428 protein-coding genes, 2 tRNA genes, 5 pseudogenes and 1 riboswitch (1 of these 436 cut by a window edge) are annotated in these 453820 nt (G+C 60.2%); of the genes and pseudogenes, 241 read left to right on the top strand and 194 right to left on the bottom strand.

Features of this window, described 5'->3' with window-relative positions; all coding sequences use genetic code 11:
* The 15 genes from V3W40_RS02165 to V3W40_RS02095 all read left to right on the top strand — a co-directional run.
* On the top strand, positions 1-706 hold the final stretch of the coding sequence (locus V3W40_RS02165; protein WP_370671268.1) for a methyl-accepting chemotaxis protein. It extends 938 nt beyond the left edge of the window; the window shows 706 of its 1644 coding nt (coding positions 939-1644); the start codon falls outside the window, past its left edge; the stop codon is at positions 704-706.
* On the top strand, positions 706-1218 hold the full coding sequence (locus tag V3W40_RS02160; RefSeq protein ID WP_027604522.1) for a chemotaxis protein CheW: 513 nt from the start codon (positions 706-708) through the stop codon (positions 1216-1218). The genes V3W40_RS02165 and V3W40_RS02160 overlap by 1 nt, the downstream gene beginning before the upstream one ends.
* A complete protein-coding gene (locus tag V3W40_RS02155; RefSeq protein WP_330214339.1) occupies positions 1215-2468 on the top strand; it encodes a CheR family methyltransferase in 1254 nt (417 codons plus the stop codon). Before V3W40_RS02160 ends, V3W40_RS02155 begins: the two co-directional genes overlap by 4 nt.
* Positions 2465-3166: a chemotaxis protein CheW gene (locus V3W40_RS02150; protein ID WP_330214338.1), complete on the top strand. Its 702-nt coding sequence runs from the start codon at positions 2465-2467 to the stop codon at positions 3164-3166. The genes V3W40_RS02155 and V3W40_RS02150 overlap by 4 nt, the downstream gene beginning before the upstream one ends.
* Positions 3163-5445, top strand: coding sequence for a hybrid sensor histidine kinase/response regulator (locus tag V3W40_RS02145; protein ID WP_065948858.1), 2283 nt, complete (start codon positions 3163-3165; stop codon positions 5443-5445). The genes V3W40_RS02150 and V3W40_RS02145 overlap by 4 nt, the downstream gene beginning before the upstream one ends.
* On the top strand, positions 5442-6452 hold the full coding sequence (locus V3W40_RS02140; RefSeq protein WP_330214337.1) for a chemotaxis response regulator protein-glutamate methylesterase: 1011 nt from the start codon (positions 5442-5444) through the stop codon (positions 6450-6452). The genes V3W40_RS02145 and V3W40_RS02140 overlap by 4 nt, the downstream gene beginning before the upstream one ends.
* A 51-nt stretch (positions 6453-6503) precedes the next feature.
* Entirely contained in the window at positions 6504-7505 is a 1002-nt protein-coding gene (locus V3W40_RS02135) for a response regulator (RefSeq protein ID WP_065926488.1), read from the top strand.
* Positions 7506-7661: 156 nt separating this feature from the next.
* A protein-coding gene (prfB, locus tag V3W40_RS02130; RefSeq protein WP_098465888.1) for a peptide chain release factor 2 occupies positions 7662-8757 on the top strand; the annotation gives its coding sequence in 2 pieces (ribosomal slippage) (positions 7662-7733 and positions 7735-8757; 1095 coding nt in all).
* Between the two features lie 90 nt (positions 8758-8847).
* The gene (gene lysS, locus V3W40_RS02125; RefSeq protein ID WP_065926487.1) at positions 8848-10350 is read left to right on the top strand and encodes a lysine--tRNA ligase; all 1503 of its coding nucleotides are present in this window, start codon (positions 8848-8850) and stop codon (positions 10348-10350) included.
* Between the two features lie 106 nt (positions 10351-10456).
* Positions 10457-11173 (top strand): TetR/AcrR family transcriptional regulator, encoded by a 717-nt coding sequence (locus V3W40_RS02120; protein ID WP_027604515.1) that lies wholly within the window; start codon positions 10457-10459, stop codon positions 11171-11173.
* Positions 11174-11188: 15 nt separating this feature from the next.
* The gene (locus V3W40_RS02115) at positions 11189-11737 is read left to right on the top strand and encodes a hypothetical protein (RefSeq protein WP_065926486.1); all 549 of its coding nucleotides are present in this window, start codon (positions 11189-11191) and stop codon (positions 11735-11737) included.
* A gap of 21 nt (positions 11738-11758) precedes the next feature.
* Positions 11759-13036: a flavohemoglobin expression-modulating QEGLA motif protein gene (locus V3W40_RS02110; protein ID WP_027604513.1), complete on the top strand. Its 1278-nt coding sequence runs from the start codon at positions 11759-11761 to the stop codon at positions 13034-13036.
* A 27-nt stretch (positions 13037-13063) separates the two neighbouring features.
* Positions 13064-13969 (top strand): alpha/beta hydrolase, encoded by a 906-nt coding sequence (locus tag V3W40_RS02105; protein WP_330214336.1) that lies wholly within the window; start codon positions 13064-13066, stop codon positions 13967-13969.
* Positions 13966-14292, top strand: a complete 327-nt coding sequence (locus tag V3W40_RS02100; RefSeq protein ID WP_003172217.1) for a hypothetical protein — start codon at positions 13966-13968, stop codon at positions 14290-14292. Before V3W40_RS02105 ends, V3W40_RS02100 begins: the two co-directional genes overlap by 4 nt.
* Before the next feature lie 169 nt (positions 14293-14461).
* Positions 14462-14785, top strand: a complete 324-nt coding sequence (locus V3W40_RS02095; RefSeq protein ID WP_065926485.1) for a hypothetical protein — start codon at positions 14462-14464, stop codon at positions 14783-14785.
* Positions 14786-15222: 437 nt separating this feature from the next.
* Here the strand turns inward: V3W40_RS02095 and V3W40_RS02090 are convergent, their stop codons facing one another.
* The 3 genes from V3W40_RS02090 to V3W40_RS02080 form a co-directional block, all read right to left on the bottom strand.
* Positions 15223-16008 (bottom strand): OmpA family protein, encoded by a 786-nt coding sequence (locus V3W40_RS02090; RefSeq protein WP_027604511.1) that lies wholly within the window; start codon positions 16006-16008, stop codon positions 15223-15225.
* Between the two features lie 55 nt (positions 16009-16063).
* Complete coding sequence (locus V3W40_RS02085) at positions 16064-16474, bottom strand: DUF4398 domain-containing protein (protein ID WP_169899499.1); 411 nt, start codon at positions 16472-16474, stop codon at positions 16064-16066.
* Between the two features lie 297 nt (positions 16475-16771).
* Positions 16772-17116 (bottom strand): hypothetical protein, encoded by a 345-nt coding sequence (locus V3W40_RS02080; protein WP_027604509.1) that lies wholly within the window; start codon positions 17114-17116, stop codon positions 16772-16774.
* Positions 17117-17300: 184 nt separating this feature from the next.
* Here V3W40_RS02080 and ppc point away from each other — a divergent pair, with 184 nt between their 5' ends.
* The 7 genes from ppc to V3W40_RS02045 all read left to right on the top strand — a co-directional run bounded on the left by ppc (position 17301) and on the right by V3W40_RS02045 (position 24533).
* Positions 17301-19946 carry a phosphoenolpyruvate carboxylase gene (gene ppc / locus V3W40_RS02075; RefSeq protein WP_330214335.1) on the top strand — a complete coding sequence of 882 codons (2646 nt, stop codon included), beginning with the start codon at positions 17301-17303 and terminating at the stop codon, positions 19944-19946.
* A 296-nt stretch (positions 19947-20242) separates the two neighbouring features.
* Positions 20243-20890, top strand: coding sequence for an adenylate kinase (adk, locus tag V3W40_RS02070; protein WP_010212617.1), 648 nt, complete (start codon positions 20243-20245; stop codon positions 20888-20890).
* Between the two features lie 88 nt (positions 20891-20978).
* Positions 20979-21665: a tRNA (adenosine(37)-N6)-threonylcarbamoyltransferase complex dimerization subunit type 1 TsaB gene (gene tsaB, locus V3W40_RS02065; RefSeq protein WP_065926483.1), complete on the top strand. Its 687-nt coding sequence runs from the start codon at positions 20979-20981 to the stop codon at positions 21663-21665.
* 160 nt (positions 21666-21825) lie between these two features.
* Positions 21826-22116 carry a hypothetical protein gene (locus V3W40_RS02060; RefSeq protein WP_065926482.1) on the top strand — a complete coding sequence of 97 codons (291 nt, stop codon included), beginning with the start codon at positions 21826-21828 and terminating at the stop codon, positions 22114-22116.
* Positions 22116-22976: a DUF72 domain-containing protein gene (locus tag V3W40_RS02055; RefSeq protein WP_330214334.1), complete on the top strand. Its 861-nt coding sequence runs from the start codon at positions 22116-22118 to the stop codon at positions 22974-22976. The genes V3W40_RS02060 and V3W40_RS02055 overlap by 1 nt, the downstream gene beginning before the upstream one ends.
* A 27-nt stretch (positions 22977-23003) precedes the next feature.
* Complete coding sequence (locus V3W40_RS02050) at positions 23004-23831, top strand: isocitrate lyase/PEP mutase family protein (protein ID WP_330214333.1); 828 nt, start codon at positions 23004-23006, stop codon at positions 23829-23831.
* Between the two features lie 3 nt (positions 23832-23834).
* Complete coding sequence (locus V3W40_RS02045; protein ID WP_330214332.1) at positions 23835-24533, top strand: extensin-like domain-containing protein; 699 nt, start codon at positions 23835-23837, stop codon at positions 24531-24533.
* On the opposite strand, the gene V3W40_RS02040 is transcribed toward V3W40_RS02045, so the two are convergent.
* Complete coding sequence (locus V3W40_RS02040; protein ID WP_065926478.1) at positions 24530-25150, bottom strand: energy transducer TonB; 621 nt, start codon at positions 25148-25150, stop codon at positions 24530-24532. The genes V3W40_RS02045 and V3W40_RS02040 overlap by 4 nt on opposite strands.
* 96 nt (positions 25151-25246) lie before the next feature.
* Between V3W40_RS02040 and V3W40_RS02035 the strand changes: the two genes are divergently transcribed.
* Positions 25247-26029: a class I SAM-dependent methyltransferase gene (locus tag V3W40_RS02035; RefSeq protein WP_065926477.1), complete on the top strand. Its 783-nt coding sequence runs from the start codon at positions 25247-25249 to the stop codon at positions 26027-26029.
* Between the two features lie 58 nt (positions 26030-26087).
* Here the strand turns inward: V3W40_RS02035 and V3W40_RS02030 are convergent, their stop codons facing one another.
* Positions 26088-26741 carry a TetR/AcrR family transcriptional regulator gene (locus V3W40_RS02030; RefSeq protein WP_065926476.1) on the bottom strand — a complete coding sequence of 218 codons (654 nt, stop codon included), beginning with the start codon at positions 26739-26741 and terminating at the stop codon, positions 26088-26090.
* Between the two features lie 93 nt (positions 26742-26834).
* On the opposite strand from V3W40_RS02030, the gene V3W40_RS02025 reads away from it, so the two are divergent.
* The 4 genes from V3W40_RS02025 to V3W40_RS02010 all read left to right on the top strand — a co-directional run bounded on the left by V3W40_RS02025 (position 26835) and on the right by V3W40_RS02010 (position 33666).
* A complete protein-coding gene (locus V3W40_RS02025) occupies positions 26835-27935 on the top strand; it encodes an efflux RND transporter periplasmic adaptor subunit (protein ID WP_092487588.1) in 1101 nt (366 codons plus the stop codon).
* A gap of 6 nt (positions 27936-27941) precedes the next feature.
* The gene (locus V3W40_RS02020) at positions 27942-31004 is read left to right on the top strand and encodes an efflux RND transporter permease subunit (protein ID WP_330214331.1); all 3063 of its coding nucleotides are present in this window, start codon (positions 27942-27944) and stop codon (positions 31002-31004) included.
* 611 nt (positions 31005-31615) lie between these two features.
* A complete protein-coding gene (locus tag V3W40_RS02015) occupies positions 31616-32209 on the top strand; it encodes a LysE family translocator (RefSeq protein ID WP_065926473.1) in 594 nt (197 codons plus the stop codon).
* A 92-nt stretch (positions 32210-32301) separates the two neighbouring features.
* Entirely contained in the window at positions 32302-33666 is a 1365-nt protein-coding gene (locus V3W40_RS02010) for a Fic family protein (protein WP_065949012.1), read from the top strand.
* Positions 33667-33714: 48 nt separating this feature from the next.
* Here V3W40_RS02010 and V3W40_RS02005 read toward each other — a convergent pair whose 3' ends face one another.
* Genes V3W40_RS02005 through plsB form a run of 3 tightly spaced genes read right to left on the bottom strand, consistent with a single transcriptional unit; the run spans position 33715 to position 37384 of the window.
* On the bottom strand, positions 33715-34404 hold the full coding sequence (locus V3W40_RS02005; protein ID WP_330214330.1) for a DUF4197 domain-containing protein: 690 nt from the start codon (positions 34402-34404) through the stop codon (positions 33715-33717).
* 22 nt (positions 34405-34426) lie between these two features.
* Positions 34427-34828, bottom strand: a complete 402-nt coding sequence (locus tag V3W40_RS02000) for a YbaY family lipoprotein (RefSeq protein ID WP_027604494.1) — start codon at positions 34826-34828, stop codon at positions 34427-34429.
* A 51-nt stretch (positions 34829-34879) separates the two neighbouring features.
* Complete coding sequence (gene plsB / locus V3W40_RS01995; RefSeq protein ID WP_330214329.1) at positions 34880-37384, bottom strand: glycerol-3-phosphate 1-O-acyltransferase PlsB; 2505 nt, start codon at positions 37382-37384, stop codon at positions 34880-34882.
* Between the two features lie 180 nt (positions 37385-37564).
* On the opposite strand from plsB, the gene V3W40_RS01990 reads away from it, so the two are divergent.
* Entirely contained in the window at positions 37565-37774 is a 210-nt protein-coding gene (locus V3W40_RS01990) for a cold shock domain-containing protein (protein WP_017529713.1), read from the top strand.
* A 63-nt stretch (positions 37775-37837) separates the two neighbouring features.
* Here the strand turns inward: V3W40_RS01990 and V3W40_RS01985 are convergent, their stop codons facing one another.
* The 4 genes from V3W40_RS01985 to V3W40_RS01970 all read right to left on the bottom strand — a co-directional run bounded on the left by V3W40_RS01985 (position 37838) and on the right by V3W40_RS01970 (position 42933).
* The gene (locus tag V3W40_RS01985) at positions 37838-38215 is read right to left on the bottom strand and encodes a hypothetical protein (protein ID WP_065926469.1); all 378 of its coding nucleotides are present in this window, start codon (positions 38213-38215) and stop codon (positions 37838-37840) included.
* Positions 38216-38269: 54 nt separating this feature from the next.
* A complete protein-coding gene (locus tag V3W40_RS01980) occupies positions 38270-39079 on the bottom strand; it encodes a putative RNA methyltransferase (RefSeq protein WP_065948850.1) in 810 nt (269 codons plus the stop codon).
* Complete coding sequence (gene dapE / locus V3W40_RS01975; protein WP_027604490.1) at positions 39079-40230, bottom strand: succinyl-diaminopimelate desuccinylase; 1152 nt, start codon at positions 40228-40230, stop codon at positions 39079-39081. Before dapE ends, V3W40_RS01980 begins: the two co-directional genes overlap by 1 nt.
* Positions 40231-40341: 111 nt before the next feature.
* Positions 40342-42933, bottom strand: coding sequence for a glycosyltransferase (locus tag V3W40_RS01970; protein WP_330214328.1), 2592 nt, complete (start codon positions 42931-42933; stop codon positions 40342-40344).
* 218 nt (positions 42934-43151) lie between these two features.
* Between V3W40_RS01970 and tcdA the strand changes: the two genes are divergently transcribed.
* Positions 43152-43961, top strand: coding sequence for a tRNA cyclic N6-threonylcarbamoyladenosine(37) synthase TcdA (tcdA, locus tag V3W40_RS01965; protein WP_046036662.1), 810 nt, complete (start codon positions 43152-43154; stop codon positions 43959-43961).
* A 69-nt stretch (positions 43962-44030) separates the two neighbouring features.
* On the opposite strand, the gene V3W40_RS01960 is transcribed toward tcdA, so the two are convergent.
* From V3W40_RS01960 to V3W40_RS01945, 4 genes are all read right to left on the bottom strand, one after another.
* Entirely contained in the window at positions 44031-44444 is a 414-nt protein-coding gene (locus tag V3W40_RS01960) for a SufE family protein (protein ID WP_065948849.1), read from the bottom strand.
* Positions 44441-45646 (bottom strand): aminotransferase class V-fold PLP-dependent enzyme, encoded by a 1206-nt coding sequence (locus tag V3W40_RS01955; protein ID WP_330214327.1) that lies wholly within the window; start codon positions 45644-45646, stop codon positions 44441-44443. Before V3W40_RS01955 ends, V3W40_RS01960 begins: the two co-directional genes overlap by 4 nt.
* Before the next feature lie 64 nt (positions 45647-45710).
* Positions 45711-46745 (bottom strand): 2,3,4,5-tetrahydropyridine-2,6-dicarboxylate N-succinyltransferase, encoded by a 1035-nt coding sequence (dapD, locus tag V3W40_RS01950; RefSeq protein ID WP_027604485.1) that lies wholly within the window; start codon positions 46743-46745, stop codon positions 45711-45713.
* 32 nt (positions 46746-46777) lie between these two features.
* Positions 46778-47086, bottom strand: a complete 309-nt coding sequence (locus V3W40_RS01945) for an arsenate reductase (RefSeq protein WP_232005376.1) — start codon at positions 47084-47086, stop codon at positions 46778-46780.
* A gap of 281 nt (positions 47087-47367) precedes the next feature.
* Here V3W40_RS01945 and V3W40_RS01940 point away from each other — a divergent pair, with 281 nt between their 5' ends.
* The gene (locus V3W40_RS01940; protein ID WP_330214326.1) at positions 47368-49011 is read left to right on the top strand and encodes a Na+/H+ antiporter; all 1644 of its coding nucleotides are present in this window, start codon (positions 47368-47370) and stop codon (positions 49009-49011) included.
* A gap of 8 nt (positions 49012-49019) precedes the next feature.
* On the opposite strand, the gene V3W40_RS01935 is transcribed toward V3W40_RS01940, so the two are convergent.
* The 4 genes from V3W40_RS01935 to map all read right to left on the bottom strand — a co-directional run bounded on the left by V3W40_RS01935 (position 49020) and on the right by map (position 54772).
* Positions 49020-49787, bottom strand: coding sequence for a M12 family metallopeptidase (locus V3W40_RS01935; RefSeq protein WP_330214325.1), 768 nt, complete (start codon positions 49785-49787; stop codon positions 49020-49022).
* Between the two features lie 176 nt (positions 49788-49963).
* Positions 49964-51163: a succinyldiaminopimelate transaminase gene (gene dapC / locus V3W40_RS01930; protein ID WP_065926461.1), complete on the bottom strand. Its 1200-nt coding sequence runs from the start codon at positions 51161-51163 to the stop codon at positions 49964-49966.
* Positions 51164-51221: 58 nt separating this feature from the next.
* Positions 51222-53924: a [protein-PII] uridylyltransferase gene (locus V3W40_RS01925; RefSeq protein WP_330214324.1), complete on the bottom strand. Its 2703-nt coding sequence runs from the start codon at positions 53922-53924 to the stop codon at positions 51222-51224.
* 65 nt (positions 53925-53989) lie between these two features.
* A complete protein-coding gene (gene map / locus V3W40_RS01920; protein WP_012722594.1) occupies positions 53990-54772 on the bottom strand; it encodes a type I methionyl aminopeptidase in 783 nt (260 codons plus the stop codon).
* Positions 54773-55159: 387 nt separating this feature from the next.
* Between map and rpsB the strand changes: the two genes are divergently transcribed.
* The 23 genes from rpsB (at position 55160) to ispD (ending at position 81309) form a co-directional block, all read left to right on the top strand.
* Positions 55160-55897, top strand: coding sequence for a 30S ribosomal protein S2 (gene rpsB / locus V3W40_RS01915; RefSeq protein WP_003219330.1), 738 nt, complete (start codon positions 55160-55162; stop codon positions 55895-55897).
* Positions 55898-56089: 192 nt separating this feature from the next.
* Positions 56090-56953, top strand: a complete 864-nt coding sequence (gene tsf, locus V3W40_RS01910; RefSeq protein WP_065926460.1) for a translation elongation factor Ts — start codon at positions 56090-56092, stop codon at positions 56951-56953.
* Positions 56954-57164: 211 nt separating this feature from the next.
* Positions 57165-57908 (top strand): UMP kinase, encoded by a 744-nt coding sequence (gene pyrH, locus V3W40_RS01905; RefSeq protein ID WP_003172271.1) that lies wholly within the window; start codon positions 57165-57167, stop codon positions 57906-57908.
* Positions 57905-58462, top strand: coding sequence for a ribosome recycling factor (gene frr, locus V3W40_RS01900; RefSeq protein ID WP_065926459.1), 558 nt, complete (start codon positions 57905-57907; stop codon positions 58460-58462). The genes pyrH and frr overlap by 4 nt, the downstream gene beginning before the upstream one ends.
* A 17-nt stretch (positions 58463-58479) precedes the next feature.
* Positions 58480-59235 carry a polyprenyl diphosphate synthase gene (gene uppS, locus V3W40_RS01895; protein ID WP_027604478.1) on the top strand — a complete coding sequence of 252 codons (756 nt, stop codon included), beginning with the start codon at positions 58480-58482 and terminating at the stop codon, positions 59233-59235.
* The gene (locus V3W40_RS01890; RefSeq protein ID WP_065926458.1) at positions 59236-60045 is read left to right on the top strand and encodes a phosphatidate cytidylyltransferase; all 810 of its coding nucleotides are present in this window, start codon (positions 59236-59238) and stop codon (positions 60043-60045) included.
* Positions 60042-61232 (top strand): 1-deoxy-D-xylulose-5-phosphate reductoisomerase, encoded by a 1191-nt coding sequence (gene ispC / locus V3W40_RS01885; RefSeq protein ID WP_330214323.1) that lies wholly within the window; start codon positions 60042-60044, stop codon positions 61230-61232. The genes V3W40_RS01890 and ispC overlap by 4 nt, the downstream gene beginning before the upstream one ends.
* A 54-nt stretch (positions 61233-61286) precedes the next feature.
* Complete coding sequence (gene rseP / locus V3W40_RS01880; protein ID WP_323145807.1) at positions 61287-62639, top strand: sigma E protease regulator RseP; 1353 nt, start codon at positions 61287-61289, stop codon at positions 62637-62639.
* Between the two features lie 74 nt (positions 62640-62713).
* Entirely contained in the window at positions 62714-65101 is a 2388-nt protein-coding gene (gene bamA / locus V3W40_RS01875; protein WP_330214322.1) for an outer membrane protein assembly factor BamA, read from the top strand.
* Positions 65102-65146: 45 nt separating this feature from the next.
* On the top strand, positions 65147-65650 hold the full coding sequence (locus tag V3W40_RS01870) for an OmpH family outer membrane protein (RefSeq protein WP_003219314.1): 504 nt from the start codon (positions 65147-65149) through the stop codon (positions 65648-65650).
* Positions 65651-65653: 3 nt separating this feature from the next.
* Positions 65654-66709 carry a UDP-3-O-(3-hydroxymyristoyl)glucosamine N-acyltransferase gene (gene lpxD / locus V3W40_RS01865; RefSeq protein WP_065938775.1) on the top strand — a complete coding sequence of 352 codons (1056 nt, stop codon included), beginning with the start codon at positions 65654-65656 and terminating at the stop codon, positions 66707-66709.
* A 110-nt stretch (positions 66710-66819) separates the two neighbouring features.
* The gene (gene fabZ / locus V3W40_RS01860; RefSeq protein ID WP_003172281.1) at positions 66820-67260 is read left to right on the top strand and encodes a 3-hydroxyacyl-ACP dehydratase FabZ; all 441 of its coding nucleotides are present in this window, start codon (positions 66820-66822) and stop codon (positions 67258-67260) included.
* On the top strand, positions 67257-68033 hold the full coding sequence (lpxA, locus tag V3W40_RS01855) for an acyl-ACP--UDP-N-acetylglucosamine O-acyltransferase (protein WP_027604472.1): 777 nt from the start codon (positions 67257-67259) through the stop codon (positions 68031-68033). Before fabZ ends, lpxA begins: the two co-directional genes overlap by 4 nt.
* A gap of 2 nt (positions 68034-68035) precedes the next feature.
* Positions 68036-69175 carry a lipid-A-disaccharide synthase gene (gene lpxB / locus V3W40_RS01850; RefSeq protein WP_065926454.1) on the top strand — a complete coding sequence of 380 codons (1140 nt, stop codon included), beginning with the start codon at positions 68036-68038 and terminating at the stop codon, positions 69173-69175.
* On the top strand, positions 69172-69804 hold the full coding sequence (gene rnhB / locus V3W40_RS01845; RefSeq protein WP_027604470.1) for a ribonuclease HII: 633 nt from the start codon (positions 69172-69174) through the stop codon (positions 69802-69804). Before lpxB ends, rnhB begins: the two co-directional genes overlap by 4 nt.
* Before the next feature lie 77 nt (positions 69805-69881).
* A complete protein-coding gene (gene dnaE / locus V3W40_RS01840) occupies positions 69882-73403 on the top strand; it encodes a DNA polymerase III subunit alpha (RefSeq protein WP_065926453.1) in 3522 nt (1173 codons plus the stop codon).
* A 128-nt stretch (positions 73404-73531) separates the two neighbouring features.
* Positions 73532-74479, top strand: coding sequence for an acetyl-CoA carboxylase carboxyltransferase subunit alpha (locus tag V3W40_RS01835; RefSeq protein ID WP_016976871.1), 948 nt, complete (start codon positions 73532-73534; stop codon positions 74477-74479).
* 162 nt (positions 74480-74641) lie between these two features.
* Positions 74642-75952, top strand: a complete 1311-nt coding sequence (tilS, locus tag V3W40_RS01830) for a tRNA lysidine(34) synthetase TilS (protein ID WP_330214321.1) — start codon at positions 74642-74644, stop codon at positions 75950-75952.
* Between the two features lie 274 nt (positions 75953-76226).
* Positions 76227-77858, top strand: coding sequence for a CTP synthase (locus V3W40_RS01825; protein WP_053137224.1), 1632 nt, complete (start codon positions 76227-76229; stop codon positions 77856-77858).
* Between the two features lie 5 nt (positions 77859-77863).
* Positions 77864-78709 (top strand): 3-deoxy-8-phosphooctulonate synthase, encoded by an 846-nt coding sequence (kdsA, locus tag V3W40_RS01820; RefSeq protein ID WP_027604465.1) that lies wholly within the window; start codon positions 77864-77866, stop codon positions 78707-78709.
* Between the two features lie 157 nt (positions 78710-78866).
* Positions 78867-80156 carry a phosphopyruvate hydratase gene (eno, locus tag V3W40_RS01815; protein ID WP_027604464.1) on the top strand — a complete coding sequence of 430 codons (1290 nt, stop codon included), beginning with the start codon at positions 78867-78869 and terminating at the stop codon, positions 80154-80156.
* Positions 80157-80326: 170 nt separating this feature from the next.
* Positions 80327-80605: a cell division protein FtsB gene (gene ftsB / locus V3W40_RS01810; RefSeq protein ID WP_003172294.1), complete on the top strand. Its 279-nt coding sequence runs from the start codon at positions 80327-80329 to the stop codon at positions 80603-80605.
* Entirely contained in the window at positions 80602-81309 is a 708-nt protein-coding gene (ispD, locus tag V3W40_RS01805; protein WP_092487649.1) for a 2-C-methyl-D-erythritol 4-phosphate cytidylyltransferase, read from the top strand. Before ftsB ends, ispD begins: the two co-directional genes overlap by 4 nt.
* A 129-nt stretch (positions 81310-81438) precedes the next feature.
* On the opposite strand, the gene V3W40_RS01800 is transcribed toward ispD, so the two are convergent.
* On the bottom strand, positions 81439-82335 hold the full coding sequence (locus V3W40_RS01800; RefSeq protein WP_053137212.1) for a LysR substrate-binding domain-containing protein: 897 nt from the start codon (positions 82333-82335) through the stop codon (positions 81439-81441).
* A 108-nt stretch (positions 82336-82443) separates the two neighbouring features.
* On the opposite strand from V3W40_RS01800, the gene V3W40_RS01795 reads away from it, so the two are divergent.
* The 8 genes from V3W40_RS01795 to rpoS all read left to right on the top strand — a co-directional run bounded on the left by V3W40_RS01795 (position 82444) and on the right by rpoS (position 89643).
* Positions 82444-83556, top strand: coding sequence for an S-(hydroxymethyl)glutathione dehydrogenase/class III alcohol dehydrogenase (locus tag V3W40_RS01795; protein ID WP_065926449.1), 1113 nt, complete (start codon positions 82444-82446; stop codon positions 83554-83556).
* A gap of 90 nt (positions 83557-83646) precedes the next feature.
* Positions 83647-84492 (top strand): S-formylglutathione hydrolase, encoded by an 846-nt coding sequence (gene fghA, locus V3W40_RS01790; protein ID WP_137211476.1) that lies wholly within the window; start codon positions 83647-83649, stop codon positions 84490-84492.
* A 54-nt stretch (positions 84493-84546) separates the two neighbouring features.
* Positions 84547-85020, top strand: a complete 474-nt coding sequence (ispF, locus tag V3W40_RS01785) for a 2-C-methyl-D-erythritol 2,4-cyclodiphosphate synthase (protein WP_012722614.1) — start codon at positions 84547-84549, stop codon at positions 85018-85020.
* Positions 85017-86075, top strand: coding sequence for a tRNA pseudouridine(13) synthase TruD (gene truD, locus V3W40_RS01780; RefSeq protein ID WP_065948791.1), 1059 nt, complete (start codon positions 85017-85019; stop codon positions 86073-86075). The genes ispF and truD overlap by 4 nt, the downstream gene beginning before the upstream one ends.
* Entirely contained in the window at positions 86063-86812 is a 750-nt protein-coding gene (surE, locus tag V3W40_RS01775; protein WP_323145801.1) for a 5'/3'-nucleotidase SurE, read from the top strand. The genes truD and surE overlap by 13 nt, the downstream gene beginning before the upstream one ends.
* 41 nt (positions 86813-86853) lie before the next feature.
* Positions 86854-87489 (top strand): protein-L-isoaspartate(D-aspartate) O-methyltransferase, encoded by a 636-nt coding sequence (locus tag V3W40_RS01770; protein WP_169899534.1) that lies wholly within the window; start codon positions 86854-86856, stop codon positions 87487-87489.
* Positions 87490-87696: 207 nt separating this feature from the next.
* Positions 87697-88533 carry a peptidoglycan DD-metalloendopeptidase family protein gene (locus tag V3W40_RS01765; RefSeq protein WP_092487660.1) on the top strand — a complete coding sequence of 279 codons (837 nt, stop codon included), beginning with the start codon at positions 87697-87699 and terminating at the stop codon, positions 88531-88533.
* Positions 88534-88638: 105 nt separating this feature from the next.
* The gene (rpoS, locus tag V3W40_RS01760; protein ID WP_025855149.1) at positions 88639-89643 is read left to right on the top strand and encodes an RNA polymerase sigma factor RpoS; all 1005 of its coding nucleotides are present in this window, start codon (positions 88639-88641) and stop codon (positions 89641-89643) included.
* Between the two features lie 210 nt (positions 89644-89853).
* Here rpoS and V3W40_RS01755 read toward each other — a convergent pair whose 3' ends face one another.
* Entirely contained in the window at positions 89854-90063 is a 210-nt protein-coding gene (locus V3W40_RS01755; protein WP_002554837.1) for a cold-shock protein, read from the bottom strand.
* A gap of 389 nt (positions 90064-90452) precedes the next feature.
* Here V3W40_RS01755 and dcd point away from each other — a divergent pair, with 389 nt between their 5' ends.
* Complete coding sequence (gene dcd / locus V3W40_RS01750; RefSeq protein ID WP_003172320.1) at positions 90453-91019, top strand: dCTP deaminase; 567 nt, start codon at positions 90453-90455, stop codon at positions 91017-91019.
* Between the two features lie 107 nt (positions 91020-91126).
* Positions 91127-91327, top strand: a complete 201-nt coding sequence (locus V3W40_RS01745) for a hypothetical protein (RefSeq protein ID WP_027604457.1) — start codon at positions 91127-91129, stop codon at positions 91325-91327.
* Between the two features lie 15 nt (positions 91328-91342).
* Here the strand turns inward: V3W40_RS01745 and pdeM are convergent, their stop codons facing one another.
* From pdeM to V3W40_RS01670, 15 genes are all read right to left on the bottom strand, one after another.
* Positions 91343-91993, bottom strand: a complete 651-nt coding sequence (gene pdeM / locus V3W40_RS01740) for a ligase-associated DNA damage response endonuclease PdeM (RefSeq protein WP_065926444.1) — start codon at positions 91991-91993, stop codon at positions 91343-91345.
* Positions 91993-94473: a ligase-associated DNA damage response DEXH box helicase gene (locus tag V3W40_RS01735; protein ID WP_330214320.1), complete on the bottom strand. Its 2481-nt coding sequence runs from the start codon at positions 94471-94473 to the stop codon at positions 91993-91995. Before V3W40_RS01735 ends, pdeM begins: the two co-directional genes overlap by 1 nt.
* A 57-nt stretch (positions 94474-94530) precedes the next feature.
* The gene (locus V3W40_RS01730; protein WP_330214319.1) at positions 94531-95295 is read right to left on the bottom strand and encodes an ABC transporter ATP-binding protein; all 765 of its coding nucleotides are present in this window, start codon (positions 95293-95295) and stop codon (positions 94531-94533) included.
* A 13-nt stretch (positions 95296-95308) separates the two neighbouring features.
* Positions 95309-96427, bottom strand: a complete 1119-nt coding sequence (locus tag V3W40_RS01725) for a succinylglutamate desuccinylase/aspartoacylase family protein (protein ID WP_065926442.1) — start codon at positions 96425-96427, stop codon at positions 95309-95311.
* 9 nt (positions 96428-96436) lie between these two features.
* On the bottom strand, positions 96437-97147 hold the full coding sequence (locus V3W40_RS01720; protein ID WP_092487673.1) for an ABC transporter permease: 711 nt from the start codon (positions 97145-97147) through the stop codon (positions 96437-96439).
* Positions 97144-97872, bottom strand: a complete 729-nt coding sequence (locus V3W40_RS01715) for an ABC transporter permease (RefSeq protein ID WP_053137181.1) — start codon at positions 97870-97872, stop codon at positions 97144-97146. The genes V3W40_RS01720 and V3W40_RS01715 overlap by 4 nt, the downstream gene beginning before the upstream one ends.
* A 57-nt stretch (positions 97873-97929) precedes the next feature.
* Entirely contained in the window at positions 97930-98709 is a 780-nt protein-coding gene (locus V3W40_RS01710; RefSeq protein ID WP_016975034.1) for a transporter substrate-binding domain-containing protein, read from the bottom strand.
* Positions 98710-98941: 232 nt separating this feature from the next.
* A complete protein-coding gene (locus V3W40_RS01705) occupies positions 98942-100576 on the bottom strand; it encodes an ATP-dependent DNA ligase (protein WP_065947312.1) in 1635 nt (544 codons plus the stop codon).
* Complete coding sequence (locus V3W40_RS01700; RefSeq protein WP_323145799.1) at positions 100573-101577, bottom strand: ligase-associated DNA damage response exonuclease; 1005 nt, start codon at positions 101575-101577, stop codon at positions 100573-100575. Before V3W40_RS01700 ends, V3W40_RS01705 begins: the two co-directional genes overlap by 4 nt.
* Positions 101578-101862: 285 nt before the next feature.
* On the bottom strand, positions 101863-104304 hold the full coding sequence (locus tag V3W40_RS01695; RefSeq protein WP_330214318.1) for a penicillin acylase family protein: 2442 nt from the start codon (positions 104302-104304) through the stop codon (positions 101863-101865).
* Positions 104305-104446: 142 nt separating this feature from the next.
* Positions 104447-105091 carry a glutathione binding-like protein gene (locus tag V3W40_RS01690; protein WP_330214317.1) on the bottom strand — a complete coding sequence of 215 codons (645 nt, stop codon included), beginning with the start codon at positions 105089-105091 and terminating at the stop codon, positions 104447-104449.
* 171 nt (positions 105092-105262) lie between these two features.
* Complete coding sequence (locus tag V3W40_RS01685) at positions 105263-105463, bottom strand: SEC-C metal-binding domain-containing protein (protein ID WP_003189235.1); 201 nt, start codon at positions 105461-105463, stop codon at positions 105263-105265.
* Positions 105460-105942: an LEA type 2 family protein gene (locus V3W40_RS01680; protein ID WP_065926435.1), complete on the bottom strand. Its 483-nt coding sequence runs from the start codon at positions 105940-105942 to the stop codon at positions 105460-105462. The genes V3W40_RS01685 and V3W40_RS01680 overlap by 4 nt, the downstream gene beginning before the upstream one ends.
* Before the next feature lie 19 nt (positions 105943-105961).
* Entirely contained in the window at positions 105962-106432 is a 471-nt protein-coding gene (locus tag V3W40_RS01675; RefSeq protein WP_065926434.1) for a YchJ family protein, read from the bottom strand.
* Positions 106433-106436: 4 nt separating this feature from the next.
* On the bottom strand, positions 106437-106934 hold the full coding sequence (locus V3W40_RS01670) for a DUF6231 family protein (RefSeq protein ID WP_065926433.1): 498 nt from the start codon (positions 106932-106934) through the stop codon (positions 106437-106439).
* 191 nt (positions 106935-107125) lie between these two features.
* Between V3W40_RS01670 and V3W40_RS01665 the strand changes: the two genes are divergently transcribed.
* Both V3W40_RS01665 and V3W40_RS01660 read left to right on the top strand, forming a co-directional pair.
* The gene (locus tag V3W40_RS01665; RefSeq protein ID WP_027604443.1) at positions 107126-107821 is read left to right on the top strand and encodes an OmpA family protein; all 696 of its coding nucleotides are present in this window, start codon (positions 107126-107128) and stop codon (positions 107819-107821) included.
* A gap of 155 nt (positions 107822-107976) precedes the next feature.
* Complete coding sequence (locus V3W40_RS01660) at positions 107977-108735, top strand: collagen-like protein (protein WP_330214316.1); 759 nt, start codon at positions 107977-107979, stop codon at positions 108733-108735.
* A 52-nt stretch (positions 108736-108787) separates the two neighbouring features.
* On the opposite strand, the gene V3W40_RS01655 is transcribed toward V3W40_RS01660, so the two are convergent.
* A complete protein-coding gene (locus V3W40_RS01655) occupies positions 108788-109252 on the bottom strand; it encodes a CopD family protein (RefSeq protein WP_065926431.1) in 465 nt (154 codons plus the stop codon).
* A gap of 99 nt (positions 109253-109351) precedes the next feature.
* Here V3W40_RS01655 and dinG point away from each other — a divergent pair, with 99 nt between their 5' ends.
* The 5 genes from dinG (at position 109352) to pdxH (ending at position 117102) form a co-directional block, all read left to right on the top strand.
* A complete protein-coding gene (dinG, locus tag V3W40_RS01650; protein ID WP_027604440.1) occupies positions 109352-111496 on the top strand; it encodes an ATP-dependent DNA helicase DinG in 2145 nt (714 codons plus the stop codon).
* 98 nt (positions 111497-111594) lie between these two features.
* Positions 111595-113892: a beta-galactosidase gene (locus V3W40_RS01645; protein ID WP_330214315.1), complete on the top strand. Its 2298-nt coding sequence runs from the start codon at positions 111595-111597 to the stop codon at positions 113890-113892.
* 82 nt (positions 113893-113974) lie between these two features.
* Complete coding sequence (locus tag V3W40_RS01640; RefSeq protein WP_330214314.1) at positions 113975-115120, top strand: serine hydrolase domain-containing protein; 1146 nt, start codon at positions 113975-113977, stop codon at positions 115118-115120.
* A gap of 143 nt (positions 115121-115263) precedes the next feature.
* Positions 115264-116427 (top strand): OmpA family protein, encoded by a 1164-nt coding sequence (locus tag V3W40_RS01635; protein WP_092487702.1) that lies wholly within the window; start codon positions 115264-115266, stop codon positions 116425-116427.
* A gap of 27 nt (positions 116428-116454) precedes the next feature.
* Positions 116455-117102 (top strand): pyridoxamine 5'-phosphate oxidase, encoded by a 648-nt coding sequence (gene pdxH / locus V3W40_RS01630; protein WP_027604436.1) that lies wholly within the window; start codon positions 116455-116457, stop codon positions 117100-117102.
* Between the two features lie 36 nt (positions 117103-117138).
* Here pdxH and V3W40_RS01625 read toward each other — a convergent pair whose 3' ends face one another.
* Entirely contained in the window at positions 117139-117399 is a 261-nt protein-coding gene (locus tag V3W40_RS01625; protein ID WP_330214313.1) for a hypothetical protein, read from the bottom strand.
* A 157-nt stretch (positions 117400-117556) separates the two neighbouring features.
* Here V3W40_RS01625 and V3W40_RS01620 point away from each other — a divergent pair, with 157 nt between their 5' ends.
* On the top strand, positions 117557-118021 hold the full coding sequence (locus V3W40_RS01620) for a glycine zipper 2TM domain-containing protein (RefSeq protein ID WP_003189251.1): 465 nt from the start codon (positions 117557-117559) through the stop codon (positions 118019-118021).
* A gap of 76 nt (positions 118022-118097) precedes the next feature.
* Here the strand turns inward: V3W40_RS01620 and nhaA are convergent, their stop codons facing one another.
* Positions 118098-119273 carry a Na+/H+ antiporter NhaA gene (gene nhaA, locus V3W40_RS01615; protein WP_065926426.1) on the bottom strand — a complete coding sequence of 392 codons (1176 nt, stop codon included), beginning with the start codon at positions 119271-119273 and terminating at the stop codon, positions 118098-118100.
* A gap of 216 nt (positions 119274-119489) precedes the next feature.
* On the opposite strand from nhaA, the gene V3W40_RS01610 reads away from it, so the two are divergent.
* Complete coding sequence (locus V3W40_RS01610) at positions 119490-120584, top strand: PLP-dependent cysteine synthase family protein (RefSeq protein ID WP_074844280.1); 1095 nt, start codon at positions 119490-119492, stop codon at positions 120582-120584.
* 61 nt (positions 120585-120645) lie between these two features.
* On the opposite strand, the gene V3W40_RS01605 is transcribed toward V3W40_RS01610, so the two are convergent.
* The 3 genes from V3W40_RS01605 to V3W40_RS01595 all read right to left on the bottom strand — a co-directional run bounded on the left by V3W40_RS01605 (position 120646) and on the right by V3W40_RS01595 (position 123733).
* Positions 120646-122259 carry an NAD(P)/FAD-dependent oxidoreductase gene (locus tag V3W40_RS01605; RefSeq protein ID WP_065926424.1) on the bottom strand — a complete coding sequence of 538 codons (1614 nt, stop codon included), beginning with the start codon at positions 122257-122259 and terminating at the stop codon, positions 120646-120648.
* Between the two features lie 106 nt (positions 122260-122365).
* Positions 122366-123037: a COG3650 family protein gene (locus V3W40_RS01600; protein ID WP_065926423.1), complete on the bottom strand. Its 672-nt coding sequence runs from the start codon at positions 123035-123037 to the stop codon at positions 122366-122368.
* Positions 123038-123133: 96 nt separating this feature from the next.
* The gene (locus tag V3W40_RS01595) at positions 123134-123733 is read right to left on the bottom strand and encodes a short chain dehydrogenase (RefSeq protein ID WP_065926422.1); all 600 of its coding nucleotides are present in this window, start codon (positions 123731-123733) and stop codon (positions 123134-123136) included.
* A 217-nt stretch (positions 123734-123950) separates the two neighbouring features.
* Here V3W40_RS01595 and V3W40_RS01590 point away from each other — a divergent pair, with 217 nt between their 5' ends.
* Complete coding sequence (locus V3W40_RS01590; RefSeq protein ID WP_330214312.1) at positions 123951-124859, top strand: LysR family transcriptional regulator; 909 nt, start codon at positions 123951-123953, stop codon at positions 124857-124859.
* Here V3W40_RS01590 and V3W40_RS01585 read toward each other — a convergent pair.
* The 9 genes from V3W40_RS01585 to V3W40_RS01545 all read right to left on the bottom strand — a co-directional run bounded on the left by V3W40_RS01585 (position 124856) and on the right by V3W40_RS01545 (position 132481).
* Positions 124856-125341 (bottom strand): DoxX family protein, encoded by a 486-nt coding sequence (locus V3W40_RS01585; protein WP_330214311.1) that lies wholly within the window; start codon positions 125339-125341, stop codon positions 124856-124858. The genes V3W40_RS01590 and V3W40_RS01585 overlap by 4 nt on opposite strands.
* Positions 125338-126114, bottom strand: coding sequence for a DNA-binding domain-containing protein (locus tag V3W40_RS01580; RefSeq protein WP_330214310.1), 777 nt, complete (start codon positions 126112-126114; stop codon positions 125338-125340). Before V3W40_RS01580 ends, V3W40_RS01585 begins: the two co-directional genes overlap by 4 nt.
* Positions 126111-126989 carry an MNIO family bufferin maturase gene (gene bufB, locus V3W40_RS01575; protein WP_065947324.1) on the bottom strand — a complete coding sequence of 293 codons (879 nt, stop codon included), beginning with the start codon at positions 126987-126989 and terminating at the stop codon, positions 126111-126113. Before bufB ends, V3W40_RS01580 begins: the two co-directional genes overlap by 4 nt.
* Before the next feature lie 22 nt (positions 126990-127011).
* On the bottom strand, positions 127012-127308 hold the full coding sequence (locus V3W40_RS01570; protein ID WP_027604425.1) for a BufA1 family periplasmic bufferin-type metallophore: 297 nt from the start codon (positions 127306-127308) through the stop codon (positions 127012-127014).
* Between the two features lie 175 nt (positions 127309-127483).
* On the bottom strand, positions 127484-128185 hold the full coding sequence (locus V3W40_RS01565; RefSeq protein ID WP_074844291.1) for an ABC transporter ATP-binding protein: 702 nt from the start codon (positions 128183-128185) through the stop codon (positions 127484-127486).
* 1 nt (position 128186) lies between these two features.
* Positions 128187-128954: a high-affinity branched-chain amino acid ABC transporter ATP-binding protein LivG gene (livG, locus tag V3W40_RS01560; protein ID WP_027604424.1), complete on the bottom strand. Its 768-nt coding sequence runs from the start codon at positions 128952-128954 to the stop codon at positions 128187-128189.
* Entirely contained in the window at positions 128951-130204 is a 1254-nt protein-coding gene (locus tag V3W40_RS01555; protein ID WP_027604423.1) for a high-affinity branched-chain amino acid ABC transporter permease LivM, read from the bottom strand. The genes livG and V3W40_RS01555 overlap by 4 nt, the downstream gene beginning before the upstream one ends.
* Complete coding sequence (gene livH / locus V3W40_RS01550; protein WP_003172375.1) at positions 130201-131124, bottom strand: high-affinity branched-chain amino acid ABC transporter permease LivH; 924 nt, start codon at positions 131122-131124, stop codon at positions 130201-130203. The genes V3W40_RS01555 and livH overlap by 4 nt, the downstream gene beginning before the upstream one ends.
* Positions 131125-131353: 229 nt before the next feature.
* Positions 131354-132481 (bottom strand): branched-chain amino acid ABC transporter substrate-binding protein, encoded by a 1128-nt coding sequence (locus tag V3W40_RS01545; RefSeq protein ID WP_027604422.1) that lies wholly within the window; start codon positions 132479-132481, stop codon positions 131354-131356.
* Between the two features lie 342 nt (positions 132482-132823).
* Between V3W40_RS01545 and V3W40_RS01540 the strand changes: the two genes are divergently transcribed.
* Complete coding sequence (locus V3W40_RS01540) at positions 132824-133126, top strand: DUF2288 domain-containing protein (RefSeq protein WP_065926417.1); 303 nt, start codon at positions 132824-132826, stop codon at positions 133124-133126.
* Positions 133127-133372: 246 nt separating this feature from the next.
* On the opposite strand, the gene V3W40_RS01535 is transcribed toward V3W40_RS01540, so the two are convergent.
* From V3W40_RS01535 to V3W40_RS01525, 3 genes are all read right to left on the bottom strand, one after another.
* Positions 133373-135550, bottom strand: a complete 2178-nt coding sequence (locus tag V3W40_RS01535) for a hypothetical protein (RefSeq protein ID WP_065926416.1) — start codon at positions 135548-135550, stop codon at positions 133373-133375.
* A gap of 202 nt (positions 135551-135752) precedes the next feature.
* On the bottom strand, positions 135753-138017 hold the full coding sequence (locus tag V3W40_RS01530; protein ID WP_065926415.1) for a putative bifunctional diguanylate cyclase/phosphodiesterase: 2265 nt from the start codon (positions 138015-138017) through the stop codon (positions 135753-135755).
* A gap of 138 nt (positions 138018-138155) precedes the next feature.
* Positions 138156-138521: a YkgJ family cysteine cluster protein gene (locus tag V3W40_RS01525; RefSeq protein ID WP_027604417.1), complete on the bottom strand. Its 366-nt coding sequence runs from the start codon at positions 138519-138521 to the stop codon at positions 138156-138158.
* A 251-nt stretch (positions 138522-138772) separates the two neighbouring features.
* Here V3W40_RS01525 and V3W40_RS01520 point away from each other — a divergent pair, with 251 nt between their 5' ends.
* Entirely contained in the window at positions 138773-140119 is a 1347-nt protein-coding gene (locus V3W40_RS01520) for a spinster family MFS transporter (protein ID WP_330214309.1), read from the top strand.
* Between the two features lie 181 nt (positions 140120-140300).
* On the opposite strand, the gene rapA is transcribed toward V3W40_RS01520, so the two are convergent.
* Positions 140301-143147, bottom strand: coding sequence for an RNA polymerase-associated protein RapA (gene rapA / locus V3W40_RS01515; RefSeq protein ID WP_065926413.1), 2847 nt, complete (start codon positions 143145-143147; stop codon positions 140301-140303).
* A gap of 218 nt (positions 143148-143365) precedes the next feature.
* Between rapA and V3W40_RS01510 the strand changes: the two genes are divergently transcribed.
* On the top strand, positions 143366-143707 hold the full coding sequence (locus tag V3W40_RS01510) for an aspartate-semialdehyde dehydrogenase (RefSeq protein ID WP_065926412.1): 342 nt from the start codon (positions 143366-143368) through the stop codon (positions 143705-143707).
* Here the strand turns inward: V3W40_RS01510 and V3W40_RS01505 are convergent.
* The 3 genes from V3W40_RS01505 to V3W40_RS01495 all read right to left on the bottom strand — a co-directional run bounded on the left by V3W40_RS01505 (position 143704) and on the right by V3W40_RS01495 (position 146316).
* The gene (locus V3W40_RS01505; protein WP_137211458.1) at positions 143704-144885 is read right to left on the bottom strand and encodes an aminotransferase class V-fold PLP-dependent enzyme; all 1182 of its coding nucleotides are present in this window, start codon (positions 144883-144885) and stop codon (positions 143704-143706) included. The genes V3W40_RS01510 and V3W40_RS01505 overlap by 4 nt on opposite strands.
* A complete protein-coding gene (locus V3W40_RS01500; RefSeq protein ID WP_330214308.1) occupies positions 144882-145352 on the bottom strand; it encodes a RidA family protein in 471 nt (156 codons plus the stop codon). Before V3W40_RS01500 ends, V3W40_RS01505 begins: the two co-directional genes overlap by 4 nt.
* Positions 145353-145443: 91 nt before the next feature.
* Positions 145444-146316 carry a LysR substrate-binding domain-containing protein gene (locus V3W40_RS01495; protein ID WP_330214307.1) on the bottom strand — a complete coding sequence of 291 codons (873 nt, stop codon included), beginning with the start codon at positions 146314-146316 and terminating at the stop codon, positions 145444-145446.
* Positions 146317-146416: 100 nt separating this feature from the next.
* Between V3W40_RS01495 and V3W40_RS01490 the strand changes: the two genes are divergently transcribed.
* Complete coding sequence (locus tag V3W40_RS01490) at positions 146417-146611, top strand: hypothetical protein (protein ID WP_131697188.1); 195 nt, start codon at positions 146417-146419, stop codon at positions 146609-146611.
* Between the two features lie 143 nt (positions 146612-146754).
* A complete protein-coding gene (ccoM, locus tag V3W40_RS01485; RefSeq protein WP_017530457.1) occupies positions 146755-146871 on the top strand; it encodes a cytochrome c oxidase subunit CcoM in 117 nt (38 codons plus the stop codon).
* A 135-nt stretch (positions 146872-147006) separates the two neighbouring features.
* On the opposite strand, the gene V3W40_RS01480 is transcribed toward ccoM, so the two are convergent.
* Together V3W40_RS01480 and V3W40_RS01475 are read right to left on the bottom strand one after the other, a co-directional pair.
* Complete coding sequence (locus V3W40_RS01480; RefSeq protein ID WP_027604410.1) at positions 147007-148482, bottom strand: inorganic phosphate transporter; 1476 nt, start codon at positions 148480-148482, stop codon at positions 147007-147009.
* Positions 148483-148794: 312 nt separating this feature from the next.
* Entirely contained in the window at positions 148795-148995 is a 201-nt protein-coding gene (locus V3W40_RS01475) for a hypothetical protein (protein WP_003172389.1), read from the bottom strand.
* A gap of 558 nt (positions 148996-149553) precedes the next feature.
* On the opposite strand from V3W40_RS01475, the gene pcaR reads away from it, so the two are divergent.
* The 11 genes from pcaR to pcaC all read left to right on the top strand — a co-directional run bounded on the left by pcaR (position 149554) and on the right by pcaC (position 160414).
* A complete protein-coding gene (gene pcaR, locus V3W40_RS01470; protein WP_025855315.1) occupies positions 149554-150396 on the top strand; it encodes a pca regulon transcriptional regulator PcaR in 843 nt (280 codons plus the stop codon).
* 145 nt (positions 150397-150541) lie between these two features.
* Positions 150542-151882: an MFS transporter gene (locus V3W40_RS01465; RefSeq protein WP_065947329.1), complete on the top strand. Its 1341-nt coding sequence runs from the start codon at positions 150542-150544 to the stop codon at positions 151880-151882.
* A 146-nt stretch (positions 151883-152028) separates the two neighbouring features.
* Positions 152029-152886, top strand: a complete 858-nt coding sequence (locus tag V3W40_RS01460; RefSeq protein WP_065928284.1) for a CoA transferase subunit A — start codon at positions 152029-152031, stop codon at positions 152884-152886.
* Positions 152886-153665, top strand: coding sequence for a CoA-transferase subunit beta (locus V3W40_RS01455; RefSeq protein ID WP_065928283.1), 780 nt, complete (start codon positions 152886-152888; stop codon positions 153663-153665). The genes V3W40_RS01460 and V3W40_RS01455 overlap by 1 nt, the downstream gene beginning before the upstream one ends.
* The gene (pcaF, locus tag V3W40_RS01450) at positions 153662-154864 is read left to right on the top strand and encodes a 3-oxoadipyl-CoA thiolase (RefSeq protein WP_178084536.1); all 1203 of its coding nucleotides are present in this window, start codon (positions 153662-153664) and stop codon (positions 154862-154864) included. The genes V3W40_RS01455 and pcaF overlap by 4 nt, the downstream gene beginning before the upstream one ends.
* Before the next feature lie 17 nt (positions 154865-154881).
* Positions 154882-155586, top strand: coding sequence for a protocatechuate 3,4-dioxygenase subunit beta (pcaH, locus tag V3W40_RS01445; RefSeq protein WP_330214306.1), 705 nt, complete (start codon positions 154882-154884; stop codon positions 155584-155586).
* Position 155587: 1 nt separating this feature from the next.
* Positions 155588-156154, top strand: a complete 567-nt coding sequence (gene pcaG / locus V3W40_RS01440; protein ID WP_065928280.1) for a protocatechuate 3,4-dioxygenase subunit alpha — start codon at positions 155588-155590, stop codon at positions 156152-156154.
* Between the two features lie 154 nt (positions 156155-156308).
* A complete protein-coding gene (locus tag V3W40_RS01435) occupies positions 156309-157604 on the top strand; it encodes an MFS family transporter (RefSeq protein WP_065938827.1) in 1296 nt (431 codons plus the stop codon).
* 10 nt (positions 157605-157614) lie between these two features.
* A complete protein-coding gene (locus tag V3W40_RS01430; RefSeq protein ID WP_137211455.1) occupies positions 157615-158979 on the top strand; it encodes a 3-carboxy-cis,cis-muconate cycloisomerase in 1365 nt (454 codons plus the stop codon).
* A gap of 10 nt (positions 158980-158989) precedes the next feature.
* Positions 158990-159781, top strand: a complete 792-nt coding sequence (gene pcaD, locus V3W40_RS01425) for a 3-oxoadipate enol-lactonase (RefSeq protein ID WP_065928277.1) — start codon at positions 158990-158992, stop codon at positions 159779-159781.
* Between the two features lie 234 nt (positions 159782-160015).
* The gene (gene pcaC / locus V3W40_RS01420; RefSeq protein WP_330214305.1) at positions 160016-160414 is read left to right on the top strand and encodes a 4-carboxymuconolactone decarboxylase; all 399 of its coding nucleotides are present in this window, start codon (positions 160016-160018) and stop codon (positions 160412-160414) included.
* A gap of 5 nt (positions 160415-160419) precedes the next feature.
* Here the strand turns inward: pcaC and V3W40_RS01415 are convergent, their stop codons facing one another.
* The 5 genes from V3W40_RS01415 to V3W40_RS01395 all read right to left on the bottom strand — a co-directional run bounded on the left by V3W40_RS01415 (position 160420) and on the right by V3W40_RS01395 (position 167809).
* Complete coding sequence (locus V3W40_RS01415) at positions 160420-161985, bottom strand: M91 family zinc metallopeptidase (RefSeq protein WP_330214304.1); 1566 nt, start codon at positions 161983-161985, stop codon at positions 160420-160422.
* 119 nt (positions 161986-162104) lie between these two features.
* On the bottom strand, positions 162105-163004 hold the full coding sequence (locus V3W40_RS01410; protein WP_065947334.1) for a polysaccharide deacetylase family protein: 900 nt from the start codon (positions 163002-163004) through the stop codon (positions 162105-162107).
* Between the two features lie 84 nt (positions 163005-163088).
* The gene (locus V3W40_RS01405) at positions 163089-164339 is read right to left on the bottom strand and encodes an OprD family porin (RefSeq protein ID WP_330214303.1); all 1251 of its coding nucleotides are present in this window, start codon (positions 164337-164339) and stop codon (positions 163089-163091) included.
* Positions 164340-164487: 148 nt separating this feature from the next.
* Positions 164488-166101, bottom strand: coding sequence for a J domain-containing protein (locus V3W40_RS01400; RefSeq protein WP_330214302.1), 1614 nt, complete (start codon positions 166099-166101; stop codon positions 164488-164490).
* A gap of 10 nt (positions 166102-166111) precedes the next feature.
* On the bottom strand, positions 166112-167809 hold the full coding sequence (locus tag V3W40_RS01395) for a molecular chaperone HscC (RefSeq protein ID WP_330214301.1): 1698 nt from the start codon (positions 167807-167809) through the stop codon (positions 166112-166114).
* A 259-nt stretch (positions 167810-168068) separates the two neighbouring features.
* Here V3W40_RS01395 and V3W40_RS01390 point away from each other — a divergent pair, with 259 nt between their 5' ends.
* Positions 168069-169052 carry a hypothetical protein gene (locus V3W40_RS01390; RefSeq protein ID WP_330214300.1) on the top strand — a complete coding sequence of 328 codons (984 nt, stop codon included), beginning with the start codon at positions 168069-168071 and terminating at the stop codon, positions 169050-169052.
* Between the two features lie 85 nt (positions 169053-169137).
* On the opposite strand, the gene adeC is transcribed toward V3W40_RS01390, so the two are convergent.
* Genes adeC through V3W40_RS01375 form a run of 3 tightly spaced genes read right to left on the bottom strand, consistent with a single transcriptional unit; the run spans position 169138 to position 174905 of the window.
* A complete protein-coding gene (adeC, locus tag V3W40_RS01385; RefSeq protein WP_065928271.1) occupies positions 169138-170595 on the bottom strand; it encodes an AdeC/AdeK/OprM family multidrug efflux complex outer membrane factor in 1458 nt (485 codons plus the stop codon).
* Positions 170592-173753, bottom strand: coding sequence for an efflux RND transporter permease subunit (locus V3W40_RS01380; RefSeq protein ID WP_065928270.1), 3162 nt, complete (start codon positions 173751-173753; stop codon positions 170592-170594). Before V3W40_RS01380 ends, adeC begins: the two co-directional genes overlap by 4 nt.
* A gap of 3 nt (positions 173754-173756) precedes the next feature.
* Positions 173757-174905 carry an efflux RND transporter periplasmic adaptor subunit gene (locus V3W40_RS01375; RefSeq protein WP_330214299.1) on the bottom strand — a complete coding sequence of 383 codons (1149 nt, stop codon included), beginning with the start codon at positions 174903-174905 and terminating at the stop codon, positions 173757-173759.
* A gap of 285 nt (positions 174906-175190) precedes the next feature.
* Between V3W40_RS01375 and V3W40_RS01370 the strand changes: the two genes are divergently transcribed.
* Positions 175191-175823, top strand: coding sequence for a TetR family transcriptional regulator (locus V3W40_RS01370; protein ID WP_330214298.1), 633 nt, complete (start codon positions 175191-175193; stop codon positions 175821-175823).
* Between the two features lie 306 nt (positions 175824-176129).
* Here V3W40_RS01370 and V3W40_RS01365 read toward each other — a convergent pair whose 3' ends face one another.
* From V3W40_RS01365 to V3W40_RS01355, 3 genes are read right to left on the bottom strand one after another with little or no spacing between them, the layout of a single operon-like run.
* Positions 176130-177185 (bottom strand): alkene reductase, encoded by a 1056-nt coding sequence (locus tag V3W40_RS01365; protein WP_330214297.1) that lies wholly within the window; start codon positions 177183-177185, stop codon positions 176130-176132.
* Positions 177186-177213: 28 nt separating this feature from the next.
* On the bottom strand, positions 177214-178380 hold the full coding sequence (locus V3W40_RS01360; RefSeq protein WP_330214296.1) for an MFS transporter: 1167 nt from the start codon (positions 178378-178380) through the stop codon (positions 177214-177216).
* A gap of 13 nt (positions 178381-178393) precedes the next feature.
* Positions 178394-178720: an ArsR/SmtB family transcription factor gene (locus V3W40_RS01355; protein WP_027604388.1), complete on the bottom strand. Its 327-nt coding sequence runs from the start codon at positions 178718-178720 to the stop codon at positions 178394-178396.
* Between the two features lie 154 nt (positions 178721-178874).
* Between V3W40_RS01355 and V3W40_RS01350 the strand changes: the two genes are divergently transcribed.
* The gene (locus tag V3W40_RS01350) at positions 178875-179459 is read left to right on the top strand and encodes an acyl carrier protein phosphodiesterase (RefSeq protein ID WP_092487785.1); all 585 of its coding nucleotides are present in this window, start codon (positions 178875-178877) and stop codon (positions 179457-179459) included.
* A gap of 52 nt (positions 179460-179511) precedes the next feature.
* On the opposite strand, the gene V3W40_RS01345 is transcribed toward V3W40_RS01350, so the two are convergent.
* The gene (locus V3W40_RS01345) at positions 179512-180303 is read right to left on the bottom strand and encodes a lysophospholipid acyltransferase family protein (RefSeq protein ID WP_092487788.1); all 792 of its coding nucleotides are present in this window, start codon (positions 180301-180303) and stop codon (positions 179512-179514) included.
* On the bottom strand, positions 180303-181058 hold the full coding sequence (gene olsB, locus V3W40_RS01340; RefSeq protein WP_027604385.1) for an L-ornithine N(alpha)-acyltransferase: 756 nt from the start codon (positions 181056-181058) through the stop codon (positions 180303-180305). The genes V3W40_RS01345 and olsB overlap by 1 nt, the downstream gene beginning before the upstream one ends.
* Before the next feature lie 184 nt (positions 181059-181242).
* On the opposite strand from olsB, the gene V3W40_RS01335 reads away from it, so the two are divergent.
* The 4 genes from V3W40_RS01335 (at position 181243) to V3W40_RS01320 (ending at position 184467) form a co-directional block, all read left to right on the top strand.
* Entirely contained in the window at positions 181243-182316 is a 1074-nt protein-coding gene (locus V3W40_RS01335) for a serine hydrolase domain-containing protein (protein WP_330214295.1), read from the top strand.
* A complete protein-coding gene (locus V3W40_RS01330; protein WP_330214294.1) occupies positions 182313-182627 on the top strand; it encodes an amidase in 315 nt (104 codons plus the stop codon). The genes V3W40_RS01335 and V3W40_RS01330 overlap by 4 nt, the downstream gene beginning before the upstream one ends.
* A gap of 90 nt (positions 182628-182717) precedes the next feature.
* Positions 182718-183308 carry a YceI family protein gene (locus V3W40_RS01325; protein ID WP_065947339.1) on the top strand — a complete coding sequence of 197 codons (591 nt, stop codon included), beginning with the start codon at positions 182718-182720 and terminating at the stop codon, positions 183306-183308.
* Position 183309: 1 nt separating this feature from the next.
* Positions 183310-184467 carry a phospholipase D-like domain-containing protein gene (locus V3W40_RS01320; protein ID WP_065928262.1) on the top strand — a complete coding sequence of 386 codons (1158 nt, stop codon included), beginning with the start codon at positions 183310-183312 and terminating at the stop codon, positions 184465-184467.
* A gap of 83 nt (positions 184468-184550) precedes the next feature.
* Here V3W40_RS01320 and bglX read toward each other — a convergent pair whose 3' ends face one another.
* Positions 184551-186842, bottom strand: coding sequence for a beta-glucosidase BglX (gene bglX / locus V3W40_RS01315; RefSeq protein WP_330214293.1), 2292 nt, complete (start codon positions 186840-186842; stop codon positions 184551-184553).
* 238 nt (positions 186843-187080) lie between these two features.
* Between bglX and V3W40_RS01310 the strand changes: the two genes are divergently transcribed.
* From V3W40_RS01310 to V3W40_RS01295, 4 genes are all read left to right on the top strand, one after another.
* A complete protein-coding gene (locus tag V3W40_RS01310; protein WP_065928260.1) occupies positions 187081-187692 on the top strand; it encodes a LemA family protein in 612 nt (203 codons plus the stop codon).
* An 18-nt stretch (positions 187693-187710) separates the two neighbouring features.
* The gene (locus V3W40_RS01305) at positions 187711-188439 is read left to right on the top strand and encodes a TPM domain-containing protein (protein ID WP_330214292.1); all 729 of its coding nucleotides are present in this window, start codon (positions 187711-187713) and stop codon (positions 188437-188439) included.
* A 28-nt stretch (positions 188440-188467) separates the two neighbouring features.
* Entirely contained in the window at positions 188468-189085 is a 618-nt protein-coding gene (locus V3W40_RS01300; RefSeq protein WP_065928258.1) for a TPM domain-containing protein, read from the top strand.
* A gap of 209 nt (positions 189086-189294) precedes the next feature.
* Complete coding sequence (locus V3W40_RS01295) at positions 189295-190512, top strand: class I SAM-dependent methyltransferase (RefSeq protein WP_330214291.1); 1218 nt, start codon at positions 189295-189297, stop codon at positions 190510-190512.
* 8 nt (positions 190513-190520) lie between these two features.
* Here V3W40_RS01295 and V3W40_RS01290 read toward each other — a convergent pair.
* The 6 genes and pseudogenes from V3W40_RS01290 to V3W40_RS01265 all read right to left on the bottom strand — a co-directional run.
* A pseudogene (locus V3W40_RS01290) lies at positions 190521-190610 on the bottom strand (outer membrane lipoprotein carrier protein LolA); the annotation flags it as partial.
* Positions 190591-191505, bottom strand: a complete 915-nt coding sequence (locus V3W40_RS01285; protein ID WP_065928256.1) for a DMT family transporter — start codon at positions 191503-191505, stop codon at positions 190591-190593. The gene V3W40_RS01285 and the pseudogene V3W40_RS01290, both read right to left, overlap by 20 nt.
* 102 nt (positions 191506-191607) lie before the next feature.
* Complete coding sequence (locus V3W40_RS01280; protein ID WP_074844363.1) at positions 191608-194178, bottom strand: TonB-dependent receptor; 2571 nt, start codon at positions 194176-194178, stop codon at positions 191608-191610.
* A 127-nt stretch (positions 194179-194305) separates the two neighbouring features.
* Positions 194306-195274, bottom strand: a complete 969-nt coding sequence (locus V3W40_RS01275; RefSeq protein ID WP_065947344.1) for a FecR family protein — start codon at positions 195272-195274, stop codon at positions 194306-194308.
* Positions 195271-195810 carry an RNA polymerase sigma factor gene (locus tag V3W40_RS01270; RefSeq protein ID WP_027604372.1) on the bottom strand — a complete coding sequence of 180 codons (540 nt, stop codon included), beginning with the start codon at positions 195808-195810 and terminating at the stop codon, positions 195271-195273. The genes V3W40_RS01275 and V3W40_RS01270 overlap by 4 nt, the downstream gene beginning before the upstream one ends.
* Positions 195811-195921: 111 nt before the next feature.
* The gene (locus V3W40_RS01265) at positions 195922-196938 is read right to left on the bottom strand and encodes a DUF4917 family protein (protein WP_074844366.1); all 1017 of its coding nucleotides are present in this window, start codon (positions 196936-196938) and stop codon (positions 195922-195924) included.
* Positions 196939-197063: 125 nt separating this feature from the next.
* Between V3W40_RS01265 and yiaY the strand changes: the two genes are divergently transcribed.
* Positions 197064-198212, top strand: a complete 1149-nt coding sequence (gene yiaY / locus V3W40_RS01260) for an L-threonine dehydrogenase (RefSeq protein WP_065928250.1) — start codon at positions 197064-197066, stop codon at positions 198210-198212.
* Here the strand turns inward: yiaY and V3W40_RS01255 are convergent.
* On the bottom strand, positions 198179-199366 hold the full coding sequence (locus V3W40_RS01255) for an MFS transporter (RefSeq protein WP_330214290.1): 1188 nt from the start codon (positions 199364-199366) through the stop codon (positions 198179-198181). The genes yiaY and V3W40_RS01255 overlap by 34 nt on opposite strands.
* A gap of 908 nt (positions 199367-200274) precedes the next feature.
* Between V3W40_RS01255 and V3W40_RS01250 the strand changes: the two genes are divergently transcribed.
* The 5 genes from V3W40_RS01250 (at position 200275) to V3W40_RS01230 (ending at position 205469) form a co-directional block, all read left to right on the top strand.
* On the top strand, positions 200275-200949 hold the full coding sequence (locus tag V3W40_RS01250; protein ID WP_330214289.1) for an NAD(P)H-binding protein: 675 nt from the start codon (positions 200275-200277) through the stop codon (positions 200947-200949).
* Complete coding sequence (locus tag V3W40_RS01245; protein WP_330214288.1) at positions 200949-201878, top strand: LysR family transcriptional regulator; 930 nt, start codon at positions 200949-200951, stop codon at positions 201876-201878. The genes V3W40_RS01250 and V3W40_RS01245 overlap by 1 nt, the downstream gene beginning before the upstream one ends.
* A gap of 68 nt (positions 201879-201946) precedes the next feature.
* Positions 201947-203140, top strand: coding sequence for a CaiB/BaiF CoA transferase family protein (locus tag V3W40_RS01240; RefSeq protein WP_330214287.1), 1194 nt, complete (start codon positions 201947-201949; stop codon positions 203138-203140).
* Positions 203137-204078, top strand: a complete 942-nt coding sequence (locus V3W40_RS01235; protein WP_330214286.1) for a hydroxymethylglutaryl-CoA lyase — start codon at positions 203137-203139, stop codon at positions 204076-204078. The genes V3W40_RS01240 and V3W40_RS01235 overlap by 4 nt, the downstream gene beginning before the upstream one ends.
* 59 nt (positions 204079-204137) lie before the next feature.
* Positions 204138-205469, top strand: a complete 1332-nt coding sequence (locus V3W40_RS01230) for an MFS transporter (protein ID WP_330214285.1) — start codon at positions 204138-204140, stop codon at positions 205467-205469.
* On the opposite strand, the gene V3W40_RS01225 is transcribed toward V3W40_RS01230, so the two are convergent.
* Positions 205470-205958 carry a DMT family transporter gene (locus V3W40_RS01225; protein WP_065947350.1) on the bottom strand — a complete coding sequence of 163 codons (489 nt, stop codon included), beginning with the start codon at positions 205956-205958 and terminating at the stop codon, positions 205470-205472.
* A gap of 77 nt (positions 205959-206035) precedes the next feature.
* On the opposite strand from V3W40_RS01225, the gene V3W40_RS01220 reads away from it, so the two are divergent.
* Positions 206036-206944, top strand: coding sequence for a LysR family transcriptional regulator (locus tag V3W40_RS01220; RefSeq protein ID WP_330214284.1), 909 nt, complete (start codon positions 206036-206038; stop codon positions 206942-206944).
* A 7-nt stretch (positions 206945-206951) separates the two neighbouring features.
* Here the strand turns inward: V3W40_RS01220 and V3W40_RS01215 are convergent, their stop codons facing one another.
* Positions 206952-207236, bottom strand: a complete 285-nt coding sequence (locus V3W40_RS01215) for a type II toxin-antitoxin system RelE/ParE family toxin (RefSeq protein WP_074844384.1) — start codon at positions 207234-207236, stop codon at positions 206952-206954.
* The gene (locus tag V3W40_RS01210; RefSeq protein ID WP_065928241.1) at positions 207226-207465 is read right to left on the bottom strand and encodes a CopG family ribbon-helix-helix protein; all 240 of its coding nucleotides are present in this window, start codon (positions 207463-207465) and stop codon (positions 207226-207228) included. Before V3W40_RS01210 ends, V3W40_RS01215 begins: the two co-directional genes overlap by 11 nt.
* 101 nt (positions 207466-207566) lie before the next feature.
* Between V3W40_RS01210 and fos the strand changes: the two genes are divergently transcribed.
* The 3 genes from fos to V3W40_RS01195 all read left to right on the top strand — a co-directional run bounded on the left by fos (position 207567) and on the right by V3W40_RS01195 (position 209319).
* A complete protein-coding gene (fos, locus tag V3W40_RS01205) occupies positions 207567-207977 on the top strand; it encodes a fosfomycin resistance glutathione transferase (protein ID WP_330214283.1) in 411 nt (136 codons plus the stop codon).
* Positions 207978-208031: 54 nt separating this feature from the next.
* Positions 208032-208673 carry a LysE family translocator gene (locus V3W40_RS01200; protein ID WP_027604357.1) on the top strand — a complete coding sequence of 214 codons (642 nt, stop codon included), beginning with the start codon at positions 208032-208034 and terminating at the stop codon, positions 208671-208673.
* Positions 208674-208791: 118 nt separating this feature from the next.
* Positions 208792-209319: a DUF4142 domain-containing protein gene (locus tag V3W40_RS01195; protein WP_027604356.1), complete on the top strand. Its 528-nt coding sequence runs from the start codon at positions 208792-208794 to the stop codon at positions 209317-209319.
* A 54-nt stretch (positions 209320-209373) separates the two neighbouring features.
* On the opposite strand, the gene V3W40_RS01190 is transcribed toward V3W40_RS01195, so the two are convergent.
* Positions 209374-209799 carry a low affinity iron permease family protein gene (locus tag V3W40_RS01190; RefSeq protein ID WP_027604355.1) on the bottom strand — a complete coding sequence of 142 codons (426 nt, stop codon included), beginning with the start codon at positions 209797-209799 and terminating at the stop codon, positions 209374-209376.
* 175 nt (positions 209800-209974) lie between these two features.
* Between V3W40_RS01190 and V3W40_RS01185 the strand changes: the two genes are divergently transcribed.
* On the top strand, positions 209975-210757 hold the full coding sequence (locus V3W40_RS01185) for a GNAT family N-acetyltransferase (RefSeq protein ID WP_074844389.1): 783 nt from the start codon (positions 209975-209977) through the stop codon (positions 210755-210757).
* Here V3W40_RS01185 and V3W40_RS01180 read toward each other — a convergent pair whose 3' ends face one another.
* The 5 genes from V3W40_RS01180 to V3W40_RS01160 all read right to left on the bottom strand — a co-directional run bounded on the left by V3W40_RS01180 (position 210758) and on the right by V3W40_RS01160 (position 213451).
* Complete coding sequence (locus V3W40_RS01180; RefSeq protein WP_065928237.1) at positions 210758-211258, bottom strand: methylated-DNA--[protein]-cysteine S-methyltransferase; 501 nt, start codon at positions 211256-211258, stop codon at positions 210758-210760.
* Positions 211259-211351: 93 nt separating this feature from the next.
* Positions 211352-211693 (bottom strand): hypothetical protein, encoded by a 342-nt coding sequence (locus tag V3W40_RS01175; RefSeq protein ID WP_330214282.1) that lies wholly within the window; start codon positions 211691-211693, stop codon positions 211352-211354.
* A gap of 88 nt (positions 211694-211781) precedes the next feature.
* Positions 211782-212192: a type II toxin-antitoxin system HicB family antitoxin gene (locus V3W40_RS01170; RefSeq protein WP_027604351.1), complete on the bottom strand. Its 411-nt coding sequence runs from the start codon at positions 212190-212192 to the stop codon at positions 211782-211784.
* Between the two features lie 22 nt (positions 212193-212214).
* Complete coding sequence (locus V3W40_RS01165; protein ID WP_003189411.1) at positions 212215-212397, bottom strand: type II toxin-antitoxin system HicA family toxin; 183 nt, start codon at positions 212395-212397, stop codon at positions 212215-212217.
* 157 nt (positions 212398-212554) lie between these two features.
* Positions 212555-213451, bottom strand: a complete 897-nt coding sequence (locus tag V3W40_RS01160) for a LysR family transcriptional regulator (RefSeq protein ID WP_330214281.1) — start codon at positions 213449-213451, stop codon at positions 212555-212557.
* Between the two features lie 95 nt (positions 213452-213546).
* Here V3W40_RS01160 and V3W40_RS01155 point away from each other — a divergent pair, with 95 nt between their 5' ends.
* Together V3W40_RS01155 and V3W40_RS01150 are read left to right on the top strand one after the other, a co-directional pair.
* Complete coding sequence (locus tag V3W40_RS01155; protein ID WP_065928234.1) at positions 213547-214710, top strand: MFS transporter; 1164 nt, start codon at positions 213547-213549, stop codon at positions 214708-214710.
* A complete protein-coding gene (locus tag V3W40_RS01150; RefSeq protein ID WP_330214280.1) occupies positions 214707-215897 on the top strand; it encodes an MFS transporter in 1191 nt (396 codons plus the stop codon). The genes V3W40_RS01155 and V3W40_RS01150 overlap by 4 nt, the downstream gene beginning before the upstream one ends.
* 5 nt (positions 215898-215902) lie before the next feature.
* Here V3W40_RS01150 and V3W40_RS01145 read toward each other — a convergent pair whose 3' ends face one another.
* A complete protein-coding gene (locus V3W40_RS01145; RefSeq protein WP_330214279.1) occupies positions 215903-216145 on the bottom strand; it encodes a helix-turn-helix domain-containing transcriptional regulator in 243 nt (80 codons plus the stop codon).
* Between the two features lie 425 nt (positions 216146-216570).
* Between V3W40_RS01145 and V3W40_RS01140 the strand changes: the two genes are divergently transcribed.
* Positions 216571-216810, top strand: a complete 240-nt coding sequence (locus tag V3W40_RS01140; RefSeq protein ID WP_323146742.1) for a DUF6124 family protein — start codon at positions 216571-216573, stop codon at positions 216808-216810.
* Positions 216811-216878: 68 nt separating this feature from the next.
* Here the strand turns inward: V3W40_RS01140 and V3W40_RS01135 are convergent, their stop codons facing one another.
* From V3W40_RS01135 to V3W40_RS01075, 13 genes are all read right to left on the bottom strand, one after another.
* A complete protein-coding gene (locus V3W40_RS01135) occupies positions 216879-217184 on the bottom strand; it encodes a DUF6482 family protein (protein WP_330214278.1) in 306 nt (101 codons plus the stop codon).
* A gap of 20 nt (positions 217185-217204) precedes the next feature.
* Positions 217205-217729, bottom strand: coding sequence for a DUF3833 domain-containing protein (locus tag V3W40_RS01130; protein ID WP_065928232.1), 525 nt, complete (start codon positions 217727-217729; stop codon positions 217205-217207).
* 197 nt (positions 217730-217926) lie between these two features.
* Positions 217927-218000 (bottom strand) — tRNA-Gly (locus V3W40_RS01125).
* 110 nt (positions 218001-218110) lie between these two features.
* Positions 218111-218995 (bottom strand): alpha/beta fold hydrolase, encoded by an 885-nt coding sequence (locus tag V3W40_RS01120; protein WP_027604342.1) that lies wholly within the window; start codon positions 218993-218995, stop codon positions 218111-218113.
* 304 nt (positions 218996-219299) lie between these two features.
* Positions 219300-219992 carry a 16S rRNA pseudouridine(516) synthase gene (locus tag V3W40_RS01115; RefSeq protein ID WP_330214277.1) on the bottom strand — a complete coding sequence of 231 codons (693 nt, stop codon included), beginning with the start codon at positions 219990-219992 and terminating at the stop codon, positions 219300-219302.
* Positions 219982-220188: a cysteine-rich CWC family protein gene (locus V3W40_RS01110; protein WP_065947354.1), complete on the bottom strand. Its 207-nt coding sequence runs from the start codon at positions 220186-220188 to the stop codon at positions 219982-219984. Before V3W40_RS01110 ends, V3W40_RS01115 begins: the two co-directional genes overlap by 11 nt.
* 47 nt (positions 220189-220235) lie before the next feature.
* Positions 220236-223841 carry an urea carboxylase gene (gene uca, locus V3W40_RS01105; protein ID WP_330214276.1) on the bottom strand — a complete coding sequence of 1202 codons (3606 nt, stop codon included), beginning with the start codon at positions 223839-223841 and terminating at the stop codon, positions 220236-220238.
* A gap of 163 nt (positions 223842-224004) precedes the next feature.
* On the bottom strand, positions 224005-224634 hold the full coding sequence (locus tag V3W40_RS01100) for an urea amidolyase associated protein UAAP2 (RefSeq protein ID WP_074844417.1): 630 nt from the start codon (positions 224632-224634) through the stop codon (positions 224005-224007).
* 9 nt (positions 224635-224643) lie between these two features.
* Entirely contained in the window at positions 224644-225369 is a 726-nt protein-coding gene (locus tag V3W40_RS01095) for an urea amidolyase associated protein UAAP1 (RefSeq protein ID WP_330214275.1), read from the bottom strand.
* Positions 225366-226130: an ABC transporter ATP-binding protein gene (locus tag V3W40_RS01090; RefSeq protein WP_330214274.1), complete on the bottom strand. Its 765-nt coding sequence runs from the start codon at positions 226128-226130 to the stop codon at positions 225366-225368. Before V3W40_RS01090 ends, V3W40_RS01095 begins: the two co-directional genes overlap by 4 nt.
* The gene (locus tag V3W40_RS01085) at positions 226127-226942 is read right to left on the bottom strand and encodes an ABC transporter permease (protein ID WP_065928224.1); all 816 of its coding nucleotides are present in this window, start codon (positions 226940-226942) and stop codon (positions 226127-226129) included. Before V3W40_RS01085 ends, V3W40_RS01090 begins: the two co-directional genes overlap by 4 nt.
* Before the next feature lie 12 nt (positions 226943-226954).
* The gene (locus V3W40_RS01080; protein WP_330214273.1) at positions 226955-228022 is read right to left on the bottom strand and encodes a putative urea ABC transporter substrate-binding protein; all 1068 of its coding nucleotides are present in this window, start codon (positions 228020-228022) and stop codon (positions 226955-226957) included.
* A gap of 60 nt (positions 228023-228082) precedes the next feature.
* Positions 228083-228184: riboswitch (guanidine-I (ykkC/yxkD leader) on the bottom strand.
* 167 nt (positions 228185-228351) lie between these two features.
* Positions 228352-229974 carry a methyl-accepting chemotaxis protein gene (locus V3W40_RS01075; protein WP_330214272.1) on the bottom strand — a complete coding sequence of 541 codons (1623 nt, stop codon included), beginning with the start codon at positions 229972-229974 and terminating at the stop codon, positions 228352-228354.
* Positions 229975-230288: 314 nt separating this feature from the next.
* Here V3W40_RS01075 and V3W40_RS01070 point away from each other — a divergent pair, with 314 nt between their 5' ends.
* Complete coding sequence (locus V3W40_RS01070; RefSeq protein WP_330214271.1) at positions 230289-230660, top strand: hypothetical protein; 372 nt, start codon at positions 230289-230291, stop codon at positions 230658-230660.
* Positions 230661-230715: 55 nt separating this feature from the next.
* On the opposite strand, the gene V3W40_RS01065 is transcribed toward V3W40_RS01070, so the two are convergent.
* Positions 230716-231828, bottom strand: a complete 1113-nt coding sequence (locus V3W40_RS01065) for an enoyl-CoA hydratase/isomerase family protein (RefSeq protein WP_330214270.1) — start codon at positions 231826-231828, stop codon at positions 230716-230718.
* Positions 231829-231964: 136 nt separating this feature from the next.
* Between V3W40_RS01065 and ung the strand changes: the two genes are divergently transcribed.
* On the top strand, positions 231965-232657 hold the full coding sequence (gene ung / locus V3W40_RS01060) for a uracil-DNA glycosylase (protein WP_027604331.1): 693 nt from the start codon (positions 231965-231967) through the stop codon (positions 232655-232657).
* A 31-nt stretch (positions 232658-232688) separates the two neighbouring features.
* Here the strand turns inward: ung and V3W40_RS01055 are convergent, their stop codons facing one another.
* The 5 genes from V3W40_RS01055 to V3W40_RS01035 all read right to left on the bottom strand — a co-directional run bounded on the left by V3W40_RS01055 (position 232689) and on the right by V3W40_RS01035 (position 238148).
* Positions 232689-233726 carry an AbrB family transcriptional regulator gene (locus V3W40_RS01055; RefSeq protein WP_074845154.1) on the bottom strand — a complete coding sequence of 346 codons (1038 nt, stop codon included), beginning with the start codon at positions 233724-233726 and terminating at the stop codon, positions 232689-232691.
* Positions 233719-235233 carry a tripartite tricarboxylate transporter permease gene (locus tag V3W40_RS01050; protein WP_027604329.1) on the bottom strand — a complete coding sequence of 505 codons (1515 nt, stop codon included), beginning with the start codon at positions 235231-235233 and terminating at the stop codon, positions 233719-233721. Before V3W40_RS01050 ends, V3W40_RS01055 begins: the two co-directional genes overlap by 8 nt.
* Position 235234: 1 nt before the next feature.
* Positions 235235-235693, bottom strand: a complete 459-nt coding sequence (locus V3W40_RS01045; protein ID WP_330214269.1) for a tripartite tricarboxylate transporter TctB family protein — start codon at positions 235691-235693, stop codon at positions 235235-235237.
* Positions 235694-235840: 147 nt separating this feature from the next.
* On the bottom strand, positions 235841-236824 hold the full coding sequence (locus V3W40_RS01040) for a Bug family tripartite tricarboxylate transporter substrate binding protein (protein WP_442962807.1): 984 nt from the start codon (positions 236822-236824) through the stop codon (positions 235841-235843).
* 31 nt (positions 236825-236855) lie between these two features.
* Complete coding sequence (locus tag V3W40_RS01035; protein WP_330214268.1) at positions 236856-238148, bottom strand: OprD family porin; 1293 nt, start codon at positions 238146-238148, stop codon at positions 236856-236858.
* Positions 238149-238383: 235 nt separating this feature from the next.
* On the opposite strand from V3W40_RS01035, the gene V3W40_RS01030 reads away from it, so the two are divergent.
* Both V3W40_RS01030 and V3W40_RS01025 read left to right on the top strand, forming a co-directional pair.
* Entirely contained in the window at positions 238384-239055 is a 672-nt protein-coding gene (locus V3W40_RS01030) for a response regulator (protein ID WP_330214267.1), read from the top strand.
* Positions 239048-240433 carry a sensor histidine kinase gene (locus V3W40_RS01025; protein ID WP_065928218.1) on the top strand — a complete coding sequence of 462 codons (1386 nt, stop codon included), beginning with the start codon at positions 239048-239050 and terminating at the stop codon, positions 240431-240433. The genes V3W40_RS01030 and V3W40_RS01025 overlap by 8 nt, the downstream gene beginning before the upstream one ends.
* Here V3W40_RS01025 and V3W40_RS01020 read toward each other — a convergent pair whose 3' ends face one another.
* Positions 240434-241255: an HDOD domain-containing protein gene (locus tag V3W40_RS01020; RefSeq protein WP_065928217.1), complete on the bottom strand. Its 822-nt coding sequence runs from the start codon at positions 241253-241255 to the stop codon at positions 240434-240436.
* Between the two features lie 36 nt (positions 241256-241291).
* Positions 241292-242233, bottom strand: a complete 942-nt coding sequence (ygfZ, locus tag V3W40_RS01015; RefSeq protein WP_065928216.1) for a CAF17-like 4Fe-4S cluster assembly/insertion protein YgfZ — start codon at positions 242231-242233, stop codon at positions 241292-241294.
* 139 nt (positions 242234-242372) lie between these two features.
* On the opposite strand from ygfZ, the gene V3W40_RS01010 reads away from it, so the two are divergent.
* Positions 242373-242627, top strand: a complete 255-nt coding sequence (locus V3W40_RS01010) for an FAD assembly factor SdhE (RefSeq protein ID WP_027604321.1) — start codon at positions 242373-242375, stop codon at positions 242625-242627.
* Positions 242611-243057, top strand: a complete 447-nt coding sequence (locus V3W40_RS01005; protein ID WP_330214266.1) for a protein YgfX — start codon at positions 242611-242613, stop codon at positions 243055-243057. Before V3W40_RS01010 ends, V3W40_RS01005 begins: the two co-directional genes overlap by 17 nt.
* Here V3W40_RS01005 and nadB read toward each other — a convergent pair.
* On the bottom strand, positions 243026-244642 hold the full coding sequence (gene nadB, locus V3W40_RS01000; RefSeq protein WP_330214265.1) for an L-aspartate oxidase: 1617 nt from the start codon (positions 244640-244642) through the stop codon (positions 243026-243028). The genes V3W40_RS01005 and nadB overlap by 32 nt on opposite strands.
* Positions 244643-245104: 462 nt before the next feature.
* Here nadB and rpoE point away from each other — a divergent pair, with 462 nt between their 5' ends.
* From rpoE to V3W40_RS00980, 4 genes are all read left to right on the top strand, one after another.
* Complete coding sequence (gene rpoE, locus V3W40_RS00995) at positions 245105-245686, top strand: RNA polymerase sigma factor RpoE (protein ID WP_003172477.1); 582 nt, start codon at positions 245105-245107, stop codon at positions 245684-245686.
* A gap of 32 nt (positions 245687-245718) precedes the next feature.
* Positions 245719-246306, top strand: a complete 588-nt coding sequence (locus tag V3W40_RS00990; protein WP_003172479.1) for a sigma-E factor negative regulatory protein — start codon at positions 245719-245721, stop codon at positions 246304-246306.
* Positions 246307-246322: 16 nt separating this feature from the next.
* The gene (locus V3W40_RS00985; protein WP_330214264.1) at positions 246323-247285 is read left to right on the top strand and encodes a MucB/RseB C-terminal domain-containing protein; all 963 of its coding nucleotides are present in this window, start codon (positions 246323-246325) and stop codon (positions 247283-247285) included.
* A 234-nt stretch (positions 247286-247519) separates the two neighbouring features.
* Complete coding sequence (locus V3W40_RS00980; RefSeq protein ID WP_330214263.1) at positions 247520-248959, top strand: DegQ family serine endoprotease; 1440 nt, start codon at positions 247520-247522, stop codon at positions 248957-248959.
* A gap of 67 nt (positions 248960-249026) precedes the next feature.
* On the opposite strand, the gene V3W40_RS00975 is transcribed toward V3W40_RS00980, so the two are convergent.
* A complete protein-coding gene (locus tag V3W40_RS00975; protein WP_330214262.1) occupies positions 249027-250460 on the bottom strand; it encodes a M48 family metalloprotease in 1434 nt (477 codons plus the stop codon).
* A gap of 95 nt (positions 250461-250555) precedes the next feature.
* Here V3W40_RS00975 and V3W40_RS00970 point away from each other — a divergent pair, with 95 nt between their 5' ends.
* Positions 250556-250795: a sulfurtransferase TusA family protein gene (locus V3W40_RS00970; protein ID WP_010212198.1), complete on the top strand. Its 240-nt coding sequence runs from the start codon at positions 250556-250558 to the stop codon at positions 250793-250795.
* Between the two features lie 31 nt (positions 250796-250826).
* On the top strand, positions 250827-251897 hold the full coding sequence (locus V3W40_RS00965) for an AI-2E family transporter (RefSeq protein ID WP_053136801.1): 1071 nt from the start codon (positions 250827-250829) through the stop codon (positions 251895-251897).
* A 49-nt stretch (positions 251898-251946) separates the two neighbouring features.
* On the opposite strand, the gene V3W40_RS00960 is transcribed toward V3W40_RS00965, so the two are convergent.
* Both V3W40_RS00960 and V3W40_RS00955 read right to left on the bottom strand, forming a co-directional pair.
* Positions 251947-252420 carry a peroxiredoxin gene (locus V3W40_RS00960; RefSeq protein WP_330214261.1) on the bottom strand — a complete coding sequence of 158 codons (474 nt, stop codon included), beginning with the start codon at positions 252418-252420 and terminating at the stop codon, positions 251947-251949.
* 10 nt (positions 252421-252430) lie between these two features.
* Positions 252431-252991, bottom strand: a complete 561-nt coding sequence (locus tag V3W40_RS00955; protein WP_003172487.1) for a glycine cleavage system protein R — start codon at positions 252989-252991, stop codon at positions 252431-252433.
* Between the two features lie 273 nt (positions 252992-253264).
* On the opposite strand from V3W40_RS00955, the gene dapA reads away from it, so the two are divergent.
* From dapA to V3W40_RS00930, 5 genes are all read left to right on the top strand, one after another.
* The gene (dapA, locus tag V3W40_RS00950; RefSeq protein WP_065928210.1) at positions 253265-254143 is read left to right on the top strand and encodes a 4-hydroxy-tetrahydrodipicolinate synthase; all 879 of its coding nucleotides are present in this window, start codon (positions 253265-253267) and stop codon (positions 254141-254143) included.
* 17 nt (positions 254144-254160) lie between these two features.
* On the top strand, positions 254161-255276 hold the full coding sequence (bamC, locus tag V3W40_RS00945) for an outer membrane protein assembly factor BamC (RefSeq protein ID WP_027604311.1): 1116 nt from the start codon (positions 254161-254163) through the stop codon (positions 255274-255276).
* Between the two features lie 4 nt (positions 255277-255280).
* Positions 255281-256039, top strand: a complete 759-nt coding sequence (locus tag V3W40_RS00940) for an MBL fold metallo-hydrolase (protein WP_027604310.1) — start codon at positions 255281-255283, stop codon at positions 256037-256039.
* Positions 256040-256066: 27 nt separating this feature from the next.
* Positions 256067-256780, top strand: a complete 714-nt coding sequence (gene purC / locus V3W40_RS00935; RefSeq protein ID WP_065928209.1) for a phosphoribosylaminoimidazolesuccinocarboxamide synthase — start codon at positions 256067-256069, stop codon at positions 256778-256780.
* A gap of 83 nt (positions 256781-256863) precedes the next feature.
* Positions 256864-256953: transfer RNA gene (locus tag V3W40_RS00930), tRNA-Ser, on the top strand.
* 139 nt (positions 256954-257092) lie between these two features.
* On the opposite strand, the pseudogene V3W40_RS00925 reads toward V3W40_RS00930, so the two are convergent.
* Positions 257093-257447, bottom strand: a pseudogene (locus tag V3W40_RS00925) (helix-turn-helix domain-containing protein).
* Positions 257448-257636: 189 nt separating this feature from the next.
* Here V3W40_RS00925 and V3W40_RS34645 point away from each other — a divergent pair.
* Both V3W40_RS34645 and V3W40_RS34640 read left to right on the top strand, forming a co-directional pair.
* Positions 257637-258404, top strand: a pseudogene (locus tag V3W40_RS34645) (MCP four helix bundle domain-containing protein); the annotation flags it as partial.
* Positions 258399-259262, top strand: a complete 864-nt coding sequence (locus tag V3W40_RS34640; RefSeq protein ID WP_370671287.1) for a methyl-accepting chemotaxis protein — start codon at positions 258399-258401, stop codon at positions 259260-259262. The pseudogene V3W40_RS34645 and the gene V3W40_RS34640, both read left to right, overlap by 6 nt.
* A 10-nt stretch (positions 259263-259272) precedes the next feature.
* Here V3W40_RS34640 and V3W40_RS00915 read toward each other — a convergent pair whose 3' ends face one another.
* The 4 genes from V3W40_RS00915 to V3W40_RS00900 form a co-directional block, all read right to left on the bottom strand.
* Positions 259273-260163 carry a hypothetical protein gene (locus tag V3W40_RS00915; RefSeq protein ID WP_256098131.1) on the bottom strand — a complete coding sequence of 297 codons (891 nt, stop codon included), beginning with the start codon at positions 260161-260163 and terminating at the stop codon, positions 259273-259275.
* A 44-nt stretch (positions 260164-260207) separates the two neighbouring features.
* The gene (locus V3W40_RS00910) at positions 260208-261050 is read right to left on the bottom strand and encodes a DUF6216 family protein (protein WP_065928206.1); all 843 of its coding nucleotides are present in this window, start codon (positions 261048-261050) and stop codon (positions 260208-260210) included.
* Between the two features lie 340 nt (positions 261051-261390).
* A complete protein-coding gene (locus V3W40_RS00905) occupies positions 261391-262149 on the bottom strand; it encodes a substrate-binding domain-containing protein (RefSeq protein ID WP_330214260.1) in 759 nt (252 codons plus the stop codon).
* A complete protein-coding gene (locus tag V3W40_RS00900; protein WP_065928204.1) occupies positions 262149-263453 on the bottom strand; it encodes an MFS transporter in 1305 nt (434 codons plus the stop codon). The genes V3W40_RS00905 and V3W40_RS00900 overlap by 1 nt, the downstream gene beginning before the upstream one ends.
* A gap of 195 nt (positions 263454-263648) precedes the next feature.
* Between V3W40_RS00900 and V3W40_RS00895 the strand changes: the two genes are divergently transcribed.
* Positions 263649-263792, top strand: coding sequence for a hypothetical protein (locus V3W40_RS00895; RefSeq protein ID WP_162844254.1), 144 nt, complete (start codon positions 263649-263651; stop codon positions 263790-263792).
* Here V3W40_RS00895 and V3W40_RS00890 read toward each other — a convergent pair whose 3' ends face one another.
* The gene (locus V3W40_RS00890) at positions 263793-264290 is read right to left on the bottom strand and encodes a hypothetical protein (protein ID WP_065928202.1); all 498 of its coding nucleotides are present in this window, start codon (positions 264288-264290) and stop codon (positions 263793-263795) included.
* An 82-nt stretch (positions 264291-264372) separates the two neighbouring features.
* Entirely contained in the window at positions 264373-264552 is a 180-nt protein-coding gene (locus tag V3W40_RS00885; RefSeq protein WP_065928201.1) for a hypothetical protein, read from the bottom strand.
* Between the two features lie 127 nt (positions 264553-264679).
* Here V3W40_RS00885 and V3W40_RS00880 point away from each other — a divergent pair, with 127 nt between their 5' ends.
* Positions 264680-265603, top strand: a complete 924-nt coding sequence (locus V3W40_RS00880; RefSeq protein ID WP_065928200.1) for a LysR substrate-binding domain-containing protein — start codon at positions 264680-264682, stop codon at positions 265601-265603.
* Positions 265604-265658: 55 nt separating this feature from the next.
* Complete coding sequence (locus tag V3W40_RS00875) at positions 265659-266021, top strand: 5-carboxymethyl-2-hydroxymuconate Delta-isomerase (protein ID WP_330214259.1); 363 nt, start codon at positions 265659-265661, stop codon at positions 266019-266021.
* A 15-nt stretch (positions 266022-266036) separates the two neighbouring features.
* Here V3W40_RS00875 and V3W40_RS00870 read toward each other — a convergent pair whose 3' ends face one another.
* From V3W40_RS00870 to V3W40_RS00855, 4 genes are all read right to left on the bottom strand, one after another.
* Positions 266037-266972 carry a LysR family transcriptional regulator gene (locus V3W40_RS00870; protein ID WP_027604292.1) on the bottom strand — a complete coding sequence of 312 codons (936 nt, stop codon included), beginning with the start codon at positions 266970-266972 and terminating at the stop codon, positions 266037-266039.
* Positions 266973-267109: 137 nt separating this feature from the next.
* Positions 267110-268297 carry a cyanate transporter gene (locus V3W40_RS00865; protein WP_330214258.1) on the bottom strand — a complete coding sequence of 396 codons (1188 nt, stop codon included), beginning with the start codon at positions 268295-268297 and terminating at the stop codon, positions 267110-267112.
* A 392-nt stretch (positions 268298-268689) separates the two neighbouring features.
* Entirely contained in the window at positions 268690-270132 is a 1443-nt protein-coding gene (locus V3W40_RS00860; protein ID WP_330214257.1) for an aldehyde dehydrogenase family protein, read from the bottom strand.
* Positions 270129-271754, bottom strand: a complete 1626-nt coding sequence (locus tag V3W40_RS00855) for a 5-guanidino-2-oxopentanoate decarboxylase (RefSeq protein ID WP_330214256.1) — start codon at positions 271752-271754, stop codon at positions 270129-270131. Before V3W40_RS00855 ends, V3W40_RS00860 begins: the two co-directional genes overlap by 4 nt.
* Before the next feature lie 111 nt (positions 271755-271865).
* Between V3W40_RS00855 and V3W40_RS00850 the strand changes: the two genes are divergently transcribed.
* Positions 271866-272747: a LysR substrate-binding domain-containing protein gene (locus V3W40_RS00850; RefSeq protein WP_065947379.1), complete on the top strand. Its 882-nt coding sequence runs from the start codon at positions 271866-271868 to the stop codon at positions 272745-272747.
* A gap of 100 nt (positions 272748-272847) precedes the next feature.
* Here V3W40_RS00850 and V3W40_RS00845 read toward each other — a convergent pair whose 3' ends face one another.
* Together V3W40_RS00845 and V3W40_RS00840 are read right to left on the bottom strand one after the other, a co-directional pair.
* Positions 272848-273462: an NAD(P)-dependent oxidoreductase gene (locus V3W40_RS00845; RefSeq protein ID WP_065947380.1), complete on the bottom strand. Its 615-nt coding sequence runs from the start codon at positions 273460-273462 to the stop codon at positions 272848-272850.
* 34 nt (positions 273463-273496) lie between these two features.
* Positions 273497-274360, bottom strand: coding sequence for an MBL fold metallo-hydrolase (locus V3W40_RS00840; RefSeq protein ID WP_065928192.1), 864 nt, complete (start codon positions 274358-274360; stop codon positions 273497-273499).
* A gap of 107 nt (positions 274361-274467) precedes the next feature.
* Here V3W40_RS00840 and V3W40_RS00835 point away from each other — a divergent pair, with 107 nt between their 5' ends.
* Both V3W40_RS00835 and V3W40_RS00830 read left to right on the top strand, forming a co-directional pair.
* Positions 274468-275373: a LysR family transcriptional regulator gene (locus V3W40_RS00835; protein ID WP_065928191.1), complete on the top strand. Its 906-nt coding sequence runs from the start codon at positions 274468-274470 to the stop codon at positions 275371-275373.
* Positions 275374-275473: 100 nt separating this feature from the next.
* Positions 275474-275650, top strand: coding sequence for a hypothetical protein (locus V3W40_RS00830; protein ID WP_162844255.1), 177 nt, complete (start codon positions 275474-275476; stop codon positions 275648-275650).
* On the opposite strand, the gene V3W40_RS00825 is transcribed toward V3W40_RS00830, so the two are convergent.
* Complete coding sequence (locus V3W40_RS00825; protein ID WP_065947382.1) at positions 275643-276521, bottom strand: helix-turn-helix domain-containing protein; 879 nt, start codon at positions 276519-276521, stop codon at positions 275643-275645. The two genes, V3W40_RS00830 and V3W40_RS00825, sit on opposite strands and share 8 nt — an antisense overlap.
* Positions 276522-276710: 189 nt before the next feature.
* On the opposite strand from V3W40_RS00825, the gene pobA reads away from it, so the two are divergent.
* A complete protein-coding gene (gene pobA / locus V3W40_RS00820; RefSeq protein WP_330214548.1) occupies positions 276711-277895 on the top strand; it encodes a 4-hydroxybenzoate 3-monooxygenase in 1185 nt (394 codons plus the stop codon).
* A gap of 66 nt (positions 277896-277961) precedes the next feature.
* Entirely contained in the window at positions 277962-279479 is a 1518-nt protein-coding gene (locus tag V3W40_RS00815) for an MDR family MFS transporter (protein ID WP_330214255.1), read from the top strand.
* Between the two features lie 308 nt (positions 279480-279787).
* On the opposite strand, the gene V3W40_RS00810 is transcribed toward V3W40_RS00815, so the two are convergent.
* Both V3W40_RS00810 and V3W40_RS00805 read right to left on the bottom strand, forming a co-directional pair.
* Entirely contained in the window at positions 279788-280624 is an 837-nt protein-coding gene (locus V3W40_RS00810; RefSeq protein ID WP_065928187.1) for a cache domain-containing protein, read from the bottom strand.
* Positions 280625-280674: 50 nt separating this feature from the next.
* The gene (locus tag V3W40_RS00805; protein ID WP_065928186.1) at positions 280675-281448 is read right to left on the bottom strand and encodes a transporter substrate-binding domain-containing protein; all 774 of its coding nucleotides are present in this window, start codon (positions 281446-281448) and stop codon (positions 280675-280677) included.
* 347 nt (positions 281449-281795) lie between these two features.
* On the opposite strand from V3W40_RS00805, the gene V3W40_RS00800 reads away from it, so the two are divergent.
* From V3W40_RS00800 to V3W40_RS00780, 5 genes are all read left to right on the top strand, one after another.
* Positions 281796-283166, top strand: a complete 1371-nt coding sequence (locus V3W40_RS00800) for a glutamine synthetase family protein (protein ID WP_330214254.1) — start codon at positions 281796-281798, stop codon at positions 283164-283166.
* Positions 283167-283267: 101 nt separating this feature from the next.
* Positions 283268-283867 (top strand): class I SAM-dependent methyltransferase, encoded by a 600-nt coding sequence (locus V3W40_RS00795; protein ID WP_027604278.1) that lies wholly within the window; start codon positions 283268-283270, stop codon positions 283865-283867.
* Positions 283868-283989: 122 nt separating this feature from the next.
* Positions 283990-285123 (top strand): ribonuclease D, encoded by a 1134-nt coding sequence (gene rnd / locus V3W40_RS00790; protein ID WP_065928184.1) that lies wholly within the window; start codon positions 283990-283992, stop codon positions 285121-285123.
* Positions 285120-285413 (top strand): YcgL domain-containing protein, encoded by a 294-nt coding sequence (locus V3W40_RS00785; RefSeq protein ID WP_027604276.1) that lies wholly within the window; start codon positions 285120-285122, stop codon positions 285411-285413. The genes rnd and V3W40_RS00785 overlap by 4 nt, the downstream gene beginning before the upstream one ends.
* Before the next feature lie 107 nt (positions 285414-285520).
* Positions 285521-286453, top strand: a complete 933-nt coding sequence (locus V3W40_RS00780) for a D-2-hydroxyacid dehydrogenase (protein ID WP_330214253.1) — start codon at positions 285521-285523, stop codon at positions 286451-286453.
* A gap of 365 nt (positions 286454-286818) precedes the next feature.
* Here the strand turns inward: V3W40_RS00780 and V3W40_RS00775 are convergent, their stop codons facing one another.
* A complete protein-coding gene (locus V3W40_RS00775) occupies positions 286819-287403 on the bottom strand; it encodes a nitroreductase family protein (RefSeq protein WP_027604274.1) in 585 nt (194 codons plus the stop codon).
* A gap of 153 nt (positions 287404-287556) precedes the next feature.
* Between V3W40_RS00775 and V3W40_RS00770 the strand changes: the two genes are divergently transcribed.
* Positions 287557-288006 (top strand): YcgN family cysteine cluster protein, encoded by a 450-nt coding sequence (locus V3W40_RS00770; RefSeq protein WP_003172524.1) that lies wholly within the window; start codon positions 287557-287559, stop codon positions 288004-288006.
* A gap of 13 nt (positions 288007-288019) precedes the next feature.
* Positions 288020-289240: a hypothetical protein gene (locus tag V3W40_RS00765; RefSeq protein ID WP_065928182.1), complete on the top strand. Its 1221-nt coding sequence runs from the start codon at positions 288020-288022 to the stop codon at positions 289238-289240.
* A 188-nt stretch (positions 289241-289428) separates the two neighbouring features.
* Here the strand turns inward: V3W40_RS00765 and V3W40_RS00760 are convergent, their stop codons facing one another.
* From V3W40_RS00760 to V3W40_RS00750, 3 genes are all read right to left on the bottom strand, one after another.
* Positions 289429-289779: a YgaP family membrane protein gene (locus V3W40_RS00760; protein WP_330214252.1), complete on the bottom strand. Its 351-nt coding sequence runs from the start codon at positions 289777-289779 to the stop codon at positions 289429-289431.
* 67 nt (positions 289780-289846) lie between these two features.
* Entirely contained in the window at positions 289847-290314 is a 468-nt protein-coding gene (locus tag V3W40_RS00755; RefSeq protein ID WP_065938927.1) for an RNA methyltransferase, read from the bottom strand.
* Between the two features lie 168 nt (positions 290315-290482).
* Positions 290483-290857, bottom strand: coding sequence for a YajD family HNH nuclease (locus V3W40_RS00750; protein WP_003210675.1), 375 nt, complete (start codon positions 290855-290857; stop codon positions 290483-290485).
* A 106-nt stretch (positions 290858-290963) separates the two neighbouring features.
* On the opposite strand from V3W40_RS00750, the gene V3W40_RS00745 reads away from it, so the two are divergent.
* Positions 290964-291884 carry a ParB/Srx family N-terminal domain-containing protein gene (locus V3W40_RS00745; protein WP_065928180.1) on the top strand — a complete coding sequence of 307 codons (921 nt, stop codon included), beginning with the start codon at positions 290964-290966 and terminating at the stop codon, positions 291882-291884.
* Between the two features lie 39 nt (positions 291885-291923).
* On the opposite strand, the gene V3W40_RS00740 is transcribed toward V3W40_RS00745, so the two are convergent.
* Positions 291924-292610, bottom strand: coding sequence for a spermidine synthase (locus V3W40_RS00740; protein WP_065928179.1), 687 nt, complete (start codon positions 292608-292610; stop codon positions 291924-291926).
* Positions 292611-292688: 78 nt separating this feature from the next.
* On the opposite strand from V3W40_RS00740, the gene V3W40_RS00735 reads away from it, so the two are divergent.
* Positions 292689-292967 (top strand): hypothetical protein, encoded by a 279-nt coding sequence (locus tag V3W40_RS00735; RefSeq protein WP_027604268.1) that lies wholly within the window; start codon positions 292689-292691, stop codon positions 292965-292967.
* Here the strand turns inward: V3W40_RS00735 and V3W40_RS00730 are convergent.
* Entirely contained in the window at positions 292964-293437 is a 474-nt protein-coding gene (locus V3W40_RS00730; protein ID WP_027604267.1) for a cyclic nucleotide-binding domain-containing protein, read from the bottom strand. The two genes, V3W40_RS00735 and V3W40_RS00730, sit on opposite strands and share 4 nt — an antisense overlap.
* 69 nt (positions 293438-293506) lie before the next feature.
* A complete protein-coding gene (locus tag V3W40_RS00725; RefSeq protein WP_065928178.1) occupies positions 293507-295549 on the bottom strand; it encodes a S9 family peptidase in 2043 nt (680 codons plus the stop codon).
* 24 nt (positions 295550-295573) lie between these two features.
* On the opposite strand from V3W40_RS00725, the gene V3W40_RS00720 reads away from it, so the two are divergent.
* From V3W40_RS00720 to V3W40_RS00710, 3 genes are read left to right on the top strand one after another with little or no spacing between them, the layout of a single operon-like run.
* Positions 295574-296107, top strand: coding sequence for a hypothetical protein (locus tag V3W40_RS00720; protein WP_027604265.1), 534 nt, complete (start codon positions 295574-295576; stop codon positions 296105-296107).
* Between the two features lie 30 nt (positions 296108-296137).
* Positions 296138-296914, top strand: a complete 777-nt coding sequence (locus V3W40_RS00715) for a class II glutamine amidotransferase (RefSeq protein WP_065928175.1) — start codon at positions 296138-296140, stop codon at positions 296912-296914.
* Positions 296915-296925: 11 nt separating this feature from the next.
* Complete coding sequence (locus tag V3W40_RS00710; RefSeq protein WP_027604263.1) at positions 296926-297468, top strand: DUF2937 family protein; 543 nt, start codon at positions 296926-296928, stop codon at positions 297466-297468.
* Positions 297469-297527: 59 nt separating this feature from the next.
* Here the strand turns inward: V3W40_RS00710 and V3W40_RS00705 are convergent, their stop codons facing one another.
* On the bottom strand, positions 297528-298442 hold the full coding sequence (locus tag V3W40_RS00705) for a LysR family transcriptional regulator (protein ID WP_065928174.1): 915 nt from the start codon (positions 298440-298442) through the stop codon (positions 297528-297530).
* Between the two features lie 174 nt (positions 298443-298616).
* On the opposite strand from V3W40_RS00705, the gene V3W40_RS00700 reads away from it, so the two are divergent.
* Genes V3W40_RS00700 through V3W40_RS00690 form a run of 3 tightly spaced genes read left to right on the top strand, consistent with a single transcriptional unit; the run spans position 298617 to position 300963 of the window.
* A complete protein-coding gene (locus tag V3W40_RS00700; RefSeq protein ID WP_065928173.1) occupies positions 298617-299357 on the top strand; it encodes a 5-oxoprolinase subunit PxpA in 741 nt (246 codons plus the stop codon).
* Entirely contained in the window at positions 299354-300058 is a 705-nt protein-coding gene (pxpB, locus tag V3W40_RS00695) for a 5-oxoprolinase subunit PxpB (RefSeq protein ID WP_065928172.1), read from the top strand. The genes V3W40_RS00700 and pxpB overlap by 4 nt, the downstream gene beginning before the upstream one ends.
* Complete coding sequence (locus V3W40_RS00690) at positions 300055-300963, top strand: biotin-dependent carboxyltransferase family protein (RefSeq protein ID WP_074844478.1); 909 nt, start codon at positions 300055-300057, stop codon at positions 300961-300963. Before pxpB ends, V3W40_RS00690 begins: the two co-directional genes overlap by 4 nt.
* Positions 300964-301119: 156 nt before the next feature.
* Here V3W40_RS00690 and V3W40_RS00685 read toward each other — a convergent pair whose 3' ends face one another.
* The 3 genes from V3W40_RS00685 to V3W40_RS00675 form a co-directional block, all read right to left on the bottom strand.
* The gene (locus V3W40_RS00685; RefSeq protein WP_024074064.1) at positions 301120-302298 is read right to left on the bottom strand and encodes a vWA domain-containing protein; all 1179 of its coding nucleotides are present in this window, start codon (positions 302296-302298) and stop codon (positions 301120-301122) included.
* Positions 302298-303143, bottom strand: a complete 846-nt coding sequence (locus V3W40_RS00680; RefSeq protein ID WP_027604257.1) for an AAA family ATPase — start codon at positions 303141-303143, stop codon at positions 302298-302300. The genes V3W40_RS00685 and V3W40_RS00680 overlap by 1 nt, the downstream gene beginning before the upstream one ends.
* A 185-nt stretch (positions 303144-303328) precedes the next feature.
* Positions 303329-304405 carry a DUF748 domain-containing protein gene (locus V3W40_RS00675; RefSeq protein WP_065928170.1) on the bottom strand — a complete coding sequence of 359 codons (1077 nt, stop codon included), beginning with the start codon at positions 304403-304405 and terminating at the stop codon, positions 303329-303331.
* 129 nt (positions 304406-304534) lie between these two features.
* Here V3W40_RS00675 and cysK point away from each other — a divergent pair, with 129 nt between their 5' ends.
* Complete coding sequence (gene cysK / locus V3W40_RS00670; RefSeq protein WP_065928169.1) at positions 304535-305509, top strand: cysteine synthase A; 975 nt, start codon at positions 304535-304537, stop codon at positions 305507-305509.
* 127 nt (positions 305510-305636) lie between these two features.
* The gene (locus V3W40_RS00665; RefSeq protein WP_074844485.1) at positions 305637-306575 is read left to right on the top strand and encodes an aspartyl/asparaginyl beta-hydroxylase domain-containing protein; all 939 of its coding nucleotides are present in this window, start codon (positions 305637-305639) and stop codon (positions 306573-306575) included.
* Positions 306576-306657: 82 nt separating this feature from the next.
* Here V3W40_RS00665 and acnA read toward each other — a convergent pair whose 3' ends face one another.
* The gene (acnA, locus tag V3W40_RS00660) at positions 306658-309399 is read right to left on the bottom strand and encodes an aconitate hydratase AcnA (RefSeq protein ID WP_330214251.1); all 2742 of its coding nucleotides are present in this window, start codon (positions 309397-309399) and stop codon (positions 306658-306660) included.
* 196 nt (positions 309400-309595) lie between these two features.
* On the opposite strand from acnA, the gene rlmM reads away from it, so the two are divergent.
* Both rlmM and tusA read left to right on the top strand, forming a co-directional pair.
* The gene (gene rlmM, locus V3W40_RS00655) at positions 309596-310672 is read left to right on the top strand and encodes a 23S rRNA (cytidine(2498)-2'-O)-methyltransferase RlmM (RefSeq protein WP_046490414.1); all 1077 of its coding nucleotides are present in this window, start codon (positions 309596-309598) and stop codon (positions 310670-310672) included.
* A 27-nt stretch (positions 310673-310699) separates the two neighbouring features.
* Positions 310700-310951, top strand: a complete 252-nt coding sequence (gene tusA, locus V3W40_RS00650; RefSeq protein ID WP_065928166.1) for a sulfurtransferase TusA — start codon at positions 310700-310702, stop codon at positions 310949-310951.
* Positions 310952-311077: 126 nt separating this feature from the next.
* On the opposite strand, the gene V3W40_RS00645 is transcribed toward tusA, so the two are convergent.
* Positions 311078-312466 (bottom strand): MATE family efflux transporter, encoded by a 1389-nt coding sequence (locus tag V3W40_RS00645; RefSeq protein WP_330214250.1) that lies wholly within the window; start codon positions 312464-312466, stop codon positions 311078-311080.
* Positions 312467-312627: 161 nt separating this feature from the next.
* Here V3W40_RS00645 and pdxB point away from each other — a divergent pair, with 161 nt between their 5' ends.
* Positions 312628-313773, top strand: a complete 1146-nt coding sequence (gene pdxB / locus V3W40_RS00640) for a 4-phosphoerythronate dehydrogenase PdxB (RefSeq protein ID WP_330214249.1) — start codon at positions 312628-312630, stop codon at positions 313771-313773.
* Positions 313774-313827: 54 nt separating this feature from the next.
* Here the strand turns inward: pdxB and V3W40_RS00635 are convergent, their stop codons facing one another.
* Positions 313828-314001, bottom strand: a complete 174-nt coding sequence (locus V3W40_RS00635; RefSeq protein ID WP_027604248.1) for a PA1571 family protein — start codon at positions 313999-314001, stop codon at positions 313828-313830.
* Between the two features lie 245 nt (positions 314002-314246).
* Here V3W40_RS00635 and V3W40_RS00630 point away from each other — a divergent pair, with 245 nt between their 5' ends.
* The gene (locus V3W40_RS00630) at positions 314247-316031 is read left to right on the top strand and encodes an ABC transporter transmembrane domain-containing protein (RefSeq protein ID WP_330214248.1); all 1785 of its coding nucleotides are present in this window, start codon (positions 314247-314249) and stop codon (positions 316029-316031) included.
* A gap of 65 nt (positions 316032-316096) precedes the next feature.
* On the opposite strand, the gene V3W40_RS00625 is transcribed toward V3W40_RS00630, so the two are convergent.
* Positions 316097-318025 (bottom strand): transglycosylase SLT domain-containing protein, encoded by a 1929-nt coding sequence (locus V3W40_RS00625; RefSeq protein ID WP_065928162.1) that lies wholly within the window; start codon positions 318023-318025, stop codon positions 316097-316099.
* A 213-nt stretch (positions 318026-318238) separates the two neighbouring features.
* Here V3W40_RS00625 and V3W40_RS00620 point away from each other — a divergent pair, with 213 nt between their 5' ends.
* Positions 318239-320158, top strand: a complete 1920-nt coding sequence (locus V3W40_RS00620; protein ID WP_092488016.1) for an ATP-binding cassette domain-containing protein — start codon at positions 318239-318241, stop codon at positions 320156-320158.
* Between the two features lie 82 nt (positions 320159-320240).
* Here the strand turns inward: V3W40_RS00620 and V3W40_RS00615 are convergent, their stop codons facing one another.
* On the bottom strand, positions 320241-320681 hold the full coding sequence (locus V3W40_RS00615) for a universal stress protein (RefSeq protein ID WP_027604244.1): 441 nt from the start codon (positions 320679-320681) through the stop codon (positions 320241-320243).
* Positions 320682-320786: 105 nt separating this feature from the next.
* Between V3W40_RS00615 and V3W40_RS00610 the strand changes: the two genes are divergently transcribed.
* From V3W40_RS00610 to V3W40_RS00580, 7 genes are all read left to right on the top strand, one after another.
* The gene (locus V3W40_RS00610) at positions 320787-321224 is read left to right on the top strand and encodes a hypothetical protein (protein ID WP_027604243.1); all 438 of its coding nucleotides are present in this window, start codon (positions 320787-320789) and stop codon (positions 321222-321224) included.
* A 611-nt stretch (positions 321225-321835) separates the two neighbouring features.
* A complete protein-coding gene (gene fadB, locus V3W40_RS00605; protein WP_065947397.1) occupies positions 321836-323983 on the top strand; it encodes a fatty acid oxidation complex subunit alpha FadB in 2148 nt (715 codons plus the stop codon).
* A 29-nt stretch (positions 323984-324012) separates the two neighbouring features.
* On the top strand, positions 324013-325188 hold the full coding sequence (fadA, locus tag V3W40_RS00600; protein WP_026136849.1) for an acetyl-CoA C-acyltransferase FadA: 1176 nt from the start codon (positions 324013-324015) through the stop codon (positions 325186-325188).
* Between the two features lie 96 nt (positions 325189-325284).
* Positions 325285-325521 carry a DUF1653 domain-containing protein gene (locus V3W40_RS00595; RefSeq protein ID WP_027604241.1) on the top strand — a complete coding sequence of 79 codons (237 nt, stop codon included), beginning with the start codon at positions 325285-325287 and terminating at the stop codon, positions 325519-325521.
* 114 nt (positions 325522-325635) lie between these two features.
* Positions 325636-328257, top strand: coding sequence for a type I DNA topoisomerase (gene topA, locus V3W40_RS00590; protein ID WP_065928159.1), 2622 nt, complete (start codon positions 325636-325638; stop codon positions 328255-328257).
* 205 nt (positions 328258-328462) lie between these two features.
* Positions 328463-328990, top strand: coding sequence for a DUF6586 family protein (locus tag V3W40_RS00585; protein ID WP_330214247.1), 528 nt, complete (start codon positions 328463-328465; stop codon positions 328988-328990).
* A 118-nt stretch (positions 328991-329108) separates the two neighbouring features.
* Complete coding sequence (locus V3W40_RS00580) at positions 329109-329342, top strand: hypothetical protein (protein WP_330214246.1); 234 nt, start codon at positions 329109-329111, stop codon at positions 329340-329342.
* Positions 329343-329425: 83 nt separating this feature from the next.
* Here the strand turns inward: V3W40_RS00580 and sulA are convergent, their stop codons facing one another.
* Both sulA and lexA read right to left on the bottom strand, forming a co-directional pair.
* Positions 329426-329899 (bottom strand): SOS-induced cell division inhibitor SulA, encoded by a 474-nt coding sequence (gene sulA / locus V3W40_RS00575; RefSeq protein WP_027604238.1) that lies wholly within the window; start codon positions 329897-329899, stop codon positions 329426-329428.
* Between the two features lie 10 nt (positions 329900-329909).
* Positions 329910-330518, bottom strand: coding sequence for a transcriptional repressor LexA (gene lexA / locus V3W40_RS00570; RefSeq protein ID WP_003172575.1), 609 nt, complete (start codon positions 330516-330518; stop codon positions 329910-329912).
* A gap of 263 nt (positions 330519-330781) precedes the next feature.
* Here lexA and V3W40_RS00565 point away from each other — a divergent pair, with 263 nt between their 5' ends.
* Positions 330782-331489, top strand: a complete 708-nt coding sequence (locus V3W40_RS00565; RefSeq protein WP_027604237.1) for a TetR/AcrR family transcriptional regulator — start codon at positions 330782-330784, stop codon at positions 331487-331489.
* A 136-nt stretch (positions 331490-331625) separates the two neighbouring features.
* Positions 331626-332636: a beta-N-acetylhexosaminidase gene (gene nagZ, locus V3W40_RS00560; RefSeq protein WP_065928158.1), complete on the top strand. Its 1011-nt coding sequence runs from the start codon at positions 331626-331628 to the stop codon at positions 332634-332636.
* A gap of 773 nt (positions 332637-333409) precedes the next feature.
* On the opposite strand, the gene V3W40_RS00555 is transcribed toward nagZ, so the two are convergent.
* Genes V3W40_RS00555 through mfd form a run of 3 tightly spaced genes read right to left on the bottom strand, consistent with a single transcriptional unit; the run spans position 333410 to position 340140 of the window.
* Positions 333410-336103, bottom strand: coding sequence for a DEAD/DEAH box helicase (locus tag V3W40_RS00555; RefSeq protein ID WP_330214245.1), 2694 nt, complete (start codon positions 336101-336103; stop codon positions 333410-333412).
* A 9-nt stretch (positions 336104-336112) separates the two neighbouring features.
* Positions 336113-336679 carry a CsiV family protein gene (locus V3W40_RS00550; protein WP_065928156.1) on the bottom strand — a complete coding sequence of 189 codons (567 nt, stop codon included), beginning with the start codon at positions 336677-336679 and terminating at the stop codon, positions 336113-336115.
* A gap of 11 nt (positions 336680-336690) precedes the next feature.
* The gene (gene mfd / locus V3W40_RS00545) at positions 336691-340140 is read right to left on the bottom strand and encodes a transcription-repair coupling factor (protein ID WP_330214244.1); all 3450 of its coding nucleotides are present in this window, start codon (positions 340138-340140) and stop codon (positions 336691-336693) included.
* 340 nt (positions 340141-340480) lie between these two features.
* On the opposite strand from mfd, the gene V3W40_RS00540 reads away from it, so the two are divergent.
* Positions 340481-341944, top strand: a complete 1464-nt coding sequence (locus V3W40_RS00540) for a glyceraldehyde-3-phosphate dehydrogenase (RefSeq protein ID WP_074844503.1) — start codon at positions 340481-340483, stop codon at positions 341942-341944.
* 337 nt (positions 341945-342281) lie between these two features.
* Here V3W40_RS00540 and V3W40_RS00535 read toward each other — a convergent pair whose 3' ends face one another.
* On the bottom strand, positions 342282-342815 hold the full coding sequence (locus tag V3W40_RS00535; protein ID WP_065928154.1) for a chalcone isomerase family protein: 534 nt from the start codon (positions 342813-342815) through the stop codon (positions 342282-342284).
* 234 nt (positions 342816-343049) lie between these two features.
* Between V3W40_RS00535 and sthA the strand changes: the two genes are divergently transcribed.
* Entirely contained in the window at positions 343050-344444 is a 1395-nt protein-coding gene (sthA, locus tag V3W40_RS00530; RefSeq protein ID WP_005786183.1) for a Si-specific NAD(P)(+) transhydrogenase, read from the top strand.
* Between the two features lie 42 nt (positions 344445-344486).
* On the opposite strand, the gene V3W40_RS00525 is transcribed toward sthA, so the two are convergent.
* The gene (locus V3W40_RS00525) at positions 344487-345209 is read right to left on the bottom strand and encodes a glycerophosphodiester phosphodiesterase (RefSeq protein ID WP_027604230.1); all 723 of its coding nucleotides are present in this window, start codon (positions 345207-345209) and stop codon (positions 344487-344489) included.
* Between the two features lie 44 nt (positions 345210-345253).
* Entirely contained in the window at positions 345254-345838 is a 585-nt protein-coding gene (locus V3W40_RS00520) for a PilZ domain-containing protein (protein ID WP_065928153.1), read from the bottom strand.
* A gap of 94 nt (positions 345839-345932) precedes the next feature.
* Here V3W40_RS00520 and V3W40_RS00515 point away from each other — a divergent pair, with 94 nt between their 5' ends.
* From V3W40_RS00515 to V3W40_RS00505, 3 genes are read left to right on the top strand one after another with little or no spacing between them, the layout of a single operon-like run.
* A complete protein-coding gene (locus V3W40_RS00515) occupies positions 345933-347183 on the top strand; it encodes a lipoprotein-releasing ABC transporter permease subunit (RefSeq protein ID WP_330214243.1) in 1251 nt (416 codons plus the stop codon).
* Between the two features lie 7 nt (positions 347184-347190).
* The gene (gene lolD / locus V3W40_RS00510; protein WP_024074097.1) at positions 347191-347874 is read left to right on the top strand and encodes a lipoprotein-releasing ABC transporter ATP-binding protein LolD; all 684 of its coding nucleotides are present in this window, start codon (positions 347191-347193) and stop codon (positions 347872-347874) included.
* Between the two features lie 58 nt (positions 347875-347932).
* Positions 347933-349177: a lipoprotein-releasing ABC transporter permease subunit gene (locus tag V3W40_RS00505; protein ID WP_065928151.1), complete on the top strand. Its 1245-nt coding sequence runs from the start codon at positions 347933-347935 to the stop codon at positions 349175-349177.
* Between the two features lie 53 nt (positions 349178-349230).
* Here the strand turns inward: V3W40_RS00505 and V3W40_RS00500 are convergent, their stop codons facing one another.
* Both V3W40_RS00500 and V3W40_RS00495 read right to left on the bottom strand, forming a co-directional pair.
* A complete protein-coding gene (locus V3W40_RS00500) occupies positions 349231-350586 on the bottom strand; it encodes a heavy metal sensor histidine kinase (RefSeq protein WP_330214242.1) in 1356 nt (451 codons plus the stop codon).
* Complete coding sequence (locus V3W40_RS00495) at positions 350583-351263, bottom strand: heavy metal response regulator transcription factor (protein WP_027604224.1); 681 nt, start codon at positions 351261-351263, stop codon at positions 350583-350585. Before V3W40_RS00495 ends, V3W40_RS00500 begins: the two co-directional genes overlap by 4 nt.
* Before the next feature lie 157 nt (positions 351264-351420).
* On the opposite strand from V3W40_RS00495, the gene copI reads away from it, so the two are divergent.
* On the top strand, positions 351421-351942 hold the full coding sequence (gene copI, locus V3W40_RS00490; protein WP_065928149.1) for a copper-resistant cuproprotein CopI: 522 nt from the start codon (positions 351421-351423) through the stop codon (positions 351940-351942).
* 66 nt (positions 351943-352008) lie between these two features.
* Positions 352009-352839 (top strand): NADPH-dependent 7-cyano-7-deazaguanine reductase QueF, encoded by an 831-nt coding sequence (gene queF / locus V3W40_RS00485; protein ID WP_330214241.1) that lies wholly within the window; start codon positions 352009-352011, stop codon positions 352837-352839.
* Positions 352840-352902: 63 nt separating this feature from the next.
* On the opposite strand, the gene V3W40_RS00480 is transcribed toward queF, so the two are convergent.
* Both V3W40_RS00480 and V3W40_RS00475 read right to left on the bottom strand, forming a co-directional pair.
* Complete coding sequence (locus tag V3W40_RS00480) at positions 352903-353169, bottom strand: DUF4404 family protein (protein WP_065928147.1); 267 nt, start codon at positions 353167-353169, stop codon at positions 352903-352905.
* A 110-nt stretch (positions 353170-353279) separates the two neighbouring features.
* A complete protein-coding gene (locus tag V3W40_RS00475; RefSeq protein ID WP_092490353.1) occupies positions 353280-353888 on the bottom strand; it encodes a phosphatase in 609 nt (202 codons plus the stop codon).
* 194 nt (positions 353889-354082) lie between these two features.
* On the opposite strand from V3W40_RS00475, the gene V3W40_RS00470 reads away from it, so the two are divergent.
* A complete protein-coding gene (locus V3W40_RS00470; RefSeq protein ID WP_027604219.1) occupies positions 354083-354772 on the top strand; it encodes an MlaA family lipoprotein in 690 nt (229 codons plus the stop codon).
* 62 nt (positions 354773-354834) lie between these two features.
* Here V3W40_RS00470 and V3W40_RS00465 read toward each other — a convergent pair whose 3' ends face one another.
* Positions 354835-355131, bottom strand: a complete 297-nt coding sequence (locus tag V3W40_RS00465; RefSeq protein WP_065947405.1) for a PilZ domain-containing protein — start codon at positions 355129-355131, stop codon at positions 354835-354837.
* Positions 355132-355407: 276 nt separating this feature from the next.
* On the opposite strand from V3W40_RS00465, the gene rssB reads away from it, so the two are divergent.
* Complete coding sequence (rssB, locus tag V3W40_RS00460; RefSeq protein WP_330214240.1) at positions 355408-356589, top strand: two-component system response regulator RssB; 1182 nt, start codon at positions 355408-355410, stop codon at positions 356587-356589.
* Positions 356589-357071, top strand: coding sequence for an anti-sigma factor antagonist RssC (gene rssC, locus V3W40_RS00455; protein ID WP_010212025.1), 483 nt, complete (start codon positions 356589-356591; stop codon positions 357069-357071). The genes rssB and rssC overlap by 1 nt, the downstream gene beginning before the upstream one ends.
* Positions 357072-357248: 177 nt before the next feature.
* Here the strand turns inward: rssC and tal are convergent, their stop codons facing one another.
* Positions 357249-358175, bottom strand: a complete 927-nt coding sequence (tal, locus tag V3W40_RS00450; RefSeq protein WP_065928144.1) for a transaldolase — start codon at positions 358173-358175, stop codon at positions 357249-357251.
* A gap of 312 nt (positions 358176-358487) precedes the next feature.
* Entirely contained in the window at positions 358488-359507 is a 1020-nt protein-coding gene (gene dusA / locus V3W40_RS00445) for a tRNA dihydrouridine(20/20a) synthase DusA (RefSeq protein WP_330214239.1), read from the bottom strand.
* Positions 359508-359609: 102 nt separating this feature from the next.
* Between dusA and V3W40_RS34635 the strand changes: the two are divergent.
* From V3W40_RS34635 to V3W40_RS00410, 8 genes and pseudogenes are all read left to right on the top strand, one after another.
* Positions 359610-359825: pseudogene (locus tag V3W40_RS34635) on the top strand (site-specific integrase); the annotation flags it as partial.
* 5 nt (positions 359826-359830) lie between these two features.
* Positions 359831-360180, top strand: a pseudogene (locus V3W40_RS00440) (phage late control D family protein); the annotation flags it as partial.
* 107 nt (positions 360181-360287) lie between these two features.
* The gene (locus V3W40_RS00435; protein ID WP_330214238.1) at positions 360288-362183 is read left to right on the top strand and encodes an acyltransferase family protein; all 1896 of its coding nucleotides are present in this window, start codon (positions 360288-360290) and stop codon (positions 362181-362183) included.
* A 56-nt stretch (positions 362184-362239) separates the two neighbouring features.
* A complete protein-coding gene (locus tag V3W40_RS00430) occupies positions 362240-362803 on the top strand; it encodes a glycoside hydrolase family 19 protein (protein ID WP_330214237.1) in 564 nt (187 codons plus the stop codon).
* Complete coding sequence (locus V3W40_RS00425) at positions 362785-363327, top strand: lysis system i-spanin subunit Rz (protein ID WP_330214236.1); 543 nt, start codon at positions 362785-362787, stop codon at positions 363325-363327. Before V3W40_RS00430 ends, V3W40_RS00425 begins: the two co-directional genes overlap by 19 nt.
* Positions 363328-363476: 149 nt before the next feature.
* On the top strand, positions 363477-364271 hold the full coding sequence (locus tag V3W40_RS00420; RefSeq protein ID WP_330214235.1) for a DNA adenine methylase: 795 nt from the start codon (positions 363477-363479) through the stop codon (positions 364269-364271).
* A gap of 205 nt (positions 364272-364476) precedes the next feature.
* Complete coding sequence (locus tag V3W40_RS00415) at positions 364477-365109, top strand: hypothetical protein (RefSeq protein ID WP_330214234.1); 633 nt, start codon at positions 364477-364479, stop codon at positions 365107-365109.
* 273 nt (positions 365110-365382) lie between these two features.
* Positions 365383-366339 carry a hypothetical protein gene (locus tag V3W40_RS00410; RefSeq protein WP_330214233.1) on the top strand — a complete coding sequence of 319 codons (957 nt, stop codon included), beginning with the start codon at positions 365383-365385 and terminating at the stop codon, positions 366337-366339.
* A 409-nt stretch (positions 366340-366748) separates the two neighbouring features.
* Here the strand turns inward: V3W40_RS00410 and V3W40_RS00405 are convergent, their stop codons facing one another.
* From V3W40_RS00405 to V3W40_RS00395, 3 genes are all read right to left on the bottom strand, one after another.
* Positions 366749-367789, bottom strand: coding sequence for a hypothetical protein (locus V3W40_RS00405; protein WP_330214232.1), 1041 nt, complete (start codon positions 367787-367789; stop codon positions 366749-366751).
* A 174-nt stretch (positions 367790-367963) separates the two neighbouring features.
* The gene (locus V3W40_RS00400) at positions 367964-368179 is read right to left on the bottom strand and encodes a hypothetical protein (RefSeq protein WP_330214231.1); all 216 of its coding nucleotides are present in this window, start codon (positions 368177-368179) and stop codon (positions 367964-367966) included.
* Positions 368180-368907: 728 nt separating this feature from the next.
* Complete coding sequence (locus V3W40_RS00395; RefSeq protein WP_330214230.1) at positions 368908-369570, bottom strand: Wzz/FepE/Etk N-terminal domain-containing protein; 663 nt, start codon at positions 369568-369570, stop codon at positions 368908-368910.
* Positions 369571-369808: 238 nt separating this feature from the next.
* Between V3W40_RS00395 and V3W40_RS00390 the strand changes: the two genes are divergently transcribed.
* Positions 369809-370030 carry a hypothetical protein gene (locus tag V3W40_RS00390; protein WP_083221170.1) on the top strand — a complete coding sequence of 74 codons (222 nt, stop codon included), beginning with the start codon at positions 369809-369811 and terminating at the stop codon, positions 370028-370030.
* A gap of 52 nt (positions 370031-370082) precedes the next feature.
* On the opposite strand, the gene V3W40_RS00385 is transcribed toward V3W40_RS00390, so the two are convergent.
* Positions 370083-370922 (bottom strand): lipopolysaccharide kinase InaA family protein, encoded by an 840-nt coding sequence (locus V3W40_RS00385; protein WP_074844509.1) that lies wholly within the window; start codon positions 370920-370922, stop codon positions 370083-370085.
* Positions 370923-371084: 162 nt separating this feature from the next.
* Positions 371085-372272: an MFS transporter gene (locus tag V3W40_RS00380; RefSeq protein ID WP_065928141.1), complete on the bottom strand. Its 1188-nt coding sequence runs from the start codon at positions 372270-372272 to the stop codon at positions 371085-371087.
* A 481-nt stretch (positions 372273-372753) separates the two neighbouring features.
* Between V3W40_RS00380 and mqo the strand changes: the two genes are divergently transcribed.
* Positions 372754-374400: a malate dehydrogenase (quinone) gene (gene mqo, locus V3W40_RS00375; RefSeq protein WP_065928140.1), complete on the top strand. Its 1647-nt coding sequence runs from the start codon at positions 372754-372756 to the stop codon at positions 374398-374400.
* An 87-nt stretch (positions 374401-374487) separates the two neighbouring features.
* Here mqo and V3W40_RS00370 read toward each other — a convergent pair whose 3' ends face one another.
* Positions 374488-375201 carry an NADPH-dependent F420 reductase gene (locus V3W40_RS00370; protein WP_330214229.1) on the bottom strand — a complete coding sequence of 238 codons (714 nt, stop codon included), beginning with the start codon at positions 375199-375201 and terminating at the stop codon, positions 374488-374490.
* 71 nt (positions 375202-375272) lie between these two features.
* On the opposite strand from V3W40_RS00370, the gene V3W40_RS00365 reads away from it, so the two are divergent.
* Positions 375273-376148, top strand: a complete 876-nt coding sequence (locus V3W40_RS00365) for a LysR family transcriptional regulator (RefSeq protein ID WP_330214547.1) — start codon at positions 375273-375275, stop codon at positions 376146-376148.
* Positions 376149-376279: 131 nt separating this feature from the next.
* Positions 376280-376609 carry a YXWGXW repeat-containing protein gene (locus V3W40_RS00360; protein WP_043293388.1) on the top strand — a complete coding sequence of 110 codons (330 nt, stop codon included), beginning with the start codon at positions 376280-376282 and terminating at the stop codon, positions 376607-376609.
* 7 nt (positions 376610-376616) lie between these two features.
* On the opposite strand, the gene V3W40_RS00355 is transcribed toward V3W40_RS00360, so the two are convergent.
* The 5 genes from V3W40_RS00355 to V3W40_RS00335 all read right to left on the bottom strand — a co-directional run bounded on the left by V3W40_RS00355 (position 376617) and on the right by V3W40_RS00335 (position 380260).
* Positions 376617-376988, bottom strand: coding sequence for a hypothetical protein (locus V3W40_RS00355; protein WP_092489948.1), 372 nt, complete (start codon positions 376986-376988; stop codon positions 376617-376619).
* Between the two features lie 69 nt (positions 376989-377057).
* Positions 377058-377453: a PIN domain-containing protein gene (locus V3W40_RS00350; RefSeq protein WP_053132385.1), complete on the bottom strand. Its 396-nt coding sequence runs from the start codon at positions 377451-377453 to the stop codon at positions 377058-377060.
* Positions 377450-377707, bottom strand: coding sequence for an AbrB/MazE/SpoVT family DNA-binding domain-containing protein (locus V3W40_RS00345; protein WP_074845160.1), 258 nt, complete (start codon positions 377705-377707; stop codon positions 377450-377452). The genes V3W40_RS00350 and V3W40_RS00345 overlap by 4 nt, the downstream gene beginning before the upstream one ends.
* 207 nt (positions 377708-377914) lie before the next feature.
* Positions 377915-379288 (bottom strand): nucleotide 5'-monophosphate nucleosidase PpnN, encoded by a 1374-nt coding sequence (gene ppnN, locus V3W40_RS00340; RefSeq protein ID WP_065928136.1) that lies wholly within the window; start codon positions 379286-379288, stop codon positions 377915-377917.
* A 147-nt stretch (positions 379289-379435) separates the two neighbouring features.
* The gene (locus V3W40_RS00335) at positions 379436-380260 is read right to left on the bottom strand and encodes an aspartyl/asparaginyl beta-hydroxylase domain-containing protein (protein ID WP_027604202.1); all 825 of its coding nucleotides are present in this window, start codon (positions 380258-380260) and stop codon (positions 379436-379438) included.
* A 309-nt stretch (positions 380261-380569) separates the two neighbouring features.
* On the opposite strand from V3W40_RS00335, the gene fabV reads away from it, so the two are divergent.
* Both fabV and V3W40_RS00325 read left to right on the top strand, forming a co-directional pair.
* Positions 380570-381766: an enoyl-ACP reductase FabV gene (gene fabV / locus V3W40_RS00330; RefSeq protein WP_065928135.1), complete on the top strand. Its 1197-nt coding sequence runs from the start codon at positions 380570-380572 to the stop codon at positions 381764-381766.
* A 149-nt stretch (positions 381767-381915) separates the two neighbouring features.
* On the top strand, positions 381916-382539 hold the full coding sequence (locus V3W40_RS00325; RefSeq protein ID WP_330214228.1) for an HAD family hydrolase: 624 nt from the start codon (positions 381916-381918) through the stop codon (positions 382537-382539).
* On the opposite strand, the gene V3W40_RS00320 is transcribed toward V3W40_RS00325, so the two are convergent.
* The gene (locus V3W40_RS00320) at positions 382536-383441 is read right to left on the bottom strand and encodes a LysR family transcriptional regulator (protein WP_065928133.1); all 906 of its coding nucleotides are present in this window, start codon (positions 383439-383441) and stop codon (positions 382536-382538) included. The genes V3W40_RS00325 and V3W40_RS00320 overlap by 4 nt on opposite strands.
* A gap of 103 nt (positions 383442-383544) precedes the next feature.
* On the opposite strand from V3W40_RS00320, the gene V3W40_RS00315 reads away from it, so the two are divergent.
* Complete coding sequence (locus V3W40_RS00315) at positions 383545-384714, top strand: aspartate aminotransferase family protein (protein WP_330214227.1); 1170 nt, start codon at positions 383545-383547, stop codon at positions 384712-384714.
* An 86-nt stretch (positions 384715-384800) separates the two neighbouring features.
* On the opposite strand, the gene punR is transcribed toward V3W40_RS00315, so the two are convergent.
* Complete coding sequence (gene punR, locus V3W40_RS00310; protein ID WP_330214226.1) at positions 384801-385730, bottom strand: DNA-binding transcriptional activator PunR; 930 nt, start codon at positions 385728-385730, stop codon at positions 384801-384803.
* Positions 385731-385852: 122 nt separating this feature from the next.
* Here punR and punC point away from each other — a divergent pair, with 122 nt between their 5' ends.
* Entirely contained in the window at positions 385853-387037 is a 1185-nt protein-coding gene (punC, locus tag V3W40_RS00305; RefSeq protein WP_330214225.1) for a purine nucleoside transporter PunC, read from the top strand.
* Here punC and V3W40_RS00300 read toward each other — a convergent pair.
* Positions 387034-387867 (bottom strand): nucleoside-binding protein, encoded by an 834-nt coding sequence (locus tag V3W40_RS00300; RefSeq protein WP_330214224.1) that lies wholly within the window; start codon positions 387865-387867, stop codon positions 387034-387036. The genes punC and V3W40_RS00300 overlap by 4 nt on opposite strands.
* Positions 387868-388026: 159 nt before the next feature.
* Here V3W40_RS00300 and V3W40_RS00295 point away from each other — a divergent pair, with 159 nt between their 5' ends.
* On the top strand, positions 388027-389529 hold the full coding sequence (locus tag V3W40_RS00295; RefSeq protein WP_074844531.1) for a nucleobase:cation symporter-2 family protein: 1503 nt from the start codon (positions 388027-388029) through the stop codon (positions 389527-389529).
* Positions 389530-389659: 130 nt separating this feature from the next.
* Here the strand turns inward: V3W40_RS00295 and V3W40_RS00290 are convergent, their stop codons facing one another.
* Together V3W40_RS00290 and V3W40_RS00285 are read right to left on the bottom strand one after the other, a co-directional pair.
* A complete protein-coding gene (locus tag V3W40_RS00290; RefSeq protein ID WP_065928127.1) occupies positions 389660-390592 on the bottom strand; it encodes a proline iminopeptidase-family hydrolase in 933 nt (310 codons plus the stop codon).
* A gap of 92 nt (positions 390593-390684) precedes the next feature.
* On the bottom strand, positions 390685-391449 hold the full coding sequence (locus tag V3W40_RS00285) for a LuxR family transcriptional regulator (RefSeq protein ID WP_330214546.1): 765 nt from the start codon (positions 391447-391449) through the stop codon (positions 390685-390687).
* A gap of 183 nt (positions 391450-391632) precedes the next feature.
* Between V3W40_RS00285 and V3W40_RS00280 the strand changes: the two genes are divergently transcribed.
* The 6 genes from V3W40_RS00280 to V3W40_RS00255 are packed head-to-tail and all read left to right on the top strand — an operon-like array spanning position 391633 to position 397790.
* Positions 391633-392520: a proline iminopeptidase-family hydrolase gene (locus V3W40_RS00280; protein ID WP_027604191.1), complete on the top strand. Its 888-nt coding sequence runs from the start codon at positions 391633-391635 to the stop codon at positions 392518-392520.
* 3 nt (positions 392521-392523) lie between these two features.
* Positions 392524-393471: an ABC transporter permease gene (locus tag V3W40_RS00275; RefSeq protein ID WP_027604190.1), complete on the top strand. Its 948-nt coding sequence runs from the start codon at positions 392524-392526 to the stop codon at positions 393469-393471.
* Entirely contained in the window at positions 393468-394325 is an 858-nt protein-coding gene (locus tag V3W40_RS00270; protein ID WP_065928124.1) for an ABC transporter permease, read from the top strand. Before V3W40_RS00275 ends, V3W40_RS00270 begins: the two co-directional genes overlap by 4 nt.
* Positions 394322-395278, top strand: coding sequence for an ABC transporter ATP-binding protein (locus tag V3W40_RS00265; protein WP_330214223.1), 957 nt, complete (start codon positions 394322-394324; stop codon positions 395276-395278). Before V3W40_RS00270 ends, V3W40_RS00265 begins: the two co-directional genes overlap by 4 nt.
* A complete protein-coding gene (locus tag V3W40_RS00260; RefSeq protein ID WP_065928122.1) occupies positions 395275-396294 on the top strand; it encodes an ABC transporter ATP-binding protein in 1020 nt (339 codons plus the stop codon). Before V3W40_RS00265 ends, V3W40_RS00260 begins: the two co-directional genes overlap by 4 nt.
* Positions 396276-397790 (top strand): ABC transporter substrate-binding protein, encoded by a 1515-nt coding sequence (locus tag V3W40_RS00255; RefSeq protein WP_027604186.1) that lies wholly within the window; start codon positions 396276-396278, stop codon positions 397788-397790. The genes V3W40_RS00260 and V3W40_RS00255 overlap by 19 nt, the downstream gene beginning before the upstream one ends.
* 199 nt (positions 397791-397989) lie before the next feature.
* Here V3W40_RS00255 and V3W40_RS00250 read toward each other — a convergent pair whose 3' ends face one another.
* From V3W40_RS00250 to V3W40_RS00235, 4 genes are all read right to left on the bottom strand, one after another.
* Complete coding sequence (locus V3W40_RS00250) at positions 397990-398730, bottom strand: YciK family oxidoreductase (protein ID WP_074844546.1); 741 nt, start codon at positions 398728-398730, stop codon at positions 397990-397992.
* A 104-nt stretch (positions 398731-398834) separates the two neighbouring features.
* On the bottom strand, positions 398835-399506 hold the full coding sequence (gene mupP / locus V3W40_RS00245) for an N-acetylmuramic acid 6-phosphate phosphatase MupP (RefSeq protein WP_330214222.1): 672 nt from the start codon (positions 399504-399506) through the stop codon (positions 398835-398837).
* A 4-nt stretch (positions 399507-399510) separates the two neighbouring features.
* Positions 399511-400209 carry a bifunctional 2-polyprenyl-6-hydroxyphenol methylase/3-demethylubiquinol 3-O-methyltransferase UbiG gene (ubiG, locus tag V3W40_RS00240; protein ID WP_003172645.1) on the bottom strand — a complete coding sequence of 233 codons (699 nt, stop codon included), beginning with the start codon at positions 400207-400209 and terminating at the stop codon, positions 399511-399513.
* Between the two features lie 64 nt (positions 400210-400273).
* Positions 400274-401605, bottom strand: coding sequence for a TRZ/ATZ family hydrolase (locus V3W40_RS00235; RefSeq protein ID WP_330214221.1), 1332 nt, complete (start codon positions 401603-401605; stop codon positions 400274-400276).
* A gap of 109 nt (positions 401606-401714) precedes the next feature.
* Between V3W40_RS00235 and mtnA the strand changes: the two genes are divergently transcribed.
* The 24 genes from mtnA (at position 401715) to V3W40_RS00115 (ending at position 431857) form a co-directional block, all read left to right on the top strand.
* Entirely contained in the window at positions 401715-402785 is a 1071-nt protein-coding gene (gene mtnA, locus V3W40_RS00230; RefSeq protein WP_315871540.1) for an S-methyl-5-thioribose-1-phosphate isomerase, read from the top strand.
* Between the two features lie 422 nt (positions 402786-403207).
* Positions 403208-405862: a DNA gyrase subunit A gene (gyrA, locus tag V3W40_RS00225; protein WP_137213073.1), complete on the top strand. Its 2655-nt coding sequence runs from the start codon at positions 403208-403210 to the stop codon at positions 405860-405862.
* 212 nt (positions 405863-406074) lie between these two features.
* A complete protein-coding gene (gene serC, locus V3W40_RS00220; protein WP_065939348.1) occupies positions 406075-407160 on the top strand; it encodes a 3-phosphoserine/phosphohydroxythreonine transaminase in 1086 nt (361 codons plus the stop codon).
* Positions 407160-408254 (top strand): prephenate dehydratase, encoded by a 1095-nt coding sequence (gene pheA / locus V3W40_RS00215; RefSeq protein WP_003172650.1) that lies wholly within the window; start codon positions 407160-407162, stop codon positions 408252-408254. Before serC ends, pheA begins: the two co-directional genes overlap by 1 nt.
* A gap of 9 nt (positions 408255-408263) precedes the next feature.
* Positions 408264-409376: a histidinol-phosphate transaminase gene (hisC, locus tag V3W40_RS00210; protein ID WP_330214220.1), complete on the top strand. Its 1113-nt coding sequence runs from the start codon at positions 408264-408266 to the stop codon at positions 409374-409376.
* Between the two features lie 28 nt (positions 409377-409404).
* Positions 409405-411615: a bifunctional prephenate dehydrogenase/3-phosphoshikimate 1-carboxyvinyltransferase gene (locus V3W40_RS00205; protein WP_065947448.1), complete on the top strand. Its 2211-nt coding sequence runs from the start codon at positions 409405-409407 to the stop codon at positions 411613-411615.
* On the top strand, positions 411612-412301 hold the full coding sequence (gene cmk, locus V3W40_RS00200; RefSeq protein WP_003172653.1) for a (d)CMP kinase: 690 nt from the start codon (positions 411612-411614) through the stop codon (positions 412299-412301). Before V3W40_RS00205 ends, cmk begins: the two co-directional genes overlap by 4 nt.
* Before the next feature lie 120 nt (positions 412302-412421).
* On the top strand, positions 412422-414107 hold the full coding sequence (rpsA, locus tag V3W40_RS00195) for a 30S ribosomal protein S1 (protein WP_027604177.1): 1686 nt from the start codon (positions 412422-412424) through the stop codon (positions 414105-414107).
* Between the two features lie 151 nt (positions 414108-414258).
* Positions 414259-414543: a hypothetical protein gene (locus V3W40_RS00190; protein ID WP_027604176.1), complete on the top strand. Its 285-nt coding sequence runs from the start codon at positions 414259-414261 to the stop codon at positions 414541-414543.
* Positions 414544-414674: 131 nt separating this feature from the next.
* Positions 414675-414971 carry an integration host factor subunit beta gene (gene ihfB, locus V3W40_RS00185; RefSeq protein WP_330214219.1) on the top strand — a complete coding sequence of 99 codons (297 nt, stop codon included), beginning with the start codon at positions 414675-414677 and terminating at the stop codon, positions 414969-414971.
* 1112 nt (positions 414972-416083) lie between these two features.
* Positions 416084-416488 (top strand): sugar 3,4-ketoisomerase, encoded by a 405-nt coding sequence (locus tag V3W40_RS00180; RefSeq protein WP_330214218.1) that lies wholly within the window; start codon positions 416084-416086, stop codon positions 416486-416488.
* A 19-nt stretch (positions 416489-416507) separates the two neighbouring features.
* On the top strand, positions 416508-416942 hold the full coding sequence (locus V3W40_RS00175; RefSeq protein ID WP_330214217.1) for an acyltransferase: 435 nt from the start codon (positions 416508-416510) through the stop codon (positions 416940-416942).
* On the top strand, positions 416942-418072 hold the full coding sequence (locus tag V3W40_RS00170; protein WP_330214216.1) for a DegT/DnrJ/EryC1/StrS family aminotransferase: 1131 nt from the start codon (positions 416942-416944) through the stop codon (positions 418070-418072). The genes V3W40_RS00175 and V3W40_RS00170 overlap by 1 nt, the downstream gene beginning before the upstream one ends.
* Complete coding sequence (locus tag V3W40_RS00165; RefSeq protein ID WP_330214215.1) at positions 418039-419349, top strand: O-antigen translocase; 1311 nt, start codon at positions 418039-418041, stop codon at positions 419347-419349. The genes V3W40_RS00170 and V3W40_RS00165 overlap by 34 nt, the downstream gene beginning before the upstream one ends.
* 53 nt (positions 419350-419402) lie before the next feature.
* The gene (locus V3W40_RS00160) at positions 419403-420578 is read left to right on the top strand and encodes a hypothetical protein (RefSeq protein WP_330214214.1); all 1176 of its coding nucleotides are present in this window, start codon (positions 419403-419405) and stop codon (positions 420576-420578) included.
* A gap of 2 nt (positions 420579-420580) precedes the next feature.
* A complete protein-coding gene (locus V3W40_RS00155; RefSeq protein ID WP_330214213.1) occupies positions 420581-421915 on the top strand; it encodes a hypothetical protein in 1335 nt (444 codons plus the stop codon).
* Complete coding sequence (locus V3W40_RS00150) at positions 421912-422775, top strand: alpha-1,2-fucosyltransferase (protein ID WP_330214212.1); 864 nt, start codon at positions 421912-421914, stop codon at positions 422773-422775. The genes V3W40_RS00155 and V3W40_RS00150 overlap by 4 nt, the downstream gene beginning before the upstream one ends.
* Positions 422776-423415: 640 nt before the next feature.
* A complete protein-coding gene (locus V3W40_RS00145) occupies positions 423416-424825 on the top strand; it encodes a mannose-1-phosphate guanylyltransferase/mannose-6-phosphate isomerase (RefSeq protein ID WP_330214211.1) in 1410 nt (469 codons plus the stop codon).
* Positions 424806-425597: a glycosyltransferase gene (locus tag V3W40_RS00140; RefSeq protein ID WP_330214210.1), complete on the top strand. Its 792-nt coding sequence runs from the start codon at positions 424806-424808 to the stop codon at positions 425595-425597. The genes V3W40_RS00145 and V3W40_RS00140 overlap by 20 nt, the downstream gene beginning before the upstream one ends.
* Before the next feature lie 22 nt (positions 425598-425619).
* Positions 425620-426651, top strand: a complete 1032-nt coding sequence (gene galE, locus V3W40_RS00135) for a UDP-glucose 4-epimerase GalE (protein ID WP_330214209.1) — start codon at positions 425620-425622, stop codon at positions 426649-426651.
* Complete coding sequence (locus tag V3W40_RS00130) at positions 426648-427748, top strand: glycosyltransferase family 4 protein (protein WP_330214208.1); 1101 nt, start codon at positions 426648-426650, stop codon at positions 427746-427748. The genes galE and V3W40_RS00130 overlap by 4 nt, the downstream gene beginning before the upstream one ends.
* 1 nt (position 427749) lies before the next feature.
* Positions 427750-428610, top strand: coding sequence for an NAD-dependent epimerase/dehydratase family protein (locus tag V3W40_RS00125; RefSeq protein ID WP_330214207.1), 861 nt, complete (start codon positions 427750-427752; stop codon positions 428608-428610).
* A gap of 136 nt (positions 428611-428746) precedes the next feature.
* On the top strand, positions 428747-429760 hold the full coding sequence (locus V3W40_RS00120; RefSeq protein WP_330214206.1) for an MraY family glycosyltransferase: 1014 nt from the start codon (positions 428747-428749) through the stop codon (positions 429758-429760).
* Positions 429761-429862: 102 nt separating this feature from the next.
* Positions 429863-431857, top strand: a complete 1995-nt coding sequence (locus V3W40_RS00115; RefSeq protein WP_442962804.1) for a polysaccharide biosynthesis protein — start codon at positions 429863-429865, stop codon at positions 431855-431857.
* Between the two features lie 114 nt (positions 431858-431971).
* Here V3W40_RS00115 and V3W40_RS00110 read toward each other — a convergent pair whose 3' ends face one another.
* The 3 genes from V3W40_RS00110 to gmd are packed head-to-tail and all read right to left on the bottom strand — an operon-like array spanning position 431972 to position 435177.
* On the bottom strand, positions 431972-433144 hold the full coding sequence (locus V3W40_RS00110) for a DegT/DnrJ/EryC1/StrS family aminotransferase (protein ID WP_330214205.1): 1173 nt from the start codon (positions 433142-433144) through the stop codon (positions 431972-431974).
* Positions 433141-434070 (bottom strand): GDP-L-fucose synthase family protein, encoded by a 930-nt coding sequence (locus V3W40_RS00105; RefSeq protein ID WP_330214204.1) that lies wholly within the window; start codon positions 434068-434070, stop codon positions 433141-433143. The genes V3W40_RS00110 and V3W40_RS00105 overlap by 4 nt, the downstream gene beginning before the upstream one ends.
* Positions 434071-434091: 21 nt before the next feature.
* Entirely contained in the window at positions 434092-435177 is a 1086-nt protein-coding gene (gene gmd, locus V3W40_RS00100; protein ID WP_330214203.1) for a GDP-mannose 4,6-dehydratase, read from the bottom strand.
* Between the two features lie 794 nt (positions 435178-435971).
* On the opposite strand from gmd, the gene V3W40_RS00095 reads away from it, so the two are divergent.
* Positions 435972-436304, top strand: coding sequence for a ComEA family DNA-binding protein (locus tag V3W40_RS00095; RefSeq protein ID WP_027604151.1), 333 nt, complete (start codon positions 435972-435974; stop codon positions 436302-436304).
* Between the two features lie 17 nt (positions 436305-436321).
* On the opposite strand, the gene V3W40_RS00090 is transcribed toward V3W40_RS00095, so the two are convergent.
* On the bottom strand, positions 436322-436900 hold the full coding sequence (locus tag V3W40_RS00090) for a TetR/AcrR family transcriptional regulator (RefSeq protein WP_323147144.1): 579 nt from the start codon (positions 436898-436900) through the stop codon (positions 436322-436324).
* Positions 436901-437032: 132 nt separating this feature from the next.
* Between V3W40_RS00090 and V3W40_RS00085 the strand changes: the two genes are divergently transcribed.
* Positions 437033-437677 (top strand): GntR family transcriptional regulator, encoded by a 645-nt coding sequence (locus V3W40_RS00085; RefSeq protein ID WP_065947449.1) that lies wholly within the window; start codon positions 437033-437035, stop codon positions 437675-437677.
* A gap of 15 nt (positions 437678-437692) precedes the next feature.
* On the top strand, positions 437693-438541 hold the full coding sequence (locus tag V3W40_RS00080; protein ID WP_027604148.1) for an urea carboxylase-associated family protein: 849 nt from the start codon (positions 437693-437695) through the stop codon (positions 438539-438541).
* A gap of 6 nt (positions 438542-438547) precedes the next feature.
* On the opposite strand, the gene V3W40_RS00075 is transcribed toward V3W40_RS00080, so the two are convergent.
* Both V3W40_RS00075 and eat read right to left on the bottom strand, forming a co-directional pair.
* Positions 438548-438715, bottom strand: a complete 168-nt coding sequence (locus V3W40_RS00075) for a DUF2897 family protein (RefSeq protein WP_003172675.1) — start codon at positions 438713-438715, stop codon at positions 438548-438550.
* Positions 438716-438825: 110 nt separating this feature from the next.
* Positions 438826-440190, bottom strand: a complete 1365-nt coding sequence (gene eat / locus V3W40_RS00070) for an ethanolamine permease (RefSeq protein WP_330214202.1) — start codon at positions 440188-440190, stop codon at positions 438826-438828.
* Between the two features lie 412 nt (positions 440191-440602).
* On the opposite strand from eat, the gene kdpF reads away from it, so the two are divergent.
* The 6 genes from kdpF (at position 440603) to V3W40_RS00040 (ending at position 448488) form a co-directional block, all read left to right on the top strand.
* Entirely contained in the window at positions 440603-440692 is a 90-nt protein-coding gene (kdpF, locus tag V3W40_RS00065) for a K(+)-transporting ATPase subunit F (protein ID WP_003218754.1), read from the top strand.
* A gap of 9 nt (positions 440693-440701) precedes the next feature.
* Complete coding sequence (gene kdpA, locus V3W40_RS00060; RefSeq protein ID WP_027604146.1) at positions 440702-442396, top strand: potassium-transporting ATPase subunit KdpA; 1695 nt, start codon at positions 440702-440704, stop codon at positions 442394-442396.
* Positions 442397-442411: 15 nt separating this feature from the next.
* Positions 442412-444469, top strand: a complete 2058-nt coding sequence (gene kdpB / locus V3W40_RS00055) for a potassium-transporting ATPase subunit KdpB (protein WP_371921653.1) — start codon at positions 442412-442414, stop codon at positions 444467-444469.
* 64 nt (positions 444470-444533) lie between these two features.
* Complete coding sequence (kdpC, locus tag V3W40_RS00050; protein WP_330214201.1) at positions 444534-445079, top strand: potassium-transporting ATPase subunit KdpC; 546 nt, start codon at positions 444534-444536, stop codon at positions 445077-445079.
* Between the two features lie 30 nt (positions 445080-445109).
* Positions 445110-447761: a sensor histidine kinase gene (locus V3W40_RS00045; RefSeq protein WP_065928094.1), complete on the top strand. Its 2652-nt coding sequence runs from the start codon at positions 445110-445112 to the stop codon at positions 447759-447761.
* Positions 447762-447798: 37 nt separating this feature from the next.
* Positions 447799-448488: a response regulator gene (locus V3W40_RS00040; protein ID WP_027604142.1), complete on the top strand. Its 690-nt coding sequence runs from the start codon at positions 447799-447801 to the stop codon at positions 448486-448488.
* Between the two features lie 243 nt (positions 448489-448731).
* Here V3W40_RS00040 and V3W40_RS00035 read toward each other — a convergent pair whose 3' ends face one another.
* Complete coding sequence (locus tag V3W40_RS00035) at positions 448732-449769, bottom strand: patatin-like phospholipase family protein (protein WP_065947440.1); 1038 nt, start codon at positions 449767-449769, stop codon at positions 448732-448734.
* A 216-nt stretch (positions 449770-449985) separates the two neighbouring features.
* Here V3W40_RS00035 and V3W40_RS00030 point away from each other — a divergent pair, with 216 nt between their 5' ends.
* The 3 genes from V3W40_RS00030 (at position 449986) to V3W40_RS00020 (ending at position 451958) form a co-directional block, all read left to right on the top strand.
* Positions 449986-450264 (top strand): hypothetical protein, encoded by a 279-nt coding sequence (locus V3W40_RS00030; protein ID WP_003172685.1) that lies wholly within the window; start codon positions 449986-449988, stop codon positions 450262-450264.
* A gap of 44 nt (positions 450265-450308) precedes the next feature.
* Positions 450309-451070 carry a CHAD domain-containing protein gene (locus tag V3W40_RS00025; RefSeq protein ID WP_141605850.1) on the top strand — a complete coding sequence of 254 codons (762 nt, stop codon included), beginning with the start codon at positions 450309-450311 and terminating at the stop codon, positions 451068-451070.
* A gap of 90 nt (positions 451071-451160) precedes the next feature.
* Complete coding sequence (locus V3W40_RS00020; RefSeq protein ID WP_330214200.1) at positions 451161-451958, top strand: acyl-CoA thioesterase; 798 nt, start codon at positions 451161-451163, stop codon at positions 451956-451958.
* Positions 451959-451961: 3 nt separating this feature from the next.
* On the opposite strand, the gene V3W40_RS00015 is transcribed toward V3W40_RS00020, so the two are convergent.
* From V3W40_RS00015 to V3W40_RS00005, 3 genes are all read right to left on the bottom strand, one after another.
* Positions 451962-452324 (bottom strand): Mpo1-like protein, encoded by a 363-nt coding sequence (locus tag V3W40_RS00015; protein ID WP_027604139.1) that lies wholly within the window; start codon positions 452322-452324, stop codon positions 451962-451964.
* A gap of 143 nt (positions 452325-452467) precedes the next feature.
* Complete coding sequence (locus V3W40_RS00010; protein WP_092489999.1) at positions 452468-452884, bottom strand: Imm50 family immunity protein; 417 nt, start codon at positions 452882-452884, stop codon at positions 452468-452470.
* The coding region (locus V3W40_RS00005; protein ID WP_330214199.1) for an RHS repeat-associated core domain-containing protein at positions 452881-453820 on the bottom strand (940 nt) is incomplete at its 5' end. The genes V3W40_RS00005 and V3W40_RS00010, both read right to left, overlap by 4 nt.

Raw genomic sequence — 453820 nt, 5'->3', positions numbered from 1 at the left:
GATCGCTGCCACTTCCAAGGATCTGGTTCGCACCATGACCGAAGTGTCCACCGCCGCCGACCAGGCCTCGGTGGCCGCCGGTTCCGGCCAGCAAGGCCTGGCGCGCATGGAAGAAACCATGCACTCGGTGATGGGCGCCGCCGACCTGGTGAACGCCAAGCTGGCGATCCTCAATGAGAAGGCCGGCAATATCAACCAGGTGGTGGTGACCATCGTCAAGGTCGCCGACCAGACCAACCTGCTGTCCCTGAATGCCGCCATCGAAGCCGAAAAGGCCGGTGAATATGGGCGCGGTTTTGCCGTGGTGGCCACCGAAGTGCGGCGCCTGGCCGACCAGACCGCCGTGGCCACCTACGACATCGAGCAGATGGTGCGTGAAATCCAGTCAGCGGTTTCGGCGGGCGTGATGGGCATGGACAAGTTCTCCGAAGAAGTCCGTCGAGGCATGTTCGAAGTGCAGCAAGTAGGCGAGCAGCTGTCGCAGATCATCCATCAGGTACAGGCCCTGGCGCCGCGGGTGTTGATGGTCAACGAAGGCATGCAGGCCCAGGCCACCGGCGCCGAGCAGATCAACCATGCCCTGGTGCAACTGGGCGATGCCAGCAGCCAGACGGTGGAGTCCCTGCGCCAGGCCAGCTTTGCCATCGATGAACTGAGCCAGGTTGCGGTGGGTCTGCGCAGCGGCGTGTCGCGTTTCAAAGTCTGATGAGCGACCTTGCGGCTAAACGCGGCGCCGTTCCGGCAGCGAAAAAAGCCTTGTTCCTGGTGTTTCACATCGGCAGCGAACGCTTTGCGCTCAAGGCCACGGAGGTGGCCGAGGTGTTGCCACGCCTGCCGCTCAAGCCTATCGCCCACGCGCCACTGTGGGTGGCGGGCATCTTTGCCCATCGCGGGGCGTTGGTGCCGGTCATCGACCTGAGTGCGCTGACCTTCGGCACAGCGGCCCAGGCGCGTACGAGTACGCGCCTGGTGCTGGTCAATTACCAGCCGCACACCTGGGTCGAATCGCGCTGGCTCGGGCTGATCCTCGAGCAGGCCACGGACACCCTGCGGTGCGACCCGGCCGAATTCCAGCCTTACGGCCTGGATAACCGCCAGGCGCGGTACCTGGGGCCGGTGCGTGAGGATGCCCTGGGCCTGATGCAGTGGATTGGCGTGAATGACGTGCTCACCGATGATGTGCGCGCCCTGTTGTTTTCTGCCGAGCTGAGCCTATGAGCAACGACCCGCGTTTCTTTGCCTTCTTGAAAGAACGTATCGGCCTGGACGTCGCGTCGGTCGGCGAGGCCATCATCGAGCGCGCCGTACGCCAGCGCAGCCAGGCCGTGCAGGCGCAAACGCCAGGGCAGTACTGGCAGCACCTGCAAAGCTCCGAGGACGAGCAACACGCGCTGATCGAAGCCGTGATCGTCCCCGAGACCTGGTTTTTCCGTTACCCCGAATCCTTTGCGACCCTGGCCCGACTGGCGCTTGCACGCCTGGCCGAGATCAAGCAGATGCGCGCCCTGCGCATTCTCAGCCTGCCGTGTTCCACCGGCGAAGAACCCTATTCCATTGCCATGGCCTTGCTGGATGCCGGGCTGGCGCCGCACCAGTTCAAGGTCCTGGGCCTGGATGTCAGCCTGCTGTCGGTGGAGCGCGCCCGGCGTGGGGTGTATGGCAAGAACTCGTTTCGCGGTGGCGATACTGCCTTTCGCGACCGCCACTTCACGGAATACGGCGACGGGTTCCACATCGCCGACCGCGTGCGCGAACAGGTGCGCCTGCAAGTCGGCAACCTGCTCGACCCGACGCTGCTGGCGAACGAGGCGAGCTACGATTTCGTGTTTTGCCGCAACCTGCTGATCTACTTTGACCAGCCGACCCAGAAACAAGTCTTCGATGTGCTCAAGGGCCTGACCCATGTGGACGGCGTGCTGTTTATCGGTCCCGCCGAGGGCAGCTTGCTGGGGCGCCACGGCATGCGCTCGATTGGGGTGCCGCAGTCATTTGCCTTCAGCCGGCATGCCGAACCGGTGAAGCCTGAGCCGGTATTCGTGCCCATGCCGACGCCACCGCGCAGCGCCGCGCCGGTCCCGGTCAAGCCGCGACCGTTCAGCACGGCAAGCACCCAGGCGGGGCCGATCAAGGCGCCGCCCTCCGATGCGGGCACCTTGCTCAGCCGCATCGCCAGCCTGGCCAACGAAGGCAAAAGTGCCGAGGCCCGCGCCGCCTGCGAGCAGTATCTGAACAGTCACCCGCCGGCCGCCCAGGTGTTCTACTGGCTGGGGTTGCTCAGCGACGTGGCCGGCAGCGCCCTGGAAGCCCAGGGGTTTTATCGTAAAGCCTTGTACCTGGAACCCCAGCACCCGCAGGCCTTGATGCACCTGGCCGCCTTGCTCGAGTCCCAGGGCGACAGTGCGGGGGCGCGCCGTTTACAGGCGCGGGCCGCCCGCAGCGAGCGAGCAGACAGTGAGTCCAAACGATGAGTAGCACCGAGGCGCTCAACACCGCAGGCCTGGACCTGACCCTGGCCGACACCCAAGCCATCGACGACTGCTGGAACCGTATCGGTATCCATGGCGACAAGTCGTGCCCGTTGCTTGTGGAGCATATCCACTGCCGTAACTGTTCGGTGTACTCGGCTGCCGCCACGCGCTTGCTGGACCGCTATGCCTTGCAGCAGGAGGACCGTCGTCCGGTGGCGGCTGCCGAGGTTGACGAAAAGATCGTCACCCGCTCGCTGTTGGTGTTCCGCCTCGGCGAGGAATGGCTGGGCATCGCCACCCGCTGCCTGGTGGAGGTGGCGCCGTTGCAACCGATTCACTCGCTGCCGCACCAGCGCTCCCGTGCCTTGCTCGGTGTGGCCAATGTGCGTGGTGCGCTGGTGGCGTGCCTGTCGCTGGTGGAGTTGCTTGGCCTGGAAACAACCCATCAGGGCGCCAGCGGTGGGCGGATCATGCCGCGCATGCTGATCATCGCCGCGCAGGATGGCCCGGTGGTGGTGCCGGTGGACGAAGTGGATGGCATCCATGCCATCGATGAGCGCACCCTGAAGGCGGCGTCGGCCTCGGGTACCCAGGCCAGCGCGCGCTACACCCAGGGTGTGTTGCAGTGGAAAGGCCGTAGCCTGCGGTGGCTGGACGAGGCGCAATTGTTGTCCGCCGTGACCCGGAGCCTCACATGACCCCCGACCAGATGCGCGACGCCTCGCTGCTGGAGCTGTTCAGCCTGGAAGCCGATGCCCAGACCCAGGTGCTGAGCGCGGGCCTGCTGGCCCTGGAGCGCAACCCTACCCAGGCCGACCAGCTTGAAGCCTGCATGCGTGCCGCGCATTCGCTCAAGGGCGCGGCGCGCATCGTCGGGGTGGACGCCGGGGTCAGCGTGGCCCATGTCATGGAGGATTGCCTGGTCAGCGCCCAGGAACGCCGCCTGTACCTGCAACCCGAACATATCGACGCGTTGCTGCAAGGCACCGACTTGCTGATGCGTATCGCCACCCCTGGCAACGATGTCGGCACGGCGGACATCGATGCCTATGTGGCGTTGATGGAGCGCCTGCTGGATCCATCCCAGCCCAGTGCCTACGTCGCGCCGCTGCCCGCTGCGCCTGAGCCCGCCCCGGCGCCGCTCATCGAAGAGCTGCCGCCGGAGCCTGAGCCCGCACCGCACGTCGCCAGTGATCCGCCGCGTCAGGGCCGGCGCATGACTGAAGGTGGCGAACGCGTATTGCGCGTGACCGCCGAGCGCTTGAACAGCCTGTTGGACCTCTCGAGCAAGTCTCTGGTGGAAACCCAGCGGCTCAAGCCCTACCTGGCCAGCATGCAGCGTCTCAAACGGATTCAAAGCCAGAGCGTACGCGCCCTGGATACCCTGGATGGCCAGCTCAAGACCCTGGGTTTGAGCCTCGAAGCCGAGGAAGCCCTGGCCGATACCCGCCGCCTGCTGAGCGAAGCCCAGGCGCTGCTGGCGGAAAAGACCGCCGAGCTGGATGAGTTTGGCTGGCAGGCCGGCCAGCGTGCCCAGGTGCTCTACGACACTGCGCTGGCCTGTCGCATGCGCCCGTTTGCCGACGTGCTGGCCGGTCAGGTGCGCATGGTGCGCGACCTCGGCCGCAGCCTGGGCAAGCAAGTGCGCCTGGAGATCGAGGGAGAAAAGACCCAGGTCGATCGCGACGTGCTGGAAAAGCTCGAAGCGCCACTCACCCATCTATTGCGCAATGCCGTCGACCACGGCATCGAAATGCCCGAGCAACGCCTGCTGGCAGGCAAACCTGCCGAAGGCCTGATCCGCCTGCGCGCGTCCCATCAGGCCGGCCTGCTGGTGCTGGAGCTGAGTGACGACGGCAATGGCGTCGACCTGGAGCGCCTGCGCGGCACCATCGTCGATCGGCATCTTTCAACCTGGGAGACGGCCCTGAACCTGAGTGAAGAGGAACTGCTGACGTTCCTGTTCCTGCCGGGGTTCAGCTTGCGCGACAAGGTCACCGAAGTGTCCGGGCGCGGTGTCGGGCTGGATGCGGTGCAGCATATGGTTCGCCAACTGCGCGGCGCGGTGGTGCTGGAGCAGACGGCAGGACAGGGCAGTCGCTTCCACCTGGAGGTGCCGCTGACCCTGTCGGTGGTGCGCAGCCTGGTGGTGGAAGTCGGCGAGGAAGCCTATGCGTTCCCGCTGGCGCATATCGAGCGCATGTGCGACCTGGCACCCGACGACATTGTGCAGTTGGAAGGCCGCCAGCATTTCTGGCATGAAGGTCGGCATGTGGGCCTGGTCGCCGCCAGCCAGCTGTTGCAGCGCCCATTGGGGCAGAGCAATGACGAAACCTTGAAGGTGGTGGTGATCCGCGAGCGCGATGCGGTTTACGGGATCGCCGTGGAACGCTTTATCGGCGAACGCACCCTGGTGGTGTTGCCGCTGGATGATCGCCTGGGCAAGGTCCAGGATATTTCCGCCGGTGCCTTGCTGGACGACGGCTCGGTGGTATTGATCGTCGATGTGGAAGATATGCTGCGCTCGGTGGACAAGCTGCTCAACACCGGGCGCCTGGAACGCATCGCCCGGCGCAGCCAGCAGGCCACCGAGGCACCGCGCAAGCGGGTACTGGTGGTGGACGACTCGCTCACTGTGCGGGAGTTGCAACGCAAGTTATTGCTCAATCGCGGGTACGAAGTGGCCGTCGCGGTCGACGGCATGGACGGCTGGAACGCCTTGCGCTCCGAAGATTTCGACCTGCTTATCACTGATATCGATATGCCTCGTATGGACGGTATTGAATTGGTCACACTCCTGCGCCGTGACAGTCGCCTGCAATCGTTGCCGGTGATGGTGGTGTCGTACAAAGACCGTGAAGAAGACCGCCGTCGCGGGCTGGACGCTGGGGCGGATTATTATCTGGCCAAGGCCAGCTTCCACGATGACGCGCTGCTGGATGCCGTGGTGGAGCTGATCGGAGGCGCGCGGTCATGAGGATTGCGATCGTCAATGACATGCCCCTGGCCGTGGAGGCCCTGCGCCGTGCCTTGAGCTTCGAGCCCATGCACCAGGTGGTGTGGGTGGCCAGCAATGGCCTGGAGGCGGTGCAGCGCTGCGCCGAATTGACCCCGGACCTGATCCTGATGGACCTGATCATGCCGGTGATGGACGGCGTGGAGGCCACGCGGCAGATCATGGCCGAGACCCCGTGCGCGATCCTGCTGGTGACCGTCGACCGCCAGGCCAATGTGAGCCGGGTGTTCGAAGCCATGGGCCACGGCGCCCTGGATGTGGTGGATACGCCGGCGCTCGGCGTGGGCAACCCCAAGGATGCGGCGGCGCCGTTGCTGCGCAAGATCCTCAACATCGGCTGGCTGATCGGCCAGCGCGGCAGCCGTGTGCGCGCCGAAACCACCCCGGAGCGCAGCACCGGCGAACGCCAGAGCCTGGTGGCGATCGGTTCTTCGGCGGGTGGCCCGGCTGCCCTGGAAACCCTGCTCAAGGGGTTGCCCCGGGACTTTGCCGCCGCCATTGTGCTGGTGCAGCATGTGGATCAGGTCTTCGCCGCCGGCATGGCCGAGTGGCTGAGCAGCGCCTCCGGCCTGCCGGTACGCCTGGCCCGCGAAGGCGAACCGCCGCAAAGCGGAGTGGTGCTGCTGGCCGGCACCAATCACCACATTCGTTTATTGAAGAATGGCACGCTAGCCTATACCGCAGAGCCGGTGAACGAGATTTACCGGCCTTCGATCGACGTGTTTTTCGAAAGCGTGGCCAGCCACTGGAATGGCGATGCCGTCGGCGTACTGCTGACGGGTATGGGGCGTGACGGGGCCCAGGGGCTCAAGCTAATGCGTGAACAAGGTTATTTGACCATCGCCCAGGATCAGCAAAGCTCGGCGGTGTATGGCATGCCCAAAGCGGCGGCGGCGATTGATGCTGCTGTCGAAATTCGCCCACTGGATAGAATTGCGCCCCGATTGCTGGAGGTCTTTGCAAAATGATCATGACCTTCCGCGGTGTTGGCTTGCAGGCAGTAATTCAGGTGACTGCACATGAATGATTTACAGATCGACGACATCAAGACCGACGAAAACGCCGCCATGGTGTTGCTGGTCGACGACCAGGCCATGATCGGCGAAGCCGTCCGGCGCGGCCTGGCCCACGAAGAAAACATCGACTTCCACTTCTGTGCCGACCCGCACCAGGCGATTGCCCAGGCCATCCGCATCAAGCCCACGGTGATCCTGCAGGACCTGGTGATGCCGGGCCTCGACGGCTTGACCCTGGTGCGCGAATACCGCAACCACCCGGCCACGCAGAACATCCCGATCATCGTGCTTTCCACCAAGGAAGACCCACTGATCAAGAGCGCGGCGTTCTCGGCGGGGGCCAACGATTACCTGGTCAAGCTGCCGGACAACATCGAACTGGTGGCGCGCATCCGCTATCACTCGCGTTCCTACATGACCCTGTTGCAGCGCGATGCCGCCTACCGTGCGCTGCGGGTCAGCCAGCAACAGCTGCTGGACACCAACCTGGTGCTGCAACGGCTGATGAACTCCGATGGCCTGACCGGGCTGTCCAACCGCCGCCACTTCGACGAATACCTGGAGCTGGAATGGCGCCGCGCCATGCGTGACCAGACCCAGCTGTCATTGCTGATGATCGACGTGGATTTCTTCAAGACCTACAACGACAGCTTTGGCCACGTCGAGGGTGATGAAGCCTTGCGCAAGGTCGCCAACACCATCCGCGAAGCCAGCAGCCGCCCCTCGGACCTGCCGGCACGCTACGGCGGCGAAGAGTTTGCCCTGGTGTTGCCGAACACCTCGCCGGGTGGGGCACGCCTGGTGGCGGAAAAGCTGCGCATGGCCGTCGCCGCACTGAAAATCCCGCATATCGCCCCGGCGGAAGGCTCGAGCCTGACCATCAGCATCGGGCTGTCGACCATGACGCCGGTGCAGGGTACCGATTGCCGCCAGTTGATCATGGCGGCGGACAAGGGCTTGTATACGGCCAAGCACAACGGGCGAAACCTGGTCGGCATCGAGTGACTCGAGGCCGCAACAGATCAAAATGTGGGAGGGGGCTTGCCCCCTCCCACATTTAACCCTGCGTAGTCTGCCTTTTCGCCAGGCGGGCTGCCGCTCCCCCCCGTTTGCCGTTATACTCGCCGGCTTTCAAAAGTTCGCCAACGAGTGCTGCCCGCCATGGAAATCAACCCGATCCTTAACACCATCAAGGACCTGTCCGAGCGCTCCGAAACTATTCGGGGGTATCTTTGACTACGATCAAAAGCATGAGCGCCTGACCGAAGTCAATCGCGAGCTTGAAGATCCGAGTGTCTGGAACAAACCTGAATACGCCCAGGAACTGGGGCGCGAGCGCGCTGCGCTGGCGCAGATCGTCGACACCCTCGACGAACTGAATACCGGCCTGGCCGATTGCCGCGACCTGCTGGACATGGCCGTCGAGGAAAACGACGAAGGCGCAGTGGGCGATGTCGTCGCCGAGCTGGCCCGTCTCGAGGAAAACCTCGCCAAGCTTGAATTCCGTCGCATGTTCAGCCACGAAATGGACCCGAACAACGCCTACCTGGACATCCAGGCCGGTTCCGGCGGCACCGAAGCCCAGGACTGGGCCAACATCCTGCTGCGCATGTACCTGCGCTGGGCCGACAAACGCGGTTTCGACGCCACCATCATGGAACTGTCGGCTGGTGAAGTCGCCGGCATCAAGGGCGCGACCGTGCACATCAAGGGTGAATACGCCTTTGGCTGGCTGCGTACCGAGATCGGCGTACACCGCCTGGTGCGCAAGAGCCCGTTCGACTCCGGCAACCGTCGCCACACCTCGTTCTCTGCGGTGTTCGTCTCGCCCGAGATCGATGACAAGGTGGAAATCGAGATCAACCCGGCCGACCTGCGTATCGACACCTACCGCTCCTCCGGTGCCGGTGGCCAGCACGTAAACACCACCGACTCGGCCGTACGTATTACCCACGTACCGACCAACACCGTGGTGAGCTGCCAGAACGAACGTTCCCAGCACGCGAACAAGGACACCGCCATGAAAATGCTGCGGGCCAAGTTGTACGAGCAGGAAATGCAGAAGCGCAACGCCGCTTCCCAGGCCCTGGAAGACACCAAGTCGGATATCGGCTGGGGTCACCAGATCCGCTCTTATGTGCTCGATGCGTCGCGGATCAAGGATCTGCGCACTAACATCGAACGCAGCGACTGCGACAAGGTGCTCGACGGTGACATTGACGAATACCTGGAAGCCAGCCTGAAATCTGGCCTGTAACCCCTTGTAGGAACCGGGGGGACGCCTAGTCCTTGCCGGCGATCCCCGGCCTACGCCTGGGACAACGAACCTGATGGAAAATTTAAAGACATGAGCGACCAACAACTCGACCCGCAAGCCCTGCAACAGGAAGAAAACTCCCTGATCGCCCTGCGCAAGGAAAAGCTGGCTGCCGAGCGCGCCAAGGGCAATGCCTTCCCCAACGACTTCCGTCGCGACAACTACTGCGATGCCTTGCAGAAGCAGTACGCGGACAAGACCAAGGAAGAGCTGGCAGAAGCGGCGATCCCGGTCAAGGTGGCAGGTCGCATCATGCTCAACCGTGGCTCGTTCATGGTGATCCAGGACATGACCGGGCGTATCCAGGTCTACGTCAACCGCAAAACCCTGTCCGAAGAAACCCTGGCCTCGGTGAAAACCTGGGATATGGGCGACATCATCGCCGCCGAAGGCACCCTGGCCCGTTCCGGCAAGGGCGACCTGTACGTGGAAATGACCAGCGTGCGCCTGCTGACCAAGTCCCTGCGCCCGTTGCCGGACAAGCACCACGGCCTGACCGACACCGAGCAGCGTTACCGCCAGCGCTACGTTGACCTGATCGTCAACGAAGACGTGCGCCAGACCTTCCGCGTGCGTTCGCAGGTCATCGCGCACATCCGCAGCTTCCTGATGCAGCGTGACTTCCTGGAAGTGGAAACCCCGATGTTGCAGACCATCCCGGGTGGTGCCGCAGCCAAGCCGTTCGAAACCCACCACAACGCACTGGACCTGGAAATGTTCCTGCGTATCGCGCCTGAGTTGTACCTCAAGCGTCTTGTGGTCGGTGGCTTCGAGAAGGTGTTCGAGATCAACCGCAACTTCCGTAACGAAGGCGTCTCGACCCGGCACAACCCGGAATTCACCATGTTGGAGTTCTACCAGGCCTACGCCGACTACGAAGACAACATGGACCTCACCGAGGAACTGTTCCGCGAGCTGGCGCAGCTTGTCCTCGGGACTACCGACGTGCCGTACGGCGACAAGGTGTTCCACTTCGGCGAGCCGTTCGTGCGCCTGTCGGTGTTCGACTCGATCCTCAAGTACAACCCTGAGTTGACCGCAGACGACCTCAACGACATCGACAAGGCCCGCGCCATCGCCAAGAAAGCCGGTGCCAAGGTGCTCGGTTTCGAAGGCCTGGGCAAACTGCAGGTGATGATTTTCGAAGAGCTGGTGGAGCACAAGCTGGAACAGCCGCACTTCATTACCCAGTACCCGTTCGAAGTGTCGCCGCTGGCCCGTCGCAACGACGACAACCCGAACGTCACCGACCGTTTCGAGCTGTTCATCGGCGGCCGCGAAATCGCCAACGCCTACTCCGAGCTTAACGATGCCGAAGACCAGGCCGAGCGCTTCATGGCCCAGGTGGCCGACAAGGACGCTGGCGACGACGAAGCCATGCACTACGACGCCGACTTCGTACGTGCCCTGGAATACGGCATGCCGCCAACGGCCGGTGAAGGTATCGGCATCGACCGCCTGGTGATGTTGTTGACCAACTCGCCGTCGATCCGCGATGTGATCTTGTTCCCGCACATGCGGCCACAAGCGTAAATGTAGCGAAATCCGAAGCCGCCTTTTATAAGGCGGCTTTTTTATGTGGCGTTTTTAAGCGTCAAGCAAACAGCGCCAGGTTTTGATCTATTCAAGGATGTGTGTCGTGAACCGCGTAACCGCTCAAGAAGGTGCCGCCGGCATTGCCGCTGCCGTGGCTGAAAGCGTCCAGTACCAGGGCCGTAAGGCCAGCCGTCGGGGCAGCGAGCAACGCAGGCAAGACATTCTCGATGCAGCCATGCGCATCGTGGTGCGCGATGGCGTGCGGGCCGTGCGCCATCGGGCCGTGGCGGCCGAGGCCGGTGTGCCGTTGTCAGCCACTACCTATTACTTCAAGGACATCGATGACCTGCTCACCGATACCTTCGCCCAGTACGTTGAACGCAGCGCCGCCTTCATGGGCAAGCTATGGGTGCGTAACGAAGGCCTGCTGCGTGAGATGGTCGCCTATGGCGATGGCAGCCCGGAATCGCGCTCGCAACTGGCCGATGACATCGCGCGGCTGACCGCCGACTATGTGCTGCGCCAGTTGACCAACCGCCGCGAGCATTTGATGGCCGAACAGGCCTTTCGCCAGGAAGCCTTGCTCAACCCGCGCCTGGCTGAGCTGGTGCGTTCCCACCAGCAGATCCTGTTGCAGGGCACGGGGCAGTTTTTCCAGGTATTGGGCTCCCGCGAGCCGCAACAGGACGCCAAGGTGTTGACGGCGATTATCAGTCGGATGGAATATCAGGGCCTGCTGGGCGGCGCAGAGCCTCTGACCGGTGAAGAGATGCTTGAGATCCTCAAGCGTTACATGCATTTGGTGTTGGCCTCGGTCTGACACCGGGGGAGTCCAATGAAAACCTGGCGTGTGGCGGTAATCGCCTTGTCGTTCCTGTTGCTCAGCGGTTGCCTGGTCACGTTCAAGGACCCGTTGCCCGCCCATGAGGCGGCACCGGATGAGTTGCTGGGCCATTGGACCAGCAGGAATGCCTGGGGCGAACCGCTCAATCTGCGCATCAGCCGTGCCGGTGAGCACCGCTACAAGGCGGTGAGCTACCCTAAAGCCACGCCGGCCCAGCGCGATGAGTACCTGTTTACCGTTTCGCGTCATGGCAACCGCTGGTACCTGTCGGCACCGTTGCCGGCCCGGTTCGGAGGGCATTACTTCCTGGCGGGGTTCGAGTTCGACGATAAGCACGAATTGGTGGTCTATAACCTCGACCTCGAACAGATTCACCAGGCCATCGGGCAACAGGTGCTGCAGGGCAGCAGCGTGGATACCGTCGAAGGCGCCGGCGTACGGGTCGACAGTTCCATGAGCCAGGTGTTTGCCTACCTGGATGATCCGGCCAATGCCGATGTGTTCGTTGAAGCCGTGCGCTACCAGCGTGCGGGCAAATAACGTTTAAAGAGGAAGCACCGGGTGGACGATTACCAGCAGACGATACGCAGCTTGTCCGATCGCATTGTGCTGGCGCAAACACCGATTCGCGTCCTCGACGCCGTGAAGTGGGACGACAACATTCGCCAGGGATTCCTCAAGGCCAAGGGCAAGGCCATGCCCGCCGTGGATCGCGACTATTACCTGAACCGGCCGCTGTCGTTCGACTCCAGTGCGGTAAAGCTGGAATTCCAGAACATCGAACGCGACATCACTCGCCGCCTCGGCCAGTTCAGCCCGGTGGGGCAGATCATGCGCCGCATGTGCCGCGAATACCGCATGGTGGTGCGCATGCTCGAAGCCCGCGGCACCGAGGACTTCGGCCTGATTTCCCAGGAGCTGTACGGCGCCGCCTCCGACGCCTTCCACGCCGGCGACCCGACCCTGGCTGACCTGGGCCTGATGCTCTCCGACTACCTGAACAATATCGACGGCCGTGGCGACCTCAAGGACGAAGCCAAGACCCTGACCGCCAAGGACGCCGTGGCCCTGCTGCAAACCCGCCTGAACAAGGTATTTGGCGAAGCCGAAGAGACCATCCGGGTGTTTGAGTCCGACGGCATCGTTGCCGATGCCGCAGCGGGAGCCGACTACATCAAGATCCGCGCCGACGCGATGTTCAACGACCGCGACGTGCGTGCGCTGGAAGTCCACGAAGGCCTGGTGCATGTCGGTACCACGCTCAACGGCCAGAACCAGCCGATCTGCACGTTCCTGTCCAAGGGCCCGCCGTCGTCCACCGTGACCCAGGAAGGCCTGGCGATCCTCATGGAGATCATTACGTTCGCCTCCTACCCGAGCCGCTTGCGCAAGCTGACCAACCGCACCCGTGCGATCCACATGGTGGAAGAGGGTGCCGACTTCCTGCAGGTGTTCGAGTTCTTCCGCGAGCAAGGCTTTGAAATGGCCGAAAGTTATGGCAACGCCAGCCGGGTATTCCGTGGCTCGGTGCCGAACGGCCTGCCGTTTACCAAGGATCTGTCCTACCTCAAGGGCTTTATCATGGTCTACAACTACATCCAGCTGGCCGTGCGCAAAGGCAAGCTGGAGCAAGTGCCGCTGCTGTTCTGCGGCAAGACCACCCTGGAAGACATGCGCACCTTGCGCCAACTGGTGGACGAAGGCCTGGTGGTGCCGCCCAAGTACCTGCCGGAGCAGTTCCGCGACATGAATGCACTGGCGGCGTGGATGTGTTTCTCCAACTTCCTCAACCACTTGAGCCTGGACCGGATCGAGGCGGATTACTCCAATATCCTTTAAACGTTGTTATTCACGAGGCTTCAACGGATGAGAATCCTCGGCATTCTGTGCCTGCTACTCACATTGAACGGTTGCAGCTCGCTGCTGTTCTACCCCGAACCCGGCCTGCCATTCACGCCCGAAAAAGCGCACTTGCAATACCGTGATGTCACCCTCACCACCGCCGACGGCGTCAAGCTGCATGCCTGGTGGCTGCCGGCCAAACCCGGCGTACCTCTCAAGGGCACGGTGCTGCACCTGCACGGCAACGGCGGTAACCTGGCCTGGCACCTGGGCGGCAGCTGGTGGTTGCCGGAGCAGGGCTACCAGGTACTGCTGCTGGACTATCGCGGTTACGGGCTGTCGGCAGGCAAGCCCTCGCTGCCAGCGATCTATCAGGACGTGGACGCGGCGTTCAACTGGCTCGACCAGGCGCCCGAAACCCAGGGCCAGCCGTTGATCGTCCTCGGTCAAAGCCTCGGTGGTGCGCTGGCGGTGCATTACCTGGCGGAACACCCGCAGCGTCAAGTCCAACTCAAGGCCCTGGTACTGGACGGCGTGCCGGCCAGTTATCGTGACGTAGGACAATTCGCCCTGAGCACCTCCTGGTTAACATGGCCCTTCCAGGTGCCCTTGTCTTGGCTGGTGCCCGACGCCGACAGCGCGATCAACGCCATGCCGCAACTGACCGGCGTGCCGAAATTGCTGTTCCACAGCCTGGATGACCCGATCGTGCCCGTGGCCAACGGTATCCGCCTGTATCAGGCCGCGCCGCCGCCACGGGTATTGCAGTTGACCCGCGGCGGCCATGTGCAGACCTTTGCCGACAAGACTTGGCAAACCGTGATGCTGCGCTATCTGGACGACCCGCAGCACTTCAACGGCCTGCGCCGCCTGGGCGAGATTCCGAATTACCCCATTCCTAAAGTTGATCCATCAGAGAGCCCGCAATGAGTGAAGAACGCAACATGATCCCGCTGATCCTCACCGGTATCGGCACCATCATCGGCACCGTCGGCTGCCTGTGGTACTACGGCTATTTGCACTTCGCCAAGCCTGAGGATGCGTTGCTGCTCAGCGACTTCACCATGCTCAAGACCGTGCCGGGCGAGGACTACAAGATCTCCCTGACCCCGGCCGCTCAAGTGGCACAGTGCGTCGATGGTGTGCTGGTCATGTTCGATACCGAACAAAAAGGCTTGAGTGGAGTGTTGGTCAACAACAAAAAGCAGGCGGTGCGTTGCATGGGCCAGGAAACCCCGCAACTGCAGCAGTAAGCCAGCGCGTCGAGTCCGTGGGAAAACGCCACTCAGCCTGGGGATTCGTCCCTTGGTGCAGGTCCGAGTCTTCCCAGGCCGGAACCATCTCTATTTGCCCGCCACAGACTATGGACTGATCGGTGTGACTGATCGGTCCTTTTCGTTAGTTATTGTGGAGTCGACATTTATGACAAGCATCAGCGGAACACAGTCTCCAGTGAATACGGGCAGCTATGGCGCCGGCGGGAGCTCCCAGGGAGACCTCAACCAACAGATTGATGACGTAAAAAGCAAAATTAACCAAATGGAGTCACAAGGCTCCCAGGGTGGGCAGGGAAGCGGTGGGGCCGGCGGCGGAGAGAGTCTCGAGGACCTGAAGGAGCTACTGAAGAAGCTGCTTGCACAACTGCAGCAACAAGGTGCACAGGGCGGCCAAGGCGGCGAAGGCGGCCAGGGCAATGGCCAGATTCCGCAACCCGACTATCAGGGGGGGGGCTCGATCAACACCTGATTGCCCACCCGTGGAAAAACCCGCCTGCCATAGGCGGGTTTTTGTGTATCCGGGGTCAGGTTAGCCACGGCCCGCTCAATGTCCACAGGGGGGCGGGATTTATTTGGAACCATATCGCGCAAGACGCCACAGAAAGCGGTGTAACTTACACACTTCAGGGCCGAGAAAGTGGCGATATCTATTTTTTCAAATCCTGCAAATCCTGCAGCTCCTGAAAGTCCGGCATTACGCAACATGCGGGATATGGTCAGGTGCCATGAGGATCTGGAACGGCAGCAAGCTCGGGAGCAGAAAAAGCAACTGATGGAGCATTTGCCGAAACAGGCCCATGCCCCGAAGATTGAGCTGCCAGCGGAGGACACAAACCGTCCTGTCCAATTCGGCGAGCCCAAAAAAAACCCACCATAAGGTGGGTTTTCTTATCCAGCATCAATCAATCAGTTGGCGACGGACGAGCGTGGCTTGACCGGCTGGTTATCGTTGGAGATGGTCACTTCAACGCGGCGGTTCATGGCACGGCCCGAGACGCTGCCGTTGTCGGCAACCGGGTATTCCTTGCCATAGCCGGTGGTCACGATGCGGCGTGGGTCAACGCCCATCTTGATCAGCGCAACCTGCACAGAAGCGGCACGTCGCTCCGACAGGCTCTGGTTGTAGGCATCGCTGCCTGTGCTGTCCGTGTAACCTTCAACGATCACCTGGCGATCCGGGTTTTCCTGAAGGAACTGCGCCAGCTTATTGATGTTGACCAGGCCGCTGGACTTCAGGTCGGCCTTGTTGGTGGCAAACAGCACGTCGCCAAAGGTCACCAGAGTACCGCGCTCGGTTTGCTTGGCGTTCAAGCTGTCCTGCAGCTGCTTGATCTGCGCATCACGGGCCTCGAGCAGGGCACGGGCGCGTTCGTCGCCGGCGTTTTTCAGCTTGGCTTCGGATTCGCGCAGCACGATGGTGTCTTTGGCCACTTCAACGCGCTGGTTGGTCAGGTAGGCCAGTTGATCGACCTTCTTCTGGTCTTCCTTGTCGCGGTAGGCCTTGTCAGCCTTGTCCAGCCAATCGCTGGCGTCCTTGGTTTCCAGCGCGGCAAGCTTGGTGGCTTGCGGGTTGGTTTGCAGGGACGAGAAGTTGGTCCGTGCGTTTTCCAGGTTTGCGTTGGGCGGGGTAGAGCAGGCCGCCAGGGCAACGCTCATCGCCAGCAGGGCAGGGATCATCAATTGTTTACGCATAGTCGTGTCGTCCTTTCAATTCGATATCGGGTGCAGTGCAATCAGGCGCGGCGCTTTATTTCTGCTGGATAGCAGCCGGGCGCATACCTTCCTGACGCAGCTCCTGAACAGCTTTCTGGGAATCCTTCACAGCCTGTTCGGCCTTGGCCGCCTGGGACTTGCGCTCTGCAACGCGAGCATCCCATTCAGCCTGTTCGGCCAGGCGACGCGCCTCGTCATAATTCTTGTCGTGCATGGCGATTTCGGCTTGCTTGAGCTTGTCCTGGGCCGATTTCATTTCAACTGCTGCGTACTCGGTACCGCCGGCGCTCACTGCGCTGTTGACCGCGGACTGAGTCACCGCGTACTGCTCGGTTGGCGGGTTGCCGGCGCAGCCAGCCAAAACGAAGCTGGTGCCGATTGCCAGCGCGGCCAATTTAAGCCCGCGCAGGTGGTTAAACGTGGATTTGGCAGTGCTGGTCTTCATCGTCTTCAACTCCATTGGATAGCTCCTAAAAACATCAAAATCCATCGCAGTCGGTGAACGGCTTGGGGCGCGGCGGTAAAGCGCGACAGGCCCTTTCAAACGGCCGTTCCAAGTGATGGCTTACTGGCTGTGACCGGAGGCTTTTTTCAAAAGTTCAGAAGAGATGGCGATTTGCCTAAAAAAATATCTGACTGATTGGTCAGGGTAAAAAGTTGGAACTTTTGCCACGTGCAGGGGTACTCCGAGCCTCGGCAGAGGCCCGGAATACGGGGTTCAGATGGGTGTCAATCGAGTCCGTCAGTGCTTTTGGTCGTCGGCACTGGCAGACAAATCATGCAGATAGCGACGGGACAAGGTCAGGAACCGCGGCGTTGGCCCGACGTCCTCATAGAGCGGGTCGCCCTCTTCATCGGTGGCGATGACCTGTTGTCCCTTGATGTAGGGAAAGCTGGCTTCCAGCTCCTCAAGGGCGGCACCGATCAGCTCGCCGAGCAGTTCTTCGGTGTGGCGCTTAGGGTACATCTCGGCGATGGCTGCCAGCCGTGCAGCAGCCTCCACATCCAGATGGATGGCGTACTCGGTCTTGGTCAGGCGACCCTTGGCGTTCTCTTCCCAATGCTGGGCCAGTTCTCGAATTTTCATGGCAACCTCAATAAAGCCTGCGGTGGCAGGCGGTGATGAGTGACCAGCCGTGCGCGTGGATAAACGCGGCGGCTCACACTTGAGACTAGCTGCAAGTCACAAGGTTTAAAGTCTTGTCATAAAACGATGCCGGCGGCACTCTGACACACCTGCGCGTCCCGGATTTCTGGCTGGAGATTGGCTGATGAGTGATATCGATGCACGCTTGCGTGAGGATGTTCACCTGCTCGGTGAACTGTTGGGCAACACCATTCGAGAGCAGTACGGCGATGATTTTCTCGCCAAGATCGAACAGATCCGCAAAGGCGCCAAGGCCGACCGCCGCGGAGCCGCCCCGGACAAAGCCGCGGGTGATGAACTGAGCGCCAGCCTCAATCAGTTGCAGGAAAACGAACTGCTGCCGGTGGCGCGGGCCTTCAACCAGTTCCTCAACCTGGCCAATATCGCCGAGCAGTATCAGTTGATTCACCGGCGCGACGAGTCGCAACCGGCGCCGTTCGAGTCCCGCGTATTGCCGGAGTTACTGGCTCGCCTGCAGGGCGAGGGCCACAGCAATGAGTCCCTCGCCCGCCAGTTGGGGCGCCTGGACATCGAACTGGTCCTCACCGCCCACCCCACCGAAGTGGCACGCCGCACCCTGATCCAGAAATACGACGCCATCGCCGCGCAACTGGCGCTGCAGGATCATCGCGACCTCACCAGCGCTGAGCGCGAGCAGATCCGCCAGCGCCTGCAGCGCTTGATCGCCGAAGCCTGGCACACCGAAGAAATCCGCCGCACTCGGCCCACCCCGGTGGATGAAGCCAAGTGGGGCTTCGCGGTGATCGAGCATTCGTTGTGGCACGCCATCCCCAATTACTTGCGCAAGGCCGACCAGGCGTTACACGCGGCGACGGGCCTGCGTTTGCCGCTGGAAGCCGCGCCGATCCGCTTTGCGTCGTGGATGGGCGGCGACCGTGACGGCAACCCGAATGTCACCGCGCCGGTCACCCGCGAGGTGTTGCTGCTGGCGCGCTGGATGGCGGCCGACCTGTACCTGCGCGATATCGACCACCTGGCCTCCGAACTGTCGATGCAACAGGCCAGCCCGGCGTTGCAGGCCAAGGTCGGCGACAGCGTCGAACCTTATCGTGCCCTGCTCAAGCAACTGCGCGAACGCCTGCGCGCCACGCGCCAATGGGCCCATACCGCGTTGAGCAGCAGCACGCCGGCGCCTGCCGAGGTGTTGCAGAACAACCGCGATCTGCTCGAGCCACTGGAGCTGTGCTACCAGTCGTTGCACGCGTGCGGCATGGGCGTGATCGCCGACGGCCCGCTGCTCGATTGCCTGCGCCGGGCCGTAACCTTTGGTCTATTTCTGGTGCGCCTGGATGTGCGCCAGGATTCCAGTCGTCATTCGGCGGCGATGACTGAAATCACCGATTACCTGGGCCTGGGCCGTTACGAGGACTGGAACGAAGACATGCGCATCAGCTTCCTGATGAAGGAGCTGGCCAACCGTCGACCGCTGTTGCCGGGCTATTTCAAGCCATCGGCCGATACGGCCGAAGTGCTCAATACCTGCAAGGAAGTGGCCGCCGCGCCTGCCGCATCGTTAGGCTCGTATGTCATTTCCATGGCCGGTGCCGCGTCGGACGTATTGGCGGTGCAGCTGCTGCTTAAAGAGTCGGGCGTTCAACGGCCGATGCGCGTGATGCCGCTGTTCGAAACCCTGGCCGACCTGGATAACGCCGGTCCCGTGATCGAACAACTGTTGCTGCTGCCAGGCTACCGGGCGCGCTTGCAGGGCCCGCAGGAAGTGATGATCGGCTACTCCGACTCGGCCAAGGACGCCGGCACCACCGCCGCCGCCTGGGCGCAGTACCGGGCCCAGGAGCGGCTGGTGGATATCTGCCGTGAGCAACAGGTGGAATTGCTGCTGTTCCACGGTCGCGGCGGCACCGTCGGGCGTGGCGGCGGCCCGGCCCACGCGGCGATCCTGTCGCAACCGCCGGGTTCGGTGGCGGGGCGTTTCCGTACCACCGAGCAAGGCGAGATGATTCGCTTCAAGTTCGGCTTGCCGGACATTGCTGAACAGAACCTCAATCTCTACCTGGCCGCCGTGTTGGAAGCGACATTGCTGCCACCGCCGCCACCGGAGCCGGCGTGGCGCCATTTGATGGATGAATTGGCGGCCGACGGCGTCAGCGCTTACCGTGCGGTGGTGCGGGAAAATCCGCAATTCGTCGAGTATTTTCGCCAATCCACCCCGGAGCAGGAGCTGGGCCGGCTACCTCTGGGCAGTCGCCCGGCCAAGCGTCGCGCCGGTGGTATAGAAAGCCTGCGCGCCATTCCGTGGATCTTCGGTTGGACCCAGACTCGCCTGATGCTGCCGGCCTGGCTGGGTTGGGAGGCCGCGTTGAGCAAGGCCCTGGAGCGCGGCGAAGGTGAACTGCTGGGGCAGATGCGCGAACAGTGGCCGTTCTTCCGCACCCGCATCGATATGCTGGAAATGGTCCTGGCCAAGGCCGATGCCGATATTGCGCGCCTGTATGACGAGCGCCTGGTGCAGCCGGACCTGTTGCCACTGGGGGCGCACTTACGCGACCTATTGTCGCAGGCCTGCGACGTGGTGCTTGGCCTGACCGGCCAGTCGCAACTGCTGGCCCACAGCCCTGACACCCTGGAGTTCATCCGCCTGCGCAACACCTACCTCGATCCCTTGCACCTGTTGCAGGCCGAGTTGCTGGCGCGCTCGCGTCGCCAGGAAGCCGCGCAGGACAGCCCTCTGGAACAGGCGTTGCTGGTGTCCGTGGCCGGTATTGCCGCCGGCCTGCGCAACACCGGCTGAGGTTTTTTGCGTGTTCTCAAAGGCTTGCGGATAAACCACGACGGCCGCCCTGAAAGGGGTGGTCGGCGTTTACAGCACGGGTTGCACTCAGGCACACCCTACCTATGACGTACGCGTGGCGCGGGTTCCTGCGACTTTTGGCGGCTTGTGTGGTTAGGGCCCGCTGTGTATCTTGATCAGCCTTTGGCCGTTTGGGCGGCCTGGGCCCATGTTTTCATGAGCCCTATATTTTTACGCGATTGGCCCCTCGCGGCGAATCCGAGCGTCATCTCTATAAAAAATTGAGGAGCACATCGATGCGCGTCATTCTGCTGGGAGCTCCCGGGGCCGGTAAAGGTACTCAGGCAAAGTTCATCACTGAAAAATTCGGCATTCCACAAATCTCCACCGGCGACATGCTGCGTGCTGCCGTCAAGGCCGGCACCGAGCTGGGCCTGATCGCCAAGAGCGTGATGGACAGCGGTGGCCTGGTCTCCGATGACCTGATCATCAACCTGGTCAAGGAACGCATCAGCCAGGAAGACTGCAAGAACGGCTTCCTGTTCGATGGTTTCCCACGCACCATTCCCCAGGCTGAAGCCCTGGTGAAAGCCGGCGTCGAGCTGGACGCCGTGGTGGAAATCGCGGTTGAAGATGAAGAAATCGTCCAGCGTATCGCCGGTCGTCGCGTCCACGAAGCCTCCGGCCGCGTGTACCACACCGTCTACAACCCGCCCAAAGTTGAAGGCAAGGACGATGTCACCGGTGAAGACCTGGTGCAGCGTAAGGACGACACCGAAGAAACCGTGCGTCATCGCCTGTCGGTCTACCATTCCCAGACCAAGCCGCTGGTGGATTTCTACCAGAAGCTGTCCGCAGCCCAAGGCAAGCCGAAGTACAGCCATATCCCTGGCGTCGGCTCGGTAGAAGCCATCACTGCCAAGGTCCTGCAAGCATTGAGCTGATCCTTTATCGGCTGATAGACAACGGCCCGCTTGCGGGCCGTTGTTGTTTATACTGGCGCACTTTTTTTCGACTTGGACACCCATACCGATGAGCACCCTGCTGGCCCTGGACACCGCGACTGAAGCTTGCTCCGTTGCCTTGCTGCACGATGGCAAGGTCACAAGCCACTACGAGGTGATCCCGCGCCTGCACGCGCAGAAGCTGTTGCCGATGATCAAGCAGCTGCTTGAAGACGCGGGCACCACCCTGTCGGCCGTGGATGCCATCGCCTTTGGCCGTGGCCCGGGAGCGTTCACCGGGGTGCGCATCGCCATTGGCGTGGTCCAGGGCCTGGCCTTTGCGTTGGAATGCCCGGTGCTGCCGGTCTCCAACCTTGCCGTACTGGCCCAACGTGCCTTGCGCGAACACGGCGCCCAGCAGGTGGCGGCGGCGATCGATGCGCGTATGGACGAAGTGTATTGGGGTTGCTACCGCGAAACGGCTGGCGAAATGCGCCTTGTCGGCGTGGAAGCGGTGCAGCCACCGGAATCGGCGGTATTGCCGGGCGATGCCAGCGGTGACTGGTTCGGCGCTGGCACCGGTTGGGGTTATGGCGAGCGTATCGGCGTTCAACCCGCTGGCCAGGACGCCACCCTGTTGCCTCACGCCGAAGACCTGCTGACCCTGGCGCGCTTTGCGTTCGAACGTGGCGAGGCTATTCCTGCGGATCAGGCCGCACCGGTTTACCTGCGCGATAAAGTCGCGCAGACCAAGGCGGAAAGAGGGATTATTTGACGCCAAAAATGATGGCAATTTGAGGCAAAAGTCGCCAATCGTCAGAATTTGCCCGGGTTTTTAAACCTTTTTCAAATTATGTGTTCTAGTTATCACCAGAGCATTTGCGCGCGACGGACAGTGCTGCCAAAATGCCATTACTGATAGCGAGTTCGCGCCTATGCGTATAGATGGATTTTCCTCACAGTCGTACCCGATCAAGCGCAAGCCGCGTAAGGCAAACGCCACGGTGGACGACTCCGTCGAGGATTCGCCGGACTTCATTGAGGTCCAATCCGATGCGCAGGCCAGTTCACAAGCCCGCATCAGCGGCGTTCCCGCCCGTCAGCAAGACATGGTCTTCCCGCGCTCCATGAGCAAAAGCGTTGCCACCGCCCTGGCCAGCTACCTGACCACCGCCGGATTTGTCGAATGGGATATGGAAGTGCTGGGTCTCGACATCCACATCTGATGCGCCTGCCTTACTACCTCGGCTGCCCGTCCTGGAGTGAAAACGCCTGGCGCGAGTACCTGTACCCAGTCGACGCCCGCTCCAGCGATTACCTTGCCCTTTATTCCCAGGTCTTCAACGCCGTTGAGGGCAATACCACGTTCTACGCTCGCCCCTCGGCCGCTACCGTGCAGCGCTGGGTCGACATCATGCCCGACGATTTTCGCTTCACTGCCAAATTCCCCGGTGACATCAGTCACGGTGGCGACTTGCGCGAGCAATTGCCGGCCGCGGAAAGTTTTGTCGGTTTGATGAGCCCGCTCGGTGAACGTGTTTCGCCGCTGTGGCTGCAACTGTCGGCGAGTTTTTCGCCGCAACGCCTGGCTGAACTGGCCGGTTTTATCGATGGCCTGGAACGCCCGATGGCGGTGGAAGTACGCCACCCTGAGTTCTTCGCCAAGGGCGATGCCGAGCGCACGCTCAACCGTTTGTTGCGTGATCGCGGTGTCGAGCGCATCTGTCTCGACCCGCGCGCGTTGTTCAGTTGCACGTCGACCTCGGCGGCGGTACTGCACGCACAATCGAAAAAGCCCAAGGTGCCACCCCGTCCGGCAGCGCTGACCCAGTTTCCCCAAGTGCGTTTTATCGGTCATCCGGAGCTTGAGGCCAATGACCCGTTCCTGGTGCCGTGGGTGGAAAAAATCGCGGGTTGGATCGAAGAAGGCCGCACACCCTACGTGTTCCTGCACACCTCGGACAACCGCCTGGCCGCACAACTGGCCCTGCGTTTCCACGCCAAGTTGATGCTGCGCCTGCCCGGCCTTCCGGCGCTGCCGACGTTGGATCGGCAACCCGAAGCGGAACAACTGGGGTTACTCTAGGGCTCCTTTTCCCGCCAGGAGTCAGTCATGGATGCCCAAGCCCTTCGCGCCGAAACCTTCAAGTCCCTGCATGAGCGCGACCGCGCCTTCGTGATGCCTAACCCTTGGGATGCCGGCTCCGCGGTGATGCTCACCAGCCTTGGCTCTGAAGCCCTTGCCACGACCAGTGCGGGTTATGCGTTCAGCCTGGGGCGCCCGGACGCGGAAGGCGCGTTGTCCCTTGAAGACACGTTGCTCAATGCCGCCATGATCGCCAAGGCCACCGCGCTGCCGGTGGCGGCCGACCTGGAAAACGGCTTCAGCGATACCCCTGAAGGCTGTGCCGAAACCATCTTGCGGGCGGCGGCCAGCGGTATCGTGGGGGGCTCTATCGAAGATGCCACCGGCGTTGCCGTCGACCCGATCTATCCCTTCGACCTTTCCGTAGAGCGCGTGGAAGCCGCCGTCGCCGCTGCCCGCAGCTTGCCATTCCCCTTCACACTGACGGCCCGCGCGGAAAACCTCCTGCATGGTCGCCTGGATCTGCCCGACACTATTCGCCGCCTGCAGGCCTACGCCGAAGCCGGCGCCGACGTGCTCTATGCGCCGGGCCTGCGCAGTGCTGAGGACGTGCTGGCGGTGGTCAAGGCCGTGGCGCCAAAGCCGGTGAACGTGTTGATGTCCGGCGGCCTGAAACTCAGCGTGGCGCAATTGAGCGCGATGGGGGTAAAGCGCATCAGCGTGGGCTCGGCCATGGCACTGGCGGCCTATGGTGAATTCTACCGAGCGGCCCAGGAAGTCTATGAGCTGGGCACCTTCAGCTTTACCGAGCGCTCGATGCCCTTCAGCCAGGCCAATCAGTTCTTCAAGGACTGAGCCGTGCGTTTTTTCAAACTGCTGGGTGCTCTGCTGGTGCTTGGTGGTGCATTTGTCGTGGGTGTATGGCGTGGCTGGCTACCATTGCCGGCAGAATGGAACCCCTGGTCGCCGCTGGACGTGAGGTCCAGCCCTAACCTGTTGACCCGCTACAAGCTGGGGCGCCTGCAGGATGACCCTGTGCTGTGCGACCAAGTGCTGAAAACCTCTGGTTTGCGTGTCAGCCATCAGGCTGACACGCCCGCCGACGCTGCCTGTCCTCTGCGCAATACCTTGCGCGTGCAGGGGGCAGACGTGGCATTAAGCAGCAGCTTTCTCGCCAGCTGCCCGTTGGCCGTGGCGTTCGCCCTGTTCGAGCGTCACAGCCTGCAACCGGCAGCCCAGGCGGTGTTCGGCCAGGCGGTGACACGGGTCGATCACCTGGGCAGCTTTGCCTGTCGCAACATGTATAACCGTGCCGAAGGGCGGCTCAGCCAGCATGCGTCGGCCAATGCCTTGGATATCGCCGGGTTTCGCCTGGCGGATGGGCGCAGTATCAGCGTGCTCAAGGATTGGTCCGGGGAGGGCGACAGCGCGCGGTTCCTGCGCCAGGTGCGCGATGGCGCCTGTGATGATTTCAATGTGGTGTTGAGCCCGGACTACAACGCCGCGCACCGCAACCATTTCCATCTGGACATGGGGCGTTGGTGGGTGTGTCGCTAGGCCGCCAGGCGCAGGTTGTGGGTGATCAGTGGGCGTGCCCAGTGGTAGTCGAAGTCCAGCGCCTTCTGTTGCGCCAGCAGTTCTTCGGTTGGGTAAGGCGTGGCGGGTGGTGGCAACAGGTCCAGTTCGAACTCGGCAATCGGCAAGTGCAGAGGGCGTGGTTCCGGCGCCGGGCCGGGCTCAGGCAATGGCTGGCCGGCCGTGAGGACGATCGGGCGAACCCAAGCGCTTTCGAAATTCTGCTGGCGCTGCTGCGCGACGATTTCTTCCTGTGGGAATGGCGTGGCGGCCGGTGGCAGCAACTCGGTTTCGAATTCGGCGATAGGCAGGAACAGTGGTTCAGGTGGCGCAATCTCGGTGTCTTTGACGTCGCACTCACGCTGCGTGAGGATCTGCGACAACAGGTCGGCACCGGCGCTGGGCTCTACCGTCGGGTCCGCCGGTGCCGGCGCCTTGGCGGCGAGCGCGTCCGGCGTTTCACCGAGCTGCTCGGCCAGCGCCCGGGCGAAGAAGTCCTGCCACACATGGCTCACCCCGGCCAGCGCTTGAGTATTGCGCAGGCCGTAGTGGTTATGGGTCGGCAGTACACCGATGGTTAGGGGGAGAATGTCTGACATTTTTCTCGGTCGACGCTCAGCTCTGGCAAAATACCTGACTGTTGTTTTTATCGGCCGTTGTTTGCCGATCCTTAATATTTTTGAGCGTAGCGATTGATGAGCGAACAACCAGCGGCCAGCCGCATCCAGGTCGAGGCCTTGGGCGAAGGTTTCCAGGCCCGGGCCGAGCAGTGGGCTGCACAGCTCGGCTTGCCTTTACAGCTCGCGGATGCGGATTTTTCCCTGCAAGTGGGGGAACACGGCCTGCAACTGCAGCAGCTTGGACCTGACGCGCCGGGACCGGTGCGGGTGGACTTCGTCGAAGGCGGCGCGGCTCACCGTCGGCTGTATGGCGGCGGCAGCGGACAGATGATCGCCAAGGCCGTGGGCATTGCCCAAGGCGTGCGTCCCCGTGTGCTGGACGCCACGGCCGGTCTGGGCAAGGACGCGTTCGTGCTGGCCAGCCTGGGCTGCGAGATGAGCCTGATCGAGCGCCAACCGCTGATCGGTGCCTTGCTCGAGGATGGCCTGGCGCGCGCTACGCAGGATTTTGACGTAGCGCCCATCGTGGCGCGCATGAAGCTGCTCAAGGGCAACTCCATTGACGTGATGCTCAATTGGCAAGGGGAGCCACCCCAGGTGATCTACCTCGACCCGATGTTCCCCCACCGTGAGAAAACCGCCCTGGTGAAGAAAGAAATGCGCTTGTTCCGGCCACTGGTGGGCGATGATCCGGATGCACCGGCCCTGCTGGCCGCCGCCCTGGCCCTGGCCAGCCACCGCGTGGTGGTCAAGCGCCCGCGCAAGGCGCCCTGCATCGAAGGGCCCAAGCCGAGCCATGCGCTGGATGGCAAGTCCAGCCGGTATGACATTTATCCCAAGAAAGCGCTCAAGTCTTAAGCCACAAGCCACAAGCCACAAGCTGCAAGCAAAAGCGCTTTTCACTTGCTGCTTGCAGCTAACCACTTGCAGCCGCATCTCTCCTATAGGCCCGCATAAACAACCCCACCACCTCCTGCACATGGGCTTCGGCGGCTTCCTCACTCAGTTGCCCGCCGCAGCCATACAGCAGGCAGAAGTTCGCGGTGCCCTTGAGCAGGCAGAAGAAGTGCTCGGCTGCCGTAAGCGGTCTGTCGATGCTCAGCGCGCCGCTCTGGTCGATCTTGCCGAGCAGGCGCTCCATGCCCTGGAGCATGCGCATGGGCCCGGCTTCGAAGAAGATCTGTGAGAGTTTCACGTCCTGATTGCCGGTGGTCATCATCAGGCGATGCAGGTTAACCGACTCTTCACTGTTGATCAGTCGATGGAACCCCCGGGCGATATTCAACAATACCGTTTCCACCGGCATGCCTTCGGGCAGTTCGAAGTACATCACCGGCAACTGTTCCTCGCACTTGGCCACCACGGCGGCGGTGAACAAGGTTTCTTTGTCGGTGAAGTGGCTGTAGACGGTCAGTTTCGATACGCCGGCCTCAAGGGCCACGGCATCCATGCTGGTGTTGGCGTAGCCGTTGCTCAAGAACAGGATTTTCGCTGCCGAGAGGATAGCCTGGCGTTTTGCCATGTCCTTGGGACGCCCGGGGCTATTGGTGCTTACACGATTGTCGGACATTTCTACCTTTAATACTGGACTGGCGAGTTTGGTATTAATAACATACCGGAAAGTATAATTATTCCTAGCTCCATTTGCGAAAGGTCCTTCAGCATGCGCAGCACTTTCCTGCCCTTTGCGTTGCCTGTCTGCCTGGTCTTCCTGTTGGCCGCCTGCGGCCATGAAGAAGCGGTCCAGACCACCGTCCGCCCGGCCATGGTGGTGCAGCCGCAACCCTCGGCGCAGTCGACGGACAGCTACCCCGGTGAAGTACGCGCGCGCTATGAGCCGGACCTGGCCTTTCGCATCGGTGGCAAAGTCAGCAAGCGTCTGGTGGAGGAGGGCGAGCGGGTCAAGACCAACCAGGCGCTGGCGGAACTTGACCCTCAGGATGTGCGCCTGCAACTGGAGGCCGCCCGTGCCCAGGTCGCCGCTGCCGAGGCCAACCTGCGCCTGGTACGCGCTGAGCGTGATCGCTACAAGACCCTGATGGACCGTCAGATGGTCAGCCGTTCCCAGTACGACAATTCCGAAAACCTCTACCGTTCCGGTGAAGCGCGCCTCAAGCAGATCAAGGCCGAGTTCGACGTGGCCAGTAACCAGGCCGGTTACGCCGTATTGCGCGCCCCGCAGGATGGCGTTGTCGCCAAGCGCGCGGTGGAAGTCGGCCAAGTGGTCTCCGCGGGCCAGACCGTGTTCACCCTGGCCACCGATGGCGAGCGCGAAGTGCTCATCAGCCTGCCCGAACAAGGGTTTGGTCGCTTCAAGATCGGTCAACCGGTCGCGGTGGAATTGTGGAGCCAGCCGGGCCAGCGTTTCACCGGGCGCATCCGTGAACTGTCGCCTGCGGCTGATCCAAAATCACGCACCTTCGCCGCTCGCGTTGCCTTCACCGGCGGCAAAGTCCCGGCGGAACTGGGGCAAAGCGCTCGCGTATTCATACAGGCCGACGGCGTTGTTCCGCTGTCGGTACCGCTGTCTGCCCTGAGTGCGGAGAACGGTGCGTCCTACGTCTGGCGTGTACAGCCGGACAACACCCTCAAGCGCACGCCGGTACGCATCGGCGCCTTTGGCGAAAAAACCGTGCCGGTGCTGGAAGGCTTGACCCCCAACGACTGGGTGGTCGCAGCAGGCGTGCATGTGCTCCACGAGGGCCAGCAAGTGCGCGCGGTGGATGGCTCCAACCGTATAGTGAACCTGGCGGCCAAGGAGTAGTCCCCGATGGCTTTCAATCTTTCCGAATGGTCGTTGCGTAACCGCCAGATTGTACTGTTCCTGATGATCCTGCTGGCTGTGGTCGGTACTTTGTCCTATACCAAACTGGGGCAAAGCGAAGATCCACCGTTTACCTTCAAGGCCATGGTGATCAAGACCAACTGGCCCGGCGCTACGGCCCAGGAAGTCTCGCGCCAGGTCACCGAGCGTATCGAGAAAAAACTGATGGAGACCGGCGAATACGAGCGCATTGTCTCTTTCTCTCGCCCGGGCGAGTCCACCGTCACCTTCATTGCGCGCGACTCCATGCACTCTGTGCAGATTCCTGAGTTGTGGTACCAGGTGCGCAAGAAGATCAGCGACATCCGGCAGACCTTGCCGCCGGATATCCAGGGGCCGTTTTTCAACGACGAGTTCGGTACCACCTTCGGCAATATCTACGCCCTGACCGGCGACGGCTTCGACTATGCCGTACTCAAGGACTACGCCGACCGCATCCAGATTCAGCTGCAACGGGTGGCGGATGTGGGCAAGGTCGAGTTACTTGGCCTACAGGATGAGAAGATCTGGATCGAGCTGTCCAATCTCAAGCTCGCCACCCTTGGCCTGCCGTTGGCCGCTGTGCAGCAGGCGTTGCAGGAGCAGAACGCGGTCTCCACTGCCGGCTTCTTTGAAACCCCGAGCGAGCGCGTGCAACTGCGCGTGTCGGGTAATTTCAAGACGGTGGAAGAAATCCGCGACTTTCCTATTCGTGTCGCTGATCGAACCTTCCGCATCGGTGATGTTGCCGATATTCACCGCGGCTTCAACGATCCACCGGCGCCGCGCATGCGTTACATGGGGGCGGATGCTATCGGACTGGCCGTGGCCATGCGCGACGGTGGCGACATCCTGGTGCTGGGCAAGGCTCTCGAAGGCGAATTCGCACGCTTGCAAAAGAACCTTCCGGCGGGCATGGAGCTGCGCAAGGTGTCAGACCAACCGGCAGCGGTGAAAACCGGTGTCGGCGAATTCGTGCAGGTGTTGGCCGAGGCATTGGCGATTGTCTTGCTGGTGAGTTTCTTCTCCCTCGGCATACGCACTGGCATGGTCGTAGCACTGGCGATTCCGCTGGTGCTGGCGATGACCTTTGCCACCATGTATTACCTCGGCATCGGCCTGCACAAGATTTCCCTCGGTGCGTTGGTGCTGGCCCTTGGCTTGCTGGTGGATGATGCGATCATTGCCGTGGAAATGATGGCAATCAAAATGGAGCAGGGCTACGACCGGCTCAAGGCGGCCAGTTTTGCCTGGACCAGCACCGCCTTCCCGATGCTCACCGGCACGCTGATCACGGCGGCCGGCTTCCTGCCGATTGCCACCGCGCAGTCGAGCACAGGTGAATACACACGCTCGATCTTCCAGGTGGTGACGATCGCGTTGCTCGCCTCATGGATCGCCGCCGTGGTGTTTGTGCCGTACCTAGGGGAGAAACTCCTGCCGGACCTGGCGAAGATTCACGCGGCCAAACATGGCATCGATGGCCCGGATCCCTACGGCACGCCGTTCTACCAACGTGTAAGACGTTTGGTGGAGTGGTGCGTGCGTCGGCGCAAAACCGTGATTGTCCTGACGTTGCTGCTGTTTATCGGCTCGGTGGCGTTGTTTCGCTTTGTGCCGCAACAGTTCTTCCCGGCCTCAGGCCGCCTGGAGCTGATGGTCGACCTGAAACTGGCCGAAGGCGCTTCCCTGAGCAACACCGCCGACCAGGTCAAGCGCCTGGAAGCCTTGCTCAAGGAACACGCCGGCATTGATAACTATGTGGCCTACGTCGGCACCGGTTCGCCGCGTTTCTACCTGCCACTGGACCAGCAACTGCCAGCGGCCAGTTTTGCGCAGTTCGTGGTGTTGGCTAAGACCATCGAGGGCCGCGAAAGCCTGCGCACCTGGCTGATCGAAACCCTCAACGAACAATTCCCCGACCTGCGCTCACGCGTTACCCGCCTGGAAAATGGCCCTCCCGTGGGCTATCCGGTGCAGTTTCGCGTAACCGGCGAACACATCGAGGAAGTCCGCGCCCTTGCGCGGAAAGTCGCGGCCAAGGTTCGCGAAAATACCCATGTGGTCAATGTGCACCTGGACTGGGAAGAGCCGAGCAAGATCGTCTACCTCAATATCGACCAGGACCGCGCCCGCGCCCTCGGTGTCAGTACCGCCAACCTGTCGAAATTCCTGCAAAGCTCACTGACCGGTTCCAGCGTCAGTCAATATCGGGAGGACAACGAGTTGATCGAAATTCTCCTGCGCGGCACCGTCCACGAGCGCACCGAGTTGTCGCTGCTGCCCAGCCTGGCGGTACCGACCGACAACGGTAAAAGCGTGGCCCTGTCGCAGATCGCCACCCTCGAATACGGCTTTGAAGAGGGCATTATCTGGCACCGCAACCGCTTGCCGACGGTGACCGTGCGCGCCGATATCTACGGCAAGGAACAACCGGCAACGTTGGTCCAGCAAATCCTGCCAACCCTTGAGGGTGTGCGCGCCGAATTGCCGGATGGCTACCTGCTGGAAGTCGGTGGCACCGTCGAAGACTCCGCCCGCGGGCAGAACTCGGTGAAGGCCGGCGTGCCGCTGTTTATCGTGGTGGTGCTGACCTTGCTGATGCTGCAATTGCGCAGCTTCTCACGCACGGCGATGGTGTTTCTGACCGCGCCGTTGGGCCTGATTGGCGTGACGCTGTTCCTGCTGGTGTTCCGCCAGCCCTTCGGCTTCGTGGCCATGCTCGGGACCATCGCGTTGTCTGGGATGATCATGCGCAACTCGGTGATCCTGGTGGACCAGATCGAACAGGACATCAAGGCCGGGCTGGCGCCGTGGCAGGCAATTATCGAAGCCACCGTACGGCGTTTCCGCCCGATTGTGCTGACCGCCCTGGCGGCGGTGCTGGCGATGATCCCGCTGTCACGCAGCGTGTTCTTCGGGCCGATGGCAGTGGCGATCATGGGTGGCTTGATCGTGGCGACGGCGTTGACCCTGTTGTTCTTGCCGGCGCTCTACGCGGCGTGGTTCAAGGTTCGGAAGGCGGCATAGAGGGGTAAGGGCCAATATTTGAGTGTCGAAACGGGTGGCGGGAGCCGGGAACGCTTCCTGCATTCCTGCCACTTAGAGACTACCTGATCACAGGTATGGATTTGTCGATGTCAGTTGTTGACGACAACGGTAAATGGACTCATCTCTTTGGACTTAAGGAATACTTTATGTTTTTTTGCCCCTTCAAGTGCTTTTTTTCTGCGCTGTCGATGCCTCAAAGACCCCCGGTAAGCGGTCCTTGCCCGCAAGAGCCGCCACCCCGACCTTGCCCGCCGCCGCCCCGGCCTTGCTACGCAAAACCGCCTAGCCCTTGCTGGCCTGAGCCCAGTCCCGCGAGGCCACTCCCTTGTTCAATGCGTTCGGCCGAGCCGCCCATGAGTATTGGTTATGGCGTGGCAACAACGACGACTTTTGTCGTGGGCGCTTTCCTGTAGTTGTCTGGTTTAACCGCTGGAACGAATCTGCATGCCCTCCCGGTGAGGGCATCTTGCGGGTACTTGCAGTAGACTTCGCGAGTTTGATGATGGCCACTGTCGCCGGGCCATCCATGTTGACGCGTCAGTTTCGATGGGGGGAACGACTTTGGGTCGTCACTCTTGAGGAAAACCTGCATGTTCGCCTGCATTCCAGCCCTGATGTTGCTACTGCTTGCCCCCGGTCCCACCAATACCTTGCTGTTTCGTGCCGGCGTATTGTTTGGCTATCGTGCGTCCTGGTGGTTGGCATTTGTCGAGTGCCTGGCTTACGTGCTTCAGGTTTCGATATGGGGTGTTGCACTGCTCTACCTGGCGGCCTATTCGCCTTGGGCGTCGAAGTTCACGCAATTGGCGGCGGCCGGATACCTGCTGTATGTCTCGTACAAGCTCTGGCAACGCAAAAACAGCACCGTCGACCCTGGCCGTGACCGCCTCAGTGGGTGGAGTTTTTTCTGGTTGACACTGATGAACCCCAAGGGGCTGTTGATCGTGTCGTTTATTGCGCCGGCCGGCACCTTTGCCGCATGGCAAGGCTATGCCGGGTTCATGGCCACACTGGCATTGGTGGTGATACCGGTAGGGTCTGCGTGGATCGTATTCGGCAGTCGCTTCGAAGGGCTGCAAAAAGCCTGGCTGACACCCTTGAAGATCAACCGTGCGACGGCGCTGGCCTTGGGGGGCTTTGCAACGTTGACGGTGGGGCGATTGGCTGAGTCGGTACTGCATTGAAGAAAGGCATGTCTCAATTTTCGTGGTTATTGAGATAGGTGGGGTTTTCTGCTGTACTCAAGTCTCAGAAATCAAAAATTGAGATTTTGATGATTAAACTGCCACCCAAGGTGCCGGAACGGGTTTTTGTTCTCATTGGCCAGGAGCCCCATCTTCAACATCTATCTGACTATATGAAGCTGTCTCAGCCAACAGACAGTCGGGGCCGCTATTTGCACTTTGATCAGCTACGCCACCGTTTTCCTCAGCACTTGGATCAAGCGATATGCTGGGGGATCGTAAAGTACGAGCGCTCCCGTCTGTATCAGAAAATAGTGCCCGTAGGTACGCCTGAGGTCTGGTGCAACTTTGTATTAACGCCAACCGCACAACGCGTGGTCTCCACGGTCGACAGATATGCCTCGACTGCCGCACTTGAGTACATGAGCAGCAAGGTCGGGAAGGCTGCTCATATAAAGTATTTGCTCAACGACCTGATTGAAGATGAGGCCATCAGTAGCAGCCAGTTGGAGGGCGCGGCAACCACGACGCTCGTTGCAAAAGATATGTTGAAGCGAGAGCGACTGCCCAGAACGCCAGATGAAAAAATGATCATCGGCAATTACCGAATGATGCGTTTCGCTTGGGATAAGAGAAACGAGCCGCTAAGTGTGGAGTTGATCGCGGACATGCACGAAGTAGGTGTTCAGGGCATTGACGATGATAAATATTCTCCTGGCAGCTTTCGTTTAAACGATGAGGTGGTTGTCCAGGATGGTGATGGCAATGTTGTGCATTCGCCACCTCCCGCAGAAGGGATCATCACTCGGCTGGAGCGGTTGGCTGATTGGATCAATACTTGTCACGACGATGCTACGGCCACCCGCTACCTGCATCCACTGATCAAAGGCATTTCTCTGCACTTTGCCTTGGGTTACGAGCATCCCTTTCGGGATGGCAATGGTCGTGTTGCGCGTGCGTTGTTTTATTGGTTCATGTTTAAAAGCGATTACGCGGCATTCAGGTATATCTCCATCAGTGTCTTGCTGAAGAATGCGGCTGTTCAATACGGTATGTCTTATCTGTATACGGAGACGGATGAACTCGATCTGACTTACTTCATCGACTATCAGTGCTCCATCGTGCAACGCGCAGTTGATGGATTTAAGCAGTCTTACGAGATAAGTGTCCGAGAGGCCGAGGCGTTTGAGCGTTGGTTATGGGAGTCAGGACTTTATAAGGAACTGAATGAGAAACAAAAGACGGTATTTCAGGTCGCCAAGAGCGGTACCGCCAAACAGTTCACAGCCGTCAATGTGAAGGAAAATCTAGGCTGTTCTTACAATACGGCATCGGCCGTGCTGAACGGTCTAGTCGACTTGAATATATTTGTCAAAAAGAAGGTTGGCCGCGAATGGTTCTTTTCAATGCGAGATCAAGCAGAAATACAAAAGAACTGGTTAAAGGCTTCTCATTGAGCGGCTTCCCAATGCCCACGTCTCGCTGAAACGTGGGCATCACAGCTATTACAAGGCGCCAAACACCTTCTTCGCCAGGCTGGTCGCCGCAGCCGCCGGGTTCTTGCGAATCGTCTCTTCCTGCTGCGCAATCATCTTGAACAAACCATCCAGCGCCTGTTCGGTCACGTAGCTTTCGACGTTGGCGCTCTTGGCATCCACGGCGCCAAATGCGGCGGCCTTGCCTGCCAGGGCGTTGTACTGCTGGGCCACGCCCACCTTGTCGGTAGCGGCCTTGACGATCGGCAGGAACTTGGCGCGGATGGCTTCGCGGCTGCTTTTATTCAGGTATTGGGTGGCGGAGTCCTGGCCGCCGCTGAGGATGCCCTTGGCGTCGGTCATGCTCATGTTTTTCACCGCATTGACCAGGATCGGCTGGGCCTGGGTCACGGCGGTTTCAGCGGCTTTGTTCATGCTGTCTTCCAACTGCGTGACCTGGTCACCCATGCCGAACATTTTCAGCTTGTCGGCGACTTTGCCCAGCTTGCCCGGCAGGCCGATCTTCACTTCAGGGTTGTTGCTGAAACCACCGGGTACACCCAGTTGTTTCACGGCGATCTGTGCGCCTTGGGTCAGGGCGTCCTTGAGGCCGCCGCTGGCGTCGCCCTGGGACAGGCTACTGAGGTCCAGGGCCATGGCATTGGCGCCGAACAGCAGGCCGGCACACAGGGCAGTGAGGCGAAGGGAGTTGCGGAGCATGGGAGCGTCCTTATGTTCGAGTTCAGGGTGCTACGGCGTTCACGCGCACGCGCAGCGGCTGTGGATCCTGGCCGTTGAGCTGCACCGTGTGCCGTTCGGTGGTGATAAACAGTAGCTTGCCATCCAGCTCGATGCGAGCGCTCACCGAATAACTGTGGCCTGGCTTGACCTGTGCGGGGTCGTAGGTCAGGTGAAACGGCAGCGGCACCTGGCCTTTGACCGGGCCTTTCTGCTCGGCCAACGTCACCGCAGGCGCATCCGCCAGGGACACGTCCTGCAGGCTCACGCTCAAGGTGGCGGCGGGCGGCAGGGCAATGCGTTGCAGGTAGAACACCTCGCCGTCGAGGCTGGCCTTGGGCGCTGGATGCATGGATTGGCAGGCTCCGAGCAGGGCGGTGAGGCCCAGGAGAATGATCTTTTTCATGGTGCAGCTCCTTTTCAACGGCGCCAGCATCCAACTGGCGCCTTGTTCAATCTAGCGTGTTTCTTCCGCTTCCACCGGCGCTTCGGCTGCGCCATCCACACGGTGCAGGGCCACCTGGCGGATCGACAGGCGAATCTCCGCGGGCAACACGCGCTTGGCCGCGCCTTCGGCCAGTTCGCCGAGCAGGTCGTGGTAGCTCAACTTGCCGGCCTCGTCGCGACGCAGCACATCTTGTTCCAGCAAGGTCTGGATGAAATGTCGGAAAAGGCTCTTGTCGAAGAACTCCGGGGCGTTGAGGCCATGCAGGATCGACAGGCGCTGGGCCATGATCGTGCACAGGTCTTCCAGTTCTTCGGCGCTGATGCTGTTCTGGCCGCTGTTGAGCAGCAGCGAGATCGCCATGTAGAAGCGTTGCAGGGTCTGGGCGATGGTCTTGGACAGCAGGGTCAGCAGTACGAAGTGTCGCGAGCTTGGTGCCGGGCGCAGGAACACATTGTTTTCGAAGCGCAGCAGGCCTTGTTCGACGAACGCGTCCAGCCATTGATCGACCACCGTATCCAACTCTTCCAGCGACCAGCGGATAAACAGCTCCGATTGCAGGTACGGGTACAGCGCGTGGGTATAGCGCAGGATCTGCTCGCGGCTCATCCGCGAGCTGCTCTGGAAGAAGCTGGCCAGCAGCGCCGGCAGGGCGAAGATGTGCAGTACGTTGTTGCGGTAGTAGGTCATCAGGACGGCGTTCTGCTCGTCCAGGTACAGAATCTTGCCCAAGGCATCGCTCTGTTCCGACAGCAGGTCCATGTCCTTGACGTGCTTGATCAGCGCCAGGCCGTCGCCTTCGGGCAAAGTGGTGTGGGGCGAATAAGGCACGCGGCGCAGCAGCGCCAGGTACAGGTCCAACTGGCGGGCCATGGCCTGTTCATCCAGGGCCAGGCGCGTGGTCGACAGCAGCGCCAGGGCCACCAGGTTCACCGGGTTCACGGCGGCCGCTTCGTTCAAGTGGCGGGCCACCTGTTCGCCGAGGCGATTGGTGGTTTCGTTGAGCCAGGCCGGTTTGTAGTTCGGGCCCAGTTCCTGGGCGCGCCAGTCCGGTTGCTCGGCGTCGAGGAACTCCGCCAGCTTGATCGGCTCGCCGAAGTTGACCGCGACCTGGCCAAAGCGCTGCTTGAGCGCGCCGACCACTTTGAAAATATCGAAGATCGACTCTTTCTTCTTGCTCGCACCCCGCAGCTCGCCGAGGTAGGTGCGGCCTTCGAGCACGCGCTCATAGCCGATATACACCGGCACGAACACGATCGGCATGCGCGAGGAGCGCAGGAAACTGCGCAGCGTAATCGCCAGCATCCCGGTCTTCGGCTGCAGCATGCGCCCGGTGCGTGAGCGCCCGCCTTCGACGAAGTACTCCACCGGGAAGCCCTTGGTGAACAAGGTGTGCAGGTATTCGTTGAACACCGAGGTGTACAGCGGGTTGCCCTTGAAGGTGCGGCGCATGAAAAACGCACCGCCACGGCGCAACAGGCTGCCGATTACCGGCATGTTCAGGTTGATGCCGGCGGCGATATGCGGCGGGGTCAGGCCGTTCTTGAACAGCAGGTAGGACAGCAGCAGGTAGTCGATATGGCTGCGGTGGCAAGGCACATAAATTACCTCGTAGCCCTGGGCAACCTGTTGCACGCCCTCGATGTTATTGACCTTGATGCCGTCGTAGATCTTGTTCCAGAACCAGCTCAACACCACTTCCAGGAAGCGGATCGCGGTGTAGGTGTAGTCCGAGGCGATCTCGTTGCCGTAGCGCAGGGCCAGGGCCTTGGCTTTTTCCGGGCTGATTTTTTCCCGTTCGGCTTCGTCAAGGATGGCCTGGCGCACCAATGGCATGTTGACCAGGCCTTTCACCAGATTGCGCCGGTGGGACAAATCGGGGCCGATCACCGCCGTCTTCAGGTTACGAAAGTGCACGCGCAGGATACGTTGGGCCATGCGCACGGTGCGTTCGTGGCCTTTATTGTGCTCGATCAATTCACGCAGGTTGATGGGCGCGGAGAATTGCACGCGGGTCTTGCGCCCCAGGATCAGGATGCTCAACAACCGGCGTAGACGCCCAGTGACCGCCCAGCTGTCGGCAAACAGCAGTTTCCACGGGCTGGACTCGCTCGCAGGGGTTTGTCCCCAGAACACGCTGACCGGAATGATTTGTGCATTCTCTTCGGCGTGTTCGCTGAGGGTGTTGACCAGGCGGGTCAGGGTCGGCGGCGCGCCGCGCTTGTCCTGGCGCCCCAGCCAGTCCGGCTCGGGCGTGAGGTAGAAGAACGCCGCGGGTTCCATCAGCGGGCCTACCGATACCGGCAGTACCGGGCGCGGCAGGCCGGCCTTGGTGCACTCGGCATCGACCACGGCCAATTCGGTGAGGGAGGGCGATTGCAGGACGTAAAACACCGGCCGGCTGCGGTCCAGGTTGAGGGTAAGGGACGACTGGTTGATCGTCTCCGAGCGAACCCAGAGGTACAACAGTCGGCGCAAGGTGCCAAACACCAGACGGCGGAACGGGGAGCGGGTCATAGGCGAGCTGCTTCAAGTGGGAAAAACCGAGCAGGCGCTCGGGCGGGTAGTGTGCCGTATTCGCCGAAAATCGGCAAAAAAGCAGCGATGTAAACTTGAGTTGATCGTTTTTGAGCCTGTCTTATACTCGGCAGTTCAACGCGATCGGCTCAACAATAACAATCAAGTGGGAGTGAACAGATGGCAACGCGCGAGACAGGCAATGTGAAGTGGTTCAACGACGCCAAGGGCTATGGCTTTATCCAGCGTGAAGATGGCAAGGATGTGTTTGTGCACTACCGCGCCATTCGCGGCGACGGCCACCGTTCGTTGGCCGAGGGCCAGCAGGTGGAATACGCCGTGGTAAGCGGCGAGAAGGGGTTGCAGGCGGAGGATGTGGTCGGCCTGTAGGCCGAGCGGCAAGCTACAAGCTGCAAGCGCTATGACTTGCAGCTTGCAGCTTGAAGCTGCTTTTTAAGCTGTTTTCCAGGTGATCTGCTCTTCACCGTCCGCGCTGATGCGGATCCAGGTGTCGGCGCTTTCCTCACCTTCTTCCTCGATCCAGCTACCCGGTGCGCAACGTACTTCAACATTCAGCGCAGCAAACGCAGCGCGGGCACAGGCAATGTCGTCTTCCCACGGTGTCTGGTCACTTTCCAGGTACAGGCTGTTCCACTTGCCTACGGCTTTCGGCAGCCAGGTGACGGGCACATTGCCGGCCTTGCACTTGTAGGTCTGGCCACGTTGGACCCAGTCGCTGCAAGGGCCCAGGGCAGCGCCCAGCCAGGCGGCGATGGCTTTGTAGTCGACGTCGGCGTCCTTCAGGTAAATCTCGATATCGGGTTGGCGCATGGATATTCCTCGTTGCGGGATTCGAAAATCCATTCGCGGATGGTTAAAAGTCGGTTATTGAAGCACGAAATAATCGTAGCGCATCGACACCGTGACCAGCAGCGGCTCGGCCGCCTCGATCACCTCGGCACGGCGCTCGGCACTGGCGCGCCAGCCGTGAGGGGTCATGGCCAGCAGGTTGGCGCGGTCCCGGGGCTCGGCCAGGCTCAAGGTGAATTCCAGGGTTTCACTGTGGGCCAGGCTCATGCCGTCCGGCACCAGGGCCAGGTGCTTGTCGTCGGTGTACTCGCGCACTTGGTCGTACAGGCGCTCGCGCAGTTCCATAAGGTGGCCGCTGGTCGGGCCGACCTTCATCAGGCCGCCGCCGGGACTGAGCAGGCGCCTGGCCTCTTGCCAATCCAACGGGCTGAACACACTGGCGAGGAACTGGCAGCTGGCGTCGGCCAACGGCACGCGGGCCATGCTGGCGATCAACCAGGTCAGCGCCGGGTCGCGTTTGCACGCGCGCTTGACCGCTTCCTTGGAAATGTCCAGCGCGTAGCCATCGGCATGGGGCAGGGCTGCGGCGATTTGCGCGGTGTAGTAACCCTCGCCGCAACCGATGTCCACCCAGCGCTGAGGTGCGCGTTCGGCGGCCAGCTCGGCCAGGCGCTTGGCCACCGGGGCGTAGTGCCCGGCGTTGAGAAAGTCACGGCGCGCCTCGACCATGGCCAGGTTGTCGCCCGGGTCGCGGCTGTTCTTGTGCTGCACCGGCAGCAGGTTCAGGTAACCCTGGCGCGCGCGGTCGAAACGGTGCCCGGCCGGGCACGCCACGCCATTGTCCACCGCGTTGAGCGGGGCGCTGCAAATCGGGCAGGCCAGCATCAGGCGAGCAACTTGATCAGGGTCTGGTAATAGATTTCGGTCAGCACGTCGAGGTCGCTGGCCAGGATCCGCTCGTTGACCTGGTGGATTGTCGCGTTCACCGGGCCCAACTCGACCACCTGGGTGCCAAGGGTCGCGATGAAGCGCCCATCGGAGGTACCGCCACTGGTGGAGGCCTGGGTCTCACGCCCGGTGATCGCCTTGATGCTGGCCGACACCGCATCGAGCAACGCGCCCGGCTCGGTGAGGAACGGCAGGCCCGACAGCGCCCACTCCACATGCCAGTCCAGGCCATGCTTGTCGAGAATCGCCGCAACGCGCTGTTGCAGGCCTTCGACAGTGGATTCGGTGGAAAAACGGAAGTTGAACACCGCCGTCAGGTCACCCGGAATCACGTTGGTGGCGCCGGTGCCAGAGTTGAGGTTGGAAATCTGGAAGCTGGTCGGCGGGAAGAAGGCGTTGCCGTTGTCCCAGTGCTCGGCGGCCAGTTCGGCCAGGGCCGGCGCGGCCAGGTGGATCGGGTTCTTCGCCAGGTGCGGGTAGGCCACATGGCCCTGTACGCCGCGCACGGTCAGGGTGGCACCGAGGGAGCCGCGACGGCCGTTCTTGACCACGTCACCCACCAGGGTGGTGCTCGACGGTTCGCCGACGATGCACCAGTCCAGGCGCTCCTTGCGCGCGGCCAGGCGTTCGATCACGGCCTTGGTGCCATGGTGCGCCGGGCCTTCCTCATCGCTGGTGATCAGGAACGCGACCGAGCCCTTGTGGTCCGGGTAGTCGCTGACGAAGCGCTCGGCCGCCACCAGCATGGCGGCCAGGCTGCCCTTCATGTCGGCCGCGCCACGCCCGCAGAGCATGCCGTTTTCGTCGATCAATGCGTCGAACGGGTCGTTCTGCCAGGCTTGCACCGGACCGGTGGGAACCACGTCGGTGTGGCCGGCGAAGCACAGCACCGGACCATCGTGCTTGCCATGGGTTGCCCAGAAGTTGTCCACGTCCTCGATGCGCATCGGCTCCAGCGCAAAACCGGCGTCGCCCAGGCGCTGCATCATCAGCTTCTGGCAATCGGCGTCGATCGGCGTGACCGAGGGGCGACGGATCAGGTCGATGGCAAGTTGAAGGGTCGGCGAAAGGTCGGCATGGGCCGTCATGGGAAAACTCCGGGAAGCATGTCTGGAAGAGCAGGGCGGGCGGACAAAACGGCCGTTATCTTATAGCAAAACGGCGGCCAGAGGCCGCCGTTTAGTGCATTGCGCAAGTTTTTAAGCCACGGGTGCAGGCTCAGGTGCCACGGCTGGTTTCGGCAGCGACGACAGGAACGCCATGATCAACGCCGCCACATACGGCAGCGATTGCACCAGCAGCATCACCACCCAGAAACGTATGTCATTGCTCGGCAGGCCCTGCACAAGGTAGATCCCCAGCGCCGCGCCCCACAACAGCAGCATGATGAACATTTCTTCGCGGGCTTCGGAAATCGCTACCCAGAAGCCGTGGTTATCCGCGTTTTTCGGGGTACGAAAGAACGGAATGCTGGTGGTGAAGAAGCCATACAGCACCGCCTTGGCGATGGTGTGGGACAACGCCAGGCCAGCCAGGGCGGCGCAGAACGCATCCTTGAGGTTCACACCTACCGCGCGGCGGTAGAGGAAGATGATCTTGCCCACCTTGAACACGAACAACGCCAACGGCGGGATCGCGAAAATCAACAGCGGCGGGTCGACCCGCGTCGGCACGATGATCATCGCCGCCGACCACAACAGCGCGCCGACGGTGAAGAAGATGTTCATGCCGTCCGCCACCCACGGCAACCAGCCCGCGAGGAAGTGGTAGCGCTGGCCACGGGTCAGCTCGGTGTCTTTGCCGCGCAGCAGGCTGGCGGTGTGACGCTTGATGATCTGGATCGCGCCATAGGCCCAGCGGAAACGCTGTTTCTTGAAGTCGATAAAGGTATCCGGCATCAGGCCCTTGCCGTAGCTGTCGTGGTAGTACGCCGCCGACAGGCCTTTCTCGAATACCCGCAGGCCGAGTTCGGCGTCTTCGCAGATGCACCAGTCGGCCCAGCCCAGTTCCTCGAGCACCGAGCGACGGGTCATGGTCATGGTGCCGTGCTGGATGATCGCGTCGCGGTCGTTACGGGTGACCATACCGATATGGAAGAAGCCTTTGTATTCGGCGTAGCAGAGCTTCTTGAAGGTGCTTTCGTTCTGATCGCGGTAGTCCTGCGGCGACTGCACCACGGCGATTTTCGGGTCGGCGAAGTGCGGCACCATGTGCTTGAGCCAGTTCGGCGACACGCAGTAGTCCGAGTCGATCACCGCGATCACTTCGGCATCCTTGGCGGTGTGCGGGATCAGGTAGTTCAGTGCACCGCCCTTGAAACCGGCCAGGGGTGCGACGTGGAAGAACTTGAAGCGCGGGCCCAGGGTTTCGCAGTAGTCGCGCACCGGTTCCCATACCGCCGGGTCCTTGGTGTTGTTGTCGATGATCAGGACTTCATAGTCCGGGTAATCGAGGGCCGCCAGGGCGTCGAGGGTCTGTTTGACCATCTCTGGCGGCTCGTTGTAGCACGGCACATGGATCGACACTTTCGGGCGGTAGTCCGATTCCCCTTCCACCGGCAGGAATTCACGCCGGCGCTTGTGGGTCCATACCGCTTCCGCCAGTTCGTGGGCTTCGGTCAGCAACACAATGAACACGCCCAGGGCGCCCAGGGCCAACAAGATGCCGACGGTCACGCTGAACCAGGTGCTGTATTGCTGGCTGTAGTCGTAGCCGATCCACACCAGTACGGAACCGCAGAGGAACGCGATAAAGGTCAGGAAGGTGCGGCCACGCTGGCGCAGGGATGAGCCGTCGATCATCAGCAGGGTCAGGGACAGCAAGGCGAGCACCACCGAGCCGATCGCCAGGACGCGCCACTGCGGGATTGCCACCACCGGCCCTTCGAAGTTGAATTTCTGCTGGCGCGCGGCGTTGTAGACGCCCCAATACGCGCCGGCCGAGCCTTCGTCGCTGACCTTCCACGGCTGGTCGAAGGCCTCGATCACGAAGTAGTTGTAGCCCTGGCGGTTCAGCTTGTTCACCAGCGTACGCAGGTAAATGGCCTGGTCTGCGGGGGACGTTTCATTCCCGCCGCGCATACGGCCGTTACTTGGCCAGCCCACTTCCGACAGCAGCAGCGGCTTTTTCGGGAACAGTTTCTTCAGGTCCCTGGCGCGGTCGAGTACGTACTGGCCGGCCTTGTCCATCGGGATGTATTCCCAGAACGGCAGGATGTGCGCGGCGATCAGGTCGACGTGCTTGGCCAGTTGCGGGTTCTTTTCCCAGATATGCCATTGCTCGGAGGTCGTCACCGGTACTTTCACGGCGCTGCGTACCCGGTCCAGCAACACGATCAGGGCTTCAGGCGTGATTTCTTCACGGAACAGCGCCTCGTTACCGACCACAACCCGCACGACACTGCGCGAGCTGTTGGCGATCTCGATGGCCCGCTGGACTTCGCGCTCGTTACGCTCCAGGTCCGGGCTGATCCAGATCCCCAGGGTTACGCGCAGGCCGAACTCTTCGGCCAGCTTGGGAATGTCCCCCAGCGTGCCGTCGACCGAGTAGGTGCGGATGTTATCCGTCAGCTTGCTCATGATCTCCAGATCGCGACGCATCTGCTCGTCGGTGGGGTACTGGTTTTTCTGCGGATACTGGCCTTGCTGGAACGGCGAGTAGGAAAAACCGGAGATCTGCTCGGGCCAGTTGGGAGCAGTGACCGGGCGGTTGATCAGCGCCCAGAAGCCGGTGAACAGCGCGGCAATTGCCAGCACTATCACCAGGTTGAGTCCAAATTTACGCGATGCCATGGTTATGTCGGGTTCCAAAGGGTGTGGAACGAAAAGAGGTGTCGGCCTGCACCGAACGGCGCGCATCCTACACCGGCCTTTCCCTGACCGTACAGCAAGCCGAGAAAAACCGGACATTGGGCAGCGAAAGTACATCTAAGTTCTTAACTTGTAGCTTGTAGCTTAAAACTTGTCGCTGCGTAGCCCTATAATGCGCGCCGGTTTTTGGGGTAATGGTCATGAGTACAGAAGATCCGCGGTTTGCAGGCGTCGCCCGCTTGTATGGCATTGAAGGCCTGGAGCGCTTGAAAGCGGCCCATGTGGCGATCGTCGGCGTCGGCGGCGTCGGTTCGTGGGCGGCGGAAGCCATGGCCCGTTGCGGAGTGGGCGAGATTTCGCTGTTCGACCTGGACGACGTCTGCGTCAGCAACAGCAACCGCCAGTTGCACGCCTTGGACAGCACCGTGGGCAAGCCCAAGGTCGAGGTGATGGCCGAGCGCCTGCGCGCGATCAACCCGGATTGCACGGTGCATGCGGTGGCGGATTTCGTCACCCGCGACACCATGGCGGAGTACATCACGCCCAACATCGATTGCGTGATCGACTGCATCGATGCCGTCAACGCCAAGGCCGCGCTGATCGCCTGGTGCAAGCGCCGCAAGATCCAGATCATCACCACCGGCGGCGCCGGCGGGCAGATCGACCCGACGCTGATCCAGGTGTGCGACCTGAACCGCACCTTTAATGACCCTTTGGCGTCGAAAGTGCGCTCCACCTTGCGCCGTGACTACGGCTTTTCCCGCACCGTGACCCGTCATTACAGCGTGCCGTGCGTGTTTTCCACCGAGCAACTGCGCTACCCCAAGCCGGATGGCAGCATCTGCTTGCAGAAGAGTTTTGTCGGCGATGGGGTGAAGCTGGACTGCGCCGGCGGGTTTGGCGCGGTGATGATGGTGACGGCGACCTTCGGCATGGTCGCGGCGACCAAGGCGGTGGACAAGATTGTGGCCGGGGTGCGCAGGCCCTCGGAACGGGTCAAACCGACCTGAGTCTCAGAACTTTAGACGGTTCAAATGTGGGAGGGGCGGTGCGACGATTCGACTTGCTCCCTCCCACATTTAGTCCTGTGTATGGCTTAGCGTTCGCATGCGCTGCAGGACTGCATTCAGCCCATTGCTGCGCGACGGCGACAGTTGACGGGAAAGCCCCAGCTGATTGAACCAGTCAGGCAAGTCGACCGCCTGCAACTCGTCCGCCGACAGCCCATTGACCCGTGCCAGCAGCAATGCCACCAAGCCACGAATCATCCGCGCATCGCTGCTCGCGGCGAACTGCCAGTGGCCATCGTGCAAGCGCCCCACCAACCACACCAGGCTCTCACAGCCCTGCACCAGGTTGGCATCGACCTTCTCCTCATCCGCCAATACGGGCAGGCGTTCACCCCACTGCATCAGCATTCGAGCGCGTTGCTCCCAGCTGCCTACTGACTGGAAGGCTTCTAGCGCAGCAATTGCAACCACCGGCAGGCTCATCGCAGCATATCCAGCGCCCGGTCCAGCGCTTCAAAGAAGCGTTCCAGGTCATCGGAATCGTTATACAGCGCCAGGGAGACGCGGATCGCCCCCGACAAGTGCATCGCCTTGAGCAGCGGCATCGCGCAATGATGGCCGGCACGTACGGCAATGCCTTGTTCGGTCAGCAGGTGCGCGAGGTCGGCGTTGTGCACGCCTTCGACCACAAAACTGACCAGCGCCGCCTGCGGCGACCCCAACACACGGACGCTATTGCGCGCGTTCAGCCCGCGTAACAGGTAGTCATGCAGGGCCGCTTCATGGGTGAGAATCGCCTGTGGGTCCAGCGAACTCAGATAGTCCAGGGTCGCGCCCAGGCCGATCACGCCGGCAATCGGCGGGGTGCCGGCTTCGAACCCCAGCGGTGCCGGGCGGAAGCTGGCGCTGTGGTAGTCGGCCTGTTGCACCATCTCGCCACCGAATTGCCAATGGCGCAGGTGATGCAGGGCTGCGTGGCTGCCGTACAGCACGCCGACGCCGTCCGGGCCGTACAGCTTATGGCTGGAAAATACATAGAAGTCGCAGCCCAGGGCCTGCACGTCGTGGCGGCCGTGGACGATGCCTTGGGCGCCATCGACCACGGTCAGGGCGCCGTGGGCCTGGGCCAGCGCCAGCAAGGCCGGCAGCGGCTGCCAGGTGCCAAGCACGTTGGACAGTTGGCTCACGGCCAGCAGGCGCGTACGCGGGCCGATCAACTCGGCGGCGGCTTGCAGGTCGGTCACGCCGTCATCGTCGAGAGGCAATACCACCAGGGTGAGCGCGCGACGCTTGGCCAGTTGCTGCCACGGCAACAGGTTGGCGTGGTGTTCCAGGGCGCTGATGACAATCTCATCGCCCGCATTGAATAAGTGCTCAAGGCCATAAGCCAGGAGGTTCAGCGCTGACGTCGCGCCGTGGGTGAACACGATTTGCCCGCTGTCACCTGCATTCAACCACTGCGCAACCTTGCTGCGACTGTCCTCGAAGGCCTGGGTCGCATGGGCGCCCGGCAAATGCTGGGCACGGTGCACATTGGCGGCGCCATTGGCGTAGTAATGGCTGATGGCATCCAGCAGGGCCTGGGGTTTTTGCGTCGTCGCGGCGTTGTCCAGGTAGGTCTGGTCTTGCCGTTGCAGGGTGGCGATGGCCGGAAAGTCGGCGCGCCAGGGGGAGGGCACAAGCATGGTGTTCAAGACTCGTATAAGCGAGCCCCAGGGTCGGGGCCCGCCAGTGGCATCGAGTGGCTGCTTAGTTGTGAGCGTGCAGCGCTTCGTTCAGTTCGATGGCCGATTTGTGGGTTTTGCACTCCACGGCACCGGTCTCGGAGTTACGGCGGAACAGCAGGTCCGGTTGGCCGGCCAGCTCACGCGCCTTGACCACCTTGACCAGTTGGTTCGACTCGTCCAGCAGCGCAACCTTGGTGCCGGCGGTGACGTACAGGCCCGATTCCACGGTGTTGCGGTCGCCCAATGGGATACCGATACCGGCGTTGGCGCCGATCAGGCAGCCTTCGCCGACCTTGATCACGATGTTGCCGCCGCCCGACAGGGTGCCCATGGTCGAGCAACCGCCGCCCAAGTCCGAACCCTTGCCGACGAACACGCCAGCCGATACACGGCCTTCGATCATGCCCGGGCCTTCGGTGCCGGCGTTGAAGTTGACGAAACCTTCGTGCATCACGGTGGTGCCTTCGCCCACATAGGCGCCGAGGCGAATACGCGCGGCATCAGCGATACGCACGCCGCTCGGTACCACGTAGTCGGTCATTTTCGGGAACTTGTCCACCGAGAACACTTCCAGCAACTCGCCACGCAGGCGGGCTTCCAGTTGGCGTTCGGCCAGCTCATTGATGTCGATTGCGCCCTGGCTGGTCCAGGCCACGTTCGGCAGTTGCGGGAACACACCGGCGAGGCTCAGGCCGTGTGGCTTGACCAGGCGATGGGACAGCAGGTGCAGCTTGAGGTAGGCCTCTGGGGTGGACGTCAGTGCGGCGTCTTCGGCCAGCAAGGTGGCGACCAGCGGTGTGTGGCTTTCAGCCAGGCGGCTCAGCAGGGCGGCTTGGGTGGCGTCGACGCCTTTGAGCGCGTCGGCCAGTTGCAGGGCCTGGGCGACGGTGAAGGTGATCGCCTGGTTGCCTTCGCTGTAGCCGAGGATCGGCGCGATGGCGGCAACGATTTCAGCCGATGGATTGAGCAAGGGTTGTGCGTAAAACACTTCCAGCCAAGCACCTTGGCGGTTCTGAGTGCCGACGCCGAAGCCCAGGCTGAACAGGGAATTGGACATGCTGTTACCTCTACAAAAATGGAAGGGCTGGCCTACTTGAGGGCCGCCGAATAACTATCTGGCTTGAAGCCAATCAGGGTTCTGTCACCGAGATCAAGCACCGGGCGCTTGATCATCGAAGGTTGCGCGAGCATCAATTCAATGGCTTTCGACTGATCGAGATCGGCTTTGCGTTCGTCTTCGAGTTTGCGAAAGGTGGTGCCCGCACGGTTCAAAACCACCTGCCAACCGTGCTCGTTGCACCATTGGGTCAAGTGTTCGCGGTCGATACCGGCCGTTTTGTAGTCGTGGAACGCATAGCTCACCGCGTGCTCATCGAGCCAGGTGCGCGCCTTTTTCATGGTGTCGCAGGCTTTGATGCCGAAAAGGTGCAACGTTTTGCTTGAAGCGGTCAAGGAATTGCCCCCCCTGCTTTACTGATGCAAGTGCCAATGAAAATGAAAGATCACGGATTATGCCACGCCCAGAGATTTTGGGTGCCGCTCGTCAGCACCGTGCGACTTTTGTGCAAAAGCCAGCGCGCAGCATAGGCCGGTAAGATAGCCGGGTAATATGGCACTTCAACGGCCAGTTGTTGCCTGATGTGTGTCGTTGCAAGCCGATCGTCCGGGAAACCCGCGTTATGCAAACCGCCTACACCGTTCTTATCCTGCTGATGCTGGTCAGCGTTTCGCGTCTGGTCGGGCGTGTCATCCCTCTGCCGTTACCCCTGGTGCAGATTGCCGCCGGCGCCTTGCTGGCCTGGCCCACGCTGGGGCTGCACGTGGCGCTGGACCCGGAGTTGTTCCTGTTTCTGTTCCTGCCACCGCTGCTGTTCTCCGATGGCTGGCGCATGCCCAAGCGCGAATTGTGGCGCCTGCGTGGGCCGATCCTGACGCTGGCCGTCGGGTTGGTGCTGTTCACCGTGGTCGGTGCTGGCTACTTCATTCATTGGCTATTGCCGACGATCCCGCTGCCGGTGGCCTTCGCCCTCGCGGCCGTGTTGTCGCCGACAGATGCCGTGGCCGTGTCGGCAATTGCCCAGAACCGCTTGCCGACGCCGCTGATGCATATGCTCCAGGGCGAAGCGTTGATGAATGATGCCTCGGGCCTGGTGACCTTCAAGTTCGCCTTGGCGGCCGCGTTGACCGGTGTGTTCTCGTTGGCCGATGCCAGCCTGACCTTTGTCTTGGTGGCCTTGGGCGGCCTGGCGGTGGGGGTGGCGCTGAGTTGGCTGGTCGGCCGCCTGCGCGCCTGGATGATTGCCCGGGGCTGGGACGACCCGGCAACGCATGTGGTGTTCATGTTGCTGTTGCCGTTTGCGGCCTACGTGTTGGCCGAACGGCTCGGCGCCTCGGGCATCTTGTCGGCGGTCGCGGCGGGCATGATGCAAAGCTGGCTCGACCTGCTGCCTCGCCAGACCAGCACGCGCCTGCTCAATCGCAGCGTCTGGTCATTGCTGGAATTTGCCTTCAATGGCCTGATCTTCCTGCTGCTGGGCCTGCAATTGCCGGACATCATCAAGGCCGTGGCCAGTCATGAGCCGACGCTGTGGCCCACCTTGTTGTATCGCTGCCTGGATGTGATTGCGATTTTCCTGGTGTTGGTGGTGCTGCGTTTTATCTGGGTGCAGAGCATCTGGAGGCTGTCGGGTTTGCTCCGGCGGCTGCGTGGGAAAAGTGAGTTGACCCTGGTGCCCACTGCGCGTTCCTGCTGGCTGTTGACCGTGGGCGGTGTGCGCGGTGCGGTGACCCTGGCCGGTGTAATGTCGGTGCCATTGCTGCTGGTGCCAGGCCAGGATTTCCCCGAGCGCGACCTGCTGATCTTTATCGCGGCCGGTGTGATCCTGCTGTCACTGATCGCCGCCTGCATCGCCCTGCCGCTGCTCTTGCGGGGCGTTGAAAAAAGTCCGGACGAAAAGCGCCATAACGAAGTGCGCGAGGCCTGGAAAAAAACCGCAGTGGCGGCTATCCATGCCCTGGAGGCGGAAGAGCCCGTGGAAACAACAACCCAGGACGCCGCCCAGGCCGCGCTGGCCACTGAACTCAAGGCGCGCCTGATGTCGGAATATCGCCATCAGTTGGAGGTGTTCAACGACTCGGCCGAGGCCCAGGCGCTGGCGCAGCAAATGGATCAGCTAGAGCGAAGGTTGCGGCTCAAGGCGCTGCGCGCGCAGCGGTTGGAGTTGTACAGCTTGAGCCGTCATCACCAGATTGGTGATGACGTGTTGCGAGAGGTGCTGGCAGAGTTGGATATGAGTGAGGCGAACTTGGGACTCGTGAAGTAGCGGCGGTATTACGCAGTGGGAGGGCGATCAGGTTTGATTAATATCTTCATCAACGTATAAATGAGTTGCCCCGCAGGCGTACTGTCCTGTGGATAAAGCGATTGAATAAAATGCTTATCGCCCTCTGATAATTGCAACGGTTTAGGAATTTCGCTTGGGCTTTTCAATCGCGGCCTGGAGAAACTGTAGTGCATGATTGATTGGTCATCGTAAGGCGAAGTTTTCACGGTGCTGCGGCGTGATTTCTTGAGGATGTCATGGTAAGCGTCACCTCTTGTTTTATTTCGGGATTCGTAATCTTTGTAAACTTCATCGTCATCAAATACCAATGTCCGATCCGGGTGCTGGTGTTCATGCCTTAACCCCAGCGCATGACCAAACTCATGTACCACCTGCGCCTCAACACGTTCCGGCGAACTGCCGAAGCCAATACTCATCGTCGGTTCAGAGGGGGAGATATTTTTGGCGTCCGTTCCAACGTACGACCAGCCTGCAGTGCTCGTGTTGTTTGCGGTAATTCTGATATCGCCCTGCGCTGTATCGACGAACTTGAAGTGCAGGTTTGTGTGAGGCGTCCATTTTCTGATATTGGCTTTTACCAGCGTCTTCTGCGCGTCCGTCATATCCAGCAACGCTATCTTCAGGACTGAATGCTGTGGCCAGAGTTTGTCGGGGGTGGCGATGCCACGTTTATGCCGGGTGGGATTTGATTCGGGCGTCGTAAAGGCGGCTGTATTGTATGGGGAAGTAGCGGGAGGCAAGTTGCAGACGGTCATGTCTTCTCTCCATCAAAAGTAAAAAGCCAGGCAGCCATGAACGGCGCGGACTGCCATTGGCATCATTGTTGGCTGCTACTTTTGGTGGGTGAAAGACGCAGGCGTGTTCCCGTTCAAAGGGTTGCTTGATCTTTCTTTGAGTTGGCCGCTCCGGAACGCGCGAGCGGCCCTTGGTATCAGCGACGACGCTGAATGAAGTCCCGAATACGCTCAGCCGCTTCCACACATTCGGCCAGCGGCGCAACCAACGCCAGGCGTACGCGCCCGGCGCCGGGGTTCACGCCATCCACTTCCCGGGAGAGGTACGAACCCGGCACCACGGTCACGTGTTCCTCCACGAACAAATCGCGGCAGAACGCGGCATCATCGCCTTGCACATTCGGCCACAGGTAGAAGCCGCCGTCCGGGGCCTGTACGTCCAGCACCGGCTTGAGGATTGCCAGCACGGCATCAAACTTCTCGCGGTACAGGTCGCGGTTGGCCTGCACATGGGCCTCGTCCTGCCAGGCCGCGATGCTTGCCAGCTGGGTTTGCACCGGCATCGCACAGCCATGGTAAGTGCGGTACAGCAGGAAACCCTTGAGGATCTCGGCGTCGCCAGCAACAAAACCGGAGCGCAGGCCTGGCAGGTTGGAGCGCTTGGACAGGCTGTGGAACACCACGCAACGCTTGAAGTCCTGGCGGCCCAGCTCGACGCACGCGCTGAGCAGGCCCGGTGGCGGGGTTTGTTCGTCGAAGTACAGTTCGCTGTAGCACTCGTCGGCGGCGATAACGAAGTCATATTCGTCGGCCAGGGCGATGAGTTTTTTCAGGGTGTCGACCGGGATCAGTGCACCGGTCGGGTTGCCGGGGGAGCACAGGAACAGGATCTGGCAGCGTTTCCAGATGTCTGGCGATACCGCGTCGAAATCCGGGTTGAAGCCGTTTTCATCCAGGCATGGCAGGTAGTGCGGCTTGGCCCCGGCCAGGAACGCGGCGCCTTCGTAGATCTGGTAGAAGGGGTTCGGGCTGACCACCAGCGCGTCATCGCCCCGGTTGACCACGGTCTGGGTGAAGGCGAACAACGCTTCACGGGTGCCGTTGACCGGCAGGATAGTGCGCGCCGGATCCAGCCAGCCCTTGGGGACGTCGAAGCGGCGTTCGCACCAGCCACCGATGGCCTCGCGCAAGGCCGGGATGCCCAGGGTGGTGGGGTAGACCGCCATCTGGTCGAGGTTGTTAGCCAGGGCATCGGCAACGAACTGCGGCGATTTGTGCTTGGGTTCGCCGATGGACAAAGCGATCGGGCGCTTGTCCGGGTTCGGCGTGACGCTGCCCAGCAGGGCGCGCAGCTTTTCGAACGGGTAGGGCTGGAGCTGGTTCAGGGCGTTGTTCATCGGTGGATCTCGTGCAAGGCGTTAAAAACTGGGAGGGAGCGGTGGGCCGCTCCTGGTATCAAATCGTCAGGCGCGTCAGCTCGACACCGGGTTCCTGGGGCACGCTCAACTGCTGCACGATCGCCGCCTGCAAGCGCAGGCACAGCTCCGGGTCGGACAGCGGCTGGTTATCGGCATCGGTAATAAAGAACACGTCCTCCACCCGCTCGCCGAGGGTCGCAATCTTGGCGTTCTGCAGTGACAAATCGAATTCCAGGAAAATGCCGCCGATCCGCGCCAGCAGGCCTGGCCGGTCCGGCGCGCTGAGTTCCAGTACGGTCACCGGGCGCTGTGCATCGTTGGAAATGGTCACCTGGGGCGCAAAGGCAAAGTGCTTGAGCTGACGCGGTACCCGGCGCTGGATGATCGTCGGGTAGTCGTCGGGGTTACGCAGGGCTTCGGTCAGGCCTTCGCGGATCTTTTTCACCCGCGCCGGGTTATCGCCGATGGACTCGCCTTCGGTGTCGAGCACGATATAGGTGTCGAGGGTGAACTGGCTGCTGGAGGTGATGACCCGGGCGTCATGGATATTCAGGTTGAGCTGGTCCATGGCCGCCACGGTCACGGCGAAGAAGTCGTGCTGGTCGGGTGCATAGATGAAGATCTGCGTGCCGCCTTCGAATTCGCGCTGGGTGGTTTCCTTGATCAACACCAGCGGGCCGCCATCGGCCGGCTGCTGCAGGATCGCGTCACTGTGCCAGGCGACATCGCCGGCGGTGTGGCGCAGGAAGTAATCGTCCCCCAGTTGCGACCACAGTTGCTCGACGTCGTCCGGGTCGTTGCCGCCGCGCACCAGGATGTCCAGCGCGGCGCTTTGTGTGCGGCGGATCTGCTCTTCGCGGTCCACCGGGTTTTCCAGGCCACGGCGCAGCGCGCGCTTGGTCTCGGTGTAGAGCTGGCGCAACAGGCTGGCGCGCCAGGAGTTCCACAGGGTCGGGTTGGTGGCGTTGATGTCGGAGACGGTCAGCACGTACAGGTAGTCGAGGCGGGTTTCATCGCCGACGATCCCGGCGAAGTCGTGGATCACCTGCGGGTCGGACAAGTCCTTGCGCTGGGCAGTGGTCGACATCACCAGGTGGTTCTGCACCAGCCACACGATCAGGCGGCTGTCCCACAACGGCAGCTGGTGGCGTTGGCAGAACGCCTCGGCATCGACTGCGCCGATTTCCGAGTGATCGCCATGCCGGCCCTTGCCGATGTCGTGGTACAGGCCGGCGAGGTAGATCAACTCCGGCTTGGGCAGCTTGGCCATGAGCTTGCTGGCCAGCGGGAATTTCTCTGATACCTGGGTGTACTGCAACTTGCGCAAGTGCTTGATCAGGTTGAGGGTGTGGGCGTCCACGGTGTAGATGTGGAACAGGTCGTGCTGCATCTGCCCGACGATAAACCCGAACTCCGGCAGGTAACGCCCGAGGATGCCATAGCGGTTCATGCGCCGCAGGTTGCGATGGATGCCGATCTTGCACTTGAACAGCTCGATAAACAGGCTGGTGTTGCGAATGTCGTTGCGAAAGTCGTCGTCGATCAGGTGACGGTTTTCCCGCAGCAGGCGGATGGTGTCGGCGCGTACGCCCTTGATTTCCGGCTGCTGGGCCATCAGCACGAAGATTTCCAGCATGGCGAACGGAGTGCGGCGGAACACGTTGTCGTTGCGTGCCTCGATATAGCCGTCGTGCAGTTGGAAGCGCGAATTGATCGGCTGCGGCGGTGCTTCGTCTTCCGGAGCGAGGATCACTTCTTCGAAATGCTGGATGATCAGGTCGCTGAGCTGGGCAATGCTCATGACCACCCGGTAGTACTGCTGCATGAAGCTTTCGATGCTGGTCTTCGCGTCTTCGCTTTCAAACCCCAGCAGGGTGGCGATGGAGCGCTGGTGGTCGAACAGCAGGCGATCTTCGGAGCGCCCGGCGAGCATGTGCAGGGCGTAGCGCACTTTCCACAGGAATTCCTGGGACGACGCCAGCAGGGTGTTTTCGCTCTCTACCAGGAAGCCTTCTCCGGCCAGGGCGCGCAGGTTCAGGGTGCCGTATTGGCGACGTGCGACCCACAGAATCGTCTGGATGTCGCGCAACCCGCCCGGCGAGCCTTTGACGTTGGGTTCGAGGTTGTATTCGGTGTCGTTGTACTTGTGGTGCCGGGCCTTCTGCTCGGCACGCTTGGCCAGGAAGAAATCCTTGCTCGGCCACATGTGTGCGGTGCTGGTGACTTCGAGCATGCGCTGGCGCAGGCGCTCGGGGCCGGCGATGGTGCGGCTTTCCATCAGGTTGGTGATGACGGTCAGGTCGGCGCGGGCCTCTTCGGCGCACTCATCCACCGAGCGCACGCTCTGGCCGACTTCCAGGCCGATGTCCCACAGCAGTGTCAGAAAGCGCTCGATGGAGTCGCGAAAGATCTCATGGTCGGCGCTGTCCAGCAGGATCAGCAGGTCGATGTCGGAGTACGGGTGCAGCTCGCCACGACCGTAGCCGCCGACCGCTACCAGGGCAATATCGGCGTCTTCGCTCCAGCTGAACTGTTCCCAGGCTTTTTGCAGGATGTTATCGACGAACCAGGCGCGGTCTTCGATCAGCCGGCGGATGTCCCGGCCGCTGCGAAAGCGCTCGTCGAGCACCTCGCGGGCCTGGCGGATCGCCTTTTTGAATGCGGCGATGGGGCTCGCCTTCAGTGCCAGCTCGGCCTGGAACTGGCCACGATCGAAGAGTTCGGGATCCACCTGGGGCATTGATCGGCTTTCCTTTCTATCTATCAGTCAGTCACAACACAGTTTGGGAAAACCTTGGCAGCCCTTCACGCCGAAACGCGTGGGATCGTGTCGTCGGCGCGCAGGGTGAAGATCTCGTAGCCGGTCTCGGTGACCAGCAGGGTGTGTTCCCACTGGGCCGAGAGCTTGCGGTCCTTGGTGATGGCGGTCCAGCCGTCGCCCAGCACCTTGGTGTCGGCCTTGCCCTGGTTGATCATCGGCTCGATGGTAAAGGTCATGCCTGCCTTGAGCTCCATGCCGGTGCCGGCGCGGCCGTAGTGCAGGATCTGCGGTTCTTCGTGGAAGACCGTACCGATACCGTGGCCGCAGAATTCGCGCACTACCGAGAAACCGTTCTTTTCGGCGTGCTTCTGGATCACTTCACCGATGTCGCCCAGGCGGCAGCCAGGCTTGACGATCTCGATGGCCTTGTACATGCATTCCTGGGTGACCTGGGACAGGCGCTCGGCCCACACCGGCACGGTGCCGACGTGGAACATGCGGCTGGTGTCGCCGAAGTAGCGGTCCTTGATCACGGTGACGTCGATGTTCAGGGTGTCGCCGTCCTTCAACGGCTTGTCGCCCGGAATCCCGTGGCAGACCACGTGATTGACCGAAGTACAGATCGACTTGGGGAAGCCCTTGTAGTTCAGCGGCGCAGGAATGGCGCCCTGCACATTGACTATATAGTCGTGGCAGATCTGGTTCAGGGTTTCCGTGGTAACGCCGGGCTTGACGTGCTCGGCGATCATTTCCAGCACGTCGGCAGCCAGTTTGCCGGCAATGCGCATGCCGGCGATGTCTTCGGCGGTTTTCAAACTAACGGTCATACAGGCTCTCTCTAGCGCGATGCGCTGAAATCAATACGGTTTACGGGCGTGCGACAAAAGGTTGCAGAGTTCGCACAAGCGCCAAAAAACGCGATTCTAACAGACGCGGGCGGCAAATCATGAGCCCCCGACGATCGCTTCTCTCTATCAAATGGGGTTATATCGGCTCTATTCAAAGGGTTGCGTACACGTCGCCCACGCCAAATGTGATTGCGTGTTTCGTTTTCGCCCTTCGTGTGGTATAAAATGCGCCGCTTTCCGGGGATACCCCGAAAAGCTTAAATCCACACACGTGTCGACACGATGACCTGGGTGCCGGAGGCCTTGATGCCGCTGGTTGGTCATTGGGATACGTGGAGGCCAAACCCGACTTATTAAGGAACTATCATGTCCCAAGTCAACATGCGCGATATGCTGAAGGCCGGTGTGCACTTCGGTCACCAGACCCGTTACTGGAACCCGAAAATGGGTAAGTACATTTTCGGCGCGCGTAACAAGATCCACATCATCAACCTTGAAAAAACCCTGCCAATGTTCAACGAAGCTCTGACTTTCGTAGAGCGCCTGGCCCAGGGCAAAAACAAGATCCTGTTCGTCGGCACCAAGCGTTCCGCTGGTAAGATCGTTGCTGAAGAAGCAGCACGTTGCGGTTCGCCGTACGTCGATCACCGCTGGTTGGGCGGCATGCTGACCAACTTCAAAACCATCCGTGCTTCCATCAAGCGTCTGCGTGACCTTGAAGTGCAGGCCGAAGACGGTACTTTCGCCAAGCTGACCAAGAAAGAAGCGCTGATGCGCACTCGTGACCTGGAAAAGCTCGATCGTTCCCTGGGTGGTATCAAGGACATGGGCGGTCTGCCTGACGCACTGTTCGTTATCGACGTTGATCACGAGCGCATCGCGATCACCGAAGCCAACAAGCTGGGCATTCCTGTTATCGGCGTAGTCGATACCAACAGCAGCCCGGAAGGCGTTGACTACATCATCCCAGGCAACGATGACGCCATCCGCGCCATCCAGCTGTACATGGGTTCGATGGCTGACGCTGTCATCCGTGGTCGCAACCACGTTGCTGGTGGCACCGAGCAGTTCGTTGAAGAAGCTCCGGTAGCCGCAGCTGAGTAATTGACGCCCTGGCGTTGACTCAGTAAGCAAAAAGGGGGCTTGGCCCCCTTTTTGCCACCTCGAAAACCATTTGTCAGCAGCGCAGCTACATCACCTGTAACGTGCAGCGGCTAACAAGGGTGGTTCGGGAAGAATTGATCCCCCGTTCGATCGGGTGGAATGGTTGAAAACCTATCCAAGAGGAATTTGAAAATGGCAGCAATTACTGCAGCGTTGGTTAAAGAACTGCGTGAGCGTACCGGCGAAGGCATGATGGATTGCAAGAAAGCCCTGGAAAAGGCTGACGGCGACATCGAAAAAGCCATTGATGACATGCGTGCTTCCGGCGCCATCAAGGCTGCCAAGAAAGCAGGCAACGTGGCTGCTGAAGGCGCTATCGCTCTGAAAGAAGACGGCAAATCTGCTGTTCTGCTGGAAGTGAACTCCCAGACCGACTTCCTGGCCCTGCAGGACGACTTCAAGGCATTTGTTGCTGCCAGCGTTGAAAAAGCGTTCGCCGACAAGCTGACTGACGTCGCTCCGCTGATCGCCGCTCAAGAAGCTGATCGCCTGGTACTGGTCGGCAAGGTTGGCGAAAACGTCAACATCCGTCGCCTGGTACGCGTTGAAGGTGATGTTGTCGGTGGTTACCTGCACGGCAACAAGATCGGCGTTGCAGTGGTCCTGAAGGGCGGCAACGTTGAGCTGGCCAAAGACATCGCTATGCACGTAGCGGCCAGCAACCCTGAGTTCCTGCTGCCTTCGGAAGTTTCTGCCGAAGCGATCGAGCGTGAAAAAGCTGTGTTCCTGCAGCTGAACGAAGAAAAAATCAAAGGCAAGCCAGAAAACATTGTTGAGAACATGGTCAAGGGCCGTATCAGCAAGTTCCTGGCCGAAGCAAGCCTGGTTGAGCAGGCGTTCGTCAAGAACCCTGAAGTCAAGGTTGGCGAACTGGCCAAGAAAGCCGGTGCTGAAATCGTTTCCTTCACTTACTTCAAGGTAGGCGAAGGCATCGAGAAGCCGGTCGACAACTTCGCTGAAGAAGTTGCTGCCCAGCTGGCTGCCGCCAAGCAATAAGACAGTTTTTAACTGTCGCCCGAAAGAGGCTGCCCGCTCACGCGCGCAGCCTCTTTTCAAATGGGCAGGCCGATTTAATTTGGCTTACCCTCGGAACTGGCTTACAAAGCCGTGTTCCGATGGCGCTGTGAGAGCGTCCAGCTAGAGTGAACGCAAGCCGTAAACGGCTCGCCAAGAATTTTTTAAAAATACGCCGCAGGAGAGATTCGCAATGGCTCAGCAGGGCAGTGGTTATCAGGCTCGCTATAAACGCATTCTACTCAAGCTTAGCGGCGAGGCCCTGATGGGCTCGGAAGAGTTCGGGATCGACCCCAAGGTACTCGACCGCATGGCGCTGGAAGTCGGCCAGTTGGTCGGCATCGGCGTACAGGTCGGCCTGGTGATCGGTGGCGGTAACCTGTTCCGCGGCGCAGCACTGAGTGCGGCCGGCATGGATCGGGTCACCGGCGACCACATGGGCATGCTGGCCACTGTGATGAACGCCCTGGCCATGCGTGACGCCCTGGAGCGTGCCAATATCTCGGCTATCGTGATGTCGGCTATTTCCATGGTGGGTGTGACCGATCACTATGATCGTCGCAAAGCCATGCGCCACCTGAACGCCAAAGAGGTGGTGATCTTCGCTGCCGGTACCGGCAACCCGTTCTTCACCACGGACTCGGCTGCTTGCCTGCGCGCCATCGAGATCGATGCCGACGTGGTGCTCAAGGCGACCAAGGTAGATGGCGTGTACACCGCAGACCCATTCAAAGACCCGCATGCCGAGAAGTTCGATCATCTGACCTACGATGAAGTGCTGGATCGCAAGCTGGGCGTGATGGACCTGACGGCTATTTGCCTGTGCCGCGACCACAAGATGCCGCTGCGCGTATTTAACATGAACAAGCCCGGTGCCCTGCTGAATATCGTACACGGCGGCGCGGAAGGGACTCTGATCGAGGAAGGCCAACAATGATCAACGAAATCAAGAAAGACGCCCAAGCGCGTATGCAGAAATCCCTGGAGTCTCTGAGCCACGCATTTGGCCAGATTCGTACCGGCAAGGCGCACCCGAGCATCCTGGGCAGCGTGATGGTGCCTTATTACGGCGCTGATACCCCGCTGAGCGGCGTGGCCAACGTTACCGTAAAGGATTCGCGCACCCTGCAGGTCGTGGCTTTCGAGCGCAACATGCTCGCTGCAGTCGACAAGGCCATCCAGAGCGCCGGCCTGAACCTCAACCCGACCAACCTGGGTGAGTTGCTGTTGATCTCCATGCCGGCCCTGACTGAAGAAACCCGCAAGGGCTTCACCAAGCAGGCCCGCAGCGCGGCTGAAGATGCGCGTGTTGCAGTGCGTAACATTCGTCGTGATGCCTTGGGCGAGCTGAAGAAGTTGGTCAAGGACAAGGAAATCAGCGAAGACGAAGAGCGTCGTGCCGTCGCCGATATCGACAAGCTGACCAAGGAAGCCGAGGCGAAGATCACCCAGGCAACCGAAGAAAAAGAAAAGGACCTGATGGCCGTATAAGGGGTCAGGACGCCTTCATGGAAAAGACCAAGCAGACTGTGCCCTCCGTGGTGCCGCGCCATGTCGCGATCATCATGGATGGGAATAATCGCTGGGCGAAGAAGCGCTTTATGCCGGGTGTTGCCGGGCATAAGGCGGGTGTCGATGCGGTACGGGCCGTGATCGAGGTGTGTGCCGAGGCCAAGGTCGAGGTATTGACCCTGTTCGCGTTCTCCAGTGAAAACTGGCAGCGGCCCGCCGAAGAAGTCAGTGCCTTGATGGATCTGTTCTTCAAGGCCCTGCGTCGTGAGGCCAAGCGCCTGAATGACAACAACATCAGCCTGCGCATCATCGGCGACCGCTCGCGCTTTCACCCGGAACTGCAGGCGGCCATGCGTGAAGCCGAGGCGATCACTGCCGGCACTGACCGCTTTGTGCTGCAAATCGCCGCCAATTACGGTGGCCAGTGGGACATTGCCCAGGCTGCGCAGCGACTGGCCCGCGAAGTGCAGGCCGGTCATCTGCGGCCGGACGACATCACGCCTGAACTGTTACAGACCTGCCTGGTGACCGGCGACCTGCCGTTGCCTGACTTGTGTATCCGTACCGGTGGTGAGCATCGCATCAGCAATTTCCTCTTATGGCAATTGGCCTATACCGAGCTGTACTTCTCCGACCTGTTCTGGCCGGACTTCAAACACGATGCCATGCGCACTGCGCTGGCCGATTTCGCTTCCCGTCAGCGTCGCTTCGGTAAAACGAGTGAGCAGATCGAAGCTGGAGCCCGGGTTTAAATGCTTAAACAACGAATCATCACAGCACTGATACTGTTGCCGATTGCCTTGTGCGGGTTTTTCCTGCTGGATGGCTCCGGCTTTGCGCTGTTTATCGGCCTGGTGGTCACCCTGGGTGCCTGGGAATGGGCGCGATTGGCAGGTTTCAATGCGCAGCTGCCGCGTGTGGCGTATGCCCTCGTGGTGGCGGTACTGCTGTTTCTGATGCATACCCTGTCGAGCATTATCGTGCCCTGGGTGTTGGGGGCAGCGGTGCTGTGGTGGGCGCTTGCGACCTACCTGGTGCTGACTTTTCCGCGCAGCAGTGGCCAGTGGTCCAGTGTCGCCAGCAAGCTGGTGATTGGCTTGTTGATTCTGTTGCCTGCCTGGCAAGGGCTGGTGGAGATCAAGAATTCGCCGATGGGTAACTGGCTGATCATGGCGGTGATGGTGCTGGTCTGGGGTGCAGACATCGGCGCCTACTTCTCTGGCCGGGCATTCGGCAAGCGCAAGCTGGCGCCGTCAGTCAGTCCGGGCAAGAGCTGGGAAGGCGTGTATGGCGGCCTGGCGTTGACGCTGGTGATCACGCTTGTGGTGGGTCTGGTGCGCGACTGGTCGGCGAAGGAAATCTTCCTGGCCCTGCTGGGCACGGCCATCGTCGTATTTATCTCGGTGGTCGGTGATCTCACCGAAAGCATGTTCAAGCGCCAGGCCGGGATCAAGGACAGCAGCAACCTGCTGCCGGGTCATGGCGGGGTGCTGGATCGTATCGATAGCCTTACCGCAGCCATCCCGATCTTTGCCGTGCTGTTGTGGATGACCGCTTCGTGAGCCGCCTGCAACAAGTGACCGTGCTGGGTGCAACCGGCTCGGTAGGGTTGAGCACCCTGGATGTGATCGCTCGTCATCCCGACCGCTATCAAGTGTTTGCCCTGACCGGGTTCACCCGTCTCAGCGAACTGCTGGCACTGTGCGTGCGCCACGTGCCGCGCTTTGCTGTCGTGCCCGGGCGTTCGGCTGCACGGGGCCTGCAGGATGATCTGCGGGCTGCCGGGCTGGCCACTCAGGTGCTGGTGGGGGAGGAGGGGTTGTGCCAGGTCTCGGCCGATGCCGAGGTGGATACGGTGGTGGCCGCTATCGTCGGTGCCGCCGGCTTGCGTCCGACCTTGGCTGCCGTGGATGCGGGCAAGAAGATCCTGCTGGCCAACAAAGAAGCGCTGGTGATGTCCGGCGCGCTCTTCATGCAGGCGGTGCGCAAGAGCGGCGCCGTATTGCTGCCCCTCGACAGTGAACACAATGCGATCTTCCAATGCATGCCCGGCGACTTTGCTCGCGGCCTGGGACAGGTGGGTGTGCGTCGGATTCTGCTGACCGCGTCGGGTGGTCCTTTCCGGCAAACTCCCTTGGGGCAGTTGGAGCAGGTGTCTCCGGACCAGGCGTGCGCTCATCCTAACTGGTCGATGGGGCGCAAGATCTCCGTGGACTCGGCAAGCATGATGAATAAAGGCCTGGAGTTGATCGAAGCCTGCTGGTTGTTCGATGCGCGACCGGATCAGGTCGAGGTGGTGATTCACCCGCAAAGTGTGATTCATTCACTGGTCGACTACGTGGATGGCTCGGTATTGGCCCAATTGGGCAATCCGGATATGCGCACCCCGATCGCCAATGCCCTGGCCTGGCCGGAGCGAATTGATTCCGGCGTGGCGCCACTGGATCTGTTTGCCATTGCCCGCTTGGACTTCGAGGCGCCGGACGAGCAACGTTTTCCGTGCCTGCGTCTGGCACGTGAGGCCGCGGAGGCGGGTAACAGCGCGCCGGCGATGCTCAATGCGGCGAATGAAGTGGCCGTGGCGGCGTTTCTCGAACGGCGCATCCGCTTTCCGCAGATCGCGAGTATCATCGAGGACGTCCTGAGTCTTGAGCCCGTGGTCGCGGTGAACGACCTCGGCGCGGTATTCGAGGCGGACACCAAGGCGCGCGCCTTGGCCGAGCAATGGTTGGACCGCAACGCGCGTTAGTCTTGTGGGCGCGATTGAGCCTTGGGGCACTGGATTGGAATGCGGAGAAATTAGATGAGTGCGCTTTACATGATTGTCGGCACCCTGGTTGCTCTGGGTGTGCTGGTTACCTTCCACGAATTCGGCCACTTCTGGGTGGCACGTCGTTGCGGCGTCAAGGTACTGCGCTTTTCCGTCGGCTTCGGCATGCCGCTGGTTCGCTGGCACGACCGGCACGGCACCGAGTTCGTGATCGCGGCCATCCCGTTGGGTGGCTACGTCAAGATGCTCGATGAGCGTGAAGGCGAAGTGCCGGCCGATCAGCTGGACCAATCCTTCAATCGCAAGACCGTTCGTCAGCGTATCGCCATTGTTGCGGCCGGTCCGATCGCCAACTTCCTCCTGGCGATGCTGTTTTTCTGGGTCCTGGCCATGCTCGGCAGCGAGCAGGTGCGTCCTGTCATCGGCGCGGTCGAGGCGGACAGTATCGCCGCCAAGGCAGGTCTGGTCGCAGGGCAGGAAATTGTTTCCATTGATGGTGAGCCGACGACGGGTTGGGGCGCGGTCAATTTGCAGCTGGTACGTCGTTTGGGTGAAAGCGGCACCGTCAACGTCGTGGTGCGTGAGCAGGATTCCAGTGCCGAGACCCCGCGCACGTTGGCCTTGGACCATTGGCTCAAGGGCGCTGACGAGCCTGATCCGATCAAGTCCCTGGGCATCCGTCCATGGCGTCCTGCGCTGCCGCCAGTGCTTGCCGAGCTGGATCCGAAGGGTCCGGCCCAGGCCGCGGGTCTGAAAACCGGCGATCGCTTGCTGGCCCTCGATGGCCAGGCGTTGGGTGAGTGGCAGCAGGTAGTCGACCTGGTGCGCGTACGCCCTGATACAAGGATTGTGCTGAAAATTGAGCGTGACGGTGCTCAAATTGACGTCCCCGTGACCCTGGCGGTACGTGGGGAAGCCAAGGCGGCCGGGGGTTACCTGGGTGCAGGCGTCAAGAGTCCGGAGTGGCCGCCCTCGATGGTGCGTGAGGTCAGTTTCGGGCCGCTGGCGGCCATTGGCGAGGGTGCAAAACGCACCTGGACCATGAGTGTGCTGACCCTCGAATCCCTCAAGAAAATGTTGTTCGGCGAGCTCTCGGTAAAAAACTTGAGTGGACCGATAACCATTGCTAAAGTGGCGGGCGCTTCTGCCCAGTCGGGTGTCGCGGATTTCCTGAATTTCCTGGCTTATCTGAGTATCAGCCTGGGTGTTCTGAATTTGCTGCCCATTCCAGTATTGGATGGGGGGCATCTGTTGTTTTATCTGGTCGAGTGGGTGCGTGGTCGCCCCTTGTCGGATCGGGTGCAGGGTTGGGGGATACAGATCGGTATCAGCTTGGTGGTCGGGGTGATGTTATTAGCCTTGGTCAACGATCTGGGTCGACTGTAACGCTTCGCTGAATTGCGAATCTGCCGCATTTTGCGGCAGTTTGTTTATTGCCAGTTGGAATAAGAAAGGACTTCATGAAACGTCTGCTGCTAACTGCGGTTCTCACCGTATTGATGATCGCCGAAGTTCACGCCGAGTCCTTCACCATCTCCGATATTCGCGTCAACGGCCTCCAGCGGGTTTCCGCGGGTAGTGTCTTTGGTGCCTTGCCGTTGAACGTCGGGGAACAGGCTGATGACCGTCGCCTGGTGGAATCCACTCGTGCGCTGTTCAAAACCGGGTTCTTTCAAGACATCCAACTGGGTCGCGAAGGTAACGTCCTGGTCATCACCGTCGTCGAGCGACCTTCCGTCGCCAGTATCGAGATCGAAGGCAACAAGGCGATCTCCACTGAAGACCTGATGAAAGGCTTGAAGCAATCCGGCCTGGCCGAGGGCGAGATCTTCCAGCGCGCCACCCTTGAAGGTGTGCGTAACGAACTGCAGCGCCAGTACGTTGCCCAGGGTCGCTACTCCGCGACCGTGGAAACGGAAGTCGTGCCGCAGCCTCGTAACCGTGTCGGCCTCAAGGTCAACATCAACGAAGGTACCGTGGCGGCCATTCAGCACATCAACGTGGTGGGCAACACCAAGTTCGCTGATGAAGACCTGATCGACCTGTTCGAGCTCAAGACCACCAACTGGTTGTCGTTCTTCAAGAACGATGACAAGTACGCCCGCGAAAAACTCTCCGGTGACCTGGAACGCCTGCGTTCCTACTACCTGGACCGTGGCTATATCAACATGGATATCGCTTCGACCCAGGTGTCCATCACCCCGGACAAGAAGCACGTCTACATTACTGTCAACGTCAACGAAGGCGAGAAGTACAAGGTTCGTGACGTGAAGCTCAGCGGCGACTTGAAAGTGCCTGAAGACCAGGTCAAGGCCCTGTTGCTGGTGCAGAAAGACCAGGTGTTCTCGCGCAAGCTGATGACCACCACGTCCGAACTGATCACCCGTCGCCTGGGTAACGAAGGCTATACCTTCGCCAACGTCAACGGCGTGCCTACCCCCCACGATGAAGACCACACCGTGGACATCACCTTTGTCGTCGACCCAGGCAAGCGTGCCTACGTGAACCGCATCAACTTCCGTGGCAACACCAAGTCCGCGGACGAAGTGCTGCGCCGCGAAATGCGCCAGATGGAAGGTGGCTGGGCATCGACTTACCTGATCGACCAGTCCAAGACCCGTCTTGAGCGCCTGGGCTTCTTCAAGGAAGTGAACGTCGAAACGCCAGCCGTACCGGGTGTGGATGACCAGGTTGACGTGAACTACGCCGTGGAAGAGCAAGCGTCGGGTTCGATCACCGCCAGTGTCGGTTTCGCACAGAGTGCCGGCCTGATCCTCGGTGGTTCCATCACCCAGAACAACTTCCTGGGTACCGGTAACAAGGTGTCCATCGGCCTGACCCGAAGCGAATACCAGAGCCGTTATAACTTCGGTTATGTCGACCCCTACTGGACCGCGGACGGTGTCAGCCTGGGCTACAACGCCTTCTATCGCACCACCGACTACAAAGACCTTGACGTCGACGTAGCCAGCTATGCAATCGACAGCCTGGGCGTAGGCGCCAACATCGGTTACCCGATCAGCGAGACCTCGCGCCTGACCTTCGGCCTGACTGCGCAACAGGATGAGATCAAGACCGGTGTGTACACCGTGGACGAGATCTTCGACTTCACTCGCAAGGAAGGCGACAAGTTCCTGAACTTCAAGGCGTCCGCCGGCTGGTCCGAGTCGACCCTGAACAAAGGCGTGCTTGCCACCCGTGGCCATTCCCAGAGCCTGACGCTGGAAGCAACGACGCCGGGCAGCGACCTGTCGTTCTTCAAGCTCGATTACCGTGGCCAGTTGTTCCAGCCGCTGAGCGATAACTACACCATGCGCCTGCACACCGAGCTGGGTTATGGCGACGGTTATGGTTCCACCAGTGGGCTGCCGTTCTACGAGAACTACTACGCGGGTGGCTTCAACTCCGTGCGGGGCTTCAAGGACAGCACCCTGGGTCCACGTGGTACACCGAGCCGTGGCGTTGGTGTGACCGGTAACCAGGGCACCGTAGCTGACTCCGACAACGACCCGCTGCCATTCGGTGGTAACGTGTTGATCCAGGGTGGTGCGGAAATCCTGTTCCCGCTGCCGTTCGTCAAGGATCAGCGGTCCCTGCGTACTTCGGTCTTCTGGGATGTGGGTAACGTTTTCGACTCCAAGTGCGAACAGATCACCAACCCAAGCGGCGTGAAGTCACGGACTGAGTGCAACGACGTGAGCCTCAGCAACCTGGCGAGCTCGGTGGGTGTCGGTGTGACCTGGGTGACTGCGCTTGGCCCGTTGAGCTTTGCTCTGGCCATGCCGATCAAGAAACCGGATAACGCTGAAACCCAGATTTTCCAATTCTCCCTCGGCCAGACGTTCTAAGCGTCTGACCCAAGATAACGACAACGGATTCTGTAGGAGTACATCGTGCGTAAGTTGACTCAATTGGTTCTGCTGGCCACCGTGCTGGTAGCCACCCCGGCCTTCGCCGAAATGAAAATCGCCGTCCTGAACTATCAGATGGCCCTGCTGGAATCCGATGCGGCCAAGAAATACGCCGTGGATGCCGAGAAAAAATTCGGTCCGCAACTGACCAAGCTCAAGACGTTGGAAAGCAGCGCCAAGGGTATCCAGGACCGTCTGGTGGCGGGTGGCGACAAGATGCAGCAAGGCGAGCGCGAGCGTCTGGAGCTTGAGTTCAAGCAAAAGGCCCGTGACTACCAGTTCCAATCCAAGGAGCTGAACGAAGCCAAGGCTGTTGCCGACCGTGAAATGCTGAAACAGCTGAAGCCTAAACTCGACAGCGCCGTGGAAGAAGTCATCAAGAAAGGTGCCTTTGACCTGGTGTTCGAGCGTGGCGCAGTGATTGACGTCAAGCCTCAATACGACATCACCCGTCAGGTGATCGAGCGCATGAACCAGCTGAAGTAAGCCATGACCGCGACTATCAAGCTCGGCGAGTTGGCCGAGTTCCTGGGAGCCACCTTGCGTGGTTCCCCGGAGAAGGAAATTACTGGGCTAGCCACCTTGCAGGAGGCTGGCCCAGCTCAGTTGAGCTTCCTCGCAAACCCCCAATACCGTAAATACCTGGTCGACTGCCAGGCCGCAGCCGTGTTGCTGAAGGCCGCTGACGCCGAGAGTTATGCCGGGGATGCCCTGGTAGTGGCTGACCCCTACCTGTCGTACGCAAAGGCGTCGCATCTGTTCGACCCGAAGCCCAAGGCAGCAGGTGGTGTTCATCCGTCTGCGGTTATCGCCGATGATGCCCAGGTTGACCCTGCGGCCAGCATCGGTGCGTTTGCGGTGATCGAGAGCGGTGCACGCATCGCGGCCGGTGTAACGGTCGGCGCGCATTGCTTTATCGGCGCTCGCTGTGTAATCGGCGCCGACGGTTGGCTGGCACCTCGCGTGACCCTGTACCACGACGTGCGTATCGGTGAACGTGTGGTCATTCAGTCGGGTGCTGTGATTGGCGGTGAAGGCTTTGGCTTTGCCAACTCGAAAGGCGTCTGGCACAAGATTGCCCAGGTCGGCGGCGTATTGATCGGCGACGACGTGGAAATCGGTGTCAACACGGCGGTCGATCGCGGGGCCCTGGCCGATACCGTGATCGGTAACGGCGTGAAGCTCGACAACCAGATCCAGATCGCCCACAACGTGCAGATTGGCGATCACACCGCCATGGCCGCGTGTGTAGGCATTTCCGGCAGCACCCGGATCGGCAAGCATTGCATGCTCGCCGGTGGCGTAGGGCTGGTGGGGCATATCGATATTTGCGACAACGTTTTCATCACCGGCATGACCATGGTGACCCACTCGATTACCGAACCGGGGGCCTACTCATCTGGTACCGCCATGCAGCCCGCAGCTGAATGGCGCAAGAGCGCAGCACGTTTGAGGCAGCTCGACGACATGGCTCGACGTCTCAAACAGCTGGAAAAGCGTGTTGGGGACGTGACCCCTGGCGGTAATGCTTCATCAGAAGGCTGATACCATTTCCATATCAAGTGTGCACAGCCGCTAGACTGCCTCCTTGATTTGCTAGCGGGGCGTGCGTTTAGTCGCCCGCCCCCAATCTTTATTACAGGCTTCCCCCCGAAATGATGGACATCAACGAGATTCGCGAATACCTGCCTCACCGTTACCCGTTCCTGCTGGTGGACCGTGTAGTGGACCTCAATGTTGAGGAAAAGCGCATTCGTGCCTACAAGAATGTCAGCATCAACGAACCGTTCTTCAACGGTCACTTTCCCGCGCATCCCATCATGCCGGGCGTATTGATCATCGAAGCAATGGCCCAGGCTGCCGGTATCCTTGGTTTCAAAATGCTCGACCTCAAGCCTGCCGACGGCACGCTTTACTATTTCGTCGGCTCCGACAAGTTGCGCTTTCGCAACCCGGTTACCCCGGGTGACCAGTTGATCCTGGAAGCCAAGTTCATCAGCTGCAAGCGCCAGATCTGGAAGTTCGAATGCCAGGCCTCGGTAGATGGCAAGCCGGTTTGCTCTGCCGAGATCATCTGTGCGGAACGCAAACTATGAGTTTGATTGACCCTCGCGCAATCATCGATCCGTCGGCCGTACTGGCCGCCGACGTTGAGGTCGGCCCCTGGTCGATCATCGGCGCAGGTGTGGAAATCGGCGAGGGGACTGTCATCGGGCCGCACGTGATCCTCAAGGGTCCGACCCGCATTGGCAAACATAACCGCATCTACCAGTTTTCCTCGGTAGGCGAAGACACCCCGGACATGAAGTACAAGGGTGAAGAAACCCGCCTGGTAATCGGTGATCACAACATCATCCGTGAAGGCGTGACCATTCACCGTGGCACCGTGCAGGATCGTGCCGAGACCACGCTGGGTGATCACAACCTGGTCATGGCCTATGCCCATATCGGTCATGACAGCGTGATCGGCAACCACTGCATCCTGGTCAACAACACCGCGTTGGCTGGCCATGTACACGTTGACGATTGGGCGATCCTGTCCGGTTTTACCCTGGTGCATCAGTATTGCCATATCGGCGCCCACAGCTTTTCCGGCATGGGCACTGCCATCGGCAAGGACGTTCCGGCGTTCGTCACGGTGTTCGGCAACCCGGCCGAAGCTCGCAGCATGAACTTCGAAGGCATGCGCCGTCGTGGCTTCAGCGAAGAGGCGATCCACGCCCTGCGCCGCGCCTACAAGGTGGTCTACCGTCAGGGGCTGACGGTGGACCAGGCGTTGATCCAACTGGCCGAGCCGGCAGCGTTGTTTCCGGAAGTCGCGGTGTTCCGTGATTCGATCCAGGCGTCGACCCGCGGCATCACCCGCTGATCATGGCTACTCTGCGTATCGCGCTGGTGGCCGGAGAAGCTTCCGGCGACATTTTGGGCGCAGGTCTGATGCGGGCTCTCAAGGCCCGGCACCCTGCGGTGGAGTTTATCGGCGTCGGCGGCCCGCTGATGCAGGCCGAAGGCCTGACGTCGTACTTCCCTATGGAGCGTCTGTCGGTCATGGGCCTGGTCGAGGTGCTGGGTCGCCTGCGTGAGCTCCTGGCTCGTCGCAAGCTGCTGATCCAGACGTTGATCGAAGAAAAGCCCGATGTCTTTATCGGCATCGATGCGCCGGACTTCACCCTCAATATCGAACTCAAGTTGCGTCAGGCCGGGATCAAGACCGTGCACTACGTCAGCCCCTCTGTGTGGGCGTGGCGGCAGAAGCGTGTGTTGAAGATCCGCGAAGGCTGCGACCTGATGTTGACCCTGTTGCCGTTCGAAGCCAGGTTCTACGAGGAGAAGGGCGTGCCGGTAAGGTTTGTCGGGCATACCCTGGCCGACAGCATTCCTTTGCAGGCTGACCGCGCAGCCGCGCGTGCCGAACTGGGGTTGCCCGAAGGCCCGCTCGTTGCGCTGATGCCGGGCAGTCGAGGCGGCGAAGTGGGCCGTCTTGCCAGCGTGTTTTTCGATGCTGCCGAGCGCCTTCAAGCCTTGAAGCCCGGGGTACGGTTCGTGTTGCCCTGCGCCAGCCCGCAACGGCGTGCACAAATCGAGACACTGCTGGTCGGTCGCAATCTGCCATTGACCCTGCTCGACGGTCGGTCGCACCTGGCCCTGGCGGCCTGTGATGCGGTGCTGATCGCTTCAGGTACCGCGACCTTGGAGGCCCTGCTCTACAAGCGCCCGATGGTCGTGGCCTATCGCCTGGCGCCACTGACTTTCTGGATTCTCAAGCGCATGGTCAAAAGTCCCTACATCTCCTTGCCCAACTTGCTGGCCCAGCGTCTGTTGGTGCCGGAGTTGTTGCAGGACGATGCAACGCCCGAAGCCCTCGCGCAAACCCTACTACCCTTGATCGACGGCGGCGAAGAACAGACCCGCGGTTTTGACGACATTCACCGCACCCTGCGCCGTGATGCATCGAACCAGGCGGCCGACGCCGTATTGACCTTGATCGGCCAAAAACAGGAAGCTTTATGAGCACGCAAATAGGCCTGGATTTCAGCCTGGTTGCCCAAACCCACGAACTGGTGGCCGGCGTTGACGAAGTGGGGCGCGGCCCGCTGTGTGGCGCGGTGGTGACGGCGGCCGTGATCCTGGATCCGAACCGCCCGATCCTGGGCCTCAACGACTCGAAAAAACTCACCGAAGCGCGTCGTGAAAAACTCTACGACGAAATCTGTGAAAAGGCCTTGAGCTGGCATATCGCCCGGGCCGAAGTCGAAGAAATCGACGAATTGAACATCCTGCACGCCACGATGCTGGCCATGCAGCGTGCCGTTGAAGGCCTGCATATCACGCCAAAACTGGCGATGATCGACGGCAACCGTTGCCCGAAGCTGGCGATGCCGGCTGAGGCGGTGGTCAAGGGCGATAGCAAGGTTCCAGCCATTGCCGCCGCGTCGATCCTGGCCAAGGTCAGCCGAGACCGTGAAATGGCTGCCTTCGAATTGATTTACCCCGGCTACGGCATCGGGGGCCATAAAGGCTATCCGACGCCCGTTCATCTGGAAGCCCTGGCCCGTCTCGGCCCAACGCCGATCCATCGGCGCTCGTTTGCCCCGGTGCGCCAGGCTTATGAGCTGCGCGAGAACCTCAGCGAGGTTTAGTCGCAAGGCTGATGTTTTTGCCAAGGCCCGGTACAATCCCGGGCCTTGTTGTTTCTAAGTTTCTGGACAGGATCACTATGCCGGCTTCATTCGTTCACCTGCGCCTGCACACTGAATACTCCCTGGTCGACGGCCTGGTACGGATCAAACCGCTGGTCAAGACCCTGGTGGGCATGAACATGCCTGCGGTCGCGGTTACCGATCAGAACAACATGTGCTCCCTGGTCAAGTTCTACAAGAACGCCATGGGCGCCGGCATCAAGCCGATCTGCGGCGCCGACCTGTGGCTGTCCAACAAAGACCCGGATAACCCCCTGAGCCGCATCAGCCTGCTGGCGATGAATGGCGTGGGTTATCGCAACCTCACCGAATTGATTTCCCGTGGCTTTATCGACGGCCAGCGCAACGGCTCGATCATCATCGAGCGCGAATGGGTCGCCGAGGCCAGCGAAGGCCTGATCATGCTGTCGGCCGCCAAGGAGGGCGAGATCGGTATCGCACTGCTGGGTGGCAATCCCCATGAAGCCGAAGTGCTGGCGAGGGAGTGGATGCAGGTCTTCCCCGACCGTTTCTACCTGGAAGTCCAGCGCACCAACCGCCCCAACGATGAAGAGCATCTGCACGCCGCCGTAGCCCTGGCCGACAAGCTGGGCGCGCCCTTGGTGGCGACCAACGATGTGCGCTTTATCAAGAAGGAAGATTTCGAGGCCCACGAAACCCGCGTGTGCATCGGTGAAGGCCGGGCCCTGGATGACCCGCGTCGTTCCAAGAACTACAGCGAAGAGCAGTACCTCAAGAGCGCGGACGAAATGGCCGAGCTGTTCAGCGACCTGCCCGAGGCCCTGGAAAACTCCGTCGAGATTGCCAAGCGCTGCAATATCGAAGTGAAGCTGGGCAAGCACTTTTTGCCCAACTTCCCGATTCCCGATGGCATGACCATCGACGAGTATTTCCGCAAGGTGTCGTTTGATGGTCTGGAGGAGCGTCTCTCCGTCCTGCTGCCCAAGGACACCACCGAAGATTACGAGGCCAAGCGCCAGGTCTATGTCGATCGGCTGAATTTCGAGCTGGATATCATCATCCAGATGGGGTTCCCCGGTTACTTCCTGATCGTGATGGACTTTATCCAGTGGGCCAAGAGCAACGGCGTGCCGGTAGGTCCGGGCCGGGGGTCGGGTGCCGGCTCGCTGGTCGCCTATGTACAGAAGATCACCGACCTCGACCCCCTGGAATATGACCTGCTGTTCGAACGGTTCCTGAACCCGGAACGGGTCTCCATGCCCGACTTCGACGTCGACTTCTGCATGGACGGCCGCGACCGTGTGATCGAATACGTGGCCGAGAAATACGGCCGCAACGCCGTGAGCCAGATCATCACCTTCGGTTCCATGGCGGCCAAGGCGGTTATCCGTGACGTAGCGCGGGTGCAGGGAAAGTCCTACGGCCTGGCGGACCGCCTGTCGAAGATGATCCCGTTCGAAGTCGGCATGACCCTGGAAAAAGCCTACGAGCAGGAAGAGATCCTGCGCGACTTCATCAAGGTCGATGAAGAGGCCGCCGAAATCTGGGAGATGGCGCGCAAGCTCGAGGGCGTGGTGCGTAACGTCGGTAAGCACGCCGGTGGCGTGGTGATCGCGCCGACCAAGCTGACTGATTTTTCGCCTATCTATTGCGATGAAGAGGGCGGCGGCCTGGTCACCCAGTTCGACAAGGACGATGTGGAGGCGGCCGGCCTGGTGAAGTTCGACTTCCTCGGCCTGCGCACCCTGACGATCATCGACTGGGCGCTCAAGACCATCAACCGCGACCGCGCCAAGGTCAACGAAGAGCCGTTGGATATCGCCTTCATTCCGCTGGACGACAAGCCCACCTACACCTTGCTGCAAAAAGCCGAAACCACGGCGGTGTTCCAGCTTGAGTCCCGCGGCATGAAAGAGCTGATCAAAAAGCTCAAGCCCGACTGCCTGGAAGACTTGATCGCACTGGTGGCCCTGTTCCGTCCGGGCCCGCTGCAATCGGGCATGGTGGATGACTTCATCAACCGTAAGCACGGCCGTGCCGAGTTGGCGTACCCGCACTCCGATTACCAGTACGAAGGCCTCAAGCCTGTATTGGCGCCGACCTACGGCATCATCCTGTACCAGGAACAGGTGATGCAGATCGCCCAGGTGATGGCCGGCTACACCCTCGGTGGCGCGGACATGCTGCGGCGGGCCATGGGTAAGAAAAAGCCCGAGGAAATGGCCAAGCAACGCGGCGGTTTCATTGAAGGGTGCGCCACCAACAATATCGACGCCGACCTGGCCGGTAACATTTTCGACCTGGTGGAAAAATTCGCCGGTTATGGCTTCAACAAATCCCACTCCGCCGCCTACGGACTGGTGTCGTACCAGACGGCCTGGCTGAAAGCCCACTACCCGGCGCCGTTCATGGCTGCGGTACTCTCGGCGGATATGCACAACACCGACAAGGTCGTGACCTTGATCGAGGAAGTGCGCACCATGAAGCTGCGCCTCGACGCACCGGACGTGAACGCCTCGGAGTTCAAGTTCACGGTGAACGACGAAGGTCGCATCATCTATGGCCTGGGCGCGATCAAGGGCGTGGGCGAAGGCCCGGTGGAAGCCATCACCGAAGCGCGCCAGGACGGGCCGTTCAAGGATCTGTTCGACTTCTGCGCACGGGTTGACCTCAAGCGCATCAACAAACGTACCCTCGATGGCCTGATCCGCAGCGGTGCGCTCGACCGTCTCGGGCCGTATTTCCACGATGAGCCGAAGGCGTATCAGGCGAATATCGATCGCAATCGCGCGGTGCTGCTCACCGCCATGGAAGAAGCGATCAAGGCCGCCGAACAGACCGCCCGCACCCACGACAGCGGCCACGCCGACCTGTTTGGCGGGTTGTTCGTCGAAGAAGATGCGGATGTGTACGCCAACCACCGCAAGGCCAAGGAACTGACCCTCAAGGAGCGCCTCAAGGGTGAGAAAGACACCTTGGGCCTGTACCTCACCGGTCACCCGATTGACGAATATGAAGGCGAGATCCGTCGTTTCGCTCGTCAACGCATCATCGACCTGAAACCGGCGCGGGATACCCAGACCGTCGCCGGCATGATCATCGCCCTGCGGGTGATGAAAAACAAAAAGGGCGACAAGATGGGCTTTATCACCCTCGACGACCGCTCGGGCCGGATCGAGGCGTCGCTGTTTGCCGACGCCTTTCACTCTGCGCAATCGCTGCTGCAAACCGACGCCATGGTGGTGGTGGAAGGGGAGGTCAGCAACGATGACTTCTCCGGCGGCTTGCGCCTGCGGATCAAGCGGGTGATGAGCATGGAAGATGCGCGCACCAACCTGGCCGAAAGCCTGCGCCTGAAGGTGAAGACCGAAGCCCTCAAGGGCGATCAGCTACGCTGGTTGGGTGACCTGCTCAAGCGTCATCGTGGCGCCTGCCCGGTGACCATGGAGTACACCGGCAACGACGCCAAGGCCATGTTGCAGTTTGGCGAGACGTGGCGAATTGATCCCGCTGACGGCTTGATTCAAGCTTTGCGTGACCAGTTCGGCCGTGACAACGTCTTCCTCCAATACCGTTGACGGTCAGAACGCCTGACCTCGGCTGAACATTTAATCTCGACCTAAACGCGCCTCTCCCTTAAGGTAGGGCGCGAATAGACAACCGGCTGGCCAGGCAACGCTTGGCCGTCGACCCAAGACGGACGCTTATGAACCCGAATTTTCTTGATTTCGAACAGCCGATCGCTGACCTGCAAGCCAAGATCGAAGAGCTGCGCCTGGTCGGCAATGACAATTCGCTGAATATCGGCGATGAGATCGCTCGCCTGCAAGACAAGAGCAGCACGCTCACCGAAGACATCTTCGGCAAGCTGACCAGCTGGCAGATCGCGCGCCTGGCCCGCCACCCGCGCCGTCCGTATACCCTGGACTACATTCAGCACATCTTCACCGAGTTCGACGAGCTGCACGGCGACCGCCATTTCTCCGACGACGCGGCCATCGTGGGCGGTATCGCTCGCCTGGACGACCAGCCGGTCATGGTCATCGGTCACCAGAAAGGCCGTGAAGTGCGCGAGAAAGTACGCCGCAACTTCGGCATGCCGCGTCCGGAAGGCTACCGCAAGGCGTGCCGCCTGATGGAAATGGCCGAGCGCTTCAAGATGCCGATCCTGACTTTCATCGACACCCCGGGTGCTTACCCGGGTATCGATGCCGAAGAGCGCAACCAGAGCGAAGCGATTGCCTGGAACCTGCGAGTGATGGCCCGCCTGAAAACCCCGATCATCGCTACCGTGATTGGTGAAGGTGGTTCCGGCGGTGCACTGGCCATTGGCGTCTGCGATCAGCTGAACATGCTGCAATATTCGACCTACGCGGTGATCTCGCCGGAAGGTTGCGCCTCGATCCTGTGGAAAACCGCAGAGAAGGCGCCGGACGCTGCCGAAGCCATGGGCATCACTGCCGATCGCCTCAAGGGCCTGGGTATCGTCGACAAAGTGATCGCCGAGCCATTGGGCGGCGCCCACCGCGATCCGGCCGCCGCCGCTGCCACGATCCGTGCCGAACTGGGTTCGCAACTGGCGATGCTCAAAAAGCTGGATAACGAAGCGCTGCTGGCCCGTCGCTACGAGCGCCTGATGAGCTACGGTCTCTAAGGTCGCAGCAGCACTAATGTGGGAGGGGGCTTGCCCCCGATTGCTGAGTGTCAGTCACTGTATTCACTGGCTGGTGCACCGCTATCGGGGGGCAAGCCCCCTCCCACATTTGCTTTGTGTATGCTTGGCTTGGGTATTCCAGATTTGCGGCGGTAACCTGTGATGAAACCGACTTTATCCGCCAAGCTCCTGCACGCCCTGGCCCCCTGGCGCAACGCCCCGGCTTGGCATATCGCCTTCTCTGGTGGTCTTGATTCCACTGTCCTGCTGCATCTCCTGGCCAACGCCGAAGCCGTTCCGCCTCTAAGCGCTGTCCATGTCCATCATGGCCTGCAGGCTGTCGCCGACGCCTGGCCAGGTCATTGCCAGTCGGTGTGCGACAGCCTGGGCGTCCCCTTGCGAGTCATGCGCGTGCACGTGCAGCCCGGCGCCAGTCTTGAGCGTGCAGCGCGTGATGCGCGTTACCGGGCGTTTACCGAGGTGATCGGGGCAGGGGAAGTGTTACTCACCGGCCAGCATCGCGATGATCAAGCCGAAACGCTGCTATTCCGCCTGCTGCGCGGTGCCGGGGTGCGAGGGCTCGCCGCAATGCCTGCGCATCGCCCGTTGGCAGGTGGTTTCCTGGTGCGGCCGTTGCTGGAGGTCTCGCGCGCCGAGCTGGAAGCCTACGGCGATGAGCATCAACTCAAGTGGATTGAAGATCCTTCCAACACCGATCCACGTTTCTCCCGTAATTACCTGCGTCACCGCGTGATCCCGACGCTGACGGCGCGTTGGCCCCAAGCCATCTCCAGTCTGGCCCGGACTGCCGACCACCTCGGTGAAGCCCAGGCGCTGCTGGGTGAATTGGCCTGCATGGACCTGCAAGCCGCCGATCAGCCTTCGCGGTTTCCTTGGCTGGCGGTGCCATCATTGGTCCTTGGTCCACTGCGCGAACTTTCCGATGCTCGTCAGCGCAATGTCCTGCGACATTGGCTGGCGCCGTTGACCCGGTTACCCGACAGCGACCATTGGGCCGGCTGGTATTCCCTGCGCGACGCCAAGGGCGACGCACAGCCCTTATGGCGTCTGGCTGATGGAGATTTGCAACGTTGTGGCGCACGCATCTGGTGGTTGCCTCGCGGCTGGTCGGAGTTTTCCCACGCATCGGTGAGCTGGCCTGACCCGCAAAAGCCACTAGAGTTACCCGGTAATGGCCTGCTGGAAATGAGCGGCGAGGTGCCCGAAGGCCCGCTGGAGGTCCGTTATCGCCAGGGCGGCGAAATGCTTGAACTACCAGGCCGAGGCCGGCGTGACTTGAAGCGCCTGCTTAATGAACAGGGGGTGCCGGGCTTCATCCGTGGCAGATTGCCGCTGCTGTATCAGGGCGAGCAATTGCTCGGTGTGCCCCTCCTCGCTGGACTCTGGGCCGCACCGAGTGAAGCTTGGCAATTACATTGGATGCCACGGAGCTGCGATCAAGGTTTGAGCTGATAGCGCCTTTCCGGTAGACTACGCTCCCTTCTTGATACAACTTCTGTGGATTCGCCTGAATCGCAGCAGTTGCCGATTACCAAGCAGTCTTTGCTGGGCGATTCCAAAAAATGTGTAGCGATCAACGTACCGGCAGTTTCACTGCTGGTCTGTCACAACGCGGCGGTTTTTTTGAAAGGTGCACTGTGATTAATGCAGGTGATCGGGGGCTTCGGCCTCTCTTCGCTTTCCCCGGCGGCTCGGACCGCTTTAACGCAGACTTCTAGGGTTTTTCATGACGCGCTACATATTCGTCACGGGCGGTGTTGTTTCTTCATTGGGGAAAGGCATTGCCTCCGCTTCATTGGCGGCCATCCTGGAGGCGCGGGGGCTTAAAGTCACCATGCTCAAGCTGGACCCGTACATCAACGTCGACCCGGGCACCATGAGCCCGTTCCAGCACGGTGAAGTGTTCGTCACACACGACGGCGCCGAGACCGATCTGGACCTGGGCCACTACGAGCGGTTCATCCGCACGACCATGACCCAGAACAACAACTTCACCACTGGCCGCGTCTACGAGCACGTGCTGCGCAAAGAGCGCCGTGGTGACTACCTGGGTGCAACCATCCAGGTGATCCCGCACATCACCGACGAAATCAAGCGCCGCATCATCAAGGGTGCAGGCGATGCCGACGTGGCGATGGTCGAGATCGGTGGCACCGTGGGTGACATCGAATCCCAGCCGTTCCTCGAAGCCATCCGCCAGTTGCGTTTCGAAGTCGGCGCCAAGCGCGCGATGCTGATGCACCTCACGTTGGTGCCTTACATCGCCACCGCCGGCGAAACCAAAACCAAGCCTACCCAGCACTCGGTCAAGGAACTGCGTTCCATCGGCCTGCAGCCGGACGTGCTGGTGTGCCGCTCCGACCACCCGATCGATATTTCCTCGCGTCGCAAGATCGCACAGTTCACCAACGTTGAAGAACGTGCGGTGATCGCCCTGGAAGACGCCGACACCATCTACAAGATCCCGGGCATCCTGCATTCGCAAGGCCTGGATGATTTTGTGGTCGAGCGTTTCGGCCTGCAGTGCAACGGCGCGGATCTGTCCGAGTGGGAAGCCGTGGTTGACGCCAAGCTCAACCCTGAGCACGAAGTCACCATCGCCATGGTCGGCAAGTACATGGAACTGCTGGACGCGTACAAGTCGCTGATCGAAGCGATGAGCCACGCGGGTATCAGCAACCGTACCAAGGTCAACCTGCGCTACATCGATTCCGAAGACATCGAGAACCAGGGCACCGCGCTGCTCGAAGGTGTCGATGCGATCCTCGTTCCAGGCGGTTTCGGCCTGCGTGGCGTGGAAGGCAAGATCACTGCCGTGCAGTACGCTCGCGAGAACAAGGTGCCGTACCTGGGCATCTGCCTGGGCATGCAAGTGGCCGTTATCGAGTTCGCCCGTAACGTGATGGGCTGGAAAGACGCCAACTCCACCGAGTTCGACAGCAAGAGCGGCCACCCGGTCGTGGGCCTGATCACCGAGTGGGAAGACGCCACCGGCGCCGTCGAAACCCGTACCGAAAGCTCCGACCTGGGCGGCACCATGCGCCTTGGCGCGCAAGACTGCCTGCTGGAGCCGGGTTCCCTGGTTCACGACTGCTATGGCAAGGACGTGATCGTCGAACGTCACCGTCACCGCTACGAAGTGAACAACAACCTGCTGCCGCAGATCAAAGAGGCTGGCCTGAAAATCTCCGGTCGCTCCGGTGATGGCGCGCTGGTTGAAGTGGTCGAGGCCCCGGATCATCCATGGTTCGTCGCTTGCCAGTTCCACCCTGAGTTCACCTCGACTCCGCGCGACGGTCACCCGTTGTTCAGCGGTTTCGTCAAGGCTGCACTGACGCAGCACCAGAAGAAGGCGTAAACCTGATGGCCCAGAAGATCATTCGCGTAGGCGACATCGAGATTGCCAACGACAAGCCCATGGTGCTGTTCGGCGGCATGAACGTGCTGGAAAGCCGTGACATGGCGATGCAGGTCTGTGAAGAGTACGTCAAGGTTACCGAGAAACTGGGTATTCCTTACGTGTTCAAGGCCAGCTTCGACAAGGCCAACCGTTCGTCCGTGACCTCCTATCGCGGCCCGGGCCTTGAAGAAGGCATGCGGATCTTCCAGGACATCAAGCAAGCCTTCGGCGTGCCGATCATCACCGACGTCCACGAGCCTGAACAGGCTGCCGTGGTCGCCGAGGTGTGCGACATCATCCAGCTGCCGGCCTTCCTGTCGCGCCAGACCGACCTCGTGGTCGCGATGGCCAGGACCGGTGCGGTGATCAATATCAAGAAAGCCCAGTTCCTCGCGCCCCAGGAGATGAAACACATCCTGAACAAGTGCGTGGAAGCGGGTAACGACCAGTTGATCCTCTGCGAGCGCGGTTCGAGCTTCGGCTACAACAACCTCGTGGTGGACATGCTCGGTTTCGGCATCATGAAACAGTTCGAATACCCGGTGTTCTTCGACGTGACCCACGCGCTGCAAATGCCCGGTGGTCGTGCCGATTCCGCCGGTGGGCGCCGTGCCCAGGTACTGGACCTTGCCAAGGCCGGCATCAGCCAGTCCCTGGCGGGCCTGTTCCTCGAAGCCCACCCGGACCCGGACAACGCCAAATGCGACGGCCCATGCGCCCTGCGCCTGGACAAGCTGGAGCCATTCCTGGCCCAGCTCAAGCAGTTGGACGAACTGGTCAAGAGTTTTCCGACGGTAGAGACCGCGTAAGCGTTGATTCTCCGGTAGACTTTCCCACGCTTTACGCTCAGGCCTACGGGCCTGAGCCTTGTCGCCTGCAAGCCTGCCCCGTTGTTCCACCCTTGCGGTCGGTCAAAAGATTTCCTTCAGCTGCGTCGTTTTCGTCAACTTTGGAGTGTTTACAACAATGGCAAAAATCGTCGACATCAAAGGTCGTGAAGTTCTCGACTCCCGTGGTAACCCCACCGTCGAAGCCGACGTGCTTCTCGATAACGGCATCATCGGCAGCGCCTGCGCGCCGTCCGGTGCCTCCACAGGTTCGCGCGAAGCGCTGGAACTGCGTGATGGCGACAAGAGCCGTTACCTGGGCAAGGGTGTCCTCAAGGCTGTAGCCAACATCAACGGCCCGATCCGTGACCTGCTGCTGGGCAAGGACCCGCTGGACCAGAAAGCCCTGGACCACGCGATGATCAAGCTCGACGGCACTGAAAACAAAGGCAGCCTCGGCGCCAACGCCATCCTCGCCGTGTCCCTGGCTGCTGCCAAGGCCGCCGCCCAGGACCAGGACCTGCCGCTTTACGCCCACATCGCCAACCTGAACGGTACGCCGGGTGTCTACTCGATGCCGGTTCCGATGATGAACATCATCAACGGTGGCGAGCATGCCGATAACAACGTCGACATCCAGGAATTCATGGTGCAGCCGGTCGGCGCCAAGACCTTCTCCGAAGGCCTGCGCATGGGCACCGAGATTTTCCATCACCTCAAAGCCGTGCTGAAAGCTCGTGGCCTGAGCACTGCCGTGGGTGACGAAGGTGGTTTCGCACCGAACCTGGCGTCCAACGAAGATGCACTGAAAGTGATCTCCGAAGCCGTGGCCAACGCCGGCTACACACTGGGCACCGACGTGACCCTGGCCCTGGACTGCGCTGCCAGCGAGTTCTACGAAGATGGCAAATACAACCTGTCCGGTGAAGGCCAGGTGTTCAACTCCGAAGGCTTTGCCGACTACCTGAAGGGCCTGACCCAGCGCTACCCGATCATCTCGATCGAAGACGGCCTGGACGAGTCCGACTGGGATGGCTGGAAGATCCTCACCGACAAGATCGGCGAAAAAGTCCAGCTGGTGGGTGACGACCTGTTCGTGACCAACACCAAGATCCTGAAAGAAGGCATCGACAAAAAGATCGCCAACTCGATCCTGATCAAGTTCAACCAGATCGGCACCCTGACCGAAACCCTGGAAGCCATCCAGATGGCCAAGGCTGCGGGCTACACCGCCGTGATCTCGCACCGCTCCGGCGAAACCGAAGACTCGACCATCGCCGACCTGGCCGTGGGCACTTCGGCGGGCCAGATCAAGACCGGCTCCCTGTGCCGTTCCGACCGTGTGTCCAAGTACAACCAATTGCTGCGTATCGAAGAGCAACTGGCCGGCAAAGCCAAGTACAACGGTCGCGGCGAGTTTCGCGGCTGATCGGTAAGTGGTAAAAAGTCGGTGGATTGCGTCGGAAAGATCACGAAGGTGCGAGTTTCGACGCTAATCTGATGGCGATCAAGCACAAGCCTGGTTCTTCCAGGCTTCGTGCTATCAGTTGCTGTAAAAGTTTTGCATGGCGTGTTTTTCCACTGGATACCCGATATTCGATGCGCAGTCCCAATTGGTTGTTCCTCGTCTTGCTCTTGTTGCTGGCTGGCCTGCAGTACCGCCTATGGGTAGGTAATGGCAGCTTTGCGCAGGTAAAAGACCTGACCCAGCAAATTGCCGACCAGCACGCCGAGAACGAACGCCTGCTGGAGCGCAACCGCGTCCTCGATGCCGAAGTGCTTGAGCTGAAAAAGGGTACCGAGACCGTTGAAGAACGGGCCCGTCATGAGTTGGGCATGGTCAAGGAGGGCGAAACCCTCTACCAGTTGGCCCAATGAGTTACCGTTTGCCGGCCTTCTGGGCCGTGATACCTGCCGCGGGCGTCGGTGCCCGGATGGCCGCGGACCGTCCCAAGCAGTACTTGCAATTGGGCGGGCGCACTATTCTCGAACACAGCCTTGGCTGTTTTCTCGACCATCCCAGCCTCAAGGGGTTGGTGGTCAGTCTTGCTGCTGATGATCCGTATTGGCCCGACCTGGCGTGTGCCGCTGACCCGCGTATCCAACGTGCGGACGGTGGTTCGGAGCGCTCGGGTTCGGTGCTCAATGCACTGCTGCAACTCAATGCCCTGGGCGCCGGCGATGACGATTGGGTGTTGGTGCATGATGCGGCGCGGCCTAATTTGAGCCGTGATGACCTCGACAAGTTGCTGGCCGAGTTGGCGGACGATCCGGTAGGCGGCCTCCTGGCGGTGCCGGCTCGCGATACTCTCAAGCGCGTCGACAAGCTGGGGCGGGTGGTGGAAACCGTCGACCGCAGCTTGATCTGGCAAGCCTATACGCCGCAGATGTTCCGCCTCGGGGCCTTGCACCGCGCATTGGCTGACAGCCTGGTGGCCGATGCGGTGATCACCGATGAAGCCTCGGCCATGGAATGGTCCGGGCAGGCGCCGCGCTTGATCGAAGGGCGCTCGGACAATATCAAGGTGACCCGGCCGGAAGACCTGGAGTGGCTGCGACTGCGGTGGGCCAATCGCCGGTAGTCAATTGCACCGTGTCGACTTCATCGCAGGCAAGCCAGCTCCCACATTCGATCACCTTCTCCCCAGACAGCTCGGTCAAATGTGGGAGCCGGGCTTGCCCGCGATGAGGCCCGCCTAGACACCCAATACTCAACCGCTGTACTCCGGCCGTTCGGCCAACCCCTCTTTCAGGAAGTCCACCAACTTCCTGACCTTCGGCGACAAATGCCGCTGCTGCGGATACAGCGCCCACACCGCCGTATTCGGCGGCTGATGCGCCTCCAGCAGCGACACCAGCGCGCCGCTGTGCAGATGCTCCAGCACGTAATAGTCCGGCAGTTGGCACAACCCCACCCCTTGCAGCGCCGCATCCAGCACCGCTTGCCCACTGTTACAGCGCCAGTTTCCCTGTACCCGTTGGGAAAATTCGCGCCCGTCCTGGGCCAGCTGCCAAATATCCGAGCTGCCGATCAGGCAGTTATGCCGACTCAACTCCGACAAGCTATGGGGCCGTCCGTACCGGGCCAGGTAGGACGGCGACGCGCACAGGTACATACGCCGAGGTGCGAGGCGGCTGGCGACCATACGCGAATCCTGCAAGCGCCCCAGGCGAATCGCCAGGTCGAGGCCTTCGTGCACCAGATCCAGTTGGCGGTTGCTCAGTTCGATATCCACCCGCAATTGCGGGTACAGGCCCATGAACCGCGTCACCAGCGGCACGATGAAACGCTCGCCATAGGCCACCGCGCAGGTCATGCGCAACATGCCTTTTGGCTCGCTGGCAAGGTCACCCACCGCACGCAGGGCTTCTTCGCGGCCGTCCTGTAGACGCTGGCAATGTTGCAGAAAGGTCTGACCCGCTTCAGTCAGCGTCACCTTACGGGTACTGCGATACAGCAACCGCGTTTGCAGGCGCTCTTCCAGGCGTGCCACCTGGCGGCTGATGTGGGACGAAGAGACACCCAGCCGCTCGGCAGCCGCCGTAAATTGGCTGCATTCGGCGACGGCAACGAATTCATCGATGCCTTCCCAGCGGTTCTCCAGCATGGCGATTATCCCTGTACAGCAATAAAGTTTTGCTTTTGCCTGGATTATTAATCATGGAGCCATGTTTTACACTCTCTCCATCATTTTTAACGCCCTGGAGAAACCCGGATGATCAAGTCCCGCGCTGCCGTTGCCTTTGAAGCCAAGAAACCCCTCGAGATCGTGGAAGTCGATGTGGCCATGCCCAAGGCGGGCGAAGTGCTGTTACGTGTGGTCGCCTCCGGGGTTTGCCATACCGACGCCTACACCCTGTCCGGCGCCGACCCGGAAGGCATCTTCCCGTCCATCCTTGGCCATGAAGGCGGTGCGGTGGTCGAAGCCATCGGCGAGGGCGTGACTTCGGTGGCGGTGGGCGACCATGTGATCCCGCTGTACACCCCGGAGTGCGGCAAGTGCAAGTTCTGCCTGTCGGGTAAGACCAACCTGTGCCAGGCCATTCGTTCCACCCAAGGCAAAGGCCTGATGCCGGATGGCACCACGCGCTTTTCCTACAAGGGGCAGCCGATTTTCCACTACATGGGGACTTCGACGTTCTCCGAGTACACCGTGCTGCCGGAAATTTCCGTCGCCAAGATTCCTAAAGAAGCGCCGCTGGAGAAGGTCTGCCTGCTCGGCTGTGGCGTCACCACCGGCATCGGTGCGGTGCTCAACACCGCCAAGGTCAAGCCGGGCGACACCGTGGCGATCTTCGGTCTTGGCGGTATTGGCCTGTCGGCCGTGATCGGTGCGGTCAAGGCTAAGGCCGGCCGTATCATTGCGATTGACATCAACCCGGCCAAGTTCGAGATCGCCAAGCAACTGGGCGCCACCGACTGCATCAACCCGAAAGACTATGACCGTCCGATCCAGGACGTGATTGTCGATTTGACTGACGGCGGCGTGGACTTTTCCTTCGAGTGCATCGGCAACGTGCAACTGATGCGTGCCGCGCTCGAGTGCTGCCATAAGGGTTGGGGTGAATCGGTGATCATCGGGGTTGCCGGTGCCGGCCAGGAAATCTCCACCCGCCCATTCCAACTGGTGACCGGTCGCGTCTGGCGTGGCTCGGCGTTCGGTGGCGTACGCGGCCGTACTGAATTGCCAAGCTACGTGGAAATGGCCCAGACCGGCGAGATTCCGCTGGACACTTTCATCACCCACACCATGGGCCTGGAAGACATCAACAAAGCGTTTGACCTGATGCATGAAGGCAAGAGCATTCGTACCGTCATTCACTTTTGAAGCAGCGGCAAGCGGCAAGCTATCAGCAGCAAGTGGGTGTACGCCTTACTTGCCGCTTGAGGCTTGCAACTTGCAGCTGGGAGCACTCCCATGACCCTGGAAAATATCTCCTGCCAGAAGAGTTTTGGCGGCTGGCACAAACGCTACAAACACAGTTCCCACGTGCTCGGCTGCGACATGACTTTCGCCGTCTACCTGCCGCCGCAAGCGGAGCAGGGCAGCAAATTGCCGGTGCTGTACTGGCTGTCCGGCTTGACCTGCACCGATGAGAACTTCATGCAGAAAGCCGGTGCTCAGCGCATGGCCGCAGAACTGGGGCTTATCATTGTCGCGCCCGACACCAGCCCCCGTGGCCCCGGTGTGCCGGGCGACCCGGACAACGCCTGGGATTTTGGCCTGGGTGCTGGCTTCTACCTGAATGCCACCCAGGAACCTTGGGCCAAGCACTACAGGATGCATGACTACGTGGTGCAGGAATTGCCGGCATTGGTTGAAGCGCATTTCCCGGCTTCGGACAAACGGGGTATCAGCGGCCACTCCATGGGCGGCCACGGTGCGTTGGTGTGTGCCCTGCGCAACCCTGGGCGTTACCTGTCGGTGTCGGCGTTTTCGCCGATCAATAATCCGATGGATTGCCCGTGGGGCCAGAAAGCTTTCTCCCGTTATCTGGGTGAAGAGCGCGCCAAATGGCGTGAATGGGATGCCTGTGTGCTGATCGGCGAAGCCTCGGAAAAGCTGCCGTTGCTGGTGGACCAGGGCGACCGCGACGATTTCCTTGCCGTGCAGCTCAAGCCCGAAGCCTTGCAGCAAGCGGCCAAGGCGGCCAGCCATCCGCTGGAACTGCGCCTGCAGCCTGGCTACGACCACAGCTACTTCTTTATCGCCAGCTTCATCGAAGACCATTTGCGACATCATGGTCGTGCTTTGCTCGGTTAATGTGAGGCAAAAGTAGGTAGAATCACGCCCTGAATTAAATCGGGGCGTTTTTTTATGCGTATTGGCCACGGCTACGATGTGCACCGTTTCGCTGAAGGCGATTTCATCACCCTGGGCGGCGTGCGCATTGCGCACCACCATGGGTTGCTGGCCCATTCCGACGGCGACGTTGTCCTGCATGCCTTGAGCGACGCCTTGCTCGGCGCGGCGGCACTGGGCGATATCGGCAAGCACTTTCCGGATACCGATCCCACCTTCAAGGGCGCGGACAGCCGTGTCCTGCTGCGCCATGTGGTCGGCCTGATCCATGCCAAGGGCTGGAAGGTCGGCAATGTCGATAACACCATCGTGGCCCAGGCGCCGAAAATGGCCCCGCATATCGAATCCATGCGCGCACTGATTGCCGCAGACCTGCAAATTGAATTGGATCAAGTCAACGTGAAAGCCACCACCACCGAAAAACTCGGGTTCACCGGTCGTGAAGAGGGCATCGCGGTGCACTCCGTCGCCTTGTTGCTGCGCGCATGAACGACCTGCAACTGCTGGGCCCGCGTGCCTATGGCGAGGCCCTGGGCAGCGCGGTCCTGAAGGCCACGGCTGAAGATTTCCAGGTCGACGAAGTGCTCGATATTCCGCTTACCGGCGAAGGCGAGCACCTGTGGTTGTGGGTTGAGAAGCGCGGGCTCAATACTGAGGAAGCCGCGCGGCGTATCGCCAAGGCGGCTGGCGTGCCGTTGCGCACCGTCAGCTATGCCGGGCTCAAGGACCGTCAGGCGTTGACCCGCCAGTGGTTCAGCGTACAACTGCCGGGCAAGGCCGATCCGGACATGAGCGCTGCGGAAAACGACACCCTCAGGATCCTGAAAACCGCCCGCCACAAGCGCAAGCTGCAACGTGGCGCGCACTCGGCCAACGGCTTTACCTTGCGCCTGACCCAATTGGCCGGTGATACCGCCGCCATCGACGCGCGGCTGCAATTGATTGCCCAGTACGGCATTCCCAACTATTTCGGCACCCAGCGTTTTGGCCACAACGGTGGCAATGTCGTCGACGCCCGCGAATGGGCCGCGCGCAAGGCCCTGCCGGAGCAACGCAATGTGCGTTCGCGGTTGTTGTCCACCGCGCGTAGCTTCCTCTTCAACAAAGTGTTGGCGGCACGTGTCGCCGACGGTTCCTGGCAGCGCGCGCAAGTGGGTGATCTGCTGGCGTTTACCGACAGCCGCAGCTTTTTTCCGGCGGGGGAGGCTGAGTGCAGCGACCCGCGCCTGGCGATCCTGGACCTGCACCCCACCGGGCCGCAGTGGGGCGAGGGTGATTCTCCGGCGACAGGCGCCACGTTTGAGTTGGAGCAGGCGGTTGCCGCCGGTGAAGCCGACCTGCGTGATTGGCTGGTGAGTGCCGGCATGAGCCAGGAACGTCGCATTCTGCGACTGCCCATTGGCGGGTTGACGTGGCATTATCCCGGGCCTGACATTCTGCAATTGGAATTCGTCCTGCCGGCCGGATGCTTCGCCACTGTCTTGGTGCGCGAGCTTGTTGATCTGGTGCCGGTGGGGCAGACGGACAGCCCATGCGTATTCTGATATCAAACGATGACGGTGCCACCGCACCCGGTCTTGCCGCGCTCTATGCTGCGCTGCTGGATTACGCCGAGTGCGTGGTGGTTGCCCCCGACCAGGACAAGAGCGGCGCCAGCAGTTCGCTGACGCTCGACCGTCCGCTGCACCCGCAGGTTCTGGCCAATGGCTTCATCAGTGTGAACGGCACCCCCACCGACTGCGTGCACCTGGCGATCAACAGTTTGTTGGACCAGGAGCCGGACCTGGTGGTGTCGGGCATCAACCTCGGCGCCAACCTTGGCGACGACGTGCTGTATTCCGGCACGGTGGCGGCGGCGCTTGAAGGACGCTTCCTCGGCCGGACCTCGTTTGCGTTTTCGTTGGCATCGCGTCAACTGGACAACCTGCCCACCGCGGCCTATTTCGCGCGCAAGCTGGTGGAGGCCCACGGCGCCCTGGACCTGCCGCCGCGCACGGTGCTCAACGTCAACATTCCCAATTTGCCCCTCGACCACATTCGCGGTATCCAGCTTACACGCCTGGGCCATCGCGCCCGCGCGGCAGCGCCGTTGAAGGTCGTCGACCCGCGTGGCAAGGAAGGCTACTGGATCGCGGCAGCGGGCGATGCCGAAGACGGTGGCCCAGGCACGGACTTTCACGCGGTGATGCAAGGCTATGTGTCGATTACCCCGTTGCAACTTGATCGCACCTTCAGTGATGCCTTCAGTGGTCTCGATGGCTGGCTGGAGGGGCTGCGCTGATGGCTCGTGAACAAGACGACCTGCTGCGCCGGGGCATCGGGATGACCTCCCAGCGCACCCGTGAGCGTTTGATCCAGCGCCTGTACGAAGAGGGGCTTTCCAACGCCCAGGTGTTGGAAGTGATCCGGCGTACGCCTCGCCACCTCTTTGTCGATGAAGCCTTGGCCCATCGTGCCTACGAAGACACGGCATTGCCCATCGGCCATAACCAGACCATCTCCCAGCCTTATATGGTTGCGCGCATGAGCGAGCTGCTGCTGGCGGCGGGGCCGTTGGACAAGGTGCTGGAGATCGGCACCGGTTCCGGCTACCAGACGGCGGTGCTATCGCAACTGGTGGAGCGGGTGTTCTCGGTGGAGCGCATCAAGGTGCTGCAGGACCGCGCCAAGGAACGCCTGGTGGAGCTGAACCTGCGCAACGTGGTATTCCGCTGGGGCGATGGTTGGGAAGGTTGGCCGGCGCTGGCGCCCTACAACGGGATTATCGTCACTGCCGTGGCCACCGATGTGCCGCAGGCGCTGCTCGATCAACTGGCCCCGGGTGGGCGGCTGGTCATTCCGGTGGGGTCCGGTGAAGTGCAACAATTGATGCTTATTGTCCGTGAAGACGACGGTTTTTCCCGGCATGTACTCGGCGCCGTGCGTTTCGTGCCGTTGCTCAATGGCCCGCTGGCCTGATCATTTTTCGCGGGCAGTGAATTCTGTTGGTGAGGATGTGTCTTACGGCGGGGTCTATCAAGTCAACGTGATAGGCGGGGCGATTCAACGCGCAGAATGATTCGTTTCAGTCGCGTGACGGTAAAACTTCAATGCCCAGTTATACTTGCGTCATATTTCAAGCCTGATACAGGCATTCATGTTCAGCCACCACAAAGGGAGCGGCGGGTGAGTCTCACAGGTCTTGCGCAGCGTATGAGTAAAACAAGTTTTCAGCGACTGGTGCTTGGCCTTGTCTTTGGTTCCCTTCTGGTAGGGTGTTCCAGCTCGCCAAGCAGCGGTGCACGGGTCGTTGACCGCAATAACGCTGCACCACAAAAGCCGACGGTGACCACCGGGCAGTATGTCGTGCGCAAGGGCGACACCTTGTTCTCGATTGCCTTCCGTTATGGCTGGGACTACAAGGCTCTTGCAGCCCGTAACAATATTCCTGTGCCCTACACGATACATCCGGGTCAGACGATTCGCTTTGACGGTCGCACCGGTTCTACCCCTACGGCAGTTGTGACAAACACCGGATCTTCGCCGTCGTCTTCGAGCAAAACCACCATCATTACCCGGCCTGCGGGTACCGCTTCGCCGAGTGTCGCGAACAAGCCGGCACCCGCGCCGTTGCCCCCCGCAGGGCCTGCGCCGACCGGTTGGGGATGGCCCTCAAATGGAGTGTTAATTGGAAAATTCTCTTCAAACGGCAGTTTGAATAAAGGCATTGATATTGCCGGGGATTTGGGACAGCCTGTTTTAGCTGCGTCTGATGGGACGGTGGTGTACGCCGGGAGTGGTTTGCGGGGCTACGGCGAGCTGGTCATCATCAAACACAGCGATACCTACGTCAGTGCTTACGGCCACAACCGTAGGCTGTTGGTTCGGGAGGGGCAGCAGGTCAAAGTCGGACAGACAATTGCCGAAATGGGATCAACTGGTACGGACCGGGTGAAACTGCACTTTGAGATTCGCCGTCAAGGGAAGCCTGTAGATCCACTGCAATTCCTACCCCGTCGTTGATATGTTGCACAGCCTGTTCCTCACGTAGAAGGAACAGGCTCCAGCGTTGCCAAGGATAAAGGCGTCGCTTGAGCTTGAGGTCGAACTCACCAAAGGACTATAACAATGGCTCTCAGTAAAGAAGCGCCGGAGTTTGACATCGACGATGAGGTTCTCCTTATGGAGACCGGCATCGCTACGGAATCGATGTCGAATGAGGGACCTGCTGTACCTTCAGTTCGCACCAAATCCAAGAACTCCACCGCGTTAAAGCAACACAAATACATTGATTACACGCGGGCGCTCGATGCGACCCAGCTGTACCTCAATGAAATCGGCTTTTCCCCTCTGCTGACTCCCGAAGAAGAAGTCCATTTTGCGCGCTTGTCGCAAAAGGGTGATCCGGCTGGGCGCAAGCGCATGATTGAAAGCAACCTGCGCCTAGTGGTGAAAATCGCCCGACGCTACGTCAATCGTGGGCTGTCCTTGTTGGACCTGATCGAGGAGGGCAACCTGGGCTTGATCCGGGCGGTGGAGAAGTTCGATCCTGAGCGGGGCTTCCGCTTCTCGACCTATGCCACCTGGTGGATTCGCCAGACCATCGAACGGGCGATCATGAATCAGACCCGCACGATCCGGTTGCCGATCCATGTGGTCAAGGAACTCAACGTCTACCTCCGGGCGGCACGTGAGCTCACTCAAAAACTCGATCATGAACCCTCGCCCGAAGAAATCGCCAACCTGCTGGAAAAACCGGTAGGGGAGGTCAAGCGCATGCTGGGTCTTAACGAGCGTGTGTCTTCGGTCGACGTCTCGCTGGGTCCGGACTCGGATAAAACCCTGCTGGACACCCTGACGGATGATCGTCCTACGGATCCCTGCGAGCTGCTGCAGGACGATGATCTTTCCCAAAGCATTGACCAGTGGCTGTCGGAGCTCACGGACAAGCAGCGTGAGGTGGTGATTCGCCGCTTCGGCCTGCGTGGCCATGAGAGCAGCACGCTGGAGGACGTAGGCCTGGAGATTGGCCTGACCCGTGAGCGGGTGCGGCAGATCCAGGTGGAAGGGCTCAAGCGCTTGCGCGAGATCCTGGAGAAGAATGGCTTGTCGAGTGAGTCGTTGTTTCAATAACGACGCCGCTTGAATGCTTGAATGTGGGAGGGGGCTTGCTCCCGATAGCGGTAGTTCAGTCACTGGATGTATCGACTGACACGCCGCTATCGGGAGCAAGCCCCCTCCCACATTTTTTGCGCACGACATTTTATTCATGTATGCCCAAATCCCAGGCATAAAAAAACCCCGCTTTTAAGGGCGGGGTCTTTTCGACTGAGTCAGTACAAGTTAGATAACTTGAACTTCTTCAGCTTGCATGCCTTTCTGACCGCGGGTAGCGATGAAAGAAACCTGTTGGCCTTCTTTCAGGCTTTTGAAGCCGTCGGATTGGATAGCTTTGAAGTGAACGAACAGGTCGTCACCGGATTGTGGAGTGATGAAGCCGAAGCCTTTTTCATCGTTGAACCACTTAACGGTACCAGTTTGGCGATTAGACATGGTGTATCTCCTTGGACAAAGTTAACTGCGACTCAGGAAAAGCCCTGGCCGAGACTGAGTGCAAAGAGCAGGAAAAATTCTTGGAGATGGTTGGATCGAAATTCAACATATCGTGTAGAGATTCTCAGTGACACAAGCAGCACAGTGGCGCCACCTTAACCCTTTTTCCGGAACGTGCCAATGGTATTTCCGAAGGTTTCTCTATTTTCGTGACTGGCGGTGGTATTTACACACACCGGTTGCGGCAATACGGGGCCCGGCCCCGCTGGCCGCGCCTTATGGCAGCCGGTGCGTTCATCAAGAAAAGCCCGACGCCCTTTGAACCCCAACGCCGGCCCCGGTAAGATGCCCCACAGAATTTTTCCACCTCGCTATTCAGGACACCCGCCATGAGCATCAAATCGGACAAGTGGATTCGCCGCATGGCGCAAGAGCACGGCATGATCGAACCGTTCGTCGAGCGTCAGATTCGTGGTGAAGGCGATGACCGCGTGATCTCGTACGGCGTTTCCAGCTACGGCTACGATGTGCGCTGCGCCGACGAGTTCAAGGTGTTCACCAACATCAACTCGGCGATCGTGGATCCGAAGAACTTCGACGAAAAGAGCTTCGTCGATGTGAAAAGCGACGTGTGCATTATCCCGCCGAACTCCTTTGCCCTGGCACGCACCGTGGAATTCTTCCGTATTCCCCGCGACGTGCTGACCATCTGCCTGGGTAAAAGCACCTACGCGCGCTGCGGCATTATCGTCAACGTGACGCCACTTGAGCCTGAGTGGGAAGGCCACGTGACCCTGGAATTCTCCAACACCACCACCCTGCCGGCGAAAATCTACGCCAACGAAGGCGTGGCGCAGATGCTGTTCTTGCAGTCTGACGAGGCCTGTGAAGTGTCCTACAAAGACCGCGCCGGCAAGTACCAGGGCCAGCGCGGCGTCACCTTGCCACGCGCTTGATCGAAAGGTCCTACGCGTAAAGGGAATTAGTCCGCGGAAAGTGACTCTATTGGGTGTACTGCCTCGGTGCGTGCAAAACGCACCGAGCCACGCTTGAGGAGTGCCTTATGAAGATTGACCCGCGAATCAGCGCAGAACTTGCCCGGCTTGAACCCAACCAGATTGGCGTTCTGGCCTGGTCCCTGATGGCTGATCCCGCCTATGCAGGCGGCATCCCCGGCCAACCCGATGAAGATTGGCCACAGCAGCCCACCGAACCCGGTGAGCCGACCCTTCCGGACGAGCCGCCTCCCGCACCGGTCGCCTGATACCCGCAAGGCCGGTCAGCGAACCTGCCACACCTGGTGATCGCCGATAACAAAGATTCGGCGGTCATTGTCCTGCTCCACCGTATGCCCCCCGGTAAACGCCCCAAACGCCGGCAGCAGGCTGACGCGCGTGCCGAACTGGAAACACGGCAGGCGCAGGCTCTGCCGGCCCTTGCCGCGCAAGCGATACACCGGGTGCACATGCCCCGCCAGCACATGGTGGCTGGCATGGGCGTGCGGTTCGTGTTGCAGGGCGAAAGGGCCCATCAGCAGTGGCTCCGGAACCACATCGATCCTCAAGTCAGCCGGTGGGTCGCCCGCGCGTTTATCGTGATTACCGCGAATCAAGGTCATCGACAGGTCGCAATGACGTGCTCGCCAGGCCCTCAAGGCGCTGAGGGTGCCGCTGGCGTGGGAGCCGGGCCCGTGGAGGAAGTCGCCGAGAAAGATCACCTGGGCGCACGGTACGGCCGCCAACAGCCGATCCAGGCGCTGCAGGTTTTCGGTGGTGGTGCCTTGCGGTACCGGCTGGCCCAGGCTGCGATAGGCCGATGCCTTGCCAAAGTGTGCATCGGCGATCAGCAGGCACTGGCGCGCGGGCCAGTAGAGCGCCTTATCCGCCAACAGCCACAGCTCTTCGCTCTCCAGCGTCACTGAGCACACCATCAGGGTTTGCCGTTATCGGCGACTTTTTCCAAGTCCTTGACCATCCGCGCAATGCGCTCCGAGAGTTTTTCCGAACTCATGCTTTCGCGCATCCGTTCCACCAGCAGTGGGAAGGCCAGGGGCGTAGGACGTTCGATCATATGCACGTCCAGTGTCAGCGCCGAGAGGCGAAGCAAGGTCTCTTCCAGCCGACGAATATCTAATTCATCACGCAGAACTTCTTCCCCCGCCTGGGCCAGCAACAGGTTTTGCGGGTCATATTGCTTGAACACTTCAAAGAACAACCCGCTGGATGCCTGCACCTGGCGCGTGCTTTTCGGCGCGCCGGGGTAACCGGCAAACACCAGTCCGGCGATACGCGCAATCTCGCGAAAGCGGCGCAGGGCGAGTTCCCCGGCGTTCAGGCTGGCTGCCACGTCTGCCAGCAACTGCTTCGGGCGCAGCAGCGCCCCATTCAGTAAGCGTGGCCAATCCACCTCGGTGGCGCTGAGCAACTCCAAGCCGTAATCGTTGACGGCAATCGAGAAGGTCACAGGCTGCTGCTGGCTGACCCGCCACGCCAGCAGACTCGCCAGTCCCAGGTGCACCTGGCGGCCGGCAAACGGGTAGAGGAACAGGTGCCAGCCCTCCCGCGATTTCAAGGTTTCGGCCAGCAAGTGCTCGCGCGTCGGCAGGCCGGACCAGCGCAACTGTGTCTGCAGCAGGGTTTGCACAGCCCGCATTTCCGGCCCCTCGTAGACCCCGTGCGCGGCCGCATCGAAGCGCTCCACCACGGCTTGGGCCAGCTCATTGGAAAGGGGCATGCGCCCGCCATTCCAGCGCGGTACTGCAGCTTTTTTGGCGCTGCTACGGCGCACATAGGCGGTCATGTTTTCCACCCGCACCAATTCCAGCAGGCGCCCGGCAAACAAGAAGCCGTCACCCGGCTTGAGCCGTGCAATAAAGCCTTCTTCAACACTGCCCAGGTTCTTGCCACCGCCGCCCTTGCTCCAGAATTTCAGCTGGATGCTGGCGTCGCTGACAATGGTGCCCACGCTCATGCGATGGCGGCGCGCAAGCCGGGCATCGGGGACGCGCCAAATGCCGTGCGCGTCCGGCTCCACGCGGCGGTAATCCGGGTAAGCGGTCAGCGATAAGCCGCCATGCCGTACAAAGCCCAGGGCCCAGGCCCAATCGGCCTCGCTGAGGTCGCGATAGGCCCAGGCGCCACGGACCTCCGCCAGCAGCGCCTGCGGCGTAAAGCCACCGCCCAGGGCCATGCTCACCAAATGTTGTACGAGCACATCCAGCGGCTTGTGGGGCGATTCGCGGGCTTCGATACGCCGCTCTGCAATGGCGTCCTGGGCCGCAGCGGCTTCCACCAGTTCCAGGCTGTGGGTCGGCACCAGGGTCACCCGCGACGGCCGTCCGGGTGCATGGCCGGAGCGCCCGGCGCGTTGCATCAGGCGCGCCACGCCTTTGGCCGAGCCGATTTGCAGCACGCGCTCCACCGGCAAGAAATCCACCCCCAGGTCCAGGCTGGATGTGCACACCACCGCCTTGAGCTGACCGTCTTTCAACGCCCGCTCCACCCAGTCGCGGGTCTCGCGGGCCAGTGAACCATGGTGCAGGGCAATCACCCCGGCCCAATCCGGGCGTGCATCGAGCAGCGCCTGATACCAGATTTCCGACTGCGCCCGCGTGTTGGTAAACACCAGGCAACTGCTGCTGGCGTCGACCTCGGCCACCACCTGCGGCAGCATCTTCAAGCCGATATGCCCGGCCCACGGAAACCGCTCGGCGATGGGCGGCAGCAAGGTGTCGACGCGCAACTGCTTGGCCGTTTGCCCCTGCACATTAATCCCGTCCCCTTGTGGGACCAGCACTTCCAGGGCGTGGGACTGGTTACCGAGGGTGGCCGAAATGCCCCACACCATCAGTTCAGGATGCCAACGCCGCAGCCGCGCCAACGCCAGTTGCAACTGCACGCCGCGCTTGTTGCCGATCAACTCATGCCATTCATCCACCACCACCATGCGCAGGTGCGCCAGACTCGTTTCGCTGTCGGCGCGGGCGAGCATCAGGGTCAGGCTTTCCGGGGTGGTGACCAGGGCGGTGGGCTGGCGTCGGGTTTGCCGGGCACGCTCGCTGCTGCTGGTATCGCCGGTGCGCAGGCCGACGCTCCAGGGAATCTGCAAGGCCTCGAGCGGCGCTTCGAGGGCGCGTGCGGTGTCGGCGGCCAACGCACGCATGGGCGTGATCCACAGCACGGTCAGTGGCTCAGCCGGCGGTTTGCGTTTACCGGTGGCGGGCGGGCGGGTGATCGCGAAACGGTTGAGGGCGGCAAACCACAGGGCGTAGGTTTTTCCGGCGCCGGTGCTGGCGTGCAGCAAGCCCGAGCGGCCGTCCTTGACCGCCGTCCATACGTCTTTCTGGAAAGCGAACGGCTTCCAGCCTTTGGCGGCAAACCACGTTTTGGCGAAGTCGAGGGGTTTTGCCATGGGGCGGCGAACGCTCTGGAGGGCCTATTCCACAGACCCTCCAGGCGTCGCAAAGGTTTACTTCAAATTGCCGCTCAGGAACTGTTGCAGGCGCTCGCTCTTGGGATTGCCCAGCACATCCTCCGGCGCGCCTTGCTCTTCCACCAGGCCCTTGTGCAAGAACAGCACCTGGCTGGATACCTTGCGTGCAAAGCTCATTTCGTGGGTCACCATGATCATGGTGCGGCCTTCCTCGGCCAGGCCCTGGATCACCTTCAACACTTCACCCACCAACTCCGGGTCGAGGGCCGAGGTGGGTTCGTCGAACAGCATCACCTCCGGCTCCATGGCCAGGGCACGGGCGATGGCCACCCGTTGCTGCTGGCCACCGGACAGGAACGCCGGGTATTGGTCCGCCACCCGTGCCGGTAAACCCACCTTGTCCAGGTAGCGACGGGCGCGGTCTTCGGCGTCCTTCTTGCTGCAACCCAGCACCCGGCGCGGGGCCATGGTGATGTTTTCCAGCACGCTCATATGACTCCACAGGTTGAAATGCTGGAACACCATCGCCAGCCGCGTGCGCAGGCGCTGCAATTCGGAATCGTCGGCCACGCGCATGCCATGGCGGTCGCTGACCATGCGGATCGGCTGGCCGTCGAGGGTCATGGCGCCGTCGTTGGGGGTTTCCAGGAAGTTGATGCAGCGCAAAAAGGTGCTTTTGCCCGAGCCGCTGGCGCCGATCAGGCTGATCACATCACCGGTCCTGGCCTTGAGCGAGACACCTTTGAGCACCTCATTGTCGCCATAGCTTTTATGCAGGCCTTCAACGGTCAATTTGTACATGGGGCGTGCATCCTCAAGGCGAAAGTAGATAGCCGCTGCGGTAGGCCTCGGTGCCTGCGACATGGCCGACGACCATCCCGGCAGTGGCCATGCGGCGCAGCGAACGGGCGTAAAGCAGGCCGGCCTTCTGGCAGTGCACGGGCGTTACGCGGTCGGTAATGGGGTCGATGATTTCGGCGATCAGTTGCCCGGCTTCCAGGTATTCACCGGGCAGGGCGCTGAACACCAGCAGGCCGCCCACCGGCGTTGCCACGGGTTCGACGCCCGCCAGCGGCGTGGCGGGGTAGGGCAGCTCGGGCAGCGGTGCGGCGTCGCCGGCAATCGCGCCGAAGTGAATCAGGTAGTCGATGATTGCCTGGCAGTCGAGGGCGGCCAACCCATGGTTGACGTCGCCCTGGCCACGCAGTTCGACGGTCACCGAAAAACTGCCCATGGGGATCGGGAAGCGCGCGCCAAAGCGTTGCTGCAACTGCCACCACACCAGGGTGAAACACTCATCGAAGGACTGCCCGCCGGAGTCGGTAGCCAGCAGATTGGCCTCCGAGCCGATATAGCGTGCCAGCGGCTCCACCTGCGGCCAGGCTTCGGGCGTGGTGTACAGGTGCGCCACGGCTTCGAAGTCGCAATGCAGGTCCAGCACCATGTCGGCATCGCAGGCCAGGCGTTGCAACACCAGGCGTTGGGAGTGCAACTGGGTCTCGGCGATTTGCACGGCCAGGGCAGCGCTCAAGGCGGCGCGGATCAGTTCGACGTTTTGTTGCGGGTTATCGCCGAGCGAGCCCTCGACCTGATCGCCGACGGTATCGCTGAGGTCGACAAACAGGCGATTGAAGTTCTGCCCGCTTTCCAACTCGTAGCGGCCCAGCGGGGTGTCCATCAACACCTGTTCCAGGCCTGCCGGATTGGCGATGGGCACCAGCACGATCTCGCTCAGTAACCGCCCGGCTGCCGCCAGCTCGGCCAGGCGCACTTTCAGGTGCCAGGCCACCAGCATGCCCGGCAGTTCATCGGCATGCAGCGATGACTGGATGTAGACCTTGCCCTCGGCGTGTTCGGGGCCGAAGTGGAAACTGTGAATCTGCCGCGCCGTGCCTGGCACCGGCGCGATCAGATCGTGTACCTGATGACGCATGAAGGCTCCTTAATGGCTGGGCCCGAGAAACGCCAGCCAACGGCGCTCCGCCAGACGAAACAGACCGACCAGGGCAAAGGTCACGGTCAGGTAGATCAGCGCGGCGATACCGAATGATTGGAACGTCATGAACGTGGCCGAGTTGGCGTCACGCGCCACCTTGAGGATGTCCGGGATCGTCGCGGTAAACGCTACCGTGGTCGAGTGCAGCATCAAGATCACTTCGTTGCTGTAGTAGGGCAACGAGCGGCGCAACGCCGACGGCATGATCACGTAGGCGTACAACTTCCAGCCGCTTAAACCGTAGGCCTTGGCCGCCTCGACTTCGCCGTGGGCCATGCTGCGGATCGACCCGGCGAAAATCTCCGTGGTGTAGGCGCAGGTGTTGAGGGCGAAGGCCAGGATCGTGCAGTTCATCGCATCGCGAAAGAACGCATCCAGCAGCGGCTGTTCACGTACGGCGGCAATGCTGTAGATGCCGGTGTAGCAGATCAGCAACTGGATATAGAGCGGCGTGCCACGGAACAGGTAGGTGTAGAACTGCACCGGCCAGCGTACCAGCGGGTTGCGCGATACACGGGCGATGGACAGCGGGATCGACACCACAAAGCCGATGACCAGGGCGGCGCTGAGCAACCACAGGGTCATGGCCAGGCCGGTGATGTGCTGGCCGTCGCTATAGAGGAAGGGGCGCCAGTATTCCTGCAAGAGTTCGATCATCGCACCGCCTCCCGTGAGCCTGCGGAGTAGCGACGTTCAAGACGACGCAGGACGAAGTTGGACGCGCTGGTGATCAACAGGTAGATCAGCGCGGCGAGTACCAGGAAGTAGAACAGTTGGTAGGTGCTTTTGCCGGCATCCTGGGCGGCCTTGACCAGGTCCGCCAGGCCGATGATCGACACCAGGGCCGTGGCCTTGAGCATCACCATCCAGTTGTTGCCGATACCCGGCAGGGCAAAGCGCATCATCTGCGGGAAGGTCACGTAGCGAAAGCGTTGCCCGCGCTTGAGGCCATAGGCCGTGGCGGCTTCCAGCTGGCCACGGGGGACGGCGAGGATCGCGCCACGAAACGTCTCGGTGAAATAAGCACCGTAGATAAAGCCCAGGGTGATCACCCCGGCGCTGAATGGGTCGATCTCGATGTATTCCCATTCCATGAAGTCGGTCAGGCCGGTGAGCCAGGTTTGCAGGCTGTAGAAAATCAGCAGCATCAGCACCAGGTCGGGTACACCGCGAATCAGTGTGGTGTAGAGCTGGGCGGGGATACGCAGGAAGGGCAGGCTGGAAAGCTTGGCGCTGGCGCCAAGCAGGCCCAGCAATACGCTGACAGCCAGGGACAGCACCGACAACTTGATGGTCATCCAGGTGCCTTGCAGCAACAACGGGCCGAAACCCTTCAAGCTGAGTGCGCTCAGCCCGAGGGTTTGCAACAGTTCTTCGAACATAAATCAGGACCTATGGCGATAAAAAAGCGCCCCTCCATAGGAGGGGCGCCCCAGGCATTATTTGCCGCTGTACAGGTTCAGATCGCCAAAGTGTTTCTTCTGGATGGTGGCGTAGGTGCCATCATCGTGTAACGCTTTGATACCTTTATCCAAAAGGGCCTTCAGTTCAGTGTTACCTTTTTTGATACCGACGGCGGTTTTCGATGGCAGCAATGGGTCATCGATGGCGGCGCTTACTTCATAGCCGGCACCGGCCGGGGACTTCAAGAAGCCCAGTTCGGCTTGCAGCATGTCCTGCACCGAAGCGTCGAGACGACCGGAAGTCAGGTCGGCATAAACCTGGTCCTGGTTGGCGTAGGCCTTGGTGGTTACACCGGCTTTATCCAATACGGCCTTGGCGTAGGCTTCCTGGATGGTGCCTTGCTCGTAGCCCACGGATTTGCCCTTGAGGGACTCTGGCGTCGAGTAACCCGCGCCTTTCTTGAACACCAGCGAGGTCGGGCCGGAGAACAGTTCGCTGGAGAAGTCGATGGCCTTCTCGCGCACCGGGGTCACGGTCATGGACGAAATCACTCCGTCGAACTTGTTGGCTTTGAGGCCTGGAATCATGCCGTCAAAGTCACTCTCGACCCACTTGCACTTCACTTTCAGTTCGGCGCAGATCGCATTGCCCAGGTCGATATCGAAGCCTACCAGGCTGCCATCGGCCGCCTTGGATTCGAACGGCGCGTAGGACGGATCGACACCAAAACGCAGTTCCTTGTATTCCTTGGCCAACGCGGTACCGGCGGCCATGCACAGAGCCAGTGCAGAAAGGGTCAGCAATGCTTTTTTCATTATTTAATCCCTGGAAACCAAGATAAGCGCTTGTGGCGCGTTTTAGGACTGTTACTGAACGGTGTCAGACGGATCACGAGTAGCAATTTCTGCACCATAGTTCCGAATGAGCGTTTTAAAAGGTGGGACAAGGGAGTCATGAGTGTAGGAGATGCACGAAAATGGGCATTGAAAATCGAACGCACTATTTCGGAACATTTGGAGATCCATTGTGGAGGGGCGGTGTTCTGGGTCAGGCCAGTAAGTCCTGCAGGGTGGCAAGGTTATCCGCCTCATCCACCGCCTTGTCCTGGCGCCAACGCAACATCCGCGGAAAGCGCACCGCAATCCCGCTCTTGTGCCGCTTGGACAGGGCAATGCCTTCAAACCCCAGCTCGAACACCATGCTGGGCGTCACGCTGCTGACCGGGCCGAACTTCTCCACGGTGGTCTTGCGCACGATGGCGTCGACCTTGCGCATTTCTTCGTCGGTCAGCCCTGAATAGGCCTTGGCGAAGGGCACCAGCGTGCGTTCACTGCCGGGCGGGCCATCCCATACGGCAAAGGTGTAGTCGCTGTAGAGGCTGGCGCGCCGGCCATGGCCGCGTTGGGCGTAGATCAACACCGCATCGACACTGAAGGGGTCGACTTTCCACTTCCACCACAGGCCCATGTCCTTGGTGCGGCCCACGCCGTAGAGGCCCTGGCGATCCTTGAGCATCATGCCTTCCACGCCGAGGCTGCGAGACGCTTCACGTTGCTCGGCCAAGGCCTGCCAGGTCGCGGCCGTCAGCAGTGGCGAGGGCAGCAGCACCGGTTGGTTGCACTGGGTGATCAACTGTTCGAGCTGGGCGCGGCGTTCGGCCTGGGTGTGGTTGCGCCAGTCGTCGCCCTGGTGTTCCAGCAGGTCATAGGCGAGGACGGCGACCGGTGCATCGTCGAGCACTTTTTTGCTCAGGGTCTTGCGGCCGATCCGCTGCTGCAGCAGGGCAAAGGGTTGCACCGCGTCTTTCCAGACGACGATCTCGCCATCGATCACCGTGCCATCGGGCAGGCCACTGACCAGGCTGTGCAGTTCGGGGAAACGCTCGGTCACCAGCTCTTCGCCCCGCGACCAGATCCACAGGCGGCCTTCACGCTTAACCAGTTGCGCGCGAATGCCGTCCCACTTCCATTCCACCTGCCAGTCGGCGGGAGAGCCGAGCAACGTGTCGAACTGCTCCACCGGCTGCGACAACCCGTGGGCGAGAAAAAACGGATAGGGCTGTCCGCCCCGTTGTGCATGCTCGTCGGATGATTCGGCAGCGATCAGCTTGAGGTATCCCTCGGCTGTCGGACGGTTGGACAGATCGGTGTAGCCCACCAGCCGCTGTGCAACGCGCTTGCTGTCGAGGTCGGCCATGGCGGCGAGGGCGCGGGTGACCAGCAGTTTGGATACGCCGACGCGAAAGCTGCCGGTGATCAACTTGACGCACACCATCAGACTCGGCTGGTCCAGTTGCGCCCATAACGCCGGTAACCGTTCGGCCAGGTCCAGGGGCGACAGGCCACGCAGCGGCAGGAGTTTTTCTTCCAGCCATACGGCGAGACCGTCCTCGGAGGTGTAGGTGGATTCCGGCAGGAGCAGGGAAATCGTCTCGGCCAGGTCGCCTACTGATTGGTAGCTCTCTTCGAACAGCCACGGCTCGATGCCGGATGCTTCGGTGGCCATGTCCCGCAGCAGACGCGTCGGTACCAATTGCCGCGGTCGTCCGCCGGACAGGAAATACACCGCCCACGCAGCGTCTTCAGGCGGCGCTTGCAGGAAGTAGGCTTGCAGGGCCGCGAGCTTGGCATTGCTGGAGGTGGTGGCGTCGAGGTTGGCGTACAGCTCGGCGAAGGCTTTCATGCCGTGGCCTCCTCTTCGTCATCACCGTATTCGGTGGTGAAGCCCTGGGCATCCAGGCCTTTTTCCCGCAGGTGGCGTACCAATACGCCGACGGAGCCGTGGGTGACCATCACCCGTTCGGCGCTGGTTTGTTCGATCGCCCACAGCAGCCCGGGCCAGTCCGCATGATCCGACAGCACAAAGCCCCGGTCCACTCCGCGTCGCCGCCGCGTACCGCGCAGGCGCATCCAGCCGCTGGCGAAGGCATCGCTGTAGTCGCCGAAGCGCTTGATCCAACTGCTGCCACCGGCGGAAGGCGGCGCGATGATCAGGGCCTGACGCAGCAATGGGTCGGTCTTTTTGAAATCGCCGGCGTAGAGGGTTTCGGGGATATAAATGCCGGCCTCGCGATAAACCCGGTTCAGCGGCTCGACCGCGCCATGGCTGAGGATCGGCCCGATGCTGGCGTCGATACCATGCAGGATGCGCTGGGCTTTGCCGAAGGAATAACAGAACAACACGCTGGCTTTGCCGGCGGCGATATTGGCCTGCCACCAGTCGTTGATCCCGGCGAAGATCTGCGCCTGGGGCTGCCAGCGGTAGATCGGCAGGCCGAAGGTGGATTCGGTGATAAAGGTATGGCAACGCACCGGTTCGAAAGGCGCGCAGGTGCCGTCCGGTTCCACTTTGTAATCGCCGGACGCCACCCAGACTTCGCCCTGGTACTCGAGGCGCACCTGGGCCGAGCCGAGTACATGCCCGGCCGGGTGAAAACTCAGGGTCACGCCGTGGTGGACGAGTTTTTCGCCATAGGCCAGGGTTTGCAGGTTGATGTCCTGGCCCAGGCGCGAGCGCAGGATGCCTTCGCCAGGGGCGGCAGCCAGGTAGTGTTGATTGCCCGTGCGGGCGTGGTCGCCGTGGGCGTGGGTGATGACGGAGCGTTCCACTGGGCGCCAAGGATCGATGTAGAAATCTCCGGCGGGGCAGTAGAGGCCTTCGGGCCGGGCGATGACAAGGTCCATGGGCTGACCGGGGCGATGGGCTTATCAGGTATGAGGCGGGGGCGAGCGCAGAAGTTCTATCGGAATGCATGTGGGCCAAATGTGGGACGGGGCAAGCCCTAGTTATGGCTTTTTGTAGGAGCGAGCTTGCTCGCGAAAAACTCACAGGCGCCGCGTTCATTCAGGAAGCACGCGTTATCGTTGACGTTTTTCGCGAGCAAGCTCGCTCCTACAGGAGGCGATGCACGCTTAACTGACCAAGCCCCCTCCCACATTTGGATCCGGTTTCAGCAGGTGGAAGTCAGGTCACTTGCCTGGGGTCAGGGTCAACCTGGCCTTCCCATATACCTTCTCGAAGTTCTGCGGCTGCATCGGGAAGCTCAGGTATTGCGCCTTGAGCGACGGGTCGATGCCGTTGGCGTAGTTCGGGCTTGCCGGGTTGCCGGATTGGCCGATGCCACCCTGGCCCATCATCGGCTCCACCTGGCCGAAGTCGACGATCATGCGCAGCGCCGGCACCTGGGTGGTGTTGAAGTCCTGGCCCCAGCTGTACGGTGCCGGGTTCAAGGTGTTGTGGTCGCCACCGGACGCCAGTGGGCCGCGAATTACTTGGCCACTGGTGTTTTTCCAGGTGGTGCTGTGCAGCTTGCCCCACTGCCAGGTCTTGTGGTCAGCACCCAGTTGGCTCTCGCCAGCGCTGATCGCGGCGGCCAGGCTGCGGGCGAGGATGGCGGGTTTGTCTTCTTTCTGCGCGGTGCGCACGTCGTCCCAGAACGGGCTGTCTTCGCGGCCCAGCAGGTGGTCGGCCTGGGCGGCATAGGACAGGTTGGCGTTGCTGACAAAGGCTTTCCAACTGGCGCTGTTTTCCGGCCCCAGTTCGTCGAGGAATATCTGCCGGGTGCTTTCCTGCAGAAACAGTTCGTAGAGCGCCGCGTCGGCGGACGTCGACACCAGGCGGCCGTCGAAGGCCATCAGGCGCGTCAGTGCTTCCCGTGCCTTGGCCTGGTCGGCCGCCGGCAACGCATCAATCGCCTGCTTCAATGGCTGGGCCATACCCGGCGCCTGGAACATGGTCTTGAGCTTGGCGGCAAAGGTGGTGGTCTGGTCGTATTGCATGGCGATCATGCTGCGGCTGTCGTGCTTGCCCGCATTGGCCAGTTGCGCCAGGCGCTCGCTGCGCTCCGGCGCATCCCAGGAATTGGACAACTGCATGCCGTAGCCGCGCGGCGCGGTGCGTTGGTTGGCGGTGCCGATCCAGCCTTGGGCCGGGTCCTGGTCATAGGGGTGCAGCATCGCGTCGGCGTAACCGTCCCAGTCAAAGCGCGTATCCCAGCCGGGCGAGGGCAGCAGGCCTTCGCCTTCGCGGCGGTTGGGGAAGCGGCCGGTGACCTGCCAGCCAATGCTGCCGGCGTCGGCGAAGACCATGTTCAAGGCAATGGCGCGAATGTTCCGGGTTGCGTCCGAGGCCTTGCCGGCGTTTTGCGCGCGGGACAGGTCGAAGAACGCGTCGAGGCTCTTGTCATCCTTGAAGTCGGCGGTTTGCAGGGCCAGGCCAAAACCGCTGGTCAGGGCCTGGCTGCTGTTGAGCAGGGCGCCGTGGCGGGTTTCGTACACCACTTCGCGAATCGAGCGTTGACCCTTGACGAAGAAGGTTTCATTACGCACCGCTGCCGGCAGCCATTTTCCGTTGTTCTCGTAGTACAGCGCGCTGCCCTGGCGTTTGACCTTCTCCAGGAACAGGTCCTGGGTATCGCCCTTGACCGTGCTCATGCTCCACGCCACGTTGCCGTTGAAACCGGACAACAGGGTCGGCAGGCCGGCAATCGAGGCGCCGACGGCCTGGTATTTCGGTGCGCGAATCTGCACGTAGTTCCACGGCGACGGTGCTTGCGGCTGGGCGGCGAGGTCGCCTGCCAGCAGGCTCTTGCCGCTGCGACTGCGTTGCGGGCCGATGGCCCAGTTGCTCGACGTGGTAACCGCCAGCGAGTTGAGGCTGCTCAATTGCTGGCTGACCGTGTCCAGCCCGGCCAGGCCGGTGATCTGGCTGAGGTTCACGCCCTTGAGTTTCTCGGCTTCGGCCAGGGGGATCGGCTCATCCGGCGCACTCGGTGTCAGCCAGGCGAGTTTGTCCACGCCGACCTTTTGCGCCAGCAGCAACGACGCCAGCTCTTCCTGCAGGTTGGCCGACTCGCTGAAATTCAGCAGGCAGAACAGCAGCGCCGAATCCTCCGGCTTCCAGTACTCAGGCTTGTAGCCGGTCTGGGCCAGATCCGGCGGCAGCTTGTCGCGGTAGCGGAACAGGTAGGCGTTGACGCCACGGGCATACACTTCGAAGAAGCGCTTGAGGCGCGGCGACGAGGCGTTATACAGCTCGCCGGCGCTTTTCTTCAGGTTGACCGCGCGCATGAAGCGGTCCACATCCAGCACCTCAGGGCCGGACATTTCAGCCAGGCGGCCCTGGGCCAGCAGGCGCAGGGTGACCATCTGGGTGATGCGGTCACTGGCGTGCACATAACCCAGGCTGAACAGTGCGTCGTGGAAGGTATTGCTTTCGATCAGCGGCATGCCTTGGGCGTTGCGGCGTATCGAAATATTCTGTGCGAGGCCCTTGATCGGCTGCACGCCGGCCACTGGCGGCAGGGTGTCCTGGGTGCTCTGGAGCTGGCAACCGGCCAGGCTTAATGCACTGGCCACTGCCGCGGCAACGCCGAACCGGGGAAGAAAATGTGAGAGGGCTGGCGAGGCCATGGCAAAGCTCCTGCGGGGGGTAGCGTCAGTAAAGGCGCTACGTTAGTGAGCGCGGTGAAACGACGCAAGCAGGAGTTTGGGTAAACCGTTAGATCTTGAGTCGCATCGCCCCTCCCACCTGTTGACCGCGTACGACTTCAGGTCAGGATTTAGGCGGATTGACCTTTTGGACTAATTCATACGCCCGAACCGTCGCTGGCCGTTCCTTGATGCTATTGAACCAGCGCTGAACGTGTGGGAAATCCTCCAGGCTCTGGCTCTGCCACTTGTGGGAAACGATCCACGGATAGATCGCCATATCGGCAATGCTGTAGTCCTCACCCGCCACGAACGCACGGTCCGCCAAACGGCGGTCCAGCACACTGTATAGGCGTGCGGTTTCATCTACGTAGCGCTTGATCGCGTAGGGGATTTTCTCCGGGGCAAACTGGCTGAAATGATGGTTCTGGCCCGCCATCGGCCCGAGCCCGCCCATTTGCCAGAACAACCATTGCAGCGCTTCCTGGCGACCGCGTAGGTCTTTTGGAATGAACTGGCCGGTTTTCTCCGCGAGGTACAGTAGGATCGCGCCGGATTCAAACAGCGAAATCGGCGCGCCGCCGTCGCTCGGGTTCTGATCGACGATGGCCGGGATGCGGTTGTTGGGGGCAATCTTCAGGAAGTCTGGCTTGAACTGGTCGCCCTGGCCAATGTTGATCGGGTGCACTTTGTAGGGCAGGCCGGCTTCTTCCAGGAACAGCGATACTTTGTGACCGTTGGGGGTGGTCCAGTAATACAGGTCGATCATGAAGCTCTCCAAAAGTGGTGATGCTTGAGCGAATGCCTGTAGGTATAGGTAAAGGTGGGAGGGGGAAAATTCAATCAAACATTTGCGCCTACCCTTAGACGCTTTCGATTTGGAATGCGATGCAGCTGTGGAAGGGAGCGAACTCCCTCACACAGGGGCCTTCAGAGCGATTTACGCCCCGTGGCACTTCTTGAATTTTTTCTCACTGCCGCACGGGCAAGGATCGTTGCGACCAACGTCCTTCAATGCATTGCGCACCGGCTCCTGGTGAGCGTGGCCGCAGTTCGGGCCGTGGACATGGCCGTGGTCGTGATCATGGTGATCGTGATCGTGGTTGCAGTCAGGACCATGGACATGGGGTTGCTGAGTCATCGATGTCGCTCCGGAATAAAATCGCCGGGGATTATCTCGCCATTGTGGTTCACCTGCACGTCATAACCGATGAATAATCCGGTTTTCAGTTCACCCTCCAGACGATACGGCACAGGCTGGTCGGGTTTTTTCAGCATCTGCACCACATCGCGGATCTGCGGCCAGAGGTTGGTGCGCACCGACACCTTGAAAAATGCATGGCCCTTGGGCGGTACCGTCAGCCATTCATTGGACTCGCCTTCGGTGAGCACAAAATCATCCAGGGTGACCTTGTAGATCAGCCCACGCACGGTCAGGTCCGAGTCGTCGCGGTTATCCACGCGAAAGTACAGCTTGAATTTCTGCTCCAGCAGCTTGGCCCGCACCACTTCGACTTTCACCAGGGAAACGTGCGGCGGGGGCGAATCGTCTTCGAACCAGGAGGCGCAACCGGTCATGCCGAAGGTTAACGCCAGCATCAAGCTGCAGATCCGAAGCATGGCGTGAGTCCTGTGGTGGTTAGAGATAGCTGGAACAACACTTCTTGAATTTTTGCCCACTGCCGCAAAGGCACGCATCGTTGCGTCCGGTTTTCACTTCCACCGTGGGGTCGATGAAGTACCAGCGCCCTTCATTCTGTACGAAAGAAGACTGCTCGCGGTGGCTATGTTCGCCAGTGCTGTCATGCCAGCGTGCGGTGAAGGTCACGAAGGCGTGTTCCGGCTGGCCGCCGAACACCTCGGAACTTTCAACTTCCAGGCCGAGCCAGGTGCTCTGGGCGCTCCAGGCGGCGATGGCCTCACGGTCCAGGCCGGCCTGTTGCGCGGGCAACGTGGTTGCGACCAGATAATCCACCAGGCCCAGCACATAGGCGCTGTAGCGTGAACGCATCAGGGCGCTGGCGCAGGGGGCCGGGTGCCCGGCGTGATAATGACCGCAGCAGGCATCCAGCAGGTTGCCACTGCCGCAGGGGCAAATGGATGTACTCATCGGGTTACCACCAATACTTTCCGAAGTTTTCCGGGTTGGCCCAGAAACGGGCGTTGAGCCAGTCCGGCACCTGTTTATAGTCAAGCAGATCGTAGGTAAACAGCGTCAGCACCTGCTCGTCGCGCTGGAAACGCTCGCCGGCCTGGAGGGCCAGGGAGAAAAAGTCGGTTTCCTTCCAGCCGCAGGCGCCCAGGTCCACCAGCACCGCAATGCGGCTGGCGTTGAGGTTGCGGATGCCGCCGAGCAAGGTCAGGCCTTGGGGTTTTGGCAGGTACTCGAGGCAATCGACCACCAGCGCCAGGTCAAAACGCTGGGCCGCCAGCGCTTGCGGCAATGGCCCTGGCGCGGCGCAGAACACCTGGGTGTCAGGGTGCGCGTCCTTAAAGGCGTCCAGCGCCGGGAACTGGCTGGCACCCAACAGCAACAGGCGTTTGGGCTGGTGCAGATCGAGCAAGGCGGCCAGCGCTTGCTGGGGAGTACGGGCAGAAATACCAGCGGTCATCAGAGATCCTCACATCAGGACCATAGAGACTAGCGCGGCTGAGCGTGCGGGCCTAGAGCGGGTGGCTGCGAAAAGTCCTACGTGGGCGGCGATCCCCAATGAATACGGGGGCTTGGCGTAGTGGCGCAGTTGAAAAGAGCGGTCTTTACTCCACCCATCGGCCCCCGCCGATCCCCTCAGGAGAAAGTCAGATGAGCATCATGCGGACAGCTCTACCCTTGGTTCTGCTAACCGGAGTATTGACAGGTTGCGCAGGCTTGCAAAAAACCGATTGGCCTACCTGTGCCGCTGTTGGCGGTGTGACCGGTGCGGCGATCGGTGCGACTGAAAGCTCGGCCTACGCAGGCTATGGCGCGTTGCTGGTCGGCGGTATGGCCGGCGCCTATTGCTGGGTGCACGGCGATGGCGACGAAGATGGCGATGGCGTGCCGGACAGCCGCGACAAGTGCCCGGGCACCCCGAAAGGTGTGCAGGTCGACGCCAATGGTTGCCCTCCGGCGCCGCCAGCGGCGGTGGTCGAGGAGGTGGTCGTGGTCAAGGAAGAAACCATCGTGATCCGCGATGTGCACTTCCAGTTCGACTCGGCCAAGTTGACGGCAGCGGATAAAACCAAACTCGACACCATTGCCACGCGCCTGAAACAGGAAGCCCCGAGCGCCCAGCTACGGGTCAGTGGTCACACCGACAGCGTCGGTAAAGACGCCTACAACCAGAAACTCTCGGAAAAACGTGCCCATTCGGTCACCGATTACCTGATCGGCGCCGGGGTGCCCCGCAGTGCCTTTGTGTCTGTCACCGGGGCGGGCGAAAGCCATCCGGTCGCCGACAACAAGACCGCTGAAGGCCGCGCCCTGAACCGCCGTACGGAAATCCAGATCAACCGCTGACAGCCCTTGCCCCTGTGGGATCCACAGGGGCATTGCCGGCCACCCTCGCTTGAACCGCTCCCTCTCAAGTTTTTTGAACCTTCACTGGCAAATCGCCTGTAGAAGTCGTTACTGTGCGTCCAAAGAAAAATTTGAAAACACTCAGGAGCCCCATGATGCGTAAGGTTTTTCTGTTGGCCCTGTTGGTCAGCCCCGTTGCCCTGGCCCAGAGCGTCAGTGTCGAAACGAACTCATTGATGCGCCTTCCCTCCAGCACCAGTGTGTTGCAACTGGAGCGCCTGGACGTGGCGGACTACGGCACGTTGCTGATTCCGGCCACCATCAGCCAGGTCACGGTGGATGAACTGCACCTGGGCCGCGACGCACGCATCGCGATTGTTCCTGGCAATACCGCGCTGCAATTGCAGGTGCGGCATGCGCACCTTGAGCATGGCAGCCAGATCACCTCGCGCGGTGCCCCCGGTACCCATGAAAAACCGGCCAAGGCCGGGCGTGACCTGACCTTGCGCATCAACGCGCTGACGGCTGAAGAACTCTCGGTGGATGCCCGTGGCGGCGCCGGTGCCCAAGGGTATGCCGGGCTGGATGGCGCCAATGGCGTGGATCCTGGGTGTACCTGGGGCTCGGCGGGGCGCGGTTTCAATGGCGATAACGGCGGCGATGGCCTGCCGGGTGGGGCGGGTGCACAGGTTCGCGTGGAATTGCCGAAGGACTTCCCGGCGGAACACATCAAGGTCTGGGTGGATGGCGGTGCTGGCGGTTTGGCCGGTACGGCCGGCAAGCCGGGCAAAGGCGGGGAGTCCAAAGGCTGCCTGGTGTACCGCGCCGATGGTGGCGAGAAGGGCCGCCCAGGGTTGGAAGGGCTGCCGGGGCCAGCTGGGCCTGCGGGTACCGTGACTATTCAGCGGCTCTAAGTTCTAAAGAGCTGCAAGCTTCAAGCTTCAAGCTTGCAGCTTGTGGCTGTACTCAAAACATCGGCCGAGCCGATGCAATCGCCACCACCACCAACCCCACGATCAGGTTGATCCCCACCAGCTTGCGAATCTGCCCCAGTGCAGCCGCACCCGCCGGCCAATCCTCAGCCGTCACCGCCGCCTTCAGCTGCGGAAACTTCAGCGCCTGGATGCGGATAAACAACGCCGTCATCACCAGATACAAACCCATCATCACCTGCACATAGCGCGGTGCGCTTTCAAACCCGCTGAACCGTAGGTGCAGCAGGCCGACGCCGCTGATCGGCAAAACCAGCACTGCCACCCATACCCACACGAAAAAACGTTGAAACACATTGGCCCACAGCTTGAGTCGGGCAGGGCCCTCAAGGGCCGCCATAGCGGCGGGGCGCAGGATCATCCAGGCGAAAAACATGCCGCCGACCCAGATCAGGGCGGCCAATACATGCAGGGTGTAAACGAGGCTAAACGCGGTCATTGTGGTACTCCGTTCTGCGCGGGATTAATTAGCGGGGTATGATAGCTGCCGATCCGAACCACTGAAAATTTATCCAGCGTTTTTTGCGCCCGACTATCCATGATCAGCACTGAACTCAAAACCACGATCCAGGGCGCCTACACGCGTTTTCTCGAAGCCAAGAGCTTGAAACCGCGCTACGGCCAACGCCTGATGATCGCCGAAGTGGCCAAGGTCCTCGGGGATATCGACACCGATGACGAAGGCCGCCGCGAAGGTGAGCCCGCCGTCGTGGCCGTCGAAGCCGGCACCGGTACCGGCAAGACCGTGGCCTATAGCCTGGCTGCGATCCCGACCGCGAAGGCCGCCGGCAAGCGCCTGGTGATCGCCACTGCCACTGTCGCCCTGCAGGAGCAGATCGTCTACAAAGACCTGCCCGACCTGATGCGCAACAGCGGCCTGAACTTCACCTTCGCCCTGGCCAAGGGCCGTGGCCGCTACATGTGCCTGTCCAAGCTCGACGTGCTGCTGCAGGAAGGCCACGCGCAAACCGCCACGGCGTCGCTGTTCGAGGAAGAAGGCTTCAAGATCGAAGTGGATGAGGTCAGCCAGAAGCTGTTTACCAGCATGATCGAGAAACTGGCCGGCAATAAATGGGACGGCGACCGCGACAGCTGGCCCACCGCCCTCGAAGATGCCGACTGGGCACGCCTGACCACCGACCACAGCCAGTGCACCAACCGCCATTGCCCCAACTTTGGCCAGTGCGCCTTCTACAAGGCCCGCGAAGGCATGGGCAAGGTCGACGTGATCGTTACCAACCATGATATGGTCCTGGCCGACCTGGCCCTGGGCGGCGGTGCCGTGTTGCCGGACCCGCGTGACACCCTTTACGTGTTCGACGAAGGCCATCACCTGCCCGACAAGGCTATCGGCCACTTCGCCCACTACACGCGCCTGCGCTCCACCGCCGATTGGCTGGAAACCACCGCGAAGAATCTCACCAAATTGCTCGCCCAGCACCCGCTGCCCGGCGATTTGGGCAAGCTGATCGAACAGGTGCCGGAGCTGGCGCGGGAGATCAAGACCCAGCAACAGTTCATGTTCAGCGCCTGCGAACAGGTGGCCGACTTCAAGCCCGGCGAAGATGTGGAAGGCCGTGAGCGCCCGCGCCACCGTTTTGTCGGTGGGATGATCCCCGAGCATATGCGCGAAATGGGCATCGAGCTGAAGAAAGGCTTTTCCCGTCTTACCGACCTGTTTACCCGCCTGACTGACTTGCTCAAGGAAGGCATGGACGGTGAGGTCAATATCGGCATCGCCAGCAACCAGGCCGAAGAGTGGTACCCGCTGTTCGGCAGCCTGTTGTCCCGTTCCCAGGGCAACTGGGAGCTGTGGACGGCCTTTACCGTCGAAGACCCGGAAGACAACCCGCCCATGGCCCGCTGGCTGACCCTGTCGGAAAGCGGTGCGTTGTTTGATATCGAGGTCAACGCCAGCCCGATCCTTGCCGCCGAGATGTTACGCCGCAACCTGTGGAACGTGGCGTATGGCTGCCTGGTGACCTCCGCCACGCTGACCGCCCTGGGCACCTTCGACCGCTTCCGCATGCGCGCGGGGCTGCCGAAAAAGGCCGTCACGGCGGTGGTGCCAAGCCCGTTCCACCATGCCGACGCCGGTGTACTGCGGGTGCCCGATCTCAAGGCCGACCCACGGGATGCACCGGCGCACACCGCGGCGATCATTCGCGACCTGCCCTCCCTGGTGGAAGGTTCGCGCGGCACCCTGGTGTTGTTCTCGTCGCGCAAACAGATGCAGGACGTGTTCGACGGCCTCGACCGCGACTGGCGCAAGCAGGTGTTTATCCAGGGCAACCTGTCCAAGCAGGAAACCCTGAACAAGCACAAGGCGCGGGTCGATGGCGGGGATTCCAGCGTGCTGTTCGGCCTGGCGAGTTTCGCCGAAGGCGTGGACTTGCCCGGTGCCTACTGCGAACACGTGGTGATCGCCAAGATCCCGTTCTCGGTGCCGGATGATCCGGTCGAGGCCGCGTTGGCCGAATGGATCGAAGCGCGGGGCGGTAACCCGTTCATGGAGATTTCGGTGCCGGATGCTTCCTTGAAGCTGGTGCAGGCCTGCGGTCGCTTGCTGCGTACCGAGGAAGACCGGGGCACCATCACCTTGCTCGACCGCCGCCTGGTGACCCAGCGCTACGGCAAGGCGATCCTGAATGCGTTGCCGCCGTTCCGGCGCGAAATTTCTTAAGCCCTCGTGGGCGAATTCGCCCACTTCGTGGTCTATCTCACTGCTATCGATTTATGTCATCAGGCTATTTACCGGCCGTTTGGGAGAACCTTGTTCGTATGATTCGCACGCTGCCCGCCCTTTTTGCCCTGCTGTTCACTGCGCCCTTGATGGCCGCGCCCGCGGGGCAACAGACATTGTTCAACTTCGTCCGGCCTGCCGATGTGGTCAAGGTGGCGACCCAGGACGCCAGCCTGCCGCAATACAACGCCGAACAAACCCCCGAAGGCGAGGTGTTGCGTCGCATCACCTTCAACCCGGCCGCCGAGCCGAGCCTGGTGCTCAGCCCACAGGCCGGTGCCTGGGACTGGTCGCAGTCCGGCGCCATGAGCCTGCGTATCCAGAGTGCCATGGACTGGGCGCTGACCCTCTACGTCAAGGTGCAGAGCAGCGATGGCAAGACCCTGGTCAGCCGCATCGACCTGCCGGCCGGCCCCGCCCAGACTTTGCTGATCCCGCTGCAAGCCAACTCGCCGTTGAGCCAGGGCATGAAGGCCGGCCCGCCGATGCCGATCACCGTGGATGGCCAGCGTGTGTTGCTGGCCAGCAGCGCCGGCGAGATCGACCGTAGCCAGGTGGTCTCGGTGACCCTGTCGATGATCAAGCCCAACGCCGCGCAAAGCATCCTGCTGGAACGCTTTGGTGTGCAGGACAGCGAGCCGGTGCTAAAGGCGGCCTACAGCGAACTGGTGGATGCTTATGGCCAGTCCACCCGCGCGCGCTGGCCGGAAAAGGTCAGCAGCGACGAACAGCTCAAGGCGGCCGCGGCAAAGGAACAAACCCAACTGCAGGGCTGGCTGGCCGCGCGTGATAAATCCGCATTGGACAAATTCGGCGGCTGGAACAAAGGGCCGGCGTTCAAGGCCAGTGGCTTTTTCCGTACCGAAAAGCGCGACGGTCGCTGGTACCTCGTGACCCCGGAAGGCCATCCGTTCTATTCCCTGGGTGTCAATACCGTGGCCCCGGACAACAGCCAGACCTACGTGGCCGGTCGTGAGTGGATGTTCGCGGCGCTGCCAAAGGCCGGCGAACCCTTCGACAAGTACTACGGCAGCGGCGATAACCGCACCGGCAATGGTGCGGGCGAAGGTCGTGGCTTTGCTGCCGGGCGTTGGTACGATTTCTACGGCGCCAACCTGCAGCGCACTTATGGCGGCGAAGGGTTTGACCAGAAACGCTGGGTGACCCATACCCTCGATCGCCTGCAAGCCTGGGGTTTCAATACCGTGGGCAACTGGAGCGACGACGCGTTGGCCACTGCCGATCGTGTGCCGTACACCTTGCCGTTGTCGATTGTCGGCGATTACGCCAGCATCAGCACCGGTACCGACTGGTGGGGTGGCATGCCCGATCCGTTCGATCCGCGTTTCGCCATGGCGACCGAGCGCGCGGTGGCTATTGCCGCCCGCGACCACCGCGACGACCCTTGGCTGATCGGCTTCTTTGCCGATAACGAACTGGCCTGGGCCGGCCCCGGCGATGATCCGAAATCCCGCTACGCCCTGGCCTACGGCACCTTGCGCATGACCACCGACGTACCGGCCAAGCGCGCGTTTCTCAAGCAATTGCGTGACAAGTACCGCAACGAACAAGGCCTGTCGAAAGCCTGGGGCATCGAGTTGGCGGGGTGGGAGCTGATGGAAGATCCGGGCTTCGAGCCGCCGGTGCCCAACCCTGAACACCCGGAAATCGAAGCTGACTTCAAATACTTCCAGAAGACCTTCGCCGATGCCTACTTCAAGACCATCTCCGACTCGCTGAAATGGCACGCACCCAACCAACTGCTGCTGGGCGGGCGTTATGCGGTGAGTACGCCTGAAGCCGTGGCGTCGTGCGCGCAGTATTGCGATGTGCTGAGCTTCAACATGTACACGCTCAAACCCCAGGACGGCTATGACTTTGCCGCGCTGCGCGCCCTGGACAAACCGGTGTTGATCACTGAATTCAACTTCGGCTCTGCGGACCGTGGCCCGTTCTGGGGCGGCGTGACCCAGTTGCCTAGGGAAGAAGAGCGTGGCGTGGCATATGCCAACTTCCTCAAGCAAGCCATGGCCGAGCCTTCCATTGTCGGCGTGCACTGGTTCCAGTACCTGGACCAGCCGGTGACCGGCCGTTTGCTGGACGGTGAAAACGGCCACTTTGGCCTGGTGGGCATCACTGACGTACCGTTCCAGGGGTTCGTCGACAGTGTGCGTAGAAGCAACCTGGCGGCGGTGGATCAACTGGGCAAGGAAGCGGAAAAGGCCAAGGCCGCCAGCACGGTTCATGAAAGCGAAGGCAGCAAACCTGGACGTGAGGGCAAAGGCCCGGGACAGGGCGCCGGACACGCCGGTGGGCATTCGGGAAATGGTCATTGATTCATTGTTGACGGGTTCACAAATCCCACAATGGCTGGAACAATGTCGGCCACTTTTTACGGTGTTTTCCTAGGGGGCTTAGGTGCAGGTTCAGGGTCATTACGAGCTCCAGTTCGAAGCGGTGCGTGAAGCGTTCGCCGCGTTGTTCGATGACCCGCAGGAGCGTGGCGCCGGGCTCTGCATCCAGGTCGGCGGCGAAACCGTCGTTGACCTGTGGGCCGGTACCGCCGACAAGGACGGTACCGAGGCCTGGCACAGCGACACCCTCGTCAACCTGTTTTCCTGCACCAAGACCTTCACCGCTGTCACGGCCCTGCAACTGGTGGCCGAGGGCAAGTTGCAATTGGACGCGCCAGTGGCCAGGTACTGGCCTGAGTTCGCTGCTGCCGGCAAGGAAAACATTACGCTGCGCCAATTGCTCTGCCATCAGGCCGGGTTGCCGGCAATCCGCGAGATGCTGCCCACCGAAGCCTTGTACGACTGGCAATTGATGGTCGACACCCTGGCAGCCGAAGCCCCGTGGTGGACGCCGGGCCAGGGCCATGGCTACGAGGCGATCACCTTCGGCTGGCTGGTCGGCGAATTGCTGCGCCGCGCCGATGGGCGTGGGCCGGGTGAGTCCATTGTGGCGCGGGTGGCACGGCCGCTGGGGCTGGACTTCCACGTGGGCCTGGCCGACGAAGAGTTTTATCGTGTTGCACATATAGCGCGCAGCAAAGGCAATATGGGCGATGAAGCCGCGCAGCGTTTACTGCAAGTAATGATGCGCGAGCCCACCGCCATGACGACGCGGGCATTTGCCAACCCGCCGTCTATTCTCACCAGTACTAATAAACCTGAATGGCGACGCATGCAGCAGCCGGCGGCAAATGGTCACGGTAATGCGCGTAGTCTGGCGGGTTTTTATAGTGGTTTGTTGGACGGTAGTTTGTTGGAAGCCGACATGCTCGAAGAATTGACCCGTGAACACAGTATCGGGCCGGATAAAACATTATTGACACAAACCCGCTTCGGGCTGGGCTGCATGTTGGATCAACCACAGTTGCCCAATGCTACATTTGGCCTTGGCGCCCGTGCGTTCGGGCATCCAGGCGCCGGCGGCTCGGTGGGTTTTGCCGATCCTGAGCATGATGTAGCGTTTGGTTTCGTGACTAATACATTGGGGCCTTATGTACTTATGGACCCGCGGGCACAGAAGTTGGTCGGAATATTGGCCGGTTGTCTGTAAACCCCTTGCCGTTTCACATTTTTTTGTTACAAAGGCAACTATAAGAAGGCGCTGAACGAAATGATGTAACTTTAATGTTCTGTAAGCGTCTGTTTAACGGGTCATCGAGACCCCCGTTTCTTTTCTCATTTTGTGGATATCTCATGTTATCGAACAAGTCCTTGGCACTGGCGCTTTGCCTCACTATTACCGGTTGCGCACAAACTCCACAAAATGATGCCGAGGGTGGGCATTGGTGGTCATTTGGATCGGATAAGGCCACGACCAAGGACGCAGTGACCCAAACCGACGCCAAGCCGGATGCCAAGCCCGCTGCCGGCGCCAAGCCTGCCGCACCTGTAGCTGCTGCTGCTGCGCCTGTCGCCTCCGCGCCAGCGCCGGCCGCCAAGGCTGACACCGGTTCCAGCTGGTGGCCGTTCTCCTCCAAGAGCGCCGACGAGAAGGCCGCTGATGCCAAGGCTGACCTGAAAGCCGACCTCAAGGCCGCGACCCCGGCTCCAGATGCCGCGCCTGCCGTCGCCAAGACCGACAGCGAAACCCATTGGTGGTGGCCGTTCGAAAGCAAACCCAAGCCATTGGCCAAGGTCGACGTGACCAATGTGCCAATGCCTGACCCGAAAATCACCCAGGCCTGGTTGGACGACTACGAGCCGCGCCTGCGCGCCGCCATCAAGGACAGCAACCTGCAACTGGAACGTCGCGATAACGTACTCGTGGTGATTGCTCCGGTAGACGGCTCTTACAACCCGAAACGCCCGGCGATGCTGCTGCCGGTTACCCTGGGGCCGTTCACTCGCGTCGCCAAGGCGGTTGAAGCCGATCCAAAAACCGCCGTGCTGGTGCTGGGTCACGTGGATGCCACCGGTACCGCGCCTGCCAGCCAGGCGTTGACCAAGGAACGCGCGCAGTCCATTGCCTCGATCTTCAGCCTCAGCGGCCTGAAACAGGACCGCCTGATGCTGCGTGGCATGGGTGACCTGATGCCACGTGCCGCCAACGACAGCACCCAGGGCCGCGCGCTGAACCGCCGCATGGAAATCATGTTCACCCAGCGCACGACCATGCTGGCGCTGTTGAGCAAGTATCAATCGGGCAAGACCCCGCCTGTAGCCGAAATGGTTGCGGTGCAGAACGTTCCAGCCCCGGCCCCGGCCGCCAAGGCCCCGGCTAAAAAGGCACCCGCGGCTAAAAAGGCTGCTGCCAAGCCCGCGGCTAAAAAAGCCCCGGCCAAGCCTGCTGCGAAGAAACCGGCCCCGGCCAAAGCCAAGGCTGCCGCACCGGCTGCGAATGACCAGGCGAAAAACTGATCCGCTGAACCACAAGGATAAAGCCGCATGACCCAGGCACTGGCCGATATGCGCCGTGACTACACACGGGACGGTTTGAGCGAGGCCCAGGCCCCGAATGAACCGTTTGCGTTATTCCACCAGTGGTTTGCCGATGCGGTGAAAACCGAGCAGCCACCGGTGGAAGCCAATGCCATGACCCTGGCTACGGTCGACCAGGACGGCCGTCCGCACTGCCGCATCCTGCTGCTCAAGGGCCTGGATGCGCAGGGCTTTACCTTCTTCACCAACTATCAGAGCGCCAAGGGCGAACAGCTTGCGGCGCGGCCGTTTGCGGCCATGACGTTCTTCTGGCCGACCCTGGAGCGCCAGGTGCGTATTGAAGGAAGGGTGGTCAAGGTCACCCCTGAGGAGTCCGACGCTTATTATCAGGTCCGCCCCCTGGGCAGTCGTTTAGGCGCCTGGGCTTCCCCGCAGAGCCAGGTCATTCGTGACCGTGAAGAACTGCAGGACCTGCTCAAGGCCACCGAACAGCGTTTCAGCGATACCCAGCCCGACTGCCCCGAGCATTGGGGTGGCTATCGCCTGCTGCCGGAGCGCATCGAGTTCTGGCAAGGCCGCGCCAGCCGCCTGCATGACCGCCTGAACTACCGCCTGCAAGGGACCGAATGGACCCGCGAGCGCCTGGCGCCCTGAGCGGCACCTTTCGTCACCCCACTGGAATGATGTCGATCACACCGAAGTCTCTGTTGAAGAGGCTTCGGCTGTGTAGTGCTGTGCGGCGTTCTTCAGCCACTGCGGCAAATCGCCTCGCTTGATCTTCGACGCCCGTGCCTGCTCCAGTTGTTGCAACATATAGGCACGCTTGTGCAGGTCGTCGCCTGCGAGGGACAGTGCCAGGTCGCGGTCTATCCAGCGTCGGATACGCAGGTACAACCAACCATGGAAGTACAGGCCGGCGACGGTAGTGACTACAATGATGAAATAGTCCATGAAGTTCCTGGTTACGATGAGAGTGCTACCGTTGGTCGGTATTTTGGCTACGGGCAGTCTGTACTGAGGCTGAATGAAAGCAATTTCCTGCCGGGCTTGTCGTGACAGGCGTCAAGCTGCAGCGTCTAATGAATACCTGTCCTTTGGAGTTGATGCTATGCGTAAGTCCGTTTTACTGGTTGCCTGCTTTACCACGCTGTCGTTGCTGCTGGGTGGCTGCGCCTCGAGTCTGACCGGCGACTCGTACTCCCGTGACGAAGCGCGTCGTGTACAGACCGTTCGCATGGGCACCATTGAATCCCTGCGTCCGGTAAAAATCGAAGGCACCAAGACCCCAATCGGCGGCGCTGCCGGCGCGGTCATCGGTGGTGTGGGCGGCAGCGCCATCGGCGGTGGCCGTGGCAGTATCGTGACTGCCGTGATCGGCGCCGTTGCTGGCGGCCTGCTGGGCTCGGCCACCGAAGAAGGCCTGACCCGCACCCAGGGCGTGGAAATCACCGTTCGCGAAGACGACGGCAGCATGCGTGCCTACGTGCAAGCCGTGCAGGAAAATGAAATCTTCCGCATCGGTGATCGCGTCCGCATCATGACCGTTGATGGCACCAGCCGCGTTACTCGCTGACCGGTAAGCAGCAGGCAAAAGAAAACCCCAACCGGGTGACCGGTTGGGGTTTTTTATGGGCTGCGTTTCAGTCGGCTCAGGCTTTTTTGCGACTCGCCATCGCCGTCACCACGTACCCGATACACGCCGCAAGTATCGATCCGGTCAGAATCCCCATTCGATCCTCCCCGGCAAACTCGCTGGCACCCGGCACAAACGCCAGGGAGCCGACGAACAGGCTCATGGTGAAGCCGATGCCGCACAGGATCGCCACGCCGAAGACCTGGCCCCAGTTGGCGCCGCTGGGCAGTGCTGCGAGGCCGGTCTTGATGGCCAGCCAGGTGAGGCCGAACACGCCGACGGTCTTGCCGATCAGCAGGCCGGCGGCAATGCCCATCGGCACGTGGTGGGTGAAGCTTTCCAGGCTGACCCCGGTGAGTGACACCCCGGCGTTGGCGAAGGCGAACAGCGGCAGGATGCCGTAGGCCACCCATGGATGCAGGGCGTGTTCCAGTGTAAGCAGCGGCGAGGGCTCGGCATTCCTGGTGCGCATCGGGATGCAGAACGCCAGGGTCACGCCGGCCAGGGTGGCGTGCACGCCGCTCTTGAGTACGCACACCCACAGGATCAGGCCGATGATCAGGTAGGGCCCGAGCTTGATCACGCCCAGGCGGTTCATTGCAATCAAGGCAACCAGGCAGGCGCCCGCGCCGGCCAGGGCCGCACCGGACAGGTCGGCGGAATAGAACACTGCAATAACAATGATCGCGCCCAGGTCGTCGATGATGGCCAGGGTCATCAGGAACAGCTTCAACGACACCGGCACCCGCTTGCCCAGCAGTGCCAGGACGCCCAACGCGAAGGCGATGTCGGTGGCCATCGGGATTGCCCAGCCGGAGAGGGCGGCGGGGTAGTCCTTGTTGATTGCCCAGTAGATCAGCGCCGGCACGACCATGCCGCCGATGGCGGCTGCGCCTGGCAGCACCACTTGCGAAGGCTTGGACAGGTGGCCGTCAAGCAGCTCGCGCTTGACCTCCAGGCCGATCAGCAGGAAGAACAGGGCCATCAGGCCATCGTTGATCCACAGCAGTGCGGGCTTGGCGATTTGCAGCGCGCCAATCTGGGCCACCACCGGCACGTCGAGAAACGCGCCATACAGGTGCGACAACGGAGAGTTGTTGATGATCAGCGCCAAGGCGGCAGCGGCGATCAACAACAGGCCGCTGGCGGCTTCCAGCTGGAAGAAACGGGTAAAAGTGCTACGCAGAGGCAAGGGATGCTCTCCAATCCAGGTTCAATAGGTGGGTACCCTAACCCGTACCGTTAGTTGTTAAAACAAAAGTTATATTCTTATTTGTTATAAGAGATGGTGTAGGGTGGCGTAGCGCCAAAGCCTAGCAATTGTGTGTCCAATTGAGTCGTCACTGTATCTGTGTGCAGTGTAGGAAACATCCTAAGATCGGTGCTGAAATCCTTAGAGTTCTTCCTTATGAGCGACCACCGTCCCTGGGCCCGCGAAGCCATTCGCATCATCGAAGCGGACTTCCAACGCAGTGCTGACACGCATCTGATTCCGTTACCGCTGCCGGGCCTGCCGGGCATCGAGTTGTACTTCAAGGATGAATCCAGCCACCCCACCGGCAGCCTGAAACATCGGCTGGCCCGTTCGCTGTTCCTGTATGCGCTGTGCAATGGCTGGCTCAAGCCAGGCGCGCCGGTGATTGAAGCATCCAGCGGCTCGACGGCGATTTCCGAAGCGTATTTTGCCCGGCTGCTCGGGCTGCCGTTCATTGCGGTGATGCCCGCCACGACGTCCCAGGAAAAGATCGCGCAAATTGCCTTCTACGGCGGCAAAAGCCATCTGGTACAGGATCCCACGCAGATCTACGCCGAGTCCGAACGCCTGGCCCAGGAAAGCGGCGGTCATTTCATGGATCAGTTCACTTATGCCGAGCGTGCCACCGACTGGCGGGCGAACAACAACATCGCCGAGTCGATCTTCCAGCAGATGCGCTTTGAGCGTCACCCGGAACCGAGCTGGTTGATTTCCAGCCCCGGTACCGGCGGCACCACCGCCACCCTGGGTCGTTATGTGCGTTATCGCCAGCACTGTACCCGCGTGTTGTGTGCCGATGCCGAGCGCTCGGTGTTTTTCGATTTCTACCAGAGCGGTGACGCCAGCCTGCGCCTGGACTGTGGTTCGCGGATCGAAGGCATTGGCCGGCCACGGGTCGAGGCGTCGTTTTTGCCCAAGGTGATTGATGCGATGGTCAAGGTGCCGGATGCGCTGTCGCTGGCGGCCATGCATTACCTGGCTGAGCGCCTGGGGCGGCGAGTCGGCGGTTCCAGCGGGACCAACCTGATTGGCGCATTAATGGCGGCGCAGCAGATGAAAGCGATGGGGGAATCAGGTTCGATCGTGGCGATCTTGTGTGATGGGGGCGAGCGGTATGCAACGACCTATTACGACCAGGCGTGGTTGGCGGGGCAGGGCTATGCGCTCGAGGGGTTGATCGCGGCCGTGGCGGCCAGTGTGGAGCAGGGCGAGCCATTACCCGCCAGCATCCTGCGCGCAAATATCTGATCCGATGCAAACCAAATGTGGGAGGGGGCAAGCCGCCTCCCACATTTAATTTGCGCTGTTCTCAGGCCTCGATGCCGAGCATATCCCGCGCCAACGCCTCGGCAATCCGAATCCCGTCGACACCGGCCGACAGAATCCCACCCGCATACCCAGCGCCTTCACCGGCCGGGAACAGACCTTTCACGTTCAGGCTCTGCATCGATTCGTCACGGGTAATCCGCAGCGGCGACGAGGTGCGCGTCTCGATACCGGTCAACACGGCATCGTGCAGCGAGTAGCCCTTGATCTGCTTCTCGAACGCCGGCAGTGCTTCGCGGATCGCTTCGATGGCGAAGTCCGGCAGGGCCAGGGCCAGGTCACCCAGGGCCACCCCTGGCTTGTAGGACGGTTCCACACTGCCGATCGCCGTGGACGGCTTGCCAGCGATAAAGTCGCCGACCAACTGTGCCGGAGCCTCGTAGTTGCTGCCGCCGAGGATGTAGGCGTGGGACTCCAGGCGCTCCTGCAACTCGATACCCGCCAGCGGGCCGCCTGGGTAATCCACTTCCGGCGTGATGCCGACGACGATGCCGGAGTTGGCATTGCGCTCGTTACGCGAGTACTGGCTCATGCCGTTGGTCACCACACGGTTCGGCTCGGAGGTCGCTGCCACCACGGTGCCACCCGGGCACATGCAGAAGCTGTAGACCGAACGGCCGTTCTTGGCGTGGTGCACCAGCTTGTAGTCGGCGGCGCCCAGCTTCGGGTGCCCGGCATATTTGCCCAGGCGCGCGGCGTCGATCAGCGATTGCGGGTGTTCGATCCGGAACCCCACCGAGAACGGTTTGGCTTCCATGTAGACGCCACGGCCGTGGAGCATGCGGAAGGTGTCGCGGGCGCTGTGGCCGAGGGCCAGGATCACATGCCTGGAGAGGATCTGCTCACCACCGTCGATGACCACGCCATTCAACTGGCCGTCTTCGATCAGTACGTCGGTCACCCGTTGCTCGAAACGCACTTCACCGCCCAGGGCGATGATCTGCTCGCGCATGTTTTCCACCACGCCGGTCAGGCGGAAGGTACCGATGTGGGGTTTGCTGACGTAGAGGATTTCTTCCGGCGCGCCGGCCTTGACGAACTCGTGCAGGACTTTGCGGCCGTGGAATTTCGGGTCCTTGATCTGACTGTAGAGCTTGCCGTCGGAGAAGGTCCCGGCGCCGCCTTCACCGAACTGCACGTTGGACTCGGGGTTGAGCACGCTTTTGCGCCACAGGCCCCAGGTGTCCTTGGTGCGCTGGCGTACTTCCTTACCGCGTTCGAGGATGATCGGCTTGAAGCCCATCTGCGCCAGCAACAGTCCGGCGAAGATACCGCACGGGCCAAAACCGACGACCACAGGCCGTTCGACCAAGCCTTCCGGGGCCTGGCCCACGACCTTGTAGCTGACGTCCGGCGCGGGGTTGACGTTGCGGTCATCGGCGAACTTGAGCAGCAGGGCGGCCTCACCCTTCACATTGAGGTCGATGGTGTAGATGAAGCACAGCTCCGACGACTTCTTGCGCGCGTCGTAGCTGCGTTTGAACAGGGTGAAATCGAGCAGGTCATCACTGGCGATGCCCAGGCGCTGCACAATGGCAGGCCGCAGGTCTTCTTCGGGATGGTCGATGGGCAGCTTGAGTTCGGTGATTCGTAACATGACGGGATCCGGTAGGCGGCGGACAAAGAGGCCGGCTGTTTTGCAAACCGGCGATTATAAGCCCCAATGGCGGTTTTCCGTCAGGTTAAAACAGCGCAGGGCCGAATCAGTCGTCCCGGGAACCACCAAACGCGGCGCAACCGCGCTGTACCTGGCCGTTGACGCGCAACTCCGCCGTCATGTGTTGCAGGCTGCCGCTGACACTGTCGATGCAGCGCTGGGGCGCGACCCACAGTTCGATGTGCTGGTTGTTGGCTTCGGTCATCAGGTTGAAGCGGCCGTCGCCGATCTGCTCTTCGACATAAGGCACCGCCAGTGGCGGCTGGCCTTCACGCTCGAGCACCATGCCCTTGGCGGTGACGTTCATGGCCCAGGCTGGCTTGTGGCCGTTGGCCCGCAGGGTCATGCGCTTGAAGTCCGGGTCGGTGCAGGCAGAGGTCGAGCGCTCTACGCGATAGAGTTGTTGCAGGTCGACGCTGCCCTGGGTGCCGCTGGCGACGCCCGAGAACTTGCCACGCAAATCGGCAAACAATGCCCCTTGCTGGCCGGCCAGGGACGCCGCTTCCTGCAGGATGCTGGTGCCACTGGTGTCGTTGACGACATAGTTGCGTTTATCGTCGCACGGCTGGAACAGCAGCTTGCTACCTACCGCCGTGAGTTCGCCCTGCATGCGGGTCAACCCGGCGGTAGACGGCTTGGTCGGCTCGTTTTCGAACATCTGGCAAGCGGCGAACACAGGAAGCAAGGCAAACAGGGCGAGGGTACGGGCGGCACGCATGATCGGGTCTCCAGACAAGTGCCGCCACGTTACGCAGGCTGGCGTTGCATCACAACCCCGCAGCCCTGCTTCAGGCAATTCTTACAATGGTTACATTCAGCCAACAATAAATGTCTGGCCGGTCTGTAAGCCTTCCACGCTTTTTGCATAGGCCAATGCCACATCGGCCCCCGGAACCGGTTTATAGCCACGGAAGTACGGTGCGTAGCTGCCCATGGCCTCCACCAGCACGGTCGGGCTCACGGAGTTGATGCGTAGCCCCCGTGGCAATTCGATTGCCGCGGCTTTGATGAACGCGTCGAGTGCGCCATTGACCAGCGCAGCCGAAGCGCCAGTACGGATCGGGTCACGGTTGAGAATGCCACTGGTGAAGGTGAACGACGCGCCGTCGTTGGCATACTCGCGGCCGATCAACAGTAGGTTGACCTGGCCCATCAGCTTGTCACGCAGGCCCAGTTCAAAGTCGCTTTCGCCCATATCCCCCAGCGCCACGAAATTCACGTTGCCTGCAGTGCAGACAAGTGCATCGAATTTGCCGGTCTGCTCGAACAGGTTGCGGATCGAGGTGCTGTCGCTGATATCCACCTGGAAGTCGCCGCTGCTGCGGCCAATGCTGATCACTTCGTGACGCTGGGCCAGTTCGGCCTTGACTGCCGAGCCGACGGTGCCACTGGCGCCAATCAATAGGATTTTCATGGTGCTGTTCCTCTGGGTTTCTCAGGAGCTGTAGGAGCGGGCTTGCCGCGAAAAACGCAAAAGCGCCGCTGTGTACCAGGCTGAGCGCGTTATCGTTGACGATTTTCGTGAGCAAGCTCGCTCCTACAGTAGGGGGGTAGGCATCAAGTCTAGAGTGGCTTTTTAAGCGGATAAACGTGCTAATAGGCAACCTTTGGTTTTCAAATGGAAACAGTCCATGAGCGAGATGGATGACCTGGCGGCCTTCGCCGTACTGATTGAAGCCGGCAGTTTTACCGTGGCGGCCGAGCAACTGGGTTGCAGCAAGGGCCAGCTGTCCAAGCGCATCAGCCATTTGGAAGCACAGTTCAGCGTGGTCTTGCTGCACCGCACCACACGCAGGCTCAGCCTGACCGCCGCCGGTGCGGCGCTGTTGCCCCAGGCGCAAGCGCTGGTGGTGCAGGTGGATCGCGCCCGTCAGGCATTGGCGCGTCTCAAGGACGATTTGGCCGGGCCGGTGCGCATGACAGTTCCGGTTTCATTAGGGGAAACCTTCTTCGATGGTTTGTTGCTGGAGTTTTCCAAGCAGTATCCCCTGGTGCAGATCGAGCTGGAGCTCAACAACAGCTACCGAGACCTGGCGCGAGACGGCTTTGACCTGGGGGTGCGTTCGGGGGCGATTGAAAACGAGCGTCTGGTGGCCAGGCCGCTGCTGGCCTGGCACGAGATGACCTGTGCCAGTCCCGCTTACCTGGAGCAACATGGCGAGCCACTGACCCCTGGGGATCTTGCGGCGCACCCCTGTTTACTCAACAGCCACTACAGCGGTCGCGAGGAATGGCTGTATCACCAGCAGCACGAGTTGTTGCGGGTGAGGGTGAGCGGCACCTTTGCCTCCAACCATTACAACTTGCTGAAGAAGGCTGCCCTGGTCGGTGCCGGTATCGCCCGCTTGCCGTCCTACGTGCTGCCGACGGAATTGGCTGACGGCCGATTGCGTTGGCTCCTGCGTGATTACCAGACGCGGAGTATGCCGATGTACCTGGTCCATCCTTATCAAGGCGGCCTGCCGAGACGGACCCAGGTACTGGCCGACTACCTGGTGGACTGGTTCAAGCGCAGCGGCGAGGCACTGGATCGGCTTTAACGGTAGCGGCGCGCAATCAGGTGGTCGATGGACAGGCTGCCCGGGCCTTTGGCGACCAACAGCAACAGCAGCGCCATCCAGGTGCCGTGGGTGGGGTAGGCGTCCGGGTACACGAACAACTGAATGACCAGGGTCATGCCGATCAAGGCCAGGGCTGAGAAGCGCGTGGCCAGGCCCACCAGGATCAGCACCGGGAAAAAGTGCTCGGCAAACGCCGCCATGTGCGCGGCGACTTCCGGCGACAGCAACGGCACGTGGTATTCACTGCGAAACAGCGGCAATGTCGAGGCGGCGAGTTTGGGGGTACCGAATTTGAACGTGCCGTTGATCAGGTCAATGGCAAGGCCTTCGACCTTGGTTTGCCCGGACTTCCAGAACACTGCCGCAATGGAGAAGCGCGCAATAAACGCGATCAGGCTGTAAGGGATTTTCTCGAAAAGCGCGATGGCCTGCTTGATCAGACACGAAGCGGAAGTGTTCATGGTGATACCTGTTGTTCTGGGAGCAGATGAGTGAGTGCTTCGTGGTTGATCAGCAGCGTGAGGCATTGGTGCAGGTCGAACTCGGCGCTGGCCTCGAGGGCATTGGCGACGGCCATTTCCAGTGCCGAGCCTTGTTTCAGGCTATTGATAAAGGCGACCGAGCCGCCGTCGATGGCGAAGACCTTGACGCTCAACCCTTGGCGCAACACCAGCGCGCCTTGGGCATGCCAGGGATCGAGAGTGACCAGGGCGCCCTCGGTCTGGTGGGCCGCCCATACCGCAACCACTGCGTAGGCGGAGTTCAATGTGCCAACGCACGGGTGCAGTTGCAGATGCAGCGCCCCCGGCTTCGTGTGGGCTTGCAGTTGCTGCAGAACGGCTTGCGGATCCACCACGGCTGTATCAGCTGCGTGATAAGCGCGAACCCGCAAGCGTTCCAACCGGGCGACATCGGCCAGGTAGGGCACGCTGGCGGCCGGTTCAAAACCTTGGATAAAGTCGGCGAATGTGCCGCCGTACTCGCTGATCAGCGGGCTGGCGGGCGGGGATGCCTGGACGAAAATGCCGGCCATGGCGCGGAAAAATTCATCGCCGACCAATTGCGCCGTTACGGGAAAAGCCGTTGCCAGCACATTGATCAACGAACTGTGAACATTGTTGCGATACACCGCAAAACGACTGGCCGGGTCGGCCCCGTTGCTGCTGAACAGGCCGTCGGGGCAAGGTTGGCCGGGCGCTAGCAAGGCGCTGGAAAAGGCGTCGTGAAGGCTCATGGGTGGACCTGCGATAAGTACCGTTCAGCCTGCTGGGCTTCTGCGCATAGCACGCTGAAGGCCGGTACTTGGTTGTCGCGCTCGATCAGGGTTGCGACCGGGCCCGTCAGCGCGAGCACGTGTTCGTACAGCAGCCACACCGCGTTATCGATGGGGGCGCCGTGGTCATCGATCAGCAGGCGATCGCCCAGGCTGTCGGTGTCTTCGGCGAAGCCGGCCAGATGAATCTCACCCACGGCGCGCAATGGTAGGGCGTGGATGTAGGCCAGAGGGTCGCGCTGGTGGTTGATGCACGACACGTAGACGTTGTTCACGTCCAGCAGCAGGCCGCAGCCGGTGCGGCGGATGATCTCGCTGATGAAGTCGGTCTCGTCCAGGGTCGAGCGCTGGAACTGCAGGTAGGTCGATGGGGTCTCCAGCAGCATCGGCCGCTTGAGGGTGCTCTGTACCTGGTCGACGTGCTCGCACACTCGACTCAAGGTGGTGGCGTCATAAGCCAGAGGCAGCAGGTCGTTGAGGAACACCGGGCCGTGGCTGGACCAGGCCAGGTGTTCCGAAAATGAGTGGGGTTGGTAGCGTTCGATCAGTGCGGCCAAGCGTCCCAGGTGCTCACGGTTGAGCGGGCCTTCGCCACCGATGGACAGGCCCACGCCGTGCAACGACAGGGGGTAACGTTCGCGAATCAACCCCAGGTAGTGATGAAACGGGCCGCCGGCCACCATGTAGTTTTCGGCGTGCACTTCAAAAAAACCGATGTCGGGCGAAGTATCGAGCACTTCATTGAAGTGCTCGTGCTTCAGCCCCAGCCCGGTCCGATAGGGGAGCCCGGGCATCTGAATCGGTGAGACTGCGGGTAGGAGTGAAAGCGTCATCATCCGTACTCAGGCCAGGCAGGGGTCAGGACTTGGCGGTGAAGGCGGCTTCCTGGCCGAAGCCGGTCGGCGAGGTGGAACTTGGGGTTTGGGTGCAGGTGCCGGCCGGGACCAGTTTCCAGGCGTTGGCCTGATCCTTGGTCTTCGAGGTGCCGGCGCAGGACGTGCCGGCACCGGCGGCGCAATCGTTCTTGCCGGCTTCAGCGACGCCGAAGCATTTCTGCATGTCGTCGGCAGCGTGGGCGGTGGTGGTCAGGGCGGACAGGCTCAAGGCCGAGCTCAGGGCGAGGACGAGGCTAGCGGCGGACAGTTTGGTGGTCATGGTGGATCTCCAGCAGTAGGTTGAAGAGCAGGCTTGAATGCCTGCTTGCACCACTAGAGGCGGGAGGGGGATGTTCGTTACAAGGTCAGACGAAATAATTTCAAACAATGCAAAAAAATGTGGGAGGGAACTTGCTCCCTCCCACATGAGATCCGGCTTATCCAGCAACGGTCTCTTAGCCGCCCAGGTACGCCTCACGCACCTTCGGATCGGTCAGCAACTGCTCGCCAGTGCCCTGCATCACCACCCGGCCGTTTTCCAGCACGTAGGCACGGTCGGCGATTTTCAGCGCCTGGTTGGCGTTTTGCTCCACCAGGAACACCGTTACACCGTCCTTGCGCAGTTGTTCGATGATGTCGAAGATCTGCTGGATGATGATGGGTGCCAGGCCCAGGGAGGGTTCGTCCAACAGCAACAGCTTGGGCTTGCTCATCAGCGCCCGGCCGATGGCGAGCATTTGCTGCTCGCCGCCGGACATGGTGCCGCCGCGCTGGCTGAAGCGCTCCTTGAGGCGAGGGAACAGGTGCAGCACCTTGTCCATTTGCTCCTGGTAGTCGCCCTTGTCGGTGAAGAACCCGCCCATGGCCAGGTTTTCTTCCACGGTCAGGCGCGAGAATATCCGCCGGCCTTCCGGCACCACTGCAATGCTCTTGCGCATGATGTGCGACGACTGCTGGCCCACCAGCTCTTCACCCATGTAGCGGATGCTGCCGCTGTGGGCCTGCGGCGAGCCGCACAAGGTCATCAGCAAGGTCGACTTGCCGGCGCCGTTGGCGCCGATCAGCGTGACGATCTCACCCTGGCGCACTTCCACGTTGACGCTGTGCAGGGCCTGGATCTTGCCGTAGAAAGTGGAAACGTTTTCGAATTGCAGCATTTTACGCTTCCCCCAGATAGGCTTTGATCACTTCAGGATTGTCACGGATCTGCTCCGGCGTCCCGTCCGCCAGCGGCGTGCCCTGGTTGATCACCACGATATGGTCGGAAATGCTCATGACCAGTTTCATGTCGTGTTCGATCAACAGCACCGTGGCGTTGTTTTCCTCACGCAACACGCCGATCAGCGCCTTGAGGTCTTCGGTTTCCTTGGGGTTCAGGCCGGCGGCCGGTTCGTCGAGCATCAGGATCCGCGGGCGGGTCATCATGCAGCGGGCGATTTCCAGGCGACGTTGCTGACCATAGGCCAGGGTGCCGGCAGGGCGGTTGGCGAACTCGGTGAGGTTGACCTTGTCCAGCCAGTACGCAGCGTACTCCATGGCCTCGCGCTCGCTCTTGCGGAACGCCGGGGTCTTGAACAGGCCCGCAAAGAAGTTGGTGTTCAGGTGACGATGCTGGGCGATCAGCAGGTTCTCGACCGCCGTCATGTCCTTGAACAGCCGTACGTTCTGGAAGGTGCGCACCACGCCCTTGCGGGCGATCTCGTGACCGGCCAGGCCCTGGATCGGCTGGCCGTCCAGCAGGATGCTGCCGCCACTCGGCTTGTAGAAACCGGTGAGGCAGTTGAACACCGTGGTCTTGCCGGCGCCGTTGGGGCCGATCAGCGCAACCACCTGTTTCTCTTTCACGGTCAGGGCGACGCCGTTGACCGCCAGCAAGCCGCCGAAGCGCATGCTCAAGTTTTCGACTTTCAGGATCTCGCGGCTCATTTGCGCAGCTCCATGTGTGGACGTTGCATGGGCAGCAGGCCTTGAGGTCGCCAGATCATCATCAGCACCATCATGGCGCCGAACATCAACATGCGGTATTCGCTGAACTCACGCATCATTTCCGGCAGCAGGATCATCACGATCGCCGCCAGGATCACGCCCAGCTGCGAGCCCATGCCACCCAACACCACGATGGCGAGGATGATCGCCGACTCGATGAAGGTGAACGACTCCGGGGTCACCAGGCCTTGGCGAGCGGCGAAGAAGCTGCCGGCAAAACCGGCGAACGCGGCACCCAGGGTAAAGGCGGAGAGCTTGATGATGGTCGGGTTCAGGCCCAGGGCACGGCACGCGATTTCATCTTCGCGCAACGCTTCCCAGGCACGGCCGATCGGCATGCGCAGCAAGCGGTTGATCACGAACAGTGCCGCCAGCGCCAGCAACAGCGCCACCAGGTACAGGAACACCACTTTGCTCACCGGGTTGTAGTCGATCCCGAAGTACTCGTGGAACGTCTGCATGCCTTCGGCAGCGGTGCGGTCGAACGACAGCCCGAAGAACGTCGGCTTGGGGATGCTGCTGATGCCGTTGGGGCCACCGGTGATGTCGGTCAGGTTACGCAGGAACAGACGGATGATTTCCCCGAAGCCCAGGGTCACGATGGCCAGGTAGTCACCACGCAGGCGCAATACCGGGAAGCCCAGCAGGAAGCCGAACGTGGCCGCCGCCATGCCGGCCAGCGGCAGGCAGATCCAGAAGCTCCAGCCCAGGTAGTGCGACAGCAGCGCGTAGGTGTAGGCACCCACGGCGTAGAAGCCCACATAACCCAGGTCGAGCAGGCCGGCCAGGCCCACCACGATGTTCAGGCCCAGGCCCAGCAACACGTAGATCAGGATCAGGGTGGCAATGTCGACCGCACCGCGCGAGCCGAAGAATGGCCAGATCAACGCGGCCACGATCAGGCCGATGATGATGTAGCGCTGGGTGCGTGGCAGGGTCAGGAATTGGCTGACCTTGGGCGAGACCAGCGGGCCACGGTTGCGCTTGAACAGGGCGCCGACCTGCTGGGTGAACAGCACGCGCAGGAACATCAGCACCGAACACAGGGCGATGATGGTCAGCGTCACGGGGCCGGTGCCATGCACTTCCAGGTTGATGCCGACAATGCTCAGCTTGAGACCGAGTACCGGGAAGGCCACCGCCCACACCAGCAAGGCGCTGAAAAACGCCGATTTAAGATATCTGCTCATACTTTCTCAACCTCCGGACGGCCCAGGATGCCGGTCGGACGGAACAACAGCACCAGGACCAACAGGCCGAACGCGACGACGTCCTTGTATTGGTCGCCGAAAATATCGGCACCAAACGCCTCGGCCACCCCCAGCACCAGGCCGCCGAGCATTGCGCCCGGAATACTGCCGATGCCGCCCAATACCGCTGCGGTAAAGGCCTTGAGGCCTACCAGGAACCCGGCGTTGGGGTTGATCACGCCGTACTGCATGCTCAGCAGTACGGCCGCGACGGCTGCCAGTGCGGCACCGATCACGAAGGTCAGGGCGATGATGTTGTTGGTATTGATGCCCAACAGGTTGGCCATCTTGATGTCTTCGGCGCAGGCCCGGCAGGCGCGCCCCAGACGGGAGCGGGAGATGAACAGGGTCAGGCCCAGCATGGCCACCAGGGTGACGACGAAGACCAGGATCTGCATGTAGGAAATCAGCACTTCTTCCGCACCGCCCGGACCGAAGGAGAAGCTCCCCGGGATCAGGTTGGGGATGGATTTATCCTTGGAATCCTGGGACAGCAATACGGTGTTCTGCAGGAAAATCGACATGCCGATGGCGGAAATCAGCGGGATCAAACGGTTGCTGCCACGCAAGGGACGGTAGGCAACGCGCTCGATACTGTAGCCATAGGCACTGGTTACGACGATCGACGCCAGGAACGCGGCGGTCATCAACAGCGGCAGGGAGTGGATACCCATCATGGCCAGCCCGGCGAGGGCAATGAAAGCCACGTAGGAACCAATCATGTATACCTCGCCATGGGCGAAGTTGATCATTCCAATGATGCCGTAAACCATTGTGTAGCCAATGGCTATCAAGGCATAGGTGCTGCCAATGGTCAGCCCATTAACCAGCTGTTGGAAAAAATGATAGATCTCAGGCATTACAGCGCTCCTAAAAACCCGATACGCATTTCACTGGTGGAGTCATGTTCCGGCCCCGTGCTGTGTTCTGTGAGCACATTTGCACAAAGCGTTTGCCAGCGAACCGCTGGTGACGGTTTTAAGATTTTCAGGTGAGCCAGCGCCCGGATCGCGGGTGACAGGCCCATAAACCTCGTAAAACAAAGCCCACTGCTCTCACAGTGGGCTTGTTGGACCAGTAACGCCTGGCTTACTGAGGGGAAACTTCGGTTTTTGGTTTGCCGAAGTGCCATTCGTAGACCACGAACTTGAAGTCCTTCAGGTCGCCCTTGGCGTCGAAGCTCAGCTCGCCGGTAGGGGTCTTGAAGGTGCCCGCGTGGATGGCTTCGGCCACTTTTGCGGTGTCTTCGCTCTTGGCGGCCTTGATGCCGCCGGCGATGACTTCAATGGCCGAGTAGGCCGGGAACACGAACGGACCGGTTGGGTCCTGCTTGTTCTTGGCGAACTCTTCAACGATGGCCTTGTTGGCCGGGTCGGTATCGAAGGATTTAGGCAAGGTCACCAGCAGGCCTTCGGAAGCGCCCTGGGCGATTTGCGAAATGGAGTCGTTGCCGACACCTTCCGGACCCATGAACTTGGCGTTCAGGCCTTTTTCCTTGGCTTGGCGCAGGATCAGGCCCAGCTCCGGGTGGTAGCCGCCGTAGTAGACGAAGTCGACGTTGGCTTGCTTGAGCTTCTGGATGATCGAGGAGAAGTCTTTGTCGCCGGCGTTCAGGCCTTCGAAGACGGCAACCTTGGTGCCTTTCTTCTCTAGGGTCTGTTTGACGGCGGTGGCGATGCCTTCGCCGTATTGCTGCTTGTCATGCAGGACGGCAACGATTTTCGGCTTCACGTGGTCAGCGATGTAGTTGCCGGCTGCCGGGCCCTGGGCGCTGTCCAGGCCGATGGTGCGGAAGATCAGCTTGTAGCCACGGGCGGTGATTTCCGGGCTGGTGGCTGCCGGGGTAATCATGATCACGCCTTCGTCTTCATAAATGTCGGACGCTGGCTGAGTGGAGCTGGAGCAGAGGTGACCGACCACGAACTTGACGCCGTCGTTGACCACTTTGTTGGCTACGGCCACGGCTTGTTTAGGATCGCAGGCGTCGTCGTATTCCTTGGCTTCGAGCATCTTGCCGTCGACGCCGCCCTTGGCGTTGATGTCGGCGATGGCCTGCTTGGCACCCATGAATTGCATGTCGCCGTATTGCGTTACAGGACCAGTCTTTGGACCGGCGATGCCGATCTTGATGGTGTCGGCTGCGAACGAATGGCCGGCAACCCCAGCCAGGACCATAGCGGCAAACAGTTTGGAAATCTGCTTAGTAGCCTTATTCATAGTGCTCCACTCTTACTGTTGTATTTTTTATAGTTCTGGCGGCCTTGTGAGCTGCTGAACCGGATCGGATATCTCGGATATCCCCCCGGCAACCGCCTGGCAACTGTACCGGTACAGTGTAGAGCGCCGGTTGATCGCTTGAAAAGCTGGCTGCCGGGGGCAAACCCCGGGGGTGTCGCTTAAATGAAAGAAAAAGACAGAATTGCGGCGGGGGTAATGCCTGACTCTCGCGCATTCCTTGGCTTTCCTGACCCTTTCAATCGATAACGCATTTGCAACTGGGTTTTTCTGCCTGAAGCGTGACGTTATGATTGCGCCGATTTTTTCTTCAGGTGAACTCCCATGACGCAAGAACCTAGCACCCTCTATGCCAAGCTGCTCGGTGAAACCGCCGAAATCTCCTGGAAAGAGCTTGAACCGTTCTTTGCCAAAGGTGCCCTATTGTGGGTCGACCCAAGCCTGGATTTGATCGAAGCCGCCGAGGGAATGGCCGAGGACAATCGCGACAAAGTCGCTGCCTGGCTGGCCGCGGGCAGCCTTGGCGAAGTGTCTGCACCGCGGGCATTGGACCTGGTGGAGCGCGATCCGAGCTTATGGGCGGTGGTGGTTTCCCCGTGGATTCTGATCCAGGAAAGGGCAGGGTAAGAAAAGCCTGCACGAAAAAGGTGCGTGTTTTTCGCGCGAAGAAGTGTGTAGTGGAGTAACCGCTGTCAGCGTGATGGCATCTTGCCGTGGAGAAAGGTCACAGCCAAGGGTGACGTGCACGTCACGGGAACAGTTTCAGGCCGCGCCGAAAGCCTGGGGAATTGTTTCCGGGTGTGCCAATGAGGTGGAATCTGGTCGTCACTGAAAGCGCCATCGCGGGCCTGCCCGCGATGGCATCCCCTCAAGTCAGCCGGTCTTGCCGGTATGGTTGTTCAACGAGATAACCTTGGTCTTGCCGATCCTGTGACGATAAATCTCGCGCAGGTACTTGATCGCCTTCTTCACACAATCCCGTGACAGGCGAATGTCATTGATCGACACGAACTTCTCTTTGTCGTTGATCAACTCGCGGTACTTCTTCTCATACATCGGCTTGATCGCGTACCAGTTGGTATCGAGGATCTTCGCCGGGTTTTCAAACTCGTTGAGCAGCTCGTCGATGCGGTCTTCGTCGAAGTCCTCGTGGATGATGAAATCCAGGATCGAGTTATCCAGGGTGTCGTCGAAGCGGTACGGGTTACGCGCAAAGCAACGCTTGATGAAAGCCACGATCAGCGTCAGGAAGTCATCCGACAGGCACGGGCTCTTGGCGATCAGGGTGGTCAGCGACAGGTTGGCCGACGCGCCGATCACCAGGGCATAGCGCTTGAGGGTGGTGTTGGGGAACAGGCTGTTGAGGTGCGTCTTGAGCCGGTTCAGGTCCATGTAGGACAGCTTGTAGTCCTTGGGCAGCGAGACGATCGACACCACCGACGAGCAGTTCTTGAAGAAGTGCAGGTCATGCAGCGCCGCCGCATCGTAGCCGGAGTTCTTGTATTGCTCCAGGGACGCCTTGTAGCGCTTGGACTCGATCGGCAACAGGCTGATGCCTTCGATGGCCTGGGTGACCTTGTTGAAATGCGGCAGGTCGATGGAGCGGAAGAACAGGTCGTCGATGTTCAGGCGCTGGGGCTCTTTCTCGAAGACTTTGAACTTGTCATTGGACGGCGCCGGGGTTTCCGGTACGACGGATTCGGCGTAGGCAATCGCCACCGGCCCGGCCAGGCTCATGAACAGATCATTTGCGTCCAGGCGGATGGTTTCGCCGATGTCGATGCCGGCGCGACGGAAGTAGTTCTGGTCGTAGTCGGTGGTCACGGCCTGGGCGGTGAGGATGTTGAAGATCTGCTGGGAAATGTACTGGTTGGCGTGTTTTTCCATGGCATTGACGTCAATGTTCTGGATATTGCCGTCATCGCTCTCTTCGGCGTAACGCATGATGTCGTTGGAGATCAGCATCATCGCGTTCCACGGCCGGATACGCCCCTTTACGCTGGCTTCGCTGCTGTCTTCATTGTCGAAGTTGTACGAGAAGTCCCATTCTTCCGACAGGTACTTGCACAGCAGTCGCCCGGCGTTGATGTGCAGCGCCTCGGACATTTCGCTGCGGTGGTCGGAGATGTTCGGCAGCACGCAAATACCGCTGGTGAAGATCGGCTCGAACACGAAGGCGTGACCGCTCTTGCTGTCGTGCTCGTCGGCGGGCTTGGTGTCGAACGTCTTGTTCATGTACGAATGCTGCTGCGCCAGGCCGAATTCCGAGGCCATGCCCGAACCGGTACCGCCGCCGGCGCTGAAGATCGAGAAGTACAGGCGCGACTGGTTGGCCTTGATGCCGCAGGAGTCGATCAGGTACGAGTGGATCATCTTCCAGTCGGGGCTGGAAAAGCGCTGGGTGTCTTTGTTGAGGATGATCTTGGCCAGGTACTGGCCGAGGATCGGCGCGTTACCGGCGCCACCGGCATGGACTTCGGAAAGGTCCATGATTTTCATCTTGCTGTAGTCGCGCAGGAAGCCGCTTTTTTCGCCCTTGCGCGAGAAACGGATACGCCCGGCGATGTCCTTGTCCAGGTCGCCGAGCATCACCAGCGGTTCCACCAGGAACACCGGCTTGCTGGCCTTGCCGCCGCCCAGGCGCAGGTTGTTGCGAATCCACTGGGCCGGGCTGTAACCCTTATCCAAGGATTTGTCTTCGGTGCTGAATTCGTTGAGGTAGAACTTGCGCGCGTTGTACACCAGCTCCGCCACGTCCAGCGCGATGTTCGAACCGCAGCGGCCCAGGCCGATCAGGCACACCGAGGGGAATTCCTGCTCGCTGTGCTGCTCGCTGTCGCCTTCCAGGTGAGGCGGGCGCGGGAACACCATGTCGCGCAGGCCGTCGAGGTTATCGAGGATGCGGTCGGTATTGGTTTCGGTGAAGTACAGGTATTGCTGGGTAGCCAGCGGGCGGGCGGTGCTCAATGACTTTGAACCTGAGGGCTTGTCCGCAGGAGCTGGGAGCAACACATCGGATACCACGGTGGCTGGGTTATTTTTAGAAGTCATTGTGCGCCATGTGCCTGGGAGGATGGCTGAAAAGTATCAAATGGCCATCACGGAATGGGAGTTCGCGACTTTACAGTGCGTCCTTGTCCGGAACGCTCAGGCTGACCCTGTGTGCTCAGGAAAAACCTGGCCGGACTCTGATGAATCGGCCGTTTGTCGGCGATCTTTAGGTAAATGATGGCGAAATGCCAAAGATTCGACGTCAGCGAATTGGCCTGACGATGGAGGTGGATCCGGAGCGGCCTGGGGAGGACTCTTTCGCCGGGCGAGTGTCCTTGGTGCCCGCCACGCTGAATGGGTAGAGCGGATTGCGTATGTCGATATCTTGCATTGCGCCAATTATTTCACTGGCGGCCACCGCCGGGCTCAACAGGTAGCCCTGGACGAAATCACAGCCGTGTTTGAGCAGCAGTTCGAACTGAGCCTGGGTTTCCACTCCCTCGGTCACTACCTGCAGGTGCAGGGTGTGAGCCATGCCGATAATCGCTTGGACGATCTCGATGTCGGCGGTCGACTTGGGAATGTCCTGGATAAACGAGCGATCGATCTTCAGGGTGTTGAGCGGCAGGCGCTTGAGGTAGGCGAGGGAGGAGTAGCCGGTGCCAAAGTCGTCGATGGCCAGCGACACGCCCAGCGCGCGGATTTGCCGCAGCAGGGCCAGGGTGCTGCTGATATTGCCCATCAAGGCATTTTCGGTCACTTCCAGCTCCAGGCGGTTGGCGCTGATCCCGCTGAAGCGCAGCGCATCTTCGATCTCATCCGCCAGCTCATCGCGGGCCAGGTTCAGGGCCGAGCAATTCACTGTCATGGTCAGTTCGGTATAGCCTCGGTCGGAGAGCAGGCTCAAGTCATGACAGGCCTGGCGCAAGACCCAGTGGTCGAGTTCGGCGATCAGCCCGTTGCTTTCGGCAATTCCGATAAACCGGTCTGGGGTCAGCAGCCCGTGTTGCGGATGCTGCCAGCGCACCAAGGCCTCCAGGCGTGTGACTTTGCCCAGCTTCATGTCAAAGATCGGTTGGTAGAACAGTACCAACTGGTTCTGGGCGCGCAGGGCGCTGCGTAGCTCTTCTTCCAATTGCAGTTCGAGGAAGGCACGGGTCTTCAGGTTGGAGCTGAAGAAGTTCAGGCCATTGCGTCCCATGTCCTTGGACTGGTACAGCGCCAGGTCGGCGTTTTTGAGCAGCTCTTCGCAGGTCAGGCCATCCTCGGGAAACAGGCTGATGCCGATGCTGGTGGTCATCACCATACGACGGCCGGCGAGTTCGACCGGGTCCTTCATCTTCTGCATGATGCGCTGGGCCAGGTGTCGCGCTTCGTCGCGGTGGTGAACGCTGATCAGGATGCAGAACTCATCGCCGCCAAACCGTGCGACCACGTCCGCATGGCTGCGCACGGAGCCTTTGATATGGCTGGCGAGAACACTGAGCAACTGATCCCCTGCGTCATGGCCGAGGCTGTCGTTGATGCGTTTGAAGTGATCAATATCGAGGAAAATAACCGCCATCATGCCGTTTGAAGCCGTTTTTTCGGCGATTTTTTCCGCGAAAATCTGATTGAAGCCGCGCCGATTAAGCAGGCCGGTCAGCGCATCGTAATGAGCCACCTGTTGCAGGGAGGCGCGGGCCTGGTCCAGTTCGCTGAGCAGCGCGTTGACCCGACGCAGGTCGCGCTCCTTGTGCTGCAGCTTCTTATCCGCCAGCGCGGCGCTGATGCTGCTGCCGATCACCAGCAGGGTGATCACGGCGACCGACAGGCCCAGTTGGATGGGGTTGTTATCCAGCGCTAATGAGAGGTCGGCCCCCGTGGGGACGATCAGTTGCATGGCGGCCATGCCGGTAAAGTGCATGCTGATAATGCCTGCGCCCAACATCAGGCTGGCGGCGTATTTGAGCAGTTGATGGAAGACGCCGGCACCGGTGCGCAGGTAGCTCGACAGCAACAATGCGGCCAGGCTGGCGCCAATGGCGATGCCCACCGAGGCGAGGAGCAGCCCCGGTTCGAAATACGCCCGGGCCTGGGAACGCATGGCCGACATGCCGACGTAATGCATCAGGGCGATGCCGATGCCCATCCACAGCGATGCCAGCAGGTATTGGTTAAACCGCAGTCTGGTGTGACCGAGGGTTTGCATGGCGAACAACGAGGCGATCAGGGCGATGACCAGCGAGGCGAACGTCATGAGCAGGTCGTAGTGAATCGCGATTGGGGCCTGGAAGGCCAGCATGCTGATGAAATGAGTGGACCAGATACCACCTGCCAGGCAACCGGCACCCAGCCAACGCCAATGGCGGCGAGCGGTAGGGTCTTCGACATGGCCAACCCGTTCGGCCATGTCCAGGGTGCCGAAACCCGCCGCACAGGCGACCAGATAGGCCAGCAGCACCAGAAAAGGGTTATGACTGCAATTGAGTAATAAGTGCCCGTTTGCCGGGAGGTCGGTAAAAAAGTGCAGACCTAGCCATTCCATAGCATGTCCCGTCATAGCGTCACGTCACAGCCTACGGCGATGACCTATGAGGTCGAGTATAGAAGCCTGGCGGGATTTTCCAGCGATAATGGCACTTTGCTCTGAATGATTTTGGCATGCCGTGCATAGCAATTAGTGCTAAGCACTGATGGGCAATTCCAACTCGAACGGGGCTTGTAACGGCGGCAGGCCGAACGCAGCACGGGCAGCGTCGCAATCGACATTCTGCTCGCCCTGGCTCCATGAAGCTTCGAATTCTCGGCAGGGGCTTGAGCGCTGCTCATAAATCGAGCAGCTCGTACCTTTGCCGACTTCGCCTTCAAGGCTGCAGCAGCGCGCGGGCTTCTGGTCGGTGCCGATCATTGCCACGCGGGTCGGGTTGATCTGCACCACCAGGTCATCAGGCACCGTCCCCCCCGAGGAGGCGCACTCACCCCAGAAGAAAGACACACGAAAGTGTGAACAGCAGGCACCGCAACTCAGACACGGACTGGCTTCGGACATGGGCGTCATCGATAAGAAAAGTAGAGTGGGGTACTACTGGAAGGCTCGCCATTCTAATCGGGTCATGGCCGTTGGGAAGGGGGGCAGGCACTTATATTTTTGTCGGCAAAGTCCCGTGTTGTCGGGTGAAATCATGCCCTATCAGCTTTACGAATCATTACAGACAACCACGGCTCGCCTGACTATGTTGCAGGTACCGGGCGGGATGCATCGGGCATCGCAGCTCTCATAACAATAAAAGAGACGGACCCATGCAGAACTCGACCCAAGCGGCGAATGCCTGGCGCATTCTGTTCCTGCTGTTCCTCGCCAACCTGTTCAACTTCTTCGACCGCACCATTCCGGCGATCATCATAGAACCGATCCGCATGGAATGGCACCTGAGCGACTTCCAGCTCGGCATCATCGGTACCGCCTTCACCATCGTTTATGCCATTGCCGGCCTGCCGCTGGGGCGTCTGGCCGATACCGGCTCGCGCAGCAAACTGATGGGCTGGGGCCTGTTCGCGTGGAGCGGGTTGACAGCGGTCAACGGCCTGGTTGGCAGTTTCTGGACGTTTTTGCTGGTGCGCATGGGCATCGGTATCGGTGAAGCCAGCTATGCGCCGGCTGCCAACTCGCTGATTGGCGACCTGTTCCCGGCGCACCGTCGCGCCCGGGCAATGGGGATTTTCATGCTGGGCCTGCCCTTGGGCCTGTTGCTGGCGTTCTTCACCATCGGCTGGATGGTCAAGGCGTTCGACAGCTGGCGCGCGCCGTTCTTTATCGCCGCCGTGCCGGGGCTGATCCTTGCGGTGTTCATGTTCTATATCAAGGAACCCAAGCGCGGCGCCGCCGAAGCCGTACAAGTCTCCCAGGAGCGTGTTGATCGCCCGATTCGCCGCGTGCTTGCCGTACCGACCTTCCTGTGGCTGGTGCTGGCCGGGTTGTGCTTCAACTTCGCCACCTACGCGTGCAACTCGTTCCTGGTGCCGATGCTGCAACGCTATTTCCTCATGCCATTGCAGGACGCGGCGGTCGCCACCGGCGTCATCGTCGGGTTGACCGGCCTGGTGGGCCTGACCTTGGGGGGCTGGATTGCCGACAAGATCCATCAACGTGTTGCCAATGGCCGACTGCTGTTTGCGGCGTGCAGCCTGATCATCTCCACCGTAACCACCGCCTGGGCCCTACATGCCGGGCGCATCGAGATCGGCGTGTTTGTGGCGCTGTTCAGTGTGGGCTGGTTGTTTGCGTATAACTTCTACACCTGTGTGTACACGGCGATCCAGGACGTGGTCGAGCCGCGCCTGCGGGCCACGGCGATGGCGCTGTTCTTTGCCGGTTTGTACTTGCTGGGCGGGGGCATGGGGCCGATTGTGGTGGGCGGGTTGTCCGACCATTTTGCCCATTCGGCGATGTATGCGGCGGGGGCCGAGCAGATGACCGAGGCTTACAAGGCGGTGGGCTTGCATGACGCCATGTACCTGATTCCGGTGGCGTTGTTCTTGACCATGTTGTTCCTGTTCCAGGCGTCACGCAGTTTTGTGCGTGATGCCAAGCGGATGAAGGAGGGGTTGGTGGCTGTTGAGGTGCCGGCTGGGGCGGCGACGGCTTGAAATTGCGGTGACTCCATCGGGAGCAAGCCCCCTCCCACATTGATCGGTGACCGACATGACAACGCGGTCAACTGTGGGAGGGGGCTTGCCCCCGATGAGGCCCGCAACGCCAACGCTGTTCTCAAGTGAATAAAAAAGGCCCGCATTGCGCGGGCCTCTATTCAACAGGGCAGGGCGGTAATCAACCCGCTACCAACACCCGAATGGCTTCCAGTCGCAGCGCCGCCTTGTCGAGCATGGCCAGGCCTTGCTCGCGTTGGTTGCGCAGGGCGACCAGCTCGCTGTCGCGGACGGTCGGGTTGACCGCTTGCAACGCGGTCAGGCGCGCCAGTTCTTCGTCGGTGTCTGCCGCCAGGCGACGCTTGGCTTCGGCCACACGTTCGGCGTGACGCGGTGTGATCTTCTCTTCACCGGCGTTGATCCGCGGTGTGAGTTGATCGCGCTGGGCCTGCACGAACTTGTTGGCGCTGGCCCGTGGCACGCTTTCCAGCTGGTCGTTCAAGGTTTCGAACGAGACACGGCCAGACAGGTCGTTGCCATTGGCATCCAGCAGGCAGCGCAGCGCCGCCGGCGGCAGGTAGCGGCCCAGTTGCAGTGCGCGCGGCGCGACCACTTCGCTGACGTAGAGCAGTTCCAGCAACACGGTGCCTGGCTTGAGCGCCTTGTTCTTGATCAGCGCCACGGCGGTGTTGCCCATGGAGCCGGACAGCACCAGGTCCATGCCGCCCTGCACCATCGGGTGTTCCCAGGTGATGAACTGCATGTCTTCACGGGACAGCGCCTGGTTACGGTCGTAGGTGATGGTCACACCTTCGTCGTCGCCCAGGGGGAAGCTGGCGTCAAGCATCTTCTCGCTGGGCTTGAGGATCAGCGCGTTTTCCGAATGATCTTCGCTGTCGATGCCAAAGGCGTCGAACAGGGTTTCCATGTAGATCGGCAGGGCGAACTGGTCGTCTTGCTCGAGGATGTCCTCCACCAGCGCATCGCCTTCACCGGCACCGCCGGAGTTGAGTTCCAGCAGGCGGTCGCGGCCGGTGTGCAGTTCCTGCTCCAGGCGCTCGCGCTCGGCACGGGCCTCGTCGATCAGGGCTTGCCACTCGCTGTCGTCGGCGTTTTCCAGCAGCGGCAGCAGGCGCGGGCCGAACTGATGCTGCAAGGCGTTGCCTGTCGGGCAGGTGTTGAGGAACGCGTTCAAGGCTTCGTGGTACCACTGGAACAGGCGCTGTTGCGGGCTGGTTTCCAGGTAGGGCACGTGCAGTTCGATCACATGCTTCTGGCCGATCCGGTCCAGACGGCCGATCCGCTGTTCCAGCAGGTCGGGGTGGGACGGCAGGTCGAACAGCACCAAGTGGTGGGAGAACTGGAAGTTGCGGCCTTCACTGCCGATTTCCGAGCAGATCAGCACCTGGGCGCCGAATTCCTCATCGGCGAAGTAAGCAGCGGCGCGGTCACGCTCGAGGATGTTCATGCCCTCGTGGAATACCGTGGCCGGGATGCCGGAGCGCACGCGCAGGGCGTCTTCCAGGTCCATGGCGGTTTCGGCGTGGGCGCAGATCACCAGGACCTTGGTGCGCTTGAGCATTTTCAACTGGTCGATCAGCCATTCGACGCGCGGGTCGAAGCGCCACCAGCGGTTTTCTTCGTCGATGTCCGGTTGCGACTGGAAGCTGACTTCCGGGTACAGCTCGGCGTGTTCGCCCAGGGGCAACTCGAGGTATTCGTCCGGGTTTGGCAGCGGGTAGGCGTGCAGCTTACGCTCCGGGAAGCCCTGCACGGCGGCACGGGTGTTACGGAACAGCACGCGGCCGGTGCCGTGGCGGTCGAGCAGTTCACGCACCAGGCGCGCACTGGCTTCGGCGTCGCCATCATTGACGGCGGTCAGCAGCGCTTCGCCTTCGTTGCCGAGGAAACCCTGGATAGTCTTGTGCGCGGCAGGCGACAGGCGGCCCTTGTCGAGCAGCTCCTGCACGGCTTCGGCCACCGGGCGATAGTTCTCGCTTTCGGCACGGAAGGCGTGCAGGTCGTGGAAACGGTTCGGGTCCAGCAGGCGCAGGCGCGCGAAGTGGCTGTCCTGGCCCAGCTGTTCCGGAGTGGCGGTGAGCAGCAGCACGCCCGGGATGACCTCGGCCAGTTGTTCGACCAGGCTGTATTCCGGGCTGGCTTTGTCTTCATGCCAGACCAGGTGGTGGGCTTCGTCGACCACCATCAGGTCCCAGCCGGCGGCGAACAGTGCGTCCTGGGCCTTCTCATCGTCCACCAGCCACTCCAGCGCGACCAGGGCCAGCTGGGTGTCTTCGAACGGGTTGGCGGCATCGCTTTCGATAAAGCGTTCTTCATCGAACAGCGCCACTTGCAGGTTGAAGCGGCGGCGCATTTCCACCAGCCACTGGTGCTGCAGGTTTTCCGGTACCAGGATCAGTACGCGGTTGGCGCGGCCCGACAGCAGTTGGCGATGGATCACCAGGCCCGCTTCGATGGTCTTGCCCAGGCCCACTTCGTCCGCCAGCAACACCCGTGGTGCGATACGGTCAGCGACTTCACGGGCGATATGCAATTGGTGGGCAATAGGTTGCGCACGCACGCCACCCAGGCCCCACAGCGAGGATTGCAATTGGCGGCTGGTGTGTTCGAGGGTGTGATAGCGCAGCGAGAACCAGGCCAGCGGGTCGATCTGCCCGGCGAACAGACGGTCGCTGGCCAGGCGGAACTGGATAAAGTTGGAGAGCTGGGTTTCCGGCAGGGTGACCTGCTCGTTCTGCCCATTGAGGCCGTGGTAGACCAGCAGGCCGTCGACGTCGTCGACTTCCTGCACGGTCATTTTCCAGCCTTCGAAATGGGTGATGGAGTCACCCGGCGAGAACCTCACACGGGTGAGGGGCGCATTCCGTAGCGCATACTGGCGGGTGTCGCCAGTGGCCGGATAGAGCACGGTCAACAAGCGGCCGTCCTGTGCCAGAACGGTGCCTAACCCCAGCTCTGCTTCGCTGTCACTAATCCAGCGTTGCCCCGGTTGATACTGCTGCGCCATGCTGCCTGACTCCCGCCGTGAAAAAGCCGACTATGTTAACGGAACAAGGCCCCACGCCCAAGGACTCTGACAAAAACTACTCCGTTTGGGCGGCCGGGTGAGCACGCAATCGACGGGTGGAGGGCACTTGTGAGTGTCGACTGGGTCACAGGTTGGCGAACCTGCGCTCAAGTCGTCGCGCGGCCCGCCGACAGCCTGCTGACAGGAGAACAACTATCATGCTTCCACCTATGCTGCCCGTCAGCGTCGTACCGGTTACGTCGCAACTCGACCCGGTCCGCCAGAAACCCGATATTCCGCCCGTGGTCCCTGTGCAAGCGGGCTCCAACGAAAGCACTATCGACCTGAAAAAGGGCGATGCCGAGCAGTCGACTTTTTTGCTGCGCGAGGAACAACGCCGCCAGCAGGAACAGCAGAAACGCCGGCGCGAAGCCGATGAGGACCCGGATCAGCACTTGGCGATCCCGGGCGACCTGCTCAATGCCGACAACACCGTACCGGTTGTGCCGCTGATCGAAGACGCGCCGCGCCAGGGCTTGTGGGTGGACGTCGAGGTTTAGCCCCGCAGTTCCCGCAGTGCGGTCATCAGCAATTCGATGTCGTGATCGTTGTTGAGCGGGCTGACGGAGATCCGCGCAATGCTGGTCAGGCCCCGGGCCTGCATATCCAACGGGGTGTAGGCCACACCGTTGGCGCCGATGTTGATCCGCTTCAATCCCAATTGCCGTTTGAGTTCGAAGGCGTCCCAGCCGGCGAGGTTGAAGGCGATCAAGCCCGATTGAAGCGTGCCCAGGTCATGCAGGGAAATACCCGGAATCCCGCGCAATGCTTCGCGGATTCGCCTGCTGGTGTGCGTGACCTTTTCCCACACACGCTCGATCCCCAGCTGATTCATCTCCTGCAGTGCATTGCCCAGGCCTGCCAACAGGGCAAAGGACACCTCGCTGGTCTCAAAGCGCCGGGCGTCGTTGCGCAGGTCGAAACCGTCGGCGCTCCAGGGGGCGGAAAACACGTCGCGCTGGGCGGGGTTCAAGTGCGGGAGGAAATCCGGCCGCACATACAGCAGCGCCGTCCCCCGTGGCCCGCGCAGGTGCTTGCGCCCGGCCGCCTTGAGCACATCGCACTGCAACGCCTGCACATCCACCGGCACCTGGCCGACGGCTTGGCCGGCATCGATAAAGTAGGCGATGGCATGACGCCTGGCCACTTCGCCGATGGCCTGGGCGGGGTTGATCAGGCCGCCGTTGGCGGGGAGCCAGGTGAGGTCGATGAGCTTTACGCTTGAATCGAGCATGGCTTCCAACGCCACGGGGCACACCGCGCCGGTGGCATCGCAGGGGATGACGTCCACCCGCGCGCCGGCTTGCACCGCCAACTGCATGCTCGCCAGGTTGCCGCCCCATTCGTGGCGTCCTACCAGAATGCGGTCGCCCGGCTGCCACGGGCCCAAGGCCTGGAACGCCATGCTCCAGGCGGTCGAGCCGCTGCTGGCAAAGGCAATCGATGGGATGGGCGCGTTGAGCAACTGCGCGGCAGCGCGGCGAGCTTTCTCCACCAGCACGGCACCCTGTTCGCCGGCTTCCATCGGGCCGTCGCGGGCTTCGCGTTGCAGTTGGCCGATGATGGCATCGAGGGTCGCCTGGCTCGGCAAGGAGGCGCCGGCAGGGTTGAAGTGCACGGTGCCCGACTGGCAGCCGGGAGTGCCATCGCGCAGGTGTTGGACCTCAAGCGGGCTCACGGCTGCAACTCGAAAATCCCGTCAACCTCCACCGCCACGCCGGCCGGCAGGCTGCAAACACCCACTGCCGTACGCACATGCCGGCCCTTTTCGCCGAGGGCATTCACCAGCAGGTTGGACGCACCATTGGCCACGGCGCCCTGGCGCTGGAAGTCGCTGCTGCTGGCGATAAACACCCCCAGGCGCAGGACGCGCACCAGACGCGACAGGTCATCGCCCAGGGCATCGCTCAATTGCGCGAGCAAGCCCAGTGCAGCCAGTTCCGCGGCCTGGATACCTTCTTCCTCGCTGAGGGATTCACCCAGGCGGCCCACGTAGGCAGGCTTGCCGTCTATCAGTGGGATTTGTCCGGAGATAAACAGCTGGTTCTGGCTGACCACATGGTTGATGTAGTTGGCAATCGGCTGGCTGGGTGATGGCAGCGTCAGGCCGAGGGCTTGCACGCGGTGGCGGAGGGCGTCGCTCATGGTGAATCCTCTGGGGTCAGGAGGTTTCAGCATGTGGGGCAGGGGGGAGTGTCGACAAACGGATAGATCTCATTCGACGTATCGAAATAACTCACGTGTCGCGGCAGATATCCTTCAACCACTCGCTGAAACACCGCGCGGCGTCGCTGGCAGGGCCTTGCGCTGCAATCAACCAGTAGCCTATTTCACTGTGATAGGGCGGACAATCGAAGGCTTCTACCAGGCTGCCATCATCCAGCCTGCGTTGGATCAAGCGATGACGGCCCATGGCAATGCCCTGGCCGGCCACCGCGGCTTCGACCACGATGTTGTAGTCGTGGAGCATGACGCGAGGGTGCTGCTTAAGGTCGACTTGATAATGCCCAGACCAGTCCGTCCACTCAAAAGGCCGGTGCGAAGTGGCCATCAACAGCGCACCGTTGTGCACTTGGCTGGCCTTGAACGCCGGGCTGCACACCGGTGAGATCACTTCCGGCATCAGTCGGGTGGCCTGCACGTCGGGCCAATCGCCTTTGCCGTAGCGAATAGCCAGGTCGACTTCAGCAGCGGCGACGTTGGCCAGTTGAATCGCCGGCAGCAACTCCACCTGAATATGCGGATAGCGGTTGAGAAAACCGGCCAGGCGCGGCGCCAACCACAGGGTGGCGAAAGACGCCAGCAGGCCGACACGTAACACCGTGGCGCTGGGTACCAGCCGTTGGGCGCGGGTTGCGACGGCGATGGCGTCCAGGGCTGGGCGGATTTCAGTGTAATACTGCTGGCCGTCTGCGGTCAGATCAATCGCGCGGGTGCGTCGGATAAACAGCGATTTACCCAGGTGCTGTTCGAGCTTTTGTACCTGATGGCTCAGGGCACTCTGGGTTACCGACAATTCCTGCGCGGCCTTGATAAAGCTCAAGTGCCGGGCCACGGCTTCAAAGGCGCGCAGGGCCAGCAGCGGCGGAAGATCCTTATGCAGTGCCACCTGAATGGGCCTCCTTGAGTGGTTGGAAAGTGCCGATTTTGGGCGTCGGTCGGCCTTTTGTCGCCGGTTGATTTGCCGTCGGGCGCAGGAGTCCGCATTATTGAGCCTTACTCGCCACGACGTAAGCCAAGCCATGAGTGATGACGACAAGCTGATCGACCTGAACGCCGAACGTGCCAAGCGCGTGCATGACCTGAATGACAAGCGCCTGAATGAAGTGCGCCAGGCGTTTGAACAGGCGATGCCTTTAGGCAAAGCCAAGAAAAAATCAAAGAACAAACCCAAAAAGCGTTAAAACGGCCTGCATCTATTGATGCAGGTCAGTTATTACCCTTCTTTACGCCCCGTCGCGGGCGACATTGATCCCCGTCAATTTTTCAATCCGCCTTCTCCATTAACTTAGCCCTATCGCAACAAGGCAAGTGCAGGAGGCCGGTCATGTTTATCGATAATGTGGTATTCGCCGGAGTGCTGACTGTAAGCCTCATGGTGCTGTTTTTTGTAGGGTTTGGATTTTTTATCTGGAAAGACGCGAACAAGCGTAAAAAACCTTAGGTCTTTCCGGGTTACATGAGCACGCAAGGCATTTTGGGCGACTTCGGTCGCCCTTTTTTTTGGGTGTTTAATTCTGGTCCATAAAAAAGGTGCGGTCCTCACAGAGGCCGCACCTTTTTTGTCAGCGCCTGGCGATCAGTTGCCCAGGGCCTTGGAGGCCAGCCAGAACAAGCCGGCCGAGAGGCCTACGGTCGCAGGCAGGGTCAACACCCAAGCCATCAGGATGGTCTTGACCGTGCCACCTTGCAGGCCGCTTTTGTTGGCGACCATGGTGCCCGCCACGCCGGAAGACAGTACGTGGGTAGTGGAGACCGGCAGGGCGAAGATATTGGCAAAGCCAATCATCGTGGCGGTGGTGATCTGTGCCGACATGCCCTGGGCATAGGTCATGCCCTGCTTGCCGATCTTCTCACCGATCGTCAGTACCACACGCTTCCAGCCCACCATGGTGCCCAGGCCCAGGGCCAGTGCGACCGCGAGGATCACCCAGAACGGCGCGTACTCGGTGGTGGCGGTCAGGTCTTTGCGTAGCTTGTCGAGGTCGGACTTCTCACGCGCTTCCAGGCCCGGCAGCTTGCCGACTTTTTTCGCGGTGTCGTCCAGGCACAGCAGGTAGCGGCGCACTTCGATGCGGTGATCGGCACTCAGGGAATGGTAATCGGAGACGCCTTTCAAGGTATCCAGCAAGGCATTGATGGTGGGTTCGGTCTGCTGCGGGTTGCAGCGGAACTTGCCCGGCAGGTCGTCTTTCACGCTTTTGCCCAGGGCCAGGAACTCACCCAGGGTCTCGTGGTTGCGCTGGTAGAACTGGTTAAGGTGCAGCGTGGCGTCGCGAGTACGCTCGATCTGGTAGGTGGTGCTGCCCAGGTCGAGTACGAACTGCGCCGGCACGATACCGATCAGCACCAGCATGATCAGGCCGATGCCTTTCTGGCCATCGTTGGAGCCGTGCACGAAACTCACGGCCATGGCCGAAATCACCAGGACCAGGCGGTTCCAGAACGGCGGGTGCTTCTTGTCGTCGAGCTTGCGGCGCTGGTCCGGGGTCTTGTGCATCTTCGACAACGGGCGCCACCATTTCAGGCCGATCAGCACCAGGGCTGCGACCAGGAAGCCGGCCATCGGCGAGAACACCAGGGACGCGCCGATATCGACGGCCTTCTGCCAGTTCACACCGTCAGCCAGGGGGATGTCGTTGATCAGGGCATTGGCCAGGCCGACACCGAGGATCGAACCGATCAGGGTGTGGGAGCTGGAGGCGGGGATACCGAAGTACCAGGTGCCCAGGTTCCAGGTGATCGCCGCGGCTAACAACGAGAAGACCATCGCCAAGCCATGGCCGGTGTTCACATTGATCAGCAACTCCACGGGCAGCAGGTGCACGATGGCGTAGGCGACACCGACACCACCGAGCAACACGCCGAGGAAGTTGAACACCCCGGAGAAGAACACGGCCAGATGCGGCGGCATGGCTTTGGTATAGATGACTGTGGCCACCGCGTTAGCGGTGTCATGAAAGCCATTGATGAACTCGAAGGCGAGGACAAAGGCCAGGGCGAGCAACAGGCTCACGAGAACCCAAGCATCCAGTCCGCTGAATAAATCGATCATGAAGGTTTTCTGACCCGGTCGTAAGGGGGCGCGATTATGCCAGAAAACCTCGGTAATCGATGCACTAGCTGCTCATCGGTATCAATCTTCATCGAATCGCCATGGGCGAAAGCTGGCGATCCCAGGGTTTTCGGGGCTTTGGCAAGTCTTTGATTTATAAAGCACAGGGCTGAAAGGACAGGGTTTTGTCACCAAATCGTCATGCCTGAAACATTTGTATGAAATTTTACAGACGATGGTGGGATTCAGGTCGGCTGGAGGATGGCTAAATGGCATCGCTGCAGGCAGGGCCCTGGACTCGCTCCGAAGCGCTTATGGCTCTTCGGCCTTGAGTTCCTGTTCAATCTTTTGGATTTCCTGGGCAAATGCCTGGTCGAGCAGGCTGGCTCGCTTGCGCCATGGTTTGCGTTCAGGTTCAGGCTGGGCGGCATAGGTGGTGACTTCCCCGCCGTAAACGTCCTTGTAACGTTGCTCCTGGCGCTCAAGTTCCGCGCGCAGTTCATCTTTCGTCACGTTGTTACCTAATTGAGTTGGGTGTAAGTACATGGCAGTGTTTGGCCTGAATGTCGCCCTCGGGTTGTTCCAACTTGAACCCACGAAGTGTTCAAGTTTGAATGAAAACGGGAGGCCACTGTTGGGCGGTCATTCCAGGCAGGTAGTTGCGATCGTCCATGCACGACCTGTGCATGGTTTGGCGAGTTCCAGCCTCAATATGAAACCGGGCTCTCCTCCGCACAGGATGCATTATAGCGGCGCATTTGAATAACACTATCGGCATAAAGTTAAAAAGCGTCAACTTTGTGTGAGTGTTTTGTTACGTCGACGCGTCAGTATTTGCTGAAATTCTGGCGTCATAAACTCAACAAGGAAACAAGCTATTAAATTAACGGCTTAACATCGCCGGGGACGTGGTTGATAGATCGCCCTCAGGCGTAGCGCTAAATTGCGATAATCGCATGATTGTCCGATAATCGCCCAATGTTGCGGGGCCTGCCTTGTGCATCACGGCCGGCCCGGCTTGTAATAGCAGCCCAATCCCCTGCGGTTGACAATAAGAGAAAGGAACCTGGCATGAACGATCAATTGCGCAACTCTTTCGCGTCAGTGGCGCCGCCGATCGTTGCCTCGCCGGCCAAGCGTATCCAGGCGTTTACCGGTGACCCCGACTTCATGACCTCCCTGGCTCGCGGCCTGGCGGTGGTGCAGGCGTTCCAGGAGCGCAAGCGCCACCTGACCATCGCCCAGATCAGCCACCGCACCGAGATCCCCCGCGCCGCCGTACGCCGTTGCCTGCATACCTTGATCAAGCTCGGCTACGCCACCACCGATGGGCGCACCTATTCATTGCTGCCCAAAGTCCTGACCCTGGGGCATGCCTACCTGTCCTCCACGCCATTGGCGGTATCGGCCCAGCCTTATCTGGACCGTATGAGCGAGCAACTGCACGAAGCCTGCAACATGGCCACCCTCGAAGGCGACGACATCCTCTACATCGCCCGTTCAGCCACCACCCAGCGCCTGATTTCCGTGGACCTGTCGGTGGGCGGACGGTTGCCGGCCTATTGCACCTCCATGGGCCGCATCCTGCTCGCGGCATTGGATGACGCCTCGCTGCAGGACTACCTCGACCATGCCGACCTGCAAACCAAGACCAGCCGCACCCTGACCACCCCTGAAGCCTTGTTCGAATGCCTGCAACAAGTGCGTCAGCAGGGCTGGTGCATTGTCGACCAGGAACTGGAACAGGGCCTGCGCTCCATCGCCGTGCCGGTGTATGACGCGTCCGGCCAGGTGCTGGCGGCGCTCAATGTCAGTACTCACGCTGGACGGGTCAGCCGCAGCGAGCTGGAGCAGCGTTTCCTGCCGAGCATGCTCAGTGCCAGCCGTGAGTTGAGTGCGCAGTTGTTTGCCTAAGGTGTTCGGTGACCGCACAGATCCCCGCTTGATCAATTGACGATGTTTCCCCCGGCTTATTACTGTGCGGCAGCGCTCTTGAGGGCGCCCCAATAATAATGACGGCCCCAGGCCGTTGGCCCGCCATCGGTGTGGAATAAGAATAATGAATCAGCCTTCTGTCGGTACCACCCTGGACGTGCAGTCCTTTATCAACACCCAGCCACTGTCCCGTTACCAGTGGCGCGTGGTGATCCTGTGTTTCCTCATTGTTTTCCTCGATGGCCTCGACACCGCCGCCATGGGCTTTATCGCGCCCGCGCTGTCACAGGACTGGGGCATCGACCGCGCCAGCCTTGGCCCGGTGATGAGCGCTGCGTTGATCGGCATGGTATTCGGCGCCCTGGGTTCCGGACCGTTGGCTGACCGTTTCGGGCGCAAGGTTGTGCTGGTGGGCGCGGTGCTGGTGTTTGGTGCGTTCAGCCTGGCCTCGGCCTACAGCAGCAGCGTGGATCAATTGCTGGTGCTGCGTTTTCTCACCGGGCTGGGCCTGGGTGCCGGCATGCCGAACGCGACGACCCTGCTCTCCGAATACACCCCTGAACGCCACAAGTCGCTATTGGTGACCAGCATGTTCTGTGGTTTCAACCTGGGCATGGCCGGTGGCGGGTTTATCTCGGCCAAGCTGATCCCGGCGTTCGGCTGGCACGCCTTGTTGATGATCGGCGGCATCCTGCCGTTGATCCTGGTGGTGGTGCTGATGCTGTGGCTGCCGGAGTCGGCGCGTTTCCTGGTGGTGCGCAACCGAGGCACCGACAAGGTGCGCAAAACGCTGTCGCCCATCGAACCCTCTATTGTTGCCCAGGCCACCGCCTTCAGCGTGCCCGAACAAAAAACCGTCAAGGCGCGCAACGTGTTCGCGGTGATTTTCTCGGGCACCTACAGCGTCGGCACCTTGCTGCTGTGGCTGACGTACTTCATGGGCCTGGTGATCGTGTACCTGCTGACCAGTTGGCTGCCGACCCTGATGCGCGACAGCGGCGCCAGCATGGAGCAGGCTGCGTTTATCGGCGCGCTGTTCCAGTTTGGTGGCGTATTGAGTGCCGTCGGCGTGGGATGGGCGATGGACCGGTTCAATCCCCACAAGGTCATCGGCACTTTCTACCTGCTGGCCGGGGTGTTTGCCTACGCGGTCGGGCAGAGCCTGGGCAATATCACCCTATTGGCCACCTTGGTGCTGGTCGCCGGGATGTGCGTCAACGGTGCGCAATCGGCGATGCCGTCCCTGGCCGCGCGCTTCTACCCAACCCAAGGCCGCGCCACCGGCGTGTCGTGGATGCTCGGCATCGGCCGTTTCGGCGCGATCCTCGGCGCGTGGATGGGCGCCACCTTGCTCGGCCTGGGCTGGAACTTCGAGCAGGTGCTCACCGCCCTGGTCATTCCGGCCGCTTTGGCCACAGCAGCCGTGGTCATCAAAGGCATGGTCAGCCATGCGGATGCGACCTGAGATCAATCGATAGCCTGCCAACAATTCGTTCGATAATCGAACGCTGAGTCGATTATCGGATTGTTTGGCCGATTTCCCCGGCTTAATCTTCAAGCACTTCGGCGCCACCTCAGCGCCTTTTCGATCCACACCGGGAGCCCAACCCCATGGCTGAAATTCTTGCGCTGCGTGACGCGGTGAAGCAATTCGTGAACGACGGCGACACTGTCGCACTGGAAGGCTTCACCCATCTGATCCCTACGGCAGCGGGTCATGAAATCATTCGTCAGGGCAAGAAAGACCTGACGCTGGTGCGTATGACGCCTGACCTGATCTACGACCAGTTGATCGGTGCCGGGTGTGCGCGCAAGCTGATTTTCTCCTGGGGCGGTAACCCGGGTGTAGGTTCCCTGCATCGCCTGCGTGACGCGGTCGAGAAGCAATGGCCGCAACCGTTGGAAATCGAAGAACACAGCCACGCCGACCTGGCCAATGCCTACGTCGCCGGCGCATCGGGCCTGCCGTTCGCGGTGCTGCGCGCCTACGCGGGTTCCGACTTGCCCAAGGTCAACCCGCTGATTAAGACCGTGACGTGCCCGTTCACCGGTGAAGTGCTGGCAGCGGTACCGTCGGTGCGTCCGGACGTCACCGTGATCCACGCGCAAAAGGCTGATCGCAAGGGCAACGTGTTGCTCTGGGGCATTCTTGGGGTGCAGAAGGAAGCGGCCCTGGCGGCCAAGCGCTGCATCGTCACCGTGGAAGAAATCGTCGATGACCTGAACGCGCCGATGAACAGCTGCGTGCTGCCGACCTGGGCCCTCACTGCGGTGTGCCACGTACCCGGTGGTGCCCATCCGTCCTACGCCCACGGCTACAACGAGCGTGACAATCGCTTCTACCAGGCGTGGGACCCCATCGCCCGCGACCGTGGGACCTTTACCGCCTGGATGGATGAATACATCCACGGCACTGCCGATTTCAGTGAATTCCAGGCCAAGCTGACCACGCAGCAGGAGGCCAAGTAATGGCTTACTCGACCAATGAAATGATGACCGTCGCCGCCGCGCGCCGCCTCAAGAACGGCTCCGTGTGCTTTGTGGGCATCGGCCTGCCGTCCAAGGCCGCCAACCTGGCACGCCTGACTTCGTCGCCGGATGTGGTGCTGATCTATGAGTCCGGCCCGATTGGCGCCAAGCCCAGCGTATTGCCACTGTCGATCGGTGATGGCGAGCTGGCGGAAACCGCCGACACCGTGGTGCCGACCGGCGAGATTTTTCGCTACTGGCTGCAGGGCGGGCGTATCGACGTGGGCTTTCTCGGTGCCGCGCAAGTCGACCGCTTCGGCAACATCAACACCACCGTGGTCGGTGATTATCACCAACCCAAGGTGCGCCTGCCGGGCGCCGGTGGCGCGCCCGAAATCGCCGGCTCGGCCAAGAGCGTGTTGATCATCCTCAAGCAGTCGTCCCGTTCGTTTGTCGACAAGCTGGACTTCATCACCTCGGTCGGCCACGGCGAAGGTGGGGATTCGCGTAAACGCCTGGGTCTGCCGGGTGCCGGTCCTGTCGGAATCATTACTGACCTGTGCATCATGGAACCGGAAGAGGGCACCCACGAATTCGTGGTCACCGCCCTGCACCCAGGGGTGACCCGCGAGCAAGTCGTAGCGGCCACCGGTTGGGCGGTTCGATTTGCCGAGCAGGTCAGCACCACCGCCGAACCGACCGAGGTCGAGTTGACCGCCCTGCGTGACCTTGAAGCACGTACGGCCGCCGCCCACGGCCAAGCACCGGGAGAAGCCTGATGCGCGAGGTGTTTATCTGCGATGCGATTCGCACCCCCATCGGCCGCTTTGGCGGTGGCCTGTCCAGCGTGCGCGCCGATGACCTGGCGGCCGTGCCGATCAAGGCGCTGATCGAGCGCAACCCTTCCGTGGACTGGTCGGCCGTTGACGAGGTGTTCCTCGGCTGCGCCAACCAGGCCGGTGAAGACAACCGCAACGTCGCCCGCATGGCGCTGTTGCTGGCCGGCCTGCCGGAGAGTATTCCGGGGGTGACCCTCAACCGTTTGTGCGCCTCGGGCATGGATGCGATCGGCACCGCGTTTCGCGCCATCGCCAGCGGCGAAATGGAGCTGGCGATTGCCGGTGGCGTCGAGTCGATGTCCCGTGCGCCGTTCGTGATGGGCAAGGCTGATGCGGCGTTTTCGCGCAACATGAAGCTGGAAGACACCACCATCGGCTGGCGTTTTATCAATCCGTTGATGAAAGCCCAGTACGGCGTGGACGCCATGCCGCAGACCGCCGATAACGTCGCCGACGACTACCAGGTCTCCCGCGCCGACCAGGACGCCTTTGCCCTGCGCAGCCAGCAACGCACCGCCGCCGCCCAGGCGGCCGGATTCTTCGCCGAAGAAATCGTGCCGGTGCGGGTCGCCCATAAAAAAGGCGAAACCGTGGTGGAGCACGATGAGCACCCCAGGGATACCACCCTTGAAGCCCTGGCCAAACTCAAACCGGTCAACGGCCCGGACAAGACCGTCACCGCGGGCAATGCCTCTGGGGTGAACGACGGTGCGGCCGCAATGATCCTGGCGTCTGCCGAAGCGGTTAAAAAACACGGCCTGACTGCCCGCGCCCGCGTGCTGGGCATGGCCAGCGCCGCTGTCGCGCCACGGGTGATGGGCATGGGCCCGGTGCCGGCGGTGCGCAAGCTGGTGGAGCGCCTGGGCCTGGCCGTCACTGACTTCGATGTGATCGAACTCAACGAAGCCTTCGCCAGCCAAGGCCTGGCGGTGCTGCGTGAACTGGGCATCGCCGACGATGCACCCCAGGTCAACCCGAACGGTGGCGCCATCGCACTGGGCCACCCGTTGGGCATGAGCGGTGCACGGCTGGTATTGACGGCCCTGCATCAGTTGGAAAAAACCGGCGGCCGTAAAGGCCTGGCGACCATGTGCGTGGGCGTCGGCCAAGGCCTGGCCCTGGCGATCGAACGCATCTAATAAGAGAGGACAGCTCCATGAGTGACAAGCCCGGTTACCGGCGCCCGCAAGCGGGCACTCAACCTGATTACCTGCACCCGGCCTACCAGTCGACGAACCTGCGTTCGCCGTCCCAGCCGTTGGTGTTCCTGCCCCATTCCTTGTCGGAAATCACCGGCCCGACCATCGGTGCCGAGCGACTCAGCGAAAAGGACAACGACCTCACTGCCCAACACGACGGCGAGCCGCTGGGTGAACGCATCATCATTCATGGCCGCGTGCTGGATGAAAACGGCCTGCCGATGCCGGGCATCCTCGTGGAGATCTGGCAGGCCAACGCCGCCGGTCGCTACAACCACAAACGTGACCTGCACGATGCGCCGCTGGACCCGAACTTCACCGGCACCGGGCGCACCGTCACCGACGCCGATGGCTGGTACCAGTTCCAGACCATCAAGCCTGGGGCCTATCCATGGGGCAACCACCACAACGCGTGGCGCCCGGCGCATATCCATTTTTCGCTGTTTGGCCCGAGCGTACTGACACGCCTGGTGACGCAGATGTATTTCCCTGGCGACCCGCTGCTGGAATACGACCCGATCTACAACTGCGTACCGGATACCAGCGCCAAGGAACGCCTGATCGCCCGTTTCGACCTGGAAAAGACCATTCCTTCCTATGCCCTCGGCTACCGCTGGGACATCGTCCTGCGCGGCCGCGACGCCACGCCGATGGAGAAATGAGATGACACTCAACGCGACCACGTCCCACACCGTCGGGCCGTACTACCACATCGGCCTGACCTGGCTGAACCGCGAAGACTTGACCGTCGCCGCCACCCTCGGCGAGCGCGTGGCGATCAGCGGGCAAGTGGTGGACGGCAACGGTGATGTTGTCAACGACGCCATGCTCGAAGTCTGGCAGGCCAATGCCGCCGGCAAGTACGACCACCCTGAAGACGAGCAGGACAAGGCGCTCGACCCGAACTTCGAAGGCTTTGGCCGGGTGCCGGTGGATGCCGAAGGGCGTTTCCGCTTTACCACGATCAAGCCGGGCAGCGTGCCGGGCCTGCAAGGCACGACCCAGGCGCCGCACCTGGTGGTGCTGGTGTTTGCCCGTGGGCTGGTGAAGCACCTGCTGACGCGGATTTATTTCGAGGGCGAGGCGTTGAATGGGGATGACCCGTTGCTGGCCTGTGTGCCTGCCGAGCGGCGCGGCACGTTGATTGCCAAGCGGGATGCGGCGGGTGTACATCAGTGGAATGTGATTTTGCAGGGCACAGATAAGGAGACGGTGTTCTTCGATTATTGATCGGTAGCAGCGGTAAGTTTCAAGCTGCAAGCTACAAGGAAGAGCAGTGACCGCGTCGGTTTTTCTCTTGCAGCTTATAGCTTGCTGCTTGCAACTACCTCCGGTTGTTGCAAAGTATGTCTAGGCTATAACCGTTCCCACTGAGTGAAAAACCATGACAACAACCACCAGTCACTACACCGGAGAAGAGCGCAGCAAACGGATCTTTGCGATTGTCGGTGCCTCCTCCGGCAACCTGGTCGAATGGTTCGACTTCTACGTCTATGCCTTCTGCGCCATTTACTTCGCCCCAGCGTTTTTTCCGTCGGATGACCCCACGGTCCAACTGCTCAACACCGCTGGCGTGTTCGCTGCCGGCTTCCTGATGCGCCCCATCGGCGGCTGGCTGTTCGGCCGGGTCGCCGACAAGCACGGACGCAAGAATTCGATGATGATCTCGGTGCTGATGATGTGCGCCGGTTCCCTGGTCATCGCCTTTTTGCCCACCTACAAAGACATCGGCGCCTGGGCCCCGGCTCTGCTGCTGGTGGCGCGGCTGTTCCAGGGCCTGTCGGTGGGGGGCGAATATGGCACCACCGCCACCTACATGAGTGAAGTCGCGCTCAAGGGCCAGCGTGGGTTTTTTGCCTCGTTCCAGTACGTGACCCTGATCGGTGGCCAACTGTTGGCGGTGCTGGTGGTGGTGATCCTGCAACAGATCCTCACTGAGGAAGAACTGCGGGCCTGGGGTTGGCGGATTCCGTTCGTGATCGGTGCGATTGCCGCGGTGATTTCCCTGCTGCTGCGCCGCACCCTCAAGGAAACCACCAGCAAGGAAACCCGCGAGGACAAGGACGCCGGCAGTATCGCCGCGCTGTTTCGTGACCATAAGGCGGCATTCATCACCGTGCTCGGCTACACCGCAGGCGGTTCGCTGATTTTCTACACCTTTACCACCTACATGCAGAAGTACCTGGTGAACACCGCCGGGATGCACGCCAAGACCGCCAGTTACATCATGACCGGCGCGCTGTTCCTGTACATGTGCATGCAGCCGCTGTTCGGCATGCTGGCCGACAAGATCGGCCGGCGTAACTCAATGCTGTGGTTCGGCGCGTTGGGCACACTGTGCACGGTGCCGATCCTGCTCAGCTTGAAAACCGTCAGCAGTCCGTTCCTGGCGTTTGTGCTGATCACCCTGGCCCTGGCGATTGTCAGCTTCTACACCTCGATCAGCGGCCTGGTGAAGGCGGAAATGTTCCCGCCACAAGTGCGCGCCCTGGGCGTGGGCCTGGCCTATGCGGTGGCCAACGCAATCTTCGGCGGTTCGGCGGAATACGTGGCCCTGGGCCTCAAATCCATGGGCATGGAAAACACCTTCTATTGGTATGTCACCGGCATGATGGCGGTGGCCTTCCTGTTCAGCTTGCGCCTGCCGAAACAGGCGGCGTACCTGCATCACGATTTGTAAGGGATGAGTTATGACACTGCGCACGAGCAATCAACTGTTCGACGCTTACTTCACCGCTGACAGCATGGCCGAGGTGTTCTGCGACCAGGGACGCCTGCAGGGCATGCTCGATTTCGAAGCCGCGCTCGCCCGGGCGCAGGCCCGGGTCGGGTTGATCCCCCAGGCGGCCGTGGCGCCGATTGCCCAGGCCTGCCTGGCGTCGCTGTACGACGTGGATGCCCTCGGTGTGGCGATTGCCACGGCGGGGAATTCGGCGATTCCGCTGGTGAAGGCGCTGGGCAAGTTGATTGCCAGCGGGGATGCCGGGGCCGAACGCTATGTGCACCTGGGCGCGACCAGCCAGGACGTGATGGACACCGGGCTGGTGCTGCAACTGCGCCGGGCCCTGGGGTTGATCGAAACGGATCTGGCGCGTCTGGGCGATGTGCTGGCCGCCCAGGCCCAGCGTTATGCGACGACGCCGTTGGCCGGGCGTACCTGGTTACAACACGCGACGCCGGTCACCCTGGGGATGAAGATTGCCGGTTGGCTGGGCGCGGTGACGCGCAGTCGCCAGCGTTTGAAAGAACTGCAACCGCGTTTGCTGGTGCTGCAATTCGGCGGCGCGTCCGGGACGTTGGCGGCACTCGGTGAACACGCCATGCCGGTGGCCGAGGCGCTGGCGTCGGAGTTGCAACTGAGCTTGCCTGAACAACCCTGGCACACCCAACGGGATCGTCTGGTGGAGTACGCCTGCGTCCTGGGCCTGATCGCCGGCAGCCTCGGCAAACTGGGTCGCGATATCAGCCTGCTGATGCAAACCGAAGCGGCCGAAGTGTTCGAGCCGTCGGCGCCCGGCAAGGGCGGTTCGTCGACCATGCCGCACAAACGCAACCCGGTGGGCGCCGCTGTGCTGATCAGCACCGCCACGCGCGTGCCCGGCCTGGTGGCGACGATGTTCAGCGCCATGCCCCAGGAACATGAACGCAGCCTGGGCCTGTGGCACGCCGAATGGGAAACCTTGCCGGAGATTTGCCGCCTGGTGTCCGGGGCCCTGAAACAAGCGCTGCTGGTGAGCGAAGGGTTGGAAGTCGACCCCGGACGCATGGCCCACAACCTCGACCTGACCCAAGGGCTGGTGCTGGCCGAAGCCGTCAGCATCGTGCTGGCTCAACGCCTGGGCCGGGAAACCGCGCACCACCTGCTGGAGCAATGCTGCAAACGCGCCGTCGCAGAAGGGCGCCACTTGCGCGCGGTGCTGGCGGACGAACCGCAGGTCACCGCCGAGTTGTCCGCCCCTGAGTTGGACCGCCTGCTCGACCCGGCCCACTACCTGGGCCAGGCGCACACCTGGGTCACTCGCGCTGTCACCGAACACTTTGCATTGACCGCCTAAGGAGAACGCTGTGGCTTTCGTACAACTCGCCGAGGGCGAACTGCATTACCAACTCGATGGCCCCCTGGACGCACCGGTGCTGGTGCTGTCCAACTCGCTGGGTACCGACCTGCATATGTGGGACATCCAGATCCCGGCGTTTACCGAGCATTTCCGGGTGTTGCGTTTCGACACCCGTGGCCACGGCAAATCCCTGGTGACCGAGGGACCGTACAGCATCGAGCAGTTGGGCCTCGACGTGATCGCACTGCTGGATGCGCTGGATATTCAGCGTGCACATTTTTGCGGGCTGTCCATGGGTGGCTTGATCGGCCAATGGCTGGGGATTAATGCCGGTGAGCGCCTGCAGCGCCTGGTGGTGTGCAACACCGCCGCCAAAATCGGCACGCCGGAGATCTGGAACCCACGGATCGAGATGGTCCAGCGTGATGGCGCGGCGGCCATGGTGGCCTTGCGCGATGCGTCGATTGCGCGTTGGTTCACCGCCGATTTTGCGGCAGCCAACCCGCACCAGGCCAAGCAGATCACCGACATGCTTGCCGCGACTTCGCCCCCAGGTTACGCGGCCAACTGCGCCGCCGTGCGTGATGCCGATTTCCGTGAGCAGTTGTCGAAGATCAAGGCGCCAACCCTGGTGATTGCCGGCACTGAAGATGCCGTCACGCCACCGGCCGGTGGTCACTTTATCCAGCACCATGTGCAGGGCGCCGAGTACGCCGAGTTCTACGCGGCGCACCTGTCCAATGTGCAGGCCGGTGCTGCGTTCAGTGATCGGGTTATCAAATTCCTGCTGGCCCGCTGAGGCCGCTGTTGTGGCAACTGGCTTGTTGTGGCAAGTGGGCTTCCTGTGGTGAGCGGGCTTGCCCCGCGTTGGGGCGCGAAGCGGCCCCAAATCAGGCGCCACGGTCTGTCTGAAATAATTCGGCGTCCGTATTGGGGCTGCTTCGCAGCCCAGCGCGGGGCAAGCCCGCTCACCACAAGAAGCCCGCTCGCCACAGGTCATCGAGTTGAAATCTTATTGAACCAGGAGTTTTTTGTGGACGAGAAACAACGTTATGCCGACGGCCTGCAGGTGCGCCGCGAAGTGCTGGGCGATGCCCATGTCGACCGCAGCCTCAACGCGCTGACCGAGTTCAACAGCGAGTTCCAGGACATGATCACCCGCCACGCCTGGGGTGACATCTGGACCCGCCCCGGGCTGCCTCGCCACACCCGCAGCCTGATCACCATCGCCATGCTGATCGGCATGAACCGCAGCGAAGAACTCAAGCTGCACCTGCGCGCCGCCGCCAGCAACGGCGTTACCCGTGCCGAGATCAAGGAAGTGCTGATGCAGAGCGCGATCTATTGCGGGATCCCGGCGGCGAATGCAACGTTCCACCTGGCTGAATCAGTGTGGGACGAACTGGGGGTTGAGTCCCGCTCGCCGAAGTAACAGGCTCAGGCCAGCCTTGTCGTGTAGACCCTCTTGCGCAATGGAAGCCCCATCTCTTCTTTCAGGCCGTTTTCGGTAAATTCCCGTGGATTGGTGGTGGTTTTCGCTGTGCTGGGGTCGCCGTCGAAATCAACCGGGGGGACTGCCGTTTGCAGACCGATCGCCTGCCGCTCTATGTTGGGTTCGCGTTCCTGGTGAGTGTCGGGTGTTGCAGTTTCTCCCTTTAGATTTTGACCTGTGGCACCCGCGAATGCGTGTCCCCTCTCATGAGCGAGGCTGGTGATCGGGGGAGATCTGTCGTCATACATATACATCGGGTTGTAATTGATCGTGCCCAGGTCAGCCGTTTCTCCCGGTTCACCCTCCACGATGTAACCCAACTGTGAATCGGTCAGTGATTCGACGTCGCCGCCTGCTTGAAGATACCGTTGAATGGCTTGGGTGTTGAAGCCGTAGGTCATGTCATCACGGGTGTCCAGCTCGCGCAGGGTGACTGGCGCGTTGTTGCGTGCCGCCAATTCGTCCTCTTTCTTCAACGACTGCTGGCCTATGGGCGACATTCTCAATAGCTCCAGATCGTCTTCGACCCGCTGTCTGAACTCGGCGGAACCCTCGACCAGATAGGCTGTTTTGCCGGCGTCACTGGGCGTTACATCAAACCTGCGTGAGCTGAGCGAGCGGATCACATTATCCGAAGGTTTGGCGTAGATAACCGTGTTGTCATGGTGAGACCTCACGTTGTTATGACCTCTGCCGGTGTAAATGACCGAGCTGCCAAGACTGACCATCAGGTTGTCACCACCGCCACCGTGCATCACGGTATGGCCATTTTTGGCGATCATGAAGTCATGACCACGACCTCCATCCATATGCACGATTCGACCGACAGGTCCTTCCAGGGCCTGCAGACGGTCATTACCATTGCCGCCATAAAGCGCACTGCTACCACTGCCCGCGACCAGCGTGTCGTTGCCTTCTCCGCCCGATGCGACTCCACGGCCCTTGCCCATTTCGATAAAGTCGTCGCCCGCGCCGCCCTTGATTTGGGTGGTACCACCACCGCCACGGGCGTAGTCGTCACCGTCTCCGAGGTCGATCCTGATGGGCGTCGTCACGTCCGGAGCCACCACCACACAGTCGTTGCCGCCGTGGGTCTTGATATACAGGGGCTGGACCATGCCCAGCTCGGGGCGATTGAGCAGCTCAAGGGTGTAGGCTTTATCGTTGACGGTAGCGAGCAGCTTTCCATCGGAGGTACGGGTGATGTTCACCCGGTCTGCACGGTTGCTGGTTTCCAATACGATTTGACTGAATATTGTGCCGACGTCGCCGTTTTGTGCGGCGCTGAATTCAACCTCCTGGGAGATTTTTACGTGTTTGTCCTGAAACAGGACCTCGCTGTTTACGTAGCTTTTGTGTCCCAGGGCGACTTCGGGAGACGGCCGGGAGGAGGGAGTCAGGGCATCGGAGTCAGGGCGTTTGTATTTGATGTGGACGGGGGGTTCTGGCGTTGCCGGTGATGGGCTGTTGGTGTAGTTCGTCAGCACGGGCATGGACGCAGAGATAGCCATGGTTGGACTCGATCGTGGTTGGCGGGCGTTCCTTTGAGTGGCGGGAGGGGAAATGCTGTTCCAAGGAAAAAGCAGTCAAACGCTGTCTTGATATTGCATGCCTTAAGAACGGCCTGGAGTTAATGAGAGTCGGCGTCCCACACCCAATTCCACACGCCCGGCAGATGCACTGCTTCATTCACGTCTTTGACCGTACGCGCCAATGCCGCGCGTTGCAGGGCGGCCGTATCGGTGTAGAACGGTTCGGCTGCGGTCTTCATGCCATTGACTCGTGCGCTGTCCAGCAGGATCTGCAGGTATTCCTGCATATGCCGCGCGGTATAGCGGTTGATGTCGTGGAAGGTCACCACCACCGGAATCACACCGTCCACCGTCGGTAGCTCCCCCAGCGCGATGCGCTCGCGCACCACCGACAGTTGTCGATACAGGTTGGCGCGGCGCCTTGGGCTGCCATTGAAGCCCCAGATCTTGCCGTCATTGGCGCTCAGGTCGGTCAGCAGGACCTGCATGCCATGGCGCTGGTAGGCGGCGAAGGTGCGCCGGTCGTAGTTCCAGAACGGCGGGCGGACCAGCACGGGCGGCGCGCCGGTGATCGAGGCGATATCGCTCGCGCCCTGGCTGAGGGTGCGTTCCAGCTCGGCATCATTCAGCCAGCGGTGGTTGGTATGAAAGGTCGTGGCAGTGTGAAAAGCCAGCACATGCCCGCCGGCGTATTCACGCTCCATCGTCTTGCGCCCCCGCGAGCTGCCGCCGGAACGCGACGATTCGGTCTGCAGGAAGAACACCGCCTTGATCCCCGGCAGCACCGGGTTGTGCGCCAGGTCGGCGATCACTGAACGGCTGGGGTTGTCGTAGCCCGAGGCGCTGGGGCCGTCATCGAAGGTCAGCAAAAAACGGATCGGCGCCTGGGCTTGCAGGCGTTGCTCGGTCTGCGCGGTCAGGGCAATGGGCGCGCCGATACAGCCGCTGAGGCTCAAGGCCAGGGCCAGCACGGCGGATGCGATGGCAAAGGATTTCATGGTGTGCGCAGGCTCGGATAAGAGGCCGCTGCTGGGCGGATCAGCAGCGGCAGGCGCGCACGATACAGTAAGTGCGGCGCCGGATTACAGCAGACTTATCGGGTAACTGACGATCAACCGGTTTTCATCGAACTCATTGTTGCTGTAGTCGCGGCGCATGCTCGAATTGCGCCAGCGCACCATAAGGTTTTTCACCACGCCGCTCTGTACGGTGTAGCCCAATTCGCTTTCGCGACCCCATTCCTTGCCGCCGGTGATGGTGCCGGTGTGCACGTTGCTGCCGCTGATATAGCGGTTCATCAGGGTCAGGCCCGGTACGCCGAGGGCGGCGAAGTTGTAGTCGTGGCGCACCTGCCAGGATTTTTCCTCGGCGTTGTCGTAACTCGAGTTGTAGCTGTCGTTGGCCAGGGTGCCGCCGCTGGTGCCGTTGACGCGCATCCACGCGCTGTTGCCGGTGAGTTTTTGCAGGCCGACGTAAAAGGTGTTGCCGCCATACTTGGCCGAGAACAGACCGGACCAGGTTTTGTTGTCCAAGTCGCCGGCGCGGGCGCTGCCGTCGTCCTTGCCGTAGAAGAACCCGAGGTTGGCGCCCAGGGTCCAGTCGCCCAGGGGCTGGCTGTGGATCAGGTTGACGAACTGCTGGCTGTAGATGTCCTTGAGCTGGGCGTTCCACACGCCGACCTGGGTGCGTTTGTCGTTGAAGGCGTACTCGCCGCCCTGGAAGTTGAAGCGGTCCGAGGTGAACGCGGTTTTGCCGACCATCGACATGTCCGACATGCTGCTGTCGTCGCGCGGGCTGTTGGCGCGGAACTGGCCGCCGTACAGGGTCAGGCCGTCGATTTCCTTCGAGGTGATCTGCCCGCCGCGCAGGGTTTGCGGCAGGGAGCGGCCATCGTCGGCACGCAGGATCGGCAGCACCGGCATCCATTCGCCGACCTTCACTTCGGTCTTGGAAATACGCGCCTTGAACGCCACGCCGAGACGGCCGAATTCATCTGCAGGGCGGCCATCGTGGTCCAGCGGCAGCAATTGGGTGCCACCGGTACCGCGCCCGCCATCGAGCTTCAACGAGTACAGCCCGAGCACATCCACACCGAAACCGACGGTGCCTTGGGTAAAGCCGGACTTGGCGTCGAGGATGAAACTCTGTGTCCACTCCTGCGCGCCACCCTGGGTTTTGGTGGGGTTGGTGAAATTGCGGTTGAAGAAGAAATTACGCAGGTTGAGGTTGGCGCTGGCGTCCTCCAGAAAACCGTGTTCTTCGGCGACGACGGGCATGGCAAGACTGGCGATAGCGGTGGCCAGCAGGAGCCGGCGCGGGTGAAAGGTGCTCATGGTGGTGGACCTGTTGTTATTGGGTTTATGCAGGTGGCGGCCATGGTGCGGGGCGGTGCGGGGGCGGTTCAATCGGGGCAGGGCGGGTTGTGGGCGATGATCGAACGCAAGTTGCCGGGCGCACAGGCCCGGCCCCGGCATTGCGGGGTTATCGCTTGGGCAGGTCGAAGTGGGTCCAGGGCACAGTCGGCAGGTAGTGTTGCGCAGCTACGATCAGCGCCACCATCACCACCAGGAACACCGCTTGCAGAGGGCTCCAGAAGGCCCAGTGCAGGCCGTTCAGCCAGGGGTAGCCTTCGGCGAACTTCTGGCTCATATGACCGATGCGTTTTTTGTGCAGCAGGTTGATCAGCAGCGCGCCGGCATAGGTCACCGCACCCAGTACACCGAGCATCAAGCCGCAGGCCACCAGCATGATCGCCTGCGGTACGCCGTGGCGAATCACCAGCCAGTAGTCGTTGGGGTTGATTCGCTTGGGGATCAGGTACTGGCTCAGCCACACATCCAGCACCCGATAGGTTGAACTCATCCCGGCCCACATTTGGGTGACGCGAAAGCCAACGGCCGCCGGCACGAACGCCATCAGCATGAAAATGACCAGCGACATCCCGTCCATTCTGTCTGGCTTATCGTGGGCGATGCTCAGGCCAAGCCCCAGGGCGAAGACGGCCCATAGCCGGATAAACACCTGGGTGTAGATCGGCCGGGGCACGAATTTGCGCCAAAAGAACAGGTCTGTTTGAGGCAGGCGCTCGACCAGTTGCGGATAGCGCCAGGTCAGTGTTTGCGCCAGGTGCTGGCAGGCGTTCCACTCGTTCTCGCCAAACCCATCGATCAGGCGTTTGTGTTGCGTGGCGGACATCGGCGTCAGCAGCAGGCGCGCGGCCAGGGCATCGGCTGATGTGCGCCGCGTGTCCTGGGCCTTGTCCTGCAAGTTGGCGTAGAAACTTTCCTGCTCGCAACGCGACACCAATTCGCGCCACATCCACGCCGGTTCCGGGTAGACGCCTTTCTGGTCGTCCCAGCCGAATGCCTGGCACACCCGCTCGAACAGCGGCACGCTCCACTGGGTGTCATGCAGCAGGTGCAGGACGATGCGCTGCCACTGCTGTTGCAGGTCGAACACCCGGAGCCAGGGTTGGTCGTTGTACTGCGTGAGCTGGGTGATGAACTCGCGCTCGGCCTTTTGCTCCAGCAGTTCCTGCAGGGTGCGGCGGTAGTCTTGCAGCAGCTCGCCGGTCAGCGCTTCGTATTGCCAGGACGTCATCGCCACCTGCTGCCAGGGGGTCAGCCATTCCAGGTGTTGCGCGGCCCAAGCGGCGATGGCGCTGCGTTCGCCCGGTGCTTCGAAACAATGGCGCAACAGGCCGGCCTGGAACGCATCGGTGCAGCCCTGTTGCCGAGCCTGGGCCCAGCGCTCGTCGAGGTTACGCGCGTTAAGGCCGTCGAGCAGTGCCTGGGCCGGGTCCGGTGTGGGGGCGTCGAAGGGCGCCGGGCTGACGGGGCTGATGTCCAGCAGTTCGGCCAGGTCATTCAGGTTGGCGTAGGCCGCTTCGGCCACGGGCGCCTGGACGGGTTCTGCCTCTTCGTTATCCGCTCGCCAGCGTGCTTCATTCAGCGCGTGTTCATAGGCCTCGCGCAGGCGTTGGAAGCCTTGGGCGTCGTCGTCCGGGCGGCAGTTTTTCAGCAGACGCGCATAGCTGCGCTTGATGGTGCGCTCGTCGGCGTCCTCCGGCAGTTGCAGTACGGTCCAGCAATCCATCGGTGTGCCCTCAGCGCCAGAACCCGTTGTCGAGTTGCTCAAGTTGACGGCTCAGTTCGCTGCGGGCGTCGCGGATGCGGCGTTCGTCCTGGGTGTCGAGTACCTGCTGGAACTGCGCCGCCCAATGGCCGAACTGTTCGCGCAGCTCGCCGAGGTTTTCCTGGTAGAGCCGTTCGAGGCGGGCGACGAGCACGGTATTGACCTGCTGGTCGCGTGGGTGGACCTTCAATTGCGCCAGGGCCTGCAGGCGTTGCTGGATCTCCTGCGGGTTGAGCACGCCGGGGTTGTTCTCGATCACCAGCGAATGCTGCTCGCCGGTCAGCGGGATATTCACCTGGGCTTCCAGCAGGCCGTTGTTGTCGTAGGTGAAACGCACGTCCAGGGAGACTTCACCGGCCTTGCGCTTGGGCACCGGAATATCCAGTTGGCCCAGCTCGATGTTGTCTTTGACCAGGCGGCTTTCGCCCTGGTAGATCTTCAGCAGTACGTGGGCCTGGTCGTCGTGCAGGGTGACCACGCTTTTGACCCGGCTGACCGGCACGCTGCTGTTGCGTTCGATCAACGGCAGGTAATGGCCGCTTTCGATATGGCCGCCGTATTGGTTGGAGGTTTCGATGCCCAGGGTGTAGGGGCAGACGTCGGTCAGCACCACTTCTTCGAGGGCCGCGGAACGGGCCTTGAGGGCGGCCTGGATCGCCGCACCGTGGGCGACCACCTGGTCGGGATCGAGGCTGATGGAGGGAAAGCGCCCGAACAGGCCGGCGGCGAGTTTGCGCACCAGCGGCATGCGTGTGGTACCGCCCACCAGCAGGATTTCATCCAGGTCGCCGACCCGAATCCGTGCATCGCGCAGGGCGCGTTCGATCGGTGCGCGCAGGCGTTCCAGCAGCGGCGTGTAGAGCTTGGCCAGTTCCTGTTGGGTGATGGTTTTCAGCCATTGCTGGCCGTCGACACGCAGGGCGAACTCGGCGCTGTCGTCCTGGCCCAGGGCTTTGCGTACGCGCTCGGCTTCGCGGCGCAGGGCTTGCAGCACCCTGCTGGTGGGCGGGAAACCCGTGGCGTTACGTTGGCTGTCGACAAAGTGTTCGAGCAACAGGGTGTCGAAGTCTTCGCCACCGAGAAAGTTGTCGCCGGCGCTGGCACGCACTTCCATTACCCCATCGAACAGCTCGATGATCGACACGTCGAAGGTGCCGCCGCCAAGGTCGAAGACCAGGAATGAGGTTTCTTTATCCCGCTGATGCAGGCCGTAGGCCAAGGCCGCGGCGGTCGGTTCGTTGATCAGTTTCTCAACGCTGAGCCCCGCCAGTTCACCGGCGATGCGTGTGGCCTTGCGTTGGCCGTCGCTGAAATAGGCGGGCACGCTGATCACCGCGTCGGTGACGGTTTGACCGTAGGTACGCTCGATGTCCTCCTTGAGGCTCTTGAGCACCAGGGCAGAGAGTTCTTCGGGGCGGAACGAGCGGTCGCCCAGGCGCACTTCGGTGGCGCTGCCCATGTAGCGCTTGAACAGCGAGGTGGTCAGGTGCGGGTGGGTGTGCAGGCGCTCCTTGGCGGCCTGGCCTACCAGGACACGGCCTTGGTCATCCAGCCCGACCACGCTGGGGGTCAGCAACTGGCCCAGGGCATTGGGCACCATTTCGGCGGCATCGCCGCGCCAGACGGCTGCGAGACTGTTGGTGGTCCCCAGGTCGATTCCTACGATCATTACGACAAGCTCCCTCTGTGGTCTGTAAGAATCTGTTACCAATTTTACCCTGAAAGCTTGAGCGGAAAGCAAGGCGGGAGACTGTTCTTACAAGCGGGCTTATTGTAGTTGGCAGGCTTGTTGTGGTGAGCGGGGCAAGCCCGCTCACCACAACAAGCCCGCTCGCCACGGAGAGTGTGTCCAACCTGTCAGCCTTATGCTTAACCGCTTCTGCGTCTACTGTCAGGGTTGACAGTAGATGACCCGTTTTTGAAAGCCTATGTTCAAGGCGGTGGCAGTATTTTTGCTGGTGCTCAAGGGAGAAGTGCTCATGAGCTTTGGAACAGAAATGGGTGAGTTTTTAACCTCGTCGAATACGTTCAACGCGGACCTGATCTTTGGGAATAAAAAGAAGATCCCGATTACATTCGACACATTCGAGTTGATCTATATCGAGGGTTCTCAGTTTTTCATTCGTTTAGGGTTTGAGGGCAATCCGGGGTCCAGAAATGAACTGACTCTTGAGGCTAAAGAGTTGAAAGCAGGCCAGACCTACCCGATCCGGCCGCAAGACCCTGGAATCAGGGCAACCTTTGCCTTCGGAGCACGCATCGAGTATTTCCCGGCGGAATATTCGGGGTTCCTGACCGTTGACCGTCTTGAATACAAGGACGGCCATCTAGCGCTGAGCATGCAGTTCTCCATCTACTTCGAGCCACAGGGCAAGGGCGATATGGAAGTTGTTTGCCATGCCCTTCAAATCACCTGCGCGTTAGCAAACCACCGCGCAACGGGTAAGTTTGTACCCAAGCACCGAGCGCAAGTGAAGGTTCCAGTTTTTTGTGAGATCGACGCCAGTGTCGATGGTAGTTATGACCCCATCGACCTGGGTGATGTATTTTTCGTGATCTACTCAGACTCGAGTTATTTTATTCAGTGCTTGCCCCGTCATGGAGGTGATCGTGCGTCCCTTGAGTTTGCAGGGAGTGCCTTGAAAACCTTTACTGATTATCCAATCACAGCGCCTGGGGGGGCGCCAGAAAGTGTTGATACGCTTCTTATTATGCGGCCTGAATTCTCATACGGGTTTTCTGATCCGACGGGTACATTCCGCGTAAGGCGCACTGAAGATTCAGAGGAAGGGTTCTGGTTTATCGCTGAGTTTAATTTCTCACTCACTGCCCGCAATGCCGATGGAAGAGAAATCGAATATAAAATTACGAGCCTTAGGTTTCAGGTGCAAGTCAGTGAATTGAGAACTTAACCTTGGCACCCAGCCTTTAAAATATCGCGGGCCATAAAAAACCGCCTCCTGATAAGGGAGGCGGTTTTTGTTTATTGCGGCGCTATCAGAACAACTTCAACGCCGGTGCTTCTTCTTTCAACGGCTCGTTCTTCGCGGTCTGCTCGTTCCAGCCGCCGCCGAGGGCCTTGTACAGGTTGACCTCGCTGGTCAGCTGCGCCAGGCGGTCGGTGATCAGCGATTGCTGGGCACTGAACAGTTGGCGCTGGGCGTCGAGGAAGGTCAGGTTGCTGTCGACACCGATGCGGTAGCGACGCTCGGCCAGGCGGTAGTAATCCTGGTTGGCCGCGACGAAGCCACGCTGGGCCTCCAGCTGCTGCTTGTAGGTCTCACGCGCGGCGAGGCCGTCGGAGACTTCCTGGAAGCCGGTCTGGATCGCCTTCTCGTAGTTCGCCACGTTGATCTCTTTCTGGATCTTCGAATAGTCCAGGCTGGCGCGCAGGCTGCCGGCGTTGAAGATCGGGATGTTGATCTGCGGGGCGAACGACCAGGTGCCCGAACCGCCTTTGAACAGGCCGCCCAGGGTAGGGCTGGCGGTACCGGCGCTGGCGGTCAGGCTGATGCTCGGGAAGAACGCTGCACGGGCCGCACCGATGTTGGCGTTCGCGGCCTTGAGGTTGTACTCGGCCTGCACGATGTCTGGACGACGTTGCAGCAGGTCGGAGGGCAACCCGGCTGGTACGTCGCTGAGCAGGTCATCCGACAGCGGCTTGCTGGCGATATTCGCCGGCAGGCCGGTGCCCAGCAGCAGGGTCAGGCTGTTTTCGTCCTGGGCCACCTGGCGGGTGTAGCGTGCCAGTGCCACGCGGGCATTTTCCACCGAGGTGCGCGCCTGGCTGAGGTCGAGGGCCGAAGCCACGCCGACTTCATTGCTGCGCGAGGTCAGCTTGAAGCTCTGCTCGTACGCGCCGAGGGTGTCCTGGGTCAGCTTGAGCAGTTCCTTGTCGGCCTGCCAGGTCAGGTAGGCATTCGCCACGCTGGCCACCAGGCTGATCTGGGTGCTGCGCCGTGCTTCTTCAGTGGCGAAGTACTTTTGCAGCGCTTCTTCACTCAGGCTGCGCACACGACCGAACAGGTCCAGTTCATAAGAACTGATCCCGAGGCCGGCCGAGTACTGGCTGGTGATGGTCGATTCGCCGGTCTGTGACAGCTTGGCCGGGGTGCGCGAACGGCTGCCGCTGCCCGTGGCCGATACGGCCGGGAACAGGTCGGCACGCTGGATCTGGTACTGCGCCGCATACGCGTCGATGTTCAGCGCCGCGACACGCAGGTCACGGTTGTTCACCAGCGCGGTCTGGATCAGCTGTTGCAGGGCAGGGTCATGGAAAAACTGCTTCCAGCCCTGCTCGGCAGCGGCCTGGCCCGGCGCCTGGGCCGACGAATACGCCGGCCCCTGTGGGAACTGAGCTGCCACCGGCGCTTCAGGGCGCTGGTAGTCAGGGATCAGCGAGCAGCCACTGAGCACGAATGCGGTGACGGCTAAGGAAAGTAGCGACTTGCTCATTGGCCAGCCTCTTGAGGAGTTTGCTTAGGTTCAGTCTTGTTACGTTCGCCCATGGCGGACACGCTCGCGAAGAACAGTGGCACCCAGAAGATCGCCAGCACCGTGGCCGTGATCATACCGCCAATTACACCGGTACCGATTGCGTGCTGGCTGCCTGAGCCGGCGCCCGAGGAGATCGCCAGCGGCAACACGCCGAGGACGAACGCCATGGAGGTCATGATGATTGGCCGCAGGCGCATCCGCGAGGCCTCGATGGCCGCCTCGACGATGCCTTTGCCTTGCTCGTGGAGTTCCTTGGCGAACTCCACGATCAGGATGGCGTTCTTCGCCGCCAGGCCCACCGTCACCAGCAAGCCCACCTGGAAGAACACGTCGTTGGACAAGCCGCGCATGCTGGTGGCGATCAACGCACCCACCACGCCCAGTGGAACCACCAGGATCACTGCGATCGGGATCGACCAGCTTTCGTACAGCGCCGCGAGGCACAGGAACACCACCAGCAGCGACAGCGCATACAGTGCCGGCGCCTGGGAGCCGGACAGGCGTTCTTCATACGACAGGCCCGTCCAGGCGTAGCCCACACCCGCCGGCAGCTCCTTGGCGATGCGTTCGACTTCGGCCATGGCGTCACCGGTACTGTAGCCCGGTGCCGGGGTACCGAGGATTTCCATCGCCGCTACACCGTTATAACGCGAGAGCTTCGGCGAGCCATAGATCCACTTGCCCGAGGCGATGGCCGACAACGGCACCATCTTCCCGGAGTCGCTGCGCACGTACCATTTGTTCAGGTCTTCCGGGGACATCCGGCTGGCGGCTTCACCCTGCACGTAGACTTTCTTCACCCGACCACGGTCGATGAAGTCGTTGACGTAGCTGCCACCCAAGGCAATCGCCAGGGTCTGGTTGATGTTGGACAGCGTGATGCCCTGGGCGCTGGCCTTCTCGTCGTCGACGGTGAGCTCGTATTGCGGCTCATCATTCACGCCGTTGGGGCGCACACCGGCCAGGATCTTGCTCTGGGCAGCCATGCCCAGGAACTGGTTACGCGCCGCCATCAGCTTTTCATGACCGACACCGCCCTGGTCTTGCAGGAACACGTCGAAACCGGTGGCGTTACCGAGTTCCAGTACAGACGGCGGCACAATGGCAAACACCATGGCGTCCTGGAAGGTCTGCATGAAGTAACCCTGGGCACGCTTGGCAATCTCGAACACCGAGGTGGACGAGTCGCGCTCATCCCACGGCTTGAGCATCACGAAGGCCAGGCCCGAACTCTGGCCACGACCGGCGAAGTTGAAGCCGTTCACGGTAAACACCGATTTCACGCCTTTGCCTTCGCCTGGTTCGCCTTCCTTGTCATTGAGCAGATAGGCGCGCATGTCGTCGATGACTTTTTGCGTGCGTTCAGCCGAAGAACCTACCGGGGTCTGCACCTGGGCAAAGATCACGCCCTGGTCTTCATCGGGCAGGAACGCAGCCGGGATGCGCATGAACAGCCAGATCATGCCGGCGATGATCAGGGCGTACACCAGGAACGCCGGGATCTTGTGCTTGATCATGTTACCCACGCCGCGCTCGTAGCTCAGTACGCCACGGTCGAAGGTGCGGTTGAACCAGCCGAAGAAACCACGCTTGGGTTGGCCGTGTTTTTCCGGGTCGATCGGCTTGAGCATGGTGGCGCACAGGGCCGGGGTGAAGATCAGGGCAACCAGTACCGACAACGCCATGGCCGAAACGATGGTGATGGAGAACTGTTTGTAGATCACACCGGTGGAGCCGCCGAAGAACGCCATCGGCAACAGTACCGCCGACAGTACCAGGGCAATACCCACCAGGGCGCCCTGGATCTGGCCCATGGACTTGACCGTCGCCTCTTTCGGCGACAGGTGCTCCTCGGCCATTACCCGCTCGACGTTTTCCACCACGACGATGGCGTCATCCACCAGCAGACCGATGGCGAGGATCATGCCGAACATGGTCAATGTGTTGATGGTGAAACCGAACGCCGCGAGGATCCCGAAGGTACCCAGCAGTACCACCGGTACGGTCATGGTGGTGATGATGGTGGCGCGGAAGTTCTGCAGGAACAGGAACATCACCAGGAACACCAGCACGATCGCTTCGATCAGGGTGTGCACCACACCGGAGATCGATTCGGTCACGACCGGGGTGGTGTCATACGGCACCACCGCCTTCATGCCAGGCGGGAAGAACGGTTCCAGGGACGCCACGGTGGCACGGATGGCCTTGGCGGTGTCCAGGGCGTTGGCGCCCGACGCGAGCTTGATCGCCATGCCGGAAGCCGGGTTGCCGTTGAACTGCGCGCTGATGCTGTAGTTCTGGCCGCCGAGTTCGATACGCGCCACGTCACGCAGGCGAACCTGGGAACCGTCGGCATTGACCTTCATCAGGATGTTGCCGAACTGCTCAGCCGTCTGCAGGCGGGTCTTGCCGATGATGGTGGCGTTCAGCTGGTTGCCGGGCAGGGCAGGCAGGCCGCCCAATTGACCGGTGGCCACCTGGACGTTCTGTGCCGAGATGGCCGTGCTGACATCCACCGGCGTGAGCTGGAAGTTGTTCAGCTTGGCCGGGTCCAGCCAGATACGCATGGCGTACTGCGAACCGAACACCTGGAAGTCACCCACACCTGCGGTCCGGGAAATCGGGTCCTGGATGTTGGAAACGATGTAGTTGGACAAGTCATCCTTGGTCATGCTGCCGTCTTCCGACACCAGGCCGATCACCATCAGGAAGTTCTTTACCGACTTGGTTACGCGGATACCCTGTTGCTGCACTTCCTGCGGCAGCAGTGGGGTCGCCAGGTTTAGCTTGTTCTGCACCTGCACCTGGGCGATGTCCGGGTTGGTACCCTGGTTGAACGTCGCGGTGATGGTCATGCTGCCGTCGGAGTTACTGTCCGAGGCCACATAACGCAGGTTGTCGATACCGTTGAGCTGTTGCTCGATGACCTGCACCACGGTGTCCTGCACGGTTTGTGCGGACGCGCCTGGGTAGGTTACCTGGATGTCGATGGCGGTTGGCGCGATGGCCGGGTATTGGTTGATGGGCAACTTCAGGATCGACAGTGCCCCGACCAGCATGATCACCAGGGCAATTACCCAGGCGAAAATGGGACGGTCGATAAAAAATTTCGACATGGATTACTCCCCTTGGCCAGGCGCGGCAGCAGGAGCAGCGGCGGAACCGGCGGGCTTGGCGTTGTCAGCCTCCTTGACCTTGACCTCCACACCCGGCTTGACGTACTGCAGGCCTTCGGTGATCACGCGGTCACCGGCGTTCAGGCCTTTCTCCACCAGCCAATAGGCGCCGGCGGTGCGGTTGGCCACCAGTACACGCTGCTCGACCTTGTTGTCGGCGTTGACCACCAGCGCCGTCGGGATGCCCTTGAGGTCGCGGGTCACGCCTTGCTGTGGCGCGAGGATCGCCTTGCTGTTCACGCCGGCTTGCAGTTGGGCGTGTACGAACATGCCCGGCAGCAGGGTGTGGTCAGGGTTGGGGAACACTGCGCGCAGGGTCACGGAGCCGGTGGTCTGGTCGACCGAGACTTCGGAGAATTCCAGCTTGCCGTCATGGCCGTAGTCGCTGCCGTCTTCCAGGGTCAGCTTGACCTTGGCGGCATTGGCGCCGGCTTTTTCCAGTTGGCCGCTTTCCAGGTCGCGGCGCAGTTTCAGCATTTCAGCCGAAGACTGCGTGACGTCGACGTAGATCGGGTCCAGTTGCTGGATTACCGCCATGGCATCGGCCTGGCCATTGCTGACCAGCGCGCCTTCGGTCACCGAAGAACGACCGATACGCCCGGAGATCGGCGCGAACACCTTGGTGTAGCGCACGTTGATCTGGGCGGTTTGCACGTTTGCTTCCGCGGTCATGCGGTTGGCCACGGCGGTGTCGTATTCCTGGCGGCTGACGGCTTGCTCATCGACCAACTGCTTGTAGCGGTCGGAGATGGACTTGGTCTGGGTCAGGCTGGCTTGTGCGCTTTTCAGCGTGGCTTCATAGACCGACGGATCGATCTGATAGAGCTGCTGGCCTTCCTTCACATCCGCGCCTTCCTTGAACAGGCGCTTGAGGATGATGCCGTTGACCTGCGGGCGAACTTCCGCGATGCGGTAGGCGGTGGTGCGGCCGGGCAGCTCGGACGTCAGGGTATAGGCTTGCGGTTGAATGGTGACCACGCCGACCTGAGGGGCTTGAGCGGGCGGAGCCGCTTCTTCCTTTTTACATCCGCTGAGCAGCGATGCCAGGGCGACGGCAGTGACCAGAGCGGTAACAGCTGGCTTAAGTTGCATGAAGATCCTCGGGTCAGGCGCGCAGGGTGCGCACAAGAAGTGTGGAAGGGTAAAAAACAAGCTGTGAGTGGATAAGTAGCTTGCTACGCAATATACTTACGTTCATGGTTGTTTGTAAACTCTTGACAGGTTTCGCGGATTGTTGACAACGCAGGCCAAAAGTCTCGATTCCATTACGTTCGGCGCCCATGACGGTGTCGTCCCACAAATATTCGGATGATCGTTAACATCTATTAACACTGCGTTAACGATAGTCTCAGGTGTCCTGATTGAGGTTGTACTGCCATGGTTCGTCGCACTAAAGAGGAAGCTCAGGAAACGCGCAGCCAAATTCTCGAAGCCGCCGAGCAAGCCTTTTATGAGCGCGGCGTTGCACGGACGACGCTGGCGGATATCGCTGCGCTGGCCGGCGTCACGCGGGGCGCTATTTATTGGCACTTCAGTAATAAATCCGATCTGTTGCAGGCCCTGCTGGACACGCTGCATGAGCCACTGGACGAATTGGCCAGGGCCAGTGAAAGCGAGGACGAAGTCGATCCGTTGGGGTGCATGCGCAAGCTGCTGATTCATTTGTTTCATCAGGTGGCCCTGGACCCGAAAACCCGGCGCATCAATGAGATTTTGTTTCATAAGTGCGAATTAACCGATGAAATGTGCGACATGCGCCGTCAGCGCCAGACCCACAGCCTGGAATGCAACCTGCGCATCGGCCTGACACTGCGCAACGCGGTCCATCGCGGGCAACTTCCGGAAAACCTCGACACCACCCGTGGTGCAGTGTGCATCCATGCCTACATCAACGGGCTGATCGGCCAGTGGCTGCTGGTACCCGACAGCTTCCAGCTACATCAGGAGGCCGAACGCTGGGTGGATGCAGGGCTCGATATGCTGCGCCTGAGCCCCAGCCTGCGCAATTGAGACAAAATGCGTAATTGCATCAGGTTGTGTCAACAGTAAAGCCTAAGGACCGTCAATCGTCCTTCTGCCTGATGGGTGGGGTGACTTTATATACGGGCTGGCGGACGGTTGATACATAGCCGCCTAAGTATTTTGTAGGGATTTTGTTGCAAGGCTGTTAAGGAGTGTTTCCCAGGGCAACATAGTGTCAACAATGTGGGAGGGGGCTTGCCCCCGATGGCAGTGGTTCAGTCAACACATACAGTGACTGACGCACCGCCATCGGGAGCAAGCCCCCTCCCATATTTGGTTTCGCGTTTCGGGCGATTACAGCGGCAGCGTCGGGTAATCGATGTAGCCCACCGGGCCCTGGCCGTAGAAGGTTTCCGGATGCGCTTCGTTCAACGGCGCATCGGCTTTCAGGCGTGCTGGCAGGTCCGGGTTGGCAATGAACGGCACACCCCAGGCCACGGCGTCCGCTTTGCCTTCGGCCAGCCAGGCATTGGCACAGTCCTTGGTGAAACGTTCGTTGGCGATGTACACGCCGCCAAAGGCTTTTTTCAATTGAGGACCGAGGCTGTCCGCACCTGCCTTTTCACGGGAGCAGATGAAGGCGATACCACGCTTGCCCAGCTCGCTGGCGACGTAGGTGAAGGTCTCCTTCAGGTTGTCGTCGCCCATGTCGTGGGCATCGGCGCGCGGTGCCAAATGCACACCCACACGGCCAGGGCCCCAGACCTCGATGGCCGCATCGGTCACTTCCAACAGCAGGCGTGCACGGTTTTCCAGGGAGCCACCATAGTTGTCGGTGCGCTTATTGGTGCTGCTTTGCAGGAACTGGTCGAGCAGGTAGCCGTTGGCGCCGTGGATCTCCACGCCATCAAAGCCTGCGGCCTTGGCGTTCTCGGCACCGGTGCGGTAAGCGTCGACGATGTCGGCGATTTCAGCGGTTTCCAGGGCGCGCGGCGTCGGGTAGTCGGCCAATGGGCGCACCAGGCTGACGTGGCCTTTAGCCTGGATCGCGCTCGGCGCCACCGGGGTTTCGCCGTTCAGGTAGGACGCGTGGGAAATGCGGCCGACGTGCCACAGTTGCAGGAAGATCTTGCCCCCTGCGCCATGCACGGCCTTGGTGATATTGGCCCAGCCGCGCACCTGGTCGTTGGACCAGATGCCCGGCGTGTCCGGGTAGCCCACGCCCAGCGGTGTCACCGAAGTGGCTTCGCTGAGGATCAGCCCGGCGGAAGCGCGTTGCACGTAGTACTCGGCCATCAGCGCGTTGGGTACGCGGCCGGCATCGGCACGGCAGCGGGTCAGCGGTGCCATGATGATGCGGTTCGACAGCTCCAGGTCGCCCAGTTTGATCGGATCGAAAATAGTCGTCATGGGAAAACACCCTTCTCTTTGAAGTTGATCAGTGGGTCGCAGGGGCCAGGTCGGCATCGCCGCCCTGACGGAAAGTAATCAGGGTTACCAGCAGCGCCAGGATCGCCAGGGCCGCTGCCGCCAGAGGCACGCTGCTCAGGCCGAAACCGTGGGCAATCACGCTGCCGCCCACCCAGGCGCCGAGGGCGTTGCCGATGTTGAAGGCGCCGATGTTCAGGGTGGACACCAGGTTCGGCGCGGCCTTGCCGAAGGTCACCACGTTGATCTGCAGCGCAGGTACGGCGGCAAATGAAGCGGTGGCCCACAGGAATAGGGTGATCTCGGTCGGGATCACGGCGACGCTGGTCCAGGTCAGCGCGGTGGACACCACCGCCATACTGATAAACACGCCGATCAGGGTGGCTGCCAGGCGTTTGTCCGCCAGCTTGCCGCCGATGATATTGCCCACGGTGAGGCCCAGGCCGATCAGCAGCAGGGCCCAGGTCACGCCTTTGGGCGACACGCCGGTGACATCGCCGAGCAGCGGCGCAACATAGGTGAAGAGGGTGAACATGGATGCGGCGAACAGCGCGGTCATGCTCAGCGACAACCAGATGCCGGCACCCTTGAGGGCGGCCAGTTCGGCGCGCATGTCGAGTTTTTCTTCGTCACGCTTGGCCGGCAGGAAGCGGATCAGGCCGATCAGCGCCACTACGCCAATCACCGTCACCGCCCAGAAGGTCGAGCGCCAGCCGGCTTCCTGGCCCAGCGCGGTGCCCAGTGGCACACCAAGCACGTTGGCCAGGGTCAAACCGGTGAACATCAGGGCCACGGCCGAAGCGCGCTTGTTGGCCGGCACCAGGTTGGCGGCGACCACCGAACCGATGCCGAAGAACGCGCCGTGGCACAACGCGGTGACCACACGGGCAAGCATCAGCACGTTGTAGTCACTGGCCAGGGCGCAGAGCAGATTGCCGATAATGAAGATGCCCATCAACGCTACCAGGGCCGCCTTGCGGGGCAACCTGGCGGTGGCCAGTGCCATAAATGGCGCACCGATGGCCACGCCCAGGGCATAGCCGGTGACCAGCCAGCCGGCGCCGGGAATCGACACGCCGAGGTCCGCCGCCACATCGGGCAGCAGGCCCATGATCACGAACTCGGTAGTGCCGATGGCGAAGGCGCTCAGGGCCAGGATGAGTAGCGAGAGGGGCATTATCGTTTCCTTGTTACAACGTCGCGCTGATTTCAGCGCTGAGTTCAGTGGTAAGCGCCGCGAGGAAGGCTTGGATCACTTCCTCATTGCGCTTGAAAAAGTGCCACTGCCCGGCCTTCTGGCTGCTGATCAATCCCGCCCGTTGCAAGGTGGCCAGGTGGGCCGACACGGTCGACTGGGACAAGCCGCAGCGCTGGTCGATCTGCCCGGCACAGATGCCGTATTCGTGGTTGTGCACTTGCTCGGGGAACTGCACTTTCGGGTCTTTCAGCCAGGTGAGGATGTCTCGTCGTACTGGGTGCGCCAGGGCTTTTATTATTTCGTCGAGGTCGATGGACATGGCAGGTGCTCGGTGTCGTAAAGCGTTATATCGCGATGAGGCGAACTTTAAATCGTTATATCCCGATATACCAATATGAATTTGCTCTGAGCTCAGGCTGAATCGGTATATCGGGTTATAACGATACATTGGCGCCAGTGCTAGACTGCGCCGCATGAATTATCTCGCACATCTGCACCTGGGCGGCCAACTTCCTGCGCAACTGCTGGGCAGCCTGTACGGCGACTTTGTCAAAGGCCGCCTGCAGGGCCAGTTCAGCCCGCCAATCGAAGCGGCGATCCAGTTGCATCGCTCGATCGACCGCTTCACCGACAGCCACCCGTTGGTGGGCGAGGCGTTGTCGCGCTTCAGCCTGACCCGCCGGCGCTATGCCGGGATTGTCCTTGATGTGTTCTTCGATCACTGCCTGGCGCGGGATTGGGCGCTGTACGCCGACCAGCCCCTGGAGCACTTCACCTCGCAGGTGTACCGCGTGCTGGCGGCCGAACCGCAGTTGCCGGGGCGGCTGGCGCAGATAGCGCCGTATATGGCCGCGGATGACTGGTTGGGGTCGTACCGCGAGTTTGCGGTGATGGAGCCGGTGTTGCGCGGGATTTCGCGGCGGCTCACACAACCCCAGGAATTAGGGTTTGCGATGCAGGAATTGCGTGAGTTGTATGAGCCGTTGAGTGAAGACTTCCGGATCTTCTACCCCGAACTGCAAGCCTTCGCGCATAACCACCTGACAACACAAAGCTAAATGTGGGAGGGGGCAAGCCCCCTCCCGCATTTGGAGCAGTGTCTAGCTCATATCACGCGGCAAAGGCTGGTCGCGCCGCTACTTGTTCAGTCTCCGGCACCGGCCCAAACAACGCCTTCTGCACCGCCTGCTGCGCCTGGAACGCCAGCGCCGCACGTTCCTGCCCGGCGCAGGCAATCGGCTTGAGCACATGGATTTCCACATCGCCCTGGTCATTGCCGAACAGGCGCATCAGGTGCGAGAGCAAATCGTCATCGCCAATGAACGGTGCCAGCGGGTCGATCTGCCCATTGCGCAGATAACGGATGGCCACCGGTTGCAGCGACACATCCGCGTCAATCGCACTGGCCAGCAAGCGCCCGTGGAAGGTGCGCAGGCTGCGGCCGTCGGTGGTGGTGCCTTCGGGGAACATCAGCAGCGGGTGCTGTTGTTCCAGGTGGCGGGTCATCTGCTTGCGGATCAACTGGCTGTCGCCCGAACCGCGACGGATAAACAAGCTACCGGCCTTGGCCGCCAACCAGCCGGCCACCGGCCAGGTGCGCACTTCGGCCTTGGACAAAAACGACATCGGCGCCACTGCGCCCAGCAACGGAATATCGGTCCAGGACACGTGGTTGCTCACCCACAGCATGGGCTGGGTCGGCAACTCGCCGTGCACTGTCACGCGAAAGGGCAGGGCGTTGGTCAGCCGCGCCATGAAGAACCGCGACCAGCGTTGGCGCCGCACCATCGAGTTGGCCACGCCCAAGCGTTCGAACACGCCAAACACACTGGCCATGCTCAAGCCCAGCGCCACTACCACCAGCACCCGGGCGATGCGCCCGTACACGCGCAGGCGGCTCATCACATGGCCGCCTTGAAGTGGCGCGCATAGCGCGGGCATAGCTCATCGCGCTTAAGCAGGATGAACACGTCGGCGACCTGGAAATCCTCATCCCAGCACGGTTCGCCGCAGATCTTCGCACCCAGGCGCATATAGGCCTTGAGCAGTGGCGGCATCTCGGCGATTACGTTGGTCGGCAGGTCCAGCGCCGGCAGCGGTTTTTTCGGTTCGGCGCGCAGGTGTTCGTTGCACAGGTAGCGTTCGCGCAGGCGCTGCATGATCGCGTGGGCCTGGATGCCGCCGTCGTGCATCGGGATGCTCGCGCAGCCCATCAGGTAGCTGTAGCCGCCCTGGTTGAGCACTTCGGCCAACTCACCCCACAACACGGCGATGGTGCCGCCGTTGCGGTAGGCCGGGTCGACGCAGGTGCGGCCGATTTCCAGGATCGGACCCTGCAGATGCAGCAGGCCATGCAGGCTGAATTCTTCTTCGCTGTAGAACCGGCCCAGGGTGCTGGCGGCCTGGTGGTCGAGCAAACGGGTGGTGGCGACGAGTCGACCGCTGTTCAAGTCCCGCACGCCGATGTGGCTGCAGTGAACATCATAGTCATCCATGTCCAGGCCGTGTTCCGCGCCTTTCAGCTTGGCGTTGAACTCGCCGCTGAAGACGTTGAAACGCAGGGCCTGGGCTTCCTGCAAAGCCTTGGCGCCAACCAGGCGTTCGGCTTGCAGACGGCGTTCATTGCCGGTGTCGCTGATGCGGGCGATCTGAGTCATGGCGAATCTCCGAGTGCCAGCCACGTTTCGGCCGGTCGACTTTGTTGTCCAAAGTCAGGCTATGTAGCCCCGGTGTCATCTCCATGAAGTTATGGTGACGCTTGGATGACAGGGCCTCTGTAGCAAATCTGTCATTGCCCTCGGCTAGGCTCGCGGGCTTGAATGCTCCCTTGAGTGTGTGTCCATGGTCAGAGGCCTGCTGTGCGTTTCCCTGCTGTTCGTCACCGTTACCGCCTGCGCTGAAACCTGGCCCGACAAGGAGTGGGCCAAGGGCCCGCCACTCGCAGGGCCCTCCGTCGAAGCCCTTGACGCCTATGCATTCCCGCCCCGTGACGACACTGCCCGCCAAGGCATTCGCACCGACGCGCTGCTGGTGATCCGCGACGGTGTGGTCATCTATGAACGCTACGCCGCACCGACCACGGCCAGCACGCCACACTTGACCTGGTCCATCAGCAAAAGCCTGATGGCCACGGTGCTCGGCGTGGCCTACGGCGAAAACCGTTTCAAACTGACCGACCCCGCAGCACGCTTTTACCCGCCGATGAAACAACACCCCAAGGTGACCATGGCCGACCTGCTGCACTGGGCCTCGGGCCTGGACTGGCAGGAAGACTATGAATACGCGCCGCTGAAGTCCTCGGTGGTGGCGATGCTTTACACCCGTGGTCGCGCCGATATGGCCGAGTTCGCCGCCAGCACTGAGTCCTTCAGCGCACCGGGCCAGGCCTTTCGTTATTCCAGCGGCGACAGCAATATCCTGTCCGCCGCGCTCAAGGGCATGCTCGGGCACAAGGCGTACATGAGTTACCCCTGGGACGCGCTGTTCAAGCCGCTGGGCATTCACAACGCCACCTGGGAAACCGATGCCGACGAAACCTTTGTCGCCTCGTCCTATGCGTTCCTCACCGCGCGTGACCTGGCGCGTGTCGGCCTGCTGATGGCCCGCGACGGGCGCTGGGGGGATCAACAATTGCTGCCCAAGGACTGGGTCGTGTTCAACCGCCAACCCTTCGACAAATACACCGCCGGCCAGGACGAAGCGGTCCCCGGTGGCCAATGGTGGCTCAACCAAGGCGCCCCGAGGCCCTGGCCCGACGCCCCCGCCGATACCTTCGCCGCCCTCGGTCATTGGGGACAGGCGCTGTACGTGATGCCCGACGAACACCTGGTGATCGTGCGCTATGGCGATGATCGCGACGGCAGCTACCGCCACAACGAACTGCTCAAGCGCGTGCTTGCGGCGGTGCAACCATGATGCGTCGTCGGCCGTTTACCAGCCTTTTTCTGGTGCTGTTGCTCGCCCTGTCAGGCTGGGTTTGGCACGAGCGCGTCAACCTGCAAGCCTTCCCCGATATCATCGCGGCGTATACCGCCAAGGAGTACTGCTCGTGCCGCTATGTGGCGAACAATCCGGCCGAGTATTGCCGGGGGTATGTGAAGCAGTACGTGCCCACCAGTGGGTTCAGCGATAACCCGGAACGCAGTGAAGTGACGGCGAGTGGCTTGGGGCGTACGCACCGCGCGCGGTGGTTGGGGGATCGACAGGGCTGTCGTCTGAATCCCTGACACAGCGCAAGCCACCCCGCACATTGGATTTGCGCCGTTCGTGACATTGCGCTTAAGGTTCGTGCAGGTTTTTCGCCCCACGAGTCCTTAATGTTCAACGCGTCTGTTATCAAACCCCTGGCCTTCGCCCTGCTGGCCGCTGCCGTGGTGCCCGCCCATGCTGACTGGTACCTGGACAACGAGTCCTCGCGCCTGTCGTTCGTCACCACCAAAAACACCGAGATCGCTGAAGTCCATCGCTTCCTGGTGCTGCACGGCAAGGTCGACAGCAAGGGCGCGGCGCAATTGGAAGTGGAGCTGGAGTCGGTCAACAGCGGCATTCCGCTGCGCGACGAGCGCATGCGCAACCAGCTGTTCGAGATCAAGACCTTCCCCGAGGCGCTGATCAGCGCACAGATCAACCTGCAACCCATCAATGACCTGGCTCCTGGCGCGCAACTGGAACTGCGCTTGCCCCTGAGCGTCACCCTGCATGGCAAGACCCAGACCTACAGCGCCGAGTTGTTGGCCACGCGCCTGGATGACCGGCGTTTCCAGGTGGTGACCCTGGAACCGGTGGTGTTGCATGCCGAGGATTTCGACCTGGCGCCGGGGGTGGCGATGTTGCGCAAAGCGGCCGGGCTCAAGTCGATCAGTTTGTCGGTGCCGGTGGGTGCGGTGCTGATCTTTACGGCGCGCTGACATGAGCGGCGCAGTGTTCCCGTGGCGCAGCGCCAACCGTTTCGAGTTGTTGATCGACGGCCCGCAATTTTTTCCGCAGATGCTGGTGGGCATTGCCCGGGCCGAGCGGCAAGTGGAGTTGGAATTGTATCTGGTGGAGGCTGGAGCCTGCGCCGAAGCGATGGTGCAGGCGCTGGTGCTGGCCGCCGAGCGCGGCGTGCGGGTGCGTTGTCTGTTTGATGACTACGGTAGCCTGGCATTTACCCTGGGGCTGCGTAAGCGCCTGACCGACGCCGGTGTGGAGCTGCGTTTCTACAATCGCCTCAGCTGGCGCCGCTGGATGCGCAACCTGTACCGCGACCACCGCAAGCTGTTGCTGATCGATCAGGAAATCGCCGTGGTCGGCGGCACGGGCGTCACCGATGAGTTCTGGACGCCGGGGCAAGACACCGCTGAGTGGCATGAGGTGATGGTGCAGATCCGCGGCCCGCTGGTGCTGGACTGGCAGGCGCTGTTCGAACGGCAATGGCACGCCAATGTCGCGCGCCGGGCGTGGAAGCCCGCCACCCATTTCGGTTTGCCGCGTTTGCCCAAGGTGCCGGCGACGGGGCCAGGCCTGGGCCGAGTGGCCTATGCAGACGCCCGACAGCACCGCGATATCCTGCAATCGCTGATCCGCGCGCTGAACAGCAGCCAGCAACGTATCTGGTTTGCCACGCCGTATTTCCTGCCCACCTGGGGCGTGCGCCGCGCATTGCGTCGGGCCGCAGGGCGTGGGGTGGATGTGCGACTGCTGCTCACCGGCCCGCGCACCGATCACCCGTCCGTGCGCTACGCCGGGCACCGTTATTACCCGCGCTTGCTGCGCGCAGGCGTGCAGATCTTTGAATACCAGCCGTGCTTTTTGCACCTGAAGATGGCGCTGGTGGACGATTGGGTGAGTATCGGCTCGTGCAACTTCGATCACTGGAATCTGCGCTTCAACCTGGAAGCCAACCTGGAAGCGTTGGACCCTGGGCTGACGCAGGCGGTGGCGGCGAGCTTTACCGCGGATTTTGCCCAGAGCCTGGTGGTCAGCCTGGAAGCGTGGAAGGCGCGGCCGTTGTGGCGACGGGTGAAGCAGCGGGTGTGGGGATGGATTGATCGGTTGGTGGTGAACCTTCTTGACAGAAGGAGCTAGGAACAGCGGCAAGCTGCAAGCTGCAAGTTAAAAGCAGAACTGCTCTTCCTTGCCGCTTGTAGCTTGCAACTTGAAGCTGCCTCCTATAGCAATTCGAACGTCTGCTGCTGTACGTCCTGGGAGTCCAGCCCGATCTGCACATTGAACTCACCCGGTTCGGCGGCGAACTTGAGCTGGGTGTTGTAGAACTTCAAGTCGTCCTCGGTGATGGTGAAGTGCAGCGTGCGCTCTTCGCCAGCCTTGAGCATGACCTTCTGGAAGTTCTTCAGCTCCTTGATCGGACGGATCATCGAACCCGCCACGTCCTGGATATACAGCTGCACCACGGTTTCGCCGTCGACCTTGCCGGTGTTCTGCACCGTGACGCTGGCGTCGAGCTTGCCGGTCTTGTTCAGGGTGGTGGACGACAGCGCCATGTCCGACAGGCTGAACGTGGTGTAGCTCAGGCCATAGCCAAACGGGAACAGCGGCCCGGTGGTGTCATCGAAGTACTGTGAGGTGTAGTTGCCCGGCTTGCCTGGGGTGAACGGGCGGCCGATGGTCAAGTGGTTGTAGTAGGTCGGAATCTGCCCCACCGAGCGTGGGAAGGTGATCGGCAGCTTACCCGATGGGTTGTAGTCGCCGAACAGCACGTCGGCGATGGCGTTGCCGCCTTCGGTACCGGCGAACCAGGTTTCCAGGATCGCGTCGGCCTGTTGGTTCTCTTCCAGGATCGACAGCGGACGGCCGTTCATCAGCACCAGCACCAACGGTTTGCCGGTGGCTTTCAGGGCCTTGATCAGGTCGCGCTGGCTTTGCGGGATGTTCAGGTCGGTGCGGCTGGAAGACTCGTGGGACATGCCACGCGACTCGCCCACGGCAGCGACGATCACGTCGGCATCCTTGGCTGCCTTGACTGCCTCGTCGATCAGCACCTGGGGCGCACGCTTGTCATCCACCACTTCCGGGGCATCGAAGTTGAGGAAGTTGAGGTAGTCGACCACGGCCTTGTCGTTGGTGATGTTGGCACCACGGGCGTAGATGATCTTGCCTTTCTCACCGATCACCGCATTCAAGCCGTCGAGCAGGGTCACCGATTGTTCCGGTTTGCCGGCCGCAGCCCAACTGCCCATCATGTCGATCGGTGCCTTGGCCAGCGGGCCGACCAGGGCGATGGTCGCGGATTTTTTCAGCGGCAGGGTGTTGTTCTGGTTTTTCAGCAGCACCAGGCTGCGGCGCGCAATATCGCGGGCCTCGGCGCGGTGCAGGCGGCTGTCGGCGTAGGTGTCGACCGGGTCATCCTCGGCCTTGCCGATGCGCAGGTACGGGTCCTTGAACAGGCCCATGTCGTACTTGGCGCCGAGCACTTCGCGCACGGCGTTGTCGATGTCGCTTTGCTCGATCTCTCCGGACTTGAGCAGCCCCGGCAATTCCTTGCCGTACAACGAGTCGTTCATGCTCATGTCGATGCCGGCCTTGATCGCCAGCTTGGCGGCTTCGCGCCCGTCCTTGGCCACGCCGTGCTTGATCAGCTCGAATATCGCGCCGTGGTCGCTGACGGCCAGGCCCTTGAAGCCCCAGTCCTTGCGCAAGAGGTCGTTCATCAGCCAGGTGTTGGCGGTGGCGGGCACGCCATTGATCGAGTTCAGCGCCACCATCACGCCGCCGGAACCGGCCTTGATCGCCGCGTGGTACGGCGGCAGGTAGTCCTGGTACATCTTGACCGGGCTCATGTCGACCACGTTGTAGTCACGCCCGCCTTCCACTGCGCCGTAGAGGGCGAAGTGCTTGACGCTGGCCATGATGCTGTCGGCATTCGCGGGGCTGGCGCCCTGGAAGGCCTTGACCATCACCTCGGCAATGCGCGAGACCAGATAGGTGTCTTCACCGAAGCCTTCGGACGTGCGACCCCAGCGCGGGTCGCGGGAGATATCGACCATCGGTGCAAAGGTGATGTCGAGGCTGTCGGCGGCGGCTTCCTGGGCGGCGATGCGTCCGGAGCGGCCGATGGCGTCCATGTCCCAGCTGGAGGCCAGGGCCAGGCTGATCGGGAAGATCGTGCGGTGGCCGTGGATCACGTCATAGGCGAAGAACATCGGGATCTTCAAGCGGCTGCGCATGGCCGCGTCCTGCATCGGACGGTTTTCCGGGCGGGTGATGGAATTGAACGTGCCACCGATGCGGCCAGCGGCGATTTCCTTGCGGATCAGCTCACGGGGCATTTCCGGGCCGATGCTGATCAGGCGCAACTGGCCGATCTTTTCGTCCAGGGTCATCTGCTTGAGCAGGTCGCTGACGAAAGCGTCCTTGTCCTTAAGCGCAGCAGGCTTTGTTTCTGCCCAGACGGGGTGGGTGGCCAGCGTGGCAACAAGGCCGAGCAAACACAGCTTCTTCATGAATATCCTTTTTCGGCTCACTGCACAGCGCTTGGGCTGATCGGCCAAAATGTGGGGAGCGTCTATTGTTGTTCGGGTGTTGTTCAGATAAATGCAGCACACTCTGAACTCTTTATCGCGCTGGGCATCTTTGTAGCTGATTGGCTCGATGCATTCCAGTGGTGGCGGATTATGCCCCAAGCGTGTGGTTTTTAGGGTTAGTCGTCATATTCCATCCAGTTTGGGCAGGAGAAACGCCATGCAAGCAGCACAACATTCCCGCTGGGGCCTCAAGGCCGCGGCTTTGCTATTGATCAGCACAGTATTGAGCGGCTGCGGCATCAATAACATCCCGACCCTGGACGAACAGGCCAAGGCGGCCTGGGGCCAGGTGCAGAACCAGTACCAGCGCCGCGCCGACCTGATCCCCAACCTGGTGGAAGTGGTCAAGGGTTACGCCGCCCATGAGCAAGACACCCTGACCGCCGTGATCGAGGCGCGTGCCAAGGCCACCTCGATCCAGGTGGATGCCAGCACCCTGGACAACCCGGAAAAACTCAAGCAGTTCCAGCAGGCCCAGGACGGTTTGAGCGGTGCCCTCAGCCGCTTGATGGTGGTGTCCGAGCGCTACCCGGACCTGAAGGCCAACCAGAACTTCCTGGCCCTGCAATCCCAGCTCGAGGGCACCGAAAATCGCATCGCCGTGGCCCGTCGTGATTTCATCCAGGCCGTGCAGGCGTACAACACCGAGATCCGCACCTTCCCTGGTCGCCTGTGGCACAGCGTGATGTACAGCGACCTGCCGATCCGCGCCACCTTTGAAGCCACCAGTGCCGATGCCGATAAAGCGCCGCAAGTGAAGTTCAAATAAGGCTGCACTGAGGTGTCGATGCGTTTATTACGGATAGGCCTGGCGCTATGGATGCTGGCCTGCGTGGGTGTGGCCCAGGCGGCGCTGACGTTCCCGGCGTTGAGCGGACGGGTGGTGGACACCGCCCAGATGATCGACCCGGCCACGCGCGAGCACATCACCCAGCAGTTGCAGGCGCTGGAGCAGAGCCGTGGCGACCAGATCGTGGTGGTCACGGTGCCCGACCTGCAGGGCGTGCCCATCGAGGACTACGGTTACCAGCTGGGTCGCCAGTGGGGCATCGGCCAGAAGGGCAAGGACAACGGCGCGTTGCTGATCGTCGCCCGTGACGAGCGCACGTTGCGCATCGAAGTCGGCTATGGCCTTGAAGGCGTGCTTACCGATGCGCAGTCCTGGGTGATCATCAACCAGGTGATTGCCCCCAAGTTCAAGGCCGGCAATTTCAGCCAGGGCATCAGCGACGGCGTGGCGGCGATGGTGCAGGTGGTCGGCGGTGAACCGCTGGCGGTGCCGGCGCATGTGGCGGATGCCAACTTTGCCAAGGATAATCCCGGCTTTTCCATCGGCCTGTTCATCCTGCTGATCGGCGTGTTGTGGCTGTGCAATCGCATGGGCCTGCCGGTGGGCGCGATCCTTTTGGCGATCCTCAGCAGCAGTGGACGCGGCGGCAGTGGCGGGGGAGGTGGCGGCGGTTTCCGAGGCGGCGGTGGTGGCTTCGGCGGCGGCGGCGCGTCGGGCGGCTGGTAATGACAATAACTAGAGAGCAACTACAACCATGGCATTACTGACTGAACACGAGCAGCGCCAAGTCGCCGAAGCGATTGCCCGGGTCGAAAAAACCACCGACGCCGAACTGGTCACCGTGCTGGCGGCCCGCGCCGACGATTACGCCTACATCCCCCTGCTGTGGGCCAGCCTGATCGCCTTGGTGGTACCGGGCGTGGTGCATTACCTGTCGGGCTACCTGACCATGTATACCTTGCTGCTGGCGCAATGGGCGACGTTCATCGTGTTGTGCCTGCTGTTTCGCCTGCCCAAGGTGACCACCCGCCTGATCCCACGCTCGGTACGCCATTGGCGCGCCTCCAACCTCGCGCGCCGGCAGTTCCTGGAGCAGAACCTGCACCACACCCTGGGCAGCACCGGGGTGCTGATTTTTGTCAGCGAGGCGGAGCGTTATGTGGAGATCCTGGTGGACGATGGCATCTCCAGTCGCGTGGATGACAACAGTTGGGATGGGATCGTCAAGGCGTTTACCCAGCAGGTGAAACAGGGGCAGACGCTGGCTGGGTTTATTGCTTGTATCGAGGCGTGTGGTGAGTTGTTGAAGGTGCATGTACCGTTGACACAAACCCGCAATGAATTGCCAAACCGCCTGGTCGTACTCGAATAATCCAGACACCACTGAGCAAAAAATGTGGGAGGGGGCTTGCTCCCGATGGCAGTGGGTCAGTCACGGATGGATTAGCTGACACACCCTCATCGGGAGCAAGCCCCCTCCCACATTTGGATCGGTGTTGACCACTGGTCAAATAACTCCGTGCCCTGGTGGGCTATCCCCCCTAAAATGCCCGGCATTCCCTGCCCGAGGCGTTTTTGTTCATGTCCGTTACCGCTCAACCTGCCAGCTCCGCGCCGGATCATCACGCCCAGTTCATCGAACTGTTGAGCACAAGCGTTGCGCAGAACGCCTTTATCAAGCTGGTGCTGGCCAAATACGTCGGTGACGAAGCCGAGCTGCAGCGGCTGATCATCAAGGCAGTGACGGTCAAGGAGCAGCCGTGCCTGTCCTTCGTCTACCGCTACAAGACCCGCGACATCACCAAGAACTTGGCGCTGGCCGACGGCGTGGCGGCGATTGCCGCGTTGCTGCCGGGCTCGTTCAAGAACGCGCACCTGCTGTCGCTGACCGACGAAGCCCAATTGGAATACAGCAAGAAGAACAAAAGCTCGCTGTTCAGGAGCAAGACTCAGCAACTGCGCGAGGCGCCATCGGCTGAGCATAACCGTGAGAAGCATCGCTTCCTCGACCTGAGCCGGCCATTCCTCGCCGACCTGGGCGTGACCGACGCCAAGCAGGCGCTGATCCCGTCGATGTCGCGCAAGTGGAAGCAGATCAACAAATTCATCGAAGTGTTCAGCCATGCGCTGACCTCCTCACCGCTGAGGCTGGACCAACCGGTGCGCGTCGCCGATTTCGGTTCGGGCAAGGGCTACCTCACGTTTGCGATCCACGACTACCTGCGCAACACCCTCAAGGCCGAAGGCGAAGTCACCGGCGTCGAGTTGCGCGAAGACATGGTGACCCTGTGCAACACCGCCGCGGCCCGCCTGGAGCACCCCGGGCTGGTGTTCAAATGTGGTGATGTGCGCAGCGTGGCGCCCAGCGAACTGGACGTGATGATCGCCCTGCATGCCTGTGACGTCGCCACCGATTACGCGATCCACACCGGCATTCGTTCCGGCGCATCGATCATCATGTGCTCGCCGTGCTGCCATAAGCAGATTCGCCTGCAGATCCAGAGCCCGGCGCTGCTCAAGCCGATGCTGCAATATGGCCTGCACCTGGGCCAGCAGGCGGAAATGGTCACCGACAGCTTGCGTGCGTTGTTCCTCGAAGCCTGCGGCTACGAGACCAAGGTGTTCGAGTTCATCTCCCTGGAGCACACCAACAAGAACAAGATGATCCTGGCGGTCAAGCGTGCGGAGCCGGTGGACAACGCGCAGTTGCTGGAGAGAATCCAGGAGTTGAAGGCGTTCTATCACATCTGCGAACACTGCCTGGAAACCCTGCTGCGCGCGGATGGCTACCTGATCTGACCGCCGCCCACTGTAGGAGCGAGCTTGCTCGCGAAAAGCCTGAGAGCACCGCAGGCTTTCAGGTTTCCCGCGTTATCGTTAGCGACCTTCGCGAGCAAGCTCGCTCCTACAGGGAGCTGGTGCCGGCTGCACCGCGGTCTTGCGCCCGAGCATCACCGTGACGATGACCCCACAGGCAAACACCCAGGTAATCGGCTCGATATGTTCACCAAAGAACAGCGCCGAAAACGCGATGGTGAAGAAGATCTGCAACAGCTGAATCTGGCTGACCCGCGCAATGCCGCCCATGGCCAACCCCGCGTACCAGGCGAAGAAGCCCAGGAACTGCGAGAACAGCGACACATAACCAAAGGCCCACCAGGCGCGCATCGAGACCGCGCCTTGGTGCTGCGCCGCCAGGTACCACACCGGGCCGATCAACACCGGCGTGGACAGCACCAGCGCCCAGCAGATCACCTGCCAGCCGCCCATCTCCTTGGCCAACCGGCCGCCTTCGGCATAGCCCAGGCCACCCACGGCTATCGCGCCGAGCATCAATAAATCGCCGGCCTGGATACTGCCGGCGCCGGTGATCAATGCATAACTCAACACCAACCCGCTGCCGAGCGCCGCGCAGGCCCAGAAGGCTTTGGACGGCCGCTCATGGGACAGCCACGCCGCATACAGCGCCACGCACAGCGGTTGCAGGCCATTGACCAGTGCGCCATGGGAGGCTGGCAAGGTTTGCATGGCCCACGCCGACAGCACCGGGAAGCCCAGAATCACCCCCGCAATGACCAGGCACAAACCCCGTACCTGGCGCCAGGTCGGCCAGCGCTCGCGGCGCCACAGCAACAGCGCCGCCGCCGGGACCGCCGCGAACAAGGCACGGCCCAGGCCGTTGAGCAACGGGTGGATCTCCTGCACCACGATACGGGTGAAGGGCAGGGTCAGGCTGAAGATGATGACACCCAGCAGGCCGAGGGCCATGCCGGTGTTTTCGCGCGAGCTCATGGGCGGGATCCGAAATCCAGAGGGCTTCAAGGGAAGCCCATCTAGCCACAACCCCCGCCGATTGAGGGCCTACAGCTGGGTGCGGATTTATCCGTACAGTTTTCAGAAGAAGCGCGTGATGCTGATCTTGGCGTTGCGGCCTTCGCTGTAGACACCTTCCCCGCTGAGCGCCGGCTGGTAGCTGCGGTTGAACAGGTTGTCGACAGTGAAGTTGACCTCGGTGCCCTTTAGGCCGGCCTGCTGCGGTTTCCAGTTGGCGAACAGGCCTTGGGTGTCATAGCTGGCGTTCTCAGTCTGGTCGTAGATAAAGTCACCAATGGTCGAATTCAAGCCGCCAGCGTAGATGTCTGTAGGCACGCGGTCGGTCTTGCGCACGAACTGGCCCTGCCAGCCCACCTGTGCATCCCAGCTCGGGATCTTGGTGCCCAGCACCACCACCCATTTGGCCGGTGGAATGTCCCGCGCCCACACGTGTCGGTCGGTTGCCCACGGGTTGGTATAGGGGTTATCGCGTTTGCCCGTAGCCCAGGAGTAAGTCAGGGAGCCGAACACGTACGTTGAGTCGTAGTAGCTTTCCAGCTCCACGCCCTTGATGGTCATGCCGCCCACATTGCGATAGTTGGTCCTGGAGGCCGTGTCGTTGCACACCGTATCGATATTGCCCGGCACCGTCATTTGCCGTTCACAGCCGATGCCGGTGGCCTTCATGATCTCGTCTTCGATGCGGTTGTGAAACAGCGTGGTGCGCAACTGCAGGTCATCGCCGTGGGTTAAGACGCCGGAGAAGTGAGTCACGTTGCCCGCCGTAATCGCAGTGATGCGCTCTGGGTCGAGGTTGAGGCTTGTGGCGCTGCGGGTGCTGGCGGCGCCCTGGACTTCGTACTGTTCATCGATGACCGGCGCACGCCATGTGCGATTCCAGCTGGCGAAGAAGGCCACATCCGGGGTCAGGTTCCAGAACGCGGCCAGGCGCGGCGACCAGCCGGTGTAGGTGCGGTCGCTGTAGTCATGGCCGACGCTCGGGTCCGGGTTGCTGTAGTACGGCGCATCGTTGGCTTCGCCGCGATTGCGCACGTGGTCATAGCGCAGGGACGGGGTGATGGTCAGATCGCCGAGGGTCACGGCGTCCTGGAGGTAAAACGAGTGGGTATCGGCCTTGCCGTGGGGCATGAAATACGGCTGGAAATGCCCGTAGTTGTATCTTGCGGTGTTGTAGGTAGCGCCCGGCATCCAGCTTTCGGTTTCTCGATTGTGCTTGCGAATCTGCACGCCGGCGGTCACCGCATGTTCCAGTGGGCCGGTGGTCAGCAGACTGATATTACGCAGTTCAAGGAGGCGATCGGAGTATGAAGTTTCCATCTTGCGCCCACCGGTGCTCAGGCCAATGACTGCGTTTTCGCCCCGCTCGTCGGTCTGGTCGGTCTTGGACGCCGAGTAGCTAAGCTTCAGGTCAATCAGCGGGTTGTCCAGCGGCTGGTATTCGTACTTGCCCGACCAGGTGGTGTCCACCGTTTCGCGGTCGGCCAGAAAACGTTTCAGTGCGCCTTCGTAGCCATATCGGTTGATGGCCGATTGGTTCGGCGGCGACGGGTAGGATTTCGCTGAGAAGGGCGCCATGCGCTCACTTTTTGCACTGGAGTAGGACAGGCCCATGCTGTGCTCATCCGTAAAATACGCGTTGAATTTGAACAGCTTGCCTTCTACGTCCTGGGCACTGTTGGGCAGGCGCTTGGGGTTGATCGGGTATTCATTGCGCGGGTCGGGCGGTGTGCCGGCGAGCTTCAAGTCGCCGCCGTCGCGCTGTGTGAGGTAGATCAGGCCATTCATGCGACCGTCGTTGGTGCGGCCATACACGGCGCCGCTGTACACCTGTTCATGGGTGTTGCTGGAGTAACCGTATTTGGTCATGGCCCCGGTGTTACGCCCGTCCTTGAGCAGGTCGGGCGCATCCTTGGTGACCATGTTGACCGTGCCACCGAAACCGCCGTTGCCGGTGAAGGGCGAGTAAGGACCTTTCTCCACCTCAATGCTTTTGATCAGTTCAGGCTCGATGAAAACCGTGCCTTGCTGGTAGCGCTCAAAGCCACTTTTGGTCGCGCCATCCACGGTCATCGGCACATCTTCGGCGTCGCCCATGCCGCGAATATTCATGGTCTGCCCCCCCGGCTTGGGAGAGCCGCCCATGAATACCCCCGGCAGCGTCTGCAGCAGCGAAGGAATGTTGTCGGGCTGGTAGCGATCAATATCCGCCTGGCTCAGGGTGGAGCGGCCGACGGTGCTGGAGTCGACCTGATTGCCGGTGCCGATCACGCTCAGGGCGTCCAGCTGGATCGCGCCGCTCTGGGTGGTCTTGGCCTCTTCGGGCTTTACCACGTACGTGCTGCCGACCTTGATCAGGGTGAACGCGCCGTTTTTCAGCAGGCTGCGAATCGCAACTTCCGGTGTGAAGTCACCGTTGAGTGCAGGTGCCTGCACGTTCTTGAGCAGCTCCTCATCGAACAACAGCTGGATCTTCGCCTGCTGCGCTACTTGGCTCAGGGACGTGGCCAGCGCCTGGGCGGGCAGTTGCAAGGTGAATGACTCGGCCTGGGCGCTGAGGCTGAACGTCAGGCAGGTGGCGATGAGGGTCGGTCGAAGATACAGGTGCGAAGCGTGGCAAGGCGCGCGAAACATGGAATCCCCCGGAGCGGCCAAATGGCCAAAAAGGTGTGCTGATCAGATACAGACCGGAGGAAGACGGGGCAGGCAAAAAAATCCACACCTGCGAATGCAAAATATTCTCAAATAAGAACTTCGCAGGTTATTTGCTCGGTTCAATCCGCACGATGCCATCGGCCGAGACCACGGTTTTCACCGGCAACAGGGCGGGCAGGGCGTTGAGCAGGGCATCCGGATCATTCACGTCCAGATTGCCCGAGACTTTCAGGTGCGCCACCGCGTTACTGACCTGCAACGGTGCCTGCGGGCGATACAGGCCCAGTTCATCGATCAGGCTGGCCAGTTCACGGTTGCGGAATGACAAGTGCCCGCTGCGCCAATCGGCCACTTCTTCGGCCGTGAGGGTTTGCTGTTGCAAGGTGCCCTTGGCGTAGCTGTAGATGGCGCGTTGCTGGGCGCCGAGCAGGGAAACGGGGCTTTTGGCGGATGGCTCGAAAGCGACCTGGCCGTGGGCGACGCTGACCACCAGTTGCTGCTGGCTGCGGCGCACATCGAAGCCGGTGCCGACCACCCGCACATTTGCTTCGCCGGCTTGAACGAACAACGGCCGCTCTTTGTCGGCCGCCACTTCGATATACACCTGGCCCTTGTCCAGGTGCACGATGCGCTGGTGGGCGCTGAAGTCCACGCGCAGGCGGGTGTTGGCATTCACCGACAGGGTGCTGCCATCGGGCAGGTTCAGGGTGCGCACGCCCTTGGCATGGGCCGCCACCTGGCTGTGATACAACTCGCGGGGCGCACCGATGTGGGGGGCCAATACGGCGCATAGCACGGCGGCGGCTACGGCCAGGGCCGGGCGCAATACCGATGCTTTGCGCTTGGGCAGCGCCACGGGGTTGTTCAGTTGCTGCAACTGGGCCAGGTCGGCCCACAGTTGCTCGAATTCGGCATAGGCGCGGGCATGGGCGGGCGTGGCCTGCCAGGCGGCAAAGGCCTTGCGGTCGGCACGGCCTGTGTCGTTACGGTTGCGCGCAAACCAACTGGCGGCTTGGGCATCGATGGCGTCACTGGCTTCGATATCCAGGCCGTCGGTGTCGCTCAGGCGGTTCATTCTGGCTGCTCCGTGCCGGGGTCGTTTTGAAGGCGTCGCTTGCAATGCAGCAGGGCAAAAGCGATGTGCTTTTCCACCATGCTCGTCGAAATACCCATGCGCTCGGCGATCTGCGCCTGGCTCAGGCCTTCGAAGCGGTGCAGCATAAGGGCTTCTCGCCGGCGGGGCGAGAGTTCGGCGAGGACTTCTTTCAACTGTTCCAGGCGTTGCAAGCGCTGGGCGGCGGCCATGGGGTCGTTTTGCTCGTCGGTGATCGGTTCCGCGTCCCTGTCGGCCTGATCTGGGTGGACGGTCTGCCGTACCTTCTGTTTGCGCCAGTGATCACGCAGCAGGTTGCGTGCCATCTGGAACAAAAATGCCCGTGGCTGTTCGACCTTGGCCCGGTCGCGGTAGTCCAGCCACTGGGTAAAGACGTCCTGGGTCATGTCCGCCGCGTCGCTGGCGTTGTCCGTGCGTCTGCGCAGGAAATACAGAATATCTGCATAGAACCCGCGAAAGGCATCGGCCGACACCGGGTCGGGCTTGGGACGAGACATGGATATCCTTCTTGACGAAGCACGACGTGGAAAAGTCGTGAATACTATCGAGAATCATTGTCATTTGTCTCTATTTAAAGGATGTACTCGATTTAAAATGTGGGAGGGGCCTCAGCGTTCCACAGGCACTGACAGTGCGGGATCACCCAACGGATGCGTACGCGCCGCAAAAAACTTCAACTGCGCGCCACTGCCATCAAACAACTGCGAATACCGCCGCTTCTGCTGGCGAATAAACCCGTCGCTGCGGCCCGATACCGAGATCGCCAGGGTCGCGGGGCGGGCCTGGCGAATTGCATCCACCACGTGTTGGTCCTGCGGCCCCAGGTCATGGCCAAAGATGCACAGCGCGCCCTCATGGCTCAGCAACTGTTCATAGCAGAACGACAGGTAATCCGAGCTGCGGATGGTCTTGAGCTTCTCTTGCACCGTGCCTTCGTTGATAAACAGCGGCACATCGTCCAGGGTCTTGATCGTGTTGTTGATCGCAAAGCTGCTGAGCAAGGTGCTGTCGGTGCTCGGCAATTTGCGTGCGGTGCCGTCAAGGTTGCGCACCAGGTGCAGGCCGCCGTGCAGGTAGAGGATGCGCGTGGTATCGGTGTGGGTGTTGCGCAGGTCGAAGCTCGAGTCGGCGCTGCGGAACAGGTCGTCGATGCCCGGCGTGTGCAGGATCGCCCAATAGTTGAGCAGGTCGTAATTGGTGGTGAACACGCTGGTGTAGTTCGCCAGTTCGCGGTTGATCGTCGCCAGCGTCGACGGCTGCACCAGCCGCCACGGAATGTGCACGGCGTGGATGGTATTGATCAGCGCTTCCTTGATCGCGTAGTAGCGATTACGCGGTGCCGCCGAGCTGACCGCCAGGGCCTTGTTGACTCGGCTGGTGGTTTTCAATGCCCCCAGGGTCTGCTCGAAGCTGCGGGTCTGCAGGGCGTCGAACACGCTGAGCTCGGATGGGCCCAGGGGTTTTTCTTCGACGGTGCGTGCGTTTTCGAACAGCGAGTCGTAGGCAAAGTCTTCCCAAATCGTGCGGCTCGCGCCATTGCCGATCAGAATCCCACTGAAGACGGTGCTGCTGCGCAGGGTGCTCCAGTCTTCAAGGTGGGCGTCAATATCCTGGAAATCCTTCATTGCTGTGGGTCTACTCGAAATCGGCTGGATGGCGACTTTATCACGAGCCGGCGTTGATCCTGGTCAAGATGCCGCAGGCAAGTGAGGTTGATGCTGTAGGCATACACGTCATCCGAGGATTCGCCATGAGCAGCACCTTCTTCATTCCCGCCGTCAACATCATGGGCACCGACTGCCTCGACGAAGCCATGAATGCCATTCGCAACTACGGTTTTCGCAAAGCGCTGATCGTCACCGACGCGGGCCTGGCCAAGGCGGGCGTGGCCAGCATGATCGCCGAGAAGTTGGCGATGCAGGACATCGATTCGGTGGTCTACGACGGCGCCAAGCCCAACCCCAATGTGGAAAACGTCGAGAAAGGCCTGGCGTTGCTGCAGCAGAGCGCCTGCGATTTCGTAGTGTCCCTGGGCGGCGGTTCGCCCCATGACTGTGCCAAGGGCATCGCCCTGTGCGCCACCAACGGCGGGCATATCAGCGACTACGAAGGCGTCGACCAATCCAGCAAGCCGCAGATGCCCCTGGTGGCGATCAACACCACCGCCGGCACCGCCAGCGAGATGACGCGTTTCTGCATCATCACCGACGAAACCCGCCACGTGAAAATGGCTATCGTCGACCGCAACGTCACGCCACTGCTGTCGGTCAACGACCCGAGTCTGATGGTCGGCATGCCCAAGGGCCTCACCGCCGCCACCGGCATGGACGCCCTGACCCACGCCATCGAAGCCTACGTGTCCACGGCGGCCACTCCGATCACTGACGCCTGCGCGATCAAGGCCATCGAACTGATCAGCGCCAACCTGCGCCTGGCCGTACGCGACGGCAGCGACAAGGCCGCGCGGGAAAACATGGCCTATGCCCAGTTCCTCGCAGGCATGGCGTTCAACAATGCGTCCCTGGGTTTCGTGCATGCCATGGCCCACCAACTCGGCGGTCTCTACGACCTGCCTCACGGCGTGTGCAACGCGGTGCTGCTGCCCCATGTGCAAAGCTTCAACGCCAGCGTCAGTGCCAAGCGCTTGAGCGATGTCGGCCGCGCGCTGGGCGCGGACACCCAGGGTATTACTGTGGAAGAGGGGGCTCAGGCGGCCATCGCGGCTATTCGAGCGTTGTCCCAGGACGTTGAAATCCCCGCCGGCCTGCGCGAACTGGGGGCCAAGTTGCAGGACATTCCGCTGCTGGCTACCAATGCATTGAAGGACGCGTGCGGGCTGACCAACCCACGGCGCGCCGATCAGCGTCAGATTGAGGAGATCTTTCGCAGCGCGTTCTGATCTGTCCGGCAACTGGCGGCACATATAAATGCGCCGCCAGCCAACGCCACGCACAAGAGTGCCAATGGCCATGCCTGCTGATTCACCAGCAGGCTTGCTACGCCGCCGATCAACGCCGCCATCAACTGATGCATGAAGCCGCTCAAGGCGATGGCATAGGAACCGCCGACCGGCGACTGATCATTAGCCAGTGACAAACTGATGGGGTAACTCATCGATTGCCCAAATATCGCCAGGCAATAGGGCAGCCACAACAACAGCGCGATCCCGCTGGCAAACACACTGCCCAACAGCATCAGCGCCGCTCCCGTTAACGCCAGCGCCACGCCCCAGCTCATCATCGTCAACCGCCCCATCCGCGCGACGAAGCGGTTGACCATCAACGCCCCCGCCAGATAGGCCCCGCTGATCGGCCACCCCAGCCAGCCGTACTGCGCCGCGCTCCACTCGAAACGCCCTTGCAGTATCAGCGGTGCACAGGTGTTGAAGGCAATGATCACCCCATAGCCCAGCCCACCGGCCAATGCTGCGTGTAGAAAGGGGGGATGACGCACAATCGTGGTGTAGATCCGCCAGGCTGAGTCTGGCGAATCAGCCTTCTTCGCTGACGGAAACACCACGCTTTGCAACACAGCAATCAACGTGACAGCACTTATTGCCAACCCATAGAAAATGGCCTTCCAGCCGAAGGCCACCTGCAACAGCGACCCCATGAACTGGCCGATACCTAGCGCGATCACAAACGTCATCCCCAGCCACGACAACCCCCTGGCCAAAAGCGCCCCGCTGAAACTGTCCCGCACCAACACCCTGGCCATGACCGCGACTCCACCCGCCCCCAAACCCTGAATCAGCCGTAATGACAAAAAAGATTCGACGTTAAATGCCGATGGAATCGCCGCGCTTGCCGAGGCATATATCGCCAGCGCCGCCAACAGGACCGGCTTTCTGCCAAAACGCTCCCCCAGGCTGCCCCAGAGCAACATCGGCAGCGCCATGCCCATCAGGTACACCGCCAGGGCCAGTGCGACGTAGTCCTCGGCGGCGAGCAGGGACTGGGCGATGACCGGCACAGCGGGCAAATAGCTGCTAATGCCGACTTGGGCGAGGAAGGCGGCGCAGCAAGCGAGGGCGAGACGGGTGGTGTTTTTCAAGGGGCGGCGTCCTGCGCCTTAAGTTCTGCGTACGTCATCGTAAATGGCTTCCTCTGTATAGATACGAACAATGATTGAAACTTATGCTCACTGAGATGTAAGAGTGCGTATGTGGCGGTTGGGTATAGTTGATGCGCAATTTAGCTTGCGTATTTGTGTTCCTGTATTAAGTCTTTCAACTTTGAATAAAGCAATGATCTCCAAATGCTGACAGGTCGTGGCAGTTATCCAGATAAAGGAAGAGTCCGTAACCCGCTTTCAAATAGAGCAGGCTATCAATGTCTGCTAATCCTCTCATGCTGTATGCGCCGTCTGCGAAGTAAGCGACATTTTTACGTTTTTTACCTAAGTCTTCGATCCGGCACATGTCATTGTGAGGCGCTATTTTTACTTCTATTTCATCTGCACACGAGGTTTTAACAGGCCGAGATATGTCGTCGTGCAGAAGTGATAGGGTTTTCGCTTATGTTTAAGTTGGTTGTTGTCTTGAGCTTTTACATTGAGTTCGCAAATTCGACCTGATTGTGCTGTCGGCCTGATCTATTGGTTTCTTGTAGTTTGTTGACAGGTTTGTTGACTGGTTTTTTGATTGCATATTTCTCACTTGCTTTACCTGTCCTTGGGTAAGGCAAGAACAATAAAGGGAAGTTTTTGATAGGGTAAGTCAGATATTTCCCATGCGGGCTACTCTGGATGGACATTTTGTTGTGAGTAAGTTCCTACATTTTGTAAGTTCCAATGGACATCCAGCCGATGGGTGAATGAAAGCAGTGGGGGGCGTTCGCGTTTTGTTGAGGTCGTATCCCGCAGGATTGAGTAAGGTGTCCACTTACCGGCCGGATGTGACGATGGCCTTCAAGGACCTGTCTCTTGGGTAGTCGAAACCAAATGGATGAAGGGAGTACTTGATGAGAGTTCTGTTATTCGGTGCCACCGGCATGGTCGGCCAGGGCGTCCTGCGCGAGTGCCTGCTGGCCGCTGACGTACAGGAAGTCGTCGCCGTCGGCCGCACGCCCCTGACCCGGGAACACGGCAAGTTGCATCAGGTGTTGCACAGCGACATGCTGGATTTCCAACCCCTGGAAAACCTGCTGCAAGGGTTTGACGCGTGTTTCTTCTGCCTCGGCGTCTCCTCGGCGGGCCTGAATGAAACCAAGTACACCCACCTCACTTATGACCTGACCCTCGTCGCCGCCAGCACCCTGGCGCGGCTTAATCCGCATATGACGTTCATCTACGTGTCCGGCGCCGGTACCGACAGCTCCGAGGCGGGCAAGTCGATGTGGGCGCGGGTCAAGGGCAAGACCGAGAATGCCTTGCTGCGCCTGCCGTTCAAGGCGGTGTACCTGTTCCGGCCAGGGATCATTCAGCCGCTGCACGGTGTGCGTTCGAAGACGCCGTTGTATCAAGCCTTCTATTCCGTGCTCGGGCCCGTGCTGTCGTTGGTGCGTCGGGTCAAGCCGGGCTGGGTGGTGAGCACGGAGACTGTCGGCCGGGCGATGCTCGCAGCGGTGCGCCATGGCGCGCCGCAACCGGTGGTGGAACAGGCCGAGATCAATCGCCTGGCGTCCGAGCGCGCCTGATGTTGCACAAGAGCCTGGTGCGTCGCCTTGACTTGATCACCCTGCAGCTGTTCGTCGCGGTGTTCGAAGAGGGCACCCTGACCCGCGCCGCCGCCCGCGAAGCCATCGCCGTGTCGGCAGCCAGCAAGCGTTTGATGGAGCTGGAGCAGGTGCTGGGGGTGAGCCTGTTCGTGCGACGGGCCAAGGGCATGGACCTCACCGCCGCCGGCGAAACCCTGCTGCATCATGCCCGGCAGATGCTGTTCAACGTGGAAAAAATGGGCCTGGAACTGGGCGAGCACAGCCACGGCGTGCGCGGTTACGTGCGGATGCTGGCCAATCTCTCTGCGATTATTCAGTTTCTTCCGGAAGATTTGCGGGATTTTTCCGGGCTGCATCCCGAAGTGAAAACCGACCTCGAAGAGCGCCCCAGCAACGGCGTGGTGCAAGGCGTGCTGGATGGGGTGGCGGACCTGGGGATCTGCTCCAGTGATACCGACACCAAGGGCCTGCCCAGCGTGACCTATCGCCACGACAAACTGGTGGTGTTGATGCCGGCGGATCACCCCTTGGCGCCGCGCGAAAGCCTGGCCTTCGCCGAGACCCTGGACAGTGACTACGTGGGCCTGCACGCCGCCAGCTCGATCAACATGCGCACCCACGCCGCCGCGCGCGAGGCCGGCAAGACACTGCGCCTGCGTATTCATGTGCCGGGCTTTGATGCGATGTGCCGGATGGTCCAGGCGAACATGGGCATCGGCATCCTGCCGCTGAAGGCCTATGAGTTGTTTGGCCGTGCCCTGGGCCTGCATGCCGTGCCGCTGACCGATGCCTGGTCGGACCGCAGTTTGATCCTGGTGGTGCGCGATGAGGCGCAGTTGTCGCCAGTGAGCCGGCTGCTGTTCGATTACCTGAGCGTTCGCATTCAGCGAACGCTCCTTGCCAACTGACGGTTGGATTTTTCCTGTCCCTGTCCTCTAGCCTTGGCTGCACATTCCAAGAATAAGAGGTACACCCCATGACGGCTCCCTTGAGCGGTATCAAGGTGATCGAGATCGGCACGCTGATTGCGGCGCCGTTCGCCGCCCGGCTGATGGCCGAGTTCGGCGCCGAGGTGATCAAGATCGAAGCCCTGGGGCAGGGTGATCCACTTCGTAAATGGCGAAAGCTGCATGAAGGCACCTCGCTGTGGTGGTACCTGCAATCGCGCAATAAGAAATCCCTGGCCCTGGACCTCAAGTCCGCTGAAGGCCTGGACCTGATCAAGCTACTGCTCGGCGACGCCGATGTGCTGATCGAAAACCTGCGCCCCGGTGGCCTGGAAAAACTCGGCCTGGGCTGGGACGTACTGCACGCGCTCAACCCCAAGCTGACCCTGGTGCGTATCTCCGGCTACGGCCAGACCGGCCCGTACCGCGACCGCCCTGGTTTCGGTGCCATCGGCGAAGCCATGGGCGGGATTCGCTACACCACCGGCAACCCCGATTCGCCCCCGGCTCGGGTCGGCGTCAGCCTCGGCGACTCCCTGGCGTCGTTGCATGGCGTGATCGGCGCGCTGATGGCGTTGTTGCGGGTCAAGACCGGCCAGGGCGACGGGCAGATTGTCGATGTGTCCCTGGCGGAAAGCGTGTTCAACCTGATGGAAAGCCTGGTGCCCGAATACGACATGCTCGGCCACGTGCGTGAGCGCAGCGGCGGTGCCTTGCCCGGTATCGCACCTTCGAATACCTACCTGACCGCCGACGGTGCCTATGTGGTGATCGCCGGTAACAGCGACCCGATCTACAAGCGCCTGATGACCACCATCGGCCGTGCCGACCTGGCCGAAGCCGCCGAATTCGCCCACAACGATGGTCGTGCGGCGAAAAGCGCTTTGCTCGATGCCGCCATCACCCACTGGACCAGCAGCCTGCCTATCGAGCAGGTGCTCAGCGCCCTGGAAGCCGCCGAAGTGCCGGCCGGGCGCATCTACTCCGTGGCCGATATCGTCAGCGACCCGCACTACCAGGCGCGCGACATGTTGCTCAATGCCGAGCTGCCGGGCGGTGTGTCGGTGAAGATGCCCGGCATCGTGCCCAAGCTCTCGGAAACCCCCGGCGCCGTGAACTGGCAGGGCCCGAGCCTGGGCCAGCACACTGATGACATCCTCGGCAGCCTGGGCCTTACGGTTGCCGACATTCAACGCCTGAAAACCTCGGGAGTGGTGCAATGATCACTGACTATTGCGACCCGCTGATCGTGCAGGAAGTGTCCCCGCGCGATGGCCTGCAAATCGAACCGACCTGGGTTGAAACCGCTGACAAGATCGCCCTGATCGACCAGCTTTCCCTGGCCGGGTTTTCGCGGATCGAAGCCGGTTCTTTCGTGTCGCCCAAGGCCATCCCTGCATTGCGCGATGGCGAACACGTGTTCCAGGGCATCGAGCGTAAAGCCGGTGTGATCTACGTTGCGCTGATCCCTAACCTCAAGGGCGCCCAGCGCGCCGTCGAGTCGCGCGCCGATGAACTGAATCTGGTGATGTCGGCCAGCCAGACCCACAACCTGGCGAATATGCGCATGCGGTGCGAGGCGTCGTTGGCGGCATTCGGCGAGATCGTCAGCTTTGCCGCCGGGCACCCGGTACGCCTCAACGGCAGCATCGCCACCACCTTTGGCTGCCCGTTCGAAGGCAGGATCGATGAAGACCGCGTACTGCAACTGGTCGACGCCTATCTGCAACTGGGCATCCAGGGCATCAGCCTTGCCGACACCACCGGCATGGCCAACCCGCGCCAGGTGGAACGCCTGGTCAAGCGCGTGTTGCAACGCGTGCCCGCCAGCGACCTGACCCTGCATTTTCATAACACCCGCGGCCTGGGCCTGTGCAATGTGCTGGCCGCCTACGAAGCCGGGGCACGGCGTTTTGACGCGGCGTTGGGTGGCCTGGGTGGGTGCCCGTTTGCGCCGGGGGCGTCGGGCAATATCTGCACCGAAGACCTGGTCAACCTGTGTGAAGAGGTCGGCATTCACACCGGAGTCGACCTGCCGCACCTGCTGAGCCTGTCCCGCCGCTTGCCGGCCTTGCTGGGCCATGAATTACCCGGCCAGGTGGCCAAGGCCGGGCGCAATTGCGACCTGCATCTGCCGCCGGACTACATCGCCGCTTTGTAACGCCATACCAGACAACAAAAACAATCGGACGCCTGTGAGCAGTCCGCTGGAGAGAAACCATGAGCACTAATACGTTGGAGGTCGGCGCGCGCCCGGCCGCAGAAATCGATGCCGAAAAAGCCCTGGTCAGCAAGGTCGCCTGGCGCCTGATGCCGCTGATCATGGTGTGCTACCTGTTCGCGTTTTTTGACCGCATCAACATCAGCTTTGCCAAGTTCCAGCTGCAAACCGACCTCAGCCTGAGCGACACCGCCTACGGCCTGGGCGCCGGGTTGTTCGTGGTGGGGTATGTGATCTTTGAAGTGCCTAGCAACATGATGCTGTACAAGGTCGGCGCGCGGCGCTGGATCGCGCGGATCATGATGTCGTGGGGCCTGGCCACGGCGGCCATGGTGTTTGTCACGGCCGAATGGCAGTTCTATGGCCTGCGTTTCATCATCGGCGCGATGGAGGCGGGCTTCGCCCCCGGTGTGCTGTATTACCTGACGTTGTGGTTCCCGCAGCACTTCCGCGGGCGCATTACCTCGATGCTGTTCCTGGCGTCTGCCTTTGCAGGTTTGGTCGGCGCACCGTTCTCCGGCCTGGTGCTGGAGCACCTCGACGGCGTGCTGCAGATGCGCGGCTGGCACTGGCTGTTCCTGCTCGGCGGCTTGCCCTGCATCGGCTTGGGCTTCCTGGTGCTGACGCTGCTCAAGGACCGTATCGAAGATGCGCACTGGCTGACGCCGGCGGAGAAAACCCTGCTGTCGAGCCGTATTGCCCAGCATGAGCCGAACACACATGGCGGCTCGTTGCTGTCGGCGATCCGCATTCCCGGCTTTTTGATGCTCGGGTTTATCTACTTCCTGATCCAAGTGGCGTCTTACGGCCTCAACTTCTGGGCGCCGCAACTGATCCGCAGCGCCGGCACCCAAAGCCCGGTGATGATCGGCCTGCTCACCGCGATTCCCTATGTGTGCGGCGCGATCAGCATGGTGGTGATCGGGCGGCTGTCGGACGCGACCGGCGAGCGCCGCAAGTTTGTCTGCGGCTTGGTGGTGCTGGGCGCGGTGGGCTTCTTCAGTGCCGGGATCTTTGCCGACCACACCACCTTCCTGATCATCGCCCTGGGCATGTTGGGCGCCGGCATCATCGCTTCGATCCCGACCTTCTGGACCCTGCCGCCCAAGTTGCTGGCCGGTGCCGGCGCAGGCGCGGCGGGCGGGATTGCGGTGATCAACACCCTCGGCCAGTTCGGCGGCATTGTCAGCCCGGTGATGGTGGGGCGGATCAAGGACCTTACCGGCAGCACCACCCCGGCACTCTATGTGATCGGCGTGTGCGCGTTGTTGGCGGCGGCCCTGCTGCTGTGGGGCCTGCCGCAAAAGCTGCGCACCCTCGACAAGGCCTGATCAGCCGGCGTTTGTCAGCGCTCGGGCCGGTGTGGCGCTGAACTGAATCAACGCCACGCCGCCCATCAACAACAACGCGCCAAGGATTCGGGGCGTTGTCAGTGAGCGCTCGGCCAAGCCAAACAGGCCGAAGTGATCCAGCAGCAGCGACGCGAGAATTTGCCCGGCCATGGCCAGGGCGATAAATCCCGACGCGCCCAGCTTGGGCAGCAGCGTCAACGCCAGCGCGATAAAGCACACGCCAAACGCGCCCCCGGCCCACATCCACAGCGGCGCCTTGGTGATAAATGCGAGGCCGGGCAGCGGCAGGCGCAGCGCCACGATCACCGGCAGCAGCACGAGGATGCTCACCAGCAGCGACGCCAGGGTGGCCCACAACGGATGCCCAAGGCCGCGTCCGAGGTTGGCATTGATCGCACTTTGAAACGGCACTACCGCCCCGGCGATCACCGCCAATAACAAAAAACCTGCCCAATGCAACGTCGTCATGGCGAATCTCCCAGAGGTTTTGCTGGACTCTAGGCTATTCGTCACGCAAATTTAAATTCCAATTTTTTATACAGAGCATGCAGCTGATGAATGATCTGCGCCGCATCGACCTTAACCTGTTGGTGGTCCTTGACGCCTTGCTCAGTGAGCAACACGTCACCCGCGCCGCCGAGCGTTTGCACCTCAGCCAGCCGGCAGTGAGCCACGCGCTGGCGCGCTTGCGCGATTTATTGGGTGACCCGTTGCTGGTACGCCAGGGCGGCATGTTAGTGCCCACGGCCCGCGCCCTGGAGTTGGCGGCGCCATTGGCTGAAGCCCTGGCCCAGGTGCAGGCGCTGCTGGCGCCGAATCGCTTTGACCCGGCATCGGCCAAGCGCCGGTTTCGCGTGGCGATGTCGGACTACAGTGCGGCGATTTTCCTGCCGGGTCTGGTCCGCGTCCTGCGGCGTGAAGCGCCCGGTATCGACCTGCAAATCATCCAGGCCAGCCGCGAAGGCATGGTGGAGGGCGTGCTCAATGGTGAAATCGACCTGGCTGCCGGTGTCTTCCCCGACATGCCCGCCGAGCTGCGCACCGCGCCGTTGTTCGAAGAGCATTACACCTGCCTGCTGGACCGCAACAGCCTGCCGCACAACGGTGCGCTCGACCTGCCCACCTACCTGTCGCGCCCCCACGTACTGCTGGAAATGCGCGGCAGCGGCGCGCCGGAAATCGAACGGTCGCTGACGGCGATTCGTGAACGACGGCACGTGGCGATCAGCCTGCCGCACTGGGGCGTGGCGCCGCAATTGATTGAGGGCACGGACTTGATTCTCACCGTATCGTCGCGAGGCTTGCTGAATATTGATCACCCGCATCTGGTCGCCGTGGCGCCGCCGTTTCATATTCCGTCGTTTACCTTTGAACTGGCGTGGCATGCGCGACGAGGCGGGGATTCGGGGTTGCAGTGGTTGATTGGGCGAGTGCAGGGAGGGTTACAGGGCTGAATGGTTGCTACCAGGATGTCGGTGGCTGGCGACGTGTATGAAAAATTCGCATCACTTGTAATCGTCCATCTCGAATCCGGTAGGGAACGATGTAAGGCCATCGAGGCACTACCCACTCCCGCGTTCCTGGCACTCGACCTTCCTTTCCCACTGCAGGAAATTCAGCGACATGTCCTAGCCCAACCATGATGGCCTGGACGAACTCATGGGCGGCTTTGGGATTTTCCTGCGCAATGTACGCGGCTTCATCATCAAGGTTCTTGAGGGCTGTCCTCAGCCACTCAACCTGCATTGGTGCGCCATTTATCGGCGACGGCTTTTACTTCCGCAGCCGTTGCGAACTCGCCTGCGTCTGCTTCTTTCAATGCTTTTTGAATTTCTTCGATTTGCCACGCTTCGCGCGTCAAATATTCGCGTAATGCATCGACTGCGAGAAAGGATTTGCTGCGCCCGGTCGCCTTGGCGAGACTGGCAAGCGTGGCGGCGATGTCTTCGGGTATGCGTAGGGACATAACAGACATGGGGTGCCTCGATGTAGTGATATGTAGTGCAACATACTACATTGTCATCTCTTCACGATTTACCCCCGTTCGTCAGGGGGGGGCCGATAAGGAAAATGCTCATGCTCTCAGGCCTCAATCACTTGACCCTGTCGGTCACCGATTTGCAGCGCAGCGTCGGGTTTTACCATGAGTTGTTGCAACTCAAGCTCGAGGCTACTTGGGACTCCGGCGCCTATTTGTCATTGCCGGGCCTATGGCTATGCCTGTCGCTGGATCCGCTGCGCGAGTCGAAGCCAGGGGCCGATTACACCCACTATGCGTTTACAGTCGCAACGAGTGAGTTCGCTGCGCTGGTCTCGCGTCTGCGCGCCGCCAAGGTGCAAGAGTGGCGCGACAATCGCAGCGAAGGTGCCTCGTTCTATTTCCTCGATCTCGACGGCCATAAGCTCGAAGCCCATGTCGGCGACCTGGCTTCGCGTCTGTTGGCTTGCCGCGACAATCCCTATGCGGGAATGAGGTTTTACCCATAGCGCAGGAACGTGCAGAATCCGTCCACCTTCCTACGTTTTGTCAGAGTCGCGCCCATGACCCCCTCCTTGCTGCTCGCCGTCCTCGCTTCGGGTTTTATCTACGGTATTACGCCTGGCCCCGGCGTATTGGCGGTGTTTGGCATCGGCGCCGCCCGGGGGCGTCGTGCCGGGGCGGGGTTTCTGTGCGGGCACTTGCTCGGCGATGTGCTGTGGTGCAGTACGGCGCTGATCGCGATTGTGGGCGCGCGGGAAGTCGGCAGCAGCGCGTTCGATGTGCTCGGCGTGCTCAGTGGGCTGTACCTGTTCTGGCTCGGCTGGCGCGCGATTCGTACCCAGCGTCGCAGCAGTGAAGCCCCCCAGGGCGCGGCGCGGCATCCGTTCTGGCACGGCATCCTGTTCGGCTTGACCAACCCCAAGGCGTATCCGGTGGCCGTGGCGACATTTACTGCATTGCTGTCCAGCCGCGCCGAATTGCTGACCTGGTCGATGCTGCCGGCGTTGATCTTCCTGAGCTTCGTCGGTGGCCTGTTGGCCTACGCGATCCTGATCGGCGTGGTCGGTGCCCAGCGGGTGCGCACCGTGTATCAGCGCCATGAAATCCTCATCACCAGGCTCTGCGGCGTGATGTTTATCGGCTTCGCCATCAATGCCCTGGCCCATGCGCTGCCAGGCCTGTTCGGCAGCAAACCCGCCTGACGGGCCACGACCGTTCGTCGCACGGGTAAGTTTTTTCTAAACCTTTGCCGCCCGGAAAATTCGAATTCAGGGCGAGGTGTCTTTCCCCGCACCTATTTTTGCCCTGGAGGAACCCATCATGAGCCGCATGGCTATCCGGTTACGCACCGCCAGTTTCGCGATGCTGCTGGGCCTCGGCGCCAGCAATGCTTTCGCCCAGTCGCCTGCTGAATTCATCGAGCAGGCTTCGGCCAAAGGCATGGCCGATATCGAAACCAGTCGCATGGCCCACGCCAAGACCTCGTCCCAGGAAATCAAGGACTACACCATCGAGGTGATCAACGAGCGCACCCTGGCCAACCAGCATTTGGCGGCGATCGCCAAGAAGCTCGACCTGCCAGTGGCCCCACGGGAGAAGATCGTCGACAAGGCCGAAACCCTGATGCCCGAACTCAAGGACGGCGACTCCTTCGACGCGGCCTACACCGCGCAGCAAGTGAAGGAAAACGAAGACGCCATTGCCCTGTTCAAGCGCGAAGGGGCGGCCTCGGACGTGCCGGAAATCAAGGCACTGGTGGATGAGACGCTGCCCAAGCTGGAAGAACGTCTGCAAAAGGCCCGAGCCCTGGCCTCGACCTACGGTAAGGGCCATCAAGGCGACGGTTGAGCCCTTCGCTTGATATGAAAAACGGCGGTTGGATCATGTCCAACCGCCGTTTTTTTACGCCTGGTTCAGGTCGGTTTTGTTCGGGGCCGCGTCATCGGCCGCGTGGCCGCAACTGCTGTTCAGGCTTACGGTGCCGGTGTTGCCGATGCTGCGGTATTCCTGGCGCAGTTTTTCCAGCTCCTTGCGGTCCAGGCCATCCAGGCTCAGCACGGCGTTCTGCGCATCCTTGGAGACCCGCAGCAGTTCATCGATCTTGATGTGCAGGATGTCGTTATCGCGGTTTTGCGTGTTCTGGATCAGGAACACCATCAGGAAGGTGATGATGGTGGTCGAAGTGTTGATGATCAACTGCCAGGTGTCGTTGTAGTGGAAGTACGGACCGCTCAAGCTCCACAGGAAAATCAACGCGACCGCCGCATAGAACGTCCGGGCACTGCCTGCCCAACGGGACAGGGATTGTGAGACTGCAGAGAATTTCATGACCGTTTTCCTTAAAGGTGAGTGATGAAAATACTGACCACAGGCACGCTCTGAAATTTCTTTTTACAACTTAGGGTGTGAACAACATTGTGCGTTTTCTGCAGGGTTCTTAGGAGTGAGCCTACGGCGCTCTGCAGCGATAGGCGCAAGACTGGGTTTTTATGCGGAAATTCCCATGCACGCTGATACCGCCTGCGACCTGCCTACGCTTTATCACCAGACCGAAGATCATTATTTCGCCGCGACGTGCTCGCAGCATCGCCACTACAACGCTTGTATCAACGCTTACTTTACCGGCGAATATTTCGACCCGTGGAACCTGCTGTTTATCCGAGTCGGCAGTGCCCCGATGGGGGGGGCTATGGCAGCGCCCCTGGACTTGCTTCGTCGTATCTTTCTGGATACGCGCGTCGTGATTCATGAGGAAAAGGTCGGTGCGGTAGCCGAGGCCCTCATCGGGCTGGGTTTTCAGCCTGCCGAAAAGACCACTGCGATGGTCCTCGATCTGTCGGGCTTTGTTTCATCTACGGATGACCGCTCGGTGCAGATCAGCTTGACTCGGAACCTGGCCCACTGGGCAGTTCCCCTTGGCAATGCGTTTTCGATGGCGCCCGAGGGTGTTGCACGTTATCAAGCCCGGCACCAGCGGGCTCTTGAAGCGGGCCAATCGCTTCACCACTTCATCCTTTCCACCGAGGGGCAGGTGAGGTGTTCGTTGACTTTATCCATGTGGAATGGAGAGGCACGGCTTAGCGATTTCGGCACGCTCGTGGATTTTCGCGCAAGAGGTTATGGCACACGATTGCTTCAAGCCGCCCTGCTTCACGCTGCAAGCCTGGGGGCCCGGCGCTGTTTTCTTGAAGCGACGATGGAGGGGATCTCGCTGTATCGCAAGCTGGGTTTCGAAGGCTTATTCGATTACCAGGCTTTTACTCGGGGGCCGGTTGCAATCGCCTGATCAGAAGCTCATTTTCACCTGGCTGCGGTCCTCAAGCGTCAACAGATACTGCTTGGCGTCGAGTCCTCCGGCAAACCCGGTCAAGGTGCCCGAGGCACCAATCACTCGATGGCACGGCGCAATGATCGAGATAGGATTGCGCCCATTGGCAGCGCCCACGGCACGTACGGCTTTCGGGTTGCCGATCTGCCGGGCGATCTGGCTGTAGCTGCGGGTTTCGCCAAAAGGAATAGTCAGCAGCGCCTGCCAGACCTGCTTCTGAAAGGCGGTACCGGTGAAATCCAGTTCCAGGTCGAATGTGTGGCGAGTCCCCGCAAAGTACTCCTTCAACTGGCGCTCGGTTTCCAACAGCACCGGGCTGTCGTTGGCTTCGTGCAATTGACCCAGGCGCACACGGTTGGCGCGCTCGACTTCCCACAGGATGGCACTGAGCTTGCCATCGCGCGCCACCAGGGTGAGCTCACCGACAGGGGAAGGCATGAGCTTGTATTCGTAAGGCATGAGCAGGCTCCTCGAGGGGCAGTTGTTAAACGCTACAGGCCTACGGTATTGCCATCCGCCGGACTGAACACTACGTTTCTTGCGGTGGAATTCTCACTGGCCCTGGACATTCCAGTAAACCCAGTTGGAATAGTACGGGTACCAGTAGAACCAGGAAATCCTGTAGAGCCCCATGATGACTGAGGCCTCCCCGATGGCGACCAGGGAAATCAGATTGAACAGCGTGACGATTGCCGCGAATACGGTGACGCCTCGGCTGGCATGGCGCCTGGCAAACACTACGCCGTAGACGGATGCGGCGATGGATCCGAGCGCCAGCCCCAGCCCCAAGGGATACGGAAGCCGCACCAGCGCGACCAGCAGTGGCAACACCAGCACCCAGCCGAGCACTTGGCGCAGTACAGGTGTGGATGTGGGTTGTTTGGGTTCAATCATGGCAATAACCCTGGGGCCGCAAGCTCAATGAAGCGACATCATCACGCTATGGATCCGGTGCCGCATTCAGACTTTGCTCCCGTTGCAGCTACCGATCCTGTTGCAGCACCTTGAGCGCCGCCGACGCGAGGAAGCCGGAGCGGCTTTTTTCCTCCGGGTGGTGCAGTACATATTCATCGATGCGGTTGAGCAGGTAGCCCGGCAATGTGATGTTGAGTTTTTGCGCCTTGCCCAGGTACTTGGTGACATCGATGTCTACAACCGCCCAAGTGCAGCCGGCGTACTGAGGGTTGGCGGCATGCACTGTGACCTTCTGGGCGCTCGGGATCGGCGCGCCGTCTTCCGCGAGGATTTCGAAGTGCCCTTCGATGGCTTCACGCGCCATGGCCATGGCGTCGTCCAGGTCGTCACCGGCAGAGTAACAACCGGGAATATCCGGGACTTCCACGCCCCAGGCGTGATCGTGGTCACCGGTTGAAATTGCGATGGGGTACAGCATGTTCGTTGTTCTCCAGGGACGATTAACTCAACAGAGCTTGTTTCAAAATGCTCTTGGCGGTCTTGTCCAACAGGTCTTTCTTTGGATGGGGGATCGTCACCAAGCCAGGCTTCGTCGGGTGCTTGAAGTGGTGATGACTGCCTCTGATGCGCACCAGGTACCAGCCGTCTGCGACGATGTGACCTATCAAGTATCGGCTATCCACAGCACCTCCTTGTGGTGTGTGTTGGTGGTGACTATAACCACTGAAAATAAATTATCAACACTCTACCTACCAGTCTTCGATGACCGGCATTTCGGCAGATGCAGTGTAAGAGCGAGTGGGATCGGCGCAGCGGGGAGATATTGCGAGGTTTTTCGGGTCATTGCCGGATGTGTAATGCCTCTTCGATAACGGCAAGAAACGCGTCAATCAACACACTTTGTCTTTCGGTCGGCGTCAACACCAACAACTGCGCACACGCATCCGCCTCCACCAAAGGCCGATAAGTCACGCCCTTGTTCATCAAACTCCGGGTGCAGGCCGGCACCAGCGCCACCCCTTGCCCGGCGGCCACCAGTGCAATGATCGAAGTGATCTGCCGTCCGGTCGGTCCGGCATGCAGGGGCACACCATGGTGGCGGTAAAGCTGCTCGATGGACTGGTTCAGCCCCGAGCCGTAATCGGCTGGAAACAGAATCAAAGGATAGGCACTGAGCTGCGCCAGGCTGATCTCGGCCTGGCTGGCCAACGGGCTGTCACTCGACACCGCTGCCACCAAGCGTTCCTCGCCCAACGACAGCGCTTGCACTGCGTCGTTTTGTGGCAACAGCCGGCTCAACCCAATATCCAGCCGTCCATCGGCCACTTGCGCACCGAGACTGCCGGAGGCGCATTCCACCAGGGTCAGTTGCACATCGGGAAAGCGTTGGGCGAAGGCCTGGATCGATTGGCTGAACAGGTCCGACAGGGCAATCGAGCTGACGTAGCCCAAGGCCAGTTGACCCGCTGTCCCTGCTGCCAACTTCCCGGCAATCACCTGAGCCAACTCCACCTGTTCCAACACGCCACGTGCATAGGGCAAGAACGAGCGTCCCTGTGCGGTGAGGGTCACGGTGCGGCTGGTGCGATCGAACAGCTTGAAACCCAACTCTGCCTCCAGCGCTGAAATATGCCGGGTCAAAGGCGGCTGGGCGAGGTGCAGGCGCAGGGCCGCGCGACCGAAGTGCAATTCTTCGGCGACGGTCAGAAAGTAACGCAGCTTGCGTAGGTCGAGCATCCTGATCCTTGGGTATCAATCGGTCGGAATTCGGTATTGGTTCAAGACCTGCCGGCCATTCTATAAAGACCTTTCAAAATAAAACGAGAGGTTTCATGAAACTGCGCCTGCATTGTGCCCGCCTTGCCCTGTTCCTGTGTGGCTGCGCGGCGTTTCTCAACCTCTATGCGACCCAAAGCATCCTCCAGACGTTCGCCGCGCACTTTCATATCAGTGCCAAGGAGGCGGGCTGGAGCATCACCGTCACCACCCTGGCGGTGGCGATCACGGCACCTTTCGTCAGTCGCCTGACCGGACGTTTTGCACAACGCACGGTGATCTCGGTGGCCGCTGTGCTGCTGGCGGTGCCGGCATTGATGACCGCTTATGCCGACAGCTTTGCCGAAGTGCTGGTGTGGCGCTTTGTCGAGGGCATGCTGATCCCGGTGCTGTTCGCCACCAGTGTGGCCTACATCGGCGACCGCTGGAGCGGCGGCACGGTCACGGAGGTGACGAGTCTCTACGTCGCGGGCACCGTGTTGGGCGGGTTCGCCGGGCGCTTCGTCACCGGAGTCATGACCGAGTATGTGGGCTGGCGTGAGGCCTTTGAAGTGCTCGCGGTGTTGAGCTTGATGGTCGGCGGATTCATCCAGTTTCTGTTGCCGGCCAACCGCCCGCGGACCGTGCAGGTTAAAGCCTCCTCGTCAGGTGTATTTCGCAGGCCGCTGTTGGCGGCATACGCCGTAGGTTTCTGCGTGTTGTTTTCGCAAGTCGCGGCGTTTACCTACGCAGGTTTGTACTTGGGCCTGCCGCCGTTCAACCTTGGGCCTGCAGCGTTGGGGACGCTCTATATGGTGTTCCTGTTGGCGTTGATCGTGATCCCCATCGCTGGACGCCTCAGCAAAGCCCGGCCCCATGCCCAACTGCTGGGTGTCGCCGCCGTGCTGGGCGTCAGTGGTTCGGCGTTGACCCTGATGCCCTCCCTCTGGTGCATCGTAGTCGGCCTGGCGTTCAGTTCCACCGGTGTGTTCCTCGCCCAGGCGGCCGCCAATGGGTTTATCACCGCTACCGCGGGCGATAACAAGACGGGTGCTGTCGGGGTGTATCTCACCTGTTATTACCTGGGCGGCAGTGGCGGCGCCATTGTCCCGGCGCTGATCTGGGAGCGCTGGGGCTGGGTCGGGTGCGTGGTGCTGATCATCGGTTTCCAGCTGCTGACCTTGTTGATCGCCTTGACCGGCTGGAAGCCCCTTAAACCTGAGCTGATTCCTGCACCATGAACGACACCGTCGCTGTGCCTTCGCCCGAATCATCGACGCGCCGTCGCGCCTTGTTCGCCGGTTGCAGCGCCCATGCCGTGCATGATGGGCTCACTGATGTGATCTACGTTTTGCTGCCTGTCTGGCAGGCTCAGTTCGGCTTGTCCTACGCCCAGATCGGCCTTCTGCGGGGTGCCTATTCCGGGATGATGGCCGTGTTCCAATTACTGGCCAGCCGCGCCGCCAGACGCTGGGGCCGCACACCGATGCTGGTGGGCGGCACGGCGCTGGCGGGTGTTGCCTACCTGCTGGTGGGCCAGGCGACAGGGCTGAGCGTGTTGCTGGTGGCGCTGCTGCTCGGCGGCCTGGGCGCCAGCACCCAGCACCCATTGGCCTCGTCGATGATCACCGACGCTTACGAGGACGGCGGTGGGATCAAGCAGGCGCTGTCCCAGTACAACTTCTCCGGCGATATCGGCAAAACCCTGATTCCTGGTCTGGTCGGGCTGCTGCTCACCGTCATCAGTTGGCGGGCCAGTGCCACGTTGCTGGGCCTGCTTGGCCTGGCGGCGGCGGGGCTGTTGTGGTGGCTGATTCCTGCTCAAGCATCCGAATCCACCGCCACAAAAAAAGCCGAGTTCCTCAGGGGTAGCGGCTCCGCCACGGGCCTGCGCGCGCTGATCCTCACCGGCACCCTCGACAGCGCCGTGCGCATGGGATTTCTTACTTTCCTGCCGTTCCTGCTGCAAGCCAAAGGCGCCGGTACTGCTGGCATCGGCCTCGCCCTGACCTTGCTGTTCATCGGTGGTGCCTTCGGCAAATTGTTCTGCGGCTACCTCGGCGCACGCATCGGCATGATGAAGACCGTGTGGATCACGGAAACCAGCACTGCAGTGCTGATCGTCGCGGCGGTGTACCTGCCGCTCAGCGGGTTGATGGTGATGCTGCCGCTGTTGGGGCTGGTACTGAATGGCACCTCCTCGGTGCTGTACGGCGCCGTGCCCGACCTTGCCGGCGCGGGCAAGCGCGAGCAGGCGTTTGCGCTGTTCTACACCGGCACGATTGGCGGTGGCGCGTTGGCGCCGGTGGTGTTTGGTGCAGTGGGGGATGTGCTGGGCGTGCCGGTGGCGGTGATGGTGTTGGCGGGGATGTTGGGTGTGACGTTGCCGTTGGCGTGGGTGGTGCAGAGGAGTGGGGTTGAGGCTTAAAAGGCTCACTCTCGGGTACTTGGAATTTTTTGCTTAAATGCCACGGAGTCGAACGGCTGAGGTTCTCGACTGGACTCAACCATCATCAGTTCTGCCCGAATTTTCTCACGGGCTTTGGCCGCAAAATCGACAGCCCTTAGGAACTCTGATTTATCACCCTCTGCAATAACCTGAGAAAGGTATTCGTGGATGGCTTCCTGGCTGTCGAGCAGGTCAACAATATCGAAAGCGGTCAATGGCTGAGTCATGATCAAACCTGCGTATGCATTTCTGGTGGGGTGGGGCCATGGACAATGATGTGAGTGGCAGGTTGAATTCAAACGTTCTTCAACGGCTATTTGTTGCCAAAGGCTTCGATTTCTTCACGCTTCGAGCATGAGTCTGAACCTTGCGGCATTGCCTACACAACGATCAGACTCGTCCGAGTTGTGCGCCTTGGGCGACCTCTTTAAGGTTCGTCAGCCGCTGCCCATCAGCGGTCGGGTTTAGTAGCCCGATATAGTTCTTGGCGTGTAGCTGTTCGTTGAGTTAGGCACTTTAGTGCCTGTGCTTGACGGTAGCTGTATGCAGGGCGCTTTAGAGCGCGCCGGTTCTAAGAACTTCCCGGTCTACTAACCTGCGTACAGCTGCCACCCTTACCCTGTGGGTGGTGGTCCTTACCGAGGATCAACAGATGTGTACTGACTCATGCAATCCATCCGTAAAACTGTTCAGCGTCCGTCCCGAAATCGACACTCGAGCGCTGCTCGCCAACGCCTACGAAACCATCGCCGGTGCCGGTGCCATGACCCACGAGTTCGTCGAAAGCCTGCCCTCTCAACAGCGCTACCTGGCCCTGGCCATTCAGCAAATGATTGAACTGGGCCTGCTGCTGGTCGAGGCTGTTCAGGACCGCGTGGACCGAGCCGCATAGGTCACCCGTACGGTGTAAACGGCTTGCCTTCCCAGGCCGCCCATACCACGGGGGAGGGGAGCCAGGATTTACAGTGTCGCCGCCAGCGAAAACGGAATGCGCAACGCACCGATAGGCCCTTCACGCGTACCGCACATTTCATCGTGAATGCAGTGTTGCACCAGTACGCAAGGAAACGGCGGAACCCGCTGCAACAGGTCGCGTAAATGCGTGGTGGACCCGATGCGCATCGGCCTGCCGTGATCGTCCAGTAACGTCGCCTCGACGTGCTCCAGCCTGACGCGAGCGATATAGAAACCGCCCTCCAGGGACAGCAACTCCAGCTCACGTATTTCGCCTTTCCCGGCCAGATCGGCCAGCATTTGCATATTCATGATTGACCCTCGCTAGGGACTCATTGGCGACGAAAGAACAGCGTGACCTGACCCCACTCGACACCGAACTTGGACATGCTCGAGCGGTTGATCAAGGTGTCCTCGTCCATCAGGTACATCCAATCGTCAAAGCTGACTTCGTACACCGAGCCATCCACCGGCAGATTGAGCCGGTAGCGCCAACGCAGCGCATTACCCGCCACTTCGCCGATCGCCTCGCCCACCACATCCCCGGCTCGTCCGCGCCAGCGCCCTGGGCCGTCCGGCGTCAGTGTCCACACCCGTTGCTGACGCGTGCCATCGCTGTACAAGAAACGCTCATCCAGAATCAACGCGTCGCCCTCGCGCCGGCTGGCGATATCGACCTCAAAGCGCTTGGCCACTTCCCCCGAACGCTTCTGGAAGATGCCCCAGGCTTTCACGGGTTTACTGAAGAAGCGCTCCAGGTCCAGTTTCGGTTGCTGGTCGGCGTAGTGGTCGACCTCAACGTTGCTGCAACTGGCCAAGCTCACGACCAGCAACAGTGAAAACAGTAGACGTGTCATGGCTTGGCTCTTCGAAGGTGCGGGGCGAAGTGCCGCCGCTCGAAGCATGATACTTGTACAATAAATAAAATTTGTACAGGTTTGTGCGCACTCTATTTTTGAATCTCAAATCCCACCCATAAAAAAACCGGCCACCAAGGACCGGTTTTTTTATGCATCCCCGCCAAAACCCTGCCGGCGTGGAATCTATGTCTGAGTGGAGCGGGTGAAGGGAATCGAACCCTCGTTATCAGCTTGGGAAGCTGGAGTAATGCCATTATACGACACCCGCTCAGAGCGGCTGACTTTGTACCAGATGTGCGCCGGGATTTGAAGTTTTTCTTCGGAATTTGTGCAGCTTGCCGTGGCGAGCAGGTCCGTTCGCCACGGCAAGCCTTCATTTCAGATGGCGAATGCATGCTGCGTCTGGCCCTGGTGATAACGCAATCGGCTGGCCTGCCGTTCCGGTTTCAAAAAGCCCACCACCGCGTCCCGGCTGTCCCGGCAGGCGGCCTTGTGCTCCATATCCAGGAAATGCCCCGTCGCCTGGATGGTGCTGAAGCTGCTCTTCGTCACGTACTGCCCGAACTGCCTGGCGTCTTCGGCGCTGGTGTATTCGTCCCATTCGCCGTTCAGAAACAGCACCGGCACATCGATCTGCCGCGCGGCCTTGAGGTAGCACAGGCGGTCGTTGTGCAGTACCTGGCTGATGTGAAAATGCATCTGCCCGTATTCGTGCTCGGCCAGGCTGCTCACATGCTTGTAGTTGAAACGCTTGAACAGCGACGGCAGGTGTTTGCCGATGGTGCTGTTGATCAAGTGCCCGACGCGGTCGCGGTCGAGGTTGCCGAGGTAGTCGACGCCACGCTCGAGGTAGTCGCGCATTGGGGCGTTGATCACCGGCGAGAACGAGCTGATCACCGCCTTTTCCACACGCCGTGGCCGCTGGGCGAGGGCCACCAGGGTGGCGGCGCCGCCCCAGGAGAAGGACAGCACGTGCTCGGCGGCGAAGTGGTCGATCAGCTCCAGGAGGATCTGGCCTTCGACTTCCTTCGTCAGCATTTGCTCATGACGGTTATGGATTTTGGAGCGACCGGCGTAGGGCTGGTCGTACAAAACCACATTGAATTGCGGGTACAGGCTTTTCACGGTTTGGGCGAAGGAGGCCGTGGTGGCCAGCGAGCCGTTGACCAGGATGATGGTCTTTTCAGCAGCATCCGCGCGGTAGAACTCCGTGTAAACCCGATACTGACCCTGTATATCCAACACAGCGATTTCTGGCCTCATGTCGTAAGACTCCTGGCAAGCGGGTAGGGCGCGCAGATCACTCTGCACGAGCTTTGTGACAGGTAGGCATACGCCTGGAAGATGAGAGCCCATGTCGGTCCGATGACGGCTGGCCGACGGCTGTTGTTAGGGCGGGCTGTTTGCCGGGGAGGCCCGTGGATCAAGCGCGGGCGGGGCAAGGTGTTTCTTGGAGGTTATAGGCGACTCGTCAGTCATAATTTGGCTGACGGTTTGATTCAAGCAGTAGACCGGGGATGCCGCAAGTCACACAAATGGGTTTTTGCCATCACCGGCCGAACGGTCGTCAGACCTTCCGGATTTCTTCCTCGGACAGCGCCCGGTACTTGCCGGGCGCCAGGGCCGCATCCAAGCCCAATGGGCCCATTCGCTCACGGTGCAGGCCGATCACTTTGTTGTTGAAGTGCCCGAACATGCGCTTCACCTGGTGATAGCGGCCTTCGGTGATGCTCAGTCGTGCCAGGCGTGGCCCCAGCAGCTCCAGCTCGGCCGGTTGCGTGGTCAGGTCTTCAAAGGCGAAATAAAGGCCCGCTGCAAAGGTTGCCGCGTATTCGGGGCCGATGTCCTGCTCCGTCTCTACCCGATAGACCTTGGGCAACTTGGTCTGCGGTTGCGTGAGGCGCCGCGACCACTGGCCGTCGTTGGTGATCAGCATCAGGCCGGTGGTGTTGAAATCCAGGCGGCCGGCGATATGCAGCTCGCCTTTGTCCGGCTCATCCAGCAGGTCCAGGACGGTCGGGTGTTGCGGGTCCGAGGTCGCGCTGACGCAGCCCTGGGGTTTGTGCAGCATGAAGTAGCGCGCCGCTTTACCCACCTGCAGCACGTCATCGTCCACGCACACGCGGCTGAATTCGCGCACTTCATGATGTGGGTCGCTGACAGCCACGCCATCCACCGTCACCCGCCGCTCCACCAGCAACACGCGCACTTGCTGGCGATTGAAACGCGGCAGGTTGCTGAGGAAACGGTCAACGCGCATTGCGAAGCTGCTCATCCACCTGAGCACAGCGCGGGCACAGGCAGGCTGTGTTGCGCAATGCATCGGGCAGCGCTTCAAGCACCGCCGGGTTGATGGTGACGCTGTAGCACCAGCACGGCTGGTCGGCGGTGCGTGGGTCGGCCAGGGTGCAATCGTTGCGGGCACCGCAGGCGGGGCAAAGGGTTGGCGTGGTCATGGTCGCTGGGGCAGGGTCTCGGAAGTCCCTGCACGATACAGCGCCGGTCAGTCCCGTTCCAGCACCACGACCCGTTGGCCGGCGCCAATGCCGCTGCCCGGCTGCACCGGGATTTCCCGCACCACCCCGGCAAAGGGCGCCAGCACCGGGATCTCCATTTTCATCGACTCCAGAATCACCAGCACATCCCCGGCGGCAACACGTGCACCCACGGCCACCGGCACCTGCCAGAGGTTGCCGGCGATAGGGCTGTCGATGCTGTATTCATTGGCCTTGAGCAGCGTGTCTTGCGCCGCTGGCGCCGCGAGCTCTTCGCTGTCGAAATGCGCCTGGCCGCTGGCGATCCAGCGTTCGCGCTCGGCATTGAAGGCCTGTTGCTGTTGTTCACGAAAAGCACTGATCCCCGAGGCTTCCCGCGCAAGAAATGCCTGGTAATCCGCCAGGTTCAGGGTGCTCTCCTCGATATCCAGCTCGAAGCGTCCCAGGGGGAAATCCCGACGAATCCGTACCAGCTCATCCGCGCTCACGGGATAGAACCGAATCTGATCGAAGAAGCGCAGCAGCCACGGCTTGCCGTCAAACGCCGCCACTTCGCGATAGCGGTTCCACATCTGCAAGGTGCGCCCGACAAACTGATAACCGCCGGGCCCTTCCATGCCGTACACGCACAAATACGCGCCGCCGATGCCCACCGAATTTTCGGCGGTCCAGGTGCGGGCCGGGTTGTATTTGGTGGTCACCAGGCGATGACGCGGGTCCAGCGGCGTGGCCACCGGCGCGCCGAGGTAGACGTCGCCCAGGCCCATCACCAGGTAGCTGGCGTCGAACACGGTGTGGCGCACCTCATCGAGGTTGGCCAGGTCGTTGATGCGACGGATGAACTCCAGGTTGCTCGGGCACCACGGGGCGTCCTTGCGCACGGTGGTCATGTATTTTTCGATGGCCAGCTGGCACGCCGGGTCGTCCCAGGACAGCGGCAGGTGCACGATGCGCGAGGGCACTTGCAGGTTTTGCCGGGTGCACACGGCGGTCCACTCGTGGCTGATCAGTGCCAGCAGGTCGGCCAGGGGCAGTTGTTCGGGCTGGTAGTGGATCTGCAGCGAGCGGATCCCGGGCGTCAGGTCGATCACGCCCTTCAATGCTCGGGTTTCCAGGGCCTGCATCAGGGCATGGGCGCGAAAGCGCAGCACCAGGTCCAGCTCGGGCGCGCCGATTTCCAGCAGCAGGTGGGTGTCGCCGGCGAGGCGGGCGACCAGGCGGGTGTCGGCGTGGCCGATGTCCAGGATGATGGGGGATGCCAATTGCTCGATGCGGGCGGCTGACCGAGTTGGTCCCATCGCGAGCAAGCTCTGCTCCCACAGGATTTCGGCATTCTTTTGATCCCAGTTCAGGGCAAGGTCGCGGGCGGTCTTGAGGTCCACCGGTTCAAAGCGAACCTTGTCACCGGCCTTGAGCTGGCCGAGTTGCCAAAGGTCCGCCTCGATCACCGTCACCGGGCACACGAAACCGCCCAGGCTCGGCCCGTCCGGTCCCAGGATCACCGGCATGTCACCGGTGAAATCCACCGCGCCGATGGCATAGGGGTTGTCATGGATGTTCGATGGATGCAGCCCCGCTTCACCGCCATCGGTACGCGCCCACAATGGCTTGGGCCCGATCAGCCGAACACCGGTGCGGCTGGAGTTGAAATGCACTTCCCACTGCGTGGCGAAGAACGTGTCGATGTACGCCGGCAGGAAGTATTCCGGTGCGCCGTGGGGGCCGTAAATCACCCGCAGTGTGCGGACCTCCGGCAGCGGTTCAGCGACTGATTGTTGCCCGGCGTTCCGGTCTTCCAACGGCAACAGATGCAATACATCGCCCGCCCGCAAGGCGCGCCCGCCATGCCCGCCAAACTGGCCGAGGGTGAAGGTGCTTTTGCTGCCCAGGTAGTCCGGCACTTGCAGCCCGCCACGCAGGCACAGGTAACTGCGCGCCCCGGCGCCGGCGAGGGTGCCCAGGCTCAGGACCGACCCGGCCTCAATCAATAGCGCGGTGTTCATCGGCACGGCTCGATCATTCAACCGCAGCGGGATTTCAGCACCGGTCACGGCGACCACCGCCGCGCAATTGAAGCGCAGCAGCGGCCCGCTCAGGGTGATTTCCAGCGCCGCTGCTCCCTCGTCGTTGCCCAGCAGGCGATTGCCCAGGCGCAGCGCGCGGCTGTCCATCGGCCCCGACGGCGGCACGCCCACGGCCCAGTAGCCGAGGCGGCCGGGATAGTCCTGCACGCTGGTTTGGGTGCCTGCGCTGATCACTTCAAACGTGGCGGCCACGTAGACCAGGTCTTCCAGGCACCGCGTCCACGGCCGGCCATTGGCAAAGGGCGGAGCCAGCAGGATTTGGCGCAGGTAATCGCGGTTGGTTTCCACGCCGTACAACCGACTGTCACTCAACGCCCGGTGCAGATCCAGGCGCGCCTGTTCGCGGGTGGGCGCCCACGTGATGAGCTTGGCGATCATCGGGTCGAAGTACGGCGGGATCTCGCAGCCGGCTTCCACCCAAGTGTCGATGCGCAGGCCCTCGGCCAGCGGGAAATCCACACGGGTCAGCAAGCCGGGGCTGGGCTGGAAATCGCGGCCCGGGTCTTCGGCATACAGGCGCGCCTGGATCGCGTGGCCCCGGGGGGTTAACTCGAGTGTGTTCAGCGGCGGCATTTCCCCGGCCGCCAGTTGCACCATCCAGCGCACCAGGTCCACGCCCCATACCTGTTCGGTGACGCCGTGTTCCACCTGCAAGCGCGTGTTCACTTCGAGGAAGTAGAAGCGCCCGTCAGCACTGTCATAGATAAATTCCACGGTGCCGGCGCTGCGGTAGTTCACGGCCTTGGCCAGGGTGATGGCGGCGGCGCACAGGGCGTCGGCCATGCCTTCGGGCAGGTTCGGCGCCGGGGTTTCTTCGAGGACTTTCTGGTTGCGCCGTTGCACCGAGCAGTCGCGCACGCCGAGGGCGATCACTTCACCGGCGCCGTCGCCGAACACCTGCACTTCCAGGTGGCGCGCGTGCTCGATGTACTTCTCGATAAACACGCCGGCATCGCTGAAATTGTTCTGCCCCAGGCGTTTGACGGCCTCGAAGGACTCGCTCAACTCCACGCTGCTGCGGCATACGCGCATGCCGATACCGCCACCGCCGGCGGTGCTTTTGAGCATCACCGGGTAGCCCACGGCGTCGGCGGCCAGCAACGCAGAGGCGAGGCTGTCGAGCAGTTCGGTGCCTTCCAGCAGCGGGATCTTGTGTTGCTTGGCCAGGGCGCGGGCGGTGTGCTTGAGGCCAAATACCCGCAGCTGTTGCGGCGTCGGCCCGACAAAGGCGATGCCGGCGTTTTCACAGGCTTCGGCAAACGCGGCGTTCTCCGACAGGAAGCCGTAGCCGGGATGGATCGCCTTGGCCCCACAGGCCTTGGCGGTGGCGAGGATTTTGTCCACCGCCAGGTACGTACTGGCCGCTGCGCCTTCACCGAGGCTGTAGGCCTCGTCGGCTTGCTGGATATGCAGGCTCGCCGCATCGGCCTCGGCGTACACGGCGATGCCCTTGACCTGCAGCTCGCGCAAGGTGCGCAGGATGCGGCAGGCGATGGCGCCACGGTTGGCGATCAACAGTTTTTCGAACATGGCAAAACCCTGCGGGCCGTCCCGCAAAGTGGGGGAGCACTGCGGTCGTCCGCAGTGCGTGCAGTCAGTGTGGATCCCACATTGGCGCGCTATTGTTTGCGGATGCACTGCCCGGCTCGGGATTGGCACAGGGCAAACAGCCAACGGCGCAGGCGCTTGAGTTTCAGTTCCATACCAGCAGCTCCGCAGGGGTGGGGTTGTAGGCGTTGCATGGGTTGTTCAACTGCGGGCAGTTGGAGATCAGCACGATCACATCCATCTCGGCGCGCAGGTCGACGTACTTGCCGGGGGCGGAAATGCCGTCTTCGAAGGTCAGCCCGCCGTCGGCCGTCACCGGCACATTCATGAAGAAATTGATGTTCGGCCCGATGTCGCCTTTGCCCAGGCGGCCGTCGTGGGCACAGGCGCGCAGGTAGTTGTCGCGGCAGCTGTGCATGTAGCGTTTTTCCAGGGCGTAGCGCACGGTGTTGCTCTCTTGGGCGCAGGCGCCGCCGAGGGTATCGTGGCGCCCGCAGGTGTCATCGACGATGGTCAGCATCGGCTGGCCGAGGTTGGAATACAGCACGCTGCCGGTGCCCAGGTACACGCTGTTCTGCCGGCGCAACGTGCGCTGCACGTCGTAGCGTTCACGCGGGTTTTTCACGCTGTAGAACAACGTGTCGACGGCCTGGTTGCCCTCCAGGTCGAGGATGCGCAGGGTCTGCCCGGCCTTGACCTCCATTAGCCACGGTTCGCCGGCGGGGATGGTTGCGCGGTACACGGCCGCGTCCGGTTGTTTCAGTGCGATAGACATGGCAGCTCCTCAGGCGAACAGGCGGTCGGTGTTGATAAAGCCGCGCTCGTTTTCCGGGCGCGAGGTGCGGCAGTGTTCGGCGACGCTTTTGTCGGCATTCATCCAGCTCAGTTTCAGCGGTTGCGGCGCGTAGTGCGGGTTCGGGTCCATGGGGTGTTGCAGCGCGGTGAGCACCACCAGGGTGTCCATCGGCGCGTAGAGCTCGATGTAATCGCCGGCCTTGGAATGGCTCGGTACAAAGTGCAGGCCTCCGTCGCTGTCCACCGTGACTTTGCTGAACAGGTTGAGGGTCATCAGCAGGTCGGACAGGCCCAGGCCCCACTTGCCCAACTCCACCAACAGGTTGTCGGTGCCGTTGCGGAAGAAGCCATTGCGCAGTTCCTGGTAGCGGCCCTGGCCGTATTTCTCGGCGACTTCGGCGGCGCACAGCACGCCGCCGATGCTGTCGCTCCAGCCGCAGGTGTCGGCGGTGATCGCGGCCAGCACGCGGCCCATGTCCGAGTACAGGCAATGGCCGGTGGTGAGCTTGGCGGTGTGTTGGCATTTGAGGCTGTCGGGCAGGTTCAGGCGCTCGGTTTTTTCGTTGGCGTTGAGCAGGGTCAGGCTGACGTTGGCGCCGCCGCGCAGGTCGGTCAGGCGCAGCAGTTGGCCGCGCTTGAGCACGAACGAACGGTGGCCGCCGCCGGGCAGCATTTCTTCGGCAAAGGGTGGGAACAGTTGGGTGGAATCGGTCATTTGGACGTGGCTCCAAGTTCGGCGGCGAGCGCCTTGCGGCGTTCGCTGTTCAAAGGGATGTCGTAGGTGATGCGTGCGCCATAGGCGCCGGGGGCGTGGGGATCGACGCGGACCTTGTCGAACACCAGCAGGCGCGTGCCGAGGCTGAAGCCTTCGCTCAGGTCATGGGTGACCATGAACACCGTCAGCCGGGTTTCGCGCCACAGCGCCAGCAGCAGCTGGTGCATGTCCTTGCGAATGCCCGGGTCGAGGGCGCCGAAGGGTTCGTCCAGCAGCAACACGCGGGGTTTCATGATCAGGGCCTGGGCGATGGCCAGGCGTTGTTGCATGCCGCCGGAGAGCTGCGCGGGGTACTTGTCCAGGGCGTGGCCGAGGCCGACCTTGTGCAGCAGCGCGGCAGCCTGTTCGCGGGCGTCCTTCCTGGCTTTACCGAACAGCCGGCCCAGCAGGCGAGAATGTGGCAGTTCCAGGCCGAGGGCGACGTTGTCGAGCACAGTCAGATGTGGGAACACCGAATAGCGCTGGAACACCACGCCACGGCTGGCATCCGGCTCGGCGGCGAGGGCCTGGCCGTCCAGCAGGATCTGGCCCTTGCTCGCGGTTTCCTGGCCCAGCAGCAGGCGCAGGAAGGTCGACTTGCCACACCCGGACGTACCCACCAGCGTGCAAAACTCACCCTCGGCGACGTGCAGGTTGAGGCCTTCGAGCACCACCTGATCGCCATAGCGCTGCCACACATTATTGACGCTGATAAAGCTCATGCCCGCGCTCCTTCGTACCAGGGGAACGCACGCCGGGTCAGGGCCTTGAGGCCCCAGTCCATCAGCCACGCCAGCAGCGTGATCCACACCACGTAAGGCAGGATCACGTCCATCGCCAGGTAGCGTCGTACCAGGAAGATCCGGTAGCCCAAACCGTCGGTGGAGGCGATGGCTTCGGCGGCGATCAAAAACAACCACGCCGAGCCGAGCATCAGCCGCAGCGAGATCAACAGGCGCGGCAGCAATTGCGGCAATACCACACGCAGCATCAGGGTCCAGGTGGAGGCGCCGAGGGTCTGCGCCTTCACCAGCAGCTCGAGCGGAATTTCCCGCGCGCGCTGTTCCAGGTCTCGGGCCAGGCAGGGGGTGACGCCGATGACGATCAGCATCACCTTGGACAATTCCCCCAGCCCGAACACGATGAACAGAATCGGCAGGATCGCCAGCGGCGGCACCATCGACAGCACCGTCAACAACGGTGACAACGGCGCGCCAAACAGCGGCAGCGTGCCGGCGGCGATCCCCAGGCACAGGCCGGCGAGGGCGCTGATCCCCAGACCGATGGCGAGGCGCCGCAGGCTGGCAGCGCTGTCCTGCCACAGCACGTATTCGCCGGTGCGGGTGTCGGCGTTGAAGGCCAGGCGCTTTACCGCGTCAAGCATTTGCCCGGCACCGGGCAGCAGCTTGTCGTTGGGGTTGTCCGCCAGGCGCTCGGCCGAGCCCACGAAGTAGGCGAACAGCAGCAGGGCGAACGGCAGCAGCACCAGCAACAGGCGGCTGGAACGGTCCGGGTGACGGTTGATCAGGCGCATGGCCGGGTCCTCTTACAGCTTGCCGTCGGCGGCCATCTGTACGTAGCTGGGGTCGAACTGCAGCTTGAGGTTGGCCTTGTCGCCGCTGGTCACACCGTTGGCGAAGCGCATGCCCACGGCGCTGCTGTCCTTGGCGCCTTCACCCAGCAGGCCGTGTTTAAACGAGAACTCGGCGACTTTGCCCATGGTGGCGGGCAACTGTGGGCTGGTGGCGAAGGCCAGGGCTTCCTGGGGCGTGGCGAACAGCTTGGTAGTGTCCAGTTGCGACTGGAAGCCCGCAAGGTCAGTGCCCGAGGCCTTGGCCATATGTTCGAGGGCTGCGGTGCTGGCGGGGCCCTTGGCGTTCATCAGCGCGACCACTTCGAACCAGGCGCCGGTCAGCGCTTTACCCAGCTTGGGGTTGTCTTTGAGGACCTGGGTGTTGACCACCATCATGTCCATGATTTCGCCGGGTACTTTGCTCGAGTCGAACACTTGGCTCACCCCAGGCTTGGCCTTGATCTCCGAGAGCATCGGGTTCCAGGTGGTGACGGCCTGGACCTGGTCGGTGTTGAAGGCCGCCGCGATGTCGGCATCGGAGGTGTTGACCACCTTCAGGTCTTTTTCCGTCAAGTCCGCCGACTCCAGCGCGCGGGCCAGCAGGTAGTGAGACACCGAGAGTTCCACCAGGTTGACGTTCATGCCCTTGAGGTCGGCCACGGTCTTGCCGGTGCCCTTGATTACCACGCCGTCGTTGCCGTTGGAGAAGTCGCTGACCACCAGCGCGGTGCTGTCCACGCCACCGGCGGCGGGGATGGTCAGGGCGTCCATGTTGGTCATGGTGCAGCCGTCGAACTGGCCGGCGGTGTATTGGTTTATGGATTCGACGTAGTCGTTGAGCTGCACCATGTCGATGGTGATGCCGTATTTCTTCGCCCACTTGTCGAGGATGCCTTGGCTGCCGGCGTACTCCCACGGCATCCAGCCGGCGTAGATCGTCCAGCACACGCTGAAGTGTTTTTTGGGGGCGGCTTGGGCCTGGACGCTCAGCACGGCGGCAAAGACGACGGCGAGCAGGGCGGGTAAACGGATTGAGGGCATGGGGCTTCTCCAGTTGATCAAGGGCGAGCAGGAGCAACGCGGCACCGTGAACGGTGGCTTGTCTCCCGGGCTTTTATCCCGCCGTGTAACCTCAACTGGAGGTCGCCAACTCTCGGACCAGCCACTCGCTTTCGGCGAGCCGGAACCCTAGTCGGCCATTGCAAATTGTGGTGCCGCGAACCTGTATCAATCCTGCACGCAAGAGATAAAGCGAGAGTCGTGCCAAGTGGCTTCGATGCCCGGCGGTTCAGCCGGGCGGGCGGGAGAGGAGGGTGTAGAAGAGGGCGGTGTGCGCCACGCGGGTGCGTCGGCGCACTGCTATGAGGCGCTTACAGCTGGAACTTGCTGACCAGCACATTGAACGAGGTGGCCAGGCGCGACAGGTCCTGGCTGGAGGCGTTGGTCTGGTGCGCACCGGCGGCGGTCTGGGTCGACAGGTCCTGGATGTTGAGCAGGTTGCGATCCACTTCCCGGGCCACCTGGGCCTGTTCCTCGGACGCCGAGGCGATCACCAGGTTGCGCTCGTTGATACTGGCCACGCTGGCGGTGATGCGCTCCAGCGCCTGGCCGGCGTTTTGCGCCAGGGTCTGGGTGTTGTTGGCCCAGGTCAGGCTTTTGTTCATGGCGGCCACGGCGCCATCGGCACCGGCCTGGACTTCACCGATCATCTTCTCGATGTCGACCGTGGAGGTCTGGGTGCGGTGGGCCAGCGCCCGCACCTCATCGGCCACCACCGCAAAACCACGGCCTTGTTCACCGGCTCGGGCAGCTTCGATGGCGGCATTGAGGGCCAGCAGGTTGGTCTGGTCGGCAATGCCGCGGATCACATCGATCACCTTGCCGATTTCACGCACCTGGCCGGCGAGGTCGACGACCGATTGGGTCGAATCGTTGATCTCGACCACCATCGATGACATGCCCGACACGGCCTGCTCCACCTGCTGGCGGCCGTCCTCGGCTTCGGTGGTGGCCTGGCGCGACGCCTCGGAGGTCGACACGGCGTTGCTCGCCACTTCGTCGACCGCTGCGGTCATCTGGTTGACGGCGGTGGCGGCTTGCTGGATTTCGTCGTTCTGGCGAGTCAGGCCACGGCTGCTTTCATCGGTGACGGCACTCAGCTCTTCGGCTGCCGACGCGAGCTGGTCGGAGGCATTGGCGATTTCCACCAGGGTGTTTTTCAGGCCACCCTGCATATCCGACAACGCCATCAACAGTTGCCCGGCTTCGTCGGTGCGGTCGGTCGTGATGGCTTGGGTCAGGTCACCCTTGGCAATGCGTTGTGCGTTCTCAACCGCTTGTGCGATAGGGCGGGTGATCAGGCGCGTGATCAGCACACCGATGATAATCGCAATAATGAAGGCCAGGACAATGCCGCTGATCATCCAGGTCAATGCGCTGCTGCGAAGGTCCTCGGCGGCGACGGCGCCTTCCTTGATCTGGCGGTTATTGGACTCGATCATCACACGGATCAACTCGCGCGCCTGGCGGAACAGTTCATTGTTGGTGCTGTTGAGCTGGGCGCGGGCCTGCTCGACCTGGCCACTGTCGAGCATCGACATGATGCGTTCGGAGCTGCTGGTGTAAGTTGGCCAGATCTGGTCGAGCTTGTCGCCTGCTGCCCGTTCGTCGTCTTCCAGGGGCGTGGCGCGGTAGGTGGCGTAGGCGCTCTGGCTGCGTTTGAGTTCGTTGGCGATGTCCTGGCGCACGCGGTCGCGGTCTTGTTGGGCGACGTCGCCGTTGCTCGCATCCATCAAACGGTACAAACCACGGTTGTGGGCCACCAGGCCATTGAGGGTAGCGGCCGTGTTGCTGACGGACACCAGGTTATTGGAGAACGTCAGTTCCAATGCATTGGCGAGGCGGACCACGCTTTTGATACCCAGCAGGCCGACCCCGAGGGTGACCAGTGCACACAATAGAAATGAAAGCAGCAGTTTGGTTGAGATTTTCATGGCTCGGATCCGGCGAAAGTGGCGAAGGGCGCACGTTAGAGCCTCCCTGGCTTATGCGATGTCATAGTGACATCATCGCAATCGGGAAAGTTTCGAGCCAGAAAAATTTACTGAATCGATAAACCTGGGGGTTGTTAAGTGCTATACCGCAGTGCGTCTGACGGGATGTGGCTGCCCTTGGCATTGATGTATCAAGTTGTTACAAAAACGCACCAGATTCGGTTTTTGATGTCAGATGTTTCGTCATTCAGTGAAAGCTGAATGCCGCCCCCCAGCGTCGCTGGAGGTGCTCTTCCGCGGTCCAGGAGGCCGCCATGTATCGACGACTGCTGCTCAGCGCTTTACTCGGTCTGACCCTTTGCGCTTGTGTGCCCTACTACGATGGAGGCCAGAGCTACTACCGTTCCGAGGTCTACACCTCACCGGCGCCGGCTTATTACTATGGCGGCGGCACGGCGTATCAATATCGCCGTGATTACTACCCGTCGCCGCGTTACTACGCTCCGGCACCGCGTTACTACTCGGCACCGCGTCATTACCAGCCGGCGCCTCGCTATTACCCGTCAGGGCCAAGGGCCGGTTACCGGCCTTACCCGAACCAGGGCTGGGGGGATCGTTGGAACAATGGCGGGCATGGACGCGGTGGTGATCATGACCGTGGAGGTGGCCGTGGCGGTCACCGTTGACCGGCCTGTATGACAAGCGGCGCATGAAGCGCCGCTTTTTCATGGGCGCAAAACCTCAGTAATCGGACAAGTCCGCCAGCGGGTGCCGGCCTTCCCACGCCTTGGTGAAGTGCGCCTGCACCACGGCGTCCGGGACCGTATTGATGTCTGGCCAATGCCAATGGGGCTTCTGGTCCTTGTCGATCAACCGCGCGCGCACCCCCTCGCTGAATTCCGGATGGCGGCAGCAGTTCAGGCTCAGGGTGTATTCCATCTGGAACACCTCGGCCAGGGACAGGTGGCGGGCCCGCTGGATCTGTTCCCACACCAGGTGCGCGGTCAGCGGGCAGCCTTCGCTCAATGTCTTGCCGGCGCGATTGAACAGTGGGTCCGCGTGTTCACGCAGCGGGCTCAAGGCGCGCCAGGCGCTGCGCACATCGCCGACGTCCAGCCATTCGTCGATCTGTGCCCGGCGCGGCAGCCATTGCGCCTCGGGTTGCTGGGCCACGGCTTCCTGGGCCATGGCCTTGAGCAGGCTGTTGAGCTGTATCGCGGTCTGCTCCTGCCAGTTCAGTTGCAGCAAGCCATCGAGCAACTCGTCTTGTTGATCGTCACGCAGGAAACGGTCGGCCAGGCCCAGGTCCAGGGCGTCACGGCCGTTGATATGGGCGCCGGTGAGGCCAAGGAATAAGCCCAGCTTGCCGGGCAGGCGCGACAGGAACCAGCTGGCGCCCACGTCCGGGTACAGGCCGATGCTGATCTCGGGCATGGCCAGGCGGCTGCTCGGCGTGACAATCCGTATGGCCGCGCTTTGCAGCAGGCCCATGCCTCCGCCCAGCACGTAACCGTGGCCCCAGCAGATCAGCGGCTTAGGGTAAGTGTGCAAGCGGTAGTCGAGGCGGTATTCCGCGGCAAAAAACTGTGCGGCCAGGGCCGGCACTTCACCTGGCTGCTCGCGGCAGGCTTGGGCCAGGCTGCGCACTTCGCCCCCGGCGCAAAACGCCTTGGGCCCGTTGCCACGCAGCAGCACACAGACGATGGCCGGGTCTTTGGCCCAGGCCTCCAGGCGATCTGTCAGGGCCAGGATCATCGGCAAAGAGAGGGCATTGAGGGATTTTTCAGCGTCGAGGCTGGCGATGCCGACGCGGGCGCCGCCACTGCCGGTCAGTTCTTCGAAGTGCAGATTCATCGTGACCTCAATCGAGAAGGTGAAGGATCAGTATGATCGCTTCGTGGGAAAGTGCCGGTGGTGTGTCAGATCAATTGACAAGCAGGGCCGGCTTTCCTAGGGTTCGCCTCATTCTTTTCTACAAGACATTTCAACTATGACCGAAGGCGACCGTATCAAACTCGAACCCAGCTGGAAACACGCCCTGCGTGATGAGTTCGATAAGCCCTACATGGGCCAGTTGCGCGAGTTCCTGCGCCAGGAACATGCCGCCGGCAAAGAGATCTACCCGCCCGGCCCGCTGATCTTCAATGCGCTTAACTCAACGCCGCTGGACAAGGTCAAGGTGGTGATCCTCGGCCAGGACCCGTACCACGGCCCCGGCCAGGCCCACGGTTTGTGCTTCTCGGTACAACCGGGCGTGCCGGCGCCGCCGTCCCTGGTCAATATCTACAAAGAGCTCAAGCGCGACCTGAATATCGACATCCCCAACCACGGCTGCCTGCAAAGCTGGGCCGACCAGGGCGTGTTGCTGCTCAACACCACCATGACCGTGGAACGCGCCAACGCCAATGCCCATGCGGGGAAGGGCTGGCAGTTCTTTACCGATCGGATTATCGAGGTGGTCAGCGAACACCAGCCGCATTTGGTGTTCCTGTTGTGGGGCGCCCATGCCCAGGGCAAGCAGAAACTGGTCGATGCCACCAAGCATTTGGTGCTGACGTCGGTGCATCCGTCGCCGTTGTCGGCGTACCGGGGGTTCCTGGGGTGCGGGCATTTCAGCCGCACCAACAAGTTTCTTGAGCAGAACGGCGAAACGCCGATTGAGTGGCGCCTGCCGCCGCTCTAAGGCCAGGCACAGTTCAACCTGTGCCGAAGGTTTAGATTTTTTCCGGCTGACGGTTCCAATGCCGAAACAACGGCTCTGCCAGAAACAGCACAAACAACAAGCGCATCACCTGCATCGCCGTCACCAACGGCACCGACAGTTGCAGGGTCTCGGCCGTAAGGCTCATCTCGGCAATCCCACCGGGCATCATGCCCAGGGTCAGCGAGCGCAGGTCCAGGTGGGTGAGGGCGCTCAAGCCCACCGCCGCCAACGTTGCCAGCGCCATGGTCAAGGCCGTGCCGATCAAGGTGCGGCCCATGAACGACGGCGCTCGACGAAAGAACTGCCGATTGAAGTGACAGCCCAACCCGCTGCCGATCAACCACTGGCCGATCTGGCTGCCGCCGTCGGGCAGGCCGATATGCAGGTCCCACACCACGCTGGCCGTCGCACTGACCAGCAAGGGGCCGAACAACCACGGATTAGGCTGGCGCAAGCGCTGCCAGCCCCAGGCCACCAGTGCACCGAGTGGAAACAGCAGCGCCAGCCACGCCCAACTGACCGGTGCCGGATGAAACTGCGGCGCACCGCCGCCCAACAGATACTTGAAGATCGCCGGCACACACAGCACCACCACCAGCACGCGCAGACTTTGCCCAGCCGCGACACGGCTGAGTACCGCGCCATTGCGCGAGCCGAGGTTGACCATCTCCCCGGAACCGCCCGGCATGCTCGAGAAAAACGCGGTGGCGCGGTCTTCACCACTGCGGCGCATCAACCACACGCCCACCACGCTCGACAGGCTGGTGACCAGCGCCCCGAAGAAAATCAGGCCGAAGTGGCTCATCACCTGTTCGATCACCACCGGGGTGAAGTGCAGGCCGATGCCGATGCCCACCACCCATTGGCCGCATTTGCGCCCGCCGGGAATCTCCGCCAACTGCCAGGGCGTTAGGCAACGCACGAGGATGATCGCCAGTAAGGAGCCGACCATGTACGGCAAAGGCCAGCCAACCAGGCTGGCCAGGTAACCGCCGGCCAGGCCGACCAGCGGTGTTCCCCACCAATGTTTAAAGATGACCTCAGACATCGGCCACGGCACGACGCTGCAGGGCACGTTTGCGGTAGATGCGCACCAGCGGGAAGGCCAGCATCAACGCGGTCAGTACCCACACACCGAAGGTGATCGGGCTTGACCAGAGAATCTGCAGGTCACCGTTGGAAATCGACAGCGCGCGGCGCAGGTTCTGCTCCATCAGGCCACCGAGGATAAAGCCCAGCAGCACCGGCGACAGCGGGAAGTCCAGCTTGCGCAGGATGTAGCCGAAGATGCCGATACCGACCATCAGGAACAGGTCGAAGGTGGTGGCGTGCACCGCGTACACACCGATCGCGGTGATGATCGCGATCACCGGCACCAGCGCCCAGTTCGGCACGGCGAGGATGCGCGTGAAGATGCGGATCATCGGGATGTTGAGGATCACCAGCATGATGTTGGCGATAAACAACGAGGCGATCAGGCCCCAGACGATGTCCGGTTGCTGTTGGAACAGCAGCGGGCCGGGGGTGATGTTGTACAGCGACAGGGCGCCGATCATCACGGCGGTGGTGCCCGACCCGGGAACGCCGAGGGTCAGCATCGGTACCAGGGCACCGCAGGCGGACGCGCCGATGGCGGTTTCCGGTGCAGCCAGGCCGCGCATGTCGCCCTGGCCGAATTTGCCGCTGGCACCGGCCAGGCGTTTCTCGGTCATGTAGGCCACCGCCGAGGCCAGGGTCGCGCCCGCGCCGGGCAGCACGCCCATGATGAAACCGAGCAGGCCGCAACGAATGTTCACCACGAACACCGAACCTGCTTCTTTCAGGTTGAACATCATCCGCCCGGTGGCTTTTACCGCTTCCTGGCCACGGTGGGTTTTTTCCAGCAGCAACAGGATCTCGCTGATGGAGAACAAGCCCAGCACCAACACCACAAACTGGATGCCGTCGGTGAGGTGGATGTTATCGCCGGTGAACCGGTACACGCCGCTGTTGGCGTCGATGCCCACGGCGGAAAGGAACAGGCCGATCAGCGCCGCCACAAAGGTCTTCAACGGTTTGTCACCGGCCATGCCGCCCAGGCAGACAATCGCGAACACCATCAGCACGAAATATTCCGCCGGGCCGAAGGCAATCGCCCATTTGGCCAGCAGCGGCGCGAACAGCACCATGCCGCAGGTGGCGATAAACGCGCCGATGAACGAACTCCACGCGGACAACGACAGCGCCACGCCGGCCAGGCCTTTGCGGGCCATCGGGTAGCCGTCGAGGGTGGTCATCACGGTGGAGGCTTCGCCCGGGATGTTCAGCAGGATCGAGCTGATACGGCCGCCGTATTCGCAGCCCAGGTACACGGCCGCCAGCAGGATCAGCGCCGATTCCGGCGGCAGGCCCAGGGCGAACGCGATGGGGATCAACAGCGCCACGCCGTTGATCGGGCCCAGGCCCGGCAACAGGCCGACCACGGTACCGATCAGGGTGCCGCACAGGGCGGTCACCAGGTTGTAGGGGGACAGTGCAACGCCGAAGCCCTGGCCCAAATAGCCGAAAGTATCCATATCAGTTCTCCAGAACGTCGAGCAGGCCGAGGGGCAGCGGAACATCCATGGCTTTATCGAACAGCAGATAAAGACCGATGGCCATCAGGCTGACGATCACCACGCTGGGCACCCAGCGCCCGCCATACAGGCGCGCCATGGGGATGCCGATCAGCATGCTGCTGAGGATGAAGCCCAGGGGCTCGAAGGTGCCGGCAAACACGATCAACAGCGCCACGCAGATGCTGATCTTGACCAGTGTCTGGCGGTCGAGCGCGGGTTCTTCTTCGGTGTGCTTGGTGGGTTGCGGGCGGAACAGCATGTAGATCAGCGCCAGGCTCATCAGCCCGAGCATCAGCAATGGGTAGGCCCGAGGCCCGACCGGTTCGTAGGAAAACGCTGCCTGATACGGCCAGGCCATCAGTGCCAGGCCGGCGCAGGCCAGCAACAGCACAGCGGCAAAAACGCGTTGTAAGAGCATAGGAAACTCCAAGGCCCCTCTTGTAGGAGCGAGCTTGCTCGCGAAAAACGTCAACGATAACGCGTGCTGTCTGGATGCACGTGGATGTCCTTGGGTTCTTCGCGAGCAAGCTCGCTCCTACAGGGGCATTACACAAAAGAGGGGCGATTACTGGATCAGGCCGAACTCTTTGGCCAGCACTTTGTAGTCAGCCACCTGTTTCTTCACGTAGGTGTCCAGCTCCGGGCCAGTCATGGCGAACGGGAACAGCTCGCGCTGGTCACGCAGCTTGGCGAACTCGTCGGAGGCCAGCAGTTTGTCGAAGGCCTCCTTCCACCAGGCGTAGTCGGCATCGCTGACTTTTGGCCCGAGGTAGAAGCCACGCACCACCGGCCAGACGATGTCGTAGCCTTGCTCTTTGGCGGTCGGAATATTCTTCATTTCCGGCTCGTCCAGGCGCTCCTCGGAGAACACCGCCAGCAGGCGCATGTCACCGCTGAGGATGTGCGGCATGGAGTCGGAGATGTCGGTACTGCCGACCTGGATATGCCCGCCGAGCAGGGCGGTGGCGATTTCACCGCCGCCTTCGAGCGCCACATAGCGCAGCTCGCGCGGGTTGATCCCGGCGGCCTTGGCGATCAGGGCGGTTTGCATCCAGTCCTGGCTGCCGCCGGTGCCGCCGGAACCGATCACCACGCTGCCCGGATCTTTCTTCAGGGCTTTAACCAGGTCGTCGAGGGTCTTGTAGGGCGAATCGGCTTTAACGGCGATGGCACCGTAGCTGGTACCCACGGCGGCCAGCCAGCGTACGGCGCTCTCATCGAAGCGTCCGAACTTGCCCTGGGCCAGGTTCAGCAGCGAACCGCTGGACCAGGCCACCAACGTACCGCCGTCCGCAGGACGCTGGGCCACCACGGCGTTATAGGCCACCGCGCCCACGCCGCCCGGCATGTAGGTCACGCGCATTGGTTTGCTCAGCAGTTTCTCGTTGACCAGCGCGCTTTGCGCCAGTTTGCAGGTCAGGTCAAAACCACCGCCGGGGGAGGCCGGGGCGATGCATTCCGGGCGCTTGGGTTCGTCGGCGGCCAGCAGTTGGCCGGCGAACAGCATGCAGCCGGCGGCGAGGGCCAATTTACGCAATGAAGGGGTCATGGTGATCTCCGTCTTTGTTGTTATGAGTGGCTTACCAGAGCGCAACGCTGTAGCTGACCAGCAGGCGCATTTCATCCGCATCACGGGCTGAATAGTTGGAACGGTAGGTGGCATTGCGCAGACGCACGGCGACATCCTTGAATGTGCCGCTTTGCACCACGTACTTGATCTCGCTGTTGCGCTCCCATTCCTTGCCGGTGTCGCCGTTCCTGAGCTTGATATTGTCACCCGAGAGGTAACGGCTCATGAAACTCAGGCCGGGAATGCCCAGCTTGGCGAAGTCGTAGTCGTAGCGCGCCTGCCAGGAGCGCTCTTCGGCGCCGGCAAAGTCGTTGATCTGCACGAAGTTGACCAGGTACGGGTCGCTGCCATCCACATAGGGAAAGGCGCTGTCGCCGGACATATGCTGGTAGCCGGCGCTGAGCTTATGGCCATTGAGGGCATAGCTGAACAGGCCGTTGAGGGAGGTGTTGTCGATCTTGCCGCCACGGGCTGCGCCTGCGTCATCGCTGATCGCCAGGCGCAGGTCGGTGGCGAAGGTGCCGGGGCCCATCGGGCGTGCGGCGACCAGGCCGAGGAAGTGCTGGCGGTACACGTCGTCGAGTTGGGCGAAGTGGTAGCTGCCGGTGATCTTGTCGGCGAACTTGTAGTCGACCCCGCCGAAGTTGAAATGCTTGCCGGTGGCACCGCTGAGGAAGCGGCTGTTCTTGTTATTGAGGGCGATGTCTTCGTAGTTGCTGTCGTCGCGGTCCTTGGCTTTGTCGAGACGGCCGCCGGTGAAGACCAGGTTCTTGAATTCCTTGGAGGTGATCAGGCCACCGTTGAAGGTCTGCGGCAGGATACGACCGTCGTTGGGCTTGAGGATCGGCAGCTCGGGCATCAGCGAACCGATCTTCAGCTCGGTAGCGGAAATCTTCACTTTGCCGGTCAGGCCCAGCTTGGAGTACTCGTTGGCGGCGCGGCCATCGTCGTGGGTAGGCAGCAGGCCGGTGCCGGTGCGGTCGGGGCTGGAGTCGAGCTTGACCCCGAGCATGCCCAGCGCATCCACGCCAAAGCCGACGGTGCCGTCGGTGTAGCCTGATTGCAGGTTGAGCATGAAGCCCTGGGCCCACTCGTCGCGCTTGGACTGCTGGGCGCTGGTGCCGTCGCGAAAGTCGCGGTTGAAGTACATGTTGCGGGTTTCCAGGGTCGCACTGCTGTCTTCGAAGAAGGCAGCCTGGCCAAGCGGCGAAAAGCCGGCAAGGGCAGCGGCACTGACAAGGGCGGTGTGGGTCAGGCGGGAAATACGAACAGGCGGGCAAGCCTGTGGCTGTGTCGACAGCATCGTGGTGCACTCCGTTATTGTTCTTATTTTGGCGAAAACGCTTCGAGGCGTTTTTCGGGCGCGACCCATCAGGTCGCTCGGCAGGCATGACCTACCGTGGCTGGATGCTAAAGGGCGAAGCTTTCACTAACCTTTCAGCTGCCTTTCAATGTTTTCAGGCTTCACAGGGCAGTCGGCGCCTGTAAACTGCCCGGCAAAGCGTGGCGCCGACCACGTCCGAATAAGGTGGAAATCCATGCGTGTCCTTCTGGTTGAAGACCATCTGCAACTCGCCGAAAGCGTCTCCCAAGCGCTCAAGAGCACAGGTTTGACCGTCGACGTATTGCATGACGGCGTGGCCGCCGACCTGGCCTTGGGCAGTGAGGATTACGCGGTGGCCATCCTCGATGTGGGCCTGCCGCGCATGGACGGTTTCGAGGTGCTGGCGCGCTTGCGGGCGCGTGGGAAAAACCTGCCGGTGCTGATGTTGACCGCGCGCAGCGATGTGAAGGACCGCGTGCATGGCCTGAACCTGGGCGCCGATGACTACCTGGCCAAACCGTTCGAACTGACCGAGCTGGAAGCCCGGGTCAAGGCGCTGCTGCGCCGCAGCGTATTGGGCGGCGAGCGCCAGCAGGCCTGCGGGGTGCTGGTCTATGACCTCGACACCCGCCGTTTCACCGTGGGCGGCGAGTTGATGACGTTGACCTCCCGCGAGCAAGCCGTGCTTGAAGCGCTGATTGCCCGCCCAGGCCGGGTGATGAGCAAGGAGCAACTGGCTTCCCAGGTGTTCGGCCTGGACGAAGAGGCCAGCCCCGACGCCATCGAAATCTACGTGCACCGCCTGCGCAAGAAGCTCGATGGCCAACCCATCGCTATCGTGACGTTCCGCGGTCTCGGCTACCTGCTGGAAGCCCGCGATGCATAAGCCCAGCAGCCTGCGCTGGCGCCTGCTGTGGAACCTGGCGCTGCTGCTGGTGCTGTTGATGCTCGCCAGTGGCATGAGTGCCTACTGGAACGGTCGCGAAGCGGCGGACACCGCCTATGACCGCACGCTGCTGGCCTCGGCGCGTACCATCGCCGCGGGCCTGACCCAGGTGGACGGCACCCTCAGCGCCAACGTGCCCTATGTCGCCCTGGACACCTTTGCCTACGACAGCGCCGGGCGCATCTACTATCAGGTCAATGACATTGATCAGAAGCTGATTTCCGGCTACGAAAACCTCCCCGGCCCGCCCCCCGGCACACCGCGCACCGACGACTACCCGGCGCTGGCGCGCTTCTACAACGCCAAGTACCAGGGCCAGGAAGTGCGGGTGGTCAGCCTGCTGAAGGCGGTCTCCGAACCGAACATGAACGGCATGGCGGAAATCCGCGTGGCCGAAACCGATGAGGCACGGGTGAGCATGGCCCGCAGCCTGATGGCTGACACCTTGCTGCGCCTGGGCATGCTCGCCATTGGCGCCTTGTTGCTGGTGTGGTTTGCCGTCAGCGCCGCCTTGCGCCCGCTGGAGCGCCTGCGCACGGCGGTGGAAGAGCGCCAGCCCGACGACTTGCGGCCGTTGCCGTTGGTGGAGGTTCAGCATGAGTTCGGCCCGCTGGTGCGTTCCCTCAACCACTTCACCGAACGCCTGCGCGGCCAGTTCGAGCGTCAGGCGCAGTTTATTGCCGATGCATCCCATGAACTGCGTACCCCCTTGGCGGCGCTCAAGGCGCGCCTGGAACTGGGCCTGCGCGCCGAAGATCCCGCAACCTGGCGCAGTACCCTGGAAACCGCCGCCCAAGGCACCGATCGGTTGACCCACCTGGCCAATCAGTTGCTGTCCCTGGCGCGCATCGAAAACGGTGCCCGGGCGATTGCCGAAGGCGGCGCGCAGTTGCTCGACCTCAGCCAATTGGCCCGTGAACTGGGCATGGCCATGGCGCCGTTGGCCCATGCGCGTGGCGTGGCACTGGCGCTGGAGGCGGATGAACCGGTGTGGTTGCGTGGCGAGCCGACGCTGCTCAACGAACTGTTGAGCAACCTGGTGGACAACGCCCTGGCGCACACGCCACCGGGCGGCAACGTGATCCTGCGGGTCACGGCGCCGGCGGTACTGGAGGTGGAAGATGATGGCCCAGGTATTCCGCAGGAGGAGCGCGACCGGGTGTTCGAGCGCTTCTACCGCCGTAGCCAGCAAGGCATGGGCTCAGGCCTGGGGTTGGCGATCGTGGGCGAAATCTGTCGTGCGCATCTGGCCCAGATCAGCCTGCATGACGGCGAGCACGCGGGGTTGAAGGTGCGTGTGAGTTTTATCGCCGGTTGATCAATCGAACATGGCGCGCGCTTCATCCAGCTCTGCGCGCAGTTTTTCGCTGTAGGGATCAACCCGCAGTTTTTTCATCGCAGGCACGCTGGAGACGTCCACCTTGGCCAGGGGGTGATCGGTGCCGTGATGGCAATACAGCATGGCAATCTGCACCACGTCGATGTAGTCGAGGCAGGCTGAGTCCCGGTCCAGGTTCAGGTACTGGCCCGGCAGTTTCGCCAGCATTTCCGGGAAGTCCCAACCACTCAGCAACTTGTCGCCCAGCACCGGGTGGATGCTGTCGATCACGTGGTTGAGGCTGACCGGATCTGACAACAGCTCGTAGTGGTCTTCGGCGTAGGTCAGGATCGGCAGCACGCCGATCTGGTGCACCAGGCCGCCCAGCGCTGCCTGGTCCGGCTTGAGCTGGCTGTGGTTGCGGCACAGGGCGTAGCTGACGCCCGCCACTTCCAGGCTGCGGCGCCACACATCGCGCATTTTCTGTTCGACCACTTCGGAACGGGCGTGGAAGATCTGTTCCATCACCAGGCCGATGGCCAGGTTGCTGCTGTAGTTGGTGCCCAGCCGGGTGATGGCGGTGTGCAGGTCGGTGACTTCCTGGGTGGCGCGCAACAGCGGGCTGTTGACCACTTTGATCAGGCGCGCCGACAACGCAGTGTCGCGGCCGATCACTTTACTCAAGTGGCTGATGCTGATTTCCGGGTCTTCAGCGGCCTGACGGATGTTCAGGGCCACTTCCGGCAATGTCGGCAGAACCAGGTCATCGTTGTCGATGGCCTTAACCAACGCCTGTTGGACTTTTTCCGCCAGTTTGTTCATTCATGCTCTCTAGGGTGTTGCAGGAAAATACGGCGACTAACGCTGGATCTCACGATCGCGGTCAAGGGTGTAAGGCAGGTCAAGCAGTTGCAAACCGGGGCCTTCCAGCGTGCCTAGGTGCACATCGCCACTATCGGCAGCTTCGGCTTGCAATACCGCCAGAAGTTCAATCACCTGGTCAGCTTTTGCTGCAATCACCACTTCGCCGATCGAGCTGTTGTGGCTGGGGGAAAACAACGGGGTGCCTGGCTCGGGCATTTCAGCCGCGTTCAGGCTCAAGCGGTACAGGCGACGCTTGAGTTTGCCCAGGTACTGCATGCGCGCGACGATTTCCTGGCCGGTGTAGCAGCCTTTCTTGAAGCTGACGCCGCCCACGGCCTGCAGGTTGAGCATCTGCGGGATGAACAGTTCGCGGGTCTGGGGCATGACCTGGCCGATACCGGCGCGGATCTGGCCCAGTAGCCAGTGATTCAAGTCGGTTTGTGTCAACTGTGCGGCCAATTGGCCGCGCACGCCGTCGGCTTGCTCGGCAGGTACCCAGAGTTCGGCGCGGGCGGGAGACACGCGGACGGCGATCAGGTGTTCGGTACGGGCAACGCTGTCCGTTTCGGTGGGCAGCTCAAGGCCAAGGCCGGTCAGCGCCTGATCGCCATCGATCACACCGAAACGCACCCAGGCGGCGCTTTCGTCGGTGAGCTTGGACTTGGAGAACACCGCATATTTCTTCAGGTCCGCCAGTTGCGGTTCGAGCAGCTCGGTGGCCATGGCCAGGAGTACGCCGTCGCCCTGCAACAGGATGCGGAAGCTCGACTGCATGCGGCCTTTTTGTGTGCAGCGCGCACCGAGGCTGGCCTGGGTGTCGCTCAGGTAATTGAGGTTGCAGGTGAGTTGTCCCTGCAGGAACTTGGCAGCGTCGGAGCCGCGGACGGCGAGAACGCCTTCGTGGGACAGGGGGCAGAAGAAAGCAGAGTCAGCCATGGGTCATCGCAGGTCAAAAAGTCATGGGTGCATCATAGAGGGGCGCCCGGCAAATGGATAGTTTCCGTAGGGGCGACCAAAGCCGACTGTTCCGGTGCCGTCGGGCCTGTATACTTGCGCTCTATTTGAGGAGCGCTCCATGGTCGAAGATGTAGAAATCAATCGTCTCTACTGGCACAGCCGTCGTGGCATGCTTGAGCTTGATGTGTTGCTGGTGCCTTTTACCAAAGAGGTGTATGCGACGCTCAATAAGGAAGATCGCGATCTCTACGTCAGGCTGCTGACTTGCGAAGATCAGGACATGTTCGGCTGGTTCATGGAGCGGGCCGAATCCGAAGATCCTGAACTGCAGCGCATGGTCCGGATGATCCTGGATCGTGTCCAGCCCAAGTAATCGTTTCGAATGCCGCTGGCAGGCCTCACGGCTGCTGCTGGCGGCGTATCTCCTTGCCCAGCTCTTCGCGCTGGGTGCACTGATGGTCCTCGACGCTCCCTTTGCCGTCCTCGGTGTGCTGGCGTGCCTGGCCCAGGCTGCCTGGGTATTGCCGCGTTATGTCCTGCTGACTCACCGTTCGTCGATTCGTGGCCTGCGACGGGATGAAGAGGGCTGGCAATTATTCAGCGGTGAGCGCGGTTGGCATCGCGTGCAGCTGCGCCCCGACAGCCTGGCGCTGCCGCTGATTGTGGTGTTGCGCTATCGCGTACCGGGGGAATGGCGGGTGCGCTCGGTCTGCGTGCCGAGGGATTCGCAGGCCGCCGATGTGCACCGGCGCCTGCGGGTTCGCTTGAAGTTCAGCCGCCGTAGGTGGTTGGCACCAGAATAGTGTCGCGGGCCTCGGGCAACATCTGCGGGTAGTCGAGGGTGTAGTGCAGGCCCCGGCTTTCCTTGCGTTCCATGGCTGAACGGATCATCAACTCCGCGACTTGGGCAAGGTTGCGCAGTTCGATCAGGTCACGGCTGACCTTATAGTTGCTGTAGAACTCATCAATCTCATCCAGCAGCAGTCGCACCCGGTGTTGCGCCCGTTGCAGGCGCTTGTTGGTGCGCACGATCCCCACGTAGTCCCACATGAAGCGCCGCAGCTCGTCCCAGTTGTGGGCGATGATCACGTCTTCGTCCGAATCGGTAACCTGGCTGGCATCCCAGCGGGGCAGGGCGGCCGGCACCGGGATGCGCGGCAGTTGTTCGAGAATGTCGGCTGCGGCCGAGCGGGCGTAGACGAAGCATTCGAGCAGTGAGTTGCTGGCCATGCGGTTGGCGCCGTGCAGGCCGGTGAAGCTGGTTTCGCCAATCGCGTACAGGCCGGGTACATCGGTACGCCCATGTTGGTCGACCATCACACCGCCGCAGGTGTAGTGCGCCGCCGGTACCACCGGGATCGGCCCTTTGGTGATGTCGATGTTGAACGCCAGGCAGCGCTCGTAGACGGTCGGGAAGTGGGTCTTGATGAACGCTTCGGGCTTGTGGCTGATGTCCAGGTAGACGCAGTCGATGCCCAGGCGCTTCATTTCATGGTCGATGGCGCGGGCGACAATATCCCGTGGAGCCAGCTCGGCGCGCGGGTCGAAACGCTGCATGAAGCGCTCACCGTTCGGCAGCTTGAGGTGTGCACCTTCGCCGCGCAGGGCTTCGGTGATCAGGAAGCTCTTGGCCTGTGGGTGATACAGGCAGGTGGGGTGGAACTGGTTGAATTCCAGGTTGGCCACCCGGCAGCCCGAGCGCCATGCCATGGCAATGCCGTCGCCGCAGGCGCCGTCGGGGTTGCTGGTATAGAGGTAGACCTTGGCGGCGCCGCCTGAGGCGAGGATGGTGAAGCGCGCACCATAAGTATCCACTTCGCCGCTGGCGCGGTTGAGCACATAGGCGCCGAGGCAGCGTTCGCCCGGCAGGCCCAGGCGCTTTTCGGTGATCAGGTCGACAGCGACGCGTTGTTCCAGCAGTTCGATGTTGGGGCGTTGGCGGGCGTGGTCGAGCAAGGTCCTGAAGATCGCGGCACCGGTGGCATCGGCGGCGTGGATGATACGCCGATGGCTGTGGCCGCCTTCGCGGGTCAGATGGAACTCGAAGCCGCCGTCATCGCTGCTTGCGTGTTCGTCGCGGGTGAAGGGCACACCCTGGTCGATCAGCCATTGGATCGCCTCGCGGCTATGCTCGACGGTGAAGCGCACCGCGTCTTCGTTGCACAGGCCACCGCCGGCGTTGAGGGTGTCTTCAACGTGGGATTGCACCGTATCGGTGTCGTCCAGCACCGCGGCGACACCGCCCTGGGCCCAGAATGTCGAACCGTTGGCCAGGTCGCCTTTGCTCAGGACGGCAATTCGCAGGTGGCTGGGAAGGGTCAGCGCAAGGCTCAAGCCGGCCGCGCCGCTGCCGATCACCAGGACATCGTGTTGAAACTGTTGGCTCATTTGAAGGATTCCGCAAAAAGCGATCCACAGGGCTGGCGCAAACAGGACGCCTGGATCGGCGAATCAAAGGGTCACACGGGCCACTAGTATATAGAGGGGGGGAGCGGCACAATAGCCGGGCATTCGTGGCAATGTGAGATTACGGTGCACGGCTCGGGTAAAATCGACAGGTTATTGAGGTGGGAACTTTTTGCATAAGCCTCGACTCAATAGCAGGTTGCCCGAAAGCTGGGAAACGTTGAGTTTATTGGCCCGTCGGGAGCATTGGACGCGTCAGAAAACCGACGACAAGATTATTCGCGCAGCCGGCGTTGCCCGCGCTGCGTTTTTCGTGTGTGCCAAATCAGTGCATGCCGGAAACTTGCTTGAAGGGGGAGAACTTTTGCGAAAAGTCCGAGTCTATGTTTGCAAGCCTGATCGTTTAGTTATGCAAGCCTCCTTCAAGTACAACGAGGAGTGTTCATGCTAACCCAGGAAGAGGATCAGCAGCTGGTCGAGCGCGTTCAACGCGGTGACAAGCGAGCATTTGATCTGCTAGTGCTGAAATACCAGCACAAAATTCTCGGGTTGATCGTGCGGTTTGTGCACGACACCCATGAAGCGCAGGACGTTGCACAGGAAGCCTTTATCAAGGCGTACCGTGCACTGGGCAATTTCCGCGGTGATAGTGCGTTTTACACGTGGCTCTACCGCATCGCCATCAACACGGCGAAGAACTATCTGGTGTCTCGCGGACGCCGCCCACCGGATAGCGATGTAAGTTCAGAAGATGCAGAATTTTACGATGGTGATCACGGCCTCAAAGATCTCGAGTCGCCGGAGCGTGCATTGCTGCGCGACGAGATCGAAGGCACCGTTCATCGCACAATTCAGCAACTGCCAGAAGATTTGCGTACGGCGTTAACTTTACGTGAATTCGATGGTCTGAGTTACGAAGACATTGCGAGCGTCATGCAGTGTCCGGTGGGGACTGTAAGGTCACGGATTTTCCGGGCCCGGGAAGCCATCGATAAAGCCTTGCAACCGTTGTTGCAGGAAAACTAAAGACAGCGGCGACAGCCAAGAGAGGAACCGCCATGAGTCGTGATGCCCTGCAGGAATCGCTGTCCGCAGTGATGGATAACGAAGCGGATGAACTGGAACTTCGTCGAGTGCTCAACGCATTTGATGATGCCGAAACCCGTGATACCTGGTCTCGTTACCAAGTCGCTCGGGCGGTGATGCACAAGGATCTTCTAATCCCTCGTCTGGATATTGCTGCGGCCGTTTCTGCCGCGCTGGCTGATGAAGCCGTTCCGGCAAAAGCTGCTCGTGGCCCTTGGCGCAGCCTGGGTCGCCTGGCAGTGGCTGCCTCGGTGACTGTTGCAGTGCTGGCCGGTGTTCGCCTGTACAACCAGGACGAAATCGCCGGTGCCGAACTGGCCCAGCAGACTCAGCAACCGGTCATGGCCGGTCCGCAAGTCAAAGGCCCAGCGGTACTGGCCGGTTACAAGGAAAGCTCAGACACCACCGGCCCTATGGCCAACGGTGTGCTGCAAGGGCAATCCGGCTGGCAGGACCAGCGTCTTCCAGGCTACCTGCGCCAACACGCACAGGAATCCGCCTTGAAAGGCACTGAAAGCGCTCTGCCATACGCTCGCGCTGCAAGCCTGGAAAACCGCTGATCCGTTAAGGAGCCCTATGCGCGCCATACCGCTCCTTACGTTATTGCTCAGTGGTTGGTTTGCACTCCCCGCCCATGCCGACGAAGCCCAAGACTGGCTGACTCGACTTGGGCGTGCAGAGCAGCAGCAAAGTTTCCAAGGTACGTTTGTCTACGAACGTAATGGCAGTTTTTCTACCCACGACATCTGGCATCGCGCCCAGAATGGCCAGGTCCGTGAGCGGCTCTTGCAGCTTGATGGTTCTGCCCAGGAAGTCGTTCGCGTAGATGGCCGCACTCAGTGCGTCAGCGGCACTCTTGTCGCCGGCCTGGGCAATTCGCGTGATGCGCCCTCGCGCGCCCTTGATCCGCAAAGACTCAATCAATTCTACGAACTGGCCGTTATCGGAAAATCTCGCGTGGCCGGTCGCAATGCAGTGATTGTGTCGATTACGCCCCGTGATCAATACCGCTACGGTTTTGAGCTGCATCTTGATCGTGAGACTGCGCTGCCGCTCAAATCCTTGTTGCTGAATGATCAAGGACAGTTGCTGGAGCGCTTTCAGTTCACTCGATTGGACACCTCCACCACACCCAATGATCGCGACTTGCAGCCCAGCGGCGAATGCACCTCCATCGCCGTCGGCGACACCAAGGCAGCGGCCGTAGAGGCCGCCGAGGCGTGGCACTTGGAGTGGTTGCCGCCAGGCTTTCAGCTGACCAATAACAGCGCCCGCAAGGATCCCCATACCAAGGCCACGGTCGACAGCCTGATGTATGAAGATGGACTGGCGCGCTTCTCGGTGTTTCTCGAACCGATCAGCGATGTGAGCGTGACCGAGACTCGCACCCAATTAGGCCCTACGGTTGCTGTATCTCGTCGCTTGAATACGGTGGATGGCGAAATGATGGTGACGGTCGTCGGCGAAATACCTATTGGCACCGCCGAACGCATCGCACTGTCGGTGCGCGGTGAAAAAAAGGCCACCCCCAAGCCGTGAGTCGTTAATCCTATGTTCATCCAGATCTTTCACAGTACGTCCATGCCAGGTTGGCTGCCGAGAGCATGAAATGTCTGGATCAGCATTTTCACTTGCAAAAATCTCCCATGTTTTTTATAGGTCAGGGCTTGTTGGCCCTGGCCTTGTTTAGTTCGCGGAACAAAGATGTCGTTCGCAGTTTTCGGCGTTTCTTGAACCCTGTCGCTCAACCCTGCTCGTCGTAACGGGAGCTGTATGTCGATACCACGTTTGAAGTCTTACCTATCCATAGTCGCCACGCTATTGGTGCTGGGTCAGGCCGTGCCCGCGCAAGCGGTCGAGTTGCCTGACTTCACCCAATTGGTTGAGCAAGCCTCGCCTGCCGTGGTGAACATCAGTACCACCCAGAAGCTGCCGGATCGCAAAGTCTCCAACCAGCAGATGCCTGACCTGGAAGGCCTGCCGCCGATGCTGCGCGAGTTCTTCGAGCGTGGCATGCCACAACCGCGTGCGCCCCGTGGTGGCGGTGGTGGCCAGCGTGAAGCGCAGTCCCTGGGGTCGGGCTTCATCATTTCGCCAGATGGCTACATCCTTACCAATAACCATGTGATTGCCGACGCCGACGAGATCCTTGTGCGCCTGGCTGATCGCAGTGAGCTGAAAGCCAAATTGGTCGGCACCGATCCGCGTTCCGACGTGGCCTTGCTGAAGATCGAGGGCAAGGACCTGCCGGTGCTGAAGCTGGGCAAGTCCCAGGACCTGAAGGCGGGGCAGTGGGTGGTAGCCATAGGCTCGCCGTTTGGTTTTGACCATACCGTTACCCAGGGTATCGTCAGTGCCATTGGTCGCAGCCTGCCGAACGAGAACTATGTGCCGTTTATCCAGACCGACGTGCCGATCAACCCGGGCAACTCCGGTGGCCCGTTGTTCAACCTGGCGGGCGAAGTGGTGGGGATCAACTCGCAGATCTACACCCGTTCCGGTGGCTTTATGGGGGTGTCGTTCGCCATTCCTATCGACGTGGCCATGGATGTTTCCAATCAGCTGAAAAGTGGTGGCAAGGTCAGCCGTGGCTGGTTGGGCGTGGTCATCCAGGAAGTGAACAAGGACCTGGCTGAATCCTTCGGCCTCGACAAGCCGGCGGGCGCCCTGGTCGCGCAAATCCAGGATGACGGCCCGGCTGCCAAAGGCGGTCTGCAAGTGGGCGACGTGATCCTGAGCATGAACGGTCAACCGATCGTTATGTCGGCCGACCTGCCGCACCTGGTTGGCGCACTCAAGGCCGGCAGCAAGGCCAAGCTGGAAGTGATTCGTGATGGCAAGCGCCAGAATGTCGAGCTGACCGTGGGTGCGATCCCTGAAGAGGGCGCGACCCTGGATGCCCTGGGTAACACCAAGCCGGGCGCCGAGCGCAGCAGCAATCGCCTGGGCATTGCCGTGGCCGAGCTGACTGACGAGCAGAAGAAAGCCTTCGATCTCAAGAGCGGCGTGGTGATCAAGGAAGTGCAGGACGGCCCGGCAGCGTTGATCGGCCTGCAGCCTGGCGACGTGATCACTCACCTGAACAATCAGGCGATTGAGACTACCAAGCAGTTCACCGACATCGCCAAGGCGTTGCCGAAGAACCGCTCGGTATCGATGCGCGTGCTTCGTCAGGGGCGTGCCAGCTTCATTACCTTCAAGCTGGCCGAGTAACCCACCCGGCCAATAAAAAGCCCCGCCTTCGTGTTACGAGGGCGGGGCTTTTTTGTGGGCGATGGGTTTAGCCCATCATGCCTTTAACCAGGCGCTCCTGTTCGATCAACTCACGCTGACGTGCATCGATGCGTGACGACAACGGGAAATTGCTGCCGGCGCGACGTTTGGCAAAGTCCAACTGCTGAATCGCCTGCTGGAAGTCGCCCACCAAAGCAAAGTATTCGGCGCGAGCCTGATGCAGGCCGATGATATTGCCCGACAAGCCACGAGTCTCGGCGACCTGGTACCACACATCCGGATCGTCCGGGCGAGACTTGAGCAAGCCATCCAGGGCCTTTTCCGCATCGGCGGTGCGATTCTGTTTAAGCAGCAGATCTACCCGAATCTGATTCAGCGGGTAGTTGCCGGGGTATTGGGTCAGCATCCGATCCGTGCGTTGCTGGGCATCGGGCAGGTGGTTGTTGTCGATGTCCAACTGGATTTGCGCCAGGTTGTAGGTGATGTCGCTGGGCGCCTTGGCCAGCAAGGGTTGCAGGCTTTCCCTTGCCTGCTTGAACTGGGAGGCTTTGATCTGGGCGATGGCCAGGCCATAGCGCGCCACGTCGTTTTTAGGATTTTCGTCCAGTTGCGCCTGGAAGCGCTTGGCGGCGAGTCCGGAGGTGTCTTCGTATTGCAGCTGTACCCGCGCGCGAATCAATTGGTAGCGCAGGCTGTCTTCCTTGCCGCCGGCCTTGGCTTGTTCCGCGCGGTTGCGGGTGTCGGCGATACGCGATTCGGTCACCGGGTGAGTCAGCAGGAATTCCGGCGGCTTGGCGTCGAAGCGATACTGACGCATCAGGCGTTCGAACATGGTTGGCATGGAGCGCGGGTCGTAGCCGGCTTTCTCCAGGTTGACGATGCCGATACGGTCCGCCTCCTGTTCATTCTGGCGAGAGAATCGTCGTTGTTCCTGGATGGCCGCGGCCTGTGTGCCGGCGATTGCGGCGATCCCGGCATCCCCGGCACCGGCGGCGGCCGCAATGATGCCGCCGAGGAGGGCGGCCATCATCGGGATCTGCATGCGCTGCTGCGCCTCGACACCACGGGCGAAGTGACGCTGGGACAAGTGAGCCAGTTCGTGGGCCAGCACCGACGCGTATTCCCCTTCGGTCTGGGCATTGAGAAACAGGCCGCCGTTCACGCCGACGATACCGCCGGGTGCGGCGAAGGCGTTCAGTTGCGGGCTGTTGATCAGGATGAATTCCAGGCGCCGGTCATTCACCTGGCTGGTTTCCACCAGCTTGTACACGCTGGTTTCGACGTAATCCTTGAGCTGCGGGTCGTTCAACTGCGAGACCTGGCCCCGTAGGTAGGCCAGCCAGGCGCGGCCCAGCTGATATTCCTGTTGCGGCGAGACAATGGCAGAACTGGCGTCGCCAAGTGACGGCAGGTCGTCAGCGAAGCCTGGGGAGGCCAGCAGGCAAGCCAGCGTCAGCAGGGTAGGGCGCAAAAAAGTCATGCACAGAGCCTTTCGACAAAGAGCTTACTGTAGCCGGACACTGAGCTTCGGACCAGATATTCTAAGCACCCCGAATGCGTGCCCGGAGTAAAACCATGACCGACGCTGTAGCCTTTGATGCCGAACTCGATGCCAGCGGCCTCAATTGCCCGTTGCCTCTGCTCAAGGCCAAGCTGGAACTCAATCGATTGGCCAGTGGCGCTGTGCTCAAGGTGATCGCCACCGACGCAGGTTCCCAGCGTGATTTTCGTACCTTCGCCAAGCTGGCCGGCCATACCCTGCTGCATGAAGAAGACGCCGCCGGTGTGTACCGTTACTGGTTGCGCAAGGCCTGAACCGTTTGCCCCTACCACCCGAGGTTGATTGATGTTCAAAGTGTTACGAGACTGGATCCAGCGCTACTTCTCCGATGAAGAAGCCGTGGTGCTGGCGGTCCTGCTGTTTCTGGCCTTTACGGCCGTACTCACCTTGGGAGGCATGCTGGCGCCGGTACTGGCGGGGATGGTGCTGGCTTACCTGATGCAGGGCCTGGTCACTACCCTGGAGCGTTTACGCTTGCCGGGCGGCGCAGCTGTGGGCCTGGTATTTGCCTTGTTCATGGGGCTGCTGGTGGTGTTTATCGTCGTGGTGTTACCGCTGCTGTGGCACCAACTGATCACATTGTTCAACGAGTTGCCGGGCATGCTCGCCAAGTGGCAGTCGCTGTTGCTGCTGCTGCCGGAGCGCTACCCGCATCTGGTCTCGGACGAGCAGGTGTTGCAGGCCATAGAAGTGGCGCGCGGCGAAATCGGAAAGTTCGGGCAATGGGCGCTGACCTTTTCCCTGTCCAGCCTGCCGCTGCTGGTCAACATCATGATCTACCTGGTGCTCGTACCGATCCTGGTGTTCTTCTTCCTCAAGGATCGCGCCATGATCGGGCGTTGGGTGCGCGGCTATCTGCCGCGCGAACGAGCGCTGATCACCCGGGTGGCCGAAGAAATGAACCGACAGATCGCCAACTACATTCGTGGCAAGGTTATCGAGATCATTATCTGCGGGGGCGTTACCTACATCGCGTTTATCGCACTGGACCTCAACTACGCCGCCTTGCTGGCACTGCTGGTAGGGATTTCGGTGGTGGTGCCGTATGTCGGTGCCGTGGTGGTGACGGTGCCGGTGACCTTGATCGCCTTGTTCCAGTGGGGCTGGAGCGACCAGTTCATCTACTTGATGGCGGTCTACGGCATCATCCAGACCCTGGATGGCAACGTGCTGGTGCCGCTGCTGTTCTCGGAGGCGGTCAACCTGCACCCGGTGGCGATCATCTGTGCAGTGCTGTTGTTTGGTGGACTGTGGGGATTCTGGGGGGTGTTCTTTGCGATTCCCCTGGCGACGCTGTTCAAGGCCGTGCTGGATGCGTGGCCGCGGCAGGAGCCGGTGGTGGCACCGTTGTTGTAAGGGTAGGCGCAAATCACTGCTTCATCGCCGCAGTGATCCGCGCTACAGATCAGGCCTTGTTCAATGCCTGGGCTGCGGCCAGAACGGCGTCCACATGGCCCGGCACTTTCACGCCGCGCCATTCCTGGCGCAGCACACCGTCCTTGTCGATCAGGAAGGTGCTGCGATCCACACCCAGGTATTCCTTGCCGTATAGCTTCTTCAGCTTGATGACGTCGAACAGTTGGCAGACCGCCTCATCCTTGTCGCTGATCAGCTCGAACGGGAATTCCTGCTTGCCCTTGAAGTTCTCATGGGACTTCAGGCTGTCGCGCGACACGCCAAACACTTCGGTGTTGGCGGCCTTGAATGCTGCGTACTGGTCACGGAAACCCTGGCCTTCGGTGGTGCAGCCCGGGGTGCTGTCCTTCGGGTAGAAGTAGATCGCCACTTGCTTGCCCTTGAGGGCGGCAAGGCTGAAGGTCTGGCCGCTGGTGGCCTGGGCTTCGAAATCGGCGACCGGTTTATCGATGACTACCGCCATGATGACTTCCTTACATTGGGTTCTGTGGGCGCCACGGCTCGATCAGCGCGTCGAGGTTCAGGGCATCGGCGAAATCCAGGAACTGGTCGCGCAGCCAACTGATCTGCACGCCGGCCGGCAGGGTCACGGTGAAGGTGGCGTTGAGCATGGTGCCGCCGGTTTGCGGGGCCTGGTAGGTGTCGCAGGTCAGGTTCTCCAGTTCGACGTTATGGTCGATGAAGAACTGGCACAGCTCATTGACGATGTCCGAGCGGTAGGCCGAGCTGACATACGCCACATAAGGAAGCGCCTGCGGGCGATTTTCCAGGGCGGCGCTGCGCACCACGTTGACGGTGAAGTCGTGCTTCTTGGCCAGGCCCGGCAGGCCGGTCTCCAGGCGCGCCAGGGCATCCCAGGTGCCGGAAATCTGCAGGACCAGCGCACTGCACTCGCCATGGCGGGTCAGGCGGGAGGTCACCACGGCACAGCGGTTTTCATGGCTGGCGCGGCACAGGACGTTGGTCAGCTCCATGGGGTTGGCGCCGAGGGCACTGATAACAAGGAATTGTTCGCGAACTGTGGGGGTGGACATGCAGCCTTCCTAAAACGATGAGCGGTCGATACTGTGAGGGCTGTATCGATCAAAGCATGAAGGGTAGCGAAAAGCGTCGCCAAGGGATAGGAGGTGGCGTTTTCATTGCGTGATCCGCCTGATTTTGCCCAGCCTCAACCCGTGCTTTGGCCCAATGATGGCATTGCCCGTCGTTTAGTTGCGCCAGAACGCATCCTCAGGCGGTACTTCGCTTGTACAAGCATCTTGGCGCCAGTACCATTACGGCTCTCTTTTTCCGGCAGGAGCGGTTGCATGATTGCGGGCAGTATGGTGGCACTGGTCACACCCATGGATGCACAAGGTCATCTCGACTGGGACAGCCTGGGCAAACTGGTGGACTTCCACCTGCAAGAAGGCACCAACGCCATCGTGGCGGTCGGCACCACAGGTGAATCGGCCACCCTCGATGTGGAAGAACACATCCAAGTGATCGAATTCGTGGTCAAGCGTGTCGCGGGGCGTATTGCCGTGATCGCCGGCACGGGCGCCAACTCGACGCGCGAAGCCATCGAGCTGACCCGAAACGCCAAGAAAGCCGGCGCCGACGCTTGCCTGCTGGTGACCCCGTACTACAACAAGCCGACCCAGGAAGGCCTGTACCAGCACTTCCGCACCATTGCCGAAGCCGTCGACATCCCGCAGATCCTCTATAACGTGCCGGGTCGTACCGCGTGCGACATGAAGGCCGAGACCGTGATCCGCCTCTCTACCGTGCCGAACATCATCGGCATCAAGGAAGCCACCGGCGACCTGCAGCGCGCCAAGGACATCCTGGCTGGGGTGAGCAGCGACTTCCTGCTGTATTCCGGTGACGACGCCACGGCTGTCGAGCTGATCCTGCTGGGCGGCAAGGGCAATATCTCCGTGACCGCCAACGTGGCCCCGCGCGCCATGAGCGACCTGTGTGCCGCCGCCATCGCTGGCGACGCCGTGACCGCCCGTGCGATCCACGAGAAGCTGATGCCGCTCAACAAGACACTGTTTATCGAATCCAACCCTATTCCCGTGAAGTGGGCGCTGTTCGAGATGGGCCTGATGCCGGACGGTATCCGTCTGCCGCTCACCCGCCTCAGCGAAGCCTGTCACGAACCGCTGCGACAGGCCCTGCGCCAGTCCGGCGTCCTGGTTTAATTGAGGAAGCACTACGCATGAAGCGATTGGCCGGACTTTCCGCACTTGCCTTGATTATCTCCAGCACCAGTGGCTGCGGTTGGATCTGGGGCCCGGAAGGCTACTTCCGTGACCGCGGCAGCGATTACCTGGAAGCACAAGCAACCAAACCGATGCAACTGCCGCCGGACGTCAACGTCGCCAAGCGCCTTGACCCGTTGCTGCCGATTCCACGCAACGTTGCCGACGACACCACCAAGGGTGAATACGTCGTGCCACGTCCACAGCCGATCTCGGCCGTGGCGGATGCCAGCGACTACAGCCTGCAGAAGAGCGGTGATTCGCGTTGGATCGTGGCGCAGCGTCCACCTGCCGAAGTCTGGCCGGTAGCGGTGCAGTTCTTCCAGGACAACGGTTTCCGCATCGACGAGCAGCGCCCGCAGACCGGTGAATTCACCACGGCATGGCAGCAAGGCAGCGAGCTGTCCGCCACTATGGCCAAGCGCCTGCAGGCCGGCGGTGTCGCCGCCGACAGCGAAGCCCGTGTGCGTGTGCGCATCGAGCCGGGCGTGCAGCGCAACACCAGTGAAGTCTACGTGGTCAGCGCCGAGCGTCCTGCCGGCAGCACCGCCAACGTCGACTTCACCAACCGCTCGGTCAACACCGGTGTCGACTCGGCATTGGTCGACGAGATGCTGGCCAGCATGAGCCGTATCTCCGAGAAGGGCGGTTCCGTTTCCCTGCTCGCCGCCCGTGATTACGACACCCCGAGCCGCGTCAGCCTCACCGAGGACGGCAGCGGCAACGTGGTGCTGAACCTGGGTGAAGACCTGGATCGCGCCTGGGCCAGCGTCGGCCGCGCGTTGGAGCAAGGCCCTTGGCGTGTTGAAGACATCAACCGCAGCCTGGGCCTGTACTACATCAACGTGGCTGAAAAGGCCGAGCGCAAAGACGAAGAGCCTGGTTTCTTCGGCAAACTGTTCGGCAGCAAGCCGACCAAGGAAGAAATCGAAACCCGCGCCGAGCGTTATCAGGTGCGTTTGAGCAAGGTTGGCGAGACTGTGCAGGTCACCGTCGAGAAGAACATCAACACCGTCGCGCCGGCTGAAACGGCGCGCAAAGTGTTGGGCGTGATTCAGGACAACCTGGGCTGATCCGATGCGTTTTGCCGTTCTCGGCAGCGGTAGCCAAGGGAACGGCACGCTGGTCGCCCATGACGACACGTACGTGCTGGTGGATTGTGGTTTCTCGTTAAAGGAAACCGAGCGGCGCCTGCTGCGCCTGGGGGTTCACCCCTCGCAGCTGAGCGCGATTCTGGTGACCCACGAACATGCCGACCACGTGCATGGCGTGGGTTTGCTGTCTCGGCGCTACAATCTTCCGGTGTACCTCAGTCGCGGCACACTGCGCGGGATGCGCAAACCTATAGAACCCGCAGGTTTCCTGGCCGGTGGCGAGCAGCTGCAAATCGGTGCCCTGAGCATCGATGTGATTGCCGTGGCGCACGACGCCCAGGAACCGACGCAGTATGTATTCAGTGACGGAGAGCGGCGTTTCGGCGTGCTCACCGACCTGGGCTCCTACTGCGCCAAGGTACTGGACGGATACCGGAACCTCGATGCCTTGATGATCGAGTCCAACCACTGCCGGGACCTGTTGGCTCGCGGTCACTATCCGTACTTTCTCAAGCAACGGGTCGGCGGCGAACTGGGACATTTGAACAACCATCAGGCGGCGTACCTGGTGTATGAGTTGGGCTGGCAAGACCTGCAACACCTGGTCCTGGCCCACTTGAGCAGCAAGAACAACCTGCCGACGCTTGCCCGGCAATGTTTTGTCGACACCCTCGGGTGCGACCCGGACTGGCTGCAACTGGCCGATCAAGATTCAGGGCTCGACTGGCGACATATCGCCTAGCCCACCTCACTCAAAGCGGAGCCCATCATGGAAAAACGTGAAGAACTCTACCGCGGCAAAGCCAAGTCGGTTTACAAGACCGACGACGCCAACCGCCTGATCCTGCTGTTTCGCAACGACACCTCGGCGTTCGACGGCAAGCGCATCGAACAACTTGATCGCAAGGGCATGGTGAACAACAAGTTCAACGCCTTCATCATGCAGAAACTAGAAGCGGCCGGTATTCCGACCCAATTCGACCAACTGCTGGGCGACAACGAGTGCCTGGTGAAGAAGCTGGACATGATCCCGGTGGAATGCGTCGTGCGTAACTACGCCGCCGGCAGCCTGGTCAAGCGCCTGGGCGTGGAAGAGGGCCTCAAGCTCAATCCTTACACGTTCGAACTGTTCCTGAAGGACGACGCCAAGGGCGACCCGTTCATCAACGAATCCCACGTGGTGGCATTCGGCTGGGGCACCGCCGAGCAACTGGCACGCATGAAGGAGTTGTCCCTCAAGGTCAACGACGTGCTGAGCAAGCTGTTCGACGACGCAGGCCTGCTGTTGGTGGACTTCAAGCTGGAATTCGGTGTGTTCCACGATGGCTCCATCGTCCTGGGCGACGAATTCAGCCCGGACGGTTGCCGCCTGTGGGACAAGGACACCAAGAAGAAGATGGACAAGGACCGCTTCCGCCAAGGCCTCGGTGATGTGATCGAAGCCTACGAAGAAGTCGCCAAACGTCTCGGCGTACCGCTTTAATCGACGCAAGCATCTGATAGCACGGAAAAAAATCGCTTCTGCGCTTTGCTTCCACGAAACAGGCTGTTATGATGCGCGCCGTTGGAGAGATGCCAGAGTGGCCGAATGGGACGGATTCGAAATCCGTTGTACCTTCACCGGTACCTAGGGTTCGAATCCCTATCTCTCCGCCATTACATAGAAAAAGCCCCGTAGCTGAATAAGCTACGGGGCTTTTTCGTTTCTGAGATTTGGGGGCAAGCTACTCGTTCCGAGCAGCAAACAGGGCCGTAGTGGTTGTTTCCAGCAGGCACAACCAACCGTATTCCGTCTTCAAGCATGCCTTACTGGCTTGATCAGGCTTTCTGCTGGAATTCCAAACATCTCATGCAGCTTCCAAATCATTGGCAAGGTCAGCGCTCGTTTTCCATTCAGCACTTCATAAACACGATTCTGGCGGCCAATGGCGGGAATAAGATCAGCCGCTGACAGGCCAGACTGTTCCATTCTGAAGCGAATGGCATCGATTGGGAAAGTGTTTGGCTTCATAGGCCTCGATCAGCGTGATCATTACGTCAAAGTAATCACCTTCCGGGGCGCCGGGTTCTGGTTCGTTGTCGAACAGCGCGGAGACAGACTTGAGCGCGTCCTTGTAATCCTGTTCGGTGTGGATAGGTCGGATGTTCATGGGTTACTCCGTTTCGTCATCTTTGATGTGTTCCCAGTATTCTCGTGGGCATCATGCTCGGCGACGCTGCAAATAACTCACTGATATTTATAACTTCCCATTTCCTGGGTGTACGTCCCTCAAGTCTTTATCCAAACGGCCGAAACACTCTCGTACGACATCGTATCCCCAATAAGAGAGTCCCCCCTAATGTCCCTTCGCAGCCTGTCCATCGCCCGCCGTGCGGGTCTGGGTTTTGCCCTGATTGCTTTGCTCGTGGCCCTGCTGGGTTTTTTTGCACTGTCGAACATGGCAAGCATCCGCGCCAGCGCGGTGCAGGTGGAAAGCGGGCTGGTGCCGAAGATGCGGCTGGTGGCGGACATTCGTGAAATCATGCTGCGCATTCGTACGATCTCTTTGCGCATGGCCCTGGACCCGAACCCGGCGAGCATCCCGCAATACCGTAGCCAGATGGACACTCGCAGCCAGGACCTGAGCAAACGGCTGGCCGACCTCGATGCAGTGATCGACACCCCCGAAGTACGCACGCTCTATGACCAGTTCCAGGTCTCGCTGCGCCAATACCAGCAAGGGCTGGCGCAGTCGTTCATCCTCGCCGACAAGCAGCAGGGCGCCGAACTCAACAAGCTGTTGCTGGTGGATATGAAAACCGTGGTCGATGGCTCCGGGGCCCAACTCAATGCCCTGGCCGACTACTACAACGCCCAGATCAACCAGCAAGGCCAGGCGGCCGAGTCGCAGTACGGCCGTTCGCGCACCATGGTGTTCGGCTTTGTGATCGTGGCCGGGTTGAGTACCGTGCTGCTGGCCTGGTTGCTCACGCGCAGCATTGTCGGCCCGCTCAGTCATGCCGTACGGGCTGCCGAGAACGTTGCCCAGGGTGACCTGACCCAAACGGTGGACGTGAGCGGCGACGACGAAGTGACGCGCCTGCTCGTGGCACTCAAGACCATGCAGGCCAACCTGCGCGGGACCTTGCAACTGATTCGCCAGTCGGCCGGGCAGATGGCGTCATCGGCCACCGACCTCAACGGCATCACCGACCAGAGCAGCCGCAGCCTGCAAAAGCAGACCGCTGAAATCGAGCAGGCCGCCACCGCCGTCAACGAGATGACCTCGGCGGCGGATGAGGTGGCGCGCAATGCGGTGTCCACCTCCGAGTCCACTCGCCTTTCCAATGAAACCGCGCGCGAAGGCCAGCACCGTGTGGGTGAAACGGTCAGCGCCATTCAAGCCCTGAGCACCAACATCGGCGAAACCTCGACCCTGGTGCAGAACCTCGCCGAGCAATCGCGGGATATCGGCAAGGTGCTCGATGTGATCCGCTCCATCGCCGAGCAGACCAACTTGCTGGCACTCAACGCCGCGATCGAGGCGGCGCGGGCCGGTGAGTCCGGGCGCGGCTTTGCGGTGGTGGCTGACGAAGTCCGTGCACTGGCCCACCGTACCCAGCAATCGACCCTGGAAATCGACCAGATGGTGACCGCGATGCGCACGGGGTCCAACGAGGCGTTGAGCTCGATGCAGTCGAGTACCCAGCGTGCCACCGACACCCTGGCCCTGGCTGAGGGGGCGGGGGGCGCATTGAGCCAGATCACCGACTCCATCGACCAGATCCACCAGCGCAACCTGGTCATCGCCAGCGCCGCCGAGGAGCAGGCCCAGGTGGCCAAGGAAGTCGATCGCAATATCGTCAATATTCGCGACCTGTCTGCACAATCCTCTTCCGGCGCCGGGCAGATCAATGGATCAAGCCGCGAACTGGCGCAATTGGCGGTCTCGCTGAACGAGGCGGTTGCGCGGTTTCAGCTGTAGTGCAGCGCGCTTATTCCTGCGCGATAACGGGCTGGGGCGGGGTCAGCTCCAGCACGCGATCACGCCCACCTTCGGCCAGCAGATAAGTCCCACGCCCGGTCGGCACAATCGACTGTGGCGCCTTCAAGAACGACAAAATCGTCTGCTGGCGCCCCTGTTTATCTATCAGCAACAACCGCGCGCGGTGGGTGGCGTCTTCGTTGATCCATAACCCGCGCTCATCGCACATCAAAAAGGTCGGCTGGTTCAGCTTGGCCAGTACCACCGGGTCGCTGCCGTCTTCGGTCAGCTCACGGACCATGCCTTCCTTCTTCTTCGTGTAGAGCATGCGGCCATCGGTGCAGCGGATGATCGATTCGCCCTCGTCGAGGCCTTTGCGAACGACGCTTAAGGTCTGGTCGCTCCAGCGATAACGCAGGATGCGCCCCTCGTCGCGACGGTCCTCCATGGCATAGAGGTAGTCACCGTCGTCCCACAGGCCTTGCACGTTTTCGCCCCTGAACAATTCGGTGACGGTACCGTCCTTGAGGAAGCTGACGGGGGAGTCGAGTGCTTCTTGGCTGAACACCCAGCCGCCACGGGTGGCGAACATACCGTCGGGTTTGGACAGGTTGCCCACCACCACTTCGCGTGTTCCGTCCGGATGAATGCGCACGATGCTGCCCTTGGCGTCGTCGAGCTCCAGGCTGACCATCAGCGCGCCGTCCGGCAACGGCATCAGCGAGGCGGCTTTTGGCACGTCGCGGTGTACGACCTGAACGCTCCAGCCGGCAGCGGCGCTCACCGGGTAGAAGCTTTGCCAGGTGAAGAAACCCAGCGCGGCGAGGCAAGGCAGGCCCACCAGGCAGGCCGCCCATTTCAGCGCGCGGTGAAGCGTTTTTCTGTCAGATGCCTTGCTCATTGAACTCTCAGTCGAAAAGGGGCGGCTAGCAGGCACTTGTTTTTTCAAGGCTGGTTGGCCTGCCATTGTTTATAGAGTTTGCGGGCGACTTCCATTCGCGCGATCAGGATCACCAGGTAAATCATCCATGCCATCGACACGAGCACCAGCGAGAACAGCAGCCCGCGTTGTTGGCCCAGGCCTTCTCGTACGTATTTGTTGTAGGTCTTGTCGAGGAAGAATGAGCAAATGATGTCGAGTTTATCTTCCGGTAATCCTGGGCGCAGGAACGCCTGGAGCGACTCGGACGAGCGACAGTGCTCGACCTTGAGGACGGTGTCAGACCAGATACCGAACTTCACGTTATCTTCCGATAAATAGAACGAGGGGGCATCCGGGGCGTTTTTGAGGGACACCATCAGATACTTGGATTCAATCAGCGGAACCGCAATGGCTACGCCCGCCAGAAGCGCGATGGCAAGAAAGAAAAAGCAGTTGATACGCCACTGTGCGAACCGCTTGGTGATGAAGCTCAGTGCTGTAAAGTCGCTCCACTCGATGTAGCGCTTCACGCGACCGAAGTCGCGTGGGGTGAAGTCATTGCTGTACATCCAATCCTCAGCCAAGTCGGCCTCGCGCAGCGTATTGGCGGGGATGTTGAATTCATAGCGATAATATTCCAGCTCGCGCAAGTCCTTGCGCATGCGTTCAAAACGGTCTGTTTCGAAGCGCGTTTTGCCACCAAAAAACCGCCATATCCAATCCCGTAGAAACAGCAGCGATCCAGAGCGCCGGTAGATAAATATCAACAGCCCCGCGATAGCGAGAAAGGTGAAAGCCCCGCTGAAGACGGCGAAATGCTCCACATACCAGGTCAGCGGTGTGCTTTTTACGATCGGTTCGGCCATGCCTGGGTCCTTAGTCATAGAGTCGAACGCGGGATTCTAGGGAACCCGAGCAACCGTGTCTTTACGTCAGGAAAAACAAGAAGCAACTGACTGGCCTCTCGGAAACAGGCTAAGCCTCAGCGGCAGTTTTTCTGGCAGTTCTACTCCATAGCTTCCCACTGGCGCTTGTACGATATTGCTCTACATCCCGCTATTCACGATGGGCACCAGCAACGTCGCGTCCATGCGCATGGGCAACGTCACCATTGCGATGGGGGCTTGAAGGAACAAGCGCCGCGGGCGGACTTTGCCGCCAGCGGCGCTGGAATTGGAGCGGTGGGCGCGGGAGATACCGTTTCGGTCAGCGCGCCACCGAGTCCAGGCCGGTGGATTGCACCACCGGTTGTGCCTGGGGCGAGGCCAGGAACTGCAACAGCGCCCTGGCCTGCGCAGGGTGTTCGGCATTGACCGGAATGCCCGCCGCAAAGCGCGTCACCGATTGCACGTCTTCCGGGATCTTGCCGACGTACGTCACACCCGCCACCGGCAATAACTCCGCCACCTGCTGCAAGCCCACTTCGTAATCGCCCTTGGCGACCTGTTCGGCCACCGGCAGGCGTTCGATCATGGTGCCTTTGGCGGGCATGCCGAGCTTCTTGAACAGCTCTTTCTCGACATACACACCGCTGGCGCTGTCCGAATACGCCACGGACTTGGCCTTGCTCAGTACGGCCTTGAGTTCGGCATCGGTGCCGATCGCGGGTTTGGTCGCACCTGCCTTCACCACCAGGCCGATGCGCGAATCCGCCAGTTCCACGCGGGACGCCGGGTCGACCTTGCCTTGTTTGATCAAGTCATCCAGGGCATAGCCGACCATGATCACCACGTCGGCATGTTCGCCACGGGCCAGACGGTTGGGAATCGCTTCCGGCGCCTTGCCCATGGAGGGGCCGAGGACGGGATCGAGGGTGTCGCCGCTGTACTGCGCGTATTGCGGGCCCAGCAGTTTATAGGCGGCGGTGAAACCACCGGAGGTCATCACCTTGAGTTCCTCGGCCTGGGCCGTCAGCGCCAGTGCGCCGAGGGCCAGGGCCGTCAGGGTCTTGAACAAAGGCCCCATCACGCCGCCCCCTGCATCACCTGCCCGCGTGCGTTGGCGCGACGATACAGCGCCAGGGTCGAACACAGCGCGCACAACGCAGCGAACATCATCCAGTAGGCCGGCGAGGCCTTGTCTTCGGTGATGTGGATGAACCAGGTGGAGATCGCCGGGGTAAACCCACCGAAGATCGCGGTCGCCAGGCTGTAGGCCAGGGAGAAGCCCGCCACGCGCACTTCCACCGGCATGATTTCCGTGAGCGCCGGGATCATCGCGCCGTTGTACATGCCGTACAGGAACGAGAACCACAGCAGCGTCTCCAGCATATGGGCGAAGCTCGGTGCATTCACCACGTAGGACAGTGCCGGATAAGCCGTGAGCACCGTCAACGCGGTCATGGCGATCAGCACCGGCTTGCGGCCGAAGCGGTCGCTCAGGGTGCCGCCGATCGGCAGCCAGACAAAGTTCGACACCGCCACCAGCAAGGTCACCAGCAGCGCGTCGGAGGTGCTCAGTTGCAGCACGGTCTTGCCGAAGGTCGGCGCGTACACGGTGATCAGGTAGAACGCGGTGGTGGTCATGGCCACCATCAGCATGCCGCCGATGACCACGGTCCAGTTTTTCACCAGTGTGGCCAGCACCTCGCGCATGGTCGGGCGATGCTTGCGGTTGGCGAATTCTTCGGTTTCCTGCAGGTTGCGGCGCAGCACAAAGATGAACGGGATGATCACGCAACCAATGGCGAACGGAATGCGCCAGCCCCAGTCGGCAACCACCGCTGGTTCCATCCACACGTTCAAGCCATAGCCCAGGGCGGCGGCGACCACGATGGAGATCTGTTGGCTGCCGGATTGCCAGCTGGTGTAGAACCCCTTGCGGCCTGGGGTGGCCATTTCAGACAGGTATACCGACACACCGCCCAGCTCCGCGCCGGCCGAGAAACCTTGCAACAGGCGACCCAGCAGCACCAGCAGCGGCGCCCACAGGCCAATGGTGTGATAACCCGGCACCAGCACGATCAACAGTGTGCCGCTGGCCATGATCGACAGGGTCACGATCAACCCTTTGCGGCGACCGACGTCATCGATATAAGCGCCGAGGATGATGGCGCCCAGTGGGCGCATCAGGAAGCCCGCGCCGAACACGGCGAAGGTCATCATTAATGAGGCAAATTCATTGGCGGCAGGGAAGAACGCGGCAGCAATGTAGGTGGCGTAGAAGCCGAACAGAAAGAAGTCGAACTGTTCAAGGAAGTTGCCCGAAGTAACGCGGAATACCGCACCTACTTTCGAACGGGCAGAATCGGGCCGGGAAGGGCTAGTCATGGTTTTGTGTCTCCAGCGTTCTTTTAAGTGCTTGTTTCGCGTAAGACCGAGGATAGTGGCTGACACATTTAGAAATGAAAAGTGAAAAATATGGATTGATTAATGTCTGTTGGTTATGAATTTGCGCGCCTTTCAAAGATCCCGCTCTGTTCTATGCTGGAAGGTATGACCCATTCTTACGGAAGGGAGATGGCTATGGGCAATGAACCGAAGCGCCAAGATGAGCCGGAGCATGAGCAACCCCGGCGACATGAAGAGGAAAAACCCCAGACCTGGAAGCACCCGGACGACGGCACTGAGCTGTCCGAGCGGGATCAGGAGCGTCCGCTCAAGCCCTGATCAATGTTCGGCCGGGGCTAAAAAGCACCCTTGACGGGCCATGAACTGCCTCCACGAAGGGCTCTCCGTGGGGGCGGGTGTTACCTGGGTCGGGGTTTCGAATTCCGCCAGCGCGGCGCCGGTATCGGCATTGATCACCTTAACGCGACACCACCCACTGTCGGCGTCGGCAATCCCGCCTTTGAGCAAGTAGCGCTCTTGGGCGGCGAACTGGGTGTTGAACTCAATCACACAGCGCCGGCCGGCGCTTGCCAGGCCCGACACGATCAAGTGCAGCGGTTGGTCGGCGGCGATGTCCACGTAACCGTCGGGGCGCGAAGTACTGCTGTGCACCGCAAACAGTGCGGTTTCCTTACTCGGCGTTCCCACCCTGCCTTGCAGGCATTCATGATCCGTCGAAACGCTGACAGACAGCCATTCGTTGTAGCTGGCGTGGGTGCTCAACTCACTTTTGAGCTGTGCTCGCGGGCCTTCGAGCGGTGCCTTGTAGGGCGTCATGGCGGTACATCCGGCCAGTAACAGCGGTAGTGCGATGTTGCGGATGTTTATCAAGGCAATAGCATCCAGTTCAAAGAGGGGGCTATGAAACCAGCAACGAAACAGGAAAACCCGAAGCCAGCATCAGGTACGCCACCACTGCCGCCAGGCACAGGCCGACAAACACCCGCAATAAGGTGCGGACGGTGGGGCGGGTGACAAAGCGGATAAGCCAGAGGCAGAACCCGGCCACCAGAATGGGCAGGCCAAAAATGACCAGCACGGTAGTGTTCCTGCGACGTTCGAGCGCTGTTTATAGTCCCAAAGCCGCGTGATGAACAGTGTGCACATAGACGCGGCCGGCCCGGCTTTCTAAACTGCGGCTTGTCTTGGGCTAGGGGCAGGCGCCGATGAATCGCAATGAATTACGCAAGGCCGACATCAACCTGATGGTGGTCTTCGAAGCACTGATGCTCGAGCGCAATGTGACGCGAGTGGCCGAGAAGCTGTTTCTCGGCCAGCCGACCATCAGTTCGGCCCTCAACCGTCTGCGTACCTTGTTCAACGACCCGCTGTTCATTCGCGTCGGCCATCGCATGGAACCTACCGCGCGCGCCGAGGAAATCATCCAGCACCTGTCGCCCGCCCTGGACTCACTGTCGTCGGCCTTGAGCCTGACCCACGATTTCGACCCGTCCGTCAGCACCATGACCTTTCGCATCGGACTGTCCGACGACGTCGAGTTCGGCCTGTTGCCACCGTTGCTGCGCGCCTTGCGCCAGGAAGCGCCGCAGGTGGTGTTCGTGGTGCAGCACGTGGACTATTGGCGGATTCCCGATCTGCTGGCGTCCGGCGATATTACCGTCGGCATCACCCAGACCCGTGGCCTGCCGGCGAATGCCAAGCGCAAGCTGCTGCGTCATATCCGCCCGCGACTGCTGCGCGCCGATGCCTCGGACACCCCGCTGACCCTCGATGAATATTGCTCGCGCCCCCATGTGCTGGTATCCCACACCGCCAACGTGTCCGGGTTTGCCGATGAGTGGCTGGCGGAAATCGGCCGCAAGCGCCATGTGGTGTTGTCGGTGCCGCAATACAGCGCATTGCCCGCGCTGCTGGCCGGGACCGACTTGATCGCCAGCCTGCCGGACTACACGGCCGAGGCCATGGCGGTGTCGGGCAACCTGTTCTGCGAGCCGTTTCCGTTCGAGACGCCGACCCTGGATTTGTCCATGGTCTGGCTCAGTCATGTGGACACCGACCCTGCCGAGCGCTGGGTGCGTTCGCGGCTGGAAGCGTTCATGAGCGATCGGGGCCAGGCGAACAAGGCCTGAGGCTTTTATCCGTGCTATATCTACAGACTTTCCTACGAATGACTCGGAGTCATCCATGCCACACCTGCACTTGGAATACACCGCCAACCTGACAAACCTGGCCGTCGAGAAAACCCTGTTGCGGCTCAACAATGTGCTGATGGCGTCCGGGCAGTTCGGTTCCGAGTTCGATATCAAAAGCCGCGCCGTGAAGCTCGAGAGTTTTCAGGTGGGCACCTCCCTCAACCCACGCGGTTTCATCGCGGTGAAGTTGTCACTGCTCAGCGGGCGGTCGCCGCAGGTCAAGCAGCAATTGTCGCAAAGCCTGCTGGCAGCGTTGCAGGACATGGGCGACTGGCCGGCCGATATACAGGTTCAGCTCAGCGTCCTGCTGGTCGACATGGATCGCGACTCCTACAGCAAAGTCGCCATCGGCTAACCCTCGGCACAGAAGTCAGAGTAATCCCTGATCCGCACACACCTTCACCACCTGTTCACGAAACCAGGTATTGGCACTGTCCTGTTCACTGCTTTCATTCCACTGCATATCCAGGGTGAACCCTGGCAATCCGTTGGGGGCCTCGCAGTGGCCGAACACCGTCGCCGGTGCCAGCAGTTTCTGCACGCGGCGCGGCAGGGTGACGATGAAGTCGGTGCCGGTGATCATCTTCAGCGCCGCGCTGTAGCTGTTGGCGCGGGCGATCACCTGGCGCTTGTGGGCCTGGCGCGCCAGCCAGCCGTCGATCATGTTGGTGTCGGAGGTCCATGGCGTGGGGAACACGTGGCGCCGCTCGACGAACGATTGCAGGCTGAATGCCGGCTCGCGCGGTGCCGAGCGTTTATCGAAGACGCACACCAGATCGTCCTCCAGCAGCATCTGGGTCTTGAAGTCTTTATGGGCGCGGTGAAAGTGCGGTCCGAAGCAGATCACCAGATCCAGACGGCCCTCGCGCAGGTCGTCGGCGGGGATGTCGGCTTCCAGTTTCTGCACATTGACGATCACCGGCAGGTCGGCGCGGTCGAAATGCTTCAACAGGCGCGGCAGGATCAGTTGTTCGAAGTACTCCGGCGCGCAGACATTGAAGGTCACGGCCTTCTGGGTCGGGTCGAAGGCCTGGCCACCGGCATGGCACAGGTTGATGCTTTCGAGGATCTTCTGCACATGGGCGTACATGGTGGTGGCCTTGTACGTAGGCCGCATGCCCGCCCGCGTGTTGATAAACAGCTCGTCTTCAAAACTGGTCCGCAGTTTCTTCAGGCTGTAGCTCACGGTGGACTGGCTGACGAACAGCGTTTCTGACACGTCGGTAACGCTGCTCTGGTCATAGACGGCGATAAACACCATCAAGTCCTGCATATCGAGTTTTCTGAGCAAGTTACTGTTTAACATCGGTTTCGTCCGTAAACCCCATGTACCGAAGTCAGTACAAGACAGCGCGAAAGCTTAACGGAACGGCCGTGCCAATAGAAAGCTCTGTAGGGCGTTTCAATGTTTTGCGTGGGACAAATACTGTTTGCAACACGACGTCAGCGAATATGTTGTGCGTAATGCCTTGGGTTGAATCGCGTGACGATCAGCAGCATCACCACGATCACCGCCGTCAGCGACCACCAGGCCCATTCGAAGCTGCCCAACTGGTCGCGGATCATCCCGGCGATCAGCGGCGACAGGCCGGCAATCAGGTAGCCGATGCCCTGCACGAATGCGGTAAGGCCTCCCGCGCGACGCGGGTTGTCGAGGTGGTCGAGGGACAGGATCAGGCTCATCGGGAACAACCCGCCGATACCCAGCCCCAGCAGGCACGGCCACAGCAAACTGAGGTGTTGCGGGCTGAGGATCAGGCCGCAGAACCCGAGGATGATCAGCCCCAGCAACACCGCCACCACCCCGCGTTTATCCCGGCGGCGGTTGGCGATGGCCGGCGTGACCAGGCCGGACACCACCTCCATCGCGGTCAGGAAACCCAGCAACAAACCGGCATTCTGTTCGCTCCAGCCTTGCTCCACGTAGTACGGCGCCAGCCACGCCAGCACGCAGGTGTAGGACGCCGTACCGAGGCCGAAAAAGATCGCCAGCAACCAGGCGCGGCCGTTGCCGAAAAACGATTCCTGAGGGCCGGCGGCGGCTTGGGGCAACGGTGGCAACACCGAGCGCTGGGCGTACCAGAACACCAGGGCCAGCAGCGCCAGAAACGCCCAGATCGCCAGGCCGATGCGCCAGCTGCCGGTCTGCACCTGCACGAAGGGGGAGAACGCTGCCGCCAGCGCCGCGCCGCCCATGATAGCGGTGACGTAGAGGCCCATGAACAACGACACGTTTTCGCTGAACCGCGACTTGATCAGCGCCGGCATCAACGCCTGGATCATGGCGATGCCCACACCGGCGGCAATCGCGCTGACGATCAATTCCAGAGCCGAATCCAGGAACAGCCGCGACAACGTCGCCACGCCAATCACCAGCAGTGACAGCACAATGCTGCGGTGCTCGCCAACGCGCTTGGCCAGGCCCATGCCAAAGAACATCGCCAGGCCCATGGCCATGACCGGCAACATGGTCAGCAACGCCGCGCTGCTGAAACTCAACGGCACGTCGCCGCGAATCGACGACAACAACGGCCCCACGGCGGCCATCGACGGCCGCAGGTTAAGGGCGACCAGCACGACGCTGATCATCAGCCACACGGCGGTGGTGGGTTTTGCCTGAACGTTTTCCATGGGCCTGCCTTGAATGAACAAGGGCGAATCAGGCCACGCATGGGGGAGGGGGGCAAATGAGAAAGTCGCAGGGGCTATCTAAAAATTGCGGTTAACTGAAACACCGCAAGTCAAAGTGTGAGAGCGGGCAAGCCCTGATGTCGATCAGTTAAGAGATAGAACGGTCAAACAGTAACCTGTGGCGAGCGGGCTTGTCGAATCGTCGCACCGCCCGCGTTGGGCTGCGTAGCAGCCCCAATAAGAGCGCTGCAGTGTGCCAGGCAAGTCCGGGGCTGTTTTTTGGGGCTGCTACGCAGCCCAACGCGGGGCAAGCCCGCTCACCACAGTTACAGTGTTCCTCCTTAACTGACTGGCATTAGGTGCAAGCTCCCTCCCATATTTGTTCTGCGTCGTCAGATAGACCGGATCACATGTTTGATCTCCTGAAACGCCGCCAGGCCCCACGGCCCCAGCTCACGGCCGATACTGCTCTGCTTGTAACCACCCCACGCCGTCTGCGGGAAGATCACCTGCGGTGCGTTGATCCACACCAACCCGGCCTGCAAGGCATTCGCCACGCGCTCGGTGGTCTCGACGCTACGGCTGACCACGCTGGCCACCAGGCCGAAATCGCTGTCGTTGGCCAGGGCAATGGCCTCTTCCTCAGTGGCAAAAGGTCGTACACACAGCACCGGGCCGAAGATTTCTTCGTTCCACAATGCACTGTCCAATGGCACGTCGGTAAACACGGTTGGGCGAATGAAGTAGCCCTTCGCCAGGTTCGCCGGGCGTTCGCCGCCACACACCAATCGCGCGCCAGCCTCGACGCCCCGTTGGATATGCCCCAGCACCCGCTGATACTGCACGCGGTTGATCAACGCGCCCATTTCCACGTCATCGGCAAATGGGTCGGCGACGCGAATGCCTTCAGCCCGTGCCTGCAAACGCTGCAGGAATTCATCCGCCAGGCTGTCGGCCACCAGCACGCGGCTGGTGGCGGAACACATTTGCCCGGCGTTGAAAAAACCACCGCCACACGCCAGCTCCACCGCCAGGTCGAGGTCGGCATCCGCCAGTACCAGCAGCGAAGATTTGCCGCCTAATTCCAGGCTCACGCCCTTGATGGTTTCCGCTGCACGTTGCATCACCTGCACCCCCACGGCGTTGCTGCCGGTGAAGGAAATCTTCGCCACGCGACGGTCTGCCGCCAGCGGTGCACCAACGGCCAAGCCGGTGCCGCAGACCAGGTTGAACACCCCCGCCGGGCAGCCCGCGTCAGCGATGATTTGCGCCAACTGCAACTCCGCCAAGGGCGTGACTTCCGAGGGCTTGAGCACCACGCAGCAACCGGCGGCAAGGGCCGGGGCGAGTTTCCAGGCGGTGGTGACCATCGGGAAATTCCACGGCACGATCAGCCCCACCACGCCGCACGGCTCACGGCGCAGGCGCGCGCTGAAGTCATCGCTGGGCAGCGCCACCGGGCGGTCCTGGCCGGCGTCCATGTCGTCGGCGATACCGGCGTAGTACTCGAACGTGGCGATCACGTCATCCACATCGATGCCGGCTTCAAACAGCGGCTTGCCGTTGTTGCTCGATTGCAGGTGCATCAACTGTTCGCGCTGCGCGCTGACGCCTTGGGCGATTTTGCGCAGCAGGCTGGCGCGATCACGGCCGCTACTTTTCGACCAGTCGATAAAGGCCGCGCTGGCTGCATCCACGGCCTCGGTCACGGCCTGCCCATCGCCGACGCTGACACGGGCCAGGGTCGCCTCGGTGGCCGGGTTGATCACCTCCAGCACGTCATGGCCGGCACGCCATGCGCCGTCGATATACACACCGTTCATTACTGCGCTCATACCGCTGGCTCCTGCATCCATAGGTCCTGGTCGATCTCAATCAGCGTCGGCCCCGGGCGATCGGCGGCGGCGCGCAAGGCGTTGCGCAGCTGTGCAACGCTGTGAGCGCTGTCGGCAGCACTGCCGAGGGCCTTGGCCACGCCGATAAAATCCGGGGTGTAGATGTCTACGCCGACCGGTTCGATGGCGCGGTTGAGCATGTATTTCTTGATCTCTTCATATCCCTGGTTATTCCACAGCAGCACGATGATCGGCGTGCGCGCTTCCACTGCGCTGGCCAGTTCCGGCAGGGTGAATTGCAGCCCGCCGTCACCAATCAAACACACCACCGGTTGCCCATCGCCACGGCCCAACCAGGCGCCGATGGCGGCCGGCAGGGCGTAGCCCAAGGTGCCGTAGCCGGTGGAGGAATTGAACCAGCGGCGCGGGTGATCGAGGTTCAGGGTCAGGTTGCCGCTGTACACCGGTTGGGTCGAATCGCCCACCAGCACGGCGCCCGGCAGTGCCTCCAGCACCGTATTGAGGAACAGGGTTTGCGCGCGGGTGGCGGCGTCCCAGGTGGGGGCCAGTTCGGCCCACAACCGGGCGACGCGCTGAGCGCCCCAGTCGGTGCGGCGAGGGCCAAGCGGCGTGCGGTTCAATTCCGTCAGCAAGGCATCGGCGGCGATCTGCGCATCGGCCACCAGTGCGAGGTGCGGCGGGTAGTTGCGCACGGTCTGGTCGGGGTCGATATCAATGCGTAGCAGCGCGCCGGGTATCTCGAAGCCACCGGCGAAGGTCACGTCGTAGTCGGTCTCGGCCAGCTCGGTGCCGATGGCCAGCACCACATCGGCCTCGGCCACCAGCGCGCGGGTAGCGACCAGGGACTGAGTCGAGCCGATCAGCAGCGGATGCTCGGAAGGCAGCATGCCCTTCGCATTGATGGTCAGGGCCACCGGCGCGCCGAGGGCTTCGGCCAGGCGGGTCAATTCGGCGGCCGCCTCAATCGCGCCGCCACCGGCCAGGATCAGCGGGCGTTTGGCGGCGGCGAGCAACTGGCTCATCTGCTTGACCGCCGCCGGTGCCGCACCGGCACGGGCGATGCTGACCGGTTGACTGCCGAGCAGTGCATCGGCGTTTTCCACCAGCACATCCAATGGAATCTCGATATGCACCGGGCGCGGCCTGCCGGCCTGGAACAACGCAAACGCCCGCGCCAGCACGGCGGGCAACTCCGCTGCCGACATCAAGGTATGGGAGAACGCCGCCACGCCGGCCATCATCGCGCCCTGGTTCGGCAGCTCATGCAACTTGCCGCGCCCGCCGCCCAACTGGCTGCGCGATTGCACGCTGGAAATCACCAGCATCGGGATCGAGTCGGCGTAGGCCTGGCCCATGGCGGTGGTGATATTGGTCATGCCCGGGCCGGTGATGATGAAACACACGCCCGGTTTGCCACGGGTGCGCGCGTAGCCGTCGGCCATAAAGCCGGCGCCCTGTTCGTGGCGCGGGGTGACGTGGCGGATGCTCGAGCGGGCCAGGCCGCGATACAGCTCCACGGTGTGCACGCCGGGAATACCAAACACCTGGTCCACGCCGTAGCTTTCCAGGAGGTTGACCAATACTTCGCCACAGGTCGCCATAGGTGTCGCTCTTGTTATGGATTCGTGGCGGTATTGGAACGGCTGGCCCGTAGCGGCAACAATCGATAAAAAGTCATACTAGCCATGTCCTCACGTCATGGCTGCGCCCTTATGAAACGCCTTCCGCCCCTGCCCGCGCTGCATACCTTCTGGGTCACGGCCCAGTGCTGCAACTTCACCCGCGCCGCCGAGCAACTGCATATCACACAAGGTGCGGTGAGCCGGCAGATCGCCGGGCTGGAGAGCCATTTGGGCTACGCCTTGTTCCAGCGCCAGGCACGGGGGTTGAGCCTGACCGAAGAAGGTCGCGAGTGGTCGCAACGGGTGCAGCAGGTGTTTGGCCTGCTCGGTGACGCGGTGGAGCAGATCGGCAATCGCCGCCATACCCTGCAAATCAAGGCCTCCACCTGCGTAATGCGCTGGTTGTTGCCGCGCCTGATGCAATGGCAGCGGGAGCGCCCGGACGTTCCGGTGGAACTCACCACCACCGTGGCCTACAGCGTGGATTTTCGTCGCGAGCAATTCGACGCGGCGGTGATCTATGCGCCCATCGCCGAGCAATCGGCCGAGGCGCGGCATTTGTTCGATGAGCAACTCACCCCGGTCTGCGCACCGGCGCTGCTCGCCGGTTTGCACACCCCGGCGGACTTGCAGCAACAGGTGCTGTTGCACCCCACGCGGGATGAGCGCGATTGGGCGCGCTGGCTCCAGGCGGCGGATACGCGGTTGAGCAACGTGAGCCAGGGGCATCATTTCGAGACGTTGGACTTGGCGATGAACGTGGCCTCCCAGGGCTCCGGGGTGGCGATGGGCGACAGTGCGTTGATGGGCGAGGATCTCAAGGCGGGGCGCTTGGCGATGCCGTTTGAACTGCGGGTACCGACGGGGAAGGGGTACTACCTGGTGTATCCGCCGGGGACGGTGCCGTCGGCAGGGCTTGAAGCGCTGATGAACTGGCTGGTTGATCAGGCAACCTCCGCGAAAATCCCGTAGCAGCTGCCGAGCGCAAGCGAGGCTGCGTTGCGGTGTGTCAGGTACACCGCTGACGCAGCCTCGCTTGCGCTCGGCAGCTGCTACGGGAGTGGGAGGGAGGTCAGTAACCGACGGTGAAGCGCTGGCGCGAGTGCTTCGGTGTTTCCACTTCATCGAGCATGGCGATGGCGTAGTCGGCAAAGCTGATCGAGCTGCTACCGTCACTGCTCACCAGCAAGTCATCCTGGCCCAGGCGGAATTTACCGGTGCGCTGGGTGCCATCGAACAAGGCCGACGGCGACAGGAACGTCCAATCCAGGTCCTTTTCCTGACGCAGCACGTCGAGAAACGCGGCCCCTGCACTGGCTTCGGCTTTGTATTCCGCCGGGAAGCCCTCGCTGTCGATCACACGCCCGCCACCGGGCAGCAGCAACGAACCGGCGCCGCCCACCACCAGCAGGCGTTTCACCCCGGCTTTTTTTACCGGGCCGATCACGGCGCTGGCGGGCAGGGTGGCGAAATGTGCCGCGCTGATCACCACATCGCTGCCGCTGATGGCTTGTTCCAGGGCATTGGCATCCAGTGCATCAACCTGCTTGACGGTGACGCCGGGGCGTACAGCCAGCTTGTCGGTGTTACGCGCGATAGCCACCACGCTATGCCCACGACGCAGGGCTTCTTCCAGCAATTGGCTGCCGGCACGGCCGGTGGCCCCAATGATTGCGATCTTGCTCATGATGTTCTCCAGTACGGTCAGGGTTTAAAGGCATTCACCACTTCATTTCGCCCTTGGCGACTTTGGCGCTCAGTTCCAGCGAGCTTTCGTCGGCGAGGGTGGGGTAGCGCTTTTTCATGGCCGCGATCAGGGCGGCGGCGTCCTTGGCCTTGGCGGTTTCTACGTCGAAGGCCTTGATGTAGTCGGCAGTAAAGGCCACGGCTTGCGGTGACGGCGTGCCCAGGTAGTGGCCAGGAATCACCGTGCGTGGCTTCAACTGTTCGATGCGTTGCAGGGTCGCAAGCCAGTCTTTATGGGATTGCGCGCTTTGAGTGTCGGCCATCCACAGGTGAATGTTTTGCGCGACCACCACGCCCCCGACCACGGCCTTGATCGACGGGATCCACACGAAGCTGCGGTCCGGCTGCGGGCCATCCAGGCCGATCACCTCCAGCTGCTGCCCTTCAAGGGTCAGGCTGTGGCCTTGCAGCACCTGGGGCACGATGGTTTTGCCCGGTTTGTCGGCACCCATTTTCGGGCCCCAGAACTCAAGTTTGCCGGCCACGGTGGCGTTGATATGGTCCACCACCGGTTGCGGCGCCAGCACCTTGGCGTCGGGGAACGCGGCCGTCAGGGTGTCGAGGCCGAAGTAGTAATCCGGGTCGCCATGGCTGATGTAGATGGTGGTCAGGTGTTTGCCGCTGGCGCGGATCTTCTGCACCAGTTGCTCGGCCTGGCCCTTGCCGAATTGCGCGTCCACCAGGATCGCGTCTTTGGCACCGCTGACCAGCACCGAGCTGACCGGGAAGATCGCCGCCTCGCCAGGGTTGTAGACATCCAGAGTCAGGTCGGCCGCCGCTGCATGGCCGGCAAACGCCAAGGCAGCGGTGAAGGTCAAGCGCTTGAGGGTTGAGAACATCGGGCAGCTCCAGCAGTGGATTCAAAGGATGCACAGAGCTTAGTTGCACTAAACCGAACTAAAAATGCGATGCTGGGACATAGTTTGTTTCTGAAATCGGGCAAATCATGGATCGTCTTCAAGCAATGCGCGTGTTTGTCACGGTGGTGGACCTGGGCAGTCAGTCCGCCGCCGCCGATCATCTGGACCTGTCGCGCCCAGTAGTGTCGCGTTACCTGGCCGAGTTGGAAGACTGGGTCGGCGCGCGCCTGTTGCACCGCACCACGCGCAAACTCAGCCTTACGGCGGCCGGTGGCGAAACCCTGCCACGCTGTCGGCAACTCCTGGAGTTGTGCGGTGATATGCAGGCCGCCGTCAGTGAGCCCGATAAGGCGCCCCGTGGCCTGTTGCGCCTGAGTGTCAGCACCTCGTTCGGCCAGGCGCAATTGGCCGAGGCCATTGCCGAGTACGTCAAGCGCTATCCCCTGGTGACCATTGACCTGCAAATGCTCGACCGCACGGTGAACCTGGTGGACGAGCGCATCGACCTGGCCATCCGCACCAGTAACGACCTGGACCCCAACCTGATCGCCCGGCGCCTGACAGTCTGTCGCTCCGTGGTGTGCGCAACCCCGGCCTACCTGTTGGAGCACCCGGCGCCGCAGAAAGTCGAGGACCTGGCCCGGCACAACTGCCTGACCCATTCGTACTTCGGCAAAAGCCTGTGGCATTTCGAGGAGCACGGCGAGCACGTCTCGGTGCCGGTGCACGGCAATATCACCGCTAACGAAGCCAGTACGTTGTTACGCGTGACGCTGGCCGGCGCGGGTGTGGCGATGCTGCCCAGCTACCAGGCCGGCGATCACATCCGCCGTGGTGAACTGGTACGTCTGCTACCCGAGGCCGAACCCCGGCAGATGAACATCTACGCGGTCTATGCGTCACGCAAACACATGCCTTCGGCGCTGCGCAGCCTGCTGGATTTCCTGGTGGTGAGGTTCCCCGAGGAGCCGGTGTGGGATAGGTGTCTTTAGGGCGACATAACCCTGTTGAATGTCGCCCAATAATGGCAACTCGCCCTGGTTGACCTATGCTTTAAACAGCACCCTGTAGATCCGCTCAGAGGTCTGTGCCATGAGCATTAAAACCCGCAAATACCTGATGATTTTCTTCCTCTGCGCCTTGGCGACCGGCCTGTATGGCACCGCCGCCTACCGCGTGGAGCAGACCCGGATGCAGCCGACCTTTGCGATCAGCTGCCATCAGGACCAATGCGTTCCCCACACCGGCAGTTTCAGTGCACTCAGGTAGACGGCTGTTCGGCCTTGAGTTGCTCGCGAAACGCCTTGGGTGAGAACCCGACCCGTCGGCGGAACAGCCGAGAGAAGTTGGTCGGGTCGGAAAAACCCAGTACTTCCGACATTTCGTTGATGGTCATGCTGGTGTAGGTCAGCAGGCGCTTGGCCTCGAGTAATTGACGGTCATGCATGATCTGCAAGGCAGGCTGCCCGCCCAGTTCCCGACACGTCCCATTCAGGTGTGAGACCGAGATACCCAGTTTGTGGGCCAGATCCTCAATCTTCGGGTGTTCCCGATAGTGCTGTTCAACCAATTGCGTAAAGCGCCGGAAATACTCGCGGCCCCTTGGCGCGCGCGGGTGGCGACGCTGGATGGCCTGGCGGCTGATCCACACCAGCAGCACACTGACCAGCGCGTGCATCAGCATGTCCCGGGCCGGTTGGTCGTCGGCGTATTCGTCCTGCAGGCGGGCGAACTGGCTGTTGAGGTAATCACTGTCCTTGCCCGCCGGGTAGCTGCCCAGGGTCTGCAAACCGCCTGCCGTTGCGCCCAGTTGGGCTTGCAAGTGGCTGACCAGCGGTGCCGCCAGGGTGACTACATAGCCTTCCACATCTTCGGCAAAGCGAAACCCATGCACGCACAACGGCGGCAATACCTGCAGCGTGGCTTCGTTGAGGGTGGTGCGCTGGCCTTCGATTTCCAACTCGGCCTGGCCTTTGTGCACGTACAGCAGTTGGCACAGATCCGCGTGCCGGTGGGGCTGGATTTCCCACTGGTATTCCCGACTGCGCCGGGAAATGGTTTCGCAGTGCAACAAATCGGGGGTCGGCCATTGCTGGCTTTCTCCGTAAAGCTTGAAGACCGGAATCGCGGTGTTGGTCATGGTTTCAATCCGATACTCAGGACAGTGGTGCGGTAATCGCCCAAATTGGCAAAAAGCGCAGGTTTTGTCGCAGTTTTCACCTTCTTATACTGCGCACTCAAGTGAAAACTGTCAGCCACAAGATCAATGACAACTCTTTCACTCGATCCGTTCGGGTGGAACTTGCGGGCGATAAAAATAATGAAAACCCTGAAAACCCAAGTCGCCATTATCGGCGCCGGTCCCTCCGGACTCTTGCTCGGCCAGCTGTTGCACAACGCCGGTATCCAGACCCTGATCCTGGAGCGCCAGAGTGCCGACTACGTACAAGGCCGTATCCGCGCCGGGGTGCTGGAACAAGGCATGGTCAACCTGCTGCGCGAGGCGGGCGTGAGCCAGCGCATGGATGCCGAAGGCCTGGTACATGATGGCTTCGAGCTGGCGCTGGACGGTCAACTGACCCACATCGACCTCAAGGCGCTGACCGGCGGCCAATCGGTGATGATCTACGGCCAGACCGAAGTCACCCGCGACCTCATGGCCGCCCGCGCCGCCGCTGGCGCCACCACGCTGTATGAAGCGCGCGACGTGCAGCCCCATGATCTTAAAAGTGATCGACCCTGGCTGACGTTCGAGCATCAGGGCCAGGCGTTTCGCCTGGAGTGCGACTACATCGCCGGTTGTGATGGGTTCCACGGTGTGGCGCGCCAGTCGATCCCGGCTGAATCGCTGAAGGTGTTCGAGCGTGTCTACCCCTTCGGTTGGCTGGGCATCCTTGCCGACACCCCGCCGGTGCACGCGGAACTGGTGTACGCCAAGCATTCACGGGGCTTTGCGCTGTGCAGCATGCGTTCACCGACGCGCAGCCGCTATTACCTGCAAGTGCCGGCCGAGGAGCCGGTAGGCGAATGGTCGGACGAACGCTTCTGGGCGGAACTGAAAACCCGGCTGCCCAACGCTTTGGCTGAACAACTGGTCACCGGCCCCTCCATCGAAAAAAGCATCGCGCCCCTGCGCAGTTTTGTGGTGGAACCGATGCAGTACGGGCGCCTGTTCCTGCTCGGCGATGCGGCCCATATCGTGCCGCCCACCGGGGCCAAGGGCTTGAACCTGGCGGCCAGCGACGTGAGCACCCTGTTCCGGATTTTGCTCAAGGTGTATGGCGAGGGGCGCGTGGACTTGCTCGAACGTTATTCCGCCATCTGCCTGCGCCGGGTGTGGAAGGCCGAACGGTTTTCCTGGTGGATGACCTCGATGTTGCATCAATTCCCTGAGTCCGACGGATTCAGCCAGCGCATTGCCCAGAGCGAGCTGGAGTACTTCATCCACTCCGAAGCCGGGCGCCGGACCATCGCGGAAAATTACGTCGGACTTCCTTACGAGCCTATCGAATAGCCTGCTATCGTATCGAGCATTCCCGCGGGCTGCCTTTTCCCGCGGGCCCTGCTCGAAGGTTCTGCCGTGACTCAGCTCAATCAGCCCGCGCCACCGCTCCCCGCGGTGCGCAGTATTCTCGCCTCGTTGATGATGGCGATCTTCCTCGGCGCTCTGGACCAGACCATTGTCGCCGTGTCCATGCCCGCCATCTCCGCGCAATTCCACGACGTCAACCTGCTGGCCTGGGTCATCTCCGGTTATATGGTGGCGATGACGGTGGCGGTGCCGATCTACGGCAAGCTCGGCGACCTCTACGGGCGGCGGCCGATGATGCTGATCGGCATGGGCCTGTTCACCGTCGCTTCGTTGTTCTGCGGCATGGCCCAGAGCATGGAGCAACTGGTGCTGGCGCGGGTGCTGCAGGGCATCGGCGCCGGCGGAATGATCTCGGTGAGCCAGGCGATCATCGGCGACATCATCCCGCCCCGTGAGCGCGGGCGCTATCAGGGCTATTTCAGCAGCATGTACGCAGTGGCCAGCGTGGCCGGGCCGGTGTTGGGCGGCTACATGACCGAGTATTTATCCTGGCGCTGGGTGTTCCTGATCAACCTGCCGCTGGGCGCCGGTGCCTGGTACGTGGCCCATCGCACCCTGGTGGGGCTGCCGGCGCCGCAACGCAAGCCGATCATCGATTACCTCGGCACGGTGCTGATGATCATCGGCCTCACCGCCTTGCTGTTGGGCATCACCGAAATCGGCCAGGGCCATCATTGGCGTGACAGCCAGGTGTTGGGGCTGCTGGCCTGTGCCCTGGTGGCATTGACCCTGTTCGTCTGGCACGAGCGCCGCGCCCGCGAGCCCTTGCTGCCGATGCACCTGTTTGCCAACCGCAGCGCGGTGCTGTGCTGGTGCACGATTTTCTTTACCAGCTTCCAGGCGATCTCCCTGACGGTGCTGATGCCCCTGCGCTTTCAGACAGTGACCGGCGGCGGTGCCGACAGCGCCGCCTTGCATTTGCTGCCCCTGGCGATGGGCCTGCCCATCGGCGCCTATTGCGCCGGGCGCATGACCTCGGTGACCGGGCGTTACAAACCGATGATCCTCAGCGGCGCGCTGTTAAGCCCGCTGGCGATCCTGGGCATGGCCTACAGTGCGCCCCAGGATATGCTGCTGACCGGCGTGTTCATGTTGCTGTGCGGGATCGCCGCCGGCATGCAGTTCCCCACCTCCCTGGTGGGGGCGCAGAACTCGGTGCAGCAACGGGACATCGGCGTTGCTACCAGCACCACCAACCTGTTCCGCTCCCTGGGCGGCGCGGTGGGGGTGGCGTGCATGTCGGCGTTGCTGCTGGCGTTGTTGGAGGACTCCAGCTTCGCCCACCTGGCCAGCGGTGCGCTGGTGGTCGAAGGCGGTTCCGGCAACGTGCTGCTCGACGGCCTGAACGCCGCGCCAGGCCCGGCGCAGGATGCCCTGCGCGGGGAGCTGGGGGTGACGTTCAGGCATTTGCTGCTGGTGAGTGCGGGGGTGTCGCTGCTGGGGTTGGCGGCGGCGATCGCGATGCCCAATCGCGTGCTGCGCGGGCGGGAAGACAAAACCCGCTGACTGACACAATAGAGACCTGATGTGGGAGGGGGCTTGCCCCCGGAGGCCATGGGTATCTACACAACTTTTCAGCCCCTGACAAATCTCCCTGTGGCGAGCGGGCTTGTCCCGCGTTGGGCTGCGTAGCAGCCCAACGCGGGACAAGCCCGCTCGCCACAGGGGAACTCGCCAGTCTCTGAAAATTGTGTAGATACCCATGCCCTGATGGCGGTGGTTCAGTTGGAACATCTTCGACTGACACACTGCCATCGGGGGCAAGTCGAATCGTCGCACCGCCCCTCCCACATTTGAATGCATTCCAGTTCAGATCAGGGGCTGTAGTAACCCACCGCAACCATGAAATGCCCGCTCTTGCGGATATACGCATGCTTGTTCTCGACCTTGCCCGTCACCGGGTTCTTCCAACGGTATTTGTATTCTCCCTGGTCCTGCTCGGCCATCAGCTTGAGGATCGGCTCGCCCACCGGCTTGCCGTCGGGGTCCTTGATCTTGCTGAAATCGGTGTTGATCAGTCGCAGGTTGGTGCCATGGGCCACGTAACGCTGGGTGTTCAAGTCCACCACAAACACATAGAGGTCATCCTGCAGGAAACCGCCCTGCAATGAGTTGATGGCCTTGAGCGTGCCGGCTTCATCCTTCACCAACGCGTTCACCGCCTTGTTGCGCAGGGCCCGGGCCTGTTCCGGGGTGGCGCGCGGCAGGTAATAACCCACAGCGAGGATGCGCTGGCCGACGCGCTGGTAAAACACATGCTTGTGCTCGACCTTGCCGTCGTTCCAGTTCTGCCAGCGGTAGTCGGCCTGTTGGATACCCTGGCCTTCCGGCACCTTGAGCGCGTCCTTGAATGACTGGCGCAACTCCGGCCCGAGTACCTCGGACACATCGCGGCCGATCAGGGCGGAGGAGGGCCCGCCACTGGCCAGCAGCACGCCCTGGGTATCGACCACGAACACATAGCGGTCGTGGTCGATGAACTCGCCCTGGCGGCTGAACGCCGCAAAGGCCTTGTCACCGTTGGTCTGGTAGTAGGCCAGGGCTTTTCCCAGCAAGGCCTTGGCGGCCTGGGCGTCCTCACCCGGCGTGTCGGCGTGCACCTGGCTGAAACACAACAGCAGCAGCCAGGTGGCGCGGAGCAATCCCTTCATGTTCCGTCCCTCGTTCTTATTGATGTGACCACAGCGTAGACGGCCATGGCTCAGGGCGCCGCCAACCATTGGCTGACGATGCCGTCGTAGACGCCGGTGGCCACGCTCAGGTGCAACCACTGGTCGACATAGCTCTTCCACGCCACATCATCGCGGGGCAGCAGGAAGGCTTTTTCGCTGTACTGCATCTGCCGCTCCGGGTTGACCGCGCACAACCCGGGCTTTTGCTTCTGCTGGTAACGCGCCTCGCTGGCGTCGGTGATCATCACGTCGGCCTTGCCGGCCAGCAGTTCGTCGAAGATGGTCACGTTGTCGTGCAGGCGGATTTGCGCCTGGCCCAGATGGGCGCGAGCGAAGACTTCGTTGGTGCCGCCCGCCGGTTCGATCACGCGCACCTGGGGCTGGTTGATCTGCTCCACGGTCTGGTAACGCTTGACGTCGGCGCAACGCACCAGCGGAATCTTGCCGTCGACCCCGAGGGACTGGCTGAAGAAGGCTTTTTTCTGGCGTTCCAGGGACACCGAAATCCCGCCCACGGCAATGTCGCAGCGCTGGGCGAGGAAGTCCGGCATCAGGGTTTTCCAGGTGGTGGGCACCCACTGGATCCTGGCATTAAGGCTCTTGGCCAGGGACTCGGCCATGGCAATGTCGATGCCTTCATAGCCGCCATCGGCGCGCAACGAGGTGTAGGGCTTGTAGTCGCCGGTGGTGCAGACGCTGAGGGTGCCGCGCTCAAGCACCTGGTCAAGGCGCGAGGGGGCGGTGTCGGCCAGGGCGGAGGTGGCCAGGCTTACCAGTACGCACAGGGTTATCGTTGTTTTCATGCGATCGAGTCCTTGGGGCATGCTCGGGGGCGGTCATTATTTCCAGCAGCAAGGCCAGGTAGCAAGGGGCGTTGAATGTTTAGCCAAGTCGCAACCAAACTCCATCAACCCTGAATTTAAACACCTATGCGGGCGTGTGACGCTGGGCGCATCTCTATCATTGTGATCCACCCATGGGCGGCTCTTCCGACACTCACCCTGCGACACTGCCCTCCGAGCTCGCCTTCTGGGCCCTGTTCCACTGCCGCCACGCGCGCCCGCCAGACCCCCTTCTCCTACGCTGATTTACCCCACGGATGACGCACCCTTGTGCGCGCCTGCCTGAAACAAACGTACGAGAACCCCCCATGAGTGTTTTTGCCAGCCTGCACGAAGCCCACGCCTTCCTTGAACAGCATCCGGACATCGAGATGTTCGAGCTGTTTATCCTCGACAACAACGGCGTGCCGCGCGGCAAGTTGCTGCACCGCGACGAATTGCTGGCGGTGTATGAAAGCGGGCGGCCGCTGCCCAGCACCATCCTCGGCCTGACCATCAATGGCGACGATGTGGAAAATTCCGGGCTGGTGTGGGAAGTGGGCGATATCGACTGCCGCGCCTACCCGATCAGCGGCAGTTTGCAGCGCATGCCGTGGCGGCTGATCCCGACCGCTGCGGTGCAGGTCAGCATGCACCCCACCGAAGGCCTGCCCGCCACCGTGGCCGACCCCCGGCATTTGCTGACCAAGGTGATCGAGGGCCTGAACGCCGACGGTTATTACCCGGTAATGGCGGCGGAGCTGGAGTTCTACCTGCTCGACCAGAAGCCCGACGGCAATGGCCGCCCGCAACCCGCACGGGACGTGGACGGCGGGCGCCCACGCGCAACCCAGGTCTACGGCCTGCGTGAGCTGGAGCAGATCGAACCGTTCCTCGCCGACCTTTACAGCGCCTGCAAACTGCAAGGCATTCCGGCGCGCACGGCGATCTCCGAATACGCCCCGGGCCAGGTGGAAATCACCCTGGAACACCGCGCCGACGCCCTGCAAGCCATGGACGAAGCGGTGCGCTACAAGCGCCTGGCCAAGGGCGTGGCGCACAAACACGGCATGGCTGCGTGCTTCATGGCCAAGCCGTTCGATGACCTGGCGGGCACCGGCATGCACATGCACGTCAGCCTGGCCGACGCCGAGGGCAACAACCTGTTCGCCAGTGAAGCCGCCGACGGCACGCCACTGCTGCGCCACGCAGTGGGGGGCATGCTCAGCACCCTGCTCGATTCACTGCTGATGTTCTGCCCCAACGCCAACTCCTATCGCCGTTTCCAAACCAACAGCTATGCGCCGCTGGCCGCCACCTGGGGCGTGGACAACCGCACCGTCAGCCTGCGGGTGCCGGGTGGTCCGGCCCATTCCCGGCATATCGAACACCGCATTTGCGGCGCCGATGCCAACCCTTACCTGGCGGCGGCCGCGATCCTGGCGGGCATCCACCGTGGCCTTCGCGAACAACTCGACCCCGGTGCCCCGGTGGAAGGCAACGGCTACGCCCAGGCCAAGGAATTGCTGCCCACCGATTGGCTTACCACCCTGCGCGCACTGGAGGCTTCAAGCTGGGCGCGGGAGGCGTTCGGCAGCGAGTTCCTGGGCGTGTACCTGGCGGTGAAACATGCTGAATACCGCCAGTTCATGGGCGAGGTGGGCGAGCAGGACTGGCGTTGGTATCTGCATCAGGCGTGATGGTTTTTACGCTGGTGAGGGCTTCGACCTTTTTTTCACGTTGCAAGGGTTAAGCTGCGAATCAAGGTCGTTCACTACCGTTTCAGTCACATGAGCCTGCGATGTCGCCACAACCTCCTTCTTCCATCGAGATCGAATACGCCGAACGCTGTGGCCTTGAGCACGCCAGGGTCTGCGGTGACACGCGCCCGCCCGGTCTGCGCCAGCGCCTGGCGTCATGGCGCGACGAGTGGTTGGTGCGCCAGGCGCTCAAGGTCGCTGGCGAGCCGGGGCTTATCCTGGACCTGGCCTGCGGCTCGGGGCGCTTCTGGCCGGTGTTGGCCGAGCACGTCAACCGCGTGATCCTGGCCTCGGACAATTCCCAGGACATGCTCGACCACGCCCGTAGCCACCATCCGCCGTCATTGCTCAAGCGCGTCAAGACCTTTCAGGGCTCGGCATTTTCCATCGGTTTGTCGGCGAATGCGGTGGATTGCATTTTCTGCCTGGAGTTGTTTCGTCATGTGCCCAGCAGCGAGGGGCGCATGGCGTTGCTGCGCGAGTTTCACCGGGTCAGCCGCGACACGGTGATTGTCTCGGTACCCTCGCGTACCGCCGTGGAAGAGGAATTTCGCCAGGCCGGGTTCAAGGTCTTGAGTCAGCAGGAATTCATGCCGGGCTCCAGCCTGTGGCGGGTCTACGTTCTTCGTAAGAAAGGATAACTCCCACTTGTCGGACTATTCTTCATCTCCTGTCTGAGTTTTCATGGTTGCCTGTGCACTGCGGATGCTCGCTAGCCCCGTTCGCGATATATACTGCGCGCCATTCTTCAAGGGAGAGCCGTGTGGCCATCGATATTCACTGGATCTGCGACAACGATAGCCTCGGCCAGCATTGCGCCGAATGGCAGCAGTTGCCATTCGTCGCCCTCGACACCGAATTCATGCGGGTCGACACCTTTTATCCCATTGCCGGGCTGATCCAGATCGGTGATGGCGTACGCGCTTACCTGATCGATCCCCTGACCATCGACAACTGGCAACCCCTGGCCGCGTTGCTGGAGAACCCGGCGGTGATCAAGGTGGTGCACGCCTGCAGCGAAGACCTTGAGGTGTTGCTGCGCCTGACCGGCAGCCTGCCGGTGCCGTTGTTCGACACCCAATTGGCCGCCGCCTACCTGAACCTCGGCTTCTCCATGGGCTACTCGCGCCTGGTGCAAGCCGTGCTCGATATCGAGTTGCCCAAGGGCGAGACCCGCTCGGACTGGCTGCAGCGGCCATTGTCCGAGACCCAGGTCAGCTACGCCGCCGAAGACGCCGTGCACCTGGCCGAGGTCTACATTCGCCTGCGCCCGCGCTTGTCGGATGATAAATACGCCTGGGTCCTGGAAGACGGTGCCGAACTGGTTGCCAACCTGCGCCGCGAAGTCGACCCGTACGAGGTCTACCGTGACGCCAAGCTGGCGTGGAAACTCTCCCGTGCCCAGCTTGCCGTATTGCGTGAACTCTGCGCCTGGCGCGAGCAGCAGGCCCGCGCCCGCGACCTGCCGCGCAACCGCATCATTCGCGAACACTCGCTGTGGCCCCTGGCCAAGTCCCAGCCGGACAACCTCGCCGCCCTGGGCAAGATCGAAGACATGCACCCGCGTACCGTGCGCCAGGATGGCCAGTTCCTGTTGGACCTGATCAAGCGTGCCGGCAGCGTGTCCATGGACCAGTGGCCGCCGGCCGTGGCTGAACCGCTGCCGGTGGACGCCGCCACGTTGATCAAGCAACTGCGCGCCCTCGGCCAGACATTTGCCGAGCGCCTGGAGATGGCGCCGGAACTGATGCTGCGCAAGAAAACCCTCGAAGCCCTGGTTAAAAGTGGCTTCCCCGATGGGCCTTACCAATTGCCAGACTCGCTGCGTGGCTGGCGCCGCGAGTTGATGGGCCAGGCGCTGCTCGACAGCCTGGCCCCTGCCGGAGAACAGCCTTGAAACGTATTTGCTCGATCTATCGCAGCCTGAAAAAAGACGGCATGTACCTCTACGTGCTCAAAAGCGACGCCCTGGAGCGCGTGCCGGAGCCCTTGATGGCGGCGTTCGGCAAACCGCACCACGCCTTCGACATGGTGCTGACGCCGGAGCGCAAGTTGTCCCGCGAAGACATCATCGTGGTGCTGGAAAACCTCGACAAGCAGGGCTATCACCTGCAAATGCCGCCGGCCGAGGATGAGTACATCGAGCACCTGCCCGAAGAGCTGCTGCGTCGCAACGACCCGATGTGATCGGGCAGTGCGTCGCCCGGGGCACAGGTTTCAATGGAATCGTATTAGTGGGCGGTGGCCGTAGGGAAGCGGGCGGCCGTCTGCACTGTTTTTGAAAGGTTTGAACCATGCGTGTTCTGATTGCTGAACAGGATCACCCGCTCTACGCCCAATTGCTCAATGACGCGGCGCCGGACCTGGAGGTGCTCACCAGCGGCGACTCGGCCGAACTGTCGCGCCTGGCCGCCGATTGCCCGGTATGGCTGGGCCAGCCGGACCTGTTGGCGACACTGTTGCGCCAGGGCCACCAGCCGCAGTGGCTGCAATCGACCTGGGCCGGTATTACGCCGCTGCTGGCCGAAGGCCTGCCCCGCGACTATCGCCTGACCCGCGCCGTCGGTATTTTTGGCCAGGTCATGGCCGAATTTGTCCTCACCTACATGCTGGGCCACGAGCGCGAAGTACTGGCGCGACTGGTCAGCCAGGTCGAGCGCAAGTGGGACAGCCGCACCGGCCAGAGCCTGGCGGGGCGCAAGGCGTTGATCGTGGGTACCGGCGACATCGGCCAGCGTGTCGCCGAGTTTCTCGTGCCGTTCGGCGTCAAGCTGTACGGCATCGCCAGCACTGCGCGGGAACAAGCGCCGTTTATCGAAGTGGCCGGGCTCGACCAACTGGGCCGGTTGGTGGGGGAGGTGGACTACGTGATCAACCTGCTGCCCAACACACCGAACACCCATGACCTGTACGACGCAGCGCTGTTCAAGCAGTTCAAGCCGACCGGTTTGTTCATCAACGTCGGGCGCGGTGTGGCGGTGGTGGATGCCGATCTGGTCGAGGCCCTGAAAGAAGGGCACCTGGCCGGCGCGGTGATCGACGTGTGCCGCCAGGAACCGTTGCCGCAGCGCCACCCGTTCTGGACCGCCTGGGGCCTGCTGTTGACCGGGCACAGCTCCGCACCGACCTCGCCGCCGATGATGGTGGAGCTGTTCCTGGAAAACCTGCGCGCGTACCAGGCCAAGCAAGCCTTGCGCGGGGAAGTGGATTTCGAGCGCGGTTACTGAGGCGGCGCGGGGAGAAAGTGTGGGAGGGGGCTTGCTCCCGATAGCAGAGTGTCAGTCACTGTATCTATTGACTGAACCACCGCTATCGAGGCACAGGTATCTACACAACTCTTAAAGGCTGACACATAACTCTGTGGTGAGCGGGCTTGCCCCGCGCTGGGTTGCGAAGCAGCCCCAAAACCTTCACCTCGATTGATTCTGGCACTCTGCGTTGACCTTATTGGGGCCGCTTCGCAGCCCAGCGCGGGGCAAGCCCGCTCACCACAGAAGCCTAATTGCCATAGATTCCGTATTCACTGGAAGCTGTGTAGATACCCATGGCTATCGGGGGCAAGCCCCCTCCCACATTTGAGATTGCGTCAGTTTCAGAGGCTGAAATCACCTTCTGACACCAGCTCGCTCAGCGGCTTGCGCGGGCTTGGCGCTTCACGGCCTTGCAGGTACTCCGGCAAGGTCGATTTGTCGCCCAGCTTGCCCACCGCAACGGCGGCATGCAGCGCATAACCCTGTGGAATCTTCAGCTCCTTGCGCGTCAGCTCCTGATCGAAGCCGGCCATGCCGTGGGTGTGCCAGCCGCTGAGGCTGGCTTGCAGCGCCAGGTGGCCCCAGGCCGAGCCGGTGTCGAAGGTGTGCCAGAGTGCCGGGGTTTCTTCCGTGGCACCGGGGGCGATGAAGTCGGTTTTCGAGGCAATGATCACCAGGGCCGACGCATGCTGTGCCCAACCACGGTTGAATTCATTCAGCAGGCCCAGGAAGCGCTCCCAGTCCGGCGTATCACGGCGTGCGTAGAGAAAACGCCAAGGCTGCGAGTTGTAGGCCGACGGTGCCCAGCGTGCGGCTTCGAAGAAGCTCAGCAGGGTTTCCTGCGGGATGCTCTCGCCGGTAAAGGCACGGGGCGACCAGCGTTCGGTGAACTGGGTATGGATCGGGTAATCGGCAACGCGTGTCATGGGCAGCTCCTGATCGTCAATTCGGCGCTCAAAGCTACTGCGCCCCCGCTAGACTGACAAGTCTTGTCATACCGACAGTCGTAAGCGCTTGGCCCCAGGGGCCTTGGGCACTAGACTGGCGGCCTTTTCACCTACCGATACCGATGTAGAGCCATGGCCGCCAAAGTCGAACCTTTCTGGATACGCAAAACCCTTGAACACCTCGACCAGGAGGAGTGGGAGTCGTTGTGCGACGGCTGTGGCCTGTGCTGCCTGCAAAAGCTTGAGGATGAAGACGATAACAGCGTCTATTACACGCGCATCGCCTGCAAGCTGCTGGACCTGAAAACCTGCCAGTGCACCGATTACCCCAACCGCCGTGCCTCGGTACCCGACTGCATCCAGCTCACCCCGGGCCAGGCCGACCAGTTCAAATGGCTGCCGCCCACCTGCGGCTACCGCCTGGTCAGCGAGCGCAAGGACCTGCCGTTGTGGCACCACCTGGTCTGCGGCGACCGCGATGCCGTGCACCACGAACGCATTTCCCAGTCCGGGCGCATGCTCAGCGAAGGCAGCGTGCCCGAGGACGACTGGGAGGATTACCTGATCTTCCGCGCGGGCTGAACAAGGAGTGTGTATGAGGGCGGGAACCAAGCTGGCGGCAAGCCTGGTGTTGCTGGCGTTGAGCATGCCTGCGTGGTGCGCGAAGAAAGTCGACCTGGATTATCACGTCAAGCTGCTGCCCCAGGACGATCAGGCCGAGGTGCGGGTGAGCCTGTCCCAGGGTTCGGCGGTGCGCAGCCTTAACTTCGACCTGGGCCGCGCCGGCGACTACAGCGACTTCAAGGCCGATGGCCAGTGGAGTGTCAATGACCACCGTGGCCTGTGGCAACCCAGCGCCAACAAGGCCAGCCTGACCTATCGGGTGCGCCTGAGCCACGCGCGCAAACCGGGTATTTACGAAGCTCGGATGACCCCGAGCTGGGCGCTGTTTCGCGGCGAAGACCTGGTGCCGCCCGCACGCCTCGACCAGCAGGACGGCGTCGAACTGGTCTCGCGCCTGGTGTTCGAACTGCCGGCCGGCTGGAAAAGCATCGAAACCGCCTGGCCGCGCATCGGCAAGAACAAGTTCCGCATCGACAACGTCTCGCGCCTGTTTGACCGGCCCACCGGCTGGATGCTCGCCGGCACCCTGGGCAGCCGCCGCGTGCGCCTGGGCGAGACCGAAGTGACCATCGCCTCGCCCAAGGGCCAAGCCATGCGACGGATGGATGTGCTGACACTGCTGACCTTTGTCTGGCCGCAGGTGGAAGCGGCGTTCCCACGTCATCCGGCCAAGCTGCTGGTGGTGGGCGCCAGCGATCCGATGCGCCGTGGTGCGGTCTCGTCGCGCGACTCGATCTACCTCAACAGCCGCACGCCGCTGGTCAGCGAGAACGGCAGCAGCCCGTTGATCCGTGAAGTGGTGCAGGCGATTGGCCGCTTCAACGACCACGACACCAGCGACTGGATCAGCGAGGGGCTGGCGGAGTACTACGCCATTGAACTGGTGCGCCGTGCCGGCGGGGTGACCGATGAGCGCTATCAGGCGATACAGGCGCGCTTGGCCAGGGACGGCAAGGACGTGACCAGCCTGCGCGGCGACCACGTCAGCGGTGCGACGGTGTCACGGGCGGTGGTGGTGTTGCAGGAGCTGGATCGCGAGATCCGCGTAAAGACTCACAACAAGCGCTCCCTGGATGATCTCGCGCAGGCGGTGATGCGCGCCAACAGCATCACCACCGCCGAGTTTGTGCAGTTGGCCGAGAGCATCATTGGGGAATCGTCGGTGGTACTGGACAGCAAGCTGCTGCGCTGAGCCCTCGCCATACACAAAACAAAAGGTGGGAGGGGGCAAGCTCTAATGCCATGTAGGAGCGAGCTTGCTCGCGAAAAACGTCAACGATAACGCGTGCTTCCTGAATGAACGCGGCGCCTGTGAGTTTTTCGCGAGCAAGCTCGCTCCTACATGATGGCATTAGGACTTGCCCCCTCCCACATTTGAATCTAACCAGTGGTCTTAACGGCCTTCTCAGCCGCCACTTCCGCCTTGGTCTTCAGGTTTTTCAGCTCTGCACCGGCACGCTCGATCTTCGTGCGTACGCTGTTCATTTCCTGGCGGCCCTGTTCCAGCTTGTCTTTAAACGCACTGTGCCCGGTAAACCCGCGCGCCAGTGCCACGCCGCCGATCGCCACCTGAATCAGGCCGAAAATCCCGCCACGGCGCAGGCCTTTGCCCACCATCATCACGCCACCGGCCACTGAGCCGATACGTTCCCAGCCGTGCACGTTCTGGGTGGGCTGATTCTGGAAGGGGGTGTGTTCGATGATAGGTCGCAAGGTTGTGCTGTCGCTCATGATCTGTCTCCAACAAGGTCAAGTGTATGCAGCTGACTGCGTGCAGGCGCCGGATGTTCCCAAAAGATCAGTACTTGGGGCCCGAACGGGTGTTGTTGCCCTTGGCCATGCGGTCGTAGAGCACCACGTTGACGGTGGCGGCCAGGTTCATGCAGCCGGTAGTGGGGATGTACACGACGTCTTCGCACCAATCGCGGATGTCTTTATCCAGCGACCCGTCTTCAGGGCCGAAGATGTACAGCGCGCGGTCGGGGTGAGTGTATTCGGGCAGCGGGCGGGCACCGTCCACCAGCTCCACGGCGACCGGGATGCAGCCCAGGGGCAGGATCTTCTTCAGGTCATCGATGCCGATCAGCGGAATATCGTGGTGGACCTTCTTGGTGTCGGTGATGAAGTCCCGGGCGCGCTCGTAGCGCACGCCGGTGTAGAACACCGAGGCCACGCCGTAGCAGCCGGCGGCACGCATGACCGAGCCAACGTTTTCGGGGGATTTGGGGTTATACAGACCGATGCAGCTGTAGCGTTTATTGCCCACGGGGAAGGGTGCCTTGGAGAAAAGCGGCGATTATACGGCCTCAAGGCGGTGTATTGCTTGGGCTAACGCTATCGGGAGCAAGCCCCCTCCCACATTTGAAAGTGTTCACAACTCAAAATGTGGGAGGGGGCTTGCTCCCGATGAGGCCAGGACAGGCGACGACACTCTTCAGTCGTCTTTCTTCATCAACCCCGCCAACGCCGCAAACGGGTTATGCGTGGCCTTGGCGATTGTCGGGCTGCTGGTGGAGCCCTCGCCGAAGTACTGCTGGTCGGTGTAGCGCGAGTGTTCGTTGTCGTGGCAGTACAGGCACAGCAACTCCCAGTTCGAGCCATCCTGGGGATTGTCATCATGATTGTGGTTACGGTGGTGTACGGTAAGTTCGCTCAAGCGCTTGCCGGCGAACTCACGGGCGCAGCGGCCGCACACGTGGGGGTACATCTTCAGGGCTTTGTCGCGGTAGCCCATTTCCCGGTCGCGCTGGGCATCGGCAAGGATACGGTCCAGCTTGGCGGTGTGGGAGGGCGGGTTGGTCGAGCTCATCATGGCTCCTGGCTGTTTGGTGGTCACGGATAGCGTTGATTCTAGCCGCTTGCGTCGCAAATGACCGCTGGGATCGATTTACTTTACTCATAAGGATCTGAAAAACATGCGTCTGCTTTCATGGACTGTTGCACTGCTACTGTGTGTCGTTACCCTCCAGGCCCAGGCGTTCTCGACGCCCAAGCCCGGGCAGGTGATCGAAGTTGCCCTTGAACAATTGCATCCGACCCAGGCGGTGGTGGGCTTCGACCAGATCTACTACAGCCTGGGCCTGTTCGCCGACAAACCCGCCAAGGTCTTCGATGAATACTGCGAAACCAACGGCCAGGGCGAGGCCGGCAAAGTGCCCGACAAGGCTGACCTGCACCAGCCCGACAGCTTCACCTGCAAGGACCCGGTGGGCACCCATCCCGAGGACATGAAAACCGTGGTGGTCGGCCCCGCCGGCCAGCTGTACCTGACCGACGGTCACCACAGTTTCACCACCTTGTGGGAAGTGCCCGGCGGCGGCCCGCGCTTGAAGATGTGGGTCAAGGTCACCGACGACTTCAGCAACAGCCCGAACATGGCGAGCTTCTGGCAGCGCATGGAAGCGGCCCGCAAGGTCTGGCTCAAGGACAACCAGGGCCAGGCCCTGCCGCCGGAACAACTGCCGGCGCACCTGGGCTTCAAGAACCTGCAGGACGACACCTTCCGCAGCCTGGTGTACTTCACCCGCAAGGCCGCCTATGGCAAGCCGAATGACGGGCAGATCGCCCCGGAGTTCCTGGAGTTCTATTGGGGTAACTGGCTGCGCACGCAGATTGATCTGGGCCAGTACAACTTGAACAAGAAAGGCGGCTACAAGGATGCTATCGAAGCGGTCGCCAAGCGCATGGTCAGCCTGGCGCCGGGCTCGCAGGTGGGGGACAGCGGTTTTACCGCCCATCAACTGGGCGGCATGACCCGGCTGGACCGCGATGAGCTGGAGAAGACCTTCGACAAAAAAGTGCCGTACGTGATCGACTACCGCAAATCCCACAACTGACAGGATCAACATGTGGGAGGGGCGTCTTGGGAAGCGTGCTCAGCCCTTGAGCTTCTCCGCTATCCAGATGGTATGCCGGGTGCCCTTGTTGCCATGGGCAAACACCTGCACTTCCTCGGCCTTGAAACCGGCCTTGCGCAGTTTGTCGCTGAACAGTTTGTCGGCGCTGGCGGACCACACCGCCAGCACGCCCTTGGGCCGCAAGGCCTTGGCGCAGGCAGCCAGGCCACCGGCGGAATAGAGCCAGCTGTTGGCCTTCTGCGTCAGGCCTTCGGGGCCGTTGTCGACGTCGAGCATGATCGCGTCAAAGCCCTGGGGCTCGGCCTGCAGCACCTTGGCCACGTCTTCCATGCGGATCACCGTGCGCGGGTCCAGCAGTGGGCGGCCGGACTTTTCCCCCAGTGGCCCCCGGTTCCATTCCACGACACCGGGCACCAGTTCCGCCACCACCACTTCGGCGCTCTTGCCCAGGTGCTTGAGCGCCGACGCCAGGGTAAAGCCCATGCCCAACCCACCGATCAATACCCGTGAGCCCGGGCGCCCCGCGACCTTGCGGCAAGGGATTTGCGCCAGCGCGTCTTCGGAGCCGTGCATGCGCGTGTTCATCAACTGGCCGCCGTCACCGCCCTGGATCTTGATGACAAAGTCTTCACCGTATTCGAACAGGCACAAGGCACCGCCGTTGTCGGGGATCGGGGTGGTGTCCAGCAGAACGAAACGTTTCATGGAAATCTCATTGGGAAGGGCATTCTTGCGCGGTTGGGAGTAGCCTTACGACATTCCGGTCAGGCCATGGAGCCATCGATGAAGTGCAGCATTCTAACGGTCATTGTGTTGAGCGCGCTCGCATTGGGTGCGGCGCAGGCTCAGGAGTTGCAAACCGTACCGGTGGCGCCGGCACCTAGCCCCGGCGCACCGGGCACGCCAACGCCGACGCTGTATCCGCAGATCACCCCGCCGGCCGTGCCGAAGACGAACGGTTCACCGCCGTTGGTGCCCATCGTATTGCCGACACCGCCGAAGGACCAGACGGTGCCCGGCCTGCAGCAGAACGACAGCAAGCCGAAGACGCCCGGCGGTTAAAACTGTTGGGAGAGTAATTGCCCATCGGCCATGCGCAGGCGCTTGGACAACGCGATGGCGATTGCGCGGATGATCTTCGCCGCCACACGCGGCGTTTCATTGAGCATCTTTTCCAGGGCGTCCTTGCCCAGGTTCAACAACACGCAGTCGCTGGCGGCCACGCAACTGGCGGAGCGCCGCTCGCCGTCAAGCACGGCCATCTCCCCAAAGGCCCGGCCGCTGCGCAGGGTGGCAATGGTCAGGCGCTGGCCGGTGTGGTTGGTTTTCTGCACCGCCACCTGGCCGCTGTGGATGATGCACATGAAGGTGCCGGCATCGCCCTCGAGGAAAATCACCTCGCCCTCGGCAATGCTGCTGATATTGAAGTAGCCGGCGGCGACGTAAAAGTCTTCCGGCAACAACGGGTCGAACAGGCCGCAGTCCATGAGCATGTCGCGGATTTCGGTATTCATTAAAGTCGGGAGTGCCATGGCTGCAATCTTGGTCCATCAATCAGGAGGCGGTCTGAATGTTCAGACAGGACCGCCCCGCTAAGTTCCTTAAACCAGCCCCAGCGCCTTGAACACAAATGCATATTCGAGTGCTACGTCACGTAATCCCTGGTAGCGACCGCTCATCCCGCCATGGCCGGCACCCAGTTCGGTCTTGAGCAACAGCAGGTTGTCGTCCGTCTTGGTCGCGCGCAACTTGGCCACCCACTTGGCCGCTTCCCAGTACTGCACGCGGCTGTCGTTGTAGCCGGCGATCACCAGCGTGGCCGGGTAGGCCTGGGCGCTGACGTTTTCGTACGGTGCGTAGGCCTTGATGCGTTCATACACCGCAGGCTCTTCGGGGTTGCCCCACTCGTCGTACTCGGTGATGGTCAGCGGCAATTCCGGGTCGAGCATGGTGTTGAGTACGTCGACAAACGGCACTTCGGCAATCGCCGCCTGGAACAACTCCGGACGCTGGTTGAGCACCGCGCCGATCAACAGGCCGCCGGCACTGCCGCCGCTGATGACCAGTTGCCTGGAGGTGGTCAGGCCCTCGGCGATCAGGTGTTCGGCACACGCGATAAAGTCGCTGAAGGTGTTCTGCTTGTGTTCCTGCTTGCCATTGCGATACCAGGCTTCACCCAGTTCGCCACCGCCGCGCACATGCGCAATGGCGAAGGCCACGCCACGGTCCAGCAGGCTCAGGCGTGCATGTGAGAACCACGGGTCGAGGCTTGAGCCATAGGCGCCGTAGCCATACAGGTACAACGGTGTTGGCTTGCCGAGCTGGTCGCGCTTGACCACCAGGCTGATCGGCACCTGGGTGCCATCGGCGGAGGTGGCCCACAGGCGCTGGCTGACGTAGTCATCGGCATTGAACACGCCGAGTACCGGGGTTTCCTTGAGCACCTGTTGCGCGCCGCTGGCCAGTTCCAGCTGGCGCACCTGGGCCGGGCGGTTCAGGGCTTCATAGCGCAGGCGGATCTTGTCGCTGACGAATTCCAGGCTGTTTTGCACGTAGAGGCTGTAGGCGGCATCGGGCAGCTCCACGCGATACGGCGGCAAGCCCTGGGGGTGTACTTCGATCACCGGCAGGCCGCCGATGCGCAGGCTCAGGGTCATGGCACCGGTGTTCAGGCTGACGCCGTCGAGCATCACGTCATCGCTGTGGGGGATCAGGTTCTGCCACTCATCCTCGGTTGGCACGTCGCCAATGTCGGTCGCCACAAACAGGGCGTAGTTGATGCCATCACGGTTGCTACGGATAAACCAGGTCCACGCGCCATTCAGTTGGCCGTGGTCGACATCGTATTCATGGTCCTCGACCCGTGGCGCCAGGCAGGTGAAGTCCAGGTGCGGCTGGTCGGCATCCAGCGCCCAGACCTCGCTGGTGGTCTTGCTGCCGAGCGAGAGCAGCAACTGGCGCTCGGAGCTGGAGCGGTAGCAGTGCAGGAAGAAACGCCCGTCGGGCTCGTGGAACACTTCCTGCGCCGCCGTGCCATCCAGGCGGTAGCGATACAGCTTGTGCGGGCGGTGGGTGTCGTCCAGCTCGCCGAAGAACAGGGTCAGGCTGTCATTGGCCCAGGTCATGCTGCCGTCGCAGTTCTCGAACGCCAGTTCGCTGACTTTGTCGGTGGCCAATTCCTTCACGAACAGGGTATAGATCTCTTCGCCACTGGTATCGAGGCTGTAGGCCAGGCGCTGGTGATCGGGGCTGATGCTGAATGCGCCGAGGGAAAAGAAGCCGCCGTTGGCCAGCACGTTCGGGTCCAGCAACAGCTCTTCGCTGCTGTCGTCCACCTGGTTGCCGTCGTCGGCCGGGCGGCGGCAGCGGTAGTGGCGGGCGTATTCGTCACCGGCGGTGGTGCGCGTGTAATACAGATACGGGCCCCAGGGAGAGGGCAGGGACAGGTCGGTTTCGAGGATGCGGCCCTTGATCTCCTCGAACAGGGTTTCGCGCAGGGCCTGCTGGTCGGCGAGCTGGGCTTCCTGGAAGGCATTTTCGGCCTTCAGGTAATCAAGGACTTCAACGCTGTCGCGCTCTTGCAGCCAGGCGTACGGGTCCTGGCCTGGGGCTTTACGGGCAATCGGGGCGGTCGATGAAGGCATGGAGCACTCTCTGTCTGGCGGAAGGTGGCAGGCATTGCAGCCGCGACACGCAAAAGCCGTTATCATAGCCGCCTGTTTGCCTACCTTGCCATGGACACCATGACCGAGAACGACTATCTGACCGCTTGGGGCCTTTACGCCTTCGCTGCCTTGGGCTGCCTGTTGGTGTGGTGGCGCATGACCCGCTGGATCTGGCGCTGGCTGCGCGAACCGCTGCAATTGCTGATGGCCGTGCTGTTGTTGAGCCCGACCATCGTCGACCCGGTCAAGACTCAGTTCGCGCCGGCCGTGGCCATCACGGCCCTGGACCTGGTGCTCAAGGTCGGCAATAACGCCTGGCGGGCGATTTCCGATTTGTTCATGTACACCCTGATCGCCTTTGGTGTGTACCTCGTGTTTGTGCTGATCCGCTGGCCCATCGAGCGCGCCGCCAACGCCCGCCGTGAGCGCAAGGCCGCCACCGACGCCGCCTTGGCCGCCGAGCCTGTGGATGAAGACGACGAGCCGTTCCGTCGTCCTGCACCGGTGAGCGGTATGCGGGTCGAACCGCGCCTTTAACGTTGTCCGCCCTGCAGCGAGAGCCCTGGCATGTGTGAATTATTGGGCATGAGTGCCAACGTCCCCACCGATATCGTGTTCAGCTTTACCGGGCTGATGCAGCGCGGTGGACGTACGGGCCCCCACCGCGACGGTTGGGGCATCGCTTTCTACGAAGGTCGTGGCCTGCGCCTGTTCCAGGACCCGGCCGCCAGCAGTGAGTCGGAAGTCGCCCTGCTGGTGCAGCGTTACCCCATCAAGAGTGAAGTGGTGATCGGCCATATCCGCCAGGCCAACGTCGGCAAGGTGAGCCTGGCCAACACCCACCCGTTCGTGCGCGAACTGTGGGGCCGCAACTGGTGTTTCGCCCACAACGGCCAGTTGGCAGACTTCCACCCCCGCGCCACGTTCTATCGGCCAGTCGGCGATACCGACAGCGAAGCGGCCTTCTGCGACCTGCTCAACCGCGTGCGCGAGGCCTTCCCCGAGCCGGTGGACATCGAACAGATGCTGCCGGACCTGATCGCCGCCTGTGCCGAATACCGCAGCAAAGGTGTGTTCAACTGCCTGCTCAGCGACGGTGACTGGCTGTTTTGCTATTGCTCGACCAAACTGGCGCAGATCACCCGGCGTGCGCCGTTTGGTCCGGCGCGCCTGAAGGATGTCGACGTGATCGTCGATTTTCAGGCCGAAACCACCCCCAACGATGTGGTGACGGTGATCGCCACCGAGCCGTTGACCGACAACGAAAACTGGACCCGCTACGAACCGGGCCAATGGAGCCTGTGGCGACGCGGTGAATGCGTCAGCCAGGGCGTTACCGAGTAAGGATATCGACCATGTTGCTCAGCTATCTGCGGTTGGTGCTGTTTGCCATTGGCCTGTTGGTCGGCGTGCAAGTGCCGGGGTTTATCAACGACTACGCCAAGCGCGTCGAAGCCCACCTGATCGAGGCGCAGACCGGCCTGAGCGGGTTTGAAACCACCGCACGACAGTTCTTCAACGGTGACTTGAAGGCCTTGGTGGCGCATTACCGCGCCAGCGACGACCCGGTGTTCCAGAGCGACGCCAACAGCCTGGGCGCCATGCTTGACCGCCAGGTGGCGTTGGACAAGCAATTCCAGGCCATGCAAGGCCCGTGGTACATCCGTGCCCTGCAAGTGGCGGTGGCCGCCGACCCGGATATCCGCCTGGAGACCTGGAACGGCTACAGCTACCAGATCCTGCTGACCCCCGAAGCCATGGGCTGGGGCCTGGGCGGGGCGATGCTGCTGTCGTTTGGCCTGGAGTGTCTGTTCCGCCTGATCGACTGGGTGGTGCTGGGTGGCAAGCGCTTGCGCCAGAGCCGGCCAATCGAAGAGCGGGACCTGAAAGGTCTCTAACCCACACCTCAGTCTAATGTGGGAGGGGCTTGCCTCCTCCCACATTTGTACCGGTTTATTCAGTTGCTCAGCACCATCCGCTCTTCGCCGACTTCCTCGGCATAGCGGGCAACGACCTGTTGGCACAACCCCACGATCTCCTCCACCAATTCCACCCCCACGCGCCACGACACCACCACCTGCAGGTTCGGCAGTTTCTGCGCCATCGGCAACATCACCAATTCGCCCCGCGCCAGTTCTTCCCTGACCAGCACCGGCGGCAACGCACCAATCCCGAAGCCATCGCGCAACAACCGGGTAATCGCCGACACCGAGTTCACGCAGTTCATCCGTGGCGCGGCCACGCCGTTGGCCTGCATCAGGCTGATGACGTCCTGGTGCGGGTGGGAGTTTTTCGAGTAGGTGATGATGCGCTCCTGGGCCAGTTCGGCGAGGGAGGCGTAGTCGCGGTTGTAGATCGACTGGCTGGCGACGATCCAGGCCATGGGGTGGCTGGCCAGCTCCAGGCTGCGCACGGTTTCCAGGCGCAGCAGGTCGGTTTGCAGGATCAGGTCGAGAAAGCCTTTTTGCAGCTGATCGCTGAGGTTAAGCGCGGTGTCGGCGATCAATTCGATTTCCACCAGGGGGAAATGATCCATCAGTTCCGCCACCAACGGGCTGAGCCAGGTATGGATCACCGTGTCCATCGCACCGATGCGAATGCGCCCGACCTTGCTGCTGGTGGTTTCCAGGGACTGTTTCAGGCCCTGCATGGTCACCATCATCTGCTCGGCGTAATCGAGCACCTTCAAGCCTTCCGGGGTCAGGCTGACGCCCCGGGAGTCGCGCAGGAACAGCTTTACCCCCAGCTCGCTTTCCAGCACGGCGATGCGGCTGGAAATCGAGGCCTGGGTGGTGAACAGCTTCTCCGCAGTCAGGCGGAAGCTCTTGAGCTTGGCCACCCAGACGAAGGTTTCGAGGAACTTCAAATTCATGGGATCAACTTTTTCTTATGCATGGATCGGTTTTTATTAGTTGGACGCCGCACCGGGCAAACGCCAAAAATCAGGCTATTCCACGATAAGCGCCGTTGGGGTATCAGGACAAGTTGCGAGTTCTGCGTAAAAAATCCCACACTACAAAAAACAAAGCCTACAGGAGCAACCACCGTGAGCCGTCTGCTATTGAATTGCGACATCGGCGAGAGCTTTGGCAACTGGACCATGGGTCTGGATGCCGAGGTGATGCCGTTCATCGATTGCGCCAACGTGGCCTGCGGCTTTCATGCCGGCGATCCGAGCATCATGCGCAAGACCGTCAGCCTGGCCCTCAAGCACGGTGTACAGGTGGGCGCACACCCGGCGTACCAGGACCTGCAAGGCTTCGGCCGCCGCTCCATGGCCTACACCCCCCAGGAAATCCAGGACCTGCTGCATTACCAGATCGGCGCCCTCGACGGCATCTGCCGTGCCCAGGGCGGACGTGTCAGTTACGTCAAACCCCATGGCGCGATGTACAACGACATGATGGCCAACCCGGCGCAACTGCGTGCGGTGATCGAGGCCGTGGCCGCGTATGGCGACCTGCCGCTGATGCTGTTGGCGACCCGCGACAACAGCGCGGCCCAGGCACTGGGCGACGAATACGGGGTGATCCTGTGGTTCGAGGCCTTTGCCGACCGTGCCTACGACGCCAACGGCCATCTGGTTTCACGTCAATTGCCGGGGGCGGTGCACCATGATCCAGAGGTCATCGTCCAACAGTCCTTGACCCTTTCCCGTGGCCAACCCCTGACCGCCAGCGACGGCAGCCCGCTGCTATTGCGCGCCAATACCCTGTGCGTGCATGGCGACAATGCCAGCTCGGTCGCCGCCGTAAAGCGTATCCGCGAGGCATTGAAGCCAGCATGAAGCCGCGGATTGAAGTGGTGGCGATCGACTGCCTGATGGTGCGTCTGTTCGAGGTGATCGCCGAAGCCAATATGCCGTGGATGCTCGCCGCCACCCATCGCTTGCGCAGCGGTTTTGGCGCAGCCTTGGTGGATCTGGTGCCGTCCTACACCACCTTGATGGTGCATTACGACCTCACGGCGTTGAGCCCGGCCCAGGCGCGGGAATTGATCGACCAGGCCCTGACCGACCTGCAACCCCAGGCCCAGGGCAGCGGCCAGTGCCATGTGCTGCCGGTGTGGTACGACCTGAGCGTCGGCCCTGAACTGACATTGCTCGCCCAGCGCAGTGGCCTGGCCGTCGACGACGTGATCCGCCGCCACAGCGCCCACGAATACCAGGTATTCGCCCTCGGCTTCGCCCCCGGTTTTGCCTTTATGGGGCTGGTGGATGAAATCCTCGCCACACCGCGCCTGAGCACCCCGCGCCAGCGCGTGGCGGCCGGCAGTGTCGGTATCGCCGAGCGACAGACCGCTGCCTATCCGGTGGTGTCCCCCGGTGGCTGGAATCTCATTGGCCGTACCCCGGCCAAGCTGTTTGATCGCGAGCGCGACGGCTACAGCCTGATGCAGCCTGGCGACACGGTACGCTTTGAGTCAGTCAGCCACGCCGAATTTATCAATCTGGGTGGCGATGACACGCCGTTGGAGGCGCAGGCATGAGCCGCTTGATCATCGAGGCCAGCACGCCGCTGTGCCTGTTGCAGGACGCCGGTCGTTTTGGCGTGCGTCACCTGGGCGTGACCCAGGGCGGCGCGCTGGATTGGGTGTCGATGTCCTGGGCCAACTGGCTGCTGGGCAATGCGCTGGACGCGCCGGTGGTGGAAATCACCCTCGGCGGCTTTACTGTGCAGGCCGAGGAGTATTGCCTGCTGGCGTTGGCCGGTGCGGATCTGGGCGCGTATATCGACGAGCGCGCCCTCAGCCCCGGGCGCAGTTTTATCCTGCAAAAGGGCCAGCGCCTGCGCTTCACCCAGCCGTTCAGCGGCGCGCGGGCTTACCTGGCGGCGCCCGGCGGGTTTGATGCGCCGGATGTGCTGGGCAGCTGCGCCACGGTGGTACGTGAGGCGCTGGGCGGGCCGGACGGTTTCGGCAAGGCCTTGGCCGAAGGCGGGCGCTTGGCCTATTCCGGTACCGGCGGTGCGATGAAAGTGCTGAGCGAACAGGCGTTGCCGGCCAAGGTGCCGCTGGAGGTGATCGTCGGCGCCCAAATTGGCCTGTTCAGCGGCCAGAGCCTGTTCGATGCCTTCAACACCGACTGGGCCCTGGACAGCCGCGCCGACCGTATGGGCATGCGCTTGCTCGGTACGCCGTTGCAGTACCAGGGGCCCTCGCTGATTTCCGAAGGGATCCCGTTGGGTGGCATCCAAGTGCCGCCGGATGGGCAGCCGATTGTGTTGCTCAATGATCGCCAGACCATTGGCGGGTACCCGCGTCTAGGGGCGTTGACGCCATTGGCGCTGGCGCGGCTGGCGCAGTGTTTGCCGGGAGAAAAGGTGAGGTTGGCGCCGGTGGTGCAGGAAACGGCGCATCGGCAGCATGTCGAGTATTTGCGCCGCTTTACATAACACCGCAATTTAAAATGTGGGAGGGGCGGTGCGACGATTCGACTTGCTCCCGATAGCAGTGTGTCAGCCAACACATCAGTGACTGAACCACCGTCATCGGGAGCAAGTCGCACCGCCCCTCCCACATGAGATCTCCTGCATTATGGGGACCGGCGTTTATTTCGAAAGGAAGCGCATCCCTTCCTCAAGCCCGCGCAACGTCAGCGGGTACATCTGATCCTCCACCAACTCCCGCACAATCCCCGTCGAGGCCGTATAACCCCAGGTATCCTTGGGATACGGGTTAATCCAGATCAGTTTCTTGTACTTGGCCATGAAGCGCTGCATCCACACATACCCCGGCTCTTCATTCCAATGCTCGACGCTGCCGCCGGCCTGGGTGATTTCATAGGGCGCCATCGACGCATCGCCGATAAAGATCACTTTGTAATCGGCACCGTACTTGTGCAGCAGGTCCTGGGTGGAGGTGCGCTCGGAGGTGCGGCGCTGGTTGTTCTTCCACACCGACTCGTACACGAAGTTGTGGAAGTAGAAGTACTCCAGGTGCTTGAACTCGGTCTTGCAGGCCGAGAACAGTTCTTCGCAGATCTTCACGTGGGCATCCATCGAGCCGCCGATATCGAACAGCAACAGCAGCTTGATGGTGTTGCGCCGTTCCGGGCGCATCTGGATATTCAGCAGCCCGGCATCGCGAGCGGTGTGGTCGATGGTGCCGTCGATGTCCAACTCTTCGGCCGCACCCTGGCGGGCGAACTTGCGCAGGCGGCGCAGGGCGATCTTGATATTGCGGGTGCCCAGTTCCACCTGGTCATCGAGGTTCTTGTATTCGCGCTGGTCCCAGACTTTTACCGCCTTGCCCTGGCGTTTGCCGGCGTCGCCGACGCGAATGCCTTCGGGGTTGTAGCCGCCGGAGCCAAACGGGCTGGTACCGCCGGTGCCGATCCATTTGTTGCCGCCGGCGTGGCGTTCCTTCTGTTCTTCCAGGCGTTTCTTGAATGCCTCGATCAGCTTGTCGAGGCCGCCCAAGGACTGGATCTGTGCGCGCTCTTCGTCGCTCAGCGAGCGCTCGAATTCCTTGCGCAGCCAGTCTTCGGGGATCAGCGCCTGCAGGTGATCGTCGAGCTTTTCCAGGCCATTGAAGTAGGCGCTGAAGGCGCGGTCGAACTTGTCGAAATGCCGTTCGTCCTTGACCAGGATCGCCCGGGCCAAGTAGTAGAACTCGTCCATGTCGGCAAAGGTCACGCGCTGTTTCAGCGCGTTGATCAGGTCGAGCAGCTCGCGCACCGACACCGGGACCTTGGCTGCGCGCATTTCATTGAACAGGTTGAGCAACATTATCGATTACCGCGACGGCTCATGAATGCCAGGCGTTCGAGCAACTGCACGTCTTGCTCGTTCTTGACCAAGGCACCGGCCAGAGGCGGGATGGCCTTGGTGGGGTCGCGCTCGCGCAGCACCGCTTCGCCGATATTGTCGGCCATCAGCAACTTGAGCCAGTCAACCAGCTCGGAGGTGGACGGTTTTTTCTTCAGGCCGGGGACTTTGCGCACGTCGAAAAACACGTCCAGCGCCTCGCTGACCAGCTCCTTCTTGATGTCCGGGTAGTGCACATCGACGATTTTTTGCAGGGTGGTGCGGTCGGGGAAGGCGATGTAGTGGAAGAAGCAGCGGCGCAGGAACGCGTCCGGCAGCTCTTTTTCGTTGTTGGAGGTAATGATGATGATCGGGCGCTTCCTGGCCTTGATGGTCTCGTCGATTTCGTAGACGTAGAACTCCATCTTGTCGAGCTCTTGCAGCAGGTCGTTGGGGAACTCGATGTCAGCCTTGTCGATTTCATCGATCAGCAGGATCACCCGCTCCTCGGACTCGAATGCTTCCCAGAGCTTGCCCTTTTTCAGGTAGTTGCGCACGTCGTGCACCTTGTCCACGCCCAGCTGCGAGTCGCGCAGGCGGCTGACCGCGTCGTACTCGTACAGGCCCTGGTGGGCCTTGGTAGTGGACTTGATGTGCCAGGTAATCAGCCTGGCGCCGAAGGACTCGGCCAGTTGTTCGGCGAGCATGGTCTTGCCGGTGCCGGGCTCACCCTTGACCAGCAGCGGACGCTCCAGGGTGATGGCAGCGTTGACGGCCAGTTTCAGGTCATCAGTGGCAACGTAGGCCTGGGTGCCTTCGAACTTCATCGGTCATTCCTCGAATTCATCAATGCCCGGACTATACCGCGCGGCCCCGGCGACTGTGAACGCAGACGGGTTATTCAGTCTCTGAATGACCAATGTGGGAGGGGGCTTGCTCCCGATGACGGCGGATCAGCCAATGAATCTGTTGGCTGAAACATTGCCATCGGGAGCAAGCCCCCTCCCACATTTTAATCTGCGCTGGGCTTGGGCTGCTCATAGCGCGCATTGAACGCCTGGATAAAACCATTACGCAAAATCGCCAAAAATGCGGAGAACGCGCTGACATTTTGCTGGTGCACGCTGCCACTGAGTTCCACGCGGGTGGCGAACTGGTTCTTTGCCTGGTTCTTCAATACGGTCTCGCTGGCGCCCACCACGGCCTCCCAGATCGAACGAAAGATGTTCTTGTCCTTGTTCTCCACGTCCTGCTGCCAGTCGAAGACTTCCACGTCGCGCAGCAGCGGCTTGATGTACCCGGTCAATTGACCTTTTTCCGCCTGGGCTTCGATCACCACGTCCCCGGTGCCGGCCTTGAAGTCGAACTTGCCATAGGCGGCGGCGAAGTCGTTCATGCGCTTGAGCTGCAAGTCCCTGGCGCGGAAGCGAAACTCGAAGTTCTCGAAATTGCTCAGCGGGTCGAAGGTGGCGGTGGCTTCCAGCGGGGCCTGGCCTTGCAGCAGGGCCTTGCCGTCGAAGCGCGCGTCGCGCCGGCCTTTGACGTCGACCACATTGGTCAGGTTGTAGAAGCTGGCGTTGACGTCGGTCGCGTCGATCTTCACCACGGGCTTGGAGCTGAAGTTGTGGAAGGCGATCTTGCCGTCTTCGATGCGTACTTCGTCGAGGGTGATGGGGGCCAACTTACTCAACTGCTCGCGCCAGTCGGTACCCTTACCGGTCTGGGAGGCTTGTTTGTTGGCGCCGCCGTCGACGAAGTTAACCTCGGGCTGGATAAACAGCACTTTGGCCACCACCGCGTGGTCGTACCAAAGAGAGTGCCAGCTCACCGCCAGGTCGATCAGCGGCGCCTTGACGAACGGGACGGGCACCTTGCCGTCGACCTTGACGATCTCCAGGCCGTTGATCCGGTACGCACCCCGCCACAGCGCGAGGTCCACGTCGGTCACCTGGCCGCGGTAATCGCCCATGTCGGCGAGCTTGTCATTCAGGTAGTTACGCACCAGGTAAGGGAGCGCGATGCTCACGGCGACCAGGACCACCAGCAATCCGGCAATGGTCCATAGTGGCCAGCTGTAGCGACGTTTCATGGGGAGAGTCCTCTGTCCATACTGGTGCGGTGGACCCCTGCGGCAGGTGCAACGTTCCTTCGACTGGACGCTTTGCAGCACGAGGCATACCCTTGGAGCCTTTCTGAAAACCGCCTAATAGGACCCGCCATGAGCCGCATTTTTGCAGACAACGCGCACTCCATCGGTAACACGCCCCTGGTTCAGATCAACCGTATCGCACCGCGTGGCGTGACCATCCTGGCCAAGATCGAGGGGCGTAACCCGGGTTATTCGGTGAAGTGCCGCATTGGCGCAAACATGATCTGGGACGCCGAAAGCACCGGCAAGCTCAAGCCGGGCATGACCATCGTGGAACCGACTTCCGGCAATACCGGTATCGGCCTGGCCTTTGTCGCCGCCGCCCGTGGCTACAAGTTGCTGCTGACCATGCCGGCGTCCATGAGTATCGAACGCCGCAAGGTGCTCAAGGCCCTCGGCGCCGAATTGGTCCTCACCGAGCCGGCCAAGGGCATGAAGGGTGCCATCGACAAGGCCGGCGAAATCGTTGCCAGTGACCCGGCCACCTACTTTATGCCGGCCCAGTTCGAAAACCCGGCCAACCCGGCCATCCACGAAAAAACCACCGGCCCGGAAATCTGGAACGACACCGATGGCGCCGTGGACGTGCTGGTGGCGGGCGTGGGCACGGGGGGCACCATCACCGGTGTGTCGCGCTACATCAAGAACACTGCAGGCAAGCCGATCCTGTCGGTGGCTGTCGAGCCGATGGTGTCGCCGGTGATCACCCAGGCCCTGGCCGGTGCAGAGATCAAGCCCAGCCCCCACAAGATCCAGGGGATTGGCGCCGGGTTCGTGCCGAAAAACCTCGACCTGTCGATGGTCGACCGCGTGGAACTGGTGACCGACGAGGAATCCAAGGCCATGGCCCTGCGCCTGATGCAGGAAGAGGGCATCCTGTGCGGTATCTCCTGCGGTGCCGCCATGGCCGTGGCCGTACGCCTGGCCGAGAAGCCGGAAATGCAGGGCAAGACCATTGTGGTGATCCTGCCGGACTCCGGTGAACGCTACCTGTCGAGCATGCTGTTCAGCGATTTGTTTACCGAGCAGGAAAACCAGGCTTGATTTATGTCAGCCGGTCAGCCTGGGCCTTCTGCATAATGGCCCAACTGTTTATCATGGCCGGCTGTCACGTCTGGTCTCCCGTCGCCGGGAGGCTGTTGGCCAGGCGCTTATTTCCAGGAGTTGCTGCATGACCTTTTCTTTGGCCGCCAAACTGTCGGTGCTGTTGCTGTTTATCGGCAGCACGCTGTATGTGCACTTGCGCGGCAAGGCCCGTTTGCCGATGTTGCGCCAGTTCGTCAACCATTCGGCGCTGTTCGCCCCCTATAACGCCTTGATGTACCTGTTTTCGGCCGTGCCGTCCAAGCCGTACCTGGACCGCAGCAAGTTCCCGGAACTGGACGTGCTCAAGGACAACTGGGAGGTGATCCGCGAAGAGGCCATGCACCTGTTCGACGAGGGTTACATCCGCGCCGCCGAAAAGAACAACGACGCCGGTTTCGGTTCGTTCTTCAAGAAGGGCTGGAAGCGTTTCTACCTCAAGTGGTACGACAAACCCCTGCCATCGGCCGAGGCGCTGTGCCCGAAAACCGTGGCCTTGGTGAGCAGCATCCCCAACGTCAAGGGCGCGATGTTCGCGCTGTTGCCGGGCGGCAGCCACCTCAACCCGCACCGTGACCCGTTTGCCGGTTCCCTGCGTTATCACCTGGGCTTGTCCACGCCGAACTCCGACGACTGCCGCATCTTCGTCGACGGCCAGGTGTATGCCTGGCGCGACGGTGAAGACGTGATGTTCGACGAAACCTATGTGCACTGGGTGAAGAACGAAACCGAGAAGACCCGCGTGATCCTGTTCTGCGACATCGAGCGTCCGCTGAGCAACCGCCTGATGACCCGCGTCAACCGCTGGGTCAGCAAGCAGTTGGGCCGCGCCACCGCACCGCAGAACCTGGATGACGAGCGCGTCGGCGGCATCAACCAGGCGTATGCCTGGAGCAAGACCTTCAGCGACAAGTTCAGCGGTGTGGTCAAGCAGTGGAAGCGCAAGCATCCGAAGGCTTACCGCATTGCGCGGCCGGTGCTGGCAGTAGTGGTGCTGGTACTGCTGTGGAAGTGGTTGTTCGGCTGATCTGAAGCGTTAGACGCGGTCAAAATGTGGGAGGGGGCAAGCCCCCTCCCACATTTGATCTCCATTGCTTTTGAGATCGCCTTTAAGAGGCAATCAACTGCCGCAGCACATAGTGCAGAATCCCCCCCGACTTGAAGTACTCCACTTCATTCAAGGTATCGATCCGGCACAGCACCTCGACCTTCTCGCTGCTGCCATCCTCGCGGGTAATCACCAGCGTCAGGTTCATCCGCGGCACGATCTCTACCTCGGTCAGGCCGAGAATATCGATCTTCTCCTTGCCCGTAAGCTTCAGCGCCTTGCGGTTCTGATCCAGCTTGAACTGCAGCGGCAGCACGCCCATGCCCACCAGGTTGGAACGGTGAATCCGCTCGAAACTCTCGGCGATCACCGCCTTGACCCCCAGCAGGTTGGTGCCCTTGGCGGCCCAGTCGCGGCTGGAGCCGGTGCCGTACTCCTGACCGGCGATCACCACCAGCGGTGTGCCCGAGGCCTGGTACTTCATGGCCGCATCGTAGATCGGCATTTTCTCGCCGGTGGGGATGTACAGCGTATTGCCGCCTTCCTCGCCGCCAAGCATTTCGTTGCGAATGCGTATATTGGCGAAGGTGCCGCGCATCATCACTTCATGGTTGCCCCGACGTGAGCCGTAGGAGTTGAAGTCACGCGGCTCCACGCCTTGCTCGCGCAGGTAGCGGCCGGCGGGGCTGTCGGTCTTGATGTTGCCGGCGGGGGAAATGTGGTCGGTGGTCACCGAGTCCCCCAGCAACGCCAGTACGTGGGCGCCCTTGACGTCTTTGATCACCGGCAGAGGCCCGGCGATGTCGTCGAAGAATGGCGGGTGCTGGATGTAGGTGGAGTCTTTCTGCCACACATAGGTCGCGGCCTGTGGCACTTCAATGGCTTGCCACTGTTCGTCACCGGCAAACACCTCGGCGTATTCCTTGTGGAACATTCCGGTGCTGACCTGCGCAACGGCGTCGGCGATCTCCTGGCTGCTCGGCCAGATGTCCTTCAAATACACCGGATTACCCTGTTGATCGTTACCCAGCGGTTCGCTGCTGATATCGATGCGTACGGTCCCCGCCAAAGCGTAGGCCACCACCAGCGGCGGCGAGGCCAGCCAGTTGGTTTTCACCAGGGGGTGCACGCGGCCTTCAAAGTTGCGGTTGCCGGACAGCACCGACGCTACGGCGAGGTCGGCCTTCTGGATGGCTTTTTCAATCGGCTCGGGCAACGGCCCGGAGTTGCCGATGCAGGTGGTGCAGCCATAGCCCACGAGGTCGAAGCCAATTTTATCCAGATACTGGGTGAGGCCCGCGGCCTTGTAGTAGTCGGTGACCACTTTGGAGCCAGGCGCCAGGGAGGTTTTCACCCAGGGTTTGCGCGTGAGGCCTTTCTCCACGGCTTTTTTCGCCACCAGCCCGGCGGCCATCATCACGCTGGGGTTGGACGTGTTGGTACAGGAGGTGATGGCGGCGATCACCACGGCGCCGTTTTTCAGGCGATAGGTCTGGCCTTCGTATTCATAGTCGGTTTCGCCCACCAGGTCGGCGTTGCCCACGGCCACACCGCCGCCGCCTTCACTTTCCAGGCGGCCTTCTTCCTTGGTGGTGGGTTTGAACTGCAGGTCGAGGAAGTCGCTGAACGCCTGGCCGACGTTGGGCAGGGACACACGGTCCTGTGGGCGTTTCGGCCCGGCGAGGCTGGCTTCGACGCTGCCCATGTCGAGGGCCAGGCTGTCGGTGAACACTGGTTCCTGGCCAGCGTTGCGCCAAAGGCCCTGGGCCTTGGTGTAGGCCTCGACCAGCTTCACGGTTGCCGTCGGGCGCCCGGACAGGCGTAGGTAGTCCAGCGTCACCTCATCCACCGGGAAAAAGCCGCAGGTGGCGCCGTATTCCGGGGCCATGTTGGCGATGGTCGCGCGGTCCGCCAGGGGCAGGTCGGCCAGCCCGTCGCCGTAGAACTCGACGAACTTACCCACCACGCCTTTCTTGCGCAGCATCTGGGTGACGGTCAGCACCAGGTCGGTGGCGGTGATGCCTTCTTTCAATTTGCCGGTGAGCTTGAAGCCGATCACTTCCGGGATCAGCATCGACACCGGTTGGCCGAGCATCGCCGCTTCCGCTTCGATCCCGCCCACGCCCCAGCCGAGCACGCCGAGGCCGTTGATCATGGTGGTGTGGGAATCGGTGCCCACCAGGGTGTCGGGGAACGCGTAGGTGCGGCCGTCCTCGTCCTTGGTCCACACGGTGCGGCCCAGGTATTCGAGGTTGACCTGGTGGCAGATGCCGGTGCCCGGCGGTACCACACTGAAGTTGTCGAAGGCGCTCTGGCCCCAGCGCAGGAAGGCGTAGCGTTCGCCGTTGCGCTGCATTTCGATGTCGACGTTCTGCCCAAAGGCGTCGGCGTTGCCGAACTTGTCGACCATCACCGAGTGGTCGATCACCAGGTCCACCGGCGAGAGCGGGTTGATGCGCTGCGGGTCGCCGCCGGCCTTGGCCACGGCGGCGCGCATGGCGGCCAGGTCGACCACGGCGGGTACGCCGGTAAAGTCTTGCATCAGCACGCGGGCGGGGCGGTACTGGATCTCGCGGTCGGACTGGCGCTCTTTGAGCCAGGCGGCAATGGCCTTGAGGTCGGCGCCGGTGACGGTCTTGTTGTCCTCCCAGCGCAGCAGGTTCTCCAGCAGCACCTTGAGGGACATCGGCAGCTTATCCAGGTCACCCAGGCGCTTGGCGGCTTCGGGCAGGCTGAAATAGTGGTAGGTCTTGTCGTCGATTTCTAAAGTTTTAAGGGTTCTCAGGCTATCAAGGGATGACATTACATGACTCCTTATGGTCCGCACGGCTACGGACCTGACGGGACGAACAGAGCTTTCAAACTAGCGCTGTTTTCAGTAGCTGGCTAATTACTGGACTCTATGGACAGAACCAAGGTTCCGAACTCGGCTATCATGCGCGCGTTTTCATGACAGGCATTGCGATAGCGCAACGTCAGTTGAGTCACCAGGAGAGTCGATGAACACCCTTTTTATGCACTGCCGCCCGGGGTTTGAGGGCGAAGTCTGTTCCGAGATCGCGGAACACGCCGCGCGCCTGAACGTTTCCGGCTACGCCAAGGCCAAGACTGGCAGCGCCTGCGCCGAATTTGTCTGCACCGAAGAAGACGGCGCCCAGCGCCTGATGCACGGCCAGCGCTTTGCCGAGCTGATCTTCCCGCGGCAGTGGGCGCGCGGGGTGTTTATCGACCTGCCGGAAACCGACCGTATCAGCGTGATCCTCGCTCACCTGCGTGAATTCCCGGTGTGCGGCAGCCTGTGGCTGGAGATGGTCGACACCAATGACGGCAAGGAACTCTCGAACTTCTGCAAGAAATTCGAAGTGCACCTGCGCAAAGCCTTGTTGAACGCCGGCAAGCTGGTGGACGACCCGAGCAAGCCGCGCCTGCTGCTGACCTTCAAAAGCGGCCGCGAAGTGTTCATGGGCCTGGCCGAGTCGAATAACTCGGCGATGTGGCCGATGGGCATCCCGCGGTTGAAATTCCCCCGGGACGCGCCCAGCCGCTCGACCCTGAAGCTGGAAGAGGCCTGGCACCACTTTATCCCCCGCGACCAGTGGGACGAGCGCCTGCATGGCGACATGACCGGCGTCGATCTGGGCGCGGCCCCTGGTGGCTGGACCTGGCAACTGGTCAACCGTGGCATGCTGGTGACCGCCATCGACAACGGTCCCATGGCCGAAAGCCTGATGGACACCGGCCTGGTGCAGCACCTGATGGCCGACGGCTTTACTTTCGTGCCCAAGCAGCCGGTGGACTGGATGGTGTGCGACATCGTCGAAAAGCCGGCGCGCAACGCGGCGCTGCTTGAGACCTGGATCGGCGAAGGGTATTGCCGCGAGGCGGTGGTGAACCTGAAGTTGCCGATGAAACAGCGTTACGCCGAGGTCAAGCGCCTGCTGGAACGTATCGAGGACGGTTTCAAGGCGCGCGGCATTCGGGTGGAGATCGGCTGCAAGCAGCTGTATCACGACCGTGAAGAAGTGACCTGCCACCTGCGTCGGCTGGTGGATGTGAAGAAAACCAAGGCCCGCTAAACTGAGCGCCGGTTTCAGGAGTAGACAATGAGCGATATTTTCGACACCGCCGTGGATGGCACCCTCGACGCAACGGGCCTCAACTGCCCTGAGCCGGTGATGATGCTGCACCAGCACATCCGCGACCTGCCGCCCGGCGGCTTGCTCAAGGTGATCGCGACCGACCCGTCGACGCGCCGCGATATCCCCAAGTTCTGCGTGTTCCTTGACCATGAACTGGTGGATCAACAGGAGCAGGCCGGTACCTATCTGTACTGGATCCGCAAAAAACTCGACTAACACCGGTCCCTGTAGGAGCGAGCTTGCTCGCGAAGGGCGTTAACGATGATGCGGGTATCCTGAAGGAACGCGGCGCTCTCGGGTTTTTCGCGAGCAAGCTCGCTCCTACAGGGGTACGCGTTGTGCTTATGCCTTGTTGGCGCGAATGCGCCGGCGTGCACTGCGCGCCAGGCGCACCAGCAGCATCCCCGCCGCACAGCTCAAGCCCACGATCAGCCCTTGCCACAAACCGCTCGGGCCGCTGGGTTCGCCCAGCCAGTTGCTCAGCCCCAGGGCGTACCCCACCGGCAGCCCCACGCCCCAATAGGCAAAGAGGGTCAGCACCATGGTGACACGGGTGTCCTGGTAGCCCCGCAGGGCGCCGGCGGCGGTGACCTGGATCGAGTCACTGAACTGAAACAGCGCTGAAAACACGATCAGCGTCGAGGCCAGGTGTATGACGATGGGGTCCGGGGTGTAGATCGCCGCAATCTGCTCGCGAAACACCAGCATCAGGCTGCACGACAGACAGGCGTACGCCAGCGCCGTGCCCATGCCGACCCCGGCGGCGAAGCGTGCTTCACGCGCCTCGCCACGCCCCAGGGCCTGGCCGACGCGCACGGTGACGGCCATGCTCAGGGAATAAGGGATCATGAACACCAGTGAGCTGACGTTCAGCGCGATCTGGTGCCCCGACACAACCGTGGCGCCCAGGCTGCCGAGCAGCAGGGCGATGACGGCAAAGATGCTCGATTCGGCAAAGATCGCGATGCCGATCGGCAGGCCAATCCCCAGTACGCGCTTGATCACCGACCACTGCGGCCAGTCGAAGCGCTTGAACAGTTCGCTGCTCTGGTAGGCGTCCCCCCAGCGGGTCCAGGCGGCCATGCCGAGCATCATCACCCACATCGCAATGGCCGTGGCCCAGCCGCAGCCCACGCCGCCCATGGCCGGCACGCCCAGGTGGCCGTAGATGAAGATGTAGTTCAGCGGAATATTCAGCGCTAACCCGCACAGGCCCATGGCCATGCTGGGCAGGGTGCGGCCCAGGCCATCACTGAAACAGCGCAGCACGTAGTAGAGGGCGATGGCCGGCATCCCGGCGGCGATGCCATGCAGGTAGCCCATGGTGGGGGCGATAAGGTCCGGCTCGACCTTCATGGCATGCAGGATCGGCTCGGCGCAAAGCAACAGCAGTGCGCCGATGATGCCGACCACCACCGCCAGCCACAGTGACTGACGCACCAATGGCCCGATTTCGCCGTAGTGGCCCGCACCGTAGCGCTGGGCGACTTTCGGCGTGGTGGCCAGCAGCGTACCGGTCATCAGCAGGTACACCGGAATCCAGATCGAATTGCCCAGGCCCACCGCCGCCAGGTCCTGGGGGCTGACGCGCCCGGCCATCACCGCATCGACGAAGCTCATGGCCGTGGTTGCCAGTTGGCCGATCATGATCGGCAGCGCGAGCGTCAGCAGGCCACCCACTTCCCGGCTGATGCGGGCGGGGCGGGTGAGGGGGGCAGTGGCAGTGTTCACGTACGCAAGTCCAGTCAAGAGGGTGCAAGGCCGCGGATTCTACGCCTTGACGTAACGGTCAGGAAAAAACCTGTGTTAGGGATTTGTAAGCGACCTGCCAGCCCCCTCCCACATTGAAGATCGCATCCCTGTACACTGCTGATCCGCCAAAGGAGCCTGCCATGCTGATTGTTGCCGACGAAAATATCCCGCTGCTCGATGAGTTCTTCCAAGGATTTGGCGAGATTCGCCGAGTGTCCGGCCGTTCCATCGACCGCGCCACCGTCGAACAGGCCGATGTGCTGCTGGTGCGCTCGGTGACCAACGTCAACCGCGCCCTGCTGGACGGCACGCAGGTGCGTTTTGTCGGCACCTGCACCATCGGCACCGACCACCTCGACCTCGATTACTTCAAGCAGGCCGGTATCCAGTGGTCCAGCGCCCCCGGCTGCAATGCGCGTGGCGTGGTGGACTATGTGCTGGGCAGCCTGCAAACCCTGGCCGAGATCGAAGGCGCCGACCTCAATCAGCGTACCTATGGCGTGGTCGGCGCCGGTGAAGTGGGCGGGCGGCTGATCGAAGTGCTCAAGGGCCTGGGCTGGAACGTGCTGGTCTGCGACCCGCCGCGGCAGATCGCCGAAGACGGCGATTACGTCAGCCTCGAGCAGATCATCGAGCAATGCGATGTGATCAGCCTGCACACGCCGCTGACCAAGTCCGGCCATGGTTCCACCTGGCACCTGTTTGATCGCGACCGCCTCAACCGCCTCAAGCCCGGCGCCTGGCTGATCAACGCCAGCCGTGGCCCGGTGGTGGACAACGCGGCCCTGCGCGATGTGCTGCTGGCGCGTGAAGACCTGCAAGCGGTGCTGGACGTTTGGGAAGGCGAGCCCGAGGTGGACGTCGACCTGGCCGACCTGTGTGTGTTGGCCACCCCGCATATTGCCGGTTACAGCCTGGACGGCAAGCAGCGCGGTACGGCGCAGATCTATCAGGCGTTCTGCGCGCACCTGGGCCAGGAGCCGAGCATTCAGTTGGGCGACTTGTTGCCGCAACCGTGGCTGGCCGAAGTGCACTTGAACGCATCGACCGATCCGGCCTGGGCGCTGGCGACGTTGTGCCGCAGCGTGTACGATCCGCGCCGTGATGATGCGGATTTCCGCCGCAGCCTGGTGGGTACCGTCGAAGAACAACGCAAGGCGTTCGACGTGCTGCGCAAGCATTATCCGGAGCGTCGTGAAATCGACGGCTTGAAGGTGCGCATTGTGAATGGGGAGTCGCCGGTGTTGGCGCGCATCGTGTCCGCATTGGGCGCGGCAACCGTTTAAACACCGAATAAAAAACCCGGCCACCTGGGCCGGGTTTGAAAGAGCGTAGGCCCTTCAGCCTTGCTGGGCAGGCTTGACCAGTCGCTGTTCCAGCTCGCGGCACGCTTGCTGGATCATCTCTTCGGTAATCTGCACTTCGCGGCCCTGGGCGTCGATCACGGAGCAAGGCAAGTGCTGCGGTTGGCGGATCACTTCAATCTTGGCATCGCTGCTGTTTTGCAAGGTCATGGCCTGTCTCCTCATCAGGTTGTGTACCTACTGTATAACCCCCGCGTGACCACGCTGTTACAACTCCTTACGAGATCACCGGTTCGAACATCCAGTCCACCAGAAACCGCTGTGGATTTCCAGCCGGGCGTTAGACCGATAGCCTCTAGGGGCCAGCATCGGCGGGCATAATTAACCTGACTCATTGTTATTCGCGCAAGTTCCCCCCATGTAAGTAGGCAGGTACCAATCTTTCCGATCAGGTGATGCCCTCCATGCTCTCAGTCCGTCAACGCCGTGCAATTCGCCTGGCCAGCCGCTTCATCGCGCCCTACCGCTGGCAGGCCCTCGGTGCCCTGTTCGCGCTGATCGTCACTGCCGGCATCACCTTGTCCATGGGGCAGGGCATTCGCCTGCTGGTGGACCAGGGCTTCATGACCCAGTCGCCGCACCTGCTCAACCAGTCCATCGGCCTGTTCATGGTGCTGGTGCTGGGCTTGGCCGTGGGCACGTTTGCGCGATTTTACCTGGTGTCGTGGATCGGTGAACGGGTGGTGGCGGACATTCGCCGGCAGGTCTTCAACCACCTGATCTACCTGCACCCAGGTTTCTACGAGAACAACCGCAGCTCGGAAATCCAATCGCGGTTGACCACCGACACCACCCTGCTGCAATCGGTGATCGGCTCGTCGTTGTCGCTGTTCCTGCGCAATGCGTTGATGGTGATCGGCGGCATCGTGCTGTTGTTCATCACCAACCCCAAGCTCACCAGCATCGTGGTGGTGGCGCTGCCGCTGGTGCTGGCGCCGATCCTGATCTTCGGCCGTCGCGTGCGCAGCCTGTCGCGCCTGAGCCAGGACCGTATCGCCGATGTGGGCAGCTACGTGTCCGAGACCCTTGGCCAGATCAAGACCGTGCAAGCCTATAACCACCAGATCCAGGACGAGCAACGCTTTGCCGTGACCGTGGAAGAGGCGTTCACCACCGCACGCAAACGCATCGCCCAGCGCGCCTGGTTGATTACCCTGGTGATCATGCTGGTGCTGGGTGCGGTGGGCGTGATGCTGTGGGTCGGCGGCATGGATGTGATCAGCGGGCGCATTTCCGGCGGCGAGCTGGCTGCGTTCGTGTTCTACAGCCTGATCGTCGGCAGCGCCGTCGGTACCCTGAGCGAAGTCCTCGGTGAACTGCAACGTGCCGCCGGTGCAGCGGAGCGCATTGGTGAGCTGTTGCAGTCGAGCAACGAGATCCAGGCGCCGGCCACGGGTAAAGTGCAGTTGCCCGAGCGCGTCAGCGGCCGTATGGAGCTGCAGGACCTGCGCTTTTCCTACCCTTCACGGCCGGACAGCTACGCCATCGACGGCCTGAACCTGAGCATCAACCCCGGCGAAACCCTGGCACTGGTGGGGCCGTCCGGCGCGGGCAAGTCGACGATTTTCGACCTGCTGCTGCGCTTCTACGATCCCCAGCAAGGCCGCATCCTGATTGAAGGCCAGGCGCTGACCGATCTCGACCCCCTGGACCTGCGTCGCCACTTCGCCCTGGTGTCCCAGAGCCCGGCGCTGTTTTTCGGCAGCGTCGAGGAGAATATCCGCTACGGCAATCCAACGGCCACGCGCGAGCAAGTCGAAGCCGCCGCCCGCATCGCCCACGCCCACGATTTCATCCTGCAAATGCCCGACGGCTACCAGACCCACCTCGGCGACGGCGGCATGGGCCTCTCCGGCGGCCAGCGCCAACGATTGGCGATTGCCCGTGCGTTGCTGGTGGACGCGCCGATCCTGCTGCTGGACGAAGCCACCAGCGCCCTGGATGCCCAGAGTGAACACCTGATCCAGCAAGCGTTGCCGCAATTGATGCAAGGGCGCACCACGCTGGTTATCGCCCATCGACTGGCGACGGTGAAGAACGCTGACCGTATCGCGGTGATGGATCAGGGCAGGCTGGTGGCGGTGGGCACGCATCAGCAGTTGATTGCGAGCAATCCGTTATATGCGCGATTGGCGGCGTTGCAGTTCAGTGATGGGGCTGAGGAGAGCAGCGAACACTGAGTTGCGGTGCGCATAAAAAATGCCCGCATCTCTCAATGCGGGCATTTTCATTTCTGCTTCAAACCTTATTGATCATCAAAGTAGCGCTCATGCCAGTCCACCAACGGCTGTGGCGAGTTGAGCTTCTGCCCGTAGATCACCGAATAAGACAGCACGTTCTGCACATACTGGCGGGTTTCGTCGAACGGGATGCTTTCCACCCATACGTCGAAACTCAGGTGGTCGGCGCCACGTAGCCACTGGCGCACGCGGCCGGGACCGGCGTTGTAGGCGGCGGAGGCGAGGACACGGTTGCCGTTGAACTGACTGTGCACCTGGCTCAGGTAAGCCGCGCCGAGCTGGATGTTTTTGTCCGGGTCCAGCACCTGGGCGGGTGAGGCCAGGGGGATGCTGAACTTGCGCGCAGTGTCCTTGGCGGTGCCGGGCATCAGTTGCATCAGGCCGCTGGCGCCGACCCCGGAGCGGGCGTCGTCCATGAATGCGCTTTCCTGGCGGGTGATGGCGAATACCCAGCTGGAATGCAGGCCACGGACCTTGGCTTCGCGCACCAGGGTGTCGCGGTGGGCCATCGGGAAGCGGATGTCCAGGTCATCCCAGTACTGGGCCTGGCTGATGGTGCGGATCGCTGGGAAGTACCACTTCATGTCGTAGGCCAGCTTGGCCTGGGCGACCATTTCGTCACGGTTGAAATGGCGGCTGACGTGGTACCACTCGCGGCGGCCATCCACGATCTGGCCACGGGCGTAGAACTCAAGGGCACGGCGCACACCCGGGGTGTTACGCACTTTGTTGACCAGCGCCTGGCTCATCAGCAGCGGCTTGTTCTTCAACTGGTACGGAGCCTTGGAGCGATCGGCGGCCAGGAAGCCATAGAAGTCCCGCTCCTGTGCGAGGTTCTTATACAGCACCAGGGCTTGCGGGTTTTTCGGCTCGGCCAGTTCCAGGCTACGGGCCTGCCAGTAGCGCCAGCGGTTGGTGGTGGCCAAATCCTGCGGGAGTTTGCGCGTCAGTTGGTAGGCATCTTCCCAGCGGGCCAGGCGCAACAGCAGGCGCAGGCGCCATTCCGATACGGTGTTGTCGCGCAACTCGGGGTCGTACTTGGTCATCACCTCAAGCGCTCGCGGGTCGAAGCGCTTGGCCAGGGTCAGGCCGATTTCACGGGCGATTGCCACTTTTTCGTCACGGGAGAAGTGCATGCTGCTGGCGTAACCGTCGAGCAGGGCCATGGCCTTGTCCGGATCCTGGCGTGCCAGGCGGCGCAGGCCCAGGCCGACGGCGTCAGACATCGCCTCGGTGGCCGGCAGGAAGCGCGACGGGTCGCCGAGCATGTCGGGCTTCTGTGCTACGTCCACCATCAGGCGGCCCTGGGCGCCCAGGGTCGGCAGGGTTTTTACCAGGCTGTTGGCCAGCGGGTAATTGCGTGCTTCGGCGGCGAGTTTGGCGCGGTCCCAGATTTTTTGTTCAGTGAGTTGGCCGTCGGCGGCCCATTGGCTGAAGGTGGCATCACAGGCGGCCGGCTGGGATTTGCCGGTCATCCAGAGTTTTTCCGTGGTTTTGTAGCCTTCAGCCTTCAAGTTGTGGGTCAGTTGGAACTGGCCATGCAGGCAGTCCAGCTCGACGAAATTGAGCTTGGGGTCGTAGTACTTTTCAAAGGTCTGCCAGTCGCCACGCTCGGCCAACCAGCGCAACCAGCGCAGCTTCATCCAGTTGGCCTGGGGCAGGTCGCCGTTTTTGGCAAGGAATTGTTCGATTTCCTCGTTGCTGGCGGTCTTCAGCCGGGCGGTCAGTTCGTCGTAGGCCAGGTAAGGCGTCAGCGGGTAGTCGGCCAGGGCCTGGCTGTATTGCATGTAGGGGCCGGTATCGCCCTTGGCCAGGGCGCGTTTGGCTTCATCGTAATATTGACGTTGGGTGGTGAGGTCCACGGCCTGGGCGGATTGAACGGCGGTGGCGGAAAAAAGCAGACAAGATAAAAAGTTGAAAAGGCGACTGCGCATGAGACGTCCGTGCAGAGAAATCACGACTAGCACCGGCACCGCCGACACTGATTGCCCCTAGCTTAGCCTTTTGCCAGCGGCCGGCGAAAGCTTTGCCGGGTGGTTCGTTCAAGTTCTCCGGAAATGTCCTACAGAACGTGTCGGTAGCGAAAATGCTGGCCGCATCCCACCCTCAAGTCAGGTAGAATGCGCGCCCAGTTTTTGGAGAAGCGTATGACCCTGCTCAAATTCAGCGATGTGTCCCTTGCTTTCGGCGCTATGCCGTTGTTGGACAAGGTGTCCTGGCAGATCGCCCGTGGTGAGCGGGTGTGCATCATCGGCCGCAACGGCACCGGCAAGTCCAGCATGATGAAGCTGGTAAAGGGCGACCAGAAGCCCGATGACGGCTCTGTCTGGCGCGCCCCAGGCCTCAAGATTGGCGAATTGCCGCAGGAATTGCCGGTTGCCGACGGACGGACTGTGTTCGACGTGGTTGCCGAAGGCCTGGACGGTGTCGGTGAGTTGCTTGCGCAATACCATCACCTGGCCCAGAACTGCGTCACCGAAGCCGACCTGGACAAGCTGATGCACGTCCAGCAGGACCTCGAAGCCCGTGACGGCTGGCGCCTGCAGCAACTGGTGGACAGCACCTTGAGCCGCCTGCAGCTGCCGGCCGACAAGACCCTCGCCGAGTTGTCCGGCGGCTGGCGTCGTCGTGTGCTGCTGGCCCAGGCCCTGGTGTCCGAGCCGGACCTGCTGCTGCTCGACGAGCCAACCAACCACCTGGACATCGGCGCCATCGCCTGGCTGGAAGAAGCCCTCAAGGATTTCCAGGGCGCCGTGCTGTTCATCACGCACGACCGTTCCTTCCTGCAAAACCTCGCCACGCGCATCCTCGAGCTGGACCGTGGTGGCCTGATCGACTGGAACGGCGACTACGCCAGCTTCCTGGTGCACAAGGAAGCTGCGCTGTCCGCCGAAGAAACCGCCAACGCCCTGTTCGACAAGAAACTGGCCCAGGAAGAAGTCTGGATCCGCCAGGGCATCAAGGCGCGCCGCACCCGTAACGAAGGCCGCGTGCGTGCCCTCAAGGCCCTGCGCGTTGAGCGCAGCGAACGTCGCGAGCGCACCGGCAAGGCCAATATCCAGCTGGATACCGCCGATAAGTCGGGCAAGCAGGTCATGGTGCTGGAGAACGTCAGCTTCCATCACCCGGATGGTCCGTTCCTGATCAAGGACTTCTCCATGGTCCTGCAGCGCGGCGACCGTATCGGCCTGTTGGGTGCCAACGGTACCGGCAAGACCACCTTGCTCAAGCTGATGCTCAATGGTCTGCAGCCGACCAGCGGCACGGTGGAAGAGGGCACACGCATCGACGTTGCCTACTTCGACCAGTTGCGCCATCAGTTGGACCTGGAAAAGACCGTGATCGACAACGTCGCCGAAGGCCGCGACTTTATCGATATCGACGGCCAGAGCCGCCACGTACTCAGCTACCTGGGCGATTTCCTGTTCAGCCCGCAACGTGCGCGTACGCCAGTGAAGGCCTTGTCCGGTGGCGAGCGTGCGCGCCTGCTGCTGGCCAAGCTGTTCAGCAAGCCGGCCAACCTGTTGGTGCTCGACGAACCGACCAACGACCTCGACGTGGAAACCCTCGAGCTGCTGGAAGAGGTCCTGCTGACCTTCAACGGCACTGTGCTGATGGTCAGCCACGACCGGGCATTCCTCGACAACGTGGTCACCAGCACCCTGGTCTTCGAAGGTGAAGGCAAGGTGCGCGAATACGTCGGTGGTTACCAGGACTGGCTGCGTCAGGGCGGCTCGCCGCGTCTGTTGGGCGTGACCGAGAGCAAGTCCGGCAAGGCCGACCTGGCCTCCGCTGTGGTGGCTCCGGTGGAAGCGGCTGCACCGGCCCAGGAAGCGGCACCGGCGACCAAGAAGAAACTCAGCTACAAGCTGCAGCGTGAGCTGGAAGCCTTGCCGGGTGATATCGACGCCAAGGAACAGCAGATCGCCGCGGTAGAAGCGGAAATGGCTGACGCGGGTTTCTACCTGCGTCCGGCAGCGGAAACCGCCAAGGTCATCGCCTCCCTGGAGACGTTGAACCAGGAGCTGGAAGTGCTGGTCGAGCGTTGGGCCGAGCTGGATGCCTGAGTGACTTTCGTGCAATAAAAAAGCCCGGCGCCCTAATATGGGCGCCGGGCTTTTTCATATGAAATGCGGTTCAAATGTGGCCTTAAGAGGTTTTTACCAGCCTGACGGCCAGTACATCGCACGGCGCACCGTGCAGCACATCATTGGCAGTGGAGCCCAGCAGCAACGCCAAACCATGACGGCCATGGCTGCCGACCACGATCAGGTCGCAATGCTGCTCCTTGGCCAGGTGGTGGATTTCCTGGCGCGGTTGGCCGTAGGTGAGGTGGGAGTTTTCCTTGGTCACTTCGGGGTATTTGACGATCAGGCGGTCAAGGCGCTCCTTGGCCTGGTCGAACTGTTGTTGCTGCAATTGGGAAAGGTCCATGGGCACGTCGCCGCCAAAGGCCATGGCCATGGGCTCGACGATATGCACCAGTGACAGTTTTGCGCCACTGGCAACGGCAAACGCTCGGGCGCGCTTGATCACTGGATCGCACTCTTCGGTCAGGTCTACGGCGACCAGAATATGTTCGTAGGACATGGGGCGTTCCTCCAGGGGACTGCAATAGATTCAGTATGGCTGCTTTCAAGCGGATAGGGTTGCGTCAGGTCAAATCCGCTCATCAGAAAATTCGGGAGTACACATATGACGGTCTGGATAGTGGTGTCAATCCTTGTCGTGGTTCTGAGCCCCCTGGCATGGCTGCGCCCATCACGCCATCAGAGCGGGCGCATGGCCCTGCGCATGGAGGCACGCCGCATCGGCCTGGCCATGCAACTGGCGCCCCAGGAGTGGCCGCACTGGCTCAAGCAAGAGCCGCCGAGCCCGTGTGCGCAGTACTGCCGACCCCGGCGCGGCAGTATGCCGGCCGTTTGGAGCTACTGGCAGTTGGAGCCTGGCGTGTGGGTCAATCAGTGGCGCGAAGTGTGTGTGGACGAGAAGTTGTTGCCGCATTTTGCAACGCTGCCGGCGAATGTCTACAAGGTCGAGGCCGACAAGCAAATGATCGCCCTTTACTGGGGCGAGAAGGGGGAGGCGAGCGACCTGCTCGCCATTGATACATTGCTCAAGGCCCTGGCCTGATGCTGCCCTCTGCCGCTCTCTGTAGGAGCGAGCTTGCTCGCGAAAATCGTCAACGATAACGCGGGTATTCAGGTTATACGCGGCGCCCTTGAATTTTTCGCGAGCAAGCTCGCTCCTACAAAAATACCAAACGCCAGGCAATAAAAAGCCCGAAAGCATCATCGGGCTGGAGTTGGCCAGGCAGGCCGGTAAATCTGGGTTTTCCGCGTCGGATGTTCATCCAGGCGCGTTACGGTTGTCGCTAGCCTAGCGGCATATCCGGTTCTGTACAGCGGTTTTCCCTATCTTTTTCATTATTGATTTCGTGAATAGTTGAATATTGACGAATCGCGGGCCTGGCCCCGGGGTTCTGAAATGACTGGAAAGTCGCGTTTTTCCTAGCCTTTCGAGCGATTGACAATTGCTCGGAATTGGATGAAGGTGGCGTACCCAAATCAAACGGGCGTATGAATTGAGCGTTTGTCTGTCAGACCGCTCATACAGAAACCCGACTATCGCATTGGCGGGTGTGCCTGGCGGATTGGCCTGAGCATTGACGAAATTATCAATGTCCAAGCATAGGCCAGCGTCCAATGTGTACTGTTCAGCTTCCATATCGTGGAGATCAGTTGATGATTTACGAAGGTAAAGCCATCACGGTTAAGGCTCTTGAAAGTGGCATCGTCGAACTGAAGTTCGACCTCAAGGGTGAGTCCGTCAACAAGTTCAACCGTCTAACCCTGAACGAACTGCGTCAGGCCGTAGACACCATCAAGGCTGATGCATCGATCAAAGGCGTGATCGTCTCCAGCGGCAAGGACGTGTTCATCGTCGGCGCTGACATCACCGAATTCGTCGACAACTTCAAGCTGCCCGATGCCGAGCTGGTGGCTGGCAACCTCGAAGCCAACAAGATTTTCAGCGATTTCGAAGACCTCAACGTACCGACCGTTGCCGCGATCAATGGCATCGCCCTGGGCGGCGGCCTGGAAATGTGCCTGGCGGCGGACTTCCGCGTCATGGCGGCCACTGCCAAAATCGGTCTGCCTGAAGTCAAACTGGGCATCTACCCAGGCTTCGGCGGCACCGTGCGCCTGCCGCGCATCATTGGTGCCGACAACGCCATCGAGTGGATTGCCGCCGGCAAGGAAAACCGTGCCGAAGACGCACTGAAAGTCGGTGCCGTCGACGCCGTGGTGGCTCCGGACAAGCTGGCCGAAGCCGCGTTGAACCTGATCAAGGGCGCCATCAGCGGCGAATTTGACTACAAGGCCAAGCGTCAGCCGAAGCTGGAAAAACTCAAGCTCAACGCCATCGAACAAATGATGTCGTTCGAAACCGCCAAGGGTTTCGTGGCTGGCCAGGCCGGCCCGAACTACCCGGCGCCGGTTGAAGCGATCAAGACCATCCAGAAGGCCGCGAACTTCGGTCGCGACAAAGCCCTGGAAGTGGAAGCAGCAGGCTTCGTCAAACTGGCCAAGACCTCGGCGGCCCAGAGCCTGATCGGCCTGTTCCTGAACGACCAGGAGCTGAAGAAAAAGGCCAAGGCCTACGACGAAATCGCCAAGGACGTGAAACAGGCTGCCGTGCTCGGCGCCGGTATCATGGGCGGCGGTATCGCCTATCAGTCGGCGTCCAAAGGCACGCCGATCCTGATGAAGGACATCAACGAACACGGTATCGAGCAGGGCCTGGCCGAAGCCGCCAAACTGCTGGTCGGCCGCGTTGATAAAGGTCGTATGACTGCGGCGAAGATGGCTGAAGTGCTTAACGGTATTCGTCCTACGCTGTCCTACGGCGATTTCGGCCATGTCGACCTGGTGGTCGAAGCGGTTGTCGAGAATCCGAAGGTCAAGCAGGCGGTACTGGCTGAAGTTGAAGGCCACGTCAAAGACGACACCATCCTGGCCTCGAACACCTCGACCATTTCCATTTCGCTGCTGGCCAAGGCCCTCAAGCGTCCGGAAAACTTCGTCGGCATGCACTTCTTCAACCCGGTGCACATGATGCCGCTGGTGGAAGTGATCCGTGGCGAGAAGTCCAGCGAGCTGGCGATTGCCACCACCGTTGCCTACGCCAAGAAAATGGGCAAGAACCCGATCGTGGTCAACGACTGCCCGGGCTTCCTGGTCAACCGCGTGCTGTTCCCGTACTTCGGTGGTTTCGCCAAGCTGGTGAGTGCCGGTGTGGACTTCGTGCGCATCGACAAGGTCATGGAAAAATTCGGCTGGCCAATGGGCCCGGCGTACCTGATGGACGTGGTCGGCATCGACACCGGCCACCACGGTCGTGACGTGATGGCTGAAGGCTTCCCGGACCGCATGAAAGACGACCGCCGCTCGGCGATCGACGCGCTCTACGAGGCCAAGCGCCTGGGCCAGAAGAACGGCAAGGGTTTCTACGCCTACGAGGCGGACAAGAAGGGCAAGCAGAAGAAAGTGGCCGACCCGTCGGTGCACGAAGTGCTGGCTCCGGTCATCTACGAACAGCGTGAGGTGTCGGATGAGGACATCATCAACTGGATGATGATCGCCCTGTGCCTGGAAACCGTGCGTTGCCTGGAAGACGGCATCGTTGAAACCGCCGCCGAGGCCGATATGGGCCTGGTGTACGGTATTGGCTTCCCTCCATTCCGTGGTGGTGCGCTGCGTTACATCGACTCGATCGGTGTGGCCGAGTTCGTTGCCCTGGCTGATCAATACGCTGATCTGGGCCCGCTGTACCACCCGACCGCGAAGCTGCGTGAGATGGCCAAGAACGGCCAGCGCTTCTTCGGTTAAGTGCCCAGACGACTAGAGCGAGAATATTTATGAGCTTGAATCCAAGAGACGTCGTGATTGTCGACTTCGGTCGTACGCCGATGGGCCGCTCCAAGGGCGGCATGCACCGCAACACCCGCGCTGAAGACATGTCGGCGCACCTGATCAGCAAGCTGCTGGAACGCAACGTCAAGGTCGACCCGAACGAAGTCGAGGACGTGATCTGGGGCTGCGTCAACCAGACCCTGGAGCAGGGCTGGAACATCGCGCGCATGGCGTCGCTGATGACGCAGATCCCGCACACGGCAGCCGGCCAGACCGTCAGCCGCCTGTGTGGCTCGTCCATGAGTGCGCTGCATACCGCCGCCCAGGCGATCATGACCGGCAACGGTGATGTATTCGTGGTCGGTGGCGTGGAGCACATGGGCCACGTCAGCATGATGCACGGCGTCGATCCTAACCCGCACATGTCGCTGTACGCGGCAAAAGCCTCGGGCATGATGGGCCTGACCGCGGAAATGCTCGGCAAGATGCACGGCATTACCCGTGAAGCCCAGGACGCGTTCGGCGTGCGTTCCCACCAGCTCGCCCACAAGGCGACCGTGGAAGGCAAGTTCAAGGATGAAATCATCCCGATGAACGGCTACGACGAGAACGGTTTCCTCAAGCTGTTCGACTACGACGAAACCATTCGTCCGGATACCACCCTGGAAAGCCTGGCGGCCCTCAAGCCTGCCTTCAATCCGAAGGGCGGCACCGTGACGGCGGGTACTTCGTCGCAAATCACCGACGGTGCCTCGTGCATGATCGTGATGTCGGCGCAGCGTGCCCAGGACCTCGGCATCCAGCCGCTGGCAGTGATTCGTTCGATGGCGGTGGCGGGTGTGGACCCGGCAATCATGGGCTATGGTCCAGTACCGGCGACACAAAAAGCCTTGAAGCGCGCGGGCCTGACCATCTCCGATATCGACTTCTTCGAGCTCAACGAAGCTTTCGCTGCACAGGCCCTGCCGGTGCTGAAAGATTTGAAAGTGCTCGACAAGATGAACGAGAAGGTTAACCTGCACGGCGGTGCGATTGCCCTGGGCCACCCATTCGGTTGCTCCGGTGCGCGTATTTCCGGCACTTTGCTTAACGTGATGAAGCAAAATGGCGGTAACCTTGGGGTTGCAACCATGTGCATTGGTCTCGGCCAAGGCATCTCCACCGTCTTCGAACGCGTCTAAGCGTTGAGTCGACGGAAGCCGGGGCCCAGTGCCCCGGTTTTTGTTTTTTGGAATTTTTAATATTTTTTTCAACAAATTTTGTAAGGGGGCCAGAGCATGAAAGTCGAACCAGGGCTCTACCAACATTATAAAGGTCCGCAGTACCGCGTTTTCAGCGTGGCACGGCATTCCGAGACCGAAGAAGAAGTGGTGTTCTACCAAGCACTGTATGGCGATTACGGCTTTTGGGTGCGCCCCTTGAGCATGTTCCTGGAGACCGTCGAAGTTGACGGCGAGCAGGTCCCGCGCTTTGCTTTGGTCCAGGTCGAACCCAGTCTTTTTTCAGGGCAATAACGGCAGGTCGCGCAGAATGCTGCGCTTGACCTCACCTTGTTGCCACTATATATAGCGTTGCCGCGTCAGGCGCCAACTGCCTTTCACTTCTCGAATTCAGGAATTTTCCGATCCATGGGCAAATCGCTGGTCATTGTGGAATCCCCGGCTAAGGCCAAGACCATCAACAAGTACTTGGGCAACGAGTACGTGGTGAAGTCGAGTATCGGCCATATCCGAGACCTGCCCACCAGCGGTTCGGCTAGCGCCAGCAAGGAGCCTGCCGCCAAGCGCGGCAAGGCGGCTGCGGGCGAAGGTCCGGTGCTCACGCCTAAAGAGAAAGCGCGCAAGCAGCTGGTCTCGCGCATGGGTGTGGACCCGGATCATGGCTGGAAGGCCAAGTACGAAATCCTTCCGGGCAAGGAAAAGGTCATCGAAGAGCTGCGCCGGCTCGCCAAGGATGCCGACACCATCTATCTCGCAACGGACTTGGACCGCGAAGGGGAAGCCATTGCCTGGCACCTGCGGGAAGCCATCGGCGGTGATGACAGCCGCTACAAGCGTGTGGTGTTTAACGAAATCACCAAGAAAGCCATCCAGGAAGCCTTCTCCAAGCCGGGCGAGCTGGACATCGATCGTGTCAACGCCCAGCAGGCCCGTCGTTTCCTCGACCGCGTGGTGGGTTACATGGTCTCGCCGCTGCTGTGGGCCAAGATCGCCCGTGGCCTGTCCGCCGGCCGTGTGCAATCGGTAGCGGTCAAGCTGGTGGTGGAGCGCGAGCGTGAGATCCGTGCGTTCAACCCCGAGGAATACTGGGAAGTCCACGCCGACCTGGGCACCGCCAAGGGCGCCAACGTGCGCTTCGAAGTGGCCCGTGAGAAAGGCGAGGCGTTCAAGCCGCTGAACGAAGCCCAGGCCATGGCCGCGCTGGAGAAGCTCAAGGCCTCCAGCTACAGCATCGTCAAGCGTGAAGACAAACCGACCAGCAGCAAGCCGTCGGCGCCGTTCATCACCTCCACCCTGCAACAGGCCGCAAGTAACCGCCTGGGCTTCGGGGTGAAGAAAACCATGATGATGGCCCAGCGTCTGTACGAAGCCGGCTACATCACTTATATGCGTACCGACTCCACCAACCTGTCGCAAGACGCGGTGGCGATGGCGCGTACCTATATTGAAAGCGAATTCGGCAAGAAGTACCTGCCGGAGAAGCCGAACGTCTACAGCAGCAAAGAAGGCGCCCAGGAGGCTCACGAAGCGATTCGTCCTTCCGATGCCAACACCGAGCCAAGCAAGCTGAGTGGCATGGAGCGCGACGCTGAGCGCCTCTACGAGCTGATCTGGCGCCAGTTCCTGGCTTGCCAGATGCTGCCGGCGCAATACCTGTCCACTACTGTCAGCGTGGGTGCGGGCGATTTCGAGTTGCGTGCCAAGGGCCGTATCCTCAAGTTCGACGGCTACACCCGTGTGATGCCGCAGATCGCCAAGCCTGGCGATGACGATGTGCTGCCGGACATGGCCCAGGGCGACACGCTGAAGCTGATCAAGCTCGACCCGTCCCAGCACTTCACCAAGCCGCCGGCGCGTTATTCGGAAGCCAGCCTGGTGAAAGAGATGGAGAAGCGCGGTATCGGTCGTCCGTCGACCTACGCGGCGATCATCTCCACCATCCAGGACCGTGGCTACGTCGCGCTGCACAACCGTCGTTTCTATTCGGAAAAGATGGGCGATATCGTTACCGAGCGCCTGTCCGAGAGCTTCTCCAACCTGATGGACTACGGCTTTACCGCCGGTATGGAAGAGAACCTCGATGACGTGGCCCAGGGCGAGCGCGACTGGAAAAACGTGCTCGACGAGTTCTACGGCGACTTCAAGAAAAAACTCGAAGTGGCTGAAAGCCCCGAGAGCGGCATGCGTGCCAACCAGCCGGTGATGACCGACATCCCGTGCCTGACCTGTGGCCGTCCGATGCAGATTCGTACCGCATCCACCGGCGTGTTCCTCGGTTGCTCGGGCTACAGCCTGCCGCCGAAAGAACGCTGCAAGGCCACCGTCAACCTGGTGCCGGGTGATGAAATCGCCGCCGACGACGAGGGTGAATCCGAGTCGCTGGTACTGCGTGGCAAGCACCGCTGCCCCATCTGCAGCACGGCGATGGACGCCTACCTGCTGGACGAGAAGCACAAGCTGCACATCTGCGGTAACAACCCGGATTGCGACGGCTACGAGATCGAAGAGGGCAGCTACCGCATCAAGGGCTATGAAGGCCCGAGCCTGGAATGCGACAAGTGCGGCAGCGAGATGCAGCTCAAGACCGGTCGCTTCGGCAAGTTTTTCGGTTGCACCAACCCGACCTGCAAGAACACGCGCAAACTGCTGAAAAGCGGTGACGCGGCGCCGCCGAAGATGGACCCGGTGAAGATGCCGGAACTCAAGTGCGAGAAGGTCAACGACACCTACATCCTGCGTGACGGCGCCTCGGGCCTGTTCCTGGCGGCCAGCCAGTTCCCGAAAAATCGCGAGACCCGAGCGCCGTTGGTGCTGGAGATCGTGCCGCACAAGGACGAGATCGATCCGAAGTACCACTTCCTGTGTGACGCGCCGAAGAAGGACCCGGATGGTCGCCCAGCCGTGATCCGCTACAGCCGCAAGACCAAGGAGCAGTACGTGCAGACCGAAGTGGACGGCAAGCCAACCGGCTGGAAAGCGTTCTACGACGGTGGCAAGTGGAAGGTCGAGGACAAGCGCCAGGGCGCTTGACCCGCTAGTCTGTTAACGTTAGAAGCCGTCTGTATAGACGGCTTTTGCTTGCTGTGGGAACGAGGAGGACGCCTGGTCCTCGCTCGCGAAGGTTGTTAACGATTACGCGAAAAACCTGGCACCGAACGGTGCTCTGAAGTTTTTCGCGAGCAAGCTCGCTCCTACATAGCCAGCATCACGCTTATTCGTTGTGGAGATTGCCGTTATGGCCAACGAGCTCTATACCCGTACCAATCAGAAAATTTATTTTGCGGGTTTGTCCCTGGAAGCCCTTGGCCGTGCCGAGGAGGGGAAGGAGATGAACGCGATTGCGCTGGTCCAGGCCGGGCGTGAAGCCGCGTTGTTCCACCTGTATGGTGCGTTACTGGGCTTGTGTCATGAGATCGCCGGGTTCTACCGCTTGCCCCAGGCCGGTTCGCCCCGTGCGGAAATGATCATGAATCGTGAGGTGCTGGAAAGCATGGCGATCCCTGAGCTGGCCGAGTTGGTGGAAATGGCGCAGAGCCCTGACAGCTGGGTCGCGCGTCTGCTTAAGGCCCATGCGGATATGTTTCAGCCGCCCCGTGTTCCCCATGTGCCCAAGGGCGATGTGACCCAGCCCTTGATCGTGGCGGTGGCGGTGGCGCTGGAAGAGGAAGAGCCCGAGCCACTGAGTCGCGAAGAGTTGGAAGGCTGGCGTCAGGCGCTGAAAAAGATGGCATTGCGCTTTCGTGAAGGTTTGAACGAGTGCTGAACGTTGGTCGGATTCACATGGCACCGTTCATCAAGCCGTAAAGAAACCTCTTCAGATCCTCAGCGAGGCCGGGCGGATGACTGATATAATCCCGGCCTTTCGTGGAGAACAGACTTTTATGCCGACGTCCTTTCTGGAAATTGTTGAGTTGCCTGACGGCCGAATCGAGCTGCGCCGGGCCGAGGACGAAGGTTCTCTGGTTATCCTGGATTTTTCCGAGGACGCCAAGGTGTTCCTGCAGGGCCAGCACGTGGAAGTGGCAAAAGCCATGTTGAGCGTTGGTGTGCAGATGGCCGGTCGCCTGGCAGAAGGCGAGCCCGAGAAAGAAGACAGCCCGCGCGTTCTTCACTGAGTGTGGCAAGTGGGTTCGCTGTTGTGGCAAGCCCGCTCACCACAACAGGCCCCCTCCACAGGGATAGCCTGCGGCACACAGAATTAACCCAATCGAATATTCAAGCTCTGTGCATCGCCGGTACGCGCTGCGCTGATCAGCTGTGCCTTGGCAGTGGCATTCAGCGGGTTGAGCCAGCTCACCACGGTGTGGCTACGGCCCAGGCGCAAGGCTTCACAGGTCAACTGCTGAGCACTTTGCGCACCGCGCGGTTGCAGCAGCAGGATGCGCTCGCGATTAAGGCCGGCATCCCGCAGCCAGGCCTGGGTCAGGCTGGCGGGCGGGGCGATCAGCGTCAACCAGCGTGCATCCTGTTCCTCGCTCAGTTCACGAAGGATCGGCGCCAGCAGGCTCAGGCAGCTCCCGGCCGCACCGCGCAACGACAGTTCACTGAACGCCTCAGGTTCGGCGCTCCAGGGCGCCTCGACCGTTTCCTTGAGGATGGGCGCAAGGGGTTGGGCCATAAAGGCCTCGAACAGCGACAGTTGTGTGTGTTGGGGGGTGTGCACGAGCTGCATGATGCCTCCTTTAGCGGCGAATGACGCCGACGCTCAGGCCTTCGATCACCAGGTCCTGATCTTTCAGGTTCACTTCAATCGGGGCGAACTCAGGGTTCTCGGCCAGGAGCCAGACCTTGCTGCCTTCGCGCTTGAAGCGTTTGACGGTGACTTCATCGCCGATACGGGCGACGACGATCTGGCCGTTACGGGCTTCTCGGGTGGTGTGGACGGCCAGCAGGTCGCCATCGAAGATACCCACGTCCTTCATGCTCATGCCATGTACCCGCAACAGGTAGTCGGCGCGAGGGTGGAAGAAGGTCGGGTTGATGTTGCAGGATTCCTCGACGTGCTGCTGCGCCAGGATGGGCGCGCCGGCGGCGACGCGACCGATGATCGGCAGTGTCGATTCGTCGGCCTTGGCTTCGAAGCCAGGGATGCGAATACCCCGTGAAGCACCGGGGGTCATCTCGATCGCGCCTTTGCGAGCGAGGGCCTTGAGGTGTTCTTCGGCGGCGTTGGGGGACTTGAACCCCAGTTCCAGCGCAATTTCGGCTCGTGTCGGCGGGTAGCCGTTGTCATCGAGGCAGCGCTTGATAAAAGCCAGAATCTCAGCTTGGCGTGGCGTCAGTTTTAGCATGTTGATCGCTCTGTCTTTTTATACAGTGACTGGGATTATATACAGTGAACTGCGCTTGGCAATCATCCTTTTCTACGCCTCCGCTGGACGGTCATTCGTTAGCTGTCCTACAAGGCAGAGATAGCGCTGCCTACAGACCTGGGAGTATGTGATTAAATAGCGATGAAATAGATGACTGCCCGGCCGGAAAGCGAACTTGCAGGCTTGACAAGACACACCCTGAAACGTATGTTTCAAACAAGTGTTTGTCAGGCGGAGTATCCATGGCCCAGTCGGAAACCGTTGAACGCATTCTCGATGCTGCCGAGCAATTGTTCGCGGAAAAAGGATTTGCTGAAACTTCATTGCGGCTGATCACCAGCAAGGCCGGGGTCAACCTCGCCGCGGTGAACTACCATTTCGGCTCGAAAAAGGCCCTGATCCAGGCGGTATTCTCGCGCTTTTTGGGGCCGTTCTGTGCCAGCCTCGACCGTGAACTCGAGCGCCGCCAGGCCAAGGCCGACCACAAGCCGACCCTGGAAGACCTGCTGGAAATGCTCGTGGAGCAGGCGCTGGTGGTTCAGCCACGCAGCGGCAATGACCTGTCGATCTTCATGCGCCTGTTGGGTCTGGCATTCAGCCAGAGCCAGGGCCACTTGCGCCGTTACCTGGAAGACATGTACGGCAAGGTATTCCGCCGCTATATGTTGCTGGTCAACGAAGCCGCCCCGCGTATTCCGCCTATCGAACTGTTCTGGCGCGTGCACTTCATGCTCGGTGCGGCCGCATTCAGCATGTCCGGGATCAAGGCGTTGCGTGCGATTGCCGAGACCGATTTCGGCGTGAACACGTCCATTGAACAGGTGATGCGCCTGATGGTGCCGTTCCTTGCCGCCGGCATGCGCGCTGAAACCGGCGTGACCGACTCGGCCATGGCCGCCGCCCAGTTGCGCCCGCGCAGTAAATCCACGCCAGCTGCCGCCAAGGTTTGACCGCTCCGGGTGTGCGCGGCCGCTTGCATCCGCTAAGCTAGCCGCCCATGCCGAATTCAGCTATTTACTCGCAACCTGTTGTCCTCACTGCGCCTGGTGGGGTCAACGGGTTGTGTGCGTTATTTAAGGAAGGTTTATGACTGCTGCCCTGCAAGGTTCTTTGATGGTCGACGTGGCCGGTACTTGGCTGACGGCCGAGGATCGCCACCTGTTGCGCCAGCCTGAAGTCGGTGGCCTGATCATTTTTGCGCGCAATATCGAGCACCCACGGCAGGTGCGGGAATTGAGCGCGGCGATTCGTGCGGTGCGCCCGGACCTGCTGCTGGCGGTCGACCAGGAAGGCGGTCGCGTACAGCGCCTGCGCCAGGGCTTTGTGCGCCTGCCGGCCATGCGCGCGTTGGCGGACAACCCCAATGCCGAGTACCTGGCCGAGCAGTGCGGCTGGATCATGGCCACTGAAGTACTGGCGGTCGGTCTCGACCTGAGCTTCGCCCCGGTACTGGACCTGGACTACCAGCGCAGCGCCGTGGTCGGCACCCGTTCCTTCGAGGGCGATCCCGAGCGCGCCGCCGTGCTTGCCGGTGCCTTTATCCGAGGCATGAACAGCGCCGGCATGGCCGCCACCGGTAAACACTTCCCGGGTCATGGCTGGGCCGAGGCTGATTCCCACGTCGCGATTCCCAACGATGAACGCAGCCTGGAACAGATTCGCGCCAATGACCTGGTGCCTTTCGCACGCCTGAGCAAGCAGTTGGCGGCAGTGATGCCGGCGCATGTTATCTACCCGCAGGTGGATGCGCAGCCTGCCGGCTTCTCACGCCGCTGGTTGCAGGACATCCTGCGCGGCGAGTTGCAGTTCGATGGGGTGATTTTCAGCGATGACCTGTCGATGGCCGGTGCCCATGTGGTCGGCGACGCTGCCAGTCGGATCGAGGCGGCGCTGACCGCCGGTTGCGACATGGGGCTGGTGTGCAACGACCGTGCGGCGGCTGAGCTGGCGCTGAGTGCGGCGCAGCGCATGAAGGTCACGCCGTCGGCCCGCATCGCGCGTATGCGTGGGCAGGCGATTGCTTCGACTGACTATAAACAGGACCCACGTTGGTTAACGGCCCTGGCTGCTCTGAGAGCCGCTCAACTCATCGACTAATGCGTAGCAGCTGCCGAGCGCAAGCGAGGCTGCGCCAGGCGCGCTGATGATCCAGGACCGAGTCGCGGCCTACGCAGCCTCGCCGAGGCTCGACAGCTGCTACGAATGCCATGGCCTCACCCCCCCCGTAGCAGCTGCCGAGCGCAAGCGAGGCTGCGTAGGCCGCGCTGATGATCCAGGACCGAGTCGCGGCCTACGCAGCCTCGCCGAGGCTCGACAGCTGCTACGAATGCCATGGCCTCACCCCCCGTAGCAGCTGCCGAGCGCAAGCGAGGCTGCGTAGGCCGCGCTGATGATCCAGGACCGAGTCGCGGCCTACGCAGCCTCGCCGGGGCTCGACAGCTGCTACGAATGCCATGGCCTCACCCCCCGTAGCAGCTGCCGAGCGCAAGCGAGGCTGCGTCAGGCGCGCTGATGATCCAGGACCGAGTCGCGGCCTACGCAACCTCGCCGGGGCTCGACAGCTGCTACGAATGCCGTGGCCTCACCCCCCCGTAGCAGCTGCCGAGCGCAAGCGAGGCTGCGTAGGCCGCGCTGATGATCCAGGACCGGGTCGGGGCCTACGCAGCCTCGCCGGGGCTCGACAGCTGCTACGAATGCCGTGGCCTCACCCCCCGTAGCAGCTGCCGAGCGCAAGCGAGGCTGCGTCAGGCGCGCTGATGATCCAGGACCGAGTCGCGGCCTACGCAGCCTCGCCGGGGCTCGACAGCTGCTACGGATTTGCGTGGTGTTGGATAAGGCGGTATCTACAGGGGCGCGTCAGGTATGTTTTTTCAGCGCTTTTCCTGCTTATTGGGCAACGGCGCAAACAACGCCTCGATATCCTCGTTGCCCAACTGCCAATCCCCCGTCGTACGCCCATCCAGCACACCCGCTGCCAGGTCGGATTTTTCCTTTTGCAGGTGCTGGATTTTCTCCTCCACCGTGCCCCGCGCGATCATCTTGTACACGAACACCGGCTTCTCCTGGCCAATGCGGTATGCGCGGTCGGTGGCCTGGTTTTCCGTGGCCGGGTTCCACCAAGGGTCGTAGTGAATCACGGTATCGGCTTCGGTCAGGTTCAGCCCTACACCGCCGGCCTTCAGGCTGATAAGGAAAATCTGCAACTTGCCGCTCTGGAAATCCTTCACCGGTGTGCGCCGGTCGCGGGTCTGGCCCGTCAACAGGGCGTAGGCGACACCGCGCTTTTTCAGCTCCACTTCGATCAGGCTCAACATCGAGGTGAACTGGGAAAACAACAGGATCCGGCGACCTTCCTCAAACAGCTCTTCGAGCATTTCCATCAGGCTGTCGAGCTTGCCCGAGCTGCTGCCACGGGTGGGCAGGGTCGCATCGTTGACCAGGCGCAGATCGCAGCACACCTGGCGTAGCTTCAGCAGTGCTTCAAGGATGATGATCTGGCTGCGCGCCACGCCTTTGCGGGTGATTTCGTCGCGGACCTTTTTGTCCATGGCCAGGCGCATGGTCTCGTACACATCGCGCTGGGCCTCATTGAGGTCGACCCAGTGAATGATCTCGGTCTTGGGCGGCAGTTCAGTGGCCACCTGCTCCTTGGTGCGGCGCAGCAGGAAGGGTTTGATCCGACCGTTGAGGTGCTGCAGTCGTACCTCGCTGGCGCGCTTTTCGATGGGAACGCGGTAGTCGCGGTTGAAGCTTTTGACGTCGCCCAGCCAGCCCGGCAGCAGGAAGTGGAACAGCGACCACAACTCGCCCAGGTGGTTTTCCAGCGGTGTGCCGCTCAGGCAAAGGCGCTGCCGGGCATTCAGCTCGCGCGCGGCCTGGGCTGCCTTGCTGGAAGGGTTCTTGATGTACTGGGCTTCATCGAGGATCAGCACATGCAAGGGCAGGGCGGCCAGGTGCTCGATGTCCTTGGGCAGCAGCGCGTAGGTGGTCAACAGCAGGTCGTAGTCCTGCAGGCTGGCGAAGTGTTTTTTGCGCGTGGCCCCGTACAGCGCCAGCACCTTGAGTTGCGGGGTGAAGTGCGCCGCTTCGTCCAACCAGTTGGGGATCAGGCTGGTGGGCATCACCACCATGCACGGCCGGTCCAGGCGTCCGGCGATCTTTTCACTGAGGATATGCGCCAGGGTCTGCAGGGTTTTGCCCAGGCCCATGTCATCCGCAAGAATGCCGCCCACCTCCAGCTGGCGCAGCGACTGCATCCAGCTCAACCCTTCCAGTTGATAAGGCCGCAAGGTCGCGTTCAGGCCTTCGGGTGCCACACAGGTGAAGTCCTTGATGTCCCGCAGGCGCTGGGCAAAGTTGCGGATCTTCTCGCCGCCCTCCCATTGCAGGGGCAGGTCTTCCAGCGGGTTGAGGCGAATCGCATCGGCCTTGGCCAGGCGCAGCGCGGTGGTGCCCGGCTCCTGCAGGTAAAACTCACCGAGGGTGGCCAGTACCGGTTTCAGGCGGCCGTAGGGCAGGGCCACTTGCAGCGGGCCATGACCGCCATTGGGCAGGCCGGGGATATTCACCAGGATCAGCTCGTCATCGCGGCGCCGCGCGAGTTTTTCCGGGTTGAGGATCTCGGTGTGGGAGCGCATCAGGTTGAGCAGGATCGGCAGCAGGCTCAGGCGCTCACCGTTGACGATAATCCCCAGTTCCAGGTCGAACCAGTCGCGCTCGGGGCCTTCATCGACAGTGGCGTACCAGTCGTCGACCGCGCTCAGGTCAAACCCGAAGTCTTCGTCGATCTGCAACTCCCAACCCTCGGCCCGCAGGGTCGGCGAGGCATTGAGTGTGAAGTTCAGCCAGGCACTGTCATTAACCATCTCGAACAGCTCGCCGGCGCTTTCCGGCAAGGCCTTGCTCTGGCGCGTGGCGATCTTGAAACCGAGCAGGCGCAGTTGCTCGCGATAGGGCTGCTCCAGCTCGGGATGACGCTTGATGCGCAGGCTCTGGGTTTCCTGGCGCACGATGATGTCGGCGTTTTTCTGCCCGCTGACATAGTTGCCCAAATAGTTGAACGACAGCGCCGCACGGTGCTGGATATAGCGTTGCATCTTGCCGTTGCGCGGTTCAAATGCGCTGAACTCGACGCTGGCCAGCCACAGGCGCGGCACGGGCACCACATCCTCCATCACCACCTGCGGCAGCACCACGCGGTTATCCAGCACGGCCTGGAGTTTTTCCAGCAACTCGGCATCCTGGGCCGCCGCCGGGTAGGCCAGGGTTTCCTGGACCTTGAGCAGCACCGCCGCGATGTGTTTGCAGTTGGTGTGCACCGGGCAGGTACAGCGGCTGTCCACCAGGATCAGCGCGCCCTTGGCCGATTCGCGCAAGGAGATGGTCTGCCGGTAAACGTTGCCCCCCGAGCCTTCGCAACTGGCGACGATGGTGCTGTCGCCGGATTCGACGATGCGCACGCGGTTCTCCAGGGCATAGCGCCGCCCGCGCTCCAGGCTTTGCTCTTTGAAGCGATTGGCCCATGAAGGGGCCAGGGGTTTGGTCAACGGCGACGTCAGGGGCATGGCGCTGGATCAGTCCTGAATGTCGGGCGGGGGGGCGCTGGGTGGCTTGGCGGTCAGCGAAGTGATCTTGATCAGCAGTGCCAGATGGCCGCCATCCAGGTAGTTGAGCTGGTTGTTCTTGGTGCGCACGTCTTTCTGGCTCAGGTGTTCGCTGGCCACCACGCTGCCGTTGCTGTCGAACGTGTTGAGCCAGAAGTCCGCATCGATATCCGTGAAACGCCCCAGTTGCAGGCTTAACACGCCCTCGATGGGGAACTGGCCGAACTGCTCCTGGCCGTCGGTGATCGCGATCCTGACCGGCTGCTCGCCGAGGTTCTGTTCCCAGGCCTTGTGCGCCAGCACGGTGAAGCTGTTATCGGCGTTGAGTTTGTCGACGATATTGTTCAGGCGCGGCGGGCTCAGCCTGTCGCCCAACCGCTGCGCGCCCGCATCCCAGTTTTCCGGCGCCGCGCGGCTGTTGAGCGCCGGCTCCGCGTTCTGGCGTACCAGGATCATTTCCACCTGGTACGGACTGTCGGCAAATGCCGAAGGCGCGAGTACCACCAACAACAGGCTCAGAATGCGGAACAGGCGCATTGGGGCGTCCTTCAAACAGATTTCGGGATGAGGCGCTCGAATAACGCCTCCAATGTATTAAAGCGTTCTTCGGCGCGTTCCATCGGCACCATGAACTTGAACAGCGTAGCCCCTTCGAACTTGTAGCGGTTGGGCTGGCCCTGGATCAGCTTGATCAGCACCAGTGGGTCCACCGGTGTCTGCGCTTCGAACTCGATACGCCCGCCTTGCGGCCCGGCGTCGACTTTCTTGATCCCAAGCTGCTCGGCCTGCAATTTGAGCAGGGTCAGGCGCACCAGGTTCTTGGTCGGCTCGGGCAGCAGGCCGAAGCGGTCGATCATCTCCACCTGCAGGTCCTTTAGGCCTTCTTCGTCGGTGGCCGAGGCGATGCGTTTGTACAGGATCAACCGTGCATGCACATCCGGCAGGTAGTCTTCGGGGATCAACGCCGGCAAGCGCAGGTTGATTTCCGGACCGCCGCCCAGGGGCTGGTCGAGGTTTGGCTGCTCGCCCTTTCGGATGGCTTTCACCGCGCGTTCGAGCATCTCCATATACAGGGTGAAGCCGACGGCCTGGATCTGCCCGCTCTGGCCATCGCCCAGCAGTTCGCCGGCACCGCGGATTTCCAGGTCGTTGGTGGCCAGCACAAAACCGGCGCCCAGGTCCTGGGTGTTGGCGATCGCTTCCAGGCGCTTTTCGGCGTCCCCGGTGATCTGCTGGCGGGGCGGCGTCAGCAGGTAGGCATACGCCTGGTGGTGACTGCGCCCAACCCGGCCGCGCAGCTGATGCAGCTGGGCCAGGCCGAACTTGTCCGCCCGCTCGATGATGATGGTGTTGGCGCTAGGCACGTCGATGCCGGTCTCGATGATGGTCGAGGCGATCAGCACGTTGAAGCGCTTGTGGTAGAAGTCGCTCATCACCTGTTCGAGATCGCGTTCGCGCATCTGCCCGTGGCCGATGGCGATGCGTGCTTCCGGCACCAGTTCGGCGAGGTCGGCGGCGCATTTCTCGATGGTTTTTACGTCGTTGTGCAGGTAGTACACCTGGCCGCCGCGCAGCAATTCCCGCAGCAGCGCTTCCTTGACTGTGCTTTTGTTCTGCTCCATCACGAACGTGCGCACCGACAGGCGCCGCGCCGGCGGCGTGGCGATGATCGACAGGTCGCGCATGCCCGACACCGCCATGTTCAGCGTGCGCGGAATCGGCGTGGCGGTGAGGGTAAGAATGTCGACTTCACTGCGCAGGGCCTTGAGCTGTTCTTTCTGACGCACACCGAAGCGGTGTTCTTCGTCGATGATCACCAGGCCCAGGTTCTTGATCTTTACATCGTCCGACAGCAGCTTGTGCGTGCCGATCACGATGTCGATCTTGCCTTCGGCGAGGTCGGCGACGGCGGCATTCACTTCCTTGGCGGACTTGAAGCGGCTCATCACTTCCACGGTCACCGGCCAGTCGGCAAAGCGGTCGCGGAAGCTGTTGTAGTGTTGTTGGGCGAGCAGGGTAGTCGGCACCAGGATCGCCACTTGCTTGCCGCCGTGTACCGCAATAAAGGCCGCGCGCATGGCCACTTCGGTCTTGCCGAAGCCCACGTCGCCGCACACCAGGCGGTCCATCGGCTTGGGCGCGAGCATGTCGGCGCGCACCGCTTCGATGGTGGTTTGCTGGTCCGGGGTTTCTTCGAAGGCGAAGCCGGCACTGAAGGTGGCGTAGTCGGCTTTCGGGTCGGCGAAGGCATACCCTTCGCGCGCCGCACGACGGGCATAGATGTCGAGCAGTTCGGCGGCGACATCGCGCACCTGTTCGGCGGCCTTGCGCTTGGCTTTCTGCCAGGTCTCGGAGCCCAGGCGGTGCAACGGCGCCAGGGCGTCGTCGCTGCCGGTGTAGCGGGCGATCAGGTGCAGGTTGGCCACCGGCACGTAGAGCTTGGCGCCCTCGGCGTATTCCATGGTGAGGAATTCGGCGGCCTGGTTGTCGATCTCCAGGGTCTGCAGGCCCAGGTAGCGGCCGACACCGTGGTCGATATGCACCACCGGCGCGCCTTCGCGCAGTTCCGTGAGGTTTTTGATCACCGCATCGTTGTTGGCGTCGGCGCGTTTTTCACGGCGGCGACGCTGCATCACGCGCTGGCCGAACAGCGGGCTTTCGGCGATCAGCGCGAGCGCCGGGTCATCCAGCAGCAGGCCTTCGTCCAGTGGCGCGATGGTGATCGCCAGGCGCTCTTTGCTGGCGACAAAATCCGGCCAGCTGTCGACGGTTTTCGGCCGCAGCTTCAGGCGTTCCAGCAGCTCCAGCAGCACTTCACGGCGCCCGGCGGACTCGGCGGTGAACAGCACACGGCCGGGGAAGTCGCCGAGGAAGTTCGAGAGTGCTTCCAGGGGTTGCGTGGCTTTGGCCTGGATCGCCAGGTCCGGCAGCGTCGCCGCCGGGAAACGCTCGCGACCGCTGCCGGTATCCACATCCTGTTGGCTGGCGACCACGCGCGGCCAGTTTTTCAGGCGGGCGAAGCAGTCTTCCACCGGCAGGAACAGCTCGGCGGGCGGCAATAAAGGCCGGGAAGGATCGACGCGGCGCTCTTCATAGCGGTTGCGCACGTCGTTCCAGAAGTTTTCCGCCGCCTGTTCGATGCCCGGCAACGAGAACACCTGGGTGTCCTGGGGCAGGTAGTCGAACAGGGTCGAGGTTTCGTCGAAGAACAGCGGCAGGTAGTACTCGATACCGGCCGGGGTAATCCCGCTGCTCAAGTCCTGGAAGATCGGGCAGCGGCGGAAGTCCACATCAAAGCGTTCACGGAAGCGCGCCTTGAAGCGCGTGACCGCGTCCTTTTGCAGCGGGAACTCCCGCGCCGGCAGCAGCTTGATCGACTCGACCTTGTCGATGGACCGCTGGTTTTCCGGATCGAAGGTGCGCAGGGTCTCGATTTCGTCATCGAACAGGTCGATGCGGTACGGCAACTTGCTGCCCATGGGGAACAGGTCGATCAGCGCACCACGCACGGCGAATTCACCGTGCTCATACACCGTGTCGACACAGCGGTAGCCGCTGGCTTCGAGGCGCGTACGCATCTGTTCCACGTCGAGTTTCTGGCCGATATCCAGCACCAGGCTGCTGCCCAGCAGGAACTTGGTCGGCGCCAGGCGGTGCAGGGCGGTGGTGATCGGCACCACCAATACACCGTGGGCCAGTTCCGGCAGGCGGTACAGGCTGGCGATGCGCTGGGAGATGATGTCCTGGTGCGGCGAGAACAGGTCGTAGGGCAGGGTTTCCCAGTCGGGAAAATGCAGCACCGGCAAATCGGGGGCGAAGAAGCTCAGCTCCTGCTCCAACCGTTCGGCGCTTTGGCTGTCGGCGGTAAGCAGCAGGGTAAAGCGCTTGGCTGCGCTGGCAGCCTCGGCAATGGCCAGGCTCAGGGCGGCACCGGGCAGGTTGCCCCAGTGCTGTTTACCTGCCGCGGCAGGGAGAAGCGGTAGACGCAGAACGGGCACGGAAGGTTGAGCTCCAAGCGTTGCGACAAAGTCGGTAATTGTAACGGCCCGAGGTGCCGCCTGTCAGTTGCTGACTGAGCCTATTACGGTTTGTAGGAAATGTAGTGGCTAAGACAAACAAAGCAGCCTTTTGACTCATTATGTAGTGCCGTTTTGCACGGATGTTTCGGAGGGTTACGGACAAGTTGGCGGCACTGCGCCATTGGTGGCCTTCTGAAACCCGCGTGTTTCCTGGCCTGTAGCGGGGTGGTATTTTTTTGCAAGGGCTTTTTGTTGTGGTTGGCGCATTGCTCAACGGGCAGTCGGACGACATAATGTAGCCCCTTTTTTCAGCCCCTACATGTGGAAGGTTCCCGTGACTCAGAAGCCCGACCAGTGTCTTGGTGAATGGATCGACCGTGAAGCACTCGCAGAAGCGATGATCCCGCTTATCGGTCAGCTGTACCGCAATAACAATGTGGTGAGCTCGATCTATGGCCGCAGCCTGATCAACCAATCAGTCATCGCGATTCTCAAGGCGCATCGCTTTGCTCGCCATCGTTCCGCCGACGACAGCGAACTCTCCGTCCACGAAACATTCCCCCTGCTCAAGGCCATGAGCGAGCTCAAGCTCGGCGCGGCTTCGGTAGACCTGGGCAAGCTGGCCTACAAATTCCGCAAGGAAGGTGCCGGCCGCAGCGCCGAGCAGTTCGTGCGTGAAGAAATGGCCGATGTGGTGGGCCAGCAAAACGCCGCCGCCCGCAAAGGCACCGACGTTGTCCTGTACGGTTTCGGTCGTATCGGCCGCCTGCTGGCGCGCATCCTGATCGAAAAAACCGGTGGCGGCGACGGCCTGCGCCTGCGTGCCATCGTGGTGCGCAAAGGCGCCGAGAACGACCTGACCAAACGCGCCAGCCTGCTGCGTCGCGATTCGGTACACGGTTCGTTCAACGGCACCATCACCATCGACGAAGAAAACAACACCATCACCGCCAACGGTAACCTGATCCAGGTGATCTACGCGAAGAACCCGACCGAGGTGGATTACACCCAGTACGGCATCAAGGACGCCCTGCTGGTGGACAACACCGGCGTATGGCGTGATGCCGAAGGCCTGGGCCAGCACCTGGCCTGCCCGGGTATCGACCGCGTCGTGCTGACCGCGCCTGGCAAAGGCAAGCTCAAGAACATCGTGCACGGCATCAACCACGGTGAAATCACCGCTGACGACAAGATCGTGTCCGCCGCCTCCTGCACCACCAACGCCATCGTGCCGGTGCTCAAGGCTGTGAATGACAAGTTCGGCATCGTCAACGGCCACGTTGAAACCGTTCACTCGTACACCAACGACCAGAACCTGATCGACAACTTCCACAAGGGCGATCGCCGTGGTCGCAGCGCTGCGCTGAACATGGTCATCACCGAGACCGGTGCCGCCACCGCCGCTGCCAAGGCCTTGCCTGAGCTGGCCGGCAAGCTGACCGGTAACGCGATCCGTGTGCCGACGCCGAACGTGTCGATGGCCATTCTCAACCTGAACCTTGAGAAAGCCGCTACCCGTGAAGAGATGAACGAGTACCTGCGCTACATGGCGCTGCACTCCGACCTGCATAAGCAAATCGACTTCGTCAATTCCCAGGAAGTGGTGTCCACCGACTTCGTTGGCTCGCGCCACGCCGGTGTGGTGGACGCGGAAGCGACCATCAGCCAGGACAACCGCGTTGTGCTGTACGTCTGGTACGACAACGAGTTCGGCTACAGCTGCCAGGTGGTTCGCGTGATGGAAGACATGGCCGGGGTCAACCCGCCTGCGTTCCCGCGCTAAGCCTTAGCACTGAATGAAAAAGCCCCGACTGGTTCGGGGCTTTTTCATGGCAGCGGGTTTTGTGTTGTCGAGCTGGGCCTCATCGGCAGCAGGCTCCCTCCCACATTTGAATGTATTCACAAGTCGACATGTGGGAGGGGGCTAATGCCAGTCAGTTAAGGCTTTTTGTAGGAGCGAGCTTGCTCGCGAAAAACTCACAGGCGCCGCGTTCATTCAGGAAGCACGCGTTATCGTTGGCGTTTTTCGCGAGCAAGCTCGCTCCTACAGGAGGCGATGTACGCTTAACTGACTGGCATTAGGGCTTGCCCCCGATAGCGATCGTTCAGAGGATGCATACTCATTTCAGCAGTTTGCCGCGCAAATCATCGGACAAACCCTTGGGCGCCAGCCAAATACCCAGGTAGGCCCTTGCCAGCGCGTCATTGCGGCTGCTGAACACCACCTGCCCATTGATCTCCAGATTCAGGCCACGGCCGGGGCGAAAGTCCAGGGCGTAGCGATCACCGCTGCGGATGTTACGAAAGCTGGCGTGCAACTGGTCGACTTCAATCCTCAGGCGAGGGCTGGCTTGCTGGCGCTCCAAGGTGGCCGTCGCCGCCTTGATCACATCGTTGCGGTCGATGTCGCGAAAGTAATACAGCACAAGGCGCAGCGGCTGTTGCGAGTCCCATGCCTGCCTGGCGCTCACAGTCTGCGGGGCATACAGCGCAGCCGCGTACACATCCGCCCAGAGGTAGGTGAACACCGTCTGGTTTTTCAGCGCCAGTCCATGGGCTTGCGCAGGAAAATCGGCTTGCCGGAGCCGGTCTGCCTCACTTGCATGCACCACAACCGAAAAAATCATCATTAAACAGAAAACGACATGCCGCATAATGGCCCGTCCTGCAAAGGTGCGTGTCAGCAGTGTAATGCCCGTTTCCTGTTCCTGTAGTAAAGGCAAAACTGGCCTACGACGCGACCAAGGGTTAATGTGCGCGGCGTTGAGCCTTATATAGACTGTGCCCCGGTTCACACACTTGAGCCAAATTGTCCTTCATGACCGCTGGCCGCGGCATGATTTAGCCAGGCGTCCAACCGTGCGCCTGGCCTGTTCTGAGGAGTACGCATGGCTGTCTACAACTACGACGTGGTGGTACTGGGTTCCGGCCCGGCTGGAGAAGGTGCGGCGATGAACGCCGCGAAGGCAGGGCGCAAGGTGGCGATGGTCGATAGCCGTCGCCAGGTCGGCGGTAACTGCACCCACCTGGGTACCATCCCGTCCAAGGCTTTGCGTCACTCGGTGCGCCAGATCATGCAGTTCAACACCAACCCGATGTTCCGGGCCATTGGTGAGCCGCGCTGGTTCTCGTTCCCGGACGTGTTGAAAAGCGCCGAGAAGGTCATCTCCAAGCAAGTCGCTTCGCGCACCGGCTACTACGCCCGTAACCGTGTCGACCTGTTCTTCGGCACCGGCAGCTTCGCCGACGAGCAAACCGTCGAAGTGGTGTGCGCCAACGGCGTGGTCGAGAAGCTGGTGGCCAAGCACATCATCATCGCCACCGGTTCGCGCCCGTATCGCCCGGCGGACATCGATTTCCACCACCCGCGTATCTACGATAGCGACACCATCCTCAGCCTGGGCCATACCCCGCGCAAGTTGATCATCTACGGCGCCGGCGTGATCGGCTGTGAATACGCCTCGATCTTCAGCGGCCTGGGCGTGCTGGTGGAGCTGGTGGACAACCGCGACCAGTTGCTGAGCTTCCTCGACTCGGAAATTTCCCAGGCGTTGAGCTACCACTTCAGCAACAACAACATCACCGTGCGTCACAACGAAGAATACGAGCGGGTCGAAGGCCTGGACAACGGCGTGATCCTGCACCTCAAGTCCGGCAAGAAGATCAAGGCCGATGCCTTGCTGTGGTGCAACGGCCGTACCGGCAACACCGACAAGCTCGGCATGGAAAACATCGGGGTCAAGGTCAACAGCCGTGGCCAGATCGAAGTGGACGAGAACTATCGCACCTGCGTGACCAACATCTACGGTGCCGGTGACGTGATCGGCTGGCCAAGCCTGGCCAGTGCGGCGCATGACCAGGGCCGTTCGGCCGCCGGCAGCATTGTCGACAACGGCAGCTGGCGTTATGTGAACGACGTGCCGACCGGGATCTACACGATTCCCGAGATCAGCTCGATCGGCAAGAACGAGCACGAACTGACCAAGGCTAAGGTGCCTTACGAAGTGGGCAAGGCGTTCTTCAAGAGCATGGCGCGTGCGCAGATCGCCGGTGAGCCGCAAGGCATGCTCAAGATCCTGTTCCACCGCGAAACCCTGGAAGTCCTCGGCGTGCATTGCTTCGGCTACCAGGCTTCGGAGATCGTGCACATCGGCCAGGCGATCATGAACCAGCCGGGTGAGCAAAATACCCTCAAGTATTTCGTCAACACCACGTTCAACTACCCGACCATGGCCGAAGCCTATCGGGTAGCGGCCTACGACGGCCTCAACCGGCTTTTTTGAGCGGCTCCGGCCGGTGGCCTGAGCCGGCCGGGGAGACCGATTTCAGTAATTCTCGAGGGTGGCAGTGGCCAAACCGGGAAAGTCTGTAATCAGGCTATCTACGCCGAAGTCGGCGAGCCTGCGCATCAGCGCAGGTTCGTTGACTGTCCACACGGACACGTGCAGGCCCTGGCGCTGGGCTTTTTCCAGGCGTTCGGGGGTGCACAACGTCCAGTTCAACGCCAGCATCTCACAGCCGTAGTTTTGCGCGACCTTCAGCGGGTCGAGCCAGGCATATTCGGCGACCAGCCCGCGTGACAGGTCGGGGGTGAGTTCAACCGCCGCCTTCAACACTTCCCGCGAGCTTGAGGTCACGGTGACCTTGTCCATCAGGCCGAAACGCACGGCCATCTCACGAATGGCCAGCACGGTGGTCGCGGCGCGGGTGCGCGAGGCGCTTTTGACTTCCAGTTGCCAGTGATCGAAGTCGCATTGTTCGAACAGCTCTTCCAGGCGCGGAATCGGGCAAGGCTTGACCCAGCCCGGGCCGCCTTTGCGCGCGTCCATCTTCACCAGGTCTGCCGCCGAATACTCGACGACTTTGCCGCGCCGGTCGGTGGTGCGCTTGAGGGTCGGGTCGTGGATGACCATCAGCTCGCCGTCCATGGACAGGTGCAAATCCAGTTCGCAGCGGCGTACACCGTGCTTGAGACACGCCTGGAAGCTGGTCAGGGTGTTTTCCGGTGCTTCGCCTTTGGCACCGCGGTGGCCGTAGATCAGGGTCACAGTTGCTCCTTTACGCCAGGTTGTCTGGCAGGGTAAATACGAATTCAGGTGTCTTGGGCGTCGCTCTGTTCCCGTGCCAGGCGCCGTTCCTGCGCCTGTTTCTGCAGGATGTAGCGCGCCAGGAGCTGGCGTTGGGCATCGGTCATGGCTTCGAATTCCGTGCCGACGTCGAAGCCGGTGCCCTTGGAATCGCAATGGGTGACCCGCGCGCGCAGCAGCAGGCCGAGCGCCTGGGGCATCAGCACCAGCTTGACCGCCAGGTGCGCACCCACCGTCAGGGGGGAGGGGTGTTGGAAATCGATGCCGCCTTCGGAAATGATCACCGGCTGCGGGGCGCCGACCTCATCCAGCAGGCCGCGGGCCATGATTTGGCTGAGCAAATCCAGGCGTTTGTTCTGCACGCGGAGAAAGGCGACGAGGGTGCGATCCTTCTCGCTGAGCTGGCGCAGCAGGTGCTGGGCTTCAAATTCGCTCAGGTGCAGTTCACTGAGCAGATTGAACAGCGGTGAATCATCCAGCAACACTTCCTTGCTCGCCGCTTCGGGGGCAGACAGGCTTTTGATTTGGAGTGCGATCATGTCGTCGATACGGTAGTATTCGCGGCGCTCTTCTTCATCTAATGTCGACATGGCGAACCCCAGGTAACGGTAATGGTCTGAGTGTAAAGCTGCTTACCAGACCCCGCCACCGGGACGTCTTCTTTTCCTCCGAACAAGCCCCGACATGTTCAGACCTCTCTTCGTATTTATTGGCACGCGTTATACCCGTGCAAAGCGTCGCAATCATTTTGTGTCGTTCATTTCCTTGACCTCGATGATCGGTCTCGCCCTTGGCGTGGTCGTGATGATCGTGGTGCTGTCGGTGATGAACGGCTTCGATCATGAGATGCGCACCCGCGTGCTGGGCATGGTGCCCCACGCGACCATCGAGGGCGATGCGCCCATCAGCGACTGGCAAAGCCTGGCCGCCAAGGTCAAGCAGAACCCCAAAGTGGTGGCCGTGGCGCCATTTACCCAGATGCAGGGGTTGCTGACCAACGACGGCAAGGTGCAGAAAATCCTGCTCAATGGCATCGATCCGGCCCAGGAACGCAACGTCTCGATCATCGACAAGTTCATGTTGCAGGGCAAACTCGACGATCTGGCGCCTGGCAGTTTTGGCATTGTCATCGGTGACAAGGCGGCGGCCAAGCTCGGCGTAGGCATCGGCGACAAGCTGACCTTCGTCGCGCCGGAAGTCACCGTGACGCCGGCCGGCATGTTCCCGCGCATGAAGCGCTTTACCGTGGTCGGCACCTTCCACGTCGGCGCCGGCGAGATCGACGGCTACCTCGGCCTGACCAACCTCACCGACCTGTCCCGCCTGCATCGCTGGCAGCCGGACCAGGTGCAAGGCCTGCGCCTGAAGTTCAACGACCTGTTCGATGCCCCGCGTGGCGCCTGGGAAATCGCCCAGCACCTGGGTGAAAGCCAGTACTACGCCCGCGACTGGACCCGCACCCACGGCAACCTGTACCAGGCCATCCGCATGGAAAAAGCCATGATCGGCCTGCTGTTGCTGCTGATCGTCGCGGTCGCGGCCTTCAACATCATCTCCACGCTGGTGATGGTGGTGAATGACAAGAAGGGCGACATCGCCATCCTGCGCACCCTCGGCGCCACGCCGGGGCAGATCATGGCGATCTTCATGGTGCAGGGCACCGTGATCGGCGTGGTCGGCACCTTGATCGGCACTGCGGTAGGCATTTTGGCCGCGCTGAACGTCAGTGCCGCCATCGCCTTGCTTGAAAAGGTGATCGGCCACAAGTTCCTCAACGCCGACGTCTACTTCATCGATTACCTGCCGTCCCAGGTGCAAGCCCAGGACGTGCTGATGGTGGGCGGCGCCGCGTTGGTCCTGAGTTTCCTTGCCACCCTGTATCCAGCCTGGCGCGCGGCACGTACCCAGCCAGCACAGGCCTTACGTTATGAGTGAATCGGGCATGAGTGAAAAAGCAATCCTGAGCTGCCGCAACCTGGGCAAATCCTACGAGGAAGGCCCGGAGTCGGTCGTGGTGCTGTCCAACCTGCAACTGGAACTGCATCCCGGCGAGCGCGTGGCGATCGTCGGCAGTTCCGGTTCCGGCAAAAGTACCTTGCTCAACCTGTTGGGCGGCCTCGATACGCCGTCCCAGGGCAGCGTATGGCTGGCCGGTGAAGAACTGTCGGCCTTGAATGAAAAGGCCCGTGGCCAGTTGCGCAACCGCTCGTTGGGCTTTGTGTACCAGTTCCACCACCTGTTGCCGGAATTCACCGCCCTGGAAAACGTGTGCATGCCGCTGTTGATCGGCAAGACCGCGATCCCGGAAGCCCGCCAGCGCGCCAAGGCGTTGCTCGAGCGCGTCGGCCTCGGCCATCGCCTGGAACACAAGCCGGCCGAACTGTCCGGCGGTGAGCGCCAGCGTGTGGCGATTGCCCGTGCCCTGGTGAACAACCCGGGGCTGGTGATGCTCGACGAGCCCACCGGCAACCTCGACTCCCACACGGCCCAGGGCATCAAGGACTTGATGCTGGAACTGAGCACCCAGATGCGCACTGCGTTCCTGGTGGTGACCCATGACATGAGCATGGCCCGCCAGATGGACCGCGTGCTGCACCTGCAGGAAGGTCATCTGGTCGCCATCTGACCTGTTTCAAGCCCGGTGCCTGACGCCGGGTTTTCTATTTTTCCAACGGTGCCCGCGAATGTTCAGACCGTTATCGATTTTCATCGGCACGCGCTATACCCGCGCCAAGCGCCGCAACCGCTTTGTTTCGTTCATCTCGATGACCTCGATGATCGGCCTCGCCCTGGGCGTGCTGGCGATGATCGTGGTGCTGTCGGTGATGAACGGCTTCCAGCGCGAAATGAGCTCGCGCATCCTTGGCATGGTGCCCCACGCCACTATCGTCGGGGTGAACCCGATCGACGATTGGCAGCCGCTGGCCGCTGCGGCGATGAAAAATCCGCAAGTGACTGCCGCCGTGCCGTTCACGCAGATGGACGGCATGTTCTCCTACAAGGGTGCGATGCAGCCGATTGAGATCAGCGGCGTCGACCCAGCCCAGGAAGGCAAGGTGTCGATCGTGGCCCAGCATATCGTGCAGGGCAAACTGGAAGACCTGAAGCCCGGTGAGTTCGGCGTGGTGGTCGGCGAAATCACCGCCCGGCGTTTTCGCCTGAATGTGGGCGACAAATTGACCCTGATCGTCCCGGAGATCAGCAGTGCGCCCGGTGGTATCACCCCGCGCATGCAGCGTCTGAACGTAGTGGGTATCTTCAAGGTCGGCGCCGAGCTGGATGGCTCCATGGCCCTCATCCACATGGCTGACGCCGCCGAGATACAGCATTGGCAGCCGAACCAGGTGCAGAGCGTGCGCCTGGCGTTGAAAGACCTGTACGCAGCGCCCAAGGTCTCGGCGGACATCGCCGCCAGCCTCGGCAGCGGCTACAAGCCCGATGACTGGACCCACACCCAGGGCAGCCTGTTCAGCGCGATGAAGATGGAAAAGACCATGATCGGCCTGTTGTTGCTGATGATCGTCGCCGTCGCGGCGTTCAACATCATCGCCACGCTGATCATGGTGGTGAACGACAAGGGTGCGGACATCGCGATCCTGCGCACCATCGGCGCCACGCCACGGCAGATCATGGCGATCTTCATGGTGCAGGGTACGGTGATCGGCATTGTCGGCACCTTGATCGGCGGTGTGCTGGGGGTGATTGCGGCGCTGAACGTGAGTGAGCTGGTGGGCTGGCTGGAACGGGTGAGCGGGCAGCATATCTTCAGTTCGGATGTGTACTTCGTCAGCAACCTGCCTTCCGAGCTGCAAAGTGGCGATGTGGTGCTGATTTGTACGGCCGGGTTTGTGTTGAGCTTCCTGGCGACGATTTACCCGGCGTATCGGGCGGCGAAGATTGAGCCGGCGCATGCCCTTAGGTATTCGTAGTCTTTAAGACCGCTATCGGGGGCAAGCCCCCGATAGGGCCGGCCCGGCTTGCATCAATTTCCCCTGGGCAACTCAATCACAAACCTTGTCCACCCCGCCGCGGATTCACAAAAAATCCTCCCCCCATGGGCTCGCACAATCGACTGGGTAATCGCCAATCCCAGCCCCGCATGCTCGCTGCTGCCCTCATGGCGCGCCGGGTCGGCTCGGTAGAACCGGTCGAACAGCCTCGGCAACACGTGCGCTGGAATACCTTCCCCGCTGTTTTCTACCGTCAGTGTCACGCCCTGTGCGCCTTCAACCATCCGCACGCGCACTTGGCCGCCGGCCGGGGTGAACCTGAGGGCGTTATCCAGCAGGTTCGACAGGGCCCGGCGCAGCATGCCGCAATCGCCGGCGGTTTGCGCGCCGCCTTCGCGTACCAGCGAGACCTGTGCGTCTTCTGCCAGCAACGCGAAAAACTCCAGCAACGTCTCCACTTCATCCGCCAGTACCAACGGCTCGCGCTTGGGCACCAGCAAGCCGTGGTCCGCCTTGGCCAGGTACAGCATGTCATTCACCAACTGCGCCATCCATTGCAGCTCTTCCAGGTTGCTGTGCAGCGCTTCGCGGTAATCCTCCAGGGGGCGCGGTTGGGTCAGGATGACCTGGGTCTGGGTCAGCAGGTTCGACAGGGGCGTGCGCAGTTCATGGGCAATGTCGGCGGAGAAGGCCGACAGGCGTTGGAAGGCGTCGTCCAATCGCCCGAGCATGGCATTGAAGGCCTGGGCCAGGTCGGCCAGTTCCGCCGGCATTTGCTGGTGAGGCAGGCGCTGGGTCAAGGAGTTGGCCGACACGCTGGCAGCCACTTCGCCCATGCGCCGCAACGGACGCAAGCCACTGCGAGCAGCCCAGGCGCCCAGCAGCGCAGTGGCCAGGGCCGACAGGCCGACGGTGAGCCAGATCAAATGTTGCATGCGTTGCAGGAAGTGCTGGTGATGGGTGATGTCGAGCATCAGGGTCAGTTGCGGTGAGGCGGGCTGGCCGGGCCTCAAGGGGGCGTTGTACACGCGGTAGTCGGTGCCGGCGTTCTGCAGGGTGTGCAGGCCAGGCGCCTCGGGCAGGCTGACGCTTGGCGCATCGTCCAGCCAGCGCTGGCCGGCGGCGGTGATGCGCAATGTCAGATCAGGCTGGCGATTGAGTTCGGCTCGCAGCTGCGCTTCGCGTTGAGCGAATGAGTCCAGTGATTCGACGCCCTGCAAGGTGCTGCGCAGCGCCACCAGCTTGCTGTCGAGTTGCTGTTGGTCCAGCTCAATGAAGTGCGCCTCGCTGGCACGGTTGAACAGCACGCCGGCGAACAACGAGACCACCGCGGTGCACGCCGCAAACAGCAGGGCCAGGCGGCTGGCCAGGGACAGACGCTGGATCAATGGCTGCGCTCCTCCAGCACATAACCCATGCCGCGCACGGTATGGATCAGCTTGGTGGGGAAAGGATCGTCGACTTTCAGGCGCAGGCGCCGGATCGCGACTTCGATGATGTTGGTGTCACTGTCGAAATTCATGTCCCACACCTGGGAGGCAATCAGCGACTTGGGCAGGACTTCGCCCTGGCGGCGCAGCAGCAGTTCCAGCAGGGAGAACTCCTTGGCGGTGAGGTCGATGCGCTGGCCGTCCCGTTCGACGCGGCGGCGGAGCAGGTCCAGGCGCAGGTCGGCCAGTTGCAGGGCGGTTTCCTGCGGCGTGCTGCTGCCACGGCGCAACAGGCTGCGTACCCGCGCCAGCAGTTCGGAGAAGGCAAAGGGCTTGACCAGGTAATCGTCGGCACCCAGTTCCAGGCCGTGCACCCGGTCTTCCACGGCATCCCGGGCGGTCAGAAACAGCACCGGGATCTCCAGGCCGGCACTGCGCACCGCTTGCAGGATTTGCCAACCGTCGCGACCGGGCAGCATCACATCCAGGATCAACAGGTCATAATCGCCGGTCAGCGCCAGGTGCTGGCCGCTGGTACCGTCGGCCACCAGTTCGGTGGTAAAGCCCGCCTCGGCCAGGCCTTGGCGCAGATAGTGGCCGGTTTTCGGTTGGTCTTCGACGATCAGCAATTTCATGGGCGGCTCTTGGCAACAGTTCACGAGGGGCTTTATACCCTGGGTGCCAGGGGAAGGGCGCAACCTGACAAAGTTGTAATCTAGCAGTCAGCTGGCTGGCAGCGGCGCACTCTTAGAGTGCTGTCCAAGCAGGTTGCACACTTTTTGGAGAATCGAGATGGCATTGCGTACACCCCTGTTGTTGGCGGGCTGCCTGTTGGCGTTGAGTTTCAATGCAATGGCGGATGCGGCCCATACCTACGCGTTCGGCCAGCCGGCACCGGCGGATAAGGCCACACGCACCGTGGAAGTGACGCTGCAGGACATTTCCTTTTCGCCCAAGTCGCTGGACGTCAAGGCCGGTGAGACGGTGCGCTTTGTACTGGTCAACAAAGGCCAGTTGCTGCATGAATTCAACCTCGGTGACGCGGCGATGCACGCCGAACACCAGAAGGAAATGCTGCAGATGCAGGCCAGCGGCATGCTCACCTCCACGGGTATGGGCAAGATGGATCACAGCGCCATGGGCCACGGTGAAATGGGCGGCATGAAACACGACGATCCCAACAGCGTGCTGGTGGAACCCGGCAAGACTGCTGAGCTGACCTGGACGTTCACCAAGGCCACCGGCCTGGAGTTTGCCTGCAACCTCCCCGGGCATTACCAGGCGGGCATGGTCGGCAAGCTGACCGTTGAGTAAGGCGTTTCTTAAGGGCGGGGGCAAAGGCTGGTAGACTGGCGCGGTTTATTTAGCCAGGTTTCCGCCATGCATCCCGCAGCCGAACATTCGCCGCTGGGCAAGTCCAGTGAATACATTTCCACCTACACCCCTTCGTTGCTGTTCCCGATTCCACGCGCCGCCAAGTGGGCCGAGCTGGGCCTGAGCGCCGAGACCCTGCCGTACAAGGGCGTGGACTTCTGGAACTGCTTCGAGTTGTCCTGGCTGCTGCCGTCGGGCAAGCCGGTGGTGGCCATCGGTGAGTTCAGCATCCCGGCCGACTCGCCGAACATCATCGAGTCCAAGTCGTTCAAGCTGTACCTCAACTCGCTCAACCAGACAGCGTTTGCCGATGTGCAAAGCCTGGAAGCGACCCTGCGCACCGACCTCAGCGCCGCCGCCGGCAAGCCTGTTACCGTGCGTATCCGCAGCTTGGCCGACATTGAGGCCGAAGGCGTGATGGCGTTGCCGGGCACGTGCATTGACGATCTGGATATCAGTGTCAGCAACTACGAACACCCGCGCCCGGAGCTGCTGCGTTGCGATGACTCGCGCATTGTCGAGGAGAGCGTGCACAGCCACCTGCTCAAGTCCAACTGCCCGGTGACCAGCCAGCCCGACTGGGGCAGCGTGGTGGTCGAGTATCGCGGTGCGGCGTTGGATCACGGGAGTTTGCTGGAATACCTGGTGAGCTTTCGCCAGCACTCGGATTTCCATGAACAGTGCGTGGAGCGCATTTTCCTCGACCTGCAGCGTTTGCTGAAGCCGGAGAAGTTAACGGTGTATGCGCGCTATGTGCGGCGCGGCGGGTTGGATATCAACCCTTACCGCAGTACTGAGGATGTGGCGTTCCAGAACGTGCGCCTGGCCCGTCAGTAAGCAAAGGTGGGAGGGGGCAAGCCCTCTCCTACCTTTTGGTTCTGCGCCTGGCTTGGGCTCGGCTCAGATCCCCATATTGCCCAAGGTGATCATGATATTGCGCAGTGTCCCGGAAATCACCGGGTGCTCAGCGTCGAACTCTATGGCAGCTTGGCTCACATCGTCGGAAATACTCGGCGTCTGAGTGGCCGGTTCAAGTTCAAGTTGCAATTCAAACTTGGCAATCAAGGCTTGCAGCGCTTCACGTTTTTCTTCCGACAGCGGCGGTTCCTGTTCCAGTTGCCCGCGCAGGATCTCGACCTGTTCTTCCAGTTTTTTGCGATCAGGCATGACGTTCTTCCTTTTATCGATAGGCACTGGCATAGACCACGGCACGCCGTGAAAGGTCTACGGACTGACCTGTAGATTAATCCACGGGCGCCGACTGTGCATGATCTCGATCAGGGCTTCTCGCCTTTGAGCTGGCGCAGGCTGATGTCGGCCAGGCAGGTGCCGAGTTCACCGAGGTGATCGATCACCGAGTGGACCCCCAGGCCATAGAGCTCAACGGTGGCTTTGCCGCGCTTGTGCTCGCGTTCCTTGTCGCTCAGCGCCTGCCACTGCTCAGGCGCCAGGCCGCACAATGAACCACATGAGGCCAGGCCAATGGTCCACAAGCCGGCATTCAGGCCCGATTGCAGCAGGCGCGGCTCGCCGCTGACCAGTACGCAACCTTCCAGGCGTTCAATGTTGAGTTCCATCAAGGCTTGCCAGCAGGCATGAGGGGCGGGCCAGCGGATGGAGGAGGGGGATGCGGCCTTGAGCCAGCCGGGCAGTACGGCGGCCAGTGGTGTGGTTACCGAAGGCGGCAGTTCGTCCAGCCAGGCACAGGGGACGCCTTGTTCCTTGAGGCTGCGCAGGATTTTCAGGGCGCCGGGTGTGGCTTGGGAGTCCGGGGAGGGGGAATCGGTGCGCGCCCGGGAACCAAAGTCCACCAGGCAACCACTCAGGCCAAACAGAACAGCAGTCAAGGCGGGCGCGTTGGCGATGGCTATCTCGGCGTGAGGCATGTCGACATCCCTGAAATAGCTGTGACGCTATCGGGGCAGGATGACAAGCAGATGACAGCGGGGTAATTGTAGGAAAATTGTCCATTTGTGTTAGGACTATTCCTAGCAGCTGCCTAATTGGACACTTCCGTCATATACTGACGGCCTTATTCAGGGCATAGCGCCCATGACAGACCATTCAAGGAGCAAAAGCTATGCGCTGGAGCCACTACTTCGCTCAGCTATCGGTGTGTGCCACTGTCCTGCTGGCGCCTTTCGCTGCACAGGCTGCATCGGAAGATGATCCATGGGAAAGCGTCAACCGCCCGATCTTCACCTTCAACGACACCGTTGATACCTACGCCCTCAAGCCATTGGCCCAAGGCTATCAGTGGATCACCCCCCAATTTGTCGAAGACGGTATCCATAACTTCTTCCGCAATATCGGTGACGTCGGCAACCTGGCCAACAACGTGCTGCAGCTCAAACCCCACAATGCCGGGGTCGACACTGCGCGCTTGCTGGTTAACACCACGTTCGGCGTGCTGGGCTTTATCGACGTCGGCACCAAAATGGGGCTGCAACGCAGTGATGAAGACTTTGGCCAGACCCTCGGTTACTGGGGCGTGGGCAGCGGTCCCTACGTGATGATCCCGCTGCTGGGCCCGAGCACCTTGCGTGATGCACCGTCCAAATACGTGGACAGCTACACCCAACCGTACCGCTATATGAACGATATCGGCTGGCGCAACAGCACCATGGGCCTGAACATCGTTGACACCCGTGCCAGCCTGCTCGACAGCGAGAAACTGATCACCGGCGACAAGTACACCTTTATCCGCAATGCCTACCTGCAGAACCGCGAGTTCAAGGTCAAGGACGGCAAGGTCGTCGACGACTTTTAAGCTGTGATGTTTTGAAATGAAAAAAAGGCGACCCTGGCGGTCGCCTTTTTTGTGCGCGGGTTTCAGCGCATTTTCAGGATCCTAAGCCCGAGTTGTTGCTCGTCGCCCACGGTTTTGGTCCAGACCACTTCCGTGTCAGCCTCCAGGCCCTTGAGCGCCGCGTGCTCTGAATCAATGCGCACGGTGAGCAGGTCTCCCACCGCGAACTGGCGCGGTGCCTGCACCTGCATCCCGGAGCTGGAAAGGTCCACGCAAACGCCGGCAAACTCCTGGCCTTCGTGGAGCAAAGATACTTCGGCATCCACCCGCATGCGGATGAAATCGCGTTTTTCGGCGTAGTCGCGCTCGTGTTCGCCCATCGGTTCCATCCTTACTTTGTGTTGTGGTCTTGGCTGTTCTTATAACTCCCGGTGATTTGCGATGTAAAGACGCCCGGCGACCATCGGCATGAGCTTGAAACCCCCGGCGGATGGGAGTACCGTCTGCGCCTTAGAAGGGCACCTCTGCTTTACAGTTGTGCATGGGAAAAATCCCATTGCGTTGTAGTACAGAGAGGCTAGAAAGCGAATCCAGTACGTGAGCCCGGCCATTGCCGAGCCACCTACGCCAACCTAATTCTGGCGCCGTTTGCCCACATGCAAAAAACCAGTGCCACGCTGCTGATAATCGATGACGACGAAGTAGTGCGCGCGAGCCTCGCGGCCTATTTGGAAGACAGTGGCTTCAGCGTCCTGCAGGCCAGTAATGGCCAACAGGGTCTCCAGGTATTCGAGCGCGACCAGCCCGACCTCGTGATCTGCGACCTGCGCATGCCCCAGATGGGCGGCCTGGAGCTGATTCGTCAGGTGACCGAGCTTGCCCCGCAGACGCCGGTGATTGTCGTGTCCGGTGCCGGCGTCATGAACGATGCCGTCGAGGCCTTGCGTCTGGGCGCTGCCGACTACCTGATCAAGCCCCTCGAAGACCTGGCGGTACTGGAGCACTCTGTGCGCCGCGCCTTGGATCGTGCGCGCCTGCTGGTCGAGAACCAGCGCTACCGCGAAAAGCTCGAAACCGCCAACCGCGAACTCGAAGCCAGCCTTAACCTGCTCCAGGAAGACCAGAACGCCGGTCGCCAGGTGCAGATGAACATGCTGCCGGTCAGCCCCTGGACCATCGACGAATTCCAGTTTGCCCACCAAATCATCCCGTCGCTGTACCTGTCGGGTGATTTTGTCGACTATTTCCGCGTAGACGAGCGGCGTGTCGCGTTCTACCTGGCCGATGTCTCCGGCCATGGTGCTTCCTCTGCTTTTGTCACCGTGTTGTTGAAGTTCATGACCACACGGCTGTTGTTCGAATCCAAGCGCAATGGCACCTTGCCGGAGTTCACCCCCTCCGAGGTGCTGGGTCACATCAACCGTGGCTTGATCAGCTGCAAGCTGGGCAAGCACGTGACGATGGTGGGTGGCGTGATTGATGAAGAAACCGGTCTTTTGACCTACAGCATCGGCGGCCACCTGCCGATGCCTGTTTTATACACTCCCCACAGTGTGCGTTACCTGGAAGGGCGTGGCCTACCCGTAGGCTTGTTCAATGAAGCCACCTACGAAGACCACATCCTGGAGCTGCCGCCGACGTTCAGCCTGACGCTGATGTCCGACGGCATCCTGGACCTTCTTCCAGAGCCTACACTCAAAGAGAAAGAAGCCGCCTTGCCCCAGAAGGTCAAGTCGGCGGGCGGCAGCCTGGATGGCCTGCGGCAGGTTTTTGGATTGGCCACGCTAGGGGAGATGCCGGATGATATCGCCCTATTGGTGTTGAGCAGGAATCTTTGATGAGTACCGGAAGAATCCAATTCGCCGAGCAAGACGGGACCTTCGTCCTGAAGTTTGTCGGTGAAGTGCGCCTGACCTTGTGTTCGGCGCTGGATGCGACGATTGAGCGGATTTTCACGGCGTTGAATTTCTCGGCGATCGTGATCGATCTGACCGAAACCCGCAGCATCGATAGCACCACCCTTGGGCTGTTGGCCAAGTTGTCCATTCTGTCCCGGCAGAAGGTTGGCCTGTTGCCGACCGTCGTCACCACCCACGAAGACATCACCCGTCTGTTGCAGTCCATGGGCTTCGACCAGGTGTTCAACATCGTTGATCGCCCGATCCCGTGCCCGGAATGCCTCACCGACCTGCCGTCCCAGGACCAGTCCGAGGAAATCGTACGGGTCAAGGTGCTGGAAGCGCACAAGATCCTGATGGGCCTCAACGAGTCCAACCGCGAAGCCTTCCACGACCTCGTCAACGCCCTCGAGCGTCACTGATCCCAGGGATCGCCTGCACGTAGCAGCTGCCGAGCGCAAGCGAGGCTGCGTCAGCGGCCTGCCTGACACACCGCAGACGCAGCCTCGCTTGCGCTCGGCAGCTGCTACTTAGGGGACAAACAGAGCAAAAAAGGGCGGTACCCTCACAGGTACCGCCCTTTTTGCCGCCTGCGCCGTTTACAGCTTGGCGGACAACAGTGCCTCAAGCTTCTCCTGGTCCCGGGCAAACTGACGAATCCCCTCCGCCAGCTTTTCAGTCGCCATCGCATCCTCGTTGGACTCCCAACGGAACTGCGCTTCAGTCAGATGCACTCGCGCTTCTCCGGCGTGCCCTGGCGACAACTTGCGTTCCAGCTTGCCGTCATCCGCCGCCAGCTTCTCCAGCAGGTCCGGGCTGATGGTCAGGCGATCACAGCCGGCCAGCTCTTCAATCTGGCTCAGGTTGCGGAAACTCGCACCCATCACCACGGTCTTGTAGTCATTAGCCTTGTAGTAGTTGTAGATGCGTGTCACCGACTGCACGCCGGGATCATCAGCGCCGGTGTAGTCGTTGCCATTGGCTTTCTTGTACCAGTCGTAGATACGGCCTACGAACGGTGAAATCAGGAACACGCCGGCTTCTGCGCACGCCACCGCCTGGGCAAACGAGAACAGCAGGGTCAGGTTGGTCTGGATGCCTTCTTTTTCCAGCTTCTCCGCCGCGCGGATGCCTTCCCAGGTGGACGCGATCTTGATCAGCACGCGGTCACGGCTAACCCCAGCTTTGTCGTACAGGTCGATTAGACGGTGCGCACGCTTGAGTACGGCGTCAGTGTCGAACGACAGGCGGGCATCCACCTCGGTGGAGATGCGCCCTGGCACGACCTTAAGGATCTCCTGGCCCACAGCCACCGCGAAACGGTCGCTGGCCAGGCCGACATCACCGTTGCAATCCTGCACACACTCATCCAGCAGCTTGGCATAGCCCGGAATCGACGCGGCCTTGAGCAGCAGGGAAGGGTTGGTAGTGGCGTCTTGGGGCTTGAGCTTGGCGAGGGTGGAAAAATCGCCGGTATCGGCTACGACAGTAGTGAATTGCTTGAGTTGTTCCAGCTTGGAAGTCATGGGCGTGCTCTGTCCTATGGGTCTGATGACATTACCCGAGCGCTGGCAGGCGCTCAAGGGCGCAAATGCGTTCGATCGTTTGCGAGGGCAACAACCTGAAAACAGCCGTTTGAATGCCCGGCCGTAGTGCTGAATAGGAGGCCAGAACGGCCGACAGGTTCAACCCGACTGCCCGATGACACTTGGATAGCGCCTTCATGCCAACTGACTCCTTCCCTGGCACACACCGCACCAAATGTGGGAGGGGGCTTGCCCCCGATGGCAGTGTGTCGGCTCATCCAATAACCAACTGACCCCCTGCAAGCTATCCAATCAACGCCCTTCCAACAAAGCCCCAGCCTGATCCAGCAATGCCAATGGATCCGCAGCCTTATGAATATCCACCGACAACAACTGCCTGAATCTGCGTGCCCCAGGGAAACCGGTGCCCAACCCCAACACATGCCGCGTAATGTGATGCATCGTCCCGCCGTTCGCCAAATGCTCAGCAATATAAGGCCGCAACTGCGCCAACGCCTCCGCCCGACTGATCACAGGCTGCGCGCTACCAAACAACTGCTGATCCACCTCCGCCAGCAGATACGGATTGTGATAAGCCTCACGGCCCAGCATCACCCCGTCAAACGTCTGTAAATGCTCATGGCATTGCTCCAGCGTCTTGATCCCGCCGTTGAGAATAATCTCCAGCTCCGGGAAATCCTGCTTCAACTGCGCCGCCACGTCATACCGCAACGGCGGAATGTCGCGGTTTTCCTTCGGCGACAAGCCCTCAAGAATCGCAATCCGCGCATGCACGGTGAAACTGGTGCAGCCGGCGTCCTTCACCGTCCCGACGAAATCACACAACTGGGCATAACTGTCCCTGCCGTTGATGCCGATACGGTGCTTCACCGTCACCGGAATCGACACCGCATCACACATCGCCTTCACGCAATCGGCCACCAGGGCCGGGTGAGCCATCAGGATCGCGCCGATCATGTTGTTCTGGACGCGGTCGCTGGGGCAGCCGACGTTCAGGTTCACTTCGTCGTAACCCGCAGCCTCGGCCATACGGGCGCAGGCGGCCAGGTCTGCGGGGACACTGCCGCCGAGCTGGAGCGCGAGCGGGTGCTCGGCTTCGTTGTGGCGCAGGAAGCGGTCATGGTCGCCGTGGAGGATTGCGCCGGTGGTGACCATCTCGGTGTAGAGCAGGGCGCGTTTGGAGAGCAGGCGCAGGAAGAACCGGCAGTGGCGGTCGGTCCAATCCATCATAGGGGCAACGCTAAACCGGCGTGACGGCTCTGATAGGGAAAGGCTAGCGTTTACTGGAGATGAGGTTTTTTCGGAATTCATTAATACTGATCTTTTATACAGCGGTTTTTACCCGGTTTCCTTTGTTTTCTAGGATCGGTTGCTACATCGTAGCGATCGAATTCGGCAATGTAGCAACTGGAAATGGGCACGATCACAGCACGGAAGCGCAAGGACAATTCGACAGCCTACACGGCGCAGATACGGATCAATCGGGATGGCAAGACAGTTTATCAGGAAAGCCAAACCTGCGACCGTAAGCAGGTTGCCCAGGCCTGGATCAAGCGACGGGAGACCAAGCTGGCCCAGCCAGGTGCTATTGAGCGGGTGAATCGGAAGGGTATGACGATCAATAAGGTGCATGTTTGCTGCCAGTTCATACCGACCGGCATATCCACCAAATAAATTCGTCGCTGAACAAGCGGCCAAGGCGCCGCTAGCGGCATTCAAACGCTCAACGGCTGAAGTTCGTCTGGAGATGATGGGGCGTACCGACCTGTTTGCTGAGCGACAGATCAATGCTCAAGCCTTCAAGGAGGGCCTGGATGGAGAATACTTGGTTGACTCGGTGGAGCAGCTGTTTACCCAGGCCGGTTGGAGCACCACGGTGAGTTGCAATGCCGGAAAGAAAGGGAAGGCTAATGCAGCAAGCAAGCAAGAAAAAGCCAAAAGAAGTCAAAGTGTTGTCGCTTTGATGAGTGCGAGGCTCAATTAGAGAGAAATCCTGTAATATCTCGCCCGCGACGAGTCTGGGGATCAGCCGTCACTCCAAAAATACCAAGTCATATGCGTCGTGAAAAGACAGTCACCGGATAGCGAATAATGGATTTTAGAAAAGATATAAATGGTTTAAGAGCGCTAGCTGTACTGGCTGTCGTTATTTACCACTTCAATGCGTTATGGCTACCGGGTGGGTTTGCTGGGGTAGATGTGTTCTTCGTTATCTCCGGCTATTTGATGACGGCGATCATTTGCCGTGGGCTGAGTGGTGGTGATTTCAGCTTGCTTCGTTTCTATACTGCACGGGCTAAACGAATTATTCCTGTCCTGGCTGTTATGTGTTTTGCGTTGATAGTTTTTGGTTGGTTCAATTTGTTAGCGACCGAATACAAGCAAATGGCGCAGCATGTTTACAGTAGTCTTGGGTTTTACTCGAATATTGTTTATCTGAAGGAAGTAGGGTATTTTGCCGCAAGCACTAATGAAAATTGGCTGCTTCATACGTGGTCGCTTTCTGTAGAATGGCAGTTCTATATTCTCTATCCGGTGGTGCTGCTGGTCCTGAGCAAGATATTTGGAGTCAGGGCTATCCGTTGGCTTGTGCTGGCGGCGGTTTTGATTGGTTTTATTTACTCGCTCATACTTTCTCCACGGTATCCAGAACAAGCGTTTTATCTGCTGAAAGCCCGCGCCTGGGAGCTTTGCGCCGGTGGGCTTGCGTTCCTGTTCCCTCTCGCATTGGACAAGGCTAAAAGCCGTATCCTCGAATGGGCAGGGTTAGTGCTGATCCTGTGTGGCTATATCGTGATATCGAAAACTGTGGTCTGGCCCGGCTATTACGCACTCATGCCGGTCATGGGAACACTGATGGTAATCCTCGCCAATAGACAGAATTCTCGGTTGACCGGAAATTGGGTGTTTCAGCGCGTGGGCTTGTACTCGTACTCGATTTACATTTGGCACTGGCCTGTCATGGTCTACATGACTTATTCGGGGCAGCTCGATGGTTTTTCCAGCGCCTTGATAGGTATTGTTATTTCACTGGCGTTCGGTTATGCCTCCTATGCATTGATTGAGCGTAAGAGGGGCAAGTCTAAGAGCGGCGCTCGTTCTTTGGCTTGGTGTGGCGGTTTCGTAAGTCTCGTGTTACTCAGTGTTTTAGTTTTTAAATCCGATGGCCTCAACTCGGATATAAGAGGTGAGAGCATCACTGAGAAAACAAAATTCGTGGATAGTTATGCAGCGCTGCATAAGAATCTTGGTGAGGCATACTGGCTTAAATGTAATTCTTATGAGGTGTTTGCCGCTACCGGTGCTAAAAATATTGACGCTTCTTGCACTGAAAGGAAAGGGATGGGGGGTGTTTTTCTTTGGGGCGACTCGCACGCTGAAGCGCTTTCATTCGGAATTCGGAGCAATTTGCCTGCCGGTGTTCCTTTCTATCAAGTCACCTCATCTGCTTGTGGAGCAACCCTAGGTCAGAACAAGTCTCCTGTGGCGTTCCAAGCTACCTGCAATGCATCCAATGCCTTTGCATTAAAGGAAATTGCTCGGATTCAACCTGAGATGGTCGTGATGGCTCAACAGAATTCTCACGAGCTTACGGATTGGAATGAAATTGCTCGGCATCTCAAGACACTCGGAGTTAAAGAGGTCGTGCTGGTCGGGCCAGTACCGCAATGGCAACCGTCCTTGCCACTGGTGATCACTAAGCGTCACTGGAATTCTGCTAGCAGTCAGATCGTCGATCAGGGTCTGGATCAACGTATCCTCAAAACTGACGCATTGCTTAAGGAAAAACTCGATCCGAGTGTGATCGACTACATTTCTGTTATCGGCGGTGTGTGTAATGGCTTGGCCTGTTTGGCCAAGGTTGATGACGGGAAGTCGCTAATGGCGGTGGACTACGGTCACCTGACTCCTTCGGCGTCCTTGTACGTAGGACGAACGATTATTGCCCCGAGGCTGAAGCAACTGCTGCATTCCTCTAACGGCTGACAAACACCTATAACCAAACCCGGCACTTGCCGGGTTTTTTTCGTCTGGAGAAAATCATGGGACTAACCGAAGCACAGCTCCAACGCATCATGCCCAACGCCCGCCGCCAAGCGGGCGTTTTTGTATCCGCCCTAAACGCCGCCATGACCCACCGTAAGATCGATACGCCGAAGCGCCAGGCGGCGTTCCTTGCCCAGGTCGGTCATGAGTCGGGCCAGTTGCGGTACGTGCGTGAACTGGGGAGCGATGAGTACCTCAGCAAGTACGACACCGGCCCGCTGGCTGCCAAACTGGGGAACACTCCTGCAACTGATGGTGACGGCCAGCGCTATCGCGGCCGTGGCCTGATCCAGATCACCGGCCACGACAACTACCTGCGCTGCAGCCTGGCGCTGTTCGGTGATGAGCGATTGTTGCGCACGCCGGAGTTGCTCGAGGTGCCGCAATGGGCCGCTGAGTCGGCGGCATGGTTCTGGTCGATAAACGGATTGAATGCGCTCGCGGACCAAGAGCAATTCAAGACCATCACGCGTCGGATCAATGGCGGGCTCAACGGCCTGGAAGATCGGCTGCAGCTATGGGCAAGGGCGAGGGCGGTGTTATGCGTCTCCTCGACTTGATCCCTGCGCAGTTCCGGGTTGCCGTCGTCGGCTTGTTGCTGGTTGTTCTGGCTGCTGGTTCTGCCGCATCGGCATGGACCGCTCAAGGCTGGCGTTACGGCCAGGAGTTGGAACGCCAGGCCCGACTCCATGCCGACACCCTCACCGAGTTATCCATGGCCGGAGCCGCCCTGCAGCGCGACGAGCAGGGCAAGCGCTTCGCCCTGGAGCAGCGCCTGCAGAACAAAGACGAAACCCACCACAAGGAATTGACCGATGAGCAAACGAAGCAGGCTCGTTTGCGTGATCGCCTGGCTACTGCTGATCTGCGGTTGTCAGTCGTACTCGCCGCCACCGATGCCACCAGCAGCTGTTCAGTGTCAACCACCGCCACCACCGGCCGCGTGGTTCATGGCCCCACAAGAGTCCAACTTGACCCAGCGCATGCTCAACGAATTATCGGAATCACCGATGCCGGCGACCAAGGATTGATCGCCCTGCGGGCCTGTCAGGCCTACGCAAAAGAAGTTTCTACACCGAAGTAAAAGGAGCGGCCGGGTAGGATGCGTCAACATCCACCCCGGCCACTTTCCCCGCAGATAGTCCCTGCAAGTCCAGCCAAGGCTCCCGCTTCGTGCACAAAGCGGAGCGAGCCTAGCACTGCTTATCCATACAGCAAAGGTCTTGCTTTTATATGTCCACACCCATCATTCCTTGGATGGGCGGCAAACGCCGCCTCGCCGACCGCCTTATCCCGCTCTTCCCACCTCACGAATGCTATGTTGAAGTCTTCGCCGGCGGCGCCGCGCTCTACTTCATGCGTCCCCAGGCCGCGCCTGTTGAAGTCCTCAACGACATCAACGGCGACCTGGTGACGCTGTACCGCGTGGTGCAGAATCACCTGGAAGAATTTGTGCGCCAGTTCAAATGGGCGCTCAGTTCCCGCCAGGTGTTCGAGTGGCAGAAGATGACCCGCCCTGAAACCCTCACCGACATCCAACGCGCCGCTCGGTTCTTCTACCTGCAGCACCATGCCTTTGCCGGCAAGGTCATCGGGCAAACGTTCGGTACGGCCACAACTGGGCCTGCCATTAACTTGCTGCGGATCGAGGAAAATCTCTCGGCCGCTTGGCAGCGCCTGTCGGGCACGTACGTCGAAAACCTCCCTTGGCTTGAATGTGCTGAACGCTACGACCGTGCGCATACGTTCCATTACATGGACCCGCCTTATTGGCAGACCGCTGGCTATGGCGTGGACTTTCCGTTCGAGAACTATGAGCGAATGGCCGAATTCATGCGGCGCTGCAAGGGCAAGGTGATGGTTAGCATCAACGATCACCCGGACATTCGGCAGGTATTTGAGGGGTTCCATTTTGAGACCGTCGACATTTGCTACAGCACAACCAACCAGCGACAGGCCAAAGCTGAGGTCAGCGGGGAGCTGGTGGTCATGAACTGGGAGAGGGATGCTTTGGAAGGCCTATTTTAGTGTCCAGTTCATATTGGAATGTGCGGTATCGGCGCGTTGCCCAGCAGAACAAGGAAGAGCACTGCAGGGAAAAAAATTGGTTAAATCGGACAAATACAGCTAAATGTTAAAATAGTTCAGTTTATTTTCTTGACCCTATCCCTAGATGTGCTTTTCTAGAAAGGAACCTGATTGCGTCGGTAATTTGACTTTATGGAGGTTTCAAATGCGTGTGATCGGAACCATAGCTGGCGAGGGTTATTCGAGCGAAATATGTGAGGGTGATGACGGAAGAGTCTATTTCACGGCAGATGCCGATATCGACGCTGATGGTGCTAATGGACAGGCCGGAGGCAGAGCAGCCTATATGGACGATGATTCTGGTTCGGAGTTTCTGGCCAACGGAGGCATGCGCGTAGTTAGCGGTAAGGTTGTCTGTGCCCATGCCTGGGCTAGAAGCATTGTTATACTGGGTGAAGATAATGAGCCGTCTGTTTTCTCAGGAGGAGTTATTGCTTCAACTACATGGTATCGGCATCGTCACTTTGCGCGTGATGACCCACGTGCCTATGTAGATGCTGAGACCGTCCCTTATATTGTAGTGCCATCGATAATTGTCCAAAAAACAATCGGGGTTGTTCGAGGGTGTCTTGCTCGCGTTTCTTGGAATGGCCGGTCCGTGGACTGTGTAGTTGCAGATAAGGGGCCGACTAACCGCATAGGTGAGTTAAGTATTGCAGCAGCGAGAGCGTTAGATATTCCAGATAGTCCTAGGAGCGGAGGTTTAAACCGTCCCGAGGTGCTATATGAGTTGTGGCCAGGCGTTCCTGCGCCTGGTTTTGAGTTGCAACCGTCTTGATACTTAAAGTCTGATTTTTTTTTCGTATAATTAGTTTGTATTTTAGTATCTAAAGTGACTTTTTCTACGCAAACTCGTGGGATGATTGTCATGATGCTCGGTCGGTTTTTTTCTCGTAGTCTAGTATTATTTTTCGCAGTATGCTCAACACCTGAACAAAGGAGTGAAAATTTTTCCGCAAGCCGGTACGATGTTGTTTTGCCTTATATGCTTACTCTGGAAAAATATGCAGTTCCTTACAATAACTAACTAAAAATTAAGGATGCGCCTTCTATGAAGTCAATTGCTCGTTTCTCATTAATGGTATTAGTCGGTGCGTCTGTGTCCGCGTGCACCCCTTACACTCATACAAGAGTACTTGAGGCAGAAGAGCGTGCTATTTTTTACACTGAAAGGCAAGACGACAGCCATACAACGAATCCCGGAAAAATCCAGATAGTTTGTTCGGAACCAAGCCCTGATGCACTTAAGGTATTAGCGGCTTCAATGAGTGTTGAAAAGCAAGAAGTTGCAAAAATTGCTGCGGCTTATTCGGAGGCAGGTGCCAATATTGGACTGCGGACACATTCAATTCAGCTACTGCGAGATCAATTATTTGCAATCTGTCAAGCATATGCGAACGGGGGTATTACTGGGCCGACTTATCAGATGATGCTGACCCGCAATCAGCGCAACACTGTAGCGCTAATGGCTATTGAACAACTGACGGGTGTACTTAGAAGCCCAAGTGTTGAACTTTCAGGGGCAAGCTCAATTGGTCCCAATCAAGACCTCGTTGAAGCGCTTAAGAAACTCAAGGGAAATGCTGAGGATAAGTACAGCGCACTATCGGCCGCTGACAAGAATAAGCCTGAAGGTACAGCACTTAAGGCCGCAATTGATGGCTACGCTGCAGATATAGCTAAGGCTGAGAAAGCAATTGTTTCAGCAGTTGCGAATGCTACAAATAAGCCAGCTGCTGGAGGGGGGGTTGACCCAGCATCTGTGAGTACGGTGACAGCAGCGATACAACACATTTCAGATCAGGTGACAGGGATGACTGATCTGTTTTATATATGTTTGGATGTGAATCAAACCTATAAAGCTAAGGGCTGGGGGGCGCTGCCAACTGAACTCGCGACACGATGTGATGGTGCCTTTAAGAATACTCCAACTATAGATATTAAAAGTCTAGGTGGCGGTACCAATACTATGAGCGGTTCGGGTGGTGTGATCACGAAAGGTAAATAGAGCGAGGAAGTGAGCTAAGGGCAACACGCCGAACTGACATATAGCGCTACCCAAAAGAAGGCTTTATTTCTGGAGCCGTTCTTTTGTGTAGCCAGCGGTATGGGCTGCTCAGTAGCCAACTGGTGGGCCGGTGGCTATCTCAATCTACAGAGTCTCCGTTCTTATTCAGTGCATCCTAGCGTGATAGTTGCACACGCAGAAGGCTAGCGGGATTTTAGGGCAAAATTAGGGCAGATTCAGGACCGCCATAGGCCGCATGGCACCATGACCAAGGTGCTAAAACATCGTATTTTCTGGCCTTAAGCGGTATGCAGAGACGCAAGAAGGGGTTCGAATCCCTAAGCTGGGCGACTTTTAAAGATCATTAGACGCATTGATCGCTGCTCCGAGGGGAGTGTTAACCAATTTCTCATTCTTCAAATACATATTGCCGATATTCTTTATCGAAATGTAATATTCCGAAATCAGAACCGAAGTGGCGAATGGGAAGAATATCAGGAAGGAGCTTCTCCCAAGCAGGAATGATCTCCTTGGCATAAGCTTTAAATTCTGGTCTTTCGGATAATCCTTTAATTGCTAGATCGTTAAAGCTGACGCTGTGGTCGGAGTGTTTGGAATACCAAAACATTGTGCCAAGATCCGCTGCTTGTTTAACTAAAGTAAGTAACGTCTTGTCGGTTATTTTATATCCAGTTGCTGCAGCATAGAATTTTAAAAGCTTGCACGTTTGACGTACCACCAATTCCAACCGAAAAATAGCGTTCGGGTGTGATCCGCCCGGAACGGCTTCAGCAGGTAACATGTTGCCGCGATTAAATCGACAAAATGTGCAAGCCATGCTAGCAACCAATAGGTAACAATTATCAAGCACGATTTGCCAGTTAAACTTTGGAGTTTCCTCAGTTCCTACGTTTGCATGCCGAAGTAGTTCAAACACTGCGATATTAGTCGCTTCGGAATCTGCGGCTAGTTCAGTTATGTGTGATATTATAGATTGATCTCGCGAAAGAGGGATATCTCCTTGTGCGGCTAATTCGCTTGTAATTACGGCGTGGGAATCTAGTCCTGTATTCAATCCGTGTTTTTTTCGGATAATTCCGTGTTCTTGGACCGCGTGCCCTAATTCGTGAAATAGAATCCAAGTAAGCGATCCAAAAAACATATTATTGATACAGGAGTCTTTTGGAGTGCTCGAAGGTATTATTTGCAGTGAAAAGTATCCAGGATTTCGCTGTAAGAATTCTTTAAGTTCGGCGTCCTGAGTGAATTCGTAGAAACCTTCTGCGTAGCGATAAAGTTGGATGGCTAACTCATAGTTGACGACTATCTTATGCTCAGGGCCGTCGATAGGTTGAATGGACGAATAGGCTGATGCATTGAACTCGTTCTCAGTTGACCAGCCGATAGTCAGGTTTCCAGATAGCGGCGTATCGAGCTTCAGATATTTCACTTACCAAGTCTCCAAGGATGCCTATCGCTAACGCTGTGATTTCTGAGTTTGGTTTTGATGGATTAATTTTAAAGTGCTCCATGCTGTATTCGACTTGATAAGTACATTGTTGATAAGATCAGGTCCATCTTTGTTGCTTCTGAGTGATCTGTAGTCGATTTAAATGATGCGAATCTAGCCCGTGCTCTTTCTCTTCAGCTTCGCTAAACCCTGTTTGATGTGCCCGGCGTTCTCTCCGATTACCCACAAGGCTCCCCTAACGTTCTCCCCGATTTCATTCATACCCTGCTTTTCTGCCAGCAGCGTGAGCTCCACCAAGGCTGCCTCTAGACCGAGTTGATTTTGATCCATCCTTTCCAGCACGTCCAATAACGAATACTCGTCTGACATGGCGCCGACCCCTTTCTAGAAAAGAACAAGCATAGTACCGGTAGTGCCATTGGTAGGCGGTAGTCGCAATATGCTTAAAAATTGCTACAAGGCAATGCGCAACGCAGTGTTTAACCAATGAGAACGGGATCCAGACCGGAAGCTATGCCCAATCCATCATCGGGGCGACGGAGAAGCGGCGGGAGAGGAGGGGCGGTGAAGCGCTGATCAGGGGCATTGGGCAATCTGAGTGGGCGGGGCAGAGGCCTGGAGTTTATCAGGAATCCACGGGAAGGCTTCGCACGCCGCATCTCCATCTTTCGCGTGTTCGGTTTCAATCACTCTCTGATCGTAATCTTCTTCGACCACGGACCGGAAAATCTTGCACCGATAAAAAATCCGAATTGGAACGCCTGCACCTCGGTCAGGTGTCGGTCACGGTAAGGAAACAGTTTTCAAGGTCGATGGTCTTGGCACGGATTGGCTGCGGCAGGTCAACCATGACGTTGTTGGCCCGGAAGTCCATGTGCATTTTTTCGATCTTCGGGTTCGTGTTGGTTCTACATCACCTACTGGAAAAAATCACCGGCAAAAAGATTTTTATCGTGCGATAATGGCTATGAGCCATCAATTTTTTATAAGTACTATTAATGAAAGCGACATTTTCCGCGAAGTTGTTTGTTGTTTTTATTGCTTCATTATTGATCGGCGTCGTTTGTTTATTGATCGACGCATTCCTCTAGAGCGTTCTAAGAACGCTTCGGCTGCTTGTATTGTCGCGTGAGAAGTCGGCCCAATACAAAAAAACTACCCAGAATAAAACCCAGGAAAGCGCCCAGTGCGAGGAGTTTTTTTGAGTTTTTATTGTTAACGGTTTTGACTTCGTCGAGAACGTTGAACGCGCGTACGCTTTTTCCAGAAGCCAGCGCTGGTAAGTTAAGTGCCATGGCTTCGTTGTTGGCAGTATCCAGCGCGGATTTCAGTTGAGTTCTTGCCGACTCTTCAGTCGTGGCCGTTGTCGATGCGACGTACAGGAAGGATTCGTTTTTGCCTGTCTTGGGCGGCACTTCCTTCAGTGTAATGGCTTGAGCCGCCATGACGCCCATGGCGGTATAGAACACGTCGTTTTGTATTGAGCTGTACAGGTCGGTTTCCAGCGAGTGCGGGATCGCAGTAGGGGCGGGTTCTTTTTCTTTAACTTCTTTATATAAGCTGTAGAGCGAGGCTTTGGTAAGGTATGTGCTAGCAGTCCATTGCGCGGGGGCGGTTGCATAGATTGCATATGAAGCGATAGCGCCTGCTACCGTTGTGGCTATAAGGATTTTCTTACTTGTCCATAAGGCTTGGATAAGTGGAATCAAATCTATTTCATCATCAGTACGACGGCTATTCGAATTCGTTGAAGTGCTCACAAAAAAATTCCTTTACTTTGCATTTCCGAATTGTAGAGAAAAAAACACAATACGGCATGTAATATTATCAGGCGATTTAGATGAGAATTTTTCCGGTTTGTGCGGCTTGAAATCGTTCTTCAGCACCACCTGAACCGACGCTGTCCCCCAGCAAAGTTTCATAATTCCTTCCGCCGTTGAGGTCTACGATCTTTCTCAAGAGAAGCCCCCACGGTCCAGTCCACAGGGAACTGAAAAAATGATTTCGAACCTCGTCAAAGTCGTGATGATTACGAGCACGTTGCTGTTGGGCGCTTGTTCTTCGGGTGCGCCGGGCATGAGTGGCGACCCTTGCTTTTCAGGCGGATGCCAGGCGTTTGGTGACCACAGCTCCAGCAAGGCTGCCAAAACCAATTTTGGCGGCAGTGGCCTGGGGAGTAGTTATGGGGAATATGGGACGGGGTTGTTGCATGATGATTGATGGCGCATATGGCCCGGCGGGGGGCAGGCGCCCTTGTCGCCGGGGAGGTGAGTCAGCTCGTTACCACAACCCCATTATGGAAAATCTCGCGCCTGGCGCGGCGGCTGATGTTCTCATGTTTGCTTGAGGTGTAGATTTCGTCAAAACGACGGCGATCAATGCCGTCGTAGTTGCCAAGTTCTTGCAGCACCCTCCGGTCGTAATCCTCTTCGATCATGAACCGGAAAATTTCCCGCCGATAATAGAACCCGAATTGAAACGCCAGTACCTCGGTCAAGTAGTCCGTTGGCGTGAGAAAGCAGTTTTCCAGGTCGATGGCCTTGGCGTGCGTCGGCTGCTCCAGGTTGATCATCACATTGTTTGCCCAGAAGTCCATATGCACCACGCCTTTGCTGTGCAGGCAGTGCAACAGTTTGAACGACGCGGTGATCAGGCTCTGGATGGCACGCTCCTGCTTGAGCCATTCCAGGCCATTGAGGTGGCCCTCCAGCATCTCGGTAAAGATGAAGAATTCCTGGATCAGGCCAAGCGCTGACTTTCGATAACCGAACCCATATAAGCCAGCAACCGGCGCACCGCGTTTCTGGGCGCCGAGGGTGTTGATGACTTCTTCGACCGGCCAGTCAAACGCACCGTCCCGCTTGGCGCGCCCGAAGGTCACGCGCAATTTGGGCCTGAGGCTGTCCAGCGGCTGGGATTTAGCGAACAGGTTGGCTTCCATCCCTTTGAGCGGTGCGCTGATGCGATCTGTCAGTTGGTGGCGCGTGTCGATCAGGTCCTGAATCGCCTGTTGCGTTTTGTGGTCGGCGGTGTCGGTGGTGAAGATCGTCGCATTGCGATGAGTGAGGGTCGTCGGAAAACTTTGCAATACACCTGTGTCAGGAAAGCTCAAAACACGTCCTTGTCATTGGGAATAAATATGACGGATATGTTACAGCTTGTGCTTATTGGATCCAACCTGAACTTTACCTGAACGGAAATGAAATAGTCTCATTGCGCCGATTCTTCACTGTTCATGGCGATTGAAATGTGCTGATAGCCCTGGGGCTTGAGCTTAATGCCCTCCCTGCATCCGCCGTGCTATCAGGTAAATGCCCAGCCCGACCAGTGCCGTCGCCGCGCCGATGTAGCCGGTGCTGGTCCAGCCAAACCCAGCCGTAATCGCCATCCCGCCGAACCATGGCCCCAGCGCATTGGCCAGGTTGAACGCCGCATGGTTGGACGCTGCCGCCAGGCTCGGTGCTTCGTGGGCGATGTCCATCAGGCGGATCTGCAGCGGTGCGGCCAACGAGACCATGGTGCCGACCAGGCCCATGCTCAGCAGCACGCCCCATAGCGAGGCCGCCGCGAAGGGGAAGAACAGCAACACGGCCATCGACCACACCAATATCCAGCCCACGGCGCGAAACTGCATGCGATCAAACAGCTTGCCGCCGGCGATGTTGCCGATAATCCCGCCCACGCCGAATGCTGCCAGCCCAAATGGAATCCACTGCGGGGATACCTTGGTTACTTCCAGCATGGTCGGTGCCAGGTAACTGAACACGCAGAACATACCGGCAAAGCCGATGGCGCCAATGGACAGCGCCATCCACACCTGGGGTTTGGTGAAGGCGCGCAGTTCCTTGCGCGGGTCGCTGCGTTGTTCGTCGTGGCGATGGGGCACAAATTGCCAGACCAGGGCGATGGTGCACAGGGCGATCACGCTCACCAGTGCAAACGCCGAGCGCCAGCCCAGGTGCTGGCCGAGGAAGGTGGCGATAGGATTGCCGAGCAGCATCGCGAGGGTCAGGCCCATCATTACCCGCGCCACGGCGCCGGCGCGTTTGTCGTTGGGCACCATGCTCGAGGCGACCACGGCAGCAATGCCGAAGTAGGCGCCGTGGGGCAGGCCGCTGATAAAGCGGAACGCCACCAACGAGCCGAAGGTCGGGGTGAACGCAGTGGCGAGGTTGCCCAGGGCATACAGGCCCATCAGCAACAGCAGCATGTGTTTGCGCAGCAGCTTGGCGCCGAGGATGGCCAGCAGTGGGGCGCCGACCATGACGCCGAGGGCATAGGCGCTGATGGCGTGGCCAACCTGGGGTTCGCTTAAACCCAGGTTTTGCGCGATGTCGGGCATCAGGCCCATGATGGCGAATTCGCCGGTACCGATCGCGAAGGCGCCCACGGCCATGGCGGCTTCCATTTTGGCGGCGCTGCGCGCGGGCAGTACGTGCCCGGGAGTTTGGTGGATAGACATGGATCGCTCTGTGATGAAAGGTGGTACGAGGGAGTGCGTCGATGCTACGCAAGCAGCGACGAAGGAGTCTAGAACAGCCTTTTGCCCGAGAGTTCCTGCCCTGTGACCTCAGGTCGCGCTTGCCACACTTGACACTCGCGCGTTAAAACCGGCGATTTAGAGTTGTCAATTGGTCAAACGACGCATAAACGCCGTGTGGCGTGATATTCTGCGCGCCGTCTTGGTCTGGTCTTTCCCCGGTACGTACACCCGTATACGTCCCGGCGTTTGGCTGTCGCCCAGGTAGCTGAAGCCAATAATGATAAGAAGTCAGCGCAGAAGGGACATAAAAGTGAGGTCGATACGTCGGCCTTGTGTGCCCACCCTGCGGTCCCCGAGTGAATGTGCAAACCCCGCGGTGCGTTGCCTGGCGCAGCGTGATTGAGGGTTGCCCATGATCAGGGGCGGTGGGGCGGATGGCGTTTTATCATAGGTGCTACTGATGTTTAAAAAAGTAAACACTGCCCTGCTGGGGCTGGCTTTGTCGATGGGGATCACGTCCGTTCACGCGGAAGAGACAAAGAAAGTCGATGTGCTGCTGATCGGCGGCGGCATCATGAGTGCAACCCTGGGTGTCTGGCTCAATGAGCTGGAGCCGGGCTGGTCGATGGAAATGGTCGAGCGCCTCGATGGCGTCGCCGAAGAAAGCTCCAACGGCTGGAACAACGCCGGTACCGGTCACTCGGCCCTGGCTGAGCTGAACTACACCCCGGAAGACAAGAACGGCAACGTTGAGATCCCGAAAGCGGTCGAGATCAACGAAGCGTTCCAGATCTCCCGTCAGTTCTGGTCCTGGCAGGTCCAGCAGGGCGTGCTGAAGAACCCGCGTTCGTTCATCAACTCCACGCCGCACATGAGCTTTGTGTGGGGCGATGACAACATCAAGTTCCTCAAGAAGCGCTACGAAGCCCTGCAAGCGAGCCCGCTGTTCGCCGGCATGCAGTACTCCGAAGACCCGGCGCAGATCGCCAAGTGGGTTCCGCTGATGATGGAAGGGCGTGACCCGAACCAGAAAATCGCGGCCACCTGGAGCCCGCTGGGTACCGACATGAACTTCGGCGAGATCACCCGCCAGTTCGTCGCTCACCTGCAAACCACGCCTAAGTTCGACCTGAAACTGTCGAGCGAAGTGCAGGACATCACCAAGAACGCCGACGGTTCGTGGCGTGTCAGCTACAAAAACCTGAAAGACGGCACCAAGACTGAAACCGACGCCAAGTTCGTGTTCATCGGCGCGGGCGGCGGTGCACTGCACCTGCTGCAAAAGTCGGGCATTCCTGAAGCCAAGGAATACGCTGGCTTCCCGGTCGGCGGCTCGTTCCTGGTGACCGATAACCCAACCGTCGCCGAGCAGCACCTGGCCAAGGCCTACGGCAAGGCTTCGGTTGGCGCGCCACCGATGTCGGTTCCGCACCTGGACACCCGCGTGCTGGATGGCAAGCGCGTGATTCTGTTTGGCCCATTCGCCACCTTCTCGACCAAGTTCCTGAAAGAAGGCTCGTACCTGGACCTGCTGACCAGCACCACCACCCACAACATCTGGCCAATGACCAAAGTCGGTATTCGTGAATACCCACTGGTCGAGTACCTCGCCGGCCAACTGATGCTGTCGGATGACGACCGCTTCAAGGCGCTGCAGGAGTACTTCCCGAACGCCAAGCAATCCGACTGGCGCCTGTGGCAGGCCGGCCAGCGCGTGCAGATCATCAAGCGTGACGAAGAGCAGGGCGGCGTCCTGAAACTCGGTACCGAGGTGGTCAGCTCCGCCGACAACACCATTGCAGGCCTGTTGGGTGCATCGCCAGGCGCGTCCACCGCGGCTCCGATCATGCTGACCGTGCTGCAGAAAGTGTTCAAGGACAAGGTTGCGACCCCTGAGTGGCAGGCAAAACTGCACCAGATCGTGCCTAGCTACGGCACCAAGCTGAACGACAGTCCTGAGGCTGTTGCCAAGGAATGGGCCTACACCGCCAATATCCTGCAACTGCCTGCACCGCCTGTGATTCCGCAAAAGGCTGCTGTCAAGGCGCCCGAGGCTGCCAAGCCTGCGGCTGAGCCGAGCAAGCCGGCGTCTGACCTGGCGCTGTAAGCCGCTGGGGAGGTCCTGGGTCAGGACCTTGCCGGTAACAAAAAGCCCGCTGAACCGGTAACGGTCAGCGGGCTTTTTTGTGCGTGTCTAACGGCGGGTGCGTTCGACAGGCGGCAGTTCAACCGTACGCTCGGCGGCGGCCAGCGCTGCTTTCAAGCCAGCCTGGTCCAGCGGGACGCAATAGGCAGGCTTGCCGCGTTCCAGCCGCCAGCTGTCATCCAGGCTGCCGGCATCCACGGCGTCGAAACCCAATTCGTCGAGTAGCGTGATGACGCGTGCCTTCGCTGCGGCGTCATCCGCTGCCACCGGCAACGCCCGGCGGTCGGGGGCACCGTGGGGGCGCGCGTCCTGCGTCAGGTCGGGAGCGAAGATCGCGTTGAACACTTTCACCACATGTGAATGGGGCAGATGCTCGGCGAGCAACCGGCTGGTGGTGGATTCGAAGCGATCCAGTACCGGGATATGGCCGTCGCGGTTCGGGTAGTAATTATTCGCATCCATCACAGTCTTGCCCTCCAGCCATTGCGCCGGGACACTGCGGTAATGCTCCAGGGGGATCGCCACGAGCACCACATCGCCGAATTTGGCGGCGTCGTCGGCACTGCCCACCTGCACGCCGAGTATGCCGCTCACTACGCTGCTCATGGTGTGGGGACCACGGGAGTTACTCAACATCACTTTGTGCCCGGCCGCCAGCGCCAGTTGGGCCACGGCGCGCCCGATAAAGCCTGCTCCAATAACACCAATCTTCATGGTCTTGCTCCAATGAATGGGGGAGCGGTTATGATGATTGGCAACCAATCGGCGATAAATTGTCGTTTTAGTGTGGATGTTGTTACTGGGAGTAGGGAGTGATGGATCGCCTGTCGAGCATGAATGCCTTTGTGATAGCTGCTGAGTTGGGCTCGTACGCGCGGGCTGCCGAGCGCTTGGGCATGTCGCCGCAGATGGTGGCCAAACATGTCACCGCGCTGGAGCAGCGCCTGGGCGCTCGCTTGCTTAACCGCACCACACGAAGGCAAAGCCTGACGGAGCTGGGGAGCGCGTACTACGAGCGTTGCAAACATATCCTGATAGAAGCCGAGGCTGCCGATTCACTGGCGCAGATCATGAACGACACGCCGCGTGGCAAGCTGAAAATCACCGCGCCCGTTACCTTCGGCTCCTACAGCCTGATGCCGTTGATTACCGGGTTCCTGCGCGACAACCCGGATGTGGAAATCGACCTGCACTTGACCGACCGTTTCGTGGACCTGGTGGAGGAGGGCTATGAAGCCGCTTTTCGTATCGGCCCCCTGGCGACCACCGGTCTGACAGCCAGGCCACTGGCACCTTACCGCCTGGTGGTCTGCGCGTCGCCGGAGTACCTGGCGGCACGCGGTACCCCGCAGGCCCCGGTGGACCTTGAGCGTCATGAATGCCTCGGCTACGCCTTCTGGTCGCGGCCGGCGGATCGCGAGTGGGTGTTCTACCAGGGTTCGACGCCTTGCAAGGTGCAGGTTGCCAGTCGCTTGCAGATCAATGAAAGCAGGGCCTTGATGACCGCCGCGCTGGATGGTTTTGGCATCGTGCTCGGTCCGGAAGACTTCTTGCGCGGGGCATTGGCCAGGGGCGAATTGGTGAGAGTGCTGCCGGACTTTGAAGCGCCGAGCCGGCCGATGCACCTTGTCTACACGGCGAACCGCCAGCGTACGGCCAAGTTGAGACGCTTTGTCGAAGCGGTGTTGGGACGCTTCGGTCACCCTTGATGCGTGCTGCTTCAGCAATCCGACAGACACAACCTGTTAAAAAAGTACCCAGGCCTGAGCAGGAGCATGGCTGAAACACGGGGGCATTTTTACCGGTGCAGGTGTTGGGCGATAACGCCCGAGGGGGTTGTATGTTGTTACGTTACGCGGCATTAGCGGCAGTTGTGGTCGCGGCGTCCGGGTGTGTGCAGGAGCGCGTGGTGCATGAGCGCCGGCCTGTACAGCGTGAATATGTCGAGGTGGTTGCGCCACAACCGCCGCCGACCCAGGTCATCGAAGTCGAGCCTGCCGTACGTGAAGGTTACATATGGTCACGTGGTTACTGGCGCTGGGAAGGCGGGCGCTACGTTGCCGTACACGGCCATTGGGAGCCGGTGCGCGAAGGCTATCGTTATGTGCATCCACATTGGGTGCAGCGCAATGATGGCTACCACTGGCAGGTGGGTGGCTGGGTTCGTTGAACCCCGACTAGGAAGGCTTCTTTGTACCCAGGAGCCGTACTTCCCGCAGCAGCGCGGCACCGAGTTGATCGGTGCCCAGTTCCTTGTATCCCACGGCCTTGACCTCTCCGTTCTCTTCGGCCTGGATGATGATCACCGGTGTCTCTTTGCCGCTGGCTTCGTCGATGTGAAAAGCATATTGGGGAATATCCACCTTGATCGGCGTACCTGCGGCCTTGCCTTGCACATTGATCAGGAACGCTGCGCAGCCGGTGTCCACATCCACACTGGTGGCAGAACGCCCGCTGACGAAGCAGCTCTTTGGCAGGTCGGGCCAGATGATCTCGGCCAGTGCGAGGGGCGGCGTCAGGGCCAGGGCAGCAAGAAGAAACGTGCGCACGTGGGGCGTTCTCTCGTTCAGGGATTTGCGACTTTTACCAAAGCCTGCCCCTTGCCGCAATGTTGCCGCTCAGCCCAGACGCTTCATACCCGCTGCCTTGGCCGCACCGAGGTCAAAGGTAGCGGTGTATTCGCACCCGGCCGCGTGGGCGCAGCGCTCTATCAGGCAATCGGCAAAATCGGCGTTGTTGGCCGTGAACCGTCGAAGCGCCTGCCAGATGACCTCGGCATGTTCGACGGTCAATTCACGGGTGCGCAGTAGTGTTTCCAGAACGACGACAATGTCATTTTTGGCACATTGGTAGCAGCTCTGTAATACCCATACCAACTCCACCACGGACACCAGGCTGACAAACCCTGGCGAAAGCGTGGTGAGGGATTCGATCAATTCGCAGGCCTTGGGGGATTGAACGGGATCATCCTGGGTGACGTAGCGCACCAGTACATTGGTATCCAGTCCGATCATCCAGCCTTCGCTCCCTGTGCTGCGATGGCGCGGTTCATGTCGTCAATGGACACGACCCTTGCAGGCTTCCGGACCAGCCCCTTGAGGTCATGGACAGTCTTGCTCGCTGCAATGATGGAAAACTTGCCATCTTCCGTTTCGACGAACTCGACGCGGTCGCCTGTTTCCAGGCCAAGTGCGGTCCTGACTTGGACGGGGATGGTGATTTGCCCTTTTGAGGTAAGTGTGGCGGTCGCCATGGTAAAGATCTCCAACATGATGCTCCTTACCTTAGGGTAAGGAGTGGTGGAGGACAATATCCGTTGGTCCATAGGTCGCTCTTCAGGTGGAGGATGAGTCGGAGTCATGAAAACCTAGTCCGAACTCAGCCCTCCCGCACGCTTACCCATGGCGCAAAGAGATACAAACTATGACCGACCGCTAGTAAAGCCTGGCGGCTGTAAGCAAATTAACTGGCGAGCTCACTGCACTACGCGATAACACGGCACATACGCCGCGCCACCCGGCAACTTCATGCGATGCTGGGCAACGAACGCCTGCAACAGCTCATCCAGTGGCTTCATGATGGCCGGGTCGCCGTGGATCTCGTATGGGCCATGTTCTTCGATCAGGCGAATGCCCTTGTCCTTCACGTTACCCGCCACGATTCCCGAAAACGCACGGCGCAGGTTGGCTGCCAGTTCATGGGGCGGCAGTGCGTGGCTCAGTTGCAGGCTGGCCATGTTTTCGTGGGTCGGGTCGAACGGGCGCTGGAAGCCTTCGTCGATCTTCAGCAGCCAGTTGAAGTGAAACGCGTCGTTGCGCTCACGGCGGAACTGCTTCACCGCCTTGAGGCCGACAGTCATCTGGCGGGCCACTTCGGCCGGGTCGTCGATGATGATCTGGTAGTGCGCCTGCGCGGCTTCGCCGAGGGTGGCGCCGACGAAGGCATGCAATTGTTGCAGGTACGGCGCGGCTTGTTTCGGCCCGGTGAGAATGACCGGGAAGGGCACGTCGCGGTTGTCCGGGTGCATCAGGATGCCCAGCAGGTACAGGAACTCTTCGGCCGTACCGGCGCCGCCGGGGAAGATGATGATGCCGTGGCCCACGCGCACGAAGGCTTCAAGGCGTTTTTCGATGTCCGGCAGGATCACCAGTTCGTTGACGATCGGGTTCGGCGCTTCGGCGGCGATGATGCCCGGCTCGGTCAGGCCCAGGTAGCGCCCGCCGGTAATGCGTTGTTTGGCGTGGGAAATGGTCGCGCCCTTCATCGGGCCTTTCATCACGCCCGGGCCGCAACCGGTGCACACGTCGAGGCTGCGCAGGCCGAGTTCGTGGCCGACTTTCTTGGTGTATTTGTACTCTTCGGTATTGATCGAATGCCCGCCCCAGCACACCACGATCTTCGGTTCCACGCCCGGACGCAGGGTGCGGGCATTGCGCAGCAGGTGGAATACGTAGTCGGTGATGCCCTGGGAGTTGCTCAGGTCGATGCGCTGGCTGTCCAGCTCGTTCTCGGTGTAGACGATGTCCCGCAGGGCGCTGAACAGCATTTCGCGGGTGCTGGCAATCATTTCGCCATCGACGAAAGCATCGGCGGGGGCGTTCAACAGCTCCAGGCGCACGCCACGGTCCTGCTGGTGGATGCGCACTTCAAAGTTCTTGTAGGCGTCGAGGATGGTCTTGGCGTTATCGATATGGGCGCCGGTGTTGAGGATCGCTAGGGCGCACTGGCGAAACAGGGTGTAGATGCTGCCGGTACCGGCTTCGCTCAGTTGCTGGACTTCACGTTGGGACAGGGTTTCGAGGCTGCCCTTGGGGCTGACGGAGGCATTGATGACTTGGCGTTGGGGCATTCTGATTCCTTGAAAACGCAGCCACCGCACCTGTCGAGGTGCGATGACGTGAGAATGGTGGGCGCAGGTTAGGGCGCACGAGCCGGATATTTACCTCAGGCGCAGGGCCGAGCGCAAATACCGTCCAACACCATCATGCCGCAGAACTTACTCAATCAGCTTCCAGTTTTTGTAGAAAACCCGACGCAGGGTAAAGACCAGCCCGGCAAAACCCGCGATGACGGCGTTAAGCACCGACGGCAGCGGCGTTGGCCGTACGATGTCGATAAACAGGCAGTAGCGCTTGGCGTCGTTCTTGTTGAAGGACGCATGCATCAGCGTGTCATCAAAGATAAACAGCGGGTCGTCGTGCCAGTAGTGCTTGTGCTTGCCGACCTGGATGTACACGCCATCGTGATGGGGCGCCGGTGCCATGTTGTAGAGCACGCGGAACATCATGCGCAGGGGGCCGAAGTGAAAGGACGTCGAGCGGTTCTCGTTGAACACCGACACGCCGATGGTTTTCACGAACGGCAGTTTTTTGCGCAGTTCAGGAATATCCAGGGTGGTTTCGATCGGTCGCCCGTACCACTGGAAAAACAACATGCCGCGCTTCTTCTCGGCCATGCGTTCATCCAGGTAGCCGATGATTTCATCCTTGTGGGCCATGGCGTCATCGAGCACCTGTTGCAGGTCTGTGCGCCAGGCCGGTGGCAGGTCGCCCATCGTGTAGACGTGACGGTTACGCGCGCTCAGCAGGTCGAACAGGGTGTTGAACGGGGCCAGCAGCCAAGTGTTGCGACCGCTGCCGATAAAGTATTTCTTGACGGTCGGCTTGTCATACAGGCCGTTACGCAGGAAGTCGTAAACGCCGCACACCAGTACCAGGCAGAGGAACACCAGCGTGGTTTCGGGGAACACATCGATAATCAGCAACACGCCGAGTACCCAGGCGACCGATACCGCTTTCTTACGCAAAGCAGACTTGTTCATGCAACTCAGCTCCAGAAGGACGCCATTCGACAGGTCCGGATCCGTGGCCGCGAGTGGTGGGGTTTTGAAACATAATGAAACATCTTCGTCATGATAAGGCGTCCAGCAGCGGATTGGCGTTTTAAATAGTGCAAAATTGTGAAGGCTCGACACAGTCTTTAACCCTGGTGGGCTCGTGTGGATTGGATTTTGTAAACAGAAGATTTGCGACTATCGTGACGCTTCGGTTTTTCGGACGTCATAGACCGGTACGATTGAAGTTGAATGGCCACCATTGGCCTTCGGCACCTTGGAAGAGGCAGAAATTTTATGATCATCAAACCGCGGGTTCGTGGCTTTATCTGTGTGACCGCTCACCCTGTTGGCTGTGAAGCGAACGTCAAGGAACAGATCGACTACGTAACTGAGCACGGCGCCATCAAAGACGGCCCGAAGAAGGTGCTGGTCCTTGGCGCTTCCACCGGCTACGGCCTGGCCGCGCGCATCAGTGCAGCGTTTGGCTGCGGCGCCGACACCCTGGGCGTGTTTTTTGAGAAAGAAGGCGAAGAAGGCAAGCTGAGCTCCGCCGGCTGGTACAACAGCGCTGCGTTCGAGAAGTTTGCCGTTGAAAAAGGCCTGTACGCCAAGAGCATCAACGGCGACGCGTTTTCCGACGAGATCAAGCGCCTGACGATCGAAACCATCAAGAAAGACCTGGGCAAGATCGACCTGGTCGTCTACAGCCTGGCCGCGCCACGGCGTACTGATCCAAAAACCGGTGAAGTCTACAACTCCACCCTCAAGCCAATCGGCAAGGCTGTGACCCTGCGCGGTATCAATACCGACAAAGGCGTTGTGGTCGACACTACCCTCGAGCCTGCAACCCAGGAAGAAATCGACGGCACCGTCAATGTCATGGGCGGCGCCGACTGGCAGCTGTGGATCGACGCCCTGCGTGATGCCGACGTACTGGCCGAAGGCGCCAAGACTACCGCGTTCACCTACCTCGGTGAGAAGCTGACCCAGGACATCTACTGGAATGGCTCCATCGGCGAAGCCAAGAAAGACCTGGACAAGAAAGTCCTGACCCTGCGCGACAACCTCGCTGCACTGAAGGGCGACGCCCGCGTATCGGTTCTCAAGGCGGTGGTCACCCAGGCCAGCTCCGCGATCCCGATCATGCCGCTGTACTTGTCGTTGCTGTTCAAAGTGATGAAAGAGCAGGGCACCCACGAAGGCTGCATCGAGCAGGTCTACGGCCTGTTCAAGGACAGCCTGTACGGCAGCGAACCGAAGCTTGACGCCGACGGCCGCCTGCGCGCCGACCTGGCCGAACTGGAACCGAAGGTCCAGGACGCCGTGGCGGCACTGTGGAACCAGGTCACCGACGAGAACGTCGACGAGATCAGTGATTTCGCCGGCTACAAGGCTGAGTTCCTGCGCTTGTTCGGCTTTGAAATCGATGGTGTGGACTACGAGGCTGACGTGAACCCGACCGTGAAGATCAAGGGTCTGGTCCAAGCCTAAACGCGGTTAAAAATATGGGAGGAGGCGTGTCCCCCTCCCATATTTGTTTTTTTGGTTTTTCAGATCCGTCTTACGCTCCGGCGCGCACCTCCCTCCTTGTAAATCTGCCAGACTCCCTCAGCTCTCAAACCATGCTAACGGAGGATCTGATGACGATTCGTGCAGTCGTTTTTGATTTCGGCGGTGTTCTCTTCGATTGGCACCCGCAGCACCTCTATCGCAAACTGATTGCCGACGATCAAGAGCGGCAATGGTTCCTCGATAACATCTGTACCCAGGCCTGGAACACCGAGCAGGATGCGGGGCGGCCGCTGGCCGAAGCCACACAGATCCTGATCGATCAATACCCCGAGCATGAACCCTTGATCACGGCCTATTACGGCCGCTGGCACGAAATGCTGCGTGGCCCGTTGCCCGAAGGCGTGGCGATTCTCAACGCGCTGCATCAGGCCAACATGCCACTGTTCGGGCTCACAAACTGGTCGGCCGAGACCTTTCCCTATGCGCTTGCCCACTACCCCTTCCTTCGTCAATTTCGCAATATCGTGGTGTCTGGCGAGTTGAAGCTGATAAAGCCCGACGCGGCGATCTACCACGCGAGCCTCAGCCAGGTACGGGTGTACCTGCCGGATATCCAGCCGGGGGAAGTGGTGTTTATCGATGATGTCGCCGGCAATATCGAAGCGGCCGTCGCCCTCGGCTGGCAAGGCATTCACCACGTGTCTGCCGAGCAGACGGCGGCGCGATTGCGCGAGTTGGGCGTGGGCTTCTAGCGCGCCCACTTTTCCATGGCGAAATCCACAAAGGCGCGCAGCTTCGGCAAGCGATAACGGTCCTGGCCGTACAGCAAATGCATGGGCCGGCTGGGCAGTTGATAGGTGGTCAGCAAGGCCACCAGCTTGCCGGTTTGCAGGTCGGGCTGCACCAGGGCATCCGGCAGCATGACGATCCCCATGCCTTGCACGGCGGCCTGGCGCAAGGCCTGGGAGCTATTGATGGTCAGCGAGCCGGACACCGGGATTTCCACTTCGCCTTCTGCGCCGGTCATGCGCCACAGCTTGTCGGCGTTGCGCCAGTCATCGGTGGAAGGGTAGGCGAATGCCAGGCAGTCGTGCTGTTGCAGGTCCTCGGGTGTCTGGGGTGTACCACGTCGGGCCAGGTAGTCCGGTGAGGCGCACAGGGTGATGGTGTAGTCCTGCATTGGTCGGGCGATCAGGCTTGAGGGTTCCAGCTCGCCCAGGCGGATAGCCACGTCAAAGCCGCTGTCGACCATGTCCATGCGCTGGTTGCTGAGCACCACGTACAGCTTGATCAGCGGGTAGCGTTGGGAAAACTCGCTCAAGGCCGGCGCCAGGCGTTCAGTGCCGAACGCCGGTGGCGCGGTGATGCGCAGGGTACCTTTGGGGATGTCGCCGTGGGCCTGTTCGGCCCATTGCTCGGAGTCTGCCACCAGCCCGAGTACTTCCAGGCAACGCTGGTAATACTGGCCGCCGAACTCCGTGAGGCTCTGTTTGCGGGTGGTGCGCTTGAGCAGGCTGACGCCCAGGCGTTGTTCGAGGGCGCGCAGGTGGTTGCCGACCATGGTGGTCGACATCCCGCAGGCGTGGGCGGCGGCGGTCATGCTGCCGCTCTCCACCACTTTCACGTACACCGACATCGCTTGGAACAGGTCCATTATCAAGTCCTGGTTTAAAGTCATTGCAGGATGGCGCAGTTTATCCAGCTGGGATGGCTAACGATACTGTTGCTATCTCAACGATGCACTGGAGTCCGCCACCATGACCGCCGCCTGCCTGATGACCACCTATCAACCCCTGGCCCTGAGCTTCACCCGTGGCCTCGGCACGCGCCTGTGGGACCAGCAGGGGCGCGAATACCTGGACGCAGTGGCGGGTGTGGCGGTGACTAACGTCGGGCATTCCCACCCGAAACTGGTGACGGCCATCAGCGAGCAGGCCGGCCTGTTGTTGCACACCTCCAACCTCTACAGCATCGACTGGCAACAACGTCTGGCCCAGCGCCTGACGCGGCTGTCCGGCCTGGACCGTGCCTTCTTCAATAATTCCGGCGCCGAAGCCAACGAGACGGCGCTGAAACTGGCGCGGTTGCATGGCTGGAAAAAAGGCATCGAAGAGCCGTTGGTGGTGGTGATGGAGAATGCCTTTCATGGTCGTACGCTGGGTACCATGGCGGCCAGTGATGGACCCTCGGTGCGCTTGGGTTTCCAACGTTTGCCGGGGCATTTTCTCAAGGTCAGGTTTGGTGATCTGGCGGCGATCGAGGCAATCACCCAGACGTTTGGCACACGTATCGCGGCGGTCTTGCTGGAGCCCATCCAGGGCGAAAGTGGTGTACTGCCAGCGCCGCGGGGTTACCTGCAAGCCCTGCGTGACCACTGCACACGGCACGGCTGGCTGATGATGCTCGACGAAATCCAGACCGGCATCGGCCGCACCGGCGCCTGGTTTGCCTTCCAGCATGAAGGCATTGTCCCGGATGTGATGACCCTGGCCAAAGGCCTCGGCAATGGCGTGCCCATCGGTGCGTGCCTGGCCAGGGCAGCGGTAGCCGCACTTTTCACGCCGGGCAGTCATGGCAGCACCTTTGGCGGCAACCCGCTGGCGTGCCGGGTGGGCTGCACGGTGTTGGACATTATCGAAGAGCAAGGCTTGTTGCAGAACGCTGCACAACAGGGCGAGCGCTTGCTGGCGCGGTTACGCATGGAATTGGAAGAGCATCCGCAGGTGCTGGCGATTCGGGGGCAGGGCCTGATGATCGGTGTTGAGTTGGCCAGCCCCTATCGCGACCTGGCCCAGCGTGCTGCCCAGGAGCATGGGCTGCTGATCAACGTGACGCGGGGCAAGGTCATTCGCCTGCTGCCGCCGTTGACCCTGGATGCCAAGGAGGTGGAGATGATCGTGCGGGCCCTCACTCGGCTATTGAACTAGATTCCTGACCGCAACTGTCGAGCCTCGGCGAGGCTGCGTCGGTCGCGGCTCGGGCTTGAATCGGCAGTGCGTCTGACGCAGCCTCGCTAGGGCTCGACAGCTGCTACGGCAGGACCGTTGAGCCACTCCTGGTTCATGGTTTCGGTATCCCCCAGGTATTCCAGCAACCACACCATGGCCGGGGACAGTTTGCTCTGTGCCCAGGCCACGCACGATGGGCTGGCCGGGAACGGGCGCGTCAGTTGCAGCGCCACCAATTCACCGCGTTCGATCCACGGCAATACCTGATGCGCCGGTGCCATGCCGACGCACAGGCCATCGCGCAGGCAATCGATGGCAGAGGCCCAGTTGGGGACTACCAACCGGCGTTGGTTATCCAGGGTCCAGGTGTCGCGCTTGGGCAGGTTGCGCGAGGTGTCGGTCATGCACAGCGAGGCGAAGGGGCGCAGTTGGTCGTCATTGAGCAACCCGTCCACGGCCGCCAACGGGTGCCGTGCGCTGACCACGCACAGCCAATTCAATAAGCCCATATCGCGAAAGGTGAAGTGACTGGCCACTGGCACGGCGCTGGTGGCACCGATGACAATATCGGTGCGCTCATCCGCCAGGGCATCCCACACACCGTTGTACACCTCGTATTCCAGCAGCAATTCCACCTCGGGAAACTGTCGATAGAAATCCAGCACCAACTGTCGGCAGCGCTGGGGTTTGACGATGGAATCCACCGCGACCTTTAACTGGCCACTCCAGCCATTGGCCACCTGCTGGCACAGGCGCCGTGTGCCGAGCATTTTTTTCATTACCCCGCGGGCCTCGTCGATAAACAGGCGGCCGGCGGGTGTCAGTTCCACATCACGATGCCGGCGCACAAACAGCGGTACCGCCAGCCACTCTTCAAGTTGGCGTACGGTATAACTGATGGCTGACGGCACGCGGTGCAATTCCTGGGCAGCGGCGCTGAAGCTGCCATGGCGCGCTACCGCATCGACGACATCCAAGGAGTATTCGGACCACATGAGGGTTGCCTTCAAAATTATTGATAACAGCCGCCAATTATTATCGCTTCACAGCAAAACTGTCAGCCTCATAATGGGCGGCAGTCAGCAAATAGTTTGATGGCAGGATTAACAAGGCTTCAATGAAAAATTCTTTTGGTTTCACCTGGTATCTGGCGGGGCTGAGCATGCTCGGTTACCTCGCCATGGACATGTATTTGCCGGCGTTCGGCGCCATGGGCGAGCAGTTGCAGATTGGTGCGGGCGCGGTGGGCGCCAGCCTGAGCATCTTCCTCGCGGGTTTTGCCGTGGGGCAGTTGCTGTGGGGGCCGTTGTCCGACCGCCTGGGGCGCAAGCCGATCCTGCTCGCAGGCTTGAGCCTGTTTGTGGTGGGCTGCGCGGGGATGTTTTGGGTCGAGACCGCGCCGCAGTTGCTGGCCTTGCGCTTTATGCAGGCGATTGGCGTGTGTTCTGCGGCCGTGAGCTGGCAGGCGCTGGTGATCGACCGCTACCCGGCCGACAAGGCCCACCGTGTGTTCGCCAGCATCATGCCGTTGATGTCGTTGTCACCGGCGCTGGCGCCGCTGCTGGGCGCGATGGTGCTGAACCACTTCGGTTGGCAAGCCATCTTCGGCGTATTGCTGGGCGTGTCGTTGCTGTTGTTGCTGCCGACGTTGTTCCTACGCTCCGTGCCGAAACCTCAGACACGGGAAGGTGAACCTTCGCGCCTTGGCTATTGGCAGTTGCTCACCTCCCGGATGTTTACCGGCAATGTGATGATCTTCGCCGCCTGCTCGGCCAGTTTCTTCGCCTGGCTGACCGCTTCACCCTTCATCCTCGGCGACATGGGCTATAGCCCGAATGACATCGGCCTGAGCTACGTGCTGCCGACATTGGCGTTTCTGGTGGGTGGCTACAGTTGCCGTAGCGCTTTGCAGCGTTTCCAGGGCAAGACGCTGTTGCCGTGGTTGCTGCTGGCCTATTGCATCAGCATGCTGGCGCTGTATCTGGTCGCCACTTTGACCGTGCCGACGCTCACCACCTTGCTGATTCCGTTCTGCCTGATGGCGCTGGTCAACGGCGCCAGCTACCCGATCGTGGTGGCGAATGCGCTGATGCCGTTTGCAGAACATTCCGGCAAGGCGGCGGCACTGCAAAACACCCTGCAATTGGGTCTGTGCTTTCTCAGCAGCCTGTTGGTGTCGTCGATGATCGAACAGCCGTTGCTGATTACTGTGATAGTGATGCTGGCGACCGCGCCCTTGGCCGTCTTGGGCTATTGGCTGGCGCGGCCGAAAGCAGACAAGTCGGAACTGGCCGCCGCCTAGAACGTCACTTCCATGTTCACCGTCGGCGTTGACGTACGGCTGCCCCGGCCGCCGTCCACGCCGAACTTGTTGTGCCAGTACTCGTAACCCACCCCGAGGTACAGGTTCGGCTTCACGCTCTTGCCCGGTCGCACCGCGACCATCAGCGCGCTGCGCATCAGGGTTTCCGGTGCCGTGTCACGGCCATGGTAGTCCGCGCCTTTTTCCCCGACGTAGTTCACAAAGCCCTGGAATTTCGCCGCATGGTTGGCGATCTCGAAAGGGCGCATCCACGTCAGGTTGAGCATGTAGGTGTCGTCAAACGTGTGGTTCGACTCCCGTGTACCGGGGATGCCGGTGTGGTTGCGCTCCTTGTAGTACAGAAGGCTCAGGTCCAGCACGCCCACGGTGTTGAACTTCAATGTCGGGCCGAGCACCAGTGCGCGTTTTTTCGCCGACGCGACGTTGTTGTTGCGGTTGGCATCAAAGCCCAGGGTCAGCGCGTAATCCTTGATCAGCCCGGTGCCCAGTGGCACATCCAGCACCCGTGACGCATACAACTGATGCCGGTACACCGCGTACACCTCGCTGCCACCGTGGTCGGTGCCCTTGCGCGGGTCGCGGCTGTCGGACAGGAACACGTCCAGGTTCAGGAAGTTGCTGCCATACCGGTAGCCGCTGGCGTGGGTAACGCTGTAGATGCGCTTGCTGAATTCGTCGGGGTTATTTGGATTGGTGAACTGCTGGCCATAGCGAAAACCTACGCTGTTGTTCATCCATTCCACCGCGACGGCCTCCCCGCCGCCGAGGAGGGTGAGTGCAACGGTGGCTCCCTGTAATGCCTTTTTCATGGTTTCTGTGTCCTTTGGCGTTCTGGCTCATCACGGCCAGATTGTTTTTGTAACGCCGATGGAGGGTATCTTGTTCGAGTGATTGTATACAACTCTATGGACATCCAGTCTAAACATTGCATACAGTGTCACCACAACAAAAACAGAGAACCCCTCACCATGACTATCCCGAAGGCGTCACCGCAGCGGCCGGAAGATGAGAATCTAGGCGTCGCCGCCAACATGGCTTACGGCCTGCAGCATGTGCTCACCATGTACGGCGGCATCGTCGCGGTACCGTTGATCGTGGGCCAGGCGGCCGGGTTGTCACCGGCGGATATCGGCCTGTTGATCGCCGCGTCGCTGTTTGCCGGTGGCCTTGCCACCCTGTTGCAAACCCTTGGCCTGCCGTTCTTTGGCTGTCAGTTGCCGTTGGTGCAGGGTGTGTCGTTTGCCGGTGTGGCAACCATGGTGGCGATTGTCGGCAGCGATGGCGCCGGCGGGGTACCGGCGATTCTCGGCGCGGTGATGGCCGCGTCGTTTATCGGGCTGTTGATCACCCCGGTGTTCTCGCGGATCACCCAGTTTTTCCCGCCGTTGGTGACCGGTATTGTGATCACCACAATCGGCCTGACCCTGATGCCCGTGGCGGCGCGCTGGGCCATGGGCGGTAACAGCCGCGCGGCGGATTTCGGCAGCATGCCCAATATCGGCCTGGCGGCGTTGACCCTGGTGCTGGTGCTGCTATTGAGCAAGATCGGCAGCGCGACCATCTCGCGCCTGTCGATCCTGCTGGCGATGGTGATCGGCACGGTGATCGCGGTGTTCCTCGGCATGGCGGATTTTTCCGGGGTCAGCCAGGGGCCCATGTTCGGTTTCCCTGCGCCGTTCCATTTCGGTATGCCGACCTTTCACATCGCGGCGATCATTTCCATGTGCATCGTGGTGATGGTGACACTGGTGGAAACCTCGGCCGACATCCTGGCGGTGGGGGAAATCATCGATACCAAGGTCGACTCCAAGCGCCTGGGTAACGGCCTGCGCGCCGATATGCTGTCGAGCATGTTCGCGCCGATCTTCGGTTCGTTCACCCAGAGTGCCTTCGCCCAGAACGTTGGCCTGGTGGCGGTGACCGGAGTGAAGAGTCGTTTTGTGGTGGCAACCGGCGGCTTGTTCCTGGTAATCCTCGGATTGCTGCCATTTATGGGGCGGGTGATCGCGGCGGTGCCGACCTCGGTACTGGGCGGTGCCGGGATTGTGCTGTTCGGTACCGTGGCGGCCAGTGGTATTCGCACCTTGTCCAAGGTGGATTACCGCAACAACATGAACCTGATCATCGTCGCCACGTCCATCGGGTTTGGCATGATCCCGATTGCCGCACCGAGTTTCTACGACCAGTTCCCCAGCTGGTTCGCGACCATTTTCCATTCGGGTATCAGTTCGTCGGCGATCATGGCGATCCTGCTGAACCTGGCGTTCAACCATTTCACCGTAGGCAATTCGGACCAGCAGTCGGTGTTTGTAGCGGGGACTGAGCGCAGTTTGTGTTTCCACGACGTAGCGGCGTTGCGTGATGGGGACTATTTCAGGGGTGGCAAGTTATTTGATGCCGAGGGCAAGGAAATTCCATTGGTGGCGCAGGAGCCAAGGAAAGCCGCACACGCAGAAACCACAGAGGTCTGAAAATGTGGGAGGGGCGGTGCGACGATTCGACTTGCTCCCGATAGCGGTGGGTCAGTCACAAATACAGTGGCTGACACTCTGCTATCGGGAGCAAGTCGAATCGTCGCACCGCCCCTTCCACATTTGGAACTCAACCAGCCTTGCGGACTGTGTGCGGAACAGAGCACGCCTCATCCAGAAACTTCACCACGGTGCCCATGCACGCCTGGCGTTCTTCCACGTGGGGCATGTGGCTGGAGTCTTCGAACAGCGCCCAGCGCACATCCGCGATCTCATCCAGGAACGGCTTGACCACCAGTGGCGTGGCCTCGTCATGCCGGCCGGAAATCACCAGGGTCGGCACCTTGATCGCCGACAGGCGGCCAATGGATTTCCAGTCCTTCAGGCTGCCGATCACGTGGAACTCGGTCGGGCCGCTCATGGCGTGATACACCGTGGGGTCCGAGTCGACCTGGGCGAAGGTGCGCGCCACTTCTTCCGGCCATGGGTTCACCCGGCACACATGCTGGTCATAGAACACCCGCGAGGCGGCGAGGTATTCCGGGTCGAGGTAGGTGCCGGCGGCTTCATGCTTGAGCAGGGTTTCATGCACGCCTTGGGGCAGCAGCTTGCGCAGGCGGTTGGCTTCGCTGACCCAGGTTCGCATGCAGGTCGGTGAGTTGGCTGGGATAAACGCACGCAGGCCCTTGGGTTGCAGGATTGCGTGCTCGCTGCCGAGCATGCCGCCCCAGGACTGACCAAGGATCGCGTAGTTATCGCTGATCTGCAGGTGGTCCAGCAGGTTGTCCAGTTCTTTAAGGAACAGATCGACGGTCCAGAAGGACGGGTCTTTCTCAGGCAAGTGCGTGGAGCGGCCGTTGCCCAGTTGGTCGTAGTGGATGACCGCATGACCGCTGGCCGCGACGTCCTTGAACGCGTCGACATAATCATGGGTGCAGCCCGGGCCGCCGTGGATGACCACCAGCGGCGTGCGGCCGCTGGCCAGGTCGCCAGTGACACGGTACCAGGTCTGGTAGTCGCCAAACGCGGCATACCCTTCGCGGATTTTTTCGATGAAGTCCATTTCCTGCCCTGCCCTGAAAAAATGATCAGGGACACGATAGTCTGCGGACGAGATTTAGGTAACTAGCAAAACAGCTAGGTTTTGCCGGTGGATCAGTCTTCCAGCAGGCGGTAATGGGTGGCGCGGACCACCGCCTGCACACGGTTCTTGGCGCCCAGTTTGTGCATCGCCGAGGCCAGGTGCAGGGTGACGACGGCCAGTGAGCGGCTCAGTTGCGTGGCGATTTCGGCGGCGGTCAGGCCGTCGGCGGCCCATTTGAGGCATTCGCGTTCACGTTTGGTCAGGTGAATGTGCGGGTAGGTGCGCAGCTCCTTGCCGAACAGCGGGTAGGCCGCTTCCTGCAACGCGTGGGAAATCAGGCTGAAGTCCGACAAGATCTGCTGCGCGTCCTGCAGCACGGCAGGCGTTTTGCCAGTGCGCAAGCCGGTCAGTGACGCGAAGCCGCCACGGGGCAGATGCATTGGCACGCTGACGCCGCAGGTCAGTTGCTGGTCGTGCAGGTAGGACGAAACGGGGGCGTGGCAGGGGTCGATGATGGTTTGCAGGGCCGTGTCAGCCTGGGCTTCGTAGGACCACACGAACGGCGATACCGTGCGCAGAGCCAGGTGTTGCACCGGGTCGATCTGGTAGAAACCCTTGCTGCACCACAGCGCATGCCAATCGGTCGGCGTGTTACGCAGCTCCAGCACCGAGGGGGTGATCAATGCACCATCCTGGTCGATCGGCACCGGGGTGTAGTCGTATACCAGTGCATCGAAGCCCAATTGCTGGGCGAGGATAAAAGTGTTGTCCATCTGCTCATCCAGGCTCCTGCCCGGCATCAGACGTTGATTGAAGGCAGTTAGCTTGGCCAGCATCCGTTCTGCTCCCGAATTCATTTGAATCTCCACTTCCTGCAAGTAGAATGCCACGCCCCGGCGAAGGACTGCCAGGCCAAACCTATAAGAAATACCAGGTTATGGACGCGCGGCATCCTCGGTAGTGTTGGCCTGATAAACGGCCGCTGCCCGCCAGGCCGATACAACACAAGGAATGTATGCATGTGGCGTGAAATTGCCCCCGACCAGCAGTACAACGTGCAAGTCGATGGCCACAACCTCGTGGTCTACAGCTTCGGCGAAGGCGATGAGGTGCTCTTGTGTCTCAACGGCGGGCCGGGCCTGCCGTGTGACTACTTGCGCGACGCCCATGGCTGGCTCAAGGACCATGACCTGCGAGTGGTTGCATTCGACCAGCTTGGCACAGGCGCATCAGCCAGACCGACCGATGTTTCCCTGTGGGAAATCCGCCGTTATGTCGAAGAAGTCGAAACCGTACGCCAAGCCCTTGGCCTCGGCCGCGTGCACCTGCTCGGGCATTCCTGGGGCGGCTGGCTGGGCATCGAATACGCCATCCATTACCCCGACAGGCTGAAAAGCCTGATCCTCGAGAACACCGTCGGCGACATCCCGCATCTTTCTCAAGAACTCGAACGCCTGCGCGGCGCGCTGGGCAGTGAGACCGTGGCGATGATGCAACGCCACGAAGCCATGGGCACCCTGGATCACCCGCAGTACCAGGCCGCGATCACCTTGCTCAACTATCGCCATGTCTGCCGCCTGGACGAATGGCCCGAGCCGGTCAAACGCTCCCTCGGCGACTGGAACATGGGCCCCTACGAAACCATGCAGGGTCCCAACGAATTCCTCTACGTCGGCAACCTCAAGGACTGGAACCGCATCCCCGAGATGGCCGCTTTCAACATGCCGATCCTGATCACCACCGGCCAGCACGACGAACTCACCCCAGCCTGCGCCATGCGCATGAAGATGGCGGCCAGACACGCCGAACTGCATGTATTTCCCAACAGTAGCCATATGCCGTTCTATGAAGAGCCACAGGCTTATTTTCCGGTACTGTTGGACTTTCTCGCTCGCCACCGAGGCTGACCGATGAACCTGGCGCGCTACCGTTTTGTACTGTCCCGGCCGCTGCAATTGCTGCCGGTACTGTTTGGCATTAGCCTGATCACGTTTGTGCTGGTGCGCTCGATTCCTGGCGACCCGGCGCGGGCCCTGCTGGGCTCGCGCAGCACGCCGGACGCCTTGCTGAAAATCCGCGCCCAGTACGGCCTCGACCAGCCTTTGTGGCAGCAGTATTTCTATTTCCTGAAGAACCTGCTCAAGGGCGATCTCGGCCAATCACTGCTGTACAAAGTCGACGCCTTGAAATTGATCGTCACCCGCATCGAACCCACCCTGGTGCTGGTGCTCGGCAGTGTGGTGCTGGCACTGCTGATTGCGGTGCCGCTGGCGACGTGGGCGGCGCGCAATAAAGGCGGGTGGGCGGACAACCTGATCCGCGTGTTCACCACCGTGGGCCTGGGCATGCCGGCGTTCTGGCTGGGCCTGATGCTGATCCTGCTGCTCAGTGTGCAATGGGGCCTGTTCCCGGTGTCCGGCTACGGTCGTACCTGGCTGGACAAGGCGCACCATATGGTCTTGCCGTGCCTGACCATCGCCCTGGCGCTGTCGGCGGTGCTGGTCCGCAACCTGCGGGCGAGCATGTTGATGGAGCTGCAGGCCGACCACGTCACTGCCGCGCGGGCCCGTGGGCTGTCGGAAGCTGCGGTGTTCCGTCGCCATGTGTTGCCCAATTCCCTGGTGCCGGCGGTCAACCTGCTGGCGGTGAATATTGGCTGGCTGATCAGCGGCACCGTCGTGATCGAAAGCCTGTTCGCCATTCCCGGCATCGGCCAGTTGCTGGTGCGCGGCATTTTTACCCGCGACTACATGGTGGTGCAGGGCGTGGCCATGGTGCTGGCGTGTGCGACGGTGGTGGTCAACTTTATCGCCGACGTGGTCACGGTGGCCCTCGATCCTCGGGTGAAAATGCAATGAGCAGCCGTCCACTGATTGCCCCATGGCGCCTGCGTCTGCGGTTTGGCTTTCGCAATGGCCGCCTGACGGCCGCGTGGGGGCTGTTGATCCTGCTGGTGTGGTTGGTCCTGGCGCTGTGTGCGCCGTGGATCGCGCCCTATGACCCGATCGCGCAGAACACCGACATCAGCTTGCTGGGGCCGAGCCTGGCCCATCCATTCGGCACGGATAACTACGGTCGAGACATCCTTTCGAGGGTGATCTGGGGCGCGCGCGTCGATCTGCAACTGGCCATTATCGGGGTGATTTTCCCGTTCATGATCGGCACGTTTGTCGGCGCGGTTTCCGGCTATATCGGCGGGCGCTTCGACAGTTTCTGCATGCGCGTGATCGATGTGATCCTGGCGTTCCCGTTCCTGGTGTTGATGCTGGCGATCATGGCTATCCTCGGTCCGGGCCTGAAGAGTTTTTATATCGCCATGGCGCTGGTGGGCTGGGTGTCGTATGCGCGGCTGATCCGCTCACAGATCCTGGTGCTCAAGGAAAGCGACTTCGCCCTGGCGGCCAAGAGCCTGGGCTTTGGCCATGGGCGCATTCTGTTCCGACATTTGCTGCCGAATGCGATGTTTGGCTCGATTGTGTTTTCCATGTCTGACGCGGTGCTGGTACTGCTCAACGGTGCCGCCGTGAGCTACCTGGGCCTGGGCGTGCAACCGCCGACGGCGGAGTGGGGGACGATGATTGCCGAAGGGCAGGCGTTTATCACCACGGCCTGGTGGATCTGCACCTTTCCGGGGCTGGCCATCGTGACCCTGGCCATGGGCTTCAGCCTGCTGGCCGATGGTGTGGCGCAAGTGCTGGGGGATCGCTCATGAGCCTGCTGCAGGTGCAAGACCTCAGCGTGATCGCCAACAACGCCGGGCGCGATGTGACCTTGGTCGACCGCGTGTCCTTTGACCTGGCCGAAGGCGAGATCCTCGGCCTGGTGGGTGAAAGCGGCTCGGGCAAGACCATGGCCTGCCGTGGCTTGATACGCCTGTTGCCGTCGCCCAACCTGCGCGTGCAGGGCGGTGCGGTACGCCTGGCGGGCCAGGACCTGCTGCAACTGGATGACGCCGGCATGCGCGCGGTGCGTGGCGGGCAGTTGGGCATGATCTTCCAGAACCCCAGCAGCCACCTCGACCCCTTGATGCGCATCGGCGATCAGATCGCCGAAGGCATCCGCCTGCATCAGGGCGCGTCGAAAAAAGACGCGCGCCGACAAGCCATCGAAGTGTTGCGCCAGGTGGGCATTCCCGATCCCCAGGCACGGGTCGACAACTATCCCCATGAATTTTCCGGTGGCATGCGCCAGCGCGCGATGATCGCCGTGGCCCTGGGCTGCAACCCGAACGTATTGATTGCCGACGAGCCGACCACGGCGTTGGACGTGACCGTGCAGGCGCAGATCCTGCGCCTGCTGCTGGACCTGCGTGACCAGCGCGGCCTGTCGCTCATCATGATCACCCACGACCTCGGCGTGGTTGCGCAAACCTGTGATTCCATCGCCGTGATGTACGCCGGGCGCCTGTGCGAGCACGGCAGCAAGTACGACGTGCTCGCCCATCCGCAACACCCCTACACAGCCGGCCTGATTGATTGCCAACCGACCCACGGCAGTGGTCCTGGGTTGCTGCGTACCATCCCCGGCCAGCCGCCCTTGCTCGATGCGTTACCCGACGGCTGCCGCTTCAACCCGCGTTGCCCGCAGGTCGGCGCGTTGTGCACCGAACGGTTGCCCGAAGGCGCGCGCGTGGCCTGTCACTACCCGTTGGGAGCACGCCCATGAGCCTGTTGCAGATCAAGAACCTCGAGGTGCGGTTCGCCGCGTCCGGCACGGGGGTGTTCGGCCTGAACAAGCAGTGGGTGAAGGCGGTGAACGGTGTGTCGCTGAACCTTGCAGCCGGTGAAACCCTGGGGTTGGTGGGGGAGTCCGGCAGCGGCAAAAGCACCCTGGGCCGCGCGATCCTGCACCTCAACCCGATCAGTGCCGGGCAGGTGCTGTTCGATGGCATCGACATGGCCCATGGCAGCGCGATCGACATCGTGCGCCTGCGCCAGGAAACGGCGATGATCTTCCAGGATCCCTACGCCGCGTTGAACCCGCGCCACACCATCGGCGAAACCATCGCCGAGGTGTTGCGGGTGCAGCGCAAAGTCCCGGCAGAGCGTATCCCGGCTCGCGTCAACGAACTGCTTGACCTGGTCGGCCTGCGCCCCGAACTGGCCAGTCGCAAACCCGGCGCCCTCAGTGGTGGCCAATGCCAGCGTGTCGGTATTGCCCGGGCGCTGGCGGTGGAGCCGCGCTTGATCATCGCCGATGAATGCGTGGCGGCCCTGGATGTATCGATCCAGGGCCAGATCATCAACCTGCTGTTGGAACTGCAACAGCGCATGAACCTGGCGATCCTGTTTATCGCCCACGATTTGGCCATCGTGCGGCGCCTGTGCGACCGCGTGGCGGTGATGTACCTGGGCAAGATCGTCGAGGAAGGGCCGGTGGAAGCGGTCTTCACCTCGCCGCGCCATCCGTATACGGCGGCGTTGATCGAGGCGATTCCGGAGATCGATCCGCACCGGCCCTTGCCGACGCAGCCGTTGCCTGGCGAGCCGCCGAGCCCGCTGAATTTGCCTACGGGCTGTGCCTTCCACCCGCGTTGCCGGTACGCCCGGACGATGTGTTCCGTGGTATTGCCGCCTACCCATTCCCTGCACGAGCATCGATACAGTTGCGTGCTTGAAGAACCGTTGACCCTACCTGCCCATCATGAACAAGGAGTTATGACATGCAATCGCGCCACTTGAAGTTGCTCGCCGCTGCTACGTTGACCGCGTGGTCCCTCACTGCCGGATTGGCGCAAGCCGCCGGCGTCCTGACCATCGGCTGCCGTGAAGACAGCACCACGTTCGACCCGATCAAAAGCGCGCAAAACCGCGATACCTGGGTATTTGCCAACGTCTACGACACCCTGGTACGCGTGGACAACCTGGGCACCAAGATGGAGCCGGGCCTGGCTGAAAGCTGGGATATTTCCAAGGACGGCCTGACCTACACCTTCAAGCTGCGCGATGCGAAGTTCTCCGATGGCTCGGCGATCACCGCCGAGGATGCAGCGTTCAGCCTGTTGCGCATCCGCGATAACAAGGCTTCGTTGTGGGCTGATCCCTTCAACCTGATCGACACCGCCAAAGCGACGGACTCGAAAACCCTGGTTGTCACACTGAAGACTCCGGCGGTCGCCTTCCTGTCGCAACTGGCCTCGCCGACGGTCTCGATCCTGTCGGAAAAAGCCATGACCAAAATGGGGGAAGACGCCTATTCCGAGAATCCGGTGACCTCCGGCGCGTTTACCGTAGACGAATGGCGCAAGGGCGACCGGGTCATCCTGAAGAAGAACCCGAACTTCTGGCAGGCCAAGAAGGTCAGCCTGGATGGCGTGGAGTGGGTCTCCGTGACCGACGACAATACGCGGATGCGCATGGTGCAGAACAACGAGCTGGACACGGCGATCTTCGTACCGTTTTCCCGGGTTGAAGAGCTGAAGAAAGACAAGAACGTGGTGATCCACTCCGACCCGTCCACCCGTGAAGATCACCTGCTGATCAACCACGCCCACGGTCTGCTGGCCAAGCAGGAAGTACGCGAGGCGCTGGACATGGCCATCGACAAACAGTCTCTGGTGAAAACCGCGACCTACGGTCAGGGCACGGTGGCCTATTCCTACATCCCGAAAGGCTCGTTGTTCCACTACGCCAACAACCTGCAACGCCCGTATGACCCGACCGCCGCCAAGAAACTGTTGGAAAAGGCTGGCGCGAAGGACTTGAAGCTCAACTATGTGGTCAACGCCGGCAACGAAGCCGACGAGCAGATCGCGGTGATCATCAAGGACCAGTTGGCCAAGGTCGGCGTGACCGCCAACCTGCAGAAGGTCGACCCGACCCAAAGCTGGCAGATGCTGGTGGACGGTGAGTACGATATTTCGGTGATGTACTGGACCAACGACATCCTCGACCCGGACCAGAAGACCACCTTCGTGCTCGGCCACGACACCAACCAGAACTACATGACCCGCTACAAGAACGACAAGGTCAAGGAACTGGTGGCGGCGGCGCGCATCGAGGCCGACCCGGTCAAGCGTGAGCAGATGTATGTCGAACTACAGAAACTGGCGAAACAGGATGTGAACTGGATCGACCTGTACTACAGCCCGTACATCAACATCTCACGCAAGAATGTGAGCAACTTCCTGCAAAATCCGCTGGGGCGCTTCACCCTTGAGGAAGTGGTGAAGAACTAAATAAGTAAACCCAATGTGGGAAGAGACCTGTGGTGAGCGGGCTTGCCCCGCGCTGGGCTGCGAAGCAGCCCCACAGTTCAGCCAGCGCGATCTGACAGAGAGATTACGTTGGCAGGTTTTGGGGCCGCTTCGCAGCCCGGCGCGGGGCAAGCCCGCTCACCACAAAAGCCAACTCCCACAGCGGGTAGGGTGTCAGGGATTACTGCGCGTCAAACGCCTGCCCATTGATGCCGGTACTGTCCGGCCCCATCAGGTACAGGTACACCGGCATGATCTCTTCCGGTGCCGGCCTTTCCATCGGGTTCTCCCCTGGATATGCCTGGGCCCGCATGCTGGTGCGCGTGCCGCCCGGGTTGATGCTGTTGGCCCTTACTGCAGCCACGTCTTCGAGCTCATCCGCCAGGGTCTGCATCAAGCCTTCAGTGGCGAATTTCGACACCCCATAAGCGCCCCAATATGCCCGGCCCTTGCGCCCGACGCTGCTGGAGGTGAACACCACCGACGCATCCTGGGACAGCTTGAGCAGTGGCAACAACGTGCTGGTGAGCATGAACATCGCATTGACGTTGATGTGCATCACCCGCATGAAGTTCTCGCCGGACAACTGCTCGATCGGCGTACGTGGGCCGATGATCGAGGCGTTGTGCAGCAGGCCATCGAGGTGGCCGAATTCTTTTTCGATCATCGCTGCCAGCTCATCGTATTGATGGGGCAGGGCGGTCTCCAGGTTGAAGGGGATCACCACCGGCTGCGGGTGGCCGGCCGCTTCGATCTCGTCATACACCTGGGCCAGGTTGGCTTCGGTCTTGCCCAGCAACAGCACGGTCGCGCCATGGGCGGCGTAGGTTTTCGCCGCCGCCGCGCCAATGCCGCGACCGGCGCCGGTCACCAGGATCACCCGGCCTTTGAGCAGTTCTGGACGTGCAGAGTAATCAAACATAAAAAGCCTCGACAGAGTTCAACATGTTTCAGCACCAAACTTGAGACCGGTGGAGATCCCCTGTGGGAGGGGGATCTTCATAGGTCAGATGGGTTGGTGAGCCATCAGCAACTGCACAGCGCGTTATCCAGCACCTTGCGCAGTTCCAGTGGATGATCCACCACCACATCCGCGCCCCAGTGGCGTGGGTTGTCATCCGGGTGGATATAGCCATAGGTGACCGCCGCCGTGCGGGTGCCGGCGTCGCGGCCGGACTCGATGTCGCGCAGGTCATCGCCCACGAACAGCACGCTGGCCGGGTCCAGGCCGAGCATCTTGCACGCCAGGATCATCGGCTCCGGGTCCGGCTTGCTGTTTTTCACGTGGTCCGGGCAGATCAGCAGGGCCGAACGCTCGGCCAGGCCCAACTGCTGCATGATTGGCTCGGCAAAGCGCAGTGGCTTGTTGGTGACCACGCCCCAGATCAGCTTGGCCTTCTCGATGTCCTCCAGAAGCTCGGCCATGCCATCGAACAGTGTGCTGTGGACCGCACAACCCTTCAGGTAACGCTCGAGGAATTCCAGGCGCAACTCTTCAAAGCCGGGGGATTCCGGGTCCATCGAGAAGGTCACGGCCACCATCGCCCGCGCACCGCCGGAGATTTCATCGCGGATATGCTGTGGGTTGATCGGTGGCAGGTCGCGGTCGGCGCGCATCGCCTGGCAGATGGCGATAAAGTCCGGCGCAGTGTCCAGCAGGGTACCGTCCATGTCGAAGAGAACCGCTCGCAACTTCACAGGCTTACTCCTCGCGCAGGGTCTGGATCATGTAGTTGACGTCAACGTCGCTGGCCAGTTTGTAGTGCTTGGTCAGCGGGTTGTAGGTCAGGCCGATGATGTCCTTGACGGTCAGCCCGGCCTGGCGGCTCCACGCACCCAGTTCGGACGGGCGGATGAATTTCTTGAAATCGTGGGTGCCGCGCGGCAGCAGCTTCATGATGTATTCGGCGCCGATGATCGCGAACAGGTAGGCCTTGGGGTTGCGGTTGATGGTGGAGAAGAACACCTGGCCGCCCGGCTTGACCATGCGGAAGCAGGCGCGGATCACCGACGATGGGTCTGGCACGTGCTCCAGCATTTCCAGGCAGGTGACCACGTCGAACTGCTCAGGCATTTCCTCGGCCAGGGCTTCGGCGGTGATCTGGCGATACTCCACGCTCACGCCGGATTCCAGCTGGTGCAACTGGGCCACGGCCAGCGGCGCTTCGCCCATGTCGATCCCCATCACGGTGGCGCCGCGCTGGGCCATGGCTTCGCTGAGGATGCCGCCGCCGCAACCAACGTCCAGCACCTTCTTGCCGGCCAGGTTGACGCGTTCGTCAATCCAGTTGACCCGCAGCGGGTTGATGTCGTGCAGGGGTTTGAACTCGCTTTCGCGGTCCCACCAGCGGTGGGCCAGGGCTTCAAACTTGGCGATTTCGGCGTGGTCGACGTTGCTCATGGTGAATCCTCTAAATCTGATAAATCGGTTTGTCGGTCCTGAACACGCAGGTTCAGAGCCAGCGTTATTCGGTGTGCCCGCCGATGCGTTTTCCCCAGGCAATGGCCGTGGTGGTCAACTGTTGCTCATCCATGCGGGTGAGTTGCCGGTCGTCGAGCAACTGCTTGCCGGCGACCCAAAGGTGTTTCACGCAATCGCGTCCGGTGGCATATATAAGCTGTGAGACCGGATCGTAGATCGGTTGTTGCGCCAGCCCGGTCAGATCGAAGGCGACCATATCCGCCGCCTTGCCCACTTCCAGGGAGCCGATTTCACTTTCCAGGCCCATGGCACGCGCACCGTTGAGCGTAGCCATGCGCAGCGCACGGTGGGCGTCCAGGGCGGTGGCCGAACCCGCGACGGCCTTGGCCAGCATCGCGGCGGTACGGGTTTCACCCAGCAGGTCCAGGTCGTTGTTACTGGCGGCGCCATCGGTGCCGATGGCCACATTGACGCCCGCCTGCCATAGACGCTCCACCGGGCAGAAGCCACTGGCCAGTTTCAGGTTCGATTCCGGGCAATGGATCACGCTGGTGTTGCTTTCTACCAGCAAAGCCAGGTCGTCCTCGCTGATTTGGGTCATATGAACGGCCTGGAAGCGCGGGCCCAGCAAGCCGAGGCGTCCCAGGCGCGCCAACGGCCGCTCGCCGGTCTGTTCGACGGCCTGTTGTACCTCGAAAGCGGTTTCATGCACATGCATATGGATCGCGGCGTCCAGCTCTTCGGCGATGACCCGGATCTTTTCCAGGTTGGCATCGCACACCGTGTAGGGCGCGTGGGGGCCGAAGGTGATCTTGATGCGCGGATGGTGCTTGAGGTCGCCGAACAGCTCGATGCCCTGGCGGATCGCCTCATCGGCGGTGCCGGCGCCGGGAATCGGGAAGTCGAGGATCGGAATCGCGATCTGTGCACGCATGCCGCTGTTGTGCACGCAATCGCTGGCGACCTTGGGGTAGAAGTACATGTCCGAGAAGCAGGTGATACCGCCCTTGAGCTGCTCGGCAATGGCCAGGTCGGTGCCGTCACGCACGAAGGCCTCGTCGACCCACTTGGCTTCGGCGGGCCAGATGTGTTTTTCCAGCCAGGTCATCAAGGGCAGGTCATCGGCCAGGCCGCGAAACAGGCTCATCGCCGCATGCCCGTGGGCGTTGATCAGGCCGGGACTGAGCAGCATGCCCGGCAGTTCGCGCACTTCAGCGGCCGACAGCTTCAACGCCGCAGCCCGTGGACCGATAAAGGCGATACGCCCATTGCGGATGCCCACGCCATGGTCCTTGAGCACCACGCCGGCGGGTTCGACAGGTACCAGCCAGGTTGGCAGTAGCAATAAGTCGAGCGGGGCGGCAGTGGAGGTCATCGCAGGCTTCTTCCCGGGCAGCTATAAAAGAAGCGCGAAGTATACCCGAGCGTCCTGGCTGGCGGATCGCTATAATCGGCGGCTTTTGTTGATGAGTACGGGGTGACGGATGCGCGATCGACTGTTGGCAGCGGAGAAAGTGAAGGCCATCGATTGGCGTGATGGCACGCTGCACCTGCTCGATCAACGCGCCCTGCCGTCCCAGGAACACTGGGTGGCCTGCTCCACGGTCGATGCAGTGGCTGCGGCCATTCGCGCCATGGTGGTGCGTGGCGCATCGGCGATCGGCATAAGCGCGGCCTATGGCCTGGTGCTCGCCGCTCGCGAGCGCATCGCCGAGGGCGGTGACTGGCAGGCCGCCTGGGAAGAGGACTACGCACTACTGGCCGATACCCGTCCGACCGCCTCGAACCTGTTCTGGGCGCTCAAGCGCATGCGCGATCGCCTGGATCGCGTCAAGAAGCACGCCGATCCGCTGGCGGTGCTGGAGGCCGAAGCGATCGCTATCCATGAAAGCGACCGGGAAGCCAACCTCGTCATGGCCCAGTTGGGCGTTGAGCGGATTCGCAAGCATCAGGGCAATGCCCAGGCGATCTTGACCCATGGCAACGCCGGCGCCTTGGCAACCGGCGGTGTCGGCACGGCCCTCGGGGTGATTCGCGCGGCGTTCCTGGAAGGCTTGGTCGAGCACGTCTACGCCAATGAAACCCGCCCATGGCTGCAAGGCTCGCGGCTGACCGCCTGGGAACTGGCGGGCGAGGGGATCCCGGTCACCGTGAATGCCGACTCGGCCGGTGCGCATCTCCTCAAGACCAAGGGCATCACCTGGGTGATCGTCGGCGCCGATTGCATTGCCGCCAATGGCGATGTGATCAGCAAGATCGGCACCTATCAATTGGCGGTGTGCGCCATGCACCACGGCGTGCGTTTCATGGTGGTGGCGCCGAGTTCGAGCCTGGACCTGATGATGGCCACGGGTGACGATGTGGCCCTGGAGGAGCGCGATCCCGGTGAACTGCTGGAGGTCATGGGGCAGCGCTTGGAGGTCAATGCGTTTAATCCGGTATTTGATGTGACCCCGGCCGACCTGATCGATGTGATCGTGACTGAGAAGGGCGTGGTTGAGCGGCCGGATACGGCGAAATTGGCCAAGCTGATGTGCCGTAAGCGGCTGCATTGAGGGCTGTGGTGTCTGTGAAATGGCTATCGTGGGCAAGCCCCCTGCCACATTTTGACTGTTCACAATTAAAGTGTGGGAGGGGGCTTGCCCCCGATTGGCCCGGAAAGTCAATAAAACCCTAGGATCCGCCCTCAAAAAAAAGCACCACCCCATCTCTGAGCCCCTCTCGGCCTCCTCAAGCCTGTCATCCGTCAAATTACTAGTCTCCATGCGCATCAGGGGGATAGGTGCGTGGCGGCGATTGTGATAACATCCGGCGGTTTCCAGGGCCGCCCCCAGGGGTTGCCCATAACGTGCAGATCCGTGTCATAACTCGTTGATTTGTCGTAAGTCGTTGTCAGGCAGTGTGCCGGCGACGGCGAGCTTCGTTCGTCCCATATGGATGCGACGAGGTTTCACCCGAAAAAGGAATCAGGCTTCTCATGGGCGAACTGGCCAAAGAAATCCTCCCGGTCAATATCGAAGACGAGCTGAAACAGTCCTACCTCGACTACGCGATGAGCGTAATTGTCGGTCGGGCACTGCCTGATGCGCGCGATGGCTTGAAGCCCGTGCACCGGCGTGTGCTGTTCGCAATGAGCGAGCTGGGTAACGACTGGAACAAGCCGTACAAGAAATCTGCCCGTGTTGTCGGTGACGTGATCGGTAAGTATCACCCTCACGGCGACACTGCGGTGTACGACACCATCGTTCGGATGGCCCAGCCGTTTTCCCTGCGCTACCTGCTGGTAGACGGCCAGGGCAACTTCGGTTCGGTCGACGGCGACAACGCCGCGGCCATGCGATACACCGAAGTGCGCATGACCAAGCTGGCGCACGAGCTGCTGGCCGACCTGCATAAAGAAACCGTGGACTGGGTGCCGAACTACGACGGCACCGAAATGATCCCGGCGGTCATGCCGACCCGGATCCCCAACCTGCTGGTCAACGGTTCCAGCGGTATCGCCGTGGGCATGGCCACCAACATCCCGCCGCACAACCTTGGTGAAGTCATCGACGGTTGCCTGGCGCTTATCGACAACCCTGAGCTGACCGTCGATGAGCTGATGCAATACATCCCGGGCCCGGACTTCCCGACCGCCGCGATCATCAACGGTCGCGCCGGCATCATCGAAGCCTACCGCACCGGTCGCGGCCGCATTTACATGCGCGCCCGCTCGATCATCGAGGACATCGACAAGGTCGGTGGCCGCCAGCAGATCGTCATCACCGAACTCCCGTACCAGTTGAACAAGGCGCGTCTGATCGAGAAGATCGCCGAGCTGGTTAAAGAGAAGAAACTCGAAGGCATCACCGAACTGCGCGACGAATCCGACAAAGACGGTATGCGCGTGGTGATCGAGCTGCGTCGTGGCGAAGTGCCTGAGGTGATCCTCAACAACCTCTACGCCCAGACCCAGCTGCAAAGCGTGTTTGGTATCAACGTGGTTGCACTGATCGACGGCCGCCCACGCATCCTGAACCTCAAGGACCTGCTGGAAGCCTTCGTGCGTCACCGTCGCGAAGTGGTGACCCGCCGTACCGTGTTCGAATTGCGCAAGGCCCGTGAACGCGGCCACATCCTGGAAGGCCAGGCGGTTGCATTGTCGAACATCGACCCCGTCATCGCCCTGATCAAGGCCTCGCCCACCCCGTCGGAAGCCAAGGAAGCCCTGATCAAGATGCCATGGGAATCCAGCGCCGTCGTGGCGATGGTTGAACGTGCCGGTGCCGACTCGTGCCGCCCGGAGACCCTGGACCCGCAATACGGCCTGCGTGACGGCAAGTACTTCCTGTCGCCGGAACAGGCTCAGGCCATCCTGGAACTGCGCCTGCACCGCCTGACCGGCCTGGAACACGAGAAGCTGCTGGCCGAGTACCAGGAGATCCTCAACCAGATCGGCGAGCTGATCCGCATCCTCAACAGCGCCGTGCGCCTGATGGAAGTGATCCGCGAAGAACTGGAAGTGATCCGCGCCGAATACGGCGACGTGCGCCGCACCGAAATCCTCGATGCGCGCCTCGACCTGACCCTGGGTGACATGATCCCGGAAGAAGAGCGCGTGGTGACCATCTCCCACGGTGGCTATGCCAAGACCCAGCCATTGGCTGCGTACCAGGCCCAGCGTCGTGGCGGTAAAGGTAAATCGGCTACCGGCGTGAAGGATGAGGACTACATCGCCCACCTGCTGGTCGCCAACAGCCACACCACGCTGCTGCTGTTCTCCAGCAAGGGCAAGGTGTACTGGCTCAAGACCTACGAAATCCCGGAAGCCTCCCGCGCTGCCCGTGGTCGTCCGTTGGTCAACCTGCTGCCGCTGGACAGTGATGAATACATCACCACCATGCTGCCGGTCGAGGAATACACCGAAGGTCACTTCATCTTCATGGCCACCGCCAAAGGCACCGTGAAGAAGACCCCGCTGGAATCCTTCAGTCGCCAACGCAGCGTGGGCCTGATCGCCCTGGAGCTGGACGAAGGCGACGTACTGATCAGCGCGGCCATCACCGATGGCGAGCGTGAAGTCATGCTGTTCTCCGACGGCGGCAAGGTCACTCGCTTCAAGGAATCCGACGTTCGCGCCATGGGCCGTACCGCCCGCGGTGTGCGCGGCATGCGCCTGCCGGAAGGGCAGAAGCTGATTTCGATGCTGATCCCGGAAGAAGGCAGCCAGATCCTCACCGCTTCCGAGCGTGGTTATGGCAAACGCACCGCCATCAGCGAGTTCCCGGAGTACAAGCGTGGCGGCCAGGGCGTTATCGCCATGGTCAGCAACGACCGCAACGGCCGTCTGGTCGGCGCGGTCCAGGTGCTCGATGGCGAGGAAATCATGCTGATTTCCGACCAGGGCACCCTGGTGCGTACCCGTGTGGCCGAAGTGTCGAGCCTGGGCCGTAACACCCAGGGTGTGACCTTGATCAAGCTGGCCAAGGACGAAAAACTGGTCGGCCTGGAGCGTGTCCAGGAACCATCGGAAGTCGAAGGCGAAGAGCTGGAAGGTGAGGCGTTCGAAGGCGAGGTGATCGCAACCGGCGATGACAACGTCGACGAGCCAACCCTCGATGCTGCCGCAGACGAAGAAGAACCGCAGGAATAAGCGGACACACAGGGGGCGGATGAAGATTCGCCCCCTTGTTGTTTGTCCCCTTTGAAAGAACAACGCCGCCCCCTGTAGGAGCGAGCTTGCTCGCGAAAATCGTCAACGATAACGCGAGCTGCCTGATGCGCCCTTGCGCTCTCGGGTTTTTCGCGAGCAAGCTCGCTCCTACCGTGTTTGATTTCAGTCCCACCAGATCAGAGAGATTGGATGTGAGCAAGAGAGCCTATAACTTCTGTGCCGGTCCCGCGGCGCTTCCTGAAGCAGTCCTGCAGCGTGCGCAGGGTGAACTCCTCGACTGGCATGGAAAAGGCCTCTCCGTGATGGAAATGAGCCATCGCAGCGATGAGTTCGTGTCCATTGCCACCAAGGCCGAGCAGGATCTGCGCGACTTGCTCGACATCCCATCCAACTACAAAGTGCTGTTCCTGCAAGGCGGTGCGAGCCAGCAGTTCGCCCAGATCCCGCTGAACCTGCTGCCGGAAGACGGCACTGCCGACTACATCGACACTGGTATCTGGGGGCAGAAGGCTATTGAAGAGGCTTCGCGCTACGGTCATGTCAATGTGGCCGGCACCGCCAAGCCCTACGACTACTTCGCCATTCCCGGTCAGAACGAATGGAAGCTGTCCAAGGACGCGGCCTACGTGCACTACGTCGCGAACGAAACCATTGGCGGCCTGGAGTTCGACTGGGTGCCGGAAGTCGGCGACGTTCCGCTGGTGTGCGACATGTCTTCGGACATCCTCTCGCGGCCTATCGATGTGTCGCGCTACGGCATGATCTACGCCGGTGCGCAGAAGAACATCGGCCCGAGCGGCATCCTGGTCAATATCGTGCGTGAGGACCTGCTGGGTCGCGCCCGTTCACTGTGCCCGACCATGCTCAACTACAAGGTCGCGGCCGACAACGGCTCGATGTACAACACCCCGCCGGCCTTCGCCTGGTACCTGTCGGGCCTGGTGTTCGAGTGGCTGAAGGAGCAGGGCGGCGTGGCGGCCATGGGCAAGCTCAACGAAGAGAAGAAGCGCACCCTGTACGACTTCATCGACGCCAGTGGTCTGTACAGCAACCCGATCAACCTCACCGACCGCTCGTGGATGAACGTGCCGTTCCGCCTGGCCGATGACCGCCTGGACAAGCCATTCCTGGCCGGTGCCGACGCCCGTGGCCTGCTGAACCTCAAGGGTCACCGTTCGGTAGGTGGCATGCGCGCCTCCATCTACAACGCTGTGGACATTCACGCGATCAATGCGCTGGTTGCCTACATGGCAGAGTTCGAAAAGGAACACGGCTAATGTCTGAACAAGAACTCAAGGCCCTGCGTGTACGCATTGACAGCCTGGACGAGAAAGTCCTGGAGCTGATCAGTGAGCGTGCGCGCTGCGCCCAGGAAGTGGCACGGGTGAAGATGGCGTCCCTGGCGGAGGGCGAAGTGCCGGTGTTCTACCGGCCGGAGCGTGAAGCCCAGGTGCTCAAGCGCGTCATGGAGCGTAACAAGGGCCCGCTGGGCAACGAAGAGATGGCGCGGTTGTTCCGTGAAATCATGTCGTCGTGCCTGGCGCTCGAGCAGCCGCTGAAAGTGGCCTACCTCGGCCCGGAAGGCACCTTCACCCAGGCGGCGGCCATGAAGCACTTCGGCCATGCGGTGATCAGCAAGCCGATGGCGGCCATCGACGAGGTGTTCCGTGAAGTGGCGGCCGGCGCGGTGAACTTTGGCGTGGTACCGGTGGAAAACTCCACCGAAGGCGCGGTCAACCACACGCTGGACAGCTTCCTTGAGCACGACATGGTGATCTGCGGCGAAGTCGAGCTGCGCATCCACCATCACTTGTTGGTGGGTGAGAACACCAAGACCGACAGCATCAGCCGCATCTATTCCCACGCCCAGTCCCTGGCCCAGTGCCGCAAGTGGCTGGATGCGCATTACCCGAATGTGGAGCGCGTGGCGGTGTCCAGCAACGCCGAAGCGGCCAAGCGGGTCAAGGGTGAATGGAATTCGGCGGCGATCGCCGGTGATATGGCGGCAGGCCTGTATGGCCTGACGCGCCTGGCCGAGAAAATCGAGGATCGCCCGGACAACTCCACGCGTTTCCTGATGATCGGCAGCCAGGAAGTGCCGCCGACCGGCGACGACAAGACTTCGATCATCGTCTCCATGAGCAACAAGCCCGGCGCGCTGCATGAGCTGCTGGTGCCGTTCCACGACAACGGGATTGACCTGACGCGCATCGAGACGCGTCCTTCGCGCAGCGGTAAATGGACTTACGTGTTCTTTATCGACTTTATCGGCCACCACCGCGATCCGCTGGTCAAGGGCGTGCTGGAGAAGATCAGTCAGGAAGCCGTGGCACTCAAGGTGCTGGGCTCTTACCCGAAAGCGGTTTTGTGAGGCTTTAACATGAGTGGCAACTTCCTCGCCCTGGCCCAGCCGGGCGTGCAACAACTGTCGCCTTACGTTCCGGGCAAGCCTGTGGACGAGCTGGCGCGTGAGTTGAACCTGGATCCTTCCAAAATCGTCAAGCTGGCGAGTAACGAGAACCCACTGGGCCCAAGCCCCAAGGTATTGGCGGCGATTCGCGAAGAATTGGCCGAGCTGACCCGTTACCCGGACGGCAATGGCTTCGCCCTCAAGTCCCTGTTGGCAGAAACATGCCGGGTCGAGCTGAACCAGGTCACCCTGGGCAACGGTTCCAATGACATCCTCGAGCTGGTCGGGCGTGCCTACCTGGCGCCGGGCCTGAACGCCGTGTTCAGCGAGCACGCGTTTGCGGTCTACCCGATCGTCACCCAGGCGGTCGGTGCCGACGCCCGTGTGATTCCTGCCAAGGACTGGGGTCATGACCTGCCGGCCATGCTGACCGCCATCGACGCCCAGACCCGCGTCGTGTTTATCGCCAACCCGAACAACCCGACCGGCACCTGGTTCGATGCACGGGCGCTTAACGACTTCCTGCAGGACGTGCCTGAGCATGTACTGGTGGTGTTGGACGAGGCCTACATCGAGTACGCCGAAGGCAGCGACCTGCCGGACGGCCTGGATTTCCTGGCGGCCTACCCGAACCTGCTGGTGTCGCGCACCTTCTCCAAGGCTTATGGCCTGGCGTCGCTGCGGGTCGGCTATGGCCTGTCGACTGCGGTGGTTGCCGATGTACTGAACCGCGTACGCCAGCCGTTCAACGTCAACAGCCTCGCCCTGGCGGCAGCCTGTGCGGCGGTGAAGGATACCGAGTACCTGGAAGAAGGTCGCCGCATCAACGCAAGCGGCATGTTGCAGTTGCAGGATGGCTTCCGTGCGTTGGGCCTGGGCTGGATTCCCTCCAAGGGCAACTTCATCTGTGTCGACCTTGGTCAAGTGGCTGCCCCGGTATTCCAGGGGCTGCTGCGCGAAGGTGTGATCGTGCGGCCGGTGGCCAACTACGGCATGCCGAACCACCTGCGGATCACCATCGGCTTGCCGGCTGAAAACAGCCGCTTCCTGGAGGCGCTGGCCAAGGTCCTGGCTCGTGGTTGATGTCACTGCATTGCAACCTGCCGTGCCTATGATCGGTCGCCTGGTGGTGGTCGGCCTGGGCTTGATCGGTGGCTCCTTCGCCAAAGGCCTGCGCGAAAGCGGGCTGTGCGGCGAAGTAGTCGGTGTGGACCTGGACCCGCAATCGCGCAAGCTGGCGGTGGAGTTGGGTGTGGTGGATCGCTGCGAGGCGGACCTGGCGCTGGCGTGCCAGGGGGCTGACGTCATCCAGCTCGCTGTGCCGATCCTGGCCATGGAGAAACTGCTGGCGGTATTGGCCGGCATGGACCTGGGCCAGGCGATCCTGACCGACGTCGGCAGTGCCAAGGGCAATGTGGTGCGGGCCGCGCAACAGGCTTTTGGCGGCATGCCGTCGCGTTTTGTGCCGGGCCATCCGATTGCCGGTTCCGAGCAGAGCGGGGTGGAAGCGTCCAATGCGCAGCTGTTCCGCCGCCATAAAGTGATCCTGACGCCGCTGGAGCAAACCGATCCGGCCGCGCTGGCCGTGGTGGATCGTCTCTGGCGTGAGCTGGGGGCGGATGTGGAACATATGCAGGTCGAGCGCCACGACGAAGTGCTGGCGGCGACCAGCCATTTGCCCCATCTGTTGGCATTCGGCCTGGTGGACTCCCTGGCCAAGCGCAACGAAAACCTCGAGATTTTCCGTTACGCCGCCGGTGGCTTCCGCGATTTCACGCGGATTGCCGGCAGCGATCCGGTGATGTGGCACGACATCTTTCTCGCCAATCGCGAAGCGGTGTTGCGCACCCTGGACACCTTCCGCAGTGACCTCGACGCCTTGCGCGACGCGGTCGATGCCGGGGATGGCCATCAATTATTGGGCGTGTTCACCCGTGCGCGTGTGGCGCGTGAGCATTTCAGCAAGATCCTGGCTCGCCGGGCCTATATGGAAACCGCTGTGAACGCCGATGACCTGACCTTCCTCGCCAACCCGGGCGGCCGCTTGAGCGGGCGTCTCCGGGTGCCGGGTGACAAGTCGATCTCCCATCGCTCGATCATGCTCGGCTCGTTGGCCGAGGGCGTGACGGAGGTGGAAGGGTTCCTTGAGGGTGAAGACGCCCTGGCGACCCTGCAGGCGTTTCGCGACATGGGCGTGGTGATTGAGGGGCCGCACCATGGGCGCGTGACCATTCATGGTGTGGGCTTGCACGGCTTGAAGCCGGCGCCTGGGCCGATCTACCTGGGTAATTCCGGTACGTCCATGCGCCTGCTGTCCGGTTTGTTGGCGGCACAACGCTTTGACAGCGTGTTGACCGGCGATGCTTCCCTGTCCAAGCGCCCGATGAACCGCGTGGCCAAGCCATTGCGGGACATGGGTGCGGTGATCGAGACCGGGCCGGAAGGGCGTCCGCCGCTGACCATTCGTGGCGGCCAGGCGCTCAAAGGCATGAGCTATGCAATGCCGATGGCCAGTGCCCAGGTCAAATCCTGTCTGTTGCTGGCGGGGCTGTATGCCGAAGGTCAAACCGCAGTGACCGAGCCTGCGCCGACCCGTGACCATACCGAGCGTATGTTGCGCGGTTTTGGTTACCCGGTTGCGGTGGAAGGCGCTACCGCATCGGTGGAATCGGGTCATGTACTGACGGCTGCCCATATTGAAGTGCCGGGGGACATCTCCTCTTCGGCATTCTTCCTGGTGGCGGCTTCGATTGCCGCGGGCTCCGAGTTGTTGCTGGAGCATGTCGGCATCAACCCGACCCGCACCGGGGTGATCGATATCCTGCGGTTGATGGGGGCCGATATCACCTTGGAAAACCCGCGCGAAGTGGGTGGCGAGCCTGTCGCTGACCTGCGGGTGCGGGCAGCTGTATTGAAGGGTATCGAGATTCCAGAAGCGCTGGTGCCCCTGGCTATTGATGAATTCCCGGTGTTGTTCGTCGCGGCCGCCTGCGCTGAAGGCCGCACCATTTTGCGGGGCGCCGAAGAGTTGCGTGTTAAGGAGTCCGACCGTATCCAGGTCATGGCCGACGGTCTGCAGGTGTTGGGAGTGAAGTGTGAACCGACCGCCGATGGGATTATCATTGACGGTGGCCTGATGGGCGGTGGTGAAGTCCATGCCCATGGCGATCACCGGATTGCCATGGCCTTCAGCGTGGCTTCCCTGCGGGCGGCTGCGCCGATTCGTATCCATGACTGCGCCAATGTTGCTACGTCTTTTCCGAACTTTCTTACACTGTGTGCCCAAGTCGGCATCCGTGTTGCCCAAGAGGCTCAATTGTGAATATCAAAGCACCGGTGATTACCATCGACGGGCCAAGCGGCTCGGGCAAAGGCACGATCGCCGGCATCCTGGCCAAGCGCCTGGGCTGGTGCCTGCTGGATTCCGGCGCGTTGTACCGCCTGCTGGCGTTTGCCGCACGCAACCATGGCGTCGACCTGACCAACGAAGAATCCCTGAAGCTGCTGGCCGCGCACCTCGATGTGCAGTTCGTCGGCGCGACGGAAGGTCATCCCCAGCGCATCATCCTGGAAGGGGACGATGTGACCGATGACCTGCGTAACGAGCAGGTCGGCTCCTGGGCCTCCCAGGTTGCCGCGCTGCCTGCGGTGCGTGATGCGCTGTTGCAGCGTCAGCGGGCTTTCCAGGAGCCGCCGGGGCTGGTGGCCGATGGCCGCGACATGGGCACGGTGGTGTTTCCCGAGGCGCCGCTGAAGATTTTCCTGACCGCCAGCGCCGAGGAGCGGGCTCGCCGCCGCTACTTGCAGTTGAAGGGCAAAGTCGATGGTGTTAGTCTGTCGAGTCTGCTAGATGAGATCCGTGCACGCGATGAGCGTGATACCCAGCGCGCAGTAGCCCCGCTCAAGCCGGCGGCTGATGCTATACAGCTGGATTCCACGGAGTTGTCCATCGAGCAGGTGCTGGAACGCATCTTGAGTGAAATCGCCATTCGCGATATCGCCGGGTGATCAAGAAGGCCGCAGGGGACCAGTCATAGTCCTGCGGTGGCTTCTTTTAACTGAAACTGACCCACACCGTCTGGGGTGTGGAGATGGGCGTATTCTTCGCCCTTATCAACAGGAATTAAAATGAGCGAAAGCTTTGCGGAACTCTTTGAAGAAAGCCTAAAAACCCTGAACCTTCAGGCAGGCTCCATCATCACCGGTGTTATCGTTGATATCGATTACCAAGCTCGCTGGGTAACCGTTCACGCTGGTCTGAAGTCTGAAGCTCTGATCCCGCTGGAACAGTTCTACAACGATGCTGGTGATCTGACAATCAATGTCGGTGACGAAGTTCACGTTGCTCTGGACTCGGTTGAAGACGGTTTCGGTGAAACCAAGCTGTCCCGTGAAAAAGCCAAGCGCGCTGAATGCTGGATTGTTCTCGAAGCAGCCTTCGCAGCTGAAGAAGTGGTCAAGGGCGTTATCAACGGTAAGGTTAAAGGCGGCTTCACTGTCGACGTTAACGGCATCCGTGCGTTCCTGCCAGGTTCTTTGGTCGACGTTCGTCCTGTGCGCGACACCACGCACCTGGAAGGCAAGGAACTCGAATTCAAGGTCATCAAACTCGACCAGAAGCGCAACAACGTTGTCGTTTCCCGTCGCAGCGTCCTGGAAGCAGAGAACTCCGCCGAGCGTGAAGCTCTGCTGGAATCCCTGCAGGAAGGCCAACAAGTCAAAGGTATCGTCAAGAACCTCACCGATTACGGCGCATTCGTCGATCTGGGTGGCGTCGATGGCCTGCTGCACATTACCGACATGGCTTGGAAGCGTATCAAGCATCCTTCCGAAATCGTCAATGTTGGCGACGAGATCGATGTCAAGGTTCTGAAATACGATCGCGAGCGCAACCGTGTTTCCCTGGGCCTGAAGCAACTGGGTGAAGATCCATGGGTCGCTATCAAAGCCCGTTACCCAGAAAGCACTCGCGTCACCGCGCGTGTTACCAACCTGACCGACTACGGCTGCTTCGCTGAGCTGGAAGAAGGCGTTGAAGGCCTGGTACACGTTTCCGAAATGGACTGGACCAACAAGAACATCCACCCTTCGAAAGTCGTACAAGTCGGCGACGAAGTGGAAGTCATGGTTCTGGACATCGACGAAGAGCGTCGTCGTATCTCCCTGGGCATCAAGCAGTGCAAATCTAACCCATGGGAAGATTTCTCTGGCCAGTTCAACAAGGGCGATAAAATCTCCGGCACCATCAAGTCGATCACCGATTTCGGTATCTTCATTGGTCTGGACGGCGGCATCGACGGCCTGGTTCACCTGTCCGACATCTCCTGGAACGAAGTTGGCGAAGAAGCTGTTCGTCGTTTCAAGAAGGGCGACGAGCTGGACACCGTTATCCTGTCGGTTGACCCAGAGCGCGAGCGCATCTCCCTGGGTATCAAGCAACTGGAAAGCGATCCGTTCTCCGAGTACGTTCAAGAGAACGACAAAGGCGCAATCGTTAAAGGCACTGTGAAAGAAGTTGACGCCAAAGGCGCCATCATCGTTCTGGCCGACGATATCGAAGCGACTCTGAAAGCCTCCGAAATCAGCCGTGACCGCGTTGAAGACGCGCGCAACGTTCTGAAAGAAGGCCAGGAAGTAGAAGCCAAGATCATCAGCGTCGATCGCAAGAGCCGCGTGATCCAACTCTCCATCAAGTCGAAAGACGAAGTGGAAGAGAAAGAAGCCATCCAGAGCCTGAAATCGGCTCCGGAAGCTGCAACAGGCGAGACCACCATGGCCTCCCTGCTGCGCGAAGCAATGGCTAAACAGAACTAAGTTCTGCAAGGCTGTTAAAAAGGGCGACTTCGGTCGCCCTTTTTTGTGCCTGAAATTCGCTGAATCAACACGCAAGAACCAAGGCAGACGCCTTGGTGTCAGAGCTGAATAGAGTATTGATAAAGGCGCTCCCGTGTTTTTAAGGATTTCGATGAACAGGCTTATCGTGGTGTTCGCAGTGGTAATGCTTGCAGGCTGTTCCGTTACCAGCGCCAAAACTCACGCGAGGCGCGGTGTCAGCGGCATTGAGGTCGATTGCTCGGGGTTGGGCAACAACTGGGATAAGTGCGAGAAACGCGCCGCCCGCGAATGCAGGATGCAGGGTTATAAGGTCATCACCAGGTCCAGCGACGCCAAGGACGAAGAGGGTGATTACTTGTTCGGTTGGAACCCTGCAGGAGCGGTCACTCGTACCATGCTCGTGATCTGCAATTGAGAGTGTGGGTCGCTCATGGCGGGTGTTATTCAAACGGCAGATAAGTTAGTAGATGGGCTGTTCAAATTCATCAAGTCATGCTAAAACCTTCGAAGCGCTTTTCCTAGCTGCTTGAAAAAGAAGGGAAAAATATGACGAAGTCGGAGTTGATCGAACGAATTGTCACCCATCAAGGGCTGCTTTCATCCAAGGATGTGGAGCTGGCTATCAAGACCATGCTTGAACAGATGTCGCAGTGCCTGGCTACCGGGGATCGGATTGAGATTCGTGGGTTTGGGAGTTTTTCGCTGCACTACCGCGCGCCAAGGGTAGGGCGGAACCCTAAGACTGGGCAGTCGGTGAGTCTGGATGGGAAATTTGTGCCTCATTTCAAGCCGGGGAAGGAATTGCGGGATCGGGTGAATGAGGATGAGGAGGATCTCGTCTGAGTATTCTTGGGGCAGGAGAAGGTAATGCGTGGATTTAGGCGAGTTATAGTTTCATTGCTTGTGCTTTTCATCGTCTTAGTGCTTGTGGTGTTTGTGCTGGAGAATCGGCAGCGCATCGTATTTTCATTCTTGGGGTGGTCGTGGCCCGAGATGCCAGCTTCAGTATTTGTGGCAGCCTCTTTAATTGTCGGCATGCTTATTGGCCCGATTTTCAGTGTGTCAGCGAGGAAAAATCATCACTCCGGATGAGTTTTTTGGGTCTTTAGTGGCTGTGCATGCCTTTAGTGTATGAAGGCTTGTTTTGTACTGAGTGTTACTTAAGATTTGATGGTTCCTTTATATAAACCCGGGGTGCGTGCTTCGGCTGGGCATTGTAGGTGGATGTTAAAGTCGATTGCATTTCGGTGTTTTTGGGGTGGGGAGGAGGGTTGTTTATAATAATATATCTTCTGTTTCTGGGTGTGTAGGAAGAATTCATCGACTTTTAAGGGTGAATTGTTGTGATAAGGTTTTTGCATGCCTTAAATGGTTTTCTTATTTTTTAAACTTTCAATTTTAACTCCCCCCCCCCCCCCATTTCGCTGTGGCAACTTTTACTCTTAGAAAAATACGCTTGGAATAGTTTTCGTTTTCGGTAGTGAATATCAGGATTTTAAGTTTTTCTCCTTTGATATTAGGGCATTTTTCAGGTTGCCTAATATTGCATTGATGGTTTTAAGGTTAAGTGTGTCTCTATTGTGTTCCAGCAGTCCAAAGTGTTGATCCTTCAGTTATGTAAGTGTCAGTGGCGCTTTTCATTGTTGATGATCAGCAGATCTGATCACGCCTGAGGTCTTTTGATGGAGGGAGGGCGAAAGTGAGGCTGGGTTTGCTGGTAAGGCCCATCCAGCAAAGGCCTCCACTGAAGCGCAATTCATTGCACGTGGTGATGCATTCTCTGAATGCGGCGCCGTCACGGGTTAGCTGTAGGAAAAGGGTTGAGCTGACATAGTGAGCGCGAGGCCTTAGCTTTGGCTTGCTCGCCCTCTTGTGGTCTAATAGGAGATATTTCTAGCCGGGCTGGCGTTCTGCTGACAGCTTGACGCAGAAATTGGCTCTTGAGAGGGATAAAAATGAGTTTGGTAGATTTAGTCGACCTGCAAGTGTTGGGCGATAATCGCGGACAGTTGGTAGTATTAGAAGCGCAAAAGAATGTCCCATTTGACATCAAGCGTGTTTACTTTTTGATGGGTACGCAGCCAGGCGTGTCTCGCGGTTTTCACGCTCATAGAACGCTTAAGCAAGCGGCCATCTGTGTATCGGGTCAATGCCTTATGTTGATGAACGACGGAGTAAATCGGGAGCAGGTTATACTTAATAGCTCCAGTAAGGCTATACTTATTGATAGTATGATATGGCACGAAATGCATGACTTCAGTCCGGACTGTGTTCTGTTGGTTTTAGCCAGCGATTTTTATGATGAGCAGGACTATATCCGGGATTACTCAAAGTTTCTAGAGTTAGTAAATAATGCCTAAGATACATGAACTCGCGAACGTGTCCAGTAGTGATATAGGTGAAAATACTCGTATTTGGCAGTACTGTGTAGTCCTTGACGGTGCGAAGATCGGTAAAAACTGTAATTTGTGCGCACACACTTTGGTTGAGGGTGGCGTCATTGTAGGTGATAACGTCACCTTGAAATCGGGTGTGTATTTATGGGAAGGCACCCTTATAGAAGATAATGTATTTATAGGGCCAAACGCGACATTTACCAATGACTTGATGCCAAGATCAAGAGTTCGTCCGGAAAAATTCAAAGGTATCACGATAAAATTCGGCGCAAGCATCGGAGCCAATGCTACGCTATTACCAGGTATTAGTATTGGCCGCATGGCGATGGTCGGGGCGGGTGCGGTTGTGACAAAGGATGTTCCCGATTTTGCCGTAGTAGTAGGTAATCCGGCTAAAATAATTCGGTATATAGGCTGATGATTAAATTTCTCGATTTAAAGGCAATCAATCACGACGTACGAGACGAATTGTTAGCCGCGTGTACTCGCGTTATTGATTCGGGCTGGTATATTGCAGGCTCTGAGTTACAAAATTTTGAACAGGCATTTTCTGAGTATTGTGGAACTAAACATTGTATTGGTGTCGCCAACGGGTTAGATGCGTTAAGTTTGACTTTACGTGCCTGGAAAGAAATGGGAAAGTTGAAAAAAGGTGATGAGGTTATTGTTCCTGCCAATACCTATATCGCGAGTGTTCTAGCGATTACTGAAAATGATCTTGTCCCCGTGTTGGTCGAGCCGAATTCCGCAACCTACAACTTGAGTGCCGATCATGTAGAGCGAGCGATTACCGCAAAAACAAAAGTTCTGTTACCTGTACATTTATATGGTTTGCTTGCGGACATGCCAGCTTTAATTTCGCTTGCAAAAAAGCATAAACTTTTGATTCTCGAGGACTCGGCGCAGGCACATGGCGCAAGTCATAAAGGTAAAAAGGCAGGTGCCTGGGGTGATGCGTCCGGTTTCAGCTTCTATCCGGGCAAAAACTTGGGCGCACTCGGGGATGGGGGAGCTATCACGACTGACGATGATGAACTTGCTCAAGTGCTGCGTGCGCTTCGAAACTACGGGTCGCACGAAAAGTATCAGAATCTATATCGCGGTGTGAATAGTAGATTGGACGAGTTACAGGCAGCACTCCTGCTTGTGAAGTTAAAGTATCTAGAGACTCAAGTAAGACAGCGTCGGGAGATCGTGAAAATTTATCTGCAGGGCATCAAAAATCCTGAGATAACTCTACCGTACACTGAGGGCAACGACATTATGGCGCTTGAAGGACATGTCTGGCATTTGTTTGTTATTCGGACACCCTATCGCGAAGAACTTAAAAAGCACCTTGAAGCGCATGGCATTCAAACGCTTATTCATTATCCAATTCCTGTCCATAAGCAAAAAGCGTATGCCGAGTGGTCGGATATATCCTTGCCTCTTACGGAGATCATCCATAAGGAGGTGCTGAGTTTACCTTTAGGACCGACGATGAGTCAGGACGAGGCACTGAAAGTAGTTTCGGCATGCAACAGTTTCAGCTACATCGGCGCGGCCTGATGACTTTAATAAAGACAGGTTTCTTAAATGGCATCGCTGTTGCTATAAAAATGCTAACGCTGTTGGGCATTAATAAGGTGCTTGCAATATATGTTGGGCCATCCGGTTACGCAGCACTTGGGCAGTTTCAGAATGCGGTGCAGATGATTACTGCTTTTGCGAGTGGAGCAATTAATACGGGCGTCACCAAATATACAGCTGAGTATCGAGAGGATCGCTCAGCTCAGCACAAGCTGTGGGGCACCGCTGGAACAATGGCTCTCTGTGGTTCATTTCTGGCTGCATCGATTATTGCAATTACTAGTGAATCATTAGCAGCATGGTTTTTAAATGATCGGCAATATAGCGGTGTTTTTAAATGTTTTTCTATTTCGTTGGTCTTTTTTTCATTTAATACGCTTTTTTTAGCTGTGCTTAATGGGAAAAAAGAAATAGCGAGGTACGTACTTGCTAATATAGGGGGAAGTATTTTTTCACTTGTAATTACTTTCGTGATGGCGGTTGAGTTTGGTCTGTATGGTGCTTTAATTTCCCTCGCTGTTTATCAGTCATTTGCTTTTTTTGTTACATTACTTCTGTGTTATAGGACACCTTGGTTTAAGTTCTCTTATTTTTTTTCAGCTGTCGATAAAAAGACTGCTTTTAATTTGGCGAAGTATATGGCGATGGCGTTAACGTCAGCCGCTTGTGTTCCAGTCAGTCATATGGTTGTGCGTGATTATCTCGGTGTAACCTTTGGTTGGCAAGCAGCTGGTTATTGGGAGGCAATGTGGCGCCTGAGTGCAGCCTATCTGATGCTCGTAACGACTACCTTGAGTGTATATTACCTCCCTAGATTATCTGAATTGCAGGATGCCTCTGACATTAAAAGTGAAATCGCGCAGGGGTACCGTGTCATTTTGCCGATTGCGGCTCTCAGTGCGTTAATTATTTTCTTGTTTAGAGATTTTATCATTTCTGCGTTATTTACAACGGACTTTGCGCCTATGCGTGATTTATTCGCCTGGCAAATGTTCGGAGATACGCTGAAGATAGGCGGGTGGGTATTAGCTTATTTGATGCTGGGCAAGGCCATGGTGAGGCTATTTATCTGCTCGGAAGTGATTTTTGCGCTAAGTTTTGTGCTGTTTACTTGGATGTTTACCAAGCTCTACGGGCTTCCTGGAGTGGCAATAGCGCATGCGGTAAACTACTTTTTTTATTGGTTGACCATGGCCTTTTTTATATCGCGGAAACTGCTGCATCAACAATCTGAATCCTCAATACAAAGTCAGTAGTTTATAAATAGGAATTTGGCTTAACGGAGTGATAATTGGTGTTGAAAAGGAACGTGTTGATTTTAACTCAAGGGCGGTTCGGAGGAACGGATTTCCTGCTTGCGCGGCTATATAACTGGCTGGCACTGAACCAGTGTGAAGTTGAAGTCGCTATGTCTTCAGAAATGCCTAAATTGAAAGCATACGATGTTGTGTTTCTTCCCACTTCTGAGATAAACAGGCTTTGGCTTTTTAAGATACGTGGTATTAAGCTTGAGCATATTTGCATATGGTGCATGGGGTATGCGGCATTTCGAGGTGCTTATGTCTCCATTAGTGATGAAGAGTATTCGCAACGTGTCGAGGCAAAAAAGGGTATTAGAAGAGAGTTGATTGAGCTTTTGAAGAAGCTTTCCCAGCGTTCGTTGGCGACATTCCTCTATACCCGTTCTGTTGTATTTACTGATGAGGTTGGGGCGTTCGCCGATATCGGTAATCTGAACTTCGATGGTTTAGTCTCTGAACTGATTTGTCCCATTGTCATTGATAAGCAACCCGCGGAGTCCTTTAATTACGCGATGCCGTCAGACACATTGCACCTAGGGTGGGTTGGCCGTATAGACATGGACTTCAAGTTCTATGCGCTAGAGCAGGTTATCCTTGATATCCGGTCCCTACGGTCAGGTCTATTGAGTCTTTATAAAAAAATTGTGTTTCATATCGTTGGTGATGGAGACGCCATGAATGATCTGCGTGTACTTATATCATCTGATACGAGTATAGAGTACGTTCTTGTTCCATTTATAAAGAAAGAAGAACTCAGTCATTTTATTCGTAAGCACATCGATTTGATGTTCGCGATGGGAACTTCTTCCTTGGAATCCGCAAAAAATAAAGTGCCTACTATAGTTGTACCTCCCAGGGCCAGTAGAACTAACAGCCAAGTTTCAAAATACAGATGGGTCTCCGAGTCTATAGGATATTCTTTGGGAGAGCTTAGCTATGCCGGAATAAAACCGGTGCAGAAAGCAAGCTCCATGGAGTATTTGCTTAAGCAGTTTTTAAAGTCCGGTAGTGATATTTCAATCCGGGAATATGAGTACACGCAGGCTTTTGACGCTGATCTTGTATTTAAAAAATTAGAGCATTTGGCAGGCAAGAGCTCACCTTCCCTAAGAGTATATGCTAGGTCTTTCGAGTTGTACGTAGTGAAAAAAATTAAAGAGCTCGTCAAGAGTGTATTGAGGTAAGAATGATGATTTATGTCAAGCGAAGTGGGCTGCTTTTCTTTCTTCTTTTGGTGCTCAACTTTGTATTGGCTATTTTTGTCGTTGTAAGTGTCGACGTGGGGGGGGCTGAGAATCTTTTATATAAATGCTTTCTAGTCGGTATGACGCTCCTTCTAGGTTTTTTTTGCTTTCAAGGGCGCTACAAGAGCCCATTGAATATCCCGTCACTTGTTTCTATCTCTGTGTTCTTTTTTATGTGGGCGCGACCATTCCTCACGATTTTTTTTGATAAGGCAGTCGTCGAGGCCGGAATAGTGCTGAGCGAAAACTCTGTTCGCCAGTCTGTAGTGACTCTTGCTTTAGGTTTTATATTTATTGTTTTTGGGTATCTCCTTAGTGGCAGACTCAGTTTTGCGTTAGCTGGTCGGTTGGTTACGCTTTCCACGTTCACGTTATCTCGATTTGCGAATGGCGTTATTATTTTTCTGGCGCTTTTTAGTGGATCATTTTTTCTGATCAAATCGTTTTTCGTTGCTCGAGAGTATATAGGGGGAGATTATTTTGAGGCTTTAGAAGATCCCGAGTTTCATGCGCATATATTCACTTTTTTTATAGCAAAAAGCTTACTATTACTTTGGGCGCTTTTCGGTAAATACTCTAATAGATTAATGGTAATTTCGCTTATCTGGCTGTTTTTCTCTGTCGGCTTTTTGATGATTGGTCTCCGGGGCTACTTTTTTATCTATCTATTTTTGTTTGTTTTTGTGTATGGGGTGGAAAAGCGAATAAGCTATGTTTTTCTTGTTTTATTGGGGGTTGGGTCACTTTTTTTTGCCAATGTATTGCTTGAGTATCGACTGGGCTTTCAAGTTTCAAGCGGCGTGCTGGAAAAGATATCCCAGACATTGCATGGTCAGGGTGCTTCGTTTGAGGTGTTATATGGCGCTGTGAATTTTTCCAACGAATTGGATGAGTGTTTGAACTCCACGGCTGAAGAGTTTGGCATATGTGTTGATCAGGTTCGCCATATAAATTTCGTGAGTGGCGGCTTTTCGACCAGCTTCTTTGCCGAGGCCTTTTACCAAGGTTGGATTTTCTATATATTTTGGTGTTTGGTTTTTGGGTTCTTTGTACGTGTTCTCGATAGTGTTGTTTTCCTATATAAAGAAGGTCGGTTTTCAGGTAGGAATCAAGCATTTATAATTTTTATGATTTTGTCTGTTGTGCCTACTCTCGTTTACTTCTCACGCTCAAGTATGTATGGGGTTTTGATGAAGTTTATCCAGGTTGGAGTAGTGGTTTTGGTTCTAGCTGTGATGACCATGCAGGTCAAAAAATATTGTGGAGTGCCTAGGTGAGTATAAATAAAAGCGTAATGCTTCAAGGTGGGTTAGGTAATCAGCTATTTCAGTTAGCGTGGGCCAAATACGCGGAGTCCGTGCTGGGAGAGACTGTACTCTGTGATAGTAAGGCGTTGCTCAGTAAAGGTGCTCATGGAGGCATTCAACTCTCTGATCTCATTGATTTTGATCATAGCCGGTTTGTTGAGGGGGGAGTATTTTTCGAACAGGGAGTTGTAGCGAAAGCGGCTCGTTTAATTACCAGGAAGTTAAATATTCGTAGGCTTGGCGACTATCTACTCAACGATTATGATGCGGAAACGGAGTTTGCTGATGCGCTTGATGGAGTTAATTGTAGGTTTCATTTTGGCTACTTTCAGTACGTTCAAAGCGCGCTATTTTTAAGAAACAAACTGCGCCCGCTCATCCTTGATAAAAACGCACAACTAATTGCCAAGGGGCGAAAGCTGTATTCCAATAGTGTTGGGGTTCATGTGCGTAGGGGAGACTTTTTGTTGTCGAAAGACCCTCGACACAAAGTCATGGATGAAAAATACTATCTTAAAGCAATCCAGAGTTTTAAAGGTCGTGAGTTTGTAATATTTACTGATGATAAAGCTTGGTGCGAAAAGGTATTTGAAGGTCAGCATTTTAAGATTTGCGGACTGCTGGGGGCTGAAGTAAAACCAGCAATAGCGGATTTCTTAAGTTTGATTTGCTGTAAGGACTATATAATCGGTAGCAGCACTTTTGCGTGGTGGGCTGCATTTTTAAGCCTAAATAGTCATCCTGTCGTTTATATGCCACGAGTTAATGTTTCCTTTTTGCATGAAAGTAGTAATCAGCTGATTGGTTGGAGTTACGTATTGGCTGATTGATTCCATGAATATGCATAGGTTTTTAGCACCTTAACAGTATCACGGCCGCTCTGGACATATATGAGCCTTTTCGAACAATTTTTTGATGCTCTTCAGGGGGATCCGTTTTAGAGCGGACCTATTTTACCTTCATGGCTTTTTGAAGTTGATCGATTATGGTGAGAATCGTAGAGAGCGAGTCACCCTAAATCCACGTCTAGAGCGTGTCAGTCGCGGCCGTAATGCCCTTTAAGCAATCTGTACGAGGCGACGGGCGGTCTTCATGCTTTCTTTGGTGGACGCTTTTCGACAGTGGGGGCTGGCTAAATGCTGTTATTGCGGGTGCCATGCGTAAATGCGACTGTGAATTTCCAAAAAATACTATATTTTATTCATGGGAACGAGGTCTGGCGGGGGGGGGCACAGCAGCACTATACAGATCGGTATTCACTGCCAGCTAGACGTAAGGATTCAACTCTAGCTTGAAAACCGTCAGCATACTCGGATAATGGTGCACTTTCGCGGTCGGTGTGCCAACTTTGGACACCCCAGAGGATGAGTGATAGTGCCATATTCCTATGTGTTTTCAGCTCTCAAATCGCTGCTCGCTTCGAAAGTAGCGGTAAAGAACTTGTCGAAGGCAAATTAAAGGACGATATCAATGTTTGTTCCAGTAATCATGGCGGGTGGTTCGGGCACTCGGCTGTGGCCTTTGTCTCGTCAGCTTCACCCAAAACAGTTTCTTCCTCTTGTAGATGCCCAGTTCTCTATGCTGCAGGCGACCATCAATCGCCTGTCTGGCTTGGTCCATGCTTCCCCGCAATTAATTTGCAATGAGGAGCATCGTTTCCTGGCTGCGGAACAACTCCGTCAAGTGGGTCTTGACTACATAAATATCTTGCTTGAACCAGTAGGCCGCAATACAGCACCGGCCATTGCTCTAGCTGCGCTTCAGGCAACCGCTCAGGGGGCTGACCCGCTTATGTTGGTTTTGGCAGCTGATCACCTGATTCAGGACGTTGACGCGTTCCAGCGAGGCGTACAAACTGCGACTATGTTTGCGGAAGCAGGAAAACTGGTGACGTTTGGCATCAAACCGACTTCTCCCGAAACTGGATACGGCTATCTCCAGCAGGGGGCTTCTGTTGGGAATGGCGGTTTTGAAGTTACTCGTTTTGTCGAAAAGCCCGATGTCGAAACTGCGCAAATATACCTTGCTGATGGCGGCTACTGCTGGAATAGCGGAATGTTTATGTTTAAGGCTAGCCGTTATTTGGAGGAGTTGCAAACGTTCCAGCCAGAGATAATTTTATGGTGTCGCGAGGCCTTGGAAAAGGGTCGGCAGGATATGCACTTTACTCGAGTTGATAGAGAAGCCTTTTCGAAGTGTCCTGATAATTCGATTGACTATGCCGTGATGGAGAAAACGTCTCAGTCTGTGATGGTTCCGCTTGATGCCGGCTGGAGTGACATTGGGTCGTGGACGGCTTTATGGGAGGCTGGCCCCCACACTGAAGAGGGTAACCTTTTGAAAGGGGATGTGATCTCAGTAGGAACTTCAAACAGTTACGTCGATTCGGAAAGTCGGTTGGTTTGTACTGTGGGGGTGAGTGACTTAATTGTTGTTGAAACAAAAGACGCAGTATTGGTGGCTCATAAAGATCATGTTCAAAAAGTAAAAGATATAGTCGAAAAATTAAAAAGTGAGGGGCGCAAAGAGCATATCTTTCATCGCGAGGTCTACCGACCATGGGGTGTCTATGATGCGATAGACAGCGGCTTACGCTATCAGGTGAAGAGAATAACAGTTAAGCCAGGTCACAAACTGTCGGTGCAAATGCATCACCATCGTGCTGAGCATTGGATCGTCGTGAGCGGAACTGCTAAGGTGACCAATGGCGAGAAAACCTACTTGGTCACTGAAAATCAGTCCACGTATATTCCGATTGGCGGCATTCATGCGCTGGAAAACCCAGGTGTTATACCGCTGGAACTCATCGAAGTGCAATCAGGTTCCTATTTAGGGGAGGACGATATAGTCCGGTTTTCAGATGATTACGGTCGGTGCTGATATGGACGATTCAACGGTTAATGAACCGCCATTTTTCAGTATTGTAATGTGTTGTAATCGCGATGAAGGGTACCTTCATGATGCAATTGAAAGTGTTCTCATGCAAACTTATCGCTCGTTTGAGTTTGTCATCGTATTGAATCGCTGTGCCGATGTGTTATATGAGTCAGTTGCTGCGCTAAAGGATCCGAGGATTTCGTTATTTAGAACAGAAATAGGTCAATTGTCGTTTAACCTGAATCTTGGAGTTAATCAAGCACGTGGAAAATATATTGTCAGATTCGATAGTGATGATATTTGTCACGTCGATAGGTTGCTAGAGTCGTACTCAATTATCCAAAACAACCCTGATGTCGATATCCTGGCAGGCTCCTGTCGGATTATTGATAGCACCGGTTCTGTCATAGGTACACGGTTGTTGGGCGGAAAAAATTGGCGCTCTCAGATAAAGTATTCAAATCCTTTTATACATCCAGCAATGGTCATTAGGCGAGATTTGATATTATCTTCCAGGGGGTACCTGGGTGGTTTTCAGAGCGAGGATTATGATCTTTGGATTAGGCTAGCCAAGCGTCCAGACGTAAAATGTTTATTTACCCCATTTCCAATGATTGATTACCGAATTTCTGACTCCCAGTCCAAGGGAAGCCGCCAGGCGTATGCAGAAGTTGCTTCCTATTTTCTTAGGGAGTTTTTGATGAAACCGAGCTTTTCTAATATTGTCGGCGTTATTTTGTCGATACCGAAAGTGTTTTTTAAGTCAAAAAGGTAGTTTTTTGTTGGGGGATTTTACTTTGAAAACAATATTAATCACTGGGGGCGCTGGCTACATAGGTTCTCACACACTTGTAGAATGCCTTCAGGCGGGCTACCAAGCGGTGGTTCTCGATAATCTCAGTAACAGCTCCAGTGAAGTTTTAAACCGCATTAGGTGTATTACTGGTGTCAGCCCGATTTTCGTTCAGGGAGATGTATGTGATGCCGAGGTACTTACTAATATATTTAGCACTTACACTATTGATGTCGTGATTCACTTTGCAGGTGTGAAAGCGGTTGGTGAAAGTGTTCAGGATCCTATAAAATATTATAAAAATAACGTGGCTGGCTCGCTTGTTCTCTGCCAGATCATGTGCAATATGAATGTTTTCAAATTGGTATTCAGTTCTTCCGCAACGGTCTATGGTGACTCTCGGGATATGCCGCTTCGAGAGGACTCGCTAAATACATCGCCCATAAACCCTTATGGTCATTCCAAGCTGATGGTTGAGCAGATGCTCTCTGATTTGGCTAAGTCAGATCCTCGATGGTCCATCGCAGTATTACGTTACTTCAATCCTGTTGGCGCACATGCAAGTGGGTTGATAGGGGAACATCCTAAGGGCGTCCCCAATAATTTATTTCCTTACGTTAGTCAGGTTGCTGTCGGTTTGCGTCCTTTCGTGTGCGTATTTGGGAACGATTATCCTACTGCGGACGGCACGGGGGTCAGAGACTATATCCATGTCGTGGATTTGGCTCAGGGGCACCTGATGGCGTTGAATTATCTCAACGCACATAACGGCTATTTTCTTTGGAATTTAGGCACGGGTCGGGGCTATTCGGTGTTGGAGGTTATTAAGGCTTTTTCTACAGTGAGCCAAGTTGATATAGCTTATGAGTTTCTGCCCCGTAGACCGGGTGATTTGGCCGAATGCTGGTCGGCCCCCCAAAAAGCGAGCTTGGAGCTGGGTTGGAATGCATCATTGGATTTGAACTCAATGGTTACTGATTCTTGGCGTTGGCAAACTCTGAACCCTCATGGCTATGACGTGGAGGAGGAGGGTTGAGAATTTTATACATCATCACGCGTTCGGATGTTATCGGCGGCGCGAGCGTTCATCTACTTGATCTTGCGAGTGGGGTCCAAAAAGCAGGGCATGAAGTAATCATAGTTGTGGGGGGGAATGGTGTTTTTGTTGATCGCGCCAGGGAGCAAGGACTTCAATGTATTTCCACTATTCACTTAGTTCGTGCGTTAAGTGCGACCAGTGATTTTCGCGGTTACTTAGCGTTAAAAAGTATTATCTCTTCTTGGAAGCCCGATCTGGTTCACGCCCACTCTTCAAAAGCGGGAATATTAGGACGCTTAGCGGCAAAAAGATTATCTATTCCATGTGTTTTCACTGCGCATGGTTGGGCGTTCACTGAGGGTGTTTCCAGTTCTCGTCGTCTTTTATATCGTTGGATTGAGCGTGGGTTCGCTTATTATGCGACTAAAATTATTACGGTCTCCCGGTATGACCGAGATCTGGCGCTGAGGTCCAATGTTGGAGATTCCGAGTTAATTGTCACTGTCCACAATGGAATGCCTTCTGTCGGCATTGATGTAGGCTTTGAAAGATCAACCCGTGTTACTCGGATAATAATGGTTGCTCGATTTGATGCGCCTAAAGATCACGCTTTCTTAGTTCACGCTTTGGCGATGTTGGCGCGCAATGATTGGTCTATGGAGTTCGTTGGGGATGGACCTTACTTGCCAACTGTTAAGCAACTTGTGCGTGACCTTGACTTAGAACAACAGATTACTTTCCCGGGTGCTTGTTCTGACGTTGCTCGACGTTTATCGAGCTCGGATATCTTTTGCTTGATTTCCAATTGGGAAGGGCTGCCGTTAACCGTTTTGGAAGCGATGAGGTCGGGTTTGCCGGTGATTGCATCAAGTGTGGGTGGAGTTCCTGAGGCAGTAGAACACATGGATACGGGCATTTTGGTAGCTAAACATGATAAAAATGGTTTGGTAGCCGCTTTGAACAAGTTAATTGATTCACCGGCTCTGCGATTGAAAATGGGTGATAAAGGACGGTCGAAATTCTTAAATGAATTCACGTTTGATTTGATGCTTGAGCGAACTATTAACGTTTATTTAGACGCGATCAAGGTGTGACATGCGTGTTTTAGTAACGGGCGCTACCGGATTCGTAGGAAGCCGCCTGATCCAGGCGTTTAAAGACTCCCCGGGTATTGATGCGTTGGCAGCGCTGCGCGACGTCGAGCGCGCGAGCGGAGTTCCTGTGGAGTTTCTCGTCGTCGGGGAGATATTTGCAGGCACGGACTGGATGGTCGCGCTGCAGGGGGTGGATGTAATTGTTCATCTGGCTGGTCGCGCCCACGTCATGAAGGAGTCACCCACAGATGCGCTCGCAAAGTTTAGAACGGTGAACCTGGAGGGAACGACTGCACTCGCGAGACAAGCAATTGAAGCAGGGGTAAAGCGTTTTATATTTATCAGTTCGATTGGGGTCAATGGTGCACATACCATTAAAAGGCCTTTTGACGAGGCCTCAGTTGCTGCACCTCATGCAGATTACGCCATTTCCAAGTTTGAAGCTGAACAGGCGCTACAGGAGATAGCGGAAAAATCAGCAATGGAGTGGGTGATTATTCGTCCCCCACTCGTCTATGGGGCACAGGCGCCTGGGAATTTTCGGCGGTTACTCAAGTTGATTTCGTTGGGTTTGCCACTACCCTTCGCTTCAGTGGAAAACTTGAGAAGTATGATTTCCTTAGAAAACCTGGTGCATTTTTTGCTCCTATGTACTACACATCCTGCCGCGGCGAATCAGCTATTTCTGATTTCTGACGGTATCGAGCTATCCACCCCTGAGTTAATTTCCGTCCTAGCTAAAGGAATGGGCTTGAAGGCTCGCTTGCTTCCTTGTCCTCCTGCCTTGATTCGGTGGGGGGCTAATTTACTGGGGCGGGGTGCGTTGTACACGCAGCTATGCGATTCTCTGATTATTGATTGAAGCAAGGCAAAATCCCTGCTCGACTGGTCGCCACCACTTACCCCCGAACACGCTCTTCTAAAAAGCGGTCGCGAGTTCTTGGCGTTGAGGTCATGATACTCGTCACTTTTTCGTAGAACCTAGGACAGTCTTTTTCATGAGTGTGTGGCTTTTATTTCCTTTGAGTATATTTTTATCCACCTTATTGACGGAAGGAATCCGTCGATATGCTATTAGTCGAAGCTTGATTGATGTGCCTAACGCACGGAGCTCGCATTCAGTTCCTACCCCAAGAGGCGGTGGGGTTGCGATTGTCGTGAGCTTCTTGCTGACGCTGCCGGTACTTGGTGTTTTAGGGGGGGCTGGGTGGTCGTTGGTTTGGTCGGTTCTTGGAACAGGCACAGGCATCGCCGCCCTTGGCTTTCTTGACGACCATGGGCATATTGCGGCTAGATGGCGATTGCTTGGTCATTTCCTTTGTTCCGGTTGGGCCCTGTTCTGGCTGGGCGGTGTTCCCCCCCTCGAATACTGGGGGGGGGTAATTGATCTAAGCTGGTTCGGCATAATCTTAGCTGCGTTCTATCTCGTTTGGTTGTTAAATTTATATAATTTCATGGACGGTATTGATGGGCTTGCAAGTACAGAAGCTGTCTGCGTGTGTGTGGGAATCAGTTTTATTTATTGGATTACCGGATTTGTAGAGCTTATTGGGCCCCCGATGTTATTAGCAATGGCCGTTACTGGCTTTTTAATCTGGAACTTCCCGCCTGCGCGTATTTTTATGGGCGATGCAGGGAGTGGTTTTCTAGGAGTGATCTTGGGGGTTTTTTCGCTTTATGCTACTTGGAAGTTACAATGTTTTTTATGGGTATGGCTTGTTCTATTGGGCGTCTTTGTTGTTGATGCGACCTTTACCTTGTTTGCTCGATTGCTGCGACGGTGCAAGGTATACGAGGCTCATCGAAGTCATGCTTATCAACATGCGGCACGTAAAGCTGGTGCTCATTTAACCGTGACGGGTGCCGTCGCCGCAATCAATGTGTTATGGCTATTTCCGATAGCTGTTTGTATCGCTGTTTTTAACCTAAATGGTCCCCTGGGTATAGGCATTGCCTACACTCCTTTAGTGTTGTTGGCATACAAGTTTCGCGCAGGAAGCGATAACGAGTAGTCGTGAGGGGATATATTTACCGAAAGCCATTTGCATACGGATTTACATGGCGTTCATAATGTATTGAGTGAGTATCAGGGACTTCGAAAGGTCTGGGAAATTATGGATAAGATAAGAGCGTTTTTGCTGGGGCTTCCTCGTAAACAAAAGCGTATACTTCAGGTTGCTGCTGATGTTTTTTTGGTTTGGCTCGCCTTATGGATGGCCTTTCTGGTGCGTCTGGGACTGGATGAGCTCGTAAATCCATTTACCAACCATTTTTGGTTGTTTTTGACAGCGCCTGTAATCGCAATTCCTCTTTTTGTACATTTCGGTCTGTACCGTGCAGTAATGCGTTATTTTGGTAATGATGCACTTATTGCGATCATCAAAGCAGTCAGTTTATCCTCTTTAATTTTGGTGATTGTAGTTTTCTGGTACAGCAATCACCAAAATATAGTTCCCCGATCTATCGTTTTCAACTACTGGTGGCTCAGTTTGATTATGGTAGGTGGGTTGCGCCTAGCGATGAGACAGTACTTCCTTGGAGATTGGTTCGCAGCTGCACAGTATGTACCGTTCACCAGTCGTGATGATGGCCTTCCTAAGGTAGCTATCTACGGAGCTGGCGCCGCGGGAAATCAATTGGTTGCCGCATTGCGTATGGGGCGTGTCATGCGTCCTGTGGCTTTTATTGATGATGACTCCAGTATCGCTGATCGCGTAATTTCTGGCCTCCAAGTATATAAGCCAAAAAATATTCAACGCATGATTCATGCGACAGGGGCGCAGCAGATTCTCCTTGCTATCCCTTCGTCTAATCGTACTCGTCGCCGTGAAATTCTTGGCTTTCTTGAGGGTTTTCCTCTGCACGTTCGCAGTGTCCCAGGTTTCATGGATCTCGCAAGTGGGCGCGTCAAAGTAGACGATATCCAAGAAGTTGACATCGCTGATTTACTTGGGCGAGATGCAGTGCCTGCTCAAGGTGAGTTGTTGGAGCATTGCATCAGGGGACAGTGCGTCTTGGTTACCGGAGCCGGTGGTTCGATTGGCTCTGAGCTTTGTCGGCAAATTTTGACCCTACACCCAACAGAATTATTACTATATGAGCACAGTGAGTTTAACCTCTACAGCATCCTGTCCGAACTGGAGTTGCGGATTGCCAGAGAGTCCCTACCGGTCAGGTTATTGCCAATATTAGGCTCGGTTCGGAACGAGAAAAAGTTAGTAGATGTGATGAAAACTTGGCGTGTCGATACTGTCTACCATGCAGCCGCCTATAAGCATGTCCCTATGGTTGAGCATAATATTGCAGAGGGCGTGTTGAATAATGTAATAGGGACACTAAATACCGCTCAAGCGGCTCTTCAAGTTGGAGTGGCAAATTTTGTACTTATATCCACAGATAAAGCCGTCCGACCAACTAATGTTATGGGTAGTACAAAGCGCTTGGCCGAATTGACATTGCAAGCACTTAGTCGAGAGTTGGCCCCTGTTTTATTTGGTGAAAAAACGAACTTGGCACGTGTCAATAAAACGCGCTTTACAATGGTTCGTTTTGGTAATGTCCTTGGCTCTTCAGGATCAGTTATTCCACTCTTTCACAAACAAATCAAATCAGGTGGGCCGCTAACGGTCACACATCCAAAAATCACGCGTTACTTTATGACTATTCCTGAAGCCGCTCAGTTGGTGATTCAAGCGGGTTCTATGGGACAAGGTGGAGATGTCTTTGTACTGGACATGGGAGAGCCTGTAAAAATCATCGAACTGGCTGAAAAGATGATTCACCTTTCAGGTTTCAGTGTGCGCTCTGAACAAAATCCTCAAGGGGATATTTCAATCGAATTTACCGGCTTGCGTCCCGGAGAAAAGCTGTATGAAGAGTTATTGATTGGTGACAACGTAGTCGCTACTCAGCACCCAATGATCATGAGTGCAAACGAAGATTATTTATCATGGGACCTGCTTAAGGTCAAGTTGACGGAATTGCTAACGGCAGTGGATAAAGATGATTATGCGCGTGTTCGCCAGATATTACGTGAAACGGTAAGTGGCTACACACCCGATAGTGAGATCGTTGATTGGATTTATCAGAAGCGCCGTTTTGAACCATAAGTCACCTTATTGATGGTTTCTAATGGATGGTGCAAAACGTCCACAAGCGGTAGGTGTTTTCGCTTGTAAGAGTTAGCTCCATCCATCTGTTTTTTATAAGTAATTATAATTAAATCAGGCTCGTATCTGTTGAAGTAGTGAGAATGCTTCAGCAATTGAGTAGTGATGATTGCCTATAAAAAGTCCAAACTGATCAATGTGCTCGGCATTTTTTAGAGTGCCATGAACCTCGGAGTCAAAATATTTAACCACTTCATTTTTAGCAAAGTTTCCAGCGACAATAGGGCGGCATTCAAATCCGAGTTCATTTAGCTTTTGCACAAGCGACTTACGTGTCAGTTTGCTCCCGGGACGTATCACTAAGCTGAAGCCAAACCAACTGGACTTCCCGATTTCCAATTGAATGATGATGTCCGGATGATTTTCCATTGCTGCTTGTAGAAGGGCGCCATTTTTACGTCGTTCTTCAATTAATGTTGGAATGCGTTTAACTTGCTCTACACCCAGCGCGCCTTCTAGTTCTAATGGACGGACATTGTACCCAGGCAAAACAAAACGAAACGATTCTTCGAACGGATCGTCGCTTTTCTCGCTGCATACAAGATTTTGCTTTGGTAGGTTACGAGTCCAGCCATGTGCGCGCAGCGAGAGCAGAATTTGATACAGCTCTTCATCGTCGGTTACGATCAGGCCTCCTTCCATTGTTGAAATATGGTGGCTGAAAAATGAGCTGAAACTACCCATAACGCCAAAGGTGCCAGCTTGTTTACCATTATAGGTAGCTCCCATAGACTCGCAGTTATCTTCGATCAATACAATGCTGCGGTCACCGATGATCTCTTGAATACGTCCGAAATTATTTGGATTGCCAAGTAAGTTTACAGCCATGATGGCGCGGGTTTTGTCTGTCACTGCGAGTTGCAGTTGCTCAAGGTCGTAATTCAAGGTATGCAGATCGATATCAACAAACTTTATTTTCAGGCCATATTGGTAGAGCGGATAGTAGGTAGTGCTCCAAGAAACAGCAGGCACTATGACTTCATCGCCCCGTTGCAGTTTCAGCGTAGTGTTCTGCGTATAAAAAAGGGCTGCGACAATCAATAGGTTGGCGGATGAGCCGGAGTTCACCATGACACAATGTTTACTGCCTACGAACTGCGCAAAGTCTGTTTCAAATGCTTTTACCTTTTCGCCCATTGTAAACATACCAGTGGCGATAACACGTTGCATTGCATCGAGTTCTTCCTTCTCCCAAGAGGAAGCAGCAAGTGGATATTTAATACTCATTGGTGTTGCTCCAGATAATAGCTATAGGTTTTTTCGACGCCTTCTTGCAAGTTATGTTTTGGCTTCCAACCCCACAGTGACTGACGTTCAATATTTACTAGTTTACGCGCCATTCCAACCGGTTTGGTTAGGTTGTGCTCAAAGTGGCCCTTATATCCCATGACAGCGGCTGTAGCATGATAGAATTCATTGATTGAGTGATCGTACCCCACGCCTACGTTCATATAGGGAGGAAGCGAGTCGAAGTTTTTTATCGACTGCACAATGACATCTGCTAAATCACCACTATACATAAACTCGCGCCTAGCGGTTCCATCACCCCATATCTCGATCGATGGATTGTTATCTACTTTTGCAGTATGAATCTTATGAATGATGGCAGGTAGTAAATGTGAGTGCGCAGGATCGAATTTGTCAAAGCGACCAAAAATATTGCATGGGATTAATGTTTTGTACTGAAAGCTGGCGTCTTCGCGTGTGATGTATTCGCACAGACGTGCCGTTGCTACCTTCGCTAAGGCGTAGCCTTCATTAGTGGGTTCTAGTTCTCCCTTTAGGATCATTTCTTCGCTGAGGGGAGCGGAATGATTGCGTGGGTACATACACGAACTGCCGAGGTTTATCAGCCGTTTTACTCCAGCCAAACGGGCTGCCCACACAATGTTGCGGCCCATATCCAGGTTGTCCAACAGGAACCCGACGGGTTCTCTGATATTGGCCTGAATACCGCCCACCTTACCCGCCGCATGGGCGATCAACTCGGGCTTGAACTGTTCGAGATACACGCTGACCGCATTGAAATCACGCAAGTCCAACTCCGTGCTTCGAGGCGCGAGCACTTCAAAGTCATCTATATGTGAATGCTCAAGTAAATTGCGTCCGACCATTCCGCCGCCGCCTGTTAACAGTATTCGCATCTTGCTCATCTGATAGATTGCCAAATAAAGTTATTCGTTATAACTGAAGGTCGTGTAGCCATGCTGATTAATTAGCTCATCACGCTCAGCACTTTTTAGGTCCTCACGGACCATTTCACTAACAAGTTCGGCAAAAGTGATTTTTGGCGTCCAGCCCAGGATTGCTTTTGCTTTGGAAGCGTCACCGAGCAGCGTTTCCACTTCAGTTGGTCGGAAGTATCGTGGGTCGACCGCAACAATGAGTTTCCCTGCGTCGTTGTAGCCCTTTTCTTCTTCACCTTGGCCCTTCCAAGTGATGTTTATGTCAAGCTCTTGTGCCGCAGCATTAACGAAGTCACGTACGCTATATTGCACACCGGTTGCGATGACAAAGTCTTCAGGTGTTTCTTGTTGGAGCATAAGCCATTGCATTTCAACATAGTCTTTTGCATGTCCCCAATCTCGTAACGAGTCCATATTGCCGAGGTAGAGGCACTCTTGCAGGCCAAGTTTTATTCGAGCGAGTGCGCGGGTGATTTTACGCGTGACGAATGTTTCTCCACGGATCGGGCTTTCATGATTGAACAATATTCCGTTACAGGCGTAGATGCCATACGCCTCACGGTAGTTGACAGTAATCCAGTATGCGTATAGCTTCGCAACAGCGTAAGGGCTACGTGGGTAAAATGGGGTTGTTTCTTTTTGCGGAGTCTCTTGAACTAAACCATAAAGCTCTGAAGTGGACGCTTGGTAGAAGCGGGTTTTTTTCTCGAGACCCAGAATACGAATAGCTTCTAGAATACGCAGCGACCCCAGTGCATCCGAGTTTGCAGTGTATTCGGGCTCTTCAAAAGAAACGGCCACATGGCTTTGCGCCGCAAGATTGTAAATCTCATCCGGTTGAACTTTTTGAATGATGTGCGTCAGACTGGACGAATCGGTCATATCGCCGTGATGGAGAAAAAAAGGCAGGCCTTTGTCGTGGACATCATGAAATAGATGGTCAATACGAGCGGTGTTAAACAATGAGCTGCGGCGTTTAACGCCATGTACCTCATAACCTTTATTCAGCAAGAATTCAGCAAGGTATGCGCCATCTTGTCCTGTCACGCCAGTAATAAGTGCTTTCTTAGTCATTTGCTCTTCCATATGTTTTAAATTATAACGATGCCATGTCAGCCAAAAAGAGTACACAAGTTTGAATTCTAATAATTTTGAATCCAGTCATGTGTGTGACTTCAGGCGAAAGGTGAGGCGACAGGGATATACCCAGGACGTGTATTTCGCTGATATATAACTATCGTTACCTTCTATTGCAGAAAATCTTTTGAAGTTGCTGCGAAGAAGTGATATCTGATCGCATTCGAAGTGATTAGATGAAATGATTTGGATTGTTGAGTTTGATTTCATCGTTGATTTACTTTAAGCAAAGGCTTGGAAGTAGTCGGTAGCACTATATTCTTAATTTTCGAGGTGAAGCATAAGGCCATACGTGCCGACGATTGATGGGGGAAGCCTCTGAGTTTTCGTATAACGCGTATACGGCAGGTGGACTCATGATTTTCGTGCGGAGCCAAAAAATCTTCCGCGTTAACGGTAGGGATGTTGGATATCGCAAATTCGTATGTCACTCCGCCCACCTACTCGCAGGATTATCGCCATAGCTTACCCCACTTCCAGAGTCTGACAAATTTTAACTCATGCTAGCGCTCGGGACCATTTTTCGATGGCAATCTCCTTAGCGCGCTAGCCTCGGCGTTGAGTTCTCGGTGCAGGTGCCGGGTCAGCTGACGGGGGTCTTTAAGCGCCTATTTGGCACCTCACATACTTTGTAACTGCGCCTTTTTTGACAGTGTTCGTTCTTGGCCTAAGTTAGAAAAGCAGCTTCGGAAAAGCTGCTTTTCCCTCATCAATGTCATGGAGCGTCACCAATGCAAAACACCTACCTCACCTCCCTAATCTTCGCCTTCCTCACGACCCTCTCAGTCACCACCACCGCAGCCCCGTCCATCAAACCCGAAGCTCCAACCCCTATCACCGCCCAGATGACCAAGGTCGAGCAGTCCACCAAGGTCAACCTGAACACCGCCGATGCCGAGACCCTGCGTCGTGACCTCTTCGGTATCGGTGCCGCTAAAGCCCAGGCGATCATCGCCTATCGCGAAAGCAATGGTCCGTTCACGGCGGTGGATGAGTTGTTGGAAGTGAAGGGGATTGGCAAGGCGCTGCTGGAGAAGAATCGCGATAGGCTGGCCATCAACTGATTCATCCAGGAGGCCGGTCATTGATCGGCCTTTTTGCCCTCCGGGTTCTGCGTTTTCAGGCGTTCGCGCACCACGGCCATGATCTGTCTTGCCAATTGAGGGGCTTCAACACTCCTGGCCAGTACCAATGCGCCCACCAGTGTCGACATCATCACCAGGCTCTTTGCATCGCAACGCTCATCTCCCAATGCCGTTTCTATTTGCTTGAGCCTTGCGTTGAGTACCTGGTCTGTAGTCGCACTGGGCTGGCCTCGGAGCCCCAGTTCTGAACACATCGTTGGCAGCGGGCAGCCTTGGTCCGGGGAGGCCAGGTGCCATTCCGACAGGTAACTGTCGATAAACGCGCCCAGCGGCTGCTCCTGGCTGAACAGCATGTCGCAATGGGCGTCCAGGTCTGCGGCGGCCGCCTGCAGGGCTGTCTCCACCAGTTCGTCCTTGGATTTGAAATGCGCGTAAAAGCCGCCATGGGTCAGGTTCAACGCTTTCATCAGTGGCTGTAGGCCGGTGGCGTCGATGCCATCGCGGCGAAAGCGCGCAGAGGCTTCCGTGATGATGCGTTGGTGGGTCTGGGCTTTGTGGTTTTGTGAATAACGCATGGGGCATGCCTCGGTTACAGGCGGGCATTTTAACCAACTTGACCTTTTTTACACACTCGTCGGCATGCAAGGCGTTGGCATGAAATGTGATTACATCTAGACGGAGGATTGTTCAACAATCGTGAGGTGGTCATGACGCTCAGTTTGTCTTTAGCCGACCAGATTGCCCTGGAGCTGCGTGCCGACATCATTGCGGGGCGGTTATTGCCAGGCATGGCTTTGGTCGAGGTGGATCTGGTCAAGGCCTACAGTGCGTCGCGCAATACGATTCGCGAAGCCTTGCACCGTTTGGGGCAGGAGGGGTTGACCCGTTATGTGCGTAACAAGGGCGTTATGGTGCGGCGGTTGGAGCGGGAGGAAGTCCGCGATCTGTTTGTCGTCCGCCGTACCCTGGAGTTGCAGGCCATCGCCGGAAGCGATGCCTTGACGCACGAGCAATCCGAACGCCTGCAAAACGCCATTGACGCCACCACCCTGGCCCGTGAGCGCGAGGATTGGCGTGCGGTGGCCACCCACAGTTTGCTGTTCCATCAGCACATCGTCGGGTTGATGGGCAGCCCGTTGTTCGATGAGTTTTTTGCCCAGGTCATCGCCCAGTTGCGCCTGGTGTTTTGCGCCGCGCCTGATGAGCAACGTTTCCAGTCGCCCTGGCTGGAGCGTGACCGTGAGATTTATCAATGGCTGGTCGAGCAGGACAAACCGGCGGCAGGGGAGGCGATGAGCCTGTACCTGGATGATTCGGAACGCCTGTCCTTGGCCCTGTTTACCCACCCCTGATCGAGGATCTGCATCATGTACAAAGACTATCCGGCCGCTTATCAGGTCAGCAAGGGTTCGGCGTTGCAGGTCGACGCGGCATTTTACGAGCGCATTCGTGACCGAAAAGATCAGCGCAGCTTGATCGAGCAGTTCGAGGTACCGATTCGCACGGGCAGGGCGTGGAAGGTGCCCGCGGGGCATGTGTTTCGTGTCACCACGCCCGTGGGTCCGCAGGTGGGGGACTTCAATGTGTGGAACGCCAATGACCCCCGCGAACGTCTTTGGGCTGCACGTACCCGTCAGTTGCAGGGGGCGCATGTGAGCACTCATGATCGGCTATGGTCGAATCTGCCATTTCTAAGGCCACTGGTGACCATCACCGATGACAGCCTGGCCAGTTACGGCATCGATGAGCACGGCGGGCGTCTGCATGACTTGCTGGGGACACGGTGCGATCCCTATGTGAACCGCATGCTCACCGGCGAGGACTTCCATCACCATTGCCACTCCAACCTGACCCGCGCGGTATTACCCCACGGTCTGACGGAATTCGACGTGCATGACGTGCTGAATATTTTCCAGTGTACGGGCCTCAATCACGACGACATGTATTTCATGAAAGCCTGCCCGGCGCAGAAGGGCGATTACCTGGAGTTCTTTGCCGAGATTGATTTGCTCTGCGCGCTGTCGACGTGCCCGGGCGGGGATTTGTCGCTGCCGATGTGGGGGCCGGATGCGCAGGATCCGCTGACGGTGTGCCGTCCGTTGGGGGTTGAGATCTATCGGCTGGAGGACGAGTTGCTGGACGGCTGGAGCCAGCCGGAGCGTGCTGCCTATAAAGGGCAGCACGGGTTGCAGATTGCCAAGGCGGATTGGGAGTAAACGGTCCTAGCGGTCCTGCGCGTCCTTGGCGTCCGCCTGGGCATTGCGCTCGGCCACGCGCTTGCGTTGTTCGTCGGTGAGTTCCACCTTGTTGGCGCTGTCACGCAGCATCATCAGCCCTCCGACGATCGACCCAATCGCAACCACCATAATCAACCACGCATACCACGGCATAAGGCTCTCCTTGAGGCAGATTACCGTCGGAGAATTTTCCCACGGCAATAACTACTTTGAGTGACGGGCTTTCTGAGTAGTTCAGTGTAGGCCCGTTCTGCCTCGAAACCTTAGAGCCCGGTCAACATTGCATCTGCCGGTGCATCGGCACGATCCTGTGCGGTCATCTGGAAGTAGATGAAACCCACGGCCATAAAGCCGAGGAAGATCAGCCCGATCAGCGTGTTGAACCACGCCATGGCCACCAGGCACACCACGGCCAGCGCCAGCGCAATGCCCGGCACGATCGGATAACCCGGCGCGCGGAAGGTACGTTCCAGCAGCGGCTCGGTCTTACGCAGTTTGAACAGGCTGAGCATGCTCATGATGTACATCACGATGGCACCGAACACCGCCATGGTGATCATCGCGGCGGTCAATGTCATGCCACCCAGGTTGATCAGGCCATCGCTGTAGATGGCGGCGATGCCGACCACGCCGCCGGCGATGATTGCCCGGTGTGGTGTCTGAAAGCGCGATAATTTGGCGAGGAAGGAGGGCAGGTAACCGGCGCGGGCCAGGGCAAAGAACTGGCGCGAGTAGCCCAGGATAATGCCGTGGAAGCTCGCCACCAGGCCGAACAGGCCGATCCAGACCAGCATGTGCAGCCAGCCGGAGTTGTCGCCCACCACGGTTTTCATCGCCTGCGGCAGTGGATCGTTGATGTTCGACAGGGTGCGCCAGTCGCCCACGCCGCCGGCGAAGAACATCACGCCCATGGCCAGGATCACCAGGGTCAGGATGCCGCTGATGTAGGCCTTTGGAATGGTGCGCTTCGGATCTTTCGCTTCCTCGGCCGCCATGGCTGCGCCTTCGATGGCCAGGAAGAACCAGATGGCAAACGGAATTGCCGCAAACATCCCGGCAATCGCCGGGGCGCCGAAGGTATCGGAACCGGCCCAACCGTTCAGGGCAAAGTTGCTGAAGCTGAACGCGGGCGCGACCACACCCATGAACACCAGCAGCTCGGCGACGGCGAGCACGCACACCACCAGCTCGAAGGTCGCGGCGAGTTTTACGCCGAGAATATTCAGCCCCATGAACACGATGTAGGCACCGACGGCCGCATGCTTGGGGTCCAGGGCCGGGAACTGCACATTCAGATACGCGCCGATCGCCAGGGCGATGGCAGGCGGGGCGAAGACAAATTCGATCAGTGTGGCGAGGCCTGCGATCAAGCCGCCTTTCTCACCAAAGGCGCGACGACTGTAGGCAAACGGCCCGCCTGCGTGAGGAATGGCGGTAGTCAGCTCGGTGAAACTGAAGATAAAGCAGGTGTACATCGCGACGACCATCAGCGAGGTCACCAGGAAGCCCAAGGTCCCGGCCACGCCCCAGCCGTAGCTCCAGCCGAAGTATTCCCCGGAAATCACCAGCCCGACGGCAATGCCCCATAAATGCAGGGTGCCCAAGGTGGGTTTGAGTTGTGTGTTCATCGTGCTGCGCTCCCTGAACGGTTTGGAATGATTCAAGGTGTTGCAGCGGCCATGCCAGCCTGAGAATCATTGTCGTAAAGCGGCGCAACTGTCGTGTGGGGGATGGTTTGGCGTTTGAAATTTGCCGGCGTCGCACCAGTTAGGTGCGGCGGTCACGGTGCCGGCGCTATCGGGAGCAAGCCCCCTGCCACAGGTTGACTGGCGCTCGGCATGACAACGCGGTCAAGTGTGGGAGGGGGCTTGCTCCCGATAGCGCCCGCCCAGACGCCGAATACCCCCGTGTAAACCCCGCATAAACCCACTCTTTACGCCATCTTTACGCCCCGCACAGCCCGTCGCTCTCGTTCCTTTACGCCCCTCCTGCGGACAATTGCCCCACACGCGGCACTCGCCGCTAAACGGAGAGACTTCCATGAGCGTTCTGGACGGGGTGTCACTGCTATTGGCCGTGGCGCTGTTCATTTATCTGCTGGTTGCGCTGTTACGCGCGGATCGGAACTAGGAGCTGGCCATGCACAGTTATGACTATTGGCTGATCATTGCCTTCTTTGCCGTGGTACTGGTGCCGGCGCCGTTCCTGGGGCGGTTCTACTACAAGGTGATGGAAGGCCAGCGCACGTGGCTGAGCCCGGTGCTGGGGCCTGTCGAAAAAGCCTGTTATCGCCTGTCGGGGGTGGATGAACATCAGGAACAAAGCTGGCAGAAATACATGCTGGCCTTGCTCGCGTTCAACCTCGCGGGCTTTTTGCTGTTGTTCGCGATCCTGCTGTTCCAGGACTATCTCCCACTGAACCCGCAGAAATTGCCGGGCCAGGAATGGACCCTGGCCTTCAATACCGCGGTCAGTTTCATGACCAACACCAACTGGCAGTCCTACAGCGGTGAGGCATCCCTGAGCTACCTCAGCCAGATGGCTGGCCTGACCGTGCAGAACTTCGTCAGTGCGGCCACCGGCCTGGCCGTCCTGGTCGCGCTGTGCCGTGGGATCGGGCGCAAATCCGCCAGGACCCTGGGTAACTTCTGGGTCGACATGACCCGCGCGACGCTCTACGGCCTGCTGCCGTTGTGCCTGGTGCTGGCGCTGTTCCTGGTATGGCAGGGCGTACCGCAAACCTTCGCGCACTATGTGGATGCCGTGACCCTGCAAGGCGTGGATCAAGTGATCCCCCTGGGCCCGGCAGCCAGCCAGATTGCGATCAAGCAACTGGGCACCAACGGCGGCGGCTTCTTCGGCGTCAACTCGGCGCACCCGTTTGAAGACCCGACCGCCTGGGCCAACCTGTTCGAAGTGGCTTCGATCATCCTGATCCCGGTGGCGTTGGTATTCACCTTCGGCCACTACGTGAAAGACCTGCGCCAGAGCCGCGCGATCCTTGGCTGCATGCTGGCGCTGTTCCTGATCGGCGGCGCCACTTCCCTGTGGTCCGAATACCAGCCCAACCCGAGCTTGAATAACCCGGCCGTCGAGCAGACCGCACCGCTGGAAGGCAAGGAGGCGCGCTTCGGTACCACCGGCACCGTGTTGTGGTCGGTGACCACCACCGCGGCGTCCAACGGTTCGGTCAACGGCATGCAAGACAGCCTCAACCCCCTCAGTGGGATGGTGGCGCTGGTCAACATGATGGTCGGCGAAGTGATCTTCGGCGGCGTCGGCGCCGGCATGTACGGCATGTTGCTCAACGTGTTGATCGCGGTGTTCCTGGCCGGCCTGATGATCGGCCGCACCCCGGAATACCTGGGCAAGAAACTCCAGGCCAAGGAAGTGCAGTTGCTGGTCGTGACCCTGTTGGTGATGCCGGTGGGTGTGCTGGTACTGGGTGCCATCGCCGCGAGCCTGCCCGGCCCTGCCGGCGCGATCAGCAACCCTGGCCCTCACGGTTTCAGCCAGTTGCTGTACGCCTACACCTCGGCCAGCGCCAACAACGGCTCGGCGTTCGGCGGTTTCAGTGCCAACACGCCGTTTCACAACCTGATGCTGGGCCTGGGCATGTTGATCGGCCGCTTCGGCTACATCCTCCCTGTACTGGCTCTGGCCGGCAGCCTGGCGATGAAGAAGACCGCACCGATTGGCCAGAACAGCTTCCCGACCCATGGTCCGCTGTTCGTGACCCTGTTGACCGTGACTATTTTGCTGGTGGGCGGCCTGACTTTCCTGCCGACGCTGGCGCTGGGGCCCATCGCTGAACACTTGAGCATGGGCTTCTAAAAAGGGGATATGAACATGAATATGCCTGCAAAAAACGCGGCCCCGGTCAACACCCAGGAACCCGCCAAAACCGCCGTCTCTGCCCTGTGGCGCCCGGCGCTGGTCCAGGCGTTCGTCAAGCTGGACCCGCGCCAGCTGCAACGCTCGCCGGTGATGCTGGTGGTCGAGCTGACCGCCATCCTCACCACCGTGCTGTGCTTTGTGCCCGACACCGCCGTACCGACGTATGTGGCCGTGCAAATCGCCGTGTGGCTGTGGTTCACCGTGCTGTTCGCCAACTTCGCCGAAGCCTTGGCCGAAGGACGCGGCAAGGCCCGTGCCGACAGCCTCAAGGCCGGCAGCGAAGGCCTGAGCGCGCGGCGTAAGGAAGCCGATGGCAGCTTCAAGGTCGTGCCGGCCACCAGTCTGCGTAAAGGTGATGTGGTGCGTGTGGCCGCCGGGGAAATGATCCCCGGCGACGGCGAGGTCGTCGAAGGCATCGCAGCGGTCAACGAAGCGGCGATCACCGGTGAATCCGCACCGGTGATCCGCGAGTCCGGCGGCGATCGCTCGGCCGTCACCGGCAACACGCGGCTGGTGTCGGACTGGCTGCTGATCCGCATCACCGCCAATCCCGGCGAGTCCACCCTGGACCGCATGATCGCCCTGGTCGAAGGCGCCAAGCGTCAGAAAACTCCCAACGAAGTCGCGCTGGATATCCTGCTGATCGGCCTGACCCTGATCTTCCTGCTGGTGGTCGTGACCTTGCAGCCCTTCGCCCACTTCGCCAACGGCAGCTTGCCGCTGGTGTTTTTGGTCGCACTGCTGGTGACGCTGATTCCTACCACCATCGGCGGCTTGTTGTCGGCCATCGGTATTGCCGGTATGGACCGTCTGGTGCGCCTTAATGTGATCGCGAAGTCCGGTCGTGCCGTGGAGGCGGCCGGTGACGTGCATGTGTTGCTGCTGGACAAGACCGGCACCATCACCTTCGGTAACCGTCGGTGCGCGGCGGTGGTTGCGGCGCCTGGCGTCAGCGGCAAGGAGGTGGCCGAAGGTGCGTTGTTTGCTTCTTTGGCCGATGACACGGCAGAAGGCAAATCCATCGTCGAATACCTGCGGGCTCTGCACCCGCAGGCCGAGCCATCCCTGGATGAACTGACCGCGGTACCGTTCAGCGCCGAGACCCGCTTGTCCGGTGTCGACTACCAGGGCCGCGTGTTCCGCAAAGGCGCAGTGGATTCGTTGCTGGCGTTTATCGGCCAGCCACGCGGCGACCTGCAACCGGCATTGGCGCGGGAAATCGACAAGATCGCCCAGAGCGGCGGCACGCCCTTGCTGGTGTGTGCCGACGGCAAATTGCTCGGTGCGATCCACCTCAAGGACGTGGTCAAGCCCGGTATCCGCGAACGTTTCGCCGAGCTGCGCAAGCTGGGGATTCGCACGGTGATGGTCACCGGTGACAACCCGCTGACGGCCGCTGCGATTGCTGCCGAAGCCGGTGTGGATGACGTGCTGGCCGAAGCGACCCCGGAGAAAAAACTCGCGCGCATCCGTCACGAGCAAAACGACGGCCGCCTGGTGGCGATGTGCGGCGACGGTGCCAACGACGCCCCGGCACTGGCCCAGGCGGACGTCGGCATGGCGATGAACGACGGCACCCAGGCCGCCCGCGAGGCCGCCAACATGGTCGACCTCGACAGCGACCCCACCAAGCTGCTGGACGTGGTGCAGATCGGCAAGGAGTTGCTGGTGACCCGTGGCGCGTTGACCACCTTTTCCATCGCCAACGACGTGGCCAAGTACTTCGCGATCCTGCCGGCGTTGTTCGCCTCGATCTACCCGCAGTTGGGCGTGCTCAACGTGATGCACTTGCAGAGCCCCCAGAGCGCGATTCTCTCGGCCATCGTGTTCAACGCGCTGATCATCGTGGTGCTGATTCCCCTGGCGCTGCGCGGTGTGCGTGTGCAGGCCGCGAGTGCGGCGGCGTTGCTGCGGCGCAACCTGCTGATCTATGGCCTGGGCGGGTTGCTGGTGCCGTTCGTGGGCATCAAGGCGATCGACATGCTGCTGACCGCGCTGCACCTGGTGTGACCCGATGCCTGTGGGCACCACCCCGGTGCCCACAGGTTGCAAAGACCGAATTGAGGAATTTGAAATGTCCAACATAATCCGCTCGGCCCTGAGCCTGCTGGTGCTCATGACCCTGATCACCGGCGTGGCCTACCCACTGGTGGTGACCGGTGTCGCCCAAGTCGCCTTCCCGGACCAGGCCAACGGCAGCCTGGTGCGCGATGCCGGCGGCAAGGTGCGTGGCTCCAGCCTGATCGCCCAGGAGTTTACCGGTGACAGCTGGTTCCATCCGCGCCCTTCGGCGGGGGCCTTTGCGACGGTTTCCAGCAGCGCCAGTAACCTCGCCCCCAGCAACCCGGCCTTGGCCACCCGCGTGTTCGATGACGCGAACAAACAGTTGGTGCCCGGCCAGGGCCCGGTGCCTTTGGTATCGCTGACTACCTCCGGCAGCGGTCTTGATCCACACTTGCCACCCCAGGCGATTGCCTATCAACTGGCACGGGTGGCTGCCGCGCGAAATGTGCCGGTATCGACCCTGCAACGATTGATGGATGAACATATCGAAAGCCCGCTGGTGGGGCCGCCGGTGGTGAATGTGCTGGCGCTGAACATGGCGTTGGAAAAGCTGTAACCCGATCAATATCTGAAGGACACTGCCCGCATGAGCGACTCCGGCCGCGCCGATGCCCTGCTAGCCGATCTACCCCGGGACGGCCGTGGCCGGCTCAAAGTTTTCCTCGGCGCTGCGCCGGGTGTGGGCAAGACCTACGCCATGCTCCAGGCTGCCCACACCCAATTGCGCCAGGGCGTCAAACTGATCGCCGGCGTGGTTGAAACCCACGGCCGCGCCGAGACCGAAGCCTTGCTCAGCGGCCTGCCGCAACAACCGCTGTTGCGCAGCGAATACCGTGGCGTGATGCTCGAAGAAATGGACCTCGACGGCCTGCTCGCCGCCAAGCCCAAGCTGGTGCTGGTGGACGAACTGGCCCACAGCAACGCCCCCGGCAGCCGCCATGAAAAGCGTTGGCAAGACATTCAGGAACTGCTCGCCGCCGGCATCGACGTGTTTACCACGGTCAACGTCCAGCACCTGGAAAGCCTGAATGACCAGGTCCGCGGCATCACCGGTGTGCAGGTTCGCGAAACCTTGCCGGATTGGGTGTTGCAGGAGGCCGACGAACTGCTGTTGATCGACCTGCCGTCCCGCGAACTGCTCGAGCGTCTGCGCGACGGCAAGGTGTATGTGCCGGAGCAGGCCCGCGCCGCCATCGATGCGTTCTTTACCCAGACCAACCTGATGGCCCTGCGCGAGCTGGCGATGCAGACCGCCGCCGCCCATGTCGACGACGATTTGGCCCAGGGTTATCGCCAGCTCGGCCAGGCGGCGCCGGCGGTACGTGGGCGTTTGTTGGTGGGCGTGGATGGCGATGCGCAGGCCGAACGCCTGGTGCGCCATGCCAGTCGCGTCGCCCAGCGTCGGCATTTGCCGTGGAGCCTGGTGCATATCGACAACGGCCGTGCGCGGGATGAGCAGGCCCGCCTGCGCCTGCAAAACGCCCAGCAACTGGCCGAGCGCCTTGGCGGCGAAGTGGTGCTGCTGCGGGCGGGGGAGGTGGCCAAGACCTTGATCCAGCATGCCGCCGAACGCCGTGCCAGCCTGCTGTTGGTGGGGCAGTCGCGAATGCGTTGGCGGCGTCGCCTGTTCGGTGGCGGTTTGGCGGCGCGCCTGTTGCGTAATGCCCGGGGCTTGGAAATCAACGTCCTCGACAGTGACGATGTGCCCGCAGCCCCACGCCTGCCGGATGTGCGCGGCCTGGTGTGGTTCGATTACGCCTTGGCTGTGGTTGCGACCATCGTCGCCGCCGCTGTGGCCTGGGCCGTGGCAAGCGCGCTGCCGTTGCCCAATATCTCGCTGGTGTTTCTTGCCGCCGTGTTGCTGGTGGCGGTGCGCAGCAGCCTGGGGCCGTCCCTGGTGTGTGCGGCGTTGTCGTTCCTGACCTATGACTTCCTGTTTATCCCGCCGAATTTCTCCTTCGCCATCCAGCGCGAAGAGGACGTGCTGACGCTGTTGTTCTTCCTGCTGATGGCGGCGCTCACCGGCAATCTTGCCGCGCGCCAGCGCCGTCAGTTGCAGGCATTGCGCGACACCCAGGAAGAAACCGGCGAACTGCTCGACCTGTCGCGCAAACTCACCGCCGCCACCGACCGCCAGGCGGTGATCAGTGCCGCCGCCCACCATCTGGAAGGTTGGAGCGACCTGGATCTGTGCCTGGTCAATCGCGACGGCCAGGGTGGCTGGAAGGTCGAGACCGGCGGCCCGCTGACCTTCACCGAAGCCGAGCGTGCTGCGGCCGATTGGGCCTGGCAGCATGACCAGCCGGCAGGCATGGGCACCGGCACCTTGCCGTTCGGGCGCTGGTGGTGGTGGCCGTTGTCGGGCGAAGAAGGCCCGCTCGGGTTGCTCGGCGTCAGTGCCAAGCCGGGCCTGGAATTGAGCGGCCAACGCCGTCGCTTGCTGACCGCCTTGAGCCAGCCCCTGGCCCAGGCCCTGGCGCGGGCACAGTTGGCCCAGGAGCTGGAATCCGCCCGTTTGCATGGCGAAACCGAGCAACTGCGCAGCGCCTTGCTGGCGTCGGTGTCCCACGATTTGCGCACACCGTTGACCTCCATGCGCGGCAGTATCGACAGCCTGCTGGCGCTCGGCGAAGCCATCCCCCTGGAGGATCGCCGCGAGTTGCTCGAAGGCACCCGCGATGAGGCCGAGCGCCTGGACCGCTATATCCAGAACCTGCTGGACATGACGCGACTGGGCCATGGCGCGCTGAAGCTGGCGCGGGACTGGGTGTCGCCCGGCGATATTGTCGGCAGTGCGCTCGGGCGTTTGCGCGCGGTGTTGGCACCTCTGCAGGTGAGCACCAATGTGCCGGCGGAGTTGCCGTTGCTCTATGTCCATGCTGCGTTGATCGAACAGGCACTGGTCAATGTGCTGGAAAATGCCGCGCGCTTTTCACCGCCCCACGGTCGATTGCAACTGAGCGCCGGCGTCTCGGATAACCGATTGTTTTTCGCCGTGGCGGATGAGGGGCCCGGTATTCCTGAGGATGAGCGGGCGAAGATCTTCGACATGTTCTACACCGCCGCACGCGGTGATCGAGGCGGGCAGGGAACCGGCCTCGGCCTGGCGATCTGCCAGGGCATGGTCGGCGCCCATGGTGGGCATATCAGCGTGGCCGATGGCATTGAGGGGCGCGGTACCTGTATCACGCTGTTCCTGCCATTGCCGACACAGCCTGGCCTGGAAGGCGAGGCGTGAGCTACCCTGTTTTCTCTACGGATGTTGATTGGACGCCATGAGCCAGACCGCGACGATTTTAGTCATTGATGACGAACCGCAGATCCGCAAATTCCTGCGCATCAGCCTGGCCTCCCAGGGCTACAAAGTGATCGAGGCCGGTACCGGCAACGAAGGCCTGGCCCAGGCTGCGTTGAGCAAACCCGACTTGCTGGTGCTCGACCTGGGCCTGCCGGACATGGACGGCCAGCAGGTGTTGCGCGAGTTTCGTGAGTGGTCGACGGTGCCGGTACTGGTGCTGTCGGTGCGGGCCAGCGAAGGACAGAAGGTCGAAGCCCTAGACGGTGGCGCCAATGATTATGTCACCAAGCCCTTCGGCATCCAGGAGTTCCTGGCCCGCGTGCGCGCCTTGTTGCGCCAGGCGCCGGTGGGCGAGACCCAGGAAGCGGCGTTGCAGTTTGGCCCGTTGACGGTGGACCTGGCCTATCGCCGCGTGCTGCTGGACGGCGCCGAGGTGGCACTGACCCGCAAGGAATACGCGGTGTTGGCACAACTGGCGCGGCATCCGGGACGGGTGATTACCCAACAGCAACTGCTCAAGGACATCTGGGGGCCGACCCACACCGACGACAGTCACTACCTGCGGATTGTGGTGGGGCATCTGCGCCAGAAGCTGGCGGATGATCCGACCCAGCCGAGGTTTATCGTGACCGAGGCGGGAGTGGGGTATCGGTTGTTGAGCGCCTGAGGCGATCTGTCAGCCTCTCTGTGGTTCTGTGGTTCTGTGGTTCTGTGGTTATGTGGGTTATGTGGGTTATGTGGGTTATGTGGATTCTGTGGTGAGCGGGCTTGCCCCGCGCTGGGCTGCGTAGCAGCCCCAAAACCAGGCCCAAAGGAGTACCTGACACTGCGCGTTCCTCATTGAGTGGGGCCGCTGCGCAGCCCAACGCGGGGCAAGCCCGCTCACCACGGCTCTAGCGACACGGCTGTCTCAGCGCTGCTCACTCTCATAGCGATCCAGGGTATCACTGGCAATTTCCCGCCCAAGTGCGATCAACTCCGGCGCCTTGTAGAACTCGAAAAACCGGCACACCCGCTTCGGCACGTTGATCAGTACATCCGGCGGGTAGCCAGCGATCTTGTATTGCGCCAGCGAAGTCTGCATCACCTCGAAACTCTGGTTGATCAGATCCAGCAATGACGCCGGCCCGACGTTATCGATGATGAATGAACCGGTGGCCGACTTCGGCGCCCCCGGCTTTTCCGGTGCGGCGGCAGGTTGCTGGGATTCGGGTTCGGCCGACTCCAGCCACGGATTGATCTCGGCCGCCTGGGCCTGCAAGGCTTCCTGCTCAAGTTTCATCAACTGCTCGGCCTGCTTGCGGCGAAACGGCAGGTGCGAACCCAGTGATTTCGCCAGGCTGTTGAAGCGGCTCTTGAACGCCGGCGGGCGCTGGATCACAGGCAACTGGTAGTGTTTCTGGTTGGTGGCGTTGAGGTTGACCGCGATGATCAAGTCACAATGGCTCGACACCACCGGCACGATCGGCAGCGGGTTGAGCAGGCCGCCGTCCACCAGCATGCGGTTGCCTTGCATCACCGGGGTGAACAGGCTGGGAATCGCTGCCGAGGCGCGCATGGCCTGGTGCAGGCAGCCTTCCTGGAACCAGATTTCCTGTTGGTTGGTCAGGTCGGTGGCAACGGCGGTGTAGGGGATGCGCAACTCCTCTATATTGATCTCGCCGACGATCTTGCGGATCTGCCCGAAGACCTTTTCGCCACGAATCGCCCCAAGGCGGAAACTCACGTCCACCAGGCGCAGCACGTCGAGGTAGTCGAGGCTTTCAATCCAGTTTCGATACTCGTCCAGTTTGCCGGCGGCGTAGATCCCGCCCACCACGGCACCCATGGAGCAACCGGCGATACAGGCGATGTCGTAGCCGCGCCGTTCGATTTCCTCGATCACCCCGATATGGGCGTAGCCCCGGGCCCCGCCGGAACCCAACACCAAGGCAACACGTTTCTTCATGGTCGATGTCCTTCATAAACGGGGGCCCACAATGCGCCTATTTTGGGGGCCGCTTCAATCTTCGTTGCGCCTGGCAATATTTTTCAAGAATAGCGCCCAGGCTCGGGTATGCTCTGGCAATAGGTACTACCGATTTCAGGCTAAGGACAAGGCACTTTTTCTTGTAGGCAACGTCTACAGCGTACGACTGTTTTTCTTTATTTTGAGGTGTCATCGATGAAAGCCTGGATGTGTGTGCCTGTGATCATGTTGGCCCTGGCGGGTTGTGCCGGGAAAACCGCATACCGCGACAGCTGTGGCTCGCAATTGGATGCCGCCTGGAAAGAGCTCGACCTGGCCAAGGCCGAAGGTTTTGCCGGCACCGTCAGCTACTCCAAGGCCTTGTCGTTGTTGACTGGCGCCAAGACCCAGCAGCAATTCGAGGCGTTTGAAGGCTGCTCCAACAAGGCCGAAAAAGCTCGGTTCTATATTCGTGAGTCGCGCGCCGGGCGTTAACGTGCAGCGCAGAGTGGGATTTTTCATCTGAGAGTGAGGGCAGGATGTCAGCTTTGGTCGATCAGTTAGTCGCTCAGGTCATTGGCCTGGAAGTAGGGTTACTGAGTTGCCAGGCTCGCCTCGCTGCCGTCACCGATGATGAAGCCCTGCACGATCTGCGCACCACCGTGCGCCGCCTGCGCAGCCTGTTACGTCCTTTGCGCGGGCTGCCGGGTGTAGAACAGCTTGAATTGGCCGCCGGTACGGTCGGCCAGTTGACGACGCCGCTGCGCGACCGAGAGGTGCTGGCGGCGTATTTGCATCAGCATGGTTATCACGAGGCCGCAGATCGACGCCTGCGCCTGCAACCCGACGCCTATCGCCAGGTGGCGCAAGGCCCGGAAGTTGCCCATCTGCTGCTGATCCTTGATGCATTCCCGCGCTTTATCCGCGCCTCGGAGCACCAGAAATTGCTCAGGGGTTTGCGACCGCGCATCGAGAAGCGCCTGGCCAAGCAATGGCAGAAACTCGATCAGGCGCTGAAAGACCCAGACCATGATCGCCACCGTCTGCGCTTGTTGATCAAGCGTGTGCGCTATGCTGCCGAGGCTTACCCCCAACTGGATAAGTTGCCCGCCAATGCCCTGCCACGCCTGAAGAAAGCCCAAGCGGCACTGGGTGATTGGCATGACTGCTGGCAATGGTTGGCCCAGGCCGAACATCAAGCCGATCTGCAGCCCTGTGTTGCGATTTGGCATCGCACCATGGCCAAGGCCGAAGGGCAGGCGGATCGCGTGCTGGACAAACTCAGCGCGGATTGTTTCTAAATCGGTCCGGCTTTTGGCCGGAATAAGCGCTGTACCTTGGCTGCGCGCTGGTTAAGATCGCCCATCTGTTTCTTTTGATGTGAGGTCGCCATGCGCTTTAGTGATTTGCTCGACGCTGCCCGAAGCAACCCGCTGGATGTCACCATTCCCGCTGAATGGGCCCAGGGCCGTGCCACGTTCGGTGGCCTGGTTGCTGCGTTGCAATACGAAGCCTTGCGCGCCGAGGTGCCGACGGACCGCCCATTGCGCTCGCTCGCGATCACCTTCGTTGGCCCGGTCGCGCCCGATGTACCTGCCAGCTATCAAGTCGAAGTGTTGCGTGAAGGCAAGGCGGTCAGCCAGCTGCTCGGCCGCGTCGTGCAGAACGGTGACGTGGCGACCCTGGTACAGGCCAGTTTTGGCGCATCCCGCGAGTCGGAAATCGATGTGGCGAGCGAACCGCCGCCGACGTTCAAGCACTGGGATGAATGCCAGGAACTGCCCTATATCAAAGGTGTCACGCCTGAATTCATGCGCCACCTGGCGATGCGCTGGAGCGTTGGCGGTTTGCCGTTTACCGGTAATAAATCCCGCGAGATGGGCGGTTGGGTTCGCTTGCGCGGGGATGTGAAGGAGGAACCGCTGACCGAAGCGCATATCCTCGCCCTGGTCGACGCCTGGCCACCGGCGTTACTGCCGCACCTGAAAAAGCCCGCTCCGGGCAGCACACTGACCTGGACCATCGAATTCATCCAGCCCTTGCAGGAGTTGACGACCCTGGACTGGTGCCAGTACTACGTCAGCATCGAACATGCGCGCGACGGCTACGGTCACGCCGCCGCCGCGCTGTGGAGCCCAACCGGCGCGTTGATCGCCCTTAGCCGCCAGACCGTGGTGGTCTTCGCCTGATCGTCAGTGACGGTGGCGCAGCCGCCAGGCACGCCACCAGCCACCGCTCAACACAAAGCGCGGGAACGTCAGGAACTGCTCGACCACCAGGCGCTGTACTGCGTCTTTACGATCACTGAACGGCTCACCGGCCTCGGCTTCCAGGCTATGGCCATGACGCTGCAACGCCAGGCCAGCGAGGATGCCGACTACGCCAATGGCGAAACTGGCCAGGCTCAGGCTGAACACTCCGGACACAATCAACAGAAACCCGATGATAAACAGCGGCACGGCAATCAGGTGCAACGCCAGGTTGGTCGGGTGCTGATGGTTTTGCGGGTAGTTACGCCATTGCCAGGCGGGGAGATTGGGATGACGTTTGCCCATGATGGTGAACCCTCTGTCCGTTGAAATAACATGGGGAGAGTTTAGGTGGGGGTGGGCGGGTGGGCGAATTGGGGTTGGCTATAGCGCTCATAGTTTCTGTTATGTAAATCATCTAACCCTTTCTCCCATCTATTCTAAAAAACTTATGCTGGCCAGCTATGATCTCCTGGTTCAGGACAATTTATATAAACTGACGGCCCAGCCATAGACAGCCACTTTGATTTAAATTCAATAGAGGCATTTTCTGATTTTGCGTTGAAAATAAAGTGCTCGTTTTCTCGCGTTATTTTCGCAATGAAAATTTCCCGGCGAGGAAGATTGGTTATCTGCAGGTTACTTATTGCGTTACAGGTTAGTCCAATCCTGCATGTGTTGTATCCTTTGTCCTCCCATTTTGGAGGTAAAAAATCTGGAAAGTCTGGTATGTCAAAACCAATGCTGAGAGAGGGTTGGTCGTTTTCTATCGTCAGAGAGTGTATATAAATCTCGCGAATTTCAATTGGACGACTGAACAATTTATTAAAAAATATGGTTCCTTCAAGATCATTCCAATGCTTCATTTTTTATCCTTAAATGGGTAGTGGTCTTTTGTTCCCGGGACTTTGCCGGTTCGCGGTGTATCAATTGGGCGTAGGTTGAAGTGAGAGCCTTGATCGCCTGCTCCGTTTTGAGCACCGAAATTATGCCCTGCTGAATGGTCTTGTATTAGTATTTTGGAACCATCGGCTCTCGTATATTGGTAGACCCTCGTCTTAATCGGTTTTCCAGAATTGTCTAAAATTGTTTTTTCATTTATATCTGACATTTTCACAGTGTTGTATTGTTTTTTTGCGCCAGAACCCGCGTCGATAAATACATCGGGTTGTTGCGATGTCGGTATATTGGCGTCTCTTTTTGCTTCGCGGAATGCTCCTTTACGAGATACATAAGGTGCGTGAGGTTCAACAGGTATTGCGCAGGTTGGATTTTTCTTTACTACGCCGGTGCAACGGGCATTCAGTCCGAGTGGATCTACCCAACCCGTAGGGTTAGGCACGTACTGGTACGCGTTGATCCCACCCGCCAACTTCACCGGATCAGGCGTCAGGTAACACCCAATATCCGGATTGTAGTAGCGATGACGGTTGTAGTGCAGTCCGCTTTCCTGATCGAAGTACTGACCCTGAAAACGTAGCGGGTTGTCGATTGTGCCTTTGTCGAGTCGGCTGATCTGGCCGTAGGCGCGGTAGTGCGCGGACCAGACGATTTCGCCGTCGGGGTCGGTGAGTTCCTGCGGCGTGCCGAGGTGGTCGAGTTGGTGGTGATAGGGCTTGGTGTCTTTTGGGCCGAAGCCTTCCAACAGAACCAGCGGGCGAAAGTTGTCCGGTTCATAGAGATAGCTGCGATGACGATCCGCATGGTGCTCGGCAATCAGCCTGTCGCCTTGCCAGAAAAACTCCGTGGTTAGGTCGTCCACGGTTTTGCTGATGCGCCGCCCAAACGGGTCGTAGCGGTAA

Source organism: Pseudomonas sp. AM8, from assembly GCF_036346475.1.
GTDB lineage: Bacteria > Pseudomonadota > Gammaproteobacteria > Pseudomonadales > Pseudomonadaceae > Aquipseudomonas > Aquipseudomonas marginalis.
Note: the sequence above shows the minus strand (reverse complement) of the source record. Positions and strands in the feature narration are given on the sequence as shown.

Bases quoted from the DNA above. Each gene is read 5' to 3' on its own strand.
- kdpB (WP_371921653.1), top strand. From the start codon at position 442,412: ATGAATATGCCTGCAAAAAACGCGGCCCCGGTCAACACCCAGGAACCC.
- ung (WP_027604331.1), top strand. From the start codon at position 231,965: ATGACCGAAGGCGACCGTATCAAACTCGAACCCAGCTGGAAACACGCC.
- V3W40_RS01890 (WP_065926458.1), top strand. From the start codon at position 59,236: ATGCTTAAACAACGAATCATCACAGCACTGATACTGTTGCCGATTGCC.
- V3W40_RS01720 (WP_092487673.1), bottom strand. From the start codon at position 97,147: ATGATCGAACTCTTGCAGGAATACTGGCGCCCCTTCCTCTATAGCGAC.
- V3W40_RS00075 (WP_003172675.1), bottom strand. From the start codon at position 438,715: ATGCCGTGGTATGCGTGGTTGATTATGGTGGTTGCGATTGGGTCGATC.
- V3W40_RS01030 (WP_330214267.1), top strand. From the start codon at position 238,384: ATGCGTGTCCTTCTGGTTGAAGACCATCTGCAACTCGCCGAAAGCGTC.
- V3W40_RS01800 (WP_053137212.1), bottom strand. From the start codon at position 82,335: ATGCTGGAGAACCGCTGGGAAGGCATCGATGAATTCGTTGCCGTCGCC.
- kdsA (WP_027604465.1), top strand. From the start codon at position 77,864: ATGGCCCAGAAGATCATTCGCGTAGGCGACATCGAGATTGCCAACGAC.
- V3W40_RS00265 (WP_330214223.1), top strand. From the start codon at position 394,322: ATGAGCCTGCTGCAGGTGCAAGACCTCAGCGTGATCGCCAACAACGCC.
- V3W40_RS01625 (WP_330214313.1), bottom strand. From the start codon at position 117,399: ATGGACTATTTCATCATTGTAGTCACTACCGTCGCCGGCCTGTACTTC.
- dapC (WP_065926461.1), bottom strand. From the start codon at position 51,163: ATGAACAACGCCCTGAACCAGCTCCAGCCCTACCCGTTCGAAAAGCTG.
- V3W40_RS00780 (WP_330214253.1), top strand. From the start codon at position 285,521: ATGCGTGTTCTGATTGCTGAACAGGATCACCCGCTCTACGCCCAATTG.
- V3W40_RS02140 (WP_330214337.1), top strand. From the start codon at position 5,442: ATGAGGATTGCGATCGTCAATGACATGCCCCTGGCCGTGGAGGCCCTG.
- copI (WP_065928149.1), top strand. From the start codon at position 351,421: ATGGCATTGCGTACACCCCTGTTGTTGGCGGGCTGCCTGTTGGCGTTG.
- fabV (WP_065928135.1), top strand. From the start codon at position 380,570: ATGATCATCAAACCGCGGGTTCGTGGCTTTATCTGTGTGACCGCTCAC.
- V3W40_RS01480 (WP_027604410.1), bottom strand. From the start codon at position 148,482: ATGATCGATTTATTCAGCGGACTGGATGCTTGGGTTCTCGTGAGCCTG.
- V3W40_RS00170 (WP_330214216.1), top strand. From the start codon at position 416,942: ATGATTAAATTTCTCGATTTAAAGGCAATCAATCACGACGTACGAGAC.
- V3W40_RS01595 (WP_065926422.1), bottom strand. From the start codon at position 123,733: ATGAAAATCCTATTGATTGGCGCCAGTGGCACCGTCGGCTCGGCAGTC.
- pdxH (WP_027604436.1), top strand. From the start codon at position 116,455: ATGACCCAGGCACTGGCCGATATGCGCCGTGACTACACACGGGACGGT.
- rpsB (WP_003219330.1), top strand. From the start codon at position 55,160: ATGTCCCAAGTCAACATGCGCGATATGCTGAAGGCCGGTGTGCACTTC.
- V3W40_RS00860 (WP_330214257.1), bottom strand. From the start codon at position 270,132: ATGAGCGCAGTAATGAACGGTGTGTATATCGACGGCGCATGGCGTGCC.
- V3W40_RS00270 (WP_065928124.1), top strand. From the start codon at position 393,468: ATGAGCAGCCGTCCACTGATTGCCCCATGGCGCCTGCGTCTGCGGTTT.
- V3W40_RS00105 (WP_330214204.1), bottom strand. From the start codon at position 434,070: ATGAGCAAGATGCGAATACTGTTAACAGGCGGCGGCGGAATGGTCGGA.
- ygfZ (WP_065928216.1), bottom strand. From the start codon at position 242,233: ATGGCTGACTCTGCTTTCTTCTGCCCCCTGTCCCACGAAGGCGTTCTC.
- V3W40_RS02015 (WP_065926473.1), top strand. From the start codon at position 31,616: ATGTTCGCCTGCATTCCAGCCCTGATGTTGCTACTGCTTGCCCCCGGT.
- nadB (WP_330214265.1), bottom strand. From the start codon at position 244,642: ATGAGCCAACAGTTTCAACACGATGTCCTGGTGATCGGCAGCGGCGCG.
- V3W40_RS01590 (WP_330214312.1), top strand. From the start codon at position 123,951: ATGAGCGAGATGGATGACCTGGCGGCCTTCGCCGTACTGATTGAAGCC.
- ppc (WP_330214335.1), top strand. From the start codon at position 17,301: ATGAGTGATATCGATGCACGCTTGCGTGAGGATGTTCACCTGCTCGGT.
- V3W40_RS00800 (WP_330214254.1), top strand. From the start codon at position 281,796: ATGAGTGTTTTTGCCAGCCTGCACGAAGCCCACGCCTTCCTTGAACAG.
- V3W40_RS01360 (WP_330214296.1), bottom strand. From the start codon at position 178,380: ATGCCCCTCTCGCTACTCATCCTGGCCCTGAGCGCCTTCGCCATCGGC.
- fadB (WP_065947397.1), top strand. From the start codon at position 321,836: ATGATTTACGAAGGTAAAGCCATCACGGTTAAGGCTCTTGAAAGTGGC.
- ccoM (WP_017530457.1), top strand. From the start codon at position 146,755: ATGTTTATCGATAATGTGGTATTCGCCGGAGTGCTGACTGTAAGCCTC.
- V3W40_RS00425 (WP_330214236.1), top strand. From the start codon at position 362,785: ATGCGTCTCCTCGACTTGATCCCTGCGCAGTTCCGGGTTGCCGTCGTC.
- V3W40_RS01130 (WP_065928232.1), bottom strand. From the start codon at position 217,729: ATGACACGTCTACTGTTTTCACTGTTGCTGGTCGTGAGCTTGGCCAGT.
- V3W40_RS01170 (WP_027604351.1), bottom strand. From the start codon at position 212,192: ATGCTGTACCCCATCGCAATTTCAACCGGTGACCACGATCACGCCTGG.
- V3W40_RS02145 (WP_065948858.1), top strand. From the start codon at position 3,163: ATGACCCCCGACCAGATGCGCGACGCCTCGCTGCTGGAGCTGTTCAGC.
- V3W40_RS00520 (WP_065928153.1), bottom strand. From the start codon at position 345,838: ATGTCGACATTAGATGAAGAAGAGCGCCGCGAATACTACCGTATCGAC.
- V3W40_RS00540 (WP_074844503.1), top strand. From the start codon at position 340,481: ATGTGGAAGGTTCCCGTGACTCAGAAGCCCGACCAGTGTCTTGGTGAA.
- V3W40_RS01265 (WP_074844366.1), bottom strand. From the start codon at position 196,938: ATGAAGGATTTCCAGGATATTGACGCCCACCTTGAAGACTGGAGCACC.
- V3W40_RS01645 (WP_330214315.1), top strand. From the start codon at position 111,595: ATGATTCGCACGCTGCCCGCCCTTTTTGCCCTGCTGTTCACTGCGCCC.
- bufB (WP_065947324.1), bottom strand. From the start codon at position 126,989: ATGATGACGCTTTCACTCCTACCCGCAGTCTCACCGATTCAGATGCCC.
- lpxB (WP_065926454.1), top strand. From the start codon at position 68,036: ATGGCTACTCTGCGTATCGCGCTGGTGGCCGGAGAAGCTTCCGGCGAC.
- V3W40_RS00280 (WP_027604191.1), top strand. From the start codon at position 391,633: ATGTGGCGTGAAATTGCCCCCGACCAGCAGTACAACGTGCAAGTCGAT.
- V3W40_RS01110 (WP_065947354.1), bottom strand. From the start codon at position 220,188: ATGACCACGCCAACCCTTTGCCCCGCCTGCGGTGCCCGCAACGATTGC.
- V3W40_RS01305 (WP_330214292.1), top strand. From the start codon at position 187,711: ATGCGTTTATTACGGATAGGCCTGGCGCTATGGATGCTGGCCTGCGTG.
- V3W40_RS01960 (WP_065948849.1), bottom strand. From the start codon at position 44,444: ATGAGCCTGCCGGTGGTTGCAATTGCTGCGCTAGAAGCCTTCCAGTCA.
- V3W40_RS00555 (WP_330214245.1), bottom strand. From the start codon at position 336,103: ATGCCCCTGACGTCGCCGTTGACCAAACCCCTGGCCCCTTCATGGGCC.
- V3W40_RS01120 (WP_027604342.1), bottom strand. From the start codon at position 218,995: ATGAGGCCAGAAATCGCTGTGTTGGATATACAGGGTCAGTATCGGGTT.
- rssB (WP_330214240.1), top strand. From the start codon at position 355,408: ATGCAAAAAACCAGTGCCACGCTGCTGATAATCGATGACGACGAAGTA.
- V3W40_RS00865 (WP_330214258.1), bottom strand. From the start codon at position 268,297: ATGGAAAACGTTCAGGCAAAACCCACCACCGCCGTGTGGCTGATGATC.
- dusA (WP_330214239.1), bottom strand. From the start codon at position 359,507: ATGAATTCCGAAAAAACCTCATCTCCAGTAAACGCTAGCCTTTCCCTA.
- V3W40_RS01280 (WP_074844363.1), bottom strand. From the start codon at position 194,178: ATGTTTCGCGCGCCTTGCCACGCTTCGCACCTGTATCTTCGACCGACC.
- fadA (WP_026136849.1), top strand. From the start codon at position 324,013: ATGAGCTTGAATCCAAGAGACGTCGTGATTGTCGACTTCGGTCGTACG.
- V3W40_RS01070 (WP_330214271.1), top strand. From the start codon at position 230,289: ATGTATCGACGACTGCTGCTCAGCGCTTTACTCGGTCTGACCCTTTGC.
- kdpF (WP_003218754.1), top strand. From the start codon at position 440,603: ATGAGCGTTCTGGACGGGGTGTCACTGCTATTGGCCGTGGCGCTGTTC.
- V3W40_RS01435 (WP_065938827.1), top strand. From the start codon at position 156,309: ATGACAACAACCACCAGTCACTACACCGGAGAAGAGCGCAGCAAACGG.
- punC (WP_330214225.1), top strand. From the start codon at position 385,853: ATGAAAAATTCTTTTGGTTTCACCTGGTATCTGGCGGGGCTGAGCATG.
- V3W40_RS01755 (WP_002554837.1), bottom strand. From the start codon at position 90,063: ATGTCTAATCGCCAAACTGGTACCGTTAAGTGGTTCAACGATGAAAAA.
- V3W40_RS01175 (WP_330214282.1), bottom strand. From the start codon at position 211,693: ATGATTGAACCCAAACAACCCACATCCACACCTGTACTGCGCCAAGTG.
- V3W40_RS01980 (WP_065948850.1), bottom strand. From the start codon at position 39,079: ATGCTGGCCTGCCCGATTTGCAGCGCCCCGCTCAACGCGGTGGACAAT.
- rpsA (WP_027604177.1), top strand. From the start codon at position 412,422: ATGAGCGAAAGCTTTGCGGAACTCTTTGAAGAAAGCCTAAAAACCCTG.
- V3W40_RS00850 (WP_065947379.1), top strand. From the start codon at position 271,866: ATGAAACGCCTTCCGCCCCTGCCCGCGCTGCATACCTTCTGGGTCACG.
- V3W40_RS00845 (WP_065947380.1), bottom strand. From the start codon at position 273,462: ATGAGCAAGATCGCAATCATTGGGGCCACCGGCCGTGCCGGCAGCCAA.
- V3W40_RS00625 (WP_065928162.1), bottom strand. From the start codon at position 318,025: ATGCGCAGTCGCCTTTTCAACTTTTTATCTTGTCTGCTTTTTTCCGCC.
- V3W40_RS01115 (WP_330214277.1), bottom strand. From the start codon at position 219,992: ATGCGCGTTGACCGTTTCCTCAGCAACCTGCCGCGTTTCAATCGCCAG.
- V3W40_RS00900 (WP_065928204.1), bottom strand. From the start codon at position 263,453: ATGACTAGCCCTTCCCGGCCCGATTCTGCCCGTTCGAAAGTAGGTGCG.
- V3W40_RS01195 (WP_027604356.1), top strand. From the start codon at position 208,792: ATGAGCCGCATGGCTATCCGGTTACGCACCGCCAGTTTCGCGATGCTG.
- V3W40_RS01085 (WP_065928224.1), bottom strand. From the start codon at position 226,942: ATGCGCCTGATCAACCGTCACCCGGACCGTTCCAGCCGCCTGTTGCTG.
- V3W40_RS02030 (WP_065926476.1), bottom strand. From the start codon at position 26,741: ATGTCCGACAATCGTGTAAGCACCAATAGCCCCGGGCGTCCCAAGGAC.
- V3W40_RS00015 (WP_027604139.1), bottom strand. From the start codon at position 452,324: ATGGGCAAACGTCATCCCAATCTCCCCGCCTGGCAATGGCGTAACTAC.
- hisC (WP_330214220.1), top strand. From the start codon at position 408,264: ATGAGTGGCAACTTCCTCGCCCTGGCCCAGCCGGGCGTGCAACAACTG.
- V3W40_RS02155 (WP_330214339.1), top strand. From the start codon at position 1,215: ATGAGCAACGACCCGCGTTTCTTTGCCTTCTTGAAAGAACGTATCGGC.
- V3W40_RS02005 (WP_330214330.1), bottom strand. From the start codon at position 34,404: ATGCTCCGCAACTCCCTTCGCCTCACTGCCCTGTGTGCCGGCCTGCTG.
- V3W40_RS00615 (WP_027604244.1), bottom strand. From the start codon at position 320,681: ATGTCCTACGAACATATTCTGGTCGCCGTAGACCTGACCGAAGAGTGC.
- V3W40_RS01535 (WP_065926416.1), bottom strand. From the start codon at position 135,550: ATGACTTCTAAAAATAACCCAGCCACCGTGGTATCCGATGTGTTGCTC.
- V3W40_RS01050 (WP_027604329.1), bottom strand. From the start codon at position 235,233: ATGGATACTTTCGGCTATTTGGGCCAGGGCTTCGGCGTTGCACTGTCC.
- V3W40_RS00040 (WP_027604142.1), top strand. From the start codon at position 447,799: ATGAGCCAGACCGCGACGATTTTAGTCATTGATGACGAACCGCAGATC.
- V3W40_RS02020 (WP_330214331.1), top strand. From the start codon at position 27,942: ATGGCTTTCAATCTTTCCGAATGGTCGTTGCGTAACCGCCAGATTGTA.
- V3W40_RS01185 (WP_074844389.1), top strand. From the start codon at position 209,975: ATGCACGCTGATACCGCCTGCGACCTGCCTACGCTTTATCACCAGACC.
- V3W40_RS01685 (WP_003189235.1), bottom strand. From the start codon at position 105,463: ATGACTCAGCAACCCCATGTCCATGGTCCTGACTGCAACCACGATCAC.
- V3W40_RS00090 (WP_323147144.1), bottom strand. From the start codon at position 436,900: ATGCGTTATTCACAAAACCACAAAGCCCAGACCCACCAACGCATCATC.
- tsaB (WP_065926483.1), top strand. From the start codon at position 20,979: ATGAGCACCCTGCTGGCCCTGGACACCGCGACTGAAGCTTGCTCCGTT.
- surE (WP_323145801.1), top strand. From the start codon at position 86,063: ATGCGTATTCTGATATCAAACGATGACGGTGCCACCGCACCCGGTCTT.
- ubiG (WP_003172645.1), bottom strand. From the start codon at position 400,209: ATGAGCAACGTCGACCACGCCGAAATCGCCAAGTTTGAAGCCCTGGCC.
- V3W40_RS00255 (WP_027604186.1), top strand. From the start codon at position 396,276: ATGCAATCGCGCCACTTGAAGTTGCTCGCCGCTGCTACGTTGACCGCG.
- V3W40_RS01925 (WP_330214324.1), bottom strand. From the start codon at position 53,924: ATGCCCCAGGTGGATCCCGAACTCTTCGATCGTGGCCAGTTCCAGGCC.
- V3W40_RS00290 (WP_065928127.1), bottom strand. From the start codon at position 390,592: ATGGACTTCATCGAAAAAATCCGCGAAGGGTATGCCGCGTTTGGCGAC.
- V3W40_RS01330 (WP_330214294.1), top strand. From the start codon at position 182,313: ATGATGCGTCGTCGGCCGTTTACCAGCCTTTTTCTGGTGCTGTTGCTC.
- V3W40_RS00145 (WP_330214211.1), top strand. From the start codon at position 423,416: ATGTTTGTTCCAGTAATCATGGCGGGTGGTTCGGGCACTCGGCTGTGG.
- V3W40_RS00705 (WP_065928174.1), bottom strand. From the start codon at position 298,442: ATGAATTTGAAGTTCCTCGAAACCTTCGTCTGGGTGGCCAAGCTCAAG.
- V3W40_RS00910 (WP_065928206.1), bottom strand. From the start codon at position 261,050: ATGGCCGAACCGATCGTAAAAAGCACACCGCTGACCTGGTATGTGGAG.
- V3W40_RS00190 (WP_027604176.1), top strand. From the start codon at position 414,259: ATGAACAGGCTTATCGTGGTGTTCGCAGTGGTAATGCTTGCAGGCTGT.
- olsB (WP_027604385.1), bottom strand. From the start codon at position 181,058: ATGACTCAGATCGCCCGCATCAGCGACACCGGCAATGAACGCCGTCTG.
- V3W40_RS01020 (WP_065928217.1), bottom strand. From the start codon at position 241,255: ATGAACAAACTGGCGGAAAAAGTCCAACAGGCGTTGGTTAAGGCCATC.
- V3W40_RS00870 (WP_027604292.1), bottom strand. From the start codon at position 266,972: ATGTTAAACAGTAACTTGCTCAGAAAACTCGATATGCAGGACTTGATG.
- V3W40_RS00675 (WP_065928170.1), bottom strand. From the start codon at position 304,405: ATGAAACGTCGCTACAGCTGGCCACTATGGACCATTGCCGGATTGCTG.
- pdxB (WP_330214249.1), top strand. From the start codon at position 312,628: ATGCTGATTGTTGCCGACGAAAATATCCCGCTGCTCGATGAGTTCTTC.
- tcdA (WP_046036662.1), top strand. From the start codon at position 43,152: ATGAGTACAGAAGATCCGCGGTTTGCAGGCGTCGCCCGCTTGTATGGC.
- V3W40_RS00750 (WP_003210675.1), bottom strand. From the start codon at position 290,857: ATGAGCTCGACCAACCCGCCCTCCCACACCGCCAAGCTGGACCGTATC.
- V3W40_RS00035 (WP_065947440.1), bottom strand. From the start codon at position 449,769: ATGAAGAAACGTGTTGCCTTGGTGTTGGGTTCCGGCGGGGCCCGGGGC.
- V3W40_RS00735 (WP_027604268.1), top strand. From the start codon at position 292,689: ATGAAGTGCAGCATTCTAACGGTCATTGTGTTGAGCGCGCTCGCATTG.
- dcd (WP_003172320.1), top strand. From the start codon at position 90,453: ATGAGCATCAAATCGGACAAGTGGATTCGCCGCATGGCGCAAGAGCAC.
- V3W40_RS01945 (WP_232005376.1), bottom strand. From the start codon at position 47,086: ATGAAAAAGGCGCGCACCTGGCTCGATGAGCACGCGGTGAGCTATGCG.
- dapE (WP_027604490.1), bottom strand. From the start codon at position 40,230: ATGACGGCCCATGCCGACCTTTCGCCGACCCTTCAACTTGCCATCGAC.
- V3W40_RS00515 (WP_330214243.1), top strand. From the start codon at position 345,933: ATGTTCAGACCTCTCTTCGTATTTATTGGCACGCGTTATACCCGTGCA.
- V3W40_RS01100 (WP_074844417.1), bottom strand. From the start codon at position 224,634: ATGTCTATCGCACTGAAACAACCGGACGCGGCCGTGTACCGCGCAACC.
- V3W40_RS00805 (WP_065928186.1), bottom strand. From the start codon at position 281,448: ATGAAAACAACGATAACCCTGTGCGTACTGGTAAGCCTGGCCACCTCC.
- rpoS (WP_025855149.1), top strand. From the start codon at position 88,639: ATGGCTCTCAGTAAAGAAGCGCCGGAGTTTGACATCGACGATGAGGTT.
- V3W40_RS01325 (WP_065947339.1), top strand. From the start codon at position 182,718: ATGTTCAACGCGTCTGTTATCAAACCCCTGGCCTTCGCCCTGCTGGCC.
- V3W40_RS01985 (WP_065926469.1), bottom strand. From the start codon at position 38,215: ATGCGCCAACCCGATATCGAGATTTACCTGAAGGACGCCGACGTCGAC.
- V3W40_RS00415 (WP_330214234.1), top strand. From the start codon at position 364,477: ATGCGTGTGATCGGAACCATAGCTGGCGAGGGTTATTCGAGCGAAATA.
- livG (WP_027604424.1), bottom strand. From the start codon at position 128,954: ATGAGCCGCGAGATCCTGAAAGTCGAAAACTTGAGCATGCGCTTCGGC.
- V3W40_RS00335 (WP_027604202.1), bottom strand. From the start codon at position 380,260: ATGAACAAGTCTGCTTTGCGTAAGAAAGCGGTATCGGTCGCCTGGGTA.
- frr (WP_065926459.1), top strand. From the start codon at position 57,905: ATGATCAACGAAATCAAGAAAGACGCCCAAGCGCGTATGCAGAAATCC.
- V3W40_RS01940 (WP_330214326.1), top strand. From the start codon at position 47,368: ATGCAAACCGCCTACACCGTTCTTATCCTGCTGATGCTGGTCAGCGTT.
- truD (WP_065948791.1), top strand. From the start codon at position 85,017: ATGAACGACCTGCAACTGCTGGGCCCGCGTGCCTATGGCGAGGCCCTG.
- V3W40_RS02105 (WP_330214336.1), top strand. From the start codon at position 13,064: ATGAGAATCCTCGGCATTCTGTGCCTGCTACTCACATTGAACGGTTGC.
- ftsB (WP_003172294.1), top strand. From the start codon at position 80,327: ATGCGCAGTCCCAATTGGTTGTTCCTCGTCTTGCTCTTGTTGCTGGCT.
- V3W40_RS00475 (WP_092490353.1), bottom strand. From the start codon at position 353,888: ATGCCTCACGCCGAGATAGCCATCGCCAACGCGCCCGCCTTGACTGCT.
- rpoE (WP_003172477.1), top strand. From the start codon at position 245,105: ATGCTAACCCAGGAAGAGGATCAGCAGCTGGTCGAGCGCGTTCAACGC.
- V3W40_RS00915 (WP_256098131.1), bottom strand. From the start codon at position 260,163: ATGAGCAAGGCATCTGACAGAAAAACGCTTCACCGCGCGCTGAAATGG.
- V3W40_RS00325 (WP_330214228.1), top strand. From the start codon at position 381,916: ATGACGATTCGTGCAGTCGTTTTTGATTTCGGCGGTGTTCTCTTCGAT.
- V3W40_RS00235 (WP_330214221.1), bottom strand. From the start codon at position 401,605: ATGACCTCCACTGCCGCCCCGCTCGACTTATTGCTACTGCCAACCTGG.
- V3W40_RS00990 (WP_003172479.1), top strand. From the start codon at position 245,719: ATGAGTCGTGATGCCCTGCAGGAATCGCTGTCCGCAGTGATGGATAAC.
- V3W40_RS01655 (WP_065926431.1), bottom strand. From the start codon at position 109,252: ATGACCGCGTTTAGCCTCGTTTACACCCTGCATGTATTGGCCGCCCTG.
- punR (WP_330214226.1), bottom strand. From the start codon at position 385,730: ATGTGGTCCGAATACTCCTTGGATGTCGTCGATGCGGTAGCGCGCCAT.
- V3W40_RS01520 (WP_330214309.1), top strand. From the start codon at position 138,773: ATGCAGAACTCGACCCAAGCGGCGAATGCCTGGCGCATTCTGTTCCTG.
- V3W40_RS01270 (WP_027604372.1), bottom strand. From the start codon at position 195,810: ATGTCTCGTCCCAAGCCCGACCCGGTGTCGGCCGATGCCTTTCGCGGG.
- map (WP_012722594.1), bottom strand. From the start codon at position 54,772: ATGACCGTTAGTTTGAAAACCGCCGAAGACATCGCCGGCATGCGCATT.
- pdeM (WP_065926444.1), bottom strand. From the start codon at position 91,993: ATGGTGTGCTCAGTGACGCTGGAGAGCGAAGAGCTGTGGCTGTTGGCG.
- V3W40_RS02050 (WP_330214333.1), top strand. From the start codon at position 23,004: ATGGATGCCCAAGCCCTTCGCGCCGAAACCTTCAAGTCCCTGCATGAG.
- V3W40_RS01295 (WP_330214291.1), top strand. From the start codon at position 189,295: ATGTCCGTTACCGCTCAACCTGCCAGCTCCGCGCCGGATCATCACGCC.
- sulA (WP_027604238.1), bottom strand. From the start codon at position 329,899: ATGCAGCTCGTGCACACCCCCCAACACACACAACTGTCGCTGTTCGAG.
- V3W40_RS00580 (WP_330214246.1), top strand. From the start codon at position 329,109: ATGCCGACGTCCTTTCTGGAAATTGTTGAGTTGCCTGACGGCCGAATC.
- V3W40_RS00350 (WP_053132385.1), bottom strand. From the start codon at position 377,453: ATGATCGGACTGGATACCAATGTACTGGTGCGCTACGTCACCCAGGAT.
- V3W40_RS00630 (WP_330214248.1), top strand. From the start codon at position 314,247: ATGCCCTCCATGCTCTCAGTCCGTCAACGCCGTGCAATTCGCCTGGCC.
- V3W40_RS00495 (WP_027604224.1), bottom strand. From the start codon at position 351,263: ATGAAATTGCTGATCGTCGAAGACCAACCGAAAACCGGCCACTATCTG.
- V3W40_RS01690 (WP_330214317.1), bottom strand. From the start codon at position 105,091: ATGATCGACCTGTATTACTGGACCACCCCCAACGGTCACAAAGTATCG.
- dapA (WP_065928210.1), top strand. From the start codon at position 253,265: ATGATTGCGGGCAGTATGGTGGCACTGGTCACACCCATGGATGCACAA.
- V3W40_RS00970 (WP_010212198.1), top strand. From the start codon at position 250,556: ATGACCGACGCTGTAGCCTTTGATGCCGAACTCGATGCCAGCGGCCTC.
- acnA (WP_330214251.1), bottom strand. From the start codon at position 309,399: ATGTCATCCCTTGATAGCCTGAGAACCCTTAAAACTTTAGAAATCGAC.
- V3W40_RS02085 (WP_169899499.1), bottom strand. From the start codon at position 16,474: ATGAAGACCAGCACTGCCAAATCCACGTTTAACCACCTGCGCGGGCTT.
- V3W40_RS00840 (WP_065928192.1), bottom strand. From the start codon at position 274,360: ATGTTCTCAACCCTCAAGCGCTTGACCTTCACCGCTGCCTTGGCGTTT.
- V3W40_RS00690 (WP_074844478.1), top strand. From the start codon at position 300,055: ATGAGCCGCTTGATCATCGAGGCCAGCACGCCGCTGTGCCTGTTGCAG.
- cysK (WP_065928169.1), top strand. From the start codon at position 304,535: ATGAGCCGCATTTTTGCAGACAACGCGCACTCCATCGGTAACACGCCC.
- V3W40_RS01665 (WP_027604443.1), top strand. From the start codon at position 107,126: ATGAGCATCATGCGGACAGCTCTACCCTTGGTTCTGCTAACCGGAGTA.
- V3W40_RS00505 (WP_065928151.1), top strand. From the start codon at position 347,933: ATGTTCAGACCGTTATCGATTTTCATCGGCACGCGCTATACCCGCGCC.
- V3W40_RS01365 (WP_330214297.1), bottom strand. From the start codon at position 177,185: ATGACGACTATTTTCGATCCGATCAAACTGGGCGACCTGGAGCTGTCG.
- V3W40_RS01375 (WP_330214299.1), bottom strand. From the start codon at position 174,905: ATGCAACTTAAGCCAGCTGTTACCGCTCTGGTCACTGCCGTCGCCCTG.
- V3W40_RS00810 (WP_065928187.1), bottom strand. From the start codon at position 280,624: ATGAAGGGATTGCTCCGCGCCACCTGGCTGCTGCTGTTGTGTTTCAGC.
- V3W40_RS01680 (WP_065926435.1), bottom strand. From the start codon at position 105,942: ATGCTTCGGATCTGCAGCTTGATGCTGGCGTTAACCTTCGGCATGACC.
- kdpC (WP_330214201.1), top strand. From the start codon at position 444,534: ATGTCCAACATAATCCGCTCGGCCCTGAGCCTGCTGGTGCTCATGACC.
- nagZ (WP_065928158.1), top strand. From the start codon at position 331,626: ATGACTGCTGCCCTGCAAGGTTCTTTGATGGTCGACGTGGCCGGTACT.
- mqo (WP_065928140.1), top strand. From the start codon at position 372,754: ATGTTTAAAAAAGTAAACACTGCCCTGCTGGGGCTGGCTTTGTCGATG.
- V3W40_RS01220 (WP_330214284.1), top strand. From the start codon at position 206,036: ATGCAGCTGATGAATGATCTGCGCCGCATCGACCTTAACCTGTTGGTG.
- V3W40_RS00045 (WP_065928094.1), top strand. From the start codon at position 445,110: ATGAGCGACTCCGGCCGCGCCGATGCCCTGCTAGCCGATCTACCCCGG.
- V3W40_RS00550 (WP_065928156.1), bottom strand. From the start codon at position 336,679: ATGCGCCTGTTCCGCATTCTGAGCCTGTTGTTGGTGGTACTCGCGCCT.
- V3W40_RS01090 (WP_330214274.1), bottom strand. From the start codon at position 226,130: ATGAGCTTTATCAGCGTCAATAATGTGTGGCAGCGCTATGGCGATCAG.
- V3W40_RS01300 (WP_065928258.1), top strand. From the start codon at position 188,468: ATGGCATTACTGACTGAACACGAGCAGCGCCAAGTCGCCGAAGCGATT.
- pyrH (WP_003172271.1), top strand. From the start codon at position 57,165: ATGGCTCAGCAGGGCAGTGGTTATCAGGCTCGCTATAAACGCATTCTA.
- V3W40_RS01695 (WP_330214318.1), bottom strand. From the start codon at position 104,304: ATGGCCTCGCCAGCCCTCTCACATTTTCTTCCCCGGTTCGGCGTTGCC.
- V3W40_RS00480 (WP_065928147.1), bottom strand. From the start codon at position 353,169: ATGCCTGATCGCAAAAAACTGGAAGAACAGGTCGAGATCCTGCGCGGG.
- pcaG (WP_065928280.1), top strand. From the start codon at position 155,588: ATGACACTCAACGCGACCACGTCCCACACCGTCGGGCCGTACTACCAC.
- V3W40_RS00365 (WP_330214547.1), top strand. From the start codon at position 375,273: ATGAATGCCTTTGTGATAGCTGCTGAGTTGGGCTCGTACGCGCGGGCT.
- V3W40_RS01465 (WP_065947329.1), top strand. From the start codon at position 150,542: ATGAATCAGCCTTCTGTCGGTACCACCCTGGACGTGCAGTCCTTTATC.
- V3W40_RS01140 (WP_323146742.1), top strand. From the start codon at position 216,571: ATGTGTACTGACTCATGCAATCCATCCGTAAAACTGTTCAGCGTCCGT.
- V3W40_RS02135 (WP_065926488.1), top strand. From the start codon at position 6,504: ATGAATGATTTACAGATCGACGACATCAAGACCGACGAAAACGCCGCC.
- V3W40_RS02080 (WP_027604509.1), bottom strand. From the start codon at position 17,116: ATGAAAATTCGAGAACTGGCCCAGCATTGGGAAGAGAACGCCAAGGGT.
- V3W40_RS01320 (WP_065928262.1), top strand. From the start codon at position 183,310: ATGAGCGGCGCAGTGTTCCCGTGGCGCAGCGCCAACCGTTTCGAGTTG.
- tusA (WP_065928166.1), top strand. From the start codon at position 310,700: ATGAGCGATATTTTCGACACCGCCGTGGATGGCACCCTCGACGCAACG.
- V3W40_RS00835 (WP_065928191.1), top strand. From the start codon at position 274,468: ATGGATCGTCTTCAAGCAATGCGCGTGTTTGTCACGGTGGTGGACCTG.
- V3W40_RS01660 (WP_330214316.1), top strand. From the start codon at position 107,977: ATGCGTAAGGTTTTTCTGTTGGCCCTGTTGGTCAGCCCCGTTGCCCTG.
- V3W40_RS00420 (WP_330214235.1), top strand. From the start codon at position 363,477: ATGTCCACACCCATCATTCCTTGGATGGGCGGCAAACGCCGCCTCGCC.
- V3W40_RS01395 (WP_330214301.1), bottom strand. From the start codon at position 167,809: ATGATCGTAGGAATCGACCTGGGGACCACCAACAGTCTCGCAGCCGTC.
- V3W40_RS00275 (WP_027604190.1), top strand. From the start codon at position 392,524: ATGAACCTGGCGCGCTACCGTTTTGTACTGTCCCGGCCGCTGCAATTG.
- V3W40_RS01970 (WP_330214328.1), bottom strand. From the start codon at position 42,933: ATGGCATCGCGTAAATTTGGACTCAACCTGGTGATAGTGCTGGCAATT.
- V3W40_RS00410 (WP_330214233.1), top strand. From the start codon at position 365,383: ATGAAGTCAATTGCTCGTTTCTCATTAATGGTATTAGTCGGTGCGTCT.
- V3W40_RS01835 (WP_016976871.1), top strand. From the start codon at position 73,532: ATGAACCCGAATTTTCTTGATTTCGAACAGCCGATCGCTGACCTGCAA.
- V3W40_RS01310 (WP_065928260.1), top strand. From the start codon at position 187,081: ATGCAAGCAGCACAACATTCCCGCTGGGGCCTCAAGGCCGCGGCTTTG.
- V3W40_RS01400 (WP_330214302.1), bottom strand. From the start codon at position 166,101: ATGGATTGCTGGACCGTACTGCAACTGCCGGAGGACGCCGACGAGCGC.
- sthA (WP_005786183.1), top strand. From the start codon at position 343,050: ATGGCTGTCTACAACTACGACGTGGTGGTACTGGGTTCCGGCCCGGCT.
- V3W40_RS01345 (WP_092487788.1), bottom strand. From the start codon at position 180,303: ATGAGCCGCCTGCGCGTGTACGGGCGCATCGCCCGGGTGCTGGTGGTA.
- lysS (WP_065926487.1), top strand. From the start codon at position 8,848: ATGAGCGACCAACAACTCGACCCGCAAGCCCTGCAACAGGAAGAAAAC.
- V3W40_RS00115 (WP_442962804.1), top strand. From the start codon at position 429,863: ATGGATAAGATAAGAGCGTTTTTGCTGGGGCTTCCTCGTAAACAAAAG.
- mtnA (WP_315871540.1), top strand. From the start codon at position 401,715: ATGCGCGATCGACTGTTGGCAGCGGAGAAAGTGAAGGCCATCGATTGG.
- V3W40_RS01250 (WP_330214289.1), top strand. From the start codon at position 200,275: ATGAGAGTTCTGTTATTCGGTGCCACCGGCATGGTCGGCCAGGGCGTC.
- uppS (WP_027604478.1), top strand. From the start codon at position 58,480: ATGGAAAAGACCAAGCAGACTGTGCCCTCCGTGGTGCCGCGCCATGTC.
- V3W40_RS00710 (WP_027604263.1), top strand. From the start codon at position 296,926: ATGTTGCTCAGCTATCTGCGGTTGGTGCTGTTTGCCATTGGCCTGTTG.
- V3W40_RS01135 (WP_330214278.1), bottom strand. From the start codon at position 217,184: ATGAATATGCAAATGCTGGCCGATCTGGCCGGGAAAGGCGAAATACGT.
- V3W40_RS00295 (WP_074844531.1), top strand. From the start codon at position 388,027: ATGACTATCCCGAAGGCGTCACCGCAGCGGCCGGAAGATGAGAATCTA.
- V3W40_RS00890 (WP_065928202.1), bottom strand. From the start codon at position 264,290: ATGACGCCCTACAAGGCACCGCTCGAAGGCCCGCGAGCACAGCTCAAA.
- V3W40_RS01710 (WP_016975034.1), bottom strand. From the start codon at position 98,709: ATGAAAAAAGCATTGCTGACCCTTTCTGCACTGGCTCTGTGCATGGCC.
- V3W40_RS00585 (WP_330214247.1), top strand. From the start codon at position 328,463: ATGGCCAACGAGCTCTATACCCGTACCAATCAGAAAATTTATTTTGCG.
- tal (WP_065928144.1), bottom strand. From the start codon at position 358,175: ATGACTTCCAAGCTGGAACAACTCAAGCAATTCACTACTGTCGTAGCC.
- V3W40_RS01200 (WP_027604357.1), top strand. From the start codon at position 208,032: ATGACCCCCTCCTTGCTGCTCGCCGTCCTCGCTTCGGGTTTTATCTAC.
- V3W40_RS01390 (WP_330214300.1), top strand. From the start codon at position 168,069: ATGTTCAAGGCGGTGGCAGTATTTTTGCTGGTGCTCAAGGGAGAAGTG.
- V3W40_RS00940 (WP_027604310.1), top strand. From the start codon at position 255,281: ATGCGTTTTGCCGTTCTCGGCAGCGGTAGCCAAGGGAACGGCACGCTG.
- V3W40_RS00760 (WP_330214252.1), bottom strand. From the start codon at position 289,779: ATGAGCGACAGCACAACCTTGCGACCTATCATCGAACACACCCCCTTC.
- V3W40_RS01155 (WP_065928234.1), top strand. From the start codon at position 213,547: ATGAAACTGCGCCTGCATTGTGCCCGCCTTGCCCTGTTCCTGTGTGGC.
- pcaH (WP_330214306.1), top strand. From the start codon at position 154,882: ATGAGTGACAAGCCCGGTTACCGGCGCCCGCAAGCGGGCACTCAACCT.
- V3W40_RS00205 (WP_065947448.1), top strand. From the start codon at position 409,405: ATGATCGGTCGCCTGGTGGTGGTCGGCCTGGGCTTGATCGGTGGCTCC.
- bamC (WP_027604311.1), top strand. From the start codon at position 254,161: ATGAAGCGATTGGCCGGACTTTCCGCACTTGCCTTGATTATCTCCAGC.
- V3W40_RS01190 (WP_027604355.1), bottom strand. From the start codon at position 209,799: ATGAAATTCTCTGCAGTCTCACAATCCCTGTCCCGTTGGGCAGGCAGT.
- V3W40_RS01735 (WP_330214320.1), bottom strand. From the start codon at position 94,473: ATGGCAAAACCCCTCGACTTCGCCAAAACGTGGTTTGCCGCCAAAGGC.
- adk (WP_010212617.1), top strand. From the start codon at position 20,243: ATGCGCGTCATTCTGCTGGGAGCTCCCGGGGCCGGTAAAGGTACTCAG.
- V3W40_RS00165 (WP_330214215.1), top strand. From the start codon at position 418,039: ATGCAACAGTTTCAGCTACATCGGCGCGGCCTGATGACTTTAATAAAG.
- queF (WP_330214241.1), top strand. From the start codon at position 352,009: ATGCATCCCGCAGCCGAACATTCGCCGCTGGGCAAGTCCAGTGAATAC.
- V3W40_RS00120 (WP_330214206.1), top strand. From the start codon at position 428,747: ATGAGTGTGTGGCTTTTATTTCCTTTGAGTATATTTTTATCCACCTTA.
- V3W40_RS01500 (WP_330214308.1), bottom strand. From the start codon at position 145,352: ATGAGCGACGCCCTCCGCCACCGCGTGCAAGCCCTCGGCCTGACGCTG.
- rnhB (WP_027604470.1), top strand. From the start codon at position 69,172: ATGAGCACGCAAATAGGCCTGGATTTCAGCCTGGTTGCCCAAACCCAC.
- V3W40_RS01795 (WP_065926449.1), top strand. From the start codon at position 82,444: ATGATCAAGTCCCGCGCTGCCGTTGCCTTTGAAGCCAAGAAACCCCTC.
- tsf (WP_065926460.1), top strand. From the start codon at position 56,090: ATGGCAGCAATTACTGCAGCGTTGGTTAAAGAACTGCGTGAGCGTACC.
- V3W40_RS02160 (WP_027604522.1), top strand. From the start codon at position 706: ATGAGCGACCTTGCGGCTAAACGCGGCGCCGTTCCGGCAGCGAAAAAA.
- V3W40_RS00155 (WP_330214213.1), top strand. From the start codon at position 420,581: ATGATGATTTATGTCAAGCGAAGTGGGCTGCTTTTCTTTCTTCTTTTG.
- V3W40_RS00030 (WP_003172685.1), top strand. From the start codon at position 449,986: ATGAAAGCCTGGATGTGTGTGCCTGTGATCATGTTGGCCCTGGCGGGT.
- V3W40_RS02055 (WP_330214334.1), top strand. From the start codon at position 22,116: ATGCGCCTGCCTTACTACCTCGGCTGCCCGTCCTGGAGTGAAAACGCC.
- V3W40_RS01145 (WP_330214279.1), bottom strand. From the start codon at position 216,145: ATGACTCAGCCATTGACCGCTTTCGATATTGTTGACCTGCTCGACAGC.
- fghA (WP_137211476.1), top strand. From the start codon at position 83,647: ATGACCCTGGAAAATATCTCCTGCCAGAAGAGTTTTGGCGGCTGGCAC.
- V3W40_RS01570 (WP_027604425.1), bottom strand. From the start codon at position 127,308: ATGACCACCAAACTGTCCGCCGCTAGCCTCGTCCTCGCCCTGAGCTCG.
- gmd (WP_330214203.1), bottom strand. From the start codon at position 435,177: ATGACTAAGAAAGCACTTATTACTGGCGTGACAGGACAAGATGGCGCA.
- V3W40_RS01040 (WP_442962807.1), bottom strand. From the start codon at position 236,824: ATGACCCCTTCATTGCGTAAATTGGCCCTCGCCGCCGGCTGCATGCTG.
- V3W40_RS00830 (WP_162844255.1), top strand. From the start codon at position 275,474: ATGAGCATTAAAACCCGCAAATACCTGATGATTTTCTTCCTCTGCGCC.
- topA (WP_065928159.1), top strand. From the start codon at position 325,636: ATGGGCAAATCGCTGGTCATTGTGGAATCCCCGGCTAAGGCCAAGACC.
- eno (WP_027604464.1), top strand. From the start codon at position 78,867: ATGGCAAAAATCGTCGACATCAAAGGTCGTGAAGTTCTCGACTCCCGT.
- V3W40_RS00770 (WP_003172524.1), top strand. From the start codon at position 287,557: ATGGCCGCCAAAGTCGAACCTTTCTGGATACGCAAAACCCTTGAACAC.
- V3W40_RS00960 (WP_330214261.1), bottom strand. From the start codon at position 252,420: ATGGCGGTAGTCATCGATAAACCGGTCGCCGATTTCGAAGCCCAGGCC.
- V3W40_RS01025 (WP_065928218.1), top strand. From the start codon at position 239,048: ATGCATAAGCCCAGCAGCCTGCGCTGGCGCCTGCTGTGGAACCTGGCG.
- V3W40_RS01745 (WP_027604457.1), top strand. From the start codon at position 91,127: ATGAAGATTGACCCGCGAATCAGCGCAGAACTTGCCCGGCTTGAACCC.
- V3W40_RS00250 (WP_074844546.1), bottom strand. From the start codon at position 398,730: ATGTTTGATTACTCTGCACGTCCAGAACTGCTCAAAGGCCGGGTGATC.
- ppnN (WP_065928136.1), bottom strand. From the start codon at position 379,288: ATGCCCCAACGCCAAGTCATCAATGCCTCCGTCAGCCCCAAGGGCAGC.
- V3W40_RS01955 (WP_330214327.1), bottom strand. From the start codon at position 45,646: ATGCTTGTGCCCTCCCCCTGGCGCGCCGACTTTCCGGCCATCGCCACC.
- V3W40_RS01355 (WP_027604388.1), bottom strand. From the start codon at position 178,720: ATGTCCATCGACCTCGACGAAATAATAAAAGCCCTGGCGCACCCAGTA.
- V3W40_RS00320 (WP_065928133.1), bottom strand. From the start codon at position 383,441: ATGGACCTGTTCCAAGCGATGTCGGTGTACGTGAAAGTGGTGGAGAGC.
- V3W40_RS00400 (WP_330214231.1), bottom strand. From the start codon at position 368,179: ATGTCAGACGAGTATTCGTTATTGGACGTGCTGGAAAGGATGGATCAA.
- purC (WP_065928209.1), top strand. From the start codon at position 256,067: ATGGAAAAACGTGAAGAACTCTACCGCGGCAAAGCCAAGTCGGTTTAC.
- V3W40_RS01335 (WP_330214295.1), top strand. From the start codon at position 181,243: ATGGTCAGAGGCCTGCTGTGCGTTTCCCTGCTGTTCGTCACCGTTACC.
- V3W40_RS01055 (WP_074845154.1), bottom strand. From the start codon at position 233,726: ATGTCTGAGGTCATCTTTAAACATTGGTGGGGAACACCGCTGGTCGGC.
- V3W40_RS01370 (WP_330214298.1), top strand. From the start codon at position 175,191: ATGGTTCGTCGCACTAAAGAGGAAGCTCAGGAAACGCGCAGCCAAATT.
- V3W40_RS00285 (WP_330214546.1), bottom strand. From the start codon at position 391,449: ATGCTGGCCAAGCTAACTGCCTTCAATCAACGTCTGATGCCGGGCAGG.
- V3W40_RS00975 (WP_330214262.1), bottom strand. From the start codon at position 250,460: ATGACTTTTTTGCGCCCTACCCTGCTGACGCTGGCTTGCCTGCTGGCC.
- rssC (WP_010212025.1), top strand. From the start codon at position 356,589: ATGAGTACCGGAAGAATCCAATTCGCCGAGCAAGACGGGACCTTCGTC.
- V3W40_RS01525 (WP_027604417.1), bottom strand. From the start codon at position 138,521: ATGTCCGAAGCCAGTCCGTGTCTGAGTTGCGGTGCCTGCTGTTCACAC.
- bglX (WP_330214293.1), bottom strand. From the start codon at position 186,842: ATGAAGAAGCTGTGTTTGCTCGGCCTTGTTGCCACGCTGGCCACCCAC.
- fabZ (WP_003172281.1), top strand. From the start codon at position 66,820: ATGATGGACATCAACGAGATTCGCGAATACCTGCCTCACCGTTACCCG.
- V3W40_RS01150 (WP_330214280.1), top strand. From the start codon at position 214,707: ATGAACGACACCGTCGCTGTGCCTTCGCCCGAATCATCGACGCGCCGT.
- V3W40_RS00715 (WP_065928175.1), top strand. From the start codon at position 296,138: ATGTGTGAATTATTGGGCATGAGTGCCAACGTCCCCACCGATATCGTG.
- ispD (WP_092487649.1), top strand. From the start codon at position 80,602: ATGAGTTACCGTTTGCCGGCCTTCTGGGCCGTGATACCTGCCGCGGGC.
- V3W40_RS01700 (WP_323145799.1), bottom strand. From the start codon at position 101,577: ATGGACCTTGTCATCGCCCGGCCCGAAGGCCTCTACTGCCCCGCCGGA.
- V3W40_RS00875 (WP_330214259.1), top strand. From the start codon at position 265,659: ATGCCACACCTGCACTTGGAATACACCGCCAACCTGACAAACCTGGCC.
- rapA (WP_065926413.1), bottom strand. From the start codon at position 143,147: ATGGCGCAGCAGTATCAACCGGGGCAACGCTGGATTAGTGACAGCGAA.
- V3W40_RS00430 (WP_330214237.1), top strand. From the start codon at position 362,240: ATGGGACTAACCGAAGCACAGCTCCAACGCATCATGCCCAACGCCCGC.
- V3W40_RS01620 (WP_003189251.1), top strand. From the start codon at position 117,557: ATGCGTAAGTCCGTTTTACTGGTTGCCTGCTTTACCACGCTGTCGTTG.
- V3W40_RS01350 (WP_092487785.1), top strand. From the start codon at position 178,875: ATGAATTATCTCGCACATCTGCACCTGGGCGGCCAACTTCCTGCGCAA.
- V3W40_RS00535 (WP_065928154.1), bottom strand. From the start codon at position 342,815: ATGCGGCATGTCGTTTTCTGTTTAATGATGATTTTTTCGGTTGTGGTG.
- V3W40_RS01530 (WP_065926415.1), bottom strand. From the start codon at position 138,017: ATGGAATGGCTAGGTCTGCACTTTTTTACCGACCTCCCGGCAAACGGG.
- V3W40_RS00880 (WP_065928200.1), top strand. From the start codon at position 264,680: ATGAATCGCAATGAATTACGCAAGGCCGACATCAACCTGATGGTGGTC.
- V3W40_RS02040 (WP_065926478.1), bottom strand. From the start codon at position 25,150: ATGTCAGACATTCTCCCCCTAACCATCGGTGTACTGCCGACCCATAAC.
- lpxD (WP_065938775.1), top strand. From the start codon at position 65,654: ATGACCGCGACTATCAAGCTCGGCGAGTTGGCCGAGTTCCTGGGAGCC.
- kdpA (WP_027604146.1), top strand. From the start codon at position 440,702: ATGCACAGTTATGACTATTGGCTGATCATTGCCTTCTTTGCCGTGGTA.
- V3W40_RS01405 (WP_330214303.1), bottom strand. From the start codon at position 164,339: ATGAGCACCTTTCACCCGCGCCGGCTCCTGCTGGCCACCGCTATCGCC.
- V3W40_RS00895 (WP_162844254.1), top strand. From the start codon at position 263,649: ATGGGCAATGAACCGAAGCGCCAAGATGAGCCGGAGCATGAGCAACCC.
- V3W40_RS00980 (WP_330214263.1), top strand. From the start codon at position 247,520: ATGTCGATACCACGTTTGAAGTCTTACCTATCCATAGTCGCCACGCTA.
- V3W40_RS00740 (WP_065928179.1), bottom strand. From the start codon at position 292,610: ATGAAACGTTTCGTTCTGCTGGACACCACCCCGATCCCCGACAACGGC.
- V3W40_RS02060 (WP_065926482.1), top strand. From the start codon at position 21,826: ATGCGTATAGATGGATTTTCCTCACAGTCGTACCCGATCAAGCGCAAG.
- plsB (WP_330214329.1), bottom strand. From the start codon at position 37,384: ATGACCCGCTCCCCGTTCCGCCGTCTGGTGTTTGGCACCTTGCGCCGA.
- V3W40_RS00745 (WP_065928180.1), top strand. From the start codon at position 290,964: ATGCGTCTGCTTTCATGGACTGTTGCACTGCTACTGTGTGTCGTTACC.
- V3W40_RS01580 (WP_330214310.1), bottom strand. From the start codon at position 126,114: ATGAGCCTTCACGACGCCTTTTCCAGCGCCTTGCTAGCGCCCGGCCAA.
- pheA (WP_003172650.1), top strand. From the start codon at position 407,160: ATGTCTGAACAAGAACTCAAGGCCCTGCGTGTACGCATTGACAGCCTG.
- yiaY (WP_065928250.1), top strand. From the start codon at position 197,064: ATGAGCAGCACCTTCTTCATTCCCGCCGTCAACATCATGGGCACCGAC.
- V3W40_RS00095 (WP_027604151.1), top strand. From the start codon at position 435,972: ATGCAAAACACCTACCTCACCTCCCTAATCTTCGCCTTCCTCACGACC.
- V3W40_RS02025 (WP_092487588.1), top strand. From the start codon at position 26,835: ATGCGCAGCACTTTCCTGCCCTTTGCGTTGCCTGTCTGCCTGGTCTTC.
- V3W40_RS01635 (WP_092487702.1), top strand. From the start codon at position 115,264: ATGTTATCGAACAAGTCCTTGGCACTGGCGCTTTGCCTCACTATTACC.
- V3W40_RS01235 (WP_330214286.1), top strand. From the start codon at position 203,137: ATGATCACTGACTATTGCGACCCGCTGATCGTGCAGGAAGTGTCCCCG.
- V3W40_RS00380 (WP_065928141.1), bottom strand. From the start codon at position 372,272: ATGTCTATCCACCAAACTCCCGGGCACGTACTGCCCGCGCGCAGCGCC.
- V3W40_RS01160 (WP_330214281.1), bottom strand. From the start codon at position 213,451: ATGCTCGACCTACGCAAGCTGCGTTACTTTCTGACCGTCGCCGAAGAA.
- V3W40_RS01045 (WP_330214269.1), bottom strand. From the start codon at position 235,693: ATGCTCTTACAACGCGTTTTTGCCGCTGTGCTGTTGCTGGCCTGCGCC.
- eat (WP_330214202.1), bottom strand. From the start codon at position 440,190: ATGAACACACAACTCAAACCCACCTTGGGCACCCTGCATTTATGGGGC.
- V3W40_RS00360 (WP_043293388.1), top strand. From the start codon at position 376,280: ATGTTGTTACGTTACGCGGCATTAGCGGCAGTTGTGGTCGCGGCGTCC.
- V3W40_RS00680 (WP_027604257.1), bottom strand. From the start codon at position 303,143: ATGAAGTTCGAAGGCACCCAGGCCTACGTTGCCACTGATGACCTGAAA.
- V3W40_RS00905 (WP_330214260.1), bottom strand. From the start codon at position 262,149: ATGGGGCCTTTGTTCAAGACCCTGACGGCCCTGGCCCTCGGCGCACTG.
- V3W40_RS01705 (WP_065947312.1), bottom strand. From the start codon at position 100,576: ATGAAAGCCTTCGCCGAGCTGTACGCCAACCTCGACGCCACCACCTCC.
- V3W40_RS01230 (WP_330214285.1), top strand. From the start codon at position 204,138: ATGAGCACTAATACGTTGGAGGTCGGCGCGCGCCCGGCCGCAGAAATC.
- V3W40_RS01035 (WP_330214268.1), bottom strand. From the start codon at position 238,148: ATGCTGTCGACACAGCCACAGGCTTGCCCGCCTGTTCGTATTTCCCGC.
- livH (WP_003172375.1), bottom strand. From the start codon at position 131,124: ATGCCTGAGATCTATCATTTTTTCCAACAGCTGGTTAATGGGCTGACC.
- bamA (WP_330214322.1), top strand. From the start codon at position 62,714: ATGAAACGTCTGCTGCTAACTGCGGTTCTCACCGTATTGATGATCGCC.
- V3W40_RS00855 (WP_330214256.1), bottom strand. From the start codon at position 271,754: ATGGCGACCTGTGGCGAAGTATTGGTCAACCTCCTGGAAAGCTACGGC.
- V3W40_RS01545 (WP_027604422.1), bottom strand. From the start codon at position 132,481: ATGAATAAGGCTACTAAGCAGATTTCCAAACTGTTTGCCGCTATGGTC.
- V3W40_RS01990 (WP_017529713.1), top strand. From the start codon at position 37,565: ATGGCAACGCGCGAGACAGGCAATGTGAAGTGGTTCAACGACGCCAAG.
- V3W40_RS01455 (WP_065928283.1), top strand. From the start codon at position 152,886: ATGGCTTACTCGACCAATGAAATGATGACCGTCGCCGCCGCGCGCCGC.
- V3W40_RS01730 (WP_330214319.1), bottom strand. From the start codon at position 95,295: ATGTACAAATTGACCGTTGAAGGCCTGCATAAAAGCTATGGCGACAAT.
- V3W40_RS01935 (WP_330214325.1), bottom strand. From the start codon at position 49,787: ATGACCGTCTGCAACTTGCCTCCCGCTACTTCCCCATACAATACAGCC.
- V3W40_RS02115 (WP_065926486.1), top strand. From the start codon at position 11,189: ATGAAAACCTGGCGTGTGGCGGTAATCGCCTTGTCGTTCCTGTTGCTC.
- V3W40_RS01610 (WP_074844280.1), top strand. From the start codon at position 119,490: ATGAGCGACCACCGTCCCTGGGCCCGCGAAGCCATTCGCATCATCGAA.
- V3W40_RS01180 (WP_065928237.1), bottom strand. From the start codon at position 211,258: ATGCCTTACGAATACAAGCTCATGCCTTCCCCTGTCGGTGAGCTCACC.
- V3W40_RS01770 (WP_169899534.1), top strand. From the start codon at position 86,854: ATGACCTCCCAGCGCACCCGTGAGCGTTTGATCCAGCGCCTGTACGAA.
- V3W40_RS01075 (WP_330214272.1), bottom strand. From the start codon at position 229,974: ATGAAAATCTCAACCAAACTGCTGCTTTCATTTCTATTGTGTGCACTG.
- pcaR (WP_025855315.1), top strand. From the start codon at position 149,554: ATGAACGATCAATTGCGCAACTCTTTCGCGTCAGTGGCGCCGCCGATC.
- V3W40_RS00140 (WP_330214210.1), top strand. From the start codon at position 424,806: ATGATTACGGTCGGTGCTGATATGGACGATTCAACGGTTAATGAACCG.
- V3W40_RS01275 (WP_065947344.1), bottom strand. From the start codon at position 195,274: ATGAACCGCCTGAGCGACACCGACGGCCTGGATATCGAAGCCAGTGAC.
- V3W40_RS00020 (WP_330214200.1), top strand. From the start codon at position 451,161: ATGCGCTTTAGTGATTTGCTCGACGCTGCCCGAAGCAACCCGCTGGAT.
- V3W40_RS01555 (WP_027604423.1), bottom strand. From the start codon at position 130,204: ATGAGCAGATATCTTAAATCGGCGTTTTTCAGCGCCTTGCTGGTGTGG.
- V3W40_RS02095 (WP_065926485.1), top strand. From the start codon at position 14,462: ATGACAAGCATCAGCGGAACACAGTCTCCAGTGAATACGGGCAGCTAT.
- V3W40_RS00685 (WP_024074064.1), bottom strand. From the start codon at position 302,298: ATGTTGCTCAACCTGTTCAATGAAATGCGCGCAGCCAAGGTCCCGGTG.
- pxpB (WP_065928172.1), top strand. From the start codon at position 299,354: ATGAAGCCGCGGATTGAAGTGGTGGCGATCGACTGCCTGATGGTGCGT.
- V3W40_RS00470 (WP_027604219.1), top strand. From the start codon at position 354,083: ATGCGCTGGAGCCACTACTTCGCTCAGCTATCGGTGTGTGCCACTGTC.
- V3W40_RS00085 (WP_065947449.1), top strand. From the start codon at position 437,033: ATGACGCTCAGTTTGTCTTTAGCCGACCAGATTGCCCTGGAGCTGCGT.
- V3W40_RS01095 (WP_330214275.1), bottom strand. From the start codon at position 225,369: ATGACCGATTCCACCCAACTGTTCCCACCCTTTGCCGAAGAAATGCTG.
- V3W40_RS00795 (WP_027604278.1), top strand. From the start codon at position 283,268: ATGTCGCCACAACCTCCTTCTTCCATCGAGATCGAATACGCCGAACGC.
- dapD (WP_027604485.1), bottom strand. From the start codon at position 46,745: ATGTCCAATTCCCTGTTCAGCCTGGGCTTCGGCGTCGGCACTCAGAAC.
- gyrA (WP_137213073.1), top strand. From the start codon at position 403,208: ATGGGCGAACTGGCCAAAGAAATCCTCCCGGTCAATATCGAAGACGAG.
- V3W40_RS02090 (WP_027604511.1), bottom strand. From the start codon at position 16,008: ATGCGTAAACAATTGATGATCCCTGCCCTGCTGGCGATGAGCGTTGCC.
- V3W40_RS00435 (WP_330214238.1), top strand. From the start codon at position 360,288: ATGGATTTTAGAAAAGATATAAATGGTTTAAGAGCGCTAGCTGTACTG.
- V3W40_RS00825 (WP_065947382.1), bottom strand. From the start codon at position 276,521: ATGACCAACACCGCGATTCCGGTCTTCAAGCTTTACGGAGAAAGCCAG.
- V3W40_RS01225 (WP_065947350.1), bottom strand. From the start codon at position 205,958: ATGACGACGTTGCATTGGGCAGGTTTTTTGTTATTGGCGGTGATCGCC.
- uca (WP_330214276.1), bottom strand. From the start codon at position 223,841: ATGTTCGAAAAACTGTTGATCGCCAACCGTGGCGCCATCGCCTGCCGC.
- V3W40_RS00315 (WP_330214227.1), top strand. From the start codon at position 383,545: ATGACCGCCGCCTGCCTGATGACCACCTATCAACCCCTGGCCCTGAGC.
- V3W40_RS00025 (WP_141605850.1), top strand. From the start codon at position 450,309: ATGTCAGCTTTGGTCGATCAGTTAGTCGCTCAGGTCATTGGCCTGGAA.
- V3W40_RS00965 (WP_053136801.1), top strand. From the start codon at position 250,827: ATGTTCAAAGTGTTACGAGACTGGATCCAGCGCTACTTCTCCGATGAA.
- V3W40_RS01285 (WP_065928256.1), bottom strand. From the start codon at position 191,505: ATGAGCTCGCGCGAAAACACCGGCATGGCCCTCGGCCTGCTGGGTGTC.
- V3W40_RS00725 (WP_065928178.1), bottom strand. From the start codon at position 295,549: ATGCCTTCATCGACCGCCCCGATTGCCCGTAAAGCCCCAGGCCAGGAC.
- V3W40_RS00985 (WP_330214264.1), top strand. From the start codon at position 246,323: ATGCGCGCCATACCGCTCCTTACGTTATTGCTCAGTGGTTGGTTTGCA.
- V3W40_RS02150 (WP_330214338.1), top strand. From the start codon at position 2,465: ATGAGTAGCACCGAGGCGCTCAACACCGCAGGCCTGGACCTGACCCTG.
- V3W40_RS01565 (WP_074844291.1), bottom strand. From the start codon at position 128,185: ATGCTGCAATTCGAAAACGTTTCCACTTTCTACGGCAAGATCCAGGCC.
- V3W40_RS00595 (WP_027604241.1), top strand. From the start codon at position 325,285: ATGAAAGTCGAACCAGGGCTCTACCAACATTATAAAGGTCCGCAGTAC.
- V3W40_RS01715 (WP_053137181.1), bottom strand. From the start codon at position 97,872: ATGTTCGAAGAACTGTTGCAAACCCTCGGGCTGAGCGCACTCAGCTTG.
- V3W40_RS02000 (WP_027604494.1), bottom strand. From the start codon at position 34,828: ATGAAAAAGATCATTCTCCTGGGCCTCACCGCCCTGCTCGGAGCCTGC.
- V3W40_RS01460 (WP_065928284.1), top strand. From the start codon at position 152,029: ATGGCTGAAATTCTTGCGCTGCGTGACGCGGTGAAGCAATTCGTGAAC.
- V3W40_RS00955 (WP_003172487.1), bottom strand. From the start codon at position 252,991: ATGTCCACCCCCACAGTTCGCGAACAATTCCTTGTTATCAGTGCCCTC.
- V3W40_RS01430 (WP_137211455.1), top strand. From the start codon at position 157,615: ATGACACTGCGCACGAGCAATCAACTGTTCGACGCTTACTTCACCGCT.
- V3W40_RS01825 (WP_053137224.1), top strand. From the start codon at position 76,227: ATGACGCGCTACATATTCGTCACGGGCGGTGTTGTTTCTTCATTGGGG.
- V3W40_RS00620 (WP_092488016.1), top strand. From the start codon at position 318,239: ATGACCCTGCTCAAATTCAGCGATGTGTCCCTTGCTTTCGGCGCTATG.
- V3W40_RS00565 (WP_027604237.1), top strand. From the start codon at position 330,782: ATGGCCCAGTCGGAAACCGTTGAACGCATTCTCGATGCTGCCGAGCAA.
- ispF (WP_012722614.1), top strand. From the start codon at position 84,547: ATGCGTATTGGCCACGGCTACGATGTGCACCGTTTCGCTGAAGGCGAT.
- V3W40_RS01605 (WP_065926424.1), bottom strand. From the start codon at position 122,259: ATGTTACGAATCACCGAACTCAAGCTGCCCATCGACCATCCCGAAGAA.
- V3W40_RS00180 (WP_330214218.1), top strand. From the start codon at position 416,084: ATGAGTTTGGTAGATTTAGTCGACCTGCAAGTGTTGGGCGATAATCGC.
- V3W40_RS01245 (WP_330214288.1), top strand. From the start codon at position 200,949: ATGTTGCACAAGAGCCTGGTGCGTCGCCTTGACTTGATCACCCTGCAG.
- tilS (WP_330214321.1), top strand. From the start codon at position 74,642: ATGAAACCGACTTTATCCGCCAAGCTCCTGCACGCCCTGGCCCCCTGG.
- lpxA (WP_027604472.1), top strand. From the start codon at position 67,257: ATGAGTTTGATTGACCCTCGCGCAATCATCGATCCGTCGGCCGTACTG.
- V3W40_RS00390 (WP_083221170.1), top strand. From the start codon at position 369,809: ATGATTTCGAACCTCGTCAAAGTCGTGATGATTACGAGCACGTTGCTG.
- rseP (WP_323145807.1), top strand. From the start codon at position 61,287: ATGAGTGCGCTTTACATGATTGTCGGCACCCTGGTTGCTCTGGGTGTG.
- dnaE (WP_065926453.1), top strand. From the start codon at position 69,882: ATGCCGGCTTCATTCGTTCACCTGCGCCTGCACACTGAATACTCCCTG.
- V3W40_RS00465 (WP_065947405.1), bottom strand. From the start codon at position 355,131: ATGGGCGAACACGAGCGCGACTACGCCGAAAAACGCGATTTCATCCGC.
- V3W40_RS00125 (WP_330214207.1), top strand. From the start codon at position 427,750: ATGCGTGTTTTAGTAACGGGCGCTACCGGATTCGTAGGAAGCCGCCTG.
- V3W40_RS02100 (WP_003172217.1), top strand. From the start codon at position 13,966: ATGAGTGAAGAACGCAACATGATCCCGCTGATCCTCACCGGTATCGGC.
- rlmM (WP_046490414.1), top strand. From the start codon at position 309,596: ATGAACACCCTTTTTATGCACTGCCGCCCGGGGTTTGAGGGCGAAGTC.
- V3W40_RS01410 (WP_065947334.1), bottom strand. From the start codon at position 163,004: ATGAAATCCTTTGCCATCGCATCCGCCGTGCTGGCCCTGGCCTTGAGC.
- V3W40_RS01380 (WP_065928270.1), bottom strand. From the start codon at position 173,753: ATGTCGAAATTTTTTATCGACCGTCCCATTTTCGCCTGGGTAATTGCC.
- V3W40_RS01080 (WP_330214273.1), bottom strand. From the start codon at position 228,022: ATGCCCTCAATCCGTTTACCCGCCCTGCTCGCCGTCGTCTTTGCCGCC.
- V3W40_RS34640 (WP_370671287.1), top strand. From the start codon at position 258,399: ATGCAGGCCAACCTGCGCGGGACCTTGCAACTGATTCGCCAGTCGGCC.
- lexA (WP_003172575.1), bottom strand. From the start codon at position 330,518: ATGCTAAAACTGACGCCACGCCAAGCTGAGATTCTGGCTTTTATCAAG.
- V3W40_RS00635 (WP_027604248.1), bottom strand. From the start codon at position 314,001: ATGACCTTGCAAAACAGCAGCGATGCCAAGATTGAAGTGATCCGCCAA.
- adeC (WP_065928271.1), bottom strand. From the start codon at position 170,595: ATGAGCAAGTCGCTACTTTCCTTAGCCGTCACCGCATTCGTGCTCAGT.
- V3W40_RS00080 (WP_027604148.1), top strand. From the start codon at position 437,693: ATGTACAAAGACTATCCGGCCGCTTATCAGGTCAGCAAGGGTTCGGCG.
- V3W40_RS00775 (WP_027604274.1), bottom strand. From the start codon at position 287,403: ATGACACGCGTTGCCGATTACCCGATCCATACCCAGTTCACCGAACGC.
- V3W40_RS01585 (WP_330214311.1), bottom strand. From the start codon at position 125,341: ATGAACACTTCCGCTTCGTGTCTGATCAAGCAGGCCATCGCGCTTTTC.
- V3W40_RS01600 (WP_065926423.1), bottom strand. From the start codon at position 123,037: ATGCGTGCCGCCCGTACCCTCGCCCTGTTTGCCTTGCTTCCTGTGTTC.
- V3W40_RS02035 (WP_065926477.1), top strand. From the start codon at position 25,247: ATGAGCGAACAACCAGCGGCCAGCCGCATCCAGGTCGAGGCCTTGGGC.
- V3W40_RS00300 (WP_330214224.1), bottom strand. From the start codon at position 387,867: ATGAAAAAGGCATTACAGGGAGCCACCGTTGCACTCACCCTCCTCGGC.
- lolD (WP_024074097.1), top strand. From the start codon at position 347,191: ATGAGTGAAAAAGCAATCCTGAGCTGCCGCAACCTGGGCAAATCCTAC.
- V3W40_RS01215 (WP_074844384.1), bottom strand. From the start codon at position 207,236: ATGCAGGTTGAGTGGCTGAGGACAGCCCTCAAGAACCTTGATGATGAA.
- V3W40_RS01210 (WP_065928241.1), bottom strand. From the start codon at position 207,465: ATGTCTGTTATGTCCCTACGCATACCCGAAGACATCGCCGCCACGCTT.
- fos (WP_330214283.1), top strand. From the start codon at position 207,567: ATGCTCTCAGGCCTCAATCACTTGACCCTGTCGGTCACCGATTTGCAG.
- V3W40_RS00110 (WP_330214205.1), bottom strand. From the start codon at position 433,144: ATGAGTATTAAATATCCACTTGCTGCTTCCTCTTGGGAGAAGGAAGAA.
- V3W40_RS01510 (WP_065926412.1), top strand. From the start codon at position 143,366: ATGCTTCCACCTATGCTGCCCGTCAGCGTCGTACCGGTTACGTCGCAA.
- V3W40_RS00665 (WP_074844485.1), top strand. From the start codon at position 305,637: ATGACCTTTTCTTTGGCCGCCAAACTGTCGGTGCTGTTGCTGTTTATC.
- ihfB (WP_330214219.1), top strand. From the start codon at position 414,675: ATGACGAAGTCGGAGTTGATCGAACGAATTGTCACCCATCAAGGGCTG.
- V3W40_RS01010 (WP_027604321.1), top strand. From the start codon at position 242,373: ATGGTCGAAGATGTAGAAATCAATCGTCTCTACTGGCACAGCCGTCGT.
- V3W40_RS01415 (WP_330214304.1), bottom strand. From the start codon at position 161,985: ATGGCTATCTCTGCGTCCATGCCCGTGCTGACGAACTACACCAACAGC.
- V3W40_RS01675 (WP_065926434.1), bottom strand. From the start codon at position 106,432: ATGAGTACATCCATTTGCCCCTGCGGCAGTGGCAACCTGCTGGATGCC.
- V3W40_RS01670 (WP_065926433.1), bottom strand. From the start codon at position 106,934: ATGACCGCTGGTATTTCTGCCCGTACTCCCCAGCAAGCGCTGGCCGCC.
- V3W40_RS01240 (WP_330214287.1), top strand. From the start codon at position 201,947: ATGACGGCTCCCTTGAGCGGTATCAAGGTGATCGAGATCGGCACGCTG.
- V3W40_RS00765 (WP_065928182.1), top strand. From the start codon at position 288,020: ATGAGGGCGGGAACCAAGCTGGCGGCAAGCCTGGTGTTGCTGGCGTTG.
- V3W40_RS00730 (WP_027604267.1), bottom strand. From the start codon at position 293,437: ATGGCACTCCCGACTTTAATGAATACCGAAATCCGCGACATGCTCATG.
- V3W40_RS00010 (WP_092489999.1), bottom strand. From the start codon at position 452,884: ATGAAGCATTGGAATGATCTTGAAGGAACCATATTTTTTAATAAATTG.
- dinG (WP_027604440.1), top strand. From the start codon at position 109,352: ATGATCAGCACTGAACTCAAAACCACGATCCAGGGCGCCTACACGCGT.
- V3W40_RS00610 (WP_027604243.1), top strand. From the start codon at position 320,787: ATGACGGTCTGGATAGTGGTGTCAATCCTTGTCGTGGTTCTGAGCCCC.
- V3W40_RS00260 (WP_065928122.1), top strand. From the start codon at position 395,275: ATGAGCCTGTTGCAGATCAAGAACCTCGAGGTGCGGTTCGCCGCGTCC.
- V3W40_RS01725 (WP_065926442.1), bottom strand. From the start codon at position 96,427: ATGCGTCATCAGGTACACGATCTGATCGCGCCGGTGCCAGGCACGGCG.
- V3W40_RS01065 (WP_330214270.1), bottom strand. From the start codon at position 231,828: ATGAATCTGCACTTCGAAGAACTGACCGGCAGTGGCGGCGCCCGCGTC.
- V3W40_RS01540 (WP_065926417.1), top strand. From the start codon at position 132,824: ATGACGCAAGAACCTAGCACCCTCTATGCCAAGCTGCTCGGTGAAACC.